The sequence below is a fragment of the Mesorhizobium sp. RSR565B genome (assembly GCF_054719465.1).
Window position 1 is genome coordinate 1,175,302 of the sequence record NZ_JBTTIE010000001.1, and the last position, 457,466, is coordinate 1,632,767.

Annotated in this window: 409 protein-coding genes, 5 tRNA genes, 1 other RNA gene, 8 pseudogenes and 1 riboswitch (2 of these 424 only partly in view); of the genes and pseudogenes, 175 read left to right on the forward strand and 248 right to left on the reverse strand. The window is 62.5% G+C overall.

What is annotated here, in order from left to right; all coding sequences use genetic code 11:
• The 3 genes in view from ACYG9R_RS05730 to ACYG9R_RS05740 are tightly spaced (each overlapping or abutting the next) and all read left to right on the forward strand, a layout consistent with a single transcriptional unit that may run on beyond the window.
• Positions 1-482 carry the 3' portion of an ABC transporter permease gene (locus ACYG9R_RS05730; protein ID WP_023823611.1) on the forward strand. The gene continues 526 nt to the left of window position 1, outside the view, so 482 of the gene's 1,008 nt are visible here — the last part of the coding sequence; its start codon lies beyond the left edge, outside the window; its stop codon occupies positions 480-482.
• Positions 479-1,504 (forward strand): ABC transporter permease, encoded by a 1,026-nt coding sequence (locus ACYG9R_RS05735; protein ID WP_155923227.1) that lies wholly within the window; start codon positions 479-481, stop codon positions 1,502-1,504. Before ACYG9R_RS05730 ends, ACYG9R_RS05735 begins: the two co-directional genes overlap by 4 nt.
• A complete protein-coding gene (locus ACYG9R_RS05740) occupies positions 1,501-2,352 on the forward strand; it encodes a sugar phosphate isomerase/epimerase family protein (protein WP_023823613.1) in 852 nt (283 codons plus the stop codon). Before ACYG9R_RS05735 ends, ACYG9R_RS05740 begins: the two co-directional genes overlap by 4 nt.
• A 188-nt stretch (positions 2,353-2,540) precedes the next feature.
• On the opposite strand, the gene ACYG9R_RS05745 is transcribed toward ACYG9R_RS05740, so the two are convergent.
• The gene (locus tag ACYG9R_RS05745) at positions 2,541-2,663 is read right to left on the reverse strand and encodes a hypothetical protein (RefSeq protein ID WP_460221811.1); all 123 of its coding nucleotides are present in this window, start codon (positions 2,661-2,663) and stop codon (positions 2,541-2,543) included.
• A 236-nt stretch (positions 2,664-2,899) separates the two neighbouring features.
• Here ACYG9R_RS05745 and ACYG9R_RS05750 point away from each other — a divergent pair, with 236 nt between their 5' ends.
• Positions 2,900-3,850 (forward strand): helix-turn-helix domain-containing protein, encoded by a 951-nt coding sequence (locus ACYG9R_RS05750; protein ID WP_196813577.1) that lies wholly within the window; start codon positions 2,900-2,902, stop codon positions 3,848-3,850.
• 139 nt (positions 3,851-3,989) lie between these two features.
• Here ACYG9R_RS05750 and ACYG9R_RS05755 read toward each other — a convergent pair whose 3' ends face one another.
• The 10 genes from ACYG9R_RS05755 to ACYG9R_RS05800 all read right to left on the reverse strand — a co-directional run bounded on the left by ACYG9R_RS05755 (position 3,990) and on the right by ACYG9R_RS05800 (position 12,512).
• Positions 3,990-4,976 carry a branched-chain amino acid ABC transporter permease gene (locus ACYG9R_RS05755; RefSeq protein ID WP_023823615.1) on the reverse strand — a complete coding sequence of 329 codons (987 nt, stop codon included), beginning with the start codon at positions 4,974-4,976 and terminating at the stop codon, positions 3,990-3,992.
• Between the two features lie 5 nt (positions 4,977-4,981).
• Positions 4,982-5,878: a branched-chain amino acid ABC transporter permease gene (locus ACYG9R_RS05760; RefSeq protein ID WP_023686860.1), complete on the reverse strand. Its 897-nt coding sequence runs from the start codon at positions 5,876-5,878 to the stop codon at positions 4,982-4,984.
• Complete coding sequence (locus tag ACYG9R_RS05765; RefSeq protein WP_081726827.1) at positions 5,875-6,603, reverse strand: ABC transporter ATP-binding protein; 729 nt, start codon at positions 6,601-6,603, stop codon at positions 5,875-5,877. Before ACYG9R_RS05765 ends, ACYG9R_RS05760 begins: the two co-directional genes overlap by 4 nt.
• Complete coding sequence (locus ACYG9R_RS05770) at positions 6,584-7,321, reverse strand: ABC transporter ATP-binding protein (protein WP_023723345.1); 738 nt, start codon at positions 7,319-7,321, stop codon at positions 6,584-6,586. The genes ACYG9R_RS05765 and ACYG9R_RS05770 overlap by 20 nt, the downstream gene beginning before the upstream one ends.
• Before the next feature lie 142 nt (positions 7,322-7,463).
• Complete coding sequence (locus ACYG9R_RS05775) at positions 7,464-8,672, reverse strand: amino acid ABC transporter substrate-binding protein (RefSeq protein WP_023735714.1); 1,209 nt, start codon at positions 8,670-8,672, stop codon at positions 7,464-7,466.
• Positions 8,673-8,727: 55 nt separating this feature from the next.
• A complete protein-coding gene (locus tag ACYG9R_RS05780) occupies positions 8,728-9,117 on the reverse strand; it encodes a nuclear transport factor 2 family protein (protein ID WP_023710100.1) in 390 nt (129 codons plus the stop codon).
• 17 nt (positions 9,118-9,134) lie between these two features.
• Positions 9,135-9,929, reverse strand: a complete 795-nt coding sequence (locus ACYG9R_RS05785) for a MoaF C-terminal domain-containing protein (RefSeq protein ID WP_023710101.1) — start codon at positions 9,927-9,929, stop codon at positions 9,135-9,137.
• 13 nt (positions 9,930-9,942) lie between these two features.
• The gene (locus ACYG9R_RS05790) at positions 9,943-10,731 is read right to left on the reverse strand and encodes an SDR family NAD(P)-dependent oxidoreductase (protein ID WP_023823617.1); all 789 of its coding nucleotides are present in this window, start codon (positions 10,729-10,731) and stop codon (positions 9,943-9,945) included.
• A gap of 264 nt (positions 10,732-10,995) precedes the next feature.
• On the reverse strand, positions 10,996-11,583 hold the full coding sequence (locus ACYG9R_RS05795) for a YceI family protein (protein ID WP_023823618.1): 588 nt from the start codon (positions 11,581-11,583) through the stop codon (positions 10,996-10,998).
• 35 nt (positions 11,584-11,618) lie between these two features.
• Positions 11,619-12,512: a hypothetical protein gene (locus ACYG9R_RS05800; RefSeq protein ID WP_027050215.1), complete on the reverse strand. Its 894-nt coding sequence runs from the start codon at positions 12,510-12,512 to the stop codon at positions 11,619-11,621.
• 208 nt (positions 12,513-12,720) lie between these two features.
• Here ACYG9R_RS05800 and ACYG9R_RS05805 point away from each other — a divergent pair, with 208 nt between their 5' ends.
• On the forward strand, positions 12,721-14,223 hold the full coding sequence (locus ACYG9R_RS05805; protein WP_155923229.1) for an aldehyde dehydrogenase family protein: 1,503 nt from the start codon (positions 12,721-12,723) through the stop codon (positions 14,221-14,223).
• A gap of 4 nt (positions 14,224-14,227) precedes the next feature.
• Positions 14,228-15,817 (forward strand): GMC family oxidoreductase, encoded by a 1,590-nt coding sequence (locus ACYG9R_RS05810; RefSeq protein ID WP_023695130.1) that lies wholly within the window; start codon positions 14,228-14,230, stop codon positions 15,815-15,817.
• Here ACYG9R_RS05810 and ACYG9R_RS05815 read toward each other — a convergent pair.
• Complete coding sequence (locus ACYG9R_RS05815) at positions 15,707-16,126, reverse strand: hypothetical protein (protein ID WP_155923231.1); 420 nt, start codon at positions 16,124-16,126, stop codon at positions 15,707-15,709. The genes ACYG9R_RS05810 and ACYG9R_RS05815 overlap by 111 nt on opposite strands.
• Here ACYG9R_RS05815 and ACYG9R_RS05820 point away from each other — a divergent pair.
• A pseudogene (locus ACYG9R_RS05820) lies at positions 16,086-16,339 on the forward strand (MBL fold metallo-hydrolase); the annotation flags it as partial. The gene ACYG9R_RS05815 and the pseudogene ACYG9R_RS05820 overlap by 41 nt on opposite strands.
• A gap of 23 nt (positions 16,340-16,362) precedes the next feature.
• Here the strand turns inward: ACYG9R_RS05820 and ACYG9R_RS05825 are convergent.
• From ACYG9R_RS05825 to ACYG9R_RS05855, 7 genes are all read right to left on the reverse strand, one after another.
• Positions 16,363-17,106 (reverse strand): ATP-binding cassette domain-containing protein, encoded by a 744-nt coding sequence (locus ACYG9R_RS05825; protein ID WP_023823621.1) that lies wholly within the window; start codon positions 17,104-17,106, stop codon positions 16,363-16,365.
• A 9-nt stretch (positions 17,107-17,115) separates the two neighbouring features.
• Positions 17,116-18,315 (reverse strand): alanine racemase, encoded by a 1,200-nt coding sequence (locus ACYG9R_RS05830; protein WP_023823622.1) that lies wholly within the window; start codon positions 18,313-18,315, stop codon positions 17,116-17,118.
• 12 nt (positions 18,316-18,327) lie between these two features.
• A complete protein-coding gene (locus tag ACYG9R_RS05835; RefSeq protein WP_023686847.1) occupies positions 18,328-19,296 on the reverse strand; it encodes an ABC transporter permease in 969 nt (322 codons plus the stop codon).
• 35 nt (positions 19,297-19,331) lie between these two features.
• The gene (locus ACYG9R_RS05840; RefSeq protein ID WP_023823623.1) at positions 19,332-20,393 is read right to left on the reverse strand and encodes a substrate-binding domain-containing protein; all 1,062 of its coding nucleotides are present in this window, start codon (positions 20,391-20,393) and stop codon (positions 19,332-19,334) included.
• Between the two features lie 66 nt (positions 20,394-20,459).
• Positions 20,460-21,521 carry a substrate-binding domain-containing protein gene (locus ACYG9R_RS05845; protein ID WP_023823624.1) on the reverse strand — a complete coding sequence of 354 codons (1,062 nt, stop codon included), beginning with the start codon at positions 21,519-21,521 and terminating at the stop codon, positions 20,460-20,462.
• 31 nt (positions 21,522-21,552) lie between these two features.
• A complete protein-coding gene (locus ACYG9R_RS05850; protein WP_023753923.1) occupies positions 21,553-22,806 on the reverse strand; it encodes a M20 family metallopeptidase in 1,254 nt (417 codons plus the stop codon).
• Positions 22,803-24,017, reverse strand: a complete 1,215-nt coding sequence (locus ACYG9R_RS05855; protein WP_023753922.1) for an ROK family transcriptional regulator — start codon at positions 24,015-24,017, stop codon at positions 22,803-22,805. The genes ACYG9R_RS05850 and ACYG9R_RS05855 overlap by 4 nt, the downstream gene beginning before the upstream one ends.
• A 691-nt stretch (positions 24,018-24,708) precedes the next feature.
• On the opposite strand from ACYG9R_RS05855, the gene ACYG9R_RS05860 reads away from it, so the two are divergent.
• Both ACYG9R_RS05860 and ACYG9R_RS05865 read left to right on the forward strand, forming a co-directional pair.
• Positions 24,709-26,055 (forward strand): family 1 glycosylhydrolase, encoded by a 1,347-nt coding sequence (locus ACYG9R_RS05860; RefSeq protein ID WP_023667728.1) that lies wholly within the window; start codon positions 24,709-24,711, stop codon positions 26,053-26,055.
• A gap of 237 nt (positions 26,056-26,292) precedes the next feature.
• Positions 26,293-26,634 carry an SDR family oxidoreductase gene (locus ACYG9R_RS05865; RefSeq protein ID WP_460221634.1) on the forward strand — a complete coding sequence of 114 codons (342 nt, stop codon included), beginning with the start codon at positions 26,293-26,295 and terminating at the stop codon, positions 26,632-26,634.
• A gap of 172 nt (positions 26,635-26,806) precedes the next feature.
• On the opposite strand, the gene ACYG9R_RS05870 is transcribed toward ACYG9R_RS05865, so the two are convergent.
• From ACYG9R_RS05870 to ACYG9R_RS05900, 7 genes and pseudogenes are all read right to left on the reverse strand, one after another.
• Positions 26,807-27,349, reverse strand: a complete 543-nt coding sequence (locus ACYG9R_RS05870) for a protein TonB (RefSeq protein ID WP_245260041.1) — start codon at positions 27,347-27,349, stop codon at positions 26,807-26,809.
• A gap of 240 nt (positions 27,350-27,589) precedes the next feature.
• Positions 27,590-27,820: pseudogene (locus ACYG9R_RS05875) on the reverse strand (Arm DNA-binding domain-containing protein); the annotation flags it as partial.
• A gap of 291 nt (positions 27,821-28,111) precedes the next feature.
• Positions 28,112-29,674 (reverse strand): glutamine-hydrolyzing GMP synthase, encoded by a 1,563-nt coding sequence (gene guaA / locus ACYG9R_RS05880; RefSeq protein WP_023732330.1) that lies wholly within the window; start codon positions 29,672-29,674, stop codon positions 28,112-28,114.
• A 55-nt stretch (positions 29,675-29,729) separates the two neighbouring features.
• Positions 29,730-30,395: a 5'-methylthioadenosine/S-adenosylhomocysteine nucleosidase gene (locus ACYG9R_RS05885; RefSeq protein WP_031199269.1), complete on the reverse strand. Its 666-nt coding sequence runs from the start codon at positions 30,393-30,395 to the stop codon at positions 29,730-29,732.
• Positions 30,395-30,853 carry a PaaI family thioesterase gene (locus ACYG9R_RS05890; RefSeq protein WP_023686843.1) on the reverse strand — a complete coding sequence of 153 codons (459 nt, stop codon included), beginning with the start codon at positions 30,851-30,853 and terminating at the stop codon, positions 30,395-30,397. Before ACYG9R_RS05890 ends, ACYG9R_RS05885 begins: the two co-directional genes overlap by 1 nt.
• 84 nt (positions 30,854-30,937) lie before the next feature.
• Positions 30,938-31,390, reverse strand: a complete 453-nt coding sequence (locus ACYG9R_RS05895; RefSeq protein WP_023823626.1) for a TspO/MBR family protein — start codon at positions 31,388-31,390, stop codon at positions 30,938-30,940.
• Between the two features lie 72 nt (positions 31,391-31,462).
• Positions 31,463-32,752 (reverse strand): RsmB/NOP family class I SAM-dependent RNA methyltransferase, encoded by a 1,290-nt coding sequence (locus ACYG9R_RS05900; RefSeq protein WP_023823627.1) that lies wholly within the window; start codon positions 32,750-32,752, stop codon positions 31,463-31,465.
• 319 nt (positions 32,753-33,071) lie between these two features.
• Between ACYG9R_RS05900 and ACYG9R_RS05905 the strand changes: the two genes are divergently transcribed.
• A complete protein-coding gene (locus ACYG9R_RS05905; protein ID WP_023823628.1) occupies positions 33,072-33,749 on the forward strand; it encodes an MIP/aquaporin family protein in 678 nt (225 codons plus the stop codon).
• Between the two features lie 64 nt (positions 33,750-33,813).
• Here the strand turns inward: ACYG9R_RS05905 and katG are convergent, their stop codons facing one another.
• The gene (gene katG / locus ACYG9R_RS05910) at positions 33,814-36,009 is read right to left on the reverse strand and encodes a catalase/peroxidase HPI (protein ID WP_023823629.1); all 2,196 of its coding nucleotides are present in this window, start codon (positions 36,007-36,009) and stop codon (positions 33,814-33,816) included.
• Between the two features lie 140 nt (positions 36,010-36,149).
• Here katG and ACYG9R_RS05915 point away from each other — a divergent pair, with 140 nt between their 5' ends.
• Positions 36,150-37,058, forward strand: a complete 909-nt coding sequence (locus tag ACYG9R_RS05915; protein ID WP_023823630.1) for a hydrogen peroxide-inducible genes activator — start codon at positions 36,150-36,152, stop codon at positions 37,056-37,058.
• Between the two features lie 104 nt (positions 37,059-37,162).
• On the opposite strand, the gene ACYG9R_RS05920 is transcribed toward ACYG9R_RS05915, so the two are convergent.
• The 5 genes from ACYG9R_RS05920 to hisS all read right to left on the reverse strand — a co-directional run bounded on the left by ACYG9R_RS05920 (position 37,163) and on the right by hisS (position 43,852).
• Complete coding sequence (locus ACYG9R_RS05920) at positions 37,163-38,266, reverse strand: calcium:cation antiporter (protein ID WP_023823631.1); 1,104 nt, start codon at positions 38,264-38,266, stop codon at positions 37,163-37,165.
• A gap of 96 nt (positions 38,267-38,362) precedes the next feature.
• Positions 38,363-40,123 (reverse strand): AMP-binding protein, encoded by a 1,761-nt coding sequence (locus ACYG9R_RS05925; protein WP_023823632.1) that lies wholly within the window; start codon positions 40,121-40,123, stop codon positions 38,363-38,365.
• 231 nt (positions 40,124-40,354) lie between these two features.
• Positions 40,355-41,056 (reverse strand): ATP phosphoribosyltransferase, encoded by a 702-nt coding sequence (hisG, locus tag ACYG9R_RS05930; RefSeq protein ID WP_023710119.1) that lies wholly within the window; start codon positions 41,054-41,056, stop codon positions 40,355-40,357.
• The gene (locus ACYG9R_RS05935; protein WP_023748619.1) at positions 41,053-42,174 is read right to left on the reverse strand and encodes an ATP phosphoribosyltransferase regulatory subunit; all 1,122 of its coding nucleotides are present in this window, start codon (positions 42,172-42,174) and stop codon (positions 41,053-41,055) included. Before ACYG9R_RS05935 ends, hisG begins: the two co-directional genes overlap by 4 nt.
• 172 nt (positions 42,175-42,346) lie before the next feature.
• On the reverse strand, positions 42,347-43,852 hold the full coding sequence (gene hisS, locus ACYG9R_RS05940) for a histidine--tRNA ligase (RefSeq protein ID WP_023823633.1): 1,506 nt from the start codon (positions 43,850-43,852) through the stop codon (positions 42,347-42,349).
• Positions 43,853-44,055: 203 nt separating this feature from the next.
• Here hisS and ACYG9R_RS05945 point away from each other — a divergent pair, with 203 nt between their 5' ends.
• Complete coding sequence (locus tag ACYG9R_RS05945; protein ID WP_023823634.1) at positions 44,056-44,298, forward strand: hypothetical protein; 243 nt, start codon at positions 44,056-44,058, stop codon at positions 44,296-44,298.
• Positions 44,299-44,422: 124 nt separating this feature from the next.
• On the opposite strand, the gene ACYG9R_RS05950 is transcribed toward ACYG9R_RS05945, so the two are convergent.
• A complete protein-coding gene (locus ACYG9R_RS05950; protein WP_023695108.1) occupies positions 44,423-45,061 on the reverse strand; it encodes a DNA-3-methyladenine glycosylase I in 639 nt (212 codons plus the stop codon).
• Positions 45,062-45,267: 206 nt separating this feature from the next.
• Here ACYG9R_RS05950 and ACYG9R_RS05955 point away from each other — a divergent pair, with 206 nt between their 5' ends.
• Both ACYG9R_RS05955 and ACYG9R_RS05960 read left to right on the forward strand, forming a co-directional pair.
• Positions 45,268-46,011 (forward strand): L,D-transpeptidase, encoded by a 744-nt coding sequence (locus ACYG9R_RS05955; RefSeq protein ID WP_023686831.1) that lies wholly within the window; start codon positions 45,268-45,270, stop codon positions 46,009-46,011.
• Between the two features lie 271 nt (positions 46,012-46,282).
• Positions 46,283-47,203, forward strand: coding sequence for a bifunctional 5,10-methylenetetrahydrofolate dehydrogenase/5,10-methenyltetrahydrofolate cyclohydrolase (locus ACYG9R_RS05960; protein ID WP_023823635.1), 921 nt, complete (start codon positions 46,283-46,285; stop codon positions 47,201-47,203).
• A gap of 4 nt (positions 47,204-47,207) precedes the next feature.
• On the opposite strand, the gene glcF is transcribed toward ACYG9R_RS05960, so the two are convergent.
• From glcF to ACYG9R_RS05980, 4 genes are all read right to left on the reverse strand, one after another.
• Positions 47,208-48,533 (reverse strand): glycolate oxidase subunit GlcF, encoded by a 1,326-nt coding sequence (gene glcF / locus ACYG9R_RS05965; RefSeq protein WP_023823636.1) that lies wholly within the window; start codon positions 48,531-48,533, stop codon positions 47,208-47,210.
• 4 nt (positions 48,534-48,537) lie between these two features.
• Positions 48,538-49,749 carry an FAD-binding protein gene (locus tag ACYG9R_RS05970; RefSeq protein ID WP_023823637.1) on the reverse strand — a complete coding sequence of 404 codons (1,212 nt, stop codon included), beginning with the start codon at positions 49,747-49,749 and terminating at the stop codon, positions 48,538-48,540.
• A 235-nt stretch (positions 49,750-49,984) separates the two neighbouring features.
• Positions 49,985-51,481 carry an FAD-linked oxidase C-terminal domain-containing protein gene (locus tag ACYG9R_RS05975; protein WP_460221812.1) on the reverse strand — a complete coding sequence of 499 codons (1,497 nt, stop codon included), beginning with the start codon at positions 51,479-51,481 and terminating at the stop codon, positions 49,985-49,987.
• 259 nt (positions 51,482-51,740) lie between these two features.
• Positions 51,741-53,063, reverse strand: coding sequence for a DUF3422 family protein (locus tag ACYG9R_RS05980; RefSeq protein ID WP_460221813.1), 1,323 nt, complete (start codon positions 53,061-53,063; stop codon positions 51,741-51,743).
• A gap of 205 nt (positions 53,064-53,268) precedes the next feature.
• On the opposite strand from ACYG9R_RS05980, the gene ACYG9R_RS05985 reads away from it, so the two are divergent.
• From ACYG9R_RS05985 to ACYG9R_RS05995, 3 genes are read left to right on the forward strand one after another with little or no spacing between them, the layout of a single operon-like run.
• A complete protein-coding gene (locus ACYG9R_RS05985; RefSeq protein ID WP_023695102.1) occupies positions 53,269-54,066 on the forward strand; it encodes an FCD domain-containing protein in 798 nt (265 codons plus the stop codon).
• A 12-nt stretch (positions 54,067-54,078) separates the two neighbouring features.
• Positions 54,079-55,215, forward strand: a complete 1,137-nt coding sequence (locus ACYG9R_RS05990) for an alpha-hydroxy acid oxidase (protein WP_023701294.1) — start codon at positions 54,079-54,081, stop codon at positions 55,213-55,215.
• A gap of 55 nt (positions 55,216-55,270) precedes the next feature.
• The gene (locus tag ACYG9R_RS05995) at positions 55,271-56,038 is read left to right on the forward strand and encodes a metallophosphoesterase family protein (RefSeq protein WP_023686824.1); all 768 of its coding nucleotides are present in this window, start codon (positions 55,271-55,273) and stop codon (positions 56,036-56,038) included.
• Here ACYG9R_RS05995 and ACYG9R_RS06000 read toward each other — a convergent pair.
• Positions 56,035-56,175 carry a hypothetical protein gene (locus ACYG9R_RS06000; RefSeq protein ID WP_006206855.1) on the reverse strand — a complete coding sequence of 47 codons (141 nt, stop codon included), beginning with the start codon at positions 56,173-56,175 and terminating at the stop codon, positions 56,035-56,037. The two genes, ACYG9R_RS05995 and ACYG9R_RS06000, sit on opposite strands and share 4 nt — an antisense overlap.
• Before the next feature lie 277 nt (positions 56,176-56,452).
• Positions 56,453-57,151, reverse strand: a complete 699-nt coding sequence (locus tag ACYG9R_RS06005; RefSeq protein ID WP_023823639.1) for a type 1 glutamine amidotransferase — start codon at positions 57,149-57,151, stop codon at positions 56,453-56,455.
• Between the two features lie 86 nt (positions 57,152-57,237).
• On the opposite strand from ACYG9R_RS06005, the gene ACYG9R_RS06010 reads away from it, so the two are divergent.
• On the forward strand, positions 57,238-57,894 hold the full coding sequence (locus ACYG9R_RS06010; RefSeq protein ID WP_023823640.1) for a hypothetical protein: 657 nt from the start codon (positions 57,238-57,240) through the stop codon (positions 57,892-57,894).
• 25 nt (positions 57,895-57,919) lie between these two features.
• On the opposite strand, the gene ACYG9R_RS06015 is transcribed toward ACYG9R_RS06010, so the two are convergent.
• Positions 57,920-58,438, reverse strand: a complete 519-nt coding sequence (locus ACYG9R_RS06015) for a hypothetical protein (RefSeq protein ID WP_155923236.1) — start codon at positions 58,436-58,438, stop codon at positions 57,920-57,922.
• Between the two features lie 258 nt (positions 58,439-58,696).
• Between ACYG9R_RS06015 and ACYG9R_RS06020 the strand changes: the two genes are divergently transcribed.
• The 3 genes from ACYG9R_RS06020 to ACYG9R_RS06030 all read left to right on the forward strand — a co-directional run bounded on the left by ACYG9R_RS06020 (position 58,697) and on the right by ACYG9R_RS06030 (position 62,071).
• Positions 58,697-59,431, forward strand: a complete 735-nt coding sequence (locus ACYG9R_RS06020) for a 16S rRNA (uracil(1498)-N(3))-methyltransferase (protein ID WP_023715634.1) — start codon at positions 58,697-58,699, stop codon at positions 59,429-59,431.
• A gap of 114 nt (positions 59,432-59,545) precedes the next feature.
• Positions 59,546-60,919 carry a glutamate--cysteine ligase gene (locus ACYG9R_RS06025; RefSeq protein WP_023670558.1) on the forward strand — a complete coding sequence of 458 codons (1,374 nt, stop codon included), beginning with the start codon at positions 59,546-59,548 and terminating at the stop codon, positions 60,917-60,919.
• A 90-nt stretch (positions 60,920-61,009) separates the two neighbouring features.
• A complete protein-coding gene (locus tag ACYG9R_RS06030; RefSeq protein ID WP_023823641.1) occupies positions 61,010-62,071 on the forward strand; it encodes a DUF937 domain-containing protein in 1,062 nt (353 codons plus the stop codon).
• Positions 62,072-62,305: 234 nt separating this feature from the next.
• Here ACYG9R_RS06030 and ACYG9R_RS06035 read toward each other — a convergent pair whose 3' ends face one another.
• Positions 62,306-62,596 (reverse strand): DUF1127 domain-containing protein, encoded by a 291-nt coding sequence (locus ACYG9R_RS06035; RefSeq protein WP_023823642.1) that lies wholly within the window; start codon positions 62,594-62,596, stop codon positions 62,306-62,308.
• 178 nt (positions 62,597-62,774) lie between these two features.
• On the opposite strand from ACYG9R_RS06035, the gene ACYG9R_RS06040 reads away from it, so the two are divergent.
• Positions 62,775-63,731, forward strand: a complete 957-nt coding sequence (locus ACYG9R_RS06040; protein ID WP_023670561.1) for a LysR substrate-binding domain-containing protein — start codon at positions 62,775-62,777, stop codon at positions 63,729-63,731.
• 6 nt (positions 63,732-63,737) lie between these two features.
• Here the strand turns inward: ACYG9R_RS06040 and ACYG9R_RS06045 are convergent, their stop codons facing one another.
• Positions 63,738-65,936 carry a bifunctional diguanylate cyclase/phosphodiesterase gene (locus ACYG9R_RS06045; RefSeq protein ID WP_023823643.1) on the reverse strand — a complete coding sequence of 733 codons (2,199 nt, stop codon included), beginning with the start codon at positions 65,934-65,936 and terminating at the stop codon, positions 63,738-63,740.
• A 91-nt stretch (positions 65,937-66,027) separates the two neighbouring features.
• On the opposite strand from ACYG9R_RS06045, the gene xseA reads away from it, so the two are divergent.
• The gene (gene xseA, locus ACYG9R_RS06050) at positions 66,028-67,689 is read left to right on the forward strand and encodes an exodeoxyribonuclease VII large subunit (protein WP_023823644.1); all 1,662 of its coding nucleotides are present in this window, start codon (positions 66,028-66,030) and stop codon (positions 67,687-67,689) included.
• 8 nt (positions 67,690-67,697) lie between these two features.
• Positions 67,698-68,816, forward strand: coding sequence for a DmpA family aminopeptidase (locus tag ACYG9R_RS06055; protein WP_023823645.1), 1,119 nt, complete (start codon positions 67,698-67,700; stop codon positions 68,814-68,816).
• Positions 68,817-68,849: 33 nt separating this feature from the next.
• Here ACYG9R_RS06055 and ACYG9R_RS06060 read toward each other — a convergent pair whose 3' ends face one another.
• The 7 genes from ACYG9R_RS06060 to ACYG9R_RS06090 form a co-directional block, all read right to left on the reverse strand.
• Positions 68,850-69,092 carry a DUF768 domain-containing protein gene (locus ACYG9R_RS06060; protein WP_023670565.1) on the reverse strand — a complete coding sequence of 81 codons (243 nt, stop codon included), beginning with the start codon at positions 69,090-69,092 and terminating at the stop codon, positions 68,850-68,852.
• A 620-nt stretch (positions 69,093-69,712) separates the two neighbouring features.
• Positions 69,713-70,606, reverse strand: coding sequence for a sugar phosphate isomerase/epimerase family protein (locus ACYG9R_RS06065; RefSeq protein ID WP_023818662.1), 894 nt, complete (start codon positions 70,604-70,606; stop codon positions 69,713-69,715).
• A 66-nt stretch (positions 70,607-70,672) separates the two neighbouring features.
• Positions 70,673-71,611 carry an ABC transporter substrate-binding protein gene (locus ACYG9R_RS06070; protein WP_023753907.1) on the reverse strand — a complete coding sequence of 313 codons (939 nt, stop codon included), beginning with the start codon at positions 71,609-71,611 and terminating at the stop codon, positions 70,673-70,675.
• 76 nt (positions 71,612-71,687) lie between these two features.
• A complete protein-coding gene (locus ACYG9R_RS06075; RefSeq protein WP_023701287.1) occupies positions 71,688-72,680 on the reverse strand; it encodes an ABC transporter permease subunit in 993 nt (330 codons plus the stop codon).
• On the reverse strand, positions 72,677-74,173 hold the full coding sequence (locus ACYG9R_RS06080) for a sugar ABC transporter ATP-binding protein (RefSeq protein WP_050588083.1): 1,497 nt from the start codon (positions 74,171-74,173) through the stop codon (positions 72,677-72,679). The genes ACYG9R_RS06075 and ACYG9R_RS06080 overlap by 4 nt, the downstream gene beginning before the upstream one ends.
• Before the next feature lie 44 nt (positions 74,174-74,217).
• The gene (locus ACYG9R_RS06085) at positions 74,218-75,597 is read right to left on the reverse strand and encodes an FGGY-family carbohydrate kinase (RefSeq protein WP_023704481.1); all 1,380 of its coding nucleotides are present in this window, start codon (positions 75,595-75,597) and stop codon (positions 74,218-74,220) included.
• A complete protein-coding gene (locus ACYG9R_RS06090) occupies positions 75,594-76,376 on the reverse strand; it encodes a DeoR/GlpR family DNA-binding transcription regulator (protein ID WP_023701285.1) in 783 nt (260 codons plus the stop codon). The genes ACYG9R_RS06085 and ACYG9R_RS06090 overlap by 4 nt, the downstream gene beginning before the upstream one ends.
• Positions 76,377-76,568: 192 nt before the next feature.
• On the opposite strand from ACYG9R_RS06090, the gene ACYG9R_RS06095 reads away from it, so the two are divergent.
• From ACYG9R_RS06095 to ACYG9R_RS06105, 3 genes are read left to right on the forward strand one after another with little or no spacing between them, the layout of a single operon-like run.
• Positions 76,569-77,612, forward strand: coding sequence for a class II aldolase/adducin family protein (locus tag ACYG9R_RS06095; protein ID WP_023823646.1), 1,044 nt, complete (start codon positions 76,569-76,571; stop codon positions 77,610-77,612).
• Complete coding sequence (locus tag ACYG9R_RS06100) at positions 77,596-78,885, forward strand: FGGY-family carbohydrate kinase (protein ID WP_031199271.1); 1,290 nt, start codon at positions 77,596-77,598, stop codon at positions 78,883-78,885. Before ACYG9R_RS06095 ends, ACYG9R_RS06100 begins: the two co-directional genes overlap by 17 nt.
• Positions 78,882-79,733, forward strand: a complete 852-nt coding sequence (locus tag ACYG9R_RS06105) for a TIGR01459 family HAD-type hydrolase (protein ID WP_023701283.1) — start codon at positions 78,882-78,884, stop codon at positions 79,731-79,733. The genes ACYG9R_RS06100 and ACYG9R_RS06105 overlap by 4 nt, the downstream gene beginning before the upstream one ends.
• A 75-nt stretch (positions 79,734-79,808) precedes the next feature.
• Here ACYG9R_RS06105 and ACYG9R_RS06110 read toward each other — a convergent pair whose 3' ends face one another.
• The 4 genes from ACYG9R_RS06110 to ACYG9R_RS06125 are packed head-to-tail and all read right to left on the reverse strand — an operon-like array spanning position 79,809 to position 83,733.
• Positions 79,809-80,990 (reverse strand): hypothetical protein, encoded by a 1,182-nt coding sequence (locus ACYG9R_RS06110; protein ID WP_023807587.1) that lies wholly within the window; start codon positions 80,988-80,990, stop codon positions 79,809-79,811.
• 21 nt (positions 80,991-81,011) lie between these two features.
• On the reverse strand, positions 81,012-82,022 hold the full coding sequence (locus tag ACYG9R_RS06115) for a succinylglutamate desuccinylase/aspartoacylase family protein (RefSeq protein WP_023686805.1): 1,011 nt from the start codon (positions 82,020-82,022) through the stop codon (positions 81,012-81,014).
• A 2-nt stretch (positions 82,023-82,024) separates the two neighbouring features.
• Positions 82,025-82,369 (reverse strand): RidA family protein, encoded by a 345-nt coding sequence (locus ACYG9R_RS06120; protein ID WP_023686804.1) that lies wholly within the window; start codon positions 82,367-82,369, stop codon positions 82,025-82,027.
• Between the two features lie 38 nt (positions 82,370-82,407).
• On the reverse strand, positions 82,408-83,733 hold the full coding sequence (locus ACYG9R_RS06125; protein ID WP_031199273.1) for an alanine racemase: 1,326 nt from the start codon (positions 83,731-83,733) through the stop codon (positions 82,408-82,410).
• Positions 83,734-83,804: 71 nt separating this feature from the next.
• On the opposite strand from ACYG9R_RS06125, the gene ACYG9R_RS06130 reads away from it, so the two are divergent.
• Entirely contained in the window at positions 83,805-84,746 is a 942-nt protein-coding gene (locus tag ACYG9R_RS06130) for an amidohydrolase family protein (protein WP_023692366.1), read from the forward strand.
• On the opposite strand, the gene ACYG9R_RS06135 is transcribed toward ACYG9R_RS06130, so the two are convergent.
• Genes ACYG9R_RS06135 through ACYG9R_RS06150 form a run of 4 tightly spaced genes read right to left on the reverse strand, consistent with a single transcriptional unit; the run spans position 84,720 to position 89,229 of the window.
• Complete coding sequence (locus ACYG9R_RS06135) at positions 84,720-85,691, reverse strand: ABC transporter permease (RefSeq protein WP_023723358.1); 972 nt, start codon at positions 85,689-85,691, stop codon at positions 84,720-84,722. The genes ACYG9R_RS06130 and ACYG9R_RS06135 overlap by 27 nt on opposite strands.
• Positions 85,688-86,653 (reverse strand): ABC transporter permease, encoded by a 966-nt coding sequence (locus tag ACYG9R_RS06140; RefSeq protein ID WP_023710147.1) that lies wholly within the window; start codon positions 86,651-86,653, stop codon positions 85,688-85,690. The genes ACYG9R_RS06135 and ACYG9R_RS06140 overlap by 4 nt, the downstream gene beginning before the upstream one ends.
• The gene (locus ACYG9R_RS06145) at positions 86,650-88,149 is read right to left on the reverse strand and encodes a sugar ABC transporter ATP-binding protein (RefSeq protein ID WP_023723359.1); all 1,500 of its coding nucleotides are present in this window, start codon (positions 88,147-88,149) and stop codon (positions 86,650-86,652) included. Before ACYG9R_RS06145 ends, ACYG9R_RS06140 begins: the two co-directional genes overlap by 4 nt.
• Before the next feature lie 27 nt (positions 88,150-88,176).
• Positions 88,177-89,229, reverse strand: a complete 1,053-nt coding sequence (locus tag ACYG9R_RS06150; protein ID WP_031199274.1) for an ABC transporter substrate-binding protein — start codon at positions 89,227-89,229, stop codon at positions 88,177-88,179.
• A 235-nt stretch (positions 89,230-89,464) separates the two neighbouring features.
• Here ACYG9R_RS06150 and ACYG9R_RS06155 point away from each other — a divergent pair, with 235 nt between their 5' ends.
• The 4 genes and pseudogenes from ACYG9R_RS06155 to ACYG9R_RS06170 form a co-directional block, all read left to right on the forward strand.
• Positions 89,465-90,265, forward strand: a complete 801-nt coding sequence (locus ACYG9R_RS06155) for an IclR family transcriptional regulator (RefSeq protein ID WP_023686799.1) — start codon at positions 89,465-89,467, stop codon at positions 90,263-90,265.
• A gap of 1,486 nt (positions 90,266-91,751) precedes the next feature.
• A complete protein-coding gene (locus ACYG9R_RS06160) occupies positions 91,752-92,069 on the forward strand; it encodes a hypothetical protein (protein ID WP_023704493.1) in 318 nt (105 codons plus the stop codon).
• Between the two features lie 47 nt (positions 92,070-92,116).
• A complete protein-coding gene (locus ACYG9R_RS06165) occupies positions 92,117-92,245 on the forward strand; it encodes a hypothetical protein (RefSeq protein WP_023729077.1) in 129 nt (42 codons plus the stop codon).
• Between the two features lie 181 nt (positions 92,246-92,426).
• Positions 92,427-92,555 (forward strand): annotated as a pseudogene (locus tag ACYG9R_RS06170) (glutathione-dependent formaldehyde dehydrogenase); the annotation flags it as partial.
• A gap of 1,032 nt (positions 92,556-93,587) precedes the next feature.
• On the opposite strand, the gene ACYG9R_RS06175 reads toward ACYG9R_RS06170, so the two are convergent.
• The 15 genes and pseudogenes from ACYG9R_RS06175 to choX form a co-directional block, all read right to left on the reverse strand.
• Positions 93,588-94,346 carry an SDR family oxidoreductase gene (locus tag ACYG9R_RS06175; protein ID WP_023697267.1) on the reverse strand — a complete coding sequence of 253 codons (759 nt, stop codon included), beginning with the start codon at positions 94,344-94,346 and terminating at the stop codon, positions 93,588-93,590.
• Positions 94,347-94,459: 113 nt separating this feature from the next.
• Positions 94,460-96,052 (reverse strand): gamma-glutamyltransferase, encoded by a 1,593-nt coding sequence (ggt, locus tag ACYG9R_RS06180; protein WP_023823650.1) that lies wholly within the window; start codon positions 96,050-96,052, stop codon positions 94,460-94,462.
• 43 nt (positions 96,053-96,095) lie between these two features.
• Positions 96,096-96,809, reverse strand: coding sequence for an ABC transporter permease (locus tag ACYG9R_RS06185; protein ID WP_023712992.1), 714 nt, complete (start codon positions 96,807-96,809; stop codon positions 96,096-96,098).
• The gene (locus ACYG9R_RS06190; protein ID WP_023689287.1) at positions 96,809-97,522 is read right to left on the reverse strand and encodes an ABC transporter permease; all 714 of its coding nucleotides are present in this window, start codon (positions 97,520-97,522) and stop codon (positions 96,809-96,811) included. Before ACYG9R_RS06190 ends, ACYG9R_RS06185 begins: the two co-directional genes overlap by 1 nt.
• A gap of 29 nt (positions 97,523-97,551) precedes the next feature.
• Positions 97,552-98,400 carry a transporter substrate-binding domain-containing protein gene (locus ACYG9R_RS06195; protein ID WP_023823652.1) on the reverse strand — a complete coding sequence of 283 codons (849 nt, stop codon included), beginning with the start codon at positions 98,398-98,400 and terminating at the stop codon, positions 97,552-97,554.
• 71 nt (positions 98,401-98,471) lie between these two features.
• Positions 98,472-99,146 carry a GntR family transcriptional regulator gene (locus ACYG9R_RS06200; RefSeq protein WP_023823653.1) on the reverse strand — a complete coding sequence of 225 codons (675 nt, stop codon included), beginning with the start codon at positions 99,144-99,146 and terminating at the stop codon, positions 98,472-98,474.
• 275 nt (positions 99,147-99,421) lie between these two features.
• Positions 99,422-101,562 (reverse strand): annotated as a pseudogene (locus ACYG9R_RS06205) (beta-galactosidase).
• A 24-nt stretch (positions 101,563-101,586) separates the two neighbouring features.
• Complete coding sequence (locus tag ACYG9R_RS06210) at positions 101,587-102,489, reverse strand: carbohydrate ABC transporter permease (RefSeq protein WP_023735739.1); 903 nt, start codon at positions 102,487-102,489, stop codon at positions 101,587-101,589.
• The gene (locus ACYG9R_RS06215) at positions 102,489-103,409 is read right to left on the reverse strand and encodes a carbohydrate ABC transporter permease (protein ID WP_023823654.1); all 921 of its coding nucleotides are present in this window, start codon (positions 103,407-103,409) and stop codon (positions 102,489-102,491) included. The genes ACYG9R_RS06210 and ACYG9R_RS06215 overlap by 1 nt, the downstream gene beginning before the upstream one ends.
• 76 nt (positions 103,410-103,485) lie before the next feature.
• Positions 103,486-104,796: an ABC transporter substrate-binding protein gene (locus tag ACYG9R_RS06220; protein ID WP_023823655.1), complete on the reverse strand. Its 1,311-nt coding sequence runs from the start codon at positions 104,794-104,796 to the stop codon at positions 103,486-103,488.
• A gap of 111 nt (positions 104,797-104,907) precedes the next feature.
• Entirely contained in the window at positions 104,908-106,092 is a 1,185-nt protein-coding gene (locus tag ACYG9R_RS06225; protein ID WP_031199279.1) for an ROK family transcriptional regulator, read from the reverse strand.
• A 250-nt stretch (positions 106,093-106,342) separates the two neighbouring features.
• Positions 106,343-106,624, reverse strand: a pseudogene (locus ACYG9R_RS06230) (IS30 family transposase); the annotation flags it as partial.
• Between the two features lie 623 nt (positions 106,625-107,247).
• A complete protein-coding gene (locus ACYG9R_RS06235) occupies positions 107,248-107,397 on the reverse strand; it encodes a hypothetical protein (protein ID WP_023669333.1) in 150 nt (49 codons plus the stop codon).
• A 52-nt stretch (positions 107,398-107,449) separates the two neighbouring features.
• On the reverse strand, positions 107,450-108,283 hold the full coding sequence (locus tag ACYG9R_RS06240; protein WP_245260042.1) for an alpha/beta fold hydrolase: 834 nt from the start codon (positions 108,281-108,283) through the stop codon (positions 107,450-107,452).
• Positions 108,280-109,218, reverse strand: a complete 939-nt coding sequence (choX, locus tag ACYG9R_RS06245; RefSeq protein ID WP_023823659.1) for a choline ABC transporter substrate-binding protein — start codon at positions 109,216-109,218, stop codon at positions 108,280-108,282. Before choX ends, ACYG9R_RS06240 begins: the two co-directional genes overlap by 4 nt.
• A gap of 80 nt (positions 109,219-109,298) precedes the next feature.
• Between choX and betI the strand changes: the two genes are divergently transcribed.
• On the forward strand, positions 109,299-109,922 hold the full coding sequence (betI, locus tag ACYG9R_RS06250) for a choline-binding transcriptional repressor BetI (protein WP_081726832.1): 624 nt from the start codon (positions 109,299-109,301) through the stop codon (positions 109,920-109,922).
• Between the two features lie 1,041 nt (positions 109,923-110,963).
• On the opposite strand, the gene ACYG9R_RS06255 is transcribed toward betI, so the two are convergent.
• Positions 110,964-111,863: a DDE-type integrase/transposase/recombinase gene (locus ACYG9R_RS06255; protein ID WP_023823662.1), complete on the reverse strand. Its 900-nt coding sequence runs from the start codon at positions 111,861-111,863 to the stop codon at positions 110,964-110,966.
• Positions 111,864-112,050: 187 nt separating this feature from the next.
• On the opposite strand from ACYG9R_RS06255, the gene ACYG9R_RS06260 reads away from it, so the two are divergent.
• The 3 genes from ACYG9R_RS06260 to ACYG9R_RS06270 are packed head-to-tail and all read left to right on the forward strand — an operon-like array spanning position 112,051 to position 113,368.
• Positions 112,051-112,542: a hypothetical protein gene (locus ACYG9R_RS06260; protein WP_155923242.1), complete on the forward strand. Its 492-nt coding sequence runs from the start codon at positions 112,051-112,053 to the stop codon at positions 112,540-112,542.
• 25 nt (positions 112,543-112,567) lie between these two features.
• The gene (locus tag ACYG9R_RS06265; RefSeq protein ID WP_155923244.1) at positions 112,568-112,948 is read left to right on the forward strand and encodes a hypothetical protein; all 381 of its coding nucleotides are present in this window, start codon (positions 112,568-112,570) and stop codon (positions 112,946-112,948) included.
• Positions 112,949-113,368: a hypothetical protein gene (locus tag ACYG9R_RS06270; protein ID WP_023823663.1), complete on the forward strand. Its 420-nt coding sequence runs from the start codon at positions 112,949-112,951 to the stop codon at positions 113,366-113,368.
• Here ACYG9R_RS06270 and ACYG9R_RS06275 read toward each other — a convergent pair.
• The 4 genes from ACYG9R_RS06275 to ACYG9R_RS06290 all read right to left on the reverse strand — a co-directional run bounded on the left by ACYG9R_RS06275 (position 113,325) and on the right by ACYG9R_RS06290 (position 114,773).
• The gene (locus tag ACYG9R_RS06275) at positions 113,325-113,564 is read right to left on the reverse strand and encodes an RNA-binding protein (RefSeq protein WP_023689605.1); all 240 of its coding nucleotides are present in this window, start codon (positions 113,562-113,564) and stop codon (positions 113,325-113,327) included. The genes ACYG9R_RS06270 and ACYG9R_RS06275 overlap by 44 nt on opposite strands.
• Entirely contained in the window at positions 113,565-113,750 is a 186-nt protein-coding gene (locus ACYG9R_RS06280; RefSeq protein ID WP_023689604.1) for a hypothetical protein, read from the reverse strand. It lies immediately after the preceding gene.
• 140 nt (positions 113,751-113,890) lie between these two features.
• Positions 113,891-113,967: transfer RNA gene (locus ACYG9R_RS06285), tRNA-His, on the reverse strand.
• A gap of 347 nt (positions 113,968-114,314) precedes the next feature.
• Positions 114,315-114,773, reverse strand: a complete 459-nt coding sequence (locus ACYG9R_RS06290; RefSeq protein ID WP_023669330.1) for a phasin — start codon at positions 114,771-114,773, stop codon at positions 114,315-114,317.
• Positions 114,774-115,096: 323 nt separating this feature from the next.
• On the opposite strand from ACYG9R_RS06290, the gene ACYG9R_RS06295 reads away from it, so the two are divergent.
• The gene (locus ACYG9R_RS06295) at positions 115,097-119,116 is read left to right on the forward strand and encodes a PAS domain S-box protein (protein WP_023823664.1); all 4,020 of its coding nucleotides are present in this window, start codon (positions 115,097-115,099) and stop codon (positions 119,114-119,116) included.
• Between the two features lie 264 nt (positions 119,117-119,380).
• Here the strand turns inward: ACYG9R_RS06295 and ACYG9R_RS06300 are convergent, their stop codons facing one another.
• Complete coding sequence (locus ACYG9R_RS06300) at positions 119,381-121,345, reverse strand: acetoacetate--CoA ligase (RefSeq protein WP_023823665.1); 1,965 nt, start codon at positions 121,343-121,345, stop codon at positions 119,381-119,383.
• Positions 121,346-121,708: 363 nt separating this feature from the next.
• Between ACYG9R_RS06300 and ACYG9R_RS06305 the strand changes: the two genes are divergently transcribed.
• Entirely contained in the window at positions 121,709-123,562 is a 1,854-nt protein-coding gene (locus ACYG9R_RS06305) for an AsmA family protein (protein WP_023753890.1), read from the forward strand.
• Between the two features lie 42 nt (positions 123,563-123,604).
• Here the strand turns inward: ACYG9R_RS06305 and ACYG9R_RS06310 are convergent, their stop codons facing one another.
• The 7 genes from ACYG9R_RS06310 to ACYG9R_RS06340 form a co-directional block, all read right to left on the reverse strand.
• Positions 123,605-124,423, reverse strand: a complete 819-nt coding sequence (locus tag ACYG9R_RS06310; RefSeq protein ID WP_023815098.1) for an ABC transporter permease — start codon at positions 124,421-124,423, stop codon at positions 123,605-123,607.
• On the reverse strand, positions 124,420-125,385 hold the full coding sequence (locus tag ACYG9R_RS06315) for an ABC transporter permease subunit (protein WP_031199284.1): 966 nt from the start codon (positions 125,383-125,385) through the stop codon (positions 124,420-124,422). The genes ACYG9R_RS06310 and ACYG9R_RS06315 overlap by 4 nt, the downstream gene beginning before the upstream one ends.
• A gap of 9 nt (positions 125,386-125,394) precedes the next feature.
• Positions 125,395-126,534 (reverse strand): ABC transporter ATP-binding protein, encoded by a 1,140-nt coding sequence (locus tag ACYG9R_RS06320; protein WP_023823667.1) that lies wholly within the window; start codon positions 126,532-126,534, stop codon positions 125,395-125,397.
• A gap of 83 nt (positions 126,535-126,617) precedes the next feature.
• Positions 126,618-127,715 carry a polyamine ABC transporter substrate-binding protein gene (locus ACYG9R_RS06325; protein WP_023681872.1) on the reverse strand — a complete coding sequence of 366 codons (1,098 nt, stop codon included), beginning with the start codon at positions 127,713-127,715 and terminating at the stop codon, positions 126,618-126,620.
• A gap of 426 nt (positions 127,716-128,141) precedes the next feature.
• Positions 128,142-129,095 carry a DMT family transporter gene (locus ACYG9R_RS06330; RefSeq protein WP_023823668.1) on the reverse strand — a complete coding sequence of 318 codons (954 nt, stop codon included), beginning with the start codon at positions 129,093-129,095 and terminating at the stop codon, positions 128,142-128,144.
• A 161-nt stretch (positions 129,096-129,256) separates the two neighbouring features.
• Positions 129,257-130,156: a DUF2167 domain-containing protein gene (locus tag ACYG9R_RS06335; RefSeq protein ID WP_031199285.1), complete on the reverse strand. Its 900-nt coding sequence runs from the start codon at positions 130,154-130,156 to the stop codon at positions 129,257-129,259.
• A 149-nt stretch (positions 130,157-130,305) separates the two neighbouring features.
• On the reverse strand, positions 130,306-131,733 hold the full coding sequence (locus ACYG9R_RS06340) for a helix-turn-helix domain-containing protein (RefSeq protein ID WP_023823669.1): 1,428 nt from the start codon (positions 131,731-131,733) through the stop codon (positions 130,306-130,308).
• A 249-nt stretch (positions 131,734-131,982) separates the two neighbouring features.
• Between ACYG9R_RS06340 and aceA the strand changes: the two genes are divergently transcribed.
• The 3 genes from aceA (at position 131,983) to ACYG9R_RS06355 (ending at position 134,305) form a co-directional block, all read left to right on the forward strand.
• A complete protein-coding gene (gene aceA / locus ACYG9R_RS06345) occupies positions 131,983-133,272 on the forward strand; it encodes an isocitrate lyase (protein WP_023689327.1) in 1,290 nt (429 codons plus the stop codon).
• A gap of 52 nt (positions 133,273-133,324) precedes the next feature.
• Positions 133,325-133,567 (forward strand): SMc00767 family acetate metabolism repressor, encoded by a 243-nt coding sequence (locus ACYG9R_RS06350; RefSeq protein ID WP_023669318.1) that lies wholly within the window; start codon positions 133,325-133,327, stop codon positions 133,565-133,567.
• Between the two features lie 276 nt (positions 133,568-133,843).
• Complete coding sequence (locus ACYG9R_RS06355; RefSeq protein ID WP_023669317.1) at positions 133,844-134,305, forward strand: response regulator; 462 nt, start codon at positions 133,844-133,846, stop codon at positions 134,303-134,305.
• A gap of 30 nt (positions 134,306-134,335) precedes the next feature.
• Here ACYG9R_RS06355 and ACYG9R_RS06360 read toward each other — a convergent pair whose 3' ends face one another.
• Complete coding sequence (locus ACYG9R_RS06360; RefSeq protein ID WP_031199286.1) at positions 134,336-135,037, reverse strand: HAD family hydrolase; 702 nt, start codon at positions 135,035-135,037, stop codon at positions 134,336-134,338.
• Between the two features lie 88 nt (positions 135,038-135,125).
• Here ACYG9R_RS06360 and ACYG9R_RS06365 point away from each other — a divergent pair, with 88 nt between their 5' ends.
• The 5 genes from ACYG9R_RS06365 to ACYG9R_RS06385 all read left to right on the forward strand — a co-directional run bounded on the left by ACYG9R_RS06365 (position 135,126) and on the right by ACYG9R_RS06385 (position 140,988).
• Entirely contained in the window at positions 135,126-135,950 is an 825-nt protein-coding gene (locus ACYG9R_RS06365) for a class I SAM-dependent methyltransferase (protein WP_023711778.1), read from the forward strand.
• A 29-nt stretch (positions 135,951-135,979) separates the two neighbouring features.
• Positions 135,980-136,921 carry an ATP-grasp fold amidoligase family protein gene (locus tag ACYG9R_RS06370; protein WP_023832755.1) on the forward strand — a complete coding sequence of 314 codons (942 nt, stop codon included), beginning with the start codon at positions 135,980-135,982 and terminating at the stop codon, positions 136,919-136,921.
• A 102-nt stretch (positions 136,922-137,023) separates the two neighbouring features.
• Positions 137,024-138,460 carry a glutamine synthetase family protein gene (locus ACYG9R_RS06375; RefSeq protein ID WP_023669313.1) on the forward strand — a complete coding sequence of 479 codons (1,437 nt, stop codon included), beginning with the start codon at positions 137,024-137,026 and terminating at the stop codon, positions 138,458-138,460.
• Positions 138,461-138,580: 120 nt separating this feature from the next.
• Entirely contained in the window at positions 138,581-139,867 is a 1,287-nt protein-coding gene (locus ACYG9R_RS06380; protein ID WP_023823670.1) for an NAD(P)/FAD-dependent oxidoreductase, read from the forward strand.
• A gap of 275 nt (positions 139,868-140,142) precedes the next feature.
• Complete coding sequence (locus ACYG9R_RS06385; protein ID WP_023692384.1) at positions 140,143-140,988, forward strand: SH3 domain-containing protein; 846 nt, start codon at positions 140,143-140,145, stop codon at positions 140,986-140,988.
• Between the two features lie 26 nt (positions 140,989-141,014).
• Here the strand turns inward: ACYG9R_RS06385 and ACYG9R_RS06390 are convergent, their stop codons facing one another.
• Positions 141,015-142,310 carry a Mur ligase family protein gene (locus ACYG9R_RS06390; RefSeq protein ID WP_031193252.1) on the reverse strand — a complete coding sequence of 432 codons (1,296 nt, stop codon included), beginning with the start codon at positions 142,308-142,310 and terminating at the stop codon, positions 141,015-141,017.
• A gap of 180 nt (positions 142,311-142,490) precedes the next feature.
• Positions 142,491-143,237: an SDR family oxidoreductase gene (locus ACYG9R_RS06395; RefSeq protein WP_027049416.1), complete on the reverse strand. Its 747-nt coding sequence runs from the start codon at positions 143,235-143,237 to the stop codon at positions 142,491-142,493.
• Positions 143,238-143,559: 322 nt separating this feature from the next.
• Between ACYG9R_RS06395 and zwf the strand changes: the two genes are divergently transcribed.
• The 3 genes from zwf to edd all read left to right on the forward strand — a co-directional run bounded on the left by zwf (position 143,560) and on the right by edd (position 147,615).
• Positions 143,560-145,029, forward strand: coding sequence for a glucose-6-phosphate dehydrogenase (zwf, locus tag ACYG9R_RS06400; RefSeq protein WP_023701815.1), 1,470 nt, complete (start codon positions 143,560-143,562; stop codon positions 145,027-145,029).
• On the forward strand, positions 145,011-145,727 hold the full coding sequence (pgl, locus tag ACYG9R_RS06405; protein ID WP_023823671.1) for a 6-phosphogluconolactonase: 717 nt from the start codon (positions 145,011-145,013) through the stop codon (positions 145,725-145,727). The genes zwf and pgl overlap by 19 nt, the downstream gene beginning before the upstream one ends.
• 64 nt (positions 145,728-145,791) lie before the next feature.
• Positions 145,792-147,615 carry a phosphogluconate dehydratase gene (gene edd, locus ACYG9R_RS06410; RefSeq protein ID WP_023823672.1) on the forward strand — a complete coding sequence of 608 codons (1,824 nt, stop codon included), beginning with the start codon at positions 145,792-145,794 and terminating at the stop codon, positions 147,613-147,615.
• Between the two features lie 71 nt (positions 147,616-147,686).
• Here edd and ACYG9R_RS06415 read toward each other — a convergent pair whose 3' ends face one another.
• The 4 genes from ACYG9R_RS06415 to ACYG9R_RS06430 form a co-directional block, all read right to left on the reverse strand.
• Positions 147,687-149,357: a vWA domain-containing protein gene (locus ACYG9R_RS06415; protein WP_023823673.1), complete on the reverse strand. Its 1,671-nt coding sequence runs from the start codon at positions 149,355-149,357 to the stop codon at positions 147,687-147,689.
• A gap of 150 nt (positions 149,358-149,507) precedes the next feature.
• Entirely contained in the window at positions 149,508-150,506 is a 999-nt protein-coding gene (locus ACYG9R_RS06420; RefSeq protein WP_032885851.1) for a GlxA family transcriptional regulator, read from the reverse strand.
• Between the two features lie 17 nt (positions 150,507-150,523).
• Positions 150,524-151,423 (reverse strand): bifunctional methylenetetrahydrofolate dehydrogenase/methenyltetrahydrofolate cyclohydrolase FolD, encoded by a 900-nt coding sequence (gene folD, locus ACYG9R_RS06425; RefSeq protein ID WP_023823674.1) that lies wholly within the window; start codon positions 151,421-151,423, stop codon positions 150,524-150,526.
• A gap of 355 nt (positions 151,424-151,778) precedes the next feature.
• Complete coding sequence (locus tag ACYG9R_RS06430; RefSeq protein WP_023823675.1) at positions 151,779-154,067, reverse strand: GumC family protein; 2,289 nt, start codon at positions 154,065-154,067, stop codon at positions 151,779-151,781.
• A gap of 198 nt (positions 154,068-154,265) precedes the next feature.
• Between ACYG9R_RS06430 and ACYG9R_RS06435 the strand changes: the two genes are divergently transcribed.
• Positions 154,266-155,561, forward strand: coding sequence for a lipopolysaccharide biosynthesis protein (locus tag ACYG9R_RS06435; protein ID WP_023681896.1), 1,296 nt, complete (start codon positions 154,266-154,268; stop codon positions 155,559-155,561).
• Here ACYG9R_RS06435 and ACYG9R_RS06440 read toward each other — a convergent pair.
• The 3 genes from ACYG9R_RS06440 to ACYG9R_RS06450 are packed head-to-tail and all read right to left on the reverse strand — an operon-like array spanning position 155,558 to position 158,441.
• A complete protein-coding gene (locus ACYG9R_RS06440; protein ID WP_023823676.1) occupies positions 155,558-156,481 on the reverse strand; it encodes a DUF6492 family protein in 924 nt (307 codons plus the stop codon). The two genes, ACYG9R_RS06435 and ACYG9R_RS06440, sit on opposite strands and share 4 nt — an antisense overlap.
• Positions 156,478-157,272, reverse strand: a complete 795-nt coding sequence (locus ACYG9R_RS06445) for a WecB/TagA/CpsF family glycosyltransferase (protein ID WP_023669298.1) — start codon at positions 157,270-157,272, stop codon at positions 156,478-156,480. The genes ACYG9R_RS06440 and ACYG9R_RS06445 overlap by 4 nt, the downstream gene beginning before the upstream one ends.
• Positions 157,269-158,441, reverse strand: a complete 1,173-nt coding sequence (locus ACYG9R_RS06450) for a glycosyltransferase (RefSeq protein ID WP_023823677.1) — start codon at positions 158,439-158,441, stop codon at positions 157,269-157,271. The genes ACYG9R_RS06445 and ACYG9R_RS06450 overlap by 4 nt, the downstream gene beginning before the upstream one ends.
• Before the next feature lie 172 nt (positions 158,442-158,613).
• Here ACYG9R_RS06450 and ACYG9R_RS06455 point away from each other — a divergent pair, with 172 nt between their 5' ends.
• The 3 genes from ACYG9R_RS06455 (at position 158,614) to proC (ending at position 161,803) form a co-directional block, all read left to right on the forward strand.
• Positions 158,614-159,612 (forward strand): glycosyltransferase family 2 protein, encoded by a 999-nt coding sequence (locus tag ACYG9R_RS06455; RefSeq protein WP_023692395.1) that lies wholly within the window; start codon positions 158,614-158,616, stop codon positions 159,610-159,612.
• A complete protein-coding gene (locus ACYG9R_RS06460; protein WP_023818681.1) occupies positions 159,581-160,900 on the forward strand; it encodes an O-antigen ligase family protein in 1,320 nt (439 codons plus the stop codon). Before ACYG9R_RS06455 ends, ACYG9R_RS06460 begins: the two co-directional genes overlap by 32 nt.
• Positions 160,901-160,987: 87 nt before the next feature.
• Positions 160,988-161,803, forward strand: coding sequence for a pyrroline-5-carboxylate reductase (gene proC / locus ACYG9R_RS06465; RefSeq protein ID WP_023701824.1), 816 nt, complete (start codon positions 160,988-160,990; stop codon positions 161,801-161,803).
• Positions 161,804-161,825: 22 nt separating this feature from the next.
• Here the strand turns inward: proC and ACYG9R_RS06470 are convergent, their stop codons facing one another.
• The 7 genes from ACYG9R_RS06470 to ACYG9R_RS06500 all read right to left on the reverse strand — a co-directional run bounded on the left by ACYG9R_RS06470 (position 161,826) and on the right by ACYG9R_RS06500 (position 170,596).
• Positions 161,826-162,725, reverse strand: a complete 900-nt coding sequence (locus ACYG9R_RS06470) for an MBL fold metallo-hydrolase (RefSeq protein ID WP_023727778.1) — start codon at positions 162,723-162,725, stop codon at positions 161,826-161,828.
• Positions 162,726-163,000: 275 nt separating this feature from the next.
• Positions 163,001-163,183 (reverse strand): type II toxin-antitoxin system VapC family toxin, encoded by a 183-nt coding sequence (locus tag ACYG9R_RS06475; RefSeq protein WP_280792065.1) that lies wholly within the window; start codon positions 163,181-163,183, stop codon positions 163,001-163,003.
• A 29-nt stretch (positions 163,184-163,212) separates the two neighbouring features.
• Positions 163,213-163,392: a type II toxin-antitoxin system VapC family toxin gene (locus tag ACYG9R_RS06480; RefSeq protein WP_245261319.1), complete on the reverse strand. Its 180-nt coding sequence runs from the start codon at positions 163,390-163,392 to the stop codon at positions 163,213-163,215.
• Complete coding sequence (locus ACYG9R_RS06485) at positions 163,392-163,634, reverse strand: type II toxin-antitoxin system VapB family antitoxin (RefSeq protein WP_023669292.1); 243 nt, start codon at positions 163,632-163,634, stop codon at positions 163,392-163,394. Before ACYG9R_RS06485 ends, ACYG9R_RS06480 begins: the two co-directional genes overlap by 1 nt.
• A gap of 80 nt (positions 163,635-163,714) precedes the next feature.
• Positions 163,715-165,028 carry an NAD(P)H-dependent oxidoreductase gene (locus ACYG9R_RS06490; RefSeq protein WP_023692399.1) on the reverse strand — a complete coding sequence of 438 codons (1,314 nt, stop codon included), beginning with the start codon at positions 165,026-165,028 and terminating at the stop codon, positions 163,715-163,717.
• Positions 165,029-165,181: 153 nt separating this feature from the next.
• Complete coding sequence (locus tag ACYG9R_RS06495; protein WP_023750635.1) at positions 165,182-166,576, reverse strand: multicopper oxidase family protein; 1,395 nt, start codon at positions 166,574-166,576, stop codon at positions 165,182-165,184.
• Between the two features lie 183 nt (positions 166,577-166,759).
• Positions 166,760-170,596, reverse strand: coding sequence for a caspase family protein (locus tag ACYG9R_RS06500; RefSeq protein WP_023823678.1), 3,837 nt, complete (start codon positions 170,594-170,596; stop codon positions 166,760-166,762).
• A gap of 243 nt (positions 170,597-170,839) precedes the next feature.
• On the opposite strand from ACYG9R_RS06500, the gene ACYG9R_RS06505 reads away from it, so the two are divergent.
• On the forward strand, positions 170,840-171,613 hold the full coding sequence (locus tag ACYG9R_RS06505) for an SDR family NAD(P)-dependent oxidoreductase (RefSeq protein ID WP_023823679.1): 774 nt from the start codon (positions 170,840-170,842) through the stop codon (positions 171,611-171,613).
• 279 nt (positions 171,614-171,892) lie between these two features.
• Positions 171,893-173,566: a DUF262 domain-containing protein gene (locus ACYG9R_RS06510; RefSeq protein ID WP_023823680.1), complete on the forward strand. Its 1,674-nt coding sequence runs from the start codon at positions 171,893-171,895 to the stop codon at positions 173,564-173,566.
• Between the two features lie 88 nt (positions 173,567-173,654).
• On the opposite strand, the gene ACYG9R_RS06515 is transcribed toward ACYG9R_RS06510, so the two are convergent.
• Positions 173,655-173,729 (reverse strand) — tRNA-Thr (locus ACYG9R_RS06515).
• 151 nt (positions 173,730-173,880) lie between these two features.
• On the opposite strand from ACYG9R_RS06515, the gene ACYG9R_RS06520 reads away from it, so the two are divergent.
• The 11 genes from ACYG9R_RS06520 to ACYG9R_RS06570 all read left to right on the forward strand — a co-directional run bounded on the left by ACYG9R_RS06520 (position 173,881) and on the right by ACYG9R_RS06570 (position 181,813).
• Positions 173,881-174,075, forward strand: a complete 195-nt coding sequence (locus ACYG9R_RS06520) for a hypothetical protein (RefSeq protein WP_023823681.1) — start codon at positions 173,881-173,883, stop codon at positions 174,073-174,075.
• Between the two features lie 141 nt (positions 174,076-174,216).
• Entirely contained in the window at positions 174,217-175,509 is a 1,293-nt protein-coding gene (gene murA, locus ACYG9R_RS06525) for a UDP-N-acetylglucosamine 1-carboxyvinyltransferase (protein WP_023732388.1), read from the forward strand.
• A gap of 167 nt (positions 175,510-175,676) precedes the next feature.
• On the forward strand, positions 175,677-176,111 hold the full coding sequence (locus ACYG9R_RS06530; RefSeq protein ID WP_023692404.1) for a DUF2948 family protein: 435 nt from the start codon (positions 175,677-175,679) through the stop codon (positions 176,109-176,111).
• A gap of 134 nt (positions 176,112-176,245) precedes the next feature.
• Entirely contained in the window at positions 176,246-177,538 is a 1,293-nt protein-coding gene (gene hisD, locus ACYG9R_RS06535) for a histidinol dehydrogenase (protein ID WP_023823682.1), read from the forward strand.
• Positions 177,539-177,544: 6 nt separating this feature from the next.
• Positions 177,545-178,030, forward strand: a complete 486-nt coding sequence (locus ACYG9R_RS06540; protein ID WP_023669283.1) for a UPF0262 family protein — start codon at positions 177,545-177,547, stop codon at positions 178,028-178,030.
• Positions 178,018-178,482, forward strand: a complete 465-nt coding sequence (locus ACYG9R_RS06545) for an arsenate-mycothiol transferase ArsC (protein WP_081725519.1) — start codon at positions 178,018-178,020, stop codon at positions 178,480-178,482. Before ACYG9R_RS06540 ends, ACYG9R_RS06545 begins: the two co-directional genes overlap by 13 nt.
• 185 nt (positions 178,483-178,667) lie before the next feature.
• Positions 178,668-178,886 (forward strand): translation initiation factor IF-1, encoded by a 219-nt coding sequence (gene infA, locus ACYG9R_RS06550; protein WP_006200926.1) that lies wholly within the window; start codon positions 178,668-178,670, stop codon positions 178,884-178,886.
• Positions 178,887-178,905: 19 nt separating this feature from the next.
• A complete protein-coding gene (locus tag ACYG9R_RS06555) occupies positions 178,906-179,532 on the forward strand; it encodes a Maf-like protein (RefSeq protein ID WP_023681911.1) in 627 nt (208 codons plus the stop codon).
• Positions 179,529-179,720, forward strand: a complete 192-nt coding sequence (yacG, locus tag ACYG9R_RS06560; RefSeq protein ID WP_023669280.1) for a DNA gyrase inhibitor YacG — start codon at positions 179,529-179,531, stop codon at positions 179,718-179,720. The genes ACYG9R_RS06555 and yacG overlap by 4 nt, the downstream gene beginning before the upstream one ends.
• A 214-nt stretch (positions 179,721-179,934) precedes the next feature.
• Positions 179,935-180,010 (forward strand) — tRNA-Phe (locus tag ACYG9R_RS06565).
• Between the two features lie 87 nt (positions 180,011-180,097).
• Entirely contained in the window at positions 180,098-181,813 is a 1,716-nt protein-coding gene (locus tag ACYG9R_RS06570; protein ID WP_032886107.1) for a DUF6538 domain-containing protein, read from the forward strand.
• On the opposite strand, the gene ACYG9R_RS06575 is transcribed toward ACYG9R_RS06570, so the two are convergent.
• Positions 181,810-182,259, reverse strand: a complete 450-nt coding sequence (locus ACYG9R_RS06575) for a DUF6998 domain-containing protein (RefSeq protein WP_031199290.1) — start codon at positions 182,257-182,259, stop codon at positions 181,810-181,812. The two genes, ACYG9R_RS06570 and ACYG9R_RS06575, sit on opposite strands and share 4 nt — an antisense overlap.
• Before the next feature lie 419 nt (positions 182,260-182,678).
• Here ACYG9R_RS06575 and ACYG9R_RS06580 point away from each other — a divergent pair, with 419 nt between their 5' ends.
• Both ACYG9R_RS06580 and ACYG9R_RS06585 read left to right on the forward strand, forming a co-directional pair.
• Positions 182,679-185,372 (forward strand): DUF927 domain-containing protein, encoded by a 2,694-nt coding sequence (locus tag ACYG9R_RS06580; protein ID WP_023823685.1) that lies wholly within the window; start codon positions 182,679-182,681, stop codon positions 185,370-185,372.
• Between the two features lie 190 nt (positions 185,373-185,562).
• Positions 185,563-186,129: a hypothetical protein gene (locus ACYG9R_RS06585; RefSeq protein ID WP_023823686.1), complete on the forward strand. Its 567-nt coding sequence runs from the start codon at positions 185,563-185,565 to the stop codon at positions 186,127-186,129.
• Positions 186,130-186,433: 304 nt separating this feature from the next.
• Here ACYG9R_RS06585 and ACYG9R_RS06590 read toward each other — a convergent pair.
• Positions 186,434-187,465, reverse strand: a pseudogene (locus tag ACYG9R_RS06590) (DUF4238 domain-containing protein).
• Between the two features lie 52 nt (positions 187,466-187,517).
• Here ACYG9R_RS06590 and ACYG9R_RS06595 point away from each other — a divergent pair.
• The 5 genes from ACYG9R_RS06595 (at position 187,518) to hxsC (ending at position 192,581) form a co-directional block, all read left to right on the forward strand.
• On the forward strand, positions 187,518-189,224 hold the full coding sequence (locus tag ACYG9R_RS06595; protein ID WP_245260043.1) for a RecQ family ATP-dependent DNA helicase: 1,707 nt from the start codon (positions 187,518-187,520) through the stop codon (positions 189,222-189,224).
• A 152-nt stretch (positions 189,225-189,376) separates the two neighbouring features.
• Positions 189,377-189,637 carry a hypothetical protein gene (locus tag ACYG9R_RS06600; protein WP_127218519.1) on the forward strand — a complete coding sequence of 87 codons (261 nt, stop codon included), beginning with the start codon at positions 189,377-189,379 and terminating at the stop codon, positions 189,635-189,637.
• Positions 189,637-189,969, forward strand: a complete 333-nt coding sequence (locus tag ACYG9R_RS06605) for a hypothetical protein (RefSeq protein WP_023823689.1) — start codon at positions 189,637-189,639, stop codon at positions 189,967-189,969. The genes ACYG9R_RS06600 and ACYG9R_RS06605 overlap by 1 nt, the downstream gene beginning before the upstream one ends.
• 31 nt (positions 189,970-190,000) lie before the next feature.
• Positions 190,001-191,419 (forward strand): His-Xaa-Ser system radical SAM maturase HxsB, encoded by a 1,419-nt coding sequence (hxsB, locus tag ACYG9R_RS06610; protein WP_196813581.1) that lies wholly within the window; start codon positions 190,001-190,003, stop codon positions 191,417-191,419.
• Between the two features lies 1 nt (position 191,420).
• Positions 191,421-192,581 carry a His-Xaa-Ser system radical SAM maturase HxsC gene (gene hxsC, locus ACYG9R_RS06615; RefSeq protein ID WP_050590515.1) on the forward strand — a complete coding sequence of 387 codons (1,161 nt, stop codon included), beginning with the start codon at positions 191,421-191,423 and terminating at the stop codon, positions 192,579-192,581.
• 536 nt (positions 192,582-193,117) lie between these two features.
• Here hxsC and ACYG9R_RS06620 read toward each other — a convergent pair.
• Both ACYG9R_RS06620 and ACYG9R_RS06625 read right to left on the reverse strand, forming a co-directional pair.
• Positions 193,118-193,771 carry a hypothetical protein gene (locus ACYG9R_RS06620; RefSeq protein ID WP_155923246.1) on the reverse strand — a complete coding sequence of 218 codons (654 nt, stop codon included), beginning with the start codon at positions 193,769-193,771 and terminating at the stop codon, positions 193,118-193,120.
• Between the two features lie 32 nt (positions 193,772-193,803).
• Entirely contained in the window at positions 193,804-194,964 is a 1,161-nt protein-coding gene (locus tag ACYG9R_RS06625; protein ID WP_196813582.1) for a DUF262 domain-containing protein, read from the reverse strand.
• A gap of 318 nt (positions 194,965-195,282) precedes the next feature.
• Between ACYG9R_RS06625 and ACYG9R_RS06630 the strand changes: the two genes are divergently transcribed.
• From ACYG9R_RS06630 to ACYG9R_RS06640, 3 genes are all read left to right on the forward strand, one after another.
• Positions 195,283-196,494, forward strand: coding sequence for a hypothetical protein (locus ACYG9R_RS06630; RefSeq protein WP_031199297.1), 1,212 nt, complete (start codon positions 195,283-195,285; stop codon positions 196,492-196,494).
• Positions 196,495-196,517: 23 nt separating this feature from the next.
• The gene (locus ACYG9R_RS06635) at positions 196,518-197,645 is read left to right on the forward strand and encodes a hypothetical protein (protein WP_155923248.1); all 1,128 of its coding nucleotides are present in this window, start codon (positions 196,518-196,520) and stop codon (positions 197,643-197,645) included.
• Between the two features lie 209 nt (positions 197,646-197,854).
• A complete protein-coding gene (locus ACYG9R_RS06640) occupies positions 197,855-198,421 on the forward strand; it encodes a recombinase family protein (protein WP_023823696.1) in 567 nt (188 codons plus the stop codon).
• Positions 198,422-198,472: 51 nt separating this feature from the next.
• On the opposite strand, the gene ACYG9R_RS06645 is transcribed toward ACYG9R_RS06640, so the two are convergent.
• The 11 genes from ACYG9R_RS06645 to ACYG9R_RS06695 form a co-directional block, all read right to left on the reverse strand.
• The gene (locus ACYG9R_RS06645) at positions 198,473-201,433 is read right to left on the reverse strand and encodes a hypothetical protein (RefSeq protein WP_023823697.1); all 2,961 of its coding nucleotides are present in this window, start codon (positions 201,431-201,433) and stop codon (positions 198,473-198,475) included.
• 628 nt (positions 201,434-202,061) lie between these two features.
• Positions 202,062-202,430, reverse strand: a complete 369-nt coding sequence (locus ACYG9R_RS06650) for a hypothetical protein (RefSeq protein WP_023823698.1) — start codon at positions 202,428-202,430, stop codon at positions 202,062-202,064.
• Positions 202,431-202,440: 10 nt separating this feature from the next.
• Positions 202,441-202,971 (reverse strand): hypothetical protein, encoded by a 531-nt coding sequence (locus ACYG9R_RS06655; protein WP_031199299.1) that lies wholly within the window; start codon positions 202,969-202,971, stop codon positions 202,441-202,443.
• A gap of 349 nt (positions 202,972-203,320) precedes the next feature.
• The gene (locus tag ACYG9R_RS06660) at positions 203,321-203,581 is read right to left on the reverse strand and encodes a DUF3768 domain-containing protein (RefSeq protein WP_245260044.1); all 261 of its coding nucleotides are present in this window, start codon (positions 203,579-203,581) and stop codon (positions 203,321-203,323) included.
• 179 nt (positions 203,582-203,760) lie between these two features.
• On the reverse strand, positions 203,761-204,444 hold the full coding sequence (locus ACYG9R_RS06665) for a hypothetical protein (RefSeq protein ID WP_155923250.1): 684 nt from the start codon (positions 204,442-204,444) through the stop codon (positions 203,761-203,763).
• A 161-nt stretch (positions 204,445-204,605) separates the two neighbouring features.
• Positions 204,606-205,076, reverse strand: coding sequence for a hypothetical protein (locus tag ACYG9R_RS06670; RefSeq protein ID WP_023823702.1), 471 nt, complete (start codon positions 205,074-205,076; stop codon positions 204,606-204,608).
• A 208-nt stretch (positions 205,077-205,284) separates the two neighbouring features.
• On the reverse strand, positions 205,285-205,722 hold the full coding sequence (locus ACYG9R_RS06675) for a hypothetical protein (RefSeq protein WP_155923251.1): 438 nt from the start codon (positions 205,720-205,722) through the stop codon (positions 205,285-205,287).
• Positions 205,723-205,885: 163 nt separating this feature from the next.
• On the reverse strand, positions 205,886-206,329 hold the full coding sequence (locus ACYG9R_RS06680; RefSeq protein ID WP_023823704.1) for a hypothetical protein: 444 nt from the start codon (positions 206,327-206,329) through the stop codon (positions 205,886-205,888).
• 10 nt (positions 206,330-206,339) lie between these two features.
• Complete coding sequence (locus ACYG9R_RS06685; protein ID WP_245260045.1) at positions 206,340-206,945, reverse strand: hypothetical protein; 606 nt, start codon at positions 206,943-206,945, stop codon at positions 206,340-206,342.
• Between the two features lie 460 nt (positions 206,946-207,405).
• The gene (locus ACYG9R_RS06690; protein WP_023823706.1) at positions 207,406-208,005 is read right to left on the reverse strand and encodes an SOS response-associated peptidase; all 600 of its coding nucleotides are present in this window, start codon (positions 208,003-208,005) and stop codon (positions 207,406-207,408) included.
• A gap of 68 nt (positions 208,006-208,073) precedes the next feature.
• Positions 208,074-208,337 carry a DUF982 domain-containing protein gene (locus ACYG9R_RS06695; protein WP_023823707.1) on the reverse strand — a complete coding sequence of 88 codons (264 nt, stop codon included), beginning with the start codon at positions 208,335-208,337 and terminating at the stop codon, positions 208,074-208,076.
• A 498-nt stretch (positions 208,338-208,835) separates the two neighbouring features.
• Here ACYG9R_RS06695 and ACYG9R_RS06700 point away from each other — a divergent pair, with 498 nt between their 5' ends.
• A complete protein-coding gene (locus tag ACYG9R_RS06700) occupies positions 208,836-209,294 on the forward strand; it encodes a hypothetical protein (RefSeq protein ID WP_023823708.1) in 459 nt (152 codons plus the stop codon).
• A gap of 91 nt (positions 209,295-209,385) precedes the next feature.
• Here ACYG9R_RS06700 and ACYG9R_RS06705 read toward each other — a convergent pair whose 3' ends face one another.
• A complete protein-coding gene (locus tag ACYG9R_RS06705; RefSeq protein ID WP_023823709.1) occupies positions 209,386-209,595 on the reverse strand; it encodes a DUF768 domain-containing protein in 210 nt (69 codons plus the stop codon).
• Positions 209,596-209,622: 27 nt separating this feature from the next.
• Positions 209,623-209,784, reverse strand: a complete 162-nt coding sequence (locus tag ACYG9R_RS06710; RefSeq protein ID WP_023696664.1) for a hypothetical protein — start codon at positions 209,782-209,784, stop codon at positions 209,623-209,625.
• 149 nt (positions 209,785-209,933) lie between these two features.
• On the opposite strand from ACYG9R_RS06710, the gene ACYG9R_RS06715 reads away from it, so the two are divergent.
• Positions 209,934-210,686, forward strand: a complete 753-nt coding sequence (locus tag ACYG9R_RS06715) for a pseudouridine synthase (RefSeq protein WP_023696665.1) — start codon at positions 209,934-209,936, stop codon at positions 210,684-210,686.
• Positions 210,687-210,708: 22 nt separating this feature from the next.
• Here the strand turns inward: ACYG9R_RS06715 and ACYG9R_RS06720 are convergent, their stop codons facing one another.
• Complete coding sequence (locus ACYG9R_RS06720) at positions 210,709-211,290, reverse strand: histidine phosphatase family protein (protein WP_023823710.1); 582 nt, start codon at positions 211,288-211,290, stop codon at positions 210,709-210,711.
• 135 nt (positions 211,291-211,425) lie between these two features.
• A complete protein-coding gene (locus tag ACYG9R_RS06725) occupies positions 211,426-212,760 on the reverse strand; it encodes a dicarboxylate/amino acid:cation symporter (protein WP_023823711.1) in 1,335 nt (444 codons plus the stop codon).
• Positions 212,761-212,991: 231 nt separating this feature from the next.
• On the opposite strand from ACYG9R_RS06725, the gene ACYG9R_RS06730 reads away from it, so the two are divergent.
• From ACYG9R_RS06730 to ACYG9R_RS06740, 3 genes are all read left to right on the forward strand, one after another.
• Positions 212,992-214,851, forward strand: a complete 1,860-nt coding sequence (locus ACYG9R_RS06730) for a sensor histidine kinase (protein WP_023823712.1) — start codon at positions 212,992-212,994, stop codon at positions 214,849-214,851.
• Entirely contained in the window at positions 214,848-216,197 is a 1,350-nt protein-coding gene (locus tag ACYG9R_RS06735) for a sigma-54-dependent transcriptional regulator (RefSeq protein WP_023823713.1), read from the forward strand. Before ACYG9R_RS06730 ends, ACYG9R_RS06735 begins: the two co-directional genes overlap by 4 nt.
• 184 nt (positions 216,198-216,381) lie before the next feature.
• Positions 216,382-216,729: a hypothetical protein gene (locus tag ACYG9R_RS06740; protein ID WP_032885862.1), complete on the forward strand. Its 348-nt coding sequence runs from the start codon at positions 216,382-216,384 to the stop codon at positions 216,727-216,729.
• A 17-nt stretch (positions 216,730-216,746) separates the two neighbouring features.
• Here the strand turns inward: ACYG9R_RS06740 and ggt (ACYG9R_RS06745) are convergent, their stop codons facing one another.
• The 3 genes from ggt (ACYG9R_RS06745) to ACYG9R_RS06755 all read right to left on the reverse strand — a co-directional run bounded on the left by ggt (ACYG9R_RS06745) (position 216,747) and on the right by ACYG9R_RS06755 (position 222,129).
• Positions 216,747-218,486: a gamma-glutamyltransferase gene (ggt, locus tag ACYG9R_RS06745; RefSeq protein ID WP_023823714.1), complete on the reverse strand. Its 1,740-nt coding sequence runs from the start codon at positions 218,484-218,486 to the stop codon at positions 216,747-216,749.
• A gap of 140 nt (positions 218,487-218,626) precedes the next feature.
• Positions 218,627-219,919, reverse strand: coding sequence for an L-rhamnose catabolism isomerase (gene rhaI / locus ACYG9R_RS06750; RefSeq protein ID WP_023823715.1), 1,293 nt, complete (start codon positions 219,917-219,919; stop codon positions 218,627-218,629).
• Positions 219,920-220,026: 107 nt separating this feature from the next.
• Entirely contained in the window at positions 220,027-222,129 is a 2,103-nt protein-coding gene (locus tag ACYG9R_RS06755; RefSeq protein ID WP_023823716.1) for a bifunctional rhamnulose-1-phosphate aldolase/short-chain dehydrogenase, read from the reverse strand.
• A gap of 183 nt (positions 222,130-222,312) precedes the next feature.
• Here ACYG9R_RS06755 and ACYG9R_RS06760 point away from each other — a divergent pair, with 183 nt between their 5' ends.
• The 7 genes from ACYG9R_RS06760 to ACYG9R_RS06790 all read left to right on the forward strand — a co-directional run bounded on the left by ACYG9R_RS06760 (position 222,313) and on the right by ACYG9R_RS06790 (position 229,442).
• A complete protein-coding gene (locus ACYG9R_RS06760; protein ID WP_023669662.1) occupies positions 222,313-223,116 on the forward strand; it encodes a DeoR/GlpR family DNA-binding transcription regulator in 804 nt (267 codons plus the stop codon).
• A gap of 48 nt (positions 223,117-223,164) precedes the next feature.
• Complete coding sequence (gene rhaS, locus ACYG9R_RS06765; protein ID WP_023669661.1) at positions 223,165-224,160, forward strand: rhamnose ABC transporter substrate-binding protein; 996 nt, start codon at positions 223,165-223,167, stop codon at positions 224,158-224,160.
• A gap of 84 nt (positions 224,161-224,244) precedes the next feature.
• On the forward strand, positions 224,245-225,786 hold the full coding sequence (locus ACYG9R_RS06770; RefSeq protein ID WP_023823717.1) for a sugar ABC transporter ATP-binding protein: 1,542 nt from the start codon (positions 224,245-224,247) through the stop codon (positions 225,784-225,786).
• Positions 225,783-226,760 carry an ABC transporter permease gene (locus tag ACYG9R_RS06775; protein ID WP_023745314.1) on the forward strand — a complete coding sequence of 326 codons (978 nt, stop codon included), beginning with the start codon at positions 225,783-225,785 and terminating at the stop codon, positions 226,758-226,760. The genes ACYG9R_RS06770 and ACYG9R_RS06775 overlap by 4 nt, the downstream gene beginning before the upstream one ends.
• Positions 226,757-227,752, forward strand: a complete 996-nt coding sequence (locus tag ACYG9R_RS06780; protein WP_023681926.1) for an ABC transporter permease — start codon at positions 226,757-226,759, stop codon at positions 227,750-227,752. Before ACYG9R_RS06775 ends, ACYG9R_RS06780 begins: the two co-directional genes overlap by 4 nt.
• Positions 227,752-228,069 carry an L-rhamnose mutarotase gene (gene rhaM / locus ACYG9R_RS06785; protein WP_023681927.1) on the forward strand — a complete coding sequence of 106 codons (318 nt, stop codon included), beginning with the start codon at positions 227,752-227,754 and terminating at the stop codon, positions 228,067-228,069. Before ACYG9R_RS06780 ends, rhaM begins: the two co-directional genes overlap by 1 nt.
• Positions 228,066-229,442 carry an FGGY-family carbohydrate kinase gene (locus ACYG9R_RS06790; protein ID WP_023681928.1) on the forward strand — a complete coding sequence of 459 codons (1,377 nt, stop codon included), beginning with the start codon at positions 228,066-228,068 and terminating at the stop codon, positions 229,440-229,442. Before rhaM ends, ACYG9R_RS06790 begins: the two co-directional genes overlap by 4 nt.
• Here the strand turns inward: ACYG9R_RS06790 and ACYG9R_RS06795 are convergent, their stop codons facing one another.
• Positions 229,443-231,269 carry an alanine racemase gene (locus ACYG9R_RS06795; RefSeq protein ID WP_023681929.1) on the reverse strand — a complete coding sequence of 609 codons (1,827 nt, stop codon included), beginning with the start codon at positions 231,267-231,269 and terminating at the stop codon, positions 229,443-229,445. It abuts the gene before it with no gap.
• A 146-nt stretch (positions 231,270-231,415) separates the two neighbouring features.
• Between ACYG9R_RS06795 and ACYG9R_RS06800 the strand changes: the two genes are divergently transcribed.
• On the forward strand, positions 231,416-231,625 hold the full coding sequence (locus ACYG9R_RS06800) for a hypothetical protein (protein ID WP_031203497.1): 210 nt from the start codon (positions 231,416-231,418) through the stop codon (positions 231,623-231,625).
• A gap of 7 nt (positions 231,626-231,632) precedes the next feature.
• On the opposite strand, the gene ACYG9R_RS06805 is transcribed toward ACYG9R_RS06800, so the two are convergent.
• Together ACYG9R_RS06805 and galE are read right to left on the reverse strand one after the other, a co-directional pair.
• Complete coding sequence (locus ACYG9R_RS06805) at positions 231,633-232,883, reverse strand: D-amino acid dehydrogenase (RefSeq protein WP_023681930.1); 1,251 nt, start codon at positions 232,881-232,883, stop codon at positions 231,633-231,635.
• A gap of 97 nt (positions 232,884-232,980) precedes the next feature.
• Positions 232,981-233,976 (reverse strand): UDP-glucose 4-epimerase GalE, encoded by a 996-nt coding sequence (gene galE / locus ACYG9R_RS06810; protein WP_023669652.1) that lies wholly within the window; start codon positions 233,974-233,976, stop codon positions 232,981-232,983.
• Positions 233,977-234,255: 279 nt separating this feature from the next.
• Here galE and hemA point away from each other — a divergent pair, with 279 nt between their 5' ends.
• Positions 234,256-235,533, forward strand: coding sequence for a 5-aminolevulinate synthase (hemA, locus tag ACYG9R_RS06815; protein WP_023699526.1), 1,278 nt, complete (start codon positions 234,256-234,258; stop codon positions 235,531-235,533).
• An 18-nt stretch (positions 235,534-235,551) separates the two neighbouring features.
• On the opposite strand, the gene ACYG9R_RS06820 is transcribed toward hemA, so the two are convergent.
• Entirely contained in the window at positions 235,552-236,718 is a 1,167-nt protein-coding gene (locus ACYG9R_RS06820; RefSeq protein WP_023699525.1) for a pyridoxal phosphate-dependent aminotransferase, read from the reverse strand.
• A 159-nt stretch (positions 236,719-236,877) separates the two neighbouring features.
• Positions 236,878-237,297: a large conductance mechanosensitive channel protein MscL gene (gene mscL, locus ACYG9R_RS06825; RefSeq protein WP_023681933.1), complete on the reverse strand. Its 420-nt coding sequence runs from the start codon at positions 237,295-237,297 to the stop codon at positions 236,878-236,880.
• A gap of 251 nt (positions 237,298-237,548) precedes the next feature.
• Here mscL and ACYG9R_RS06830 point away from each other — a divergent pair, with 251 nt between their 5' ends.
• On the forward strand, positions 237,549-241,052 hold the full coding sequence (locus ACYG9R_RS06830) for a PAS domain-containing hybrid sensor histidine kinase/response regulator (protein ID WP_023823718.1): 3,504 nt from the start codon (positions 237,549-237,551) through the stop codon (positions 241,050-241,052).
• A 66-nt stretch (positions 241,053-241,118) separates the two neighbouring features.
• On the opposite strand, the gene ACYG9R_RS06835 is transcribed toward ACYG9R_RS06830, so the two are convergent.
• Together ACYG9R_RS06835 and ACYG9R_RS06840 are read right to left on the reverse strand one after the other, a co-directional pair.
• Positions 241,119-241,778, reverse strand: a complete 660-nt coding sequence (locus tag ACYG9R_RS06835; protein ID WP_023688678.1) for a response regulator transcription factor — start codon at positions 241,776-241,778, stop codon at positions 241,119-241,121.
• A gap of 117 nt (positions 241,779-241,895) precedes the next feature.
• Complete coding sequence (locus ACYG9R_RS06840) at positions 241,896-242,330, reverse strand: hypothetical protein (RefSeq protein ID WP_023669646.1); 435 nt, start codon at positions 242,328-242,330, stop codon at positions 241,896-241,898.
• 105 nt (positions 242,331-242,435) lie between these two features.
• Here ACYG9R_RS06840 and ACYG9R_RS06845 point away from each other — a divergent pair, with 105 nt between their 5' ends.
• Entirely contained in the window at positions 242,436-242,786 is a 351-nt protein-coding gene (locus ACYG9R_RS06845) for a DUF952 domain-containing protein (protein WP_023669645.1), read from the forward strand.
• Positions 242,783-243,853, forward strand: a complete 1,071-nt coding sequence (locus tag ACYG9R_RS06850) for a quinone-dependent dihydroorotate dehydrogenase (protein ID WP_023823719.1) — start codon at positions 242,783-242,785, stop codon at positions 243,851-243,853. The genes ACYG9R_RS06845 and ACYG9R_RS06850 overlap by 4 nt, the downstream gene beginning before the upstream one ends.
• Here ACYG9R_RS06850 and ACYG9R_RS06855 read toward each other — a convergent pair.
• Complete coding sequence (locus tag ACYG9R_RS06855) at positions 243,850-245,187, reverse strand: MATE family efflux transporter (RefSeq protein WP_023696686.1); 1,338 nt, start codon at positions 245,185-245,187, stop codon at positions 243,850-243,852. The two genes, ACYG9R_RS06850 and ACYG9R_RS06855, sit on opposite strands and share 4 nt — an antisense overlap.
• Positions 245,188-245,404: 217 nt before the next feature.
• Here ACYG9R_RS06855 and ACYG9R_RS06860 point away from each other — a divergent pair, with 217 nt between their 5' ends.
• Positions 245,405-246,307 (forward strand): histone deacetylase family protein, encoded by a 903-nt coding sequence (locus ACYG9R_RS06860; RefSeq protein ID WP_023740733.1) that lies wholly within the window; start codon positions 245,405-245,407, stop codon positions 246,305-246,307.
• Positions 246,308-246,374: 67 nt separating this feature from the next.
• Here the strand turns inward: ACYG9R_RS06860 and ACYG9R_RS06865 are convergent, their stop codons facing one another.
• Positions 246,375-246,638: a DUF6460 domain-containing protein gene (locus tag ACYG9R_RS06865; RefSeq protein WP_023823720.1), complete on the reverse strand. Its 264-nt coding sequence runs from the start codon at positions 246,636-246,638 to the stop codon at positions 246,375-246,377.
• A 180-nt stretch (positions 246,639-246,818) separates the two neighbouring features.
• Between ACYG9R_RS06865 and ACYG9R_RS06870 the strand changes: the two genes are divergently transcribed.
• Positions 246,819-246,892 (forward strand) — tRNA-Gly (locus ACYG9R_RS06870).
• Positions 246,893-246,896: 4 nt separating this feature from the next.
• Here the strand turns inward: ACYG9R_RS06870 and ACYG9R_RS06875 are convergent.
• Complete coding sequence (locus ACYG9R_RS06875) at positions 246,897-247,904, reverse strand: LysR family transcriptional regulator (RefSeq protein WP_023669640.1); 1,008 nt, start codon at positions 247,902-247,904, stop codon at positions 246,897-246,899.
• Between the two features lie 294 nt (positions 247,905-248,198).
• Here ACYG9R_RS06875 and chvE point away from each other — a divergent pair, with 294 nt between their 5' ends.
• The 6 genes from chvE (at position 248,199) to ACYG9R_RS06905 (ending at position 253,909) form a co-directional block, all read left to right on the forward strand.
• A complete protein-coding gene (chvE, locus tag ACYG9R_RS06880) occupies positions 248,199-249,269 on the forward strand; it encodes a multiple monosaccharide ABC transporter substrate-binding protein (protein WP_023681943.1) in 1,071 nt (356 codons plus the stop codon).
• A gap of 152 nt (positions 249,270-249,421) precedes the next feature.
• Positions 249,422-250,954 (forward strand): multiple monosaccharide ABC transporter ATP-binding protein, encoded by a 1,533-nt coding sequence (gene mmsA, locus ACYG9R_RS06885; protein WP_031195625.1) that lies wholly within the window; start codon positions 249,422-249,424, stop codon positions 250,952-250,954.
• On the forward strand, positions 250,951-252,237 hold the full coding sequence (gene mmsB, locus ACYG9R_RS06890) for a multiple monosaccharide ABC transporter permease (protein ID WP_023669637.1): 1,287 nt from the start codon (positions 250,951-250,953) through the stop codon (positions 252,235-252,237). The genes mmsA and mmsB overlap by 4 nt, the downstream gene beginning before the upstream one ends.
• 202 nt (positions 252,238-252,439) lie before the next feature.
• Positions 252,440-253,435, forward strand: coding sequence for an AraD1 family protein (araD1, locus tag ACYG9R_RS06895; RefSeq protein ID WP_023669636.1), 996 nt, complete (start codon positions 252,440-252,442; stop codon positions 253,433-253,435).
• Between the two features lie 25 nt (positions 253,436-253,460).
• Entirely contained in the window at positions 253,461-253,634 is a 174-nt protein-coding gene (locus tag ACYG9R_RS06900; protein WP_023703435.1) for a hypothetical protein, read from the forward strand.
• Positions 253,634-253,909, forward strand: coding sequence for a hypothetical protein (locus ACYG9R_RS06905; RefSeq protein ID WP_023823721.1), 276 nt, complete (start codon positions 253,634-253,636; stop codon positions 253,907-253,909). Before ACYG9R_RS06900 ends, ACYG9R_RS06905 begins: the two co-directional genes overlap by 1 nt.
• 17 nt (positions 253,910-253,926) lie before the next feature.
• On the opposite strand, the gene ACYG9R_RS06910 is transcribed toward ACYG9R_RS06905, so the two are convergent.
• Positions 253,927-254,697, reverse strand: coding sequence for an ABC transporter substrate-binding protein (locus ACYG9R_RS06910; protein ID WP_023823722.1), 771 nt, complete (start codon positions 254,695-254,697; stop codon positions 253,927-253,929).
• A 101-nt stretch (positions 254,698-254,798) separates the two neighbouring features.
• The gene (locus tag ACYG9R_RS06915) at positions 254,799-255,893 is read right to left on the reverse strand and encodes a 2'-deoxycytidine 5'-triphosphate deaminase (protein WP_023823723.1); all 1,095 of its coding nucleotides are present in this window, start codon (positions 255,891-255,893) and stop codon (positions 254,799-254,801) included.
• A gap of 140 nt (positions 255,894-256,033) precedes the next feature.
• Positions 256,034-256,111, forward strand: a riboswitch (SAM riboswitch).
• Between the two features lie 57 nt (positions 256,112-256,168).
• On the opposite strand from ACYG9R_RS06915, the gene ACYG9R_RS06920 reads away from it, so the two are divergent.
• The gene (locus ACYG9R_RS06920; protein ID WP_023669633.1) at positions 256,169-257,359 is read left to right on the forward strand and encodes an O-succinylhomoserine sulfhydrylase; all 1,191 of its coding nucleotides are present in this window, start codon (positions 256,169-256,171) and stop codon (positions 257,357-257,359) included.
• Between the two features lie 11 nt (positions 257,360-257,370).
• On the opposite strand, the gene ACYG9R_RS06925 is transcribed toward ACYG9R_RS06920, so the two are convergent.
• On the reverse strand, positions 257,371-258,522 hold the full coding sequence (locus ACYG9R_RS06925) for a ceramide glucosyltransferase (protein ID WP_023681947.1): 1,152 nt from the start codon (positions 258,520-258,522) through the stop codon (positions 257,371-257,373).
• A gap of 223 nt (positions 258,523-258,745) precedes the next feature.
• Between ACYG9R_RS06925 and apaG the strand changes: the two genes are divergently transcribed.
• Entirely contained in the window at positions 258,746-259,138 is a 393-nt protein-coding gene (gene apaG / locus ACYG9R_RS06930) for a Co2+/Mg2+ efflux protein ApaG (RefSeq protein ID WP_023818784.1), read from the forward strand.
• 186 nt (positions 259,139-259,324) lie between these two features.
• On the opposite strand, the gene ACYG9R_RS06935 is transcribed toward apaG, so the two are convergent.
• The 3 genes from ACYG9R_RS06935 to ACYG9R_RS06945 form a co-directional block, all read right to left on the reverse strand.
• Entirely contained in the window at positions 259,325-260,356 is a 1,032-nt protein-coding gene (locus ACYG9R_RS06935; protein ID WP_031198187.1) for an Hsp33 family molecular chaperone, read from the reverse strand.
• Positions 260,357-260,464: 108 nt separating this feature from the next.
• Positions 260,465-261,376, reverse strand: a complete 912-nt coding sequence (gene argF / locus ACYG9R_RS06940; protein WP_023669629.1) for an ornithine carbamoyltransferase — start codon at positions 261,374-261,376, stop codon at positions 260,465-260,467.
• An 18-nt stretch (positions 261,377-261,394) separates the two neighbouring features.
• The gene (locus tag ACYG9R_RS06945) at positions 261,395-262,594 is read right to left on the reverse strand and encodes an aspartate aminotransferase family protein (RefSeq protein WP_023823724.1); all 1,200 of its coding nucleotides are present in this window, start codon (positions 262,592-262,594) and stop codon (positions 261,395-261,397) included.
• A 358-nt stretch (positions 262,595-262,952) separates the two neighbouring features.
• Between ACYG9R_RS06945 and ACYG9R_RS06950 the strand changes: the two genes are divergently transcribed.
• Positions 262,953-263,471: a GcrA family cell cycle regulator gene (locus ACYG9R_RS06950; protein ID WP_023669627.1), complete on the forward strand. Its 519-nt coding sequence runs from the start codon at positions 262,953-262,955 to the stop codon at positions 263,469-263,471.
• Positions 263,472-263,610: 139 nt separating this feature from the next.
• Here the strand turns inward: ACYG9R_RS06950 and ACYG9R_RS06955 are convergent, their stop codons facing one another.
• The 3 genes from ACYG9R_RS06955 to ACYG9R_RS06965 form a co-directional block, all read right to left on the reverse strand.
• Positions 263,611-264,618: a magnesium and cobalt transport protein CorA gene (locus ACYG9R_RS06955; RefSeq protein ID WP_023692534.1), complete on the reverse strand. Its 1,008-nt coding sequence runs from the start codon at positions 264,616-264,618 to the stop codon at positions 263,611-263,613.
• A gap of 95 nt (positions 264,619-264,713) precedes the next feature.
• Complete coding sequence (gene phoU, locus ACYG9R_RS06960; RefSeq protein ID WP_023692535.1) at positions 264,714-265,436, reverse strand: phosphate signaling complex protein PhoU; 723 nt, start codon at positions 265,434-265,436, stop codon at positions 264,714-264,716.
• A gap of 114 nt (positions 265,437-265,550) precedes the next feature.
• Complete coding sequence (locus tag ACYG9R_RS06965; RefSeq protein WP_023715333.1) at positions 265,551-266,819, reverse strand: ATP-binding protein; 1,269 nt, start codon at positions 266,817-266,819, stop codon at positions 265,551-265,553.
• Positions 266,820-266,921: 102 nt separating this feature from the next.
• Between ACYG9R_RS06965 and ppk2 the strand changes: the two genes are divergently transcribed.
• The gene (gene ppk2 / locus ACYG9R_RS06970; RefSeq protein ID WP_023703442.1) at positions 266,922-267,827 is read left to right on the forward strand and encodes a polyphosphate kinase 2; all 906 of its coding nucleotides are present in this window, start codon (positions 266,922-266,924) and stop codon (positions 267,825-267,827) included.
• 201 nt (positions 267,828-268,028) lie between these two features.
• Here the strand turns inward: ppk2 and ACYG9R_RS06975 are convergent, their stop codons facing one another.
• Complete coding sequence (locus tag ACYG9R_RS06975; protein WP_023681954.1) at positions 268,029-268,667, reverse strand: acyl-homoserine-lactone synthase; 639 nt, start codon at positions 268,665-268,667, stop codon at positions 268,029-268,031.
• Between the two features lie 275 nt (positions 268,668-268,942).
• On the reverse strand, positions 268,943-269,674 hold the full coding sequence (locus ACYG9R_RS06980) for a helix-turn-helix transcriptional regulator (protein ID WP_023669621.1): 732 nt from the start codon (positions 269,672-269,674) through the stop codon (positions 268,943-268,945).
• Positions 269,675-269,970: 296 nt separating this feature from the next.
• Here ACYG9R_RS06980 and ACYG9R_RS06985 point away from each other — a divergent pair, with 296 nt between their 5' ends.
• Positions 269,971-270,786, forward strand: coding sequence for a transporter substrate-binding domain-containing protein (locus tag ACYG9R_RS06985; RefSeq protein ID WP_050590359.1), 816 nt, complete (start codon positions 269,971-269,973; stop codon positions 270,784-270,786).
• A gap of 60 nt (positions 270,787-270,846) precedes the next feature.
• Here ACYG9R_RS06985 and ACYG9R_RS06990 read toward each other — a convergent pair whose 3' ends face one another.
• A complete protein-coding gene (locus tag ACYG9R_RS06990; RefSeq protein WP_023703444.1) occupies positions 270,847-271,260 on the reverse strand; it encodes a tellurite resistance TerB family protein in 414 nt (137 codons plus the stop codon).
• Between the two features lie 156 nt (positions 271,261-271,416).
• Here ACYG9R_RS06990 and ACYG9R_RS06995 point away from each other — a divergent pair, with 156 nt between their 5' ends.
• Positions 271,417-273,066 (forward strand): lysine--tRNA ligase, encoded by a 1,650-nt coding sequence (locus ACYG9R_RS06995; protein WP_023732412.1) that lies wholly within the window; start codon positions 271,417-271,419, stop codon positions 273,064-273,066.
• Here ACYG9R_RS06995 and ACYG9R_RS07000 read toward each other — a convergent pair.
• The 8 genes and pseudogenes from ACYG9R_RS07000 to ACYG9R_RS07035 all read right to left on the reverse strand — a co-directional run bounded on the left by ACYG9R_RS07000 (position 273,029) and on the right by ACYG9R_RS07035 (position 282,463).
• A complete protein-coding gene (locus ACYG9R_RS07000; protein WP_023823726.1) occupies positions 273,029-273,901 on the reverse strand; it encodes a thermonuclease family protein in 873 nt (290 codons plus the stop codon). The genes ACYG9R_RS06995 and ACYG9R_RS07000 overlap by 38 nt on opposite strands.
• Before the next feature lie 8 nt (positions 273,902-273,909).
• The gene (locus tag ACYG9R_RS07005; protein WP_023823727.1) at positions 273,910-274,560 is read right to left on the reverse strand and encodes a S24 family peptidase; all 651 of its coding nucleotides are present in this window, start codon (positions 274,558-274,560) and stop codon (positions 273,910-273,912) included.
• Between the two features lie 310 nt (positions 274,561-274,870).
• A pseudogene (locus ACYG9R_RS07010) lies at positions 274,871-274,998 on the reverse strand (thioesterase family protein); the annotation flags it as partial.
• A gap of 41 nt (positions 274,999-275,039) precedes the next feature.
• Positions 275,040-277,259, reverse strand: a complete 2,220-nt coding sequence (locus ACYG9R_RS07015; protein ID WP_023823728.1) for a 3-hydroxyacyl-CoA dehydrogenase NAD-binding domain-containing protein — start codon at positions 277,257-277,259, stop codon at positions 275,040-275,042.
• A gap of 23 nt (positions 277,260-277,282) precedes the next feature.
• The gene (locus ACYG9R_RS07020; protein WP_023669613.1) at positions 277,283-278,491 is read right to left on the reverse strand and encodes an acetyl-CoA C-acetyltransferase; all 1,209 of its coding nucleotides are present in this window, start codon (positions 278,489-278,491) and stop codon (positions 277,283-277,285) included.
• A gap of 31 nt (positions 278,492-278,522) precedes the next feature.
• Entirely contained in the window at positions 278,523-279,692 is a 1,170-nt protein-coding gene (locus ACYG9R_RS07025) for an acyl-CoA dehydrogenase family protein (RefSeq protein WP_023681961.1), read from the reverse strand.
• Positions 279,693-279,921: 229 nt separating this feature from the next.
• Complete coding sequence (locus ACYG9R_RS07030) at positions 279,922-281,730, reverse strand: acyl-CoA dehydrogenase (protein ID WP_023823730.1); 1,809 nt, start codon at positions 281,728-281,730, stop codon at positions 279,922-279,924.
• Positions 281,731-282,004: 274 nt separating this feature from the next.
• Positions 282,005-282,463: a MerR family transcriptional regulator gene (locus ACYG9R_RS07035; protein ID WP_023823731.1), complete on the reverse strand. Its 459-nt coding sequence runs from the start codon at positions 282,461-282,463 to the stop codon at positions 282,005-282,007.
• Between the two features lie 479 nt (positions 282,464-282,942).
• Between ACYG9R_RS07035 and ACYG9R_RS07040 the strand changes: the two genes are divergently transcribed.
• The 4 genes from ACYG9R_RS07040 to ACYG9R_RS07055 all read left to right on the forward strand — a co-directional run bounded on the left by ACYG9R_RS07040 (position 282,943) and on the right by ACYG9R_RS07055 (position 290,254).
• Positions 282,943-286,914 (forward strand): SEL1-like repeat protein, encoded by a 3,972-nt coding sequence (locus ACYG9R_RS07040; protein ID WP_023823732.1) that lies wholly within the window; start codon positions 282,943-282,945, stop codon positions 286,912-286,914.
• A gap of 192 nt (positions 286,915-287,106) precedes the next feature.
• Positions 287,107-288,030, forward strand: coding sequence for a sulfite exporter TauE/SafE family protein (locus ACYG9R_RS07045; protein ID WP_023669608.1), 924 nt, complete (start codon positions 287,107-287,109; stop codon positions 288,028-288,030).
• A complete protein-coding gene (locus ACYG9R_RS07050) occupies positions 288,030-288,821 on the forward strand; it encodes a TIGR02186 family protein (protein WP_023736135.1) in 792 nt (263 codons plus the stop codon). Before ACYG9R_RS07045 ends, ACYG9R_RS07050 begins: the two co-directional genes overlap by 1 nt.
• Positions 288,822-288,997: 176 nt before the next feature.
• Positions 288,998-290,254: an Hsp70 family protein gene (locus tag ACYG9R_RS07055; RefSeq protein ID WP_023823733.1), complete on the forward strand. Its 1,257-nt coding sequence runs from the start codon at positions 288,998-289,000 to the stop codon at positions 290,252-290,254.
• Here ACYG9R_RS07055 and ACYG9R_RS07060 read toward each other — a convergent pair.
• Positions 290,247-291,155: a LysR family transcriptional regulator gene (locus ACYG9R_RS07060; RefSeq protein WP_023696707.1), complete on the reverse strand. Its 909-nt coding sequence runs from the start codon at positions 291,153-291,155 to the stop codon at positions 290,247-290,249. The genes ACYG9R_RS07055 and ACYG9R_RS07060 overlap by 8 nt on opposite strands.
• 278 nt (positions 291,156-291,433) lie before the next feature.
• Between ACYG9R_RS07060 and ACYG9R_RS07065 the strand changes: the two genes are divergently transcribed.
• The 3 genes from ACYG9R_RS07065 to ACYG9R_RS07075 are packed head-to-tail and all read left to right on the forward strand — an operon-like array spanning position 291,434 to position 296,031.
• Positions 291,434-294,364 (forward strand): molybdopterin oxidoreductase family protein, encoded by a 2,931-nt coding sequence (locus ACYG9R_RS07065; protein ID WP_023823734.1) that lies wholly within the window; start codon positions 291,434-291,436, stop codon positions 294,362-294,364.
• On the forward strand, positions 294,361-295,089 hold the full coding sequence (locus ACYG9R_RS07070) for a 4Fe-4S dicluster domain-containing protein (RefSeq protein WP_023823735.1): 729 nt from the start codon (positions 294,361-294,363) through the stop codon (positions 295,087-295,089). The genes ACYG9R_RS07065 and ACYG9R_RS07070 overlap by 4 nt, the downstream gene beginning before the upstream one ends.
• Positions 295,090-295,092: 3 nt before the next feature.
• A complete protein-coding gene (locus ACYG9R_RS07075) occupies positions 295,093-296,031 on the forward strand; it encodes a dimethyl sulfoxide reductase anchor subunit family protein (protein ID WP_023823736.1) in 939 nt (312 codons plus the stop codon).
• Between the two features lie 12 nt (positions 296,032-296,043).
• Here ACYG9R_RS07075 and ACYG9R_RS07080 read toward each other — a convergent pair whose 3' ends face one another.
• Positions 296,044-296,922 (reverse strand): LysR substrate-binding domain-containing protein, encoded by an 879-nt coding sequence (locus tag ACYG9R_RS07080; RefSeq protein ID WP_023688709.1) that lies wholly within the window; start codon positions 296,920-296,922, stop codon positions 296,044-296,046.
• Positions 296,923-297,016: 94 nt separating this feature from the next.
• Between ACYG9R_RS07080 and ACYG9R_RS07085 the strand changes: the two genes are divergently transcribed.
• Positions 297,017-297,988 carry a quinone oxidoreductase family protein gene (locus ACYG9R_RS07085; protein ID WP_023823737.1) on the forward strand — a complete coding sequence of 324 codons (972 nt, stop codon included), beginning with the start codon at positions 297,017-297,019 and terminating at the stop codon, positions 297,986-297,988.
• Positions 297,989-297,992: 4 nt separating this feature from the next.
• Here the strand turns inward: ACYG9R_RS07085 and pdeM are convergent, their stop codons facing one another.
• Together pdeM and ACYG9R_RS07095 are read right to left on the reverse strand one after the other, a co-directional pair.
• Entirely contained in the window at positions 297,993-298,709 is a 717-nt protein-coding gene (pdeM, locus tag ACYG9R_RS07090) for a ligase-associated DNA damage response endonuclease PdeM (RefSeq protein WP_023823738.1), read from the reverse strand.
• Positions 298,706-301,210, reverse strand: coding sequence for a ligase-associated DNA damage response DEXH box helicase (locus ACYG9R_RS07095; RefSeq protein WP_245260061.1), 2,505 nt, complete (start codon positions 301,208-301,210; stop codon positions 298,706-298,708). Before ACYG9R_RS07095 ends, pdeM begins: the two co-directional genes overlap by 4 nt.
• Here ACYG9R_RS07095 and ACYG9R_RS07100 point away from each other — a divergent pair.
• Positions 301,118-301,312 carry a hypothetical protein gene (locus tag ACYG9R_RS07100; RefSeq protein WP_245260071.1) on the forward strand — a complete coding sequence of 65 codons (195 nt, stop codon included), beginning with the start codon at positions 301,118-301,120 and terminating at the stop codon, positions 301,310-301,312. The genes ACYG9R_RS07095 and ACYG9R_RS07100 overlap by 93 nt on opposite strands.
• Before the next feature lie 133 nt (positions 301,313-301,445).
• On the opposite strand, the gene ACYG9R_RS07105 is transcribed toward ACYG9R_RS07100, so the two are convergent.
• From ACYG9R_RS07105 to ACYG9R_RS07115, 3 genes are all read right to left on the reverse strand, one after another.
• Positions 301,446-302,306: a C40 family peptidase gene (locus ACYG9R_RS07105; protein ID WP_023823740.1), complete on the reverse strand. Its 861-nt coding sequence runs from the start codon at positions 302,304-302,306 to the stop codon at positions 301,446-301,448.
• Between the two features lie 29 nt (positions 302,307-302,335).
• Positions 302,336-302,686 (reverse strand): MarR family winged helix-turn-helix transcriptional regulator, encoded by a 351-nt coding sequence (locus ACYG9R_RS07110; protein WP_023669596.1) that lies wholly within the window; start codon positions 302,684-302,686, stop codon positions 302,336-302,338.
• A 69-nt stretch (positions 302,687-302,755) separates the two neighbouring features.
• On the reverse strand, positions 302,756-304,117 hold the full coding sequence (locus tag ACYG9R_RS07115; protein ID WP_023823741.1) for a leucyl aminopeptidase family protein: 1,362 nt from the start codon (positions 304,115-304,117) through the stop codon (positions 302,756-302,758).
• Positions 304,118-304,354: 237 nt separating this feature from the next.
• Here ACYG9R_RS07115 and ACYG9R_RS07120 point away from each other — a divergent pair, with 237 nt between their 5' ends.
• Entirely contained in the window at positions 304,355-305,176 is an 822-nt protein-coding gene (locus tag ACYG9R_RS07120) for a tetratricopeptide repeat protein (RefSeq protein WP_023669594.1), read from the forward strand.
• Positions 305,177-305,289: 113 nt separating this feature from the next.
• Here ACYG9R_RS07120 and ACYG9R_RS07125 read toward each other — a convergent pair whose 3' ends face one another.
• The 9 genes from ACYG9R_RS07125 to ACYG9R_RS07165 all read right to left on the reverse strand — a co-directional run bounded on the left by ACYG9R_RS07125 (position 305,290) and on the right by ACYG9R_RS07165 (position 314,645).
• Entirely contained in the window at positions 305,290-306,306 is a 1,017-nt protein-coding gene (locus ACYG9R_RS07125) for a type II secretion system F family protein (RefSeq protein WP_023823742.1), read from the reverse strand.
• 40 nt (positions 306,307-306,346) lie between these two features.
• Positions 306,347-307,360, reverse strand: coding sequence for a type II secretion system F family protein (locus tag ACYG9R_RS07130; RefSeq protein WP_023669592.1), 1,014 nt, complete (start codon positions 307,358-307,360; stop codon positions 306,347-306,349).
• A 155-nt stretch (positions 307,361-307,515) separates the two neighbouring features.
• Positions 307,516-309,024, reverse strand: a complete 1,509-nt coding sequence (locus ACYG9R_RS07135) for a CpaF family protein (RefSeq protein ID WP_023688717.1) — start codon at positions 309,022-309,024, stop codon at positions 307,516-307,518.
• Between the two features lie 86 nt (positions 309,025-309,110).
• Positions 309,111-310,394 carry an AAA family ATPase gene (locus tag ACYG9R_RS07140; RefSeq protein WP_023696715.1) on the reverse strand — a complete coding sequence of 428 codons (1,284 nt, stop codon included), beginning with the start codon at positions 310,392-310,394 and terminating at the stop codon, positions 309,111-309,113.
• Positions 310,395-310,449: 55 nt separating this feature from the next.
• Positions 310,450-311,187: a CpaD family pilus assembly protein gene (locus tag ACYG9R_RS07145; protein ID WP_023823743.1), complete on the reverse strand. Its 738-nt coding sequence runs from the start codon at positions 311,185-311,187 to the stop codon at positions 310,450-310,452.
• A gap of 13 nt (positions 311,188-311,200) precedes the next feature.
• Positions 311,201-312,712 carry a type II and III secretion system protein family protein gene (locus ACYG9R_RS07150; protein ID WP_023823744.1) on the reverse strand — a complete coding sequence of 504 codons (1,512 nt, stop codon included), beginning with the start codon at positions 312,710-312,712 and terminating at the stop codon, positions 311,201-311,203.
• Positions 312,709-313,521 carry a Flp pilus assembly protein CpaB gene (cpaB, locus tag ACYG9R_RS07155; protein WP_023823745.1) on the reverse strand — a complete coding sequence of 271 codons (813 nt, stop codon included), beginning with the start codon at positions 313,519-313,521 and terminating at the stop codon, positions 312,709-312,711. Before cpaB ends, ACYG9R_RS07150 begins: the two co-directional genes overlap by 4 nt.
• A gap of 205 nt (positions 313,522-313,726) precedes the next feature.
• Positions 313,727-314,245, reverse strand: coding sequence for an A24 family peptidase (locus ACYG9R_RS07160; protein ID WP_023823746.1), 519 nt, complete (start codon positions 314,243-314,245; stop codon positions 313,727-313,729).
• Positions 314,246-314,456: 211 nt separating this feature from the next.
• Positions 314,457-314,645 (reverse strand): Flp family type IVb pilin, encoded by a 189-nt coding sequence (locus ACYG9R_RS07165; RefSeq protein ID WP_023699479.1) that lies wholly within the window; start codon positions 314,643-314,645, stop codon positions 314,457-314,459.
• A gap of 347 nt (positions 314,646-314,992) precedes the next feature.
• Here ACYG9R_RS07165 and ACYG9R_RS07170 point away from each other — a divergent pair, with 347 nt between their 5' ends.
• The 3 genes from ACYG9R_RS07170 (at position 314,993) to ACYG9R_RS07180 (ending at position 316,853) form a co-directional block, all read left to right on the forward strand.
• Entirely contained in the window at positions 314,993-315,415 is a 423-nt protein-coding gene (locus ACYG9R_RS07170) for a pilus assembly protein N-terminal domain-containing protein (RefSeq protein WP_023681988.1), read from the forward strand.
• Positions 315,416-315,569: 154 nt separating this feature from the next.
• On the forward strand, positions 315,570-316,187 hold the full coding sequence (locus tag ACYG9R_RS07175) for a TadE/TadG family type IV pilus assembly protein (RefSeq protein ID WP_050587055.1): 618 nt from the start codon (positions 315,570-315,572) through the stop codon (positions 316,185-316,187).
• Positions 316,188-316,217: 30 nt separating this feature from the next.
• Positions 316,218-316,853 carry a TadE/TadG family type IV pilus assembly protein gene (locus tag ACYG9R_RS07180; protein ID WP_023823747.1) on the forward strand — a complete coding sequence of 212 codons (636 nt, stop codon included), beginning with the start codon at positions 316,218-316,220 and terminating at the stop codon, positions 316,851-316,853.
• A 25-nt stretch (positions 316,854-316,878) separates the two neighbouring features.
• Here ACYG9R_RS07180 and ACYG9R_RS07185 read toward each other — a convergent pair whose 3' ends face one another.
• The gene (locus ACYG9R_RS07185) at positions 316,879-317,832 is read right to left on the reverse strand and encodes a PhnD/SsuA/transferrin family substrate-binding protein (RefSeq protein ID WP_023823748.1); all 954 of its coding nucleotides are present in this window, start codon (positions 317,830-317,832) and stop codon (positions 316,879-316,881) included.
• A gap of 175 nt (positions 317,833-318,007) precedes the next feature.
• Here ACYG9R_RS07185 and ACYG9R_RS07190 point away from each other — a divergent pair, with 175 nt between their 5' ends.
• The 5 genes from ACYG9R_RS07190 to dnaA all read left to right on the forward strand — a co-directional run bounded on the left by ACYG9R_RS07190 (position 318,008) and on the right by dnaA (position 323,760).
• Positions 318,008-319,246, forward strand: coding sequence for a phosphopentomutase (locus ACYG9R_RS07190; RefSeq protein WP_023823749.1), 1,239 nt, complete (start codon positions 318,008-318,010; stop codon positions 319,244-319,246).
• Positions 319,239-320,129 carry a bifunctional DNA-formamidopyrimidine glycosylase/DNA-(apurinic or apyrimidinic site) lyase gene (gene mutM / locus ACYG9R_RS07195; RefSeq protein ID WP_023823750.1) on the forward strand — a complete coding sequence of 297 codons (891 nt, stop codon included), beginning with the start codon at positions 319,239-319,241 and terminating at the stop codon, positions 320,127-320,129. Before ACYG9R_RS07190 ends, mutM begins: the two co-directional genes overlap by 8 nt.
• A 41-nt stretch (positions 320,130-320,170) precedes the next feature.
• Positions 320,171-320,944: an enoyl-CoA hydratase gene (locus ACYG9R_RS07200; protein ID WP_023696720.1), complete on the forward strand. Its 774-nt coding sequence runs from the start codon at positions 320,171-320,173 to the stop codon at positions 320,942-320,944.
• Between the two features lie 159 nt (positions 320,945-321,103).
• Entirely contained in the window at positions 321,104-321,370 is a 267-nt protein-coding gene (gene rpsT, locus ACYG9R_RS07205) for a 30S ribosomal protein S20 (protein ID WP_023681995.1), read from the forward strand.
• 845 nt (positions 321,371-322,215) lie between these two features.
• Positions 322,216-323,760: a chromosomal replication initiator protein DnaA gene (gene dnaA, locus ACYG9R_RS07210; RefSeq protein WP_031199302.1), complete on the forward strand. Its 1,545-nt coding sequence runs from the start codon at positions 322,216-322,218 to the stop codon at positions 323,758-323,760.
• 27 nt (positions 323,761-323,787) lie between these two features.
• Here dnaA and ACYG9R_RS07215 read toward each other — a convergent pair whose 3' ends face one another.
• Complete coding sequence (locus tag ACYG9R_RS07215) at positions 323,788-324,063, reverse strand: hypothetical protein (RefSeq protein WP_155922476.1); 276 nt, start codon at positions 324,061-324,063, stop codon at positions 323,788-323,790.
• Here ACYG9R_RS07215 and dnaN point away from each other — a divergent pair.
• The 6 genes from dnaN (at position 324,062) to ACYG9R_RS07245 (ending at position 329,327) form a co-directional block, all read left to right on the forward strand.
• Entirely contained in the window at positions 324,062-325,180 is a 1,119-nt protein-coding gene (gene dnaN / locus ACYG9R_RS07220) for a DNA polymerase III subunit beta (RefSeq protein ID WP_023669575.1), read from the forward strand. The two genes, ACYG9R_RS07215 and dnaN, sit on opposite strands and share 2 nt — an antisense overlap.
• Positions 325,181-325,241: 61 nt before the next feature.
• Positions 325,242-326,387, forward strand: coding sequence for a DNA replication/repair protein RecF (gene recF / locus ACYG9R_RS07225; protein ID WP_023669574.1), 1,146 nt, complete (start codon positions 325,242-325,244; stop codon positions 326,385-326,387).
• Between the two features lie 31 nt (positions 326,388-326,418).
• Positions 326,419-327,174 (forward strand): molybdopterin-synthase adenylyltransferase MoeB, encoded by a 756-nt coding sequence (locus ACYG9R_RS07230; protein WP_352537298.1) that lies wholly within the window; start codon positions 326,419-326,421, stop codon positions 327,172-327,174.
• Positions 327,175-327,178: 4 nt separating this feature from the next.
• Positions 327,179-327,667 carry a GNAT family N-acetyltransferase gene (locus tag ACYG9R_RS07235; RefSeq protein ID WP_023823752.1) on the forward strand — a complete coding sequence of 163 codons (489 nt, stop codon included), beginning with the start codon at positions 327,179-327,181 and terminating at the stop codon, positions 327,665-327,667.
• The gene (locus ACYG9R_RS07240; protein ID WP_023669572.1) at positions 327,664-328,917 is read left to right on the forward strand and encodes an aconitase X; all 1,254 of its coding nucleotides are present in this window, start codon (positions 327,664-327,666) and stop codon (positions 328,915-328,917) included. Before ACYG9R_RS07235 ends, ACYG9R_RS07240 begins: the two co-directional genes overlap by 4 nt.
• A complete protein-coding gene (locus ACYG9R_RS07245) occupies positions 328,914-329,327 on the forward strand; it encodes an aconitase X swivel domain-containing protein (RefSeq protein ID WP_023669571.1) in 414 nt (137 codons plus the stop codon). The genes ACYG9R_RS07240 and ACYG9R_RS07245 overlap by 4 nt, the downstream gene beginning before the upstream one ends.
• Positions 329,328-329,339: 12 nt before the next feature.
• Here the strand turns inward: ACYG9R_RS07245 and ACYG9R_RS07250 are convergent, their stop codons facing one another.
• Complete coding sequence (locus tag ACYG9R_RS07250; protein ID WP_023669570.1) at positions 329,340-330,341, reverse strand: 2-hydroxyacid dehydrogenase; 1,002 nt, start codon at positions 330,339-330,341, stop codon at positions 329,340-329,342.
• 157 nt (positions 330,342-330,498) lie between these two features.
• On the opposite strand from ACYG9R_RS07250, the gene ACYG9R_RS07255 reads away from it, so the two are divergent.
• Positions 330,499-331,056, forward strand: a complete 558-nt coding sequence (locus ACYG9R_RS07255) for an SH3 domain-containing protein (protein WP_023669569.1) — start codon at positions 330,499-330,501, stop codon at positions 331,054-331,056.
• A 13-nt stretch (positions 331,057-331,069) separates the two neighbouring features.
• On the opposite strand, the gene ACYG9R_RS07260 is transcribed toward ACYG9R_RS07255, so the two are convergent.
• Together ACYG9R_RS07260 and irrA are read right to left on the reverse strand one after the other, a co-directional pair.
• Positions 331,070-331,429: a DUF4260 domain-containing protein gene (locus ACYG9R_RS07260; protein WP_023669568.1), complete on the reverse strand. Its 360-nt coding sequence runs from the start codon at positions 331,427-331,429 to the stop codon at positions 331,070-331,072.
• A gap of 10 nt (positions 331,430-331,439) precedes the next feature.
• Positions 331,440-331,871: an iron response transcriptional regulator IrrA gene (gene irrA / locus ACYG9R_RS07265; RefSeq protein WP_023688734.1), complete on the reverse strand. Its 432-nt coding sequence runs from the start codon at positions 331,869-331,871 to the stop codon at positions 331,440-331,442.
• A gap of 345 nt (positions 331,872-332,216) precedes the next feature.
• On the opposite strand from irrA, the gene fabA reads away from it, so the two are divergent.
• From fabA to ACYG9R_RS07285, 4 genes are all read left to right on the forward strand, one after another.
• Positions 332,217-332,732: a 3-hydroxyacyl-[acyl-carrier-protein] dehydratase FabA gene (gene fabA, locus ACYG9R_RS07270; protein ID WP_023738185.1), complete on the forward strand. Its 516-nt coding sequence runs from the start codon at positions 332,217-332,219 to the stop codon at positions 332,730-332,732.
• Positions 332,733-332,855: 123 nt separating this feature from the next.
• Positions 332,856-334,076, forward strand: a complete 1,221-nt coding sequence (fabB, locus tag ACYG9R_RS07275; protein WP_023823753.1) for a beta-ketoacyl-ACP synthase I — start codon at positions 332,856-332,858, stop codon at positions 334,074-334,076.
• Positions 334,077-334,109: 33 nt separating this feature from the next.
• Positions 334,110-334,922: an enoyl-ACP reductase FabI gene (gene fabI, locus ACYG9R_RS07280; RefSeq protein WP_023669564.1), complete on the forward strand. Its 813-nt coding sequence runs from the start codon at positions 334,110-334,112 to the stop codon at positions 334,920-334,922.
• Between the two features lie 185 nt (positions 334,923-335,107).
• Positions 335,108-336,661: a putative bifunctional diguanylate cyclase/phosphodiesterase gene (locus ACYG9R_RS07285; RefSeq protein ID WP_023823754.1), complete on the forward strand. Its 1,554-nt coding sequence runs from the start codon at positions 335,108-335,110 to the stop codon at positions 336,659-336,661.
• Between the two features lie 16 nt (positions 336,662-336,677).
• On the opposite strand, the gene ACYG9R_RS07290 is transcribed toward ACYG9R_RS07285, so the two are convergent.
• The 10 genes from ACYG9R_RS07290 to rimP all read right to left on the reverse strand — a co-directional run bounded on the left by ACYG9R_RS07290 (position 336,678) and on the right by rimP (position 348,901).
• Positions 336,678-337,691, reverse strand: a complete 1,014-nt coding sequence (locus ACYG9R_RS07290; RefSeq protein WP_023715304.1) for a class I SAM-dependent methyltransferase — start codon at positions 337,689-337,691, stop codon at positions 336,678-336,680.
• An 85-nt stretch (positions 337,692-337,776) separates the two neighbouring features.
• Positions 337,777-339,924 carry a polyribonucleotide nucleotidyltransferase gene (gene pnp / locus ACYG9R_RS07295; protein ID WP_023682005.1) on the reverse strand — a complete coding sequence of 716 codons (2,148 nt, stop codon included), beginning with the start codon at positions 339,922-339,924 and terminating at the stop codon, positions 337,777-337,779.
• Between the two features lie 278 nt (positions 339,925-340,202).
• On the reverse strand, positions 340,203-340,577 hold the full coding sequence (gene rpsO / locus ACYG9R_RS07300; protein WP_280790898.1) for a 30S ribosomal protein S15: 375 nt from the start codon (positions 340,575-340,577) through the stop codon (positions 340,203-340,205).
• Positions 340,578-340,672: 95 nt separating this feature from the next.
• The gene (gene corA / locus ACYG9R_RS07305) at positions 340,673-341,767 is read right to left on the reverse strand and encodes a magnesium/cobalt transporter CorA (protein WP_023738181.1); all 1,095 of its coding nucleotides are present in this window, start codon (positions 341,765-341,767) and stop codon (positions 340,673-340,675) included.
• A 44-nt stretch (positions 341,768-341,811) separates the two neighbouring features.
• Positions 341,812-342,783 (reverse strand): tRNA pseudouridine(55) synthase TruB, encoded by a 972-nt coding sequence (truB, locus tag ACYG9R_RS07310; protein WP_023746681.1) that lies wholly within the window; start codon positions 342,781-342,783, stop codon positions 341,812-341,814.
• Positions 342,783-343,202, reverse strand: coding sequence for a 30S ribosome-binding factor RbfA (rbfA, locus tag ACYG9R_RS07315; RefSeq protein ID WP_023669558.1), 420 nt, complete (start codon positions 343,200-343,202; stop codon positions 342,783-342,785). The genes truB and rbfA overlap by 1 nt, the downstream gene beginning before the upstream one ends.
• Before the next feature lie 161 nt (positions 343,203-343,363).
• Positions 343,364-345,928, reverse strand: coding sequence for a translation initiation factor IF-2 (gene infB / locus ACYG9R_RS07320; RefSeq protein WP_023669557.1), 2,565 nt, complete (start codon positions 345,926-345,928; stop codon positions 343,364-343,366).
• Entirely contained in the window at positions 345,925-346,575 is a 651-nt protein-coding gene (locus ACYG9R_RS07325) for an RNA-binding protein (protein WP_023823755.1), read from the reverse strand. The genes infB and ACYG9R_RS07325 overlap by 4 nt, the downstream gene beginning before the upstream one ends.
• A 38-nt stretch (positions 346,576-346,613) precedes the next feature.
• Complete coding sequence (gene nusA, locus ACYG9R_RS07330; RefSeq protein ID WP_023669555.1) at positions 346,614-348,209, reverse strand: transcription termination factor NusA; 1,596 nt, start codon at positions 348,207-348,209, stop codon at positions 346,614-346,616.
• 47 nt (positions 348,210-348,256) lie between these two features.
• On the reverse strand, positions 348,257-348,901 hold the full coding sequence (gene rimP, locus ACYG9R_RS07335; protein ID WP_023823756.1) for a ribosome maturation factor RimP: 645 nt from the start codon (positions 348,899-348,901) through the stop codon (positions 348,257-348,259).
• A gap of 335 nt (positions 348,902-349,236) precedes the next feature.
• Between rimP and ACYG9R_RS07340 the strand changes: the two genes are divergently transcribed.
• Positions 349,237-349,401 carry a hypothetical protein gene (locus ACYG9R_RS07340; RefSeq protein WP_023669553.1) on the forward strand — a complete coding sequence of 55 codons (165 nt, stop codon included), beginning with the start codon at positions 349,237-349,239 and terminating at the stop codon, positions 349,399-349,401.
• 42 nt (positions 349,402-349,443) lie between these two features.
• Here the strand turns inward: ACYG9R_RS07340 and trmB are convergent, their stop codons facing one another.
• From trmB to ACYG9R_RS07430, 18 genes are all read right to left on the reverse strand, one after another.
• A complete protein-coding gene (gene trmB / locus ACYG9R_RS07345) occupies positions 349,444-350,145 on the reverse strand; it encodes a tRNA (guanine(46)-N(7))-methyltransferase TrmB (protein ID WP_023823757.1) in 702 nt (233 codons plus the stop codon).
• Between the two features lie 121 nt (positions 350,146-350,266).
• Positions 350,267-351,532 (reverse strand): methionine adenosyltransferase, encoded by a 1,266-nt coding sequence (metK, locus tag ACYG9R_RS07350; RefSeq protein ID WP_023669551.1) that lies wholly within the window; start codon positions 351,530-351,532, stop codon positions 350,267-350,269.
• Positions 351,533-351,754: 222 nt separating this feature from the next.
• Positions 351,755-352,174: a helix-turn-helix domain-containing protein gene (locus tag ACYG9R_RS07355; protein ID WP_023669550.1), complete on the reverse strand. Its 420-nt coding sequence runs from the start codon at positions 352,172-352,174 to the stop codon at positions 351,755-351,757.
• 137 nt (positions 352,175-352,311) lie between these two features.
• The gene (gene lnt, locus ACYG9R_RS07360) at positions 352,312-353,904 is read right to left on the reverse strand and encodes an apolipoprotein N-acyltransferase (protein WP_023823758.1); all 1,593 of its coding nucleotides are present in this window, start codon (positions 353,902-353,904) and stop codon (positions 352,312-352,314) included.
• 77 nt (positions 353,905-353,981) lie between these two features.
• Positions 353,982-354,452, reverse strand: coding sequence for a VOC family protein (locus tag ACYG9R_RS07365; protein ID WP_023823759.1), 471 nt, complete (start codon positions 354,450-354,452; stop codon positions 353,982-353,984).
• Positions 354,453-354,472: 20 nt separating this feature from the next.
• Complete coding sequence (locus tag ACYG9R_RS07370) at positions 354,473-355,567, reverse strand: hemolysin family protein (RefSeq protein WP_023682011.1); 1,095 nt, start codon at positions 355,565-355,567, stop codon at positions 354,473-354,475.
• Between the two features lie 28 nt (positions 355,568-355,595).
• Positions 355,596-356,102: an rRNA maturation RNase YbeY gene (gene ybeY / locus ACYG9R_RS07375; RefSeq protein ID WP_023823760.1), complete on the reverse strand. Its 507-nt coding sequence runs from the start codon at positions 356,100-356,102 to the stop codon at positions 355,596-355,598.
• Between the two features lie 17 nt (positions 356,103-356,119).
• Entirely contained in the window at positions 356,120-357,112 is a 993-nt protein-coding gene (locus tag ACYG9R_RS07380) for a PhoH family protein (protein ID WP_027049340.1), read from the reverse strand.
• 83 nt (positions 357,113-357,195) lie between these two features.
• Complete coding sequence (gene miaB, locus ACYG9R_RS07385; RefSeq protein WP_023823761.1) at positions 357,196-358,605, reverse strand: tRNA (N6-isopentenyl adenosine(37)-C2)-methylthiotransferase MiaB; 1,410 nt, start codon at positions 358,603-358,605, stop codon at positions 357,196-357,198.
• 76 nt (positions 358,606-358,681) lie between these two features.
• Positions 358,682-359,482: a lyso-ornithine lipid O-acyltransferase gene (gene olsA, locus ACYG9R_RS07390; RefSeq protein ID WP_023682014.1), complete on the reverse strand. Its 801-nt coding sequence runs from the start codon at positions 359,480-359,482 to the stop codon at positions 358,682-358,684.
• A gap of 28 nt (positions 359,483-359,510) precedes the next feature.
• Complete coding sequence (gene rimI / locus ACYG9R_RS07395; RefSeq protein WP_023669542.1) at positions 359,511-360,005, reverse strand: ribosomal protein S18-alanine N-acetyltransferase; 495 nt, start codon at positions 360,003-360,005, stop codon at positions 359,511-359,513.
• Positions 360,005-360,682 carry a tRNA (adenosine(37)-N6)-threonylcarbamoyltransferase complex dimerization subunit type 1 TsaB gene (tsaB, locus tag ACYG9R_RS07400; RefSeq protein ID WP_023823762.1) on the reverse strand — a complete coding sequence of 226 codons (678 nt, stop codon included), beginning with the start codon at positions 360,680-360,682 and terminating at the stop codon, positions 360,005-360,007. The genes rimI and tsaB overlap by 1 nt, the downstream gene beginning before the upstream one ends.
• Before the next feature lie 107 nt (positions 360,683-360,789).
• A complete protein-coding gene (locus ACYG9R_RS07405) occupies positions 360,790-361,905 on the reverse strand; it encodes a DUF1513 domain-containing protein (protein WP_031199304.1) in 1,116 nt (371 codons plus the stop codon).
• Between the two features lie 3 nt (positions 361,906-361,908).
• Positions 361,909-362,988 carry an imelysin family protein gene (locus tag ACYG9R_RS07410; RefSeq protein WP_023823764.1) on the reverse strand — a complete coding sequence of 360 codons (1,080 nt, stop codon included), beginning with the start codon at positions 362,986-362,988 and terminating at the stop codon, positions 361,909-361,911.
• Positions 362,988-364,577 carry a di-heme oxidoreductase family protein gene (locus ACYG9R_RS07415; protein ID WP_023823765.1) on the reverse strand — a complete coding sequence of 530 codons (1,590 nt, stop codon included), beginning with the start codon at positions 364,575-364,577 and terminating at the stop codon, positions 362,988-362,990. Before ACYG9R_RS07415 ends, ACYG9R_RS07410 begins: the two co-directional genes overlap by 1 nt.
• Before the next feature lie 12 nt (positions 364,578-364,589).
• Positions 364,590-365,075 (reverse strand): bacterioferritin, encoded by a 486-nt coding sequence (gene bfr, locus ACYG9R_RS07420; protein ID WP_023669537.1) that lies wholly within the window; start codon positions 365,073-365,075, stop codon positions 364,590-364,592.
• Complete coding sequence (locus tag ACYG9R_RS07425) at positions 365,041-365,352, reverse strand: (2Fe-2S)-binding protein (protein WP_023669536.1); 312 nt, start codon at positions 365,350-365,352, stop codon at positions 365,041-365,043. The genes bfr and ACYG9R_RS07425 overlap by 35 nt, the downstream gene beginning before the upstream one ends.
• A 59-nt stretch (positions 365,353-365,411) precedes the next feature.
• Entirely contained in the window at positions 365,412-366,704 is a 1,293-nt protein-coding gene (locus ACYG9R_RS07430; RefSeq protein ID WP_023823766.1) for an imelysin family protein, read from the reverse strand.
• Positions 366,705-367,194: 490 nt separating this feature from the next.
• On the opposite strand from ACYG9R_RS07430, the gene ACYG9R_RS07435 reads away from it, so the two are divergent.
• Positions 367,195-368,448, forward strand: a complete 1,254-nt coding sequence (locus ACYG9R_RS07435) for an NAD(P)/FAD-dependent oxidoreductase (protein WP_023823767.1) — start codon at positions 367,195-367,197, stop codon at positions 368,446-368,448.
• 121 nt (positions 368,449-368,569) lie between these two features.
• Here ACYG9R_RS07435 and ACYG9R_RS07440 read toward each other — a convergent pair whose 3' ends face one another.
• On the reverse strand, positions 368,570-369,847 hold the full coding sequence (locus tag ACYG9R_RS07440) for a 4-aminobutyrate--2-oxoglutarate transaminase (RefSeq protein ID WP_023669533.1): 1,278 nt from the start codon (positions 369,845-369,847) through the stop codon (positions 368,570-368,572).
• A gap of 263 nt (positions 369,848-370,110) precedes the next feature.
• Between ACYG9R_RS07440 and ACYG9R_RS07445 the strand changes: the two genes are divergently transcribed.
• Positions 370,111-370,749 carry an efflux RND transporter permease subunit gene (locus ACYG9R_RS07445; RefSeq protein ID WP_023823768.1) on the forward strand — a complete coding sequence of 213 codons (639 nt, stop codon included), beginning with the start codon at positions 370,111-370,113 and terminating at the stop codon, positions 370,747-370,749.
• A 68-nt stretch (positions 370,750-370,817) separates the two neighbouring features.
• On the opposite strand, the gene ACYG9R_RS07450 is transcribed toward ACYG9R_RS07445, so the two are convergent.
• The 12 genes from ACYG9R_RS07450 to ffs all read right to left on the reverse strand — a co-directional run bounded on the left by ACYG9R_RS07450 (position 370,818) and on the right by ffs (position 382,502).
• Positions 370,818-371,156 (reverse strand): hypothetical protein, encoded by a 339-nt coding sequence (locus ACYG9R_RS07450; protein ID WP_023823769.1) that lies wholly within the window; start codon positions 371,154-371,156, stop codon positions 370,818-370,820.
• 14 nt (positions 371,157-371,170) lie between these two features.
• Positions 371,171-371,920 carry an ABC transporter ATP-binding protein gene (locus tag ACYG9R_RS07455; protein ID WP_023823770.1) on the reverse strand — a complete coding sequence of 250 codons (750 nt, stop codon included), beginning with the start codon at positions 371,918-371,920 and terminating at the stop codon, positions 371,171-371,173.
• Positions 371,917-372,753: an ABC transporter ATP-binding protein gene (locus ACYG9R_RS07460; protein WP_023682023.1), complete on the reverse strand. Its 837-nt coding sequence runs from the start codon at positions 372,751-372,753 to the stop codon at positions 371,917-371,919. The genes ACYG9R_RS07455 and ACYG9R_RS07460 overlap by 4 nt, the downstream gene beginning before the upstream one ends.
• A gap of 10 nt (positions 372,754-372,763) precedes the next feature.
• Positions 372,764-373,684 carry a nickel transporter permease gene (gene nikC, locus ACYG9R_RS07465; protein WP_023823771.1) on the reverse strand — a complete coding sequence of 307 codons (921 nt, stop codon included), beginning with the start codon at positions 373,682-373,684 and terminating at the stop codon, positions 372,764-372,766.
• A complete protein-coding gene (locus tag ACYG9R_RS07470; RefSeq protein WP_023669524.1) occupies positions 373,681-374,748 on the reverse strand; it encodes an ABC transporter permease in 1,068 nt (355 codons plus the stop codon). Before ACYG9R_RS07470 ends, nikC begins: the two co-directional genes overlap by 4 nt.
• 19 nt (positions 374,749-374,767) lie before the next feature.
• A complete protein-coding gene (locus tag ACYG9R_RS07475; RefSeq protein WP_023823772.1) occupies positions 374,768-376,411 on the reverse strand; it encodes an ABC transporter substrate-binding protein in 1,644 nt (547 codons plus the stop codon).
• A 262-nt stretch (positions 376,412-376,673) separates the two neighbouring features.
• Positions 376,674-377,951, reverse strand: a complete 1,278-nt coding sequence (locus ACYG9R_RS07480; RefSeq protein WP_023823773.1) for a lytic murein transglycosylase — start codon at positions 377,949-377,951, stop codon at positions 376,674-376,676.
• Positions 377,952-378,145: 194 nt separating this feature from the next.
• The gene (recR, locus tag ACYG9R_RS07485; RefSeq protein ID WP_023823774.1) at positions 378,146-378,751 is read right to left on the reverse strand and encodes a recombination mediator RecR; all 606 of its coding nucleotides are present in this window, start codon (positions 378,749-378,751) and stop codon (positions 378,146-378,148) included.
• Positions 378,752-378,848: 97 nt separating this feature from the next.
• Positions 378,849-379,817, reverse strand: a complete 969-nt coding sequence (locus ACYG9R_RS07490) for a cell wall hydrolase (RefSeq protein WP_023692601.1) — start codon at positions 379,815-379,817, stop codon at positions 378,849-378,851.
• Between the two features lie 218 nt (positions 379,818-380,035).
• Positions 380,036-380,359 (reverse strand): YbaB/EbfC family nucleoid-associated protein, encoded by a 324-nt coding sequence (locus tag ACYG9R_RS07495; protein ID WP_023669519.1) that lies wholly within the window; start codon positions 380,357-380,359, stop codon positions 380,036-380,038.
• 30 nt (positions 380,360-380,389) lie between these two features.
• On the reverse strand, positions 380,390-382,201 hold the full coding sequence (locus ACYG9R_RS07500) for a DNA polymerase III subunit gamma/tau (protein ID WP_023823775.1): 1,812 nt from the start codon (positions 382,199-382,201) through the stop codon (positions 380,390-380,392).
• 204 nt (positions 382,202-382,405) lie between these two features.
• Positions 382,406-382,502, reverse strand: an RNA gene (gene ffs / locus ACYG9R_RS07505) — signal recognition particle sRNA small type.
• 157 nt (positions 382,503-382,659) lie between these two features.
• Between ffs and ACYG9R_RS07510 the strand changes: the two genes are divergently transcribed.
• The 3 genes from ACYG9R_RS07510 to ACYG9R_RS07520 all read left to right on the forward strand — a co-directional run bounded on the left by ACYG9R_RS07510 (position 382,660) and on the right by ACYG9R_RS07520 (position 384,437).
• Complete coding sequence (locus tag ACYG9R_RS07510) at positions 382,660-383,079, forward strand: HIT domain-containing protein (protein ID WP_023823776.1); 420 nt, start codon at positions 382,660-382,662, stop codon at positions 383,077-383,079.
• A 35-nt stretch (positions 383,080-383,114) separates the two neighbouring features.
• The gene (nudC, locus tag ACYG9R_RS07515; protein WP_023823777.1) at positions 383,115-384,056 is read left to right on the forward strand and encodes an NAD(+) diphosphatase; all 942 of its coding nucleotides are present in this window, start codon (positions 383,115-383,117) and stop codon (positions 384,054-384,056) included.
• A 75-nt stretch (positions 384,057-384,131) separates the two neighbouring features.
• The gene (locus tag ACYG9R_RS07520; protein ID WP_023669515.1) at positions 384,132-384,437 is read left to right on the forward strand and encodes a Dabb family protein; all 306 of its coding nucleotides are present in this window, start codon (positions 384,132-384,134) and stop codon (positions 384,435-384,437) included.
• 6 nt (positions 384,438-384,443) lie between these two features.
• On the opposite strand, the gene ACYG9R_RS07525 is transcribed toward ACYG9R_RS07520, so the two are convergent.
• Together ACYG9R_RS07525 and ACYG9R_RS07530 are read right to left on the reverse strand one after the other, a co-directional pair.
• A complete protein-coding gene (locus tag ACYG9R_RS07525; RefSeq protein ID WP_023696750.1) occupies positions 384,444-385,307 on the reverse strand; it encodes a prephenate dehydratase in 864 nt (287 codons plus the stop codon).
• A 53-nt stretch (positions 385,308-385,360) separates the two neighbouring features.
• Positions 385,361-386,086 (reverse strand): 3-deoxy-manno-octulosonate cytidylyltransferase, encoded by a 726-nt coding sequence (locus ACYG9R_RS07530; protein WP_023696751.1) that lies wholly within the window; start codon positions 386,084-386,086, stop codon positions 385,361-385,363.
• Positions 386,087-386,279: 193 nt separating this feature from the next.
• On the opposite strand from ACYG9R_RS07530, the gene ACYG9R_RS07535 reads away from it, so the two are divergent.
• The 7 genes from ACYG9R_RS07535 (at position 386,280) to ACYG9R_RS07565 (ending at position 395,842) form a co-directional block, all read left to right on the forward strand.
• Entirely contained in the window at positions 386,280-386,945 is a 666-nt protein-coding gene (locus ACYG9R_RS07535) for a c-type cytochrome (RefSeq protein ID WP_023669512.1), read from the forward strand.
• A 151-nt stretch (positions 386,946-387,096) separates the two neighbouring features.
• Positions 387,097-388,974, forward strand: coding sequence for an extracellular solute-binding protein (locus ACYG9R_RS07540; protein ID WP_023725788.1), 1,878 nt, complete (start codon positions 387,097-387,099; stop codon positions 388,972-388,974).
• Entirely contained in the window at positions 388,974-390,842 is a 1,869-nt protein-coding gene (locus ACYG9R_RS07545; protein ID WP_023712586.1) for an extracellular solute-binding protein, read from the forward strand. The genes ACYG9R_RS07540 and ACYG9R_RS07545 overlap by 1 nt, the downstream gene beginning before the upstream one ends.
• A gap of 174 nt (positions 390,843-391,016) precedes the next feature.
• Complete coding sequence (locus ACYG9R_RS07550) at positions 391,017-392,114, forward strand: microcin C ABC transporter permease YejB (protein ID WP_023712587.1); 1,098 nt, start codon at positions 391,017-391,019, stop codon at positions 392,112-392,114.
• Positions 392,114-393,253: an ABC transporter permease gene (locus ACYG9R_RS07555; protein ID WP_023682037.1), complete on the forward strand. Its 1,140-nt coding sequence runs from the start codon at positions 392,114-392,116 to the stop codon at positions 393,251-393,253. The genes ACYG9R_RS07550 and ACYG9R_RS07555 overlap by 1 nt, the downstream gene beginning before the upstream one ends.
• Complete coding sequence (locus tag ACYG9R_RS07560) at positions 393,250-394,881, forward strand: ABC transporter ATP-binding protein (protein ID WP_023823778.1); 1,632 nt, start codon at positions 393,250-393,252, stop codon at positions 394,879-394,881. The genes ACYG9R_RS07555 and ACYG9R_RS07560 overlap by 4 nt, the downstream gene beginning before the upstream one ends.
• A 19-nt stretch (positions 394,882-394,900) precedes the next feature.
• Positions 394,901-395,842: a 2-hydroxyacid dehydrogenase gene (locus ACYG9R_RS07565; protein WP_023669506.1), complete on the forward strand. Its 942-nt coding sequence runs from the start codon at positions 394,901-394,903 to the stop codon at positions 395,840-395,842.
• A gap of 12 nt (positions 395,843-395,854) precedes the next feature.
• Here ACYG9R_RS07565 and ACYG9R_RS07570 read toward each other — a convergent pair whose 3' ends face one another.
• Together ACYG9R_RS07570 and ACYG9R_RS07575 are read right to left on the reverse strand one after the other, a co-directional pair.
• On the reverse strand, positions 395,855-396,214 hold the full coding sequence (locus tag ACYG9R_RS07570) for a hypothetical protein (RefSeq protein WP_023669505.1): 360 nt from the start codon (positions 396,212-396,214) through the stop codon (positions 395,855-395,857).
• Positions 396,215-396,318: 104 nt separating this feature from the next.
• Entirely contained in the window at positions 396,319-397,251 is a 933-nt protein-coding gene (locus tag ACYG9R_RS07575) for a class I SAM-dependent DNA methyltransferase (protein WP_023823779.1), read from the reverse strand.
• Positions 397,252-397,356: 105 nt separating this feature from the next.
• Between ACYG9R_RS07575 and ACYG9R_RS07580 the strand changes: the two genes are divergently transcribed.
• Together ACYG9R_RS07580 and ACYG9R_RS07585 are read left to right on the forward strand one after the other, a co-directional pair.
• The gene (locus ACYG9R_RS07580) at positions 397,357-398,367 is read left to right on the forward strand and encodes a ligase-associated DNA damage response exonuclease (protein WP_023712591.1); all 1,011 of its coding nucleotides are present in this window, start codon (positions 397,357-397,359) and stop codon (positions 398,365-398,367) included.
• A 223-nt stretch (positions 398,368-398,590) separates the two neighbouring features.
• Positions 398,591-400,189 (forward strand): cisplatin damage response ATP-dependent DNA ligase, encoded by a 1,599-nt coding sequence (locus ACYG9R_RS07585; RefSeq protein ID WP_023669502.1) that lies wholly within the window; start codon positions 398,591-398,593, stop codon positions 400,187-400,189.
• A 7-nt stretch (positions 400,190-400,196) separates the two neighbouring features.
• Here the strand turns inward: ACYG9R_RS07585 and ACYG9R_RS07590 are convergent, their stop codons facing one another.
• Positions 400,197-401,438: a hypothetical protein gene (locus ACYG9R_RS07590; protein WP_023823780.1), complete on the reverse strand. Its 1,242-nt coding sequence runs from the start codon at positions 401,436-401,438 to the stop codon at positions 400,197-400,199.
• Between the two features lie 353 nt (positions 401,439-401,791).
• Here ACYG9R_RS07590 and ACYG9R_RS07595 point away from each other — a divergent pair.
• From ACYG9R_RS07595 to ACYG9R_RS07620, 6 genes are all read left to right on the forward strand, one after another.
• A tRNA-Thr gene (locus tag ACYG9R_RS07595) sits at positions 401,792-401,867 on the forward strand.
• A 492-nt stretch (positions 401,868-402,359) separates the two neighbouring features.
• Positions 402,360-402,548: a hypothetical protein gene (locus ACYG9R_RS07600; protein WP_023682045.1), complete on the forward strand. Its 189-nt coding sequence runs from the start codon at positions 402,360-402,362 to the stop codon at positions 402,546-402,548.
• Entirely contained in the window at positions 402,548-403,729 is a 1,182-nt protein-coding gene (locus tag ACYG9R_RS07605; protein WP_023740784.1) for an acyltransferase family protein, read from the forward strand. The genes ACYG9R_RS07600 and ACYG9R_RS07605 overlap by 1 nt, the downstream gene beginning before the upstream one ends.
• Positions 403,726-404,838 (forward strand): glycosyltransferase family 2 protein, encoded by a 1,113-nt coding sequence (locus ACYG9R_RS07610; RefSeq protein WP_023823781.1) that lies wholly within the window; start codon positions 403,726-403,728, stop codon positions 404,836-404,838. The genes ACYG9R_RS07605 and ACYG9R_RS07610 overlap by 4 nt, the downstream gene beginning before the upstream one ends.
• Positions 404,835-405,881: a glycosyltransferase family 2 protein gene (locus ACYG9R_RS07615; RefSeq protein ID WP_023712595.1), complete on the forward strand. Its 1,047-nt coding sequence runs from the start codon at positions 404,835-404,837 to the stop codon at positions 405,879-405,881. The genes ACYG9R_RS07610 and ACYG9R_RS07615 overlap by 4 nt, the downstream gene beginning before the upstream one ends.
• Positions 405,881-407,677, forward strand: coding sequence for an ABC transporter ATP-binding protein (locus ACYG9R_RS07620; protein ID WP_027049321.1), 1,797 nt, complete (start codon positions 405,881-405,883; stop codon positions 407,675-407,677). The genes ACYG9R_RS07615 and ACYG9R_RS07620 overlap by 1 nt, the downstream gene beginning before the upstream one ends.
• Positions 407,678-407,800: 123 nt before the next feature.
• On the opposite strand, the gene ACYG9R_RS07625 is transcribed toward ACYG9R_RS07620, so the two are convergent.
• The 5 genes and pseudogenes from ACYG9R_RS07625 to ACYG9R_RS07645 form a co-directional block, all read right to left on the reverse strand.
• Positions 407,801-408,631: a dipeptide ABC transporter ATP-binding protein gene (locus ACYG9R_RS07625; protein WP_023682050.1), complete on the reverse strand. Its 831-nt coding sequence runs from the start codon at positions 408,629-408,631 to the stop codon at positions 407,801-407,803.
• On the reverse strand, positions 408,631-409,476 hold the full coding sequence (locus ACYG9R_RS07630) for an ABC transporter ATP-binding protein (protein ID WP_023692618.1): 846 nt from the start codon (positions 409,474-409,476) through the stop codon (positions 408,631-408,633). The genes ACYG9R_RS07625 and ACYG9R_RS07630 overlap by 1 nt, the downstream gene beginning before the upstream one ends.
• Complete coding sequence (locus tag ACYG9R_RS07635; RefSeq protein WP_050485757.1) at positions 409,476-410,360, reverse strand: ABC transporter permease subunit; 885 nt, start codon at positions 410,358-410,360, stop codon at positions 409,476-409,478. The genes ACYG9R_RS07630 and ACYG9R_RS07635 overlap by 1 nt, the downstream gene beginning before the upstream one ends.
• A gap of 26 nt (positions 410,361-410,386) precedes the next feature.
• On the reverse strand, positions 410,387-411,394 hold the full coding sequence (locus ACYG9R_RS07640; protein WP_023692619.1) for an ABC transporter permease subunit: 1,008 nt from the start codon (positions 411,392-411,394) through the stop codon (positions 410,387-410,389).
• Positions 411,395-411,441: 47 nt separating this feature from the next.
• Positions 411,442-413,039, reverse strand: a pseudogene (locus ACYG9R_RS07645) (ABC transporter substrate-binding protein).
• Between the two features lie 475 nt (positions 413,040-413,514).
• Between ACYG9R_RS07645 and ACYG9R_RS07650 the strand changes: the two are divergent.
• Positions 413,515-415,506 carry a long-chain fatty acid--CoA ligase gene (locus ACYG9R_RS07650; RefSeq protein ID WP_023823782.1) on the forward strand — a complete coding sequence of 664 codons (1,992 nt, stop codon included), beginning with the start codon at positions 413,515-413,517 and terminating at the stop codon, positions 415,504-415,506.
• A 28-nt stretch (positions 415,507-415,534) separates the two neighbouring features.
• Positions 415,535-416,242: a class I SAM-dependent methyltransferase gene (locus ACYG9R_RS07655; RefSeq protein ID WP_031198174.1), complete on the forward strand. Its 708-nt coding sequence runs from the start codon at positions 415,535-415,537 to the stop codon at positions 416,240-416,242.
• A gap of 84 nt (positions 416,243-416,326) precedes the next feature.
• Here ACYG9R_RS07655 and ACYG9R_RS07660 read toward each other — a convergent pair whose 3' ends face one another.
• The 3 genes from ACYG9R_RS07660 to pgi all read right to left on the reverse strand — a co-directional run bounded on the left by ACYG9R_RS07660 (position 416,327) and on the right by pgi (position 418,988).
• Positions 416,327-416,548: a hypothetical protein gene (locus ACYG9R_RS07660; protein ID WP_155923253.1), complete on the reverse strand. Its 222-nt coding sequence runs from the start codon at positions 416,546-416,548 to the stop codon at positions 416,327-416,329.
• Between the two features lie 68 nt (positions 416,549-416,616).
• Positions 416,617-417,348 (reverse strand): HAD family hydrolase, encoded by a 732-nt coding sequence (locus ACYG9R_RS07665; RefSeq protein ID WP_023688783.1) that lies wholly within the window; start codon positions 417,346-417,348, stop codon positions 416,617-416,619.
• On the reverse strand, positions 417,345-418,988 hold the full coding sequence (gene pgi, locus ACYG9R_RS07670; RefSeq protein ID WP_023823783.1) for a glucose-6-phosphate isomerase: 1,644 nt from the start codon (positions 418,986-418,988) through the stop codon (positions 417,345-417,347). The genes ACYG9R_RS07665 and pgi overlap by 4 nt, the downstream gene beginning before the upstream one ends.
• 428 nt (positions 418,989-419,416) lie before the next feature.
• Between pgi and pdxR the strand changes: the two genes are divergently transcribed.
• Positions 419,417-420,910 (forward strand): MocR-like pyridoxine biosynthesis transcription factor PdxR, encoded by a 1,494-nt coding sequence (gene pdxR / locus ACYG9R_RS07675; RefSeq protein ID WP_023669484.1) that lies wholly within the window; start codon positions 419,417-419,419, stop codon positions 420,908-420,910.
• Between the two features lie 207 nt (positions 420,911-421,117).
• Positions 421,118-422,737 (forward strand): trimethylamine methyltransferase family protein, encoded by a 1,620-nt coding sequence (locus ACYG9R_RS07680; RefSeq protein WP_023823785.1) that lies wholly within the window; start codon positions 421,118-421,120, stop codon positions 422,735-422,737.
• Between the two features lie 17 nt (positions 422,738-422,754).
• On the opposite strand, the gene ACYG9R_RS07685 is transcribed toward ACYG9R_RS07680, so the two are convergent.
• From ACYG9R_RS07685 to ACYG9R_RS07695, 3 genes are all read right to left on the reverse strand, one after another.
• Complete coding sequence (locus tag ACYG9R_RS07685; RefSeq protein WP_081726128.1) at positions 422,755-423,117, reverse strand: hypothetical protein; 363 nt, start codon at positions 423,115-423,117, stop codon at positions 422,755-422,757.
• Positions 423,118-423,227: 110 nt separating this feature from the next.
• Positions 423,228-424,709, reverse strand: coding sequence for a flavin monoamine oxidase family protein (locus tag ACYG9R_RS07690; protein WP_023823786.1), 1,482 nt, complete (start codon positions 424,707-424,709; stop codon positions 423,228-423,230).
• 332 nt (positions 424,710-425,041) lie between these two features.
• Entirely contained in the window at positions 425,042-426,847 is a 1,806-nt protein-coding gene (locus tag ACYG9R_RS07695; RefSeq protein WP_023712598.1) for an IlvD/Edd family dehydratase, read from the reverse strand.
• A gap of 143 nt (positions 426,848-426,990) precedes the next feature.
• On the opposite strand from ACYG9R_RS07695, the gene ACYG9R_RS07700 reads away from it, so the two are divergent.
• Positions 426,991-427,449 (forward strand): SRPBCC family protein, encoded by a 459-nt coding sequence (locus ACYG9R_RS07700; RefSeq protein ID WP_023712599.1) that lies wholly within the window; start codon positions 426,991-426,993, stop codon positions 427,447-427,449.
• A 17-nt stretch (positions 427,450-427,466) separates the two neighbouring features.
• Here the strand turns inward: ACYG9R_RS07700 and ACYG9R_RS07705 are convergent, their stop codons facing one another.
• The 3 genes from ACYG9R_RS07705 to ACYG9R_RS07715 form a co-directional block, all read right to left on the reverse strand.
• Positions 427,467-428,657 carry an Mrp/NBP35 family ATP-binding protein gene (locus tag ACYG9R_RS07705; protein WP_023703517.1) on the reverse strand — a complete coding sequence of 397 codons (1,191 nt, stop codon included), beginning with the start codon at positions 428,655-428,657 and terminating at the stop codon, positions 427,467-427,469.
• Positions 428,658-428,735: 78 nt separating this feature from the next.
• Positions 428,736-429,740 carry an inorganic phosphate transporter gene (locus ACYG9R_RS07710; protein WP_023703518.1) on the reverse strand — a complete coding sequence of 335 codons (1,005 nt, stop codon included), beginning with the start codon at positions 429,738-429,740 and terminating at the stop codon, positions 428,736-428,738.
• A gap of 3 nt (positions 429,741-429,743) precedes the next feature.
• Entirely contained in the window at positions 429,744-430,385 is a 642-nt protein-coding gene (locus ACYG9R_RS07715) for a DUF47 domain-containing protein (protein WP_023673429.1), read from the reverse strand.
• Positions 430,386-430,543: 158 nt separating this feature from the next.
• Here ACYG9R_RS07715 and ACYG9R_RS07720 point away from each other — a divergent pair, with 158 nt between their 5' ends.
• From ACYG9R_RS07720 to ACYG9R_RS07765, 10 genes are all read left to right on the forward strand, one after another.
• Positions 430,544-431,443, forward strand: coding sequence for a LysR family transcriptional regulator (locus ACYG9R_RS07720; protein ID WP_023688790.1), 900 nt, complete (start codon positions 430,544-430,546; stop codon positions 431,441-431,443).
• Positions 431,444-431,637: 194 nt separating this feature from the next.
• Positions 431,638-432,117, forward strand: a complete 480-nt coding sequence (locus tag ACYG9R_RS07725) for a formate dehydrogenase subunit gamma (RefSeq protein WP_023738147.1) — start codon at positions 431,638-431,640, stop codon at positions 432,115-432,117.
• Complete coding sequence (locus tag ACYG9R_RS07730) at positions 432,114-433,670, forward strand: formate dehydrogenase beta subunit (RefSeq protein WP_023823787.1); 1,557 nt, start codon at positions 432,114-432,116, stop codon at positions 433,668-433,670. Before ACYG9R_RS07725 ends, ACYG9R_RS07730 begins: the two co-directional genes overlap by 4 nt.
• Before the next feature lie 10 nt (positions 433,671-433,680).
• On the forward strand, positions 433,681-436,593 hold the full coding sequence (gene fdhF / locus ACYG9R_RS07735; protein ID WP_023823788.1) for a formate dehydrogenase subunit alpha: 2,913 nt from the start codon (positions 433,681-433,683) through the stop codon (positions 436,591-436,593).
• Between the two features lie 346 nt (positions 436,594-436,939).
• Positions 436,940-437,770: a formate dehydrogenase accessory sulfurtransferase FdhD gene (gene fdhD, locus ACYG9R_RS07740; protein WP_023823789.1), complete on the forward strand. Its 831-nt coding sequence runs from the start codon at positions 436,940-436,942 to the stop codon at positions 437,768-437,770.
• Positions 437,760-438,074 (forward strand): formate dehydrogenase subunit delta, encoded by a 315-nt coding sequence (locus ACYG9R_RS07745; protein ID WP_023688796.1) that lies wholly within the window; start codon positions 437,760-437,762, stop codon positions 438,072-438,074. Before fdhD ends, ACYG9R_RS07745 begins: the two co-directional genes overlap by 11 nt.
• A 134-nt stretch (positions 438,075-438,208) precedes the next feature.
• On the forward strand, positions 438,209-439,762 hold the full coding sequence (locus ACYG9R_RS07750; protein ID WP_023823790.1) for an alpha/beta fold hydrolase: 1,554 nt from the start codon (positions 438,209-438,211) through the stop codon (positions 439,760-439,762).
• A gap of 110 nt (positions 439,763-439,872) precedes the next feature.
• Positions 439,873-440,352 carry a carboxymuconolactone decarboxylase family protein gene (locus ACYG9R_RS07755; RefSeq protein ID WP_023688798.1) on the forward strand — a complete coding sequence of 160 codons (480 nt, stop codon included), beginning with the start codon at positions 439,873-439,875 and terminating at the stop codon, positions 440,350-440,352.
• A gap of 76 nt (positions 440,353-440,428) precedes the next feature.
• Positions 440,429-440,791 (forward strand): nuclear transport factor 2 family protein, encoded by a 363-nt coding sequence (locus tag ACYG9R_RS07760; protein WP_023688799.1) that lies wholly within the window; start codon positions 440,429-440,431, stop codon positions 440,789-440,791.
• 54 nt (positions 440,792-440,845) lie between these two features.
• The gene (locus ACYG9R_RS07765; protein WP_023738143.1) at positions 440,846-441,160 is read left to right on the forward strand and encodes a hypothetical protein; all 315 of its coding nucleotides are present in this window, start codon (positions 440,846-440,848) and stop codon (positions 441,158-441,160) included.
• Positions 441,161-441,188: 28 nt separating this feature from the next.
• Here the strand turns inward: ACYG9R_RS07765 and ACYG9R_RS07770 are convergent, their stop codons facing one another.
• From ACYG9R_RS07770 to ACYG9R_RS07810, 9 genes are all read right to left on the reverse strand, one after another.
• A complete protein-coding gene (locus ACYG9R_RS07770) occupies positions 441,189-441,887 on the reverse strand; it encodes a hypothetical protein (protein ID WP_023698927.1) in 699 nt (232 codons plus the stop codon).
• Between the two features lie 153 nt (positions 441,888-442,040).
• A complete protein-coding gene (locus tag ACYG9R_RS07775; protein WP_023702661.1) occupies positions 442,041-443,468 on the reverse strand; it encodes a gamma-aminobutyraldehyde dehydrogenase in 1,428 nt (475 codons plus the stop codon).
• Positions 443,469-443,573: 105 nt separating this feature from the next.
• Complete coding sequence (locus ACYG9R_RS07780; RefSeq protein ID WP_023702660.1) at positions 443,574-444,389, reverse strand: ABC transporter permease; 816 nt, start codon at positions 444,387-444,389, stop codon at positions 443,574-443,576.
• The gene (locus tag ACYG9R_RS07785; protein WP_023702659.1) at positions 444,379-445,344 is read right to left on the reverse strand and encodes an ABC transporter permease; all 966 of its coding nucleotides are present in this window, start codon (positions 445,342-445,344) and stop codon (positions 444,379-444,381) included. The genes ACYG9R_RS07780 and ACYG9R_RS07785 overlap by 11 nt, the downstream gene beginning before the upstream one ends.
• Positions 445,345-445,564: 220 nt before the next feature.
• Entirely contained in the window at positions 445,565-446,563 is a 999-nt protein-coding gene (locus ACYG9R_RS07790; RefSeq protein ID WP_023732490.1) for an ABC transporter ATP-binding protein, read from the reverse strand.
• Between the two features lie 206 nt (positions 446,564-446,769).
• A complete protein-coding gene (locus ACYG9R_RS07795; RefSeq protein WP_023736171.1) occupies positions 446,770-447,924 on the reverse strand; it encodes an ABC transporter substrate-binding protein in 1,155 nt (384 codons plus the stop codon).
• Positions 447,925-448,135: 211 nt separating this feature from the next.
• Complete coding sequence (locus ACYG9R_RS07800; RefSeq protein WP_023673412.1) at positions 448,136-449,047, reverse strand: LysR family transcriptional regulator; 912 nt, start codon at positions 449,045-449,047, stop codon at positions 448,136-448,138.
• Between the two features lie 80 nt (positions 449,048-449,127).
• The gene (locus ACYG9R_RS07805) at positions 449,128-449,739 is read right to left on the reverse strand and encodes a DedA family protein (RefSeq protein WP_023712606.1); all 612 of its coding nucleotides are present in this window, start codon (positions 449,737-449,739) and stop codon (positions 449,128-449,130) included.
• Positions 449,740-450,146: 407 nt separating this feature from the next.
• Complete coding sequence (locus tag ACYG9R_RS07810) at positions 450,147-450,911, reverse strand: DeoR/GlpR family DNA-binding transcription regulator (protein ID WP_023685103.1); 765 nt, start codon at positions 450,909-450,911, stop codon at positions 450,147-450,149.
• A 420-nt stretch (positions 450,912-451,331) separates the two neighbouring features.
• Between ACYG9R_RS07810 and ACYG9R_RS07815 the strand changes: the two genes are divergently transcribed.
• Positions 451,332-452,216, forward strand: a complete 885-nt coding sequence (locus tag ACYG9R_RS07815; RefSeq protein ID WP_023736174.1) for a phosphotransferase family protein — start codon at positions 451,332-451,334, stop codon at positions 452,214-452,216.
• Positions 452,213-454,666, forward strand: a complete 2,454-nt coding sequence (locus ACYG9R_RS07820) for a GcvT family protein (RefSeq protein ID WP_023816927.1) — start codon at positions 452,213-452,215, stop codon at positions 454,664-454,666. The genes ACYG9R_RS07815 and ACYG9R_RS07820 overlap by 4 nt, the downstream gene beginning before the upstream one ends.
• Positions 454,667-454,678: 12 nt before the next feature.
• Here the strand turns inward: ACYG9R_RS07820 and ACYG9R_RS07825 are convergent, their stop codons facing one another.
• Complete coding sequence (locus tag ACYG9R_RS07825; protein WP_023688807.1) at positions 454,679-455,311, reverse strand: class I SAM-dependent DNA methyltransferase; 633 nt, start codon at positions 455,309-455,311, stop codon at positions 454,679-454,681.
• Between the two features lie 107 nt (positions 455,312-455,418).
• On the opposite strand from ACYG9R_RS07825, the gene ACYG9R_RS07830 reads away from it, so the two are divergent.
• Positions 455,419-456,321 carry a phosphotransferase family protein gene (locus ACYG9R_RS07830; RefSeq protein ID WP_023823791.1) on the forward strand — a complete coding sequence of 301 codons (903 nt, stop codon included), beginning with the start codon at positions 455,419-455,421 and terminating at the stop codon, positions 456,319-456,321.
• A gap of 1 nt (position 456,322) precedes the next feature.
• On the opposite strand, the gene ACYG9R_RS07835 is transcribed toward ACYG9R_RS07830, so the two are convergent.
• Together ACYG9R_RS07835 and ACYG9R_RS07840 are read right to left on the reverse strand one after the other, a co-directional pair.
• Entirely contained in the window at positions 456,323-457,246 is a 924-nt protein-coding gene (locus ACYG9R_RS07835; protein WP_023816925.1) for a DMT family transporter, read from the reverse strand.
• Between the two features lie 72 nt (positions 457,247-457,318).
• Positions 457,319-457,466 carry the 3' portion of an amidohydrolase family protein gene (locus ACYG9R_RS07840; protein WP_023816924.1) on the reverse strand. It continues 1,133 nt past the right edge of the window, so 148 of the gene's 1,281 nt are visible here — the last part of the coding sequence; its start codon lies beyond the right edge, outside the window; the stop codon is at positions 457,319-457,321.

Below are 457,466 nucleotides of genomic sequence, written 5' to 3' on the forward strand. Positions count from 1 at the left end.
CGGTTGCGATCATGGCGGTCTGCGTCGCCGCCACCTGGGGACTTATCCGGTATACCACCACGGGACGGCAGCTATACGCTTTTGGCGACAACCCGGAGGGCGCCCGTCGCCTCGGTATCAACATCGCGGCGATGCACTTCATTGCCTTCGGCTGGCTTGGTTTGATGGCCGGGATCGCGGGACTTGTGCAGGTGCACTATTCCCAGGAAGTCGTGCCCAACGCATTGGTGGGGCGCGAGCTGGACGTGCTGGCAGCGGTAGTCCTTGGCGGTGCCAGACTGGGTGGCGGGCGCGGCACCGTGCTCGGTTGCATCCTTGGCGTGTTTCTTGTGTCGGTGACGCAAAACGGGCTGAACCTCCTCGGCATCTCGCCCTATGCTTTCAAGATGATCGTCGGGGCGATCATTCTGATTGCCATCACGCTGTCCAACGCCCCGCTCGGGCTCATCCTCGCGGGCTTGCGGCAGAGGATGGGTACATGACGCAGCGCGTGCTCGAAACTGGAGCCCTACGGCATGAATCCTTGAGCCGTCTTGCCAGCAAGCTGGGCGCCGAGAATATCGGGCTTTTGCTGGCATTGATTTTGGTGATTGGATTTTTCGGGTCTCTCTCGCCGCGGTTCCTGTCCAGAGCTACTTTTGAATCGGTGGCCTTCCAGTTGCCTGAACTTGGACTGCTTACGCTCGCGATGTTGATGCCGATCATCTCGGGCGGTATCAATCTCGCCGTGACGTTCACGGCCAATCTCTGTGGCCTCACGCTCGCCTGGGTTCTTCAGGCCAACGGAGGACCGGACGCAAGCATCTATGCCTTTCTACTCGGTTCCGTTCTTGCGGTCGGCGTTGGCACGGCAAGCGGCTTGGTCATGGGCCCGGTGATAGCCTATACCGGCGCGCACCCCATCCTCGTTTCGCTCTCGGTGATGATTTTCCTGCGCGGCCTTGGCGAGTTTCTGACCCGCGGCGCCGATATTTCGGGCTTTCCCGAATTCATCCAGCCCCTGGGCCACGGCAGCATCGTCGGCATTCCTGTCCCGCTGCTGATACTGCTCGGCGCAGTCATCGTCTGGCATGTCTTGATGACCCGAACCAGGCTTGGTTTTTCAAACTATATGGTCGGCTCCAACATCGAGGCGACGCGCTATTCCGGCATCTCGACGCGACGCGTGATCATTCTGATCTACGCGCTGTCTGGCGCCATGTGTGCGTTGGCCGGCATTATCATGATGGCACGATTCAATTCCGTCCGTGTCGGCCATGGCGAGTCCTATGTGCTGATTACGGTGCTTGCCTGCTTCTTGGGCGGGGTGAATCCGTTTGGCGGCTTCGGCAAGGTCGTTTCGGTCTTCCTAGCCCTCATCGTTTTGCAGTTGCTTTCTTCGGGACTGAATCTCTTGGGCGCCAGCCAGCACCTGGCCACAGCCATTTGGGGCATCATGCTGATCGGCGTCATGATCTTGCGGTGGGCTGCCGGGCAGCTCAATTTCATGAGGATAATACGATGAAGGGTTTTGGCGTTCATACCAGCATGTGGACGAGTGGTTGGTCCGTAGAGGGCGCCGAGCACACTGTAGCGGCGGTGAAAAAATACGATCTCGATTTCATCGAAATTTCGCTGGCCGATCCATTTTCTTGCGATGCCGATCACACCCGCAAGCTGCTGGCGGCAAATGGCATGCAGGCGGTGTGCTCGCTAGGGTTGCCCGAATATGCGTGGGCATCGCGCCACCCACAGGAGGCGATTGACTTTCTCAAGGTGGCTATCGACAAGACGGCCGACATCGGAGCCCAGGCGCTGTGCGGCGTAATCTATGGCGGCATCGGCGAGCGTACTGGCGTGCCACCTACCCAGGACGAACTTGATAACGTTGCGAAAGTGATGACGTCCGCCGCCGCGCAAGCCAAGTCTCGCGGCGTCGAACTCGGTGTCGAAGCCGTGAACCGCTACGAGAACCACATCATCAACACCGCGGCTCAGGCGGTGGCTTTGATCGAACGAGTGGGCGCCGACAATATGTTCGTGCACCTTGATACCTACCACATGAATATCGAGGAAAAGGGCATGGGCAACGGCATTATCACCGCCCGCGATTACCTCAAATATATCCATCTCTCCGAGTCTGATCGCGGCACCCCGGGCGAGGGCAATTGCAATTGGGATGAGACGTTCGCGACGCTGGCCGCGATCGGCTTCAAGGGCGGGCTCGCGATGGAGAGCTTCATCAACATGGATCCGCGTCTGGCGTTTGGCCTCAGCGTGTGGCGTCCGGTGGCCGAGAGTGAAGCGGTTGTGATGGGCAACGGTCTGCCGTTCTTGCGCAACAAGGCACGGCAGTACGGGCTGATCGCATAAGTTACATCACCATGCGAGATCGAAACTCGGCACATCATGAGCCGACTGCATCGACATTGCGGCGACTGCCTTCGAAGCAGGAGCCGATCGAGAGGCAATATTGCGGCGTTTTAGATCCCGGCCTTCGGCTGCCCCCCGGGCGCAAGCAGCCAACCGGTCGGCGATCGCAACTGCCGCGAACATCTATTTCACCGGCTCGGGCATCGCAGCCCTACCTTCGGCGGCCGCGAGCCGGCTCCGACCCGCTCACCCAACTCGATGGCGACGCCCTCACCGACCGCGGTCACGGTGCCCGAGAGTTCATGCCCCATGATGCGCGGATAGGCCAGGTAGGGAGCTTGCCTTCAAAATATGGTAGTCGGTCCCACAGAGTCCGACATGGCTGATGCTGACCAGCGCCCATCCGGCTTCCGGCTGGCCGGGCGGCGCGGCGTGAATCACCTCCGCCGTTGCGGCAAAGATGCTTATCATGTTAAGGAAGACGCGGCGCTGCCGCAGCGTCACAATCCCGCGACAAGACGGGAACAATGAGAATGTGGAGGAGACTATGACCGCCCACCACGTGAGCGTCGCCGATGGCGAGGCTTTCCTATCCGCGTCGCGGATGCTGTTCGGCCCGATCACCCAGCGTTTCTCGCGCGGCGAGGCGCCGTCGCTGCCGAAGCTCGTGTCCGTGCATCTCGGCTCCTGTCGGCTCTCCGAGATCAAGGCCAAGTCGCATCTCGTCGTCAGCGACCGCACCTTCTGGCGTAGCTTCGATCCCGATGCGATCAAGATCCTGATGCAGCTCAGCGGCCGCAGCCGTTTCGAGCAGAAGGGGGTCGCGGTCGATCTCGGCCCACGCGCTGCGATCATCTATGATCCAATGCGCAGCTATTCGCTGCAAAACCTGTCGGATGTCGACCAACTCATCCTGCAGGTGCCGCGCTCGACTTTCGGCGACGGGACGTTGACGCGTCTCTCGGCGCCGGTGCCGTTGCCCGGCAACGACGATAGCCTTACCCATATCGTTTCCGGTCTGATGCAGATGGCGATCGGCACCGCGCACAAGCTCGACGACGCCAGTTGCCGCCGTGTCGGAGAAAGCCTTATACAACTCGTCAACGGACTGATCCAGGCAAGGCCGACGGCGCCGGAGTTCCGCCGCTCGCCGCTGGAAGCGCTGCGTGAACGCATCGTCGCCTATATCGACGCCAACCTGGCGCGTTCAAACCTGTCGGCCGAGGACATAGCCCGCCACATGGGCTGCTCCCGCCGCTATCTGCACCGCGCCTTCGAAGGCGAAGGCACCACACTGGAGCGATTCGTGTGGGATAGACGGCTGGAGCGCAGCAAGGAGGAGCTGCTGTCGCCCGCCCGCGCCTCAGCCTCCATCTCGGAAGTCGCGTTTGCCTGCGGGTTCAATTCTAGCGCACATTTTTCGCGGGCGTTCAGAAGCAAGTATGATGTTGCGCCGAGAGACTTGCGGGAGCGAGTGCGAATGGTGGTGGTGCATTAGGAAGGTGCTGCTAGCCGTACCTTTATCGGATACCGCAAACTGTTTTGCACCCATATACGGGCACATTTTATCTCACCTTCTCAAGGACTCTCACTCCCGACCTGCAGCGCTTACGTCTCAAAAGGGCTATACTCAGGCCTCAAGCTGTCTGCGCCCGGCCCGCAAAACTCCGCATCAGCCCCTTCGGCAAGAACAGCATCGCCAAGATGATGGTCAGACCCGAAATCACCGGGTGGTAATCCGGCACCACTATGCGCGCCAGGTCGAACACCGCGTACATGACGAAGGCACCGAGGATCGGGCCGAGCACGGTGCCGGTGCCGCCGACCACAGTCATCATCAGCGGCAAAAGCATCCAGTCAAGGTCAAAGACGGAGTCCGGGCCGACATGGAAGATGTAGTAGGTGTACAGGCTGCCGGCGACGCCGGCGATAAAGGCGCTGCCAGCAAAGGCGGCGACCTTGACCCTTAGCGTGTCAATGCCGTTGGCCGATGCCGCCATCTCGTCGTCGCGCACGGCGACTAGCGCCAGGCCGTAGCGCGAGCGCATCAGCAAGCGGATGGCAAGCGCCGTGCCCACCATCAGGCCGAGCCCGACCAGATAGTGCGGCAAGAGCGTATCGAAGGTGCCGGCGGGCGCCACGACGCCGAAGGCGCCGCCGGTGAAATCACCGCCATTGATGAACATCACCTTGACGATCTCGCCGAAGCCGAGCGTGCCGAGCGCGAAATAGTCGCCGCGCAGCTTTGACAGCAACGGCAGGCCGATGATGATGGCGGCGACGGCCGCGACCAGTCCGCCCAGCATCATCGTCGCCGGGTCGAAATAGTAGATCCGCGGATAGGCGTCATAGAACGAGCCCCAGAGATAATTGCCGCTCCACAGGATGGCGGTGGTGTAGGCGCCGAGCCCGAAGAAGGCATGGTTACCGAGGCTGATCTGGCCGCCGAAGCCGGCAACGAGGTTCCAGCCTTGCGCCATGGTGGCGTAGATGAAAACGAAGAACAGGAGCGAAAAGGCATAAGAATCGATCGCGCCGGGCACGAGCGGCACCAGCGCGAGGGCCGCGACCACAGCAATTGCGATCCCAATCCAGAATTGTTTCGGCAAGGCTTTCTTGATCATGACGCTCAAGCCTTCTTGTAGGGCCGGCTGAACAGGCCTTCCGGCTTGAACATGAGCACCGCCAGGAACACGCCGTAGGCTATGGCGTTGGTCCAGCCGCCCGAGATGAAATACTGCACATAGGCTTCGATCAGACCGAGGATGATGCCGCCGGCAAGTGCGCCCGCTACATTGCCGATCCCGCCCAGCGCCAGCGCCACCAGCGCCTTGAGGCTGAAGATGAAGCCGGCGAACGGGTTGAACGGGAATGTCGTCGCCACCGCGACCCCGGCCGCTCCGGCAAGCGCTATGCCGATCGCGAAGGCGATGGCGTTTACGCGGTGCGGGCTGATGCCCATCAGAGTCGCCGCCTCAATGTCCTCGGAGGCCGCGCGCACCGCCTTACCAACCAATGTCTTGCGCAGGAACAGCACCACCAGGCCGGTACCGGCGAGCGCAATCACGAAGCCCATCGAACGGGTGAAGGAGGTGCGCACGCCCAAAATCTCGATGCCGCTCGCCGTGTAGGAGGTGACGATCGCCGCGGTGTTGCCGCCCCAGATAACCGTCATCAGGTTCTGGATCAGGAACATCAGACCGACCGCGATCAAGAGCGAGATGTTGCGGTCCTCCGCTGCCGCCGCGCGGCGAAACAGGCCTTGGTAGACCAGCCAGCCGACAACGAGCCCGACGGGCACGACGATCAGCAGCGACACGAAAGGGTCGATGCCGACGCCGTAGAACAGCGCTCGTACGAAATAGGCGGACAGGATGATCATCGCGCCCTGCGCCAGAAAGATCAGCCGCATGGTGCCGAAGATGAGGCTGAGGCCCACCGCCGCAACGCCGTACATGGCGCCACCCAGCGCGCCGTTGAGCGACAGTTGCAGCAGGATTTCGGGAGGCGGAATGTTCTGCATCATTGCACCTCCAATACGCCCATATAGGCCTTCTGGATTTCGGGATCGGCGATGAGCTCGGCACCGGTGCCTTGCATGGCAAGCTCGCCGGTTTTCAGCACAAAGGCGTAGTCGGCGACCTTCAGTGCCTGATGGATATTCTGCTCGACCAAGAGGATGGTGACGCCCTGCTTGTGCAAGGTCTCGATCAGAGCGAACATCTGCTGCACCACGATCGGGCTCAGCCCCAACGACGGTTCATCGAGAATCAGCAGCGACGGGTCCGACATGGTGGCGCGCGCGATGGCCAGCATCTGCTGCTCGCCGCCGGAGAGCGAACCGGCCTTCTGCCCTGCCCGCTCCTTTAGCCGCGGAAACAGCGTGTAAGCTTTCTCCAGCGACTGCTTGAAGCGCTTCCGAACTTTGGGTTGGAAGGCGCCGAGTTCGAGGTTTTCCAGCACCGTCATCTGCCGGAACAGGCCGCGCCCTTCCGGCACATGCGCGATGCCCATCTTCGCGATCTCCTCCGGCGCCTTGCCGGCCAGCAGCGCGCCAGAGAGGAAGATCTCGCCGCGCTTCGGCTTCAGCAGACCGGAGATGGTCTTCAGCAGCGTCGTCTTTCCCGCGCCGTTGGCGCCGACAATGGCGACGATGCTGCCGGGCTCGACGTGGATCGACACGCCCCACAACGCGCCGACGTCGCCATAGGCGACTTCCACGTTGTTCACTTCAAGCAGCCGGTTCGCCAAGATAGGCCTCTATCACTTTGCGGTTGGCAACGATCTCGCGCGGCGTGCCGTCGGCGATCTTCTCGCCATGGTCCAGCACGATTACCCGGCTGCACACCTTCATGATGGCATCGACCTTGTGCTCTACCCACAGGATCGAGACCCCCTTGTCTGTGCGCACGCGGCGAATGACATCGACCATGCGCTGGATCTCGGTCGGGTTCAGCCCCGCCATCGGCTCGTCCAGCAACAGCAGCCCCGGGCGGGAGGCGACGGCTCGCGCGATCTCCAGCAGTCGCCGGTCCGACAGCGTCATGTGTGCAGTGCGGATATCGCGCTTGCCAGTCAGCCCGACCAGTTCAAGGGCCTCCTCGGCGGCTGCCGTCGCATGCTTGACCCGGCCGCCGGAGCCATAGACGGCGCCAACCATGACGTTCTCGAAGGCGGTCATGGTCAGGAACGTGCGCACCAGCTGGAAAGTGCGGGCAATGCCGAGCCGGCAGATGCGATGCGGGGCCGTGCCGGTGATGTCCTCGCCACGGAAGCGGATACGGCCCTGGGTTGGGGTGTAGAGCGCGGTAATTACGTTGAACAGTGTCGACTTGCCGGCGCCGTTGGGACCGATCAGGCCGATCAGCTCATTGGGTCCGACGGCGATGTCGATGTTGTTGAGCACGACAAGCCCGCCGAACCGCTTCTGGATCGCCTCGAGGCGAAGCAAGGTCTCGTCAGGCTGCATCGTGTGTTTCCGTTTCTCCAGGGGAAGCTGTCCATGCAATCTGTCGAGGTCAGCGCCGCCCTCGTCGCCCCGCCGCCCTTCTCCCCGCGTACGACGGGGGAGAAGGGGCGGGCGGCAACGTCGGAGCCCGTGCCCTCGCCGCTCAGCGCTTGTCCCAGGCCGGCGCCGGCTTGTAGGTCCAGTTGCCATTGGGGAAGATCAGCTGGTGCTTGCCTTGCCACCATTGCGTGGCGACGCTGGGGATCAGGGCAAAGCCTGTCTGGTCGAATTTGAGATCGCCGACGACGGTGTCCTTGAATTCCTGGTTGAAGATCACGTCATGCAGCGCGGCGGCATCGGTGGTTCCCGCCTTTTCGATCGCCTGCGCCAGCACCTGCGCATTAGCGTAGAAGGCGCCGACTGTGACGGAGTCCTTCTTGAATTCGGCCTCGTAGCGATCTCCGAGTTCCTTGGCGCCTCGATAGGGATAGCTCGACGACCAGAAACCGTCAGTCATGATGTAGTCTGAATCCGCTCCGAGCGCTTCGTGGAACTCGCCCGTCCAGGTGCCCTTCCAGCCATGCAGATAAGGTACGGAGAAGCCGAGCTCCTTCATCTGGCGCAGCAGCGTCACAGTGTCGGCCGGCGAGCCGAACACCAGCATGGCGTCGACGTTGGCGGCCTTGAGCTTGGTGATCAGTGCCGAGTAGTCGGTGGCCCCGATCGCCCAGGGATCGTCCACGGCGAAAGTGTAACCATATTTCTTCGCAGCCGCCTCGAAGGCGCCGCCAAAGCCCTTGCCGTCGGGCGAATCCTCGGTGACAAGAGCCGGGTTCTTCGGCTTCTCATTGGCCGGCAGCTTGTTCCAGATCTCGAATGGCACTTCGGCGCCCGGCCCCGGGTGGAAGAAGAAGAGGGCCGAATATTTGAGCTTCAACGGCTGCCACTCGAACGGGAACGCCGTCGTGATCATGTAGAACTTCTTGTATTTCTCGGCGACGATGGCACCGGCGATGTTCATCGGCCCGGAATGGGTCGATAGCAGCGCGTCGACCTTCTGCACCTTGATCAGGTTTTCCAGCGCCGAGGCGACCTTGCCTTCCGAGCTTTCGTCGTCGGCGACGACGAGGCGCACCGGCAGCTTCTTGCCGGCCGACTTGAGCATGATGCCGCCAGCCTTGTTGATATCGGCCACCGCTTGCTCATAGGCCCATTTCTGCTCCTTGCCGTCGCCGGCCAGCGGCCCGGTCAAGGAGATCGGCGCGCCGATGACGATCTCATCGCCGGCGGCATTCGCGACCCCTGTGACGCCGGCCGCAACTGCGGTCGCCAGCACCAGGCCCGCCAGAATTGCCTTCAGATTTTTTCCCATTGCATCCTCCCAGGTTGTTTCATCGGCCAGACGCATCGGCGCCCGCCCGCATGCCTCAGACCGTCGCTGCCGCGACCAGTCTGGTGTCGGTGAATTGCTCGAAACTCACGGCTTTACCGTCGTCCATCTCCCAGACATGGACGACGCGCGCGGACATTGGCTTGCCGGTCTTCCTGTAGGTGCCCGAATAGGTGCCGATGCCGACGATTGTGGCGCCGCCATCGACCAGTCTTTCGAGCTTCAGCGTGTAGCCGTCCCACTCCTCGCCGATGCGCTTGAAGACCCCCGCTATGATGGCGTCGGGGCCGACATAGGTGCCGGCATAGGGGAAGCCCGCCATTTCGGTCCAGGCGGTGCGGCTGGTGATCGGCGCCATCATCGCGGCCAAATCCTTGGCATCGGAGCCGGCGTAATGAGCCTTGATCGCTTCGTAGTTCTTGTTCATCGCGTTCTCCCGCACGGTCAGACCGGCGCCTTGCCTTCGTCATAGACGGTTCTGGATTTCTTCTCGATGTGAGCGCCTGCCGGCTTGTTCTCGACCTTGCCCAGGCCGGTCACGCCGAGGAATTTCCCGGTCGAGCGCATGACGTCCCAATTGTAGAAGAACAGCGAGGCGACCGGGATGATGAACTCGCGAAAGCCGAACACATATTGGTTGTCTGCAAACTTCCAGGTGGTCGCGAGGTCGACGTCGCCATGGCCACGCTGGATGCCGACGAGGTTCTGCCAGCCATAACGCTCGGAGCTCAGATAGATGTGCTCGTAGACGTGGTTGGGGCTGTAGGTGTAGTGCGCGGTGAGCCCGATCAGGTCCCGGCTCGGCGCCGGCTTGATACCGGTCGGCGCCTTGCCGGGATCCCCGAGTACGCCGGCCGACCAGGTCTGCGCGACGAGCGGCTCGCCGGGCGCTTCGCCTTCTTCACGCACCCGTTCGCGCACCGACAGCACCCGGCGCGTGCTGGTGTTCACGACGTAGGCCTCATCCTCGGTCGGCCGGGCGGCGAAAGTCATGTTGATGAAGAACACATTTGCGGCGACTTCGAGCGCCTCGTACCAGTCCGCCCCCGCCTCGCTACCCTCGCTCCACGCCACCGTGTCGGCCGACGTGAAGGCAAGGTCGATTGTTCGCCCGGTGTCCAGCGTGATCTTGAAGGTCTGGCCGCGCAACGCTGACGTCGTCGCCAGCCGGTTGGTGGCGATGCCGGCGGCGAAATCATCGAAATGCTTCCAGTCCGCCGGCCTGTTCTGGTCCTTCATCGCACTCTCCCAATCAATCGACAAAAGCTAATGTCGGCAGGTCGACGACGGTAGCGCCGCCGTCGACGGTCAGGATCGAACCGTTCATCATGGCCGCCTCGCTCGAAGCGACGAAGCAGATAACGTTGGAAACCTCTTCCGGTGTCGCCGGACGGCCGAGCGGCACATCCTTGGTCACCAGACGGTAGGCCTCGTCGGTCGAGCCAAGTCCGTGTTTCTCGACGATCAGCGCCATCTGCTCGTCGGCCATGTCGGTTGAGACCCAGCCCGGGCAGATGATATTGGTGCGCACGCCCTTGCGGCCATAGTCGCGCGCCAACGATTTGCCGAAGCCGATGCAGGCATGCTTCATGGTGACGTAGCCGGCAGCGTCCGGGCCGGCAAACAGCCCGGCGATCGAGGCAACGACGACGATGTTGCCCTTCCGCGCGAGCAGGTCCGGCAGGCATTCGCGGGCGCAAACGAAAGCGGTGTCGAGATTGGTGCGCGTCGCCAGGCTCCAGGTTTCGTCGCTCATCGAAATCGTCGGGCCGACACCATGGCCGCCGGCATTGGCGACGAGGATATCGACCGGTCCAATTTTTTCATGCACTTCGGCAAGCGCCGCACGCACCGCCTTCGGATCGGCGGCATCGCCCTGCACCACCAGACCGCCAATATCCCTGGTGACGGCCTCCAGCGGCTCGCGCCGCCGGCCCATCAGCACCACCTTGGCGCCGTCCGCCGCCATGCGCCTTGCGACCGCGGCACCAATGCCGGTGCCGCCGCCAGTGATGAAAGCCGTCTTTCCGGAAAATCGCATGGTTCCATCCCGATTGGTGCTGTGCCGGCTGCGCCGATCTTCGCTGGGCATAGTGCGGCATCAGCCGTTTCGCGTCTTGTCCAAGCGGGAACTTTGTTTTGACTGAGCGCGCACTTCGCGCCTCGTCCATTGATGCCGCGCGACCTCTCGGCCGCGCGGCAGCCGCCACCCCCGCAAGAGCAATTCCAGGAAAGTGTGAAGCGGTTTTCCCGGGGAAAGTGCGTAGCGCTTCCCCTGGGGAATTGCGCCAAACAAAGAAGGGGCCTATTTCTTCACCGCTTCGAGATCGATGACGATGTCGACATCCGGGCCGAGGCCGAAGCCGGCGGCAGCCTTGGCCATCGGGAAATCCGCGGTGCTGATCTTTCCGGTGGCCGTGAACGCTGCCTTGGTCAGCGTCGCATCCCAGGGCGCCGGCGCCTCGTTGATCAGCGTCACGTCGAGTGTGATCTCCTTGGAGACGCCGCTGATGGTGAGATTGCCGGTCACCTTGCCGGTCTTGTCGCCGACCTTCTCGATCTTGGTGCTCTCGAACAAGATCGCCGGGAATTCGGCGGCGTTGAAGAAGTCCGGGCCTTTCAGGTCGCTGTCGCGCTGGTCATAGGCGGTGTGCACCGAGCCGACATCGAGCTCGGCCTTCACGCTGCTCTTCGACGGATCGGCCTTGTCCATGACGATGGCGCCCTTGACGGCATCGAACTGACCATGCGCGATGCCATAGATGCCGTGCTTGATGGTGAAGGTGACCCAGGCGTGCTGGCCATCGATCTCGTAGTTTTCGGCGTGCGCGGCCGATGCGAATGCGCATATCGAGGCAAAGGCCAGCGCGGCCGTCAGTTTTCCTATTGTCACGTATCTCTCCCCATTGTTGGTTGTCATTTCTTGGCTCAGGAAAAGCCAAGCGCGGCTCCGTGCGGCGCCCGAACGATGGCCGTGAGGATGGCCAGCATCGCCGGGATGGCGATCAGCAGACCGGCAACCAGCGGCCGCAATGGCCTGATGCCGGGAACAAGGCGCCGCAGCGGAGCGGGCACCAGGGCAGCCACGATCAGCGGCAAGGGCGAAAGCACCAGCGCGACCGGATTGGCCTTAGGCGCCAGCAGCGCCATCTGGATCAGCACCGTGGCCGCGGCGTAGACGACGATCAGCTCGGCGCCCTTGCTCCAGGCGGCCGCCGTGCCGCCGCGCAGCACCGCGATGTACTGGACGAGGCACCAGCCGCCGGCGAGCGCGGCCAGCGATCCCAGCAACTGCCCGGTGACGATCGACGCGCCAAGCACCGAGATGATGGCGCCGGCCAGGCACATGGCGAGCATGGCCGCGGGTGCCAGGAACGGATCCTCCACCGGCGGCGACGGCAAAGCCTTCAGGGACAGCAGCATCGCGACGCCGACGATTGCGAGAAGGCCGGTGACGAGGGCTGCGATCATCTGCGGATCGAGCGAACCGCCAGCAAGGCGGCGCCAGCCGAGCCACAACAGCGCCGCCGCAAGGGCCGCGGCGACCAGCACGCCCGGGGTGCTCAACAGGCGCTCGGGCAACAGCCCGATGAGAATACCGGCAACAGCGAGATAGATCAGCTTCTGGCTGGCGGCGACGGGCGGCACGACCGGCGGGCCAAGCGTGTCCCAGTAGAAGAACAGCAGCAACGCGGCCCAGATCAACGAGAGCGCCGGCGAGGATCCCGGCAGCGCAAATCGTGCCAGCAACGCCATCGCCATGCCGAGCACAAGCGGCAGCGCCGCCGTGGTGACCATCGGATTGCCCAGCAATGCGCTCAATGCCGACACCTCTTCGACGTCAGGGAGGCTCGCGCAAAACGCGCGGCTCGATGCGATCCTGATCTAGGCCACTCAATCGCGAGGTGTCTTGTCCGAGCGGGAACTTTGTTTTGACTGAGCGCGCACTCGCGCCGCCTTTGGCTTGAAGCCAGTCCATGCGCTCCATAACCCTCGCTGCACCGTGTTCATCAACATCGAGGAGGATGGCATGAACGAGAGAATGGTGCCGCCGATCAGCCCAGCCGCCGCCGCGTTCCTGGCGCGTTCGCACCGGCCCTTCATCAATGGCTGCTTTGTTGACGGCCTTGCCGGTAACGACCTCCCCGTCGACGATTCCGCCTCCGGCGAGATCGTCGCCCGTGTCCCCGAAAGCGGCCCCGAACTGGTCGATCGGGCGGTGCACGCGGCGCGTGCGGCGCTCGAAGGCCCCTGGGCGTCGATGCGGCCGGTCGATCGCCAGAACCTGATGCTGAAACTCGCCGACGCGGTCGAGGCCGACGCCGACCTTCTGGCCGAGATCGAAAGCATCGAGAACGGCAAGTCGCTCGGCGTCGCCCGTATGCTCAGCGCCGGCGGCACCGTCGACTGGCTGCGCTACTATGCCGGCTGGGCGACCAAGATCGAGGGCTCGACCTTCCAGGTGTCCATCCCCGTGCCGCCGGGCGCCAGACACCAGGCGATGACGGTGATGGAGCCGGTCGGCGTCGTCGGCGCCATAGTGCCGTGGAATTTTCCGCTGCTGATCGGCATGTGGAAGATCGCGCCGGCGCTCGCTTGCGGCTGCACCGTGGTGCTGAAGCCGCCGCAGGAAACGCCACTAGGCCTGCTCAGGCTCGCCGAACTGATCGAAGCCGTTGGCTTCCCGCCGGGCGTCGTCAACATCGTCACCGGCAGCGGCAGCGTCACCGGCGAGGCGCTGATCCGCCATCCCGGCATCGACAAGCTGACCTTCACCGGCTCGACGGAAGTCGGCAAACGCGTCGGCCATGCGGCGGTCGACCGTGTCGCCCGCTTCACGCTGGAGCTCGGGTCGAAATCGCCGATGATCCTGCTTGCCGACATGGAGGAAGGCATCGAGCCGCTGGTCGCCGGCCTTGGCATGTTCTTCAACCAGGGCCAGGTCTGCACCTCGGCCTCGCGGCTCTTGATCGAGAAATCGATCTACGACCGCACGCTGGCAAGGCTGGCCGAAATCGCCGACGGCATGACGCTGGGCGCCGGCCGCGATGCCGAAGCGCAAATCAATCCGCTGGTCTCGGCCAAGCACCGGAAAAGCGTCGAGGGCTTTGTCGAGCGTGGACTGGCGGCCGGAGGCGAGCGGGTCAGCGGCGCGCGACCGGTGCCGGCCAGGGGCCATTATGTGGCGCCGACCATCCTGCACAATGTCCGACCCGACATGGAGATCATGCGCGAGGAGGTGTTCGGGCCGGTGGTGGCGGCAATGCCAGTCGCCGACCTCGACGAGGCGATCCGCATCGCCAACGACACGCGCTATGGTCTCTCAGCCTCGATCTGGACCCGCGACCTGGGCAAGGCGATGACCGCCATCCACAGCCTAAAGGCCGGCACCGTGTGGGTCAATTCGCACAACACGCTCGACCCCGCCGCACCGTTCGGCGGCTTCAAGCAGTCCGGCATCGGCCGCGAACATGGCCGTGCCGCGATCGAAGGCTATCTCGAGACCAAGACCGTCATCATGCGCTACGCCTGACACGATGAGCGCCGAATACGACTACATCATCGCCGGCGCCGGATCGGCCGGCTGCACGCTGGCCAACCGGCTGGTCGGATCAGGCAAGCGCGTGCTCCTCGTCGAGGCCGGGCCGGCCGACAACACCAGGCTCATCGACATGCCCGCCACCTTCGCCAAGGTGATCGGCACGGCGCGCAGCTGGATCTACGAATCCGAGCCGGAACCGAGCGTCGGCGGACGCCGGCTGCCGGTGCCGCAGGGCCGCACACTGGGCGGCGGCTCTTCGATCAATGCCATGCTCTATGTTAGGGGCCAACCGCAGGATTATGATGGCTGGCGCGACCTCGGCTGCCCCGGCTGGGGCTGGGACGAGGTGCTGCCGGTGTTCCGGCGGCTTGAGCGCAACGAGCGCCTCGCCGGCGAACGCCACGGCACCGAGGGACCGCTCCCGGTCTCCGATCCGCGCTACCGCCATCCGTTGTCCATGGCCTATGTCAAGGCGGCGCAACAGGCCGGCTTCCGCTACAATGACGACTTCAACGGCGCCGGGCAGGAGGGCGTCGGCTTCTACCAGACGACTACATCGAATGGCGAACGCCAGTCGGCGGCAAAAGTGTTCCTCAAGCCGCTGGCCGGCAATACCAATCTCACCGTCGTCACCGATGCGCTGGTCACCGGCGTGACGCTGGAAAACGGCGCGGCGAGCGGCGTTGCCTACACCACTTCGGATGGCCGGAACCACGCGGCGACGGCAAAGGCCGAGGTGATCCTCACCTCGGGCGCGCTGGCAACGCCGAAATTGATGATGCTGTCGGGACTGGGACCCGCCGAACATCTGGCCGGGCTCGGCATTCCGGTCATCCGCGACATGCCTTCGGTCGGCCGCGACCTGCAGGACCATGTCGCCGCCCCCGTCTATGCGCTGACGCGCCAGCCGATCTCGCTGCTCGGCGAGGACCGTGGCCTGCGGGCGCTGCGCCATGGCATACAGTACATGCTGTTCCGCAGCGGCCTGCTCACCTCCAACGTCGTCGAAAGCGGCGGCTTTTTCGACACCGATGGCGACGGCCGGCCCGACATCCAGTTCCACGTCCTCCCGGTGATGATCGAAAGCGCCGAGCACGGCTCGATCGATCGCCACGGCATGGAGCTCAACCCTTGTGTGCTCAGGCCAAACTCGCGCGGCATGGTCAGGCTGCGGTCGCGCGACGCGGCCGCCCCGATCCGCTTCACCACCGGCTTTCTGACCGATCCCGGCGATCTTGCCCTGCTGCTCGCCGGCATGAAGATCGCCCGCACCATCCTGCGTCAGCCGGCCCTGCAGGCGGTGATAGCCGAGGAGCTGTCGCCGGGCGGGGCCGCCGACCTTTCCGATCAGTCCATAACAGACCACATCCTCGAACACGCCAAGACGGTTTATCACCCCTGCGGCACCTGCCGGATGGGCACCGATGACCAGGCGGTGGTCGACCCGCAATTGCGCGTGCGCGGCGTGCCGCGCCTACGCATCTGCGACGCCTCGATCATGCCGCGTCTCATCAGCGGCAACACCAACGCGCCGGTGATCATGATCGCCGATCGGTGCGCCGATTTCATCCTCGGCAGCGCTTAGCGAGAAACGGGCAGCCAGAGAAATCCAGGCTGTTTTGAGACGGTGTATCTGTCCAGCGCATGCAGCGACTTTGTCGCGACCGAAACCGGACAGCTTGACGCCGCCGGGCGGCACGGTGATGTCGGCGCCGCCATACATTGCATAATCAAATCGAGACTGGGATAGCGATGCCAACGCGCTGCTGTTGGCCGCCAGAAAGCTGGTGCGGAACGCCTGGAGAAATTCAGGCGATGCAGGCAGCTTCACCAGACGCAGCAGTTCCAGCAGCATCCATGACGGCGCCGAAGTCGCGCCCGGCTTCCAGATCATCGCTGCGCCGGCCACACGCCCGGCCACTCGGTCTACCTCGCAAACTACGGCAAGGAACAGCGCATGATTTCGGGCGACACGATGTATGTGCCAGCGCTGCTGGCGCCGCATCCGGAGTGGCAAGGCAGCTACGACCAGGACGGGCCGATGGCGATCACCACGCGGCACAAGCTGATCGATCGCGTGATCGCCGACAACATCCGGATCTCGGGCGGGGGCTCTCAGAGAAGTTCCTGCTATTGCTGCTGCAGGCCGGTGATCATGGCAATGATCTCGTTCTTATCGGTCTTCGCGGTCTCGCGAATTCCAATCTGCTTGCCACGCCTGAGAACACAGATGCGGTCGGAGAGCTTGAAGACCTGGTCGAGGCTGTGGCTGATGATCAGGATGCCGACATTGCGCTGCTTCAGCGACTGGACGATAGCCTCCACCCGGGCGGTTTCGGCAACGCCCAGCGCCGCCGTCGGCTCATCCAGCAGGATCAGCTTGCTTGCCCAATGCGTGGCGCGCGCGATCGCAACGCCCTGGCGCTGGCCGCCGGAGAGATCGCGGATAGTGGCGTGGGCGGAGGGGATGCGCACGTCCAGTTCCTTCACCAGTTTCTCGGTCTCGTCGATCATGCGGCGGCGGTCGAGCAAACCGAGGCGGTTCAGCGGCTCGCGGCCGAGGAACATGTTCATGTAGACCGTCTGCTGGTCGGCCAGCGCAAGGTCCTGGTAGACGACCTCGATTCCGTGCGCGCGCCCCATGGTGGCATTCGACATCGTCACCGGCTTTCCTTCGATGACGATGGTGCCGGACGAGGGCGGGTGGACGCCCGAGACGATCTTGACCAGCGTCGACTTTCCGGCGCCGTTGTCGCCGACGAGTGCAACGATCTCGCCCGGGAAAACCTCGAGCGAAAAACTCTCGATCGCGGTGATGCCGCCGAAATTCTTGCGAATGTCGTGCAGCTGAAGGATGGGCGTGCTCACCGTCATGTGTTTCTCCTAGACTGGCCAGGCATAGGGTTCACCGAAGCCGTTCTCGATGGTTTCCACTTTCGGATTGCCCGTCGAAATGCCCGACACGCCGACAATATGGGCGCGGGTGACGAAGGCCTGGCCACGGAAGCCGAACACGGCGCTGTCGCCAGGCTTCGGCGCGTTCGCGCCGGCGACATCGATCATGGCGTAATAGTCGATCGCCGAGGGCGGCGGCACCTCGACGCTGCGCAGTGCCGAGCCTGCCGTCGTCGGTTCAGCCGAGACGATCGCCTTGACGTCGTAGTCGGGGAAGATCGGATCGATGTAGAAGCCGCCGCCAAGGCAATAGGCCTTGCCGCCGGAGAGATGCGAGACCTCGGTGAGATAGAGCACCGCCGGAAGCTCCGGCAAATCTTCCATGACATGCAGCGCGGTGGTGCCATGCAGTCCATTGCCGGGCTCGCACTGCGTCGCGCCGGCCTCGGCGAGTGCCGCCAGCATAACGCTCGACGTGGTGCCCGGCGCGTTGATCTCAATGTCCTTGCGGCCTGCCTTAGCCAGCGCTTCCGCAGCTTTCGCGAGCGTCGCCAGATTGGGGGTCGGCAGCACTTTTCGCGAAGCATGGTCGAACAGCAGAGCAGGGAAAGTGGTGATGCCGGCGAAACGGCCGCCTTCGACGGCATCCAGCCGGTCGGCGACATCGATAATGTCGGCGGCATTGAAACCGCCTTCATGGCCGCGATAGAAGATATCGCCTTCGGCGGCGATGCGGGCCAGCAGATGCTGCACATAGCCGGCCGCCTTGGCGCCTGTTGCCGCTTCCCCAGCCTTGGTATCATTGAACACGGTCCAGTAGTCCGGCTTGAAGGTTTTCGCCGCAGCCGCCGCTTCGAATTTTGCGACCTGCTGGAGATGGCCGAGATGGCCAAGCTTCATGCCTGCCTTGTGGGTGGCGCGGGCGCAAGCCATGTCGACGGCGACCGCGCGGTCAATGCCGCCGCGCATCACAGCCCGGCAGAACGACGAGGAGCGGCCGACCTGCTTGGTCATGGCGAAGATCTTCAGGCCGTTGCGGTTGGCCTCGCTCTTGAGAACCCGCGCATTGGCCTCAACCGTGTCGAGATCGAGCACATAAGCATTGGCCGGCAGCTTACCTTGCTGGTGCAACCGGATAGCTGATTCGATGAAGGCGGGGTTGCGGCGGCGCAGAATCTCGAGAAACATGGATGGCTTCCTTCAGCGGTTCTTTTCGCGCAGCGACACGGCGACTGCGGTCAGGATGATGAGGCCGCGCACGATCATCTGGTCGGAGACCGACAGGCCCATCAGGATCAGGCCGTTGTTGAGCATGCCCATCATCAACGAGCCGACCAGCGCGCCGACCACGGAGCCCTTGCCGCCATTGAGCAGCGTGCCGCCGACGATGACGGCGGCGATGACCGTCATCAGGTCGGTTTCGCCGAGAGTATATTTCGCCGCCTGCAGGCGACCGGCATAGAGCAAGCCGGCAAGACCGGCGAGCCCGCCGCTGATGGTCAGAACGGCGAGCCTGATCCTGGGCACGCTGATGCCCGATACGCTTGCGGCGCGGGCATTGTCGCCGGTCGCCAGCACATGTGCGCCGAAACGGGTTTCGCGGAACACCAGGTGGCCGATGGCCACGGCAATCACCGACCACCAGACGAGTGAGGGGACGCCGAGCAGCGAGCCGGAACCGAAGAAGCCGGTGAACGCTTCGTTGGTCACCGAGATCGAGCGAAGGTCTGTCATCGAACGCGAAACGCCGGCGAACAGGCCGAGCGTCGCCAGCGTCACCAGGAAGGAGGGCAGCCTGACATACGCCACCAGCACGCCGTTGATGACGCCGATCAGCAGGCCGGCGCCGAGGCCGGCGACTATCCCTGCCGGCATGCCGTACGCGTTGATGGTGACGGCGGCTGCAAGGGCCGCCACCGCCACGATCGAGCCGATCGACAAATCTATTTCGCCGGCCGACATGACGAAGACCAGGCCGATGGCCATGATCGTCACCGGCGTCGTCTGCAACACGATGTTCGATAAGTTTCGGACGGTGAGGAAGCCGCTGTCCCTCAGCACAATGGCGAAGAACAGGAAGATCGCCAGGAAACCGAGGTAGACGACATATTGCTGCAGATTGAAGCGGCTGGCGAAGCTGCTACCGGCGCTGGTGTTGGCACTGGACATTTTATTCCTCCGGTGGTGAGCGCTTCGCCTCGAGCCTATTTCACCGCGTCCGCGATAGCCGCCGGTACGTCCCTGTTGAGGGACTTCTTCCAACCGTCCTTCACCGTGTCCTTGGTGACGGCGATGGAATCTACGGCATAGAATGGTTCGGCCTTCTTGCCGACCAGCGAACCTGCCGAGGCGCGCGCCAGCGTCACGCCGATGCTGTAGGCCTCGTCGGCGACGAGGGCCGCGATGTTGCCGCCCTTGACCATGTCGAGCGCGGCAGGCTCGTTGAGGTCGAGCGTGACAATCTTGGTGTGTGTGTTGCCGGCGCCGCGCAAGGCCGAAAGCACGCTCAGCGCCGGTTCGGCCCAGGTGACATAGATGCCGTCCAGGTCCGGATGCTGGGTGATCATCGCCTGGGCGATGTCTTCGCTGCGCGCCGGGTCGGCCATGCCGGCCTCGGCCTCGATCTTCATATCGGGATAGTCCTGCTCGATGGTCTTCTTGAAGGCCTGGTCGCGCTGGTTGGTGACGTAGAAGTCGGCATCGTGGAAGATGTAGCCGACCTTGCCTTTCTTGCCGAGCGCCTCGGCCATGGCGATGCCGGCCTTGTTGCCCATCTGAAAGAGATCGTCGGAGACGATGGTGACATAGTCCCTGCCCTGCTTGTAGCCGGCCGGGGAATTGTCGACGAAGCTGAGCTTGACGCCGGCCTGGCGTGCCGGATCGTAGACCGAAGCTGCGGTCGCCGGATCGACAGGAAGCGACAGGATGATCGACGGCTTTTTGGCCATCACCGTCTCGATATCGGCCTTCTGTCGCGCGGCGTCGAAACCGGCATCGGTCTGCGCCACCACCTCGATGCCGAGGCGCTTGAATTCGTCATGGGCGCCGGCGTTGACGGCGTTGGTGTATTCGCTCATCTCGTGCCAGGCGAGGGCGGCGGTGAACTTGCCGTCCTTGATCTGCTGCTCTTCGGCTGGCGTCAGCGTAAGACTGCTCGCCGGCACCGGCTTTTCACCATTCGGTCCTGTGGTGACGCCTTCGGCGGCGAAGGCGTGCATGGCTAGCAGGCTCGCCACCGTCGTTATGATTGCAGATGCTATGCGCATGTCCCGATTCCCTTTTTGTTGTCGAAGAAAAGCTCCGGTGCGGCGGGCCGCGCCCGAGCGTGAGCCTTACTTGAACGCGTCGAGCACCGGCTGCGGCGCGTCGCGGTTGAGCGAGTCCTTCCAGCCCTGCGCGACATTCTCCTTGGTGACGGTCAGGGCCGGGGCGACGACGAAGGCTGGTGTCGGCTGGCCAAGCAGCGACTTCATGCCGGAAGCAGCCATGGCGCGGCCGAGTTCATAGGCCTTGTCGGCGACGAGGGCTGCGACATTGCCGCCCTTGACCATGTCGAGCGCGACCGGCTCGGCGAGGTCGAGCGTGACGATCTTGGTCCTGGCGTTGCCGGCGCCGCGTAGCGCCGACAGCACGCCGTCGGCCGGCTCGGCCCAGGTCACGTAGATGCCGTCGAGATCGGGATGTTGCAAAAGCATCGCGTTGGCCAGTTCCTCGGCGCGGGCCGGGTCGGATATGCCCTGTTCGGCGACGATCTTGATGTCGGGATAGACCTTCTCGATGGTGGTCTTGAAGGCTTGGTCGCGCTGGTTGGTGACGTAGTAGGCAGCGTCGTGGAAAATGTAGCCGACCTTGCCCTTGCCGCCGATCGCCTTGGCCATCGCGTCCGCAGCCTGCTTGCCCATCTGGAATAGATCGTCAGTCACGATCGAAGCATAGTCGGTGCCCTGCTTGTAGTCCTTGGGCAAGTTGGACAGGAACACCAGCTTGGTGCCGTCCTTGACCGCCTGGCGGAAGGCTTCTGCCGAGGTGACCGGGTCGAGCGGCAGCGCCAAGATGACGTTGGGCTTGGCGGCCAACGCCGTCTCGATGTCGCTGCGCTGGCGGGCGGAGTCGAACTGGGCATCCGTTTTGACCGCAATGGTGATGCCGGCGCGGGCGAATTCGTCGGTGGCGCCGGCGGTTACCGCATTGGTGAAATCGGACGAGGTGTGCCAGAGCAAGGCAGCCTTGTAGCCCTTGTCCTTGAGCGCGGCGATGTCGGCATCGCTTAGGATCACGTCGGCACTTGGCGTGGCGCTCTCGCCCTGCGGGCCGACCGTCTGTGCGAAAGCTGGGTCGGCGGCAAGCATCAATCCGCCGGCAAAGGCGGCGGCGATCAGTGTCTTCATCGACATGTCAGTTCTCCCATTTTGCTTCGTTGGTGGTTCAGTCGGCCACGCCACAGTAGCGGGCCATGAAGGCGGCGAAGCCGACTATGCCGGCGAAATATTCCTCGACATCCACGTGCTCCTCGAATGTGTGGCAATTCCTGATGTCGCCGGGCGCGCAATAGACGGCAGGAATACCGAGCTGATTGATGATGAAGGGGGACTCCGACCAGAACGGTGCGCCCTCGATGACGCCGCGTCCGCTCATTGCGCCAGCCATCGCGTCGGACAGCATGGCGACTTCCGCCCGCGTTTCGCCGATCTCGGCAGCGGTGCCGCCCAGCCTGTGGTCGCGGCCGGCGGGGTAGGCGAACTCTACCGAAATATCCGGATCGGCGATCGCGCCGCGCACGGCAGCCTCGATCTCGGCAGCGGCGGTGTCGAGGTCTTCGCCAGGCAACAGCTTGCGGATCAGCGAGAGCGTGCAGCGCTCGGGAACGGCAATGTAGCCGCCGCCGGCAAGCCCGGTGATAAGCAGGAAGCCGCGCCCGACCAGTTTGTGCTCGGCGCGCGCGGCGACCTCATCCGAATGCTTCCAAAGCGCCGTCATCGCGGCATGGCTTGCACGGAGCGCATCCTTGCCGAGTTCTGGCACACCGAAATAGGCAGATTTGCCGGTAATCGAGATATCGGTGATGAAGAAGCCGATCTGCGCCGCATAGACGGCCAGGCGGGTCGGCTCGACATAGACGCTGAAATCGGGTGCTGTGACCTCGCCGGTCTCGATGCGTCCGACGAAGTGCTTGATCCCGGCGGAAATGCCGGTGCCGGGCTGGCCGCTCTCCTCGTCGCCGACGAAGGCAAAGGCGACGTCGCCCTTGAGGCGAACGCCGGCCTTGTCGAGCAGCGCGAGTGCCGCAAGCGAAGCAATGATGCCGGCCTTGAGGTCGCCGGAGCCTCGGCCCCAGACAGCACCATCAATGATCGGGGCGGCGAACGGATCCTCACGCTCGGTGCCTGCCCAATGCTCGCGCCAGCCGTCGACATGGACGGTGTCGGTATGGCCGATGAACAGCAGGCGCTTTCCCTGGTCGGCCCCCTTGCGCTCGCCCCAGATGTTGGGCCGCCCGGGAAGGAATTCCGTCCTGGTCAGGCCGCTGAGGTCAAGGTCGCGCATCCTGGCTTCTAGGAAGTCGACGAAGTTGGCTTCGTTGCCGGTGATGCTCTCTCGGCCGATGGCGCGGCGAAACAGCGTTAGTGCGTCGTCGCGGTCGAGCGCTGCCTGCAGGCGGGCGGCAATATCGTGAGTCATATCGCGGCCTCCTTCAGGGCGGCGGCCTGGGCAGGCGGCAGCGAAATCCGGCCATCAGGCGCGTCGACGCCGAACAGCGTGTTGTGCAACTGGCCAAGGCCGATTGCCGCCGCGCCGATGAGGGCTGCGCGTGCGCCGAGTTCGCTCGCCTCGACCCTGACCGGATAGGGGAAGCATAGCGGCAGAAGCGCCTGCACCCTGGACAGGATTTCGGGCCGCAACCCAATCGAGCCGCCGAGGATAAACTTTTCTGGATTGGCGATCGCCGCGATTGCCGCAACGCCTTGCGCCAGATGGCGGGCAGTTTCGTCGAGCACGGTGAGCGCGTCCTTGTCGCCACGCGCGGCATTCTCGAATATTGCCGGCACGGAGACCTGCCTGCCGGCGAGGGCGTGGTAGCGATCGGTCATGGCGTGGGTGGCCACCGCGCGTTCGAATGCGCCGGTGCGCAGTGATTCCTCGGCGAAGGGATCGGCCCCGATTGGCATGAAACCGATCTCGCCGGCGGCGTGCCCAGCACCCCGCACCAGATGACCGCCCAGCATCAGCCCGCTGCCGATGCCGGTGCCGAGCGCGATGTAGGCGAGATTGTCGATGCCCTGGCCTTGGCCGAGCCAGTTCTCGCCAAGCACCGCGAGATTGACGTCGTTCTCGATCATCACCGCGACGCCGAGCGCTTCTTCAAAGGCATCCAGCACATTCATTGTGTCGAAGCCGGCAATGTTCGGCGCCATTAGAATGCGGCCGGTGGCCGGGTCAGGAGCGCCAGGCGCGCCGATGACGGCCAGGCGTATCTTCTTGCGCGCGACGTGCTGTCTGGCCGCGGCATCGAAGGCCAGCGCTGCAATCTGATCGACGACGAACTGGCCGCCACGCGGATCGGTCGGTGTGGCGGCTTCGGCAAAGATCTGACAGGCAAGGTCGGTCAGCGCGACCCGCACCTTGGTGCCGCCAAGGTCGACGGCGATTATATAGGCTGCGTCGTGGACCAGTTCGTAGGTGACGGCGGTGCGCCCGACATGGCCGCTGGTGCGGCCGGTTTCCTGGACCCAGCCCTCCTGCTCGAGCCCGCGCATGATTTCGGAGATGGTCTGCTTCGACAGGCCCGTCAGCTTGGCGATCGAGGCGCGGGAGATCGGCCCGCCCTGGACGATCGCTTCCATCACGGAGCGCTGTGAGAACTGACGGGATATGCGCGGCAGGTCAGTCACATTGAACTCCGGTTAATTCGTTCTATGACCGAACTTATTATCCGGAACTGGACCTGTCAATGTATGTTCGCGAGCGGCCGTTTTTGCGTACGCGAACATTGACCTGGAGGCAGGATTCAGGCGCGTTGCTGCCGTTCGGCAGAAGATAAATGCGGTCAGCGAGTGGCTGGATCAGCTTCTTGAATAATTGGGCGAACAGCTTCGTAACGCATTGACAAATAACGATCATGCTAGTCTTGAGGGTCACTGTTTTCTACAGGAGATCAATACAGCGGATGGTCGCCGGTCCATATCTCTCGTATCTCTCGTATGGGTCTGTCGAACCAAAGGACTTGGCTTCGAGAATATCGGTGATGTACCGCGGGTCTGCCTCCCAGTGAATGGCTCAAATGGGGCCGGCAGCGGAACGTCCGTTTGCAGTTTGCAAACGTGGATAACTACCATACCGCCTTAACTCGCAAAGACCCGTTTGACGCCAACTGGGCTGGCCCGAAGCCGACATCTCCGTCCAGCATAGTCCGACCATGTTCGGCGCAAGCTGCTCGCTTGAACCGTGGGATAGAATTCCGCCAATTTCAGGCACGTGGTTGTCAGGCGCCCACCGAACTTGACAAGCAGTCTTGCAGGAACTGCGTCGAGCACTGAACGTTTGACCAAGCGCGGGCATCTCCGCCTTGGCTAAGGACCATCAATGTTCACGTTCATGTTTGCCACCGGCATCGAGAACAGCACCCCCACCATTCGACAAGGCCGGGAGCGCGTCGACGAAATGGAAAAATGCCGCTTCTACGAACGATGGCGTACCGACTTCGAACTGGTCCAGGATCTCGGGGTGCATTTCCTCCGCTACGGACCGCCCATCCACAAAACGTGGCTGGGTGACGGACGGTACGATTGGGCATTCGCCGATGAGACCTTCGCGGACCTGAAGGCGAAAGACATTCTTCCGATCGTCGACCTTTGCCACTTTGGCGTGCCGGACTGGATTGGCAACTTCCAGAACCCGGACTTTCCGACACTATTCGAGCACTACGCCAGGGATTTCGCGATGCGCTATCCGTGGATCCAGCTCTTCACCCCAATAAATGAGATGTTCATCTGCGCCACCTTTTCGGCCCGCTGGGGATGGTGGAACGAACAACTGAGCAGCGACACTGCCTTCGTCACCGCCCTCAAGCACATCGTGAAGGCGAACGTGCTTGCCATGCGGGCGATTCTCGAGGTGCGGCCGGACGCCATCTTCATTCAGAGCGAATCCTCGGAATACTTCCACGCCGATTCTCCCGAGGCGGTCGGCAGAGCGGAACGGTTCAACAGCGAGCGTTTCCTGTCGCTTGACCTCAACTACGGTCATGACGTCGACGCGCACACCTATCGCTATCTTCTCGAAAACGGGATGACGGCCGAAGAATACAGTTTCTTCCTGGAAAGCCATCTGCGCAGGCATTGCGTGATGGGCACCGACTATTACCAGACCAACGAACATCGGGTTTGGGCAGACGGAACGACGTCCGGGTCCGGCGAGGTGTTTGGCTATGACGAGATCACGCGGCAGTACTTCAACCGCTACCGGCTTCCCGTAATGCATACGGAGACCAACATCAGCGAAGGCCCCAATGGAGACGAGGCCGTCTATTGGCTGTGGAAAGAGTGGGCCAACGTGCTGCGGATCCGCAACGATGGCATCCCCATCGTAGGCTTCACCTGGTACTCGCTGACGGATCAGGTGGACTGGGACAGTGCGCTTCGGGAGAACAACGGACGGATCAATCCGCTCGGCCTCTATGACCTCGACCGAAATCCGAGGGCGGTGGGGCGCGCTTTCAAGGCGCTGATCGCGAACTGGAACAAGCTGTTGGCCACACAAAGTGTCTGCCTTGCTTTGCCGGTCTTTCTTCCCTCACAGCAAGACGATGCCATTGTTCGCGCGCAACAGGATTATGCGCGCAGCCTGCTGAGCGTGGATCGGGTCGCTGAAGGCTGGACTGAACCACTTGCTGCTCCCCAGAAAGAGGTCGAACCCGATGCGCCTGGATAACAAGACTGCATTGTAACCGGTGCTGCAAGCGGCATTGGACTGGCCATCGCCATGCGGTTGGGCACCGAAGGTGCACGGGTGAGCCGACGTGGGTGGAGGCAAGGTCGAGAAGGCGCGCATCGGTTCGACAAGGGGCGCGCCGGGGAGGCCGCTATCACGGTGCTGTCGACTTGCGCTCACGCGTTCGGCAGGTTGGTAATAATCGTCAACAACGCGCCGGCCTGATAATCTTTAACCATTGAGGCATTCACTAGAGCGGGCTGGCTGAAGGTGCTGAGCGTCGACCTGCTGGGAGCAATTTATTTCGCCGGAAAGGCATTCGCTCATATGACATCTGGGGGCGTCATCGTAAAACATATTGAGTGTGCGCGGTCGAGACGAGCTCCGCATGTCGAGCTATACGCCGCGGCAAAGGCCACCCTCCTGTCTCTAACCGAGACCCGACGCAGTTCGCACCTTGGCCGACTGGGCATGAATCCGGACGATTACCGAACCAAATGGAACCTGCCTCGCAATTACCCGATGGTGGCACCCAACTATTCGGGAAGCGTTCCGCATATCGCCTCTAACACCCAGTAGCGGACAGCTCTCGCCTGAGGCGTCAGTCGTCGTTGAAGCGCTCCGGCATCGCATTCGAGGCCAAGGCTGGTGCACAAGGATCATGACATCGAATTCCACTCTTTACAGGAACAAGTGCCTTTCCTCGGGATTAGGATTCGACGCCGCAACGGCGTCGAACCCCAAAGGAGACTCACATGAAACGTAAGATTTTGACAGCTACAGCGATCTCTCTCTGTCTCGCCACCGCGGCCTTGGCGCAGTCGTCGGGAACATCCAGCGGCACGAACGGAACGTCCGGCTCATCGGCCGGGTCCAGTATGAGCTCTACGTCCGGCTCCGGCCAAAGCGGTATCCCGAGCGGCTGGGACAGCAAGCTCTCCGGCTCATTCTTCAGCGACGCCAATTCGGGAAGACTTCTGTCGCAGGATGAGATCCGCAAGAACTGGTCGTCCCTGAGCTCTGAACAGCAGGCACAGGTTCGCTCCGACTGCTCGAGGATGACGGCCAGTAACGGCACTGGCTCTGGCACAATGACCGGCACGTCAGGTAGCTCGGCTTCGACCGGCAGTGATACAACGGCGAGTATCGGCACCGGCTCTGGCACAGCCACCGGCACTTCAGGCAGCTCTGGTTCGACCGGCAGTAACACCACGGCCAGCAACAGCACTGGTTCGGGTACAACCACCGGCACGTCGGGATCCTCGAATACAGCTGGCGATACGACCGCCAGCACCAGCACGGGTTCGGGCGCGAACTCGGCTGCTCAAATGGCTTCGATGCGGCAACTCTGCACTCAGGTTCAAGGGATGTGAGTGAATGCGGCGCTCCGGGCCGGCTTGGCCGGAATAAGAAGAGGCCTTGAAGGCCCGGGCACCGCTTTGGTTTGGTAGCCATTTCGGCGCTGAAGTCGGCCGGAGACCGGGGTGACAACTCGGCGCTTGTCGCGCTGCTTTTCTATCGCCGGCGACCGTCACTCGCCAATAGCGCGCTTCGCGTCGAGACACTTCTCCCGGCTGAGGCAAGCGAGATTCCGTCCCGTCCATACCTGCCAAGATAGACCGTCTCGCGGCCTCCGTTGAGCCTGTAATCCAGCCGAAAGGAGATCGCGCCACTAGGCATGACGCGAACATACATGCCGTCACGGTCCGCAATCTTGTAGATTTCCCTTTTGGTTCAGGGCTTTAAGGGCGACGTCCGTCAGCATTCCCCGGTACCTCCTGAAAAGTACCGTCAGTACAATTTCGAGGCTCTTCGGCAGAACATTCGTTTTATCTCCGGTGCCTTAAGGCATCAAAAAACACCGTCAGAGCCTCATTGGATCTGACGGTACTTCGAAAAATCTGAGCTAGCAATTTGCGGAAGGTCCGTCAGCCGGTCCGTCAAATCCAATCTCCGCACCGATTGTCGCTGATTGTCTCCGAATGGATTTATACGTGTTATCAAATGGTTGTGGCGTACAATGGCGTGTTTTCGGCGGCGTTTGAGTGGGCCTGAATCACTCCCACTCGATGGTGCCTGGCGGCTTTGACGTCACGTCGTAGACGACGCGGTTGATGCCGCGGACTTCGTTGATGATGCGGGTGGCCGCCGCGCCGAGGAAAGCCATGTCGTAGTGGTAGAAGTCGGCGGTCATGCCGTCGACGGACGTCACGGCGCGCAGGGCGCAGACGAATTCGTAGGTGCGGCCGTCGCCCATCACACCGACGGTCTGCACCGGAAGCAGCACGGCGAAAGCCTGCCAGATGGCGTCGTAGAGGCCGGCCTTGCGGATCTCGTCGAGATAGATGGCGTCGGCCTCGCGCAGGATTTCGAGCTTTTCGCGGGTGATACCGCCGGGGCAGCGGATGGCAAGGCCTGGTCCGGGGAACGGATGGCGGCCAATAAAACTTTCGGGCAGGCCGAGTTCCTTGCCCAGTGCCCTCACCTCGTCCTTGAACAGTTCGCGCAACGGCTCGACCAGCTGCATGTTCATGCGCGCCGGCAGGCCGCCGACATTGTGGTGCGACTTGATGGTCACCGACGGGCCGCCGGTGAAGGAGACGCTCTCGATGACGTCGGGATAGAGCGTGCCTTGCGCCAGGAAATCGGCGCCGCCGAGTTTCTTGGCCTCTTCCTCGAACACTTCGATGAACAGCCGGCCGATGGTCTTGCGCTTCTTCTCGGGGTCGGACTCGCCTTCCAGCGCCGAGATGAATTTTTCCGACGCGTCGACCAGGATCAGCGGCAGATTATAGTGCTGGCGGAACATCGCCACCACGCCGGCGGCCTCGTCCTTGCGCATCAGGCCATGGTCGACGAGGATGCAGGTCAGCTGGTCGCCGACCGCTTCGTGGATCAGCAAGGCAGCGACCGATGAATCCACGCCGCCCGACAGCGCGCAGATCACCTTGCCCTTGCCGACCTGTTTGCGAATTGTCTCGACCGCATGCTCGCGATAGGCGCGCATCGTCCAGTCGCCTTCGATGCCGGCGATGTTGTGCACGAAGTTTCTCAGCAGCCTGGCGCCATCCGGCGTATGCACAACTTCCGGGTGGAACATGATGCCGTACATCTTGCGCGCGACGTTGCCGAAGATGGCGAAAGGCGAGCCTTCCGACTTGCCGAAGACTTCGAACCCCTTGGGCAGCGAGATGACGCGGTCGCCATGGCTCATCCACACCTGGTGGCGCTGGCCTGGCGCCCACAGGCCCTCGAACAGCGGGCTGTCCTTTTCGATCTCGACGAAGGCGCGGCCGAATTCGCGATGGTTCGAGCTTTCGGCGACGCCGCCCATCTGCACGCACATGGCCATCTGGCCGTAGCAGATACCGAGCACAGGTACGCCGGCATCGAAGACGATCTGCGGCGCGCGCGGGCTGCCGATGTCCGATGTCGAGGCGGGACCGCCCGACAGGATCACGGCTTTCGGATTGATGCGCTTGAAGGCAGCTTCGGCCGATTGGAACGGCACGATCTCGGAAAACACGCCAGCCTCGCGGATGCGGCGGGCGATGAGTTGCGTAAACTGGCTGCCGAAATCGACAATCAGGACTGTATCGGGATGATTGGCTGTCGTCATGGCGAGCCTTTAGAGAAAGAAACGAGTCGGCGCAATGGGGTGCGCAACCCGACTTTCAGAGCGGCGCCGACTCTTGCCCAGGCTGCTCCTTGTGTAGCGTGCCGGAGCCGATGGCCTGTTCGAGCCGAGCGACCGCATCCGCCAGCTTCTCGTCGATGACATGCAGATATTCGGTCCAGTCGCCAACGTGGCGCAGATCGGCTGCACCGTCTGAAATGCCGCGCAGGCCGATAAGCGGGACATCCAACAACTGGCAGGCGCGCAGGCAGGCGAAGGTTTCCATGTCGACCATATCGGCGGCGATGGCGTCGTACGCGGCGCCGGTGATGATGGCGCCGCCGGTCGACAGGCTGGCTTCTTTAATGCCCGGTATCCTGAATGATAGCGGGACGGTCACCGGCAGGTCGAGGAACGGTGTCGCGCCTTTTTCGAAGCCTAGCGGCGAAGCGTCGATGTCGCGATAGCTGACCGAGACCGCCTGGTAGATTTCCGTCTGCTCTAGTGTGCGGCTGCCGGCGGAGCCGAGCGAGACGACGAGATCGGGCAACGCCTTCTCGGATTTCAGCCATGACAGTTCGGCGCCGAGCCGCACACCTGCCTCTACCGGGCCGACGCCCGTCATCAGCGGCGTGAACAGTTTTTGCAGATGCGGACCGTACTCGGCCTGCGCCGCCATGACGAAGAGGACGTCCTTGCCACCAATTCGCGTAATTTTGGCCATCAGCCTGCTATCCCGTCACGGCCAACCACCGTCATCATCGTGCCGGTCATGGTCGCGATCAGCTTGGCCTCGCCATCGGCGGCAAAGGCGTAGGCCTGGCCGTCGGCGACGATGATGGTGCGGCCGGGCTTGGTCACCGAGCCGCGGAACAGGAAGCGTTCGCCCCGGCCGGGCGCCAGGAGATTGACCTTGAACTCGATGGTCAGCACGCCGGAATTTTCCGGCATCAGCGAGAACGCGGCGTAGCCGCAAGCCGAGTCCAGTGCGGTCGAAATCACGCCGGCATGCAGGAAACCATGCTGCTGCGTGAGTGCGGCCGAATAGGGCATTTCGATCTCGATGATGCCCGGCGTCACAAGCGTCAGTTCGGCGCCGATGGTCGCCATCGCCTGCTGGCGCGCGAACGACGCCCTGACGCGGTCCTCATAATCGGGTGCGGGTACGATCTTTGCTGCCATGGCCATCGCCCTGATTTATCTGCAAAGCTTATCGCAGACGCCTGAACGCCACGCAAATGCTTTTGCTGCACTGCAGCAAAGCACTCAGTTCAACAGGAGCAGCGACGCGTTGAGCAAGGTGGCGAAGGCTACCCACGCGGCATAGGGCGCAAACAGCCAGCCGGAAACCCGGTCGCGGTTCCACACCCTGGCTATGAACAGCGCAATGCTGGCGAGAAGAGCCAGGATCACGACCAGTGCCGGCCCCATCTGTTTGGCGCCGAAGAAAGTCGGCGACCACGCGAAGTTCAGAACAAGCTGGAGGGCCCAGATCTTCATCGCGGCGGCTGCTCGTTCCCGCTCCCATGTCCGCCAGCCGGCCACGGCGATCAGCACATAGAGGAGCGTCCAGGCCGGCGCGAAGACCCAGTTGGGCGGGTTGAAGGGCGGCTTGGCGAGCGAGGCATACCATTCACCCGGCAGCGTCGCATAGCCGATCAACAGGCCGCCGCCGAGCACCAGAAGGAGGAAAAGCAGAAGCGACACATATCTTTGCAAGAATTCTACCCCGTCTGGCGGCCGACGCCGCGCATCTGCAACTGGCGCTATGTCAGCCTGTCAATCGCAGCGTCAATTCGCCCGACGCAGCGCACAGAAATGGAACCCGTCGGTGCCGCTCAGAGCCGGCGACAGCGAGATATCGCTTGTCTTGCCGATCCGGGCGGCCGCTGCGTGACCGGGGAAGCTGGCATCCCAGAGCGCGCGATGATCGACCGGAACGAAGCCCTTGTGCCGTTCGCGAAAGGCGGCGACCTGCTCGCCATTCTCCTCGTCGAACACCGAACAGGTGATGTAGACCAGCAGGCCGCCCGGTTTGACATAGGCATTCGCCGCATCGAGGATCGCCGACTGCTCGCCCTTGCGGGCATCGAGCTGTCTTTGCGTCAGCCGCCATTTGGCGTCTGGACGGCGCCGCCAGGTGCCGCTGCCGGTGCAGGGCGCATCGACCAGCACAATGTCCATATGGCCTGCGAGGGGGCTGAGCTCAGCCGCCTTGGTGACAACCTGGACGTTGCGGTTTTCCGAACGGCGGATGCGGTCGAAGATCGGCGCCAGCCGCGCCTTTTCGGCATCATGGGCGAAGACCTGACCTTTGTTGGCCATCGCCGCAGATAGCGCCAGCGTCTTGCCGCCGGCGCCGGCGCAGAAATCGAGCACCTGCATCCCGGCTTGCGCGCCGGCAAGGGTTGCAACGATCTGCGAACCCTCGTCCTGAACCTCGAACCAGCCCTTTTGGAAAGCCGGCTCGGCCTGTACGTTGGGGTGCCGGCCGTCGCCGTCGATGGGCGGGATGCGAATGCCTTGCGGCGCAATAGCAGCTGCCTTGGCGCCGGTGTCGGCGAGTTCCGCCAGCACTTTGGCGCGGTCGGACTGCAGCGTGTTGACCCTGATGTCGAGCGGCGGGCGGGTCGCCAAAGCCGCCCCTTCCGCAACCCAGTCTGCGCCAAAGGCTCGTTCGAACAACGGCGCGCACCAGTCGGGTACGTCCGCCCGCACCGCCTCCGGCGCGTCTTCAGGCCGGCGCTCGGCCAGCGCCTGCAACTCGGCGGCGCTGAGCAACGGTGGCGCGAACTTGTCGCCCTCGAGCGCATCGTTGAGCGACTGCGGCGTCTGGCCCCATTCGATGAGCAGCGCGCCGAAGCCGATGGCGCGGGGCGTGTCTTCACCCAAAAGCCAGCCGGCGGAACGTTTGTGGCGCAGCGCGTCGTAGACGATGTTGCCGATCGCCGCGCGGTCGCCGCCGCCCGCAAAGCGATGCGACAGGCCCCAATCTTTCAGCGCATCGGCCACCGGCCGGTGGCGCCGGCCAATGTCGTCCAGCACTTCAATGGCTGCCGCCAGCCGTCCGCCCAGTCGCATTCGTCATTCCATCTATCGAGCACAGTATCTTTCGGCCTGCTCTTAGAGCGTTTCGCGTCGAGATTGAACCCCGCTTGAATTTCGCGGCGACGAGGCCTTCCGCTCGCGGCCGACGATTTTCCCCGCCGGCAAATGTCTGCACGCCGGCGATAACAAATCTCAAATATATGCAAGGTCTCTAATGTTGGTAACTGGCCGCCGTAAGCACGATCTGTGGCGCAATTGCTCTGCTTTCCAAGCTTTTGCGTTGGGAATACTCTTTGCGCCATGATTCGCGGCGCGGAAAAGCGGACCGACGGATCGATACGAGGAGAGGGCAATGAAAACGTATCTTGCGGAAGTTCTAGGGACATTTCTATTGGTGTTTATCGGCACGGCGTCGGTGGCGACGGGTGGCTTTCTCGCCGACTTGCCGCTGGGCCAGGAAGCCATCGGCCTGGCGTTCGGCATCGGCCTGATTGCGGCGGCTTACGCGGTGGGTCCCATCTCAGGCGCACATCTCAACCCGGCCGTCACGCTCGGCGTCTTCCTTGCCGGCCGGCTGCCGGCCAAGGATGTCATTCCTTACTGGATCGCGCAGATCATCGGCGCCATTCTGGCCTCGCTGGCGCTGTGGATCATCGTCTCCGGCCAGACCGGCGGGCACACCACCGGTTTCGGCGCCAATGGCTGGGACGTGGCGAAATGGGGGACGAGTTCGGCCTTCCTATGGGAGCTGATCGGCACCTTCACCTTCGTCACCGTCATCCTCGGCGTCACCGCCGAGAAGCACTCGACGGCGTTCGCCGGCCTGGTCATCGGCCTGACGCTGGCCGGACTGCACTTCGCAATGATCCCGGTGACCGGCACCTCGCTCAATCCGGCGCGTTCGATCGGCCCGGCGCTGTTTACCGGCGGCGCAGCCCTCAGCCAGCTCTGGCTGTTCATCGTTGCGCCGCTGATCGGCGGCGCAATCGCTGGCATCGTCGCCAAGGCACGCATCTTCGAAAAGGACTGATTTCGAAGCCTGCGAAAACGAAGGGCGCGGGCCTCGGCCCGCGCCCTTCGTTTGGGAGGTTGTATCAGGCAGCGATGTCGAAACGGTCGGCGTTCATCACCTTGGTCCACGCCTTGACGAAATCGCCAACGAATTTCTGCTCGGCATCCGCCGACCCGTAGACCTCGGCCAGCGCGCGCAGTTGCGCATGCGAGCCGAAGATCAGGTCGGCGCGTGTGGCGGTCCACCTGACTGCCCTGGTCTTGCGGTCGCGTGCTTCATAGACCTCATGCGAGCCCGGCTCGGAGGCCGGATCCCAGATGGTGCTCATCGAGAGCAGGTTGACGAAGAAGTCGTTCGTCAGCGTGCCCGGCCTGTCGGTCAACACACCATGCTTCGAGCCGCCGGTGTTGGCGCCGAGCACGCGCAGGCCACCAACCAGCACCGTCATCTCCGGCGCCGTCAGGTTGAGCAGTTGCGCCCGGTCGACCAGCATGGCTTCGACCGACATCGGCGGTTTGCCCCTGACATAGTTGCGGAAGCCGTCAATTTTCGGCTCGAGCGCCGCAAAGGAATGGACGTCGGTCTGCGCCTGCGAGGCGTCGGTGCGGCCGGGCGTGAAGGGAACCTTCACCGCATTGCCGCCATCCGTTGCGGCTTTCTCGACCGCGGCGACGCCGCCGAGCACGATGAGGTCGGCCAGCGAGACCTTCTTGCCGCCTGCGTTGAACTCGTTCTGGATGGCTTCGAGCTTCGCCAGCACGGTGGCCAGTTCGACAGGCTGGTTGACCTCCCAGTCCTTCTGCGGCGCCAGACGAATGCGCGCGCCATTGGCGCCGCCGCGCTTGTCGGAGTTGCGGAAGGTCGAGGCCGAGGCCCAGGCGGTCGAGACCAATTGCGAAACGCTGAGGCCCGAAGCCAGGATCTTGGCCTTCAGCAATGCGATATCCTGGTCGCTGACCAGCTCATGGTCGACGGCCGGAACCGGATCCTGCCAGATCAGCTCTTCCTTCGGCACCAGCGGGCCGAGATACCGCACGACCGGCCCCATGTCGCGATGGGTGAGCTTGTACCAGGCACGGGCGAAGGCATCGGCGAACTGCTCCGGATGCTCGTGGAAGCGGCGCGAGATCTTCTCATAGGCCGGGTCGGCCCGCAGCGCGAGGTCGGTGGTCAGCATTGCCGGCGCATGACGCTTCGAGGGATTGTGCGCGTCCGGCACCGTAACCGCGCCAGAGCCGCCCTTCGGCGTCCACTGATGGGCCCCGGCCGGGCTCTTGGTCAGCTCCCATTCGAAGTTGAAGAGATTGTCGAAGAAGTTGTTGCTCCACTTGGTCGGCGTCGTCGTCCAGGTAACTTCGAGGCCGGATGTGATCGCATCGCCGGCAATGCCGGTGGCATGCTTGCTCGACCAGCCGAGGCCCTGCGCCTCGATGCCCGCGCCTTCCGGCTCGGCGCCGACCAGTGTTGCATCACCGGCGCCATGGGTCTTGCCGAAGGTGTGGCCGCCGGCGATCAGCGCCACGGTTTCCTCATCGTTCATTGCCATGCGTCCGAAGGTCTCGCGGATGTCGCGGGCCGAGGCCAGCGGATCCGGCTTGCCGTTCGGCCCTTCCGGGTTGACGTAGATCAGGCCCATCTGCACCGCGCCGAGATGGCCGTGCAACTCACGGTCGCCGGAATAGCGCTTGTCGTCGAGCCACTTGGTTTCCGAACCCCAGTCGACATCCTGCTCGGGCTCCCAGACATCGGCGCGGCCACCGGCGAAGCCAAAGGTCTTGAAGCCCATCGATTCCAGCGCGACGTTGCCAGTGAGAATCAACAGGTCGGCCCAGGAGATCTTGCGGCCGTATTTCTGCTTGACCGGCCACAAAAGCCGGCGCGCCTTGTCGAGATTGGCGTTGTCCGGCCAGCTGTTCAGCGGCGCGAAACGCTGCTGGCCCGCACCGGCGCCACCCCGGCCGTCGCCGATGCGATAGGTGCCGGCGCTGTGCCAGGCCATGCGGATGAACAGCGGCCCGTAATGGCCGAAATCGGCCGGCCACCAATCCTGCGAATCCGTCAGCACCTTGTGCAAATCCTCGATCACCGCGTCGAGGTCGAGCGTCTTGAACTCCGCGGCGTAGTCGAAAGCTTCGCCCATCGGGTCCGAAAGGCTCGACTGCTGGTGGAGAACGCCGATGTCGAGCTGGTTCGGCCACCAGTCGCGGTTGGTCCTGGCGGAGGTTCCATGCGCGACCGGGCATTTGCCGGCGCTGTTGTCGTCGGTCATCGCGTCCATCTTGGCCTCCGAATTGCTGATTTATGTGTTGTTTTTTCCGGGCCGGCCGGGAGCCGCGCCACTCTGGAATGGTTCCAGACTAAGCCGTCTCTTCGATAAAAACAAATTGCCTTTCCTGTTTGTTGCGATAGGCTTTCCTTATGATTGGCTTGACCGTGCGGCAGATGCAATACTTCGAGGCTTTGGCGCAAACGCTGCATTTCGGCCGCGCCGCAAAACTTGCCGGCGTCAGCCAGCCGGCGCTGTCCGCGCAGATCGCCGAGATGGAGCAAAGGCTGAACTGCCGGCTGTTCGAGCGCGGCGGCAAGACGGTGCGGATGACGGAAGAGGCGGAAGCGCTGCTGCCACGCATCGAGCGCATCCTGCGCGACATCAGTGATGTCGAGACGACGGCCCGGCGCGGCCGCCCGGCCATGGAAGGCCGCTTCCGGCTGGGCATCATCCCGACCGTGGCACCCTATCTGCTGCCGCATGTATTGCCGGAACTGAAACGGCATTTTCCGTCCCTGCAACTCGAACTGCGCGAAGCAGTCACCGCATCGCTAGTCGAGGACACGGCAACCGGACGGCTCGACGCCTTCATCGCCGCGCTGCCGCTCGACCAGCCCGGCCTGGTCACCGAAGAACTGTTCGCCGACCGCTTCTTCCTCGCCGTGCCAGCCGGAGATCCAGCCTTCGCCTCGCCACCGGTGCCGCCGGAAAGCCCGGCGCTGGAGCGGCTGATGCTTTTGGAGGAAGGCCACTGCCTGCGCGAACAGGCGCTCGCGCTCTGCGGCAGCGTGCGCCCGGTGGCAATGGCAAGCTATGGCGCCACCAGCCTGACGACGCTCTTGCAGATGGTAGCGCATGGTCTCGGCGTCACGCTCATCCCCGAAATGGCGGCAAGGCCGGCCAGCGCCATGCCGGACCTCAAGATCGTGCCGTTCCAGGAGCCAATGCCGCAACGCACGATCTGCCTGGCCTGGCGCCGCAATAAGGTGCGGCATGATGAGTGCGTCGAGTTGGCGAAGATCATTCGCGGGCTGGGTGGGGTGGTGATGGGGGTGTGAGTCGTTTGGGTCTTGGATGTCGCCTTGGGAACCCCGAAAAGCTCAAATCAGGCGCGTTCGAGAATACCCGCCTTGATGGCTGGTCGCCAGATCGCACCAAAGCCTCAAGGGATAAATACCAGAAATACGTACGTAAAAAACACAACGGCATGGACGATTCCGGTCAGGAAGGTCGTCCTTTCGTTGCTAAAGCTTACGCCGCATATGAAAAGCGCTAAAACCAAAAGTACTGCGTCAGCTTCCGGGAGCCCCAGGGTTAAGCCTCGTCCCGTAAGCAGGCTGGCTGCTGCGACCGCAGGTATCGTCAAGCCAATCGTGGCGCAAGCCGAACCCATTGCGACATTCAGGCCGCGCTGCAGCTCATTGTTGAGTGAAGCACGAACCGCCGAAATGGCTTCCGGCATCAAAACCAGACCCGCGATCATTGCCCCCACAATGCTGTCAGCCTGGGTCACCTGGTAAGCAACGAGCGCATTTTCAACACTTGCGGCGACCTGCTCGGCGAGCATGACAATTCCGATCAGTCCGATTATCAGGAGCAGAGCGCTGGAAGAGATGCTTTTGTGAGGGGCGGTTCGCGCCGAAAGGTCGTGTGCCAGTCCTTCGATGAAGTCGTCCCGGTGCCGGACGGTTTGCGCGAACACAAAACTTGCATAGAGCAGCACGGAAAGTACGCTCACAAGGCCAAGCTGAGCTGCCGAAAATGTGCCGGGATCGGTGGTCCGTGTATAGGTCGGCAGGATAAGCGTCATGACGGTCAGTGCGGCCAGAACCGCCAGATATGCGCTTGTCCCTTGCCGGACAATTGCCTGCTTGCGATGACGCCAGCCGCCAAACGTGAGACACGTCCCCACAACGCCGGTGGAGGCAATCATCACCGTCGAGAAGACGGACTCACGTGCAAGCGTGGGGTTGTTCTCTCCATGCAGCATCATGGAAACGATGATCGACACTTCGATTGCCGTCACGGCAAAAGTCAGCACCAATGTGCCGTAAGGCTCCCCCACACGGTGGGCCACCGCCTCGGCGTGATCGAGCACCACGAAAATAGTGATGAACATGATCGCACTCGAGAGCGCTCCGACGAGAATCCTGACGCTCGGCGAACCTTCGTCCACCGATAGCCCGCTGACTCTGACCGCAACGGCTAGTGCCAGCGCGGCCAAAGGCATCGCATAGGAAGTCGCTGATCGTGCGAAACCAGTCATTCAAGCCCCAATGCGTTCGGCGAACCTTGCGGAAGCCTGTCGAGCACCCCAGTGTCGTTTCGAAGCCGGGCAGTCCCGTCCCCCGGCGTTCAACCCTCAAGCCGTCTTCTGCACCACCAGCCCCAGTTCCTCCACCATCGCCTCGCGCATCAGAAACTTCTGCGGTTTTCCCGTCACCGTCATGGGCAGTTCGGTGCGGAAGCGGATGTAGCGGGGGATTTTGTAGTGGGCGATCTGGCCGGCGCAGAAATTCTTGATCTCCTGCTCGGTGGCGATCTGGTTGGGCTTCAGCACGATCCAGGCGCACAGCTCCTCGCCATATTTGGCGTCGGGAATGCCGAACACCTGCACCTCCTTGACCTTGGGATGGCGGTAGAGGAATTCCTCGACCTCTCTGGGATAGACGTTTTCGCCACCGCGGATGACCATGTCCTTGACCCGGCCGACAATGTTGCAATAGCCCTCGGCGTCGATGGTGGCGAGATCACCGGTGTGCATCCAGCCGTCGGCGTCGATCGCCTCGCGGGTTTTTTCCGCGTCGTCCCAGTAGCCTTTCATGACGGAATAGCCGCGGGTGCACAGCTCGCCCGGCGCGCCGACGGCGACGGTGGCGCCCTCGGCGTCGATGGCCTTGACCTCGACATGCGGATGGATGCGGCCGACAGTGGAGACGCGTTTTTCCAGCGGATCGTCGACGCTGCTCTGGAACGAGACCGGGCTGGTCTCGGTCATGCCGTAGGCGATGGTCACCTCTTCCATATGCATCAGCGTCACCACCTTCTTCATCACCTCGATCGGGCATGGTGAGCCCGCCATGATGCCGGTGCGCAGGCTGGAGAGATCGAAGCTGGTGAAGTCGGCGTGGTCAAGCATGGCGACGAACATGGTCGGCACGCCGTAGAGGCCGGTGCAGCGTTCCTGCGCCACCGCCTTCAGCGTCGCGCCGGCGTCAAAACCCTCGCCAGGAAACACCATGGTCGCGCCCTTGGTGACGCAGCCCATCGTGCCCATCGACATGCCGAAGCAGTGGTAGAGCGGCACCGGGATGCAGAGCCGGTCGTCGACGGTGAGCTTGATCGCAGCGGTGACGAAATTGCCATTGTTGACGATGTTGGTGTGGGTCAGCGTCGCGCCCTTGGGCGCGCCCGTCGTGCCTGATGTGAACTGGATGTTGATGGCCTCGCCCGGCTTCAGCCCTTCGGAGATGCGGTCGAGGCTGTCATGCTCGTCGCGGCCGGCCATCGACAGCACATCGGCGAAATTGAACATGCCGGGCGAGTTGTCGTCGCCCATGCGAATGACGATCTTCAGCGTCGGCAATTTCTGCGCCTTGAGCTTGCCGGGGGTGGCGTTGGCGAGCTCCGGCGCCAGCTTCTCGATCATGCCGAGATAGTCGGAGGTCTTGAAACTGGCGGCGGTGACCAGCGCCTTGCAGCCGACCTTGTTGAGGGCATATTCCAGCTCCGTCAGCCGGTAGGCCGGGTTGATGTTGACCAGGATCAGGCCGATGCGAGCGGTGGCGAATTGGGTGACCAGCCATTCCCAGCGGTTGGGCGACCAGATGCCGACACGGTCGCCTTTTTCGAGGCCGAGCGCCAGGAAGCCGGCGGCGAGCGTATCGACCGTGTCCGACAATTCGCTCCAGGTGAAGCGCTTGTCCTGTCCGACGAAGACGGCAGCATCCTGCGTGGCGTATCTGCCGACCGTGTCGGAGAAAAGCTGAGGGATCGTCTTGTCGAGCAGCGGCACCGAACGGTCGCCCGACACATGTGCCCGGCCGTCGAGCGGAGCGATGAACGCCCTGCCGCGCCCGCGCAGATTGGTGGCGTTCTTGAGCTCGTCGAGATTAATCGCCATCGCCGTTTCCTCCCGATGAGTGAGCCTAGCAGCCTGATGGGGTGGTGGAAAGTACAGGCGGTTCCCCTCCCCCTCGAGGGGAGGGTGCCTCGCGAAGCGAGGCGGGTGGGGTCCTCGGCGAAGTGCTCGGCTTCCTTGGTCACGGTCGACCCGGCTTGGGTGGTCTCGCGTCGAGCACTGCCGGAGCGACCCCACCCGTCCATCCGCCTTTGGCGGCTGTCCACCCTCCCCTCAAGGGGGAGGGAGCGCGCTCATCTTCGCGGCTATTTCCCGCACTAGCGCCTCATCCGCCGGCGCACGATCTTTCCGGGCAGCCACCAGGCAAGCCTGCGACTCCAGCACAACCCCATCGGCCAGCACCTTGAGATGGTTGGCGCGCAGGGTCGAGCCGGTGGTGGTGATGTCGACGATGACATCGGCAAGGCCTGCCGCCGGCGCGCCTTCGGTGGCGCCGAGGCTTTCGACGATGCGGTAGACCTGGATGCCGTGCTTTTGCGAGAAGAACTGCTGCGTGAGCCGCCAGTATTTGGTGGCGATCCTGAGCCGCCTGCCGTGGCGCTGGCGGAAATCGGCGGCGACATCGTCGAGATCGGCCATGGTGTCGACGTCGAGCCAGATGCCGGGCACCGCGACCACGACATCGGCATGGCCGAAGCCGAGGCGAGCGACGATTTCGGCGCGCGCCTCCCAGTCGGCGAGGTTTTCGCGCAGCAGGTCCTCGCCGGTAATGCCGAGGTCGACCGAACCTTGCCCAATCTCGCCGGCGATTTCGGACGCCGACAGGAACGCCACCTCGATGCCCTCGGCGCCGTCGATGCGGGCGCGGTACTGGCGCTCATCGCCGGGCAGGCTGACGGCAAGCCCGGCCCTGGCCAGTACCTCCAAGGCCTGCTCCTTGAGCCGGCCTTTCGATGGGATCGCCAGCGTGATCATTGCGGCTCTCCCCGCAGCGCTTCGATGCGGTCGAGCCAGACGGAGAAGCCGACGCCGGGGATCGGCGTCTTGGCGCCGAGCAGGGTCAGCAGCCGGTCGTAGCGTCCGCCACCGGCCAGCGGCCGCTCGCCGCCAAGTGCCGCGATCTCGAAGACGATGCCGGTATAGTAATCCAGCGGACGGCCGAAGGCAGCGTCGTAGCGAACTGTTTGCGTCGGCAAGCCGTGCGCCTCGATGGCCTTGGCGCGGGCAGCGAATTTTTCGAGCGCCGCGCCCAGCGAAAGCCCGGCAGAGGCCGCAAAACTTTCGAGCGCAGCACTCGCGCCGTCGAGCGGCACGTCAATTGCGAGGAAATCCCTGAGTGCTGCAAAGGCCTCGTTCGACAGCCGCACGCTGCGCAATTCGGCCTTTTCGATCAGCCGCCGGGCAATGTCGACTGGCGCGCGTCCGCCGGATGCCAGCAGGCCGGCCTCTTCCATGCCGCCGGCAATGTGGGCGGAAAGCGCTTCGAGATCGCCATCGAGCACCAGGGCCGCGACTTCGCCGTCAAGCTCACCGTTGCGTGGCGGGTTGGCAAGATCGGACAACGCTGCCTGCAGCATCGGCGCCGAACCGAAGGCGCGCGCAAGTCGCATGCGCCAGCCGCGCGGCAGGCCGAGGGCCGCCAGCACCGCCTCGAAGATGGTCTGGTCGCCGAGCGTGATCGCAAGAGGTTGCGCCGGCAGCACCAGCTGCAGCAGCGCGTGCGCATCGGCCAGCGAACGCGCATCGGCCTCGGCCGTATCGCGGTCGCCGAGATCCTCGATGCCGGCCTGAAAGAACTCGTTGCCGCCCTCGCGGCGCTGGCGGAACACTTCGCCGAGATAGGAATAGCGGCGCGGCGTGCCGGCCTGCGAGGCGATGTGGTCGAGGCAGACGGGGATGGTGAATTCGGGCCGCAGACACAGCGTCTTGCCGGTCTCGCTTTCGGTGAGAAAGATGCGGCGGCGCAGATCCTCGCCGGCCATGTCGAGGAATGGGTCGGCCGGCTGCAGCACCGCGACCTCGACCGCATGGGTGTTGCGGGTGGCGAAGAGTTTGGTGATTTCGAATGCGATGGCGGGATAGCGGGAGGTCATGCGTGGCGCGAGGCACCCCCCTCTGGCCTGCCGGCCATCTCCCCCTCAAGGGGGGAGATTGGCAGCTCGGAGCGCAGCGCCTCTTCTTCAACGCCGGAGATTGGCGAAACCATGCGCGACATCCAATCTCCCCCCTTGAGGGGGAGATGGCCGGCAGGCCAGAGGGGGGCGTTCAAGCGCCACCCTTCGCACGGTCAGCGGCCTGCACCGCCAAAATCTTCCTCACCTCGGCGACCAGCTCTCCCTCCGCCACCGTCACCTGCGCCGGGCGGGCAGCCCGCCATTCAGCGTTGTCGGCGATTTCAGCGGACATGCGCGCGCCTTCGATCAGATCCTTGATCTGCAACTCGCCCTTGGCGCGCTCATCGCCGCCCTGGATGATGGCGACCGGGCTACCGCGGCGGTCGGCGTATTTCAGCTGCGCCTTCATGCCGGCGCCGCCGAGATACATCTCTGAGCGGATGCCGGCGGCGCGTAGCTCTGCGACCATCTTCTGGTAGCGGCCAAGGCTTCCCGTATCCTTGTCCATGACCAGCACGACGACCGGCGCGATGACATCGGTGGTGTCCAGCTTGCCGAGGTTCTTCAGCGCCGTCATGAGGCGGGAGACGCCGATCGAAAAGCCGGTCGCCGGCACCGGCTCGCCACGGAAGCGCGAGACCAGCCCGTCATAGCGGCCGCCACCACCGACCGAACCGAAGCGCACGATCTGGCCGTCTTCGTTGGGGATTTCCGCGAGCAATTCGGCTTCGAAGACCGGGCCGGTGTAGTATTCGAGGCCGCGCACGACGGAGCGGTCCATGGCGATGCGATCTTCGCCATATCCGGCCGCCCTGACCAGGGCTTCAATCGTCGCGAGCTCGCCGACGCCTTCTTGGTAAGTCGAGTTCGAGCTCACTATGGAAACCTGGTCGACCTGTGCGTTCCTTGCCGTGGCGAGAAGAACTGCTTCAGCTTGCCCGTCGTCCAAACCAGCGCCCTTGGCGAAGTCGCCCTCGCCTTCCTTGCCGCCATCCCATCGGCCCGGCCCAAGCAGAAGCTTCACGCCTTCCGGCCCGAGCTTGTCCAGCTTGTCGATGGCGCGCAGCACCGTCAGCCGGCGGCCGGCATTGTTGTCACCGCCAAGGCCGATCGCCTCCAGCACGCCGTCAAGCACCTTGCGGTTGTTGACCCGGATGACGTAGTCGCCACGCTTGATGCCAAGCGCTTCCATCACGTCGGCCATCATCATGGCCATCTCGGCGTCGGCTGCGACGCCCGGCGTACCGATCGTGTCGGCGTCGAACTGCATGAACTGGCGGAAGCGGCCCGGGCCGGGCTTTTCGTTGCGGAACACCCAGCCGGAGCGGTAGCTGCGATAGGGTTTCGGCAGCTTCTCAAAATTCTCGGCGACGTAACGCGCCGTCGGCGCAGTCAAATCATAGCGCAGCGACAGCCACTGCTCATCATCGTCCTGGAACGAGAAAACGCCTTCGTTCGGCCGGTCCTGGTCGGGCAGGAATTTGCCGAGCGCATCGGTGTACTCGATCAGCGGCTGGTCGGCCGGCTCGAAACCGTAGAGCTCATAGACCGAACGGATCGTGGCCATCATCTTCTCGACGGCGCGGATGTCTTCAGCGCTGCGGTCGGCAAAGCCGCGCGGCAGCCGCGCTTTCGTCTTTTCCGATTTGTCGGCCATGGGATGGGTCTTTTCGCTTAGTAATCGATGACTTGTTTGGAGTGGGCGTGTCCTAACCGAAGCGGCTTTGTGCGGCAAGGGTTTGCGCTTTTTCCTTGTCCCACGAAACAAACCGCACCAAAAAGGAAACAATTCCGCCATCGGCGCGGCATCGTGCCGACACAATCAGAGCCGATAAGCGCGCCGAAACAAAGGGTTGGGCCATGACTGCCGCACACAAGTTCGACATCAGAGACGACGGCTTGCATGAAGTCCGGCTGCGGCGGGCCGAGAACCGTGCGCCGGTGACGGCGAGCCTCGGTCCGTTTGAGGTCACCGCCGACGAGCGCAAGGGTTCCACCATGCGCGAGGCGCTGATGACCGGATTGCTGGTGATTTATCCGGCCTTTGCGGCACTGGCGGCGATTGTGGCGGGATTGTTCCTGACTGGCGCCAGCGGGACGTGAGTTCCTTACCCTCCCCCTTGTGGGGAGGGTCGACGCGTAGCGTCGGGGTGGGGGTGCGGCGCCAAGATACCCCCACCCGCGCCTTCGGCGCGACCTCCCCACAAGGGGGAGGTCGGGGGACGCCCTACTTCGGCCTCTTAAAGGCCTTGCGTTCCTTCTCCACCTGCTCCCGGCAAACACACCCCTCGAGATGGTCGTTGACCAGACCCATCGCTTGCATGAAGGCATAGACCGTCGTCGGTCCGACAAAGCTCCAGCCGCGCTTTTTCAACTCCTTCGAAATCCTGATCGAGACCCCTGTCGTCGGGTTGGCGCGTAGATGCGCCATGTCCACCACCGCCGGCCGCTCCTCCGGCCCCGGCTCGAACTTCCAGAACCAGGCGGCCAGCGAACCGAACTCGTCGACCATTTCGCACGCCCGTTTGGCGTTGTTGATGGTCGAGACGATCTTGCCGCGGTGACGGATGATGCCGGCATTGGCGACCAGGCGCTCGACATCCTCGTCGGTGAAGGCGGCGACCTTGTCGAAGTCGAAACCGGCGAAGGCCTCGCGGAAATTCTCGCGCTTGCGCAGAATGGTCAGCCAGGACAGGCCGGACTGAAAGCCTTCCAAGCAGATTTTTTCGAACAGCCTGCGGTCGTCGGCGACCGGCCGGCCCCATTCATGGTCGTGGTAGTGCAGATAGTCCGGCAGATTGCCGTGCCAGAAGCAGCGCGTGATCCCGTCGGAGCCGGTAAGCAGTCCGGTGTTGTCTTGCGCCATGGCCGATCCATCCGTTAACGCGCTTTCGCTGCATTTACCGCGGCTTTACCAGATTCCTGAACCCGGCGGTAACCACACCAAAAGGTTTACTGACAAAGCGGCATTTTACGCATTCCGATTCATGTTTCGGTTGCCGCTTCGCGCCAAGGATCGCGCAACCGGGGGCAAGTTCCGCCTCCGTCCGTTCGACATCAAGGTGCGTTCCGATGAAGATCTTTTTGCGTTCCGTGCTCGGCGCCGTGGCCATTCTGGCCGCCGGCGTCACCTCGTCTGCCGCCAACGACCGCTATGCCGACAGGCCGCCGGTGATGGTGAGCCCCGACCTTTCCGCACCCTGGGTGCTGCAGCTTGGCCGGGCGCCCGGCATCGTGCGGCAGAGCCGACAGGTGGTCCAGCAGCCGCGACTTCGCTATGCGCAGCCGGCGCGACCCGATCGGGTGCGCACTGCTTCCGTGCAGGCGCCGGCCAAGCGCGTGGTGATGCGGCCGCAGATCAATCCGCTCTACCTGCCGCAGGAAGTCGCCTATGACGGCCCGCAGAAGCCGGGCACGATCGTCATCGATACGACGCAGAACTTCCTGTTCCTGGTCGAGAAGAACGGCAAGGCGCGGCGCTATGGCGTCGGCACCGGCAAGCCTGGCTTCGAATGGTCTGGCACGCACAAGATCACCAACAAGCGCGTCTGGCCGGACTGGCGCCCGCCAGCGGAGATGATCAAGCGCGAGGCCGCCAAGGGCCGCTACCTCCCGACCTATCTGGCCGGCGGCGAGGAAAACCCGCTTGGCGCCCGCGCGCTCTATCTCGGCACGACGGAATACCGCATCCACGGCACCAACCAGCCATGGACCATCGGCGGCTCGGTGTCTTCCGGCTGTATCCGCATGCGCAACGAGGACGTGGTTGACCTTTACGAGAGGGTCAATGTTGGAACGACCGTGGTCGTGATATAGTCGGCTACCGAATCATCTGGTCCAGAAGGTTAGACCTTCAGGATCGGGAAGAGTTTACGGGGGACGGGCCGTGTGGGGATGCGGCCAGTCAGGAAAGGGCAGCCCGGGAAACCGCGCTGCCCTTTCTCTTTGCGGCTATAGCTGAGCCAGGCTGCGCCAGAACGTCGCGCCAGGGGGATGACGGTTCGCTTTCACGCTGCCTTGCCGCATCTCCCCTGCTATAGGGACGGCCAAACTCCCCTGCGCCATACTCCGCTGCAAAGGTCCAGCCATGTCTCCGCCAGACGATAGCCGCTATCTCCGGGGCGGCCCGGTCGCCCAGCGCATCATGGCATCCGTGCGCGAGGATGCCGCCATCGCCACCGCCGAAGGTTTTCCGCCCAAGCTGGTGTCGATCACCGTCGGCGATACCGCTGCCGTCGATGTCTATGTGCGCAACCAGCGCGCCAAGGCCGCCCTTGCCGGCATCGGTTTCGAGGAGCGGCGGTTCCCCGCCGACATCAGCGCCGGCGAACTCGAGGCGGCGATCCACGGCCTGAACGCCAACCCGCGCGTCACCGGCATCATCATCCAGCGGCCGGTGCCGGCGGATATCCCGATCAAGACGCTGCAAGCGGCGGTGCATCCGCTGAAGGATGTCGAAGGCATGCACCCGGCCTCGATCGGCAACATCGTGTATAATCAGCTCGACCTTGCGCCTTGCACAGCTGCGGCCTCGGTCGAGCTGCTGAAGGAAACCGGCCTTCACCTCAAGGGGCTGGAAGTCGTCGTCGTCGGCCATTCCGAGATCGTCGGCAAGCCGATTGCCTTCCTGCTGATGAGCGAAGGCGCAACGGTGACGGTGTGCCATCACATGACGCGCTCGGTGGCGGCACATGCGCGCCGCGCCGATGCGCTGTTCGTCGCCGTCGGCAAGCCGCGGCTGATCAAGGCCGACATGGTGAAGCCCGGTGCGGCCGTCATCGACATCGGCATCAATTCCGAGATCGGCCCGGACGGCACGAGCCGCATCGTCGGCGACGTCGACACCGAGAGCGTGAAGGAAGTCGCGTCCTGGATCACGCCGGTGCCGGGCGGCGTCGGCCCGATCACTGTGGCGATCCTCTTGCGCAACACAATGGTCGCGCTCAGCCGCCAGCGCGCGCGCTACCAGGCGACGTATGGCGTGGTGGACCGGCTGGCAGCGGAATAGCTGCTTACTCGGCGGCGACCAGGTTTCCTTCGGAGACGCCCTCCGGCTTCGGACCACCATAGGCCCAGTCGAGCAGCTTGATCGTGTGCACCACCGGCAGCTTCGCGGCGGAAGCGATCTGGGTGATGCAGCCGATGTTGCCGGTGGCGACGATTTCGGCGTCGGTCGCCTCGATGTTCTTCACCTTGCGGTCACGCAACCTTGCGGAAATCTCCGGCTGCAGGATGTTGTAGGTGCCGGCGGAGCCGCAGCACAGATGCCCCTCGCGCGGTTCGCGCACGACGAAGCCGGCCCTGGCGAGCAATTCCTTCGGCTGGCGGGTGATCTTCTGGCCGTGCTGCATCGAGCAGGCGGAGTGATAGGCGACGACGGTGCCGGGTTTGCGCACCGGCTCGGGCAGGTCGAGGCTCGCGAGATATTCGGTGATGTCCCTGGCCAGCGCCGAGACCTTTGCAGCCTTGTCGGCATAGGCCGGATCGAGGCGCAGCATGAAGCCATAGTCCTTGATGGTGGTGCCGCAGCCGGACGCGGTGATGACGATGGCATCGAGCCCACCCTGGTCGATGGCGCGTGTCCAGGCATCGACATTCTGCTTCGCCGAGGCTAGTGCGGCTGCCTCGCGGCCCATATGATGGACCAGCGCGCCGCAGCAGGCCTCGCCCTCAGGCACCACGACCTCGATGCCGAGCCTGGTCAGCAATGCAATCGTCGTCTCGTTGATGGCGGGATCGAGCACCGATTGGGCGCAGCCGGTGAGGATGGCGACGCGACCTTTCTTCGTCCCCTTGCCGGCATGGACGCCGGGAGAGGCCATCGGCGAGGCCGCCGGGATCGATGCCGGCGCCAGCTTCAGCATCGCACCCAGCGGCCTCAGCGCCGGCAGCCTTTCGAATAGGCCAATGAATGGCTTGCCCAGTTTCGCCAACTTCAGCGCGGCGCGAAAGCGTGTGGGATAGGGCAGCACCATGGACAGCATGGCGCGGATCAGCCGATCGAGCAGCGGCCGCTTGTAAGTTTCCTCGATATGGGCGCGGGCATGGTCGACCAAGTGCATGTAATTGACGCCCGACGGGCAGGTGGTCATGCAGGCCAGGCAGGACAGGCAGCGGTCGATATGGGTGACGATCTGCTTGTCGGCCGGGCGGCCGTTCTCCAGCATGTCCTTGATGAGATAGATCCGCCCGCGTGGCGAATCCAGCTCGTTGCCCAATGTCACATAGGTCGGGCAAGTGGCGGTGCAGAAGCCGCAATGCACGCATTTGCGCAGGATCTTCTCCGATTCCGCGACATGGGGATCAGCAAGCTGGGCAAGGGAGAAGTTAGTTTGCATTATCTTAGCCTTGGGCCATGCGGCCGGGATTGAGGATGGACTTGGGATCGAACTCGGCCTTGAGCCGCGCCGACAGTGCGGCCAGATGCGGCGCCTGCGGCTCGAACACCGGAACGGCGGCGCGATACGAAGGGGTGGCGCGCACCAGCGTCGCGTGGCCGCCGCGATGCTTTCTGATCAGCCCGCGCAGCAGGGCGGCCTCGGGATCGCCCTCCTCCATGCGCAGCCAGACCAGCCCGCCCTGCCAGTCGTAGAAGGCGCTGACACCGATCTGCATGCGCAGCGTCAGCACCATCTGATGGGCCTGAGACGGCGCCATGGAGACGCGCCAGACCGGCTTTTCGCTACGGTCGGCGAATGGCGTGCAGTCCCTTATGTCACGCCAGAGGGTATGCGATGTCTCACCTGCGATCTCCTGCAGCGGGCCGGCATTTTTCAGCAGGGTCTTCAGCGCCTCAATGCGATAGGCGACCGATGGGCCAAACCCTTCGACGCGCAGCAGCGTTGCAGCGTCAGTGCCTAGACTGCCCCCGGCAACGCGCGCGGCGATGCGTTCGGGCAGATGGGCCGCGCTCGACACTTCGGCGCTGGAGCCGAGCGCCAGCGCCATGGCGGCAGAGGCGGCATCGTCGAGTAGGCCGCGCATGGCAAGCGTCACCTCGGTCTCGGCCGCCGGCAGCACCTTGAAGGTGACATCGGTGAACACGGCCAGCGTGCCCCAGCTGTTGGCCATCAGCTTCGACAGATCGTAGCCGGTGACATTCTTGACGACGCGGCCGCCGGACTTGAAAGCTTCACCACGACCGGCAACCGCGTTGATGCCAAGGATATGGTCGCGCGCGGCGCCCGCCTTCAGCCGGCGCGGGCCGGACAGGTTGGCGGCAAGCACGCCGCCGATCGTGCCTCTTCCCTTGATACCGCCGAACAATGGGCCGTAGTCCATCGGCTCGAAAGCAAGTTGCTGGCCGTTTTCGGCGAGCAGGTTTTCGATCTCGGAAAGCGGCGTGCCAGCCTTGGCCGACAGCACCAGCTCGGCCGGCTCGTAGAGGGTGACGCCGGTGAGCTTCGAAAGATCGAGCGTGTGTTCGCTCTGGTGTGGCCGGCCGATGCCGCGCTTGGAGCCGTGGCCGATGGTTTCCAGCGGCGGTTCCTCCGCAGCCGCCCATTGGACGGTGGAGAGGACTTCGGTGGACGAGGTGGGAGTGAAGGTGGTCATGGCGACGCGCCGCTTGCGAGTGCAGAGACGTCGAGTTCCTTCGTGCCCCCCTCTGTCCTGCCGGACATCTCCCCCACTTGGGGGGAGATTAGCAGCTTTGGCGACCGCGCCTCTCTAGCAACGTCGAAGATTGGCGAAGGCAGAGATGACTGGTGATCTCCCCCCAAGTGGGGGAGATGTCCGGCAGGACAGAGGGGGGCGCGAAGGATCGCCGACGTGAGACATTCCGCCCCCATCAAAACCTCGGAATGTCCGGAAACGCCACCTGGCCGCGATGCACGTGCATGCGCCCAAGCTCCGCGCAGCGGCGCAGTTGTGGAAACACCTTGCCGGGGTTGAGCAAATGATTGGGGTCGAAGGCGCATTTGACGCGCATTTGCTGGTCGAGGTCGATCTGGTTGAACATCTCCGGCATCAAATCGCGCTTCTCGACGCCGACGCCGTGCTCGCCGGTCAAGACGCCGCCGACCTCGACGCAGAGCCGCAAGATGTCGGCGCCAAAACTTTCCGCCTTGTCGAGTTCGCCCGGCACGTTGGCGTCGTAGAGGATCAGCGGATGCAGATTGCCGTCGCCGGCGTGGAAGACGTTGGCGACGCCGAGGCCGTATTTCTCCGACAGTTCGCGCATGCCGGCGAGCACACGCGGCAATTCCTTGCGCGGGATGGTGCCATCCATGCAGTAATAGTCGGGTGAGATGCGGCCGACCGCCGGGAAGGCCGCCTTGCGGCCGGCCCAGAAACTCAGCCGCTCCTGTTCGGATTGCGAGATGCGGCAGGTGGTGGAGCCGTTCCTGTAGGCGATCGCTTCGACGAGACCGATCAAGTGATCGACCTCGACGCCCGGCCCGTCGAGTTCGACGATCAGCAGCGCCTCGACATCAAGGGGATAGCCGGCGTGGACGAAATCTTCCGCGGCATGGATCGCCGGCCGGTCCATCATCTCCATGCCGCCAGGGATAATGCCGGCGCCGATGATGTCGGCGACGCATTGGCCGCCCTGCTCGCTGGTCGGAAAGCCGATCAGCAGAGCGCGCGCCGTCTCCGGCTTCTTCAGGATGCGTACCGTGACCTCGGTGACGACGCCGAGCAGGCCTTCGGACCCCGTCATGACGCCGAGGAGATCATAGCCTTCCGAGTCCAGATGATTGCCGCCCAGGCGCACCACCTCGCCGTTCATCAGCACCATCTCGATGCCCAGCACATTGTTGGCGGTCAGGCCGTATTTCAGGCAGTGCACGCCGCCGGAATTTTCCGCGACATTGCCGCCGATCGAGCACGCGATCTGGGAGGATGGGTCAGGGGCGTAGTAAAAGCCCTCCTGCTCGACGGCAATGGTGATGCCAACATTGGTAACGCCTGGCTGAGCTACGACGATGCGGTCGGGATAGTCGATGGCCAGAATGCGGTTGAAGCGGCTCATGACCAGCAGCACGGCATCCTCGAGCGGCAGCGCGCCGCCCGACAACGAGGTTCCGGAGCCGCGCGGCACGACACGGATGTTGCGGTCGTTGCAGTATTTCAGCACCCGCGACACCTGCGCCACCGTTTCCGGCAGCACCACGACCAGCGGCAATTGCCGGTAGGCGGTGAGGCCGTCGCTTTCGAAGGCGCGCATCTCATTGGTGGCGTCGACGACGCCCTCGCCCGGCACGATGATGCGCATGTCGGCGACGATCTCCGCCCGCCTTCGCATCGTGGCGTCGTCTGGCTTGGGCATGACAAGGCCGGACATCGGCGGCGTTCTCCGCTTGGCTGGTAAAAATCTTTTACCAGTTACATCTGGATGTTGCAAACACCGCATTGGGCAAAGAGCGTACTGCCAGCCTTCCGCAGCGGCAATCTGCCGCTATTCACCCTCCCCCTTGTGGGGAGGGTCGCGAACGCAGTGAGCGGGGTGGGGGTCCGCGCGACGAAAGCTCTTTACGAGCACCCCCACCCCGATCCGCTATGCGGATCGACCCTCCCCACAAGGGGGAGGGTAAAGTGCGCTCCTACTCCCCCGGATGTTTCGCCGGCTCGGAGTGCATCCGCCTCACTCGCCGCACACCCCACCAGACCAGCACGATGGCGACCGGCACCGAGGCGGCGGTGACGACTTCGGGCGCAATGGCATGGCCGAAGATCGAGGCGCCCTTGGCGAGATAGGAGATCAGGCCGACGACATAGTAGGACACTGCCGCCACCGACAGGCCTTCCACCGTCTGCTGCAGCCGCAGTTGCAGCCGGGCACGGTTGTTCATCGACGCCAGCAGATCGCGGTTCTGCTTCTCGACCTCGACATCGACCCAGGTGCGCAGCAGCGTGGTGGCGCGGGTTAGTTTGCGCGACAGGTTGGCCTGGCGCTCCTCGACCGAACGGCAGGTGCGCATGGCAGGCGCCACCCGCCGCTGCAGGAAGCCGCCCCAAGTGTCGTAGCCGGGCACGGCTTCTTCGTCCAGCGCTTCCAGCCGCTCGACAACGATGCCGTCATAGGCGCGGCTGGCGCCGAAGCGATAGAGGCTGGAGGCGGCATCAGCCTCGAGTTCAGCGGCAAGCTCGGTCAGGTCGGCGAGCAGCGTCTGGCTGTCGCGGGTTTCAGCGACCTTCATTTCCAGCGTGGTCTGCGCCAGCCGGTCCTCGATGCGGCGGGCGCGGCCCGACAGCGTCAGCGCCAGCGGCAGGCCGAGCATGGCAAGCGTGCGGTAGGTCTCGACGTCGATCAGCCGCTGCGACAGCGCGCCGGTCCGCGCCGGCGTCAGGCCGCGATCAAGCACCAGGATGCGGGTCAGGCCGTCGCCGTCCTGGCGGAAATCGGTGACGATGGCCGCATTGCCGCGCTCGACCAGCGAATAGCAGAGGCTCGTCGGGTCGAAGGCCGCAATCAGCTTCTCGCTTGCCGGCGTCCATTTGCGGATCTCCAGCCTTATGCCTGAGATCACCGTTCCCGGCGGCGAGAACCCGTTGCCGAAAGGAGAATCCTCCTGCGCCCTGCCGCTTTCGGCAAGCGGCCCTTCCCAAAGATAGGTCGAGAATTCCGTATGCCGCTCCCAGCGCAGCGTACCCTTGCCCCACTTCATGGCGTGGTGGCGGGCATGACGGTCGGGCGCCGCGATGCCGAGGCGCCGCGACAGTTCGGAGAGCACGGCCATGTCGACGCCGGAGCCGCCCTCGGTCATGAAGGCGAGTTGCACAAGCACGCGCGGCTTCTCGATCAGCGGATGCGGCCGGGCATGGACCTCGCCGATCGCGCCGGGCCGTCCCTCATGCGCGGGAAAGCCCATCACGCTGCCTTGGGCGCGCGGCTGGAATTCGAGGTTGGACGTCTCGTCCGACACGGTGGTCCCCCTGTTCTCGACCCTTCGTGTGATGGCGTCCTCTAAAGGCAATCCATGAGGCGCGTAAACACCAAAGTCTAGCATCGTAGGTCCTGCCGGCGCGACGCGCAGACCGACCCGATTGGGCAAATTGGATAAATAATTTGACCAGTTGGCGACGCTGGCTTTATCTTGCGCGACGCCGGTTCAATTTCCCAGGCCCCCGTTGAGCGATATTTTCTCCAGGATCGAGCATTCGCGCACCGCCGACGAGGTGGTGCAGCAGATCGAAAGCCTGATCCTTGAAGGCGTGCTGCGCACCGGCGACCGGCTGCCGGGCGAGCGCGAGCTGGCGCGCCAGTTCGACGTGTCGCGGCCGATCCTGCGCGATGCGCTGAAGGCGCTGGAAGGGCGCGGGCTGCTGATCACCAAGGCCGGCGGCGGCACCCATGTCGCCGACGTCATCGGCCAGTTGTTCACCAAGCCGGTGACCGACCTCATCTCGATGCACCGCAAGGCGGTGACCGACTATCTGGAATACCGCCGCGAGATCGAAGGTGTTGCGGCCGAATATGCGGCGCGACGCGCGACAGCGGACGACATTGCGCTGCTCGACCGCATCATGGCGCGCATGGACGAGGCGCACCGCACCGGCGATTTCGACGACGAGGCGGAAATCGACGTCGAGTTCCACCATGCTGTGTGCGAATGCGCGCACAACATCATCCTCTTGCATACGCTGCGCTCCTGCTACCGGCTGCTGTCTGAAGGCGTGTTCCAGAACCGGCTTCTGGTGTTCAGCGTGCCCGGAGCGCGCGAGGCGCTGCTGGCCCAGCACGGCGCGATCTACAAAGCCGTGAAGGCCGGCGATCCCTCAGCTGCCCGCCAGGCGGCGATGGACCATATCTCCTATGTCGAGCGCTCGATGCTCGAGGCCGAACGCAGCGGCGACTGGCAGCGAGTGTCGCGGCTCAGGCTTAAGCAGCGCTCCGACGCCGACGACGGCTTCAAGACGACTGGCTAACGAGGAACCACCATGAGCGACATCCTCACCATTGCCGATCTCAAGGACCTGGCGCGCCGGCGGGTGCCGAAGATGTTCTACGACTATGCCGATTCCGGCGCCTGGACCGAAAGCACCTACCGCGCCAACGAGGAGGACTTCCAGAAGATAAAATTCCGTCAGCGCGTGCTGGTCGACATGAGCAACCGCTCGCTGGAATCGACCATGATCGGCGAGAAAGTGGCGATGCCGGTGGCGCTTGCCCCAACTGGAATGACCGGCATGCAGCATGCCGATGGCGAGATGCTGGCGGCGCAGGCGGCAGAGGAATTCGGCGTGCCGTTCACGCTGTCGACGATGAGCATCTGCTCGATCGAGGATGTCGCGTCGGTGACGAAGAAGCCGTTCTGGTTCCAGCTCTACGTGCTTCGCGACAAGGATTTCGTGCTCGACCTGATCGACAGGGCGAAGGCTGCAAAATGCTCGGCGCTGGTGTTGACGCTCGACCTGCAGATCCTGGGGCAGCGCCACAAGGATGTCCGCAACGGGCTGTCGGCGCCGCCCAAGATGACGCTGGCCAACATTGCCAACATCGCCATGCGGCCACGCTGGCTGATGGGCATTGCCGGCACCAAGCGCCGCACCTTCCGCAACATTGTCGGCCATGCCAAGGGCGTCGGCGACGTCGCTTCGCTGGCATCGTGGACGACGGAGCAGTTCGACCCGCACCTGTCGTGGAAGGATGTCGCCTGGATCAAGGAACGTTGGGGCGGCAAGCTGATCCTGAAAGGCATTCTCGACAAGGAGGACGCGCTGATGGCGGTCGAGACCGGCGCCGACGCCATCATCGTTTCCAACCATGGCGGGCGCCAGCTCGACGGCGCATCGTCGTCAATCATGGCGCTGGAAGAGATCACCGATGCCGTCGGCGACAGGATCGAGGTGCATATGGACGGCGGCATCCGCTCGGGCCAGGACGTGCTGAAGGCGCTTTGCCTCGGCGCCAAGGGCACCTATATCGGCCGCCCGTTCCTGTACGGATTAGGCGCCATGGGCAAGCAAGGCGTGACCCTGGCGCTGGACATCATCCGCAAGGAGATGGACATCACGCTGGCACTGTGCGGCAAACGGCTGGTGACCGAGATGGGCAAGGACCAGTTGCGGCGATAGGGTCTTGTTCACCGATTAGACCCTAGCCTCGCTGGATCACGGAGACGAAGCCGCCTTGACCGAGACCGGCATCCACTACCTCGACGCGCGCGCGCCCGATGGCATGCGCCTCTATGCGATCGGCGACGTGCATGGCCGGCTCGATCTGCTCGCCGCCATGCATCGCCGCATCGAGAGCGAACTCGAATACAAGCCGACCAGCGATTGGCGCGTCATCCACCTCGGCGACTATGTCGACCGCGGACCAGAGTCCAAGGGCGTCATAGACTTCCTGATCGAGGCACAGAAACGCGATCCACGGCATCTGATGCTGGCCGGCAACCACGATATCGGCTTCCTCGATTTTCTCGACGAGCCTGACCCGGAAGGGCTGTTCATCCGCTATGGCGGCGTGCAGACGGCACAATCCTATGGCGTCGACCTAGCGGGACACGCAAGCTGGTTCGGCAAGGCCGAGGCGTTACGGCGGGGACACCAGGCACTGGTCAATGCTGTACCGCAAGCCCATGTCGACTTCCTGCGGTCGCTGCAATTGTCACTGATATCAGGTGATTTCTTCTTCTGCCATGCCGGCGTCAGGCCTGACGTGCCGCTGGAGAGCCAGAGCCCGCAGGATCTGGTCTGGATCCGCGACGTCTTCCACAACCATCCAGGGCTTTACCCGAAGGTGATCGTGCACGGCCACACACCGGTGCCGGAGGCGGAGGTGATGCCGAACCGCGTCAATGTCGACACGCTCGCCTGGCAGTCAGGCATGCTCAGCGCGCTCGCCGTGGACGGCGCGGACAAGCGTATCCTGACTGTGCAGGGAAAAGCGTTTTAGCGAAGCGCGGCGGTGACGCCGTAGCCGTCGACGGCCTGATGGTTGTTGGCCGCATCGGCGGAATAAATGCCGAGACCGCACAAAACGATGGCAGACAGCATGACAAAGGACAGAAGCGCTGCTTTCACGGACGTCATCTCTAGTTGAGCTTCCTGCATCTGGGCACGAGGCGGTTACCAATGGGTTGAAACCGAGAATTCGTCTCAAAGTTTCGACGATTTCGCGCTTGTAGGTCGATTCTGTATCGGCGGTGTGTCGCGCGGATCACACAGAAGGTTCATCGCGGTTGCATTGCCGATGCATAGCGCGCGCCTTGTAGGATGGCGTTCGGCCACAAACCAAGGACGAAAGAAGTTGTCCCCGGCAGATTCCCCGCCGCGTGCCAATTATGCAACGGCCGCGCGTTGGCTGGGTTCAGATCGTCGCCACCCAGGCGCGGGCAATGGCCAAGCCCGCGGCATCAGCCTCGGGGCCGTTGAGAGCCATTTCGCTGTCGAGGCGATCCTGCCAGTCGGGATGGCGATCGGCAATCAGCGGCGCGAAGGATGTGCTCCAGTCCCTCACCATCGGCTGGTCGGCCTCGAAATGGAACTGGAAGCCGTAGACAGCGCGGCCGATACGGAACGCCTGGTTCTCGGAAATTTCGCTGCCGGCAAGCCGCACCGCATTTGACGGCAGCGCGAAAGTGTCGTCGTGCCATTCGAAGATGGGGAAATCCTGGGGAAGTGCGCCAAGCACCGGATCGGTTCTGGCGTCCGGCGTCAGCGATACCTTGTGCCAGCCGAATTCCGAGGCGCCGCCGATCTGGTTCTCACCGCCGAAAGTGCGGGCAACCAACTGGCTGCCCAGGCAGATACCGAGAACCGAGCGATCCTTGGCGGCGAAATCGCGGGTCAGTTCGAGCAGCGCCGGGAAATACGGGTAGTCATCGTCGGCCAGCGCATTCTGACCGCCGCCCAGCATCACCATGGCATCGTGTCCGGTCGCGTCGTCCGGCAGCGCATCGCCCTTGTAGGGCCGGCGCAGGTCGAGATCGGCGCCGGCTTCGGCGAGCGCGGCACCAACCTGGCCAAGGCCGGTGTTGTCGTAGTTCTGGACCACCAGCACCCGCATCGCAAAACCCTGCTGACATGAAATGACGCGACGAGCGATATCATGTCGCCCGTATTGCAGCCAAGATGCGTATTCGGGAGAGAGCTATGCCACTGCAGAACCGGGTCGATCCGTTCGGCGCCATCCATGCCATATCCGAGCGCGGCCTGTTCACCGGCAATCGCGGCATCATCCACGATCCTGAGACCAAGACGCTGCTGAAAAAGCGATGGGCGTTGCCGGCCTGGATCATCTGCGAGTGCAAGTTCCGCGACGTGCGGCGCGAACCGATGGGCAGGAACAGGAGAAGTGACGATCAATTGGGCGGCAAGGCCGGCTGGACCGAACTGTTCTTCCTCGACGAGGTGACGGCGCTGGCCGCGGGGCACCGGCCCTGTTTCTATTGCCGACGTGCGCGGGCCAGGGATTTTGTCGGCCGCTTTGGAAAAGCCTTCGGCGTAGCCGAGCCCCGCGCACCGATGGTCGACAAGCGCCTGCACAAGGAGCGGCTGGCTTCAGGCGGAAAGCTACCGGCTGCCAGTATCGGAGAACTCGCAAGCTTGCCGGATGGCGTGATGATCGCCGATGGTGACGCCGCCTATGCGTTGCGCGATGGCAAGGCATTGCGGTGGTCCTTCGCAGGCTATGAGAGCCCCATAGACATCTGTACTATAGGCAGCAACTCGCTCCACATCCTGACCCCCGCAACAACGACCGGTGTTCTCCGCTTTGGGTACGAACCCCAATGGCATAATTCAATTTAAAAATATGGAAGTTTATTTACTTCAGCTATTTCATTCCAATCATTTTTGCCTGTTTCTTTTTCAAATCGGCATACGTATGAGAAACCGAATTGAGAAAACTTCTTGGGTAGTTGTTATATGAAACGTGATTTGTGAAATCTTCCTCCTCCCATTTTTTTATCGTTGTCTTGTAGGCCTCCACGTGCACCAAAACGTCACGAAACTCTTTCGGCATCCCAGAACCATTAATTAAATGGGCATTCTCGACTATAGTTTTCTCTATCTTCAAATTTATCGGCATAAATACCTCTGTCATCCACAGGCGCCACTGTTTTAACTCGTCTTCGCTAGGAGGAGGGTTACGGCCGAAAAACGACCCGCCCGGACGACACTTCGAGCGAAAAGATAGCCATGCCTGATTGGAAGCGTCGCCCAGAGCGAATAATGGCCCATACAGATATTGAATTTGATCACTTATAAATTGAAGTTTTGCTTTCCTAATTTCAATAAATATACTTATAAAATAGGTTATTAGATATCCAGAAAAAGCAACTATTATCGTCACGATCAATGTTGCTATGTCTATATTATCTTTTGCTTAACATATGAGAGTCCTGTGTTCCATAACAATCTCTGTGAAGTGCATCCGCAGTATGGTGCGGTATCTTTTGATTACCAGCGAATTTGGAAAGGCGGCGTGCGATATTTACGATACGTGCTACGCTTAAGTGAATGCAAGCACTGCCAAAAATTGACGGCGCGGAAATGAAGAGCTGCGCTCTAAGTTCTTGACCCCCGTCTCGCTCTGCCCCATTCCTCGGCGATGCGCGCCAATTACAAGATGCAGCGGCTGTTCGTGCCGGACGACCTCGCGGCAGGCATCGAATTCGATGCCGGCCAGCAGCAGAGCCATTATCTCACGCATGTGCTGCGGCTCGGCGAAGGCGCCGAGATCCTGGTCTTCAACGGCCGCGACGGCGAGTGGTCGGCGGCGATTGCCACCAGGTCGAAAAGGGCGGTGCGGCTGAAGGTGCTGGCCTCGCAGAGACCGCAACCGCCCCTGCCTGACCTGATCTATTGCTTCGCGCCACTGAAACAGGGCCGGCTAGACTATCTCGTGCAGAAGGCGGTCGAGATGGGCGCCGGCATCCTGCAGCCGGTGATCACCCAGCACACGCAAGTGGCAAAACCCTCCATCGACCGGCTGCGCGCCAATGTCGTCGAGGCGGCCGAGCAATGCGGCATACTGGCGGTGCCGGAAGTGCGCGAGGCCGAGAAATTCGAGCGCCTGCTCTCCGGCTGGGACAAGGAACGCCGGCTTATCTTCTGCGACGAGGATGCCTCGACCAACAACCCGCTGCCGGCATTGCAGGCAATACCTGAGAGGAAGCTGGCGCTGCTGGTCGGGCCGGAAGGCGGCTTTTCCGATGACGAACGCAAGATGCTGCGGGCGCTCCCCTTCGTCACTGCCATCCCGCTCGGACCGCGCATCCTGCGCGCTGACACAGCAGCTGTAGCGGCGCTTGCGGTGATGCAGGCGACGGTCGGAGACTGGTAAGAGGCGTAAAGATCAATTCCTGTTGACCTGTGGCTCAGGATTTTTCGCTTGATCGGCTGCTGACATTTCGTCCATTTAGCGCCGGCGGGCTCCGAGAGCCGCAGAGGGGGCCCCATGGCGCGCGACACAACCGATTTCCGGCCAATCGAAGGCATCGACGAACTGGTCGAGCATCTGGCCGAAGGCAACAAGCCGCGCGACAAGTGGCGCATCGGGACCGAGCACGAGAAGTTCCCCTTCTATGTCGACGGCAACGCGCCGGTGCCCTATGGCGGCGAGCGCGGCATCCGCGCCATCCTCGAAGGCATGCAGCAAAAGCTCGGCTGGGACCCGATCATCGATGACGGCCGCATCATCGGCCTGGTCGAGCCGACCGGACAGGGCGCGATCTCGCTCGAGCCGGGCGGCCAGTTCGAGCTGTCGGGCGCGCCGCTGGAAACGATCCACCAGACCTGCCGGGAGGGCAATGCGCATCTGGCGCAAGTGCGCGAGATCGCCGAGCCGATGGGCATCCGCTTTCTCGGCCTCGGCGGCAGTCCGAAATGGTCGCTCGCCGAGACGCCGAAAATGCCGAAATCGCGCTACGAAATCATGACCCGCTACATGCCCAAGGTCGGGACCAAGGGTCTCGACATGATGTATCGCACCTGCACCATCCAGGTGAACCTCGACTTCGAAAGCGAAGCCGACATGCGCCGCAAGATGCAGGTGTCGCTGAAGCTGCAGCCACTGTCGACGGCGCTGTTTGCCAACTCGCCCTTCACCGACAGCCGGCCGAACGGGCTGCAGAGCTGGCGCGGCGACATCTGGCGCGACACCGACAACCAACGCTCGGGCCTGCTCGAATTCTGCTTCTCGCCCGAGTTCGGCTTTGCCGACTATGTCGAATGGGCGCTCGACGTGCCGATGTATTTCGTCATCCGCGACGGCCACTATCACGACATGACGCACATCACCTTCCGCCAGTTCATGGCCGGCGTTGCCCGCAATGAAGTACCGGACGGACTGCCCACCATGGGCGACTGGGCGAACCATCTGTCGACCCTGTTCCCTGACGTCAGGCTGAAGCGCTTCCTCGAAATGCGCGGCGCCGATGGCGGGCCGTGGCGCCGCATCTGCGCGCTGCCGGCCTTCTGGGTCGGGCTGCTTTATGACGAGGCCGCGCTCGACGCCGCCGAGGCGCTGACTTCGAGCTGGACCTATGAAGAAACGCTGGCGATGCGCAATGCGGTGCCGGAACAAGGCATTTCCGCGCCGTTCCGCAACACGACGCTGCGTGAGATCGGCCGCGATGTAATGACCATTTCGCGCCTTGGGCTGAAAAATCGCGGCAGGAAGAACCGCGACGGCTATGACGAGACCTCGTTCCTCAACACGCTGGACGAAGTCGTGGCGCGCGGTACCACCAGTGCCGAGGAAATGCTGTCGGCCTACCACACGCGCTGGGGCGGCTCGATCGAGCCGGTGTTCATGGAATATGCGTATTAGCGTCGCGCCTTGAGCAGCGGCAAAAGCCGCTTCAATCGAACATCGAAACGAACTAGGTTCTCCCTCGAGGATTTCCGGGAGGAGAAACCGATGCCTACCTTGTTCGACATATTGGCGCAGGCGCAGAACGGCAACGGCATGCAGGCGCTTGCCCAGCAGTACGGGCTTTCCATGCAGCAGACGCAGGCGGCTGTCGCCGCTCTGCTGCCGGCCTTCTCGCAAGGGCTGCAACGCAACACCGCCGATCCCTATGGGCTAGGCGCCTTCATGACGGCGATGGCGAGCGGCCAGCACGCCAAATACTTCGAGGACGCGACCAGGGCTTTCTCACCGCAAGGCGTCAATGAGGGCAATGGCATTCTGGGTCATCTGTTCGGCTCGAAGGAGCTGTCGCGCGCGGTGGCCAGCCAGGCCGCGCAGGCGACCGGCGTCAGCCAGCAGATCCTGCAGCAGATGCTGCCGGCCATCGCTTCGATGGTGATGGGCGGATTGTTCAAGCAGACGACAAACCAGTTGACCGGGGGTCAGATGCAGGCCGCCGGTGGCTTCGGCGGCGGCAGCAATCCGCTCGGCGAGATCATCGAACAGATGATGCGGCAGGCGGGCGGCGGGGCACAGCCTGCGCCGCAGCCAGCACCCAATCCTTACGGTGAGAACCCGCTGGGCAAAGTGCTGCAGGACATGTTCGGCGGCGGCGCCCAACAGCCGCAAAGCCAGCCGCAACAGGCGCCCAACCCCTATGGCGACAATCCGCTCGGCAAAGTGCTGCAGGACATGTTCGGCGGTGGCGCGACACAGCAACCGCAGGGCCGGCCGCAGCAGCCAACACAGCCGCAACAGACGCAGAGCCCTTACGGCGACAACCCGCTGGGCAAGATTTTTGAAGAGATGATTCGGCAAGGCGGTGGTGGCGGCTTCGGCTTGCCCGGTGGGCAGCCGGCGCCGCAGCAGCCGCAAGCACCCCAGCCGCGACAGGCACCGCAGGAGCGCCAGGCGCCGCAACCGCAGGCCAATCCGAGCGGCAGGCCACGCAATCCGTTCGACGATATTTTCGGCAAGATGTTCGAGACCGGCGCCCAGCAGCGCGACGAGTATCAGAAGGGCGTGGAAACGATCTTCGACCAGTTCAAGCGGGACATGGACCGGCGGTAGTTGGCGGTAGTTGGGCGCTGACCTTCGCGGCTTCGGAGCAAGGAGCGAAGCGACGCGGCGCAGACCGCACAATGACGACGGAGCTTTAAAAGAAAAAGCCCGGTCCTGGAGGAGGACCGGGCCAGTGTGCAGGCTGGCCGGCGGGGAACCGGCAGGGAGTGGGGAGCCTGCTATACTCGTTGGTCGCGGCGAGCCTGAGAAAGGTTCACGGCAACCGAAACAATGCGCCCGATATCACGCTATCTGGCGGGCGAGATCTTCGATCGTATCGGCACGATCGCTCGCAATCGCACGCAGCTTCACGGTCGGATCGGCGCCGAACGGCACATCGATGGCGACATGGAGGTCCGCGCGCGTCAGGCCGATATCGGCGAGTTCGGCGTCCGACATCTCGCCAAGGCGATAGAAGGCGCGGCGATTTTTCCAGGCCTGGTAGGCATTGAGAAAAGTGTTGGCCACGCGCGTCGCAACGGCCGGACGCGAGGTGATGCGCGAGGTCTCGGTGGCGAAATCAAACGTGGTCATGTCGGTCTCCTTCAGACTCGAACTGGACAAGACCAGGCGATCGGCGCTGGGGACAGCGGCCGTTCCGGTCTCGATTCACATGCTTTCATGTGGACAATGTGAATTTGCCACGCACCGATTGATTAATCCAACGAATGTTTCTAATCTTTAGCATCAACGCTAGTGATGGATTGGACCGATGAAAGCGCCACTCGATCTCGACCAGTTGCAGACCTTCATCTCGATTGCCGATACCGGCAGCTTCACCCGCGCGGCCGAGGAAGTGCTGCGCACGCAATCGGCGGTGTCGATGCAGATGCGCCGGCTGGAAGAGCGGATCGGCAAGCCGCTGTTCGAAAAGGACGGCCGCACCAACAGGCTGACCGAGGAAGGCGACAAGCTGCTCTCCTACGCGCGCCGCCTGCTCTATCTCAACCGCGAAACGCTGGCCGCCTTCGATGATCAGCGGCTCGAAGGCACCATCCGTATCGGCACCCCCGACGACTATGCCGACCGGTTCCTGCCCGAAATCATGGCACGCTTCACACGGTCAAATCCGCGCGTCGAACTGACTGTCATCTGCGAGCCGACACCAGGCTTGGTCGAGCATATCAAGCGCGGCAATCTCGATCTTGCGCTGGTGACGCACAACGACACGCGCGGCCAGTCGGAAGTGGTGCGACGCGAGCCGCTGCTATGGGTGACCTCGGCCAACCATGCCACGCACGAACAGGAAGTGCTGCCGATGGCCTTCGGCCGGCCGAACTGCATCTGGCGGCGCGCCGCCGTCGATGTGCTCGACCGGCAAAGCCGCGACTATCGAATCCTGTTCACCAGCTTCTCGGCCACCGTCATCACCGCCGCGGTGCTGTCGGGACTGGCGATCTCGGTGCTGCCGGAATGCGCGCTGCGGCCCGGCATGCGGGTGCTGGGCGAAGCCGACGGTTTTGGCGCCCTGCCCGACTGCCGCATCGGCATCATGCGCGGCCAGACCTCGCGGCCCGAAATCGTCGACGCGCTGGCCCGGCACATCTCGGAAAGCCTCGACAATATTTCCGTGCCGCTCGGCGAAGAAACGGGAAGCTTCGATTTCGCCTCGCTCGCCTTCGCCAAGATGAAGCGGAGCAAGCCGAACCAGATCCTGCCTGGCTGGTAGGAACGATCAGGCCGACGCTGCCGCCTCCGTCGTTGCGTTGGCCGACGACAGGCCGGGCAGCGCCACCAATTGCGCCGGCTCCAGCGGCGGCGACAAGAGGTATCCCTGCAGCTGCTGGCAGCCCATGGCGACCAGCAGCGCCTTTTGCACCTCGGTCTCTACGCCCTCGGCGGTGACCTCGACCTTGAGCGCGCCGGCGAGATCGATCAGCGCCTTGACGATGGCGCCCGAATTGCCGTCGCCGTCGAGAAGCCGCACGAAGGAGCGGTCGATCTTGAGCTTGTCGATGGCATGGCGGCGCAGATAGCTCAGCGACGAATAGCCGGTGCCGAAATCGTCGAGCACAATGCCGACGCCCGACTGGCGCAAGGCTGCCAGAGCCGCTCTGGTGGTGTCGTTGTTTTCCAGGAGAACGTTTTCGGTGATCTCGAGCTGCAGGCGCTTCGGCGCCAGTCCCGTTTCGGCGAGGATCGAGGCAACCTCTTCGGCAAAGCCGGCGTCGCGCAATTGCAGCGGCGAGACATTGACGGCGAGCCACGGCAGTTTTGTCTTCACGGCGAAGCGGCAGGCTTCCAGCAGGGCCCATGCGCCGAGCTGCCCGATCATGCCGCGTTCCTCGGCGATGGCGATGAACTGCGCCGCCGGCAGTGCGCCATGGACCTCATGCGCCCAGCGGATCAGCGCCTCGGCGCCGACAATGGTCTTGCCATCGCTGGCAAAGACCGGCTGGTAGGCGAGCTTGATACCGGTGCCGCCATTTAGCGCGCTGCGCAGCTCGCTCTCGACCTTGCGCTTGCGCAGCAAAAGGTCGTCCATGTCGCCGGCGAAGACCTGGTAGCGGCCACGGCCGTTCTTCTTGGCTTCGTAGAGCGCGATGTCGGCCTTGCGCAGCAGATCGTCTGCATCGGCATCAGGGCCTGTCGACAAGGCTATGCCGATGCTAGCGCTCATAAAGACCTGATCGTCCATCAGTTTGAACGGCTCCTGCAGTTTCTGCAGCACCCTCTCGGAAATATCCTCTGCGTTCCTTACGTCGCGGACATCGATCAGGATTACCGCGAATTCGTCGCCACCCAGCCTTGCCACCGTGTCGACGTCGCGAACAGTATGGTGAAGCCTGGCCGCCGTCTGGCGCACGAGTTCGTCGCCTGCCGGGTGACCAAGCGTGTCGTTGACATGCTTGAAGCGATCTAGATCGAGATAAAGCAGCGCGACCTTGCTTTCATTGCCGGAGGTAAGCAAGGCACGCCGCAGCCTGTCCTCGAACAGTGCCCGGTTGGGCAGGCCGGTGAGCGTGTCGTGAAAGGCGAGATATTGCGCCTGGGCCTGGCTGGTCTGCAGCGCCGATGACGCACGGCGCAGACGCCGGAGCAGAAAGGCGAGGACGCTCGCCGCAACCAGCGCGGCCAGAGCCAGGGCCGGGCTGGCCTTGCCCACCAGCGTCAGGCCGGGCCGTTCCTGGTCCCAGGCAATATAGCCGAGGATGACACCCTGTTTGTCGATAAGCGGAATGGCAGCCGAGCCAAGCGGCTGAGCCATCGGCAGGAGATGCGCCCCCGCCAGAAGATATTTCTGCGCGATCTTGCCGATCACCGCGTCGTTGATGAACTCTATGGAGACATGCAGATATTCGCTGCCGGATGCCTGGGTGACGCGATCCGAACTCGGCACCAGAGGCATGACGCTGAGTATGGCAGGCTGACCGCCAAGCGAGACCAGATCGTCGGCAACGAATTTTGCGCCGGCCTGGCTTGCGTCCTTGCTCATCATCTGGCGCAACCTGGCGATTGTCGGCCGCAAAGCGGGTTCGTCCTCGCCAAAGACGGCAGGCGACACGACCTTCCCTTCGCGCATGGCGTGGACCGGCCGGTTGGCGTCGTCCAGCACATAGACCCGGTTGTGGCCGTAATACGAGGACATCCAGACGCTGAGATTCTCTGCCATCCAGGTCTGGTTGCCGGCCTTGGCGTTGATAACGGAATCATCCCAGACGGCGACGCTTTCCTGCTCGCGCTTTACCGCGGCGACCTGGTCCTGCAGGCCGTTGGCCAGGAAAACCTTCTGCCGCTCGAGCGAGACCCGGTCGGCCTGCATGGTGGCGTAAAGGCCGAAGCCGACAACGATGGCCAGTGCAAAAACGGCAAGCGTCAGCACCGTCAGGGTGACCTGGAACGTCAACGGGCTGCGTTGTCTGCGGGCGCTCATGCGTCCTCCTTGGCCCAGAGTCAATCAGGACAGGCTTAAGATCAAGTTATGGAATCTTGACGCGGAGCGACAACAGCCGCTCAATCGGCCGATGAGCGACGCAGAATCCGAATCACGAACCAATGCCACCGAATACACGGTGAGCGAGATTTCCGGCGCGCTGAAGCGCACGGTCGAGGATGTCTTCGGCCATGTGCGGGTGCGCGGCGAAATTTCCGGCTATCGGGGGCCCCACTCTTCCGGCCATGCCTATTTCACGCTGAAGGACGACCGCGCGCGGCTTGACGCGGTGGTCTGGAAAGGCACGATGGGCCGGCTGAAATTCCGCCCCGAAGAGGGGATGGAGGTGATCGCCACCGGCAAACTCACCACCTATCCCGGCAAATCCAACTACCAGATCGTCATCGACAATCTCGAGCCGGCGGGCGCCGGGGCGCTGATGGCGCTTTTGGAAGAGCGCAAGCGGCGACTGCAGGCCGAAGGGCTGTTCGACGCCGGCCGCAAGCGGCGGCTGCCCTTCATGCCGCGCACCATCGGCGTCGTCACCTCGCCGACCGGATCGGTGATTCGTGACATCATCCATCGCATCAAGGACCGCTTTCCGCTGCATGTGCTGGTCTGGCCGGTAAGAGTCCAGGGCGAGACGGCGGGGGCGGAAGTGACGGCCGCCGTCAACGGCTTCAACGCGCTGGCCTGGGATGGCGCGATTGCCCAGCCCGACCTTCTGATCGTGGCGCGCGGCGGCGGCAGCCTTGAGGACCTCTGGGGGTTCAACGATGAAGGGCTGGCGCGCGCCGTCGCCGCCTCGCGCATCCCGGTGATTTCGGCCGTCGGCCACGAGACCGACTGGACCTTGATCGACCTCGTCGCCGACATCCGCGCACCGACGCCGACAGGTGCGGCGGAGATCGCGGTGCCGGTGAAAGCGGACCTCGAAGCGACACTAGCCAGTCTTGGCGCACGTCTCAAAGCAGCCACCTTGCGCAATTTCGAACGCAAGCGGCAGGCTTCACGTGCGGCGGCCCGCGCGCTGCCCTCGCCCGACCAGTTGCTGGCGCTGCCGCGACGGCGGCTGGACGAGGCGGCCAGCCGGCTTAGCCGGGGGCTGATGGTCTCCACCGAAAGAAAGCGAGCTCGGTTCTTCGCCGTGAAGCTCACTCCGGCAACGCTGTCGCGGCGGATTGCCGAGGCGCGACGCACCAACGACCGCAACCTTTTGCGGGCCCAAGGGGCGCTGCGCGCATTGGCGAGAGCCCGGCGCGCGGAGTTGAATCGTGCGGCGGATCAGTTGCCAAAATGTGCGAAAGCATCCCTGCAACGGCACAGGCAGCAAATGGCTTTGCTGCAAGGCCGCATTACGATCGAGCCAACGGCACGGCGGCAAACCGTGCAGAGGGATCTGCTGACAGCTTTGACGAGACGTGGCACGCAAGCGGTACTGCTCAGGCTGGAGCGACTGCGCGGCCGCATCGTCCAATCCGAGAGGCTGATGGCAACGCTGTCGCACAAGGCTGTGCTGGCCCGCGGCTTCGCGCTGGTCAAGGATGCCGACGGCGCGGTGATCAAACTGGCAGTTGATGTGGCGCCGGGCGCTGGCCTGCAGCTGGAGTTCGCCGACGGCATCGTAAATGCAGTCGCGACCGGCGACGCCGAGCGGGTGCAGGCCGTTGCCAAACCAGCGGCCAGCAAACCCGCCGCAAAGCCGACGGCCAGCAAACCGAAAGAGCCGGGCAATCAGGGCTCGCTTTTTTAGAGGACCGCATGACCGAACATGACCCGCATCTTCAAACGCCGGCGGGCAAGCCGCGCGCGCGTGCTTTCGGCATTGCCTTCGAGGGCACGCCGGGCGGCTTCAACGCCATCACCGATGTGCCCGGCGTATCGGTCGGCTATGCGACGCTGATTTCCGGCGAGGGTCTGCTCGAGGTTGGCACGGGGCCGGTGCGCACCGGCGTCACCGCCATCCTGCCGCGGCCGTTGGCTGAGCTCGCCACGCCGGTGTTTGCCGGTGTCTTCAGCCAGAACGGCAATGGCGAGTTGACGGGGTCGCACATTATCGAGGAAGTCGGCGCCTTCAACCTGCCGGTCACGATCACCAACACGCATTCCTGCGGCGTTACCCGCGACGGCACGCTGCGCTGGATGCAACGCGTGCTGCCGGCGGCGCTCGACAGCGGCTGGGGCCTGCCGGTTGCGGCGGAGACCTATGATGGTTTCCTCAACGACATCAACGGTCATCACGTCGGCTTCGAAGATGTCGAAGCCGCGCTCGACGGTGCCGCCGGTGGAGCGATCGAGGAAGGCAGTGTCGGCGGCGGCACCGGCATGATTGCCTTTGGCTTCAAGGCCGGCTCGGGCACGGCATCGCGCATCGTCGAGTGGCAGGGCATCAGGCATACGGTCGGCGTATTCGTGCAGGCGAATTTCGGCAAGCGGCGCAATTTCACACTGCGCGGCGCCCGCGTCGGGCCCGATCTGGTAGAGCCGGCGATGTGCGAAGGCACGCCGCGTGCCCAAAAGGGCTCGATCATCGCCATCGTCGCCACCGATGCGCCATTTCTGCCGCACCAGATGAAGCGGCTGGCAAAGCGCGTGCCGCTCGGCATCGCCATGACAGGCGGCTTCGGCTACCACAGTTCGGGCGACATTTTTCTGGCCTTCACCACCGCCAATCCGCAAGCAGCACTTGCACCATCGGGACGAACCGCAAACGTCGCTTACATCCCGGACGTCGATATCGATCCGTTCTTCGATGCGGTGGCGCAAGGCGTAGAGGAGGCGATCCTCAATGCAATGGTCGCCAATGAGGATATGAGCGGACGCGACGGCAATTTCGTGCCGGCGCTGCCGAAGGCCTGGCTGAAAGATCGATTTGGATAGAGGACAAGGCCTGGCGGCACCAGGCCTGTTGCGTCACGGTTTGGCCGCGTTGCTCTGGTCGGCCTCGGCCGCCTCTTCGAGCCGCGATGCGATCAGTTCCTGGATGTCGCCGACTTCTTCCTGGATATCTTCCAGCGGAATGCCGACCTCAGCGGCCTTGGCCGCGCACTCCTTGGCGAGGGTCTCGGCCTGCTTCTCGATCTTTACCGGCGAGTGCTGGCAGTGGACCTTTTCACCGATCCATCCGCGCAAGAACTCGATCGCATGTTCACTCATACTGCTTTTCCCTGGCGGCTATGCCGGTTGGTAACCGTAAACGTCCGCACCCGGTAAAGGATGCATGCTGCCATTCGAACCGAGTCGGCTTCGCCCGGCAAGTTGATCTTGTCGGAGGTCCGAAGAGCCGAATGAAGGGAAGGGTTCAATGAGCACGTTCTGATTGTTTGATAGAGTGGTACGTTGGCCGGGATCGGCTTCGGCTCTATGCTATTGTTCTTACGATCTTTTCCTGCTGTCGACGGCCGATTTGTATCACAATAGGGATCACAACGCGTAACACATTTTCTGCTGCTTCGTGGTACACCGCCACAGCTACGCGGTCGAAGCCGCCGCTATATAGTGACATCATCATGCGATGTCGACTCTATCAGCTATCCTGCTTCTTTCCGCCGCGCTGTGTCAAACGTCATCCCCGTCCAGTATGGAGATTGGATGGCCCCGGAGGGCGTATGAAAATGTTGATGTTATTGCGTTTCGTGGCCAAAATCAGAAACCTCTCGTCAGCGTCACCCCGCTCGACTGCCTCCGCCACACTCAGCGCCTCCGACGTCGATTCCTTGCACGTAAGGCGCGGGCCGGATGAACGACAACATTGGCGCTTTGGCAGTGCGCTCCTGCTAAGGACGATGTCTCGATGCGACAAGCTCTGCCTTGCGCTGCGCCGTCTCCAACCCGATTGCGATGAAGGCGCGCGCATGCCGGGCCAGTTCCATATTGTCGGCCCACAGATTGCGCCAGATCGCGGTCTTCCGTGACAGGTTCTCGTCGACGATCTTCGACGAGAAGGATTCAAAGCTGAGGTCGTCCCTATAGCCGATTGCGGTTAGCGCATCGAAGATGGCGGCAAAGTCGATATTGCCGGTGCCGAGGAAACCGCGATGGCTCTCGCCGATATGGACATAACCGATCTTGTCAGCGGCATGGCGGATAGCCAGTCCGACATCGGCCTCCTCGATGTTCATGTGGAAGGTATCGAGATGCAGGAAGATGTTGTCGGAGTCGGTGTCCGCGATGAAGGCCAGGCCTTGTGAAGCGGTGTTGAGCAGATTGCTTTCGAAGCGATTGACGATCTCCAGATTGAGCGTGACACCGGCGGACTTGGCCGTCTCCGCAACCTTCGCAAGTGTCCCCGCGCTGCGGTTCCACTGATCGCGCGTCGGCGCCTGCGTCTGCAAGCCGTGGCTGGTACTGAGGATGCCGCCAATCTTCTGGCCGCCGAGATCGCGGGTGAGCGCGATCGTCTCGTTGAGGATCTTGACGCCGCGCGCGGCAACCGCCTTGTCGGCACTCGAAATGTCGCCGTCGGCCGGCAGGCCGATGCTGATCGCGACGCCAAGCTTGAGGTCGGCGATGCGCCTGGCCAGCCCGCCAACGTCGACATTGGCCGGGTCAAGATAGGAGAACTCGATCAGGTCGAAGCCGGCCTCTCTGGTGTTGGCCAGCGTGCGTTCGAGGTCGCCTTGCGCCGAACTCGCCGACCAGACGAAGGAATGAATACCGATGCGCGACATGATCGTCTCCCGTTTCTGGAATTGAGATGCGGCCGGGTTGCCCCGGCCGCATCGGCCTTGGGAGGCTTAGCGGGCTGCGGTCCAGCCCTTGTAGTCTTTCAGGTTCTCGGCCGTGATCAGCTTCGGGTCGAGCAGCACGGTCGGCTCCGCCGGCTTCTTGCCGGCAAGCAGCTCAGCCGCCATCGTCAGCGACTGGCCAGCCATCACGTAGGGATCCTGCGAAGCCGAGGCCTTGATCAACGAGGTGCCGGAAGCGAGTTCCTTCTCGATATCGGGAGCGCCATCCACTGCGGTGAAGATGAACTCCGAGCGATTGAGCTGCTTGGCCGCAAGCTGGGCGCCGATCGCCGTCGGATCGTTGATGGCAAACACCGCATCGATCTTGTCGAAGCGGGTGAGCAGCGACTGGAAGACCTTCAGGCCGCCGTCGCGCGAGCCTTCGGCATTCTGGTCGTCGGAGAGGATCTTGATGTCGGGGTGTTTTGCAAGGACGTCCTTGCAGCCCTTCACCCGCTCCAGGATCGACGACGACGCCGGGCCGTTGAGGATAACGTAGTCGCCCTTGCCGCCGGTGTGGTCGACCAGATACTGGCAGGCCTCTTCGCCGGCCTTGACGTTGTTGGTCATCACGGTGACGTCGGCGCCTGGCGCCGAGACGTCGAAGGCGGCAACGACGATGCCCGCTGCTTGCGCCTTCTTCACCGCCGGGCCGATCGCCTTGGCATCGACCGCATTGAGCATGATCACGTCGACCCCGGCGGCGATGAAGGAATCGACCTGAGAGACCTGCTTGTTGAGGTCGTAGTCGGCCGACACTGACGTCACCTCGACCTTCGGGTTGATCTTCTTGGCCGCGTCCTCGATGCCCTTGATGGTGGCGACGAAGAAGGGGTTGCCGAGCAGGCCGACCGAGATGCCGACCTTGTTGAGGTCCTTGGCCGATGCGGGCGCGATGGCGGCAGCCGCGAGTGCGACGCCGCAGAGCAGTTTAGCGATGGTCTTCATTGCTTTCCTCCAATTGCCCCGCGCCTCTCACGGTGCGTTACACAAACCGGTCGTTTACGCCGGCGACCAAGGTCAATCACGTTCTCGCTCCTGCCTGGAGCCTGTAGCGGTCGAGGGCGACTGCCACGATGATGACCAATCCCTTGATGATGTACTGCCAGATGTCCGAGACACCGGCCAAGATAAGCCCGTTGGAGAGCACCGCTATGATCAGGCCACCGATCAGCGTACCCCAGATCGAGCCGACGCCGCCGACGAAGCTGGTGCCGCCGAGAATGACCGCGGCAATGGCGTCGAGTTCGTAAGACTGCCCAAGCTGCAGCCCGTTGGCCGCATAGAGCCGGGCCGCTGACATGGCGCCGCCAAGGCCGGCCAGCAGGCCGGAAACGCCATAGACAAAGAGCAGCACCAGCGGCACCTTGATGCCGGTCAGCCGCGCCGCTTCGGCATTGCCGCCAACGGCATAGATCCAGGTGCCGAGCACGGTGCGCTTGAGCACCAGCCAGGACAGCACCACGATCGACAAGGCGATGATGACCAGCCACGGAATGCCGAACAGCGAACCGTTGCCGATGAAGTCGAACGGCAGGTCCGAGTTGAACACCGTGGTGTCCTGGCCGAGCAGGCGGGCGACGCCGCGCACAGCGGTCAGCGACCCCAGCGTGACGATGAAGGGCGGCAGTCTGATATAGGCGATCAGCAGCCCGTTGATGACGCCGAAGCCGAGGCCGACGAGAATGGCCGCCGGCACGCCCAGCAGTCCCCAATCGGGCACCAGCGACACCATCACCGCCACCATCGCCGAGGCGGCAAGTATCGAGCCGACGGACAGGTCGATCCCGCCGGTCAGGATGACGAAGGTCATGCCCGCTGCCAGCACGATGTTGATCGACGATTGCTGCATGACGATCAGCAAATTGGTCTGGGTGAAGAAGCGCGCGTTCATCAACTGGAAGCCGACCGCCAGCAGGATCAGGATCGGCAGCATGCCAAGGGCGGCGAAGGCGGTGCGCAACCGCCGGCTCCTGCCGACAACCTGGCCACTGATCTCGGTCGCCTTGTCGGTCATCCCTTGGCCGCTCCCGTTGCAAGTTCCATGATTGCTTCCTGGCGCAGCGGCTGGTCTTTGGACGCCGTAACCTCGCCGGCAATCGTGCCGTCGCGCATTACCAGCACGCGGTCGGCAACGCCGATCACCTCCGGCAGTTCGCTGGAGATCATCAGGATGGCGATGCCCTTTTTGGCGAGATTGTCGATCAGCCGGTAGATTTCCGACTTCGCTCCGACATCGACGCCGCGCGTCGGTTCATCCAGGATGACCACTTGCGGCTCGGTCTCGAGCAGGCGGGCAAGCAACACTTTCTGCTGGTTGCCGCCCGACAGCGAACCGGCATTGGCCTGTACCGACCTGGTGCGGATGGAGAGATCCGAAACGGCAGTGGCAGCACGTCTCTCGGCGGCTTTGAAATCGCGCAAGCCGCCGGGCCGCGCATCCCTGGCCAGCACGCCCATGCTGATGTTGTCGGAGATCGACATGTCGAGAAAGAGGCCGAGCTCCTTGCGGTCCTCGGTGAGATAGGCGATGCCGGCATTCAGTGCCTCGCTTGGCGAGCCGATGGTTACGGGCTTGCCGTCGAGTTCCAGCGTGCCGGCGATGCGTCTGTCGGCACCGAAGATCAGTCGCGCGAGTTCGGTGCGGCCCGAGCCGACAAGGCCAGCCAGAGCCAGCACCTCGCCCTTGTACAGTTCGAAGGAGCAGTTCTTCAGGAGATTGCCGTCCGCCATGCCGCGCACCGACAAGGCGACCGCGCGCTTGTTGTCCGGCGGGCGATGATCCTTCCTGTAAAAAGCGGACAGGTCGCGGCCAACCATCATCGAGACGAGGCGCGAGGCGTTCAGCTCGGCACGCTCGAGTGTGCCGACATAGCCGCTGTCGCGCAGCACGCTGACACGGTCGGCCAACTGGTAGACCTCTTCCATGCGGTGGCTGATGTAGATGATGGCGATGCCTTGCGACTTCAGCGTCGCGATGACCTCGAAGAGACGGTCGGTCTCGCGCGAGGTCAGCGAGGTGGTTGGCTCGTCCATGACGATGATGCGCGCGCTGGTCGAAAGCGCGCGGGCGATTTCGACCAGCTGACGCTCGCCGAGCGACAGGCTGGAAACCTGAGCCCGTGCGGAGAAGGACACGCCGAGACGCTTGATGATCTCATTGCTGCGCCGGTAGCATTGGTCGCGGTCGACGATGCCGAAACGCCTCGGCTCATTGCCGAGGAAGATGTTCTGCGCGACCGTCAGGTTGGGCGCCAGCGACAGTTCCTGATAGATAACCGCAATGCCGTGAGCCCGCGCCTTGATCGGGTCGCCGGTGGCGACCGGCACGCCGTCGATCAGTATCTCGCCGCCGGCATCAGGCCGATAGGCGCCGGACAGCACCTTCATCAAAGTCGACTTGCCAGCACCGTTTTCACCCATCAGCGCATGGACTTCGCCGGCATGGACGGTCAGCGACACGTCCTGCAAGGCGCGGACTGGCCCGAACGTCTTCGAGATGTGCCGCATTTCCAGCACTGGCTGGCGCGTGACTTCGGCCTGAGCAGCGACAATCACCGTGCGCCTCCCGCTGCCGCGCGGGGGATGCCCTGCTCGCCGATGAGGCCACGCCATGTGTCGCGATATCGGGCAAGTCCGGTGAAGCTTGCGGCACGCACGGGCTCCGGCACTTCCGCGGCAAATTCGCGGCCGACGGTCTCGAAGGCCAGCGCCGCCGCCCCGGTGGCGCTGCCCTCCAGTGTGGCCCCTTGCAGGAAGGCCTGGCTGGGACGCAGTTGCGCCACTAGCCCGGCGAGCAGGCCGCCAGCGTTCAGTCCGCCATCGACGATCACGGTGTTGTCCGAATGGATCTGGTCGAGGCAGAGGTCGACCATCAGCGCGACGTAGAGCAGCGCCACGGCTGCGCGTTCCTCGGCGCTTGGCATGCGGCCGACCAATTTGCCGGCGCGGCCGGGCATTGGTCCGCCCGGCGCGAAGCTCGGCAGCGCCATGCTGCCGGCGTTGATCACCCGCTGCACTGCCGCCGGCGCGATCGCGCCTTGCCAGCCGTCGCTGATCGTGGCGAATTCGCGCCCGCCCATGAAGCGGATGGTCGGCACAGGGCCGCCGTCGATATCGACATTGACCAGCATGTCGCGCTGGCCATCGAGCGCGTCGAGCAGGCAATCCGGATTAAGCACGACGACCCAGGTGCCGGTCGAGACGACGGTGACCGGGCCAAGCTCCTGCCGGCGATAGGCATGGAGCGCGGCATTGCTGTCATGGACACCATTGTGGATGGCGATCCGCCGCTTCGTGTCGCCGAGGCGTTGCTCGCCGACAACCGAGCCCGCCCGCTCGAAAGCGGGCATCCGGTCGCGCCAGCCCTCAATATCGACCAGCGAACTGAAGTCGCGCTTGCGCGGCGCCCATAAATGCGAGTGGCAGCCGAGATAGGACACTTCCGAGACCGCCCGGCCGCCAAACCGCCAGCTCCAGTATTGTGGATAGCCGAGGATCGATTTCGCGGCCGTGAATGCACCGGGTTGCACCGCCTGTAGCCACAGCATGTGGCGACCGTAGTTGAAGCCGAGCGGCAATCGCGGCGAGAAGGTCTCGGTGAAATCCGGAACGAGGCGATCTATTTGCGCGGCAATATCAGCCGGCGGCTCTTGCTCGTAGTCGAGTATCGGATGCGTCAGCGCCGCCTCGTCGACCAGGGCAAAGGTGCAGCCATGGCCCGACACCATCACGCCCTCTACGCCATGGACGTCGGTGGCCTCGCTTACGGCGCGAACCGCCCAATTGTGAAGTGCTGCCTCATCAAGCACGCTGAAGCCATCTTTGCGCATCCAGTTCGGCCGGGTCCGGCGCTCGTCGACGATGCGCCCGTCCTGAGCGAAGACGAACAGCTTCGAATTGGTCTTGCCGAAATCGAGGACGGCCATCTTCACTGGATGGCTCCCGAAGCCGAAGCGATGCGCACCATGACGCCCGCGTCTTCCAGCATGCGCGCGTCAACGTCGGACAGGCCGTCATCGGTCACCAGCGTGCCGATGCGCGACAAGGGCAGCGCGATGTTACGGGCGTGGATCGACAGTTTGCGGCTGTCGGCCAGCACCACGATCTGGTCGGCACACAGGCTGAGATCGGCGATGGAGCGGACCAGCAGCGGGTGCGATTCCAGCACGCCCTCCTGGCCAAGGCCTTGCGCGCCGAGAAAGAACTTCGATGCGTAGAACGGCTCCGCCTGGGTCGGTGAATGGATGATGCCCGGCTCACGATGCAGATCGCCGCCGGCAACGGTCAGGCTGCAATGGCCGTGGTCGCTCAGATAGGCAGCGAGCGGCATCGAATTGGTATAGAGACGGATGCTGCGCTCAGCCAGCTTGACCCCAAGGTGGAAGCAGGTCGAACCGCCATGCACGATGACCGCATCGCCGTCGCGCACCATCGTGGCCGCGAGAGCGGCGATCTGCCGCTTGGCCTCGACCGCGAGGTCGCGGTTCTCGTCATAGGGCCTGGCATAGGCAACACCCGCCTGTGAAGCGCCGTCGAGCGCCGAGATGCCGCCATAGACCTTCCGTGCTTCACCGGCCTCGTCGATCTTGTCGATGTCGCGCCGCACCGTCGCCGCCGACACGCCGAGCTGCTCCTGCAGTTCGCGCACCGACGCGAAGGGGCGATCCCGCAGCAACTCGACGATCTGACGCTGGCGGCCGGAGTCGCTCAATCGTTTTCCTCCCAGGAGCCGTTTTTGCCACGGCATTTGACGTAACTTACTCAACATCTTTCCGATTGCAAGAACCTTTGATGACATTAGATCACTATTGACGTAAGTCGCTCGCATCTGCGATACACATCAACAACCCACGACGGGTATCCGAAGCTGCGAGGCTGACGGAGCTGATAGAGGAAATGCGCCATGGCGAGCTATGCGGATGCGCAGGAAATGGCTGCTTTGCGGGCGCTTTCGGCCAGCATCGGGCGCAATCCAAATCTGACCCAGGCCGCCGGCGGCAACACCTCGCTGAAAGCCGGCGACACGCTGTGGATCAAGGCTTCCGGCACATGGCTGAAGGATGCGCTCTCCGAAGACATCATGGTCCCGGTGGCGATGGCGCCGCTGCTCAGGGCTGTCGAACAGCGCGACAGCGCCGCCGACCAGCCGCAGATCTTCGCCATCGAGACGCTCAACGCCCGGCGCCTGCGCCCTTCGATTGAAACCACCGTTCACGCGCTGATGCCGCAGCGCGTCGTCCTGCATGTCCATTGCGTCGAAACCATTTCGCTGGCGGTACAGGCCAATTGCGAGGTGGAAGCCGCCAGACGCCTTGATGGTCTCAAATGGGCGTATGTTCCTTATTTCCGGCCAGGCCTGCCGCTTGCCCAGGGTATTGCCGAGCGGCTTCAGGCTGGGGTCGACGTGCTGATCCTTGCCAATCACGGGCTGGTCGTCGCGGCCGATACCGTCGCCGAGGCCGAAGTGCTGCTGCGCCGCGTCACGCTGCTTCTGGCGCGGCCGGCGCGCCAAGTGGCGGAACCGGATGTTGCGGGATTGGCGGCGCTGGCCGGGAAAACCGGTTACAGGCTGCCGGCGGAAATCGAGGCGCACGCGGTCGCCATCGATCCCGAAAGCCGCCGCATGGCGTCCGGGGGCAGCCTCTACCCCGATCACGTCATCTTTCTGGGTCGGGGGTCGGTGGTGGCAAAGCCCGGTGAGGATGTGCCGCGCGTCATCGAGCGGTGCGGTACAAACCCCGTGGCGATCCTGTTTCCCGGGCTGGGCGTGCTGATGCGCGGCGATGCCAGTGCGGGCGCCGACGCCATGCAACGCTGCCTTGCCGACGTGACGGCACGCATCGACATTGCAGCGCGGCCGAACTACCTCACCGCCGCCGAGAACGATGAACTGGTCAACTGGGACGCCGAGAAGTATCGCCAGAAACTCAATGCCGCCAGCCGCTGACACGCCGCTTGCCATAGGCATCGACATCGGCACGTCCGGCGCGCGCGCGGTCGCCATGCGTCCGGATTTTTCCATTGCCGCGCGTTCCGCCGTTTCGCTCGAGTTGTTTGGCCGGAATGCCCGCGACCCTGCAGTGTGGTGGTCAGCGGTCGGCGCAGCGCTGGCGGAACTGCTTTCGGGCATCGACCGAACAGCGGTCCGGTCGATCGCTGTTGACGGCACTTCAGGTACGTTGCTGCCGGTCGACGGCGCCGGGCGGCCGCTGGCCGAGCCGCTGATGTACAACGATACGGTCGCCGACAACGCCATTCTGGTCGCGATCGCTCGCGAAGCCCCAGCGACCAGTGCCGCACTTGGGGCGACGTCCGGTCTCGCCAAGGCGCTCTGGTTCCAGCGCACGCCCGGTGTTGCCGCGGTGCTGCATCAGGCGGACTGGATCGCGGGACAATTCTCCGGTCGCTTCGATGTCAGCGACGAGAACAATGCCTTGAAAACCGGTTACGACATCACGGCCCGCTGCTGGCCGGACTGGATTGCGGCCACCGAAATGCGCATGGAGTTGCTGCCCGGTATCGCCAGGCCGGGCGATGTCGTCGGCAAACTCACCGCGGATGCCGCGGATATGTTCGGCTTACCGCGCGAAATCGCCGTCGTCGCCGGAACGACCGATGGCTGCGCCTCGTTCCTGGCGACAGGTGCCGCGGCAATGGGCGACGGCGTCACCGCGCTGGGGTCGTCGTTGACCGTCAAGATCCTGTCCGACCGGCCTATCTCGGCGCCACGCTTCGGCATCTACAGCCATCGGCTTGGAGATGTCTGGCTGGCGGGCGGCGCATCGAACTCCGGCGGCAAGGTGCTGACACAGCATTTCCCTCTGGCGCGCATCGTCGAGCTGAGCATGGCGATCGACCCGATGACCGAGACCGGCCTCGACTACTATCCTCTTGCCACTGCAGGCGAACGCTTTCCGATCGCCGATCCGGCACTGCCGCCGCGTCTTGTGCCGCGACCGGTGGAGGACGCCGACTATCTGAAAGCCATGTTGGAGGGTATCGCCGCGATCGAGGCGCTCGGCTATGACAGGCTCGCCGAGCTCGGCGCTCCGCAGCTGACGTCGGTCAGAAGCGTCGGCGGCGGTGCGGCGAATGCCGCCTGGACGGCGATCCGGCAGCGCAGACTTGGTGTTGATTTCCTGCCGGCGCTTTCGGACGAAGCCGCCGCCGGCACAGCGCGGCTGGCGCTGATGGGCGCAAGCGCGGCGGGGCTTCTATGAGCGCGAAAACAGTCGAACACCTCAACGGCGTCAACCAGCTGGCCGAGCGCTATGATTTTTTCCTGCTCGATCAGTTCGGCGTGCTGCATGACGGCGCCAGCCCCTATCCAGGGGCAGTGGAAGCACTGTCGGCGCTGAAGCGCGCCGGCAAGACCATTGTGCTGATCTCGAACTCCGGCAAGCGGGCGGGGCCTAACGAGAGCCGGCTGCTAAAGCTCGGCTTCGAACCGGGAAGCTGGGACCATTTTGTTTCTTCCGGCGAGGTCGCGTGGGAGTTCTTCCACGACATGGCGGTATCCGGAAAGCTACTGCCAAACACGAAATGCCTGTTGATAAGCCGCGACGATGACCGCTCGGCGATCGAAGGTCTGCCGTTCGCATTGACTAAGGACGGTGACGATGCCGGGCTGGTGCTGATTTCGGCCAGCGAGGGCGACCGCTATGATCTTGAGCACTATCGCCGACTTCTTGCGCCGGCTGCGGTGCGGCAGGTGCCATGCTTCTGCACCAACCCTGACAAGATCATGCTGACGGCAGTGGGGCCGCGCTTCGGTGCCGGCCGGCTGGCGGATCTCTACGAGGACCTCGGTGGTAGCGTCACGCGTATCGGCAAGCCTTACCCCACTATATTCGGCGCCGCACTAGCGCTGGCAGGCAATCCAGACCGCGGCACTGTGGTCTGCGTCGGCGACAGTGTCGAACACGACATCGCTGGCGGACTTGCTGCCGGCGTGGCCACGGTGCTGGTTCTGTCAGGAATATTGGCGGACACACCTGACCTGTTCGACCTGTTCGACACGATGGACGCATACCCGGATTACACCATGGATGGCTTCAGGTTTCGCTGATTTGATTCACCCCGCAGCGCTCGCGCCCGAATCCGGCCTCAACGCCTCGTGGCCGGCGAGCATTGGCCGGCTGGCTCAAGGCTGCCGAACAGCGCGGATCCAGTCGAGCCGCGCGGCTGGAATGAGGCCGTAATTGTAGAAATTGATGCCGTCGACACCGGGCGCCAGCGCTGGCTTCACCTTGGCCGCAAGAATGTCGGGGCGGGCCATTTCCGGATAGAACAGCCGGTAGCCGGCGCCGAGGAATTTGTCCGCGCCCAGTGCCGCACGGCCGGCCGCCATCAGGCTGGCGACATCGCCGGCCTGCATGTCGTAGGCGCACAGGATCGCCCCGTCGCAGACCTTGCCCAGCGCTGCCAGATCGCAACCGCCAAGCCAGCCGTCTTTCAGATCGATAATAACGACCCGCGTCGTGGGATCGGCTACCTCGCGCAGTTCGGCGACCAGGCTGGTCACTGGCTCGAATCGCCACAAGAGATAGGCATGGAGCTCCGGCCAGGGGGCAAAGGCGTCGATGCCGCAGGCGGGAAAATCGGGAAAGCGCCGCTCAGGCATCGCACGCTCGCAGGTCTCGACGATCCATTGCCTGGTGAGCTTGCGCGCCGCCTCGGCATCGATGCCGGCTTTTGCCGCACGGGCGACGCAGGACGGACAGAAGCACAGAGACAAAAGAAAATCGTCTTCCGGCGTCAGCCCGACACCGTCCTTCTCGTGATGGTATTCATGGGCAAAGCCCATGAAGGACGGGCTTTCAAGTTCTATCCGGTCCGGCCGGTAGCTGTGCGAGATGTCGGCGATCAGCGCGCGGACATAGGCGCGCGCATCGGGATGGGAGGGGCAGAGATTGTAGTAGTTGGCATCGCCGAAGGCGTTGCGGGTGACGGCCTGCGGATGCAGCATGCCCAGGCGGGTGTTGTGCAGGCAGACCGTCCAGCACGAAACTCCTAGTCCGCCCGCGTCGCGACGGCGGATGAGCTGACCGAGCACGTCGCCGCCCTCAGTGATCACGTCAGCCACCTTGGGCTGGATGGCTAGACTTCCCCAGCGCGCAGCGGTCGGCTTGAAATAGATGGTGCCGTCCTCAGGGAAATAGGCCTTGCGGCGCGGGCTGCGCGGCTGCAGGAAGCGCCCGGCATGATAGGATGTCGCCAGGCTGATCATGTTGAGCCCGGCGCGCTCGACAAGATCACGTTCGACCGTCTCCAGGCCGAGATCCTGGATGTCCCAGGGATAGGTCCACATGGACAGTTGCTGCATGGAATATCCTCTGCCTTTGGCTCAGCCGTCGACCGGCTCTGCGACCTGCATTAGGCAGTCGCCCGCCTCACACATCGTGTGCAGCCGGCGCGACAGCACCAAGCCGCTTTCGGCGAAATGCAGGGCCTCCTCGGCAACATCGAGCCGCTCGAGATCGTGGTACCAGCCGGCCAATTGTCCTGAAGTGACACTGTCGCCGAGCCTAGCGGCGGGCTCGAACCAGCCGCGGCGGGTGGCATAGAGGCCCTGGCTGTGCCTGGACAGGGACAGCAGCCTTGTCGGCGCCGAAGGCTTTTCGCCCGCGCCAAGAACCGGCGCGTCGACCACACCCATTGCTATCATCAGACGGTCGAGCGCGCGGGCCGTGATCGCCATCGAATCGACCGTTGCGGTGCCACCGCCGCCGAACTCGCCGCTGACGCCGACGGCGCCGGCGCGGCGCGCTGCGCCCATCGAGGTTGGCGAGGCCTGGCCGTTGTCAGCGATAAAGCCGTAGGGCATGCCGAGCGTGCGCATCAGCTCGACGCCACGCCGGTGGCGCTCGGGATCGGCGTTGCGTTCGACCAGCGCGGTCGGCAGATGCTCCATCGACGTGCCGCCCGAATGGATATCGAAGACGACGTCGTGACGAGGAAACAGCTCCGTCTCAAGGAAATTGGCGAGCCGGCTTGTCGGCGTTCCCGAGGGATCGCCGGGAAACGCCCGGTTGAGATTGCCGCCGTCGAGCGGCGAGCAGCGCTTGGCGGCCATCACCGCAGGGGCGTTGGCCATCGGCATGATGGTGATGCGGCCCTTGATCCGCTTCGGATCGAGCCGGCGCGCCAGTTTTGCCAGCGACAGCTCGCCCTCATATTCGTCGCCGTGATTGCCGGCCATCAAAAGCAGTGACGGGCCGTCGCCATTGCGGATGAGGCAGATCGGCACCTTGACCTGAAAGTAGGGCGAGCGATCGATCGAGAACGGAATGCTTAGATGGCTGAGCGTCTTGCCGTCGCGGTCGAAATCGAGCGTGTGGGCGAGGCCGGTGTGCATGGTCAGACCGCCGCGACCGCGGTGATTTCGATGCGCAGATCAGGGTCGGCAAGCCGCGCCTCGACGCAGGCCCGCGCCGGCAGGCGGGCAGGATCGATCCAGGCATCGTAGATGCTGTTCATGGCCTCGAAATCACCGATCTGCGGCAGGAAGATGTTGACCGCCACCAACTTCGACTTGCTGCTGCCGACCTCGACCAGCAGCGCCTCGACTTTGGCAAGCACGTCGCTGGTCTGGCCTTCGATGCCGGCCTTGCGATCGTTGGCCACTTGGCCGGCTATGTGAACGAGGCCGCCATAGACGACTGCCTGCGACATGCGCGAGCCGGACTGAAAATACTTGATCATATCGGATCCTTTCGAGGTTCTCTTTTTGGGGGATCTGGTCAGCCGAACCAGGTGGGGAAAGCGTGGCGGACGTGGCCGGTCGCGTCGACGCCGAAGATCACGCGATAACGGTCGAGGCAGGTGCAGGGATGCGAGATGCCGAATTCGACGACGTCGCCGACGGCCACGTCGTCGCTCGGTGCAATCGACAGGAAGGAATGCTGGTCGTTGAGCTTGACCACCTCGGCGCGCGCCGCCGGCATCGGCAGCGGCTTGCAGGCACGAAAGACGGTGAGCGGCGTTGGAAAGCCCTGGTCGAACGACACGTCGCGCATGCCCATGCCGCAGATGACAAGGCCCGGCTCCGGACGCGACAGCACTTCGGCCCAAAGGCGTAGCGCAGGGCGAAAGGAATGCCGCGCCGAAGCGCTGATGCCGCCTATGGCAAAACCTTTGCGGGCATCGAGGGCGCCGAGCGAACGGTCATAGGTGCCGTGGTCGTGGAAGAAGATGGCGCCGCTGCGCAGCACCAGCGTTGCGTTGCCGTCGCTGGAAACGAGGGGTGCAAGCGCCGCGACCACCTGGTCGAAGAAGGCGGAGCCGCCGGCTGTGACGATCAGCGGTGCGTCGCCGCCGACGCGGGCACGCAGCCGCAGGAACATGTCGGCGGTCATTGCCAGCAGGCCGGATATCACCTCATCGGTGCGACCGGGCTCGGGTTGCGCCGCCGCCCCTTCATAGGTCGCAACGCCGGCGATCAGCAGCCGCCCGCCGACAGCCGTGATCGCATCGGCGATGGCCTCGGCTTGCGCGGTGGTGCGGGCGCCCGCCCTGCCCGCACCAAGTTCGACCAGCACGCGCAGCGGCGGCAGCGCCGCATTGGCGCGCCAAGCCTCGGCAAGCGCGTTCACGGCGTCGACCGAGTCGGCAAAGACATAGAGCTCGGCATCCGGCCAGGCACCAGCAAGCACGGCCAGCCGGTTGGCGCCGCCGGCTCCTCCAACCTCATTGGCGATGATCAGCCGTGTCAAGCCGGCCTTCAGCATCACTGTCGCTTGCCTGATGTCGGCGACCGTCGTGCCCCATGCGCCGGCCTCGACCAGCGACCGGGTAAGATCGGGCGCCATCGGCGTCTTGGCATGCGGAGCGATCGCAACATTGTGTTCGCGCGCATAGCGCAGGAACAGGTCGCGATTGGCGGAGAAGGCCGCCTCGTCGAGGGTCAGCACCGGAAGCGCCATGCGTCCATCGGCCGGATGCCAGTGCTCGGCCGCGACAAGGCTGCTGTCCAGCCCGGTTGTGCCGGGAGGCACGCCGCGGATGCGGTCGTCGAGCCGAAAATTTTCGCGCACCGAAAGGGCTGGAACCGGTGAGTTTTCAGTCATGCGATGCTAACCCTTTTACCGTCGCAGAACGAAGCCAGGATCGATCGCCGGTCACAGCCTGAGAGAGATACGTGCCAGAACCTTACGCCGGACCGATCATCGACGCCCATCATCATCTTTGGGATCTCAGACTGGGACGGCATCCCTGGCTCGCCGCCACGGCCAGCGAGCGCGGCGGCCTCGGCGAGCTTGGCCCCTTGCGGCGGAACTATCTGCCCGGGGATTATGCGCGCGATGCCATAGGGCATAATGTCGTCGCCACCGTCCATGTCGAAGCCGGCTGGGCGAGTGGCGACTGCATCGGAGAAACGCGCTGGCTTGAAACACTCGACAAATCGCGCGGCGTCGCCGCCCGCTATGTCGTTCACGTGCCGCTCGCCGATCGCCAGGCGCCGGCGCTGATCGAAGCGCAAGCCGCGTTCGAGCGTGTCGCCGGCGTGCGCGACATATTGAGCTGGGATCCCGACCCTGCCCGCCGTTTTGCGGCCCGTGACGGCATCATGGACGATCCGGCCTGGCGCGCCGGGCTTGCCTTGCTTGGCCAGCATCGGCTGGCCTTCGACATGATGGTGTTTCCGCGCCAGCTCGCCGACGCGGGGCTGCTTGCCAGGGCCTTCCCCGATCAGCAATTCGTGCTCAACCATTGCGGTAGCCCGATCGACCGCGACGCCGATGGCATGCAGGTGTGGCGCGACGGGCTGCGGCTTCTGTCGCAATGCGACAACGTCGCCATCAAAATATCGGATCTGGTCGCCTACGATCATGACTGGACGCTCGACAGCCTGAAGCCCGTCGTCCTGCATTGCATCGATTGTTTCGGCACCGGTCGCGCCATGTTCGGCAGCGACTTTCCGGTCGCCGGCCTGCATGCCTCGTTCGATGACATATATGACGGCTTCAAAACCATCACAGCGGACTTTTCCGCCGACGAGCAGACGGCGCTGTTCTTCGGCAACGCAAGGCGCATCTATCGGCTCGACGATGTGTCATCGGCGCGCCTGCTCCCGGCCTGAGAGCAGCAGCAGGCCGAGGATCAGCGAGCCGAACAGGATGCTGCGCCAGCCGGGCGATGCGTTGACGACGGTGATCAGCGCGGTGATGGTGACCAGCAGGATGGCGCCGGGGATGGTGCCGGCATAGGTGCCAAGCCCGCCGAGGATCGAGGTGCCTCCGAGGACCACAGCGGCAATCGAGGCGAGCAGATAGGGATCGCCGATGCCGACATAGCCCTGTCCGTTCATGCCCAACACGAGCACGCCGGCAAGTCCCGAGCAGAAGCCGCTGATGCCGTAGACCGCAAGCGTCGTGGACGTGACCGGAACACCGGACAGCGCCGCGGCAAGCGGGTTGGCGCCCATGGCGAAGATGCGGGCGCCGAGCGATGTCGCATGCATCGTGGTCAGCACGATCGCCGACACGACCACCCACAACAATACGCCAGCGGGAATGCCGGCCGGCCGGCCATTGCCGAGCCAGTGGACCAGCGGGTTCTCGGCGGTCACGGCGCTGCCGCCGGCGATGATGATCAACAGACCCTGCAAGAATGTCGCCATGGCCAATGTCATGATCATCGGGTGGACGCGCAGCAAAGCGACGCCGAGCCCGTTGACCAGGCCGATTGCCGTGGTCAGCACCAGAACGGCAAGAATGGAGGTGATGCCGGTCGGATCCACCTGCCACGACAGCAGCGGCAGGCTGACGGCGCTGACCGTGACGATGGCCGCGACGGAAAGGTCGATGCCGCCGGCGATCACCACAAAAGTCTGGCCCGCGGCAACCAGGCCGATGACGGCGCCGAGCTCCACCAGATAGCGCAGATGGCCATAAGCGCCGAAGCCGCGCGAAACGAAGCTCGCCACGATCCAGACCGCGGCAACGATGGCAACGGTGAGAAACGGCCGGCTGCGCAGGACCGTCAGGGCGCGTTTGCCGCCCGCGCTGTCATTCCATGCTGTCATTGCTGTGCCTTGCGGAATTGCGGGATGGCGACCGCGCCGATGATGATCAGGCCCTGGGCCACATATTGTGCGACCGGCGTGAAGCCGAGGAAGAACATGACGCTGATCATCAGGCTGAGCAGCAGGCTGCCGGCAAGCGCGCCGCGCATCGTGCCCTGGCCGCCGAGGAAGCCGATGCCGCCGAGCACCGCAGCGGCAATCGAGTTCAGGGTAAAGGCGGCGCCGATGACCGGGTCGCCCGAACCGGTCTGTGCGGCGACGAACAAGCCGGCGCCAGTGGAGAGCAGACCGCTGATCGCATAGGCCGCAATGCGCGCGCCGTCGACCGGCACGCCGGAGCGATAGGCGCCGACCGGATTCTCGCCGGCGGCATAGAGGCTCAAGCCAAGCGGCGTGGCGAGATAGAGCTTCCACAGGAGAATGATGACCACCAGCAGCACGAATGCCGCCGGTGTGTTGCCGGCAAGCAGGTCGGACAGCCACGCCGGGATTGCGCCGCCGGGCCGCGGCAGGATCAGCAGTGCGGCGCCGCCGATGATGAACGACCCGGCAAGCGTCACCACGATCGCCGGCAGGCGAAGCCGTACCACGATGAAGCCGGTCGCCGCCCCGATGCCGAGGCCCGTCAGCGCCACTGCGGCAGTGCCCCCGGCGACGCCCAGCGGCCCGGCCATCGTCGTCGCGGCGATGACCGCGCCCAAGCTGACCGTCGCGCCGATGGCCAGGCTGATGCCGCCGGTGAGCATCAGGATGGCCTGCGCCATCGCGACCAGAGCCAATGGAAACCAGCTCTGCGTGAATTTGGCGAAGCCGGACGCCGTGAACAGACCCGGAAAGAGGACGCCATAGGCGATGAGAAACACCAGGACGACGGCAAACAGGCTGCGCACGCCGACATTGCGACGCAGTTGCACCGGCCAGTAGAGCGCGCCGGTCTGCCGGGCGGAGGAAGATGTGTTCATGCCGCAACCTTCCGCTGTTCGGCGCCCATCGCCGCGGAGACGATGGCTTCCTCGCTCAGCGCTCCACGCGCCAGCATGGCGACGATGCGGCCTTCGCGGACGATGGCTACACGGTCGCAAAGGTGCACCAGTTCGGGCGTGTCGGAACTGAGCAGCACGACCGCCTTGCCGGCGGCGGCGAAATTGCGAAGCATCATGTAGATCTCACGTTTTGTTTCGACGTCGACGCCGCGCGTCGGATCGTTGAGCAGAAGCACCAGCGGGTCGTGCGGCATCCATTTCGCCAGCGCCACCTTCTGCTGGTTGCCGCCCGATAGAGCCTGCGCCGCCCGGCCGAGGTGACCCTTGATGCCGAGTTGGGCGGCAAGGCTTTTGGCCGTCTCGCGCTCTGCGCGGCGGCTGCGCAGCTTCAGCGCCGGCAGCCTGGCAAAGGCGGGCAGCATCATGTTGGTGATGATGGGATGGATCAGGTGCAGGCCCTCGCGCTTGCGATCCGCGGGCACATAGGCCAGCCCCAGCGCGTTGGCTTTCGGCACGCCGCCGGGCAGGCCGGAGGCGCCGTTGACGGTCGCCGACGCCGTCCGTGCCGGAATGGCGCCGTAGAGACCGAGCAGCAGATCTTCCTGCCCTTGCCCGACCAGGCCGCCAATGCCAAGCACTTCGCCCGTTTTGATATCAAGATCGACGTCGCGCATCAGGCCGGCCGAAAGATTTCGGACAGAGATAGCGTCGGCAGGCAAACTGGAAGGCTGCCATTGCGGAAAAAGATCACCGGGATCGCGGCCGACCATCAGCCGAACCAACCCGGCGGCGTCGGTGCCTTCCAGGGTGCGGTCGGCCGTGCAGGTGCCGTCCTTCAGAACGGTGACGTGCTGGCACAGCGCCATGACTTCGTTCAGTCGGTGCGAGATGTAGAGAATGGCGATGCCTTCGCCGCGCAACCGCTGCAGCAGATCGGTGAGAATTTTGGTTTCGGTTGCCGATAGCGACGATGTCGGTTCGTCGAGAATGAGCACGCGCGGCCGGCGGTAGAGCGCCTTGGCGATCTCCACCATTTGGCGGCGGCCGAGCGACAGATGCCCGACCGGCGTCGACAGCGGCTCGTGCAGCCCGACAAGTTCGCATGCGGTCCTCGCCCGCGCAGCGAGTTCGCGGTAGTCAATCAGGCCGAACCGTTTGGGATAGGCGCCGAGACCAATATTTTCGGCGATGGAAAGACTGGCCGTCAGGCTGAGTTCCTGCTGGACGACGGCGATGCCGGCCTGCCGCGCAACAGCCGGCGTCATGCGTGAGACCGCGCGTCCATCGACCTCGATCGTCCCGCTATCCGGTCTCAAGGCGCCGGACAAAAGGTTGATCAAGGTCGACTTTCCGGCGCCGTTCTCGCCGAGCAGCGCATGCACGCGGCCCGGCTGGAGAGCGATTGAAACGTCGCGCAGGACGGGGTTGCCGAAGAAAGACTTCGACACACCCCGCGCCGCGAGCAGCGGAGCCATGGTTGTCAACGCTACAACCCTTCAGGCTTATTTCTGAGCCAGCAGCTTCTTGAACAGCTCCTCATCGTAAGTAGAAAAGATGTAGCCGTCAGCCGGGAAGTCCTTGGCCCGGGCGAGGTATTCGTCGATGTTGGAATTGTCGATTACCGGCAGCGGAATCTTGACGAAAGCCGGCACATCCTTGCCTTCCAGCGCCTGGACGGCAGTGTAGGTGGCGAAGGCGCCGAGCCAGTTCGGCTGCATCGTCGCCCAGCTCTTCAAGCCCTTTTCTTTCCAGAGTTCCAAAAACTGCCGGGCGTTCTCACCGGTGATCGGCACCTGTTCACGGCCCTGCTTGTCGAGGGCCAGCACGGCGCCTGCCGACAGAGCGCCGCCGAGCGACAGGATGCCGTCGATCTCGGGGTTGGCGAAGAGGAGGCTGGTGACGGCTTCCTGTGCCGGCGCGACGTTGTAGGGCGTGTTGGTCTCGGCAAGCACCGTCACGTCGGGATGGGCCTTGAGCTCAGCGTCGGCGCCTTTGCGCCTGTCATCGCTGACCGAAACCCCGGCGGGGCCATTGAGGATCAGGATCTTGCCCTTGCCGCCGATGGCGTCGATCAGGAACTTGGCGGCCTGGTCGCCCCATTGCGAAGAATCGGTGTTGACCTTGGCGGTGACCTTGTCGGTGTCGACGAGGCTGTCGAAGTTGATGATGGCGATGCCCTTGGCGCAGGCGTCGGCCAGAACGCGTGCCGGTGCGGTCGACGAACCGGCGATCAGGATGATGGCGTCGACATCGGAATCGATCATCGACTGAATCTGCTGGATCTGGACGTTGGCATCGCCCTGAGCGTCGGTGACGACGAGCTTGTCGACCAGTCCCTGCTTCTTCAGGGTCTCGACTTCGGCTTCGATCGTGCCTTGGGTCTGCTTCATCCAGGTCGGCACGGAATAGATGTTGGCCCAGCCGATCGTGTACGGCGCCTTGCGGTCGCCCTTGATGCAGTTGGCGGCGGCATTGGCCTGCGAGGCGACGCCAAAGCTCAGCACGAGACCGAGGCAAAGCGCGCTGGCGGATGCGAAAAACGGTGATTTCATCATGACTGTTCCCTTCAGAGGTTGTGGCCTCGACGTGCAGAACAAGGGCGAGGAAACCCGTCGGTCGCCGGGTCTTGGAAACCGTGTGTCCTCTCGGGATTTGTCTGCGTCAGGCTCGTTAGTTTGTCTGGCATTTCAGACAATGTGTCTGTATATCGGACAAATTGGATGCTAGACCTAGCCTTGACATCTTTCAAGCGCCTTGAGACGAGAACCGAAATGATTTTGGCGGATGGTCATGAGCGACGGCACTAACGATGCGATCGGGAAGGAAGCCGGCGCGGAGCCGCGCAACGGCGAACGACGACGCGGCATTGACCGCGTCATCATGCTGCTCGAGGCGTTGCTGCGGCACCGCGCGCCAATGCGCGTCGGCGACATCGCCAAAATGATCGGCGCGCCGCGTTCGACCACCTACGAGATCGTCAACAGCCTGCTCGACGCCGAAATGCTCGAAAACGTCGGCGGTGAAGGTTACGTCTATTTCGGACGCGCCATGCATCTGTTCGGCTGGGCCTACTCACATCACAATGCCCATTACCGTCGCATCATCGAGACCTTGGATAAGTTGGCCGCCGAGACAGGCGAGACGGTCCAGCTATGCGGCCTGCGTGGCAACAAATACGTCGTTCTGGACTGCCGAGATTCGCCGGGCCCGTTCCGGATCTCAAGCGATGTCGGGGTCGAGGTGCCGATCCCATGGACGGCATCCGGACGGCTGCTCCTCGGCCATATGAACGAGCAAGAGTTGAGGGACTTCATCCCATCTGGCGACTACAAGCTTCCCGACGGCCGCATCATTGCACCAGCCGAATTCTTTGCCGATGTTGCCCTGGCCCACCGGCAGGGTTTCAGCGAGACCGCCGCTCTGGCGGACCGCTTCACCTGGTGCATGGCAGCGCCCATCCACGACGGCCACGGCGCCATCAAAAGGACCTTGTGTCTGGTGTTACCCGTCGACACGCCGGAGCCACGGCGCGACGAACTGCTTGCCTTGCTGCGCGAGCGCGCCCGTGGACTGTCTCTGGCGGGAGGCTGACGATCAGCCGTCGTGCCCTCTGGTTGAAGCCTCTTAAAGGCACATGGATTCCGCTCTTCCCCATTGGTTCCATTTAGGTTCGGGACCTTAGTCCCATAGTCGGTGGATAAGGTCCGAACCAGGGAACACGCAACCGGAAGCCACATTAGGAGAAGACCGTCGATCAAAGTCCCTTCATCGCCGGTTGAGGATCCCGCCGCTCTTACTGTCGAGAGCGCGGCGGGATCCTTATGCGCGGAGCGAGCACATGAGATTTGTCGAAATTTTCACAGATGTGCTTACGGCCCTGCTTCTCGCTTTATTCGTGTGCGGGATATTCGCTGTTTTCGGAGGCCATCTGGTTCCTCCACGCTACGCAAAGATGGTGTTGCTGCCGGACCTCGATAAGATGACGACTGCATCATCTACACCCAGCTTGCCCGATTCCATCGACTTGCAAGTTCAAAAGCGCCCAGAGGTGCAAAGGCCTGCCGGCGTGACACAGCGCGGAGTCGGTCTGGAGCCGCCAGTGCCATCCAGCAAGCGGTAAGAATCAGCGGAGGTTTTCGTGGCTCCCCAGCTATCAGAGAGCGCCGGCGATTATTGACAGACCCGGCTCTTGAAATTGGCTGAAATCGCCGCTCCACATTTCCGCATCTGTTTGAATTGTGTTTATCAACTAGTGCGAACGCTATGGCGAAGCAGGTTGAGTTGGCGGCGTTCCTGGCTGATCCCCGCCAGTGCTTGATCGCGGCGTGGGATCCTTGTCGAGCTTGGGATTTCGGTCCACCGGTTCGCCATTCACATCGTCGGCCTTGGAGTTTGCAGGGTCCGTTTGGCCAGGATTTGGGCTGTAAGTATCTGGCGATGGAACCCGGCTGTTTTGTTGTGTCGCCGGTGTCTTAGCCTGCTCGCCATAGATTTCAGCGATCCCCCAGGCAACGAGCGCCAAGACAAGGCCTGCCAAGAGCACGCCAAGGACCGGTCGCCCCAAGCCACCCTGCCTGGCCCGCTTTTCCGGAATGTTTCTGCTCATGATCGCAACCTTGGGCTAAGAGGAGTGGCCCGCGCTCCAGGAGCGAAGACGCGGGCAGTCAAGAGCTCCGGATGTTGGCCATGCGGCGAACAGGGAACTCGCTGCACATACCGAACTCGCTGGCGCTGTTGATGTTCCCACGGAATCCAAACAGCGCGCCGCCGGGAGCCGGACTGGCAATTTGGGTTGGAGTGGCTGGAACGAGCCAGCTCAAGGTCAACGAGCGGCGGTGTGCGTAAGCGGGCATTGCGAGCCAGACTGGAACTTTGCCGAATCTGCCGCGTTGCCGACCATGGCCGACTACAACGAAACCACCATCCGGTGCTGACCGGTTGCAAGGCCGCGTTGCCACCAGGGACATCTGTTTGAAGGCTATCTGAAATTTGCTCCTCGTTGTCGGCGATTCCGCCCAATGGAACATCCTGATCCGCTCGCGGTTGGGGAAGCCCGGGCCAGCTCAGGAGCATCATCATGAACGTCGAACGTAACCCGGCCGAAGACAGAGGCGATATTCAGTCTGGGGTGACAGAGGACAAGACGCCGGGATTCGACCCGGCGGCGGCGCCTATGGAAACCGATGCCGAAGCGGCAGACACCGGCGCCGTGCCGGTTCCCGCAGCGACGGGCACGCCGGCTTTCGCTAATCAAGCAAGCTTCGCCAATGCGATGCGGCGGCCGGACGACGAGAGCGCCCCGGCCCCGAGTAAAAACGGCCCGGTGCTGGCCATTGTCGCGCTTGTCGTCGTTGCCGCCGTCGTGTTCGTTGTCGCCGCGATGCTGGCGCGATAGCAGATCCTGCGCTTGCGCCAAACCTCTGCCCTTGGACGCGTTCAAGGATGTGGCCGTGGGCAGCAGGCGATCAGCGGCTGGAAAAGCAGGTTGCAGCCGCGCATGCCACGCCGGCCGGCACCCCGACCGAGCAGCATTGCGGCATGGCCGAACCCGGCTCGGCCGCCAAGGGTTGAGGCCGGATGCTCGTTCGAAGCGGGAACATTTCACATCAAGCCAAGTTCGGGCTCGCAGAGCTTGTCGTCAAGGAACAGCACATGAAGGCCCTGACATGGCACGGCAAAGGCGACATACGTTGCGAACAGGTGGCCGATCCGACGATCCAGGATGAACGCGAAATCGCTGCAGAAAGTTCGGAACGGCGATATCGACCCGTCATTCGTGATCACCCATCGGGCTGGCCTCAAGGCCGGGCCCGCACTTTACAAAACCTTCCGCGACAAGGAGGACGGCTGCATCAAAGTCGTGATGCGCCCGCACGGCTGACCGTTCTGTCCAATGGCCCGACTTTGTTGTCCGGCCGTCTGCATGCTGAAAAGGCGAGAGTTGAAAATGGCCAAGGACAAACCCGTATCGACAAACCCGGCCGCCACACCTTCGGTCAGATCGCCTGAGGCCGCCGGCCTGCCACATCCCCGTCGCGATGCTGAAGACAGCGATTCCGGCGCCAAGCCGACGGCGCCCAAGACCGCTGGCGCCCAGCAAGCGTCCAGATCGCCGCTCGACAGCCGCGTTGCAAATCGCAATGCCGGCCGTCCTCGTCAGGCAGGCACGACACCTCGGCCGACCGACGAACCGCTGGAGTAAAATGAAACCTTAGATGCGGCGCGGGTATCTGCACCGCGGTGTGTGTGCAGTCAGGGTCTTCCTGCCTGCCGACAGCGCCATACAGGTCTTGATCTCCCGTGGATCGCCGGGATCGGCAATCAAGACTTTAGCGGGAAATTCGATGGTACCGTTGGCTGGATCGGCTTCGGCTCTACACGATTGTATTTACTATGTTTTTCCTAGCGTCGACAGCCGATTTGTATCACAATAGGTATCACAACGCGTAACACATTTTCTGCTACTTCATGGTACATAACCACACGCGGTTGAAGCCGGCGCTACGATGCCGCTTCTCGGCCGCTTTCATCAATTGATCTGCCAAGTCGCTGGCGGCGATCGGATCGTCTCGCGCCGCAATGGGGAGTTGCTCGGCAACCCACCCTGTCCAAAAACTTCAGTCCGGGAACACTCAAAATTCCAAGCGGGGTGCGCACCGGGCTGAAAGTCCGGCGTTTTTGTCCATATCTCGTCGTACCAACGACAGAGATACATTGATGCCGAAATTCTTATCACCGGTGCTTCGTCGGGTTTCGGTCTCGCCACGGCAGAACTCTTCCTTGCTCGGGGTGGGAGGTCGTCGCGACCATGCGCACCCCCACGCACACAAACTTCAGCCTCGGCGAATGCGTTGGCGATGCTATTTCGCTTTCCATAACCCGCGACCTGATCGTGAACGACCTCGTTTCGGAGTCAGCCCTTGCGCTCCTGAAGACTGTTGCCGCCGTCGACCACCAACAGGGCGCCGTTGACGTAACTCGCGCCTTCCGATGCCAGGAACACCACCGCTGCGGCAACCTCGTCCGGTCGCCCGGCCCGCGCCGGTGGCGTGTGCAGGGCAGCTTGCCGCTCCATTGCGCTAGACGAGCCCGTTTCGATCCAGCCGGGGGCCACGGCATTGGCCGTGATGCCGCTTTTTGCCACTTCGAGCGCCAGCGTGCGCGTCAGGCCGACCATGCCGGCCTTGGCGGCGGAATAGGCTGCTGTGCCTTCGAAAGACACCAGCGGCCCGGTAACCGACGCCACATTGACGATGCGCCCATAGCCTGCCTCTACCATCGCCGGCAAAAACGCGCGGGTGACCAGGAATACGGTCTTCAGGCTGACGTCGATCCCTTGGTCCCAGTCTGCCTCGGTCATGGCAAGAAACGCCTTATCGGACGAGGGCGATGCCAGCGAACCCATGCCGGCATTGTTGACCAGGATGTCGACAGCGCCGACATCAGCCCGCAGCCGCGCGACTTCGGCCGCGATGGTGAGATCGGCGACCGCAGCTTTGGCATTGATGCCCTCGGCGCAAAGTTCGGCGGCGCGATCGAGTACACGCGCGCTGGCACCGTTCAGGAAAACGGCATGACCGGCAAGACCGAGCTGCCGCGCTATGGCAAAGCCGATGCCGTCGGCAGCACCCGCCCCGGTGATCAGTGCTCGCTTGATGATAGAAGAAGGCATGGTCAAATCAGACTCCGCTGGTTGCTACGAGGATGAGCCCATAGGCCCAAGTATGCGAGATGGCCGGACAGTGGCCTCGACCTTTGTTCCTCGTCCAACACCTGTGTAGCGTTCTAAATGCCGATTGCGCAGCCGTCCTTGCGTGGGTCTGAACCGCCCTGCAGCGTTCCATTCATCCAGTCGATCATGATCGCTTGGGCGCCCCCGATCGGCTCTTCCGCCGGGACGATGCGGAATCCGCGACCGGCCAGTTCCTCCTGAACCGCGACTGGAAGCGTGCTCTCGACCTCCACGTCCATCGTGCCAGGAATTGGAAAGACGCGGGGCAGATCAATGGCTTGCTGAAGGTCGAGGCCAAAATCAAGAACTTTTGACAGGAAGTGCGCGTGACCCATGGCCTGATACGCTCCACCCATCACACCGAAAGGCATAACAACGCGCCCATCCTTCACCAGCATGCCCGGAATGATCGTGTTCAGCGGGCGCTTGCCTGGTTCGATAACGTTTGGGTGGTTGGGATCCAGCGAAAAACTTATACCGCGATTGTTGAGTATCACGCCCGAGCGCGCCGCGACGATGCCGGAGCCAAAACCATAATAGATCGAGTTGATGAAACTGACGGCGTTGCGATCCTTGTCGACGACGGAAATATAGACCGTGTCGCGATGCACCGGAATATCTAATGAAGGAAGATCCGCGCGCGCGCGGCCAAGATCAATCATCCTCGCCAGACGATCCGCCGTCGCGCTTGAAAGCAGTTGCTCGACCGGCACCGCCACCTTCGCCGGGTCGGCGAGCAAAGCATCGCGCGCCGCATAAGCAAGTCGCGTCGCCTCGATCTCGATGTGCAGCCGGTCGGCGGATTGAGGGTCACCCTTGGCCTCGAAGCGCGACAGGATATTGAGGATCATGAGCGCTATGACGCCTTGGCCATTTGGCGGACATTCGTAGACGTCGTGGCCGCGGAAACCTGTCTTTATCGGCGTCACATATTCGCCCCTGGCCCCCATGAAATCATCCAGTGTGTGCAAACCGCCGAGGCTTCGCAGGCGCGAAACCATGTCCTCGGCAACCTCCCCCATGTAGAAGGCGTTGCGTCCATCCGTAGCTATCTTGCGGAATGTTGCGGCGAGTTCTGGTTGCCGGTGCACCTCGCCGATCCTCGGCGCCCGCCCCCCAGGGAGAAAGATGCGTTTTGCGCCAGGATCGGCGGAAAGCAGCGCCGCCTCCTGTTCCCAGTCGAAATGCACGCGTGGGGAGATGGCGTAGCCGCTTTCGGCGAACTCGATCGCAGGAGCGAAAAGCTTGCCCAGCGGCAGTTTTCCATGATCGGCGTTGAGCTGTGTCCAGGCGTCCACCGCTCCGGGAACCGTTACCGCATGCGGTGAGTGACGCTCGATTTCTGTGATGCCCTGAGATGCATACCAATCGGCTGTTGCAGCCGCAGGGGCACGGCCGGATCCGTTGTAGGCGATGATCTCGCTGGACCCTTCTTTCGACATTAGGACGAAACAGTCTCCGCCGATGCCGGTAGACCCCGGTTCGACCACGCACTGTACGGCGCTGGCGGCGATGGCCGCATCGAGTGCGTTGCCCCCCGCCTCCAGAATCCGAACGGCCGCAAGCGTGGCCGACGGATGGGACGTCGCAGCCATGCCATGCCGTGCGACCACGACCGAACGGCTTGGTTTCTCGAAATCTCTCATACGCGAAAAACTCCCTAGAACGATTGCAGTGAGCGCCAGCCGATCACGCAGGACTGGTCGCAAGGCCCGATGCCGGGCGCAGATGCCGTGACAGATTGTATTCGAGCCGGCCCAGTGTCCGGGTGATGATGAAATTGAGGATCAGGTAGATAGCGCCGGCGCAGACGAAAACTTCCATGGCCCGGTAGGTTTGCGAAATGATGCCCTGGGCGATGCCGGTGATTTCCATCAGCGTAACGATGGATGCAAGTGAGGTTCCCTTGACCATCAAAATGATTTCGTTGCCATAGCTTGGCAAAGCCTGGCGCAGTGCGATCGGCAGGACGATGCGGCGCAAGGTCATCAGTCGCGTCATGCCAAAGGCCTGCGCCGCCTCAATCTGGCCGGACGGGACCGACTGCATGGCGCCGCGGAGGATTTCACTGCCATAGGCTGCGGTGTTGAGGGTTAGCGCGAGGATGGCACACCAATAAGGTTCGCGGAAAAGGCCCCACAAACCAAGTTCCTGCAATGTCGGCCGAAACTGGCCAAGGCCGTAGTAAATCAGGAATATCTGGACCAACAGGGGCGTGCCGCGAAACACCGCGACGAAACCCTTGATTGGCCCGTCAATCAAGGGCTGGCGGAGGCGCTGGGCGAGCGCCAAAGCCAAGGCGAGGATGGCGCCGAGCAGGATGGACGTGCCGGCCAGCTCAAGCGTCAGCGGCAGGCCGGCAAGCAGCTTCGGTAGTATTTCGGCGAAAAAGGCGAAATCCATCACACTCTCCGAATGCCCCGAAGCGCGCGGCGTTCAGCGCGCTTGAACAGCAACCCTGTCGCTGAGGCGATGGCCAGGTAAAGCGCGGCGGCAGCTGTGTAGAAGAGAAACGGCTCGCGAGTCGATCCGGCCCCGATCTGTGCCTGACGCATCAGTTCGACAAGCCCGATTACCGAAATCAGCGCTGAATCCTTGAGCACCAGTTGCCACACATTCCCTAGGCCCGGGATGGCGTAGCGCATAAGCTGGGGTGCGATCACCCGGCGCAACATGAGCGCAGGCGGCATGCCATAGGCGCGCGCTGCTTCGATCTGGCCGCGGTCGATGGCGATGTAGGCACCGCGAAACACCTCCGCCTGATAGGCACCCGAAATTATGCCGATTGCCGTGGTGCCTGTGGCGAAAGCCGGCAATCCAAGGAATCCTTGGGCGCCAAACCAATGGCCGACCGCAGTCAGCGCCATGCTACCGCCGAAATACAGGAGATAGATGGTCAAGAGGTCGGGAACGCCCCTGAATACCGTGGAATAGGCATCGGCGAGCAGGCGGAGGGAGCGCGACCCGCTGACCCGGGCCGCAGCTGCCAAGGCGCCGATCACCGAGCCGACCATAAATCCGGCGACCGAAAGCAGAAGCGTTACGAACGCAGCGCTGAGCAGCGCCACCGCCCAGCCGCCGTCGCCAAACCCTAGCAGACGAACGCTATCCAGCATCGGCTAGTTCGCGCTCCGGGAAGGGCTTCTCACTTGGGCGGCGTGACGTCGGCCTTCAGCCATTTCAGCGAAAGCTTTTTGATAGTGCCGTCGGCAATGGCTTCATCGATCGCCTTGTTGAACATCGCCTTGAGCACGGTATCCTGCTTGCGCAGCCCTGCCCCAGTGCCCCGTCCGAAAACCCCGCCGAGAAAGCCGGGACCAGCGACCGTGTAGCCTGAGAATTCCGGCTTGGCCAAGGTTGCCGCCAAAGCGGTCTGCTGTGCAAACAGGGCATCCACACGGCCGGCCGCGAGATCGAGGTCGTGCTGTTCCGTGGTTTTGTACTCGCGGATTTCGACGGCGCCGTCGAAATACTTTTTCAGGAACTCCAAGTTCGCCGTCGCAGCCTGGACGCCGACGATCTTGCCGGCGATCAGCGGCTTGATCTTGTCGATCGCCGCCTTGGCAGGGGCCTTGTCTTCCAGTTTTATCTTCTCGGTCGAACCGGCCAACGCAGCGAGCGGACTGTCCTTCGCCACGGCGAACCCGGAAGGATCGATGGCGTAGGGTTGAGTGAAGTCTATGACTTCAAGTCGTTTGTCGGTGATAAACATGCTCGCCATGATGACGTCGAACTTGCCAACTGTCAGCGCCGGGATGAGCCCATCCCAGTCCTGCGTAATGATGGTGCAGTCAATTTTCATACGCTCACAGAGATTGCGCGCGAGCTCGACCTCCATGCCATCGGGCTTTCCATCAGCGGTGGTAAAGTTCCAGGGCGCATAGGCGCCCTCCGTCGCTATCGTGATCTTCTTTGGCGTATCCTCGGCTGAAGCCGACAGAGCGGCAGCTAAGCTCAATCCGGCCGCAAGACATGCAATGGGTAATAGTTTCATGGTTCTGTTCCCCTTTTTTTCGGCCCTGCGAGGGCACTTTGTAGAACTCGAATATCCCTTAGCCGACTACCTCAACGTCGGCTCGGGCTCGCGAACTCTGCCAGCAGCGGCGCCGTGTCGAGAATGTGGCTGCGCATGACCGCTTCAGCGGCTCCGGCATCGCCGCCGCGTAGCGAATCGATCACGGCCAAATGCTCCTCCGCGGCGCTGAGCGGTTTTTCGACATAGTCGAACCAGATGCGCAGATAGGGCTCGATGGTCACATGCAGGGATGCGATTTGCCGAATAAGCTTCGGGCGGCCGCTTAGATTGCAAATGTAGCCGTGAAATTCCTGGTGCCGTGTCACCCAATCAGCGCCGCCGGCAGCGCCACTGCGCTCCATCCGGGCCAACAAGCGCTCAAGTTCGGCAATGGTTTCGGTGTTCATCCGAGGCATTGCCAGGCGAACGGCAAGCCCTTCCAGTACCGAGCGAATCTCGAATGTCTCGTAGATCTCGTCCAGCGTCAGACCAGCGACGATACAGCCACGATTGGGGCGGATCACAACCAGCCCTTCGAGTGCCAGCCGCTGGAAGGCCTCCCGCACGGGCATCCGGCTCATACCGATCTCGGCCGCGATCTCTTCCGGGATGAGCCTGTCGCCTGCTCGGTAACGCCCGAGACGTATTGCAGATTGCAGATGTAGAAAAGCTTCCTGCTCCGCAGTGGCCGGCGTCTGGGCGTAGGGAACTGCCGAATGGCTCATCTCGGGATCAACGCGTTTGGATTTTTGTATCCACAAATACAATAGAGTTCTGTCGCGCAGTCAAGGCAAATCGTCAAGAGCCCTTAGAGGCCGGCGCGGTCCCCTGATACCGCCTCGTATCGCGCGCCCGAACTTGGCGCAAACGCGGCACGGCTTCTCATCGAAAGGATCAAGGGACGTACGAAAAGCGTGTTCGTGACGGTCGCGCTGAAAGTCGTGGCACGTGGCAACACAAAGATGCCTGGAGCGTTTCCCAAGGCCTCGCGCCAATATCCCTAGTCGAGTTCGATGATGCTGCAGCCATAGGCCGGGAGCGACAGCCTACCGCCGCGTACTTTGCCATCGCCGAGCAAATCCTTGCCCGCGGGGACATTGCCGATGCTTGCCGGCTCGCCCAGCGTGTTGAGGATGAACAGCAGGCGGCGGTCCTTGCTCTCGCGGATGGTCGCTTCGACGCCGGCCGACATGTCTGCGATGAGCGGCACGATACCGGCGGGCGCCAGCACTTGATCGGCCAGCACCTCGACCAGAGCGTCGCTGAGGTACGTGCCGAGGTAGATCACCTTGCCCTTGCCGACTTTGCGCGAAGTTATCGCGGCTTGGCCCTCGGCGAAGCGGCTGGCCCAGCTGCCGATAACCTCCGTGCCGGGCGCGACGTTAAGCAGCTCATAAAGATGCGCCGCCGTCACCTGCGCATTCCCGATCTTGAGCTCGTATTGGCGGCTCGCCGACGTCGCTGGCAGCTTCTTGCGCACCGTATTGGCGCCGAAGCGGCCGCCATGCTCGAACAGGCCCTCGCCGCCGATCGGCGTCAGCAACCCGAACTCCTCGACCGTGATCCCGGCCAGCGCCGAGAGCGTCTTGCCCGGCGAGGTGTCGCGGATGACGTGGTTGTTAACGTCGCGTGAACCGGTGCGGCCGCCCAGGATTACCGTTCCACCCGCCTTGGCGAAGGCCTCGATCCGCGCCGTCCACGCATCGGTCCATTTCAGCCAATGCGGCACGTAGAGCGCCTTGAGCTTGCTGAGATCATCCTCGGGATGGTTGAAGCCGCAGGCGATGTTGTGGCGGTAGCAATAGCGGTGCAGCAGCGTCGCATCGTCCTGCGGGCTCGGCATGCCGATGGGGCAGGAGCGGTGCATCTCTTGATTGTCGAAATCTGATCCGGCGATGCCAAATCCATGCGCACATGCGTGCCGAGGATCTTGTCCTTGAGCGCCGTGACCTCGCCCGCAAACTGCTTGGCCTCGTCATAGCGCCGCCGCGGGATGTCGTCGTGATCGATGATGCCCATCCAATAGATCTCGGCGCCGAAATGCGCCGGCCGCCAGCGGAAGAACATCACGCCATCGGCGCCGCGCGCTACTGACGTATAGGCCATGCGGCGCATCTCGCCGGGTTCGGGCGTCAGCGTCGAGAAGTTCGGCTGCGCACCGAAACCCGATTGCTGCTCAGGCACGATGAAGTTGCCGGTGAAGCCGCGGCAGATGTCGAGACGCAGCGCCTGTACCTCGCCGACGCTGCCGACCCGCTGCATCTCGTCATCGAGATGCGGGTAGATGTCGAAGCCGAGAAAATCGAGATCGGTCGAGAACTCGCCGCGGAAGTCGATGTCGTCGATCCGCCCCAGATTGTGGAAGACGAACCAGTCTGGATTGGTCTCGCGCAGGATCAGCACCTGATCGTGCTGGAACCGCGCCGTGACGAAGGCGAGGAAGCGGTGATAGTCGACCACATGGGTCGGCCCGACCGGGGCAGGCGCGTAGTCGAGGGGCAGCACCACTTGATCGAAATCGTCGTAGGCGGTGGCCCAGAAATGCCCGCCCCACGCATCGTTGAGCGCGGCGATGGTCTCGTACTTGTCCTTGAGGAAGGCCTGGAACTCGGCCAGCGTCACCTGACCGTAGGACAGCGATCCAGAGGTATTGAGCTCATTGTCCGTCTGCCAGCCGATGATGTGCGAATTGTCGCGATAATGCTGGGCCATCGCTTTGGTGATGCGCTTCGAATGCTCGCGGAACACTCCGCTCGCAAGATTGCTGTGCTGGCGCGAGCCATGGCTCATGGCGCGGCCATTGGCATCGACGCGCAACACTTCGGGATAACGCGCCGTCAGCCAGCGCGGCGGCGTCGCCGTCGGCGTGCACATGATGGTCTTGATGCCAGCCTTGCCCAGCACATCTATGGCGCGGTCGAACAAAACGAAGTCGAACGTCCCCTCACGCGGCTCGATAATATGCCAGGCGAATTCCGCAAGTCGCACCGCGTTGAAGCCCGCGGCTGCCATGCGGTCGGCGTCGCGCTGCCAATAGCTCTCATCGACATGCTCCGGGTAATGCGGGGTACCGACGAGGAAAGTGTCGGTCGCGATCGGCCGCCAGACAGAGAGCGGCGCGGATTTCGAGGCAGTCGTCATAGTCGGAAAACTCCAGGCGATAGTCTACTTGATGGCGCCGGCGGTGAGGCCGCCCTGCCAGAACCGCTGCAGTAGCAGGAATACCACGATGACCGGGATGATGCTGACCAGAGCGCCGGTTATGATGATCGAGAACAGCACCTGTCCTCCGCCACCGCCCTGCTGCGCGAGCTGATACCAGGTCGCAAGGCCCACCGTGATCGGCTGATATTCCGGCGTGCGCAGCACGATGAGCGGCAGGAAGTAATTGTTCCAGGTCCCGACGAATGAGAGCAGCGCCACAGTCACCATGCCCGGCGCCACCAGCCGCAGCACGATGGCGCGGAAGATCACGAACTCGCCGGCGCCATCGAGACGCGCTGCGTCGAGCAGTTCGTCGTCGACGCCCTGCTCGATATAGACGCGCATCAGATAGACGCCGATCGGCGAGATCATCGAGGGCAGGATCACGCCCAGCGGATTGTCGCTGAGTCCCGAAAGCGCCAGCAGCAGGAAGGTCGGCACGACGAGGGCCGTCTGCGGGATCATCACAGCGCCCAAGACCAGCGCAAACAGCAGATTGCGGCCGACGAATTTGAATTTGGCTAACGCATAGCCTGCCGCGGTAGCCAAGATCGCGGCACCGAGCCCGGCGACGCTCGAATAGAGCACGCTGTTGAACATCCAGCGCATGAAGACGCCGTTGTCGCGCGCCAGAAGATCGCTCAGATTCCGCCAGAGGTTGAACTCCGTGCCGAAGCCGAAGCCGAACGTGGTGAACAGGTCGCCATTCGTCTTCGTTGCCGACAGGACCAGATAGGCCAGCGGCATGAAGCTGTAGAGGAGGAACAGTGACAGCAGCAGCGTGAGCATGATCCGCGAGCGCCGCCTTTCGCCGGGCCGGCGCTTGGCAGCCTCGAAAGTGGCGATGTCGGTGGTCGCAGTCATCATTGCTCCGACCGACGGCGGTTGGCGATCAGGGTGAAGATGTAGGAGGCACCGGCGATCACGATGCCAAGCACGAACGAAACGGCGGCCGCATAGCCATACTGCTGGTTCTTAGTCGCCAGAGAATAGGCATAGAGGTTCGGCGTGTAGCTCGAATTGATGGTGTTACTGGCGAGCGCGCGCATCAAATACGGCTCATTGAACAGCTGCAGTGTGCCGTTGATCGAAAAGATGATGGTGAGCAGGATCGCCGGCCACAGCAGCGGCAGCTGGATCAGCCGGGCAAATTGCCAGGGCGAGGCGCCGTCCATCCGCGCGGCATCGGCGAGGTCCGACGGGATCGCCTTCAGCGCGGCGTAGTAGATCACCATATTGTAGCCGACATATTCCCACGTCACGATATTGGCCAATGAGAAGATCATCGCGCCCGGCGATAGGAAGTCCGGCGGCGGCAGGTTGAACGCCTTGGCAATCTGCGTGAACGGGCCGAAGGTGGGGCCGTAGAGATAACCCCAGATGATCGTCGCGATCACGCTCGGCACAGCGTAGGGGAGGAAGAAGCCGAGCCGGAAGACGCCCTTGGCATAGACCTGGCCACGATCGAGCACGATGGCGAACAACAACGCCAGGGCCAGCATGATCGGCACCTGCACGATGCCGAACAAAACGAGGTTCCACACGCCGCCCCAGAATTTGGCGTCGTCCGCGACCTTGATGTAGCTGGCTGCACCCGCGAACTGCCGTCCGCCCACCAGCGTGTCGCGGTAGAGGCTCATGTAGAACGCATAGACCAGCGGCGCGACGATGAAGGCGATAAACAGCAGCATGAAGGGCGCCAGGAACAGATAGGGCGCCAGCTTTCGTGACGTAAAACCGCCCGATCGCGCTGGGCGCGTCGCTGCGGCTGGCGAGTTCGACAATGCCCTGGTCCCCATCCTGCAAGATAAAGAGATCGGGCGCGCCATCAAGGCGCGCCCGGCCGGTGCCCGGGAGGAGTTAGGCCACGGTGAAGCCTTGGTCCTTCGCGTAGGTGACCACGGCATCCTGGACACGGTCGAACGCATCCGACAGCGTGCCGTTGCCGCTGATCGAAGCGCCGAATTCATCGGACATCGACTGGTAGAGGAAGCCCTGGAACGGGCTCCACTCAAACGGCGCCACGGCACTCGCTGATTTGGCAAACACTTTGTTCACCTCCTGGCCGCCAAAGAATTCCGGCTTGGCGCTCGCCCATTCCGGGCTCGACAGCAGCGCGTTGGTGCAGGGGAAGAAGTTTTGCTTGGTGGTGTAGAGCTTTGTGGCTTCGGGATTCGTATTCAGCCAGATCGCGACTTCGGCGGCCTCGGGCAGATGCTGGGTCGCTTTCATCACGGCCAGCGCTGAGCCACCCCAAGCGCCAGTCACGAACTTGCTCGCGTCCCACTGCGGCAGATCGGCGGCACGCCACTTGCCCACGCTGGTCTTGGCGACCGAGGTCAGGAACAGCGGACCCCAGCCCGCAGCGAGCCAGGTGGCATAGCGACCCGAGTCGAGGCCGGTGTACCACTCATTGTTGAAGCCCGGCTTGGTCTCGATAACACCCGCGGTGATAAGGTCCTGCCAATAGGCGGCGAAGTCCTTAGCAATCTTGTCGTTGATCCTGATCACGAGCTTGTCGCCATCGCGGCTGACCGGCTTCCAGCCCATCGGCCACAACAGACCCAAGACCCAGTCGGCGTTGGCTCCGAACGGCGCGTCGGTCATGAACACATTCGGATCGGCCGCATGGATCTTCTTGCCCGCATCGGCAAACCCGGCCCAGGTGGTGGGCGGCGTGATCCCATGCTTGTCGAAGATGTCCTTGCGATAGAGCATCGCCATCGGACCGTAATCCTGCGGCGTGGCGTTGACCACATCGCCCCTGGCGACCTGCGCCCATAGGCCTTCGGGGAACTCGCCCTGAAGGGCATTGGCGTACTGGCCGATGTCTGCGAGGGCGTCGACCTGGCGGAAGCTCTCGAGGTGCTGGTATTCGATCTGGGCGACGTCCGGCAGGCCGCTGCCCGCCTGCAGGCCCGCGCGGAGCGCGTTATACAACGGGTCCCCCTGGCCGGGATTCACGAGTTCGATCCGGATGCCCGGATGAGCGGTGTTGAACATGTCTACCTCAAGCTGGAGATTTGGCACCCACGACCACACAAGCACCTTGACGGGCTCGGCACCGCGAACTGTCGCAGGCAGACCCGCTACCGCAACGCTCGCACCTGCAACTTTCAAGAAGTCACGACGCTGCATCATCCGCCCAAGCGGATTGAAAATCTTCGTCATTGAAGTCCTCCCACGAAAGATACGCTCCCACACGACGCAGGACGCGGTTTTTCTTTCAGTCAGAAACTTAATGCCGACATACAGTCGCTGTCAATCGCGATCGATTGATCTTCAGTCGGCCATCACGAGGCTGTCGGCAGGGTTGAGAGTCGTCGCATCAAGCACCAGACGCACCGCGCCCAGGACGATATCGCGGTGCCCCAGCGCACCTATCACGAGGCGCGGCGGGTCGTACACATTGCCCTTGAGGCGATGCCGCAGCACATCCAGCACCAGATCACCGCCGCCGACGACCCGGCCCGCCAGTACGATGATTTCGGGGTTCATGAAGGCAGCAACACTGCCCACCGCCATCGTCGCATAGTCCAGCAACTCGGTGACAACCGGCGCGATTTTGTCCGCCTGCCGGTCGGTGACAGCGGCCAGGATGAGCTTTCCCGCCGCATACTGGGTGTTGGCCTCTTCGAGCATCTTGGTCGCCTGTTCGGGGATGCCGAAAAAGCGCAGCGATTGCTTGTCGCCCAGATATTCGAACGGCCGCCCGGTAAGGAGGGGGTCGTCGAGATACCAGCCGAGCTCGCCCGCCGCATGCGAATGCCCGCCATAGAGCTTGCCGTCGATCACGACGCCCGCGCCCGCGCCGGGCCCGATCGAAAGGCTCACGACGCTGTCGGCGCCGCGCCCGGCCCCGAATCCCCATTCGCCCACGGCGGCGAGGTTGCGCCCGTTTTCGACGACGATAGGTATCTGAATATGCTCGCTGAGCCGCGCCCGCAACGGCATGTCGCGCCAGCCGAGCCCGAGCGTCAGCACCACTTCGCCCTCCGGCTGCCTGACGATCGAGGGCACGCCAATGCCGATGCCGCGAATAGTCTGGCCGCGCGGGCGGGGGGCCGCCATAAGCCGGCGGATCAGGCCGACCAGCTTTTCGAAATTGCGCTCGCCATCATCGTCGGCGGTCTGGTGCATTTCTGTCTGCACGACGCCTTCGAGATTGGCCACGGCGCCGTAGAACTCGCCCTTGCCGGCCTCGATGCCAATGATCGCATGCGCCGCACCGCGGAACTTGATGCGCGCCCGCGGCCGGCCCCGGACATTGGCCTCGTCAAACCCGTCATACGCAACCAAATCCTCGGCAATCAGATCCTCGATCACCCGCATCACCGTCGGCAGGCTGATGTTCAGCCGCTCGGCGAGGCTCGATGGCGAAATCACTCCTTGGGTGCGGATCAAATCCACCACGGCCGAACGATTGAGTCGGCGTAACAGGCTCGACGTCGTGGGCTGGCGCTTCATTCATGGACCAGTTGCAAAAGGCCGGCGGACCGGCAACGAGCGTCGGCATAGACCAGAACCGTTCCAGAGTCCGCCTTTTTCTGATGACGCCGAACGTCAGTTGTCGCTCGGCAGGGAAAGCTACCGCGGTAGCCCGTTCGATGATTACGGCGCTCCGTGGCGGGCGCCCAAGCCCTCTGAAGTCACTGCGCTACTTGTGCAAATAACTGACGCCGGTCGCTTCAATCGGTACGAGCTCGTCCGCCCAACATCAATGACCGCTTTTGGCGGCGGGTTCAACCGATCGCTCCGCTAGGGTCTGATAGAGCAAGGTCTTGCTGGGGCGTTCGTTGAGTTGCCGCGCGATGGCGCTGAGCTTTGCCTGGCTGTGCAGGGACAGGTCGGTGCCACGTGGCGGATATTGGCGCAGCAGTTGGTTGGTGTTTTCATTCGAGCCGCGCTGCCAGGGTGATCGAGGATCGCAGAAGTAGACCTCGACGTCCGTGGCCAGTGTCAATCGCTGGTGCTCGGCAAGCTCTTTGCCTCGGTCCCAGCGCTGCCATGAAAGGCGCTGTCTTTGTCCCGTGCTTTATCGATGCGTTTTATCCAGGACGGCATTGCGACGCTCGAATTGCTGGAGCGCCTGAGTCTCGACGTGGACTATCTGAAGAGCAGACCTGCTGCGGTCAGCCGATGGCCAACAGCGGCGCGCACAAGGAGGCGGCAGGGGCCGAGGCGGTCTTCGTCGCCAATTTTGCCGGCTACGATATATCGTTGGACCTTCGGCGAGCTGCATCCACCATGTCCGCTCCCAGCCAGCGTTCTGGAATCGACAGATCAGGCTCTCGCTCGCCGGAAGATTGTCGGTCCCACACACGCGTGGTGGACACGAATCCGGCGAGCTCGGCGACGTCTTTCATGGCCTGTACGAAATGCACCCCTCGAGGTGTTCGATGAGGCGGAAGACGTCCCCCTTCCCGTCCGACAGCGGATCGAACCAACGCATCGCGCCGAAGTTTCATCGCTCGCGCGTGCTCTCCTTGACGTCGAGCGCGAATCCGGCGCGCTCGAGCACCGCGGCGCAGTGCACCTTGTCCTTCAGCTCTTCCAGCTCTGCCTTTTTCATCTTCGCCTGCGCCTCGTCGCGCTCCCTCCCTCGATTCCGCCCCGGATTTTTCAGTGCAGGAACCGGATGCCGCGAAGAGCAGGGCGGGCAAGCGCGCGGCCGGCAAGCCGGCGTTTGTGCCGGGTGGCGCGAACGATGCCCATGTCGGTCATCAAGCCGCGCCCCGCCGCTTCGCCGGCATGGCGGTTGCCCGCGACCATGATTGTCAGTCCCAAAAAGCTGGCACCTAGGGCGCGGTCGCTCTTGAGATAATCATCGCGCCGGCAACATGCCTGTTATCGCGTCGGCGACAAAGGCTGGATCTTCCCAATGCGGGTTGTGGCCGCAATCCTGCGCCCACACCAGACGCGATCCGACGAGTGCATCGGTCAGCGTGCGCTGGTGCGCCGCGCCGAAAAGCGGATCGCGCCCGCCGGCGATGATCAGCGTCGGGGCCTCCACCGCCCGCGCCGCGGCGGTCAGATCGGTGCGGCGGACTTCTTCGAGAATGGCGCGCCAGCGCGCAGCCGGGATCGCGGACGCGTCCTTCGCGAGGCCGGCGAGAAAAGCCCGCGGCACGCCCGGTCGACAGGCATGCCACCAGTCGTAGAACGGATCGGACGGCGAGATCGGGTCGCGCAAGGCTGCGACGCCGTCGATCAGCTGATGATCCGATCCGAAATCGGGCTTCAGCGTGCTGGCCAGGATCACCAGCCCACCGATCAGCTCCGGACGACGCGCGGCCAGCATGATCGACACCATGCCGCCCAGCGAATGGCCGACAACGATCGGCCGGCCGAGCCGCAGGCGTTGGATCAGCCCGGCCATATCCTCGGCAAAATCGGCGGCGCGATAACCCTCGCCCGCCTGCGAACCGCCGTGGCCACGCAGGTCCGGCATGATAAGCCGGCGCCCGGTAAGATGCGGCGCCAGCAGCAAAAAACTGCGGCTGGTATCGGTGAAGCCATGAACCAAGAGCAACGGCGGCTCCGAACCGGCGATCTCGACATAGGTAAGCTCGAGACTGCCGACATCGACGATGCGCTTACGTCCGGCCCAAGACGCCTGTTCGGCTTCCTGATCCGTCAGCTCCAAAGCCGGCCTCACAGTCCGAGCTTTTCCTTGACCGCGGCAAGGCCGGGTTTGCCATCGAAGGTGGCGACGCCGGCAAGCCAGGCATCGAGCCGATCCTTGTGCAGGGCGATCGACTTCAGAGCCCCGTCCTCCGGCTTCATGCCGTCGTTAATGAGGTAGCCCATGCCGACATTTTCCATGTCGATGTCGAAGGCGAGGTTTTTCAGGAACTGCGCCACATTCGGGCATTCCTGCAGAAAACCCTTGCGAACCTGCGTGGTCACGGTGGCGGCGCCGAAATTCGGACCGAAGAACTCGTCACCGCCAGTCAGGTACTTGAAGTCGTACATCGTGTTCATCGGGTGCGGCGCCCAGCCCTGGAAGACGATGAACTGCTTCTCCTTGATCTCGTAGCCGACCTCCGAGAGCATGCCGGCCTCGCTCGATTCGACCACCTGCCAGCCGTCGAGGCCGAAATTGGGATCGGCAATGGCGTCCATCATCAGCTGATTGGATCCGGGCTCGATCCCGTACATCTTCTTGCCGAACTTGTCGGCGAATTTGTGCAGGTCCGACAGGTCCTTGACGCCGGCGTCCCAGACATAGGTCGGCACGGCAAAGGTGTATTTGGCGCCGACCAGATTGACGCGCACATTCTCGATGGAGCCGTCCTTCTTGTAGGGCTCGTAATAGGTGAGCATGGCCGGATCCCAGTAGCCGAGGAACAGGTCGAGGTCTTTGTTCTTCATCCCCTCGTAGATGACGTTGATGCCGAGCACCTCGCTCTGCGGCTCGTAGCCGAGCGCCTGAAGCAATACCTTGGCCACGCCGGTGGTGAAGGCGAGATCGTTCCAGCCGGGCTCGGCCATGCGGACCGTTTTGCAGCTTTCGACCTCGGCGGCCCGGGCCGCCTGGGAAGCCAGCGTCAGGGCCGCGACACAGACGCCATTCGCAAGCATGCGCAACATTCCGGTTCTCCTCTTTCCGACTTTGACCTATTGGTCACTTTATTGTCCTCTTGGTCAATTGTTGATCTGAACGGACGAAGATGTCAACATGGATTCGCAATGGATGGGTCGACCCAGTGAAGCTCACACGTCTCAGCGACATACGCCGCAAGGAATTGCGCCAGGCGGCGTTCGCCGTTCTGGAGCGCGAAGGCATCGCCGGTGCGACGCTGGAAAAGGTCGCGGCCCAGGCCGGCGCCTCCAAGGGCATCGTGCTGCATTATTTCCGCAACAAGCAGGAGTTGTTCGAGCACGCCATGCGCGAGGCGAACGCCGTGCTCTGCCACGCCGTGGTCGCCCGGCTGCAGCGGGCGCGCACGCCGATGGAACGGCTGGACGCGGTGATCGAGGGCAATTTCGAGGAGCATCTGTTCCTGCCGCCGCTCTGCCATGCCTGGCTGTCGCTCTGCGCCGAAGTGCCCCGCGACGAGCAGCTGGCGCGCATCCAGAAGGTCATCCATGCGCGCATGCGCTCGAACCTCTTGTCCGGCCTGCGCGGCCTCGCTTCGCCGGAACTGGCCGACGAAATCGTTGTCGGCATCACCGCTTTGATCGACGGGCTATGGCTCAGGCTCGGTCTGCAGCCGGGCAGCGTCACGCGCGAGCAGGCTGTGCGCCAGGTCAAGGATTTCGTCGCGGGGCGGCTTTGCCCCGCGCCAGCCTAGACATCTAGGCCCGTCGGCCTTGCCTCGGTCGGATAAAGTTCATAGCCGGCGGGGTCGTACCCTTGACCGCCCAATTGCGGGAGCTTGGCGATGCGACTCCAAGGTAAGCGGGCGCTGGTCACCGTGGGTCGGACGGCATCGGCCTGGCAATTTGTCGGAAGCTTTCGCCTGCGAAGGCGCGGATGGCTGATCGTGGGGCGCGACCCCGGCAAGCTGGAAACCTTGTGCAACACGCCGCGGTCGAAACGCTGTCGACCGATCTCGCCAGCAGCTAAAAGGAGATCAAGTTCACTTATCCCTTATCTGCATTTGGACAAAGTTGGGGGCACGACCACGGTAGAGAATCCTCGTTACCACTAACAGCCAGATTCGATCCGACGCTAGTTCCCTGACAGAGGAAGCTCCGCGACGCATCAGGTCCGGCGGTAACCAACCCGGACCGTCGTTTCGAGACCGTGCCTCCTACATTGTCCAACTACACGCTCGATCGAATGATTTCTGACGGAATCGGCAGGATCGCGATTACTCCTTGAAGCCGCAAACATGAGAGTGGAATAGTCGGGACTAAAGAGGCCTGTTTGGGATTCCCGCGCTGTTAGAGCGTGCCACACTGCGTGATTTGTCCCTCTTCGAAGCGTCGCGCGAAACGTGGGCTCGATCGCGATCCAGGACTTGCTCGCCGAAGAGCTGTCCGAGATTCTCCTGCCGCTGCTTAGGCTCGGACCCGAGAAGCTAAACCCCGAGGCATGGTCGCGAACGGCCTTTTAAACCGGGCGATGGCGGGTCCGAGCGCGGTGCGCAGCATACGCGAGCTGCGCGCGCGTCCCTCGGTATCGTTGTGCGATATAGCCATCCTGTCCCCGTTCGGGCCGGGAACGTGTCAACAACGCCCGGTCGGGGACGATCAAAAGAGCCTGAAGCGGTCCGATTCAACGGGTTTCAGCGGTCATCGTAGCGTAGCGTGCAATTACCGGCCAATGGTGGCGCCGACGCCAACCGCGCTACAATGTAAACTTTCGCAATACAAAGTACGGTAGTGTCTCAGTTTGAAATTTCGGCCGCTGACTTTTTGTAAGGGCCACGCTTTCCGGGCTTCGGCGCAACGGCGTCCATCTTCTCGCAGAGATCGTCCATCGACCAGAGCGTCCTGGAAACGCCAGCGGCCATTGCCGGCGTCATTTTCAGCGTCTTGTGCATTTTGATGAAGTTGTACCAGACGGTGTAAATGGCGACCATGTGGACATGGTTTTCGAACTTCTTTGAGAACGCATTGGTAAGGCGCGTGAAGCGGCGATTTGCCATGCGCATAGTGAGATTGGCGCGTTCGATATGCGACGTGCTGACGTGCACCGGATCGGGATTGCCTTCAATCCGCGTCTTGGTCGCGCCAGTGCAGACAGCCGGGCTATAGCGGCGCTCTGGCGAGGTCTTCTTGCCTTCCGGCTCACCGTATTGCTTGATGAGCATGGCGTAATCTATATCCGCTCCAAAGGCTTCCTCGACCGCATTGAGATAGGCGCGGTGGCCGTCCGTCGTAAGCTGGACGCGGTTGGCAAGACGGTCCTTCACGTCGTCCATGAAGGCCATCGCATATTCGCCGTCGCGACCGCCGACCAGCCAGGAAATGATAAGCTTGCTGTCGCTGTCCAGGGCGGTCCAAGTCCACACGTCGCCAGCGCCGTCAACCGACTGCTTCATGGCCGAAACGTTCTTTGCCTTCGCGCCGACAAACGACCAGATTTCATCGCACTGGACGCGCTTGGAAGCGACGTTGCGCACTTCGCTGTCGTGCAGTTCGGCACAGAACTTGCCAGCATCGACCAGCAGCTTGGACACGGTGTTGATCGACACATCGGCAACGCGGGAGATTGAGCGCATCGAAGAACCCTCGCAAAGCACGGTGAGGATTTGGACACGGGTTTTGAGAGGCAGCTTGTTCATTCGCCTAAGATGTGAACTTTTATGCTTAGCGTCAAGGACAAATATCGATTTGGCTTTAGCCTCCTGTTAGGGTATCGAGTCAAATTGTCGCAACCCTTGGCGGGGCGGACTATTGACTTATATGTCAATCCTTGCTGCTATCAAGCGGCACGTTAGGGCTGGACGCTTGTTCCCTCTAGAAATGGAGTTGGCAAGCGACCCGGTTGTTCGAGGCATTTACCTGTCGGAAGACATGCGGGGGCTGATCTATGGACCATGGGCATCTGAAAATTGCCATCCGCGTGTCATGAGGCTTCAGGCTGATCTAGAAGCGTTTGTAAAGGGTGAGACAGTTTCCCTTTGCCTTGAGCCGTATTCGGCTGGCAAAGCCTTCTTCGGGAGGCTGTCAGATGTCTCAGACGAGGTTTGGGATATTCGCAGCCGCAGCCCGAAGCCTGGCCTGCGCTTATTTGGCAGCTTTGCCGCTCCTAACCAGTTCGTGGCCTTTACGTGGCGACCGCGCTCAAAGCCGTGGAATGGTCGCCAGCCTATGGGTGACCGCTACGATCAGGAGTGGGAGAAAATGAAGGCCGAATGCCTGTCGCAATGGAACGCTCTGTTCCCTAGACACAAACCTATGCATGGAGAAGACGCTGATGACTATGTCACCGAAACCGGATTTTCTCTCGGAGATATCTGAGGGCATCAAAATCCCAGAGGCCAAGATGGCCTATTTTGAGCAGAGGGCCCTGAACGGGTTCTACGACTATGTCATGCGCCGGTTTGCGGAAGAGCAAAAGAATTCCAAGCTGACTAAGGCAACTCTGGCTAAACGCATCGGGCGCGGGCCTGACCAAGTCAACCGCATGCTGGCTTCGCCCGGCAACTGGACGATTGGCACCCTCGCTCGCCTATTGGTTGGGATCGCTGGCGAGGAGCCGATTCTAACTTCGAAGAAATTGGCCGGAAGGAAGCCGCAAAATATGACGGTGGAGGCCTTGCTTGAACCGCCTTCCGAGCAACCGTCCAAGCTGCGGCTTCCGCAGGCGCCTTCCGCTACAGCGTCAAATGCGAAGGCGGTCGAAATTAAATTCGAGCCGGCCTAAATGGCAAAGAAACCGATAAACGTTACGAACGCGATCCTGTGTGAGTATGTAGCGCAGGGAAGCTTCAACAAGCATACGCTGGTCAATGTCTTTTCCGGCGATGTTGTGGCAAGGGAGTTCCCGGTTGAAATACCGTTTGGCATTTTTCTTATTCTCGATGAAGTAAATATCAGACTGCTCAAGCTAGAATTGCTGGTAAACGGCGAGAGTGTGTTTGTTGGGGAAGCAGACGGACCCTTTCGTGGTACAGGGCCGCTCGCAATAGCGTCCTTCAAGGTCAAAGTGAAAGAACCCAATTCTGTTATGGAATTGGTGCTTTCTTCCGCCGATCACAAAAATACCATAGCTATAAGCAAGAAGGTTCTCCAAGGGGAAATTATTTATGCCGCCCCTCCCACCGCTTCGAAGCCGCCTTCTTAGCAATCTCGGCGCGCCGCTCTGGCGTCATGTTGGCGGCGCGCTTCTTGCCACCCTTCGAACCAAGCTCTTTGGCGGCGGCGTTCTTACCGTCGTCAATCACGTCGTCGGCTTCATCGCCGGTGGCAATTCGCATGACGCGCACGGCATTGCCGATCACGTCGGCGGGGCGCTTCTGGCCTTTAGGTCCGGTGGGCATTTAGCTGGGGTACTCCACGATAACGACATAGCCGGATGGTAGATCGTAGGGGCCAATCTCTGTGGCGATTTCGCGCTTCGGCTGCCAAATCACATTGATGACCCGGCTGCCCTCTTCGCCTAGGCTATGGAGAAGGGTCTTCAGCCGCTCAATGTCGTCCGGGCATGTCTCGACGGTATACGACATGAAACCTCCCATGCTTTCCGCTAAGCATATAGGAGTTCGGCCCGGACCGCGACAAGCGCGGCCGAAATTTCAAACTGAGACACTACCCAACCTTTCGCCGAAATTTGCCAATGAATTCAAACACTTATTCGGAAATTCGATGGTACCGTTGGCTGGGATCGAACCAGCGACCTCCGGATCCACAATCCGGCGCTCTAACCATCTGAGCTACAACGGCACGTTCGCCTGAGCCAGATCGTGGTGAAAATTCATTCTCCGAGATCCGCTCTGTCGTTCGGCGATGCGTCCAATACGGTCTATCAGAGACTAATTCAAGGCCTTTGATAAGGCAAAGCCGGTTCTGCCAACAGGCGCCGGTTTTCTTCGGCAAAAGAAAAAGGCCGGCGGGAGGAGGTGCCGGCCTTTTCCTGTTACGAGCCAGCGGGAGGAGGTGCTGGCTGGTCACCCCGGAGAGCAGAGGGAGGAGGTTCCACTCGCCGGGTATTCATTTGGACAACTCTATCGCACACCTATTTGTCTGACGAAATGCGACGTTTTGATGCATCGCAGAGTTGTGCGCAATTATTAGGCGGCCTTGATGTCCTTCAGGGCCTTCTCGAAAGCGGTCTTGACCGGCTTGGAGACGTCTTCGGCAGCCTTCGAAGCAACAGCCTGGAAGTCCTTGGCCTGCTCGACGGTGGTCTCGACGCGCTTGCGCAGGAAGGCGGTCTGCAGTTCGACCACTTCCGACAGCGACTTGGCGCCGATGAGGGCCTCGAGATGCGAGAAGCCGGCTTCGGCATTGGCGCGCAGAGCGGCGATGGTCTTGAGCGACAGGTCGCTGGAAACGGTCTTGGCAGTCTCGAAGGTCGATTCCAGGACTTTCTGGGTCTCTTCGGCGCCGGTCTTCAGCTTGGAGTAGGCTTCCTTCGACTGCTCGACCCCCTTTTCGGCGAAAGCGCGGATCTGGTCGGTTGCCTTGGAAGCGTCGAAGCTCGGGAATTCGACGTTTTCGATGGTCTCAGCGGTCTTGGCCTTGGTCATTTTCCATCCTTTCGGGGTAGCGGCTTTGACAAAAAGCCGTCTCGTTCATGTATGATGGCAATATAGCGGTTTTTTTGTGCGATGCAATATCTTTGTTGCAGTGCACCATAAATTTCTTCCCATGCGTCACCCAAGAGGTTATCCAGGGACATTCCGAGAGCTGTTAACCAAGTGGCCAGAGATTCCACCTGCTTCCCGCCATGGCTTGTGGACCTTCGCCGCGCGGGCTTTTATTAACAAAGCGTTAACTGCAAATTGCCCGCCTTGTAGGTTCGCCAAGAGGGGTTCGCCAAGAGGTTTCACCGAAAGGGTCCGCCAAGCGCATGCCTTCCGAGAACTACTCTTTCCTCGATGTCGCCGTGCTTGATGCGGTTCGCCAGCGCTTCGCCGCCGGCGACGCGATCGCGATTCTGTCGGCCGACCTCGAACAGGTGATCTGGGCCAACGGCCCGGGCGCTGCGGTGTTCGGCTATCCCGATATCGAGGCCATCATCGGCGCCTCGGCTCAGCTGCCGCTGATCGCCAGGCGCCAGATCATGGCGACCGCGGGCTTCCCGCAGATCGGCAGCGACCGCGCCATTACGGTACGGCTGGCGACCGGCATCACCAGCCGCGCCGTCGGCTTCCTGGCCAGTGCGGTGACTATGCCGGACGGCGAAAGCGCCATCATGCTGGTGGTGCCGGCAGCGCAGGCCGGCTCGCGCAGTGCTGCCGACATTGGGACCCGCGCCATCAGCGGCTTTACCGAAGACGGCCATTTCATCGCCTTTGTCGACGCCGCCGGCACTGTCGAGGCGGCTTCGGATGGCTTTGGCGCGCTCGCCATCCGGCCTGAGACGCTGGCCGCGCTTGTCGCCGACGTGGCGAGCCAGGACGACCGCATCGTCAAGCGGCTGGTCCCCGGCGGCGCCACGTCCTATCCGGCCGGCTTCGCGCGCCTGACCGAGTCCAGGCATCTGCTGGTGGTCATCGACGAGGATCAGCTCGGTGAGGAAAATCCTGTCGGCGAGCTGGATGCCGAACCTGCTGCAGCGCAGGTCGACGATGGCCCGGCGCAAGCCGCCGCGGAGAACGCGGTAACGGTGGATGCGGTGGCTGACCACCCCACCGCAAGCGGGAATCAGGGCGCCCCACTCGCGGCCGCGCCTGATGTCGGGGAGACAGGTCCGGCTGCCACCGAGCATGATGCTTCGGCGTCAACCGATACAAAGGCGGACCATCGCGAGCAGACGACCGGCCGCGAGCAGGCGGCGAATGACAGCGCGCCGGCGCAACATGATCATTGGTACTTCCATGCCGGCGAAGAGCCGCAGGCGGGCGAGCCGGACAGTCCGGCGCAGGCCGAGCCGGACTCTGTTTCCCCGGCCGAGAGTGCGCAGTTGGACAGCAGTGCCGCTGCGCCCGCCCTGCCGCCTGACGCAGCCCCACCGACTGCGCCTCCCGCCAAACGTGAGATCGACCGCTCGGCGCCGCCGCTGCGCTTCGTCTGGCGCACCGACGCCGAGGGCAAGTTCAGCGCGCTGTCGCCGGAATTCGGCGACATTGTCGGCAAAGCCGCCGCCGACGTGATCGGCCGCCGCTTCAAGGACGTCGCGACAATTTTCGGCCTCGACGCCTCGGGCGAGATCGCGGGCCTGCTTGAACGGCGCGACACCTGGTCGGGTCGCTCGGTACTGTGGCCGGTTGCCGGCTCCGACCTGAAGATACCGGTCGATCTGGCAGCACTGCCTGTCTATGGCCGCAGCCGCGCCTTCGAAGGTTTTCGTGGTTTCGGCGTCGCCCGCGCCGGCGATGCGGTGGTCGATCCGGAAGCAATCGGCATGGCGCTGGTCCCCAATGGCGCGCCACCGGCAGCAGCCGAGCCGGCCCCGGAACAGCCCGTGGCGGAACAGCCCGTGGCGGAAGCTCCCAAGGCGGCCGATCCGTTCGAGGGCGAAGTGCCGGCACTGACCATCGTGCCGAAGCAGGAACGTCGTTTTGCCGACAAGGTCATCCGGCTGGCCGAGCATCGGCAGCCCGCCAACGACAAGCAGCCGACAAGCGAGAGGGGCCTGTCGACGCTGGAGCGCAGCGCTTTCCGCGAAATCGGCGAGCGGCTGAAGAAGGACAATCCCCCGCCGGAGCAGCCGGAGACTGCCAAGCAGGCCGAACCGGCCAATCCGGATCAGGTAATGCCAGACCAGGCCAAGGCAGATGAGCCCAAGCCGGATCATGTCGAGGCGGACCAGCCTGAAACAGCCGCGCCAGCCCGACAACCCGCCGAGGTCTCGAGTCCGGACGAAGCCGGCCCGGCTGCCGTGGCTGAACCATCGGCAGCCGCACCCGAAAGCGAAACGGCTGAGGCCGAACCGCCGGAAAGCGATGCCGAGGACGAAAAGGACCTGACGCGGCTTGACGGCGAGCAGCCGGACGACGGCCTTGCGGACAGCGAAGCAGGCGAGGCGAAGGCGCCGACAGTGTCGCGCTCCCTGCTCGACTATGCCGATCCCGAACCAGGCTCCGTCACCGAAGACAGTACGGAAGCAACGTCGTCCAACGACGAACCGGCGCCGGCTTCCGAACCGGATGATACGCAAGCCCAAGAGATCGTCGAGGCCGCAGAGCCACAGCCGGTTGTTGCCGAGACGCCGGCCAATGCCGGTGAAGACGACAGCATGACGTCGGCCGACTTCCGCGATGCCGAGGACAATGAGGATTGGGCGCCGTCCGACGAGGCGACCGATTCCGCCGTGGAAGACGGGGACAAGGCCGGCGATGCGGACACAGTGCCGGCAGAACCACAGCGCCTGAAAGTGCCGCCGCTCAAGCTTGAGGGGTTCATGCCTTCGGCATTCTCGGCCGGAGATGAACACAAGGCCCCTGACACGTCGATCCTCGGCAAGCTGCCGGTGCCGCTGCTCATCCATTCGGGCGACGAGCTTCATTACGCCAATGAGGAATTCCTCGGCCTGACCGGCTATGACACGCTTGAGGACCTGAGCGACGCCGGCGGGCTCGACGCGCTGTTTGCCGATCCCTATTCAGAAATGGCCGGCGAAAGCGACCACACACTCAAACTGAAGACGCGCGAGGGCCAGGAATTTCCGATCGAAGCCATTTTGCGTTCGGTGCCGTGGCGCGCCGGCAAGGCGCTGATGCTGGTGGTGCGACGTACCGGCGATAACGAGCCGCCGATGGTTGCGCATCTCGCAGCCGAGGAGCAGACGCAGCCCGATGTCTCCGAACTCAAAGCGCGCATTGCCGAGATGCGCACCATCATCGACACCGCGACCGATGGTGTGGTGTTGATCGGCCGCGACGGCGACATCCGCTCGATCAGCCGGCCGGCCGAGGCGCTGTTCGGCTTCGACAGCGACGACGTCACCGGTAAACCGTTCGCCTCGCTGTTTGCCATCGAAAGCCAGCGCGCGGCGCGCGACTATCTGAACGGCCTGTCCGAGCCCGGCGTGGCGAGTGTGATGAACGATGGCCGCGAGGTGATCGGGCGCGAGGCGCAAGGGCGCTTCATCCCGCTGTTCATGACCATCGGCAGGCTGCCCAATGACAGCGGCTTCTGCGCCGTGGTGCGCGACATCACGCAGTGGAAGCGGGCCGAAGAGGATCTGACCCAGGCGCGCGCGGTGGCCGAGCGCGCCTCCTCGCAGAAGACCGATTTCCTCGCCCGCATCAGCCACGAGATCCGCACGCCGCTCAACGCCATTATCGGCTTTTCCGAGCTGATGGTGGACGAGAAGTTCGGCCCGGTAGCCAATGACCGCTACCGCGACTATCTCAGAGACATCAACCGCTCGGGCAACCATGTGCTCGATCTCGTCAATGACCTCCTCGACATTTCGAAGATCGAGGCCGGCCAGCAGGAAATGGACTACGAGGCGGTGTCGCTCAACGATACGCTGGCCGAGACGGTGGCGATGATGCAGCCGCAGGCCAACCGCGAGCGTGTCATCATCCGCTCCAGCTTCGCCTCGCGACTGCCGGAAGTCGTCGCCGACCTCAGAAGCGTGCGCCAGATCGCGCTCAACATCCTGTCCAATGCCATTCGCTATACGCAAGCCGGCGGACAGGTGATCGTGTCGACCGCCTATGAAACCTCCGGCGACGTTGTCATGCGGGTGCGCGATACCGGCATTGGCATGAGCCATGCCGAGATCGAGCAGGCGCTGAAGCCGTTCAAGCAGATCAATGCGCTGAAGCGCGGGCGTGGCGACGGCACCGGTCTCGGCCTGCCGCTGACCAAGGCGATGGTGGAAGCCAACCGCGCCCGCTTCACCATCACCTCGACGCCGGGCGAAGGGACGCTGGTCGAGGTCGCCTTCCCGTCGACGCGGGTGCTGGCCGAATAGGCCGGCGATTTCCGGGCGAGAATCCCGGACAAAGAAAAGGCGTCCAACAGGACGCCTTAAATGGGATTTGCTGTCACAACGGGGGCTTGAGCGAATCTGATCCTCAGGGGACGAGGAACGGGATTTCTCCCTCAAGTTACGTGCGACTATCGACGCCGGGCCTTAACAACTCCTTACCGGCCGTCCAAAAAATTTACGAATGTGTACCACTCATGAAATCTAGGTAAATTCGACCGACATATCTGGTTAACCATCCCGGCCGCGTCACTCAGCCAGCTGCGGCAGGTTCCTGAACAGCTCCAGCGCCTCTGGATTGGCCAACGCTTCCTTGTTCTTGATGGCGCGGCCATGCACCACGTCGCGCACTGCAAGCTCGGTGATCTTGCCCGATTTGGTGCGCGGAATGTCGCTGACGGCGACGATCTTTGCCGGCACGTGGCGCGGGCTGGCGCCGCTGCGGATCTTGGAACGAATGCGCTTTTCCAGATCCTCGTCCAGCGTCACGCCGGCGGCCAGCCGCACGAACAGCACGACGCGGACGTCATTGTCGAAATCCTGACCGATGCACAGCGCCTCAAGGATCTCCGGCATCTGTTCGACCTGATTGTAGATCTCCGCCGTGCCGATGCGCACACCGCCCGGATTGAGCGTCGCGTCGGAACGGCCGTGGATGATCATGCCGCCATGCGCGGTCCATTCGGCGAAGTCGCCGTGGCACCAGACATTGTCGAAGCGCTCGAAATAGGCGGCCTGGTATTTCTTGCCCTCAGGATCGTTCCAGAAGCCGATCGGCATCGACGGGAACGCTTTTGTGCAGACCAGCTCACCCTTTTGCTCGCGGATCGGCTTGCCGTCATCGTCCCATACATCGACAGCAAGGCCGAGGCCGGGACCCTGGATCTCGCCGGTCCAGACCGGTTGCGTCGGTACGCCGAGCACGAAACAGGAGACGATGTCGGTGCCGCCGGAAACCGAGGCCAGATGTACGTCCTTCTTGATGCCGTCAAAGACGAAGCGGAAATCCTCCGGCGACAACGGTGAGCCGGTCGAGGAAATCGCCCGCACACTCGACAGATCATGGCTGCGGATAGGCTTGAGCCCGGCCTTGCGCACGGAATCGATGAATTTGGCTGAGGTGCCGAAAAAGGTCATCTTCTCGGCATCGGCGAAGCTGAACAGCACATTGCCGTCGGGGTGGAAGGGTGAGCCGTCATAGAGCAGCAGCGTGGCGCCCGAGGCCAGGCCCGACACCAGCCAGTTCCACATCATCCAGCCGCAGGTGGTGAAGTAGAAGAAGCGGTCGCCTTCGATGAGTCCGGCATGCAGCCGGTGTTCCTTGACATGCTGGACCAGCGTGCCGCCGGCCGAATGGACGATGCATTTGGGAATGCCGGTGGTACCTGACGAGAACAGGATGTAGAGCGGGTGCGCGAACGGCAGCCGCTCGAACGTGACCGCTTTGGCGGTAAAGGGTAACAGCGCCTCTTCGAGCGCCACGGCCTTGTCGATGATCGCTGCGATATCGCGCGAGGTACCGAGATAGTCGACGATCAGGACCTTGCGGACGGTTTCGAGCTTCGCCGCAACGGCAGCGATCTTGTCGGCTACCTCGATTGCCTTGCCATTGTACCAATAGCCGTCCGGCGCAATGAATATGACCGGCTCGATCTGGCCGAAACGGTCGAGCACGCCCTGCTCGCCGAAATCGGGGGAACAGGACGACCAGACCGCGCCGATCGAGGCGGCCCCCAGCATGGCGGCGACGGTTTCCGGCATGTTGGGCATCATCGCCGCGATGCGGTCGCCCTTTTTTACCTTGAGCGACAGGAAAAGCTGCTGAAAGCGCGAAGTTAGCTGGTGCAGTTCGTTCCACGACAGCCGCCGCTCGATCTTGCCCTCGCCGCGAAAGACGATCGCGTCACCGGAACCGGTCTTCTTCAGCAGGTTCTCGGCGAAGTTCAGCGTCGCATCGGGAAAGAACGATGCGCCGGGCATCTTGTCGCCATCGACGAGCACCGTCCCATCAGTCCCTTTGTCGCCGACAATGCCGCAAAAGTCCCACAGCAGGCTCCAGAAGCCTTCGCGATCCTCGACCGACCAGCGGTGCAGTTCGGCGTAGGAGGTGAAGGATGTGCCGCTTTTGGCCGCTGCTGCCTTCATGAACGCGGTCAGTGGTGCTGCGTCGATCTGCTCTTGCGTCGGGGTCCAGAGCGGTGCTTCGGCAGCCATGATCGATCCTCCTTGAAGCCCGTCGCGTCGCAAGATAGATATGCTTTTGTTTTGATGCACGTCGTTGTCCCGGAACCGCTGCACTCTTCCGGGCGACATGCACTAGCCTCAGCTTTACAGGCGCCGCTGTCCCAAAAACGCCGCGCCTCGTAGCAGGCTGAAGCTGCATCGCTTATGCCTACCACCGTGCGGCAGAGCAAGATTTTGTTCCGCTAAACTCGGCCATGTGTGCGCAATTGCCATCGCCGGGCCATAAAGACTTGAAATGCCTCAGCCCTAAGTCGTAGTGACGACTGGAAGGCGTGGTGACGACTGGCGGTTACACCCGTCAGGCGTTATCGGAATGAAAGCAACCGGGGCAATATGCCATCACCTTTGATCCGGCGCGGAATATGGGCGATCGGCGTTGCCGTGCTCGTCATCGCGCTGGTCGTCGCCGCTCTGCCGCTGTTTGCCTCGACCCGGATCGTGCGCGATCGCATCGCCTGGGAAATGAGCGCGTGGAGCGGTTTCAGGGTCACCATCGCCGGTTCGCCGCGCATCGAGGTGTGGCCGAAGTTCCGCGCCATATTGAGCGACGTCACGCTGTCGCAGTGGACCGAGACCGACGCGCCGCCGGTGATCGAGGCCGAACGGGTCGAGGTCGACCTTTCGGCCATGGCGGCGCTGCAGGGCGATGTGGTGTTTTCGACGGCGCGGCTGGTGCGGCCGACGATCCGGGTCCAGCGCGCCGCAAACGGCATATTCCTGCCCGCCATACCAACGGGCGGACGCATCACCCGCTCCATCGACACGGCGCGCGGCGTGGTCAACGCCGATCCGACGAAGCCGGATCTGAGCAAGCTGCCCGCCGATCCGTTCGGCACCGTGGAATTCAGGGACGGCCGTATGGTCGCCTCCGTCGGCGGCAAGGACGTCGAATTGCTGACCAGCCTGTCCGGCCAGGCGAGCTGGGCAGCGATGAACAGCAACGCGACCTTGTCGGCGACCGGAATCTGGCGCGGCGAGAGCGTCACCGTCGATGCCGCCTCGCCCAAGCCGCTGGTGCTGTTTGCCGGCGGCGCCGCACCGGTCACGTTTTCGTTCAAGGCAGCGCCGGCCAGCTTCTCGTTCGACGGCACGGCCAGCATGTCGCAAAACGCCTATTTCGATGGCCAGGCGAAATTCGCCGCGCCCTCGCTGCGGCGCGTGCTGGAATGGTCGCAGGCCGGCATTGCTCCTGGTACGGCGATCGGTTCGGTCTCGATTTCGAGCAAGATCACGGCGACCGCCGGCCGCGTCAAATTCGAAAACACCGCGGTGACGCTCGACAACAACCCGGGAATGGGGGCGCTGGATTTTTCGTTCGGCGACGCCTTGCCGGTGATATCAGGCACACTCGCCTTCGATACGCTCGACCTCAGGTCGCTGTTTTCGGCCTTCACGCCGCTGGCTCCGACCGGCGAGACCGGTCCCGGCGAAATCGACACCAGCTTCGCCGACCGGATCAATCTCGATCTGAGGCTGTCAGCGGCGCATGCCTCGGCCGGCGCAATCCAACTTGCCGACGTCGCCGCCACGGCGCAGGTCAAGAACGGGCTTGCCGTCTTCGATATCTCCGATGCGTCGGCCTTTGGCGGCAACGTGCAGAGCAGCCTGCGTTTCGACCGCAAACCGGAGGGCTCGCAGGTCGAGATCCGGCTGCTCGCCTCCGACATTGACGGCGCCGCTTTCGGCACCGCGGCCGGAATGACGCGGCTGGTGCCGGCCAGCACCGGCACTGTCTCGGTCATTCTCAAAGGGCCGGGCAAATCCTGGGACTCGATCTTCGAGAACGCGGACGGCTCGGTCTCTGCGACGTTCGGGCCTGGCGCGCTGAGCGGGCTCAATTTGCCGGCATTTCTGAAGCACACGGAACAGGGCGGCTTCTTCGCGCTCGACGACGTCTCGGACGGGACACTGCCGATGGACGGCGCCGAGCTCAAGGCCACCATCTCGAAGGGTGTGGCAAGGCTGGACAAGGCCGAGGCCAATTCGGCGAAATACAAGGTCTGGCTGTCCGGCATCGCCTCTTACGGCGGACGCGGGCTGGCGCTTTCGGGGGGTGTCACCCAGGCCGACCCGGCAGCGGCACCGGTCAATGGCCAGCAGGGATCCAACCAGTCGTCATTCTTCGTCGGCGGCACCTGGAGCACGCCGTTCATCTCGCCGATCAGCCGCGGCGTCTCAGGCGAATAGGCGGTCCCTTACCGGAACCGCCCTATCCCTCGTTTGACGCAATCAACCGCGCTGCGCGGCCTGTTCGTCGAGCTGGCGCTGCACCTCACGCCGCTTGTTGGCGACCGAAGCGATGATGACGCCTACCGCCACGACGGCGATCAGGATGGTGCAGGCGGCGTTGATTTCCGGCGTCACGCCGAGACGCACCTGGCTGTAGATCTTCATCGGCAGCGTGGTGGCGCCAGGCCCGGAGGTGAAGGAGGCGATGACCAGGTCGTCAAGCGACAGGGTGAAGGCCAGCATCCAGCCGGAGACGATGGCCGGCATGATGACCGGCAGCGTGATCTGAAAGAAGGTCTTTACCGGCGTTGCGCCGAGGTCCAAGGCAGCTTCTTCCAGCGAACGATCGAACGACACCAGGCGCGACTGCACGACGACGGCCACGAAGCACATGGTCAAGGTGATGTGAGCAAGCGTCACGGTCAGGAAGCCACGGTCGAGACCGACGGCAACGAACAGCAGCAGCAGCGACAGGCCGGTGATGACTTCCGGCATGACCAGCGGCGCAAACACCATGCCGGAAAACAGGATGCGGCCGCGGAAGCGGGTGTAGCGGGTCAAGGTCAGTGCCGCCAGCGTGCCGAGCACGGTTGCCACAGTGGCGGAGATGACAGCCACACGCGCGGTCACCCAGGTGGCGTCCATCAGCCCCTGATTGTGGAACAGCGAGGCATACCATTTGGTCGAGAAGCCGCCCCAGACGGTGACCAGCTTCGACTCGTTGAAGGAGAAGACGATGAGCAGCACGATCGGCAGATAGAGAAAGGCAAAGCCCAGCACGACCGAGGTGACGTTGAAGCGGCTCCAGGTGGCGTTCATTTGTCTTGCTCCTGGGCGCGTGCCTGAGCCTGCTGGAAGAGCATGATCGGCACGATCAGGAGCAGCAGCAGGATAACGGCGACGGCAGACGACACCGGCCAGTCACGGTTGGCGAAGAATTCATTCCACAAGGTCTTGCCGATCATCAGCGTCTGCGACCCGCCGAGCAGGTCGGGAATGACGAACTCGCCAACGGCCGGGATGAACACCAGCAGGCAGCCGGCGATGACCCCGGGCAGCGACAGCGGAAAGGTGATCTTCCAGAAGGCGGCTGTCGGCGGGCAGCCGAGATCCTTTGCCGCCTCGATCAGCGAGTAATCCATTTTTTCCAGCGACGAATAGAGCGGCAGCACCATGAATGGCAGATAGGAATAGACGATGCCTATGAAGATCGCCGTGTAGGTGTTGAGGATGATCAGCGGCTGATCGATGATGTTCAGCGACAGCAGCAGTTGATTGAGCAGCCCCTCGGGCTTGAGGATGCCGATCCAGGCGTAGACGCGGATCAGGAACGACGTCCAGAACGGCAGGATTACCAGCATCAGCAAGGTCGGACGGATCGTCGCCGGCGCGCGGGCCATGCCGTAGGCGATCGGGAAGCCGACGAGCAAGGTCAGGATCGTCGAGACAGCAGCGATGATAACGCTGGTCACGTAGGCTTTGAAGTAAAGCGCGTCCTGCGTTAGCCAGACATAATTGTCGACGCTGAGTTCGCGGAAGCGGACAAAGAACCCGGACATGCCGTCCCTGAAATCGAGCGCCGGCGTGTAGGGCGGCATGGCGATCGCCGACTGCGACAGCGAAATCTTGAAGACGATGATGAACGGGATGAAGAAGAAGAACAGCAGCCAGAGATAAGGCACGATGATGACGAGCCGGCTGACGAAGCCGGCACCGAGCCGCGTCAGGAACGGTTTGGCCGCGGCCGATGGACCGGCGTCGGTGAGTGCAATGTTGGACATGGCCGCCCCCTACCGTGTCAGCACGACGCCGGCATCCGGCCGGAAGGAGACCCAGGCGCGGTCGTTCCAGGTCAGCGGGTCCTCGGTGACTCGCGCCGCGTTGAGCGCGCTTGCCCTGATGATCTGCCCGTCATCCAGCCGGATGTGGTAGACGGTCATGTCGCCGAGATAGGCAACGTCGTAGACCTCGCCCTCAAGCGCATTAACGGCGTCGGCCGGCTTCTTCGACGTGACCTTGATCTTCTCCGGCCTGATGGCGAAGACGATGTCGGAACCGGCCTTTGTGTCCGTGCTGTTCTCGACGACGATCTGGGCCCCTGTCGCGCCGGTGATGCGCGTGGTGTTTGCCCCGCGCTCGCCGACCTTGCCCTCGAACATGTTCACATTGCCGACGAAGTGGGCAACGAAGCGCGAACTGGGGGCTTCATAGACTTCCGCCGGCGTCGCCACCTGCATCACCTCGCCCTTGTCGATGATGGCGATGCGGTCGGCCATGGTCATCGCCTCTTCCTGGTCGTGGGTGACGACGACGAAAGTGAGCCCGAGATTTTGCTGCAGGTCCATCAGCTCGAACTGCGTTTCCTCGCGCAGCTTCTTGTCGAGCGCGCCGAGCGGTTCGTCGAGCAGCAGCACTTTCGGCCGCTTGGCGACCGAGCGGGCGAGTGCGACGCGCTGGCGCTGGCCGCCCGACAATTGGTGCGGCTTGCGCTTGGCGAACTGCTCTAGCTTCACCAGCTTCAGCATCTCGGCGACGCGCTTTTCGATATCCGGTCCCGGCATGCCTTCCTGCTTGAGGCCGAAGGCAATGTTCTTTTCCACGCTCATATGCGGGAACAGCGCATAGGACTGGAACATCATGTTGACCGGGCGGCGGTAGGGCGGGATGCCGCGCAAGTCCTGGCCGTCGAGAAGGATACGGCCGGCGGTGGGCTCCTCGAAGCCGGCAAGCATCCGCAGCAACGTCGACTTTCCGCAGCCCGACGCGCCGAGCAGGGCGAAGAACTCGCGCTCGAAAATGGTCAGCGACAGATTGTTGACGGCGGTGAAGTCACCGAACTTCTTGGTGACATTCTCGAATTGAATATATGGCTTGGCGTTCGGGTCGTTCCATGGCGCGAAATCCCTGCGGATGCTGCCAAGCGATTTCATGTCCCACTCCGTCCTGTTTTTTTGCTTCTTGCCCCAGAGAAGAATGGTCCCGGCAGATGACTGCCGGGACCATGTCGCATTGCTTACTGGCCGGTGACGATCTTGGTCCAGCTGCGCGTGATCAGGCGCTGGGTCTTGGGATCGTAGGGCTGGACCGTATAGAGTTTCTTCAGGGTCTCGGCGTCCGGATAGACAGCCGGGTCATCCAACAGTGCCTTGTCGACGAACTGCTGCGAAGCCTTGTTGCCGTTGGCGTACAGCACATAGTTGGACGACTTGGCGATCACTTCCGGCTTCATCATGTAGTTGAGAAATTCGAGTGCCTCGGCGGCATGCGGCGCATCGGCGGGAATCGCCATCTGGTCGAACCACATCTGGGCGCCTTCCTTGGGCACGGAATAGCCGATCTCGACGCCTTGCTTGGCCTCGACCGCGCGGTTGCGCGCCTGGAAGACGTCACCCGACCAGCCGACCGCCAGGCAAATATCGCCGTTGGCGAGCGCGTTGATGTATTCGGACGAATGGAATTTGCGGATATACGGCCGCACCTTCAGCAACGTCTCCTCGGCCTTGGCGATGTCGTCAGGTGAGGTGCTGTTCGGATCGAGGCCGAGATATTTGAGCGCCGCCGGGATGATGTCGGCCGGCGAGTCCAGCACATAGACGCCGCAGTCCTTCAGCTTGGCCAGGCTGTCGGGATTGAAGAACACATCCCAGCTGTCGATCTTGTCGGTGCCGAGTGCTGCCTTCACCTTCTTGATGTTGTAGCCGATGCCGACCGTGCCCCACATGTAGTTGATCGAATATTCGTTGCCCGGATCGTATTTGGCGGTGCGCTCCGAAACCGTGTCCCACATGTTGGAAATGTTGGGCAGCTTCGACTTGTCGAGCTTCTGGAACACGCCGGCCTGGATCTGGCGGGCCAGGAAGTTGCCGCTGGGCACGACGACGTCATAGCCGCTGCCGCCGGCAAGCAGCTTGGTTTCGAGGATTTCATTGGAATCGAAGGTGTCGTAGACGACCTTGATGCCGGTCTCCTTGGTGAAGTCGTCAATGATCGAACTGTCGATGTAATCCGACCAGTTGAAGACGTTGACGACGCGATCCTCGGCATGGCCGCCGACGGCGAAAAGCGTCAGAAATGCCGAGGTTGCCGAAAGCCAGAGCGCTTTGCGGATCATGCTGTTCTCCTTTGATGAGTGTTCCTTCGCCAAGTCGTCGCTGTTCGAGCGCGATTGGGCATTTGCTTCAGAGTATTGAGCTTTCCGGGCAGCCACAAGCGTGAACTGCCGGCGCCATCCGGGCGGTTCGACAAGCGGCAGATCATGGCTCTGTGTGCCCGCATGGCGGGCGCGCTGACGCCGTCAGAGGCTTTCGCCGTGGCGCGGGCAGGGATACGACGCTGTGGTCCGGTCTTGGTCCGACCGGCGGGGACACTTGGCAAGATAAGCCTGTCTTGTTGTTGCCGTGCCCCCAGCCTGCCCGTGCCGCAGCAAGGTTGTCAATGGCCCGCGCGGGGAAGCTCGGTCAATAGGACGTGCGGCTTCGCTAATTGGGGAAAGACGGGCGTAATTAGGGAAGACGGGCTCAACTAAGGGAAAGGCAGGTCAATTAGGCGATGGCAGGCCGGTGGTCCCCGGCCGTGCAGGCCTCGCCTGGCGCTTGAATTCAAGCGCGATATGGACGAGCAGCGCGGCGACCACCACCGCGCCGCCGATGATGGTGCGCACCGAGGGCACCTCGCCATGAACGAGCCAGACCCAGATCGGTCCGAGGATCGGCTCGAACGTGCCGAGGAGTGCTGCGATCGCCGCCGGAACCAGCCTCGCGCCGGTGGCGAAGAAGGCAAGGCCCAGGCCGAGATTAATGACGCCGAAGGCAAACAGGAAAGCCATGTCGTGGGCCGACGTGGCAAACTGCGTGGCTTGCGATGCGGCGAAAGCCGCTGCCAGCATCGTGCCGAGGCACGTCGCCGGCGTCATGCGCACATGGGCGAAGCGCCGGGTGATAACAGTAGCGATCGAGAACATGACGGCGATAAGCAGCGACAGCCCGTCGCCGAGGGGCGATACGGCGCCGTCGAGCGATTCCGACACCATGATGGCGACGCCGGCGATGACGGCGGCGATCGCCACCCAGGTCGCGATGGCGACGCGTTCGCGAAACAGCACCCAGGCAAGCAATGCCGCCAGCAGCGGCACACCGGCCTGCATCAACAGGATATTGGCAACGGTGGTGTAGGCGAGCGCGACAACGAAGCACGTCGACGCCGTGGCGAAACAGACGGCCACGGCAAGGCCGGGCAGGCCCATGTCGCGAAACAGCCGCAACATGCCGCGCCAGCCGTCGCGCCAGGCCATGAAGCAAATCAGGAACACAGCCGCCCACAGCGATCGCCAGAACACCACGGTCCAACTGTCAGCGGTGTCGATGAAGCGGGCGATGGTGCCGCCAAAGCTCCACATCAGCGCCGACAGGAACACCAGCAGCAAGCCGACCCGCTCTTCGCGAGGCGAGACGATCGGCGGTGCGGCGATTGGAGAAGATGCGGTATCGGTCATGGGGTGCGACTGTCGGCTATCTCGGGGCGGCATGATGCACAATGGACGACAGAAACGTGCCGTATTCGCCTAGCGCATAGGCTACCGCCGGACGTGATCCAGCCCGGCATTCCCTTTGGCGCACCGCCAACCGGCAGCCATACGGGCAAACACCGCCGTTTCTAGGACGTGCCCTTGTTGCCGCGGATAAAGCGCCAAAGACCGGCCAACGGTACCAGCAGCAGAATGCCGAACTTTTTCAGGGCGATGACCGCGACCGCAATCAGGCCGGCCTTTGCCGCGAGTTTTCCGGCGATGAGGCCGCCAATGCCAACCGCGGCGACCGTGTCGGTGCCGGGCAGAAAATCGGTGTATTTCTTGCCGGTGTTGAAGTCCGCCACGCCCAGCACTTCGTCCAGGCTCTGCTTGATCTCCGGCAATTGTTCAACCGTAGCGATGTAGCTCATCACGAAGACGCCTTCCCGGCCGAGGAAACGGACGTCGTAATTGAGCGTGTGGACGGTATCGTCTCCGAACTGCAGTTCCTTGGCCCAGTGCAGCCGCTTGTGGACGAAATCATAGACCGGCGGCGAGGCCCAGCCGATTAGCTTGATCGGGGGAAAGCCGTCCTTTACCCGCTGATCGTTGGCCGACAATGTGTCCGCCTGCATGCTGCTCAGCAGTTCGGTGTAGTCGATGGATGCGGCGTCGGCGTCATCGACATGGCCGATCTTTTCATAGCGCAATTCGATGCCCCAACCGTTGCCGGCGATGGGCTCGTACTTGGCCGGGAAGATCATGCCGATTGCTTCGGACGCGGTATCAGGCGGATTGCCCCAGGCCTCGGTCAGGACGGACGTCGCGTCCTTCTTGCCCAGAAAATAGAACTTGTCCTTGAGATCGAGATGGATGCCTTCGGGAAGGTCGACCGCGCCGGTCTTTGGATCGATTTTGTCCAGGAATGCCTTGCCGTCGTCACTATACTGTTGATAGTCCTTGAAGAATTCCGAGGATTTTTCTGCCAGAACAGGCCCCGCCAAAAGGGCAAGCGCCACGCCAAGCCACAAAGCTTTCCTGTTCATAAGCCGTCCCCCCTTGGCTGCCCTGCAGCTCACCTTCGATAGCGCAGCGCCGATGCTTAATCAATATTTGGTTCGGCGATGGTTCGGGCCGCGCTGTATTGATTAGCGCAAACAGCTGCAGTCTTCCGCGACCTCAAGCCCGAGAAGCATCACTGGAAATCGAAAGCGCTCAGGCCCGTCACCATCTCGTCGAGGCCCAGCGGACGGGTCACCGGCGGCTCGGCGCGGGCGAGGCAGCCGATGCGTTCGCACAGCCGGCAAGCGGGACCGACCGGCGTGGCGGCGCCCTGTCCGGCCTTTGCCGGCAGCCCGGCGCCATAGACGATCTCGTCGCGAAAGCCGATATCGCAGCCCAACAGCAGCGCGGTGCGGCGCGGACGCTCGGAGAACGAACCCTGCGGCCCTTCGAGCGTGCGTGCGATGCAGAGGAACTCGGCGCCGTCGGGCATTTCCACCGCCTCCACCAGGATTTGGCCAGGCGAAGCGAAAGCGGCATGGACCGGCAGTTTCGGGCAGCCGCCGCCAAAGCGGCTTTGCGGAAAGCCCTGGCCGCCGGCCTTGCGGAAGCGGTTGCCGGCATTGTCGACCTCGAGCATGAAGAACGGGACCCCGGACAAGCCAGGACGCTGCAGCATGGTCAGGCGGTTCGCCGCCTGTTCGAAGGAGACGCCGAAACGCGAGCGCAGCACATCGATATCGTAACGAGCCCGCACGGCGGCGGCATGAAAGGCCTGATAGGGCATCATCAAGGCATTGGCGGCGTAGCGGCCGAACTCGAAGCGGGCGAGCCGGCGGGCTTCGTCCGTACCGAGCTTCAGCGCCTGAATTTCGCCGGCGATCGCGACCGTCATGCGGATCAGGCAGGCCTCCATGGCGACTTCGCGCAACTGGTCGAACGGCGACAGCCGCTCCGATAGAAAAAGACGCTGCGAATGACGGTCATAACGGCGGCGCCAGTTCGGCATGGTGGCGACCGGCAGCACTTTAACGACAATGCCATACTCGCGCTTCAGCCACGCCTTCAGCGCGCCGAACAGATCGTCGCCGGGGTCGAGCACCGAGGTGAAGGCCTCGGCCTCTTCCTCCAGTGCTGCAAAATGGTTCGGCCGGCGCTCGAAAATCTCGTGCACTTCGTCGATCGGCAGCCGCGCACCGGACAGCGCCGTGGCGCGGCCCTCGCGCGCCAGAAGCTCGTTGAGATCGGACAGCCGCTCGGCCTGCTCGCGGTAAGCGCGAAACAGTTTTATCATCGCAGCCGATGCGTTGGGGGCTGCCTCGGCCAGTTCGATCAGTTCCTGGTCGCCCGGCAGCTCACCGGCAAGCAGCGGGTCGCCGAACACTTCCTTCAAGGCCGAGATCGACCCTCTCGCCTCACCCTGCAATTCATGCGGGTCGACCTTGTAGACAGAGGCCAGCTTCAGGATCAGTTGCACCGTCAGCGGCCGTTGGTTGCGCTCGATCAGGTTGAGATAGGACGGCGAGATGCCGAGCCCCTCGGCCATCGCCGTCTGGGTCAGGCCTTTGGCGATGCGGATGCGGCGGATGCGCGGCCCGGCGAATATCTTCTGGTCGGCCATCGGCTTTCCGTGACAGGAATTTACACGACTTGCGAGCGATGAACGGCGCACCATCTTTTTACAATTATGACAGACTTACAGCGGCAAGCAGTCAAACACAACACAGGTTTTCTCTTATTTTCTACCGGAAATTGCGGTTTTCCTCGCTCTCGTCGCGGCGCAATGTAAATGATGTCGCACACAGACGACGCACACCATCCCAGGGCGCGGCGTTTCAAGACACTGGCATCGATTGATCTGGAGTGACCAATGACTGATTTTTACAATCTTGTCCCATCCGCGCCCGAAGGCCGCTTCGACGGCATCGAACGAGCCTATTCGCCGGACGATGTGAAGCGGCTGCGCGGGTCGGTCCAGATACGCCAGAGTCTTGCCGAAATGGGCGCCAACCGGCTGTGGAAGCTCATCCACGAGGAAGACTTCGTCAATGCACTCGGCGCCATGTCGGGCAACCAGGCGATGCAGCAGGTGCGTGCCGGGCTGAAGGCAATCTATCTCTCGGGCTGGCAGGTCGCCGCCGACGCCAACACCGCGTCGGCCATGTATCCGGACCAGTCGCTCTATCCCGCCAATGCGGCGCCCGAACTGGTCAAGCGCATCAACCGCACGCTGCAGCGCGCCGATCAGATCGAGACCTCGGAAGGCAACGGCCTGTCGGTCGACACATGGTTCGCGCCGATCGTCGCCGATGCCGAGGCCGGCTTCGGCGGACCGCTCAACGCCTTCGAGATCATGAAGGCGTTCATCGAGGCGGGCGCTGCCGGCGTCCACTATGAGGACCAGCTGGCCTCTGAGAAGAAGTGCGGCCATCTCGGCGGCAAAGTGCTGATCCCGACCGCCGCGCATATCCGCAACCTCAACGCGGCGCGTCTGGCGGCCGACGTGATGGGCACGCCGACGCTAGTCGTGGCACGCACCGATGCGGAAGCGGCAAAGCTTCTGACCTCCGACATTGACGAGCGCGACCAGCCTTTCGTCGACTACGATGCCGGCCGCACGGTTGAAGGCTTCTACCAGGTCAGGAACGGCATCGAACCGTGCATCGCGCGCGCCGTTGCCTATGCGCCGCATGCCGACCTGATCTGGTGCGAAACATCCAAGCCCGATCTGGCGCAGGCCAAGAAATTCGCCGAAGGCGTGCGCAGGCATCATCCGGGCAAGCTGCTCGCCTATAATTGCTCGCCGTCGTTCAACTGGAAGAAGAACCTCGACGACGCGACGATCGCCAAGTTCCAGCGCGAGCTCGGCGCCATGGGCTACAAGTTCCAGTTCATCACATTGGCCGGGTTCCACCAGCTCAATTTCGGCATGTTCGAGCTGGCCCGCGGCTACAAGGCGCGGCAGATGGCGGCCTATTCCGAGTTGCAGGAAGCCGAGTTCGCGGCCGAAGTCCACGGCTACACCGCGACCAAGCACCAGCGCGAGGTCGGCACCGGCTATTTCGACGCCGTGTCGATGGCAATCAGCGGCGGCCAGTCGTCGACCACCGCCATGCATGAATCGACCGAGCACGTCCAGTTCAAGCCGGCAGCGGAATGAACCGATCGACATAACCAACAGAGGAAACGCCCGAAGGGCAAGGGAGAAGAAAATGGCATCGATAAGCCGCGTCAAGGAACGTGCAGAAGAGCAGTCCACCACGATGAGTGTCGACCAACAGGCGACAATCCGCATGCTGGCCAACGACCTGCACCGGCTCAATCAATCGGTGATGAAGGCAGTGGAGGCCGGCGTCTCGGTGGAACTGGTGCGCTCGGCCCGGCATCATGGCGGCGACGGCAATTGGGGCGACCTGCTGATCCCGGTGATCGTCACGCAGAAGAGTCACGGCTGATCTTCCCTAACGGAAGCTTTGTGCTTGTGGAACCTATGGACCCCGCCGCTCACTGGCCGATTTCAACGTCACCCGCGGGTTTTCAGCGCGGGTGACTTTTGCTTTTGAGCGTAAACTTAACTACAGTTCGAAAACAGACCTTGTCTCCGGGGTTTAATATTTCCGGCTATATTTCGCAGGCCCGTCATTTCAGCTTGACATGGCGGGCGATCTCACGCCAATTGGCTCTCGGATTTCAACCCTGCATTGAAGCAGCGCCGAGTGCCCGCCCCGCCCATGTGCCCTGTGAACCGCGAGACCGACACCGCCAAACATCTGAATTCGTCAAGCAGGGACGCGAACTCCGAGATATCAACGGATTTCTCCCACGTGCTGGTCGTTGGAAAATCGCCGATCAACCGGGTGGTGGTGTCGAAGATCGTCGAGAAGTCCGGACTGAAGCCGATCTCCGAGTCGCCCGAAATGGCGGCCAAGACATTGCGAACCCTCATTCCGGGCGCCGTCGTTCTCGATGGCGGCCCCGACAACGAGGACTGCCGCGCGCTGATGGCGGCCATCGACGCCTTGCGGCGGACATCTGGGCGGTCGCTCCCCAAGGTGATCCTGCTTTCAACCAAGACCGGCACGCCCGACAGCCTGGGCCTGTCGAGCGTGGTCGATGTGGTGGTAACCAAGCCGATCACCACCGAAAGGCTGCAGCCGGTGGTCGACCGGCTGATCAGTCTCGGGCGCGGCTGATCGCAATCCGCCCGAACGCGTGCGGGGCGGTCAGCCTTCCTTGCCGATGCTCTCGATCAAAGCCGGCAGTTCGCCAAGATCGACAATCTGGCGGAAGCGCGGTGCTGCCACCGGCGGTTCGACATGTTCGAGCACCCAGGTCAGTTCGTGCGGGACGTACACACCCCAGCTGCCGGCCTCGATGGCCGGCACCACGTCCGACTTGAGCGAATTGCCGACCATCATGCTGTCCTGCGGGCTGCCGTGGCGGCCAAAGATCCTGGCATAGGTGGCGGCGCTCTTGTCGCTGACGATCTCGACGGCATCGAACAGGTCGCCAAGGCCGGACGCCGCCAGCTTGCGCTCCTGGTCGAACAGATCGCCCTTGGTGATCAGCACCAGATGGTAGGTGCCGGCGAGCTTTTCGACTGTCTCGCGCGCATGCGGCAGCGCCTCGACAGGATGGCCGAGCATGTCGCGGCCGGCGGCAAGGATTTCGGCGATCGTCGAGGCCGGCACACGGCCCTCGGTCACTTCGATGGCCGTCTCGATCATCGACAAGGTAAAGCCCTTGATGCCGAAGCCGTAGACGGCAAGGTTGCGCTTCTCGGCCTCGAGCAGCCGTGCCGAGATGTGCTCGGCCTCGCCATGATCGGCGAGCAGGGCTGCAAAGTGCTTCTCGGTCAGGCGGAAGAACTGTTCGTTCTGCCACAGCGTGTCGTCGGCGTCGAAGCCGATGGTGGTCAGGGGCATGGTCGACTGTCCCGTTTCAAGTGAAGGCAGTGATGTAGACGTTGTCGCCGCGCACTGCTAGCTACGGCAAGGGGAATGGTGGGCAACAATGCCGGAATTGGGCGCCTGGAAGCGTGAACTGGAGCAAATTCTGAGCTCCTTGCCAGGTCGCGCTCCGACCGAACTCATAAATGCCATCCGAGATCTTGGCATCGCCATGGGACACGATACCGGCGAGGCGTTGCTTGAAACCTACCCGGAGATCCTTTCGCACCGACCGGCGCTGACCGCCGCATTCGGCAAGATGGTGCAGGCGCAAGATGCCGCCGAGATCAGGCAGATGCTGGATCAGGACCTGAGCGGTCCGGCATCGTTCAGACAGATCGCAGCGGGGAAAACAAGCATCGGCGTGCTGTCATCAAAGGATGCCTATAACCGCCTCGACGAAGTCTTCGATCATGTCGATTTCAATAATTGCCGCCGCGCTGTCATGGTCGGCTGCGGCGGGCGACCGTTCACCATGTTCCGTATTCACGACCAGACAACTGTCCCTGAGATCATCGGCCTCGACATCGTTCCCGAAGCCGTCGAAACGGCAAACAGGCTCGCCGCCAAGCTCAGCTATGCGCGCATGCGGGCCGAGCTGTGCGACGGATGCGATTATGATTACAGCGACGCTCAGGTTGTCTATGTCGCGAGCATGGTTTCGCCTAAGGCAGCTGTCGTGTCTCGTATCGCCGATACCGCGGCCGAGACTGTGCAGATCGTTTTGTGGGAGCCTGTTTCGCTAGGCAGGCTTTGGGCTGAAAATGCGGAACGCACACTTGACCCTCGGCTAGAGGTCATCGGCCGCACGAGCATCTCGCGAAACATGACCAGAGACGTGTTCGTCGCCCGACGAGACGGTTCATCTTCGACCCGGCAGCTGGGCTGATCGTGTCGGCTCTTGGAAAGAGCGATCGAGTGATCCTCGCCCTGGCGCGGGCATGGTGCCTGGTGCGCCATCCCATGATTTGCAAACGCACATTCGACCATAGCGGCATGCTGCCGGATCCGGCGAGACCGGCTTCCTATGCAGACAAGTTCCTGTGGCGAAAGCTTTTCGATCACAATCCGTTTTTCACGACAGCTTGCGACAAGCTCGCCTCGAAAACCTACGCTTTGTCCACCTGCCCCGAACTAAAGACTGCCGAGGTCCTATGGTCCGGGGAAGACGCAACAAAGATTCCGGCGGAGGTTCTTGCCGGCAATGTCATGGTGAAGGCCAATCATGGCTGCCGCTGGAACATGATGGTGCGCAACGGTGAGGTGGACAGAGCCAGGCTGCGCCGGCGTACAGCTCGCTGGATGCGCCGTCGCTACGGCAGGAAATTCGGCGAATGGGGCTACAAGTACGCCAGCAGGCGCATCCTTGTGGAAGAGATGCTCCTTCAGGACAGTCAGCCTGTCGCTTTGGAGTACAAATTCCACGTGTCCAACGGGACGACGGCCTATGTCTATGCCGCACGTCGGGATGAGCACGGCAACGAACAGAAATGTCATTTCGACCGGGACGGAACCTATGCGCCGCCACCGCCAGGCAGCGGCCCCCAGTGGGTCCGGATCGACCTGCCGGCATCCTTCCCGCGCATGCTTGCCATCGCCGAGCGGCTGACCGTGCCGTTCGATCACATGCGTTGCGATTTCTACGAAATCGACGGCGCGATCTTCTTTTCCGAATTCTCGGTCTATCCGCTATCCGGCAAAGGCATCATCAACACAAGGCTCAGGGATCTGTGCGCAGACAGCTGGGACCTCAGCCAATCCTGGTTCCTGACCGCGCCGCAAAGCGGATGGCGCAGGCTCTATGCCGGTGCCTTGCGCAGATGGCTGGATGCAAATGCGCTGCCCGGCAAGGCCGTCTGACAGAGGCCGTCCAGCCTCGTTGCCGCACCTATCGGGCCGGCTCCCCTTCCCTTCCATCACCGGCAACAGCTATACTGTGATAATTGCAACCCAAACTGGTGAATGATGCCGCCTGCGAAAAAGGAAGTCCGTCCGTCGACCCGCGGAGGACGCGTCCGAACGCCTGCCTTCGTGAAAAATCAACGCGGCGTGAAGAACTGGAAGGAAGTCAGCGCTTGGCTGGAATGGCGCGGCATCGAAGACATAGAATGCATCACGCCTGATCAGGCTGGCGTCGCGCGCGGCAAGATGATGCCGTCGAAGAAATTCACTTCCAACACCTCGCTGGCGCTGCCATCGGCAGTGTTCATGACGACGATTTCGGGCGGCTATCCCGAGGATGGCAACGGTTTCCACTATCCGGAGGATGATGGCGACCTGAAGCTTATGCCGGATCTGTCGACGTTGACCGTCGTGCCGTGGGAAGAAGACCCGACGGCCGCCGTCATCTGCGACCTCGTCCATCAGGATGGCCGTTCGGTCGAGTTCACGCCGCGCAACGTCCTGAAGCGCGTGGTAGCAGCCTATGACAAGCGCGGGCTGAAGCCGGTGGTGGCGCCCGAGATCGAATTCTATCTGGTGCGCAAGAACCCCGACCCGGATTATCCGTTGACCCCACCCGTCGGGCGTTCCGGACGGGCAATCGGCGGCGGCGCCGGCTATTCGATCGCCGGCGTCAACGAGTTCGACGAACTGATCGACGACATCTACCATTTCTCCGAAAGCCAGGGCCTGGAGATCGACACGCTGATCCACGAGGAAGGCGCCGGCCAGCTCGAGATCAATCTGCGTCACGGCGATCCGGTCGAGCTCGCCGACCAGGTGTTCATGTTCAAACGCACCATCCGCGAGGCAGCGCTCAAGCATGAGATCTATGCCACCTTCATGGCCAAGCCGATCCAGGGCCAGCCAGGTTCTGCCATGCACATCCACCAGTCGATCATCGACAAGAAGACCGGGCTGAATATCTTTTCGGCGAAGGACGGCTCGGAAACCGACGACTTCTTCCATTTCATCGGCGGCATGCAGAAGCATGTGCCGAACGCGCTGGTGATGTTTGCCCCTTACGTCAATTCCTACCGCCGGCTGACGCAGTCGGCCTCGGCGCCGGTCAACAACAAATGGGGCTATGACAACCGCACCACGGCGTTCCGCGTGCCGCGCTCGGATCCGGCGGCGCGGCGTGTCGAAAACCGCATCCCGTCTTCCGACGCCAACCCCTATCTGGCGCTGGCGGCCTCACTTGCCTGCGGGCTGATCGGCATCACCAACAAGATCAAGGCCGAGCCTCCGGTGCTGACCACCGCAAACGCCGATGAGATCGACCTGCCGCGCGGCCTGCTCGAAGCCGTCGACCTGTTTGAGGGCGACGAGGAGCTGTGCGCCCTTTTGGGCAAGTCCTTTGCCGCAACCTATGCAGCGATCAAGCGGGCGGAGTTCGAGACCTTCATGGAAGTGATCAGCCCGTGGGAGCGGGAGTATCTGTTGCTCAACGTGTGAGCGGCGACTTCGTCGTGTGAATGGTGAATAGTGAATGGTGAGTAGTTTCATATTGGATGGATGAGCGCAGACGTCGTGCGTCTCGCAGCCATTCACCATTCACCATTGGCTGGTGTCCCCATGCCTTACCAATCACCTATCTCCCCCGGTCGCTCCTGGTACGAAGACACAGCCGGACCAAGCCCTGAGTACCCTGCCCTGGACGGCGACCGCAGCTGCGACGTCGTCGTCGTCGGCGGTGGCTTCACCGGGCTGTCGGCGGCCGCTCATTTGGCCAAGGCGGGAGCCGACGTCGTTCTGATCGAGGCGCATCGCTTCGGCGACGGCGCTTCAGGGCGCAATGGCGGCCAACTCGGCACGGGCCAGCGCGCCTGGGCCGAAGAGATGGAGGCCGAATACGGCTTCTCCCGCGCCAAGGCGCTGTTCGACCTTGCCGAGGAGGCGAAAGCGCACCTGCTCGAATTCGCCGCCGTCAACCAGATCGACATCGACTATATGCCCGGCCAGTTGTCCGTGGCGCACAAGCCGCGTTATCTCGACGACTACAAGGCGCATGCCGAGATCATGGCGGGCCGCTTCAATTATCCGCACATCGCCTTCATGGATGCCAGGGAAACGGCCGAACGGCTGGGCTCCACACGCTACTTCGGCGGCACCCGCGACACCGGCACCGGACACATCCACCCGATGAAACTGGTGATCGGCACGGCAAAGGTCGCGGCAGCGGCCGGCGCGCACCTGTTCGAGCAGACACTATCGACCGGTGTTACCTCCAGCGGCGGCAAGGTCAGGGTGACGACTTCGAGAGGAACCATCACCGCCCAGAAATGCCTGATCGGTGTAAATGCCTATGGCGGCACGCTCGAGCCGGTGAGTGCCGCGCACATCATGCCCATCGGTTCCTTCATCGGCGCGACGGTGCCGCTGGGCGTCGATTCGAAAGTGCTGCCGGGCGGCGAGGCGGTCGACGATTCGCGTTTCGTCGTGCGTTATTTCCGCAAATCCAGGGATGGAAGGCTGCTGTTCGGCGGGCGCGAGGTCTATGGCGTCAACGATCCGAAGGACATCCATGTCCATATCCGCCGGCAGATAGCCGAGCTTTATCCGGAACTGAGCGATGTCGAGATCACCCATGGCTGGGGCGGCTATGTCGGCATCACCATGCCCAGGAAACCGTTCGTGCGCGAGGTGATGCCCAATGTGATCTCGGCCGGAGGCTATTCCGGCCACGGCGTGATGCTGTCGAACTTCTTCGGCAAGCTCTATGCCCAGACCGTCGCCGGCAACCGCGACAGACTGAAGCTGATCGAGGACCTGAACATCCCGGCTTTTCCCGGCGGCCGGCGATTTAGAACGCCATTATTGTTCTTGGCACTGAACTGGTTTGCCCTGAGGGACCGAATATAGGGAAAGTATCTCATATCAGCCGTGGCTGGTACTGAGCTGTTTCTATTGAGCTGTTGGTTGCCGCAGCGAGACGTTGCAGAATCCTTAACAAGAGCGCACAATTCCCCTGAGGGCGCACTGATGCCACAATCAAGGGCAAAGGATGCCGGTTCTGGGCGATTGAACGGGGATTTCTGCGGGCCTGCCCGCTTTGTTGTTGGGACCGATGCCGATCGAATGCCGGGCTGCCGGCGCCGATCGAAAGAACACCGGCTCATCTTTTGGAGGTGGCAAGAGTGAACGAGCCCTTCAGTTTCGGCGCGCCGGAACGTCGGCGCTTCGCCATGCAATTCGGTTATGACATGCGGCCCTCCTTCTGGCAGGGGGTGCGCACGAATTCGCATCTGGTGATCGCCGCGGTCGGCACCGCAGCGCTGCTTGGTGTGGCGGGCATAGCGCTTTGGCTGGCATTGCCGGCCAACGACCGGCAAGCGATCGCCAGCACACAGCAGAACGTTCCGACTTTTCCGGTCAAGACGACCAAGATTGCCCCGGTCGCGGCGACGGCTACCGCGGTAGCGGCGCCACAAGCCGCGCGCAAGGGCGACGCGGTTTCATCGACGGTCGCTGTGGGTGGGGCTGCGATGCCGCCGCTGTCGGCCAACGATCCGCGCTGGACTGCGGCGCAATCCAACAGCGACCCTGCCGCGACGCCATCCGATCAGGCGCCTGCCGAGCAGGCTGCCGCCAAACCGTCCGATGCCGCGGCATTCGAAGAACCGGCGGCCCAGGGCGACGCCACGACGCAGCTGTCAAAGGTCGCTGCTGCCGCCAATGACGACGACGCGGAAACCGCCGCCATACCGACGCCAAAACCGCAACTTCCAGACGAGCAATCTTCCGCCGCAACGAACGATACCCAGACCAAGGCCAAGCCACAGAAGGTGGCTGCTGCAGCCGGCACCGGACGCATCCTCAGGACAGTGACAATGCGCAGCGGTCCGCAGAAAAACGCCGCCGCCATCGGCACCGTGCCCGCCAAGTCATCGGTGCAGGTGATGAGTTGCAAGAAATGGTGCCAGATCGTCTACAACGGCAAGCGCGGCTGGATCTACAAGAGCTACATCAAGACCGGAGCTTGAGACACAGACGAAGCCGCCAGATCTGGTCAGCCGCCGAGCAGCCATCTGAAACGGTGTCTTCTGCGAGCAAGTTGGCGCTTCACCAGGAAATCCCGGTGTTCCTCGAACGGCACCTCATAGAGGCCGCACATTTGGCAGCTTTCGGACTTGCCGCATAGCGGGGTCCAGCATTTCACATCGTGCGTCCAGGCGAGCGCGATCCTTTCCAGATGAAGGTTAGACGAACTTTTCAGCAGAATCAGTTCTCCTGGGACCGCCGTCTGTTTGATGTGATCCGAAACTTCCTTGGGACTGCGAAGCTCAATGAACCGGCCGCTGTCGCGGTCGGCCTGGCTGGCGCGCGAGCGATGCGCATTGTCGCCCGTGTAGATGACCTCATCGGCGATTTCGCGCGCGATCTTGTATGCACTGCCGTATTTCCTCGGCGAGCCGGCGAAGTCGGATATCTGCCCAAGCACAATGCGCTTGCGAGCGACCTTGGCCTTTGCGATCATCTCCAGGGCAATGTTGAGCGAATGCCAGGGCGCTTTGGCCGTATCGACCAGGAATTTCGGACCCGCTGATACCTCTTGCACCGTAGAGCGGTTGGGCAGTGGTGCAAACGATGCCGTTCTCGCTACGACTTGCTCTGGCGGGACGCCAAGTTCCAAGGCGGCGGCAACAGCCGCTGCAGTCGGCAGCCAGAATTGCTCGCCGGGAAAAGGCGCTTGAATATTCAGGCTGCCACTGCGCCAATGAAGGGTGAACCGCAGCAATTCCGGATACGCGGCATGCACGTCACTCACGCGGTAGTCTGCCTCGCCGGACTGGCCGAAGGTCGCAATCCGGCATTTCGCGCCAGACGCCATGCCGATCACCAGTGGGTCATCGCAATTGAGAACCGCAAGTCCATCGGGTTGGAGTGCCTCGACCAGCGCCCGCTTCTCTCCCGCCACAGCTTCCAGAGTCCTGAACTTGCCGAAATGCTCCAGACGGATCATCGTAACCACCGCCACACTCGGCTTCAGCATCTGCGCCATGGCGCTGATCGTGCCGAAGTCGGAAGCGCCGGCTTCGAAAACGACGTAATCGACTTTGCCGGCCTTCCTCAGGCGCTTGTAAAGCGTTCGAACCAACACCTTCATAGTGTTGGCCAGAACCTGTGTGTGGACCGAACCGTGGCCAGCCAGGATGTGTCCAAGCAGGCTTCCCGCCGTCGTCTTGCCGGAGCTTCCGGTAACGCCGATGAAAATTGCCTTGCTTCGCGCCCGCGCACGCGTGGCCAGGTAAAGCCGCAGCCGCCATCCCAGATCATAGCGACTTTTCTGCTGCCTGATCTTCATCACCCGCCAACACTATCCACGATCCCGTTATGCCTTTCGGGTGATCGAGAAGTCAAACTGGGGTCCGGCGTGACGACGTCAACTGTTCGTTCCTCGGCCGGCCGGCGCACCGATGCGAACTTTTGCCGACGTTGCTCTGTCTGCCGTGCATTGCGAACAGCGAGGTACTTCCCGAATTGCTCAAATGCAGCGGCCGCCGTCGACCTCCAGCGCCACGCCGGTGATGAAGGCGGCTTCGTCCGACGCAAGCCAAAGCGCAGCGTTGGCGATATCGAGCGGCGTCGACAGACGGCCGAGCGGTATCGAGGCACGGAATTTCTCGCGGATCTCGGGCGTGTCAGTGCCCATGAATTTCTCCAGCATGCCGGTCTCGCCGGCGACCGGGCAAAGGCAGTTCACGCGGATGTTCTTGGGCGCGAGTTCGACCGCCATCGACTTGGTCGCGGTGATCGCCCAGCCCTTCGAGGCATTGTACCAGGTGAGCCCCGGACGCGGCCGCAGACCGGCGGTCGAAGCCGTGGTCAGGATGACGCCGCCGCCCTGCCGCTCCATGATCGGCACCACGGCAAGTGCGGCGTGGTAGATCGCCTTCATGTTGACTGAAGTGATCAGGTCGAAGGTCGCCTCGTCGACGTCGAGCATGTCGCCATTGCGATGGGTGTAGCCGGCATTGTTGACCATGATATCGATGCGGCCGAAGGCGCTTTTTGCGGCATAGACCATCTCGTCGAATTCGGAACGCTGCGAAACGTCGGTCTGGGTCCAGATCGCGGCCTGGCCGATCTCTGCTGCAACGCGCTCCGCGCCCTTGGCGTTGAGGTCGGCGACGACGACCTTGGCGCCCTCTTCGGCAAAGCGCCTGGCCATGCCTTCGCCGAAACCTGACGCAGCACCCGTGATGACGGCAACCTTGTTTTCCAGACGCATGCTTTTTCCGCTCATTGAAGACCCACCTCGCAAGCGCATTTTTCCTTTTTGTTTGATGCGTGTCTGTCTCCCAGAACCGCTTCGCACTTCTGGGCGACACGCATTAGCTTTCGTCACATTCCCGCTTTATGTTGCAGGCGCGAAAGCCCCGGGACCATCGCTTGACGAAAAGCCTCCGGGTGCAAGCCAGTGTCAAGGCGCATTTGGAGCGAATCAATATGCAGTGATTTGGCCTTGATGTGACACCATGGCACTGGATAGTTTAAATCGATTAGATTATATCCTGCCGCGTCACAGCGAGCGGCGTCAAAGCGGACAGACCATGACCAGCCAGATCATTCCCGTCGAGCCTTTCGACTTCATCATTTTCGGCGGCACCGGCGACCTGTCGGAACGCAAGCTGCTGCCCTCGCTCTACCACCGCCAGCGCGACCACCAGTTTTCCGAGCCGACCCGCATCATCGGCACCTCGCGCTCCAAGATGAGCGACGAGGAATTCCAGGCTTTCGCCAAGCAGGCGATTTCCCAGCATGTGAAGCCGGCCGACATCGACGCCGAGGAACTCAAGACATTTCTTGCCCGGCTGTCCTACGTATCGGCCGACGCGACGACGGGTGCCGGCTTCGACAAGCTGAAAAAGGCGATCGGCGAAAGCGACCGCATCCGCGCTTTCTATCTGGCGGTGGCGCCGGCGCTGTTCGGCGACATCTCGCACCAGCTGAAAGCCCACAATCTCATCACGCCGAATTCACGCATCGTGCTGGAGAAGCCGATCGGCCGCGACCTCGATTCGGCGCGCAAGCTCAACGACGTGGTTGGAGACGACTTCCACGAAAGCCAGATCTTCCGCATCGACCACTATCTCGGAAAGGAGACGGTGCAGAATCTGATGGCGCTGCGCTTTGCCAACGCGCTCTATGAGCCGCTTTGGAATTCTGCCCATATCGACCATGTGCAGATCACGGTAGCCGAGACCGTCGGTCTTGAAGACCGCGTCACCTACTACGACAAGGCCGGCGCGCTGCGCGACATGGTGCAGAACCACATGCTGCAGCTGCTCTGTCTGGTTGCCATGGAAGCGCCATCGTCGATGGATGCCGATGCCGTGCGCGACGAGAAGCTGAAGGTGCTGCGGGCGCTGAAGCGCATCAACGGCAATGAGGCACCCAAGCACACCGTGCGCGGCCAATACCGCGCCGGCGCCTCTGCAGGCGGCGCGGTGAAAGGCTATGTCGAGGAACTTGGCAAAGACAGCTCCACCGAGACTTTCGTCGCCATCAAGGCTGAGATCGGCAATTGGCGCTGGGCCGGCGTGCCATTCTATCTCAGGACCGGCAAAAGGCTGGCGACCCGCGTTTCGGAAATCGTCATCGAGTTCAAGCCGATCCCGCATTCGATCTTCGGCGACAGCGCCGGGCCGATCTCAGCCAACCAACTGGTGATCCGGCTGCAGCCCGACGAAGGCGTCAAGCAGTTCATCATGATCAAGGATCCAGGCCCGGGCGGCATGCGGCTGCGCCAGATTCCGCTCGACATGAGCTTTGCAACATCTTTCGACGGCCGCGCGCCGGACGCCTATGAACGGCTAATCATGGATGTTATCCGCGGCAACCAGACGCTGTTCATGCGCCGCGACGAGGTCGAGGCGGCATGGAAGTGGATCGACCCGATCCAGAACGCCTGGGAAAGCGCCAGGCAGGAGGCGCAAGGCTATACGGCCGGCACATGGGGTCCCTCGGCCTCGATTGCGCTGATCGAACGCGACGGGCGGACATGGCACGAAAGCAGTTGAGCGAGCCCGTCTATAACTGGAACGGCTTTGCCGGGCGCCAGGACCTGGCGGCAGCCCTTGCCGGCAATGTCGCGGCGCGCCTGACCAAGGCCATCGACGAGCGCGGCACGGCCCTGCTTGCCGTTTCCGGCGGCACCACGCCGGCAAAGTTCTTTGCAGCACTTTCGGCCATTCCGATCGCCTGGAACAAGGTGACGGTGACGCTGGTCGACGAACGGTTCGTGCCGGCCTCCTCGCCGCGCTCGAATGCGGGGCTGGTCGCGGCCAACCTGCTGCAGAACAAGGCGGCTGCCGCGCACTTCGTGCCGCTCTACCATGAGGCGGCAAGCATCGAGACCGCCGCGGCGGCCGACGATGCGGCGCTGAAGGCTCTGCCCTGGCCCCTCGATGTCGTCGTGCTCGGCATGGGCGGCGACGGCCACACCGCCTCGTTCTTTCCCGACGCCGAGAATCTCGGCGATTTGCTCGACCCAGCCTCATCAAGGATCGTGCTGCCGGTTCACGCGGCAAGCGCCGGCGAACCCCGGTTGACGCTGCCGCTGGCGCGGATCGTCGACGCCGGCTTCATCGCGCTGCATATAGAAGGCGAGGACAAGCGCACCGCCTTCGACGATGCGATGGGACCGGGCGCGAAAAAGCCCATCCGCAAAGTGCTCGAAGCGGCACCCATCCCGGTAGAGGTGTTCTGGGCACCCTGATTTCACGCAAAGCAGTCCCGGCAGACGGTGGAGGACGTTCTTCCGGGGCTCGAAAGGACCGACCATGACAGCCAGACGCGACATCGAAGCCATCACGGAACGCATCCGCCAACGCTCGAAAGCCGGCCGCGAGCGCTATCTCGGCCGCATCGCCGAGGCCTCCAGCCGCGCCGCCAACCGGGGGGTTCTGTCTTGCGGCAACCTCGCGCATGGCTTTGCCGTCTGCAGCCCGTCTGAAAAGCTGGCGCTCGGCGCCGACAAGGTGCCGAACCTCGGCATCATTACCTCCTACAATGACATGCTGTCGGCGCATCAGCCCTTCGAAACCTTCCCGGCGCTGATCAAGGATGCCGCGCGCGAAGTCGGCGGGATCGCGCAAGTGGCCGGCGGCGTGCCGGCCATGTGCGATGGCGTGACCCAGGGACAGCCCGGCATGGAGCTCTCGCTGTTTTCGCGCGACGTGATCGCCATGTCCGCGGCGATCGGCCTGTCGCACAACATGTTCGACGCCGCCGTCTATCTCGGCGTCTGCGACAAGATCGTACCGGGGCTTGTGATCGCGGCTCTCACCTTCGGCCATCTGCCGGCGGTGTTCGTGCCGGCCGGGCCAATGACGACGGGCCTGCCCAATGACGAGAAGGCCAAGGTTCGCCAACTCTATGCCGAGGGCAAGGCCGGACGCGCAGAACTGCTCGAAGCGGAGTCCAAATCCTATCACGGGCCGGGCACCTGCACCTTCTACGGCACCGCCAATTCCAACCAGATGCTGATGGAGATCATGGGCCTGCATACGCCCGGCGCGTCCTTCGTCAATCCAGGCACGCCGCTGCGCGACGCGCTGACGCGCGAGGCGACCAGGCGAGCCCTGGCGATCACCGCGCTCGGCAACGCCTACACGCCGGTAGGCCGCATGATCGACGAGCGCTCTTTCGTCAATGGCGTCGTCGGCCTGCACGCCACCGGCGGCTCTACCAACCACACCATCCATCTCATCGCCATGGCCGCGGCGGCCGGCATCACGCTTACCTGGCAGGACATTTCCGACCTGTCGGAAGCGGTGCCGCTTCTCGCGCGCGTCTATCCGAACGGGCTTGCCGACGTGAACCATTTCCATGCCGCCGGCGGGCTCGGCTTCCTGATCCGCGAATTGCTCGACGAAGGCATCCTGCATGAGGATGTGCAGACGGTATGGGGCGAAGGCCTGAGGCCCTATGCGGTCGAGGCCCGGCTCGGCGAAGACGGCAGCGTCGTGCGTGAAGCCTCGCCGCTGCAGAGCGGCGACGAGAAGGTGCTGGCGCCGTTCAAGAAGGCCTTCCAGCCGACCGGCGGCCTGAAAGTGCTCGCCGGCAATCTCGGCCACGCCGTCATCAAGACGTCCGCCGTGAAGCCGGAACGCCGCGTCATCGAGGCGCCGGCCAAGGTGTTCGACAGCCAGCAGGGACTGAACGAAGCCTTCAAGGCCGGCACGCTGACCGGCGACTTCATCGCCGTCATCCGCTTCCAGGGCCCGAAGGCAAACGGCATGCCGGAACTGCACAAGCTGACCACCGTGCTCGGCATCCTGCAGGATCGTGGCCAGCGCGTCGCGCTGGTCACGGACGGGCGCATGTCTGGCGCTTCCGGCAAGGTGCCGGCGGCGATCCATGTAACGCCGGAAGCGGTCGAGGAAGGGCCGATCGCCAGGATCCATGACGGCGACATCATCCGGCTCGACGCCGATGCCGGCACGCTGGAAGTGCTGGTGCCGGGGCCCGAGCTCGCGCTGCGCCGCACGGCCGACATCGATCTCATCGGCAACGAGTTCGGTTTCGGCCGCGAGCTGTTCGCCGGTTTCCGCCAGTTGGTCGGCCGCGCCGACCATGGCGCCAGTGCTTTCGGCACGGCTTGAACCATCATTCCCTGCCATATAGAAAAGGGCGGCTCAAGGCCGCCCTTTTTCATGAGGAGTGGAACGCCAAATTACGGCTGAACCGTAATTTCGCTCCGTTCGCCGGCCTTGACCGTCACCGGCATTTCCTTGTCATGGCCTTGATCGGACATGTGGCGGACGACGACGTAGTCGCCGGCCGCAATGGTCTGTTGCCAGGTGTCGCCATAGTTCAGGCCGAGCGCCTTGCGGTTGCCCTGGATATCCTTCTTCGACGACAGCACCTCGATCGAATAGGCGCCCGGCGCCGACATCACCAGCACGCCGGCATCGAGCGTCACCTTGACGTCCTTGACGTCGCCAACCTTGACGCTGAAAGGCTGCTCGACGGTTGCGAGCTCAAGCGAGGTGACCGCGACATAGTCGTCCGGCGGCAGCCAGAACTTGCTGTCGGGCCCATAGGAGTGGGCGACATCGTCACGCGAGCCGTCGATCTTTTTCTTGGCCTTGACGATCTGGACGCTGATGCCCGAGGAGTCGGCCTTGTCGCCGCCTGCAGTGTAGTAGGCGTTGACGGCGGCATGGCCGACGCCAACGACTATGTCTTTTTCCACAGTCTGCCCGGCGGCGAGCTGGATGTTCTCGGTCACCGAGCCGCTGCCGATCGCAACCGTCACCTTCTGCTCACCAGCCGGCACGATGATCCTGTTGTCGCCATAGTGGGTGGTGCTGCCGCCCGGGAAGGCGAAGTCGACATGGGCTTCGTCACTGATCTCGGCGCCCTGGCTTGGCTTCGGATGGATGAGCATGGTGCCGGCGTTCAAGGTGAAGAGCGGCTTGTAGACCTGGCCCGCCTCGATCTTGACCTTCTGTTCCGCCCGAGCTTCGTCGGCGCGCGCGACGACGACATAGTCGCCCGGCTCGAGATTGGCCTCGTAGTTGTTGTACTGGGTGGTGACGGCCTCGCCGTGCGTGCCATCGGCCTTGGCCTTGTAGACCTCCCAGGCATTGCCGTCGGTGATCGGATCGCCGCCTTCGGCCATGACCACGCTCGGGATGAAATTGAATTCGGGCTTTGCCGGTTCAGGGGCTGGAGCTGGAGCTGGGGCTGGCGCCGGTGCGGGTTCAGGTGCCGGAGCCGGCGCGGCGACGGTTTCGACCAGTGCTTCCTGCAGCGCCTTCTCGTCCGAGGCCTGGATATATTTGCCGCCGGTGTTGTCGGCAAGGCAGGCGATCTGCTTGCCCTCGTCAGCGGTCAGGCCGAAGCCGACGACGTCGACGGTGAAATCGACGCCTGAGGCCTCCAGTTCCTTGCCCAGCGCGCACGGGTCACCTTCACAGGTTTCAAGCCCATCGGTGATGAGAACCACGGTCGCCTTGTCCTCGGTGTATTTCAGAGCTTCGGCCGCCTGCTTGACGGCTGCGGTCAGCGGCGTCTTGCCGAGGAATTTCAGGCTGTCGGCGGCGGCCGAAATGGCGCTAGCCGAGCCGGCTTGCGGCGGCACGATCAGTTCGATGTCGTCGCAGCTGCCCTTTTCGCGGTGGCCATAGGCCATGAAGCCGATCTCGTCGTCGCCCGGGACCGACTGCAGCACGGTCCTCAGCGATTCGCGCGCGATCTCGAGCTTCGGCTTGCCGTCGATCTGGGCCCACATCGAGCCTGAAGCGTCAAGAATGATGATAACCTTGTTGGCGGCGAAGCCGAGCGAAGTCATCGACAAAAGGAGCAGCGACGCAGCGACGCTCCGCAAAAGTCCCGCCATGGAAATCTCCTTGAGGCCGCCCTCTTATATGCGGCGGCAAGCTATTTGACGCCGCGTCCGGGCACAAGCCCCGGAGCGGGTCACGAACGGTTGCCGTGTAACAGGATCGGCGCCGGCCGAGGCCTGTTCCGAGGCCGGCTAAGCACCGCGTCAGTACGTGGTGCGGCGCTCTTCGGAAGGCGGACGGCCGAACTGCAGCCGGTAGCTCTGGGCAAAATAGGAATGCGAGGTGAAGCCGGTGGCGATGGCCACGTCGAGGATCGGCATGTTGGTCTGGCGCAGCAGTTCGCGCGCCCGCTCGAGCCTGAGCCGCATGTAGTAACGACCGGGCGTGACGCTCAAATGGCGCAGGAACAAGCGCTCGACCTGGCGCACCGACAGGCCCGCCGATTTGGCAAGCTGCACGGCCGATAGCGGCTCGTCGAGATGGTCGGCCATCAGTTCGACGATACGCCTTAGCTTCTCCGACTTGCCGGTCAGGTCGCGCTCCGGCCCGACGCGCTGGCGGTCGCCGGCGGAGCGGATGCGCTCATGCTGGAACTGGTTGGCAACGCCGTTGGCGAGGTTCGAGCCGAAGTCGCCACGCACGATCTCCAGCATCAGGTCGATCGAGGTGGTGCCGCCGGCGCAGGTGTAGCGCTTGCGGTCGATCTCGAAGACGTTGCCGGTGCAATTGATGTCGGGAAAGCGCTCGACGAAGCCGGCGCGGTTTTCCCAATGGATGGTGCAGCGATAGCCTTCGAGCTGACCGGCTTCGGCCAGGAGGTAAGAGCCCACCGACAGCGCGCCGAGCGCATTGCCGCGCCGGCCCCAGCTGCGCAGCGCCGCCAGCACCTTGCTCTTGCCGGGGAACTCGACCGACAGGCCCACCGACACGAATAGGATATCGACGGGCGGCAAATCGGCGACGGCATAGTCGATCTTGAGCGGCAGGCCGTTGGAGGCCATGACGGGATCGCCGTCGGCCGAGACCGTCGTCCAGCCATAGAAATCGCGGCCGAGCAGGCGGTTGGCCGAGCGGAAGGTATCGATCGCCGCTGCCAGCGAAAACATCGAAAACTTGTCGACCAGCAGGAACGCGAATTGCCGGCCCCCCTGAACGGGATCATCCACGACCGGCCGTTCAGAGGGTATAGTAAGGTTCGACAAAGAAGCTGCTTTCTGGGTCAGAAGGAAGGCCGCTTCAAGCCGGCCGCAAGGTAGGCTGAGGCTAACGTATTGGCCATCAGCATGGCAATGGTCATCGGTCCGACACCGCCGGGCACGGGGGTGATGGCGCCGGCGGCCTTGGCCGCTTCGGCATAGGCTACATCGCCGACGAGGCGGGTTTTGCCTTCGCCCTTCTCGGGTGCGGCAATGCGGTTGATCCCGACATCGATCACGGTGGCGCCGGGCCTGACCCAGTCGCCCTTGATCATTTCGGGCCGGCCGACGGCGGCAACCAGAATGTCGGCTGTGCGGGCCAGCGCCGGCAGATCCTTGGTGCGGCTGTGGGCAATGGTGACGGTGCAGTTGGCGGCAAGCAACAGATTTGCCATCGGCTTGCCGACGATGTTGGAGCGGCCGACGACGACCGCGTTGAGGCCGGAAAGATCCTTGCCGCGCACGCGTTCGATCAAAAGCATGGAGCCAGCCGGCGTGCAGGGCACGAAGGCTGTTTCGAGTTCGCCGGTGCCGAGCTTGCCGACATTGATGAAATGAAAGCCGTCGACATCCTTTTGCGGTGCGATGGCCTGGATGATCTTGCCGGCATCGATATGGGCGGGAAGCGGCAGCTGCACCAGAATGCCGTTGATGGCCGGATCGGCGTTGAGTTCGCCGATGATCTTCAGCAGTGCCGCTTCGGACGTGTCGGCCGGCAGCGTGTGCTGCAGCGAATGAAAGCCGCATTCCTTGGCGGTGCGCGACTTCGACGCGACATAGACCTGGCTTGCCGGATCCTCGCCGACGATGACCACCGCCAAGCCGGGCTGGGCCTTTCCCTTGGCGACCAGGTCCTCGGTCAAGGCCTTGACCTTCTGAACCACGTCTGCGGCGACGATCTTTCCGTCAATCACTTCGGCCATGAACCATCCTCGACATCATTCCAGCCAAGGCGCGGCGCGCGCCTTGAACGTTGCTTCGTGCATGTCGTTGTTCCAAACGTTCCGCCCATTCGGGTAAAGCCCGACGGCAGCGCTTTTTGGGCGCCATGCTGCGCGGCATTGTCACGAAATTTGGCCTAAGCAATCCCGTCAAAGCGCCGTCACATGCCGTAAACTCGAAACCGGCAGCTTTTATTCTGTGCTGACGGGCTCAGAGCGACTCATCCTTTCACGGAAAGGCTGAACCGCTCTATTTCTTGTTTTGACGCAATTCCCAAGGGAAAGCGCGCTACGCGCTTTTCCCGGGAAAACCGTTTCACACTTTTCCTGGAATTGCTCAGAAATAGCGGCGGTGCGAACGGCTTTCGGTGAGTTCGCGCACCGCTTCGCGAAATTCGCGCAGGCTGGCGCGGATATCGTCGATTTGCGCCTGCTGGTCTTCCGGCGCCGCCCCAGCGGGCTGCGGAGAAGACCACGGCCCGGACGCCGCGGGCATCGGCTGAGCCTGCGAATAGGCATAGTCAGCCGGCTGACGAGGCTGCGCGTAGCCAGGCTGCTGCGCAGGGGAATTGGCGTGCGGAACCTCGTTCCGGAAGTCCGGCTGGCGATAGCCCACAGGCTCCTGCACCGGCCTTGTATATTCGGCGGCTGGTTGGGCGCGGTAGGTCTCGACGGGTTCGCCTGACGTCCCGCTACCCGGCGCGGCTTTGCGCATCGCCGAGAACAGTCCGTCGAACAGACCTGGGCTCCGGGCGGGAGCGGCCGCGGTCGGCAACACCGGAGGTGCTGCCGGTGGCGGCGCCACAGGCAGCGGCGCGCGATAGACCTTGTCCTCGACCGGAGGGGGGCGCTCGTCCATTCTGCCGCGCGAACGCGAATTGGCAGCGCCGCGCAGGCTGGCAAAGGCGCCGCGCATGGCGCCGACACCGATGCCCGAAGCAAGCCCGAGCAGCAGGCCGGCCATCGCTATTACAGCCCGCGACGGTCCGTTGGGTTCGAGCGGCGGTTGCGCGGGGGTCATCAGATTGATGTTGGTGGTGTTGATGTTTTGCTGTTCGCCGGTCTCCTTGGCGCGCAGAAGGTACTGTTCGTAGACGGAGCGTTTGGCCGTGGCGTCACGCTCCAGTTCGCGCAGGCTGACCAGATCGCTGTTGACGTCGCCGCTCTGGATCTTTGCCTGAGCCAGGCGGGAAGCGAGATCCTGCTCAAGCTGGACCGAGCGCTTCAAGTCGACCTGCAGCGACGAGGCGATGCGGCGCAGTTCGCCTGCGATGCGCTCGCGCGAGCCGTCGAGCTGGGCGTTGAGCGCCTGGTATTCGGGATGACGCGGTCCCAGACGCACGGCGGCGCGGTCGGCCTCCTGCTTCAAAACTGCATATTGCGCGCGCAGTTCGCTCATCGTGTTGGAATTGATTTCTTCCGGCAAGGTGCCGTTGATGACCGAATTGACGTCCAGCGAACGCGCCGACGCGGCCCGGGCATTGAGTTCCAGCGTACGGGCCCGGGTGACTGAGAGCTGCTCGTTGAGCTTCAGCATCTGGTCGTCGCTGATCAGATGGCCCTGCGCGTCGACGAGATCATGCGTGGCCCTGAAATCCTCGACCTTGCGCTCCGCTGTCTCGACATTCTTGCGCAGGTCATCGAGCTTGGCCGTCAGCTGGTCCGTCGCGCGCCCGGCCATCCCGAACTGGTATTGGGCCGCCTCCTGCTGGAAAACGTCCCTGGTCGTATTGGCTATCTTCGCCGATTTGTCGGCGCTTTGAGTGGTGGCGCTGATGGAAACGACAAAGCTCTTGCCGCTGCGCTCAACCGACAGGCTCTTGGCCAGATTGCCGACCGCCAGCGCCTGGCGGCGCACTTCACCGCCGCCGCCAGGGCCATCCTGGCGCGACAGTATCGAGCGAATGAGCGACAGGACGCCAAGGCCGCCAGAGCCCTGTCCGTTGAATTCCGGATCGTCGACGAGATTGAGATCGGCCACGACCTTGTCGAGGACCTTGCCGGATGTCACCATCTTGATGCGGGTTTCGACAACAGCCAGCGCCGCATCGGGCTGCCCGACCGGTTGGGTGAGATCGTTGTCGGAAAGCTTCAGGTCGCCTGGCTCGATGACCATCTGTGTGGTGGCTTCGTATTTCTTCGGTGTCGAAACGGCGACGGCGACGCCGAGCACCGTGCCCAATATCGTCGTCGAGACGATCAGCAACTTGGAACGACTAATGCCGCGGACGACCTGGAGCGGATCGATCAGCGGCTTCCATTCCTGCCCGTCATCGTCGTCGCGGTCCGGTCGCTGCTCGTGGAAAGAGCGGAGCTCATAGGCGGCGTGCTGCTGACGCCGGCCGGAAACAGGCTCCTCACGCGCGCTGGCGGCCGAAACGGGTTCGCCGTCGGCCTGGAACTGCGGCGGCTCGGGCGGTGACGTTGGCGCCGGATTCGACCGCGCCTCGCGTTGCGAGCGGGCTATGCGGTGACGCGTGGCGGCGTCCTCGCGCCATGACGGATCCACCCGGTCACCGATCGAGACCGCCGACGCATCCGCCGCCTCATCGCCGCGCACGGCTTTGCCGAGCGCCAGGAGGGAGCGCTCGCGCCTCCAGTCTTCACGGTTTTCCCTGTCGACCATTGTCTCGAAACTTTACCTTCGACGGCGCAGGAGCGGCGGTCGGCCAATCGTTAAGTCACGCTAAACAGGCATGGGAAACAAAAGGTTAATTTCCGAAGTCTGCAAGTGAAAGTTTCTCGCTTCGCCACGCATTGCCGGGATCTGTAAAATGGCGTCAGAACCGCACGTTAAGCTTTGCGGCTTACGGCTTTCCTCGATATGACGCAGGCCAGCGACATACCGCAAAGGCGGACACTCGCCCGCATCGGCACCTTCCTTGCCGAAAGACGGGGGCTGGTTCGCGACTATCTTTCAGCCATCAGCGGCGCCGGCGGGCGGCTGGTGTTCTCGCTTGCCTATTTCATCGCACTTGCCAACACGCTGTCGATTGCCGAGTTCGGCATGTTCGCCACCGCCTCGGCGGCCGGCGTCATGCTGTCGCGCATCCTCGCTTTCGGCTTCATCTCGGCGCTTTACCGCACAGCCACCATCCGCCCCAATCTGATCGGCACCTTCACCGCCGGCTTCCTTTTGCTTGGCGCCGTGTCCTTACCACTGCTGGCGGCGGCCTCCTGGGGCGTCTACCTGATCTTCTTCGCCAGCACCGTGCCTCTGGCCGTCTTTGCCGCAATCGTCTTTGCCGAAGCGCTTTTGTGGCGGCCGGTCGAGGTGGTGCTGATCGTCAACAACGGGCTCGGCAAATTCGGCCGCGCCGCGGTGCTGTCGATCGTGACCACGGCGTTCCGTGCGCTGGGCGCCGTGCTGTTCATGCTGTCGGGGCAGCACAGCGTCTGGATCTGGTCATTGTTCTACATCGGCGCCAACGCCGCCTCGCTGCTGCTGGCCTTCGGCTTCTATTATCCACGCCAGCGGCTGAGGCTGCGCACCGAGCTCTATCTCAGGCGGCTTGCCGATTCGATCTATGTTGCCGGCGCCGAAGTGCTGTTCTACCTGCAGTCGGAATTCGACAAGCTGCTCGTCCTGGCGATCGGCGGGCCGCATCTGGCCGGCATCTATGCCATTATCATGCGGCTGGTCGACCTGACGGCAATACCGATCCGCACCTTCTCGATGATGCTGGTGCAGAAGATGATGCGGTCGCCGGAGCTGTTGTCGCGACTGCGGGTCAAGAGCGGTATCGAAGCCGGCGTGTTCCTGGTATCGACATTGGCGCTGGCCGCACTCGGCATCGTGCTGCATTTCTTCCCCAATGCACTTGGCCGGAATGTCGCCGAGGCGGCGCCCTTGGTGGCATTGGCAATCGGCGTGCCGGGACTGCGCAACCTGGTCGAATACCAGGCCGAGCTGCTGTTCGCGCGCGGCCAGACCGCACTCAGGGCGCTCAACCTCGGCCTGCTGGCGGGGCTGAAGGCGGTGCTGTTGACCTATGTGCTGACCACGATTGCCGACACGCCCAGGCTTGTCGTATCGCTCAACGTCGTCTTCCTGCTGCTCTATCTCGCCTCGGCGCTGCTGACCTATTCGGCGCTGCGCAAGCCCGCCAAGGCAATCTAAGCCAATCCGATCAGGCGGCGGATGCGGCCGATATCGGTGCCGATGAAGGATTGCATGCCGATCGCCACCTGCCCCGGTGCCATAGCGGCGACGAAGCTGCGGAATTCGTCATCCGACAGCGCCTCCCCGGTCCAATGCACGCGGCAGAATTCCTCCGAGCCGTGGAAATGGCCGGCGCCCCCCAGCACATCGTCGACATAGCGGCCATAGATCATGCATTCGGAGAACCGGCGCACTGAAGCGATGACCTCGACCCAGCCGCGCGCGTGCACCTTCTCGATCTCGGCGCACATCGCCGTCACGGTCTGACGGCGCCAGGCGATCAGCGTCGAAATATAGTCGTTGTTCGAAACCTCGGATGCATCGATACCAATCGCCGAGGCCGCATTGCGCGACCAGATGCGATGCTCGTCGTGACCGTCGCTCGACAGCACGCCGTCGCGCCGGAACAGCCGCACCTTGCCGTCGCGCCAGAAGGCGCTCAGATCGAATGGCTTGAGGAAGGCGACGTCGGAATCGCAGAAGACCAGCACGTCTTCTCCAGCATGCGCAGCGATGGCGATGCGGCGCAGCTGCTGCACATGCCAGCCGCGCAGCGGCTGGGTCTTGAAACTGAGCCAGATGCGACGGCGAAAGAGGCTCATCGGATCGTCGAACACACGCAGCCAGCGCGGCAGCAGGTCGCGCTCGTCGACAACGCTGCGGCGGTCGTTTTCCAACTGGCGAAACAGCGCCACGTCGCGGTGCTCGACCAGAATGTAATGATGCGCCACGCCGGAGACATGGCGGTCGAGGGTCTCGCACAACAGGCGGCAGCGTTCGAAATCCGGCGCATAGCTGGCGGTCACCACCGCCGCCGTCGGAGTTTGCGGCAGGGCACCGGTCTCGGCTGCAGGGCTCGGCACGACGCGGCTGTTCACCGCAACTCTCCAGCGGGCTCGGGCCGACGCGAGAATTTCTGCCTGACGACACGCAGCAGGAACACCGGATTGCCGACGACGTAGCGGCGCCACAGCCGGCCGGGCTCGATGCACAGACGGAACAACCATTCGAGCCTCAGCTGGCGCATCCACAGAGGCGCCCGCGGCACCGTGCCGGAGAGAAAATCGAGCAGCGCGCCGACGGCGATCGGCAGCGTGCAGTGGCGGGCATCGATATGACGGGCGATCCACAATTCCTGGCGCGGCACGCCCATGGCCACAAGCAGCACGTCGGGCCGCAATGCCTCGATGCGATCGACGATCGCCTGCTCTTCGGCGGGGGAGAAATAGCCGTCATGGATGACGACGAATTCGTGCTGCACCGCCAGAGCGGCTAGCCTGACCGACGCCGCCTCGGCGTTGGCGCGGGTGGCGCCAAGCAACCCGACGGTCAGCGGCCTCGCCGATGCCTGCAGAAAGGCCGGAATGAGATCAGTGCCGTTGAGATTGTCCGGGAACGGCGCGCCGTAGAGCAGCTTTGCCGCCAGATCGACGCCAACGCCGTCAGGCAGGATGAGGAAATCGTCGAGCGCCTCGGCAAAGACCGGATCGGTAGAGGCGATGTTGGCGTTGTGAGCGTTGAGAAAACTGACCTTGGTGAAGCGCCGCTCGGCAATCAGACGAGCGAGCAGCGCGATCGCGTCATCCCAGCCGATGGCAAGGACCGAAATGCCAAGGATCGTCTTCAGCGTATCGAGCCCGAAGGCGGCGCGGGCGGTGTGCATGTTCATGCAAACACCTCCTCCCCCACCGACCCGAGCTTTTCCAGGCCGAGCCTGATGGCGGCATCCAGTGCCTTGATCTGCCGGCGGTGAAAGGCGCTGCCATCGACATCCTTGACATCGGCCGCCGCTGCCTCCAGCGCGCCGGCGAAGGCGGCCGGATCGTCGGTGACGAAGCAATTTGCCGGGCGATGATCGATGCCGCGCAGCGAACGGCTGGTGGCGACCGACGGCAGGCCGAGCTCGAAGGTTTCGATGGTCTTGAGCTGAACGCCGCTGCCCGCGGTGCTGATCAGTGGAATGACGGCGGCGCCGCGCACGAAATTCTGGGCGTCGGACACGCGGCCGACAAATTCGACACCGGGATGGGCAGAGGTGATATCCGACGGCATGTTGCCGGCGACCCTGATGCGAAAGCTCCGGCGAAGATGCGGCACGACTTTTTCCAGGAACCAGTCGAGGCCGATGCGGTTCGGCTGCCAGGTCCAAGTGCCGATCAGCGCCGCGTCGCAATCGATGCGGCGCGGCTTGACCGGCTTTGGCGCCGTGGCAGTGGTCACCAGCGGCAGCACCGCCGAGCGGTCGTCGCTGGCAACGCCGAGTGCGGCGCGGTCTTCCTCGGCCAGCGTGAAGACGAAGCGAGCCCGGCGGCAGAGCCGCTCCTCCATGGTCTTGAGCAGCCTGGCCTCGCGGGCAAACAGCAGGCGCTGGAAGCGACTGTTTGCTGCTGCCGCATTCTCTTTGGCCGAACCATGTTCGACATTGTGGGCGACGAAAATCGAGGGACGGTCGGCGAACAGTTTTTCAAAGGCGCCGGCGAACTGCACCGAATTCAGGACATAGCCGTCGAAGGGACCGGCGCGCTCGATCGCGGCACGGACTTCGCTGTCGGAAACCGCGCGCAGCTTCACGGAAGCGAAGGTGAGTCCTGACAGCACCGCCTTGCCAAGCCAGGCGAGCTTCTGCCGCGCCGAGGCGCTTTCCGTGCGCACGTCGACGGCGCCGAGCACGATGGTGTTTTCGTTGTCGCTGGGCGCCTTGCCCGGCCAGATGAAGCCGATGACGGTGACGCGCACGCCGGCGCGCCGCAAGGCGGCGATGATCGCAGCATTGGCGATCTCATAGCCCGAAGCGAGAGCGCCGTCGGGCACGATCGATGTGGCGAACAGCAGATGCATCTCACCTATCCAGGCGTCAGCCACTAGCAAAGCTGGGTGAACCCTTGATTAAATCACGCAACGCAACGGCTGAAAGGCGCGGACCGGCAGGCGCCGCTGCGAAAGGTGATTAACGAAACGTTATCGTCGCGGTGTTATCGAAAGCCAGATTCAAAACATGCGGCTGGAGTGGATGATCCCTTTGCCATCGGACGGTTCGGTATCGATTGCGGGACGCTCTCCGGGGCTCGCCGCAGAGACGATGGAAGCCGTCGTCACGCTGCCGACCTTCAAGCGGCCGCAACTGCTGCTCGAAACGCTGGCGTCGCTCAAGGCACAGCAAACCAGCCGGCGCTTCGCCGTCATCGTCATCGAAAACGAGGCCGAGGCGCGTGAGGGCGCCCAGGCGGCCGTGCCGCTGTTCGAACGCGACGATATGAAGGGCATGGTCATCATCGCGCATGAGCGGGGCAATTGCAGTGCCTACAATGCTGGCTGGCAGACGGCGATCCTGCATTTTCCGGATTTCCGCCATTTGCTGGTCATCGACGATGACGAGATCGCCGACGCGGACTGGCTGGAGCGCATGTGCAGGACGGCGGAGACGCTTGGCGCCGACATTGTCGGTGGCCCGCAAGTGCCGGTGTTTACCGATCCTGCTCACGCCAAATGGGCCGAGCACCCGGTGTTTGCGCCGCCCTATCGCCAGACCGGGCGCGTGGCCGCACTCTATTCCTCGGGCAACCTTCTGGTCGGGCGCAATGTGCTCACCATCATGGGGCCACCCTTCCTCGACCTGCGGTTCAACTTCATGGGCGGCGGCGATTCCGACTTCCTCAGCCGCTCGGCGCAGAAAGGTTTCGTGCTTGGCTGGTGCGCCGAGGCAAAGGTGCGCGAAGGCGTTCCGGCCCGGCGCGTCGAGGCTGACTGGATCCGCGCCCGATCCTTACGCAACGGTGTAATCTCGACGCTGGTCGAAAAGAAGAAGCGCGCCGGCACGCCATTCGCCGGCGCCAAGGTGTTTGCAAAAAGCCTGGCGCTGCTGATAGCCTCGCCCGTGCGCGGCGCAATCAAATTGGCGCGGACAGGATCGCTGTCGACGGCGCTTTACCCCGTCTATGTCTCGCTCGGCCGCGTGCTTGCCGAATTCGGATACGCCAATGAGCAATACAGGCAGCCTGAGAAGAACTGACGAGCTGCTGCTGGGCGGCATCGTCACCCGCGACGGCGTGGCGACGGCGATTGCCGCGCTGTTGTTTGCCGTCATCATCGTATCGTTCCGGCCGTTTCAGCCGGCAGGCGCGGAACTGACCGGCGACGGCGGCGACATCGTCAACCAGCTCGGCTTCAGTTCGCTCGGCGCCATTTCGACCTTCTCACTGCTGACGTTCGCCGACCCCAAGATGGTGCGCTCGCTGCTCAGCCCGTCCTGGATCCTGATGCTCGGCTTTTTCATGCTTTCGGTCATCAACGCGACCGACCCGTCCTCGGCCATGCGCGCGGCCTTCTTCACGCTGCTTGGCGTTCTGACGATAGCGACGGTCCTGGTGCTGCCGCGCGACGCCGACAGTTTTTCGAAAGTCATCATATTCTGCGCGATCGTCGTTATTGGCCTGTCCTATATCGGCCTCATCGTCTTTCCGCATGAGGCCCTGCATACGGCCGATTCGCAGGAGCCCGAACATGCCGGCCTGTGGCGTGGTGTGTTCGCCCACAAGAACATTGCCGGACCAATCATGGCCTGCTTCAGCTTCGCCGGCCTCTATCTCTTCCGGCGCGGCCAGAAATTCTGGGGCGTGGCGATCTTCGGCGCGGCGATGATCTTCATGCTGCACACCGGATCCAAGACGACGGCCGGCCTGGTGCCGTTCTCGATCCTGATCGTCGTGCTGCCGGGCCTGATCGGCATGCGGTTCGGCACGCCGATCCTGTTTGCACTGGCGATCATTGCGACGGCCATCGGTACCTTAGGCATCGTCTTCATCCCGCCGGTGAAAGAGCTGGCGGCCACCTATTTCCCCGACCTCACCTATACCGGGCGCACGACGCTGTGGGAGTTCTCCGGCGAGATGCTGGCGAAGAAGCCTTGGACCGGCTACGGCTATGAAAGCTTCTGGGGCACGCCGCTGCTGCTGAGCCAGGACCAGCCTTTCGACCGGGCCTGGGACATCCGGACCATCGTGCATGGCCATGACGGCTATCTCGACATTGCGGTGCTGATGGGCATTCCGGCGCTGTGCGTTGCCGTCTACACTTTCGTGATCGCGCCGCTGCGCGACTACATGCGCATCCCGCCGCGCAAGGAGAACATCTATCTCGGTGATTTCTTCATGATGGTGGTGCTGTTCACGGCGCTGAACGCGTTCCTGGAAAGCTTCTTCTTCCATCGCGGCGACCCGGTGTGGCTGTTCTTCGTGCTCGGCGTGCTTGGCTTGCGGCAAGTGTCGCTGCGGCCGATCGCGGTACGCCGGCGACCTTGACCGGCTGGCCTGATCCAGCACCCCTTGAGGGGCTTTCCCGTCTGCCCGCTAGCGTCTAAGGAGAACCCTTGTCTCGGAGGGCTCTCAATGACGATCAGGCTTGTTCTCGCCGGTTGCGGCAATATGGGTTACGCCATGCTTGCGGGCTGGCTGAAATCCGGCAAGCTTGCCCCGCAAGCCGTGTTCGTGGTCGAGCCCAATGCCGAATTGCGCAAGCGCGCCGAGCACCTCGGTTGCAGTGTCGCCGCGGGCGCGAACGGGATCCCCGCCGACGCAGAGCCCGACCTCGTCGTCATCGCCGTCAAGCCGCAGGTGATCCGCGACGTCACCGCCGCCTACAAGCGCTTCGGCGACGGCAGGACCACCTTCGTCAGCATCGCCGCGGGCACGCCGGTCGCCACCTTCGAGCACATACTCGGCCATCTCGCGCCTGTTATCCGCTGCATGCCCAACACGCCGGCCGCGATCGGCAAGGGCATGATGGTGGTCTATTCCAACCCGCTGGTGACCGACGACATCAGGCGTTTCGTTGCCGAGCTGCTGTCGGCGAGCGGTGTGGTGACGACGATCGACGACGAAGGCCTGATGGACGCGGTGACGGCGGTTTCGGGGTCCGGTCCGGCCTACATCTTCCATTTCATCGAGGCGCTTACGGTTGCAGCCGAGAAGGCCGGGCTGCCGACCGAGACCGCCAGGCTGCTTGCCATGCAGACCGTCTATGGCGCTGCTGCACTCGCTGCCGAAAGCGGCGAGGAGCCCGGCGTCCTGCGCCAGCAGGTGACCAGCCCCAACGGAACCACGGCAGCCGCCCTTGCCGTGCTGATGGGCGAAGACCGGCTGACGAAGCTGCTGACCGAGGCGGTGGAAGCCGCGCGGCTGCGGTCGGTGGAATTGGGGAAGTAGCCGAGACGCTCGCGGGGCCGTATCAGCCCCACTTCATCTCACCCTTGGCGACCTTTGCGCCCAGTTCCAGGGACGAGACGTCAAGAAGATCGGGATAGCGCCGCTTCATCGCTGCAATCAGCTCGACGCTGGATTTCGCTTTTTCGGCTTCCTTATTGAAAGCTTCGAGGTAGGCGCGGGTGAATTCCACGGCCGCCAGACCGTCCGGTGCACCGGCTACCTGATGGGACGGCACCACGATGTTGGGTTTGCGGGACGCGATTTCGTTGAGCGCGGCAATCCATTTCTTGCGGTCGTCTACGGTTGGCTCGTCGGCAACCCAGACATGTACGCCGGACGAGATCAGCACGCCGCCGAACACCGCTTCAAGGCTGGGCACCCAGAGATACCGCCGGTCTTTCAGATCGGCGACGGTGACGATCTCGATCTTGTTTCCTTCGACTTCAAGTGAGGTGATATCGGATGCCTCGGGAATGACGACATCCGCCAGGACCTTCGGTCCATTGTCCTTGAGCTGCGGGCCCCAGACATCCAGCTTGGCTTGCACATTGGCTTTGATGGCCGCCACCGTCGCAGCGGCCGCGATGATCTTGGCGCCGGGGAAAGCATCCGCGACGGGACGGAGGCCAAAATAATAGTCAGGGTCGCTGCAACTGACATAGATCGTCGTCAGGGTCTTGCCCGTCGCCTTGATCGCATCCGCGACCGCACGGCCATCCGACAGGGTAAATCCGCCGTCGAGGAGGATGGCTTCTTTTTCCCCGGTCAGCAGCACCGGCGTGCGGCGGAAACCATTCTCGTCAGCCTGAAAATAGGTCCATTCCAGCTTGGCGGCGGCCCTAGCTGCAAAAGCCAGAGGCTGAAGCATGGCAACCATGCCCGTTGCCAGAAGGGTTTTCATCGTCTCGCGTCTTGTCCAAATGGTTTGCAAGATTTCAATCCTCAATGGGGGTTCAACTGATCGTTCGGAGATTGGCATCTCGGCATCGTTTGAAAAACCCGGATCAAAGAGACAGACTGTATGAATGGATCATACAATGGCAGCCGATGGGTCTGCGCCGTCAGCACGAGCGCAATGATCAGGCGTGTTGCGCGAGCAGGTCAACAGCCCATGGCGCGAGCGCGGCAGCATTTGGCCTGCTGGGCGGGAGCGGCTGACGAAGCTGCTGGCCGAATCGTGGAACTGGGGCAGTAGGATCAGGCCAGATCGGTGTGGGAAAAGTCTTTCCCTTTGTAGAGCAAGGGCATCCCACGGCTTTTTGCCGAGGCATATGACAGGCAGTCAGCGAGATTGAGCTGAGCCGGGTGGCCGCGACCTTTGCCATAGTTCGAAAAAGCCTGGATCGCGAGCTTGGCATCACCTCTTTCGATCGGAACCACCTCGATCGCGGCTTCGCGCAGGAAGTCTCCTATTGCCCTTTCGGCGAGAGCGGCTCCACCACCAACTTCGACGAAAGCCGCATCGCCGCTTCGAGCACGACCAGCGGAGATGTTATCCGTATCGAGGCCTGCCCGATCCGGCGGCTCCAATCGGCGGCGTCTTCCTCTCCGGCGAGGACAGCGATCACCACCGAGGTGTCGATGAACATCAGGAATGTCCCCACATCTCGTCGATCTCATCCTTAGTCAAATCCCTGCCGCCGCTTCCCGCCTTGGCCTTCAGATCGTTCGATATGGCGGCCAGCCGCTCAGCCAGCGGAACTCGTTCACGTTCGCGCTGAAGCTCGGATTCGAGCGCCTCGATCACCGCCTCGGTCATTGAAATCTTTCGCTTTTCGGCAAGCTGCCGGGCGAGGTCACGGGCGCGCGGGTCTCTGATCTGGAGATTCATCCTGGAAGCCTCCGTTCGGTGCCACTACAACATAGGGAGTTGTCATGACAAGGCCAGCCCGACTGGCCTGTCATCCAATCTCAGCTCCCGTACAGCATCTCATCCTGCAGCTTGCGCAAAGCGAACAGCCTGGTCGTGCGGTCGGGTGTGGCGTTGTCGGTGGTGATGAGCTCGCCCTTCCTGACCGGCTTCAGCACCTTGCCGCCTTCGAGCAGGCCGACCGCGACGGCGCTGACGGCGCGGGCCTCTTCGACGGTCATTGTCCAGGAGCGGTAGCAGGTCTCACCGATGGCATCGAAGGTCTCGCCCATGGCGAGATCGCGCTTGGCGACCGCGCAGACCTCGGCCACCGGCTTCGGCAGCGGCACCATGTCGGGGCGGCCGTAGAGCATGATACGCGCTGCCGTCAGCGGCACTTCCAGCGAGGTCAGATGGTAGGGCCGGAAGAAGCTGTAATAGGGGCCGTGGCCGATATGCAGATCGTCCATGCGCTCGACGATGCGTGGATGCGTCGCCTCGACGATGACGAAGACGCCCGGCGCCACACCCTTGCCGATCGTGTAGTCGACAACACCCTTCTTCGACAGGATGCCGCCATCGGCGCGCGGTATCAGCACCTTGGCCAGCTGGTCGCGGTCGGCCTTAGGCCCGTGCATGCCCGGCACATCGGGCACCAGCCCGGTGGCGTTGGCGATGGCGCACATCTCGACCATGGTTTTCGAGCCGTCGACGAACTCGACCAGCATGCGCGGGTTCATGTTGCGGCGAAGGGCTTCCTCGCGATAGTCATCCGGAACGGCATCGTGGTTGAGCGGGTTGTTCTTGCCCTTGCCAGCCGAGACGATGGTGTAGCCGAGCGCGGAGGCAAACTCGATCAGCTCCATGCAGCTCGACGGCTCGTCGCCGGCCCCGACCGAATAGACGACGCCGAGCCGGTCTGCCTGCTGCTTGAGGTAGCAGCCGATCGTGACGTCGGCCTCGACATTCATCATCACCAGGTGCTTGCCGTGCTCCATCGCCTTCAAGTCGAAATCGGCGGCGACACCAGGCTTGCCGGTGGCGTCGATGACGACGTCGATCAGCGGATTGGTGACCAGCATCTCGTTCGAGGTAATGGCGATTTTGCCCGCCTCGATCGCCGCGGCGACTTTCGAGCCCGTGTCCGCCTCGACCGCCATCGCCTCATCGCCATAGGCGATGCGGATGGCGTCACGGGCGGTGTGCGGACGCCGCGTCGAGATGGCGCAGATCTCGATACCGGGCATCAGCATGCCTTGCGTGACCAGGTCGGTGCCCATTTCGCCGGAGCCGATGACGCCGATGCGCACCGGGCGTCCCTCGGCGGCGCGCCTGGCGAGATCGCGGGCCAGTCCGGTCAGGGCGACATTGGTCATGCAAGCGTGTCCACGGCTTCTTGATTTGCAGGCGGGAATAGCAGGGAACGGCCCCGCTTTGCCAACGAAACCGGCGAACACCGGCAATTTCTCCGACAACATGCCCGGCAGGTGAGGCCAATCCCGGTAGAGGCTGATTGACCCGCCTCGGCGTCAAACCACCCTGATATAGCTCGTCATGCCGGTTTTCTGATGTTCGATGATGTGGCAGTGCAGCAGCCAGTCGCCGGGATTGTCGGCGACGAAACCGAGCTGAACCTTCTCGTTGGGCTGCATGAGATAGGTGTCGGAGATGACCGGCTGAACCTGGCGTGTCGACGACGACAGCACCTTGAAGCTCATGCCGTGCAGATGCATCGGATGCGATTGCGGCGTCAAATTCTCCATGTCGATGACATAGTTTTTGCCGAGCTTCAGCTCGGCCAAAGGCGCGGTCGGGTCCAGCGTGTCGCCCGGCCACGGTACCTTGTTGATGGCCCAGAAGGAGTAGCCTAGCGTGCCGCATATGCTGTCGCTCGGCACGTTTTCCGCCGTGGCGCTGAGCGAGAGCGCGATGTGTTTTGCGCTGGCGAGATCCACCTCCGGCACCGGGTTGGCTTCCAGCGGTGCGAGGTCGCGCAGGTCGCGCTTAAGCGAGCTTCCGGTGGCGCGCAAGGTGGCGAGGACCTTGGGTTTGGTGCCCCTGATGTCGCCCAGGCTGACGATCGCGCCCTCCTGGTCAGGCATGCGGATGGCGAGCTCCATGCGCTGCCCCGGTCCGAGCAGCAAAGCATCGGGCGCAAAACGCTGCGGCACCGGATTGCCGTCCAGCGCGATGACCGCGGCCTGCCCACCCTCGACGCGAAAGGCGTAGATGCGGGTGACATCGGTGATGGCGACCCGCAGCCGCACCAACCCGCCGGCCGGCGCGTCGAATTGCGGCTGGTCGAGCCAGTTGGCGGTGCGCACCGTGCCATAGGTTCCGGTTTTTGCGGCATCGCGCGGCCGGAATTGCTGGATGAACTGCGCGTCGTCGCCGAGGCGCCAGTCGCGCAGGTTGACGACGGCTTCGGCGTCGAATTTTGGATCGTTGGGGTTCTCGACCACGATCACGCCGGTGAGGCCATGGCCCATCTGCTCCAGCGTGTTGCAATGCGGGTGATACCAGAACGTGCCGGCGTCGGGCGGCGCGAAGGCGTAGTCGAAATGATCGCCGGTATAGACGTAAGGCTGAACCAGGAAGGGAACACCGTCCATCTTGTTTGGAACGCGAATGCCGTGCCAATGGATGGTCGTCGGGTCGTCGATGGCGTTGACGAGACGCGCGGCAAAGGGCTCGCCTTTTTTCATCCGCAGTACAGGCGGCATGCCTGATTCACCATACGTCAGGACATCCCGGGTCTCGCCCGCATCCATGAACCTGGCCTGGATCTTTGCCGTCTTGAGCACCACCGGCTCAGGTGTGACAGCTGCCCAACCGCTGAGCCTGGTCATTGCTGCCAGCCCGACGCCGCCACCGCCGGCAACCGCAGCCGTTTTCAGAAGCCCGCGGCGGGTGAATAGGGTCATCTGGCGCTCCAACGGAATATGATTACCTGTCGTCCTGAATGACGGGTGGCGACCGGCGCACAAGCCGATACTGCCACATCGCATCTCTGTCATGCCATGGCGAGCCGGTGACATCTGCTTGCGCAACAGCGTGAACGCTGGGCGTGCCCACCATTCGCCCGCATCCGGGAGCGCGGGCTCGGATTAATGCAACTCGGCCAGCAACGCCTGTGCCTCGGCGAGGTTCTTTTCGGAACCGGCGGCGAGATCGTCCATCTTCTTGTCACGGAAGATGACGAGCGCGTCCTGGCATGCGGCGATCGCTTCCTGTGCCATCGCCTTGTCCTTGTGGGCGGCGCCCAGATCGACCAGCACGTCGCACAGGCTGTCCTGCGTGAAGGCGACAGCCGGCACCGAATTGATCTTCTTTTGCACCACGATCGCCTCGCGCAGGACCAACACCGCCTCCTCGAAATGCGCGACATTGTTTTCGGCGCGGCCGGCCATGGTCAAGGCATAGCCCATCTCGTTGCGCGCATTGGCCCAACGTTCGGGATCGCGGTCGCGACCGAGCTGCTCGGCAAGCGCCCGGTTGACGACAATCGCCTCCTCGTACAATTCAGCCGAAGGCTCGCGGGCCGCGATCATGCTCAGCGTCTGCGCGAGACTGGTCTGGTTGGTGATCCAGAGATCGGGATCGCGGGCGATCGTTCGCACCGTGGCGAGGTCGCGGTAGATCTGAGCGGCTCGTTTCAGCTTGCCGACATCGTTCGCCCAGTAACCAAGACTCGACAGCCCGCCGGCGAGATTGTTCTGATTGTTCTCCCAGACAGCCAGCGCATTCTCGCGCGTTACCACGCTGAGCGCTGCGTCATAGGCGGCAATCGCGCGGGTGAGCAACTCGACGTCCTTGCCGTCCGCGGCCATCAGCAAGGCATTGCCGATATCGCCCTTGGTGCGCGCCCATTGCATGCGGTCGGGAAAACCGTCGTAGATCCGCGCTGCCGTCTCGAAGCTCTCCACGGCCTTGGCGTAGAACGTGGCGTCGCCACCAATCCGGCCCTGGCTGTAGCGGGCAAAGCCGAGGTCGTAGTTGATATTGGCCCACTCCTCCGGGTCGGCGTCCTTGGAGTAGGCGGGGAGCGCGGCTTCCAGCATGTCGGCTGCTTGCGCCAGCAAGTCCAGGTTGGATGTATTGTCGCCCAGGATCGACAGGGTCTGGCCGAGCACGCGCCGCGTCTGGCCGATCTCCGTGACATCACCGCCTTTCGTCTGCCCGTCGAGCGCCGCCCGCAGCGCGTCGACCGATTGCTGCAGCAGTTGATCGTCAGAGGCCAGCTTGCCTGACATCATCAACGCGCAGCCGAGGCGGAATTCCGTCTTGGCCCAATTGACTGGGTCCTTGTCGCGGGTGCGAACCCTGAGCACCTGACCGTAGACATCGATCGCCTGCCGCAGGATCGAGATGTCCCCCGCGCGTTCGCCCCAGTTCGATAGCGTGCCTGCAAGGCTGTAACCAATCGAAGCGAACTCGCCCGGCGCGGCGGTTGCGGTATAGACCTCCCATGCCTGACGATACGCGGTCACCGCCTGCATGTAGTAATCGGTTCCCGTATCGAGATCGCCGAGCGTGTCGTTGACCGATCCCAGATTCTGCTGCAGCGAAGCCCAGTCAAGCGGCAGTTTCTCACGCGGATATTCGGACAGAGCGGCCTGGTACGCGGTGGCTGCCTGCATCAGCAGTTCCTTGTTCTTCTGCTTGGCGCCGAGGCGCTGCAAGGCGTTGCCGAGCGTCAGCTGGCCGTTGGCCCAGGTCGCCGCGGCGTGCTCGCGCGTCCAAACCGTAAGCGATGCCAGGGCGGCGTCGCGCGCCTGCTCAAGCGTGGCGACATCGCCGTTAATGGTTCCGATCGATTCCAGCGCCGTGCTCAGATTATTCTGGATTGTCGCCCATTGCGCCGGCGCGCGTTCCCTGGTCATTTCGCCGGTCGCCGCCTGATAGGCAGCAACCGCCTGCTGCATGGTCGCGATATCCTTTTCGCGCTCACCAAGGCGATAGAGCGCTGCCCCCAGATTGACCTGGCTCAGCGCCCAGTCGAGCGGTACGCGCTCCCTGCTGTATTCCGTCAATGCCGCACGATGCGCCTCGATCGCCGCGCGGAAACTGTCCGATGTGGTCTGGCGGTCGCCGATTTCGGACAGCACGATGCCGAGATTGTTCTGCGTCGCCGCCCATTCCAGCGGCAGTTTCTTCAACGACTGCACCTCGAGCGCCGAGCGGAAGGCCGCGACAGCCCGCTCCAGAAGCGCCGTCCCGTTCTCGCGCTGGCCGAGCCGCCAGTAGACCGTGCCCAGATTGCCATAGGTCGATGCCCAGTCGTCGGGGTAGGCGTCATGCGTATAGACGGTCAGCGCCTGCTCATAGGCGGCAGCTGCCTTGTCGAGGTTTTCGCGGCCGGCTTCCCGTTCGCCCAACGTAGCAAGCGTGGCGCCCATATTGTTCTGGGTGGCCGCCCAAAGCAGCGGCAACTTTTCGCGGGTGACATAGGTCAATGCCTGTTCATAGGCTGTCAGGGCCTGGGCGAGATACGCATTGTCGCCGGAGAAGTCCCCTTGTTCCGACAGAGCGTTGGCCTCTGCCGCCTTGTAGTAGAACGCGTCTTCGTCGCTCCATTTGGCAGCCTGCTCGAAGGCCTTGGCGTAATCCTGCGCCGCCTCCTTGAAGTTGAAGGAGATTTCATAAGTCCTGGCACTGCTGGCGAAGACCTTTGCGAATTCCAGCCGCTTTGCCTTCAGCTCGGCCTCGGCCTGGTCGACCGTAGACGAAAGTTCGCCGATGCGGGCCTTGGCCTGTTCGTTGAATTTCTGCGCCGCTTCGAGCGCGCCTTCCTGAACCGCCTGTTCGGCGAGTTTCGATAGCCTGGCAATTTCGGGGTCCGGGTTTTTCAAAGTCTCGCGTTCAGCCAACACGTGTTTCAGCCGTTCGGTCTGGCCACGCAGCAGCTTGTCGAGCTCAGCCGGATCCTTGGGTATGTCGACCCCGAGCGCCTTCAGCATGGCGTAGAGCCCATCCATCGGCACCTTGCCGTCACGCGATATGGTTTCGATCTGGCGGCGCTCCGGATCGGGTAGCGTCGAGATGGTCAGCAGGAGCTGGCGTCGCTCCCTGAGGATTTCGCCCTCATCACCTTTCGGCGCCTCGGCGGGGGTGCCGAAATAGAGCAGCCGGCGCAGGCTCTCATTGACCCAGGGCCGCTGCTGGCCGTTGGTCTTGAGATAGACCTCCTCGCCGATCATGCGCAGAACGGTGCCGAATTCCTCGCCGCCCACCGTGTCGATGTGGCGCAGGATCGCTGCCGCATAGGGGCTGTTGCCATCGGCCGGACCGTCCAGCGCAACCTTGCCGGGCTCGGCGGCAAAGGCGATGACCTGGCCGAGGCTGTCGTCGACCGAGCCCTTGGCCTCGGCGCCACCTTTCAGGGAAACCACGCCGCGCGTTTCGCCGAGACCGCCGGCGCCGATCGGCTTGCCTTCGTCGCCCGGCGCCAGCTTCAAGAGCGTGCCCGGCGGGAACGGATCGTTGCGGCAGGCGTCCAGCAGAACGATGGTGACCGGCACCTTGGCCTTCAGTTCGGCGACGATGGACGACAGCGGCACCAACTTTTCGCCGGCATTGTCGAGTGCCGAAATATCGGCATCGACAGGGACCAGATAATTCTCGCCGCCGGCTTCGATGCCGTGGCCGGAATAGTAGATGATGGCGACATCGGCGCCCTCGGCATCGTCGACGAAGCCTTCGAGATCGCGCCGCAATTTGCGTGTGTCGCGATTGGTGGCGACATTTGTCTCGAAGCCGAGCTTGTCGAACATCTCCTCGATGGCGCGGGCGTCGTTTTCCGGATTGGGCAGTTTGCCGACATGCTGGTAGTCGGACTGACCGATGATGAGCGCGACGCCTTTCAGCGCCTTCGGCTCTTCAGCCAAAGCGGGGACAAGCGCGCATAGGCACAGCAGCAGTGCCGCGGCAATTGCCGCGCACATGCGCCCTGTCGCACCTGCTGTTCGCCCAAAAAGCATCGTCTACCCCAAAACCCGGCGCTATTGTCCGCAACGGAGATGGCATCATGATGGCTGGCCCATGGCAAGTCCTTGGGCTAGCTGTGTTCTTGTCATGGGCGGATAGACACAGCGCCGGCTGGCTTTCAGCTTGCGACGGGATAGTGTTCGGCGCGGGGTGCCGGGTAAGACAATTCCGGCCTGATGGGCTTTCAAGGGAGGTTTGCGATGACAACGGACTACACGCCGAAATTCGATCTGGCCGGCAAGGTGGTGCTGGTTACCGGCGCCTCGCGTGGCATCGGCCGCGCCTGCGCACTGGCCTGCGCCGGCTCCGGCGCCGACATGATCGTCGGCGTGCGCAGCAAGGCCGACGGGGCTGAGCTTGTCGCCGAGATCGAGCGTATCGGCCGACGTGCCCTTGCCGTGCATATGGATGCGACCGATCTTGCGACGGTGCGGGCTGGTGTCGCGGAGGCGCATGCCGCTTTCGGCCGCATCGACGTCCTGGTCAACAATGTCGGGCTCGGGCCGGAGAACCTTGCCGAGAACGTCACCGAGGCAGATTTCGACCTGACGGTGAACGTCAACCTCAAGGGCACATTCTTCACCACCCAGGCGGTCGCGAAGCTGATGATTGCGCAGAAAGGTGGGCGCATCATCAACATCAGCTCGCAGGCCGGCACAGTGACGCTGAAGGGCGAAGCGATCTACTGCATGACCAAGGCGGCGATAAACCATCTGACCCGCTGCCTGGCCGCGGAGTGGGCGCAGCACAAAATAGCCGTCAACAGCGTGGCGCCGACCTTCATCTGGACCGACGGCACGCGGCCTTCGCTGGCCGAGCCGGAGTTCCACGCGCATGTGCTGGGCCACATCCCGCTCGGCCGCATCGGCGACCCGATCGACGTCGCGGGAACCGTGGTGTTCCTGGCGTCGCCGGCGGCATCGCTGATCACCGGGGCGAATACATTGGTGGATGGCGGGTGGTCGGTGGCTTGAAGCGACCGACTCTCGATCGCTTTATTGATCCGAAAGCATTGGCTGGTGTGTAAGAAGCCCTGCGGCTCGCTTGGCAGAGCTTCTATCCACCTCTTAAATATGAATCGCCGAATCCAAATATTGATTTGTCAGCGGAGCACGGCTACCAATTTCTTACAGACCTCGAGATCGGCGTTCTATCTATTGCAGGCTAGCACTTCGGTGAGCGTATGAGCACTGACGCAGGAAGGGCTTCGATATAAATGGTGTCGTCAAAATCGTGGTGGGGAGACAATATTAATGCAACTCAATCCAATGCACCTAAAAATCGCGGGGTTGCTATCCGGTAGGCTTTTTCGGATACCTGAATATCAACGTGCTTACGCTTGGGGTACCAAGCAGAGAACGGACTTCTTTAATGATATCAGAGATGTCGCCAGGTCCGGGCGTGATCATTTTATGGCCACGGTTGTCGGTCTCGGCAAAGACACAAGACAGATCGGCGCGGATGAATTTAGAGAAGTCGAGCTGGTTGATGGTCAGCAGCGAATAACGACGATAATAATCCTTTTAAAATCTGTCTTTCAGCATCTTTCTCTCGATGACGAAAAAGAGGTGAGGCTGAGGCGGGAGATAAATGAACTTCTTGTGAAGAGTGACGATAACTCTCTTATTTTACTTCAAACAAATCATGACACAAGCAACGTCTTTACGACATACATCAAAAATGGAGCCATTATATCTCCTAAGCACCCAACTTCTGCAGACGTCAATTTATTGAAAGCCATAAACGAATGCGATGGATTCGTCGTCGGGTGGGGAGAAAGTTCTTCTCTCGTCGAGCTTGTCGCTCTAATTAGAAACAGATTGTCCGTCATATACCATGAGATATTGGACGAAGCGACAGTCTATAGAGTATTTGAAGTTCTCAATAGTCGCGGTCTAGACGTAAAATGGGTCGATAAACTCAAAAGCCAGCTGATGGCACTTCTATTTGAGCACGGCGAAGTTGGTTCCCGGAAGGACGCACTTCGCGAAATGCAGGGTATATGGCAAGCTATATATCGCGTTCTAGGGTTACGCAGCGATCTTGGAGACGAAGCGCTTAGATTTTCTGGCACTTGGACGCGCGATGCTCGCCCTAACAAAATTCTGAGTCAGGAAGACGCTGCCACGGAACTCACGTTGGCTGCTGGTTCGAAACTGCCTTCCATCATTCACATAGCGAAAGATCTTTTTGACGTTGTTGAGGCGGTCCAGGATTTAAGTGCGAATGTTCGATACAATGCTGTTACGCGAATTGCCCAGGCTCGGTTTGTGGCGATATCGATCCTCCTGCGAAAGTTCGATAAGCAAAACGAGGCTGAATTGCTGCAGCAATGGGAGCGGGTGATTTTTCGCGTCTACGGCCTAGGGGGCGCGGACGCCCGACATAAAGTGGGCGAGTTCGTCCGGCTTGGGCACGACATTATTCGAAAGACCCTCAAGCCCGCCGACATCAAAGCCCAGCTTTTGGAGATCGGTGAAGATTATCCAATCGATGACATCCTATATGGCCCTGAGTATTGGGACTATTCGTATGATGACTGGGCGGAGGAGCTGCGTTATTTGCTATTTCGATATGAAGAATATCTCTGCGAGGTCGCAGGAGAGAAAATAAACAAAGGCCAGTGGAATAAAATCTGGATGGTGGATCCATCAAAATCTATAGAGCACATTCAACCGCAAAGCTCTGGTGTGAGTTACGTGCATAACATAGGGAATTTAGTCATGCTCCCCCCCGGCCTCAATTCCGCGCTTGGTGCACGAGCTCCGAAGGAAAAGGCGCCTGAATATGTTGCTTCTGGGCTCAGGCAGGCGGCGAAGATAGGGACGGCGTTAGAAAATGGAAAAAAGTGGAACAAGGATGCCGTTCTCGCGAGGGCTGCGGATATAGAACGTTTCGTTAAGAGGGAGTGGGGCGAGAAGAATTAGGCTGTAAGGCGGGAGGCTCGAATACGCAACTTGGCTGCCATCGTGAGTCGCCAGTGGTCTTGTTGCCAATTTGCGGAGATGGAAAATCTGGTGCTGCGAGAGAGGATTGAACTCTCGACCTCTCCCTTACCAAGGGAGTGCTCTACCACTGAGCTACCGCAGCCGCTGATGGCGGGGCTTCTGCCATATCGAACCGGCAAGCGCAAGGCATCTGTGAAAGCCTTTGCCAGACAAGTTTCGCTGACATGGCGGCGCCACAATGCTAGCTATCCCCTTGAACGGCAGGCCCCGCCAGTCGCGGGTGGAACGGAACGATGAACGACAAGACAATTCCATCGAAAAAGGTTGGTCCGGCAAAAAAGGGCGGGACCAACCGCAAGGACCGGCTGGCCGAGCAATTGCGCGCCAACCTTATGAAGCGCAAGACTCAAGCGCGCTCGCGGCGCACGGGTGAGGCGGACCAGCGGCCGGAAGGCCTGGCTGCTGCAGAAAAAATGCACAAGGACTGACCGAAAGCCGCCACAGTGGGCGGTCACCTTGGCCAATGGGCTCAGAAATCGTATTTCTTGAACCAGGCCGGCCAATGGTCTAGACGGGCCGATATTCAGACTGACGAAAACCGGCCTTTCGGGCCGAGGGGACATGCTCTCATGGATCGCATCAGAATTGTCGGCGGCAACAAGCTCGCCGGAAGCATTCCGATTTCGGGCGCGAAAAACGCAGCCCTGCCGCTGATGATCGCCTCACTGCTCACCGACGACACCCTGACCCTGGAAAACGTGCCGCATCTGGCTGATGTCGAGCAGCTGATCCGCATTCTGGGCAATCATGGCGTCGACTATTCGGTCAACGGCCGCCGCGAGAAGCAGAATGAGGGCTATTCGCGCACCATCAATTTCTCGGCCCGCAACATCGTCGACACGACCGCGCCTTACGAGCTGGTGTCGAAGATGCGGGCGTCGTTCTGGGTGATCGGCCCGCTGCTGGCCCGCATGGGCGAGGCGAAAGTGTCGCTGCCCGGCGGTTGCGCCATCGGCACGCGGCCGGTCGATCTGTTCCTCGAAGGCCTGCAGGCGCTGGGCGCCGACATCGATGTCGACACCGGCTACGTGCTGGCCAAGACCAGGAATGGCCGCCTCGTCGGCAACCGCTATGTCTTCCCGAAAGTCTCGGTCGGCGCCACCCACGTGCTGATGATGGCGGCGGCGCTCGCCAAGGGCGAAACGGTGCTGGAAAACGCCGCCTGCGAACCCGAAATCGTCAACCTCGCGGAATGCCTCAACGCCATGGGCGCAAAAATTTCCGGCGCCGGCACACCGACCATTACCATCGATGGCGTCGAATCGCTGTCGGGCGCGCGCGTGCGCGTCATCCCGGATCGCATCGAGACCGGCACCTATGCCATGGCGGTGGCCATGACCGGCGGCGACGTGGTGCTGGAAGGCGCCCGCCCCGAATTGCTGCAGACCGCGCTGGACGTGATTGCGCAGACCGGCACCGAGATCACGCCGACCAATTCCGGCATTCGCGTCCGGCGCAACGGCGCCGGCATTTCGCCGGTCGACGTGACGACGGCGCCCTTCCCGGCCTTCCCCACCGATCTGCAGGCGCAGTTCATGGGCCTGATGACCATGGCCAAAGGCAAGTCGCGCATCACCGAGACCATCTTTGAAAACCGCTTCATGCATGTGCAGGAACTGGCCCGGCTCGGCGCCCACATCACGCTGTCCGGCCAAACGGCGATCGTCGACGGCGTCTCCAAGCTGAAGGGCGCACCCGTGATGGCGACCGATCTGCGCGCCTCGGTGTCGCTGGTCATCGCCGGTCTGGCGGCCGAAGGCGAAACGACGGTCAACCGCGTCTACCACCTCGACCGCGGTTTTGAGCGGCTGGAAGAAAAGCTCTCCAATTGCGGCGCGGTGATCGAGCGGATTTCGGCTTGACCGCACGGCAGTTGCTTCAGACAGACAGGCGTCTGGTGCTGCCTTCATTCGCTATCAACACTTCAAACCCGAGGCCCTAGCCTCGGGTTGAGTTTGTGTCGCGGTTGCACGGACCGGAAAGACCGCCTAACAGAAGGCTGAAACCAACTTTCAGGTGTGCATTCGGCATGGCAGCCCTCAAACTCATTGCGCTCGACGATCAGGATCTGAGCATCGTCTCGGCTCACGTCCAGGACGCCGTGATGAAGGTCTCGGATCTCGAATACCTGCCTTCGGCCAAGCGTTTCATATTGACCATGAACCGCTTCGTCTGGGAGGCGAAGTCCGGGCTGTTCAGCCAGCATAATGAGCGGCGCCAGGCGGTGTTGCATTTCGACCGCGTGCTCGGCGCCAAGACCAGCGGCATTGCCCGCGATCGGCCGGCCGAGGTGCTGTCGCTTCTGGCAATCAGCTTTATCGAAATCAGCAAGCCGGCCGGCATCGTCGAATTGGTCTTTTCCGGCGGCGGCGCGATCATGCTCGACGTCGAATGCATCGAGGCACGGCTTGCCGACATAGGCGGCGCCTGGGAAGCCACCTCGCGTCCGGTGCACAGGGTCTAGAGCATGATCCCAAAAAGTGGGTGCCGGTTTTTGTTGGACAAAACGGGAATCGTTTGTCCAGAGATCATGCTCCAACAAAGGGCTAGATGATGATGAGATTTCAAGCAAATCTCACCATGATCTAGACGCAGCCGATGGCCATTACGCTTATCCAGTCCGATGCCGGTTTCGCGCAGCGTTTCGCCGCCTTCCTGACCACCAAGCGGGAAGTATCGGAGGACGTCGACACTGCCGTGCGCGCCATCATTGCGCGGGTTCGTGCCGAGGGCGACGCTGCCCTGGTCGACTACACGCTGAAATTCGACAAGGCCGACCTCAATAGTCTCGGCATCGCCGTGTCGAAGGACGACATCGCGCAGGCCTACAAAGACGCCGATCCGCAGACGGTCGATGCGCTCAAGTTCGCGCGCGACCGCATCCGATCCCACCACGAGCGACAAATGCCCAAGGACGATCGCTATACCGATGCCGCCGGGGTCGAGCTGGGTTCGCGCTGGACGGCGATCGAGGCGGTCGGGCTCTATGTGCCGGGCGGCACGGCAAGCTATCCAAGCTCGGTGCTGATGAACGCCGTGCCGGCCAGGGTGGCGGGCGTCGAGCGCATCGTCATTGTCGTGCCGGCGCCGGGCGGCATCATCAATCCGCTGGTGCTGGTGGCAGCCGATATATCAGGCGTTTCGGAGATTTACCGCGTCGGCGGCGCGCAGGCGATTGCCGCCCTTGCCTATGGCACGCAGACGATCCGGCCGGTCGCCAAGATCGTCGGACCGGGCAATGCCTATGTCGCCGCCGCCAAGCGCCAGGTGTTCGGCACGGTCGGCATCGACATGATTGCCGGACCGTCTGAAGTGCTGGTGGTGGCCGACGGCAGCAACGATCCCGACTGGATCGCCGCCGATCTTCTGGCGCAGGCCGAGCACGACGTGTCGGCGCAATCGATCCTGATCACCAACGATCCTGCGTTCGGAAAAGCAGTCGAACAGGCGGTCGAGCGCCAATTGCTGAGCCTGCCGCGCGCCGAGACGGCGGCTGCCAGCTGGCGCGATTTCGGCGCGGTGATCCTGGTGGGGACCATCGAGGCCGCGCTGCCGCTGGTCGACCGCATCGCCGCCGAACATGTGGAACTCGCCATCGACGATGCCGAGGGCTTCCTGGCCAGGATGCGCAATGCGGGCGCTGTGTTTCTGGGACGCCATACGCCCGAAGTCATCGGCGACTATGTCGGCGGCTCCAACCACGTGCTGCCGACGGCGCGTTCGGCGCGCTTCTCTTCGGGCCTGTCGGTGCTCGATTTCGTCAAGCGCACCTCGATCCTGAAGCTCGGGCCGGAGCAGCTGAGAGCACTTGCGCCGGCGGCGATTGCGCTGGCCAAGGCGGAAGGCCTCGACGCGCATGGCCGCTCCGTCGCCATCCGGCTGAACATGTAGGCGGCGATGGCGGACGGCGATCAAACCCGCGCAAGGCTGATCGATGTCGAGCTCGACGAGTCGATCGGCCGTTCGACGCCCGATGTCGAACATGAGCGCGCGGTGGCGATCTTCGACCTGATCGAGGAGAACAGCTTTCAGCCGGTCAATGATGACGGCGCCGGGCCTTATCGGCTGAAGCTGTCGCTGGCCGAATCCCGGCTGGTGTTTGCGGTCGCCCGAGAGGATGGTGCTGATGTCGTCACCCATATCCTGTCGCTGACGCCGCTCAGGCGCATCGTCAAGGACTACTACCTGATCTGCGAAAGCTATTACGACGCCATCCGCTCCTCGACGCCGAGCCATATCGAGGCGATCGACATGGGCCGGCGCGGCCTGCACAATGAAGGCTCGCAGACGTTGATGGACCGGCTGGCCGGCAAGATCGACATCGACTTCGACACGGCGCGGCGGCTGTTCACGCTGGTCTGCGTGCTGCACTGGCGGGGTTAGACCTGACTGGGGCGCCCCGCTCGATCCTGTTTTTGTGCGGCATGAACGCCGTGCGCTCACCGATGGCCGAGCAGCTGGCGCGGCGCATGCTGCCGCCGGCCACTTTCGTCGCCTCTGCCGGCGTGCACAGGGGCGAGCGCGATCCGTTCGTCGACGCGGTGCTGGCCGAAGAAGGCCTGACGCTGGGCGAGCGCCAGCCGCGCTCGATGGACGATCTCGAGGACGATTATTTCGACCTGATCGTCACCCTGGCGCCGGAAGCCCACCACGCCGCGCTCGAACTCACCCGCTCGCTTGCCGTCGACGTCGAATACTGGCCGATGCCGGATCCGACCGATGTCGGCGGCAGGCGCGAGCAGATCATGGCCAGCTATCGCGACGTGAGAGAACGGCTGAAAGCGCGCATCAGCCGACGTTTTCTGCTTCCGGAGGTAAAAAACGCGGCGGATTGATGCATGTCGCTCAAAAGCGGTCCCGGTTTTGAGACAACGACATGCATAAAACGAAAGCTTGGAGCGCGTCGCATATGACGCGATCTAAGCGTGTTCACAAGCGCACGATTATCATATAGGTTCCGCCGAAATTCCGGCCTGGGCGCTCCAGGGCGCCGGAACTGCAATCCAAGCAAAGGTATCGAATGCCGAAGGAAGAAGTCCTCGAGTTTCCGGGTGTCGTGACGGAATTGTTGCCCAACGCGATGTTCCGGGTGAAGCTCGAAAACGAACACGAGATCATCGCCCATACGGCTGGCCGCATGCGCAAGAACCGCATCCGTGTGCTGACCGGCGACAAGGTCCTGGTCGAGATGACGCCCTATGACCTGACCAAGGGCCGCATCACCTACCGTTTCAAGTAACAGTCCGGCGCGAACCGCGATGAGCATCCTGCAGAAGCTCGTGCTTGCCTCTGGTTCGCCGCGCCGGATCGAACTGTTGCAACAGGCCGGCATCGAGCCGGACCGCGTGCTGCCAGCCGATGTCGACGAAACGCCGCTGCGCGCCGAACATCCGCGCTCGCTGGCCAAGCGGCTGTCGAAGGAAAAGGCCGAGAAGGCGCTGGCCTCGCTGAAAAGCGAGGAAGACTATGCGCCAAGTTTCGTGCTGGCCGCCGATACGGTGGTCGCGGTCGGACGCCGCATCCTGCCCAAGGCCGAGACGCTGGACGACGCCGCCAATTGCCTTGGACTGCTTTCGGGCCGTTCGCACCGGGTCTATTCCGGCATCTGCCTGATTACGCCGGGCGGCAAGCTGCGCCAAAGGCTGGTTGAATCCAGGGTACGCTTCAAGCGGCTTCCGCGCGAGGAGATCGACGCCTATGTCGCCTCCGGCGAATGGCGCGGCAAGGCCGGCGGCTATGCCGTCCAGGGTCTCGCCGGGTCGTTCGTCGTCAAGCTGGTCGGCTCCTACACCAACATCGTCGGCCTGCCGCTCTACGAGACGGTGGCGCTGCTTTCGGGCGAAGGCTTCAAGGTCCACACCAGCTGGCATACCGCGCGGCCATGAGCCTGGACGATAAGGTCACACCACTGCGCCCGAAGCGCCCCTGCCCCGAATGCGGCAAGCCGTCGGCGCGCGAGACCTATCCGTTCTGCTCGAAGCGCTGCAAGGACATCGACCTCAACCGCTGGCTGAAGGGCGCCTATGTCATCACCGCGCGGGATGACGAGGACGAGAGCGACGAGCCGAAGTAGGGTTTGGGCGGTGCCGGCCGCGCAATTCCACTTCGCCGACCTTACGCAATTGCTGCTTTGCCGGCGTCGGTATTGTCTGCGACAATTGCCCCGGAAAATCAGCGCTTAGGCGCTGGACAGGCCGGATTCCCGTGCTATAACCCACGCGCTTTCAAGGGGTGCCCCACGGCGCTTTCCTGAAATCCGGTCAGGCGATGTCTCGTTTGCCGGCGAGGCCCAGATAGCTCAGTTGGTAGAGCAGCGGACTGAAAATCCGCGTGTCGGTGGTTCGAATCCGCCTCTGGGCACCATCACCCCACCTAAGGTGTTGATGCAGCTGAAAAACTAGCAAAATTAAACAGTTAGGGCTACCCCAGTGCTACACACAGGTGTTACACATGGTCCTAGGTATGAGCCGTCCAACAAAACATCCTAAGACCGGCGTTTACTGGTTCCGAAAGCGAGTACCAGCGGACATAACCGCGCTGACGGGTCGCAAGGAAGCCATCAAGACCCTTGGTACAAAAGACCCCGTGGAGGCCAAGCGAAAATTTATCGAGGTGCTCGCTGAATTTGAGCGCGAGTGGGCGCGGATACGTCTCGGAGGCAGCCTCACACGAAGAGACGACCCGGACGGTGGCATTGGGGGCACCCCACGTCTCATAACAGACCGTGAGGCGCATGTTTTTGCCCAAACCGTCCATGACGAATGGATTGCAAGGTTCCGCGACAATCCGAGCGAACAGCTTCACTGGCACACGGATCTCTACGAAGGAATGTGGACAAAGTATCCCCTGCCCTCAGTTGATCCTGTTCCGGGCGTGGAAGGTATCGCAGATCCCATTCCGGGAAAGATGCCGATAGAAAACGTGCTCTGGAAGTCGATGCGGGCCGGGTGCGTCAGCCGGGCAAAGGACATTCTTGTTGGCAATAGCTTCAGCGACGATTCGTGGAGTATCGACAAGACGGCACGTGCAGTGGGGGCCGCCCTGCAGAGAGCCAGCTTAACGCTGGAAAGGCTTGAACGCGGCGAGTTTGAGCCCGGAGAGGAGCCCGAGTGGCTTCATCGCTCGGCATATACTCAGTCAACCGACAGTCGGTCGCGTAAGACGGCGGTGACAAAGCAGAGCACTAACACAGCGACTTTGACTGGGCTCGTGGACGGCTGGTGGAAGGAGAGCAAGGCAGCGGGCAGAAAACCGAGTACCTATGAGAGCTACAGAGATGCGTTTGCCTATCTTGCTCGGTTTCTGAAACACAACGATGCATCGACGGTTATGGCCAAGGATATTATTGCCTTCAAAGATCATCGACTGAGCACACCGTCGCCGAAAACCGGAAAGATAATTTCCGCCAAGACGTTTAAGGATAGCAATCTCTCGGCTCTGAAAGTCGTCTTCGGCTGGGGGGTCGCCAACGGTCTCGTGGGCCATAACCCGGCAGTCGGTGTGACCTTGAAGGTCGGAAAGCCTGCTCGCCATAGATCGAAGGGCTTTTCGGATGAAGAGGCCAAAACAATCCTTTCTGGCGCCCTATCTCATAGGCGAGGGCAGGAGAATGCGAAGACCTTTGCGGCGAAGCGTTGGATACCATGGTTATGTGCGTTTACCGGAGCTCGCGTAGGCGAATTGGCCCAGTTGAGAAAGCAGGATGTGACCTTGCGTGGCGGTGTTTGGGTCATTCGAATCACCCCCGAGGCCGGTACAGTCAAAACCAATGAAGCTCGCGAGGTACCCCTTCATCAGCAGGTGACCGACCTTGGATTCCCTGCTTTTGTACAAGAGGCTCCAAGCGGACATCTCTTTTTGAAGGTCGATCCGTCTGAAAACATCCGCGGGGCTCTGCGAGGCTTGAAAAACCGCCTCGCCGAATTCGGTCGAACCTTCGTGCCAGACCCGAATGTGGCGCCCAACCACGGCTGGCGTCACCGCTTCAAAACAGTTGGTATGGAAGCCGGTATCCCTCCCCGCATTCTAGACGCGATACAGGGTCAGGCAGCTCGGACGGTCGCCGACACCTACGGCGAGGTCACACTTAAGACCATGGCAGGACAAATCTCAAAATTACCCTTCTATACAATCGCGGGAACAAATGAAGAATCTGCCAACGATTAGATAGCAATCTCCTCGCCCGAAGATTCCGTCGCGGCCGCAGATATCTTTGCTATCGCCAGAAGCTTGCTAAGTCGGATGACTCGCTGCCCATTCTTTTGAACCGGTCCCGCGGCTTGCCAAGCTGGCTCGCCCGGCCCGTCATACACGATCTCGGCAAACTCAGGCGAAACCACGCGCAAGACCACGAGCCGGTTGCAGGTGTCGTAAAGCGAAATCGATTTGGCTCCGGTCATCTTGATTTGGACATCGCCATCTTTGTCGAAGGCATCATGCCCGGGGTGAGAGCCCGGATATAGGGTAAGTCCGAGCGCCTCGGCGGCGACCACCTCCCCTATCGATCCAACGAGATGCCCATCCGGAGTAAACTTTCGACCCGGATAGCAAGCCTCCAAAAGCTCCACAGCCCTGTAAATAGCTGCAACAGGTTCAGGCAGTTCCACTCGCATTGCCAACCTTCCCGAGATGCCGCCCGCCAAGGACTGAGCGAGAATATTTTTGCCACCCTCTTGCACGATACACAGGGCACACCCTAAATTCCATGCACAAAGAAGAAGCCTAGAAAGCCTTCCAATCAGATAGCGAGCTCGGCCTCCGGTAACGGACTGCCGCAGTCCAAGGGGGAACGGCCCCGCCGCAATTGCGGATCATCTGGTCAAATCCACACCCTTAAACCGGGAGTGGCGATGGTCAGTTGGTGCTTCGATCCCCATCTTCCTCGTCGTCGCTCTCAAACCGAGAGCGAAGCTATGCCAAAACCAAGCACTGGGTCGGATCAAGCTATCCTTGGTCTGATCGCGTTTTTTATCGAGCCCGACTTCCTTCATCTGGAGCGCCTGCTGCGTTTGTCCGACAAAGGAGGTGCGGAATGAACGCGCGTCCTTCGAAGGTGCACAGGGCACAGGCGCTGAAAATCCTGCCTCCGAACTTTGAAACCATCAATGCTTGCGCGGAATATCGGCGCGAGGCGTTGGCCGCGGCTCCGATCACCGATCCTTATCTCGCCGAAAAATGCAGCCCGAAGAAACGTTGCAACTCGGGCCTGTGCCCCCTGTGCATCCGTGCTCTTCGAGTTCGTTTGGTTGAGTTCCTAGACCAAGAGCGGCTGGACAAACACCAGTGGTTCTTCGTCACGGCATACATGCGGGGTTGGACGAAAAAGCCCGGCGATGTCCGAGCCTTTGGACAACTCGGCTCTCATCCCGCAATCAAGGCGTTCATCCAGCGGCTACATCGTGTGACGGTGCCCGAGCCACTGATGCTGTTCGGTGCAATAGAGACGGTCTGGCGCGCGAACGATAACAAACCAACAGGCAAGCCGTTTCATCTGCACTTCATGATAAGTGGGAGATCTGAGGATCAAATTAAGAAGGCCGCTCGCGGGTTCGACCGCGACACACTTGTACAGACTCCCGTGAGGGTCGACCCCGTCAAAGCGGGTTGGGAAGATTTCCGCGATGCGGCAACCTACACGGTGAAACAGCCCTTTTGGAAATACTCCTACTACGGCCTCGGTCCTAGAAAGAAGCGGCAGTTTCCAAATCGGCAAGAGCTTGGCGAACTGATCTGCAACCTCGGTCCCCATGGTACGGCAGGACGGCTGGTGTTCGCGGGGATGCAGTACAAGCACGGACGGTTCGAGCTGACTTCCAATGTGAAATCGATGTCGGCGAAGTCGCAAGTCGAAGATGGCTCAAACAACCCTGCCGATGCCGAGAAGAGGCCTCCCAACGAGGTTGTGGCGAACCTGATCGGAGCAATCGTAGCAACACTACGGGCTGGGAATTGTCGACCTACACGGCCTGCAACTGCAACCGAAATGAGGGGTGTGTCGATGTGCACACCACAACCAAAAGGAGAGTCTATCATGCCTACACAAGGCGCACTGCAACTGCCATGGAACGAGACGAGAGCAGCCGAAATTGCGAAAGCCAATGCTAAGCCGTCCGATGCAAACTTTTTGAAGCTCGTGCGAACTGAGGTCTCCGAGAGCACGGGCAAGCACGAATGCGTTTTGCGCTTTCGTACCCGAACCGGGGTGGTTGAGGCTGCGGTTCCCAAGAGTGAGCTCATCTCCTCTCACGCACTGCGGAAACTGTTGATCGACAAGGGCGCTATGTTGCCACAAAATTTCGATCAATGCCGGGAAGCTATCCTCAGCAGCGAAAAGGGGCGCATCGTGACGATGGCGGCCTCCACTGGCTGGCGCGGCAACGCTCTCGTCACCCCATTTGGAATCTTCGGTGACAGGGATGCGGTGAAGAACGTGCGCCTCGAACGGGGCGCTGAGATCGAGCGTCGTACTTCGGGCACTGCCAAGGAGTATCTTGCGGGGATCAAGCCCTTCTTGGAAAGATCGCCGGTCCTAATCCTCGCGTACATTGCCGGATTAACTCCCAGCTTGGCATCTCGTATCGGGCTCAAGGATTCCTTTGCCCTGAACTTGATGCAGAAGACGTCTACCGGCAAGACGACGGCGCTCTTCGTTACGCAGTCCCTTATCACCGCCTGCGATCATGAGCGCCAGCTCTTTAACTTCAATGATACGCTGGGCCTGCAGCAGGACCTTCTGCCCATGCGCGGAGGCATTGCCGTGCCGTATACCGACCTCAAGAATTCTGTCGACGAGGGAAAGGCATTTGCACACAAGATTCGTGCCTTGGTCTTCGCCTCGTCATCCGGAAAGGCCCGCGGCCGTAAGGGTGAGGTCACGCCGCCTATCCCGGCCTTCTCGATCCCCATGCTTTCGAGCGAGATGCCAATGGCCGAGCTGTTCCGCGAGAACGGCATCAAGTTTGATGGTGGCGAGGGTGTGCGACTTATCGAAATCGAAGTGCGTCCCGGCAGCGAGGGTGGCATCTTCATTCCTGGCGAGGGCGAAACATCAGCTCAGTTGCGGGCCGATCTCGTCAATCATCTTGCGGTCCAACATGGAACGGTCCTGCCATTGTGGATCGAGTTCTTGTCGAAGAAGAGCATCGAGGCGGCTGCGAAGCACGTCAGCGAAGCCAGACAGCGGTTCATGGCAACAATTTCCGCTCCGGAACCGCATCAGGATCGCATCGCGCAGCGCTTCAGCCTTTTGGCGGCCGTGGGCGAGATCGCTTCCCGAAAGAAGTTGATCCCGCTTAGCCAGGATCAGGTCACGTCAGCGATCCGGCAGCTCTACAATTCGCGGATCGCCGCAGAGATGACAGCGACCGGAAGGGAGGCTGAGCTTTGGCCTCTCTTCTTCGAGCGCGTAGCAGCCAAGAACTTGTTTCCAGCGGCTAAAGACGGGGTCGAACCAAGGCATCCTGAAAAGTACAAGAACGGCTTCCGTCGCCGCGAACAAGGGCGGACGCACCTTTATGTTACCCGCGCTTGGCTCGACCAGCAGGTGCCACACAAATGGTTCGTGGAGGAGAAGCTGATGCCACGCCTCCTGGCGTCAGAAGCCACTCGCAAGGGCCATGGCGGGGGCTGGACGGCACGTGTGAAGCAGGCCGGACTGCCGGAAAACAAGCGCTATCTACGCTTTGACCTTGGGAAGCTTCGCAAGCTTGAGGCAGACCTTGGGTAGGCGTTTGCTAACGGGGTGCTGGCATCTGCGCCAGCGCCCCGAACATCATTGCATCCTCTCAAGTAGAACGATGGCCACCCGGCTTGCTACCCCTCAAGCCGCAATTTCGATACGGAATTAGCTGGCGACACAACGAAGTATTGACCGGAAAGGTGCAGAGTGGCTGCTTGTTTGTGGAGGTCGAAGCCAGATGGACGTTAAAGAACTAAGGGAGTTCGGCGAACGAGCCGCCAATGTTTCCACCGTCGGCCAAGTCAAGGCCACCGCAGCTGCCGCCAAGCGCAAGGGGCCGAAGGACTATGCCTTCTATGGTGCTATTGGTCTTCTCGGGTTCATCGCGATTGGATCTCTTGGCCACATCATCAAGGGAATGCAGCGCGCGCCGGGGGAGAATGCTTCTGCGGCCACCCCGGTTGAAGACAAGTACGACGGCGGGTACCTGACAGAGCCTTTAGTGATAGATCGGCCGGGCGAGCCACAGGCGACCTATGCGGTCCGCAAAGTCACTTACGAGGGCAAGGGTGTCGTAAACGTCCTGCACTCCCGCTACAGCAGTCAAAGCGGAATGTGGTTCACCCATGCTCGATACGACTGCAATAAGGGAACTCTCTTCACCCTTGCCGGTGGCGAGACTGCGACAGCCGAGACAAGCAGGGCTGACTACGATTGGAGCTTTCTTGTAGATGGGTCTTCGGCCACGCAGGTCGCTCGATTGGCTTGCGAGAGAGTCGGGCTGAAACTGCACGTATCGAGCTAAGCGACCAGATCTCGACCATTTCTGGAATCTCTGAACTTCTACTAGGGTGAGAATAACAGCCTAAGAAGTCTCTTTTCTACTGCACAAGCATAGGGGCGGGCGTGGTGGAAGCTATCAAAGCTCGCCGAAGCTGCTGCGGTCTGCCGGTTTATGCATGGAGCGGAGATCGACAAGCTGTGTGTCGCAGGTCTAGAAGGCAGAGAGGTTTTGAAAGACGTCGCTGCTCGATCTGTTGCGACCATCCGGAAGCAGGATGCAACCCGGCTTCGTGCTTTGATCCGAGCTGTTTGGCTGAGAACTTCCCCTAGGCGACCTGAACCCTGCGCCCTCGCTTCAACGCGGGGTTCTCGCTGTTGAAACTCCTCGCCAACGCAAAGTCAGCCTGCTGGCACACGACGTAGCGATAAGCATACGAGGTTTGTAGGGAGTTGTAATAATCCATATTGGCGTCGTTCGATGAGACAGGGTAGCCGTCGGCAGCCGCCGAAAGCAATTCCTCGACTGGCCTTGCTGTGGCGTTTGCCGCATCCAGAAACTGCCTCATCCCGGCTGCTGAAAGTTGACCTTTCATTAGGCGCGACACTGCTTCGGCCTGCCTAGCCTCCTTCGCTCGCTTGTGGGTTTCCCTCAGCCCTTCAATGATCGATGGACAGAATGCGCATAGCATAAGGTCCGATGCCAGCGGCATGTAGATTTCAATGCCTTGAACGCCTAGGCCGAGGTTGCCACGCGGGCCAAAATCGCGCGCGTTGGCAAGGCAAACTGGATTGTCACCTAGATAGAAGCTACGCCCCGGCGCGGGCTCGGCCAGCACGAAATCCTTTGCGGCGATAATTTGGGCATGGCCCCCGATGCTGCCCTGAATGCTCAGAAGATGTTCCCTCTTGAGCCTGTCCTCGGTCATAGGTTGCCAGTCTTCCCACCCGCGAACATCCTGCATTTTCCCGCCACTTTCTTCGACCTTCTTGACGAGCGCCTCCTCGATCGCCTGCCATTGATCGCGGGTGGCCTTTGTTCTCAACAGTTGAAACGCCAGCATCATCGCCAACGCGGCCTTCTGCTCGGGGCTGTTGTCGAGCCGTCGGTCTTTCAACACCTTTCCATAGCTTGGTTGAATCTGGTGCTCGGCAGCACAAGCGATCGGCTCAAAGGAGGCCAGCCATTCAATAGAAGGTGAAATCGTTAAAGCGGCGCTCGGGCATCATGTTTCGAATGGACGTGACGAATGTCTTCTTCCGGTGTGCGTATCGAATACCGAGACCCGCTCGTTCTTCTCGTCGGAAAGGAACTGGCGCAGGATGAACTTAGGAACGTAGTGTTGATTCTCGACCGCCATCCATACAATTTCGCAACTCGGTCTCCCGCCAGCCACAAATCGCAAATCGCAGTTGAAAGAGCTTGTTCTGAGCGCACCGTCGGATAGTTGGTCCCATACGCGACAGCGGGTCCTGCATCGGGACGGTTATCGTTGTGTCTCCTGCGGCATCCAGTTGAAATCGGCGAGCGCAGACATTCACCACCTGCTCCCCCGCTCGATGGGTGGAAGCGACGAAATGTCGAACTTGGTGTCGCTTTGCGATGGCTGTCATGCGAGCCATCACCCGAACTTGGCAGGTGGCCTCGCGAGACGGGCGATCGAGAGATGGGCAGTGCGACTTGCCAAATGGCTAGACCGTGAGGGAATCGTGACCGAAACGACGGGCAACTTCGGACCCGCTCTACGCCTGTTTGGGCTGGAGCGATTTCGTCACGGTCAGTTGCCTATCGTTCTGGCTGCGCTTTCGGGAAAATCCGTGTTAGTCGTCAGTCCCACCGGTTCCGGCAAAACCCTATGTTTTCAGCTTCCCGCGGTGCTGAGGCGTGGGGTCGCCCTTGTTGTTTCTCCCTTGAAGGCGCTGATGTCCGAACAGGTGTCCGACCTTCTGGCCAAGAAAATACCGGCAACGTTCATCAACAGTGATCTCAGCCGCGAAGAGAAGGAGACCCGCTTTTCTCTGCTTGGCCTCAAGGCCATAAAGCTCCTCTACGTAGCGCCGGAGCGGTTCTTTGTTCGTAGCGACGCCGAGCGCAACCAGCTAAAGCGGAGCGAACCGTCCTTTTTGATCATAGACGAGGCCCATTGCGTTGACCGCTGGGGTGAGGACTTTCGCCCCGAGTACGGGCGCTTGCGCGAGGTTCGGGAAAAGCTCGGTGCTCCCCCAGTCTTGGCTTTCACCGCTACCGCTGGAAAGGAAATGCAGGACCGAATTCTCGCCTCGCTTGGCATCCCGGACGCGAAGGTGTTCGTCCGCGATGTGGATAGGCCAAACATCGCGATGTTGCGACGGCATTGTAGATCTGAACAGCGGGCGCAGGAAATAGCATCCATGCTGGCGCTGCCCCACTTGAAGGGGCAGAAGGCGATGATTTTCGTCCCTACGGTAAAAGTGGGGGACGAACTGCGGACTGCTTTGTCGGCGATGGGGTTGGACATCCCATTCTATCATTCCAAGCTGGGAACTCCATGGGAGAGGCAGGAGCTCGTGAAGCGCTTCTTGGGGCAGAGCCGCCCAGTGGTCGATCAGATTGTCTGCACCAACGCCTTTGGCATGGGCCTCGACGTTCCTAACGTGCGGCTGGTGGTGCACTGGCAACAATCAGCATCTGTTGAAGACCTGTTGCAGGAGTTCGGCCGCGCTGGAAGAGATGGGAAGCCGTCGGTCTCGGTCATGTTCCACGACGGAAAGGGCCGAGGTGATACGGGACGCCTCAAATTCATGGCCGAGATGACTGTCTCGAATGCACCGGGGGATGAACACCAAAGAGCGGCCATGCTGGAGCAGCGCAACCAGAACATCGATCAAGTGGCCGGGATGCTCCGCTCGACTTCTTGTTTTCGAAAGTCGATTCGCAACTATTTTGGCGATAGCGGGGGACGGCACAGACCGAGCCTTGCAGAGCGGATCCTCGAATGGGTTTTTGGAACACGTCCGCCGACAACCTACCACACCGCTTGCTGCGATAGCTGCGACTCCGCAACAATCAAAAAGCACGGCGCGATAGCTTATGTTGCACGGGTCATGGGAGGAGAATTCTCGCGTTCAGGGCGAAAATGACGATCGATTGCGCTCAGATGACGGAACCCGGCCTCTCCCGCAATACAGTATTCAGTGTAATATTAGTGATCTCTTAAGCACTTCTCCACAATCGGTACTTGCCCGACTTGGCCCGTTTTGCTAATGAGTCCGTACAAACGGGGGTTTGGATAATGTCGAAGCGTAATTTCCTGTCACCAATGGCCTTGTCGGCCACGATGATTCTCGGCGGCCAAGTTCAGGCTGCAGTCCTTGTCGAATCGGCAAATCAGCCTTCGGCCAAGCTGGCTGAAGCTGGCACTGTCCCGGCGGACCTCGGCTACGGTGAGGTGCTCGACCGCTCAAATGGTACGGACGTTATCATGGCGTACCACACCAGCCATTCGAGCCATGCCAGTCACGGGTCTCACTGCTCTGGCTACAGCTATTGTTGATGGCGGACACTTCTCGCGATAGCGAGCTCGTCCAGACTGCCCAAGTCAAGTTTGATCTGTCAGTCTTCAGTCTCGACTGTGTGAAGCGCGCAGCGTATCGGGTAACCGGCAACGCTGCGGTTGAGATCACGATCGAAGGCGGCTTCGCAGTATGCATGATCAGCTTCAGCAAGGCGGCCGCGCGAACTTCGGCCGACGCAGCGGTAGAAAAGCTGCGGCTAGAGGTCTTGGATCAGGACCTGCGTAGCAGCATCGCCGCCGAAACCGCCACGGTTAGAAACGCGGTACTGGCGCTGGCGTTTTCCAGATCGGGCCTACAGTCCGATGACTAAGTTTGCTCCGGCAACTGAGTTCCAACGACCGTTGGACGACACATATCAGCTCGCTTACTTCCGTTTTTCCCAATTGGACGACGAGCGGTATGTGCTGACCAACCAAGCGGGCGAATATCTGGTATTGCCGCGCGCCGTGCTCGCTTCGTTTGTCAAGCACGAGCTTCCCAGCACACACCCTGCCTACTCCCGCCTGCGCAGTAGGCAGTTCCTCTTTGATGCATCCTCCAATATCGGCAAGGAGCTGCTGGCGCTGAAGGTTCGGACCAAGGCAAAAAGGCTGGAGAACTTCACATCGCTTCACATAATGGTCGTATCGCTGCGTTGTGAGCATTCCTGCCCCTACTGTCAGGTATCCCGTCAAAGCGAAGATCGTTCAGCCTTCGATATGTCAGAGCAGACTGCCGAGAAGGCATTGGCGCTCATTTTCCAGTCTCCAAGTCCGGCTATCAAGATCGAGTTCCAAGGCGGCGAGCCGCTTCTGAATTTCCCGTTGATCCAACACGTCGTGCATCGGGCTGAAGCGATCAACAAGGTCGCCGGGCGCTCGCTGCAATTCGTTATCACGACGAATCTCGCTGTCGTTACCGACGAAATCTTGGAGTTTTGCCGGGAGCACAGCGTCCTAATTTCTACGTCGCTTGATGGTCCGGCCACTCTTCACAATGCCAATCGACCGCGCCCGGGAAAGAACAGCTACGAGTTGGCCGTGGCAGGCATCCATAAGGCCAGACTAGCTCTTGGCCATGAGCGCGTAAGCGCGCTTATGACGACCACCAAAGCCAGCCTTCCATGTGTCCGCGAGATCATTGACGAGTACGTTCGGCTAGATTTCCCCGGAATATTTCTTCGTCCGCTTTCGCCCTATGGTTTTGCCGTCAAGACAAAATCATACGCCGCCTACGATGTGGACCGCTGGCTCGACTTCTATTTCGGCGGGCTGAACTACATCCTCGAACTGAATCGGAAAGGCATTCCCTTCAAGGAGTTCTACGCGGCCACCATCTTGACAAAGATGCTCACGCCTTTCGAGCCGGGATATGTGGACCTGATGAGCCCGGCAGGCATCGGTATCTCCGCCGTTGTCTATAACTATGACACCAGCGTCTACGCATCCGACGAAGCGCGCATGTTGGCTGAGATGGGCGACAAGACATTTCTGCTCGGGAACGTCCACGAAAACACTTACGCGGAGATTTTCGGGTCTGACGCTCTCCTCGATCCTATTGAGCAGTCCTTTGCCGGGTCCGCTCCGATGTGCGCCGAATGCGCCTACGAGCCTTTTTGTGGGTCTGATCCCGTATTCCACACTGCAACGCAGGGCGACTTTGTTGGCCTCAAAACGCGGTCAGGATTCTGCAATCGCAATATGTCGATCTTCAAGAGGCTGATCGAACTCATGGAGAGGGACGTTACCGCCCGAGAACTCTTTCTAAGTTGGGCGAATTAGGATGTTGCGACTGAGTGGCTTCGCTGCGTCAGCAAGCGTCGGTGATTTCTCTCAGCGAGTGGCACTTAGGCTCGTGACGGGCCAAGCGGATCAAGCGCCCGACCGGGATCATGATGGGTATCTTTTCAAGGGGCAGGCGTCTCATCCGGATTGCCCGTGGGTTGTCACCTTTGAGGAGCATCGGCCGGAGGCTGAGCGCCTGTTTTCAGACCGACGACTAGTCGTTCTGCCCCGCGAGTTCGACTACCTCAGCGAGGGAGACGTTATCCGCTTTGTGCCGGATCGGAAGGCAGTGCGTGTCCTGTTCAGAAAGGATGCCAACGCCAACTATTTCCTCGTAACGGAGCGGTGCAACCACCTGTGCTTGATGTGCTCCCAGCCACCCAAAGACGTTGACGATCGCTGGTTGGCGCGGGAGATTTTGGATGTGCTGCCCTTGCTGCCCTCAACGACCCCGTTTCTCGGGATTACTGGCGGTGAGCCAACGCTGGTGGGTGAGGACTTTTTTGACATTTTGTCCTCGGCTCGTGACCATCTTCCTGCGACGCCAATTCATATTCTTTCCAATGGCCGGACGTTTAAGGACAAGGCGTTTGCTGAGCGGTATCAAGCAATTGGACATCGCCGCCTCTCGGTCGGCATACCGATCTATTCCGCCGACCCGGAAATTCACGATTACGTGGTTCAGTCCAAGGGCGCTTTTGACGAAACAATCCGCGGAATCATGAACCTTAAGTCCGTTGGTGCTGAGGTCGAGATACGAGTTGTCGTTCACAAGCAAACCTACGAAGGGCTCGCTGACCTGTCCGATTTCATTTTTAGGAACCTGACTTTTGTCGATCACGTGACGTTCATGGGCCTTGAGATCACAGGGTTCACGCGGGCAAACATGGATAAGCTCTGGATGGACCCATACGACTATCGCAGCGAGCTGCGGGCGGCCGTCCAATATCTCGCTGCGGCTAGAATCAATGTTTCAGTCTACAATCACCAGCTCTGTCTTCTTGACGGCTCCATCCATCAGTACGCAAAACGCTCGATCAGCGATTGGAAAAATGAATACGCCGAAGAGTGCGGCGGCTGCTCCCTACGCAATAAGTGTGGCGGCTTCTTTTCATCCAGCAGCCTCGCAAAAAGCTCTCACATCGCGGCGTTCCAATAATAGAACACCGACGTGCATCGGGACTTTCACGAAACCTGAGTCAAAAGCTAAGGCCGTCCAATGCGAAGCTATTTGAGAGACTCTCTCGCGCTAATTGTCATCCTCAACTTCACGGCAGCGTCAATCGCAGATGATTTCAATGCCATTCTGTTCGGTCATCCAGTCGAAATTTACGGTGAGACCGAGGAGACGATGCATCTTGACGGAAAGCCGACCACTACAGACGGTAGGCTCACAATCGACGAAATCGCAATTGTGAACGGAGTTCCAACATTGGTCGGCAACAGCCTGTCAGGCGGCAACGCTTGCGAAGGATCACCCTTCATTTCTTCCAAGGCTGGGTTTCGAGAACCTGATCTACGGTGCTGACGCGGGCGGGCTTTGATGCGACAAGCGGGAGGCCTCTTATGGTCGTCGGCTTGGCGGCAATAAGGATGCCATAACGGTGGCGACGGCCGACAATACCTGATGCTGACACCTGCGCGCCCTCCATTTTCCGATGGATATCGGATTGAAAATCCTGTCGACGTTCCTTTTCAAGTGCGAACGGCTTTCAGCGTCTTCAGTGCATCATCGAGGTCTAGGTACCCATCCAGCAAATCCTGTGTCCACGTGGGCAAATCGGTGATGGATGGCAGGGTTTGTGCCGCTACCACACCTTTATGCGCGGCCTCACCCCGAAGGGTTGCGAGCTGATCGACCCTCGACAGGAAATTGGGCGAAAACACTTTTATATCGACACCAAGGTACGACAGCAGCTTGAACTGGTACTTGTAAGAAATGCCGTGGTTTTGCTCGATTGACCTCTGATAGATCTTGTGGCCACGGTCTAGCGCAAGTGTCAATTCAGCCCGGCTAGACAGCTGCTTCGCGCTAGAGATATGAACCCCAAAGCCGGAGGCACCGACAAGCTCGGCTACGGTCGTGAAATCCCTATCCTGCTTGGTGAAGGTAACGTACGGCAGCAAACAGAGGTGCTTCCCAACTCTGCCTAGCTTGTTTCTGGCGGTGAATGCGTCGAGCGCATGATCCGCGATTTCGCTGCAGCGTCGCTCCAAATAGTGTTCGCAGGCCGCATGGGTCATGACGGCGTAGAAGGCGATGCCGTCCTTTTGTGCTTGGGAAAGCGACCGACCGGGCGAGGGAGGGGTCGGCAACACCGCCACCAGCTGGTTGAGCCTCTTTCGCAAGGTCCTATAAACCCCCGAAGGCATGTCTATGCTCACATAGGGATGAGATTCGAAGGGAAGTGACGAACCGGCCCCAGCATTTCTGCTAGTTCTGCGCCCCAAATCGCAAACCGATCATTGGTCGAAAGCTGTGTTTTCGTGGAAAGTGTCAGAGATCGAAGAAACGCCTGATGGCCTTCGCAGAGGAGCTGGAACTGCGCTTTTACGTCCTCCTTGCGTTGAACAGCTTGGGATGCGGTCCTCTCTTCCGAAAAGTAAAACATCATGATGTCCATGACCGCGCGATTTCGGGTCAGGGAAAAATTGTCCCCGTTCCAAACTTTAAAGGCGTCCGGGCCGAAGATTTTGACGGTCGCGTCGACGGACATCTCCAGATTCTTCCATGCATTTGTAAGCATACCGCCCGAATCTGCCCAATTGTCTGTAAAATACTTTGTAATATTATCAAGAAACTGCTTCATGTTTCCATTATACGAAGCAGAAATGAAATAAAAGGCAAGAAAGCGTGTCGCGATCTCCATGTCTCTCATGCGGAAATCCGGGGTCTTTTTGAAAATGTATTTCATGCCCTCTGATTGTGTGGTGACCTCATCCAACCACTCGACAAAATCACCGGGGTAAAGTGCGCGTCGGAGCTCCTGCGGTGAGAGCGTGACGCTATTCTGATTCAGTCGCAGGAACAGCAAGTAGAGCAGCTCCTTGGAAGCACCGCTCTTAATTACGGTCGTACGGACGGTGTGGGACTGGAAAGCGTCTACCGACCCCTCAAGGTCAAGCCGCCCGAGCATGGCGCCATAGGTTAATCCATCCAAATCACGCCTATACTCGCAACCCTTCAAAACGAGAGGCTGGTCGGTGTCGAGGCAGAATCGTGCCAGCGAGTTAAGACGCTGTTTGCCATCGATTACCGCAAATCTTCCGGGCGTAAGTTCAGCGAGTACGATTTGTGGCACTGGTAGGCGCAGGAACAAACTCTCGATGAACTTGGACATCTTGTCTTCGGTCCAAGCTACCCGCCGTTGATAATTTGGCTGTAGGTCGATCTTTTTGCGCTTGAGTAGGTCGGCCAAGACGCTGATCGTCCAGTCCGTCGGCGCAACCACCATTTCAGTGAAGTCACGTGGCCTTATGGACAGGTCCGACTCGTCTATGTCGCTTACAGCATCGAGCGCGTCGTCATCGTCCAAGGCCATTAGAGCCATCCATGTGTAGGAATTCCTCAGCGACTCCATGTCCCACAGATTAGATTGCTTGCCAACTGCTGGGGTTCGCTACAAGACCACGTGGCCATTCGGCGCAGTGTATGAGCACTGCCGCAAGAAGGAGGGTCGCTAACTGGCCCCGCAATACGGCTCGTGGCCGAACATCATGCGGATCTACCGCTACTGGGCGATGGTCTCCCGGAAATGAGAGAACCGGCGTGAGCCCGCTGGCGAGGGACCAACGGTTGATGTATCGTGAGGTATATTCCCCGCCGAGCGAGTTGGCTATGCCGTATATGGGGGACTTCGATGCGCAGGCGTCCCGTCGTTTGTGATTTGCAGTTTAAACGTCGCGAGCTCCTTGTTGGGATTGGCGCGGTCGTAGCTGGAGCCGTTCTTCCGATTAAAGCTATGGCGCAAGATCCATTGACTGTCGGGGTCGCATTGGGCTTGGCCAGCGCTGTGCTGGACATGATGAAATCTTCCGGCGACCTCGAGCGCGAGCTTCAGGCCATCAACCTCAAGCTCGACAGGATACTGGAAAATCAACAGGTCCTCATTAGGGCGTTGGGCGAAATTGATGGCAAGCTCACCGACATCCAGAAACAAGTGAGCAGCGTCCCGTCGGAGACCCTTGGGCTTCAGCTTGTTGTCGAGAGCAGGCAACTTGTAAGAGCCATCTCATTGGCTATTCGAAACGTCAAGGAGAGGCCGAACGAGACGCGCGCTAAGGAAATCTATCTGAGCACACGCGATGACCTCTTCAGATCAACAGGGCTGGTATTGGCGGCTGTACAGGAAAGTGAACGGCCCCCGGGCTTGATAGCAGCAGCCAAGGATCACCTGACGGCCTTGATTGTCCTTGAAAGGCATGAGGCCGAATTCGGGGCAACGCTATCTGAAAGTGATGCGGGTAGGTTGAAGGAGATGGTCCGAAATACCCTTTGGAGCCTGCAGGAGATGGCAGGCCCTAAGGGGGTAGCTGTTCGCCTTCAAGACACGACGAACAGGATTGACAAGTCCATAATAGCAATTAAGACCAATCCCGTCATGCTCGAAACTGTTCGTGATGACGATTTTGGGAATCGAAGTATCGCCCCGGTTGGTAGTTCTTCGAAATTGACTGGATATCTTTGCGCATTAGCGTACGGAGGACCCAATATCGCCGAGGTCCCGAAATCGACAATGGATTTCGTCACAGATGTGTTTGTCGCATTTGGCGGGCGCAAGCTTTACAATACGGTGGTGCATAATAGACGTGATGTCGAGCACCATACGGTGATGATCGTAGCTCCGGTGATTGTGGATTCGCCTTCTAGGACAGACGGTTGCCGCAATTTGGCGCCGTTTAATGAGAACGGATGGCCTTCGGTGTTGATTGAGCTCAAGGGGTTGCTTGATACCTACAATGCTCTAGCCGCCATCGAAACACGGCTATTGGCGTTCCAAAAGGTTGCGGCCGATGCAGCAGTACAGGCCCAGTCTCTTAACGATCGTCTAACCAAAAAGGCTGGCAAATGAGACAAAGCCATGTCGGAACGACCGTGCTTGCGGTCGCCTTGAAACTTTTCCTGTTCGGTTTTGCGGCTGCTGAGGCGAGCGAATGGCAAGATACATCCTTGGAGTGGGCGAAAAAGGCCGGGGACGCCGGAAGCAAGGTCGCTAAGTTGATCCGCGAGCCATCGCCTTTCGTCACGGCGCTCAATAAAGTCTACGGCAACGCAAAAAAGCTCAAAACCGTTACGGACAAGACCTTTGTTTCCGACAAGGATCTTGAGCAACTCGACACGGACAGGCGGACGCTCGATCAGGTCGAGCCACCACTTCCGGAGTCCCTAAATAGCCGCGCAACTTATGAGAAGATTGCTGGCGAAACTGACGGCACTGTTCAGGGTGGCCTCGACCAGCTGGACCGACTGCGGGAAGCGTCAAAAACGCGGAGTGATGAGATCACTAAACTGAAGAGCGATCGAGAGAAGGTGGCGGAGCTCGAAGGACAATATGGCGATGCCGTCGTCACCGCTGAGAAACTCAGCAAGGAGAGTGACAAGCTGGTCGGTGATTTCCCGATCGAGTTTACCTCGCAGCTAGCGACGGGACAAAGTTTCGGTCTGAGTTGGCTCACCTATAGCACCGAGGTGATCCCTGCTTTGCAGGACCGCCATGATGCAGCGAAGGCGGCAGTGGCTCGCTATGATACAGTGATCGCGGCCGCCGAAAAGGACCTGAAGGGGTTTGACGCAAGCAGGGAATATGCCGGAAAAGTTTGGACCGAGGTTGCCTCCAGTGTGACAGGGCTTGATCCTACGGCCATAGGCGGTCTGAGTTCAGTCCAGTTGCAGGCTATGGCGCGCGCGATCGCCGAAGGCAACGCGGCGACGTTAAAGGCTGCTGAGGAGCTCCGTAAGGAAGCGGAAGCGATAAGGGAGCACAATGCGAGCATCAGCAGAATCCAGATGATAGTTAATCTCGGCAGATTGGGATTAAGTGCGGCAGACAATTCGGGCAACAAGAGTGCGGAAACGTCGGCTACCCCCAACAGCATTCGGATTGATCCCCCTCCGCAAATGGACACTTCGTCTACCCCCAACAGCATTCGAATTGATCCCCCTCTGCAACCGGACACTTCGCCTACGACACAGCCGACGGTGACAGTCAGTCCGCTTCGCTAATGCGCGAGGCAATTATTACCTTAACGCGCGGCGCGACTGACGAGGTTCGAACTCATGCCCACGAATCCTGCCTTGGAGGCCGACAAATGAACTTCAGGGTATACCCCGGCGTGACGTAACCAAGATCCGAGCGTCGAGCGTAACATCGGAGTTGACATCGACTATTTGTGACAAGGTAGCCTCGGGCCTAAACCTTGAGGTGACAGGCCATGGCTCGCATTGGTTACGCTCGCGTCAGCACCGCTGACCAAGACCTCGAAACGCAAGTCGCCAAGCTGAAGGCCGAAGGGTGCGGCATCATCCGATCGGAGAAAGTCTCTGGGGCCAGCCGCGATGGCCGGGCCGAGCTGGCGACCATCATCGACTTTCTACGGCCGGGGGATGAACTGGTTGTGACACGGTTAGACCGGCTCGGCCGCGACACCCGCGACGTTCTGAACTTGATCCACGACTGCGAGCAAAGGGGGGCGTTCATGACCGTCCTGGACCCGCACGTATCAACGAGAGGCGAAATGGGCCACATCGTCCTGACCGTGCTTGGAATGGTTGCACAGATGGAGCGCCGGTTCATCAAAGAGCGGCAGCGGGATGGTATCGAGCAGGCCAAGCGGGATGCCGTCTACAAGGGTGGCAGACGGCGCGTGGATCGGACCAGAGTAATAACTCTGCACCACGGTGGTCATAGTGCCACCGAGATAGCAAAATTGCTCGGGTGCTCTAGGATGCAGGTATACCGGATACTTCACTTGAACGCCGGTCCAGATGGTTCCGGTTGAGAGCGAGCAAGCAGCCGTAAAACTCGATACGCACTTCTCCATTGTTCTAGGCTAGTGACCGGCGGCTAAGTACGCCTGTCCAGTGGTAGATAGCCCACGAAGTTGTGCAATCGTCTCCCGCACAAGGGGCACCATTTGGCCTACGGGAGCCTTGCCTAACGCAATGGCCTCGTTGGTAAATTCTCTCAACCGCCATCCATCAAGAGAACCGCTCTGAAGGGCTTTGGGAACATCATATGTTTTCATGATCGCCTTAACATCCTTCATCTGATCGACAATATCAGGGTCCTTTTCGCACGTAGGAAGGTCCGAGAAGCATTGGATCAATAGCCTGATATCACTCCCTTTAAGAAGGCGTTGGCGGAGGTCACCGAATAAAAGACCGCTCGCTGTCTCGTCTGACGTAGTGGCGTCGGGTTCGATCATCCATAGCAATGAAGTGCTTATCGCCTGCCGCCCATCCAACTCGCTCAAACTGGAATTGAAACTCGGATCCGACAAAACACCATTCAGTGTTGGCGAAAGGCGGTCTTCGAATATCAGCGCGCGGCGAATTGCGTTGGGCTCATCGCGCATTTTATCGACAATGAGGTCACGCAACACTTGGCTCGTTTCAGGTTTACCTAAATACTCCAAGAATGCCTTGTAAGAAATGGCGCTCGGGCTGACCCCCTGTAGAACACTCCACGTCCCGCGTCCTCCACCAATTGGCAGCGATATTTGGAAGCTGCCGACGCGCTTTGGCCCAATGCGCACGTCGTAAGTGAGGATCAACGTGGAAGGTGAAGGAATCCCAATGACTGCGCTAAGAACGCAGACATCTAGTTCTCCGAAACGCACGTCCTTGGACGCAGAAAGATCGTCGGAAATGAGCAATCCTCCGCCCGCTAGGTACTGGGGAAGCAAGCCCTTTGCCCAATCCTTTCCCCAGACATAGACGGGCGTACCAAAACCCTGCTGACCCTTCAGTTCAGGCCAAGGCACAGTTGAATCTGGAAAGCCTCTTCTATGACTAATAAACTCTGGGCAGATTGACGGTGTCGAATTCTGGCTGGAATGCGTTTCGCTATCGATCACCTTCTCGGCCATCACCTCCAGCCTTGACCGCAGCGAGGCCTTGAACGAAGTGGTCACTGCCTGTCTTCCGTCCGTATAATACTTGACAAGCTTGTCGATGATATCCTTGCGGCCTTTCTCCTGAACGTCCAAGGGCTGTGTGGGCTTATAACCCTGAAGGTCATCAAAAAAGTCCGCTAACGCCATACCAGACTGAAGAAGTTCCTCCACGTTTTTGAGATGTTGGGCATCCGAAGTGCCCGAAGGGTTCGCCTCTATCGCTCGCATGAATGCTTGCGATGCCGCAGCCCAAAGAACCGGATTGCTTAGCGGGTCATGGCCGCGGAACTCAACGCCGAACACCTTCGACGTAAATTCGCGGTACCACGGGAGCAGTTCATGCCATGGTCGCTCTGTTGCGGGAGTCAAATCCTTGAGCGAGCCCTCCTTAGAAGAAAACGGCTCCATCGAAACCTGAAGGGTAGCGAATGTCCGTAAGTCAGCTAGGCACGTGAAAAGATCGGGCGCCAGCGCCGAGGCCCCTCCCGCTACAGCTGCCGACGTCTCTGCGCAGCTCTCAGAATTATAGTACAGTTTTTCTGATCCAACATTCCTCAGCGAGGCCTCAGCGAATTTCGAAAAATAGCTAAATTGATTTCGAAATTGGTCAAAATCACCTCTCAGAAGAGCGATTGAGGTTTCGATGTTGACGTTCTGATCTTGTATGACGCCAATTTGCTCAATCATGAAATCCATCTTCGCGTTCACAACAGCAAAGTTTCGGCGCAAAAAATCAACGATTAAGTCAAGTTCTTTAAGAATTGCCTCCGCTCCGGGATCCGAAGCTTTTGCGGTGAGGGCAGTTATCATGGTTATCGCCACACCAATATAATTGTAGGTAGCCGCCTCTGTATCTAATTCTTGCATTTCCTGATCGTATTGATGACTCAGGAGCTGAGACTCAAGTTTGTCTGTTATCTCGACGACAGAGACAGCAGCGTTGGCGATAGCGACTCCTTTGATGATCGCCTCTCTTTCGGCCGGGTCATTCGATAGTTGTCCCAACAAGGCGACGATACGGAGAACGGCTCTAGCAGAATCGAATGATGTTATCCGAGCAGAACTGGACGTGTCGCCTGTCACCCCGTCAAGTGACCGAGATGCGTCGCCTAAGAAGGCATCCACATGACCCAGCATTGCGGTCATTTTCCCAGATAATTGTGGATCGACCGTTAGCTTTGTCGGCGGCATACCGTTTTGGCTTGATCCGATATTGTTTGCAATCTCTTCCTTTTCAAATGAAATTTCAGGCGAAACTTGAGTTGAAATGACAATATCTTGCTTCTCGTCAAAGGAACCAATAAAAGCTACTTTATTGTCGACCTTCATGGCTATCTCGAAGGGAAGACTCTTTTGGCTAAATCCGAGATAATTGTTCGAAATCCTCTTAGTTACATTGTATCCGACGGAGCTCTCGTCTTCAGACGCGTACCCCTTGAGGTCAGCGAGAAAAAATATACTGTTTGCTTTGCTGATGTACTGTGCTTTAAAATCAAAAGGCTTTGCGATCAAATAATCTGGGAAATACTTAGATCCAGTCATCAAATTTCCTACGCTGGCTGCCGTCTTTGCGGTCGGGTCAGGGACAAAGGCCATAAGCTTAAAAGCCGTGTTCAGTACGTCCTTGTCCGAGGGAAGACCGGTACCGTAATTGTGGAAAACCTCCATCTGTTTGAATGTTTCGGCCACAATCTGGTCGGCCGTGTATGTCGGGTATAGGCGCATTAGGTCGTAACCTATCGAGAGTGCTACCGTAGCATCCGTCCTTTTCGTATCTGTGGAGAGTCCCATACCAACCAGCCACGGCCGTAGGTCTCTAGTTTGCGTTTGACCCTCGACACCAGCTGTGAACAGAAACAGGATTGATATCGCGATTACAAAAGAAGCGCGCTTCATGGGAGACCTCTCTAGAGGACACTCTTGCGATGGCGAGTTTGTATCTAAACCCCCCAAAGGTCTAGGCCTTGTTGTGGTGGGCCGGTGATTAGCCTGCGGGCGTTCGACGTTAAGCGACGCCATCTGTGCTGGTATTTTTAAGGGAAGTTGATAGAGGCTTCTAAACACCTAGGAGATTCACTATCGGATGACGGTCCGAATGCACACGTGATAGATATGCTCGCCGCGATCATTGATGTTCCCCTTGATGTTACAGCCCACTCTACGCACGGCGACGGAGGTCGTTGACGTGCCGGGATAGTGAACATTTGGAAGTGAGTGCCGGGTGTCTATCGCGACATAAGCGACGGACGCGGTGCCAAGCAGCGACAGAGAAATTGGAAGGCGAGCGCGGAGAAGCGAATGCCACCAAGGCCGCCTTCGCCGTCTGACCCATGGCTGAACAGAATTGCCCATAGCCATCTCCCCGAGGGGAGAATGCTTCGATCAGGCGGAAGAGTCTAGAGAAGGAAGAAAGCACTCTCCGGCTATTCTGCACTGTCCTCGTCGCTTTCGTCGGGAGGGACTTTATCATCTGGCGCCGCTGTTTTGGCTCCGGCAATAAGAGACCAATGCTATCAGCGAATTATTAGTTCCAATGTGGACCTCCATGATCGTCGAAAGCAAACGCTGGGTGCTTCAAACCGATCAACTCATTGTCGAACGTCACGGTGATTTTCTTCCATCCATATCCTTCTGGCAATTTTTTCACTACACAAAACAAAGTTGGGCGTCCATCAGCAAAGTGCGACCTCTGTATATGGAGATCGTCCGGAACCTCGACGCCCCTCTTTCTAAGTAGACTCCTATCTAGAAGCACCGCCTCAACAAATTCATGTCTTAAGTCTTCTCTCAGCTGATAGATCTCTTGAAGCAGCTTTTTAAATGGCTCCTGACAAACAAAATCGACTAGATGAGACTGGAGTTCCTTAATCTCGTTATCTGACATGACCTTCATAGACCACTCCTCAAGGGACTCCGGCGGTCACGCAAAGCTTATTGCCGTAAGAGGCGCAAATCCCTCTTTCATACTGACCGCCGGGCGTTGCGGACCACCTTTCCGCATAGATAACCTTGGGGTCTAACTGGCCCGCCGGAGGCGGCTCGAAGACTCTCATGGAGAAGCGCAACTCATTAAGTGACGCCAGCGGAATATTACTTCTTGAATAATAATCTGGATCCTTGAAAGTGTTCGCTAGACCTTGCGCGATACTAACTTGCTTATTGGCGTCGTGCTCGTTCGCCATTATGTCGGTTAGAGCATCAGACACCTCCTTCGAAGCAATAATTACCGCCAGCCGGTCGAATTGTGCTTTAAGTTCGGCTGGATCAACTGCCATGGTGTTCCCTGTCTGCGCCTCAGCCTCTCCGATCATTTCGAAGATGGTGCTTGCTGGCAGCCCCAGCACGAACAAGGAACGCAAAATTTCTCGTCGGCTTAAGATACCGGCTTTGAACTGATCAACTGCTTGTTTGCATTCAGACGAAAGCTCTTCCATAGCTTCCTCCACTTCGTCATTCTCAGGTCGGGCGCAAAATATGCGCCTTGGCTGATAGAAGCGCAAGGACCTGACAGCTAAAAATGCCATTGCGCCACCAAGCTGCAGGCCCGAACAGCAAGCCACAGTTTTCCGCTACAGGGAAGTTACTGGTGAGTACGACGGCTGACGAAAGCATCGCTATCTCGGCACATCAGCGCGTGAGCTAGTTGAATGTGCCCGCCGCGGCTCTTTTGATCGAGCCTGCCAAGGGTGCTCGTGAGCCATCTCCACTTTCTTCTGGCAGAAAACCGAAAAAAGCGTAGCGGGAGCTGGCGGATATGCCCCTGTGCCCTGTGCAGGGAGAACATCAGTACTCCTCCGGCAGCATGACGGTCATCACCCGGATAGTGACGGCCGGGTCGGAGGCGTCAGGCGACAGGTTCGCCAGAGCGAGGTCATAGTAGTCTATTTTGAAGAACAACTGCCGATCGCCGACGTGCAGTAGAGCGCAATCGTGCTGGCTCCATGCATCGTTGCTCTCGTCGAACGCGTCGAAGTTGGCGATGGCCAGCAGGATGGCGCCGATCTCTTGGGCAGGCAGTGCAGCGACACCGGCGGTCATCACCATGCGGCCGCCAGCGCCGGTCTGGCGCAATTGGTCGTTGAGGGTCCGAATACGCGCTGTTCGGTCAGCCGCCGATAGCCGACCTACGCGCTCTTTTGAGCATGTCATTGGGTAATTCCTTCGAATGGATGTCTGGTTGAGGGGTGACGGGCCGGGACGAACCCAGCCCGTTGCAAGACCGCCTATTTCTTCGCCAGCTGGCGGGGGTGGATCAGGCCGAGCTGGTAGTAGCTGCGGTCTACCTGCGGGGCATCCGGATAGTCCCTGAATTTCAGCGTAAAAATGCCCTTGGCTTTCGCCTTCATGATCCGGGCTTCAAAATATCCCTCGTCGGGTCCTTCCGATGCCAGCACCATGTCGCCGACCGCCAGCTTGCCCCATGGGTCAGGTGAACCGCTATCGCCTGAACCGGCACCTTGATCGCCGTCGCCATGGCCCGCCACCGCCTCAGGCGAGCCCGCTGAAGCGTTTTCGGGGCTGTCGGCGGCCTTGTCGTCGCCCGACCCGCTGTCGCGCTCGTCAGCGACCCCCGCAAGGGCAGCAATTTGGGTGTACACTTCCCCTTTGACGAATGGCACGAAAGCCTTGCCGCTATCGAACAGCTTCCCAGCCGGAAGGCGCATGACGATCTCGGACGCTTCGCCGGGCTCGACGCGATGCGAGTGCATTCCCATCAGCCTCGCTGCGCTTTCTGCCGCCTCGACATCAGGCAACATGAAGATTGAGGCATGAGGTTTGCGGGCGTCATCACGGCCGAAAACGATGAGCGACCGCGTGGTTTCGGAGGCGACACTCATTGCGCAACCTCCAGATATGACAAAGGGGCCAGATGGCCCCTTTTGGTGTGTTTTGCTGGTTGCCGACACAGGGTGCCGGGTCGGTCTGTCATAGGCATATTCGAGCTCCTGTTAGGTTCTGGCCCAGCCGCGTCAAACGGCGCAGCTCGCCACAACCAGCATACAGGATTAATTTCCTATTGTCAACCAGAGGTTGTTGGAGCGCCCGGCCATCGTGATTGGACGTAAACTCATAAACGCGGAATGATGGGGATTTCGATAGTGGACGGTTGGGTCACGCTTTTTGAAGCGTAAACCAGACCAAGGAGTCTCGTTCCGATCCGTTCATCCCATAGCCGACCCCAATCCGCGATAAGCCGCTCCTCTGGTGTGACTGCGCGTCGATATTCCACTAACCTCGATATGCCGCCGTCTTCCGTCTCAACATCTGCATGGGTCATTTTCGGAGTTCCGTCCGAAAAGCGTAGATACATGAACGCAAAAACAATCAGGTGCCGCTTTCCCAATGACGCGACACGCTCGTCGATTCTTTTGACCGCAGACTGCACTGCATTGAAATCAGCAATCCTTACCGCTCGCTCAAGCCGAACGAAGTCCAGAAAAACCAACTGATTTGTGATCGTTATAAGCCCGTCGGGCGTCCTATCGACGCCATGGGAAATCAGTTTCTGCTTGACGAATCTATAGATCGAACCGGGCATTCACAGCGTTTACAATGTGAACTCCCGGGTCCGCTAGTGGGTTGAACGCAATAGGATTCGTCGCCAACTTCTGACGTTACTTCCCAACCCAATGGGCCTGTCTGCCGGAGTGGCCAGTTGCTGTCCTAGAACAGCGAGCCCTGCGCCGGAGCGGTGAGTTGTTCACTGTCTATGGCCCGACCGATCAGCAGAGCGAAGACCGGGCATGTCAGCCGCCCCTCGACTGGCGGAGTAGCTCTTGATTGGCCCGCAGTAGGTCAAGATAGCGCTGCTTGGCTGCGGGTTCCGCGAAGCAGTAGAAGCGAAGAAGCTCTTGGCTATTTTCTTCATAGCCGTGAAATGCGGGAGCTTCTTTCGTTGCCTCGCTGGTAGCCCGATCGAGGGCGAACCGTTCCTTGAAGGCCGTTCCCTCCAGCGAACTCGCGACCGCTACCCTTTCCATGTGGCCGTTACGGAAGAGGTAAGACACTTTCGATCGATGGCCCTCCGGGTTCTCGCTGATTGCTTCCAGAACGCCATTACCGGACTGATCTGGGCAGTTGACGGAAATGCGGAGAAAATCGCTGTTGGCAAACGAGGCCGAACTGACGCACGTCGCCAAAAACAGCACAATCGCACCCGGCACTACACTGAAACTCTTCGTCACTCTAAGCAGCTCATGAACGGCGGTCACCTCTGACTTGGTGTTTGTTGGATGAGTAATGACCATCCTGCGACGGCAGCTCCAAGTCAAATGGTGCTTTTGCGCAATTCTGACGCGCCATCAAGCGGAAGACGCTCATAACGATGGAGAGCGCTTCGTCACGATGCTAGGCAGCCTTCCTTTTTCTGAAGGTGGCAGCCGTCTTTGCAACACAACCAACCAGAGGCAATGAGCGGGTCTTCTCGTAGCCTAGCGCATACATTTTTTGGCCGACAAGGTAGCCAGCAGTCACAGTCCCCTCGTTGTGAGGGCCGTAATCCTTGCCGAGCTTCGCCTTTATCAACGGATCGACCGCTTCAAGCGGTGGGCGGCCCTTAGCAGAGGCGTCTAGCATCTTCTCGACGTTCTCGGGATTGTTGATGACCACCTCCATTGCGCGATAAGCGGGGTCGCCGTGGGCGAGCGACTGGTCTTTTTGATAGGCCATTCCAGTTTCTTTCAACATTTCAATAATGGCTTCCGCTTCCGGGCCACCTTTTCGCAGACAGTTCTTGTAAATTTGAGCTCGCTGCTCAAGCGTCATCGCTTTCAATTTATCGACGGTGTACATGTAGAGCCCCTCACTCGAAAGATTCGTATTCTTTTGGATCAACCAGCTTACGGAGCTGAACGCCAATGTTCATGCGCTGTTGGCCGGGATTTAGATTGTCGTAGCGCTTCTGGATGCCATATTTCTTTGCAACTGCGTAGAGCCGGTCCAACACAAGGGTGCCATCCGCATCCCGAACCTGCTGATTAAGCCACACGTTGAACGCGCTGTTCATCGTGTTCTTTATCCATGCCTCGCGCTGCTCTTTCGTAATTTTCATGACTTGCCGAGGCTCGCTGCCCTCCAAGCGGTAGGTGGTGCCGCTGGTGAACAGGCTTGGCCGTGTAATTCGCAAGGCTGAGCGGTCGGGCTTATATCCAAGTGCCGCCATCACTTGCCGCACCATATGACCTATCATCTGCTTGACGCGATCATCGGCGACCTCCTCCCCGAACTCTGCAACCAGTCCCGCTGCCAAGGGTTCAACCGCTGCCCTGTCCAGAAGGGTGGCCGTTTCCATGCGAATGAGGTTGTCGCTGCGCTTCAGAAACGACCAAAGTTCCTTGCCAAGGTCGGTTTCTGCAAGGTCGCGAAAATTTTGCGGCACGTAGCGTAGCTGCCCTAGATCTGTGCTCAAGTCACTCTCCATTGTTGACACGTGTCACATATACGTCTCTAGACGACACCTGTCAATAGTACATGCGTTCACGTGATCCTCTCTCGAGAAAGATTAGCTGGTGGCGCGAAAAGGCTTGTGGAACTAATCGTTGTCAGCGATCGCCCTGCTGATCAGATGGCTACGGATGATCAGCGATAGAGTCACTGGAGTTCAGCCCTCCACGCTGCAACGGAGGGCCCAGAGTTTCCTGAGTTGGTATTTCGACTGCTACTAGACCTTTATCACACAGCAGTGCTACACAAGCCGCATTATTTCGGTAGCCCCTGCCGTTGATTTTGCTCGGTTTTCTCTGCGCTCTGCCTTTTCCGCCTCTGGGCACCAGTTTTCTCTGAACATCAAGGGCTTGACTTCCTGGCGCCGCACCGACGGATTCCTGATTTCGGCCTGCCGGCTGTGCCGGCAAGCCTGCGCAACCGAGTTATGAACTTTCGGGGCGCACGGTCTCCACGCGCAGCGAGCCGGCTGGAAGCGGCTGCAGCAGTCCGGCTTCCGGCTTCGTCAGACTGAGCCAAGCCGCCCAATCGCCGGGCCGAAACACCACGACCTGCCGACTGTGATAGGGCGCAATATCCGGTCCAGGCTCGGTTGTCAGCATGGTGAAGGTTGGCGGCTTGTTGCCGGCAGCTTCACGCCAAAGCCCTGCGATGGCCATGAACGGCGAGCCGTTGAGCGTGAAGCGATGCTTTGCCTTCGGATACTTCGTGCCCGTGAACTCGAAGAAGGCGGATGCCGGAACGAGGCAGCGTTTGCTGCCGGCGAATTGCCTGCCTTCGGAGCGGAAGTTGAACACTGGTCCGCCTTTCGGTCCGGCCGGTGGAAATCCGAACGTCATCGACGTCAGTTCGACAGCGCCGGCGTCGCCGGCGGCGCGCATGATCGGGGCCGGATCATTGATGCGGATGTCATCAACCTGCGGCAGGTCAAGTTCCGTCTGGTGGGTCGGGATCTCGAGTGCCAGCGACTCCAGCATCCGGCAATATTCAGCCCAGAGAATATGCTGCTCATAGTCGTTGCACATGGAAGGCTCCCGACCGGTCTGCCAGTTTACGTTACGCAAACAAAGAGGCGATGGAAAGCCGTGGCCGTTCAACCCTCGCGGTCGCGCTCGACCAGTATATCGGCCTCGATCGCCGCATTGACGAAGGCAGCGCGGGCATAGTGCGCCTCTTTCAGGCCTTCGAGAACGCCGAGGCAGGCCTTGCGGGCGGCGACGTGATAGCGGCCCGTCTTCGCGGGCCAGCGGTTCATCAGGATGTCGGCGGCCTGCGCCACGCGCTCCACCTTGTAGATCGTGTTTCCGGACCTGCCGAGCGCCACGCGAACCGGCTCATCGACATGCTGGTCTTGCATGCTTCCCCTCCCGAACGCGATCGCGAGTCAATTCGGCATGCACTGAAATGGTTCCAGAAACGAAAGAAGCCCGCCGGCCTGAGCCAGCGGGCTTTCTGTTGATCAGCAAGTCTCGCGCTCAGTGGAGCTCTATATCAAGTCTCGTCAGTGGATGGCGGAACGTCAATGGTTCCGCCGCCACCTGACGTAGGCGAAGCAACATGCGCCGCAAGTTTGCCCTTCCGGTGCAGGACCGGCTTTTCGTATACTTTTTTTCATTGAAATATGCCCCAAGGCCCAAACGCCCGGCGCAACCCGCGCCTCCATCAGCCCAATGTCAACCAAATACGAAAACCGGCGCAACGCGAATGACAGGCTTGCCGCGATAGGAGATGGCGGCGTCCAACATTTGCCGCCCAATGAAATCACTTTGCGCGCATCGGCCAAATGGCGGATTTGATTTGCTTGGTGATCCCGTCTGCCTAGGGCAAACTGCCTGCCGGGGCTGCAGGAGGAGAAATGCGAGCACGCGCAGCTACGATCGGCGATCTCGAAAGTGTCTTCCGCGATCTGTCCACGCGGATGTCGGACGAGTATGTGGCCGCCGGCAAGGACAGCAAGGTCGCCTACGACAATCTGATGATGAATTTGAAGGAAGGCCGGGCGCTCGCGCTGGTCGACGGCGACAAGACGGTGGCGATCGTCGCCTGGCACGAAAACAGCGACGCCGCCGACACGCTGTTTGCCGCGCAGGAGGGTTTCTTCAGCGCCGCGACGGTCCGCTTCTGCAGGCGCCACATCCGCCACATTCAGGCGCTGGCCGGCAACCTGCCCATCCACTCGCGCAGCTGGCTGCAGCGGGCCGACGTCGGCAAATGGTTCCGTGTCATCGGTTATGTCGAACGCGGCCGGGAGAACGGCGCCACTGTGTTCGAATTGCCGCCGGCACGGGGAGCGTCAGCTGCGCGGGCTGCCTAGCGCTGGGCACCCTCGGATGCCATCACCGAAAAGCCCACCGCCAGGATGGCGATGGGCCGATATTCGCCTGCGATGGGCTCATATCGGGGGCTCAGATATTGGGCTGATCGAGTGCCTCGAAAATCACCCGTTCCAACGAACCGAACTCCTCTTCGATCTCGCTGACCTCAAGGCCTAAATGCCGAGCATCCAGGGCAGCTCGCGTGGTCAGGGTTCGAGCCGTTGCCTTGTTGGCAGGCAGTTCGCCCGGCAGGTGCTCGTGGATCCAGCCCTGCAGGAAATCAACGCCGCGCTCGCTCATCGATTTATCCCTTCCTTTATCTGGGGATCATTCACCCAGAATGACCCCAGAAGCGACGATCTGAGCCGTCAGGCTGGTGAGCCTGCCTCGCTTCACGAGCGTCGGTTTTTCGTAGATTCTCTTCATGGCGGTGCCTTTGGCGACAAATCGCTCGTCGGCAACAACGTCTCTCGCGGGGCTGCGTTCCATGGCGGGCTGTTGAGCCCGACGCCCTGACACATCGTAATTGAGAGCAGCCGCGCTCCCGCGAACTGGTGATGTTGGTGCCGCGGCAGGTTGCGAAGCCAATGCGGGGCGTGGCATTTGTCGATGCCGATCATTGGGATGGCAAGCAGGACATGGCACGGCCACCAGACATCGCCCAACACCAGGCCCCGAGCGCAGGCGTCAGCCTGAACCGGGCGCTTTCCAAACTCGGCCTGTGTTCGCGCAAGCAGGCCGAGCTGCTGATCGCCGAAGGGCGCGTGCAGGTTGGCGGCAAGGTGGTGCGCGATCCGTCGCTGCGTGTCGATCTCGGCCGCGACCGCATCGCTGTCGACGGCGAGCAGATCGTCGGCGAGGCAAAAGTCTACCTGATGATCAATAAGCCGCGCGGACAGGTCACCACGCGCGATGACCCGCAGGATCGTGGCACCGTCTATGACTGCCTGGTGGAACTGGAGTTGCCTTTCGTGTCGCCGGTCGGCCGCCTCGACAAGGCCAGCGAAGGCCTGTTGCTGATGACCAACGACACGCGCTGGGCCAACCGCCTGCTCGATCCGGCCTCGCATGTCGCCAAGACCTATCATGTCCAGATCGGCACCGCGCCCGACGAAGCGATGCTGGCGCGCTTTCGCGACGGAGCGATCGTCGACGGCGAACTGCTGACCGCAAGTTCGATCGAACTGCTGCGCAGCGGCGGCCGCACTGCCTGGCTGGAAATCGTGCTCGACGAGGGCCGCAACCGCCAGATCCGCCGCCTGCTCGGGGCATTCGACATCGAGGTGCTGAGGCTGGTTCGGGTGGCGATCGGCGGTTTGCAGCTCGGCGAGCTCGCCAAGGGCAAGGCGCGGCATCTGACATCGGAGGAATTGGCGGTGCTCGCGCGTTAAGAGGCAGGCTTGCTGAGAAACACTACTTCTGGTTCCACCTGCGTATCACCGGCTCGCTCAGATCGTGCTCATAGCCGAGGATGCTGAGGCTCGCGGTATCAAGCACGAAGTGCGCACCGCCTTCGGGTGGCAGACCGAGCCAGCGCGCGGCCAGCACGCGCAGGAAATGCGAGCTTGAAAACACCAGCACATTGCCCTCGATTGCCCGCAGCCCGGCGATGATCCTGACGGCCCTGGCACCAACATCCGCTACCGACTCGCCGTCGGGACAGCCGTCACGGAACAATTGCCAGCCGGGGCGCTGCACAAGAATCTCCTTGGTCTCAACGCCCTCATAGGCGCCATTGTCCCATTCCTGCAGGTCGTCCTTCTTGACGGCAGCAGCGCCGAAGCCGGCAAGCGTGCAGGTGCTGAAGGCTCGCTGCGACGGGCTCGACCACACCGCCTGGAAGGACAGATCCTTGAGCCGGTCCGCCACGCCGCGAGCTGCCGCCTCGCCCTTTGGCGTCAACGGTATGTCGGTGCGGCCGGTGTGTTTTCCCGAAGCGCTCCACTCCGTCTCGCCGTGACGGACGAGGTAGATTTCGGGGTACGGATTGCTCATGGGCCGGCCTTTCGGTTTTACGTCCGCACCCTACCCGGGAGGGCCCGGCCAGCGCCAGCCGCGTGCAGGCGGAAAAGGAAAGGCCGCAACCGAATCGGCTGCGGCCTTGTGCTCAAACGTCAGTGCCCGGAGCGGTCAGGCGGGCTGCAGATCGCCCGACAGCGCCAGGTCGGCTTCCTCGGACAATGTGCCGGCCATGGCGGCGGCGAACTTGGTCTGGTCGAGTTCGCCTTCCCAGCGCGCCACAACGATCGTCGCCACTGCATTGCCGACGAAATTGGTCAGCGCTCGGCATTCCGACATGAAGCGGTCGACGCCGAGGATCAGTGCCATGCCGGCGACCGGCACAGTAGGCACCACCGAGAGCGTGGCGGCCAGCGTGATAAAGCCGGCGCCGGTGATGCCGGCGGCACCCTTGGAGCTCAGCATGGCAACCAGCAGCAGCAGGATCTGGTCGCCATAGGTGAGCGGCGTGTCGGTCGCCTGGGCGATGAACAGCGCCGCCAGCGTCATGTAGATGTTGGTGCCGTCGAGGTTGAAGGAGTAGCCGGTCGGGATGACCAGGCCGACCACCGAGCGGTTGCAGCCGGCGCGCTCCATCTTGGCCATCAGGCCGGGAAGAGCGGCTTCCGAGGACGAGGTGCCGAGCACCAGCAGCAGCTCTTCCTTGATGTAGCGGATCAAGGCGAGGATCGAGAAGCCGTTGTACCAAGCGACAGCGCCGAGCACGACCAGCACGAAGAGCAGCGACGTCAGGTAGAAGGTGCCGATCAGAAAGGCGAGGTTGGCAATCGCGCCGATGCCGTATTTGCCGACGGTGAAGGCCATGGCGCCGAAGGCGCCGATAGGGGCGGCCTTCATCAGGATGGCGACCAGGCGGAAGATAGGCGAGGTCAGCGCCTGCAGGAAATCGACGACCGGGCGGCCGCGCTCGCCGACCAGAGCGAGAGAGATGCCGAACAGCACCGAGAAGAACAGCACTTGCAGAATGTCGCCTTGCGCGAAGGCGCCGGTGATGGTGTCGGGGATGATGTTGAGCAGGAAGCCGACGATGGTCGTGTCATGCGCCTTCTCGGTGAAGGTGGCGACCTTCGAGGGGTCGAGCGTCGCCGCATTGATGTGCATGCCGGCGCCCGGTTGGACGACGTTGGAGACGACCATGCCGACGACCAGCGCCAGGGTCGAAAAGACCAGGAAATAGATCATCGCCTTGCCGGCGACACGGCCAACCTTTTTCAGGTCGGAGACGCCGGCAATGCCGGTGGTCACCGTCAGGAAGATGACTGGCGCGATCACCATCTTGACCAGCTTGATGAAGGCATCGCCGAGCGGCTTCAGCGAAGCACCGAGTTCGGGATAGAAATGACCGAGCAGCACGCCGGCGGCGATCGCCGTCAGGACCTGCACGTAGAGATGACGGTAAAAGGGTAGCTTGCCGCCCGGTTCGGCGGCAGCGAATGCTGGCTGCATGACGTCCTCCATGGCGCCCCGATCGAAAGCTCGACCTCCCGGGGCAGTTGTTTTCCGCAGCCTTGCGACTGCTGTATCGGTGATAGCAACTGCCGTGCCAGACTGTGCGGCATTACCGCAGCCATTGATTTTGTTGGGTATTCGACCGACCGAGCTGGTGCCCCGCAACCGCAAGTGCGGACATCCGCATGATCGAATTGTGCTTTGTGCGAAATCATGCACAAATAGGGGATGCTGCAACGCCCTGCCGCGGTCCTGTCGCCGACGCCCGAGCAACTCGGCAAAAGCGCGCGTCGCGCCTGGCTGCTGTTTGCGGCGATCGCGCTGGTGATCGTTGCCACGGCGCTCACCGGCGCCGGCTTCTACGCGCGCCGCGCCGAGGTCGCGGCACTGGCGGCGCAAGGCCGCACCGATGCCAATCTGAAGGTAGCGTTGCTGCGCGCCGTGCTGGAAAGCCCGCGGGCGCTGCCGCTGCTCTTGTCCGAGGACCAGCAGGTGCATGACGCCCTGCAGAACAAGGGCGCTGTCACGATCGACGTGCTCAACCGCAAGCTCGAAGGGCTGGTCTCCGGCACCAAGGCTTCGGTGCTTTACGTCACCGGCGTCGACGGGTTTGCGATCGCCTCCAGCAACTGGCGCGAAACAACCAGCTTCGTCGGCAACGACTATGGCTTCCGCGCCTATTTCTCCGGCGCCATGCAATCGGGAACGGCCGAATATTTTGCGCTGGGCAACATCAGCAAGCGCCCGGGCCTCTATATTTCGCGTCGCGTCGGCAATGCGGCGGCACCGCTCGGCGTCGTCGTCGTCAAGATGGAATTCGACCAGCTTGAAGCCGACTGGCATGAGGCCAACCGGCCGGCCTATGTCAGCGACGACCACGGCGTCGTGCTGATCACCAGCGTGCCGTCCTGGCGCTTCATGACCACCGCGCCGCTGGCCGGCCCGGTGGCTGCCGCCATCCGGAGCAGCCAGCAATTCGGCAACGCGCCGCTGATCCCCTTGCCGATCACACGCCCCGAGGCATTGAGCCCTGACGTGTCGATGGTGCATGCGATAACACCGGGCGGCAGCGATGCCGAATATCTCAGGCTTTCGACACTGGTCCAATCGACGCCATGGCGGCTCGATTATCTCGTGCCGGTCGAAGCGCCGATCGCGGCTGCGGTGCGTGAGATGCGGCTGCTGGCGCTGGGCGTCGTGGTGCCGTTGCTGGCGCTGGCCGGCTATCTCCTGTGGCGCCGTCAGTCGGCGCAGATGCGCATCGCTGCCGAACAGGCAGCGCGCATCGAGCTCGAGCGCCGCGTCGTCGAGCGTACGCATGACCTCAGCCTGGCGCGCGACCGGCTGCAGGCCGAGATCACCGATCACCGCAGCACCGAAGCCAAGCTGCAGGTCATGCAGCAGGAATTGGTGCAGGCCAACCGTCTTGCTACCCTCGGCCAGGTTGCCGCCGGCGTCGCGCATGAGATCAACCAGCCGGTGGCGACCATCCGCGCCTATGCCGACAATGCCCGTGTGTTCCTGGAGCGCAAGCAGACCGCCTCGGCCGAGGAGAACCTTGGAGCGATTGCCGCGCTGACCGAGCGCATCGGCGGCATCACCGAAGAGTTGAAGGTCTTTGCCCGCAAGGGGCGCACGGCAGCCGAACCGGTCGAACTGCGCGGCGTCATCGAGGGCGCCGTGGTGCTGCTCAGAAGCCGCTTTGCCGGCCGGCTGGACGCGCTCGATATCACGCTGCCGCCGGTAACGCTCAAGGTGATGGGCAACCGGCTGCGGCTCGAACAGGTGCTGATCAACCTGTTCCAGAATGCGCTGGAAGCGCTGGACGGGCGCGACGGCGCCAGGGTGCAGGTGTCGGCCCAGGAGACGGCCGACGGCGTGGCGCTTGCCGTCGCCGACAATGGGCCGGGCATTTCGCCTGCCATCCTCAAGTCATTGTTCACGCCGTTCAACACCTCGAAGGAAAAAGGCCTGGGGCTCGGCCTCGTCATCTCGCAGGACATCGTCGCCGATTATGGCGGGCGCATCGAGGTGGCGAGCGGCAGAGACGGCACGCGCTTCACCGTTCACCTCGCCAGGGCAGCATGATGGACACCGCACCGGTCGTATTGATCGACGACGACAGCGAATTGCTGAGGGCCACTCGGCAGACGCTGGAACTCGCTGGTTTTTCCGTCTCGGCCTTTGCGGTGGCGGCCGAGGCGCTGGCCGGGCTCGACGCCAATTTTCCCGGCGTGGTGGTGTCCGACATCCGCATGCCCGGCATTGACGGCCTGCAGCTCTTCGACCGCGTCTTGCAGCTTGATGCCGACATTCCGGTCATCCTGGTCACCGGGCATGGCGACATCGCGGTTGCGGTCAAGGCGATCAAGGATGGCGCCTACGACTTCATCACCAAGCCTTTCGCCGCCGACCGGCTGGCGCAAAGTGTGGCACGGGCGGCGGAAAAGCGCCGGCTGGTGATGGAGAACCGCGCCTTGCGCGAAAGCGCCGAACAGGCGCAGGACGGCCTGCCGCTGATCGGGCAGACGCTGGCGATGGAGCGATTGCGCCGGACGCTGCGGCAAATCGCCGATACCGATGTCGACGTTCTGGTGACCGGCGAGACCGGCTCCGGCAAGGAGGTGGTGGCGAGCCTGCTGCATCGCTGGAGCCGCCGCGCCAGGGGCAATTTCGTGGCACTGAATTGCGGCGCGCTGCCGGACACGGTCATCGAAAGCGAGCTGTTCGGCCATGAGGCCGGCGCCTTCACCGGCGCACAGAAGAAGCGCATCGGCCGGATCGAGCATTCGAGCGGCGGCACGCTGTTCCTCGACGAGATCGAAAGCATGCCGGCCTCGACCCAGGTGCAGATGCTGCGGGTGCTGGAAATGCGCGAGGTGACGCCGCTCGGCACCAATGAAATCCGGCCGGTCGACCTGCGCGTCGTCGCCGCCGCCAAGGTCGATCTCGGCGACGCCAGCCGGCGCGGCGCCTTCCGCGAGGATCTCTACTACCGGCTCAATGTGGTGACGATCTCGATCCCGCCGCTGCGCGAACGCCGCGACGACGTCGCCCTGCTGTTCTTCTACTTCGCAGAGCGTGCAGCCGGCCGCTTCCGCCGGCAAATGCCAGCCGTGCCTGCCTCAGTGCACCGCCATCTGAGCCAGCACGACTGGCCGGGCAATGTGCGTGAACTCGCGCATTTCGCCGAGCGTTTCGTGCTGGGACTCGAGGAAGCGGCGCAAGCGCCACCTTCCGCCCCGGCGGAGCCGGATGACGCCAGCTCACTGCCGGAACGGCTGGAACGCTATGAAGCCAATGTCATCCGCGAGGCGCTTGGCCGCAATGACGGCGATGTCCGGCGCACGATTGAAGCGCTCGGCATTCCGCGCAAGACCTTCTACGACAAGCTGCAGCGGCACCGCATCGTGCGCAGCGATTTTTCCAGGTAATTCATTTTCCAGGTATTCAGGCGTGTGGACCCGAAAGCAGGGTAGATTTTGTGAACCGGCGCAAAAAAACCGTGGCAAGTCGGCATCAGAAAGTGTTGAAGACCGCATCGGCGGCCTTCGGCAAGGCGCGATCCGGTTGCGCTTGGCGGATGTTGATGATTTGTTGCCGGTCAGCGGAGAATGAATGATGCGAGAACCTGTCGGTCAAGATGAATATGGATCGACCAACCCGTTCGATCCGGACGATCTGACGAATTTGAACGCGATCGGCCCGGCCATGGGCGGCGGCAACGACTTCGAGAAATACGCCGTTGCCGTGATCATCGTCTTCGGCGCGCTGATCATTGGCGGGCTGATGGCCGCTTCCATGACCTTTGGTCACCGGAACGGCTTCCTGTTTGCGCTTGGCGGCGCAACCGCGGCCTGGATATCGGGCAATGCGCTGCTCCTCGACCGTCCCCGCATCTACGCGGCGTTCGTCGTGATCGCGGCGCTGATGCTCGTCGGGTCGACGCTTACGCTCGTCCTCTGATCAATCTCTTGTTTTGATCAGTAGCCAATCGCCTCGCCGGATGCGGCGCGGCTGTCGATGGCGCCGTTGTAGCGGGCGCCGCCGCCCTTCTCGATTTCCGCCAGGCTCTTGCCCCCGACAAGAATGCCGGCCGCCTGACCCCAGGTAGAATCCGCGAGATCGAGGTGGTAGCCCATGCCGGCCAGCAGTTTTTCAGTGTCGGGCGACAGGCCGAAGGGTTCGACATAGATCGTGTCGGGCAGCCATTGATGGTGGATGCGCGATGCGTCGATCGCCTCCTGGATGTTCATGCCGTGGTCGATGACGTTGACGATGGCTTCCAGCGTGATGGTGATGATGCGCGAGCCGCCGGGGCTGCCGATAACCATGAACGGCTTGCCGTCCTTGGCGACGATGGTCGGGCTCATCGATGACAGCGGCGTCTTCTTCGGCTGGATAGCATTGGCCTCTCCCTGGACGAGACCGTAGAGGTTGGGCACGCCAGGCTTCTGGGTGAAATCATCCATCTCGTTGTTGAGCAGGATGCCGGTGCCGTCCGCGACCACGCCGGCGCCGAACGAGCCGTTCAGCGTATAGGTGACCGCGACCGCATTGCCGTCATCGTCGATGATCGAATAGTGCGTCGTTTCCTTCGACTTGCCGAAGCCCTTCGGCATCAAATCCTGCGAGACGCCGGCGCGGAACGGGTCGATCTTGTCGCGGATCTCCTTGGCGTAACCCTTGTCGAGCAGTTTCGAGACCGGATTGTCGACGAAATCGGGATCGCCGAGCGCCGAGTTGCGGTCCACATAGGCGTAGCGCATCGCCTCGACCATGACATGCACCGTCTCGGCCGAGCCGGCGCCAAGATAGGACAGCGGGTAGCCCTCCAGCACGTTGAGGATTTCGCAGATGATGACGCCGCCCGAGCTTGGCGGGGGCGAAGAGACGATCTCGTAACCGCGATAGGTGCAGCTCACCGGTTGCAGCTCGCGTACCTTATATTGCTCGAAGTCTGCCTTGGCCAGAATGCCGCCCCTGGCGCCGCTCGCCTTGACGATGGCGCCGGCGATGGCGCCTTTGTAGAAGGCGTCGGCGCCTTTTTCGGAGATGGCGGCGAGCGAGGCTGCAAGATCGCGCTGGAGGAGACGCTCGCCGGCGCCATAGGGTTTGCCGTCCGGCTTCAGGAAGATGGCGGCGGCGGCAGGGTCCTTCGCCAGCCGTGCGGCATTGCTTGCGAATGAAGCAGCGTCGCCCTGGTCGAGGATGAAGCCATCCTTGGCATAGGCAATTGCCGGCGCCATCAAATCCTGGCGTGGCAGCGTGCCATATTTTTCACGAGCCATCTCGAACCCTGCCACGGAACCAGGTACGCCGACCGCAAGGTAGCCATCAAGGCTGGCGCCCTTCACCGGATTGCCGTCCTTGTCGAGATACATGATCTTGGTTGCCGCCAGCGGCGCGCGCTCGCGGAAATCGAGGAAGGTCGATTTGCCGTCCTTGAAGCGGATGGTCATGAACCCGCCACCGCCGATATTGCCGGCATTAGGGTAGACGACGGCGAGCGCATAGCCGACGGCGACCGCCGCATCGACGGCATTGCCGCCCTTCTTCAGCACCTCGACGCCGGCTTCCGACGCCAGATGCTGGGCGGTGACGACCATGCCGTGCTCGCCCTTCGCAGGTTGAGGCGAGGCGGCATGGAGCGCGCCGGATGGCGCGAGCGCAATTGCGAGCGAAAGGGTGACGCCAATCAGCGTCCGGCGGGTCAAGGGCATGGCGGTGCTCCAAGTGCGGTGTGCCTAGAAGAGCTACATGGAGCGGCCGAGTCCATCATCAATATGAGCGAACACATATTGGTGTTCGCCTGCCGGCGGAGGCAAGCTGATCTCCCCCCTGTGGTGGAGATTAGCCAATCTCAAACAATCCCGCCTGAACCGCCCACAACCGCCGGCCGTTCCGCCGCGACCTTCGCCCGGTAGCCCGCCGCGCGATATGCGGCGACTGGATCGATGGCGCCGCCTGTGTTCAGCCGCGCCATGGCAAGGATCGGCTCGACATCGGTGCGGTAGGCAGCTTTCAGCGTCTGCGTCGCCATCAGCGCATCATTGCCGTCCTGGAAACCCTCGAGCGCCTTGCGGTCGACCAGCAGCGCCTGCGCATAGGCGCGCTGCACCTCGAGGGCCGACAGCATCAGGCTTTCGATCGGGTCGGTGACGTTGTGGCTCTGGTCGAGCATGTGGGCGGGATCGAAACCCTCGGCGCCGGAAAGCTCTGCATCAACCAGTTCGTTGAAGACCAGGAACAGCCGATAGGGATCGATCGAGCCGGCATCGAGATCGTCGTCGCCATACTTCGAATCGTTGAAATGGAAGCCGCCCAGTTTCTTGAACTGGATCAGCCGCGACACGATCATCTCGATGTTGACATTGGGCGCATGGTGGCCCAGGTCGACCAGGCAGAACGCCTTGTCGCCCAGCTCCTTGGCGATCATGTAATTGGTGCCCCAGTCCTGCACGACCGTGGAGTAGAAAGCCGGCTCGTACATTTTGTGTTCGGTGAACAGTTTCCAGTCGGCGGGCAGTCCGGCATAGATCTCCTTCATGGCGTCGAGATAGCGCTCGAAGGCTTTGGCGAAATTGACCTGGCCGGGGAAATTCGAGCCGTCGCCGATCCACACTGTCAGCGCCCTGGACCCCAGCGTCTTGCCGATCTCGATGCATTCGAGATTATGCTCGACGGCCTGGCGGCGCGTGCCGGCATCGGCATGCGAAAGCGAGCCGAATTTGTAGGAGAGCGTCTGATCCCTGGCATCCGAAAAGGTGTTGGAGTTCATGGCGTCGAAGCCGAGGCCGAAGCGCGAGGCGGCCTGCTTCAGCCGGTTCGGATCGGCCTTGTCCCACGGGATGTGCAACGAGACCGTCGGTGTCGCCTGCGTCAGTTGGCTGATGACGGCGCAGTCCTCGATCTTGTCGAAAATGTCGCGCGGCTCGCCGGCGCCGGGAAAGCGGGCAAAGCGTGTGCCGCCGGTGCCGACGCCCCAGGACGGAATGGCGACGGCGAATTTCTCGACCTTGCCGCGGATGGCGTCGATGGCGATGCCGCGACGGTCGAGGCGTTCCCCGAGCGAGGCGTAGTCGCGTTCGAGGTCGGGTTTGCGCTGGGCGTTGTGGCTGGAGACGAGATCGGCGGCGATGATGGTTTCGGACAAGTGCTATTCCTCCCAATGCGTTCAGTCAGCGCTGCCCCTCATCCGGCCCTTCGGGCCACCTTCTCCCCGTATAGTGACGGGGAGAAGAGAAGCGCTCCGCCCTTAACTCAGCGCGTAAAGCTCTGCGCGTTGCCGGCGTCGACGTTGATGATGTTGCCGGTGGATTTGGCCGACATGTCGGACGCCAGGAAATAAATCGCTTCGGCAATGTCTTCCGGAAACACCGAGCGCTTCAGCATCGAGCGCGAGCGGTAGTGTTCTTCCAGATCGTCGGTCGACATCTTGTAGGCGGCGGCGCGCTGTTCCTTCCACTCGCCGGTCCAGATCTTCGAACCGCGCAGCACGGCGTCCGGATTCACGACATTGACCCGGATCTGGGCTTCCGCGCCTTCCAGCGCGAGGCAGCGGGCGAGATGGATTTCGGCGGCCTTGGCGGTGCAATAGGCGGCGGCGTTGGGTGACGCGGCAAGGCCGTTCTTGGAGGCGACGAAGACGACATTGCCGCCGATCTTCTGGGCGCGAAACAGCCGGAAGGCTTCGCGCGAGACCAGGAAATAGCCGGTCGACAATATGTCCATGTTCTTGTTCCACAGCGCCAGCGTTGTCTCCTCGATCGGCGCCGAGGAGGCGAGGCCTGCGTTGGAGATGAGAATATCAATGCCGCCGAACTCGACGGCTGTCTGGGCGAAGCCGGAAATCACCTGCTCCTCCGCGGTGACGTTGATCAGCACCGGCCGGACGAAGTCCTTGCCATAGGCTTTCGCCAGTTCGTCGTTGGCCTTGGCAAGTGCGGTCTCGTCGATATCGGCCAGCACGACGCAGGCGCCTTCGCGCAGCAGGCGATTGGCGGTGGCGCGGCCGATGCCGCCGGCGCCGCCGGTGACCAGCGCGATTTGGCCGGCGAGCGACTTCGGCTTCGGCATGCGCTGCAGCTTCAAATCCTCGAGCAGCCAGTATTCGATGTCGAAGGCCTCCTGCGCCGGCAGGCCGACATAGGACGAAACGGTCGAGGCCCCGCGCATGACATTGATGGCGTTGACGTAGAATTCGCCAGAGATGCGGGCGGTGGCCTTGTCGCCGGCGAAGGTGAACATGCCGACGCCGGGCATCAGGTAGACCACGGCGTTGGGGTCACGGATCGGGGGCGAGTCCGGATGCTTGCAGCTGTCGTAATAGGCCTGGTAGCCGACACGGTACTCAGCAATATCGTCGGCGAGGCGCGCAATCACGGCTTCGACGTCGGGCTTCGCTGGGTCGAACTCGATAACCAGCGGGCGGATTTTTGTGCGTAGGAAATGATCCGGGCATGAGGTACCGAGTGCCGCCAGCGGGCGCAAATCCCTGGAGTTGACGAATTCGAGCACAGCGGCGGAATCGTCGAAATGGCCGAGCTTGTGGCTCTTCTCCGAAATCAGGCCGCGGATCCTCGGCATCAGTCTCGCCGCGATGGCGCGGCGCTCTGCGGCGTCTAGCGATTTGAGGACTTCGCCGCCGAAGATGGCGAGACCCTCGGAGCGGCGCTCGAACCATTCGATCGCCTGGTTGATGACCGAGATCGTCGTCTCATAGCACTCCTTGGGTGTGTCGCCCCAGGTGAACAAGCCGTGGCTTTCGAGGATGACGCCCTTGGCCTCGGGGTGTTCGACGCAGAATTTCTCCAGCCAGAGGCCAAGTTCGAAGCCCGGCCGCTTCCACGGCAGCCAGCCGATGGCGTCACCGAATATCTCCTTGGTCAACGCCTTGGAATCCTTGGCCGCGGCAATCGCGATAATGGCATCGGGATGCATGTGATCGACGAACGGCTTCGGCACATAGGCGTGCAGCGGCGTGTCGATCGAGGCCGCGCGCGGGTTGAGATTGAAGGTGCAGTGGGGAAGATAGCCCACCATCTCGTCCTCATGCGCGACGCCGCGATAAAGGCCTTTCAGCGCCTGCAGTTTGTCCATGTAAAGCGTGGCGAAACCGTCCAGCTTGATCGAGGCGCTGTCGCCGCCCGAGCCCTTGACCCATAGCACTTCGACTTCGGCGCCGGAGAGCGGGTCCTTCTGCCGGATCTTGGACGAGGTGTTGCCGCCGCCATAATTGGTGACACGCTTGTCGGAGCCGAGCGTGTTGGAGCGATAGACCAGAAGCTCAGGCTCGCTCAGCCCCTTGGCTTTAGCATCGTCCCAAAGGTTGGCAAGGCGCGAGCCGGAGCGCTTGTCGAGCATGATTATCCTCCCTGGGACGCAAAAGGCGCGGTCCATTTTGCCGGAAATGTCTACGCAAGCATCTCGGTTGTCAATCATAAACGATCAAGATCGATCATATTGCACTGCACAATGAAATTATATGAGCGGAAATGATTGACACTGGTGGTTTTCTAGTGCCTCATGACCATGCAGGGAGGAACCATGCACGAAAAAGAGCGCCACAGGATCATTCTGTCCGCCGTCCAGGAAAAGCCTGTGGTGACGGTGCAGGAGATGGTCGACCTGACGGACTCCTCCGAGGCGACGATCCGGCGCGATATCGCGGCTCTTCATGTGCAAAAGCGCCTGCGTCGCGTGCGTGGTGGCGCCGAGGCGATCTCGCCACCGCAGTTCATCGGCCTCGCCGGCCGGCCCTTTTCCGTCAACGAAACGCTTAACGCTTCGCAGAAGCGCGCGATTGCGCGCGAAGCGGTGGAGCTGTGCAAGGACGGCGAACCGATCATCATCAATGGCGGCACCACCACCTTCCAGATGGTGCATTTCCTGACCGGACGCCGCATGCCGATCTTCACCAATTCGTTCCCCATCGCCGAGCACCTGCTCAAGCATTCGAAGAACACCGTCATGCTGTCGGGCGGCACCATCTACCGCGAGCAGAACATCATCCTCTCGCCCTTCGACAATGACGTGACGCGTAATTTCTACGCGCGCCGCATGTTCATGGGCGCTCAAGGGCTGGGGCCGCTTGGCCTGATGGAAGGCGACCCGCTGCTGATCCAGGCGGAGCAGAAACTGATCGACCAGGCCGACGAACTGGTGGTGCTGGTCGACTCATCGAAATTCCGCCAGCGCTCGAGCCTGATCCTGTGCGGGCTCAAGCGCATCGCCACCGTCATCACCGATGACGGCATCGAGGATCGCGAAGCCAACATGCTGGAGGCCGCGGGTGTGACGCTGATCGTCGCCCGCAAGTCGGCAAAGGAAGAATCCTCGCTGCAGGCCTGAGGCCAACCGCAGCGACGATGGAATGCAACGCTCAAGGGAGGAAATACGATGAGCTTTCTGAAGAAATTGATGGTGACGGCCGCGTTCTCGGCCGCCATGTTCGTGAATGCCGCCTATGCCGAGAACGTCAAGATCGCGCTGGTGGTGAAGTCGCTCGGCAACGGCTTCTTCGACGCCGCCAACAAGGGCGCCGAAGAGGCGGCCAAGGAACTCGGCGATGTCGACATCATCTACACCGGCCCGACCAAGGCGACCGCCGAAGCGCAGATCGAAGTGGTCAATTCGCTGATCGCGCAGAAGGTCAACGCCATTGCGATTTCGGCCAATGACGCCGACGCGCTGGTGCCGGTGCTGAAGAAGGCGATGGAGCGCGGCATCACCGTCATCTCGTGGGATTCGGGCGTCGCCAAGGAAGGCCGCCAGCTGCACCTCAACCCGTCCGACACCGGCCTGATCGGCGAGACCATCATCAAGCTTGCCGCCGACTATCTGCCGGAAGGCGGCGAAGTCGCCATTCTGTCGGCTTCGTCGACCGCGACCAACCAGAACGCCTGGATCGACGCGGCCAAGAAAATCCTGCCGGAAAAATTCCCCAAGATCAAACTCGTCGCCACCGTCTACGGCGATGACGATTCGGCCAAGAGCACCGACGAAGCCAAGGGCCTGCTGAAGTCCTACCCGAACCTCAAGGCGATCATCGCGCCGACCACCGTCGGCGTCGTCGCCGCCGCCCAGGTCGTCACCGATGCAAACCTGATCGGCAAGGTCAATGTCACGGGCCTGGCGCTGCCGTCCGAGTTCAAGAAGTTCATCGACAACGGTTCCAGCCAGGCGGTTGCCCTCTGGAATCCGATCGACCTCGGCTACTCCGCCGTCTACCTCGCTCATGATCTGGCGGTAAAGAAGGAAGAGGCAAAGCCGGGCGCAACGCTGTCGATCGGCCGCGTCGGCAAGGTCACGCTCGATGACAGCAACTCGGCTGCGATGGCTCCGCCCTTCCAGTTCGACAAGTCCAACATCGAAAAGTTCTCCAAGATCTATTGATCTCGGACGTCTCGGACCAAGCGCGGCGGGACCAAAATCCCGCCGCGACTTTAAACGGACCTTGTTTCAGGGCTTGATACGGATATGGACACGACAGCCCAGCACGGCATTGCGAAGGAGGAGCCCACGGGTCCTGCCCCGCGCCTGACGCTGTCCGGCGTCTCCAAAAGCTTTCCCGGCGTGCGCGCGCTGCACAATGTCAGCCTGTCGCTTTACCCCGGCCAGGTTACGGCGCTGATCGGTGAAAACGGTGCCGGCAAGTCGACGCTGGTCAAGATCATGACCGGCATCTACCAGCCCGACGCCGGCACGATCAGCATTGACGGCCTGGCCGTCACCCTGCCCAGCGCGCATGCCGCCTTCGGCCACGGCGTCACCGCCATTCATCAGGAAACCGTGCTGTTCGACGATCTGAGCGTCGCCGAAAACATTTTTCTCGGCCATGCGCCGCGCACGCGGCTAGGCACTATCGACTGGCGCACCATGCGAAAACACGCGCGCGAAGTGCTCGACACCATGCATGCCGGCCATATCGACGCCGATGCGCGGCTGAAAGACCTCGGCATCGCCAACAAGCATCTGGTAGCGGTTGCTCGCGCGATGTCGATCGATGCGCAGATCGTCATCATGGATGAGCCGACCGCAGCCCTTTCGATGAAGGAGATCGAGGAGCTTTTCCTGCTGATCGAATTCCTCAAGGAGGAAGGCAAAGCGATCCTGTTCATCAGCCACAAGTTCGACGAGATCTATCGGATCGCCGATCGCTACACCGTGTTCCGCGACGGCGAGATGGATGGCGAGGGCCTTATCAAGGATACCGGCCAGAGCCAGATCGTGCGCATGATGGTCGGCCGCTCGGTCGATCACATCTTTCCGCAACGCAAGGCCGAGATCGGCGCGCCGGTGCTGTCGGTCGCTGGCCTTTCGCACCCGACCGAATTCAACGACATCGGCTTCGAACTGCACAAGGGCGAGATCCTCGGTTTCTACGGCCTTGTCGGCGCCGGGCGGTCAGAGGTGATGCAGGCGATATCGGGCATCACCCGCATATCGGGTGGAACGATCACGCTGGAAGGCAAGACGATCACGCCGAAATCGGCGGCGGATTCCATCGAAGCCGGCATCGTCTATGTGCCGGAAGAGCGCGGCAAGCAGGGCGTGGTGATCGGCCTGCCGATCTTCCAGAATGTCTCGCTGCCTTCGCTGAAGCGCACCTCCAAATCCGGCCTGCTGCGATTGTCGGAAGAATTCGCGCTCGCCCGCTCCTACACCGAGCGGCTTGACCTCAGGGCCTCCTCGCTCAGCCAGGATGTCGGCACGCTGTCGGGCGGCAACCAACAGAAGATCGTCATCGCCAAATGGCTGGCGACGGCGCCCAAGGTGATCATCCTGGATGAGCCGACCAAGGGCATCGACATCGGCTCCAAGGCCGCCGTGCACGGCTTCATGGCCGAGCTCGTCGCGCAGGGCCTGTCGGTGATCATGGTGTCGTCGGAACTGCCGGAGATTCTGGGCATGTCCGACCGCGTCGTCGTCATGCGCGAAGGGCTGGTTGCGGCGGTCTACGATAATAAGGGGCTGGACGCCGAAACGCTGGTCCGGACGGCAGCGGGGATCGCGGCATGAAGGCTCTCCTTAAATACCGCGAGATCTGGCTGGCAGCGGCGATCGTCGTTTTGATTGCTCTGATCTCGACGCGTTTCCCGGCCTTTGCCGACCCCGGCAATCTCGCCCAGGTGTTCAACGACACCTCGATCCTGATGATCCTGGCGCTGGGACAGATGGTCGTCATCCTGACCCGCTCGATCGACCTGTCGATGGCCTCCAACCTGTGCTTCACCGGCATGGTGGTGGCGATGCTGAACGCCGCGCATCCGGCGATCCCTATCCCGCTGCTGATCGTCATTGCGCTGGCCGTCGGACTGGTGCTCGGCGCCATCAACGGCCTGCTGGTGTGGCGGCTGAACATCCCTTCGATCGTGGTGACATTGGGCACGCTCACCATCTATCGCGGCGCCACCTTCGTCCTCTCCGGCGGCGCCTGGGTCAATGCCGACAAGATGAGCCCGGACTTCATCGGCTTCCAGCGCGCAGCTTTCCTGGGCATTCCGGTTCTGTCCTGGATCGCCATACTGGTCATCGCGCTGTTCTTCGTGGTGATGACGCGAACCGCGCTTGGCCGTTCGATCTATGCCATCGGCGTCAACCCGACGGCGTCGGTCTATGCCGGCATCGATGTCGGCCGAACCAAATTCATCGTCTTCTGCATTTCCGGCATGATCGGCGGGCTCGCCGGTTATCTCTGGATTTCTCGTTATGTCATCGCCTCGGTCGAGGTCGCCAATGGCTATGAACTCAATATCATCGCCGCCTGCGTCATCGGCGGCATTTCGATTGCCGGCGGCATCGGCTCGGTCGGGGGCGCGGTGTTAGGGGCGCTGTTCCTCGGCATCATCTCCAACGCACTGCCGGTGATCAACATCTCGCCCTTCTGGCAGATGGCGATTTCAGGCAGCGCCATCATCCTGGCCGTCGTGCTCAACGCGCGCGGCGAACGCCAGCAGGGGCGGATCATTCTGAGGAAGGCGGAGGCGGCATGACCGACACCCCCGCCCCGCGCCACATTCCCGACCGGCTCGACAAGCCGCTCTCTTCAGCGATCTTTTCCTGGGAAGCGCTGCTGGTCTTCGTGGCGGTCGCCATCTTCGCCATCAACAGCTTCGCATCGCCCTATTTCCTCGATGCCTATTCGCTGTCGGACCTGACCTTCAATTTCACCGAGAAAGGCCTGATCGCCTTCGCCATGGCGCTGCTGATCATTTCGGGCGAGATCGACCTGTCGGTCGCCGCCATCATCGCGCTCGCCTCGACCATGATGGGCATGGCGGTACAGGCCGGCGCCGACACGCCGGTGCTGGTGGCTATCGGCATCGTCGTCGGGCTCGGTTGCGGCGCCTTCAACGGCCTGTTGGTGACGAGGCTCGGCCTGCCGTCCATCGTCGTTACCATCGGCACGATGAGCCTGTTTCGCGGCATTGCCTTCATCATCCTCGGTGACCAGGCCTACAAGGGCTATCCCGAGAGCTTCGCCTTCTTCGGCCAGGGTTACGTCTGGTGGGTGGTGTCGTTCGAACTGGTGCTCTTCCTCATCGCGGCCGTCGCCTACTGGTTCCTGCTGCATCGCACCAGCTTCGGCCGCCGTGTCTTTGCCATCGGCAACAATCCGGTCGCGGCACAGTTTTCCGGCGTTCGCGTCGGCCGCATCAAATTCATCCTGTTTTGCCTGACAGGGCTGATGGCCGGCATCGCCTCGGTGCTGATCACCTCGCGGCTCGGCTCGACGCGACCGTCCATCGCGCAGGGTTACGAGCTTGAGGTCATCACGATGGTGGTGCTGGGCGGCGTCAGCATTCTGGGTGGCTCCGGCAGCATTGTTGGCGTCGTGCTCGCCGCCTTTATCATGGGGCTGGTGACCTTCGGCCTCGGCCTGCTGAACGTGCCCGGCATCGTCATGTCGATCTTCATCGGCCTGCTCTTGATCGTCGTCATCGCGCTGCCGATCGTCTGGCGACAGCTGCGTGGTAACAGCTGATGCCTGAGAAATACGCCTTCAAGATGCAGCTCAAACCCGGCATGAAAGCCGAGTACAAAAAGCGCCACGATGAGATCTGGCCGTCGCTGGTGGCGCTGCTGAGAGAGGCCGGCGTCGCCGATTATTCGATCCATCTCGATGAAGACACCAACATCCTGTTCGGCGTGCTGTGGCGGCGCGACGACCATGGCATGGCCGACCTGCCGAAGCACCCGGTGATGCAGCGCTGGTGGGCGCACATGGCCGACATCATGGAGACCAGGCCGGACAACCAACCGGTGGCCATCCCCCTGGAAACAATGTTCCATATGGCATGAGTGCGCTGCGCCACATCGCCGTCATCGACATCGGCAAGACCAACGCCAAGGTGGCGCTGGTCGATCTCGTCACGCTGAGCGAAGTGGGGTTGCGCCGCATGGCGAACGCGCCGCTGCGGCAAGCGCCCTACCCGCATCACGATGTCGAGTCGCTGTGGAGGTTCATCCTCAACAGCCTTGCCAGCCTCAACCGCGAACAGCGTATCGAAGCGATTTCGATCACCACGCATGGTGCGACCGGCGTGCTGGTCGACGCAGCGGGCGAACTGGTGCTGCCTGTCCTCGACTATGAGTTCGACGGCCCCGACAGGCTGGCTACAGAGTATAGTGCGATCCGTCCGCCCTTCATTGAGACTGGGACGCCGCGCCTGCCGCTCGGCCTCAATCTCGGTGCGCAATTCTTCTGGCTTGAGAAGCGTTTTCCCACCGAATTCGCCAGGGCCGCCGCGATGCTGATGTATCCGCAATACTGGGCGCTGCGCCTGACCGGCGTTGCCGCCAACGAGGTGACCTCGCTCGGCTGCCACACCGATCTGTGGAGCCCTTGGGAGGCGGACTTTTCCTCGATGGTCGACAGGCTGGATTGGCGCAGGCTGATGGCGCCGGTGCGGCCGGCCAGGGACCAGCTCGGCCCGATCCTGCCGGCGCTTGCCGCGCGCACCGGGCTCGATCCGCAGACCCCGGTTTTCTGCGGACTGCACGATTCCAACGCCTCCCTATTGCCGCATCTTCTGTCCGACGAGCCGCCCTTCTCGGTCGTCTCGACCGGCACCTGGGTGGTATCGATGGCGGTCGGCGGCAGAGAGATTGCGCTCGATGCTGCGCGCGACACGCTGGTCAATGTCAGCGCGCTGGGCGACCCCGTGCCCTCGGCGCGTTTCATGGGTGGCCGTGAGTTTTCCCAGCTGACCAAGGACAAGCCGCAGGACTGCAGCGGCAGCGAGGTGCTGGCCGTTCTGACAAAAAAGATGCTGCTTTTGCCTTCTACCCAGCAGGGATCAGGACCGTTCCCGCACCATGCCGCGGCATGGCTTGGTGCCGAGGGCATCAGCAAAGGCGAGCGGTTCGCCGCCATTTCCTTCTATCTAGCACTGATGACGGCGACCTGCCTCGAGCTGATCGGCGCCGACGGCCCGACCACCGTGGAAGGACCGTTTGCTCGCAACCGGCTCTTTGTCGGCATGCTGGCGGCAGCGACCGCGCGCATCGTCATCGCCTCCGAGGCGGCCACCGGCACCAGCATCGGCGCGGCACTGCTCGCATCCGATCAGCCAGTGACGCACGGCAAGGGCGAAAGAATTGAGCCGCAGACCGACCCGGTCTGGGCGGCCTATGTCACCGCGTGGCGCGCGGCAGTCGACGCGCAAGGCTGATCACAAAATCCGCTTGCCAAAGGCCGACATGACGAAGTTGATGGCGTCGGCGCCGATCCGCGGCTCCAGACCGGCGGTCAGCCCGGAAACATCCATCGACAGCAGACCGCCGGACAGCGAGATCGCCTCCATTGCCTGATGCGTCTCGCGCACCGTCAGCCCGCCCGAGCCCGCAGCCCAGCCGGCGAATTCGGTCGCCGTCGGCGAATAGCTGAGATGGAAGCCTTGCGTGCCCGAGGTGGCGATGCGGATCGCCTCGTGCATGAGGTCGCGCATGCCCATGGCGTCGATGTCGGTCATGGTGAAGGCCGAGACACGCGAATCCTTGAGCACCCTTGCCTCCGCCGGATCGGCATGGCGCAGGCCGACGATGACGACATTTTCCGGCGACAGCTGCGGCTGCAGCGCGCCGGGCTTGTGATCGAGACCGAGCGCGCGGGCCAGCACCGAGACTTCAGGCATGTCTTCGGCCTCCTCGTCCTCGGGCATCAGGGCGGCGAGGGAATCGATCCAGATCAGGCCGAAGGAATGCGTGGCGCGCGCCGTTGCGGTCAGCGCCTTGTGGGCGATACGGCGATCTGCGCCGGCGGCGAGACGGACGAGGCCCGAGGGCGGCCGCTCGACGTCGGCGAGTTCGACCACGTCGAAATTCATTGCCTCCAGCCGCGCGCCGGTTCCCTCGCGGGCGATAATCCCGCCGGCTTCCGGTTCGGCCGAGATCGACACCATCTTGCGGCCGGAGAAATCCGCGACGTCGTGCATCGGCGCCTTCTCGACATATTCCGAGGTCATCGCCAGAAGCATGGCGCCATAATTCATGCGGAAGGCGACACGGTCGCCGACGGTAGGCCGCGGATCGGCATCCTGCACATCGAGCAGCAGATGGTCGCTGGAAGCGCCGAGCACCCTCACCCCCTTGGCGATCGGCGTCAGCCCTTCGACCAGCACGTCCTCGCGGCCTATATTGGCGATGGCGCGCAGCCGGTCGCCCTCGTCGGCGAAGACCGGCTGGTTGCCGAAGGCGTCGTAGCCGGATGTGCCGATCGGCCGCGAAGGCTTGAGTTTGACCTCGATGATGTCGCTGGTCAGCCGGCAGGCATCGGGTTCGAGTTCGGGCCACGGCACGTCGCGAAAGGTTTCGACACCGCCTTGCAGGATCGCCTCGCCCACGCGCAGATTGTTGATGCCGGGCGGCAGCTTGCCTTCGAGCAGCAGCGTCAGCGATGACGAGGCGCCGCCGGAAATGAAGTCGAGGCTTTTGCCGGACAGGCGCTCGGTTTTGTAGGCATGGGCGACGAGTTGGCCAAGGTTCTCCGGCGTCGGCATTATGGCGCCGAAGCAGCCGAGATTGGTGCCGATGCCGGCGATGCGCACGCCCTTGAATTGTAGGATCTGCTCGACGGTGGGGATCAGGTCGCTTGGCCAGATGCCTTCGCGGAGATCGCCGAGATCGATCATCAGCATGATATCGTGGACGCGGCCCATGCGCTCGGCAATGCGCGATATCTCGCGGATGGTGGTCAGTTCCGACTGCAGGCTGATGTCGACGGTGCGCACGACCTCCTCTACGCGCGCCATGGGCGGGCTGCGCAGCAGCATGACCGGCGCATTGATGCCGCTGTCGCGCAGCCGGCGGATGTTTTCGAAGCGCGATTCCGCGATGCCGGCAACACCGCCGCGCAGCATGGCCCGCGCCACTTGCGGCATGCCGCATGTGCCCTTCGTAACTCCGAACACCTTGATGCCGGACAGCGCGCAGCGCTCGACGATGGTGCGGGCGTTGCGCTCGATGCGGCCAAGGTCGATAGCGACTTGCGGTCCCGACATTTCGTCACTCAGGGTTTGTAGAATCTGTCAGCCAGATGCATCTTCCAGATCGTCGTACGATATTTGTCAAACTTTGCGCAGTGACGGCCTCAATGTTGGAAACCAGAGCAATTGTATGTGGGCACGTCTTTCGATCGGAGAGGCCGGTGACGCTGGTCGTTCATCATTTCGATGGTGAGTGGCAACTGACCTGCGGCGAACATGATCATCCCGCGGACTGTGGAGATTTCGAAGTTATCGGTCTCGGCCATTTGACCTCCAGGCAGGAAAACTTGGCACAGATTGGCCAGCTTGAGCGCGGATGGCTTGCCGAATGGGTGCACGGCGAATGGACTCGATGCCAACACGACGACTAGAGCTCCCTCAGTTCCCGTAGACCAGCCCTTGCGGGTCGATCTCCGGCTTGCGGCCGGCGACGAGGTCGGCCAGGAACTTGCCCGAGCCGCAGGCCATGGTCCAGCCGACATGGCCGTGGCCGGTGTCGAGGTAAAGGTTCTTGTATTTCGCCTTGCCGATGACCGGCACCGAGTTGGGCATCATCGGCCGCAGACCTGCCCACAACAGCGCCTTCTTCTCGTCGAAAGCGCCAGGGAAAAGGTCTTTGCCGGTGCTCAGCATAGACTTGAAGTCGCTGGGCTTGAAGCTGCGGTCGAAGCCGGTGAACTCGGCTGTCGAGGACATGCGCAGGCGGTTTCCGAGCCTGGAGTAACCAACCAGCCGGTCCTCGTCGGCGCCGCCCATGGTCGGTCCCTTGCTCTCGTCCTCCAGCGGGATGGTCGCGCTATAGCCTTTAACCGGATAGACGGGCAGGTCGATACCGTAGCGGCGGCCGATCAGGCCGCTCTCGGGGCCCATGGCGATGACGACGGCGTCGCCCGTCACCGGGCCGGCCGACGTCATGACCGCACGCACCCAGTCGCCCTCTATGTCGAGCCCCTCGACCGTGGTGTCGAACAGGAATCTGACGCCGAGCTTTTCGGCGGCATAGGCGGCCAGCCCATCGACGAATATCCTGGAATCCCCGGTCTGGTCGATTGGCGAATAAACGCCGCCGGCGATCTTTACCTTCACTCCGGCGAGCCCGGGCTCAAGTTCGACCAGCCGGTCGCGGCCGACGATCTCGATCGGCAGGCCATGCTTTGCCAGAAACTGGTAGTTGTCGGTGCCGGTGTCGAGACTGTGCTGCGAGCGGAAGAAATAAAGAATGCCCTTCTTGCGCTCGTCATAGTGGATGCCGGTGGCGTCGGAGAGCGCGTTGATGCAGTCGCGCGAATAGAGCGCCAGGCGCAGTTTGACCTGGCTGTTGGCGCGCAGGCGCTCCACCGTGCACTGGCGCAGGAAGCGCAGGCTCCAGGCGAGGAAATAGGGGTCGAAGCGCAGCCTGACCTTGATGCCGAGATCATGGTTCCAGAGAGCGCGCAGGAAGGTCTTCAGCGCCGCCGGCGAGGCCCAGGCGGTGGCGTCGCCCGGCGACACCAGACCGGCATTGGACTGGCTGGTGCCGCGCGCCGGCGCCGGATGGCGCTCGATCACGGTGACCTCATGGCCGTCGGCGGCCAGATAATAGGCGGCCGCGGTACCGACAACGCCGGCTCCAAGCACCGTTATCTTCATGCCACCCCCTCTTCGCGGCACAGCGCCTCCACGCCGCACCGCCATTGCTTCAATAGCGCTTCGCCGCGCGCCTTGCGAGCCCTCGGAAGTGCCCGGCTCAGCCCCGCGCGGAGTTCTTGCCGGTGAGGATACGCTCCCAGGCGAGTGCATCGGCGACGATCTGGTCGAGGTCGTCGCGTTGCGGGGTCCAGCCGAGTTCGGCGCGTGCAAGGTCCGAATTGGCAACCACGGCGGCGGCGTCGCCGGGGCGCCGGTCGCCCATCTTGACCTCGAAATCCCGGCCGAAGGCGCGCCGCACGCTGTCGATGACCTCGAGCACCGAATAGCCGTGGCTGTAGCCGCAATTGGCGACGAGGCTGCCGCCGCCGGCGCGCAGGCGCTGCAGCGCCAGCCGGTGGGCCGCAGCCAGGTCGCTGACATGGATATAATCGCGCATGCAGGTGCCGTCCGGCGTCGGATAATCGGTGCCGAACACCTGCATGAAGGGGCGTTTGCCGAGCGCGGTCTCGCAGGCGACCTTGATCAGATGCGTGGCGCCAGGCGTCGACTGCCCCGTCCGGCCCCTGGGATCGGCGCCGGCGACGTTGAAGTAGCGCAGCGCCGTGTAGCGCAAGGGATGCGCAAGCGCTGCATCGCGCAGCATCCATTCGCTCATCAGCTTGGACAGGCCGTAGGGCGATTCCGGCGCCAGGCGGGCATCCTCACGCACCGGCTCCAGGCCGGCGCCGCCATAGACGGCGGCGGTCGAGGAGAAGATGAAATGCGGCACGCCCTCGCGCACGGCGGTTTCGATCAGCGTGCGGGTCTTGGAGGTGTTGTTCTCGTAATAGGCGAGCGGATCGGCAACCGATTCCGGCACCACGATGGAACCGGCGAAGTGGATGATCGCGTCGACCTTGTTATCCCGGATGATCTGGCCGACCAATTCCCTATCGGCGACATCGCCGACGACAAGCTTGGCTTCCGGCGCTACCGCCCATTCGAAGCCCGTGGAAAGGCGGTCGAGAACGACGACGCTCTCGCCGGCATCCAGCAGTTCCCAGACCATGTGGCTGCCGATATAGCCGGCGCCGCCCGTTACCAAAACTGTCATCCGCGTCCTCTTTTACTCATGATTTATCGGAAACTGTCTCAATCACCGCCTTACTGGAAAGCCTGCGGCAAGGCCATTAGAAACGCCTGAATGTTAAATCCGTAACAGTCTCACCGGCCTGTGGCATCGTACGGAAACAAAATTGATCCACATCAAGGGAATAGGCCACGATCTGGCATCGTTAGGAACAGGCTTGGGGCGTGGCATTTTGACCAAAACGGCCCGGTGGACGACGAATGGCCCAACGATTATGATCCCGCGCAAAACTGGGAAGGCGACATGAACTATCAGCGGTTCTTCGAGGAAGCGATCGACCAGCTCCACGCCGAGCGGCGCTACCGGGTTTTCGCCGATCTCGAGCGCATTGTCGGCAAGTTTCCGCGCGCCATCTGGCGTTCAAACGGCCGCGCCGAGGAAATCACCGTCTGGTGCTCCAACGACTATCTCGGCATGGGCCAGAACCCCGATGTCATTGCCGCGTTCCAGAATGCAGCCGGCAAGATGGGTTCGGGCGCCGGCGGCACCCGCAACATTTCCGGCACCTCGAACCCGCTCGTCGAGCTCGAGCTGGAACTGGCCGACCTGCACGACAAGGAAGCGGCGCTGGTCTTCACCTCCGGCTTCGTCTCCAACGAGGCTTCGATCTCGACCATTGCGCGGCTTTTGCCCAATTGCCTGATCATTTCGGACGAGTTGAACCATGCCTCGATGATCGAAGGCGTACGGCGCTCGGGCGCCGAAAAGAAGATTTTCCGCCACAACGACGTCGCGCATCTCGAAAGCCTGCTGCAGGTGGCGGGCCGCGAACGCGCCAAGCTGATCGTGTTCGAGAGCGTCTATTCGATGGATGGCGACATCGCGCCGATCAAGCAGATCGTCGAACTGGCCGAACGCTACAACGCCATGACCTATATTGACGAGGTCCATGCCGTCGGCATGTACGGACCGCGCGGCGGCGGCATCACCGAGCGCGAGGGGCTGGCCGACCGTATCGACATCATCGAAGGCACGCTGGCCAAGGCGTTCGGCACGCTGGGCGGCTATATCGCCGGCAACAGCGCCGTCATCGACGCGGTGCGCTCCTATGCTCCGGGCTTCATCTTCACCACGGCGCTGCCGCCGGCGATCGCCGCCGCCGCCACCACGTCCATCCGTCACCTCAAGCGCTCGCAAGCCGAGCGCGATGCGCAGCAACAGCAGGCATCGCGGACCAAGGAGGTTCTTTCTGCAGCCGGCCTGCCGGTGATGGAATCGCCGACGCATATCGTGCCGGTGCTGGTCGGTGACCCCGAACTCTGCAAGATGGCCAGCGACCGTCTGCTCGGCGTGCACGGCATCTACATCCAGCCGATCAACTATCCGACCGTGCCGCGCGGCACCGAGCGGCTGCGCATCACGCCGACGCCGTTCCATACCGATGCGCTGATTGCGGGACTTCAGGACGCGCTGGTCGAGACATGGGATGCGCTCGGCATTCCCTATGGCTCCGCAGGGCGGCCCACTGTCGCCAAGAGCGACCGGATTGTGCCGCTGCTTGTGCCGAAGTCGGGCGGCTGAAGCCGCCGCCCATTTATCTCAAACCGTCCTCATCCATCCCGCCAAGCGATGTGCCGCTTCCTCGAGCTGGTCGAGGCGGCGGTGGAAGCACAGGCGCAAAAACGCCTCTCCGCCAGGGCCGAAGGCGGTGCCCGGCGCCAGGCCGACATTGGCCTTGTCGACGATGTCGAAAGCGGCCCGGCGCGGATCGGTGATGCCGTCGACCGTGAAAAACAAATAGAACGCGCCTTGCGGCACGGTGAAGCGCGCTTTGCCGGTTGCGCCGAGAATATCGCAGACCAGGTCGCACGCCTTTCGCGCCCGCTCAACCTGTTCGACGATGAACGCATCACCGTGGTCCAGCGCCGCGACGGCGCCGCGCTGCATGAACTGGGCGACGCCTGAGGTCGAATACTGGATCAGGTTCTCGAACACCTGCTGCAGCTCGGGATGGGTCTTGATCCAGCCGACGCGCCAGCCGGTCATCGCCCAGTTCTTGGAAAAGGAGTTGACGAACAGGATGCGGTCTTCCGCGGTCGAAATGTCGAGGAAGGACGGCGCACGGCCGTGGCCGTAGTGGAACAGCGAATAGATCTCGTCGGCGATGATCCACAGGCCCTTTTGGCGGGCGAGATTCAGGATCGCCTGCAGCGTTTCCTTATCGGCCGTCCAGCCGGTGGGGTTCGATGGCGTGTTGACGAACAGCGCCTTGGTGCGCGGCGTCACCGCAGCTGCAATCTTGTCGACATCGCAGGACCAGCCATTGCCCGACTGGTCGAGCGTGACCGCAACCGGGGTAGCGCCGGAAATACCGGCGGCGGCGGCGAAATTCGGCCAGGCCGGGGAGAGATAGACCACCTCGTCGCCGCTGCCGGCGACCGCGGCTAATGCCAACTGAATGGCATGCATGCCGGAACCGGTGGCGATGAATTCCTCTTCGGCGAAGCTCTTGCCGAAATGCCTGGCATAGTAGCGAGAAAGCGCTTGCCTCAGCTCCGGAATGCCTTTCTGCCAAGTATAGAAGGTCTCGCCATTGGCGAGCCCCTTGGCGGCGGCTTCCGAAATGAAGGCAGGCGTCGGCAAATCGCCTTCACCGGCCCAGAGCGGGATCATGCCCTCGCGCGTACGGCCGTAATTGACGACGGCGACAATGCCGCTTTCGGGGGCGGCCACCGCTTCGCCGCGCAAGCTATCGATCAGGGTCATGGACAGATCCGTTTTGATGTCTGCTTTGATGCATGTCGTTATCCCAGAACCGCTGCACACTTCTGGGCGACATGCATTGGCGGATGGTCTTAGCAGATGCGGCAACAGAAAACCCCGGCCGCGAACGACCGGGGTTTTGGTCCAGAAATCTGGCCTTGTCTATTTCCTGGCGAGGAGATCGCGAATTTCGGTGAGCAGTGCGACGTCAGCCGGCGGCGGAGCCGCAGGTGCGGCCGGCTTCTCCCGCTCGAGCCGCTTGCGCATGTTGTTCACGGCCTTGACCATCAGGAAGATGATGAAAGCCAGGATGACGAAATTCAGCGCCACGGTGATAAAATTGCCGTAGGCGAACACCGCGCCTTCCTTACGCGCGTCGGCAAGATTGGTCGAATGCACTGTTGATGAGAGGCCTATGAAGTAGTTGGAAAAGTCGACGCCACCAAGTGCGCCGATGAAAGGCATGATGATGTCGTTGACAAGAGAATCGACGATCTTGCTGAAGGCCGCGCCGATGATGACGCCGACCGCAAGGTCCATCACATTTCCTTTGGAAATGAATTCCTGGAATTCTTTCAGCATTCGACCCTCCTTGTCATGACGGACCGCGCTGCCGCCGTCCCTCCGGCGTCGGCCCGTGCGCACCATAACAAAAACCTGCGGTTGCAACAGAAGCAAAAGCTGGAAAACACCGCTTTCTCCTTACCTTGGTTCACGGTTCGACAGGGCAGCGTCGCGACCATGCGCCGAAAGCCGCGATGGACTTGACCTTAGAGCTGTGATTGCCTCTGGGCAGGCCGGGGTGAAAGCTGGCCGAGGAGGATTTTCGGGCCGTGCAGGGCTGGTTCATCGTCATCATTGCCGTGGCCTATGTGACGCTGCTGTTCGCCATCGCTAGCCTTGGCGACCGGCGGTCGACGGCGTCGGGACCCGGCCACGCCCGGCCCTTCATCTATGCACTCAGCCTCGCCATCTACTGCACCTCCTGGACCTTTTTCGGCTCGGTCGGCCTGTCCTCCGAGCGCGGCCTCGAATTTCTCGGCATCTATACCGGCCCGGTGCTGGTGTTCGTGTTCGGCTTTCCGCTGCTCAATCGCATCGTGCGGCTGGCCAAGAGCGAGAAGATCACCTCGATCGCCGACTTCCTGGGCGCCCGCTATGGCAAGAGCTTTGCCGTCTCGGCGATCGCCACGCTGATCGCCACCATCGGCGCGGTGCCCTATATCGCACTGCAATTGAAGGCGATCTCCGGTTCGGTCGGCCTGATGGTCGAGCATTATACGGGATCGCCGCCCTCCTTCGATCCCTTCGTCAGCGACATCTCGCTGGTGGTGGCCATGCTCTTGGCGCTGTTTGCGGTGCTGTTCGGCACCCGCCATGCCGACGCCACCGAGCACCAGGACGGGCTGGTGCTGGCGGTGGCGGTCGAAACCGTGGTCAAGCTCGCCGCCTTCCTGGCGATCGGCCTGATGGTCACCTTCCTGATCTTCGGTGGCCCGGGCGACATGATCGACAAGCTGGCCGAAAACAGCCAGGTGCGGCAAGCCATGGGCTACAACACCTCGCTCGCCACCTGGCTGGTGCTGACTTGCCTGAGCGGCTTTGCCATTATCATGCTGCCGCGCCAGTTCTACGTCACCATCGTCGAGAACCGCGGCGAGGCCGAACTGCGCACCGCGACCTGGGTGTTTCCGCTCTATCTCGTGGCGATAAACCTGTTCGTGCTGCCGATCGCCTTCGCCGGCCTGGCGCTGGTCGGCGCCAAAACCACCAGTGACCTCTATGTGCTGGCGCTGCCCTTGTTCGGCGGCCATGACTTCCTCGCCATGGCCGCCTTCATCGGTGGGCTGTCGGCGGCGACCGCCATGGTGATCGTCGAAAGCGTGGCGCTGTCGATCATGATCTCCAACGACCTCGTCATCCCGCTGTTCGTGCGCCGCCTGCTCAAGACCACGACCTCTGAGAATGAGGATTGGTCGACGCTGATCCTCAACGTGCGGCGCGGCGCCATCTTCATCCTGTTGTTCATCGCCTTCCTCTACTACCGCGAAAGCACCAACTCGGCGCGGCTGTCGTCGATCGGCCTGATGTCGTTCGCGGCAATCGCCCAATTCGCGCCGGCGCTGATCGGCGGGCTGATCTGGCGCGGCGCCAATGGCCGCGGCGCGGCCCTTGGCATGGTCGCCGGCATCCTCGTCTGGGGCTATACGCTGCTTTTGCCGTCGCTCTCGGCAGCCGACGCGGACATCGTCGTGCAGGGGTTGTTCGGTTTCGAGGCGCTGCGGCCGCAGGCTCTGTTCGGCACCGTCGCCGAACCGTTGAACCACGGCGTGCTCTGGAGCCTGTCGGTCAACACGCTGTTCTTCGTGCTCGGCTCGCTGTCGCGCGCGTCAGTGCCGCTGGAGCGGATCCAGGCGTCGATCTTCGTGCCGCGCGAATCCGGCCCGATGCCCAGCCTGCGCCGCTTCCGCACCGCCATCACCGTCAACGTGCTGAAGGACACCATCTCGCGCTACCTCGGCGTCGAGCGCACCGAGCGCTCCTTCCAATCCTTCGAGAAAAGCAATGGCGTCTCGCTGCACGGCAATGAGCAGGCCAGCATGGATGTCATCCGCTTTTCCGAGCAGCTGCTGGCGAGCGCGGTCGGCTCGTCTTCGGCGCGGCTGATCCTGTCGCTGCTGTTTCGCCGCAACGACCGCGAGTCCAAGGACGCCTTTCGCCTGCTCGACGACGCCACCGAAGCGCTGCAGCACAATCGCGACCTGCTGCAGATCGCGCTCGACCAGATGGAGCAGGGCATCACCGTATTCGACCGCGATTTTCGTCTGATCTGCTGGAACAGACAATATCGCGCGCTGTTCGACCTGCCCGACGAGATGGGCCAGGTCGGCGTCTCGCTCGACCGCATCCTGCGCCACCTCGCCGAGCGCGGCGATATTCCGGCCGACCAGCGCGTGGCGATGCTCAACCGGCTGACCAGCTTCGTCAGCCCATGGCAGATGGAGTTGACGACCAGTGGCCGAATCCTCGAACTGCGTTCCAACCCGATGCCGGACGGTGGCATCGTTGCCACCTATGCCGACATATCAGGACGCGTCGAACAGGATTTGGCGCTGAAGCGGGCCAATGAATCGCTGGAGCAGCGGGTCAAGACGCGCACCATCGAACTGACTAGAGTCAACGAGGAGTTGACCCGGGTCAATGAGGAGTTGGCGCAGGCGCAGATGCTGGCCGAGGAGGCCAATCTGGGCAAGACGCGCTTCCTCGCCGCCGCCGGCCACGACATCCTGCAGCCGCTGAACGCCGCCCGTCTCTACTGCTCGTCGCTGATCGAAAAGGCCGGCAAGGGCCCGGCCGGGGAGGCTGCTATCAACATCGAATCCTCGCTCGAGTCGGTCGAGACGATCCTGGGCGCCGTGCTCGACATTTCCCGCCTCGACGCCGGCGCGATGAAACCAGACGACAGCGCCTTCCGCCTGGACGGGCTGCTGCGCCAGATCGGCAACGACTTCCAGCCGCTCGCCGCCGAAAAGAAACTCGATCTGAAGATCATGGCCTCGTCGCTCGGCGTGATGACGGACCGCAACTTGCTGCGCCGGTTGATCCAGAACCTGGTCTCCAACGCCATCAAATACACCCCCCATGGCCGCATCCTGGTCGGCGTGCGACGGCGCGGCGAACTCGCCGAGATCCAGGTGATCGACACTGGCATCGGCATTGCCGGCGACAAGCTGAACACGGTCTTCAACGAGTTCACCCGGCTGGACGAAGGCGTGCGCGAGGCCGAAGGTCTCGGCCTTGGCCTGTCCATCGTCGACCGCATCGCGCGGGTGCTGCGGCTCGAGATCCAGATCTTTTCCAACCCGGGCAAGGGTACGCGCTTTTCCGTTATCCTGCCGGTTGCGGCGGTTGAGGCGCCGCGGCGCGAGGTCGAGCCGAAGGCGCCTGCCCGCACCGCGAATTCGCTGGCCGGCCTGCGCGTCATGTGCATCGACAACGACGCCCGCATCCTCGACGGCATGCGGCTTCTGCTCGAGGGCTGGGGCTGCAGCATCGGCACGTTTTCGGGTCCGGAGGATTTTGGCAGGGCCGATCGTCCCGACATCGTGCTTGCCGACTATCATCTCGATGGCAGAAGCGGCCTCGACATCATCGCCCGCCTGCGTGACATCCATGGTTCGGACCTGCCGGCCGTGCTGGTCACCGCCGACCGCTCCACCGAGGTCCGTGCCGCTGCCGCCGCCCTGGACGTGCCGGTGATCAACAAGCCGCTGAAGCCGGCGGTGCTGCGTTCGATGATGGCAAGGGTCAGGCCGCTGGCGTCGGCGGCCGAGTAGAGTTTCTATCTTTTTGTTTTACGCAATTCCCAAGGGAAAGCGCTACGCACTTTTCCTGGAATAGCTTTAGCCCGCCGGCTGCAGCGGATCGCTGCCGATCTTGGACAGCTGGATCACCGCCTGGGTGCGGCTGTCGACGCCGAGTTTCTGCAGGATGGCCGAAACATGCGCCTTGACCGTCGCTTCGGAGACGCTGAGCTCGTAGGCGATCTGCTTGTTGAGCAGGCCTTCGGCCAGCATGCCGAGGACACGCGTCTGCTGCGGTGTCAGCGCCTGCAGCCGCTTGATCAGGTCGGATATTTCCGGGTCGCGCTCGACGCCGAGGTCGATGCCGACGGGGGCTGCGATATCGCCTGCCAGCACCGATTGCACAGCGCTGCGGATTTCCTCCATGCTGGCCGATTTGGAGATGAAGCCGGATGCGCCGAGATCGAGCGCACGCCGGATGGTCACCGGGTCGTCATGCGCCGACACCACCACAAGGGGCACCGCCGGGTGGATGCCGCGCAGCGCGATCAAGCCGGACAGGCCGCTGGCGCCCGGCATCGACAGATCGAGCAGCACGAGGTCGACATCCTCATGGGCCACGACCAGCGCCTTGGCGCTTTCGAAATCGCCGGCCTCGTGAATGGCGGCGACATCGCCGACGCCGGCAAGCGCCTCTTTCAAGGCGCCGCGGAACAGCGGATGGTCGTCGGCAATGACGAAGGTGTAGCCCGACGGCAAATGTTCCTCCCCAAATCCCTTATTGATTATCGGCTTTTACGGGACCGGACGATTATGCGGCGAAGCGCTTTGTTTCAAGCGGCAATGGCCGGACGGGGCATTTCCCCGCCGGGCAGTTCAGGTCTTTTGCGAGTTGAGTTTGGCGCCGTCGCCATTATCCTTGTCCATCTCCTTGACGATGCCCATGAAGCCGCGCAGCATGCGCTCCATATAGCTCATCGTCTTGTCGAAATCCTCTTCGCTCGGCAATTTCGATTCGAGACGGGCCGACAGCGAATTCTCCAACCTGGTGACGCGTTCGTCCATGGCCTTCATCGAGGACTGCAAACGATCGACCTCGTCCTGGAAGGCAGCGCGTTCGTCGGCCGCGATCTTGCAGACGAGCTGGCCGGAGCGCTCCTCGCAGATCGACATGGCGCCGGTCCGGGTGTCCATGCGGACATAGCCGTTGGCCGATTTTTCCAGCCGGTAGCGGTCGGTCTCTTCGGACCAGGCCGATGCCGCAACCAGCGAGACCAGTGCGGCGGGGATCAGTATGTGCTGCAGACGCATGTTCCATCCTCCACGAGCCAGTATGCGCAACCTATCACAGCTTTGCGCCGTAAATGCGGACGAGTTGCCCTTCCCCGCATGATCGGTTCGGATTATAGCGCAACCATGTCTCAGATTATCTACAAGATCGCGCCCGAAGCGCTTTGGCGCGAGGCCGAGAAAAACGGCCGTTTCACCGGCGCTCCGATCGATATCGCCGACGGCTTCATCCATTTCTCCACCGCTGATCAGGTCAGGGAGACGGCGGCGAAGCATTTCGCCGGCCAGATGGATTTGCTGCTGATCGCCATCGACGGGGCGCTGCTCGGTGACGCGCTGAAATACGAGGTCTCGCGGGGCGGCGCGCTGTTCCCGCATCTCTATGGCGTGCTCGATATGAGCGCCGTGCTGTGGGTGCGGCCACTGCCGCTCGGGGCCGACGGCGCCCATCAATTCCCGGCGCTGGAGGCCGAATGATCGTGTTCGATCGCATCGGCCAGAAACTGCTGTTCACCTTCGATCCGGAAACGGCGCATGGCATGTCGATCGCGGCGCTGCGATGCGGTCTGCCGGTCGGCGCGCGGACGGTGCGCGACGACAGGTTGAAGCTCAGCCTCTGTGGCATCGCCTTCCCCAATCCGCTCGGCATGGCCGCAGGCTACGACAAGAACGCCGAGGTGCCCGACGCGCTGCTTGGCCTCGGCTTCGGCTTTGCCGAAGTCGGCACCGTGACGCCGCTGCCGCAGGCCGGCAGTCCGAAGCCGCGCATTTTCCGGCTGACTGAGGATGATGCGGTGATCAACCGCCTGGGCTTCAACAATGAGGGCCACGAGGCGGCGGAAAAACGCCTTGCCGCGCGCCAGGGACGCGGCGGCATTGTCGGCGTCAACATCGGCGCCAACAAGGACAGCGCCGATCGTGTCCGTGACTATGAGTTGGGCGTTTCCCGTTTTGCGAAATACGCCAGCTATCTCACCGTCAACATCTCGTCGCCCAACACGCCCGGCCTGCGCACCATGCAGGCGCGCGAACAGCTCGGCGAACTGTTGTCTCGGGTCATGTCGGTGCGTGCAGCAGCTTCGGCGCAGCCGCCCCTCTTCCTCAAGATCGCGCCCGATCTGGTCGAGGCCGAGCTTGAAGACATCGCCGCCGAAGTCAGCGAGAAGCAGATTGACGGCGTCATCGTCTCCAACACGACGCTGGCGCGAACCGGATTGCGTAGCGCCACCAGCGAGACCGGCGGGCTCTCCGGCAAACCGCTGTTCGAGCGTTCGACCATCGTGCTGGCCAAGATGCGCAAATTGCTCGGGCCGGAGCGCGCCATTATCGGCGTCGGCGGCGTCGATTCGGCCGAGAACGCGCTGGAGAAAATCCGCGCCGGCGCCGATCTCGTCCAGCTCTACACCGGCATGATCTATGCCGGGCCGGCGCTGCCGGGGCGCATCCTTGCCGGGATGGTGCGATTTGCCGACAAGGAGCGGCTGAAATCATTGCGCGAACTGCGCGACAGCCGGCTCGATCAGTGGGCTGCCAGGCCGCTCTAAAACGCCGTGCGCAACCGGAGCCGCAGGATGGCCAGCAGGCTGAAGCCGCGCACCAGCAGGAAAACGTGCAGCGCCGCCCACAGGCCGTGATTGCCGAGAGACGGCGCCAAGCTGAACAATGCGGCGCTGAAGGCCAGGAACGACACCAGCATCATGTTGCGCATGTCGCGCGACCAGGTAGCGCCGATGAAGACGCCGTCCATCTGGAAGGCCAGCACGCCGCTCAGCGGTGTCAGTGCCGCCCACGGCAGATAGATGTCGGCAACAGCACGAACATCCGGCGACGTGGTGATCAACGAAATCAGGCCGGCGCCGCCGAGCCAGAAGATCAGCGTGGCGGTTCCGGCGAGGCCGAACCCCCAGAATAAGGTCAGACGTACCGCCCGGCGGAACGCCGTCTCGGCACGTGCGCCGATCGCGCGTCCCGCCAACTGTTCGGCCGCGGTGGCGAAACCGTCGAGAAAATAGCCGGCGACGAGGAAGAAGTTCATCAGCACGGCATTGGCGGCCAGCGTCAGCGTGCCGAACTGCGCGCCCTGGCGGGTGAACAGCGCGAAAGCGGCGAGCAGCGAGAACGAGCGGATCATGATATCGCGGTTGAGCGACAGCATGCGCAGGAAAGCGGGCATGTCGAGCAGGCGATGCCGCGGCAGGCGGGGTGCGGCCCGGAAGCGCCAGACAACGATGGCGAGACCCAGCAGCATGGCCAGACATTCGCCGGTGACGGTCGCCCAGGCCACGCCGGCGACGCCCCAGCCAAGCTTCAGGCCGAGCAGGATGCAAAGCACGATGTTGATGCCGTTGAGCACCGCCTGCAGCATCAGCCCAAGCCCGCCCTCGCCGCGTCCAAGGACATAGCCGAGGATGGCGTAGTTGATCAGCGTGAAGGGGGCGGCGAGCATTCTGATGTGGATATAGACGCCCATCGCCTCGCCGACGCGCGCTTCGCCGCCGATGAATTTCTGGCCGGCGATGGCAATCAGCGGCGCAAGGACGACAAGCACGATGCCGGCGGCGACCGCGATCAGCACGGCGCGCCAGAACACCGCCTGCTCCTCCAGTTCGTCGCCGCGCCCAAACGCCTGGGCGACGAGGCCGGTGGTACCGGAGCGCAGGAAATTGAAGGTGCTGAAGACCACGTCGAAGACCAGCGCCCCGGCCGCCAGGCCGCCGAGCAGGGCGGCATCGCCGAACTGCCCGACCACCGCCGTGTCGACGATGCCGAGCAGCGGCGTCGTCAGATAGGCGAGCGTCATCGGCACGGCGATGGCGAGCACCGAACGGTTGGTGACGGCGAAGGGTCTCGCGTCGGCTGGGATTGCACCCGTGTCCAGGGGACTGCTGCCTTGCTGATTGCGGCTTGATCGAACAGCCGATGTGCCCCATTTTCCGGCCACCGCGCAATCACTCTTGCCGTGACGGCCAACCGAAATGTTCTTCTGGCGCGAGCCCGCCGGATCCGAGTACTGGTTTTAAGCAATTCCCAAGGGGAAGCGCTACGCGCTTCTCCCGGGAAAACCGCTGCACACTTTTCCTGGAATTGCTTTAGCCATGCCCCTGCAGATCGTCCATCATCCCGACTACGATGCCGGCTTCGCCGTCAATCATCGCTTTCCGATGAGCAAATATCCGCTGCTGATGCAGGCCTTGCATATCAGGGGTCTGATCCATGCGGGGGCGCTGTCGATGCCCGAGCCGGCGCCGGCCTCCTGGCTGAAGCTCGCCCATGCGGCTGATTATGTCGACCAGGTCATCACGTGTTCAGTGCCTGAAAAGATCGAGCGCGAGATCGGCTTTCCCGTGGGACCGCGCGTTTCGCTCAGGGCGCAACTCGCCGCCGGCGGCACGGTGCTGGCGGCGCGACTGGCGCTTATCAATGGCATTGCCTGCAACAGCGCCGGCGGCAGCCACCATGCGCGGCGCGCGCAAGGCGCGGGCTTCTGCACCTTCAACGATGTTGCCGTCGCTTCGCTGGTGCTGCTAGCCCAAGACGCGGTGAAAAACATCCTGATCGTCGATCTCGATGTGCATCAGGGCGACGGCACCGCGGACATCCTGAAAGACGAGCCACGCGCGTTCACCTTTTCCATGCATGGCGAGCGCAATTATCCGGTGCGCAAGATTGCCTCCGATCTCGACGTTGCCCTGCCGGACGGCACCGGCGATGGCGCCTATCTCGAACGGCTGGGTGTCCTCCTGCCGGAGCTCTCGGCCAAGGCGCACTGGGACATCGTCTTCTACAATGCCGGTGTCGACGTGCATGCCGAGGACCGGCTCGGCCGGCTATCGCTCAGCGATGACGGCGTGCGTGCCCGCGACGCCATGGTGATCGGTCATTTCCGCGCGCTGGGCATCCCGGTCTGCGGTGTCATCGGCGGCGGCTATTCGACCGATGTCGCAGCGCTCGCGGCGCGCCACGCCATCCTGTTCGAGGTGGCGTCGGACTTTGCCTGAGTGGCCTTTGGTTTGAGCACAATCTTTTCCGAAAACCGGTTGCCACTTTTCGGGATCGTGGTCCGCTTCACTTCCGGTAGTTCGCGAGCCTGAGCAGGATGAACACCGGCACGACGATCGCGGCGCCGAGCAGGATATAGCCCAAGAAGCGATAGACCGCGTTGAAGCCAAGATTCCACAGATCGATGAAGAAACCCTGGATGCGGTAGAAGACGTCCATCGGCGTCCAGCCGAACGCATTCACGACCAGGCCGACGAGGAACGACACGACCAGCAGCTTGATGATCACCCTGACGGGCGAGTCACCGAGAAAGCGCGTCACTGTGGACAAGGGCCTGCCTCCAGATTGGTGTGCCCGGATTCGGGGTACAAACCCACGAATACGCACTTGCTGCGCCCGCATCAAGGCAGGCGGACCGGCGCAATCGGTCGGGTTTCCAACAGCCGTTTCCGAAGAGCTGTCCAAGGGCGATTGCCCGAAGCACGCCCATCATGATATCGAGAGGCCGACGCGGGTATGATGTAATGGTAGCTTGTCAGCTTCCCAAGCTGAACGCGAGGGTTCGATTCCCTCTACCCGCTCCAGTTCCTATCCCACCTCCCGCAAGATAAAATCGTGCAGCATCTTGGCTGCCGGCGACAGGACGCGGTTCTTCACCGTGATCAGGCTGTAGGGGCGGACCTCGATGTCGAACTCGGTCTGGACGACATCGATGGCGCCGGCGAGACCGTCGGGGTTCTGGATGAATTTTGCCACCTGGATCGACACCGGGGCGATGGCGTCGGACTGCGCCACCATGACCAGTGTGAGCAGCAGCGACGAGGTGTTGAGGATGCGGTCCGGCAGGGCGATGTTGCGGTTCAGGAAATTGCTCTCCATCGCCTGGCGCAGCGGCGACCCGCCCGACTGGAACACCCAGTCGAAGGCGGCGGTGTCCTCCAGCCGCACCGCCCTCCCATTGTTAAGAGGATGGCCATTGCTCAGCGGGTGGCCGCGACGCACGATCAGGCAGGCCTTCTCGACGCCGATGACACGGGATTCGAACAGGCGCGGATTGAGGTCTTCGGGAACACGGGCGATGATGAAATCATGGCGCGTGGCGATCAGTTCGCGCGCCAGCACATTCGACGTCTCGACCTGCATGGTAATCTCGATGCGCGGATAGAGGCGGCGTATCTCGCGGATCGCCGGGACCGCCAGTTCGATCGCCGGCGCCGTCACCGCGCCAAGGAACACCGAGCCGCCCTTGCCGGCCTTGAGCTCCGATATTTCGCGGTCGGCCTCGCGCATTTCGAGCAGGATCGAGCGCGCGCGCCGGGCCAGCGCCTTGCCGTAAGGGGTGAGTGTGATGCCGCGCGGCAGCCTTTCGCAGAGCTTCACCTCGAGCACCGCTTCCATCTCGGAAATCATGCGCGAGGCCGCCGGCTGCGAGATGTTCATCACCTGGGCGGCAGCACTCACCCGACCGTGATCGTCGAGTGCTGCGATCATGCGCATGTGACGCAGGCTCAAGCCGCTACGCAGAAGTGTCTCGCCATCGCCCGGCAATTCATCGTAACCGCTTGAAATTCCCTGAGGACCTCGTAAAGCCGCCATGCCTTTTCCCGCTTCCGCCACTGTTCCAGCCCGGTTTAGTCATATACCGGTTTTGGTATAGCAACCACCGAAGATCGCATTTGACAGTTATGGCAAAGGGTCACACTTTCGCGCGTCCTCAAGACTTGACGGTCGATGACGAGCAAAATCGTATCGATTTAAATCAAGACTGAGGGCCGATTGGGAGGATACCGGAGATCGATTATGACGGCGGCGGCGCTTTGGTGCATCCGCCCGACTGCGCGGCCCGCGAAGCCCCGAGGTGTCGCGTCCATCAACCAGGGAGAGTTTTACGTGAAAATCATCAAGACACTGGCCGCCGTCGCGGCCCTTGGCATCGCTGCCATGACCTACTCGGCGCACGCAGCCGACAAGGGTCTTGTCGGCGTGCTGATGCCGACCAAGACCTCGCAGCGCTGGATCAATGACGGCGATGCCGTCAAGTCCCAGCTCGAAGCTCTCGGCTACACGGTCGACCTGCAGTACGCGCAGGACGACATCCCCAACCAGCTCAGCCAGCTGGAAAACGAAATCACCAAGGGCCCGAAGGCGCTGATCATCGCTTCGATCGACGGCACGACCCTGTCGGACGCGCTGCAGAAGGCCGCTGACGCCGGCGTCGTCGTCGTCGCCTATGACCGCCTGATCAAGAAGACCGCCAATGTCGATTACTACACCACCTTCGACAATTTCGGCGTCGGCGTGATCCAGGCGAACTCGCTGGTCAAGGGCCTCAAGGAGCGCTTCCCGAACACCAAGCCGTGGAACGTCGAACTGTTCGGCGGCTCGCCGGACGACAACAACGCCTTCTTCTTCTACAACGGCGCAATCTCGGTGCTGCAGCCGCTGATCGATGACGGCTCGATCAAGATCAAGTCCGGCCAGACCGGCATGGACAAGGTCGGCACGCTGCGCTGGCTCGCCGCCACCGCCCAGGCGCGCATGGACAACCTGCTGTCGGCCAACTACTCGGACGGCAGCCGCGTCGATGGCGTTCTTTCGCCCTATGACGGCCTGTCGCGCGGCATCACCGCTTCGCTGCGCGCCGTCGGTTACGGCACCGACGCCCAGCCGTGGCCGATCGTGACCGGCCAGGACGCCGAGACCGCTTCGGTCAAGCTGATCATCACGGGCGAGCAATACTCGACCGTGTTCAAGGACACCCGCGAACTGGCCAAGGCCACCGTCGAACTCGTCGACAAGGTGCTCTCGGGCGGCAAGCCGGACGGCCTCGATGAAAAGACCTACAATAACGACGTCAAGGTCGTCCCCTCGATCCTTTTGACGCCGCATGAGGTCGACAAGTCGAACTACCAGGCACTGGTCGTCGACTCCGGCTACATCAAGGCCGACGAACTGAAGTAATCCGTTTATAAAGACAGGGGTCCTGCGCGACGCAGGACCCCTTTCCGTTCACAAGCGACCCCGGTATTGTTTCTACCGGACTTAGTTTGCGTGCATGTCGTTGCCTCAAACCGCAAGCACTTTGGAGCGACATGCAACAGGAGGAGCTTGCCCTGATGACGACGATTTTGGAGATGCGCGACATCACCAAGACGTTCCCCGGCGTGAAGGCGCTGTCGAACGTCAACCTCAGCGTCGAAGAAGGCGAGATCCACGCCGTGGTTGGCGAGAACGGCGCCGGCAAGTCGACGCTGATGAAGGTTCTGTCGGGCGTCTATCCCGCCGGCACCTATGACGGCCAGATCATTTTTCAGGGTCAGGAATGCCAGTTCAAAGGTATCCATGACAGCGAACACAAGGGCATCGTCATCATCCACCAGGAGCTAGCGCTGGTGCCGATGCTGTCGATCACCGAAAATATCTTCCTCGGCAACGAAAACGCCCGATACGGCGTCATCGACTGGGATGCCAACGAGGCGCGCACCGCTGCCCTGTTGAAGAAGGTGGGCCTCAAGGAGGACCCCAAGACACTGATCACCAATATCGGCGTCGGCAAGCAGCAGCTGGTCGAGATCGCCAAGGCGCTGAGCAAGGACGTCAAGCTTTTAATCCTCGATGAGCCGACCGCTTCGCTCAGCGAGAGAGACAGCCAGGCGCTGCTCGATCTTCTGCTCGAATTCAAGCGGCAAGGCATGACCTCGATCCTGATCTCGCACAAGCTCAACGAGATCAACCGGGTCGCCGACAAGGTAACCGTCATCCGTGACGGGCGCACCATCGAGACGCTGGCCAAGAAGGATATCTCCGAAGACCGCATCATCACCTCGATGGTCGGCCGTTCGCTAGACGACCGCTATCCGCCGCGCGAGCCCAAGATCGGCGAAGTCGTGTTCGAGGTGAAGAACTGGTCGGTCTATCACCCGCTCCATGCCGAGCGGCAGGTGATCAAGGGCATCGACATCAATGTGCGCAAGGGCGAGGTGGTCGGCATCGCCGGGCTGATGGGCGCCGGCCGCACCGAATTCGCCATGAGCCTGTTCGGCCGCTCCTATGGCCGCCGCATCACCGGCGAAGTGCTGCTCAAGGGCAAGCCGGTCGATGTCTCATCGGTAAGCAAGGCGGTCCAACACGGCATCGCCTATGTCACCGAGGACCGCAAGACCTACGGCCTCAACCTCATCGACCATATCAAGCATAACATTACGCTGGCCAATCTCGACGGCGTGTCGCGCCACAGCGTGATCGACGACATGCGCGAACTTGCGGTCGCCAACGACTATCGCAAGAAGACCAATATCCGAGCGTCCAGCGTCTATCAGATGACCGGCAATCTTTCCGGCGGCAACCAGCAGAAGGTGGTGCTGTCGAAATGGTTGTTTGCCGACCCTGACGTGCTGATCCTCGACGAGCCGACACGCGGCATCGATGTCGGCGCCAAGTATGAAATCTACACGATCATCGCGCGCCTTGCCTCGGAGGGTAAGGCGATCGTGGTCATCTCGTCGGAAATGCCGGAATTGCTGGGGATTACCGACCGCATCTACGTCATGAACGAAGGGCGCATGGTGGGCGAAATGCCGGCGGCGGAAGCAAGCCAGGAAAAGATAATGCGCGCCATCGTCCGGGGAGAAGGAAAAGCAGCATGAGCACCGAAAGCGCCCCCGCCCCGCAGGGCAACGTCGCCGACGAACAGCGCCCGCGCATCGCCGTCTCGGCGCTGGCGACGAATTTACGCGAATACGGACTGATCATAGCCCTGATCGTCATCATGCTGTTCTTCCAGTTCACCACGTCGGGGACGTTGTTCAAGCCGGTAAACCTCAGCAATCTGGTGCAGCAGAACTCCTTCATCATCGTGATGGCGCTGGGCATGCTGCTGGTGATCGTATCGGGCTATATCGACCTCAGCGTCGGATCGGTCGCCGGTTTCATTGGCGCGCTGGCGGCAAACATGATGGTCATCTGGCAACTCGGACCGCTGAGCAATCCCCTGGTGGTTTCGATCGTCTGCCTGGTCGCGGGTGGCCTGATCGGCGCCGCGCAAGGGTATTGGATCGCCTATCACCGGATACCGAGCTTCATTGTCACGCTGGCCGGCATGCTGATCTTCCGCGGCATTTGCCAGGCGTTGCTTGGCGGCGGCTCGTCGGTGGGTCCGCTTCCCGACGACTTCAAGATGCTCAGCTCCGGCTTCATCCCGGATGTGATCGGCCCACTGACGCTCGTCCCGCCGGTCGTGAACGCAGCCGGCAAGACCATCATGGGCAGCGGCGTGACCCTGCACATGACGACGGTCGTGCTGGGGCTGATCGCCGTGCTCGCCTATGCCTATTTCGGGGTCCGCACCCGGCGCAAACGAGAACGCCATGGTTATGAGGCCGAGCCCTTCACCCTGTTCGTCGTCAAGACGCTGGTCGCCAGCGCGCTGGCGCTGTTCCTGGTCTATGAGTTTGCCAGCTACCGCGGCCTGCCCGTGGTGCTGCTGGTCATGGGCGTGCTGATCACGCTGTTCGTCTTCGTCACCAAGCGCATGACCATCGGGAGGCGCATCTACGCCATGGGCGGCAATCCCAAGGCGGCGCAGCTGTCGGGCATCAACACCGAGCGGCTGACGCTGATGGTGTTCATCAATATGGGCGTGCTGTCGGCGCTTGGCGGCCTGATCATCGCGGCTCGTCTGGGCCAGGCGGTCCCGGCGGCGGGTCTCGGCTCGGAGCTCGACGTCATCGCCGCCGTGTTCATCGGCGGCGCCTCGGCGATGGGCGGCGTCGGCCAGGTCATCGGGGCGGTCGTCGGCGGCTTCATCATGGGCGTGATGAACAACGGCATGTCGATCATGGGCGTCAATGTCGACTGGCAGCAGGTGGTCAAAGGCCTGGTGCTGCTCGGCGCCGTGATCTTCGACGTCTACAATAAGAACAAGGCCTGACAAGCTTCAGGCGAGGCAAGCAGGAGGCATACGGTCGCGGTGCAGCCGGCAAGTTGTCGGCATAAGAAGTCCCCCGAGGGATGGAGCTCGCGAGCGCAATCCGGACGAAGAGTTCAACCCGTGGCGCGGCGAGGTCCGAGCCGCGCAGGTCAAGGTTTGCCAAGGGGCAACCCGGCCAAGGCACATGAGAGAGGATTTCATCATGCTAATCTCCCAGATCCTCGACGACGCCGAGACCATCCGCGTCGTCGCCCGCAATGGCGGCGGCAAGACCAGGATCATCAACGGCGCCCGCAGCGTCTATTCGCTGGCCATGGAAGCCGCGCGCACCGGAACGGGCCTCGCCGCGCTGATCGAGCGCAAGGGGTTCGGTGAAGCGATAGACCTCGACGCCGTCTACAAGAAGGGCCGGCTGGTGTCGCCGATCAACCATCCCGATCCTGCGCATCTGCATCTGACCGGCACCGGCCTGACCCATCTCGGCTCGGCGGCGACGCGCGATTCCATGCACAAGAAGCTCAGCGATGGCGGCGAGGAGCAGCTTACCGATTCCATGAAGATGTTCCGCATGGGGCTCGAAGGCGGCAAGCCGGCCAAGGGCCAGACCGGCGTGCAGCCGGAATGGTTCTACAAGGGCAACGGCACCATGGCGGTGGCGCCGGGCGCCGCACTGATGTCGCCGGCCTTTGCGCAGGACGCCGGCGAGGAGCCGGAAATCGCCGGCATCTATGTCATCGGCGACGACGGCGCGCCGTTCCGCGTCGGCTTCACGCTGTCGAACGAGTTTTCCGATCATGTTACCGAGCGGGTGAACTATCTGTTCCTGGCACATTCCAAACTGCGCAACGCCTCGTTCGGGCCGGAAATCCTGATCGGCGACCTGCCGGCCGACGTCAGGGGCTCATCGCGAATCTATCGCGACAGCAATTTGCTGTGGGAAAAGCCGTTCCTGTCGGGCGAAGCGAACATGTCGCACACAATCGCCAATCTCGAACATCATCACTTCAAATATTCGGCCTTCCGCCAGCCGGGCGACGTGCATGTGCACATGTTCGGCACGGCGACGCTGTCCTTTGCCGACGGCATCAAGACTCAGGCCGGCGACGTGTTCGAGATCGAGGCCGGGGATTTCGGCCTGCCGCTGCGCAACCCGCTGGAGATCGAGCAGCCGGTGAAGGTGGCGGTGAAGGCGCTTTGAGGCAGCATCACATTTGGGAGCCGGAATGAACGGAATGCGGCTTGTCATTGTGTTCACGGGCGTGGCCCTGTTCCTGACCCAACCGTCGGTGGCCTTTAGCGCCGGCCAGTGCAGCCCGAAGTCCTATCGTGAAGCCCGTTTGGCGATGACGAGCCGTCTTCTGGCAACCGGCTATTCGAAAGCCCAGGTGACTTTCTGATGCGCAACACGGATCACATGACATCAGCGCTTCGCACCGACAGGCTGAACAACAATGGCAAGGTCTGCGGCATCGACTCCGCCAAGGCCCATGTCCTCGGTTGCCTCGACAAGCAGTTGTTCCCGTTGAAGCGCGGCTCAAACGCTTCGCTCGACGAGGTCAAACTGACCGAAGGCTTTTGGGGCAGGAAACGTTTGGCCGCACGCGAACTGCTGTTTATCGGCCATTTTCATGCCTGCCTTGGCGCCGCGAAAGAGTATCTCTTTCGCGGCTGACTCCGGCGGGCCGGAAGTCAATAAATATCGAAATCGAAATACTTGGCCTGGATCTTCTTGTAAGTGCCGTCGGCGACGATGGCGTCTATCGCCGCATTCAGCTTGTCGCGCAGCGCCGTGTCTTCCAGGCGGACAGCGATGCCGGCTTGCGTCTCGGTGCCCTTGACGTCGCCGACAAGCTTGCAGCAGCCTTCGCTCGCCTTCTTCAGCCAGTCCATCAGCACGAACTTGTCGGAGATGACGGCGTCGAGACGGCCGTTCTGCAGGTCGGTGATCGCCTCTTCCTGGGTGGGGTAGAGTTTCGCCTCGGCGCCGGCCTTGCCATAGGCGTCCTGCGCATAGTCGGCCTGGGTGGTCGAGGCCTGCGCGCCCACCGTCTTGCCGGCAAGGGCTGCCGGTTCGGTGGAAGTGAGGTCGCTGTCCTTCGGCGCCACCAGTGCCAGCGGCGTCGTGTAGTATTTGTCGGTGAAGGCGACCTGTTTCTTGCGCTCCTCGGTGATGCTCATCGAGGCGATGATGGCGTCGAACTTTTTCGCCTGCAGCGCCGGGATGATGCCGTCCCAGTCCTGGGTGACGATCTCGCACTCGACCTTCATCTGCGCACACAGCGCATTGGCAATGTCGATGTCGAAGCCCTCGATCTTGCCGTCCGCGGTGATGGTGTTGAAGGGCGGATAAGCGCCCTCGGTGCCGATCTTCAATTTCTCCTGCGCCTCAGCCAGCGAGCCGGCCGATATCACCAGCATGGCAGCGCCCGCTGCCGATATGATCCATCTTGAAATCTGCATTTTGGTTCCCCTTGCGCGCCGTTCTCTTGCCGGCCACCGAAAGGCAGCCAAGCATGGTGAGGCAGCGCAGGCAAGTATTTTGCCTGACGGTGATCGAAGGTTCAGCCGGCGGGGCGGAAATGCTTGGAGAGCTTGAGGCCTTGCGCCTGGTAATTCGAGCCGAGATCGGTGCCGTAAAGCGCCTGCGGCCGCTTCAGCATGTGTTCGTAGACCAGCCGGCCGACGATCTGGCCGTGGTCGAGGATGAACGGCACTTCGTGGCTGCGCACTTCGAGCACCGCCCGGCTGCCGGTGCCGCCTGAGGCCGAATGGCCGAAGCCCGGATCGAAGAAGCCGGCATAGTGAACACGGAATTCGCCAACCAGCGGATCGAAGGGCGTCATCTCGGCGGCGTAGAGCGGCGGCACGTGCACGGCTTCGCGGCTGACCAGGATGTAGAACTCGTCCGGGTCGAGCACCAGTTCGCCGGCGCCGCTCTTGTAGAGCGGCTCCCAGAAATCGACGGCATCCTGGGCGGCGCGCTTGTCGACATCGACCAAGCCGGTGTGATGCTTGCCGCGATAGCCGACCAGGCCGTTCTGGTCGCCGTCAAGATCGATCGACAGCGCAATGCCGCCGCCGGAAATGTTGGGCGGCTCGGTCGCCACCAGCATCTCGGCGCGGTGCAATTCGTTCAGTTCTGCCTCCGACAACAGCGCGTTGCCAGTGCGAAAGCGGATCTGCGACAGCCTCGATCCGGCGCGTACGACGATCGGGAAGGTGCGTGGACTGACTTCGAGATAAAGCGGCCCGTGATAGCCGGGGGCGATCTTGTCGAACTCATGGCCGCGATCGGTCATCACCCGGGTGAAGATGTCGAGGCGGCCGGTCGAGCTTTTCGGGTTGGCCGAGGCCGACACGTCTGCGGGCAGCGCCAGGCTTTCGAGCAGCGGCACGATGTAGACGCAGCCGGTTTCCAGCACCGCGCCCTCGGCGAGACTGAATTCGTGCAATTTCAGCCGGTGAAGCTTGTCGGCCACCAGATGATCGGGACCCGGCAGGAAGGAGGCGCGCACGCGAAAAGCCTTGTCGCCGAGCCTGAGATCGAGGCTCGCCGGCTGCACCTGGTCGACATCGAGCGCGCGCGGCGACTTCAGCGCGCCGGACTGAAACAGCGCGGAAATGTCCTGATCGGGAAGAATGCCTGTCTGCCGCAAAAGGCTGGCTCCGCTCCAAGGTCGGTCTCTTTGTGGCAGGTTCTTGCCGCAAAACCGCTGGATATTATTGCGGAACCTGCCTGGTACAAACCTCTTAATGAAGCCGGCAATTGACGCAAGCGCAGGTGAGGTCTAAAGGGTCGTTATCCCGTGGTGATTTGGCCGGTCGGCTTGCAGCCACGTTAAACAAGTCGCTAAAGGACCGTCGGGCCGCAAGGCCATATGGACCGGTTGCGACTTTCGCGGCCGGTTTTTTTGTGTCTGGAACAAAAGCGATGAGCACCAAGAAGCGTAACTGGAAACCTCAGACCGCACTCGTGCACGGGGGAACGCTGCGTTCCCAGTTCGGCGAGACGTCCGAAGCGATGTACCTCACCCAAGGCTATGTCTACGAGACGGCGCAGGCTGCCGAGGCCCGTTTCAAGGGCGAGGAGCCGGGCTTCATCTATTCGCGCTATGCCAACCCTACCGTCGACATGTTCGAAAAGCGCATGTGCGCGCTGGAGGGTGCCGAAGATGCGCGCGCCACGGCGTCCGGCATGGCGGCGGTGACGGCAGCGCTCCTGTGCAGCGCCAAGGCCGGCGACCATATCGTTGCGGCGCGCGCGCTGTTCGGCTCCTGCCGCTGGGTGGTGGAGACGCTGGCGCCGAAATACGGCATCGAGGCAACGCTGGTCGACGGCACCGACATCGCCAACTGGGAAAAGGCGGTGCGGCCGAACACGAAACTGTTCTTCCTGGAAAGCCCGACCAATCCGACGCTGGAAGTGGTCGACATCGCAGCGGTGGCGGCGCTCGCCACCTCGATCGGCGCCAGGCTGATCGTCGACAATGTCTTTGCCACGCCCTTGCAGCAGAAGCCCTTGCAGCTCGGCGCCCATATCGTCGTCTACTCCGCGACCAAGCACATTGACGGCCAGGGACGCTGTCTCGGCGGCATCATCCTGTCGGACAAGAAATGGATCGACGAGAATTTGCACGACTATTTCCGCCACACCGGCCCGAGCCTGTCGCCGTTCAACGCCTGGACGCTGCTCAAGGGCCTGGAGACGCTGCCGGTTCGGGTGCGCCAGCAGACGGAAAGCGCGGCCAAGATCGCGGATTTCCTGGCAGGACGGCCGGAAATCGCCCGCGTCATCTATCCCGGCCGCGCCGACCACCCGCAGGCCGACATCGTCAAGAAGCAGATGACGGGCGGATCGACGCTGATCTGCCTCGACGTCAAGGGCGGCAAGCAGGCGGCCTTCGCCTTGCAGAACGCGCTCGACATCGTGCTGATCTCCAACAATCTCGGCGACGCCAAGAGCCTGATCACCCATCCGGCGACCACCACGCACAAGAACCTCAGCGACGAAGCTCGCGCCGAGCTTGGCATCGGGCCGGGAACGCTCAGGCTGTCGGTCGGTCTTGAGGATACGGACGATCTGCTGGAGGACGTTGCGCAGGCGCTGAAGGCAGCCGGATAGGCCGCGAGGCGTCACGCTCCCGACGAAACCTCTTCCAGTTCGGCCGTCTTGGTGCCGATGGTCATGATGTTGCCGCGCCAGTCGACGGCGCCGCTCAGCCAGCCGCGCGCCCAAATGGCGGGAAGCATCATGTCGCGCACCATCATCGCCGGGACCATGCGCAGCGACAGGTGCCAGCCCTTGGCCGCGGCCAGCGCGCATTCGGGAATGTAGGCCGCCGTCAGCACGGCCAACACCGTGGCCGGCAGGCTGATGCCGGCACTTGCGGCCGCCACCAGCGCCAACGCCAACGGCACGGCGACGCCGGTCAGGATCTCGGGTGCGAAAAACAGCGGGAAAGTGACGCGGCGCAACCGCGCCCAGCGCGCCTGGCGCGACCAGATGTCGGGAAGTCGGCGCTGCCCCAGTGGTTGCTCGAAAGGCGAGGCAACGAGATTGACGCGCAGGCCCAGTCCGTTGACCAGCTTGGTTGCAGCAGCATCCTCGGCGATCTCGGCGGCCAGCGCGCGGATACCGCCACTGGTATCGAGCATCGGCTTGTTCCACAGCATGCTCTTGCCTTGGGCAAAGCCGAGACCGAGCGCCTCGCCGGCATATTGCCAGCGCGCCTGCAGCGTGTTGAGGAACGCGCATTCGACCTCGGCCCAAAAGCCATCCGGCCGAGAGCCGATCGGCGTCGAGCAGATAAGCCCGGTATTGGTCCGCCAGGCCGCCATCAGGTGCTGGACGTAATCCCTTGGCATCAGCACGTTGGAATCCGCCAGAATAACCCAATGATAGCGCGCCGCTTCCCAGCCCTTGACGCAATTGTTGAGCTTCGGGTTGCTGCTGACGCGGTCGTCGCCGATCAGCAGCCGGGCCGGCACGTTGGGAAACAGGACGATCGCCCTGTTTATCAGTTTGACGACGGGATCGTCGGCGTGAGCGACGCAGAAGATCAGTTCGTAGCGCGGCCAGTCGAGCGAGAAGGCTCGCTGCAGCGTCTCTTGTGTGAACGGCTCCACGCCGCGCGACGGCACGACGATCGAGACCGGTGGCTGCTCGTCGGACGGCGGAGGGATAAGGCGACGCGCTTGCAGTTTCGACGAAGCAAGCAGGATGCTGGCGAGATTGGAAAGAAGCAAAGCGGAGGAAGCGAAGGCGGCTGTGAGAGCTAGTTCCATGAGATCTGGTCACTCCGGAAAGGCCGCTCGCGGCTGCTTTGTCAGTCGACAGATGGGCCTTGAGTCGCCGGCAAGGTTTGCGCACACCAACACTGTCATGTGTGTCACTTAAATGACATTGTTTGTCGGCACCTCCGCTTTGAGGCTGGCAGGACATGCCGTTGTGCGCGTATCAAACCGCATAGCGCGACAAATGTTCCTTGCCGCGCAACCGGAGCAGCCCATGTATCGCGCCGTCACGCGCAACATCGAAGTGCAGGTCAGACCGTTCTACCTGGAGGACCGCTCGGACCCGGCGGAGAACCGTTATGTCTGGGGCTACCAGGTGACGATCGACAACCAGTCGGACGATTTCGTGCAGCTTATGTCGCGTTACTGGCACATCACCGACGGCAGCGGCCGGATCGAGGAAGTGCGCGGCGCCGGCGTGGTCGGCGACCAGCCTGAGCTCAATCCGGGCGACAGCTATCAATACACGTCAGGCTGCCCGCTCTCGACGCCCTCCGGCATCATGGTCGGCCACTACACCATGCGCAACAAAAAGGGCGAGACGTTCGACGTCGCTATTCCCGCGTTTTCGCTGGATCTGCCGGGGACGCGGCGGACGGTGAATTAGGGGTTTTCTCCCCATCTCTATACGGGGAGAAATGCCCGGCAGTGCAATGAGGGGCGACGCCGGACTCATGAGGTTATCTTCCACGCACATGACGTAGGCTATGCGCGGCCATTCACCAAAGTTCGCGCTGCCCCTCATCCGCCCTTCGGGCACCTTCTCCCCGTGAACGGGGAGAAGGAAGAGATGCTACTGAGTTGCAAACTCCGCCGGGTCGAAGTCGTACTGCTTCGAGCAGAACTCGCAGGCGACGTGGATGCCGCCATCTTCGGTGCTGTCCTTGATCTCCTGCGCGGAAAACCCCTCGAGGATGCCGCGTATCTTGTCCCTTGAGCAGGAACATTGGTCGGCAACCGGCACGCCGCCGAAGACGCGCACGCCATGTTCGTGGAACAGCCTGTAGAGCAGCCGCTCGGCGCCGATGGTCGGGTCGATCAGCTCGGTCGGCTCGATGGTGCCGAGCAGCGCCACCAGCTCGCGCCAAGAATTGTCGGCCGGCTCGTTCATTACGTCGCGCGGATCGCCGTCGCCCCCCGAAATGTCGGGCACGCGCATGCGCTCGGGCGACTGCGGCAGGAACTGCGCCAGGATACCGCCGGCGCGCCACTGCTCGCGAGCACCGCCGGGGCCGGGCGTCAGCAGCTTGGCCACCGACAGCCTGAGGTCGGTCGGGATCTGCTCCGACTGGCGGAAATAGGTGCGCGCGGCGTCTTCCAGCGTCTCGCCGTCGAGCTGGACGATGCCCTGATAGCGCTGCGTGTGCGCCCCCTGGTCGATGGTCAGCGCCAAAACGCCGCTGCCCAGCAGCGTCTGCTGCGAGGTCTGGCCTGCGGCCACCAGGGCCTCCAGCCGGTCGGCATCGAAGCGCGCATAGGCGCGCAATGCCGAGGGCGTGGAGAAATCCGCGACCAGCATGTCGACAGGCCCGTCGGTGCGGGTCTGCAGGATGAACTTGCCCTCGAATTTGAGCGAGGTGCCGAGCAGCACCGTCAGCACACAGGCTTCCGCCAGCAGGCGGGCGACCGGCTCGGGATAGTCATGACGGTTGAGGATGGCGTCGAGCATCGGCCCGAGCTGCACGGTGCGGCCGCGCACGTCGAGCGGGCCTACCTCGAAGGGCACGACATGATCGTCGCCGGCATAGCCGAACTCGCCGAGTTTGGGGTGATGTTCAGTCACTTGATGCGTTTCCAACATGACAAAGCTCCAGGGCGCGGCCATGCGGCCCGGAGGGGTGCATGCGTCCAAACGCGCTTGATTTGCGTGATGGGGCGCAAATAGGCATCGCGTCGCCCCGGATCAAGCGCTTGGAGATCAAGCGCCTGGAGATCAAGCGCCCAGACACCAGGCCAAAACCGCCTTCTGGGCGTGGAGCCGGTTCTCGGCTTCGTCGAAGACCACCGAATGCGGACCGTCGATGACCTCGTCGGTGACTTCCTCGCCGCGATGCGCCGGCAGGCAGTGCATGAACAGGGCGTCGGGCTTGGCCCTGGCCATCAGCGCCGCATTGACCTGATAGGGCGAGAAGACATTATGGCCGCGGGCGCGGTGTTCCTGGCCCATAGACACCCAGCAGTCGGTGACGATGCAGTCGGCTTGGTCGACGGCCTCTTCGGGCGAGCGGGTGAAGTGCAGCTTGCCGCCATTGGACTTCGACCAGTCGATGTGCTTTTGCGCCGGCTCGCTGCCTTCCGGCACTGCGACGTTCAGGTTGAAGCGGAACCGCGCCGAAGCTTCGAGCAGCGAATGCAGCACGTTGTTGCCGTCGCCGGTCCAGGCGATGGTCTTGCCGGCAACCGGACCGCGATGCTCCTCGAAGGTCATGATGTCGGCCATCAGCTGACAGGGATGGGTGTCGTCGGTCAGCCCGTTGATGACCGGAATCGTGGCATTCTCGGTCAGCTCGAGCAGCCGCTCATGCGACGTGGTGCGGATCATGATGGCGTCCACATAGCGCGACAGCACCTTGGCGGTGTCGGCAATGGTCTCGGAGCGGCCGAGCTGCATTTCGGTGCCGGTCAGCATGATGGTCTCGCCGCCGAGCTGTCGCATGCCGACGTCGAAGGACACGCGCGTGCGCGTCGACGGCTTGTCGAAGATCATGGCCAGCACCTTGCCTTCGAGCGGTTTGGTCCGTTCGCCGGCCTTGAGGCGCGCCTTGCGCACCACCGCATCGTCCAGCATCAGGCGCAGATCGCCTTCGGAAACGGCGGAAAGATCGGTGAAATGGCGAAGGCTCATCGGGAATGGTTCTCGGGATTACTTCGCGGCGGCCGCGGCGATGGCGTCGGTCAGGCCCTTGGCAGCGGCGCGGATGCGATCGAGCGCTTCGCCGATCTCGGCGTCGGTGACGGTCAGCGGCGGCAGCAGACGAATGACGTTGTCGCCGGCCGGCACCGCCAGCAGATGCTGGTCGCGCAGCGCCATGTTGACCTTGGTGTTTGGCATGGCGCATTTCAGGCCAAGCATCAGGCCGCTGCCCCTGATGCCTTCGATGACATCGGGAAATTCGTCGGCGACCGCCGCCAGGCCCTGCTTCATCAGCAATGCCTTGCGCTGGACGTCTTCGAGGAAGCCGTCTTCCAGCACGACGTCGAGCACAGCGTTGCCGACCGCCATGGCCAGCGGATTGCCGCCGAAAGTGGTGCCATGCACGCCTGCCGTCATGCCGACGACAGCGTCGTCGGTGGCGAGGCACGCGCCCATCGGAAAGCCGCCGCCAATGCCCTTGGCAATCGCCATGATGTCTGGCGTCACGCCGGTCCATTCATGCGCGAACAGCTTTCCGGTGCGACCGATACCGCACTGGACCTCATCGAAGATCAGCAGCAGGCCATGCTGGTCGCAGAGCTGCCGCAGCCGCTTCAAGGATTGCGTCGGCACCGGGCGGATGCCGCCCTCGCCCTGTACCGGTTCGATCAGGATCGCGGCGGTCTCTGGTGTGATCGCCTTCTCGGCGGCGTCGATGTCGTCGAAGCCGACCTGGTCGAAGCCTTCGACCTTGGGGCCGAACCCTTCGAGATATTTGTACTGGCCGCCGGCGGCGATGGTCGCCAGCGTGCGGCCGTGGAAGGCGCCTTCGAAGGTAATGACCCGGAAGCGCTCGGGATGGCCCTTGACGAACTGGTAGCGCCGCGCCGTCTTGATCGCGCATTCGAGCGCCTCGGCGCCGGAATTGGTGAAGAACACCTTGTCGGCGAAGGTGGCGTCAGCCAGCCGCTCGCCGAGCCGGGCCTGCCCCGGGATCTCGTAGAGATTGGAGACGTGCCAGAGCTTGGCCGCCTGTTCGGTCAGCGCCGAGACCAGATGCGGATGGCTGTGGCCCAACGAATTGACCGCGATGCCGCCAGCGAAATCGAGATATCGCTCGCCCTTGTCGGTAACCAGCCAGGTGCCTTCGCCATGGTCGAAGGCCAAAGGGGCGCGGGCAAAGGTCTCGTAAAGCGCCGAACCGCTCATTATATGCGTCTCCGGTACCGGAAAAATCAAAAAAGCCGCCAAAGCGGCGGCCTTTGCGGCTTATCGTGTTTTTCGGCCATGAAGTCAACGAAAACGTCGCGCAGAGGCGCGCGGCAAGCTCCCGACGAGACGCCGGCTCATAAGCGACCGGGCAAGTTGGGGAAAACCTAAAAAACCGATTCGTGTTGCACCTGGGACTCTTGTCACCGAGTCAACACATGAGGTAATTGTAGTCCGGAAATAACTAGATTTCGTGCGGCGGACCTAATCACCTAATATATGTGGTGTCTGCCCCGGCAAAGATTGCCGGGTCGGGAATGGATTCCGGCTGCCGCACACTTAGCAGGAGCGCGGTCTCATGAACTGGACTGACGAGCGGGTCGAACTTCTCAGGAAACTGTGGTCGGAGGGCTTGAGCGCAAGCCAGATCGCCGCACAACTCGGCGGGGTCAGCCGCAACGCGGTCATCGGCAAGGTGCACCGGCTGAAGCTGTCGGGCCGCGGACGCTCGACCGCGACGCCGGCGCGTCAGAAGAAGACAACGCAGGGATCTTCGATCCAGAAATCGGTGCCTCGCGCCGCAACCACGCAGCGCCATGTCACGACGTCGATCGGGGCGAACGCGCTGCAGGCGCAGTTCGACGCCGAGCCAGTGGCGCGCCACTACATCCGCCCGGTCGAAAACGTCGTCGTGCCGATCTCGCGGCATCTGCAGCTCACCGATCTCACCGAGCGCACCTGCAAATGGCCGAATGGCGACCCGCTGTCGGAAGACTTCAACTTCTGCGGCAACGAGGCGGCTGAAACCGGACCTTACTGCAAGTACCACGCAAGGGTGGCGTTCCAGCCGGCTTCAGAGCGGCGCAGGAGCCGGTAGTTAGGAATAGGGATTGGGGACTGGGCAGTAGGGAATGGGGTAGCGCTCGTGAGGCGCCACCTTATTCTGCCTACTGCCTACTGCCTACTGCCTACTGCCTACTACCTACTGCCTACTGCCTACTGCCTACTGCCTACCATCACAGCCACCCACTCTTCCGAAATCGCCAATACAAAAACGAGCAGATCAGCGCGATCGAGACCAATACGACGGGATAGCCGTATTGCATCTTCAGTTCCGGCATGTCGTCGAAATTCATGCCGTAAATGCCGGCGAGCGCCGTCGGCACCGCCAGGATCGCCGCCCATGAGGCCAGCTTCTTGGTGTTCGCGGTTTCCTGGCTCTGGCCGACCAGCAGGCTGGCTTCGAAAGCGAACGCCAGAACCTCGCGCAGGCTGTCGATCTTTTCCTGCACGGTGCGGATATGGTCGGTGACATCGCGAAACAGCGGATGCATTGCGGTATGGATCTGCGGCAGTTCGGCGCTGGTCAGCCGGCGGCAGACCTCGACCAGCGGCAGCGCCGCATTGCGCAGGCGCAACAGATCGCGGCGCAGCATATAGAGCCGCTCGATGTCGGGACCGGTCATCGGCTTCAGAAGCACCCTGTCCTCGATTGCCTCGACCTCGTCCTCGATCTGCTCGAGCACCGGCATGTAGTTGTCGACGATGAAGTCGAGAATGGCGTAGAGGACGAAATCCTCGCCCTTGGCCAGTGAGTGCGGACAGCTTTCCCAGTGCTGGCGCACGGCGGCGTATGAGGTCGAGGGACCATGCCTGACGCTGACGATATAGCCTGAGCCGACGAACAGATGCGTCTCGCCGAAGGTGACGCGTCCGTCGATCAGCTGTGCAGTGCGGGCAACGATGAACAGCGCATCGCCATATTGCTCGATCTTCGGCCGCTGGTGCGGATGTTCGGCGTCTTCAATCGCCAGCTCATGCAAATGGAATTGCGCCTTGACGCGCAGCAGAAGCTCGCGGTCGGGTTCGAGCAGCCCGATCCAGACGACATGGCCCGACTTCTTGGCCCATTCGCCGGCTTCTTCGATCGGAATGTCGGCGATGCGCTTGCCGGCGGTGTAGACGCTCGACGCGATGATGCCGGACGATGCCGGCGCCGGCTTGAACTCTCGGACATATTCCATCGCAGCCTCCTGAGCGCCTGGCCTTGGCCAGGAACCGAGACGCTAACATCCAGGTAGTTTAGCGCAATATGATTAAGCGTTCGAGGGGAGCGCGATCACTTCACCGGCAGCGCCGGAAGGGCAACCTTGTCGGTCTTGTCGCCCTTTGGACGCTCGGCCGGCAACTGCTCGCCGGTGACGATGTAGTAGATCGTCTCGGCAATGTTGGTGGCGTGGTCGCCGATGCGCTCGATGTTCTTGGCGCAAAACAGCAGATGCGTGCACGGCGTGATGTTGCGCGGATCTTCCATCATGTAGGTCAAAAGCTCGCGAAACAGCGAGGTGTACATGGCGTCGATCTGGTCGTCGCGGTCGCGAACGAAGCCTATTTTCTCGACCGAGCGCGAGGCATAGACGTCGAGCACTTCCTTGAGCTGGGTCAAAGCGAGTTCGGCAAGCGCCTCGAGGCCGCGAAACAGGCTGGTCGGCTGGCGGCCGTCAATGACGCTGACCACACGCTTGGCGACGTTCTTGGCGAGGTCACCGACCCGTTCGAGGTCGGCCGAAATGCGGATGGCGCCGACGATCTCGCGCAGATCCGTCGCCATGGGCTGGCGCTTGGCGATGATGACGATGGCTTTGTCGTCGATTTCGCGCTGGCCATCGTCAAGCACGATGTCGTCACGAATGACCTTCTGGGCGAGGCCGGGATCGGCATTGACCAGCGCCTGGATCGCCTGCTCGACCATGCGCTCGGCATGGCCGCCCATCGCAGCGATGCGCTTCGCCAGGTATTTCAGCTCTTCGTCATAGGCGCTGACAATGTGTACGGACTGCATGGGCGAAATGCCTTCCTTAAATCTTTGGCCTTTTGAGTCGTTTCCTCGACCCTGTGCTGATACGCTAGCCGGATGACAGAAAGAAGAAACAGGCAGTTAGCAGATAGTACCGCCTCAGCCTGCCGGCAAATGGACCGTGAACGCCGCGCCCTTGCCAACCTCCGACTTGATCGAAAGCCGGGCGTTGTGGCGCGTCAGAATATGCTTGACGATGGACAGGCCAAGACCGGTGCCTTTCTGCGTGCGGCTGCTCTCCACGTCGACGCGATAGAAGCGCTCGGTAATGCGCGGTATGTGCTCTTCCGGGATGCCCGGGCCATAGTCCCTGATGGTGACATCGATGCCCGGTTCCGGGCCGGCCTCGCCCCGCGCGATCGACACTGTGACGCGTCCGCCAGGCTGGCCGTATTTGCAGGCGTTTTCCAAGAGATTCTCGAACACCTGGAACAGCTCGTCGCGGTCTCCGGGCACGTCGAGCGGCCCCTCGGCGTAGTCGCGGTCGATGACGACGCCGTTCTCGCTGGCGAGCGGGCCCAGTGAATCGATGACGCTGTCGATGGTCTGGCGCAGATCGACCTCGGTTCCCGGCCTCAGGTAAGGCTTCATTTCAAGCCTCGACAGCGACAGGAGATCGTCGATGAGGCGCGCCATGCGGCCGGTCTGGTTCTGCATGATCTGCAGGAACTGCTCGCGCGCCGCCGGATCGTTGCGGGCCGGGCCGCGCAACGTCTCGATGAAGCCCGAGATCGAAGCAAGCGGGGTGCGCAGCTCGTGGCTGGCATTGGCTATGAAGTCAGCGCGCATGCGATCGATGCGGCGCGTCTCGCTCTGGTCCTTGAACACCAGCACATAGAGATCTGTGGCGTGGCCGACCGAGGATGCGCTGACCCGGTAGGCGCGTTCCACCGGCAGCTTCTCGGTGTAGTCGACGGCATCCGAGGCGACGGCTCCCGACAGCACGCCGTCGAGCAAGGCCTGCATTTCCGGCGCGCGGAATTTTAGCGACAGCGACAGGCCGGGCGCGATACCGACAAAGGCGGCAAAGGCGGCGGCATTGGCGTGGACGATGGTGGCGGTGCGGTCGAAGATGATCAGCGGATCGGCAACGGCAGCCGCAAGATATTCGCCGGAAAGCCGCTGCAGCCCGCTCGCCTCGACCGTGGCAATGGTCTTCTCAGCAGACCGGCTGGCGCCACCGGTTGGCAGAAGCGCGGCAGCCAGCAGCACCGTCAACGCAGCCAGGACGACATAGGCGGAGATACCGGCAAAACCATAAACGGCCAGGATAGCGATCGCACCGGCGGCAAGCAGCCATCGGCTGTTCCACAGCCGGCCGGCGACGGCCTGCCCCCTGGTTGTCCGCTCTGCCCCGGTGTCAGCCATTCGTGCTTTCCGTGCTTCTGCGCCGGTCCCGCCGAAACTTCCGCTGGACCGGGTTTGAGGCCCCCCATAGCATGAGTCCGCAAGCTGGAAAGGTTCGTCTCGATGAAAAAAGCCAAGGAAAGTCCCGCCGCAGAGCCGGCAAAGGGGCCGCTGAAGATCAAGGTGGACGGCAAGGAGCGGGAGTTCGACATCGAAAACCCCGAACTTCCCAGCTGGATCGAGGACCACAAACTGACCGCAGGCGACTACCCCTACGACAAGAAAATGAAGAGCGAGGAGTATGACGAGACGCTGGAGCGGCTGCAGATCGAACTGGTCAAGGCGCAGGCCTGGCTGCAGGCGACCGGCAGCAGAGTGATGTCGCTGTTCGAGGGGCGCGATGCCGCCGGCAAGGGCGGCACCATCTCGGTGCTGCGCCAGTATCTCAATCCTCGAACCGCGCGCAACGTGGCGCTGACCAAGCCGACCCCGACCGAGGTCGGGCAGTGGTACTACCAGCGCTACGTCGCCCATTTCCCGACATCAAGCGAATTCGTCACCTTCGATCGCTCCTGGTACAACCGCGGCGGCGTCGAGCCGGTGATGGGCTTCTGCACACCGGAACAGCATGCAAAATTCCTCGACGAGACGCCGCATTTCGAGCGGATGATCTCCAATGAGGGCATCTATTTCTTCAAATTCTGGCTCAACATCGGCCGCGAGACCCAGCTCGAACGGTTTCACGACCGCCGCTGGTCGCCGCTGAAGAACTGGAAGTTCTCGCCGATCGATATTGCCGGCATCACCAAATGGGACGACTACACCAAGGCGCGCGACCAGATGGTCGAGCGCACGCACAAACAGTTCGCGCCCTGGATCATCGTGCGGGCCAATGACAAGCGACGCTCGCGGCTGGCCGTCATGCGGCGCATCCTGTTGTCACTGCCCTATGATGGGCGCGATCTCGACGCCATCGGCAAGGAAGACAAAAAGATCGTCGGCGAAGGGCCGTCGTTTCTTGAGAAGTAGAGACTGGCCTCGATAGGCAGAGGCTGAAATTACAGAGCCCACCCCCACACGGAGGTGGGCTCTGTGGCCATTGTCTAAAGCGCATCGCATTTGAACGGATTCACGCGACGCGCTTTAGGTCTTTGTTTCATGCATGTCGTTCTCTCAAAACCGGGGCCACTTTGAGCGACATGCATTAAAGCGCGTCGGGTGAAGACAGTCTCACGACGCCTGCCGCATGCCGAGCATGTGGGGGGTGCCCCTGGCCAACACCGGGGCGTGATGGTTGCGGCGCGAACGCACGACATCCAGCGTATGCTCGTTGAAGGTCAGCAGTGTGGCGACGACCTGCTGGTTGCCATAGGTGCGCTGGTAACCGAGCGGCGTCGCCAGGAAGTGCAACTGCAGCGTCCGCAGCACCCACACCGGCTCGACCTCGATAATGACCTGATCGACATTGCGAGCAAGGCCCCATTCGACGAAGCCGGCGATCAGTTCGGTGCCGACCGTAGACACGCCGCGCTTGCCATCGCGAAAGCCTGGCGCCACCGCGTAACGGGTTAGCTCCCAGACATTCGGTCCCGAAGGGCGCTTTCCCTCGCAGAGTTCCGGCATCACATCGCTAAGGAGATGCGGCCGTGTGGTCGGCAGCATCCGATGATAGCCTGCAAGCTCGCCATTGCGTATGACAAGGTGGTGTTCGGCCTCATCATGGTCGAATTGATCGATTTCGAGGCCGTCCGGGCGATCGAGATCGGTCCACCGCATCTCATCGACGAAGACCTTGTAACGCAGGCGATGGACGGCCTCCCATAGGTCGGGACGTTCCATCAGTTGTTGAGTGGTAAGGGAAAATAGCATTAGCCGTCTCCTGGGCTTAAGAGGAAGATACGGCCGGGCTTTCCCGAAAAAATTGCGCGAAGGTGTTGGCAAGGATTTCCAGGCTGCCACAGCCGACATGGCTAATATAGCTGCGTCTAAACGCCTCCGCGATGGCGTGCACCCTGTTGGCGACGCCGAGTCTGCTTTTGGCGTTAAGAAAGCATTAGCCGTCTCAAGAGGACGACAGGGGCCGGTCTTTTCTGAAGATATGACGCCAACACTGCGGCCATAAATTTCGGGCCGCCAGAACCGGCCTAGCTGATATAGCCGTGCCTGACTGCTTCGGCGACTGCCTGCACACGGTTGGCGGCGCCTAGTTTGCTCTTGGCGTTGAGAAGGTGTTTCTCAGAGGTATGCTCCGAGATGCCGAGGATCTGCGAAATCTCCCACTCGGATTTTCCGACCGCCGCCCATTGCAGGCATTCGCGCTCGCGCGGCGTCAATTCAATGTGATCGATAGATTTGCCGGCCGTCGTTTGAAGCTGCATGGCGCGGCCGATGGCATAGGTGGAGGCCAGCGAGACCATTGCGAATTCGGCTTCGGACAGTTCGACCGCCTCACCGCCCAGCGAGACCAGCGCGATCTGGCCTTCGAGCGTGATCAGCGGGAAGGCGAGGCCGTCACGCAGCTTGAACTGGCGGGCGTCGCGCATCACCTCGGCGCTGCTCTTGTCGGCGGGCATGCTTTGAACGGCATCGCGCCATTGGAATGGCGCCCGAAACTGCTTCAAATGGCTGACGACCGGATCGTGGTCGACGTAGTTGCGCGATAAGTAACGCTCCAGCCATTCGCTAGGCCAATCGCAGAGCAGCACATGGTCCTTCGTCTGGCTGCTTGGTGTACCGGGCTGCGGCACCGTTGCGGCTATCAGGGCCGTCAATCCGAAATTCGAGGTGACACTAAGTAGCTGCTCGCACACCGCAGCCGACGTGTCGGCACGCTGCACCCGGTCAATATATTCAAGTGTCCGGTCAAAATAACCCATCGCAACATCTACCCCATGTTGCCTACCGCTCTTGAGACCGATGCTACGTGCCTGCCCCGCACTTAGCCATCAACCCCGGATTGCAAAGCCACATCCTTAGCTTCTCTAACGCCAGCGACCGCCAACCCCGGGCCGACTCTGTGCGGCTATTTGCAACCTCGCCAAAGCATAACCCGAAATTTGCCCGTTGAAATCAAAAACAATTGTGCCTGCGCCGTTTTCGTATCACAAGCCAACGGCCAAGACGGGCGGAGTTTTTTGTGACATCACGCTGGATAACCATCGCCTTGCTGTCGATGCTGATGGGAGTGCAGCCGTTTGCCGGCGCTGCGCGGGCAGCGGAACCGCAGGTACCGGTGCTTTGGGATGCCAAGGAGCGGCTGCCGAAACCGGACCTTTCGGCGCTGCCGAGGCTCAGGTTCCTCACCACAACCGATTTCCCGCCCTTCAATTTTCTCGACGGCACGGGCCGATTGTCCGGCTTCCACATCGACCTGGCGCGGGCGATTTGCGCCGAACTCGACATCGCCGACAAATGCCAGATCCAGGCGCTGCCCTGGGCCGAACTCGACGACGCGTTGCAGAAGGGCGAAGGCGAGGCGATCATCGCCGGCATCGCCGCAACGCCGGAGACGCGGGCGAAGTACAGCTTTTCGCGCTCCTATCTACAGTTTCCGGCGCGCTTCATCATGCCGAAGACCAAGGCCTTCGCCGAGCCGATCCTCGACAAATTGCGCTCGAAGCGGGTCGGCGTGCTGGCCGGCTCGGCGCATGAAAAGATGCTGCGCGATTATTTCGGCACCGTGCAGATCATCCGCTTTCAACGGCCGGAAGACCTCTACAGCGACTTGAAGAGCGCCAAGATCGATGCCGCCTTCGGCGACGGCATGCGCTTTTCCTTCTGGCTGGGCGGCACGGACGCCGCCGGTTGCTGCCGCTTCGCCGGTGGACCCTACCTGGCGCCGGAATATCTGGGGTCCGGCATGACCATTGCCACCCGGGCCAGCGACCCAGCGCTGGCCGCAGCCATGGACTACGCGCTGCAGGAGATATCGGTGAAAGGCACCTTCGCCGAATTCTACCTGCGCTATTTCCCGGTCAGTTTCTTCTGATCCGGTTCTCGGTCCAGCTTTTTCTGATCCGGCCCCGGTCAGCTTCCTCTACGGGCTGGATCAGGTCAGCGTGCGCAGGCGGGCCTTCGCCCCGCGCGCGATGGCTGCGGCGGTCAGCGTGTCGAGATCGAGCTCACGCCGGATCAACTGCAGCACCCGCAATTCCTCCATGCGCATTTCGAGATCGACGGCGGCAACCTCGAAGGCCGCGGCATAGGCGGTGTCGTGCAGCCGTTCGGGCAAAATCTCGGCGACACGCTCGAGCACGCCTTCCAACCCATCCTTTTCATGCAGCATCTTCTGGCAGTCCTGCGCAATGGCGATCAGCCTGTCCTGCTTGAAATCCTCGAACACCGGCCAGCTGCGGACGACGTCGCCGATGCGCGCCAGTTCGATATCGGTCATGTCGCGATCGGAAGCCGAGGTGATGACCATCAGGTAGATCAGGGCTTCATGGGTGGACGGCAACGGCATTCAAAACTCCTTGATAGTGAGGGTCGAAGGTAGGGACGCCACGGCGCCGTCGCAACGAAAACGCCTGATATCGTTGACGCTCCGCCCTGTCGCGCCTAGAGACCCGGTTGAAAAATCTTACCAGCCGCGAAAGCCGGCCATGACTGGAACTTTGACATGACGGGATCAAACATCGCCGATCTCAACCCCGAAATGCTTGCGGCAGCCGCCGAAAGCAAGGCCTGGCCGTTCGAGGAAGCCAAAAAGATCATCGAGCGCTACAAGGGCGGCGACTTCCCGGAGATCGTCCTGTTCGAGACCGGCTACGGCCCGTCGGGCCTGCCGCATATCGGCACGTTCGGCGAGGTCGCGCGCACCTCGATGGTGCGCCATGCCTTTCACGTGCTGACCGGGAACAAGGTCAAGACCAAGCTGCTCTGCTTCTCCGACGATATGGACGGCATGCGCAAAATCCCCGACAATGTGCCGGATCGCGCAGCGCTCGAGCCCTATCTGCATATGCCGCTGTCGGCGGTGCCCAATCCGTTCGGCGGCGACTATCCGAGCTTTGGCGACCACAACAACGCGATGCTGTGCCGCTTCCTCGACACGTTCGGCTTCGACTACGAATTCGCCAGCGCCACGCAGTACTACAAGGCCGGCCGCTTCGATGCGATGCTGGTGCGCGCCGCCGAGCGCTATGAGCAGATCATGGCGGTGATGCTGCCGACGCTGGGGCCGGAGCGGCAGGCAACCTACAGCCCGTTCCTGCCGATCTCGCCGAAGAGCGGGCGCGTGCTCTACGTGCCGATGAAGCATGTCGACGCCAAGGCCGGCAACATCACCTTCGACGATGAGGGCACCGAGACCACGCTTTCGGTGACCGGCGGGAAGGTCAAGCTGCAGTGGAAGCCGGATTTCGGCATGCGCTGGGCAGCGCTCGGCGTCGATTTCGAAATGTTCGGCAAGGACCACCAGACGAACGCGGTGATCTACGACCGCATCTGCAACATTCTCGGCGGGCGCGCGCCCGAGCATTTCGTCTACGAACTGTTCCTGGACGAGAACGGCCAGAAGATCTCGAAGTCGAAGGGCAACGGGCTGACCATCGACGAATGGCTGCGCTACGCGCCGACCGAAAGCCTCGGCCTCTATATGTATCAGCGGCCAAGGCAGGCGAAAAAGCTCTATTTCGACGTCATCCCACGCGCCGTCGACGAGTACTACACCTTCCTCAACGCCTATCCGCGCCAGGACTGGAAGGAGCGGCTGGGCAATCCGGTCTGGCACATGCATGACGGCAAGCCGCCTTCCATCGACATGCCGGTGCCGTTCTCGCTGCTGCTCAACCTGGTCAGCGCCTCCAACGCGCAAAACAAGGATGTGCTGTGGGGCTTCATCTCGCGCCATGCATCTGGCGTGACGCCGGCGACGCATCCCGAACTCGACCAGCTGGTCGGTTTCGCCATCCGCTACTTCGACGATTTCGTGAAGCCGACGAAGACCTTCCGGCCGGCCGACGATGTCGAACGCGTGGCGCTGGAAGCGCTTGGCAACGCGCTTGCTGGCCTGCCGGCCGGCGCCGACGGCGAAGCGATCCAGAACGCTTCGCTCAACGTGGCGCGCAAGATCGAACGCTATCAGGACCATTCGAAGAAGAGCCCGGACGGCGGCCCTGGTGTCTCGGGCGCTTTCTTCCAGATGATCTACCAGGTGCTGATCGGCCAGGAACGCGGACCGCGCTTCGGTTCGTTCGCAGCCCTCTACGGCATCGCCGAAACCCGCGCCCTCATTGAGCGGGCGCTGGCTGGTCAGTTGGCGGCGTAATTTCCGTCCCGGCCGGCGGCGTGTCTATCGCCGGGGCATCAAGGATCGGTTGCGACGCCGTCGGTGCCGCAACAGGCGTTGGCGCCGGTGGCAGGCCGCCAAGATCGGGCGCGGCGCCGAAGACGCCCTTCTTGGCGGCGCGCGCCTTGTCGCCCGCTTCGACATAGGGGCCGCCTGCCGTGGCGCGCGCCCAGCCGTTTTCGACCAGCCACTGGCCGACATCCAGCTTGCCGATGCGGCATTCGGCGGCGATCAACGCACGGTCGGCCTCCGGCGGCACCTTGCAGGCAACGGCCCGGCCGCGCAGGAAAGACCGGAACGCGGTGCGCGCCCTGATACCGCAAGCCCAGGACTTGCCGCCCTCGGTGCAGGTCTCGTCTTGCCTGACGATGTCGATGCCGGAGACCGTCACGGAATAACCATTGGCTTCGATCAGGCCGGCGGCGGCCGCGACCGGCTGGAACAGCTTTGTTCCTCCCCAGTCGTCGACCGCTCTGCGCCCACGCGGCTTGGGCGGTCCGGCCAGCGCCAGGTCGCTCAGCGGCGCGCGTGGCTCAACCCGTTCAAGTTCTTCTACCGGCAGCGGCGGCGGTGCGATGGCCTCGGGATCGATCGCCCTCGAATGCACCTGAGGCGAGTGCATCGGAGGCTTGACGGGCTGGACCTCGGGGACCGCCGACGTCGCCGGCTCCTCGGGCACGGCCTCGGTGTCCGGGTCGATCTGGTCGACGGTGATGGCGGTGCTTTCGTGATGCAGCGCGCGACCGCCGGCGACGACAATGGCGACCATCACCGGGATCGCCAGGAGGGCTATGAGGATTTGAAGCAGACGCACCGCGAGACCTACTGGCTTGCCCAGACGATCCGCGCCACCCATTCGACCTCGCCCATCGCGATGTCGCGGTCCGGATGGTCGGGGTTGAGCGAAATCAGCACGATCGATTTCGTCGTCTGGCGGTCGAGCACCTTGGCCATGACTTCGCCGGCATTGGTCTTGACGACGACGCGGTCGCCCTTGCGGGTAGCGGCGCCCGGCTCGACGATCAGCACATCGCCATTGCGGTAGAGCGGCAGCATGGAATCGCCCTGCACCTTCAACGCATAGGAGGTTTCGGTCGCCCGTGCCGGAAGCTCGACAAGGTCCCAGCCCTGGCCTGAGGGATAGCCGGCATCATCGAAGAAGCCGCCGGCGCCGGCCTGGGCGAAGCCGAGCAGCGGCACCGCCGAACGCTGCGGGGCTAACGAGCCCGAAGCTGTCTTGGCACGGCCTTCGACCAGTCCGGTGAATTCGTCGAGCGAAGCGCCTGTCGCCTCGATGATCTTGGCCAGCGATTCGGTCGAGGGCCAGCGCGGTCGCCCATCCGAGGACAGCCGCTTCGACTTGTTGAAAGCGGTGGAGTCCAGACCGGCTCGCCGGGCCAGGCCGGAGGCCGACAACGAATAGCGCTCGGCGAGAGCGTCGATGGCTGCCCAAACTCGGTCATGCGAGAGCAATTCGCTCTCCTCAAAACAGGAAAAAATACCTTTTCCTTCTAACGCGTGGTCATCCGATTGTCCACCGGCGCGCGGCCCGATCCCCTAAAAAGCTGTGTGCGGCGAAGTCGTCATGGATGCCTCAAACTGCCTTGGCAAGGCTGCGCAATCCTTGGTGGGAGGTCATGCAAACCCGCTCGGCCTCGGTCGGCGGCCGCGGTTGAACGGAGCGGTCAAGCGTCCTATTGGACGCGCCAAGGACGCAGTAGCATTTGATTTGGCGCATGATCCTTTCCGAAAATCGATTCCGATTTTCGGGGTCATGCGCGAGGTCGGCGAGCATCATGTAGCGGGCGTTGTTGAGATGGAGGTTGAAGTCGATGTCGGCAGGCAGCGAAAAGCCAGCCGACTTTCGCTGCCGACCGCGTAAAGGGTCACGGCGCGCCTTGCCGTGGCCATCATGCGCGCAAGGCGCCCTCAGACGTACATGGGGCGCTAGCTCAAGCGGCCTTCTGCACCTCGCCTTTCGCATAGGGATCGAAGCGCTGGTAGAAGGTCTCGCCCTTCTCCGCCAGGTCGAGTAGCAGCTTGGGCGCCTTGAACTCGGCGCCGTATTTCTTCTGCAGGCCCTTGGCTATTCTGACGAACTCCCCGATGCCGATGCCGTCGATATAGGACAGCGCGCCGCCGGTGAATGGCGCGAAACCGAAGGCGAGGATCGAGCCGACATCGGCCTCGCGCGGATCGGTGACGATGCCCTCTTCCATCACCCGGGCCGCTTCCAGCGCAATGGTTACCAGCAGGCGCTGCTGCAGTTCCTCATAGTCGACCTTCTCGGCCTCCAGCTGCGGATAGAGATCCTTCAGGCCCGGCCACAGCTTCTTCCTGGCGGGCTTGGCGGGATAGTCGTAAAAACCCTTGCCGTTTTTGCGGCCGAAGCGGCCATGGGTGTCGACCAGCGTGTTGATCAACGCCATCTGCCTGGGGTCGACGGCCTTGTCGCCGAGGTCCCTGATGGTCTGCTTCATGATCTTCTGGGCAAGGTCGATCGCCGTCTCGTCGGTCAGGGCCAGGGGGCCGACCGGCATGCCGGCGGCCTTGGCGGCGTTCTCGATCATCGGCGCCGGAACGCCTTCGATCAGCATCTTGTAGGCTTCCGACATGTAGCGCAGCACGCAGCGGTTGACGTAGAAGCCGCGCGTGTCGTTGACGACGATCGGCGTCTTCTTGATGGCGCGCACGAAATCGATCGCGGTGGCCAGCGCCTTGTCGCCGGTCTTCTTGCCCAAAATGATCTCGACCAGCATCATCTTGTCGACCGGCGAGAAGAAGTGGATGCCGACGAAATTCTTCGGCCGCGCCGAATTCTTGGCCAGTGCGGTGATCGGGATGGTCGAGGTGTTGGAGGCGAAGATCGCCGACGATTTCAGCACGGCTTCGGCCTGCTCGGTGGCAGCCTTCTTGACGGCCGAATCCTCGAACACCGCCTCGACCACCAGATCGCAGCCGGCGAGATCGGCATAGTCGGCCGACGGCGTGATCAGCGACAGAAGTCTGTCCTTCTCCTCGGGCTTGACGCGGCCCTTCTTGACCTGATCGGAGATCAGGCTGTCGGAATGCGTCTTGCCCTTTTCGGCCGACGCCATGTCGCGGTCGAGCAGGACGACCGGGATGCCAGCCTTGGCGGTGACAAAGGCGATGCCGGCGCCCATGAAGCCGGCGCCGAGAATACCGATCTTCTTGAACTTGGTCTCCGGCACGCCGGCCGGGCGGCGGGCGCCCTTGTTGAGCTCCTGCAGCGAGACGAACAGCGAGCGGATCATCGCTGCTGCTTCCTTCGACTGCATGATTTCGGTGAAATAGCGCTGTTCGATCCGCAGACCGGTGTCGAACGGCACCAGCAGGCCTTCATAGACGCATTTCAGGATCGCCGCGGCGGCCGGATAATTGCCGTAGGTCTCGCGGCGCAGGATGGCGATGGCCGGCGGCCACAGATTGAAGCCGGCCGGCGTATAGATTTGGCCGCCAGGCAGCTTGAAGCCCTTCTCGTCCCAGGGCTGGACGGCTTTCAGGCCGTTCCTGATCATCGCCTTGGCGGTCTCGATCAGCTTGCCGGGTTCGGCGATCTCGTGGATCAGCCCCATCGCCTTGGCTTTCTGCGGCGACAGCGTCTGGCCGGTGGTCAGCATCTGCAACGCCTGCTGCTGGTCGGTCAGGCGCGGCACGCGTTGGGTGCCACCGGCGCCGGGGAAGATGCCGACCTTGACTTCCGGCAAGGCCATCTTGACCTTTTCGGAGTCAGCGGCAACGCGGCCATGACAGGCCAGCGACAGCTCGAACGCGCCACCCATGCAGGTGCCGTTGATCGCCGAGACCCAAGGCTTGCCCGACGTTTCGAGCTTGCGCCACAAGCCACCCATGCGGCCGGCATTGTCGAACAAAAGCTGTGCCGCCTTCTCCGGGTCCTTGGTCTTCTCCTTGGCAAATACGGCCAGCATCTTCTGCAGCATGGTCAGGTCGGCGCCGCCGGAGAAGCTGTCCTTTCCCGAGGTGATCACCGCGCCCTTGATGGCGGCGTCGGCCACCACATGGTCGATGATCTTCTCGAGCTCGTTCATCACCTCTTCGGTGAAGACGTTCATCGAGCGGTCCGGCATGTTCCAGGTGACCAGCGCGATGCCGTCTGCGTCGGTGTCGACCGTGAAGTTTGTATAAGTCATGTCTCTCTCCTTCCGGCCGAAAATCAGACGCGTTCGATAATCGTTGCGGTGCCCATGCCGGCGCCGATGCAGAGCGTCACCAGAGCGGTGTTCAAATCGCGGCGCTCGAGCTCGTCCAGCACCGTGCCCAGGATCATCGCGCCGGTGGCGCCGAGCGGATGGCCCATGGCGATGGCGCCGCCATTGACGTTGATCTTGTCGTGCGGGATTTCGAATGCCTGCATGTAGCGCAGCACCACTGAGGCGAAGGCCTCGTTGAGCTCGAACAGGTCGATATCCGACAGCTTCATCTTGGCGCGCTTCAGAAGCTTCTCGGTGACGTCGACCGGACCGGTAAGCATCAGCACCGGCTCGGAGCCGATGTTGGCAAAGGCGCGGATGCGGGCGCGTGGCTTCAGGCCCATCGTCTTGCCGGCCTTCTTCGAGCCGAGCAGTACGGCGGCCGCACCATCGACGATGCCGGACGAGTTGCCGGCATGGTGGACGTGGTTGACCTCTTCGACTTCCGGATGCTTCTGCACGGCGACCGCGTCGAAGCCGCCCATTTCGCCAGGCATGACGAAGGACGGGTTGAGCGAGGCCAGCGACTGCATGTCGGTCGACGGCCGCATATGCTCGTCATGATCGAGGATGGTGAGGCCGTTCTGGTCCTTGATCGGTATGACGGAGTTCTTGAAACGGCCATCGGCCCAGGCCTTGCCCGCACGCTTCTGGCTCTCGACCGCATAGGCATCGACGTCGTCGCGCGAAAAACCGTATTTGGTGGCGATCAGGTCGGCCGAAATGCCTTGCGGCACGAACCAGCCGGGCAGGCCGACGGACGGGTCCATGAACCACGCGCCGCCCGAGGCGCCCATGCCGACGCGCGACATCGATTCCACGCCGCCTGCAATGACGATCTCGTCGGCGCCTTGAGCGATCTTGGCGGCGCCGAAATTGATGGCGTCGAGGCCTGAGGCGCAGAAGCGCGAGATCTGCATGCCCGGCGCCTTGTTATCGTAGCCGGCCTCGAAGGCGGCGGCACGCGGAATGACGGAGCCGGCTTCGCCGACCGGATCGACGCAGCCGAAGATGATGTCGTCGACGTTTGCAGTGTCGAGGCCGTTGCGGTCGCGCAACGCTTCAAGCGTCCTGGCCGCAAGCCGCACCGCCGGCACCTCGTGCAGCGAGCCATCCTTCTTGCCCTTGCCGCGCGGTGTGCGCACGGCGTCATAGACATAAGCTTCAGCCATTTGCTTGCTCCTTGCTTTGCCGACGTCGCTCTCAGAGAGAGCGGCCGATCAGCAATTTCATGATCTCGTTGGTGCCGCCGTAGATGCGCTGGACGCGGGCGTCGCGGAACATGCGGGCGATCGGATATTCATTCATGTAGCCATAGCCGCCATGCAATTGAAGGCATTCGTCGACGACTTTTCCCTGCAGGTCCGAGAGCCAGTATTTCGCCATCGACGCCGTCACCGGATCCAGCCCGCCATTGATGTGGCGGGTGACGCAATCATTGTAGAAGACGCGGCCGATGGTGGCCTCGGTCTTCAGTTCGGCGAGCTTGAACTGGGTGTTCTGGAACTCGATGATCGCTTTGCCGAAGGCCTTGCGGTCCTTGACGTAGTCGATGGTCAGAGCAAGCGCGCGCTCGATCATGGCGATCGCGCCGGTGCCGATCTGCAGGCGCTCCTGCGGCAATTGCTGCATCAGCTGGATGAAGCCCTGTCCCTCTTCGTGGCCAAGCAGGTTCGAGGTCGGCACGCGCAGATCATTGAAGAACAGCTCCGACGTGTCGTTGGCCTTCAGGCCGATCTTGTCGAGGTTGCGGCCGCGTTCGAAGCCTTCGGCCTCGTCGGCCTCGACGACGATCAGCGAGGTGCCCTTGGCGCCTTTGGCCGGATCGGTCTTGGTGACGACGATGATGAAATTGGCCAGTTGGCCATTGGTGATGAAGGTTTTCGAGCCGTTGATCTTGTACTGGTTGCCGTCCTTCTCGGCGCGCGTCTTGACGCCTTGCAGGTCGGAGCCGGCGCCCGGCTCGGTCATGGCGATGGCGCCGATCAGTTCGCCGGTTGCCAGCTTCGGCAGCCATTTCTTCTTCTGCTCCTCGGAGCCGTAATGAAGGATGTAAGGGGCAACGATCGCATTGTGCAGGCCGATGCCGAAACCGTCGACGCCGACATGGCCGATCGCCTCGATGATGGCGCTCTCATGCGCGAAGGTGCCGCCGGAGCCGCCATATTCCTCCGGCATCGAGGCGCAGAGCAGGCCGGCGGAACCTGCCTTGCGCCAGCTCTCGCGGTCGACCATCTCGTTCTTCTCGAACTCGTCGTAGCGCGGCGCGATCTCTTCCGACATGAAGCGATGCGCCATGTCGTAGAGCATGCCGACTTCGTCCGCCGCCCAGGCGGGCTTCGGCAAGGAGAGCACTTCGGCTGGATTTGTCATGCCGTTTCTCCCGCGCCAACGTCCCCCTCCCCCTTGAGGGGAGGGTGGCCGCGAAGCGGTCGGGTGGGGTCGCCGATGACGTGCTCGACCTTATCTTCGGAATTGACGCGGGTTTGGGGCATTGCGATCATCTCCTACCAAAGCGCCAACCAGCCGGCGCACTGCACGCAGGACCCCTCCCGGCCCTTCGGGCCACCCTCCCCTCAAGGGAGGGGGACGCCAGCCATTTCTAGAACGCTTCCGCAGGCAGCGCCATTAGCGTGTCCGCACCACTGGAAATGCGGGCCAGATGTGCCGACGTCTCGGGCATGATCCGCTCCATGAAGAAGCGCGCCGTCACCACCTTGTTGTCGTAGAAAGCCCCATTTTCGTGGACAGACTGCGAGCCGTTGGCGCCGGTCTTGCCGAGCGCGGCCTTGGCCATCTGCGCCCACATGTAGCCCAGCGCCACAAGGCCAAAGAGATGCATGTAATCGGTCGACGCGGCGCCGGCATTGTCGGGCTTGGCCATGCCGTTCTGCACCAGCCACATGGTCGCCGCCTGCAGATCGTTGAGGCCTTTCTTCAGCGCCTTGGTGAACGGCGCCAGCTTGTCGTCGGCACGGTTCTCCTCGCAGAACTCGCCGACGTCCTTGAAGAAGGCCTGCACGGCGCGGCCGCCATTCAGACCAAGCTTGCGGCCGACGAGGTCGAGCGCCTGGATGCCGTTGGCGCCTTCATAGATCATGGCAATGCGGGCATCGCGCACGAACTGGCTCATGCCGTGTTCTTCGATATAGCCGTGGCCGCCGAACACCTGCTGCGCCATGACGGCATGGTCGAAGCCCTTGTCGGTGAGCACGCCCTTGATCACCGGCGTCAGCAGGCCTGTATAGTCGTCGGCCGCCTGGCGATCCTTGTCGTCGGCGGAGCGGTGGGCGATGTCGGACTTGATCGCCGTCCACAGCGCCAGCGCGCGGCCGGCCTCGTTGAAGGCCTTCATGGTCATCAGCGAGCGGCGGATGTCGGGATGGACGATGATCGGGTCGGCTTGTCTGTCCGGCGCCTTGGCGCCCGACAGCGAGCGGCCCTGCAGCCGGTCCTTGGCATAGGAGACCGCGTTCTGGTAAGCGATCTCGGACAGCGACAGGCCCTGCAGGCCGACGCCGAGGCGGGCTTCATTCATCATCGTGAACATCGCCTTCAGGCCGCCATTGGCCTCGCCGAGCAGCGTGCCTTCGGCCTCGTCATAATTCATGACGCAAGTCGAATTGCCGTGGATGCCCATCTTCTCCTCGATCGACCCGCAGGAGAGCGTGTTCTTCTCGCCCGGATTGCCCGAGGCATCGAGCTTCAGCTTTGGCACGATGAACAGCGAGATGCCCTTCACGCCTGCCGGCGCGCCTTCGATGCGGGCCAACACGAGATGAACGATGTTTTCCGACATGTCGTGCTCGCCGGCCGAGATGAAGATCTTCTGGCCGGATATCTTGTAGGTGCCGTTGCCGTTCGGCACCGCCTTGGTGCGCAGCAGACCGAGATCGGTGCCGCAATGCGGCTCGGTCAGGTTCATGGTACCGGTCCAGGACCCCTCGACCAGCTTCGGAAGCCATGTCGCCTTCTGCTCGTCGGTGCCGTGTGTGATGATCGCCGCGATCGCGCCTTGCGTCAGGCCGGGATACATCATCAGCGCCATGTTGGCCGAAACCATGTATTCGGCAACCGCGGTGTGCACGGCATAGGGCAGCCCCTGGCCGCCGAACTCGACGGGCGCCGCCAGTCCCATCCAGCCGCCTTCGCGATACTGGTCGTAGGCTTCCTTGAAGCCCTTCGGCGTCCTCACCGAGCCGTCCTCATGGCGCACGCAGCCTTCCATGTCGCCGACGCGGTTCAGAGGATGCATAACGTTTTCGGCGAGCTTGGCGCCTTCGGCGAGGATCGCCTCGACAACGTCGGGCGTCGCGTCGGTAAATCCGGGAAGGTTGGAGTAGCGCTGATAACCCAGCACCTCGTTGAGCACGAACAGCGTGTCCTGGACCGGCGCCCTGTAGATCGGCATGTGTTTCCTCCACCATGCGGGTCTTGGCCGCGAGATTGGGCCCCGAAACATGAGGTTGGGGGCGGCATGCGGGCCAATGTTGAAAGCGGGATAGCAAAAATTGACGTTTGCGTAAACGTCAATTTGGTCGCCGCGACAATTTACTTATGCCAGCCTGTCGGCACGAGCGGTGCAGGGCTTTGCGCAAAGCTAGGGTGGTCAAACAAAAAGAGCCACGCGGGCGGGCCGCGCGGCTCTTCCGTTCAAAGCTTTCGCCGGGAGCTGCGGAGCGAAATCAGCTGGCGGCGCTGGCCGGGGCCGAACGCTCGGACAGCATCTGGCGCACGGCCGACATCGAGCCGCTCAACTCGTTGATGGCGTCGTCGATCAGCGCGCGCTGCTTCTGCAGGCGGGCAAGCTGCTTCTCCGACTTGTCGAGAGCCAGCCGCAGCTGCTTGGTGTTGGATCCCGTCGGATCGTAGAGATCCATCATCTGCTTGACGTCGCGTAGCGAGAACCCGACCTTGCGGCCGAGCAGGATCAGCTTCAGCCGCGCCTTGTCGCGACGCGTGTATAGCCGCGTCGCCCCATCGCGCTTTGGATTGAGCAGGCCCTTGTCTTCATAGAAACGCAGCGTGCGCAGCGTCACGCCGTGTTTCTTGGCCATCTCGCCGATGCGCACGAGCTCCTCACTGGCTTCGGCAGACATATTGTTGGTGTTGGCCGCGGCTTCGCCGGGCGAAACAAGTTTCATAGTCACTGGCTTTCCCCTGTCGTGGCATCGCGGTCTCGGACCTTGCAACGCCTGAGTGGAAGCGGGGGCATGCTTCCAGTCGTGGTTTCAACTAATTCATCGCAAAAGGCACGAACGGCGCCCCTCTTACGTTTACGTCAATTCTATATCGATAGCCGCCGCATGACGCAAGGGCGTTCTGGGATTGCGAAACCTTATGCCGCACCCCCGGCGCCGGGTCCGAACGGGCACCGCCTGTATTTCAGCAATGCCGTAACTTCTTAAGCTTGGTTAACACCTTGTTTACCACGATGGGTGAAATGTGCGGATGTCGGTCACCCGTGTTTATCCTGTAGCGAATTTTTCACGGTTTTTCGGAGAGCGGGCCTGGCCCGGGAAGCTCGTCTTCCGCCGCAGCAGTGCCGCGCGGCCGCCTTCGTTCCCGACAAGGACTTGGGAAACTGGCAGCAAGCCGGCCATTCTGAAAAACGGACGCATCGATGAACAGCAAGCGGTCCTATCTCGATACACTCAACGCCGGCAGGCCGCGCAGGCCGAACACCACACTTGATGAATTGAACCGCTCGCTGGAAACGCTGGAGCAGCGGCTGGAGCGCAAGCGCGAGGACGCCGCCGAGCGCTTCGATCCGCGCCGGCCGCCGGCAGAGCCGCGCTACGCAAGCGCCCAGCCCTACGCCCCGCCGCGCTGGTACGAGGACCCGCAGCCCACGCCGCGGCCGAAAAGCCCTGTGACGGCCGGCTTCGACCAGAACTATCAGGCGATCGCGCGCGACATCGACCGCGTGCGCGGCCAGGAAGACAGCGTCGCCGTGGTCGGCAAGATCGCCGGCGAATTGCGTGGCCTGCGCGAGGAACTGCGCCATCAGATGACGGCCGGCCTGCAGCGCGAATTCGCCGCGTTGCGCAAGGACATCGAACGGGCCTTCCAGGCGAGCAACCAATCGGGTGGTCAGGCAGGCGGCTTGCCCGGCAAGGGCAGCGCCGAACTCGGCGTCGAATTCGAGCGGCTGTCCGGCGCCATCCAGACGCTGGCCGAGAAGAGCGACGACCGAAGCGTCAACATGCTGCGGCTCGAGCTCGAGCAGGTAAAGACGGCGCTCGACACATTGGCGCGCGAGGAAAGCGTGCTGAAGGTCGACCGCCGCTGGGACGATTTCGACCGCCGCTGGAGCGCGTTCGAGGACCGTGTCGACGCCGACCAGCGCAACCGCGCCGACGGCCCCGGATTTTCGGCCCTGACCGACCGGCTCGAACAGATCAGCAATGCGGTCCACAATCTGCCGGAATCGCTGTCGCTGCGCTCGATGGAAGAAAAGGTCCGCACGCTTGCCGGCGCCGTCGATCATTTCGTCAGCCAGCAGAGCAACCGCGGCGGCGACACGCTTGGCCTGATCGACGAACGGCTCGACGAGATTTCGCGCGCCATCGTCGCCTCGACCGTCGCCGCACAGGCCAATTCCTTCGACCCCGAACCCTTTGAACGCATCGAGAAGCGGATCGCCTCGCTGGCGCAGCAGATTGAGGAAGTCGTGCAGGTTCGTCCGAGCGGCGAGGTTCTCGACCGTCTCAGCACGCTGTCGAACAGGGTCGACGAGCTTGCCGGCCGCGCCAATCTGCCGGAACAGGCGATGGAGCGCCTCGGCAAGCAGATCGCGATGATCGCCGACAAGATCGACCACGCCCCGGCCATGCCCGACGCCGACTATATCTTCCAGGGTCTGGAACAGCGCTTCGACGTGCTGTCGGGCATGATGGAACGCCGGCAGGGCGACGCCATCGAACAGGGCAACATGCTGTTTCGCGATCTCGAGCGGCGGCTGGACGAGGTTGCCGACCGGCTGGACCAGCGCCAGCCGCAGGCTGACAGCGCCGGCATCATGGACGCCATCGACGCACGCTTCACCGCGCTCGCCCAACGCATGGAGACGCGCATTCCCGATCCTGCCAACGAGGCGGCGATCCGCGGCCTGGAAAGCCGGCTCGAAGACATTTCAAGCCGGCTGGAATCGTCGGCCGCGCAGGTCGCCGGCATCGATCCGGCACTGATCCGCAGCCTCGAGGCGCAGGTCTCCAGCCTATCGGCGCATCTGTCGAAGCCCGGCACGCCGCTGCCGGAATTCGAGGACATCAGCCCGCGCCTCAACGAAATCGAGAAGTCGCTGGCTGGAACCCGCGAATCCATCATGGGCGCGGCACGGGAAGCGGCCGAGAGCGCCGTGCGCTCGCTGGCAGATTCCAACGCCAACACCGCGGCCGTTACCGGCCTTGCCCAGGATCTGAAGACGCTGGAAGCGCTGACGCGCCGTTCGGACGAGCGCAATTCACGGACATTCGAGGCTATCCACGACACGTTGCTCAAGATCGTCGATCGTCTGGGCTCGCTGGAGACCAGCGAACCGGCCGAGGCGGTGAGCGAGCTTCTGGATGCCCAGGCCGAGCCGGCGCGGCAGGCCCGCGCTGCACGCGCCTCCAAGATTTCGGTGCAGGACGCGCCGTCGATGGATATCGACCAGCCGCTGCCGCTGACCGGAGACATGGCCGACCTGGACGGCCGCGCCGCCGCCATCATGCGCAGCGAGCCGGATATGCGCAGCGACCCGGTCATGGGCAGCGAACCAGTGCGGCGCTCGCCAGCCGAGGCTGCCGCGGCCGCTGCCCAGGCAGCGCTCGGTTCCGACAGGATTGCCGAGAAAGGCGAAGGCACGGCCAAGAAGTCGCTGTTCGGTGGATTGGCGCGCGCCTTCAGGGGCAAGAAGCCGGCTGACATGCCGCCGCTTGCCGGCTCGGGGCCTAATGTCGACATGCCGAGCGTCGATCTCGACGAGCCGCTCGATCCGAAGCTCGCCAACCGACCGTTGGAGCCGGGCTCCGGCGCGCCCGACCTCAACGCCATCATGAAGCGCGTGCGCGACGAGCGCGGCCCGCCGGTGCGCCAAAACTCCGGCGATGCGTCGAAATCCGACTTCATTGCCGCGGCCAGGCGCGCGGCGCAGGCCGCGGCCGCCGAGGCCGACGCGTTGAAACGCCAGTCTACCATGAAGGGCCCGGTCAAGGCGCTTCGTATCGGCGACCTGCTCAAGGCGCGGCGCAAGCCGATCCTGATGGGAGCGGTCGCGATCATGCTGGCGCTTGCCGGCCTCCAGTTGGGCAAGGCCTTCTTCGCCGACCCGGTCGAGGTCGCAAGCAACGATACAGCGCCGATCGTCGCCTCGCAGCCGGTCGAGACTGCCTCGGTCAACGCTGCCAGCCAACCCAAGGCAGATGCGCAGGTGACCATGCAGGACGCGCCGGCCCGGATCGTCAGGCAGGCGGAGCCCTCAGAGCCAGCAGGCGGCAACGATGCGCCAATGAATGCGGCCTCGGTCGCCGGGCCCGAAGTGCCGGCGGTGGAGCCCGCGCCAGCGCCGATGGCTCTGGCCGATCCGGCCCCCGCGCCAAATGCAATGCTGCCGACCACCGCCACTGCGGGACCGGCGGCTGCCGACGCGCAGCCTGCGGCCGCCGTCATGGCGCCCTCGGCCTCGGATACGACGGCCTCGGATACTACCGGCGCCGTTCCGCCGGCTGATGCCGCGGCAACACCTGTCGTGGCCAAGATAGACGTTCCGGCCGATGCCGGCCCGCAAGCCTTGCGCGACGCGGCTGCCGGCGGTGACGCCAAGGCGCTGTTCGAACTCGGTTCGCGCTATGCTGAATCGCGCGGCGTCAAGGAAGACATGGCGGCAGCGGCCAAATGGTACGAAAAGTCGGCCGAGCTCGGCTTCGCACCGGCGGAATACCGCATCGGCAATTTCTACGAGAAGGGCATCGGCGTCACGCGCGACGTCAAGAAGGCAAAGACCTTCTACCAGCTCGCCGCCGCGCAGGGTAATGCCAGCGCCATGCACAATCTGGCCGTTCTGTTTGCCATGGCCGCCGACGGCGTGACCGACAATGAATCGGCCGCGCACTGGTTTCAGGCGGCGGCCGATGTCGGCGTCAAGGACAGCCAGTTCAATCTCGGCATCCTGGCGGCAAAGGGCGTCGGCATGAAGCAGAGCCTGGAGGAATCCTACAAATGGTTCGCGCTCGTCGCCAAGACCGGCGACAAGGATGCGGCTGCAAAGCGCGACGAAGTCGCCACTGCGCTGCGCCCCGAACAGCTGGAGCGGGCGCGCGCCGCCACGGAACTGTGGAAGCCGAAGCCGCTCGACCCGGCGTCCAACTCGGCCGACATTCCTGAATCCTGGCAGGAAGGCACGCCGCAGACCACCGCCAGCGTCGACATGAAGAAGGCGGTCAAGAACATCCAGCTCATCCTCAACAAGAACGGCTACGATGCCGGCGGCGCCGATGGCGTGATGGGCGGCAAGACCAAGACCGCAATCATGGCTTTCCAGACCGACAACAAGATGCAGGCGACCGGCGAAATCGACGAAAAGCTGGTGAAGGCGCTGCTGGCGCACAAATAACGGCAGATGCGTCGCTAACGCGACGCCCTTGCCATACATTTGCCTGTTAACTGCTTGAGATGTTTTTTGTTTCGGTAGGGCGGCGGGTTTGATCCCACTGCCCCGGCGGTGCAAGAAAGAATTGGCTTTTCGGTGCGACAATGCCCTGGAATGGCTGCAATCGCCGACAGGCAAACTGATCGAGACTGACGGGTGGGCATCTATCTCCCGATCGCGGAAATTTCCGTCAACGTCTTCGTGCTGCTGGCAATGGGCGCGGCGGTGGGTTTCCTGTCGGGCATGTTCGGGGTCGGTGGCGGCTTTCTGATCACGCCGCTCTTGATCTTCTACAACATCCCGCCGGCAATCGCCGTTGCCACTGGCGCCAACCAGGTTATCGCCTCCTCCTTCTCCGGCGCGCTGTCGCACATGAAGCGCGGCACGCTCGACTTCAAGCTCGGCGGGGTGCTGCTGGCCGGCGGCATCGTCGGCTCGACCGGTGGTATCTTTGTCTTTGCCTTCCTGCGCCGGCTCGGCCAACTCGATTTGTTCATTTCGCTGCTCTACGTCGTGCTGCTCGGCACCGTCGGCGGGCTGATGCTGGTCGAGAGCGTCAATGCGCTGCGCGCCACGCGCAGCGGTGCGGCGCCGGTCTTGAAGAAATCCGGCCAGCACAACTGGATCCACCGGCTGCCGCTGAAGATGCGCTTCAGGGCCTCGAAGCTGTTCGTCAGCGTCATTCCGGTGCTGGGGCTCGGCGCCGGCATCGGCTTCCTGTCGTCGATCATGGGTGTCGGCGGCGGCTTCATCATGGTGCCGGCGCTGATCTATCTCTTGAAAGTGCCGACCAACGTCGTCATCGGCACCTCGCTGTTCCAGATCATTTTCACCTCGGCCTACACCACGCTTGTCCACGCCACCACCAACCAGACGGTCGACGTCATGCTTGCCTTCCTGCTGATGGCGGGCGGCGTTGCCGGCGCGCAATATGGCGCCAAGGCAGGACAGAAGCTGCGCGGCGAACAGCTCAGGGCACTGCTGGCGCTGCTGGTGCTGGCGGTTGCCATCCGGCTTGCCATCGATCTCTTCGTCACGCCGCCAAACCTCTATTCGCTGACCGCCGCGGGCCTGAACTGATGCCGCGGTGGGGGATTTTTTCGGCCGCCGCTTTGCTTATCGCCGTCGCTCTGCCGGCCGCAGCGCAATCGCCGAACCCCTTGCCGGAAGGCATCCAGATCGGTCTCTCCACCGACGCGGTGTCGATCACCGCCGGCTTTTCCGGCGCCGACCTGACCATTTTCGGTTCGCTGGAAAACCCCGACCCGCTGGTCGCGCGGCAGGGGCGCTATGACGTCATCGTCGTGCTCGAAGGGCCGCCGCGGCCGGTTGTGGTGCGCCGCAAGGACCGGGTGCTCGGCGTCTGGGTCAACCTGGAATCCGAGACCTTCGAGAACGTGCCGGTCTCCTACTCCGTCGCCACGACACGGCCGCTGCAGGACATCACCGAACCCAACAGCTACAAGCAGCTGTCGCTCGGCGCCTCCAACCTTTACATGCAACCGGCCGACGTAACCGACAGTCCGGCGACGATCGAGGAATTCACCGTGGCGCTGCGCGAGCGCAAGGCGGCGACCGGCCTCTATAGCGAGAATGTCGGCGGCGTGCAGTTCCTGTCGCAGAACCTGTTTCGCGCCACGGTGCGGCTGGCGCCCAATGTCCCGGTTGGAACGCATAAAGCCCGCGCGTTCCTGTTCAAGAGCGGCCTGTTCCTCAAGGAAAGCTCGGCCCAGCTCGAAATCCGCAAATCGGGTTTCGAACAGTCGATCTTCCGCGTCGCGCATGATTACTCCTTCCTCTACGGCGTCTTCTCCGTGTCGCTGGCCATGATCACCGGCTGGCTGGGCAGGCTGATCTTCCGCAGGGATTGACGCGCACGACCCATTTCCGGGGAAAGGGGGTTCCCCTTTTCTCAGTCTTGCGATAGACCGCCGCCTCCCAACCCTCGGGTTACACGCACAATCATTCGGCAGAACGGTCAGGCCTCTGGACGGCGCGCGCCTTGCGGACGCCTGCCACAGCGACGACCCAATGACAGGAGGCTGCAATGCACCAGGCATTTGGCGGCATCGATTTCGGCACGTCCAATTCTACGGTGGGCGTGATCCGCAACGGCCAGGCACGGCTGGTGGCGCTGGAAGGCGAACAGCCGACATTGCCAAGCGCGGTTTTCTTCAACTTCGAGGACGGTCACACCTATTTCGGCCGCCGCGCCATTGCCGACTACACCGATGCCATCGAAGGCCGGCTGATGCGGTCGCTGAAGAGCGTGCTCGGCAGTTCGCTGGCGCATGAGAAGACGCGGATCAAGGCCCGGCAGATCGGTTTCATCGACATTGTCGGCATGTTCGTCGGCCATTTGAAGAAGCGGCTTGAGGAAGATGCCGGCGCTCCGGTGGAGAACGTTGTGCTCGGCCGGCCGGTGCAATTTGTCGACGACGATGTGGAAGCCGATGCCAAGGCGCAAAGCGAGCTTGAAAAAGCGGCGCGCGCGCAAGGCTTCAAGCACATCGCCTTCCAGTTCGAACCGATTGCGGCAGCACTCGACTATGAGCAGGACGTGAAGCGCGAGGAACTGGCGTTGATCGTCGACATGGGCGGCGGCACGTCCGACTTCTCGATCGTGCGCGTTTCGCCGCAACGCGCCCGCTCACGCGACCGCAAGGACGACATCCTCGCCAACCGAGGCATTCATATTGGCGGCACCGATTTCGACCGGCTGCTCAGCATCGCCCATGTCATGCCCAAGCTCGGCTATCTCTCGCCCACAAAAGACGGCAAGCGCAACCTGCCGGCGAGCTATTTCATTGATCTCGCGACGTGGCAACGCATCAACCTCGTTTACACCGCCAAGGCGATGACGCATCTGAGGCAGATCCGCTTCGAGGCCGTCCGCGCCGACCTTGTCGACCGCTTCATCCATATTGTCGAGCACCGTTACGGCCATGCGCTGGCCGGCCTGGTCGAACGAGCCAAGATCGCGCTGACAGATCAGGCTTCGGCTGATGTGACGGTGGCACTGCCCGGCGCGGGTTTTGCCGCCGAGATCACGCGAGACGGCCTGGAAGAGACGATTGCCGCCGACATCGAGCGGGTGTCCGCGACGGTGCGGCAGACGATTGCCGATGCTGGCGTGAAAGCGTCCGACATCACCGCCGTGTTCCTCACCGGCGGCTCGACCGCCATCCCGCTGGCACGGCGCGAAATCCTGTCGCTGGTGCCGCAAGCCGCCGTTATCGAGGGCGACATGTTCGGTTCGGTCGGCCTTGGCCTGGCGCTGGATGCACAGCGGAAGTTTAGCTAGAGCTCACGATGCGGTTCCCGCCCTCAGCGCCGAGATGCGCCTTGAGCGCCATCTGGGCCAGGCTTGCCTGGCGGTCACGATGGGTGATCATGGCGAAGTCGCGCTTCGGCAGCTCGAGCGGCACCGACCGGAGACTGCCCTCGGCGACGGCGCGTCCGACGACGAGGTCCGAGATGATGGTGGCGCCGGCGCCGGCCTCGACCGCCTGGCGAACCGCCTCGTTGCTCGGCAGCACCAGAAATATCTGCAGGTCGCCAAGCGATATCCCCTCGCGGCGGGCCAGGTCCTCCAGCACCTCGCGCGTGCCCGAACCACCCTCACGGATGATCCAGCGCAGCCCTCTGATATCCGGGCGGCCCGGCGCGATCTCGGCGATTTCGGGATGCGAGGCGGCGACGACCAGCATCAACCTGTCGACGTCGACCTTGGTGCGGCGGAGGATGTCTGACTCGGTGCGCCCCTCGACCAGACCGAGATCGGCGGTGCCATCGAGCACGTTGGCCTCGACCTGCCTGGTGTTGCCGATGCTGACGCTCAAGCGCACCGCCGGGTAGGCCTCGTGGAAAGAGGCCAGCCGGCGCGGCAGCCAGTAGCTGGCGATGGTCAGGCTGGCGGCGATGGACAGACTGCCGGCGACCGTCTGCGAGACATGCTCCAGCACATTTCGGGCGGCGGCGGCGCGTTCCAGCACCGCCTTGGCCTCGGGCAGGAAACGGTGGCCGGTCTGAGCCAGCTCGATGTTGCGGCCGACACGGTTGAACAGATGAACGCCATGCTGCTCTTCCAAAGCGCGGATAGCCGCCGACGCCGCCGACTGGGAGATGCCCAAAAGCTCCGCCGCCTTGGTCATATGGCCGCGTTCGGCAACGGCAACGAAAATGCGCAACTGGTCCAGCGTCATGTGTGCATTAAGAACCAATTCCGATCGAATTTACAAGAACAACTGATTAGACGGATCGATAGCTTTATTCTACTTTTTCAGTCGAAGTTAGAAAGAATTCGCCAACAAATCGCGGCCAACAAAATGATCGGGCGGTTCAGATCCCTGTTTGCGCATTGGACCCGTGGCCTCAGGCGGCGGCTGGCCGGCGATCGATATCATCCTGAAGAACACTATATGCGTGGCCCCGGACCGAAGACGCGGGCCAAATTCGCAGGTAGCAAAAGCACGCCGGCATCATGAACCCAGCTGCGCCGCGCGGAGCCAATTCCGCACCGTCGCAACGGCCGCTTGGCGATACACGCGCGCCTGATGAAGGCGACGGCGTCGACACCTCGCCCGCTATCTCCGACAGCATCGCCAAGACCACCTGTTATATGTGCGCCTGCCGGTGCGGCATCGACGTCCACATCAAGGACGGCAAGGTGCGCTACATCAACGGCAACAAGGCCCATCCGGTTAACCGCGGCGTAATCTGCGGCAAGGGCAGCTCCGGCATCATGCAGCACTACAGCCCGGCGCGGCTGAAGAAGCCGCTGTTGCGCAGCGGCCTGCGCGGCTCGGGCGAATTCCGCGAGATCGAGTGGGAGGAAGCGTTTTCGATTGCGACCGGGCGGCTATCGCATATCCGCCGGACCGATCCGAAAAAGCTCGCCTTCTTCACCGGGCGCGACCAGTCGCAGTCGCTGACCGGCTGGTGGGCGAGCCAGTTCGGCACGCCGAACTTCGCCGCCCATGGCGGCTTCTGCTCGGTCAACATGGCGGCCGGCGGGCACTACACGATCGGCGGCTCGTTCTGGGAGTTCGGCGAGCCGGACTGGGACAATACGAAATACTTCATGCTGTTCGGCGTCGCCGAGGACCATGATTCCAACCCGATCAAGATCGGCTTGGGTAAACTCAAGGCGCGCGGCGCCAAGGTGGTGTCGATCAACCCCTGTCGCACCGGCTACAACGCCATTGCCGACGACTGGATCGGGATCCGGCCCGGCACCGACGGCCTCTTCGTCTTCGCCCTAATCCATGAACTGCTGAAGGCAGGCCGCGTCGATCTCGATTATTTGCTGCGCTACACCAACGCCCATGTGCTGGTCGTCCAGGAGCCGGGTGCGGCGGACGACGGGCTGTTCCTGCGCGACAGCGACAACAATCTTCTCGCCTGGGACAGAGTGGCGAAGACAACCGTCAACGCAGCCGATGCGGATGCGAAACCGGCGCTGACCGGCAGCTTCACGTTCGCCGGCCGCCGTTGCGTGCCGGTGTTCCGGCTTATCGCCGACCGCTACATGGACGACAGCTACGCACCCGATGCGGTCGCGGCACGATGCGGCATTCCGGCCGACACCATCCGCCGGATCGCTGCCGAACTCGCCCACGTCGCCTTCGAACAGACGATCGAACTGCCGGTTGCGTGGACCGACTGGGCCGGACGGCGGCACGAGACGATCAAGGGACGGCCGGTGTCGATGCATGCCATGCGCGGCATCTCGGCCCACTCCAACGGCTTTCACTCCTGCCGTGCCATCCACCTGCTGCAGGTGCTGCTCGGCACGGTGGACGTGCCCGGTGGCTTCCGTTTCAAGCCCCCCTACCCGCGCTCGGCGCCGCCGGGACCGAAGCCGGCCGGCAAGGTGGTCAGGCCGATGACGCCGCTCGACGGCATGCCGCTCGGCTTCGTCTGCGGGCCGGACGATCTCCTGGTCGACGAGGCCGGCACGCCTTTGCGCATCGACAAGGCTTATTCCTGGGATGCGCCGCTCGCCGCGCATGGGCTGATGCATACGGTCATCCGAAATGCGTGGGCCGGTGACCCGTACCCGATCGACACGCTGATGATGTACATGTCGAACATGGCTTGGAATTCCTCGATGAACACCGTCGAGACCATTGCCATGCTCACCGACCATGACGAAGCGGGTAACTACAAGATCCCCTTCATCATCTATTCCGACGCCTATTATTCCGAGACGGTGCCGTTCGCCGACCTGGTGCTGCCCGACACCACCTATCTCGAACGTCACGACTGCATCAGCCTGCTCGACCGGCCGATCAGCCATGCCGACGGGCCGGGCGACGCGATCCGCCATCCGGTGGTCGAACCGGACCGAGATGTCAGGCCGTTCCAATCGGTGCTGATCGAACTTGGCGCTCGGCTTGGCCTGCCCGGCTTCGTCGAGGACGATGGCTCGGCCAGATATGCCGACTATGCCGACTACATCGTCAATCACGAACGCACGCCGGGCATCGGCCCGCTGGCCGGCTGGCGCGGCAAGGACGGCACTTCCGTCGGCAAGGGCGAAGTCAATCCCGACCAGTTGCAGCGCTACATCGGCAATGGCGGCTTCTGGCACCAGGATTTTGCTGAGGACCAGCGCTATTACAAGATGGCCAACCGCTCCTATCTCGACTTCGCAGAGCAGATGGGGTTCATCCCCAAGGCCGAGCCGATCGTGTTCCAGCTCTATTGCGAACCGATGCAGCGCTTTCGCCTCGCCGCGCGCGGTCATGGTCGCGTCCAGCCGCCCGAGAGCGAACGCCGGCGCATCGAGACCTATATGGATCCGCTGCCGTTCTGGTTTACCCCGTTCGAAGAGGCCGCCGTCGATCCGCATAAATACCCGCTGCATGCGCTGACGCAGCGGCCTATGCACATGTATCATTCCTGGGGCTCGCAGAATGCGTGGCTGCGGCAAATCACCAGTCAGAACCGCCTGTTCGTGCACCACAAGACCGCGGCAGATCTCAGTCTTGTCGACGACGACTGGGTGTGGATCGAGAGCATCAACGGTAGGGTTAAGGGGCAGATCAAGCTGGTCGACGGCGTCAATGCGGATACGGTCTGGACCTGGAACGCCATCGGCAAAAGGCGCGGCGCCTGGGGTCTGAAGGACAACGCTGCCGAGACCAACCGCGGCTTCCTGCTCAACCACATTATCGGCGACCAGACATCGGCTGACGCGAAAGGCAAACGCTATTCGAATTCCGATCCGGTGACCGGCCAGGCGGCGTGGTTCGACCTCAGGGTACGCATTGTCAAATGCTCTGATGAGGAAGCCGGCTTCACCGAACCGCAATTCGAGCGTTTCAGCCAGCCGCCAAATGTCGAGCCTTCGCCCGACATCCTTCGCTTCGGCGCCGAGTTCCGCGTCCATAGGGAAGCCGTGGAATGACCTGCCTTCCCGCCCATACAGACAAGAAGCTTGGCCTAGTCATCGACCTCGACACCTGCGTCGGCTGCCAGGCCTGCGTCACCGCCTGCAAGGAGTGGAACACCGGCGGCCACATGGCGCCACTGACCGACATCGACCCCTATGGCGGCCGTGTCGACGGCGTCTGGTTCAACCGCGTGCACAACTACGAGCACACGACCGAGGCGGGCGGGCGCACGGTCAACTTTCCGCGCTCCTGCCTGCATTGCGAGACGCCTGCCTGCGTCACTGTCTGCCCGACCGGCGCGTCCTACAAGCGGGCGTCGGACGGCATCGTGCTGATCGACGAAAGCAAATGCATCGGCTGCAAACTGTGCAGTTGGGCCTGCCCCTATGGCGCGCGCGAATTCGATACCGACGTCGGCGTGATGAAGAAATGCACGCTGTGCGTCGACCGTATCTACAACGACAATCTGGCCGAGGAAGACCGCGTGCCGGCCTGCGTTGCCGCCTGCCCGACCAGCGCCCGGCATTTCGGCGACCTCGGCGATCCCACCTCGGCGGTATCGCAACTGGTGGCGGAGCGTGGCGGCGTCGACCTGATGCCGGAGATGGGTTACAAGCCGACCAACAAATATCTGCCGCCGCGCGCCCAGCGCGCCGCATCGGTGCCGGCGCCAAGGCTCGAGCCAGTCACGGTCGAAGGTGGTTTTCTTGGCTGGATCGACCGCATGCTTTCGAACTGACCAATGCATCCAGCCTTTTCCGTCGTTTTCTTCACCACTGCTACAGGAGCGGGCTACGGACTGCTGGCGCTGCTCGGCGTGCTTGGCGGACTGGGTTTTATCCCGGCCCATTTCTGGCTCGGCCTTATCGGCATGGGGCTGGCGCTTGGCCTGATTGCTGCCGGCCTTTTGTCGTCGACCGGCCATCTCGGCCGGCCCGAACGCGCCTGGCGCGCCTTTTCGCAATGGCGTAGCTCCTGGCTGTCACGCGAGGGTGTATCGTCGGTCGCAACCTTCATTCCCGCCGGGCTGTTCGGCATCGGCTGGGTGTTTTTTGGCCGCACCGGAGGCTGGATGGCCATCGCCGGGTTTCTCGCAACTATCGGCGCAATCGTCACCGTCTGCACCACCGGCATGATCTATGCCTCGCTGAAGCCGATCGCGCAGTGGCATAGCCCGTATACGCTGCCGGGCTATCTCATCTTTTCGGCGATGACCGGCAGCGTGCTGTTGAACGCGCTGCTGCAGGCTTTCGCCATCAGCCCGACCGCCGTTGCGGTAGCCGCCCTGCTGCTGACCTTGCTCGGCTGGGGCTGGAAGCTGGCGACGTGGCGATACAATGACGCGCTGGAGATCGCGACCACCGCCAACACGGCGACAGGCCTCGCCGGAGGGACGGTTCGCTCGCTGGAATGGCCGCACACCGAGGAGAACTACCTGCTCAAGGAAATGGGTTTTCGGATCGCGCGCAAACATGGCGCAAAGCTGCGGCTGATCACGCAGTTGCTGGCTTTCGCCTTGCCTGCCCTGCTGCTGCTTTCTGTCTTACTCGCTTTGCCCTGGCCATTCGCAGCGGTGCTGTCGGTGCTTGCGGCAATCGTCCAGTTCGCCGGCATGCTGGTCGAGCGCTGGCTGTTCTTCGCCGAGGCCAAGCACACCGTCACCCTCTATTACGGCCGGTAGAGCGTCCCGCCGTCAGGCGGCCCGTGCTCGTGGCGCCGCCGGCAAATCCTTAAGCAGGATTTCGATCGCGGCATCGATTACAGCTGTCCTGCGGTCGTGCGCGTAAAGGCCGTATTGGACCGTGAGCGGCTCGGGCAGGCCGGCTGACGTCTTCAGCACCCGCATCGAAGCGGTACGCACGGATTCGGGCGGAAGCAGTCCAACGCCCAGTCCGTTCTCGATGGCGGCCTGAAGGCCGGTGACGCTCTGGCACGACAGGACGATCCGGTGCTCCCGGCCGGCGGCGACCAGCGCCTCGATCATCCGCCTGCGCCAAGGGCAGGTTGCGCCGAAGGCGGCGAGATCGAGTGGCCGGTCATGGTCCAGCACATAGTCCTGGGCGCAGACCCACTGCAGTTCGACGTTCCATGTCGTCACGGCATCGGCCGCGACGACGGATGTCGGGGCAATCATGACATCCAGCGCATCCTCGCTCCACAGCCGTCCCAGCGCGACGCTGTGCTCGACCATCGCGTCGAGGCTGATGTCGGGATAGGTGCGATGCAGCCGCCCAAGCGCGGCCGAAAGCGCGGCCGTGGTGACCTCTTCGGCAAGACCAATACGCACGCCGCCGCCAATGCTAGCCTGCTGCAGACGCGCCACCGCTTCGTCGCCGAGAGCGAGGATGCGGGTCGCGTATCCCAGAAAGAGCTCTCCCGCCGCAGTCGGTACGACACCGCGGCCGGTGCGCTGGAACAAGTGCCGTTGGAGCAGGCCCTCCAGCCGGCGCATCTGCATGCTCATCGCCGATTGGGTCTTGCCGGTCTGCGCGGCGACCCTGCTCAGGCTACCTTGCCGGCAGACCGCGACATAGGTGCGGAGAAGGTCGAGGCCGATCTGCTCAGATATCATTTTGTTTGAACTCTGATGTCATAGGTATCAGTCTACAATGATATCTCGCCACGCGCTATCTCACACTCAAGAGAACAGCGCAGGGGAGAAAACCATGAAAGCGATCCGTGTTCACCGCCATGGCGGGCCAGATGTGCTCGCCTACGAAGATGTCGACATCGGCCAGCCCGGACCGGGCGAGGTGCGCGTGCGCAACCGGGCGGTCGGTCTCAACTTCGTCGACATCTATTTTCGCACCGGCGAATACGCGCCGCCCGCTCTGCCATTCATTCCCGGCAATGAAGGCGCCGGCGAAATCGTCGCCGTCGGTGAAGGCGTCAGCGGCTTCGCGCCTGGCGACCGAGTCGCCTATGTCGAGACGCTCGGCGCCTATGCCGAAGAACGCATCGTGCCGGCGCATTTCGTCGTGCATCTGCCCGACGCCATCGATTTCGAGACGGGCGCGGCCATGATGCTGAAGGGGCTGACGGCGCAATATCTGCTGCGTCGCACGTTTCGCGTCGAGGCGGGCCATACAATTCTGGTGCATGCCGCAGCGGGCGGCGTTGGCCTCATCCTGACGCAATGGGCAAAGCATCTCGGCGCCATCGTCATCGCCACGGTCGGTTCACCCGAAAAGGCCGAACTTGCGCGCGCCAATGGCTGCGACCATGTCATCGACTACAGCAAAGAGAATTTCGCCGCACGGGTGAAAGAGGTCACCAACGGCGAGGGCTGCCACGCCGTCTATGACGGCGTCGGCAACACGACCTTCCCGGCCTCGCTCGACTGCCTGCGGCCGTTCGGCACCTTCGTCAGCTACGGCACAGCGTCGGGGTCGATCCCGCCATTCGACATCATGCTTTTGATGCAGAAGGGTTCGCTGTTCGCCACCTGGCAGTTGCTGTTCCATCATCTCGCCAGGCGTGAGGACGTTGTCGCCATGAGCGAGGATCTGTTCAGCGTCGTCCTCAGCGGCGCAGTGAAAATCCCGGTGCACACAAGCATGCCGCTTGCCGAAGTGGCGGAGGCGCACCGCCGGCTCGAAGCACGGCAGACGACAGGCGCAACCGTGCTTATACCGTAGAAACTCAGCCCGGCCGCAGCATCGAACCGGAAATGGCGAAGATGCGCGCGGCGCCCATCATATAAGCTATCAACGTCTCGCGGCGGAACAGGCCGGCATAGGCGCGGTCGAGCACGTTGAGCGAGCCGGTATAAGCGCCGAAGGCCGGCATGATCATGCGGCCGCCATCGCCGGCAAAGCAGCGCCGCCGCACCGAGCGGCCCTGCTGGACGATCCTGGCGCAAGGGTGAAGATGGCCGGCAACTTCGCCCTCGGTTCTTATCTTCGACGGCTCGTGGCGGAACAGCAGCGAGCCGATGGCGAGTTCGCGCACCGTCTCGCCGGGCAAATCCGCCGGCGCTTCCGGGTCATGGTTGCCGGCGACCCAGAACCAGTCGCGGCCGGCCATCAATGCTTCCAGCCGATCGCGGAAGGTTTGATGCATGCGCTCGGCGCCGCCGCCGTCGTGGAAGGAGTCGCCCAGGCTGATGACGATGGCCGGCTGGTAGTCCGCGATTACCGCCTGCAGCCGGAGCAGAGTGGCGCCGGTATCGTAGGGCGGGATCAGTGCGCCGCGCCTGGCGAAGGACGAGCCCTTTTCCAGATGCAGGTCGGAGACCGCGAGCAGCCTCAGATCGGGGAAATAGAGCACGCCGCGCGAATCACAGACCGCGCGCTCGCCCGCGATGCCGACCAAGTCGGCCTCGGCCATCAGCGATGCCCGCGCCAGCGAAAAATTCATTCCTCAATCATCCCGGGGCCCATGGCTTCCTCGACCAAAGTCGCGGCATCCATCAGCAGCGTTTCGTCGGCCTCGCCATTCACCGGCATCTTGCCGATTTCGAGCATGATCGGCACGGCCAGCGGCGATATCTGTTCGAGTGCCTTATGCACGATTCGACCCTGGATGCGCGAGAGCATGTCGGCAAGTCTGCTGACATCGAGCAGACCGGTCGCCGCGTCGGCGCGCGTCGCCTGCAGCAGGATGTGGTCGGGCTCATGGCTGCGCAGCACGTCATAGATCAGATCGGTCGAGACGGTGACCTGGCGGCCGCTTTTCTCCTGGCCGGGGTGACGTTTCTCGATCAGGCCCGAAATCAGCGCGCAGTTGCGGAAGGTGCGCTTGAGCAGCCAGCTGTCGGCCAGCCAAGCCTCCAGGTCGTCGCCCAGCATGTCCTGGTCGAACAGCGCGCCAAGCGAAGGTTTCCGCGATTTGAACATCGCACCCATATCGCCCAGCGACCATATGGCCAGGGCATAGTCGGTGGCGACGAAGCCGAGCGGCCTGGCGCCGGCCCTGTCCAGGCGGCGGGTGAGCAGCATGCCGAGCGTCTGGTGCGCCAGCCTGCCCTCGAAAGGATAAGCGACGAGATAGTGACGGTTGCCGCGCGGAAAGGTCTCGATCAAGAGGTCGTCGCGTTTGGGCAGTATCGATTTGTCGGCCTGGAACCGCAGCCAGTCCGACACCTGCTCCGGCAGCTTCCTCCAGCGCTGCGGGTCGTCCAGCATGGCGCGCACCTGCTCGGCGAGGTAGGTCGAAAGCGGAAATTTGCCGCCGCCATAGTAAGGCACCTTGGCGTCGCTTCCCGGCGCGTTCGAGACGAAGCATTCATTCTCGCGGATGCCTTCGAAGCGCAGCACTTTGCCGGCAAACATGAAGGTGTCGCCATGCGTCAGCGTTTCGAGGAAGGCCTCCTCGATCTTGCCCAGAGCCCGGCCGCCGTGCGGAGCCGAGCCTTTGCTGCCAGCCTTGACGTAACGCACATTGAGCGCCGGCACCTCGATGATGGTGCCGACGTTCAGCCGATATTGCTGCGCGACGCGGGGATTGGAGACCCGCCACATGCCGTCCTTGTAGAGGCGGATGCGGGCGTAACGCTCGTAGTTCTTCAGTGCGTAGCCGCCGGTGGCGACGAAATCGATGACGCGGTCGAATGTCGGCCGGTCGAGGCTGGCATAGGGCGCTGCTGTCAGCACTTCCTCGTAGAGATCGTCGGCGCGAAACGGCGCTCCGCAGGCGCAGCCCAGCACATGCTGGGCCAGCACATCGAGCCCGCCATTGACCAGCGGCGGCGTATCCTGGGCGCCGAGATAGTTGGCGTCGAGGGCTGCCCGGCACTCCAGCACCTCGAAACGATTGGCCGGGATCAGGATCGCCTTCGACGGCTCGTCCATGCGGTGATTGGCGCGGCCGATGCGCTGCGCCAGCCGGCTGGCGCCCTTGGGCGCGCCGACATGGACGACCAGATCGACATCGCCCCAATCGATGCCAAGGTCGAGCGTCGAGGTGGCGACGATGGCACGGAGCGCGTTTTCCCCCATCGCCTTCTCGACGCGTCGGCGCTGGGCGACATCGAGCGAGCCGTGATGCAGCGCGATCGGCAAGGTATCCTCGTTGACCCGCCACAATTCCTGAAACAGCAGCTCGGCCTGGCTGCGGGTGTTGACGAACAGCAGGGTGGTCTTGTGGCGCTTGATCTCGCGGTAGATTTCCGGCGTCGCATAGCGCGCCGAATGGCCGGCCCATGGCACGCGCTCTTCCGAATCGAGGATCGAGATTTCGGGCTTCGCGCCGCCGGTTACGACGATGAGCTCAGACATATCGGGACTTGCCAAGCCTTTGGGCGGATTCTGGCTCACCAGCCAGCGCCGCAACTCGTCGGGCTCGGCCACCGTTGCCGACAGACCGATCGTCTGCAGGCCGGGCACGATGCTGCGCAGCCGCGCCAGCCCGAGCGCCAGCAGATGGCCGCGTTTCGATGTCACCAGCGAATGCAGCTCGTCGAGCACGACATAGCGCAGATCCTCGAAGAAGCGCCCGGCATCGCCGGCCGCAATCAGCAGCGCCAATTGCTCGGGCGTGGTGAGCAGGATATCGGGCGGCGCCAGCTTCTGGCGCTGTCGCTTGTGGGAAGGCGTGTCGCCGGTGCGCGTCTCGATGGTGACGGGCATGCCGATCTCCTCCACCGGCTTGCCGAGGTTGCGCTCGATGTCGACGGCCAGCGCCTTCAGCGGCGAGATGTAGAGCGTATGGATGCCGCGCCGTGCCATACCAGCTTTGCGTCTGGGGCGGTTGGCCAGTTCGGTCAACGATGGCAAGAAGCCGGCCAGTGTCTTGCCGGCGCCGGTCGGTGCGATCAAGAGCACCGATTGCCCGGCTTGAGCCTTCGCCAGCAGCTCGATCTGGTGAGCGCGCGGCGACCAGCCTTTTTCGCCAAACCATCTGATGAATGGCTCGGGCAGAAGGACGGCGGCATTTTGTTTGGCAAGGCGCGGCTGCTCGGTCACGCGAAAGAGGTAGCGCGACGGCGCGCGATCGCCAAGGAAAATCGGAACAAAAGGTGATCGGGTGAGTTATCCTCACCCCGTACGGGAGAGGATGCCGGCAGGGGGCAGCGCGAGCTTTCAATCGCTGGCGCCGCCCCTCATCCGCCGTTCGGGCACCTTCTCCCCGTGAACGGGAGCGAAGGAAGAGGCGCTACGGCCGCCGAAAGCCCGTCGGCCCGCCATAGAGATACCCAATCCGGCCGATCGCCTCCTTCAGCCCTTCGCGCGAGACCAGCATGGTGTGGCCGTTGGCGTGGATCATGGTCTCGGCGTCGGTCATGATCGCGACATGGCCCTTCCAGAACACCAGGTCGCCGCGTTTCAGTCCGGCATAATCGAATCCCGGATCGAGCGGCTCGCCGAGGCCTGCCGCTTGCATGTCGGAATCACGCAGCACATTGCGGCCGGCCATGCGCATGGCCAGTTGCACAAGGCCCGAACAGTCGATGCCGAAGCCGGAGCTGCCGCCCCAGAGATAGGGCGTGCCGAGAAACATCTCGGAGACCGAGACATAGTCGGCGGCGATATCACTGACCGGGCGCACATGGCCGGCAATGAGCGCCTCGCCGGAGAGCAACAGCGCATAGTGCGTGCCGCGCGTTTCGGCAGCGCCCGTCACCGTCACCGTCGAGCCCATAGACAATTGGCCGCTGATCGGGAAGCGCAGATCCGGGCCGGGATAGAGGAAGGTGCGCGGCGCCGTGACGATGTGGGTTGGCGCATGCTCGCGTGCGCCCAGCATGGTGGCGCCGACGTAGCCGACATAGCCGTCGCGTTCGGCCTGGACCCAGGCCCATCCCTCGGCTTCCTCGAAGACAAGCACATCGTCGCCGAACAGTACCTGCGTGTTGACGCCGGCATCCGGGCGCGGTGCCTTGCGCACGTCAGCCACGGAGGCTGTGATCCGAGCCGGACGGCCGGTGACGAAGCGATCGGCCGAAACCTTCCCTTTCAGCCTTGCATCGGCGAGGTCGGAACGGAAGGCGTGGAGGCGGGCATCCCTGGCAGTCAAATCGGTACTCGTTCTAATTCATGGATTGATCAGATGGGCAGTTCATGAGCCCTGGCAACGATACCATCCCCGAAGCGCTCGACAAAGAGCGCGCCTTCGACCGTGCGCCGGATCAGCACATTGCGCTTGTCGAGCTCGTCGCGATGGCGTGACACCAGTTTCAGCGCACCCATAGTATCGAGGGCGCGGGTGATGACCGGCTTGGTGACATTGAGGCGGGCTGCCAGGCCGCGCACCGTGTGCGGCGGCGGGTCGAGATAGATGGTGAACAGGATCGCCGTCTGGCGCATGGTGAGATCTGGCGCGCCGGCGCGCACCTGGGACAACATCACCTGCTGCCATAGTCGCATCGCCTGGCTCGGACGCATCGAAATCGACATCGCGCGAGCATGACGGCAAATTGTTTCGGTTCCGTTTCAGTTTAGAGGCAGTGTGCTTTGCTCACGACCCTAGGCATAGCGCCTCGAAATGACCCGCTCCAGTGCACGGATGCCTTGCGCCTCGCCGCCGGCGGGTCCATAGGGGCGATCGGACGGGTTCCAGGCGAAGATGTCGAAATGCGCCCAGCCCGTTGTCCGTTCGACAAAGCGCTTGAGGAACAGCGCCGCGGTGACCGAGCCGGCGAAACCGTCCGTGGTGACGTTGTTGATGTCGGCGATCTTCGACGCCAGCCTGCCGTCATAGGGCCGCCACAACGGCATGCGCCACAACGGATCCTCGACGGCCACCGAGGCCGCAGCCAGTTCGGACGCCAGCGCTTCGTCGCCAGTGTAGAAAGGCGGCAGATCGGGACCGAGCGCGACACGCGCTGCCCCGGTCAGCGTCGCCATGTCGATCAGCAGTTCCGGCTCCTCGTCATCGGCCAGCGCCAGCGCATCGGCCAGCACCAGCCGCCCTTCGGCGTCGGTGTTGCCGATCTCGACGGTGAGGCCCTTGCGGCTGGTCAGTACATCTCCAGGCCGGAAGGCGTTGCCGGCAATCGAATTCTCGACCGCCGGGATCAGGACGCGCAGCCGGATCTTCAGCCCGGCAGCCATGATCATCGAGGCCAGGCCCAGCACATTGGCGGCGCCGCCCATATCCTTCTTCATCAAGAGCATGCCCGACGACTGTTTGATGTCGAGGCCGCCAGTGTCGAAACAGACACCCTTGCCGACCAGCGTCACCTTCGGCGCGCCTTCCGGTCCCCAAACCATGTCGATCAGTCGCGGCGCTCCGACCGAGGCCCGGCCGACCGCATGGATCATCGGGAAATTCTGCTTCAGGAGATCATCCCCCTTGATCACCGACACCTCGGCCTTGTGAGTGGCCGCCAGGGTCCGCACGGCCTTCTCCAACTCGTCCGGTCCCATGTCGCTGGTCGGCGTGTTGACGAGGTCGCGCGCCAGGAAGACGCCGTCGGCGATGCGCCGGACGCGTCCTGCATCTACGCCGAGCGGCAGCGCAAAACGCAGCGTCTTGCCTGATTTCTTTCCGTAGCGAGTGAAGACGTAACCGCCGAGCACCAAGGCTATGGCCGCGAGTTCCGGCTCGGCTGGAGCGGCGGCAAAATGCCAGTCGCCTTCCGGCAAGGCTCTCGCCAGCATGCCGACGGCCAGCGCGCCCTCGCCATCACCGACGCCGAACAAGGCGCCGGCAAGGGAACCGTTGTCGCCGGGGACGGCGAGCGTCCTACCGGCTTCGCCGGAAAAGCCGTTGGCGGCCGCCCATGCGGTCATGGAAGGCGAAAGCCCCAAGGCCTCCAGTCCATCGCTCGCGACCAGATGGACCGGCAGGGCAGTGTTTAGTGTCTCGATGAGTTCGACGGGCATTCGATGGTCTCCGGGAGGCTTGCAGGTCGTCCTCAGTCAAGTGACAGGGACGTCGGATGATTTCAACATCTATGCACAGGGGCCGGCATGGGACTGCCAGGCCAAAGGCTTCCGGCGGGCCGTTCACCGATCCGACGGCTCACTTTTTAACTGTCCGTTAGGGTTAACAGAATATTTCTGCGGGGATGAAGATGGCCACGTGAATGGCCACGCGCAGGAATGGAGAGCCCCGTGCCGATGCCCACCAACCGCAGGATGAACGTCACGGGCAAACGGTTGGTCACCACGGCACTGCTGATGGCGCTGGCGGCCGGTGTTGCCGGGTGCGGAACCAGCAAGCTCACGACCGGCTCGATCGGGCGCACCAGCGGCAAACCGCTGGAAACCATGTCGGCCAGCGAGTTGCACGGGGCGACCGGGCGGCTGGGCGAATCCTACGCAAAGAACCCCAACGACAAGCGGCTGGCGACAAATTTTGCGGCGGCGCTCCAGATGGACGGCGATGCCGACCAGTCGCTTGCCGTGATGCGCAAGCTGGCGATCGCCTACCCCAAGGATCGCGACGTGCTTGCCGCCTACGGCAAGGCGCTGGCCGCCAACGGCCAGTTCGAGCCGGCGCTCGACGCCGTGCGCCGGGCGCAGACGCCGGAATATCCGGACTGGCGGCTGATGTCGGCCGAGGCCGCCATTCTCGACCAGCTTGGCCAGAAGGATGAAGCGCGCCAGAACTACCGCAAGGCGCTGGACCTAAAGCCGAACGAACCCTCGATCCTTTCCAATCTCGGTATGTCCTATGTGCTGGAAGGCGATCTGCGCACCGCCGAGACCTATATGCGCTCGGCAGCCCAGCAACCGAATGCCGACAGCCGGGTGCGCCAGAACCTTGCGCTGGTCGTGGGACTGCAGGGCCGCTTCGACGAGGCCGAGAAGATCGCCTCGCAGGAGCTTTCACCCGAACAGGCGCAAGCCAATGTAGCCTATCTTCGCCAGATGCTTGCCCAGCAGAACGCCTGGAGTCAGCTCAAGGATCAGGACAAGGCAAAGCCGGCGACCAACTGAGCGCCGCATGGGCGCCGGCTCCGCACAGCGCAAAATCCGTCCACATCTCAAAGCTGAAAACAAGAGCCGCACTGCATTGGCAGTGCGGCTCTTTTGTATGGCTGCAACGAGGCCTACTGGCTTGAGGAATTGTGCTGGTCGCCGAAGATGCCGCGCTGACTGACCTGAATGCCGGCTGGGCCCAGAATGATGGCGAACAAAACCGGCAGGAAGAACAGGATCATCGGCACGGTAAGCTTCGGCGGCAGGGCGGCGGCCTTCTTCTCGGCGGCATTCATGCGCATGTCACGGCTTTCCGAGGCCAGCACGCGCAATGCGTGCGCCACGGGTGTGCCGTAGCGTTCGGCCTGGACCAGCGCCTGGGACACTGACTTCACCGAATCCAGGCCGGTACGAGCCGAGAGGTTTTCATAAGCCTGCTTGCGCTCCTGCAGATAAGAGAGTTCGGCGTTGGTCAGCACGAATTCCTCCGCCAGCGCCACCGACTGCGAACCGATCTCCTCGGAGACCTTGCGCAAGGCGGCCTCGACCGACATGCCCGATTCGACGCAGATCAGCATCAGGTCGAGCGCATCCGGCCACGCCGCCTGGATCGACTGCTTGCGCTTGGCGGCACGATTGTTGACGTAAAGGATCGGCGCGTAGAAACCGGCGTAGGCGACAAGGATGCAGACGAACAGTTTCACGAAGGCCGGCCGGTCAGGCAGTCCGCCGAGCACGAACAGATAGATCGCTGCCAGCGTGAAACCGACAAAAGGCAGGATCAGGCGGAAGAACAGGAAGCGGGTCAGCGGGTTCTGGCCACGAAAGCCCGCCACCTTGAGCTTCTGCAACGTGCCTTCATCGGCCAACGCACGCCGCAGGTCCAGCCTGTCGACGATGTTGCGCATGCCGATCGACTGCTCTTCGCGCAGCCCCTTGCGGCGACGATCGGCTTCATTGGCAAGCCGCGCGCGCTGCTTGGCGCGCAATTCGTCACGCTCCAGCGCCACCGATCTCATGCGCGTCTTGAGCTGATTGCCACCAAGGGCCGGCAGCACCGTGAAGACGGTCGCGAACACCGCAATGCCAACCAGCAACGCTATCAGGAAGGCAGGATCGGTCAGCGATTTTACGACTTGGTCGGTCATTCGTTTTCAGTCTTTTCGTTTCGAGCTTTCCAAGGTCGGCCTATACTTCAAAGTTCATCATCTTGCGCATCACCAGAATGCCGATCGACATCCAGACGCCGGAACAGCCGAGGATCAGATTGCCGGTGCTGGTGGTGAACAGCGGCATGATGTAGTTCGGGCTCGACAGATAGACGAGAAGGGCGACGACAAAAGGCAGCGCGCCGATGATGACGGCCGACGCCTTGGCTTCCATGGAAAGCGCCTGGACCTTGGCCTTCATCTTCTTGCGATCGCGAAGCACGCGCGACAGGTTGCCAAGCGCCTCGGAGAGATTACCGCCGGCCTGTGACTGGATCTGGATAACGATGCCGAAGAAGCTTGCCTCGCTGCACGGCATGGTTTCAGCCATGCGCAAGGTGGCATCGGGGATGGACATGCCAATCTGCTGTGAATCGACGATCCGGCGGAACTCGGTCTTGACCGGCTCCGGCGATTCACTGGCGATCAGGCGAATGGCGTCGTTGAGCGGCAGGCCGGATTTGACGGCGCGCACGATGATGTCGAGGGCGTTGGGAAATTCGTTGAGGAACGCCTTGACCCGGCGCGCGCGGCGAAACGAGACGAACCAGCGCGGCAGGCCGAGCGCCCCCGCCAGCAGCGCGCCCGGCAGGACCAGAAGCGGCGCGCCGGCGAGATAGGCAAGCACCGTCAGCGCGATGCCGCAAATGACGGAGTAGATATAGAAACGCTCGATCGAGACCTGCATGCCGGCCTGACGAATCTGGGCCTTTAACGGCGGCTTCTTGACGGCGAGTTCGTTGGTTTTCTGCTTTTCGTCGAGCTGTTTCAGCGTGTCCTGGACAGATTTACGCCGCTTGACCGCCTCCGCGACACGGTCGCGCGAAGCCTTGACGACCGAACGATCGGTCTCGGCGGCCTTGATCGTCTCGAGCCGCTTGCCGGCCTGCTTCTCGTTGCTCATCTTGGTGAACAGGAAGGCATAGGCGACCGCACCGGCGCTGAAGCCGGCGAGCACGATGAACGCCAGTACGGTGGTGTCAATTCCGAACATCGACCTCGGTCCCCAGCGCATATCGCCGTTTCAAGGAAACGGCGATATGCGCTATCGCTTTGTTTTGACGCAATTCCGAAGGGAAAGCGCTACGCGCTTTTCCCGGGAAAACCGCTTCACACTTTTTCTGGAATTGCTTCCAACCTCGATATGCGTCAGTCAGCGCGTTTCTCCATCGATTCCAGCGCATTGGCGAGGCGCTGTTCCTCGCCATAGTAGCGGGCGCGATCCCAGAAGTGCGGACGGCCGATGCCGGTCGACACGTGCTCGCCAAGCAGCCTTCCATTCGAGTCCTCGCCCTTGATGTTGTAGAGCACGATATCCTGCGTGATGATGACGTCGCCTTCCATGCCGATCACCTCGGTGATGTGGGTGATGCGGCGCGAGCCGTCGCGAAGGCGTGCTGCCTGGATGATGACATCGATGGAGCCGACGACGATTTCACGCACGGTCTTCTGCGGCAGCGAATAGCCGCCCATGGCGATCATCGATTCGATACGGTTCAGGCATTCGCGCGGGCTGTTGGAGTGGATCGTTCCCATCGACCCGTCATGGCCGGTGTTCATCGCCTGCAGCAGGTCGAAAACCTCCGGTCCGCGCACTTCGCCGACGATGATGCGTTCGGGCCGCATGCGCAGGCAGTTCTTGACCAGGTCGCGCATGGTCACCTCGCCTTCGCCCTCGAGATTGGGCGGGCGGGTTTCGAGACGCACCACGTGCGGCTGCTGCAGTTGCAGTTCGGCCGAGTCTTCGCAGGTGATGACGCGTTCCTCGCGGTCGATATAGTTGGTCAGGCAGTTGAGCAGCGTCGTCTTGCCGGAGCCGGTACCGCCGGAGATGACGATGTTGCAGCGGACGCGGCCGATGATCTTGAGGATCTCGGCGCCCTGCGGCGAGATGGCGCCGAACTTGACCAGCTGATCGAGCGTCAGCTTGTCCTTCTTGAACTTGCGGATGGTGAGCGCGGTGCCGTCGATGGAGAGCGGCGGGGCGATGACGTTGACGCGGGAGCCGTCGGGTAAGCGGGCGTCGCAGATCGGGCTCGATTCGTCGACGCGGCGGCCAACCTGGCTGACGATACGCTGGCAGATGTTGAGCAGTTGCTGATTGTCGCGGAAGCGGATGCCGGTCTGTTCGACCTTGCCGTTGACTTCGATGTAGACGTTCTTGGAGCCGTTGACCATGATGTCGGCGATATCGTCGCGGGCGAGCAGCGGCTCCAGCGGGCCGTAGCCCAGCACATCGTTGCAGATGTCCTCGAGCAACTCTTCCTGCTCGGCGATCGACATTGCGAAATTTTTGATGGCGATGATGTCGTTGACGATATCCCGGATTTCCTCGCGCGCGCTCTCAGGGTCGAGCTTGGCGAGTTGCGACAGGTCAATGGTGTCGATGAGCGCGGAGAAGACCTGGCTCTTGGTGTCGTAGTAGGTTTCACTTTTTTCGCGCTGGATCTTTTTTGGCGGCTCCGGCGCCATCGACGGCGCCTCAACGGCACGGCGAGTTGGCGGGGTTCCCGGCGCTCCAGGCGGCGCTGCCGCGGGCCGGGCAAGTACCGCCATGTCCGCAGGCGTTGCAGTGGCCGGCGCCGCTGGCGCCGGTGCTGGCTGACGGAACTCCGGGGTGAACCGGCCGCCGTCGTCGGAGCCTCTTTTACCAAACATGATCGACTACCAATTCCGTCCAGAACATGATGCCGAAGCGGTTTTCGAACGACATCATGCTCTACTTCTTGATTTGGAGGGGAGCGTCATTTCTTGTTACGCGAGAGCTTGCCGAGCAGGCCGCCAAGGCCTGCCTTCTTCCTGGCCTTGATTTCGCTGCGACCGGTCAGGACATGCGCGATTTCGTTGATCATGCCGACGACCGGGCTCCTGGCATCCATCTCGCCCAGCATGCGGCCGTTGTTGGCGGCATTTCCAAACAACAACGGGTCGAAGGCGATGACCGACATCGGCGTGAGGCTGAGCGGCTCGGCGAAGTCGGAAGCGGAAATCTCGGGCCGTTTCGGCACGCCGGCCTGGTTGATGATCAGCTTCGGCGGCGGATCGTTCGGGCGAAGCCTCGTCAGCATATCGACCAGGTTCTTGGTGTTGCGCAGATTGGCCAGTTCCGGCGTCGCCGTGATGACGATCTCGTCGGCCTTGATCAGTGTGTTCTTGGTCCAGCCCGTCCAGATATGGGGGACGTCGAGCACCAGCAGCGGCACGCTGCGCTGGGCGGTATCGATGAGTTGCGTGAAGGCATCGGGATCGAAATCATAGACACGTTCCAGTGTGGAGGGCGCGGCGAGCAGCGACAGATGTTCGGCGCACTGGGCAAGCAGACGGTCGAGATAGACCTCGTCGACGCGTTCGGGCGAAAATACGGCTTCGGCGATGCCTTGCGCAGGGTCCTGGTCGAAATTTATGTTGGCCGTCCCGAAAGCCAGGTCGAGATCGGCGACGACCACTTCCGACTTGAACAGCGATGACATCGCCCACGCTACATTGTGGGCGATGGTCGAGGAGCCGACGCCGCCCTTGGCGCCGATGAAGGCGATCGAGCGGCCGATCGGCTCGGCTTCCGGATCGACGAAGATCGATGACACCACGGAGACGATATCGGCCATCGACACCGGCGCGATGACATATTCGGAAATACCGAAGCGGATGAGTTCGCGGTAAAGACCGACATCGTTGTAATGGCCGATCACCACGACTTTCGAGGAGGGATCGCAATATTCGGAAAGCTGGGCAAGCTGCTCCAGCAACTGCTTCGGTTCGCTGCGCGATTCCAGCAGGATCAGGTTCGGCGTCGGCGCCGATTGATAGAATTCGATCGCCGTGGCGATGCCGCCCATATGCACTTTCAGATGCGCCTTGGCCATGCGGCGATCCTCGCCGGCCCGCTCCACCGGATGCGCGACACCTTCCGTCTCGCAAAATGCCTGGATAGAAATACGCGGCACCGGCCGCAGCGCCTGCATCGCTGCAATATCCGATTGGGAGCTGTCGCCGCCGTCTCCGGGCGTGTCGTAGGCAAGATTGCTCATCGTCATGCTCTTTTCCGTGACTTCTCGTTCCGGTCTCTACGCGGGACCGGCGCTCCTAATACGTCACTTCCGAACTGCCGAGGAACTCGTCCGAAATACCTCTGCCGCGATAGACGTCGATCACCGCGCCGCGGTTCTCGGCGTCGATATCGGACGACTTTCTTGGCCCGAGCAGATCGGCCGGATTGGCGAGTTGCGCAGCGAGGTTGTTTTGAGAGGAGCAGCCGTAATCGGCGTAGTGCTTGTTTTCGGAGGTTGCGAGGATGTCTTCGGGCCAGCGCCCGCATTTGTCGGTCTGGGCTCTCACCGAAATATAGGAAACGCGGATAGGCGCCGAGGCCTCCGGGGAAACCGACTGGTAGGAGGTCACCACGATCCGGTTTCGCTTGATGCCGCCGGCAACCGCCAGCCTGGCGAAATCGCGCGCCGCGGCAGTCGCCGCCACCTCATTGGCCGAGCCGATCGGGATTGCGATCGTCAGCGCCGGGGCAGCGCTCCTGTCGTAGCCGTCAAGGAAGCCCAGAAGCGTGTCGCGCTGCGAGCCGGTCATGCCGCGATCGCCGGCGCCGACCGGGAGGTCCAGCTTCTGGTTCTTCTCGGCAATCACGATCGGATGCGTGGTGCGATAATCATCGGGAATCGCCCCAACCGTGATGCTGTCGCGCTTGGCGCAACCGGCGAGCGAGGCGGCGATCGCGATCGCCAGGATCGGCATTGCCGATCGGCTGATCCGGGCACGGCCGGACCGCACTGTCGCGGCGACCGCCACTGCCTTCGATGCTGACTGAGACATGTCCGCTCCCCGCTTACTTGTAGATGAAGCCGACAACGCCGTGGTAGCGGCCGTTGGGCTTGTCTGTCTGCATGGTGCCGTAGACGCGGTTGACGCGGCCAAGGAACATGGCCGGGCCATCGCCGGCGGCGTTGAAATTGTCATCCGGCTTGGCCAGGTCGTTGCGCGCCACCGGCCGCGCCAGATAAGGCGTGATGATGATGACCAACTCGCTTTCGTTGCGGACGAAATCGCGGCTGCGGAACAGCGTGCCGAGCACCGGGATCTTGGTCAGTCCGGGCAAGCCGTTTACCGCCTGCCTGACGTCGTCGCGGACGAGGCCGGCTATCATCATCGATCCACCCGAAGGCAGTTCCACGGTCGTGTCGGCCAAACGTTTGCGCAGCGATATGACGTTGGTGTCTCCGAAAGAGACCGCGCCTTCGGTGGTCGGTTCGGAAACCGACGTCCTGACCTTCAGGCTGATGCGACCGGGCGACAGCACCACAGGCTGAAATTCCAGGCCGATGCCGTATTCGATTTTCTGAGCCGTCCAAACCCTGTCGGCATTCTGATTGGCATCCGACTTGGCATTTGTAACGGCGCTGACCATATTGTACTCGCCGCCGACCTTGAAGGTCGCCTTCTCACCGGAGACGGCCGTCAAAGTAGGCTCGGCCAGCGTTTTCATGACGCCGGACTGCTCCATCGCAGTGATGTAGCCCTGCAGAGCAGAGGTGGCAAAATTGACCCCCGAACTCGACAACGGCTTGCCTAGGCCGGGGAAGGTGTCACTGGTCGCATTGAAGCTGATGCCGTTGGAGCTGCCTTTGCCAACCATGTTGACGCCGAGCTGCTTCATCACCGAGCGGCTGACTTCGGCCACGGTCACCTTCAGCGTCACCTGGTCGTCGCCGATGATCTGCAGCAGGTTGACGATCTTCGAGACCCGGCGTTCGGCATCCGGATTGTTGATGTCGACGCCGCCATTGGCATTGCCGCCTGCCGCGGTCTGCGAATACTGACCGGTCGTCGCTTCACCGCCGGACACGAAGATGGTTGCCAGATCGACGGCGCGCTTGGCATCGAGCGGCGTGTCCACCGTCCCGGTCAGGACGACGTTGTCGTTCAGCAACTCGACCTTGATCTCGGCATTCGGAAGGAAGCGCTTGAGATAATCTTCCAATCCGGCGACGTCGCGTTCGACGGCCAGATCCAGGCTGGCGATCTGCTCGCCATTGGGACCGAAGACGAAGATGTTGGTTTCGCCCACCGACTTGCCGAACAGATAGATCCGCCTTGCGGTGCGGGTCACCGCATCGGCGACCGCGGGGTTGGCGACCAGGATGTCGTAGGCGTCGCTCGGCAGATCGATGACCACCGATTTGTTGAGGCCAAGCTTGACACGTTGCGTGGCCGACGAGGCCATGACCCCGACGCTCTTTCCGGCGGCCTTGGCGTCGACAAGGCCACTTGCATGGGCTCCGAGAAAAAGCAGACCGATGGCCGCAGCCGTGGTGACCGGCAGTCTAGCGACTAACCTCATTTCCTTGCCCCTACTTCGGAAACTTCGCCCGATTTGATCAACCGCACCGTTCCGCGCCGCCCATTGCCGGAAACGAGGTAGTCGGCTTCATCGGTACCCTTTTCCTTGTTGTCGGTGATCGAGCGCAGCGCCAGCGTCAGGCGATCGGCCATCTGCTGGGCGACGGTGATGATCTCGGCCTGCTGCGGCGTCAGCTCCAGCGTCGCCGTCTGTCCGACCCTGGTCTTCTTGCCTTCCTCGTCCTCCTGGATGGTCTGATCGATCGCCAGGACGCGGATGTTCTTGAGGATGGTCTCGGTGGTGAATCCGCTACCGGCGTTGCCGGTGTCGGATCTGCGGGTCATGATGACGTCGACAAAATCGTTAGGCAGGATAAAGCCGCCTGCCGACGTGTCGGCCGAGATCGCGGTGGCGACGGCACGCATGCCGGTGGGCAGGATCGAAGACATGAAGCTCTGCCCCTCGCCGATCAGCTTGGAGCGCCGCAACGGCTCACCGGTGTACATCGCCATGCGGGCGACGGAGCCCTTCAGCTTCTCCCGCGCTTCGGGTTCGGCGGCACGGGTGATGAAATTCGCATTGATGCCATCGGACGGCCAGGACTCCCAGCTGAGATTGTTCTCAAGCGGGCTTCCCATCGGCACGTCGCCGGAAAGCACGAGCACATCCTGCAAGGCGATGGCCGGCACCTGCGGGGCATCGACGACGACCTGCTGGGGCGGGACCGCCACCATATTCTTGGCAACATAACCTGCACCACCCGCTGCGGCCACCGCCACGCCCAGAATGATCAGTCGGGATGCTGGCATCTGTCCGAACCCTCGCCTTTAGGCAACCACCTAGCCAGGCCGGACTTTGCAGCGGCAATCGTCAAAACAAGGTTAATACAATGCTTACGATCGTGATTAATTCAAGGTTTACATAATTACACGACCATGCTCCGACAAATGAAAAAGGCGGCCAAGCCGCCTCTTTTCAGGATCGATGCCGAAAGGGCAGAGGAGGTTCGCTACATCAGGTCGCCAACCTTGCCAATGCCCATTCCATCAAGGGCGAATCGGGATAGGTCAGCAGCCCGCCAATGCCGAGTGCGATGCCATAGGGAACGCCATTCATCTCGTCGGCGAAATGGCGCAGGACCGGATTGTGACTGGTGTAGGTCGCCAGCGGCGATTTCCGATAGAAGAGAATGGCGAGCGTCAGCATGCCACCGATGAACGTCGAAGCGACGAGGTAATTGACAAGGTGAATGTTGAGCCCCATCCAGATGGACGTGGCTGCCAAAAGCTTGGCATCGCCTCCGCCCATGCCGCCGAGCGCAAACAGACCGAAAGTCACGGCCAGCACCAGGCCGCCGGCGGCGAAATGCCAGCCGTAAGTTGCCCAGTCCATACCCGTCAGTGGCGCAACCACGGCAAAGACGGCCACAAGCAGCACCGGCACCCGATTGGAGATTGTCATCGACAGCGCGTCGGAGATCGCCGCAAAAAGCATGCAAAACGGAAAGACAACGAAGATCAGCGCGTTGAGCATCGGTCTCTCATGGTTGGAAAGGCAACGATGGCTGCAGGTTAGGCGGCTTGGGTTAAGGATTGGTGAGTTCTGCTGATGCGGGGCAAATCCCGGGAAATGTCAGGGCGCCAAGCGGCGCAGCAAAGACCAAAGCCAAACGATCTTCAAAGACAAAAGGGCCGCCAGCGAGGCGGCCCTTCCAGTCTACCCGTCGAAACAGGATGCTAGACTATTACTTACAAGCAGCGTTCGTCGGATCCTTCACGCAATCCGCGATGTCCTTGAACTTGTTGTTCAGGGCATTGCCGAGCTGACCAGCGCCAACCATGATGGCAAGCGCGATGAGAGCTGCGATCAGACCGTATTCGATAGCGGTCGCGCCGGATTCGTCCTTCGCGAAACGTGCGATGAGATTAGACATTCGAGAGCTCCTACTCCACGTGTTACAGCACTTCCGTCAACTTCTGTGGTGGTTGATCGGATGCTGCCAATCTACGGAGAAGCTCTTTCAATCGGCTTAATAAACAGCCTTACCGATTCCTTTCCCGCTTCGAACAGCTTGCGTGGTTAACCGTAAACTAAACGCTGGAAAGTAGCTCGCCTGCCCGTGAAAAGCTGTAATCTCACGGCTATCGGCAGGATGCATTGTTATATTAGCTGGCAGCAGGATTGGTGCGAATACCCCGGCGCCGGTCAAGGGTTTAACCGTTGGTTCACCAATCCCCTTCATGTTTCTTTGAACAAGTTTTGCCGCTGTGGAGCGCCTTGATGACTGCCATGAAATCGTCATTCCTGCTTGTCGCGCTTCTCGCCGTCCCGGCTTTTGTGCTGCCGGCCAAGGCCGGAGCCGGCATCGAAGTGACGATGAATCAGGCCAAGATCGTCAAACTGACACGCCCCGCCGACACCATAGTCGTCGGCAATCCGGCGATTGCCGACGCCTCCGTCCAGGATGCATCGACGATCGTACTGACCGGCAAGGGGTTCGGCGTCACCAATCTGGTTGTCCTCGACCACGATGGCAGCCCGATCGTCGACGAGCAGGTGACCGTGGTGCGCCAGGACGCGTCGTCCGTGCGTATCTACAGGCGCGCCTCGGTACAGACCATGTCCTGCACGCCCTATTGCGAAAGCTCGTACAAGAGCGACTCGGAAAAGTCGTCCGAAGCCGAGATGAGCGCTGGGCAGTAAGCGCCTCAGTTGGCTCGATTGTCTCGAGAAAGCCGCGTCGGTTAGCGGCCGGTTAATGTCGCCTGGTCGAATTTAACGGTCATTCAAACCGGAGCTAAATGGGTTCTTGATAGTGGTGCTGACGGTACCGCATCAGGATCGGCAGGAACGGGATATGGGCGACGTTTTGGACGAGGATTCAGAACGCGAGATCTGCAAGGCCAAGGCAGGGCGCGTGACGTTTGCCCGTCGTTTCCTGCGTGATCGGCGCGGCAGCACGGCGATAGAATTCGCGATGCTTGCGTTACCGTTTGCGGCTCTCGTCTTCGCCATCCTCGAGAGCTGCGTTTCATTTGCCGGACAGGAGGTGATGGCCAACATCACCGATGATATCGCCCGTCAGTTGCGTACTGGCCAGTTGAGGCAAGCCGATGTGACGGAAGAGAAGCTGAAGGGCTTGGTCTGCGCCAGACTCGAGATCATTGTCGCGAAGGGTTGCCCCGGTTTGCTGGTGGATCTGCGCCCGTTCAAGACCTTTGCCGGGGCAGCCAGTGCGGGTTTCACGATTTCCGGCTCGACCATCACGCTGACGGGCAAGGATCCGGATACAGGCAAGGACCCGGCTTTCGGGACCCCTACAATAGGTCCGGCAGAATCAAAGAACATGCTGCGGGTCTTTTACCCTTGGCCGGTCATGACCGATTTCATGGCTCAATACATGTCGAATATGGATGGCGGCAAGACTCTGCATTACGCGACGACAACGTGGCAAAACGAGCCATTCGACAACTGAGTTTGCACGTGTAAGCAAAAGGAAAAGTGCATGTTTCGTGCGGGGGCACATCCGGGGATGTCGGTTGTCTGGAAGAGAGCGGCGCGGTTTTTTTCCGATCGGCGCGGCATAGCGGCCGTCGAGTTTGCCCTCATCGTGCCTGTCTTGCTGATCATGTATTTCATTACCATGGAGGCCTCGCAAGCCATCGAGGCCAGCAAGAAGGTCAGCCGCATCAGCTCCATGGTTGCCGACCTCGTCACGCAGCAAACGTCGGTGGTCAACGCAGATCTCACCGACATCATGAAGATCGGCAACTCCAGCCTTCAGCCTTACAACCGCTCGGTCGCCAATATCTCCATTACGGCAATCGACATCAGAACCGACCCGAACAATCCAATACCGCAAGCAAAGGTGGCGTGGTCCTGGAGCGTGCTGGATGGGAAGACTGGCCGCGACTCCAAACCGACAACTTCCACCACCGTTCCGGCGACGCTCAATGTTGCGGGGACTTTCCTCATTCGTGTCAAAACCACTCTAGCATACCAACCGATCATCTCCTGGTCGGAAGGCTCCGAAAAGCCGCTCGGATTTATCTCGGCCTTCAACGAAGGCAAGATAACGATGAGCGAAACCTACTATCTCAGGCCGCGCCGGGCCACGTCGATCCCCTGCAGCGATTGCTGAAGCAGTTCTACCCATTCAACCCGGTTCATTGCGCGCTGCTGTCGGTGCTGGCTGACACCAGGCGCACGATGGAAGCGGCCATCGCATAGTCACTCGCAGCGGCGAGCGTGAACCCTCCCGAATGTTTCGATTCCACGAAATCGTAAACTTCCGGCGACTGCGATCTGAGATTGGTGAGGAAGACGGTCAGTCGGCGTTTGGCTTCGGGGTCGAGATCGCTGCGGACGGCATGAGGGCCGTATCTGAGCACGCCGGAGGTCCAGATGATCTGGAGCGCGGCTTCTGGAATGCCCGCCGCCTCCAGTCGCGCCGCCGTGCCGTCCGGATCAGCCGGCTGATCGCCAGCAATCGCCGTCCGGTTTTCCGCCGTGGCCCGCTCCCAGCCGAATACGGCATCGGCCTGGCCATCGGCCAGCATCGCTTCTGCGGCGGCAGCCGAGCCGGCATGAGCGAGGAATGGCGCATCCTGGCTGATCTTGATGCCGTCGGCCGCCAGCCCGGCGAGCGGTAGAAGCGAACCGCCGACATAGTCGGAAGGCGCCATGGCGATGCGGTGCGTTTCCAGGGCCGCGAGATCGGAAAGCCTGCCGTCGCGCGTCAAAAGCACGGAGCGGATGCCCGTGGCACCGTCGGCGTCGACCGGCGCCACAAGAGGTTCGACGCAGCCGCAGCGCTCCGAGGCGGTGGCGTAGGCGGTCGCCGAATAGACCGCGTACTGAATCCGGCCATTGGCCTGTGCCTCTATCAGCGCCGCATAGTCATGCGCGACGACGAATTCCACCTTCATGCCGAGCGCCCTGCCGTAGGCGTCAGTCAGCATGGCCAGACCCGGAACCGTGTTGCCGGCGCCCGGCTCGGCAACGATGCCGATCCGAAACGTGCCGATCTGGTCGCGCCAGTCGGCGCGCGCGGCGAGCTGCGAGGCCAGCAGTGCTACAGTGGTCGCCAGTGCACTCCAACCGAGGTCAGCCCGTCTCATCGATCCATGCCCCGCACACCGTTCCTTGAAGCGCATTGCATGTCTCAAGGATGCGTACACCACGCCTGCCCGACTTCGCGACCATCGCGTCAGGCCGTTGCCGCCTGGTTTACGATTTGCCAATGCCGCGACGGGACCTTATGTCTGGTCAACCAGACTGGCAATGACGGCACCGATGTCACGCGCTTTCCTCTTCGTTCTCGATTCTTTCGGCATTGGCGGCGCCGCCGATGCCGAACGCTATGGCGACGCCGGCTCGAACACATTGGGACATATCGCGCTGGCCTGCGCGGAAGCCCGCGCCGATCGCGAGGGCCTGCGCGAGGGACCGCTGAAGGTGCCCACCATGGTTTCGCTCGGTCTCGGCCGCGCAGCAGAAACCGCAACCGGCTTCCAATTCGACAGCAAAGCCGCCGTTTCAGCCTCCGCCTTCCACGGCGCTGCGCAGGAGATTTCGAGCGGCAAGGATACGCCGTCGGGTCACTGGGAAATCGCCGGGCTGCCCGTGCGGTTCGACTGGGGCTATTTCCCCGATAAGGTGCCCGCCTTCCCTGCCGAACTGACCGACGCGATGATCCGCGAGGGCAAGGTCCCGGGCATTCTCGGCAACTGCCATGCACCCGGCACCGAGATCATCGAGCGCTTCGGCGAGGAGCATATCCGCACCGGCCAGCCGATCTGCTACACCTCGGTCGATTCCGTCCTGCAGATAGCAGCGCACGAAGTTCATTTCGGCCTGGAGCGGCTCTACGAGTTCTGCAAGACGGTACGCCGGCTGGTCGACCCGCTGAAGATCGGACGGGTGATCGCACGGCCTTTCCTGGGCGAAACATCAGCCACGTTCGAGCGCACCTACAACCGCCATGACTACGCCGTGCCGCCGCCTGAGCCGACGCTGCTCGACCGCTTGACCGGGCGCGGCAGCCGGGTGATCGCGGTCGGCAAGATCGGCGACATCTTCGCCCACCGCGGTATCTCGGAAGTACGCAAGGCGCCCGGCAACATGGCAATGTTCGACAAGGCGCTGGGCGCGATGGACGATGCCGGCGACGGCGACCTGGTGTTCGCCAATTTCGTCGACTTCGACACCGAGTTCGGCCATCGCCGCGACGTCGCCGGCTATGCTGCAGCGCTCGAAGCCTTCGACCGCCGGCTGCCCGAGGCACTGGCAAAGCTGAAGCCGGGCGATCTGCTCATCCTCACCGCCGACCATGGCAACGATCCGACATGGCGTGGCACCGACCACACGCGCGAACGCGTCCCGGTCATCGGCACCGCACCAGGTCTCACGGGCGGCGACATCGGGCTCAGGACCACCTTCGCCGATATCGGCGAGACGGTCGCCGAACACCTCAAGCTGGCGCGCGGCCGCCACGGCGCTTCCTTCCATGCGGCGATAGGCGGCCATGCCTGAACTGCCCGAGGTCGAAACCGTCCGGCGCGGCCTGCAGCCGGTTCTGGAATGCGCGCGGATCGTGCGCGTCGAGGCGCGCCGGCCCGATCTCCGATTTCCGTTTCCGGCGAGATTTGCGCAGCGGCTGACCGGCAAGACCGTCATCGCGCTTGGCCGCCGCGCCAAATATCTCACCATACACCTGGACGATGGCCCGGTGCTGATCTGCCATCTCGGCATGTCGGGCTCGTTCCGCATCGAGGCCGCTGATGACAAAGAGACGCCCGGCACGTTCCATCAAGAGCGCTCGAAGAATGCCAAGCACGACCATGTGGTGTTCCATGTCGTGTCGCCTGTCGGCCTCCAGTCTCGCGTGGTCTTCAACGACCCGCGTCGCTTCGGCTTCATGCTGTTTGCGGAAGGCCTGGCCGAGGCGCATCCGATGCTGGCGGGACTGGGCGTCGAGCCGACCGGCAATGCGCTGGAAGGCGCCCTGCTCGCCTCTCTGCTGAAGGGCCGCAGATCGCCGTTGAAGGCGGCGCTGCTCGACCAGAAGCTGATAGCCGGGCTCGGCAATATCTATGTGTCGGAAGCGCTGTGGCGCGCCGGCCTTTCGCCATTGCGCGAGGCAGGCACCATCGCCGGGACCGGCAAGAAGGCCAAGGAACAGAGCGAACGACTGGCCGGGGCAATCCGTTCGGTGATCGCCGATGCGATCGCCGCCGGTGGGTCTTCGCTGCGCGACTATGTGCACACAGACGGGTCGCTGGGCTATTTCCAGCATTCCTTCGCGGTCTACGATCGCGAAGGCGAGCCCTGTCCGACGCCCGGCTGTCGCGGCCACATCGAGCGCATCGTGCAAAGCGGCCGCTCGACCTTTTATTGCCGGACCTGCCAGCGGTAAGCTGGATCGGTCCTTCAGTGCCGCAACCAGGAGGTCAGCCCATGAGCTATGAAACCATCATCGTCGAGACGCGCGGCAAGGTCGGCCTGATCACGCTGAACCGGCCCAAGGCGCTCAACGCGCTGAACGCGCAGGTGCTGGCGGATTTGCTGACGGCGGCAAAGGGGTTCGACGCCGATCCCGGCATCGGCGCCATGGTCATCACCGGTTCCGAGAAGGCTTTTGCGGCGGGCGCCGACATCAAGGAAATGCAGGCCGTCACCTACGCCGAGGCCTATGTGCAGGATTTCTTCGTCGGCTGGGAACAGTTTACCCGCACCCGCAAGCCGATGATCGCGGCGGTCGCCGGCTATGCACTGGGCGGCGGCTGCGAACTGGCGATGATGTGCGATTTCATCATTGCCGCCGACACGGCGAAATTCGGCCAGCCCGAAATCACGCTCGGCGTCATTCCCGGCATGGGCGGGTCGCAACGGCTGACCCGCTTTGTCGGCAAGTCGAAGGCCATGGACATGTGCCTGACCGGTCGGATGATGGATGCCGCCGAAGCCGAGCGCAGCGGCCTGGCCTCGCGCGTCGTGCCGGCCGGCGAGTTGATCGAGGAGGCGATGAAGGCCGCGGCCAGGATATCAGAGTTTTCACTGCCATCGGTGATGATGGCCAAGGAGGCAGTCAACCGCGCCTACGAGACGACGCTGGCGGAGGGACTGCGCTTCGAACGCCGGCTGTTCCACTCGCTGTTTGCGCTCGACGACCAGAAGGAAGGGATGGCAGCCTTTGCCGAGAAGCGGAAGCCGAATTTCACCAATCGCTAGAGTGGCGGCGGCGAGGACCAAAAAGAAGCCAAAGCGGCGTTGACGCGCCGGAAAAGCTGAACTATAAGCCGCTCCAACCGAGGCGGCCGTTGGCTGCCCGTTTGTTTTTTGCGCCCTGCGGCATCCCGCATGCGCCCACCAGATCAGAAGAGAGGCATCATGGCCAATACCTCCTCGGCCAAAAAGGCAACGCGCAAGATCGCCCGCCGCGCAGCGATCAACAAGAACCGCCGCTCGCGCGTGCGTACATATGTCCGCCAGGTCGAAGAGGCACTGGCTGCCGGCGACAAGGCAGCCGCGCTGGAAGCCTTCAAGACCGCAGAGCCGGAATTGATGCGCGCCGCGACCAAGGGCGTGATCCATAAGAATACGGCATCGCGCAAGGTGTCGCGTCTGGCTCACCGCCTCAAGGTGCTGTCGGCCTGATCGACCGTTCCTGAACTGTCGTTCTTTCAAACCCGGCCAATCGCGCCGGGTTTTTCGTTTGCCGGCAAGCACTTAAAAGAACGACCGCAAAACACGCCCGAGCCGCATTCCAGAGTCCGGAATGCTTTGCCGGCACATACACTCCCACTGATATTCCAATCCGCCGAAACGGCCCACGCCAATAAATTTGGCTGTCACAAATTGCTGATATTTTTCAGTGGCTTGCTGGAAGTGATCCACAGCTTGTTCACATAGCCTGTGGGCGACAGGCAGCAAGTTGGTGTCAAGCGAATTATTTCAGAAAATTTCAAACCGCACAGCCATTTTCATATTCGCGGCAAAAGGGTTTGAATCCCAATGGCTTTGTCAAAATATGCGCTTCCAGCACGGAGCCCGAACCGTTGTTCACTAACCAGATTCCTTAAAAATCCGTTAGAGGTGGCCTTGCCCTATCCACAGCGATTTCGGTAATGTCGGTCTATCGAAAGGGACGGGCCATTAGCCCTTAACCCAGCCTGAATCGGCCAGCTAACAGTGGCAGAATTCATGACGTGGATCAATTCCGCGAACGGGTATGGCTTGCCTTTTCGATACGATAGGGGACTGGCGTAATTGTACATGGCAGCTTGATGGCGCACCGGCGTTTTCGCCGGGTAGCACCGCTTTGCCCGAACATGTCAGACGGACTGGCTTTAAGCAGCCGGGACCCATCCCTTTTTGACGAGGCAACGTCATCCGCCGGCGGCGGCGGTGGTGTTGTAGCGAAGATACGGTCGCCGGAAACATGGGTGCAGGAGGCGCACTCCCGGCGGAAAAAAGGTACAAAGGAAAAGGGACGCACAATCATGCAGAGCGGCATCGAGCGGGAGCTTACGGGCGACCTGCCATTTCCCGGAACATTGGTCGGAGCGCACGATATGGCGGCTTCCAACGACGCGGAACAGAAGTTCGACCGGGTCAAGGCCCAATTGAAGGCGCGCCTGGGAACCGAGGTCTATTCGAGCTGGTTCGGCCGTATGAAGGTGGCTGAGGCTTCCCGGGGCATTGTACGCATCTCGGTGCCCACGGCCTTCCTGCGCTCGTGGATCAATGGCCATTATCTCGATCTCATCGCCGATCTGTGGAAGCACGAGGATCCCGAAATCCTCAAGATTGAGATGGTCGTGCGCACCGCGACCCGTCCGGCCCGCAATGGCGTCGAACCCGAGGTCGTGCCGGCGCGCAAGATGACCAAGCATACGCAGACCGCATTGGCGGCCGGCACGGTCGGCCCCGGCAGGATGGAGCGGGCGCCCGCCCCTCGTCCCGGCACGCCGATCGAGAGCGAATTCCGGCACAATGTGCTGGGGTCGCCGCTCGACCCGCGCTACACGTTCGGCTCCTTCATCGAAGGCCCGTCGAACCGGGTGGCTTTCGCCGCAGCCAAAGCCGTGGCGGAATCGCAGTCGAGCTCGGTGCGCTTCAACCCGCTGTTCCTTCATGCAACCGTCGGGCTCGGCAAGACGCACCTTTTGCAGGCGATTGCGGCCGAATCCCTGAAACAGAACCCGAAATCGCGCGTCGTCTATCTGACGGCCGAATATTTCATGTGGCGCTTCGCCACCGCGATCCGCGACAACAATGCGCTGACGCTGAAGGAACAGCTGCGCGACATCGACCTCTTGATCATCGACGACATGCAGTTCCTGCAGGGCAAGTCGATCCAGCACGAATTCTGCCATCTCATCAACATGCTGCTCGACAGCGCCAAGCAAGTGGTGGTTGCCGCCGACAGGCCGCCGTCGGAACTGGAATCGCTGGAACCGCGGGTGCGCTCGCGCCTCAATGGCGGTGTCGCGCTGGAAATGTCGGCGCCGGACTTCGCCATGCGCATCGGCATGCTCAAGCTGCGGCTTGCCACGGCCAAGGTCGACGATGCGTCGCTCAATATTTCGGAGGAGATCCTCAACCATGTCGCCCGTACCGTCACCGGCAGCGGGCGTGAGCTGGAAGGCGCGTTCAACCAACTGCTGTTTCGTCAGTCGTTCGAGCCGGCGATCACCATCGACCGCATCGACGAGATCCTGGGGCACATCTATCGCTCTGGCGAGCCGAAGCGGGTGCGCATCGAGGACATCCAGCGCATCGTGGCGCGCCACTACAATGTGTCGAAGACCGAGTTGCTGTCCAACCGGCGCACGCGCACCATCGTGAAGCCCAGGCAGGTCGCCATGTACCTGTCGAAGGTATTGACGCCGCGCTCGCTGCCGGAGATCGGCCGGCGGTTCGGCGGGCGCGACCACACCACGGTGCTGCATGCGGTGCGCAAGATCGAGGACCTTTCCGGCGTCGACAACACGCTGGCGCAGGAACTGGAACTGTTGCGCAGGCTGATCAACGACCAAGCCTGATCGGCGCGGCAAACGGAGCGCGCCGGGTTAGAGTATTCGGTCGTCGCGCTTTAAATTTTCTTGTTTTGATGCATGTCGTTGTCCCAAAACCGCTGCGCAGTTTTCGGCGACATGCATCGGTTGCCGGCCAACGTCCGCTTTATCCCCAGAAAGCCCGCTTAACCGGCGCGAACCGGTGGCCCGGACTTGCGTTTGCTGGCTTTTTCCTGTCAGTTTGCATAGATTCTGAGCCTGTTCAGACCTTTCGCGGGGCGCCGCCCACTGGTGACCCGTCCATTCATTCAAGCGAGCCTGTTTCGTCATGCGTGTTATCCTGGAACGGTCCAATCTCCTGAAGTCGCTCAACCACGTTCATCGCGTGGTCGAGCGGCGCAATACCATACCGATCCTGTCGAACGTGCTGCTCAGCGCCGAGGGCGCCAGCCTTGAAATGAAAGCCACCGACCTCGACCTCGAAGTGACCGAAGCGACGCCGGCAAAGGTCGAGCGCGGCGGGGCGACGACGGTTCCGGCGCACCTCCTCTACGACATCGTGCGCAAGCTGGCCGACGGCGCCGAAGTGATGCTGAAGACCGATGAGGACGGCAACGCCATGACGGTGACGTCGGGCCGCTCGAGCTTTCGCCTGCAGTGCCTGCCGCAGTCCGATTTCCCGGAGCTTTCGGCGGGGTCCTTCTCACACATCTTCCGGCTCGATTCCGTCGCCCTGAGAGGCCTGATCGAAAAGACCCAGTTCGCCATCTCCACCGAAGAGACGCGCTACTATCTCAACGGCATCTACCTGCACACGCATGAAACTGGCGGCAAGCTGAAGCTGCGTTCGGTGGCGACCGACGGCCACCGCCTGGCGCGCGCCGAAATCGACGCTCCGGCCGGGTCCGAAGGCATGCCGGGCATCATCATTCCGCGCAAGACGGTCAGCGAGTTGCAGAAGCTGGTCGACGATCCCGATGTCGCGGTGACCACCGAATTGTCCGACACCAAGATCCGCTTCACCATCGGCAGCGTGGTTCTGACCTCGAAGCTGATCGACGGCACTTTCCCGGACTACCAGCGCGTCATCCCGACCGGCAACGACAAGAAGCTGATCATCGACCGCCAGAGCTTCGCCGCCGCCGTCGATCGCGTCTCGACCATCTCCTCCGAACGCGGCCGCGCGGTGAAGCTTTCGATCACCGAAGGCCAGGTGACGCTTGCCGTCAACAATCCGGATTCGGGCAGCGCCACCGAGGAACTGGCCGCTGATTACTCCTCAGACCCGATCGAGATCGGCTTCAACGCCAAATATCTGCTCGACGTCGCTGCTCAACTGACCGGCACGGAAGCCAAGTTCATGCTGGCCGATGCCGGCTCGCCGACGCTGATCCACGACATGGCCGATGAGACCGCGCTCTACGTGCTGATGCCGATGCGGGTGTAGCAGCCGCACTGCGGCACACTGCAGCATAGTGATTGCGGCGACTTCTACAGGCGGATAGCGGTTGCCGGAACAAAATCACATAAGTAAGCTCACACTTACGAACTTCCGCAATTATGCGGCGTTGTCGATCGGCTTTTCACCCGGCGCGGTGGTGTTTTCCGGCGACAATGGCGCCGGCAAGACCAATCTCCTGGAAGCCATCTCGCTGCTGACGCCTGGCCGCGGCCTGCGCCGGGCGCCCTATGTCGACGTGGCCCGCGAAGGCGGCGATGGCGGCTTTGCGCTGCACGCAAGGCTCGACGGGCCGGAGGGGCAGGTCGAGATCGGCACCGGCATCACCGGGGGTGAAGCGGCCGGCGAGGGCGGTCGCAAGGTGCGCATCAATGGCGCGCCGGCACGGTCGGCCGACGCCATGCTGGAATGGCTGCGCGTGGTCTGGCTGACGCCGGCCATGGACGGCCTGTTCCCGGGGCCTGCCGCGGACCGGCGGCGCTTTCTCGACAGGCTGGTGCTTGCGATCGATCCCGGCCACGGCCAGCGCGCGCTCGACTATGAGAAGGCGATGCGCGGACGTAACCGATTGCTTACGGAAGGTTCGCGAGACGGCGCATGGTTCGACGCCATCGAGATGCAAATGGTCGAAACCGGCGTGGCGATTGCCGCGGCGCGCGCCGAGCTGGTGCGCCTGCTGGCCGCCATGATCGACAGGTTGCCGTCCAGCGGGCCGTTTCCGCAAGCCGACATCAGCCTCTTCGGCGACCTTGAAAGCCATGTCGCCTCAGCACCCGCTGTGGATGTCGAGCAACGCTATCGCGACGCCCTTGCCGACGGCCGCGAGCGCGACCGCGCCGCCGGACGCACGCTCGATGGCCCGCACCGTTCGGATCTACTGGTGCGCCACCGCCCCAAGGCGATGCCGGCCGAACTCTGCTCGACCGGAGAGCAGAAGGCGCTGCTGGTCGGCATCGTGTTGTCGCACGCAAGGCTGACCGGCGAGATGTCGGCGATGACGCCGATCCTGTTGCTCGACGAGATTGCCGCGCATCTCGATGCCGGCCGGCGCGCCGCGCTGTTCTCGATCCTGGAGGAGCTGAACTGCCAGGCCTTCATGACCGGAACCGACGCCGCGCTGTTTTCCAGCCTGAGGGGACGCGCGCAGTTCCTCACCGTCGACCACGGCACGGTTGGGCCAACCGAAGAGACCTGACAAGGTTTTTGCTCCGCTATATGGTCGGGCAATGACCCCTGCCGCCCTCACCGACGAAGAACTCGAACGCTATGCCCGCCACATCGTGCTGCCCGAGATCGGCGGCGCCGGCCAGCAGAGGCTGAAGCGGGCCCGGGTACTGGTCATCGGCGCCGGCGGGCTCGGCGCGCCGGTGCTGGAATATCTCGCTGCCGCGGGCGTCGGCACGCTTGGCATCGTTGATGACGACATTGTCTCGCTGTCCAATCTGCAGCGGCAAGTGATCCACGCCACCGATACGGTCGGTACGGCGAAGACCGAGAGCGCAAAAGCAGCGATCGCCCGGATCAATCCCCATGTCGCGGTGGAATTGCACGATTTCAGGCTGACGGCCGACAATGCTGCCGTCCTCGTCACGCGCTACGACGTGGTCGTCGACGGCTCCGACAATTTCGAGACGCGCTATGTGGTGGCTGATGCCTGCGCGGCGGAAAAGCGGCCGCTCGTGCATGCCGCCGTCGGCCGCTTCGACGGCTCGGTGACGGTGTTGATGCCGTTCGGCACCGGCGCCGACGGCAGACCGAACCCTGGATATCGCGACCTCTTTCCCGAAGCGCCGCCAGAGGGGCTGGTGCCGTCCTGCGCCGTGGCCGGGGTCGTCGGTGCGCTGACCGGCGTCGTCGGCACCTTGCAGGCAATGGAAGCCATCAAGCTGATCACCGGCATCGGCGAACCGCTGGTCGGCCGGCTGCTGCTCTACGATGCGCTGTCGGCGCGCTTCGACACGATCCGCTACAAGAGAAACTGAGCTTATGGATCAGTCCACCAGCGTCCTTGTTACGCAGCTCGCCTCCGATTTCGAGCGCTGGGATGAACTGCTCAGCCTGATCATGCATTCCTTTGCGCCGATGGACGGCGTCATCGATCCGCCCTCCTCTGCGCATCTGCTGAGCGTCGAAAGCCTGAGGGACAAGGCTGGGCGGGAAACGGTGTTCGTGGCTCTGCAGGGCGGCCAGGTCGCAGGCTGCGTTTTTGCGCTGGAGAGACCCGATGATTTCTATGTCGGCAAGCTCGCCGTCGAACTCGGGCTTCAGGGCCGAGGCATCGGCAGGCGATTGATGCAGGCTGTCGAGGATCTTGCCCGCAACCGCAACAAACCCGCCATCGAACTGCAGACGCGGGTCGAGCTCACGGCAAATCACGCAACCTTTGCGCGTCTCGGCTTCCGCGAAACCGCGCGCACGGCGCATGACGGTTATGACCGGCCGACCTCGATGACCATGCGCAAGGAGTTGGCGTGAGCCTTGCACTCAGCTCACAGGAGCAGACAGTCGCCTCCGGCCATGACGGGGCGGCGATGGCGATGCGCATCGTTGCCGAAAGCGCTGCGCTGCTCGGCGCGCCGCGACTTATCCCGATCGCCTCGACGCATATAGACGGCGCGCTCTATCACGGCGATTCCGGCACGCTGTTTGCCGAAAGGCTGGTCGATAGCGGCGCCAGGGTCGCGGTGCGCTCGACGCTCAATGTCGGCGCGCTCGACCTGATGGGCTGCTCGCGCGTGCGCCTCGAAGAGCCGGCGCGCGGCATGGCGCGACGAATGATGGAGGCCTACCGCAAACTGGGCTGCGAGCAGAGCTGGACCTGCGCGCCCTATCAGGCCGGCCACAGGCCGGCGCTTGGCAGCGATGTCGCCTGGGGTGAATCCAACGCGGTGGTGTTCTGCAATTCGGTTCTGGGGGCACGCACCAACCGCTATGGCGACTTCCTCGACATCGCCTGCGCCATATCGGGCCGCGCGCCGGATTACGGCCTGCATCGCCCCGAGAACCGGCAGGCACGGCTGTTGTTCGATGTGTCCGGCCTATCCGCCTCGTTCCTTGGCTCCGAGATCGCCTGGCCGGTGCTGGGCAACCTCTACGGCCGTGAGGTCGGCAATGCGATCGGCGTCGTCACCGGCATATTCAGCCATCCCGGCGAGGATGCGCTGAAGGCCTTCGGCGCGGCGGCGGCATCGTCGGGCGCCGTCGGCCTGTTCCACATTGCCGGCGTGACGCCCGAGGCGCCCGACGCCGAGACCATCCTGGTGGGCGGCAGGCCGGAAACGATGATCCGCGTAACGCCGGAGATGGCCATGAAGGCCCGCGCCGGCCTGTCCACCGCAGCCACGCAGACCGCCATCGATGCCGTGGCGATCGGCAGTCCGCATCTGTCTTTGGCCGAATTCGATGCACTTGAGCGGCTGATTGGCGGGCGGCGGCTCAGCGTGCCGATTTACGCCTGCACCGGCCGCCACGTGCTCACCAGGCTGGAGCAGAACGGCAAGCGCAAGATGCTCGAAGCCAGCGGCGTCATCATCGTCGCCGACACCTGCGTGGTGGTGACGCCGATCCTGCCGGATCTGGCCGGCGGCGTGCTGATGACCAATTCGGGAAAATTCGCGCACTACGCGCCGGGCAATACCGGTTACGCCGTGCTTTACGGCTCGCTGGCCGACTGCGTGGAAAGCGCGGTTGCCGGTAAGCCCAGGTTTACGGACATCGCCGCATGAATGCTGCAGCCGACATACTGGTGCCGGGCAGCGGAGGCGAAGGGCTGGCCTTGGTGCTGACCGCGCCAATCAGCTTCTGGGGTGGCGTCGATCCGAAGAGCGGCCGCATCGCCGATGTCCGTCACCCGCATCATGGCGAGACCATTTCCGGGCGTGTGCTGTTCCTGCCCGGCACGATCGGCTCGTCCTCAGCGTCAGCCGTGCTGATGGAACTCGTCCACAATGGCCATGCGCCGACGGCACTCGTGCTGCACGAGCCGGACGCGATCCTGCTGCTTGGCTTGATCGTGGCCAGGGAAATGGGCTGGCCGACGCCGGTAGCGCTCAGGCTCGAGCGCGACGATTTTGAGGCCTATCGCGGCAAGCGTGTGAGTGTCGCGGCGGATGGCGCCCTCACAACCGCATCCTGAACGCGGCCCGCTTCAAGTCCGTAGCGGCAGCACGCGGTCCGGCGGCCGGTGGCCGTCGAAGAAGGCGCGGATGTTGATGATCACCTTCTCGCCCATGTCGATGCGGCCCTCGATCGTCGCCGAACCCATATGCGGCAAAAGCACGACCTTGTTCTTCGCGGCAAGCTTCAGCAGTTTCGAGTTCAGCGCCGGTTCGTGCTCGTAGACGTCGAGGCCGGCGCCGGCGATCTTGCCGTCCTGGATCAGCTTGACCAGCGCTTCCTCGTCGATGATGTCGCCACGCGCGGTGTTGACCACATAGGCGGTGGGCTGAAGCAGAGCCAGGCGCCGCGCCGAAAGCAGATGAAAGGTCGCCGGCGTCGACGGGCAATTGACCGAGATGATGTCCATGCGGGCAAGCATCTGGTCGAGGCTTTCCCAGTAGGTCGCCTCAAGCCCTTCCTCGACCGCCGGCAGCACGCGATGGCGGTTATGGTAGTGGATCGACAGGCCGAAAGCCTTGGCGCGCCTGGCAACAGCGGTGCCGATGCGGCCCATGCCGACAATGCCGAGGCGCTTGCCCCAGATGCGCCGGCCGAGCATCCAGGTCGGCGACCAACCGGCCCATTTCTTGTCGCTGGTGAGCACATTGGCGCCTTCGGCCAGCCGCCGCGGGCCGGCCAGCATCAGCGCCATGGTCATGTCGGCCGTATCTTCGGTCAGCACGTTCGGCGTGTTGGTGACGGTAATGCCTTTCCTGGCCGCCGCCGCCACATCGATCTTGTCGACGCCATTTCCGAAATTGGCGATCAGCTTGAGATTGTCGCCGGCCTGGGCAATCAGCGCCGCATCGATCTGGTCGGTGATGGTCGGCACCAGCACATCGGCTTCCTTGATCGCCGCGACCAGCTCCGGCTGCGTCATCGGGCGGTCCTCGACATTCAGCCTGGCGTCGAAGAGTTCGCGCATGCGGGTCTCGACCGGATCGGGCAGCTTGCGCGTGATGACGACGAGAGGCCGTTTTTTGCCTGCCATTGTTTCCTCGAACCCGATCTCGTTGAGACCTCTTTAACCAAGACAGGCGAAACTGAATACCGGTCGCGGTGCCTGCCACTCCTGTAACAAGCGGTGCCGCCGAAGACAAAGAAAAAGGGGCGCCCGGACCAAAGGGCACGCGCCGAAAGGAATGAAAGTGTCTGGTTTCGCGTCGCTTCGCCTGATCCTCAGCGCAGCGCTTCTCGGCGCTCTCCTGCATTCCCCGCAAGCCGCGGCGCAAGGTGCCGCCGCACCTGTGCAGACGGTCACGCTCGGGCCGAGCGGCCTGCCGCTGCCGCGTTTCGTCAGCCTGAAATCGGCTCGCGTCAACTCGCGCGTTGGCCCCGGCGCCAACTATTCCGTCGACTGGATGTACACAAAGGCCGGCCTGCCGATGGAAATCATCCAGGAATTCGATACCTGGCGGCGGGTGCGCGATGCCGATGGCTCGGAGGGTTGGATCAACCAGTCGCTGCTGTCCGGCCGCCGGACCGCGATCGTCGCCCCTTGGCAACGCACCAAAGGTGGCCGAATCAATCTGCTCGACGATGCCGATAAGGACGCCAGCGTCATCGCCATCATCGAGCCGGGCGTTACGGGCACGATCAAAACCTGCGATGGCCAGTGGTGCGAAATGACCTTCGACGGCCACACCGGCTGGATCGCCCAGTCTCAGGTGTGGGGCGCCTATCCCGGCGAGCACGTCAAGAATTGAGATTGCTGGAGGCCTAACGGCCGATACGGCCGAGATGGGTGTCCTGAAAACCGGTCGACAGTTTGAGACCGTAGCCGAGCGCGCGGTCGACGGCGATGTGGATGATCCAGATCAGACCAATCGCGGTCGCCGTCGAATTGGCCAGAACATATCCGGCGAGGGCCAGCAACAGCGGGACGATCAGGATGTGCAACGCGTTGTAAGCGACAGCGCCGATCCGTGCCCCGGCGAGATAGCCCAGCATCGACAGGTCGGGCGCCAGAATAAGCAGGGCGAACAGCCACCAGGAAACGCCTGACGCGGCATAGGCGACTATAGCCACGACCGCGACCGCAACCCATTCGAGCCGGATTGCAAAATCGACAGGTTTCACGGGTTGGGGCTTAAACGCTGCGCTTCGGGCGCAGCCTCACCACGATGTCGACATTGGCGATCTCCATGCCTGCGGGTGGCTCCGGCAGGTTGGAGACGGTCACCGGACCGCTTTCTATATCGAAGATCCTGTTTTCGCCTTCGATGTAAAAATGATGGTGATCGGAGGTGTTGGTGTCGAAATAGGTCTTGGACCCCTCGACCGCCAGGATGCGCAGCAGGCCGGCCTGGGTGAACTGGTGAAGCGCGTTGTAGACGGTGGCGAGCGAGACCGGCACGCCGGCGGCGACCGCCTCTTCATGCAGTTCCTCGGCCGAAAGGTGGCGGTCGCCCTTGGCAAACAGCAGATCGGCCAGCGCAATGCGTTGGCGTGTCGGCCTGAGGCCGGCTTCGCGAACCCGCTTGTCCACAGCGACATTTTCCTTCCGGCAGCCCAGATCCATCTATCCGTCCAAGCCCACAGTTCTGCCTCAAGACACGCCCAGAGTGGCGAAAAAACGTCATCAACCGAAACTGGATACCTCCCGACATATATTCTGTTGGCGGAATACGATCAATAGAGCGACGTGCGGCCAGTTGGACGCACCAAATGCGCTCTATCACTTTTGGCGTAGCATCGTGCTTTCTGGAAATCGGAATCGATTTCCAGGCCGATGCGAGAGCGCGCATTGACCCGGGCAGACGGGCGGGTTAAGCGCAAACGCCGGTTTCCGGCCCGAATGGGATTGTGTTAGGAAACCAACGACAAGGGCGCCCCACCGCCCGGGACGATTATGGGGACGAGACATATGGCGGGTTCGAAATCCAGCTACGGTTATGAGGAATTGCTCGCCTGCGCCCGCGGCGAGCTGTTCGGGCCCGGCAACGCCCAGCTACCCTACCCGCCCATGCTGATGTTCGACCGCATCACCGAGATCAGCGAGACCGGCGGCGCCTACGACAAGGGTTTCATCCGTGCCGAATTCGACATCAAGCCGGACCTGTGGTTCTTCGCCTGCCATTTCATCGGCAATCCGATCATGCCGGGGTGCCTGGGCCTTGACGCCATGTGGCAATTGACGGGTTTTTACCTCGGCTGGCTCGGCGAGCCGGGCAAGGGCATGGCGCTGTCGACCGGCGAGGTCAAGTTCAAGGGCATGGTGACGCCTTCGGTCAAGAAGGTGGAATACGGCATCGATTTCAAGCGCGTCATGCGTGGACGCCTGGTGCTCGGTATCGCCGATGGCTGGCTTAAGGCCGACGGCGAACCCATATACGCTGCGACGGACCTCAAGGTGGGGCTGTCCAAGCAATCGGCCGCCTGACCGGCGCCACTGCAGCGGCGCGTTCTTCCGAGACGCAACGCCGCTGCGGCATTTTGATTTTGCGTATGATCGCCGGCGAAAACCGACTAGGGTTTCGGGATCATCCGCTGGAAGGAGTTGCGAATGAGAAGGGTCGTCGTCACAGGCCTCGGCATCGTATCGTCGATCGGCAACAACGCCAACGAGGTGCAATCCTCGCTCCATGATGCCAAATCAGGCATCAGCTTCTCAGATTCCTTCGCCGAACACGGCTTCCGCTGCCAGGTCTGGGGTGCGCCGACGCTCGACCCGACCCCTATGATCGACCGGCGCGCCATGCGCTTCCTGAGCCAGGGCGCGGCCTGGAACCATGTCGCGATGGACCAGGCGATCGCCGACGCCGGGCTTGGCGAAAGCGACATCACCAATGAGCGCACCGGCATCGTCATGGGCTCGGGTGGCCCCTCGACCCGCACCATCGTCGAGGCGGCCGAGACCACGCTCAAGAACAACAGCCCCAAGCGCATCGGTCCGTTCGCGGTGCCGAAGGCGATGTCGTCGACCGCGTCGGCGACGCTCGCCACCTGGTTCAAGATCCACGGCGTCAACTATTCGATCTCGTCGGCCTGCTCGACCTCGGCGCATTGCATCGGCAACGCCTACGAACTGATCCAGTGGGGCAAGCAGGATGTGATGTTTGCCGGCGGCCATGAGGACCTCGACTGGACGATGTCGGACCTGTTCGATGCCATGGGGGCGATGTCGTCGAAGTATAACGACAAGGCGTCAACAGCGTCACGCGCGTATGACGCCAATCGCGATGGCTTCGTCATCGCGGGTGGCGCGGGCGTCCTCATCCTGGAGGAGCTCGAACACGCCAAGGCGCGCGGGGCCAAGATCTACGCTGAGATCGTCGGCTATGGCGCGACGTCGGACGGTTACGACATGGTGGCGCCGTCGGGCGAAGGCGCGGTGCGCTGCATGCGCCAGGCTCTGGCGACGGTGTCCACGCCCGTCGACTACATCAACACCCACGGCACCTCGACGCCGGTCGGCGATTCCCGGGAAATGGGCGCCATCCGAGAGGTGTTCGGCGACAAGATGCCGTTCATCACCTCGACCAAGTCGCTGACCGGCCATTCGCTGGGTGCCGCCGGCGTCCAGGAATCGATCTACTCGATCCTGATGATGCAAGGCGGCTTCATCGGCGAGAGCGCCCATATCGAAAACCTCGATCCCGAATTCGAGGGCATGCCGATCGTGCGCAAGCGCATCGACGACGCCAGGATCGACACGGTTTTGTCCAACTCGTTCGGCTTCGGTGGCACCAACGCAACGCTGATTTTCCAGCGCTATTCCGCATAAGGCCAGCGTTTTTTTGTAGGGGGATTGCCGGCCATGGACGGACTGATGAAGGGCAAGCGCGGGCTCGTCATGGGCGTCGCCAACGATCATTCGATCGCCTGGGGCATCGCCAGGAAATTGTCCGAACACGGAGCGGAGCTTGCCTTCACCTATCAGGGCGACGCATTCGGGCGCCGCGTCAAGCCGCTTGCCGAGAAGCTTGGGGCGTCTCTGGTGGTGCCGTGCGACGTCGAGGACAGCGCATCGGTCGCCGCCACCTTCGAGACGCTCGGCAAGGAATGGGGCGGGCTCGACTTCGTCGTCCACGCCATCGGCTTTTCCGACAAAAACGAGCTCAAGGGGCTCTACGCCGACACCAGCCGCGACAATTTCGTCCGCACCATGGTCATCTCCTGCTACTCCTTCACCGAGGTCGCCCGCCATGCCGCCCCGCTGATGAGCGAAGGCGGCGCGATGATCACGCTGACCTATGCCGGCTCTGTCCGCGTCATGCCGAACTACAACGTCATGGGCGTCGCCAAGGCCGGGCTGGAAGCCAGCGTGCGCTATCTCGCCAACGATTATGGCCCGCGCGGCATCCGGGTGAACGGCATATCGGCGGGACCGGTGCGTACGCTGGCCGGCGCCGGAATCTCGGACGCCCGCCACATGTACTCCTACCAGCAGCGCAACTCGCCGCTGCGCCGCACGGTGACCATCGACGAGGTCGGCGGCTCGGCGCTCTATCTTTTGTCCGACCTCTCGTCAGGCGTCACCGGCGAAATCCACTATGTGGATTCCGGCTATCACATCGTCTCGATGCCAACCCTGGATGAGTTGAAGCAGACCGACAGCGTACGCGATTAATTCACCAGAAAAATTAGATGCATCGGCGGAAACTCATTTTAAGGAGATATCCGCTAGAAGTCTTATGGGCTTGGGCTCTGCGCGTTCTTGCTGGGCGCAAAGGATGCTTTAGCCTTTATGAATTTTGCGCTTGATATTTCCCGAAAGTCGAGTTGATTTCGGGATCATGCGACAGGGACTGAGCAATGCCTGCTGTCAGCAACCCGAAGCGAACACCTGTGTTCCGGCTGCTCACCGTCGCCAGTTCGGGCCTTGGCAGTTTCATCCTTGGGCTTTGGGGCCTCCGGCATGGTTTCGGGGACGGCTTTGCCGGCATGCAGGCGGAAACCATGATCGGCATCGCGTCGGCGCTATGCGCGCTGGCCGCCGCCGGTGCTGCCTTGTCCTTCTTCGCCGGCGTCGATGAATCGGTGGACTACGTTTTCAACGAAACCCATTTCGACAAGCTGACCGGGCTTTTTGCGCGGCCGGCGATGGTCGGCAGGATTGCCGACGCGGCGTTCGCGACGATCAGGACCGGTGAGCCGGTGTTCCTCATCGACATCGACATCGACCGCTTCAAGCAGATCAACGACGCCATCGGCTACAGCCATGGCGACGAACTGATCCGCGGCTTCACCAAGCGGTTGAAGGCCTGCATGCCCGAAGGCGCGGTGATGGGGCGCATCGGCGCCGGCGAGTTCGCTATCCTTGTCTGGGAACACCAACTCCAAAGGTCCATGGAAAGCACCGTCGAAACCATGATCGAGGAGATGCTGAAGCCGTACCAGCTCGATTCCCACCTGCAGTCGGTCGGCCTGTCGGTCGGCATCGTGGCGATGCCAAAGGATGGCGTCGATCCGGTCCTCATCCTGCGCCGCTCCAACCTGGCGCTGCAGAATGCCCGCGCCGGCGGCGTGGGCAACTGGTCGGTCTTCCATTCCTACATGGGCCAGGTCGCCGACTACCGCCACTGGATCGAATCCGAACTGCACATCGCCTTCGTCCGTGGCGATTTCGACCTTCACTACCAGCCGCAGCTCGACCTGCCGACCGGCCGTATCGTCGGCTACGAGGCGCTGATCCGCTGGAAGCACCCGGAACGCGGCATGATCCCGCCGATGGAATTCATTCCGATCGCCGAAGAGACCGGCATGATCCACCCGATCGGCAATTGGGTGCTGAACAAGGCCTGCAGCGATGCCCGTCATTTGCCCGAGGACTGCTTCGTTGCCGTCAACATCTCGCCGGTCCAGTTCATGACCAAGGATTTCGTCGGCATCGTGCGCGATACGATGGCCAGCACCGGCATCAAGCCGTCGCGGCTGGAGCTCGAAGTGACCGAGACGGCGATGATGCAGGACCGCGACCGCGCCGCCACCATCCTGCAGCAGCTTGCCGACATGGGCATTTCGGTGGCCGTCGACGATTTCGGCACCGGCTATTCCAATCTCAGCTACCTGATCGACTTCGCCTTCGGCAAGCTGAAGATCGACCGCTCCTTCGTCAGCCGCATCGACACCGATTCCAATTCGGGCGCCGTCGTCTCTACCATCGTCGGCCTGTCGCGGGCGCTCGGCGTCGGCATCATCGCCGAAGGCGTCGAGACCGAGAACCAGGCGACGCTTTTGCGAGCAGCTGGTTGCGAGATGGTGCAGGGCTATCTGTTCGGCAGGCCGGCGCCGCTCAAGATCAAGCCTGGCGATATCAGACCGACCATTCCCGTCCACGAGCCGGCGCGCATCGTCAGCATGCATTGAGGCGACCGGCACCGTCCTATCGGCGCGCGGAGAAAACCTTGAACATGCCGTCGCGGGCGAGCTCGGCATGGCTGGAGAAGACGGCCTTCAGAACCGGTTCGTAAGGCAGCTGACGGTTCGCCACCATGAACAGCCGCCCGCCCGGCTTCAGCGCCTTGCCCGCCGCCTGGATCATGCCGGCGCCGATTTCCGGCTCGGCCGCCCGGCTGCGATGGAAGGGCGGGTTCATGACGATGGCATCATAGCGCCGCTCGACCGGCTCGCTCAGCAGATCGGTCCAGAAGAAGCCGGGCTCGAAGCCTGTCTGGCCGATATTGCCCTTGGCCGCCTCAAGCGCGTCGAAATCCGCTTCGTAAAGGTCGAGCCCCGTTATACCGGATGAACGTGCCGCGACCTCGGCGGCGACATAACCCCAGCCGGCGCAGAAATCAGCAATGTTGCCGCGCAGGTCTTTGGGCAGGTTGTCGACCAGAAGTTTCGAGCCGGCGTCGATCCGGTCGAAGGAGAACATGCCCGGCGCAGTGCGGAAGCGGTCCTCTACGACCAAGGCAGGATTGGCGACGCGCAGTTTTTCCGCGGGCGCCAGATCGACCGGACGGCGAAGCCAGAAGGCGATGCCGTGATATTTCGGCAGATGCCCTTCGATGGGGACAAGCTCGTCGATGCGCTTGCGCAGGCTGGCGATGCCTTCGTCCTTACCGCCGGCGACAATGATCAGACCGCCCGGCGTGACGCGTTCGATCGCCTCGGCAATACGCATCTCGTTTAGCCCACGATGGCGGCCGGCAAGCACGAGCGCTGCATCGAATGCATCGCCTTCCGAGCGGGGCGTTACCTTGTGACCGGCACGCTCCAGCGCTCGGAGATGCGGCCGGAAACCCTGTGCAAGATGGAGCTCTGCCTCGAAGCCTTCCGGCAAGCGGAAGCCGGGCTCCGCACCCAGGAACAACACACGCTCGCCCTTTTGCGGCAGAGGGAGCCCCTCGGCCTCGAAGGGATGGAACAGTGTCTTCAGCGGCTCAGCGGCCATTCTTCGATTCTCATGTCGTAGACGGGTATTAAACGAAAACGGGCGCGACATAAGCCGCGCCCGTTCAACTCTATTGTCAGACCACTCAGGCGGCGTTTTCTTCGCCTTCGGCCTTCTTGTCGCGGGCGATTTCCTTGCCGGTGGCCTGGTCGACGACCTTCATCGACAGGCGGACCTTGCCGCGCTCGTCGAAGCCCATCAGCTTGACCCAGACCTTGTCGCCTTCCTTGACGACGTCCGAGGTCTTGGCGACCCGGTCGTTGGCAAGCTGCGAGATGTGGACGAGGCCGTCACGCGGACCGAAGAAGTTGACGAAAGCGCCGAAGTCGGCGGTCTTGACGACCGTGCCTTCGTAGATTTCGCCGACTTCCGGCTCGGCGACGATGGTATGGATCCACTTCTTGGCCGCCTCGATCTCCTTGGCGTTCGACGAAGCGATCTTGACCGTGCCGTCGTCCTCGATGTTGATCTTTGCGCCGGTCTTCTCGACGATCTCACGGATAACCTTGCCGCCGGAGCCGATCACGTCGCGGATCTTGTCGGTCGGGATGTGCATAACCTCGATGCGCGGTGCGAACTCACCGAGTTCGGGGCGGGCGCCGGTCAGAGCATGCGCCATCTCGCTGAGGATATGCTGGCGGCCGTCCTTGGCCTGGTCCAGCGCGATCTTCATGATCTCCTCGGTGATGCCCTCGATCTTGATGTCCATCTGCAGCGAGGTGATGCCGCCTTCGGTACCGGCAACTTTGAAGTCCATGTCGCCGAGGTGATCTTCGTCACCCAGGATGTCGGACAGAACCGCGAAGCGCTCGCCTTCCTTGATCAGGCCCATCGCGATACCAGCAACCGGCTTGGCCAGCGGAACGCCGGCATCCATCAGCGCCAGCGATGTGCCGCAGACGGTGGCCATCGACGACGAACCGTTGGACTCGGTGATCTCCGAGACGACGCGCAGCGTGTAGGGGAACTGGTCCGCGCTCGGCAGCATCGGACGGATGGCGCGCCAGGCGAGCTTGCCGTGGCCGATTTCGCGGCGGCCCGGCGAACCCATGCGGCCGGTCTCGCCGACGGAGTAGGGAGGGAAGTTGTAGTGAAGGAGGAACTTCTCCTTGTACATACCGGTCAGCGAATCGACATACTGCTCGTCCTCGCCGGTGCCCAGCGTGGCAACGACCAGCGCCTGGGTCTCGCCGCGGGTGAACAGCGCCGAACCGTGCGTGCGCGGCAGGACGCCGACTTCCGAGACGATCTTGCGGACAGTCTTGAGGTCACGGCCATCGATGCGCGAACCGGTGTCGAGGATGTTCCAGCGCACGACCTTGGCCTGGAGTTCCTTGAACACCGAACCGATCTGCTCGGAGGTGTACTTGGCGTCTTCGCCTTCAGCCGGGGCAAACGCAGCCTTGACCTTCGCCTTGACGGCGTCGACGGCGGCGTAACGCTTCTGCTTGTCGACGTTCTTGTAGGCATTGCTGAGCTCGTCGCCGACGATCTTCAGCATTTCGGCTTCGAGCGCGGAGTAGTCCGGTGCCGTGAAATCGCGCGGCTCCTTGGCGGCAACTTCGGCCAGCTTGATGATGGCGTCGATGACCGGCTGGAAGCCCCTGTGGCCGAACATGACGGCGCCGAGCATCAGCTCTTCGCCGAGTTCCTTGGCTTCGGACTCGACCATCAGCACGGCGTCGGCGGTGCCGGCGACAATGAGGTCCAGCCTGGATTCCTGCATCTCGTCGACATGCGGGTTCAGCACGTATTCGCCGTTGATGTAGCCGACGCGCGCACCACCGATCGGGCCCATGAAAGGAACGCCCGACAGCGTCAAAGCGGCCGAGGTGGCGACGATCGACAGGATGTCGGGATCGTTCTCGAGGTCATGCTGGACCACGGTGACGACGATCTGGGTGTCGTTCTTATAGCCGTCGGCGAAGAGCGGGCGGATCGGGCGGTCGATCAGGCGGGAAACCAGCGTTTCCTTTTCGCTCGGACGTCCCTCGCGCTTGAAGTAGCCGCCGGGGATCTTGCCGGCGGCGTAGGTCTTTTCCTGGTAGTTGACGGTCAGCGGGAAGAAATCGAGGCCTGGCTTCGGCTCCTTCATCGAAACGACGGTGGCGAGAACCTTGGTTTCGCCGTAGGTCGCAAGCACCGCGCCGTCAGCCTGACGTGCGATCTTGCCGGTTTCCAGGATGAGCGGACGGCCGCCCCATTCGATTTCCACTTTGTGGTAGTTGAACATATCTTGTCCTTAATAAGCGGAAAGGGCCGCGCCGTTTCACGGTGCGCGGATGCCCTTTCCCTGGCTTCCTTTCTCGGGCAGCCACGGGCAAGACAACGGGAAGCTCGGGTAGATTTCGGCGCTGGTTAGCGCACGAGCGTCCTGCAATCCTGCCCCATGACCGTCCATGGGCGGTTTCGAGTGGCCTCTGCACGCTCGAAACCGGGTCTGGCCAATCGGTGCGACTGGCAGAATGCGCGACCGGCGGGCTCTCCTTCGAAAGCCCGCCGGTCAATTCGTCAACGGCGCAGACCGAGCTTCTCGATCAACGTCTGATAGCGCGCGTCATCCTTGCGCTTGAGATAATCAAGCAGGCTGCGGCGCTGGGAGACGAGAGCGAGCAGACCACGGCGGGAATGGTTATCCTTCTTGTGGTCCTTGAAGTGGTCGGTCAGGTTCTTGATGCGCTCGGAAAGGATGGCCACCTGGACTTCCGGAGACCCGGTATCGCCCTTCGCGGTTGCGAATTCACCCATCAATTCCTGTTTGCGCTCGGCAGTAATCGACATCGTGTTTTTCCTTATCTGTTTGAGGAAACGGGTCGCCCTCAGCCGGGATGTCGTCCAGCAGGGGCCGGTGCAAGCAAAGCGACATGGCGCGATGCTGCGGCGCATATAGGGCAATTCCCCGGAAAACACCAGCCCATTCATAAAGCCGGCTTGTCGCAGCCCTTTGCTCGGGTATCCAGGATTCCCTTGACACCGAAACCTTACAGCCACTTCTTGCTTTTGAAGAAGACGATCAGCCCGACAGCAACGGCCAGCATGAACAGCAGCGAAGCCGGGTAGCCATAGTAGGCTTTCAGTTCCGGCATGTTCCACGGCGAGATCTCGGGATCGAAATTCATCCCCCAGATACCGACCAGGAAGGTTAGCGGCATGAAGATCACCGAGACGATGGTGAGATAAGAGATGACGTCGTTGGTACGCGCCTGGCTCAGCGACAAATGCATTTCGATCAAGCCGGTCAGCATATCACGCTGGTTCTCGACCAGCTCGATCAGCCGCAATGCGTGGTCGAGCGTGTCGTTGAAGAAGATTTTCGTCTCCGGCTTCACATAGGGCACGTCGTTGCGGATCAGCGTCGCCAGCGCGTCGCGCATCGGCCACAGCACGCCCTTGAGCACATTGGCGTCGCGCCGCAATTCGTGCAGCTGGCGCATCTGATGCTTGTGAGGCGTGTTGAGCATCTCGTCCTCGATGCCATCGACCTCCTCGCTAGCGGCCTCAATCGGCGGGAAATAGCTGTCGACGATGGAATCGATGAGCGCATAGGCCAGATAGTCGGCGCCGCGCATCCGCAAGCGGTTGGGCAACGCTGCGGCGATGCGCTTGCGCACGGGGTCGAACGGATCGCCTTCGCGCTCCTGGAAGGTGACGACGAATTTCTTGCCGAAGAACACCGCGATCTGCTCATAGCGATGCACCTTGACGTCGTCGATCATGCGCATGACGACGAAGGCGTGGTCCTCGAAGAAGTCGACCTTCGGCCGCTGGCCGGTGTTGACGACATCTTCCAGAGCCAGTGGATGCAGGTTGAAGATCCGGCCGATCTCCTCGATCAGCTGGATGTTGGCGAGACCGGTGCAGTCCAGCCAGACGACCGGCCAATTGTCGCAATGGGTGTTGAGATCGTCGATGCTGGCATCGTTGATGGTCTTGAATTTTTCAGGCGAAATCAGCGTCAGCCGCAGCTCGGACCGTCGCGCCGCCGGATCGGCGATCAGCGTGCCGGGCGAGGCGCCAACCGGCGGCCGCCGCGTTGTCACCGGCGCCCGCTTCTTCACCGCCTCAGCCTTTGCCATGTGCCCCTCGGATGTGACGTCGACGTAAGACTAGACGAGAGTGGTCAGCCGACAAAGACCCGCTTCGGCTTGAACATGCCTTGCTCGATGGCGCCGATGGCGACAAGCTTGCCGCGCGCGGTGGCGCAGGCTTCCTCGGCTTCCACGGGCGCGTCGCGGCCGCGGATGATGACGGGATTGCCAAGGCGGATCTTGGTCGCCGCTTCGTCGCTGATGGCGATCTGGGGCAGGCAGTCGAGCGCGGCGGCCGTGTCGACAAGCAGCGCATCGATGGCGCCAAAGTCGATCGGCGCGTCGGAAACATCGGCGTCGCCCTCTTTGTCAGCTTCGCGCTGTTCGCCGAAACGGGCGGCTTCCAGTTCGGCGACGGTGACGAAATCCTCCTGGGTGAACGGCTCGACCTCGACCCGGCGTAGTTCAGCGATGTGGCCGAAGCAGCCGAGGTCGCGGCCCATGTCGCGGGCCAGCGAGCGCACATAGGTGCCTTTGCCGCATTCGACCTCGAACGAAGTGTGGTCGGCAGCGTGCTCGACGATGTCCAGACGGCCGATCTCGATCTCGCGCGCGGGGATGTCGACTGTCTCGCCCCCACGGGCGAGATCGTAGGCGCGTTCGCCTGATATCTTGATGGCCGAGAATTGCGGCGGTGTCTGCATGATGACGCCGGTGTAGTTCGGCAGCAGCGCCCTGACATCGTTTTCCGCCGGACGGCGGTCGGAACTTTGCGTCACCGGGCCTTCGAGATCGTCGGTCGAACGCTCCTCGCCCCAGGCGACGGTGAACCGGTAGATTTTGGCGCCGTCCTGCACATAAGGCACGGTCTTGGTTGCCTCGCCGAGCGCGATCGGCAGCATGCCAGAGGCCAGCGGGTCGAGTGTGCCGGCATGGCCGGCCTTTTCGGCCTGGAAAAGCCATTTGATCTTGGAGACGGCTTCGGTCGAACCCATGCCAACCGGCTTATCCAGCACCACCCAGCCGGAGATCGGCCGGCCCTTCTTCTTGCCGCGGCGCCCCACTATTTCTCGTCCTTGTCGTTGTCTTCGCCATCGGCACCCAAGTCTCGCGCGACTTCGGGCGATTTCAGCAAATCGTTGATCCTGGCGAAATTGTCGAAGGACGTATCGAGCTTGAAGCGGAACTCCGGCATGAATTTCATCTGGCGGAGCGCGCCGGAGACGCGGCCACGGACGAACTTCGCATGCTTGTTGAGCGCGTCGATGACCGCACCCGTGTCCTTGGCGCCGAGCGGCGAAACGAAGGCCGTTGCGACCCTCAGATCAGTCGACATGCGCACTTCCGAGACCGAAACCACGGTGTTCTCGATCAGCGGGTCGATAATCTCGCCGCGCTGCAAGGTTTCCGACAGCGCATGGCGCACCTGTTCGGCGACGCGAAGCATGCGCTGGGATGGGCTGGAGGCGGTTGGACGGGGCATTTTTCTCAATCCGGAAAGCGTGAGGCGCGGGATGGGACCGTGCCGCCATGTCTCATATTTGTTCTATGCATGTCGTTTATCCCGCACTTTTGGGCGACAGGCATTAAAGTTATGGCGGCGGTCTTTCGACCACCGCCCGGTCGTATCGACGGTATACGAACTCAGAGCGTCCGGGTCACCATCTCGACGCGGAAGCACTCGATGATGTCGCCAACGCGCATGTCCTCGTAGTTCTGGAAGGCCATGCCGCACTCCTGGCCGCCCGGAACTTCCGCGACTTCGTCCTTGAAGCGCTTGAGGGTCTTCAGCGTGCCTTCATGGATGACGACGTTGTCGCGGATCAGGCGCACGCCCGCTCCACGCTCGACCTTGCCTTCGGTGACACGGCAGCCGGCGATCTTGCCGACCTTGGTGATGTCGAAGATCTCGAGGATCTCGGCATTGCCGATGAAGGTCTCGCGGCGTTCCGGCGACAGCAGGCCGGAAAGTGCTGCCTTCACATCGTCGACGAGGTTGTAGATGATCGAGTAGTAGCGGATTTCGATGCCCGCGGCCGCCGCGGCCGCACGTGCCTGCACGTTGGCACGGACGTTGAAGCCGATGATCGCGGCCCCCGAGGTCTCCGCCAGCGACACGTCGCTTTCGGTGATGGCGCCGGCGCCGGCATGAACGATGCGCGCACGCACCTCGTCGGTGCCAAGCTTGTCGAGAGCGGCGTTGATCGCCTCGATCGAACCCTGCACGTCGCCCTTGATGACCAGCGGGAATTCCTTCAACCCGCTCGTCTGCAACTGCGACATCATCTGTTCAAGCGAGCCGCGCTGGCCGGCATGGCGAGCCACTGCCTTCTCGCGCGCCAGACGCTGGCGATATTCGGTGATCTCGCGGGCGCGGGCCTCGTTGTTGACGACAGCGAAGCGGTCGCCGGCTTGCGGCGTGCCTTGCAGGCCGAGCACCTCGACCGGCATTGCCGGCGGCGCCTCCTTGATCTGCTCGCCACGGTCGTTGACCAGCGCGCGCACCCGGCCCCATTCGTTGCCGGCGACGAGGATGTCGCCCGGCATCAAAGTGCCGGTCTGCACCAGTACTGTGGCGACGGGGCCACGGCCCTTGTCGAGCTGGGCTTCGATGACCACGCCCTCGGCGGTACGGTCCGGATTGGCCTTGAGGTCGAGGATTTCGGCCTGCAGCAGGATCGCTTCCAACAGCTTGTCGAGGTTGGTGCCCTTGGTCGCCGACACTTCGACGTCCAGCACTTCACCGCCCATCGATTCAACGAACACCTCATGGCGCAGCAGTTCCGACCGCACCTTCTGCGGATCGGCATCATGCTTGTCGATCTTGTTGATCGCCACGATGATCGGAACGCCGGCCGCCTTGGCATGGCTGATCGATTCGATGGTCTGCGGCATGACGCTGTCGTCGGCCGCCACCACCAGGATAGCGATGTCGGTCGCCTGAGCGCCGCGGGCGCGCATCGCCGTGAAGGCGGCGTGACCGGGCGTGTCGATGAAGGTGATCTTCTGACCGTTCTTCTCGACCTGGTAGGCGCCGATATGCTGGGTGATGCCGCCGGCTTCGCCGGAGACGACATTGGCATTGCGGATGGCGTCGAGCAGCGAGGTCTTGCCGTGGTCGACATGGCCCATGATGGTCACGACAGGCGGCCGCGACACCAGGTCCTCGGCATTGTCGGCAATGTTGAACAGGCCTTCCTCGATGTCGGACTCGGCGACGCGGCGGACCGTGTGGCCGAATTCGGTGGCGACCAGCTCGGCCGTGTCAGCGTCGATGATGTCGCCCGGCTTCAGGATCTGGCCCTGCTTCATGAAGTACTTGACCACATCGACAGCGCGCTCGGACATGCGCTGCGCCAGTTCCTGGATGGTGATGGTTTCAGGCAGGATCACTTCGCGCATAACCTTCTCGCGCGGCTCATTATGCATCGCGCGCTTGAATTTTTCCTGGCGGCGACGCATCGACGACAGCGAGCGGGCGCGCGCGTCCTCGTCGGAAAGAGCCGTGTTGAGGGTCAGCTTGCCGCGACGACGGTCTTCCTCGGCCTTGGTCGGCTTGGCCGGGCGCGCCACTTCGGGCGTAACCGGACGGCGTACCGGGGCACCGGCGGCGGTGCGCTTCGGCTTGACCTCTTCCTCGTCGTCCGACGCCACAAGCTCGGCAGCCTGCGGCGCGCGGCGGCGCGCTTCTTCCTCGGCGCGGCGGCGGGACTCGGCCTCGGTCTGCAGGCGGGCTTCTTCCTCGGCCTGACGGCGCGCGGATTCCTCGCGCTCGCGCTTGCGGCGTTCCTCATCCTCGTTGCGGCGCTTGGCCTCTTCGATGGCGCGTTGGCGGTCCTCGACGTCGCGAACCTTGGAGCCTTCGAGCGCCCTGCGGCGCGCTTCCATTTCATTGCGCGACAGTTCGTTCAGCACCATGCCGCCGCGTTCGGCCGGCGGTGGCGGAGGCGGCGCCTTGGGCGCTTCCTGCACGACGGGGGCTGCCACTACCGCAGGCTTGGGCGTAAATACGGGTGCAGCCACCGGCTCCGGCTTGTCGCCGGGCATGGAGAATTTGCGCTTCTTGATCTCGACCTGGACCTGCTTGGTGCGGCCATGCGAGAAATTCTGTCGCACGACGCTCTGCTCGGTACCGGGGCGCTTCAGCGTCAAGGTCTTCTTCGGTGTAACACTCAACGTCTTGTCGTCGCCCGATTTCGTATCGCTCATTCCATATCCTCTGCAGCATCATCTTCGTCAGCAACGGCCGCAAGCATTGCCAGATCGTCGGGGGTTCCGCCCCGATATCGGTCGAGCGCAACCATGCGCCTCTCAACCGCCTTGCCCGCGTCTCCCGCGAGAACGGCAGCATGTATCACATTTGTACCCCCCAATGCCAAGCTCAACTCGGCCTCGGAGAAAAGTTTGTAGGCAAGGACTGCAGGCCCGCCGAGGTGGACAGTTGCCCGCCGCGCCTGACTGATCTTGCGCACGCCATCGTCGGATGCTTCGATCGCGTGGAGCACGAAAAGCGCCGACCCCGAGCGCACCGCGCTCTCGACCTTGGTTGCGCCGAGTGCGATCGAGCCAGCCTTGCGGGCAAGGCCAAGCATACCCAAAGCGGATCGTGCAAGCAGTCCGTCGACCATGCCGCCGAGATCGGGCGGCACGACGACCTGCGCCTTGAAGGCGCGGGCAAACAGGTTCTTCGCCGCCGCCTTGTCGATATGTAGGCGGTCGGCGCTCACCCAACAACCACGGCCGGGCAGATTTCTCTTCAGGTCAGGAACGACGGCCGAATCCGGGCCGACGACGAAACGGATCAGCTCATCCGGCTCGGCTTGCTTGCGCGTGACGATGCAGGTGCGATCGTTCATCTCGTCCTGGGGCGGGTTGTGTGCGATGCGGTTTCACCTCACGCACCAACGGCTTCGTCAGCCGGGACCTGTTCGGCTGCAAGCTCGTCTTCGGTGATCCAGCCGGCCTTGAGGCGGGCTGCCAGAACCATCTGCTCGGCGTCGGCGCGCGACACGCCGTGATTGGCGAGCACACCCGGGAATACCTTGGTCTCGCCGTCCTTGCGTTCCTTCCAGCCGGTCAGGTCGTCGGCGGCATAGCCGGCGAAATCCTCGATCGTCTTCACGCCATCCTCGCCGAGCGTCACCATCATGGCGGTGGTGACGCCAGGGATCTCGCGCAGTTCGTCGGTGACGCCCAGCGCCTTGCGCTTGTCGTCATGCTCGGCTTCGATCTTCTCCAGATATTCGCGGGCGCGGGTCTGGATCTCCGAAGCGGTGTCTTCGTCGAAACCGTCGATCGAGGCGATCTCGCCCGAATCGACGTAGGCAACTTCCTCGACGCTGGTGAAGCCTTCGGAGGCCAACACCTGGCCGACCATCTCGTCGACATCAAGGGCTTCCATGAACAGCGACGAGCGTTCGACGAATTCCTTCTGGCGGCGCTCAGACTCCTCGGCCTCGGTCAGGATGTCGATGTCCCAGCCGGTGAGCTGCGAGGCAAGACGCACGTTCTGGCCGCGACGGCCGATGGCCAGCGACAGCTGGTCGTCGGGAACCACCACTTCGATGCGCTCGGCATCCTCGTCGAGCACCACCTTGGCGACTTCCGCCGGCTGCAGCGCGTTGACGATGAAGGAGGCGGCCGAAGGCGACCACGGAATGATGTCGATCTTTTCGCCCTGCAATTCGCCGACCACGGCCTGGACGCGGCTGCCGCGCATACCGACGCAGGCGCCGACCGGATCGATCGACGAGTCACGCGAAATGACGGCGATCTTAGCGCGCGAGCCTGGGTCGCGGGCGACCGACTTGATCTCGATGATGCCGTCATAGATTTCCGGCACTTCCATGGTGAAGAGCTTGGCCATGAACTGCGGATGGGTGCGCGACAGGAATATCTGCGGGCCGCGCTGTTCGCGGCGCACGTCGTAGACATAGGCGCGGACGCGGTCGCCGTACTTGTAGTTTTCACGCGGGATCAGCTCGTCGCGGCGGATAATCGCCTCGCCACGGCCGAGATCGACGATGACGTTGCCATATTCGACGCGCTTGACGGTGCCGTTGACGATCTCGCCGATGCGGTCCTTGTATTCGTCATACTGGCGGTCGCGCTCGGCCTCGCGCACTTTCTGCACGATGACCTGCTTGGCTGACTGGGCGGCGATGCGGCCGAAATCCATTGGCGGCAGCTGTTCGGCGATGAAGTCGCCAAGCTGGGCGTCCGGATTGCGCTCGCGGGCCGAGGAAATGGCGATCTGGGTGGCGTAGTCGTCGACCTTCTCGACCACTTCCATCAGCCGCTGCAGCTTCATCTCGCCGGTGTTGGCGTTGATGTCGGCGCGGATGTTGGTTTCCTGGCCGTAGCGCGAGCGCGCGGCCTTCTGGATCGCATCAGCCATGGCGGCAATGACGATCGACTTGTCGATCGACTTTTCACGCGCCACCGCGTCGGCGATCTGCAGCAGTTCAAGTCTGTTGGCGCTTACAACCATCTTATTTCTCCCGAGCTTGTTGCCGAGCTTTTAGGCCCGGCCGCTCATCATAGTTCCTGTTCGATTTCGTCTTCCGCGCCGCCTTCAGCACCTTCGGGTGCATCATCAGCTTCGCCGCGGCGTTTCTTGGCTTCCTTGCGTTCCCGGTTGTCCTTCGAAAGGGCATCGCGAATAAGGTCGTCGGTGAGGATCAGCCGCACATCGGCGATCGCGTCATAAGGAATGCGAACCGTCGGCTCTTCGCCGTAGGCGGCCTTGTCGCGCTCGAGCAGCACGTCGTCTTCGCCGGCTTCGGCGATCTTGCCCTTGAAGCGCTTGCGGTCGGCGACCGGCACCGAGGTTTCCATCTTCACCAGATGGCCGGTCCAGGTGACGAAATCCGACTTGCGTACCAGCGGCCGGTCGATGCCCGGCGACGACACTTCGAGATGATAGGCCTTCTCGATCGGGTCATCGACGTCGAGCGCCGGCGACACAGCGCGGCTGACCTCTTCGCAATCCTCGACGGTCATGGTGCCGTCCTCGCGTTCGGCCATGATCTGCAGCGTCAGGCCGTTCTGGCCCGACAGATGCACCCGCACGAGGCGGAAGCCAATGCCTCGCAACACCGGCTGAACGATCAGCGCGATGCGCGCATCGATACCGCTTTCGCGGATGATGCGGTCGTCGGCTTCGCTTGCCGTTGCAGTCATGCGGTTCCTGTCGTTCTCTGGATCAGGATGATCGTCGTCCCGAACCATCTCTTTGCTGATGGCTGACCGGCAGGTAATAAAAAAGAGCGGGACCGGGTGGACCCACTCTTCGTCATACCGACCAAGAATTTGAGGCTGATATAAACGATCCCGGCCAGTGTTTCAAGTCTGTTAACGGGCCGGGCAGAGTGCAGCCGGCGACGGCTGGCAGGATTGCGCGGGGCGCATGCCGGCTATGCGGTAACGGCCCTGTGATCCCGGATGTCACATCGCTATCTATGCTGCACTGCACAAATCAAAGATGAGCGCGCGGTGGCGCGCGAAAGGTCAAGACAATGAGCAACCGTACCGTGTTTTCCGCCATAGGCGACGCCTTTGCCCTGTTCGGCAGCGCCGTTGCCGCCTCGCGGGCCGTCGAAGCCGGCCGCAAGCCGCGCGCCAACGATCTGCGCAGGCTCGGCATGGACCCGACCGCTTTCGGCAAGATCGGCCGTTTCTGAAGCCAGACCGGCTGTCGATGCGGGACACTTTCCCGCATCGAACTATTTTCTGATGAAGGTGAGATAGGCCGGCCGTCGGCCCTCGCGAATGGCTTTCGCCTCGTAGCGTGTGCCCGGCCAGCCTTCATAGGGCCGATGCCAGTCGGCCCCATCTTGCGCCTGCCAGAGGAGCGCGCCATGCGCCCGACAGTGCAACAAGGTCCAGTTCACATAGGTGTCGATGTCGGATGCGAAGCGGAATTTTCCGCCCGGCTTCAGCACGCGCGCGAACCGATCGAGGTTGAGCGGGCTGACAAAGCGCCGCTTCCAATGCTTTTTCTTCGGCCAGGGATCGGGGTAGAGCAGATCGATGCCGTCGAGCGACGCCTGCGGCAACCAATCGAGCAGGCGCGTGGCGTCGTCGTCATAAACGCGAAGATTGGCAAGCGGCTTTTCCCGCACCGCCATCATCAACTTGGCCATGCCGTTGACGAACGGCTCGACACCGATGAAGCCGGTCGCCGGTGCCTCCGTGGCACGGTGCAGCAGATGCTCACCGCCGCCGAAGCCGATTTCCAGCCGAACCGTTGAAACATCCGCTGAGAATAGCGCGCGCAATTCTGCCGGTGCCTGGACGGAGAGGTCGAGGCCATACGCTCCAAGACCGCTTTCCAGCGCCGCGGCCTGCTGCGGGCGAATGGTCTTGCCGTGCCGGCGGCCGAAGAACCCTTCGGTCGCGCGGCTCCGCCTGTCCTGTGGATCCATGGCCTGGTCGCGCGCCGCGCTTAGATTGAGATGAGATTTGGCTGAAATCTCATTCTCAATCTAATCCTTTGTTGGAGCATGATCTTTTCCAAAAAACCGGTACCACTTTTTGGAATCATGCCTAAGCAGCGATCGCGTCCTTGAGCGCCTTGGCCAGATCGGTCTTTTCCCAGGAGAAGGACCCGTCTCGGCCGGCCTTGCGGCCGAAATGGCCGTAGGACGAGGTCTTTGCGTAGATCGGCTTGTTGAGGTCGAGATGCCTGCGGATGCCGGATGGCGACAAATCCATCACCGTGCGCAGCGCTTCCTCGAGCTTGGCCTCGTCGACCTTGCCGGTGCCGTGCAGGTCGACATAGACCGACAGCGGCTGGGCAACGCCGATGGCGTAGGACAGCTGGATGGTGCAGCGGTCGGCGAGCTTGGCCGCCACCACATTTTTGGCGAGATAGCGCGCCGCGTAGGCGGCGGAGCGGTCGACCTTGGTGGTGTCCTTGCCGGAGAAGGCGCCGCCGCCGTGCGGGGCAGCACCACCGTAGGTGTCGACGATGATCTTGCGGCCGGTCAGGCCGGCGTCGCCGTCCGGCCCACCGATGACGAACTTGCCGGTCGGGTTGATGTACCACATGCAATCGTCGGCGATCTTGAGGTCGCCGAGCGCCTCACGGATGTAAGGCTCAACGACCTTGCGGACCTTCTTGGAATCCCAGGTCGCGTCGAGATGCTGCGTCGATAGCACGATCTGAGTCGCTTCGGCGGCCTTGCCATCGACATAGCGAACGGTGACCTGGCTCTTGGCGTCAGGCCCGAGCTTGCCGGCTTCGCCGTTGTTTTCGTGACGGGCAGCGGCGAGCAGTTCGAGAATCTTGTGGCTGTAATAGATCGGCGCCGGCATCAGGTCCGGGGTCTCGCGGCATGCATAGCCGAACATGATGCCCTGGTCGCCGGCACCCTCTTCGCCCTGGCGGTCGGCGGCGTTGTCGACTCCCTGGCCGATGTCGGGCGACTGGCCGTGCAGCAGAACCTCGATCTTTGCCGTCTTCCAGTGGAAGCCGGCCTGCTCGTAGCCGATTTCGCGGATCGCCTTGCGAGCGACCGACTTGAACTTGGCCGGGTTGACGACCGAATGCCCGGCGGCGTCCTTGAGGATGTTGCCGGCTTTGTCCCGCTTCAGCAGAGTATCGGGAACCCTTACTTCGCCGGCGATGACGACGCGGTTGGTGGTTGCGAGCGTCTCGCAGGCGACGCGGACTTTCCATGGGTCCATGCCGGTCTTCTTGGCCTCGCGATAGACCAGATCGACGATCTCGTCCGAGATGCGGTCACAGACTTTATCGGGATGACCCTCGGCCACGGATTCCGAGGTGAAGAAGTAGTTCTGCCGCGTCACGGGTGTCCCCTCTTGAAAAAACGATCGGCAGGGCTGCCGATTTTGGCGCGCCACGTGTTAACGGTGCCGGGCGCCGCTCGTCAAGCGGTGCCGCGGTTCTGGCATGAGTGCCGCCGCAATATATCTTGTACCACCGGCGGCTTGGCGCCGCCGGCAGTCGAGCCTCTGGGCTACTCGGGCCCAGGGGATTACTGGGGCCAATGGGTCAATCGACCCACCGAATCACTCGGCATCTTCGGCAGAAAGGGACTTCACAAGGTCGATAATCCGGCGGCGCACCTTCACATCCGCGATTTTGACGAACGCGCGGTTGAGCTGAAGCCCTTCCGGACTGCCGCAGAATTCGACGGCGAAAGCCATCGAAGTGTCCTCGGCAAATCCTCTATTACCCACCGGCTCCTGCCCTGGCGCATCCTCGAAAAAGAAGGCGACAGGCACGCTGAGTATCGAGGCTATTGCCTGCAGACGGCTGGCGCCGACGCGGTTCGTTCCTTTTTCATATTTTTGGATCTGCTGAAACGTAATACCGAGATTTTCACCAAGCTTTTCCTGGCTCATTCCAAGCATATTGCGCCGAAGGCGGACGCGACTTCCGACATGGATGTCGATCGGATTCGGTTTCTTCTTGTTTTCTTCTGTCATTTTTTCCTCGCCGAATTTTTCCGGCCTTTTCTATTTTTCTCGCCCAAACGAAGCCGGAGCCAACTGCCCCAACAGAAACACCAACCGACTTCGAGAAAATTAGGCGGTAACAGTATGAGTTTCTAATGTGTCGACTGTCAATTCACCCGTAGCCGTTGCCTTACGTTCAAGCTGAGGGCGATTGCGGCAAACACCAACATGATCAGCATTCCGTTAATGCGCCGCCCCGCGGCGGAGATGAAGGCTTGGCCGGAGATCGGCACCCGCACGTCGATGGCGCCACGTGCATCGACCGCCAATGCGTCGACGATGCGTCCGCGCGTATCGACAACGGCGGAAATGCCGTTGTTGGCGGCGCGCAACAGTGGCAATCCGTTTTCCACCGCGCGAATCTGAGCCTGCCTGAAATGCTGGTACGGCCCGGGCGTGTCGCCGAACCATGCGTCGTTGGTGACGTTCACAATAAGCTGGGATGACGTTGCGTCAACAGCCACCAGATCAGGAAAGATCACCTCGTAGCAAATAAACGGCAAGGCGCTGATGCCGCCGGGCAGAGCGATCGGATGGCGCTCGTTGCCGGCGGCGAAGTTCATCGGCCCGGCGACGAGCTGTCCGATGCCGAAGCGGCTGAGCAGACCGGAAAACGGCAGATACTCGCCGAACGGCACCAGATGGACCTTGTCGACGGCATCAGCGATTTCGCCCTTGTCATCGATCGCCACCACCGAATTGTAGTAGCGGCTGTCGGCATCCGCCCCGGATCCGCGCTCCTCGCGCACGACGCCGGCAATCAGCATCTGACCAGGCTGCAGCATGTCGCCGAGCGCGGTCAGCGCGTCCGGACGCTCGGTGAACAGGAAGGGTACCGAGGTCTCCGGCCACAGGATCAACTGCGGTTTGTTATGGCCGGGATCGGGCGCTGCGGCCGACAGGCCCATCATCGTGGCGAAGATGCGGTCGCGCACCGAGGTGTCCCATTTTTCGCTGAGGTCGACATCCGGTTGCACGATACGGACATCGAGAGTGCGGGTTGCCGGCTTGTCGGGGGTCGCGAGCCTGACATAGCCGAAGCCGGCATGGGCGGCGACGAGAATGGCAAGCAGGACCACACCGAGACGGACATGCCGGCGTGCTGCAAGCAAGGCCGGCATGGCGAAGACAAAGACCGCCAGCGCGTTCATGCCGACCATGCCGGTCACCGACACGCTTTGCATCAACAGCGGCACGGGCATCGCCGCATAGCCGACGGCATTCCAGGGAAAGCCGGTGAACAGGAAGCCGCGCAGCCATTCCGTCAGGCCAAAAGCAAAGGCAAGGGCGGCAATGCGGCCAATGTCGTTCGTCCATAACAGCCGCGCGACGACGGTGGCGAAGCCGTAGAAAAATGCCAGCGCCAAAGGAATGCCGACGACCGCGAAGGGTAACGCCCAGGCGAAACTGTCGGCCTCGACCAGAAGCGCCTCGCCTATCCACCACAGGCCGGCGAGGAAATAGCCGAAGCCGAACCACCAGCCAATGGCAAAGGCCGGCCGCAGGCGCCTGAGCCAGCCGTCGGAAGCCTCGCCGGTGGCGCCGTCGAGCAGCCAGACCAGCAGTGGAAACGAGACGAAACAGACGGCGAAGAAATCGTAAGGCGCCTGGGCGAGCACCGCCAGCGCCCCGGCAAGAAACGCCACCAGCGCGCGCCGCCAGCCCCAAAGCAAAATTATCCGGCCGGCAAGGCGCTCCATACAGACTTCCCAAGTCGCGCGAATCAGGAGCCAAGATTTATCAGATTTATTGAAACGCGAACCGGCCGATCGCTGCGCTATCGGTGCCATCCCTCGATGGTGAGCCCGCTCAGGTGCTCGGCCTCCTCGCGCGGCACCGTGCGCACGGTCTGGGTGAAGGTCCAGACATGGCCTTCGGGGTCGCGCGCCCGATACTGCCGTTCGCCGTAGAAATGGGCGGCAGGCTCCTCGACGATTTGGGCTCCAGCCGCCATTGCCCGCTCACAATGCACGTCCAGGCCGTCTTTCAGATGCACATAGACCGACTGAGTGTTCTTGCCGCCGACGCTTACCGGACTGGCAATATGATCGGCCCATTCGGAATCGACGATGATGTAGCCGTCGCCAAAACGCATTTCGGCATGGACCAGCCGTCCGTCGGCGTCGCTGACCACCATGCTCGGCTCGAAGCCGAAGGCCGTTTCGAGCCATTTCAATGCGGCTCGCGGGTCCTTGTAGAACACACCCGAGCCAAAGGTTGAGTGCTTGAAGGGATCGTCGATCGTCATCGGCCGGGCGACGTTCTGTCCTAGGCCTGCTCGGTGCGGGGGGCGGTCACGCGGCGGCGACGCTCGCCCTTCTGGTTCTGGACGATGCGCACCCGCTTGACGCGGCGCGGATCGGCGTCGAGCACGTGGAATTCGAAGCCGGGGATGGCTTGCACAACCTCACCACGCGCGGGCACGCGGCCCAGCGTGTTGAAGATCATGCCGCCGATCGTGTCGACATATTCACCATGCTCACCGGCGGTAAAGTCCTCGCCGATCATCTTGGCGACCTCGTCGATCTCGGCCTTGCCGTCGACGACGAACACGCCCTCGCCGGTCTGGGTGATCAGCGGCTCGTCCTCGTCATGCTCGTCCTCGATATCGCCGACGACCATCTCGACGATGTCTTCCAGCGAGGCGAGACCATCGGTGCCGCCATATTCGTCGATGACCAGCGCCATCTGGGTTCGCGTCGTCTGCATATGGCCCATCAGGTCGGAGGCAAGCATCGAGGGCGGCACGAAAAGCACCGGGCGGATCAGATTGAGGTCGCCGATGGTGCGGCCGAGATCGACCTGGGCGAGGTCGAGAAGCGTCGTTGCCGGCGTCTTCCTGGATGTTCTGCCCTTCTTGACCCGGGCGACCTTGGTGATGTGGGCCAGCACGTCGCGGATGTGAACCATGCCGCGCGGATCGTCGAGCGTCTCGGAATAGACCGGCATGCGGGAATGGCCGGACTGCTCGAACAGACCGAGCAGATCGCCCAACGTCGTGGTGATCTCGACGGCCTCAATATCGGCGCGCGGCACCATGACGTCCTCGACGCGTACCTCGCGCAGGCGCAATATGTTGTTGAGCATGGCGCGTTCGCCGGGCGAGAAAGACCCGGCATCGCTGGTCGTTTCGGCAAGCGCGCCGGCGATTTCCTCGCGCAGGCTGGTGCCGTTCCGCTGCCTGAAAAGGCCCAAGACGCGGTCGAACAAGGACGGACCGGCAGGCGATGGCTCGCTGGCAATACTACCAGAAGCGGGGCTGCCGGAACTGGGACTCGGACTCGATCCCTCTTCCGTCGTATCGGAAGGCTTTGTCGCACTGCCAGCCTCGGGGCGGGCGGCAGTTTCTGGTTTGTCGTTCATCGTCGTCCGGTCAATTGGTCTTTTGTCATTACGTGTAGGGATCGGGAATGGCAAGCCTTGCGAGCGCTGAGCGCTCGATGGCTTCCATCTCCTCGGCCTCTGCATCGGTCTCGTGATCGTAGCCCAGTAAATGCAGCAGGCCGTGGATGACGAGATGGGTGATATGGTTCTCGAAGGGCTTGTCTTCCAGGGCTGCTTCGCGCGCCACCGTTTCGGCGGCGAGCACGATGTCACCCAGCATCGGCGGCAGCTTGCCACCCCTGGGGAACGGAAAACCCGGGAAAGACAAGACGTTGGTCGCCTTGTCCTTGCCGCGCCAGCCGGCATTGAGGGTACGGAGATGGGCATCGTCGGAAAAGACGATGCTGAGTTCGGAAGGACCGGCAGCAGCGGTTTCGGCAAAGACAGCCGACACGGCGCGATCGACCAGACGCGTCAGCGCCGCCTCATCGGGCCAGTCGCCGGCCTCGACCGACATATCGATCTCGACGGGAACCGAACTATCCCCGCCGCCAGGTCTTATGTCTTCAGGCATGAGCCCGCATCGTCACATCAGCTCTCGGCGCCGAGGCCGCGCGCCAGCTTGGCGTCGCGGTCATAGGCCCTGACGATTTCGGCCACCAGCGGGTGGCGCACAACGTCGACATCGTTGAAGCGCACGGTTACCGCGCCGGCCACGCCGTCAAGGACACGCAAGGCTTCGACGAGGCCCGACTTGGTGCTTGGAGGCAGATCGATCTGCGTCGGATCGCCGGTGACGATCATGCGCGAATTCTCGCCGAGGCGGGTCAAAAACATCTTCATCTGCATCGGCGTGGTGTTCTGCGCCTCGTCGAGGATGACGGCGGCATGCGCCAGCGTGCGGCCGCGCATGAAGGCCAGCGGCGCGATTTCGATGACCTCGGCAGCGATAGCACGCTCGACCTTGTCGGCCGGCATCATGTCGTAGAGCGCGTCATAGAGGGGCCGCAGGTACGGATCGACCTTTTCCTTCATATCGCCGGGCAGAAAACCCAGCCGCTCGCCGGCCTCGACCGCTGGCCGTGACAGGATGATGCGCTCGACCATGCCGCGTTCGAGCAGCATCGCCGCATGCGCCACCGCCAGATAGGTCTTGCCGGTGCCGGCGGGGCCAATGCCGAAGACAAGTTCCGAACGCTCCAGTGCCCGCATATAGGCGTCCTGATTGAGCGAACGGGCATAGATCGTCTTCTTGCGGGTGGAGATCTGGGCGGCCGAAACCTTGCCCTTGCGTTCCAGCGTCGGCAGCGTCAGCTGGTCGTCGGCGGCAATCGCCATGCGCACGGCGCCATCAACGTCGGACTGGCCGATATCGGTGCCCTTCTGGAGAATGCCGTAGAGATTGTCGAGCGCGCGGCGCGCCTGCTCGGCCGCCGAGGCCGAGCCCTTGATGGTCAGCTGGTTGCCGCGCGAGCGGATGTCGACGCCGAGCTTCTGCTCAAGCCGGGCCAAATTCTCGTCGAACTGACCGTACAGGGCGCTGGCAAGCTTGTTGTTGTCGAAAGTCAGAACGATGTGCGCCATGTCAGAGGCCCCGGATGTCTGGTTCTGGGGCAGAGTCTTCACTTCAGCAGCGCTCAACCGTCTCTCCTCATCTGCCGAGGCCATCAAGCCAACTCGGCGAACAGGCTATTGTAGCCCGTCTTCGTGATTCGCACCCGGATAATGTCACCGATTTCGCCGGCCTTTTCATCAACAATAACCGGCTGCAGCCAGGGCGAGCGGCCGACCTTCTGGCCGGCCTGACGGCCGGGCTTCTCGATCAGCGTGTCGATGGTGCTGCCGACCAGGCCCAGGCCGAAATCCTGCTGTTGTTTCAGCAGCAGCGCCTGCAGGCGTTGCAGGCGCTCGTCCTTAACCGCTTCCGGCACGTGATCGGGCATATCGGCGCCCGGCGTGCCGGGACGCGGCGAATATTTGAACGAGAAGGCCGAGGCGTAGTTCACCTGGCCCACCAGATCCATCGTCGCCTCGAAATCGGCGTCGGTTTCGCCGGGGAAGCCGACGATGAAGTCACCGGACAGCGCGATGTCGCCGCGCGCAGCGCGGATGCGCTCGAGCAGCGCCAGATAGTCCTTGGCCGTGTGCCTGCGGTTCATCGCCTTGAGGATGCGGTCTGACCCGGATTGCACCGGCAGGTGCAGATAAGGCATCAAAGCCGGGAGATCGCGATGGGCAGCGATCAATTCGTCGTCCATGTCGCGCGGATGGCTGGTGGTGTAGCGCAGCCGCGCCAGGCCAGGAATTTCGGCCAGCCGGAACAGCAGGCGACCAAGCCCCCATTCCATGCCATCCTCACCCTTGCCGTGCCATGCATTGACGTTCTGCCCCAGCAGCGTCACCTCGCGCACACCGGCATCGGCCAGCCGCTCGGCTTCGGCGACGATCTGCGCCACCGGCCGCGACACTTCCGAGCCCCTGGTATAGGGCACGACGCAGAAGGTGCAGAATTTGTCGCAGCCTTCCTGCACCGTGAGGAAGGCGGTGACGCCGCGCTTGATCATTTCGGCACGCTTCGGCTGCGGCAGATGCTCGAACTTGTCCTCGATGGCGTATTCGGTCTCGACGATCTTCTCGCCGCCGCGCACCCGGGCCAGCACATCGGGCAGCCGGTGATAGGTCTGCGGGCCGATGACCAGATCGACAGCAGGCGAACGGCGGATGATTTCCGCGCCTTCGGCCTGCGCAACGCAACCGGCGACGCCGATCAGCATTTCGCGCCCAACTGCTGCGCGTTCAGCCTTCATGTCGCGGATGCGGCCGAGCTCGGAATAGACCTTTTCCGCCGCCTTCTCCCTGATATGGCAGGTGTTGAGCAGCACCAGATCGGCGTCGGCGATGACATCGGTCGCGGTGTAGCCGTCGGCGGCCAGCGCATCGGTCATGCGCTGTGAGTCATAGACATTCATCTGGCAGCCATAGGTCTTGACGAAGACCTTTTTGGCCGGGGCGGATGCCGCAGCCGCGTTTTGCGCGACGCTGTCGGGGTCGTTCCGCTCTATCGTGTTCAAATCCATCCGGCGGCTTCTAACGCCTTTCCGTGACAAAAAACAGACGATTCTCGGGCATCGTCTCGTAGGCGCTCGGCCTGCGCTAGCGGCTCGGTCGGGGATCGGCGAGCGCGGCCTGCATCATGGCGCGCACCTGGCTTTCCATCATCCTCGACGTCTCCTTGCGGTTCGAGCCCTTGGAAAAGGCGATGGGCTCGCCGAAATGCACCTCGACGTCAATGGCGCCTTCGGCCATCAGCACCTTGAGATGCGGCATCAGGTCCTGATCGCCGATCCAGGCAGCGAGCGGCCGGTGCCGGCGGCCGAGAGGCACGCCGTGCACCCGCGTGTAGGCAATCGCCAGCGGCTGGATGAAGACCTGCTCGGCCGCGCCTTCCGAAATCGCCATCGAGGCGGCGCCGAACAAGGTGCTCTTGAACGGCAGGATGGTGTTGCCGTCGCCGGTAGAGCCCTCGGCAAACAGCACCATGGCGTCGCCCTTGGCCATGCGGCTGGCGATCTCGCTGGCCTGGTCGCCAGCTGTCCGCTTGCGCTCGCGTTCGATGAAGACCGTACGCTGCAGTTTCGACAGCCAGCCGATCAGCGGCCATCCCTCCATGTCCGCCCGGGCGATGAAGGTGACATCGGCAAAAGAGCCGAGCACCATGATGTCGGTCCAGGAGATATGGTTCGAGGCGACCAGCAGCGGGCGCTGACTGGACAGTGCGCCTTTGACATGGATGCGCAGGCCGAGCGTCCGGACGATGAGGCTGTGCCAGACCTTCAGAATGACCGTCTCGCGCCAGATTCCGGTCTTCATCGACAGCAGCTGCAAAGGCACAAGGACCAGCGAACCGACGACAACGAGGCTCAGCGCCAGGAAAATCCTGATTTTTCCGATCATGCAGCTTGGCCCTGCCCCAAAACTTTGGCTAGCGAAGATCGCGGCGCATGACAAGCGCGCCGGTAGGACCATGTTCGGTCGAGCGGTAATAATTGGCGCGGTGGCCGACCTGGCGGAAGCCGAGCCGCCGGTAAAGGGCGATGGCAGCGACATTGGTCTCGTCGACCTCAAGGAACAGCGCCTCGGCCCGCTGCGCATGCAATTCGCGCAGTACCGCGTCCATCAACTGCCAGCCGAGCCCCTGGCGGCGATGCGAGCGCGCCACCGCCACGGTCAGAATTTCGCCCTCTCCGGCTGCAAGCCTGGCCAGCACGAAGCCGACCGGCGGCTTGGCGCCCTGGCCGATTTCGCGCGCGGCATAGCCGAACACGGTTTCCTGTTCGAGCAACGCGGCGAATTCGCCATCGGTCCAGGGCCGGACGAAATCCTCGCGATGCAGCACCGACGCTGCCGGGCTGTCGGCGATGGTCAGCGGCTCGAGCGCATAGTCCCTGCGGCGCGGCTGGAGGAAAGGGATGCGCATCACTTTTCCTGCCTCGACAGGATGAACCCGGCCTGCGGCTTGGCATCGGCGCCGCGCAGATAGAGTGGCTTCGGCTTGTCGCCCTCGCCTTTTGCAGCGGCGAGCCGGGCGTAGACGGCAATGTCGGCGGTGGCAGCCGTCGGGCCGATATCGAAATCGCGACCGGCCGCGGCTGCGATCTGCACGGCGGCCGTGCCGGCAAGCACCGGACGATTGTCCGCCGCCATTCCCGCGGCTTGCGCAAGTGTGGTCACCGCCGGACCATAGCGCAAAATCGTATCTGCGTCGTAAAACGCGGCATGGATCTCCTCGCGGCCTGCATCGAGAGCGGCCAGGATCGGGCGGCCGGGAAATGCCGCCCTCGCCTCGGCCGCCAGCGCCTCCAGTGTCGTTACCCCGATCGCCGGGATCTTCAGCGCCAGCGCCAGGCCGCGCGCCGCCGAGACGCCCACCCGCAGGCCGGTGAAGGAACCCGGACCGATGGAGACCGCAACGGCGCCAAGGCCGGCATAATCGGTGCCGTCCGCTTTCAACGCTTCGTCAATGACAGCCATCAGGTGTTCGGCGTGGCCTTTGCCGAGATCGAGTACCGAGCGGCCGAGCTCTCTGTCGCCCGATGCGTCATAGACGCAAGCGGCGCAGAGATTGGCGGCACAGTCGATGGCGAGCAGTTTCATGGGCGACCGGTTCGAAAAACAGTCTCCCTCTGCCCGCCACGGCGCGCCGCCGCAAGAGCCAGCGCGTAAATTGTTAAGCGGCTTCGCTTCGGTGCAGGCCGGACGACTTACGCCGCCGGCGCGATGCGCAGCATGTGGTTGTCCCAGACATAGTCGGGCTCGGAGCGCGTCGCGCCGCTGCCTTCGATGATTTCGCCGGCACCCGTGGTTGCCATGAAGCCCGGGCCGTCGGGCGCCAGGCCGCAGACCTCGACCAGCGCCTTGGTGGCGACGATCTTGCCGCTGGCGGCGTCGATCACGGCCAGCGAATTGCCTTCCGGCGAAGACACCGCGACCGTGCCGGCAATCGGGTTGGCGGCGACCGAGCCGATGTAATTCCGGAAGCCGGATAGCACACCCTGCGGCATGTCGAGCAGCTGCAGCCCCTTGCCGCGCGTGGCGCGGCCGACCAGCAGCGGGCGATCGGTGCCTGGCCCGCGATACTGGCAGCCGAACCAGACGGTGCCTGTGGGGTCGGCATCCATGTGGCGAATCGACAGCTGGTGCAGAGCCGGCGGCAGTTCGTGCTTTTCGATGAGATCGCCGGTTGTGCGATCGACCAGCACATAGGACGGCTTCATCGTCGCGATGTTGAGTTCGGCGCGGCCATAGTCGGGATGGGTCTCGATGCCGCCATTGGCGATGGCGATCGTCCGGCCGTCTCCGAGCAGCAAGAGCTCGTGTGGCCCCATGCCATAGGTCGGAAACTCGCCGATGCGGCTGAACTTGGCCCGTGCGTCGTAGATCCCGACGACGCCGGCGGCATTGTCGAAGTCATTCTCGGTGGCGTAGAGCAGCGCGCCGTCTGCGGAAAACACGCCATGGCCGAAGAAATGCCGGCCGGTGATGCTGGCGATGGTCTGCGGCGCCTCGCGGCCGGTGTGGTCGAAGACCACGGCGAAGGTGCCGGGCTGCCTGGCGAAGACCACCGAGCGCTTCGAGACCGGATCGAAGGTGACGTCGTGGCCACGGTCGGGCAGGTCGATCGCATGCAATACTTTTCCGGCTTCCGACAACACAGCGGCGCCAAAGCTGCCGTCGCGCTTGACGAAGGCGGTGGCAAAGACGGCATCGGCGGCAAGCGTGTCCGCCCAGGCCCGCGGCGCCATTGACGCGACGAAGCCGGCGCCGGCAGCTCTGAGAAAATCGCGGCGGTCCATCAGCGGCGTGCGTGTCGCAACCATTGGTCAGTCCCCGTCCAGTGACGAAAAGCCGGCGGTCAGGCCGAACTCGGCGGTCAGCCTGGTGCCGATCAGGCCCGACAGGCTGGAGGTGATCAGCGCGAAATGTTCGAGTTTTCCGCGCTCCGCGGGATCGGCGAGCGTCTTGTCGATCGGACCCTGGATGGATTTGGCAGTGGCAACGCCATTGACGAGCTGGATATGGATGGATTCCGCCATCCATCTGCTATCCTCGGGCAGCGCGTCGCCGAGCTCGGAGGCCTGGAACAGCGCATTAATGCCGGAGAGGTTGCCGGCTAATGACAGGCCGGTGTTTTGCGAGCGCCAGTAGATCGCCTGCCTTGGCTTGTCAGCCTCCGGTTTGGCGCCGAGAAAACCTTTGAGGCGCACGTCGCGCACCATTTCGAGTTCATTGATGAACACGCCGACCAGTTCGGTCACCGCTTCAGTGCCGTCGCGGTAAAGCGCATTGTCGGGTCCGGGATTGGCCCACAGGCCTGCAAAACCGTCCGGTTTTTTCCAGGCGGCGTCGACATCGGCCGCCATGGTCTCGATATTCTTGGCGATCGCCGCGCCATAGGCGCAGCGATAGGGCTCATCCTTGCCGGTCAGCGCCTTGGCGCCGTCGCCGTAAAGCACGAACTCCAGCGCTCCTAACCCCTGCATGGCGACACTCTTGCCAGCCAGTCGCGCCGGATCGGTGGCGGTCGAATCCTTGCCGGCGAGCGCCGCCTGCACCTGCTTCAGGCCGATGCTCTTGCGGTCCGGCCAGTAGAGCATGCGCTCCAGCCGGTTGTTCTCCTTGATTGGCCCGAAGCCGATGATTTCTGCCGACGACCAGGCTGCGACCGTGGCCGAGAATCCGGCATGCGCGGCATCGAGGTTGCCCTGCGACGGCGCCTGGCAGAGCGCGTCCATGGCCTTCGCCAAGGTGCCGGCATGGCCATGCAGGCTGGCATAGGCGGGGCGGACAAAGCCGTCGATCGCTCTTTGGATCACGTCGGAGGCTTTCACCGAGGCCGATGCCGGGGACGCACCGAACAGAGCCAATGGGAGGAGTAGAACAGGCAAAGCCCGCTTGAGCATCAGAATGACTCCAGGAATTTGATGAGAGCATCGCGGTCGGCCGTATTGGCGGCGGCGAAGCGATCGCGCGCTTTCTGCCCCTCGCCACCATGCCACAGGATCGCTTCGGCAAGCGTGCGCGCACGCCCGTCATGCAGGAAGAAAGCGTTGCCGTTGACGGCCTTGGTCAGGCCGATGCCCCAGAGCGGCGGGGTGCGCCATTCACTGCCCGTGGCATCGCCCACTGCCTGGCCGTCGGCAAGGCCCGGCCCCATGTCGTGCAGCAGAAAGTCGGAATAGGGCCAGATCAGTTGGAACGCCTGCGCCTTGTTCCCGCGCATGGTGACGAATTTCGGCGTATGACAGGCAATGCAGCCCATCTCGTAGAACAGCTTCTTGCCGGCGAGCACGGCGGGTGCGCCGACATCGCGCCGCGCCGGCACCGCAAGGTTCTGCGAATAGAAGGTGACGAGGTCCATCACCGGTGGTGGCGCCTCGACCGGGCCGAGCCGCTTCTGCACGCCATTGGGCATGGCCAAACAGGCCTCTTCGGCTGCGGTGCAATCGCCCCAGTGACGGGGCTCTTCCGGCGTCGAAATGCCGATATCGCCGGCAAAGGCGTCCGCCGCCTGCTGGCGGATCGACGCGGTCTGGGCCTTCCAGCCGAAGCGGCCAAGCGTCAGTTGCCCGCTGCTGAGGTCACGCACCATGTTGGGCTTGCCGGAAATGCCGTCGCGGTCGCCGGGATCGGCATGGGCAAGGAGGTCGGCCGGCGCGATCTGCTCGATTAGGCCAAGGCCGATCATTGGTGGCGTCAGGCGCGGCGACAGCGTGGTGCGCGGGTCAAGCGGGCCGTAGCCAAGCCCGTCGACCGAATAGCTCGGCTTGCGCAGCCAAACCACGCTGCCGTCGCCGAGCGTGACCTTTTCCTCGCGATAATGGACATACATGCGGCCTTCGCCCTTGAGGCCGGGCACCGCCAGTCCCTGCAACTGCGCGCCGTAGACCGGATCGGGGAAGTTCAGCACCTTGTGCGCGGCGATCTCGGTCTTTTCCTCGGCCGTGCTCGCATCGCGCGCTAGCCGCAGGAACATCGACGTGGTGCGGCTGTCGGCGGCCGGCGGGCGGCCGCGGCCATCCTTCAAATGGCAATTCTGGCAGGCGCGCTCGTTGAACAGGGGTCCGAGACCGTCCGAGGCCTGGGTCGAGGATGGCGACGACACCCAGTTCTTGCGGAAAAGCGCATTGCCGAGCTTGAAATTGCCCTGTTCCTCGAAGGTAATGTTTTCAGAGGGTTGCGAGAAGGCGTCGCGGTCGACCTGCTTGCGCGACGTGCCGGCGCCGCCTTGCATCGTTTCGAAGGATTCGGGCTTGGAGAAATCCTGGGTTGGCCTGGTAACTGCAAGGACGCGGGCCTGGTCCTTCGGCGTCAGGTCGGTGCGGCTCGTGGCGAGGCCGACCGGTTCCGACGATCCGGCCAGGGCCGGGGCCAAAATTGCCGCCAGGGTTACAACCGAAAGCCCGCGAAAGGCCTGATATCGCGGGTTTTTGAGGAGCAGCGGGCCGGCGGCCCGCCGCAAGCGGCGCAGAATATCTATGGGGCGCCGCATTCCTGCATGGTCCTATTCCGCCTCGTCCGCCGATGCGGCGTTGAGCTGGCCGTATTTTTCCTCGCCGATCGAGGCAAGGAGGTCGAGCTGCGTCTCGAGGAAGTCGATGTGACCTTCCTCATCCGCCAGCAATTCCTCGAACAGCTTCATCGTCACGTAGTCGCCGGCTTCGTTGCAGATCTCGCGCGAACGCTTGTAGGCGGTGCGTGCGTCATATTCGCCGGCGAGATCGGATTCGAGCACTTCCTTGACGTTCTGGCCGATGCGCAACGGCGCCACGGACTGCAAATTGGGATGCCCTTCGAGGAAGATGATACGGGCCACCAGCCGGTCGGCATGGTGCATCTCCTCGATCGATTCGGCGCGTTCCTTCTTTGCCAGCTTGGCATATCCCCAATCTTCGAGCAGGCGGAAATGCACCCAGTATTGATTGACGGCGCCAAGCTCCAGGAACAGAGCCTCGTTAAGCCGCTCGATGATCTGCGGTTCGCCTTTCATGGATTCTGCTCCCATATTGGACGCGCAGGCCTCTGACGCGATCCAGGTGTGAAACGATGTCCACGCCGCTCGCCTCCGAACGGGTGTGGTAATTTTCGGTGACCCGAATGATCGTTTCGACCACATTTGGGAAGCAGCCGCAACAGCGACCGCGCTTTTGCATCGTGTGATAGACCTTCGCCGGCACGATCAGTTGCCAGGGGTCCTGATCCAGCAGATCGACGATCGTCTGCTCAATCTCCTTTTCGGTGATGATGTTGCAATGGCAGATCAGCATGGATTGGCTCTGGCTGACGGCGCCCCTCCGCGCCGTTTGGCTGGTGGTTGGTTGGGGTGCTACTTGAACACCTTGTCCGGTGCGTCGAGGCTGTCGGACCCCTCGAAGGCTATGTTGTTCAGCTTCAGCGCGCCGACGGCGCGTTCGATCGACTTGGTATGGTCGACCAGCGCGTCGATTGCCGCCTGCACGGTAGCATTGCCTTCGGTGTTGCCCTCGGCGATCTGCTGGTCGTAGGCCTCGCCGGCCACTTCCCGCGCCTTGATCGCCTCCATCTTGGCGACCGAGACATCGAGCTTGTCGGACAGTTCCTTGTCGATCGCCGGATCGGCCGCCTTGACCATATCGTGCACCGACGGGCCTGAAACGACGGTGCCGTCGATGCGCGTGTAGCTGGCGAGATAGGCGGCGCGGATGCCGATGGCGTCATAGAGATACGAGTTGTAGGTATTATCCGAGAAGCAGTCGTGCTCCTCTTCGGGATCGTGCAGCAGCAGGCCGAGTTTCATGCGCTCCCCGGCCAGTTCGCCGTAGGACAGCGAGCCCATGCCGGTGAAAATCACCGAGATAGCGGTGTTCGGCTGGCCATCGACGAGGTTCTTGCGGGCGGCGCCGTCTTCCTTCCAGTTGCCGACCATCTCCTGCAGGTCGGAGACCAGAAGATCGCTGGCCGACTTCAGATACTCGGCCCGGCGATCGCAATTGCCGCCGGTGCAGTTCTTGAGGTCGTAGTCGGTGTACGGACGCTCGCCGGCGCCCGGGCCGGTGCCGTGCAAATCCTGGCCCCAGAGCAGGAATTCGATGGCGTGATAACCGGTGGCGACATTGGCCTCGATGCCGCCGGCCTCCTGCAGCGTGCCGGCGAGGAACTCCGGCGAAAGCTTCGAGGCGTCGACCTTCTTGCCGTCGATCTCGATGTCCTTGTTGGCGATGACATTGGCGGTGTAGAGCGCGTTGGCGTCGGACTCGGTGCCGTAGCTCTTGGCGACGTAGTCGATCAGGCCTTCGTCGAGCGGCCAGGAGTTCACCTTGCCTTCCCAGTCGTCGACGATCTTGTTGCCGAAGCGGTAGACCTCGGTCTGCTGGTAGGGCACGCGCGACGCCTTCCAGGCATCGCGGGCGGCATTCAGCGTGTCCGCCGACGGGTTGGCAAGCAGCGCGTCGACAGCCTTGTCGAGCGCCTGCGCCGTGGTCAGCGAATCCTCGTACTTGGCCAGCGCGATGTCGGAATAGGTCTTGATGACCGCCTTGGCATCGATCTCCGCCGCCTTGGCCGGCAGGATGAAAACCGCCGCCGTCAACATAGCCGTGGCACCGATCGCAGCCAGTCTGCCGCCATATCGCGCTGTCATCATCAGTCTCCAGTTCAAAGGGGATTCGGTAAAAGGCGCGCGTGCCAAACGGTGCCGGGACATAGGCATGCCGTAGGACACCACAGATGCCGCGCCGCTCTGCGGCTCACGGGAGAAAGACACCAAATGCCTCCAATCGAACGGGTTCAAGGCCCAAACATCAAAGGGATGCGCTGACGCGCGAGCCTCCATAAAACGATCGCGAGGCCGGAAGTCAACTGGTGAACCCTAGAAAATTCAATTGAAACAACAGTTTAGAATTATTCTAAACTAGCACTATCAACTTTAAATCGTAGCCAGCAGCCAAGGTGAGAGACGCCGCGATTGACAAGCGACCGTTCCGGGTGCGACCCGGACCGGGGCTCTTGCGACGGCGGCAGACAATCGCCATCTGGCGGAACGGCTCACAATCAAAGCATGATGTCGTCCGAAAACCGCTTCACACTTTTCGGCATCATGCTCCAGATTTGAAACAGGAATTCGGGTTGCGATGAAGAACGGGGTCGTCATTGTCGGTGCGGGTCATGCGGGCGTGCAAGCGGCCGCCAGCCTGCGCGAGGAAGGCTATGACGGGCCTGTCATACTGATCGGCGACGAAACCGATCTGCCCTATCACAAGCCGCCGCTGTCGAAGACCTTCATCAAGGACGCCGATGCCAAGCCGCAACCCTTGCGCGGCGAGGCCTTTTACACCGGCAGCGCCATCGACTTCAGGCCGGGCATCCGAATAGACAGCCTCGATACGGCAGGCCGCAAGCTGGACATAGCGGGCGGCGGCGTGCTGCCGTTCGACCGGCTCATCCTGGCCACCGGTTCGCGGCCGCGGCTTCTGCCGCTGCCGGGCGCCGACCTCTCGGGCGTGCTGTCGCTGCGCTCGATCGCCGATGCGCGGCTGATCCGCGCGCTCAGCGCCCAAAGCGAAGACGTGGTCATCCTCGGCGGCGGCTTCATCGGGCTGGAGATCGCGGCAACGCTGAGGGCCGCCGGCCGCAACGTCACCCTGGTCGAGGCTGTCGACCGGCTGCTTGGCCGCGCCGTGGCGCCGGTGGTGGCGAGCCATGTCCGCCAACGGCTGGAGGCGATCGGCGTGCGTATCCTCACCGGCACCACCATTGCCAGGCTGGAAGGGGAAAACGGCCATGTCTGCGCTGCCATCACCTCCACCGGCGAAAGGCTGCCCGCGCGCATGGTCATCGTCGGCATCGGCGCCGTGCCGAATGTCGAACTTGCGCAGGCTGCCGGACTGACTGTCGCCAATGGCATCCGCGTCGACCAACAGATGCGCACCTCAGTGCCTGATATTCTGGCCATCGGCGACGCCGCTTCCTACCGCCACTGGTCGACCGGCGGCGACGTGCGGCTGGAATCGGTGCAGAACGCCACCGACCAGGCGCGGCTTGCCGCACGCACGATCGCCGGCCATACGGACGCCTATGCGGCGGTGCCGTGGTTCTGGTCTGACATCGGCGACATGAAACTGCAGATGGTCGGGCTGACCTCGGGCGGCGACAGCCATGTCGTGCTGGGCGACCTCGCTGAGAACAAGTTCTCGATCTACCACTATGCTGGAAGCCGGCTGCTCGGCATCGAATCCGTCAACAGGCCGGGCGACCATATGCTGGGCCGCAAGATGCTCGGGGCCGGGTTTTCGCCGATGGCGCAGACGATTGCTGAGGGACCTGACGGGCTGAAGGCTGCACTGGCAGCGTTCCAGCAGGATGAGCCGGCACGGGCTGCGGGCTAGACGCACTTACCCTCCCCCTTGTGGGGAGGGTCGCTGCGAAGCAGCGGGGTTGGGGTCGGCGCGAGGCCCCCCACCCGGACCTGCGGTCCGACCTCCCCACAAGGGGGAGGTAGGGTTTGCGCTAGGCAGCGCAGACTTCGCGGATCGAGCTTTCCAGAATGTCGAGCGCCTCGTTCATGACATTGTCCTGGATGGTGATCGGAGCCAGGAAACGGATGACGTTGCCGTAGACGCCGCAGGTCAGCAGGATCAGCCCCTTGTCGAGCGCCTTCAGCCGGATCGCATTGGCGATCTCGGCCGACGGCAGGCCCTTCTTGACGTCGTTGAACTCGACCGCGTTCATGAAGCCGAGACCCCTGATGTCGACAATCTCGGGCACATCGTCGCGGATCGACTGCAGCCGCTGTTTCAGCCGGGCGCCCAGCGTATTGGCGCGGTCGCACAGCTTTTCGTCCTCGATTACGTCGAGCACGGCGTGTGCTGCGGCGACACCGATCGGGCTGCCGCCATAGGTGCCGCCGAGCCCGCCAGGACCGGGCGCATCCATGATCTCGGCGCGGCCGGTGACCGCCGCCAGCGGGAAGCCGCCGGCCAGGCTTTTCGCCATGGTGGTAATGTCGGCCGCGACCTCATGATGATCCATGGCGAACATCTTGCCGGTGCGGGCAAAGCCGGTCTGCACCTCATCGGCGATCAGCAGCATGCCGTGCTGGTCGCAGAGCTTGCGCAGCGCCGTCAGGAATTCGCGCGGCGCGTCGTAGAAGCCGCCCTCGCCCTGGACCGGCTCGATGATGATGGCGGCAACGCGAGCCGGATCGACATCGGCCTTGAACAGTTTGTCGAGTGCGGCCAGCGAATCGGCTGTAGACACGCCGTGCAGCGGCACCGGAAACGGCGCGTGGTAGACGTCGCCCGGCATGGCGCCGAAGCCGACCTTGTAGGGCACGACCTTGCCGGTCAGCGCCATGCCCATGAAGGTGCGGCCGTGGAAGCCGCCGGCAAAGGCGATGACGGCTTGGCGGCCAGTGGCGTTGCGGGCGATCTTGATGGCGTTCTCGACGGCTTCAGCACCCGTAGTGACGAAGATGGTCTTCTTCTCGAACTTGCCGGGCAGCATGCCGTTCAGCCGTTCGGCCAGCCTGACATAGCTCTCATAGGGCACGACCTGGTGGCAGGTATGGGTGAAGCGGTCGAGCTGTGCCTTGACCGCCTCGATCACCCTGGGATGGCGGTGGCCGGTGTTGACGACGGCGATACCGGAGGAGAAATCGATGTATCGGCGGCCTTCTACATCCCAGATCTCCGAATTCTCGGCGCGGTCGGCATAGATCTGCGTCGTCATGCCGACGCCGCGCGAGATCGACTGGTTCTTGCGCTCGGAAATGGCTGCGTTCTTCATTTCGTCCCTCATCGGGCCGACGCCCGTTCTCGTTAGATGAATGCCAAGGCCTCTTCTGACCTTATTTCACGTTTTCCTCAAGTTGGCACCGCCGCCGGGCGATTGGGCCTGTCGTCGATGCGGGCCACTTCGACAGACCGGTCTTAACCAGCCGACCGATACACGTACGGGGCAGTCCGTGACAGCTCACCCGTCACCGGGAACGGCGAAGCGATCCCGCTCGCGGCAGTGGCGACTTCCGCTACGACCTCGAACAGCCGACGGTGTGGCGGCGCAACCGCATCCCGACGATCACCGTTCGCGCAGGCCTCGTTGGTGACGTGCTGCCGGCCACCGTGGTCAACGAATTGAAGCCGTCGGTCGACGCCTTCATCGCCAAACTGCCGCCCGCTATTCCGTTGCAACCGCCGGCTCGGTCGAAGAAAGCGCAAAAAGCCGCAGCGGTGGTGCCGCTGATGCTGTTCGTGATGGCGACCATCCTGATGATCCAGTTGCAAAGTTTTCAGCGCCTGTTCCTGGTGGTGGCGGTGGCGCCGCTCGGCCTGATCGGCGTGGTCGCGGCCCTGGTGCCGAGCGGCGCACCGCTCGGCTTCGTCGCCATTCTGGGCGTCCTGGCGCTGATCGGCATCCTGATCCGCAACTCAGGTTATCCTGATCGTGCAGATCGAGGATCTGATGGCCGAGGGCCAAGACCGCTGGGAAGCCGTATCGAAGCAACCGAGCACCGCATGCGGCCGATCGCGCTGACGGCCGCGGCCGCCAGCCTGGCGCTGATCCCGATCGCGCGCGAAGTGTTCCGGGGCCCGATGGCATACGCCATGATGGGCGGCATCATCGCCGGCGATCACGCTGCTGTTCCTGCCGGCGCTTTATGTGACGTGGTTCAGGATCAAGGAGCCTAAGCAGGGGGACGAACCATCTGTTCCAGAGAACGGCGAACTGGCGCAAAGCTCGACTTAGCCCTGCTGCATCACTCGTTGTCGTTGGAGGGTACAGGGAGTGATTTAGCGCGCTGCCAGGGCGACAATTTTGAAGTGCGCCAAGCATGCCAGCCTTTTGGCAAATCGGCCAATTCCAGCATGCTCTCATCCCGCTGAACCACATTCTGGAGGCTGACGAGCATTATCTCGGGTTCATCTCGATTTTGCTTGTCGCTGCTATGAAATTGCCAACTGCCACCCTCATCGTTGTGGTTATCGTCGTCATCAGCTTCGTGCACAACGTATGCGATCCAGTCACCACGTTTAAATATGCTTCTGTCCGACAACACCGCGACATTGGGTGGGTCTTCGAACGTCCATTCCGCCATAGGAAACCCCAGATTCAAGCGGTCCGCACAAACCCCTCGCTCGCCCTCAACAGATTGCGCGTATAATCCTTCTCTACGCGATGCCCGATCAGCTGGCTCGCGGTGAGATTTTCCACCGCTTCGCCGTTCTGCATCACCATCAGGCGCTCGCACATATGGGTGATGATGGCGAGGTCGTGGCTGACCATCAGGAAGGTCAGCTTGCGCCAACGGCGAACCTCTTCCAGCAGGTTGAGCACTTCGGCCTGCACCGAAGCGTCGAGCGCCGAGGTTGGTTCGTCGAGCAGCAGGATCGACGGTTCGAGGATGAGCGCCCGCGCGATCGCCACGCGCTGACGCTGACCGCCGGAGAGCTGGTGCGCGTAGCGGAAACGGAAACCGTTGCCTAATCCGACCTCGTCGAGGGCGCGCTGGATGCGTTGCTCGCCATCGGCAAAGCCGTGAATGGCGAGCGGTTCCTGTAGCAGGCGGTCGACGGTCTGACGCGGGTGCAGCGAACCATACGGGTCCTGGAAGACCATCTGCACTTCGCGATAAAAAGCCTTGTCGCGGCGCGCTCCCAGCGTCTTGCCATTGACCGTGATAGTACCGGATGCGACAGGCACCAGGCCGGCAATGGCTTTGAGCAGCGTCGACTTGCCGGAACCGCTCTCGCCGACCAGGCCGAAGGATTCGCCAGACTTCACCTCGAGGTTCGCCCCTTTCAGCGCGCGAAAACGGTCGAACACCACCTCCAGCCCTTCAATCAAAATGGCTGGCGTCATGCCGCCCACTCCGGCTTGCGGTCGAGCACCGGCAGCGGGTGGCGTTCGTAACCGATCCTGGGCATGCAGTTGAGCAGGCCGCGCGTGTAGGGATGCTGGGCGTCGCGCAGCTCCGACGCCTTGAGCTGCTCGACCACCTTGCCGGCATACATGACGATGACGCGGTCGCAGAAGGAGGCGACCAGCCGCAGATCGTGCGAGATGAAGATCAGGCCCATGCCGCGCTCACTGACCAAGCGGTCGAGGATGCCGAGCACATCGAGCTGCACGGTGACGTCGAGCGCCGAGGTCGGCTCGTCGGCGATCATCAGTTCCGGTCCGGCGATCAGCATCATTGCGATCATGGCGCGCTGGCCCATCCCGCCGGACACCTCGTGCGGATGCAGGTCGAAGACACGCGAGGGATCGCGGATCTGCACAGCTTCCAGCATGGCCAGCGCCCGCTCGCGCGCTTCGGCCTTGGAGACCTTTTCATGCGTGCGCAGCGTCTCGACGATCTGGCGGCCGATGCTCATCACCGGGTCGAGCGAATATTTCGGATCCTGCAGGATCATGGCGATGCGTTTGCCGCGCAGCGCCCGGCGCTGACGGGCCGGTATGGCCAGAAGGTCGATGCCGTCGAGGGCGAGCTTCTTGGCCGACACTAGCGCCTGCGGCGGCGTCAGGCCCATGATGGCGCGGCCGGTCTGCGACTTGCCGGAGCCGCTTTCGCCGACAATGCCCAGCCGCTCTCGGCCAAGCGAAAAAGTGACGCCGCGCACCGCCTGGATGAGGCCGGTCCGAGTCGGGAAGGTGACGCGCAGGTCGTCGACATCGAGAAGTGCACCGCTCATTGGTCACCACTCATTGGTCGCCACTCCGGGGATCGAGCGCATCGCGCAGGCCGTCGCCAAGCAGGTTGAAGCCGAGGCTGACGATGAGGATGGCGAAGCCCGGCGCGCCGGCCACCCACCATTGGTCGAGCACGAAGCGGCGGCCGGACGCGATCATCGTGCCCCATTCCGGCAGCGGCGGCTGGGCGCCCAGGCCGAGGAAGCCGAGGCCGGCGGCGGTGAGGATGATGCCGGCCATATCGAGCGTCACCCGGATGATGAGCGAAGAGATGCAGAGCGGCATGATGTGGCGCAGCACGATGCGGAACGGAGAGGCGCCCATCAATTGCACCGCCTTGATGTAATCCGAATTGCGCACGGTCATCGTCTCGGCCCGCGCAATTCGGGCGTAAGGCGGCCACGAGGTGATGGCGATGGCCAGCACCGCGTTTTCGATGCCGGGGCCAAGGGCCGCGACAAAGGCCAGTGCCAGGATCAGCTTGGGGAAGGCGAGGAAGATGTCGGTAATGCGCATCAGAATGGCATCGGTCCAGCCGCCGGCATAGCCGGCGACGGTGCCGACCAAAAGGCCGATGGGGGCTGCGATGACAGCGACAAGAATGACGACATAGAGGGTCCAGCGCGAGCCAAAAAGAATGCGCGAATAGATATCGCGGCCGAGATCGTCGGTGCCGAACCAATGCGCCGCACTCGGCGCCAAAAGCCGGGCATTCTTGAGTTCGCCGATAGTCGGCGAATAGGGCGCCAGCACATCGGCAAGGGCGGCGACCAGCAGCAGCGCGATGATGATGAGCAGGCCGAGAAACGCCAGCCGGTTGGCGGAAAAGCGCCGCCAAGCGACGTAGGCGCGGCCGAGCCGTGCCTGCATGCGCGAGGCCGGCCGATCACTGAGCAGCCAATCGCGGCGCGTTTGGATTGCTTCGGCGCTCATCCTGTCTTCGTCCTCGGATCGAGCACCTTGTAGAGAACGTCGGACAGGAGATTGATGCCGATGAACACCGAACCGATGACGATGGTGCCGCCGAGCACGGCGTTCATGTCGGCGTTCTGCAGCGAATTGGTGATGTAGAGGCCGATGCCGGGCCAGGAGAACACCGTCTCGGTCAGCACCGAACCTTCGAGCAGCCCGGCATAGGACAGCGCGATCACCGTGACCATCGGCACCGCGGCGTTGCGCAGCGCATGGCCCCAGATGATTCGCGTTTCAGACAGGCCCTTGGCGCGCGCGGCGACGATGTATTCCTGCGACAGCTCATTCAGCATGAAGGAGCGCGTCATTCGGCTGATATAGGCGAGCGAGAAATAGCCCAGCAGCCCTGCCGGCAGGATGATGTGGCGGTAAGCGTCGTAGAAGACATCCCACTGGCCCTGCAGCGCGGCGTCGAGCAGGTAGAAGCCGGTGATCGGTGTGAATGTGTACTCGTAGACGATGTCGAGGCGGCCGGGAAAAGCCACCCATTGGAGCTTGGCGTAGAACAGGACAAGCCCCAAAAGCCCGATCCAGAAGATAGGCACGGAATAGCCAATCAGGCCGACAATGCGAACGATCTGGTCGATGAGACTGCCGCGTTTTACCGCTGCCAGCACGCCGAGCGGCACGCCGATCAACGAGCCTATCAGAGTGCCCAAAGTCGCCAGTTCGATCGTTGCCGGAAAGGCACGGCGGATGTCGGTCATCACAGGATTGGTGGTCAGCACAGAGGTGCCGAAATCGCCGTTCAGCGCATGCTTGAGATAGATATAGAATTGCTCGATCAACGGCAGGTCGAGCCCCATCTCGCGGCGGGTGCGCTCGACGACATTGGCCGGTGCGCGGTCGCCGAGCACCGCCAGCACCGGATCAATCGGGATGACGCGGCCGATGAAAAAGGTCACCGCGAGGAGGCCGAGATAGGTGGTGACGGCGATGACCAGGAAGCGGCCGATGGCCAATAAAATAGCGACGGCGCGGGCGCTTCCCTGCCCCGCCGTCGCCTGGTTTTCAATCGCGCTCATCAGGGCGCGTCCGCCGGCGCTATTCCTTGGAGACCGGGCCGACGAAGTTGGTGTCGAAGCTCGGACCGAGGGCAAAGCCTTTCAGGTTTTTGCGCAGGCCTGCCACTTCCAACTGCTGGTGGATGATGACGAAGGGGCCGGTGTCGAGGATCGTCTTTTCAAGGCTCTTGTACATATCGGCGCGCTTGCCGGCATCCTTCTCCAGCAAGGCTGCTTCGGTCTGCTTTGTCAGGTCCGGGATGTCCCAGGCATTGCGCCAGGCCAGCGTCTTGGTCTTGCCTTCATCCGAATTGTCCGGGTTTGAGGCAAAGGTCTGGGCGTTGGAGTTCGGATCGAAATAGTCCTGGCCCCACTGGCCGATATAGATGTCATGATTGCGGGCGCGGTATTTGGTCAGCGTCTGCTTGCCGTCGCCGGGGATAATTTCCAGCTTGATGCCGGCCTGGCCAAGCGTCTGCTGGATCGATTCCGCCATGCCGGTGGTCGGCTGTCCCGTGCGTACATCCATGGTTACGCTGAAGCCGTCGGCCAGGCCGGCCTTGGTCAGCAGTTCTTTGGCCTTGGCGACGTCGAACTTGAACGGATTTTCGTCCAGTTCGCCCAGCACGCCCTTGGGCAGGAAGGTCTGGTGAATCTCGCCAATGCCCTTGAGGATGGTCGTGCTCAGCGCATCGTAGTCCACCAGATATTTGAACGCCTGGCGAACCTCGGGCTTGGCGAGGTTCGGATTCTTCTGGTTGAGACTGATGTAATAGACCGTGCCCTTCGGCGCGCTGGTCGTGGTGAGATCGGCATTCTTGGCGATGGCGTCGAGATCGTTCGGCTCGAGGTTGCGGGCAACGTCGATGTCGCCTGCTTCGAGCGCCAGGCGCTGTGCCGAGCTTTCCTTCATGTTGCGGTAGATGACGCGGGCGAGCTTGGCCTTCTCGCCATTGTAATTGTCGTTGCGCTCGAGCACGACGACCTCATTGGCCCGCCATTCGCGCAGCTTGTAGGCGCCGGAGCCGGCATAACCGGTCTTCAGGAAGGCGTTGCCGAAATCGTTGTCCCATTTGTAGTCGGCACTCGGCGTCACCGCGGCGACATGTTCCTTGACCAGTTTTGCGTCGACGACCGAAGCGACCGTTGCCGATAGGCAGTTTAACACGAAGCTCGGCGCATAGGCCTTGTCGACGGTGAACTGGAAGGTGGTATCGTCGACGGCCTTGGCCTTGTCGGCAACATTGTCGCCGCTGATGCCGAACTGGTTGATGATGAATGCCGGCGGCTTGTCCAGCTTGATGGCGCGCTCGAAGGAATAGGCGACATCGGCGGCGGTCAGTGGATTGCCCGAAGCGAACTTTAGGCCGGGCTTGAGCTTGAACGTATAGACCAGACCGTCGTCGGAAACGGTCCAGCTCTCGGCAAGGTCGCCCTTGACCTTGGAGGTGTCGCTGAGGTCGAGGCGGACCAGTAGATCATAGGTGTTGCCGGTGACTTCGGCAGTCGACAGTTCGAACGCCTCGCCCGGATCCATGGAGATGATGTCGTCGATGGCGAAACCTTCGACCAGCGTGTCGGCGGGCGTCACGGCGAAGGCGGGCGCAACGCCAATGAGCAGAGCGGACATGGCAGCACCTGCGAGCCAGACGCGCGAACGTAGAGCAAACTTTTCCATCATCATGATGATTGTTCCCTGTTTTGTTGATTGTTGACCCCGAGTTCCCGGCTCAGGGCTGCAGTAATCTTTTTCGCGGCCGGAGGACGACCGTTAGACCCATACCGTGTTGATTTTTTTCCAGTTGGTCAACACCCTATCCGGCAGCCCTCCAACCGGCAACGGGCATTTTGCGAGCCGGCATACTGGACCGGAATATGCTGTGCGCGTCGAAGCATGGGCGAGCCAATTGCAGCCGCCGATGGGGAAAAATCTGCTCTTTTCGGTGTTACTTGATGGCAGCAACCAGATCGGCGTCGGGGAAGCAGGTGGCGGGGCGGCCGTTCTTTTCCTGCCAGCTGCCGATCGAGCGGCGGGTCTTGAAGCCGGGCAGGCCGTCGGCGCTGCCGACATCGTAGCCCTTGGCCTCCAGCGCCTGTTGAAGCGCGGCGATGTCGGAACGATGCAGGCCGCCGACCGCACCCCAGCTGCCGACGAAATCAGCATCGCCATGGGCGATGCGGTCAGCGCCATGGCCGATGAACAGGGCGTAGAGGTCGCTGGTGTTGTATTGCTTCAACACGTAAAAATTCGGCGTGGCGATGAAGGCCGGACCGCTGCGTCCGGCCGGCATCAAAAGGAACCCTTCCGCCTTCAGTTCGTTGGCCGGAAAGGCTTTGCCGCCGACGCGGCTGATTCCCATCGCCGCCCAGGCTGAGATCTTCTTGCCCTGGTCGGGACCTTCGAGCGAGCAGGAAACGCTTTCCGGAACCGTCACCTCGAAGCCCCAGCCACGCCCCTTCACCCAGCCATAGTGGACGAGATAGTTGGCGATCGAGGCCAGCACATCAGGCGTCGAATTCCAGATGTCGGGGTGGCCGTCGCCGTCGTAGTCGACGGCGTGCTTCAGGAACGAGGTCGGCATGAATTGCGGCTGGCCGAGCGCGCCGGCCCAGGATGATTTCATGGCGCCGACCGGCGCCAACCCATGCTCGACGATCTCGAGCGCCGCCAGCACCTCGGTGCGGGAGAAGTCCTTCTTGGTCGACATGAATGCCTTGGTGCCGAGCACCTCGAAGGCGTCGTAGGGCATTTTCGCCGCGCCGAAGCCGGTCTCGCGACCCCAGATCGCCAATAGTATCTCGCCCGGGACACCGTAGCGCTTTTCGATCGCAGCCAGCGTCTTGGCGTTGGCCGCCTCGCGCGTGCGCCCACCTGACGTGACGGCGCGCACCGTCTTTTCGGCGAAATAGGCGCCGGGCGAACCGAACTCGGCCTGATGCTGTTTTTGCGGCGTGTTGGGCTTTTCGCCGGGCAGAACGAGGTCGGGCAGTTTGAGGTTCGGCTTCACGCCGTCGAAAGCGGCGTCGAAGGTGGACTTGGAGATGCCTTTGGTCTGGGCTTCCGGCCAGAGATCGGTTTGCAGCCAGGCGCGGAACTGGTCGTCGATTTTGGCCGCGGAGGCTGGGGCTACAAGAAGCAGGGCAACAAGGGATGCGAGAAGCGCAACGAGCGCCAATCCGAAAGATCCGCGTTCTGTCGCGCCCCCCTCTGTCCTGCCGGACATCTCCCCCTCAAGGGGGGAGATTGGCTGTCGCTTCGGTTTTCGCCAACCACCAGCGTTGAAAGAAGAATGCCGCCCGAGAAGCTGCTGATCTCCCCCCTTGAGGGGGAGATGTCCGGGAGGACAGAGGGGGGTGTTTGGCGCAAACCTCGAAGAATGCGAAGCTTTCATGTCGCACATCCTGCCCGCCAATTGCGTCAAAACGCCGTCCGCGAGCGCAAGGCCGCCGCCAGCGTCCCCTCATCCAGATAGTCGAGTTCGCCGCCGACCGGCACGCCATGCGCAAGCCTGGTGACCTTGATCTCGAAACCCGAGAGCTGGTCGGTGAGATAATGCGCCGTCGTCTGGCCCTCGACCGTGGCGTTGACGGCGAGGATCACCTCCTTCACCTCGCCGCCGGCGACGCGGTCGACCAGCGAGCGGACATTGAGCTGGTCGGGGCCGATGCCGTCGAGCGGCGACAGCGTGCCGCCGAGCACGTGGTAGCGCACATTCATGGCCGCCGCCCGCTCCAGCGCCCAGAGGTCGGAGACATCCTCGACGACGATCAGCGTCGAGGCATCGCGGCGCGGATCGGTGCAGATCATGCAAGGGTCGGAGGTATCGACATTGCCGCAGATCGTGCAGATGCGCACCTTGTCGGCGGCTTCAGCCATGGCGGCGGCGAGCGGCGACAAAAGCTGCTCCTTCTTCTTGATGAGGTGCAGTGCCGCACGCCTGGCCGAACGCGGCCCTAGCCCCGGCACCTTGGCCAGGAGCTGGATCAGGCGTTCGATCTCGGGACCGGCGATTCGCTTCGACATCGCACTGATCTAGGATTTTTCCGCGCGCTTTGAAACATGCCGCATACGCACCGAGCCCGCCATGCTGCCATGGCGGGCTTGGAAACTGTTTTAGGCGTCAGTAAGCTGACGCTGGCCGGGTCTGGTCGATAATCATCGCGCCGATAGCATCGGTATTCTCAGGCGTCGACTGGAAGCCCATTGACGCTTCCTGCGTTGCCGATGGAACCGAGGTGATGTAGCGGGCGTTCAGCGTGCCGCCGAAACGCGAGGCATCGGGCTCGGCCATCGGCTCCTGCATCGCCACCTCCGTCTGCTTGGCGGCGATGCGGGCGCTCTTGGCGGGCGCCGCGGAAGCCGTCACATAGGTCTGCTCGGCCGGGGCACGTGTCGCCTTGGCTGCGCGAACCGCCGCGGCCTGCTTGGCCGGATCTGGACGGACAATGGTCTTCACCACCGGCTCGGCGTAGGCAACCTGCAACGGCGCTTCAGGCACAGGCGCGCGCGGCTGCGCCGAGGCAACCATGGTCGTGGATTCATCCGGCAGCGGCTGCCAGTTGCGACCGCGCTTCTCGTAGAAGGCGTTGCCGCCGGCAACCATGGTGTAATGCATGTTCTTGTAGGGGAACCTCAGGCCGGCGGTGTGGAAGTACATCGTGTTCTTCAGCTTGGCCTTGCGCTCGCCCTTGAGCACCGCATCGGCGGCCTCCTCGACATCGGGCATCGCTTTCGAATTCATCGCCCGCGTCATCACGCCGGGCGCGAACTGGCCCGGTTCGCCAACCACTTGGCAAATGGTGCTGCCATGATTGCCGGAGCGCAGCCGGTTCATCACCACCGTGCCGACGGCGATCATGCCGTCACGGCTCGAGCGGTTGGACTCGAAGAACATCGCCCGCTCCAGGCATTCCTTCTCCTTCGGCGTGTTGCGGTAGGCGCGCGTCGAAAGGAAGCTGGGCGTGATGGCGTCGGTCAGGCTGGCGACCGACAGGCCGTGCGAAGACGTGGTCTGGCTACAACCCGCCAGGAACATAGGGGAGAAGATGATGCCGAGCAGAAGCGGCGTCTTCCATCGCGTCGCGATCAACAAAAATGCCTCATTGTCCAGATGCCAGCCCGCCCCGAGATGTGGCAAGAATGAGACTCTTAAAGGCAAAAAGATGGCTAAAGGATTAGCTTTCGTGCAGCATAGGTAAAACTTTATAAATGCCCGGATATGTCCGCGTGAGCAAAGCCGGAGAAAGTCTTAACAACAGCCTCCGCAGCCGATTTCCCTTCATAATCAATTAACTGGTTGGAGCCGGCTCAGAACGGCAATTTCATTCCGGGCGGGATCGGCAAGCCTGCCGTCAGCGCCTTGGTCTTCTCCTGCATAATCTGCTCGACCTTATTTTTGGCGTCATTGTGAGCGGCCAGCAGCAGGTCTTCGAGAATCTCGACCTCGTCCTCCTTGAACAGCGACGGATCGATCTTCAGCGACTTCATTTCGAACTTGCCGGTCAGCGTGACATTGACCAGCCCGCCGCCCGCCTGCCCGCTTGCTTCAATCGTCGCGATCTCGTCCTGCATGGCCTGGAACTTGGCCTGCATTTCCTTCGCCTTGCCCATCAGGCCGAGAAGATCTTTCATGGTCGGGTCCTTTGCGGATTCGTACTATGGTCAGGTTTCGTCGTCGTCGGACGGCGGCTCGACCGGCGCTTCGGCCTTGTCGGTGTCGACTTCCGGCGCGTCGGGAATGCGCACGTCGATGATCTTGGCGCCGGGAAAGCGCGCGAGGATGGCGGCCACCGCCGGATCGCTTTTCGCGTCGGAGAAAGCGGTCTCGCGCCTGGTCGATTCCATCTCGGCTAACGTCTGGCCGCCCTCTTCCTTCGACAATGACACCAGCCAGTTGCGGCCGGTCCAGGCCCGCAGCTTCGTCGTCAAGTCGTTGAGCAGCATCTTGGGCGCATCGGCGGTCAGGCCGACGTCAATACGGCCGGGCTCGATGCGCACCAGGCGAATACAGCTCTTGACCAGCACCTTGAAGGCGATGTCACGCTGCGCGTCGGCAAGAGCGACAATATCGGCCAGCGATTTCAGCGGCGGCGATTGCGGCTCGACGACCGGCTGCGGAGGCGCGACAAAGGCGACCGGGGGCGCGTCGACCAATCGCATGGTTTGCGCACCGGCTGGCCCGGACGGCATCCGGGTCTGCGCTACCGCGCTGGCGCCGCCGCCATTGCCGGCATTTACCGGCGCACCATTCGGGCGTGACGCACCACCGGACGCCGGAGCGCCGCTCTCCAGAGATTTCAGCGCCTCGTCCAGCGTCGGCAGGTCGGCGGCATGCGCCAGCCGGATCAGCACCATCTCGCCGGCGCAGACCGGTCGGTTGGACGACTGCACCTCGGGAATGCCTTTCAAGAGCATCTGCCAGGTTCGCGACAGAACCTTGACCGACAGCATGCTGGCGAAGTCGGCGCCGCGGCGGCGCTCATCCTCGGACAGGGAAGCGTCGTCGGCAGCCGTCGGCACGAAGCGCAGCCGGGTGACGAGGTGGTTGAATTCGGCCAGATCGGTCAGCACGGCAGCCGGATCGGCGCCGGTGTCGTACTGGTTGCGGAATTCGGCAAGGGCGGCCGCCACATCGCCCTTCATGACATGTTCGAACAGGTCGACGATGCGGGCGCGGTCGGCGAGACCCAGCATGTCGCGCACCGCTTCGGCGCTGACGGCGCCGCCGCCATGGGCGATTGCCTGGTCGAGAATGGAGAGCGAATCGCGGGCCGAGCCTTCGGCGGCGCGCGCGATCATCGCTAGCGCGTCGTCGTCTACCGATATGCCTTCCTTGCCGGCAATGGAGGCGAGATGCGCGACCAACGCGCCGGCATCGATGCGTCTCAGGTCGAAACGCTGGCAGCGCGACAGCACGGTGATCGGCACTTTGCGGATTTCGGTGGTGGCAAAGATGAATTTGACGTGCGGGGGCGGCTCTTCCAGCGTCTTCAACAGGCCGTTGAAGGCCTGGGTGGAGAGCATGTGCACTTCGTCGATGATGTAGACTTTGTAGCGCGCCGACACCGGGGCATAGCGCACGCGCTCGATAATGTCCCTGATGTCGTCGATGCCGGTATGCGACGCGGCGTCCATCTCGATGACGTCGACATGGCGGCCTTCCATGATCGCCTGGCAGTGCTCGCCCAGGAGGGCGAGGTCGACCGAGGGATGGTCGACCGTCGGCGTCTTGTAGTTGAGCGCGCGCGCCAGGATGCGCGCCGTCGTGGTCTTACCGACGCCGCGCACGCCGGTCAGCATCCAGGCCTGGGCGATGCGGCCTGTGGAGAAAGCGTTGGTCAAAGTGCGGACCATCGGCTCCTGGCCGATCAGTTCGGAGAAATTCGACGGACGATATTTGCGCGCCAGCACGCGATAGGCGACGGCCTTTTGCTTCTCCAGGTTTTCGGGGTCCGAATTTCCGGCTTCGCTCATTCGCCCGTAAAGCTCCAAAAGGCCGCGTCTCAGCGTAGCCGATTCCTGCTAGATCGTTTCACCGTTTTCTGAAACGGCAAACCGCTCTACCCTTTGCTTTAACGCAATTCCGGACGGGAAACCGCTCACACTTTCCCTGGAATTGCTCCAATAGTCTCGCCCGCGCTGCAATGCGTCGTCAATGTCGCGAGAGGGGCCGATGAGGTGGGAGGCTGGAACAATGACCCGTTCCGGGCTCGTTAGGGCTGCTTCCTTCCGGACCTGACCCGGTTGGCGAGTGGATCGTCCACCACCAACCTCCCGCGTTCCATATCGGCAATTCAGCGATCAAATGCAAGGGTGCATTGAGAATCGGATGCCCGTGAACTCCGCCGCTCAATGAATCGCTTGCAGCCCCCGTGCAGCCGCTCTAGCGTCATGAGTTTGGGAATAATGCGAGAAGCGCAAGGGAAACGCCAATGCTACCGGGCCTCAAGGCCGGATTCACGCTCGACTCCAGGTTGGAGGCGGATAGCGAGCAGCTGATGTGGCTCGGCCTGTGCGAGCTCAGGGTGATGAACGATAGCCGCTGGCCATGGCTTATCCTGGTGCCGCAGCGGCCGGGGGCCGAAGAAATCCACGACATGACGCCGCTCGACCAGGCGATGTTGACCTTCGAGACCAACATGGTGGCGCAGGCGCTGAAAAGAACCACGGGCTGCACCAAGATCAACACCGGCGCGCTCGGCAACATCGTTCGGCAATTGCATGTCCACGTCATCGCCCGCTCGGAAGGCGATCCGGGCTGGCCGGGGCCGGTGTGGGGGCACGGCATGCGCGAGCCCTATGAGCGTTCAGGCATCCGCCAGTTTGCGCAACAGATCAAGGCGGCGCTATAAGCCGCCTGTGTCCATTCCTAGACGTTCGAGCTTCCATGACCTTTCGCCTTTTTGACGCGCCCTTGCGCGAACCGAGCCAGTTCGTCGGTTTCGCCGGAAACACGATTGATCGGCAATCCGAGAACCGCGCCGACGATTCCGTCGAAAAGGCGTTGGCCGATCCCTCGGCACGTCTTTTGCCGATGCATGGCGGACGGCTGTATCTGAAATTGCACGATGGCAGCTTCGACCCTTGGTTCGATCTGGCTGAGAGCCAGAAGCTGCAGCCATCACTCGCACAAGGCGTGCTGCTTGGCTTTGCCGAGAGCGGCCCGGTACTTGCCGTGCCGGTCGGCCTCGATCCCGAACAGCTGCCGGAGACCATGAAGGCGATCGATTATCGCTCGGTCTATATGCAGGGGCTGATCGACGAGGCGGCAGCGGGCGCGCTGGCGCAAGGCGCCGCCCTGCTTGCCTGGCATGCCACCCATCGCTTCTGCAGCAAATGCGGCCATGAATCGCAAATGCGGGCCGGCGGCTACAAGCGCCATTGCCCAAATTGCGGCACCGAGCACTTTCCACGCACCGATCCGGTGTCGATTATGCTGACGGCGACGCGGGAAAAATGCCTGCTCGGCCGCGGCCGGCATTTCGGGCCCGGCATGTACTCGGCGCTTGCCGGCTTCATCGAGCCGGGCGAGACGATCGAGGCGGCGGTGCGCCGCGAAACGCTGGAGGAAGCCGGCATCCGGCTCGGCCGCGTCGTCTACCATGCCAGCCAACCCTGGCCGTTCCCCTATTCGCTGATGATCGGCTGTTTCGGCGAACCGCTCAATGACGACATCCAGGCCGATCTCAACGAGTTGGAAGATTGCCGCTGGTTTTTTCGCGACGAGGTGCGTTCGATGCTGGAGAGGACGCACAAGGACAATCTGGTCACGCCGCCGAAAGGCGCGATCGCGCATCATCTGATCCGCGCCTGGGTCGACAGCGAATAAGACTTGTTATTTTACGCAATTCCGGACGGAAAACCGCTTCACACTTTTCCTGGAATTGCTTAACGGGAGCAAAAAATGATCCGTCACACCGTGGTTTTCACCCTGAAGCACCCGCAGTACTCGCTGGAGGAAAAGCGGTTCCTCTCCGATGCCAAGCGCATTCTCAGCGCAATCAAGGGCGTCACCCATTTCGAGCCGCTGCGGCAAGTCAGCCCGAAGAACGACTACCACTTCGGCTTCTCGATGGAGTTCGTCGATCAGGCCGCCTACACCAGATATAACGAGCATCCCGACCACGTTGCCTTCGTGCGCGACCGCTGGATCCCGGAAGTCGAAACCTTCATGGAAATCGACTATGTGCCGCTGACCCTGCTGGTTTAGGGAACCTTAGTCCGCGACCTTCCACTGCTCGCGCGACTCGCTGGCGGGATAGACACCCAGAATGCGCACTTCGCGCGAGAAGAAGCGCAGTTCGTCCAGCGCCAGCTTGACCAGTGGATCGTCGGGATGGCCCTCGATATCGGCGTAGAACAGCGTCGCGGTGAAGGCGCCCAGTTGATAGCTCTCCAGCTTCGTCATGTTGACGCCGTTGGTGGCGAAACCGCCCATTGCCTTGTAGAGCGCAGCCGGCACGTTGCGGACACGGAACATGAAGGTCGTCATCATCTTGGTGTCGGCCGAGGGCCGTTCGGCCAACCGCTTGTCCTTGGTCAGGACGACGAAGCGGGTGACATTCGAGTCCGTGTCCTCGACATTCTTCTCGATGATGTCGAGGCCATAGAGTTCTGCGGCGAGCGCAGGCGCCAGCGAGGCCATGCTGCGGTCCTTGAGCTCGGAGACCAGCTTCGCCGAACCCGCCGTGTCGCCGGCAATCACCGGCTTCCAGCCATTCTTGCGGATGTATTTGCGGCACTGTCCCAGCGCATGGATATGGCTGTGCACGGTCTTGATCTCTTCGCGTTTGACGCCGGGCAGCACCATCAGTTGGAAATGGATCGGCAGGAAATATTCGCCGACGATGTGGAGTTTCGATTCCGGCAAGAGATGATGGATGTCGGCGACGCGGCCGGCGATGGTGTTTTCGATCGGGATCATGGCGAGGTCGGCCTTGTTGGTCTCGACCGCGTTGAAGGCATCCTCGAAGGTGGGGCACGGCAACGGCTCCATGGAAGGGAACATGTTGCGGCTGGCGGTGTCGGAATTGGCGCCCGGTTCGCCCTGGAAGGCTATTCTGTTGGTCTTGTCAGGCATGCCGATATCTCAGGTTTGAAAGGATCTGCGGTGTCAGGAAAGAATTTGTCTTCTCAGCAAAGAATTTGTCTGGCGCGTTCGAGGTCTTCCGGCGTGTCGACGCCGAGCGGCAGCGATTGCACGATCTCGGCATCGATGCGCATACCGGCCTCGAGCGCCCGCAACTGCTCCAGCCGCTCGCGCCGCTCCAGCGGCGACGGTTTTAGCGCGACGAAGCGTTCGAGGGCTGAGCGCCGATAGGCGTAAAGGCCGACATGGTGATAGAGCGGCCCCTCGCCCCAGGGCGCGGTGGCGCGGGTGAAATAGAGCGCCTTCAGCCGCGTCGCCGACAACGGCGAACCGACGATCTTGACGACGTTGGGGTTGGCCTTTTCCTCGTCGCGGACGATCTCGACGCCGAGCGTGGCGATGTCGACCGCAGCGTCCTCGAACGGTTTCAGCGCCGCACCGATGATCTTGGGATCGATGGTCGGCAGGTCGCCCTGCACATTGACGATGGTTTCGACCTTGCGATCGGGGTCGAGGGCGGTCAGCGCCTCGAAGATACGGTCGGAGCCGGATTCGTGGTCGGTGCGCGTCATCACCGCCTCGAAACCGTGCGCGCGCACCGCTTCGGCCACGCTGCGCGTGTCGGTTGCCACCACCACCCGGCCAAGCCCAGCCTCAGCGGCGCGGCGGGCGACATGGACGATCATCGGCGCGCCGGCTATGTCGGCCAGCGGCTTGCCCGGCAGGCGCGTCGAGGCCATGCGGGCCGGGATCAGGATGAGGGTGGACATCGAGGTTGCAAGGCGTTCGAAAGAGGATGGGGAAAGTGGCAAAAGGTCTCACTGGAAGCGCCCTTATAGGTGTTGCAACGCCCAAGCAAAAGACCTAGTTTCCGCCCGATTTGACCGGCTCGACGGGGTGGGTCACGATACCGACGGACGGAGTGGACGGAGAGGTCCGCCGGAAAAGGGAGCCCTGGGGCGTATGGATTCCAACGAAGTCAACAAACTGCTCGCCGGGTTGCTTGGAACCTGTTTCGTCGTCTTCTCGGTCGGTTTGGTGTCCGACGCCCTGTTTGCCTCGCCGGCGCCGGAAAAACCCGGCTTTGCCATCGAGGCGACGGAGCCTGCCGAAGGCGGCGCCGCCGGACCCGCAGCAGAGGCGAAGCCGATCGCCGACCTTTTGGCCACCGCCAATGTCGAGCAAGGTGCGGCCGTCTTTAAGAAATGCCAGGCCTGCCATTCCGGCGAAAAAGGCGGCCCCAACAAGGTCGGCCCGGATCTCTGGGACATCGTCGACCGCCCCGTCGCCGAGCATGAGGGCTTTGCCTATTCGGCCGGCATGAAGGAGTTTTCCAAGGGCGGCGCCGAGAAGTGGACCTATGACAATCTCAACCACTTCATCACCTCGCCGAAGAAATTCGTGAAGGGCACGGCGATGGGCTTTGCCGGCCTGCCGAAGGACGAGGACCGCGCCAACGTCATTGCCTATCTGCGCACGCTGTCGGATAGCCCGAAGCCGCTGCCGACGCCAGGTGCCGCCGCCGATGCAACGGCGCCGGCCAAGCCGGCCGAGGGTGCCGCTCCGGCCAAGCCGGCTGAAGGTGCAGCTCCAGCCCCTGCGACGCCGGCACCGGCGCCCGCCAAATAACCGAATTGTCATCTCCATGACCTCAAAAAAGCCGGGTTCAGCCCGGCTTTTTGTTAGGAAAATCGCATATGCGGCGACAAAGCCGCCGCATGGCGGTTTTCACCGGCGTCAAATCATTTAGGATTGCCGGGCATCGCGACGAGGAGAACGCATGACGGTTGGCCGAACGCTTCTGAGGTCCTTTCTGGTTGTGGGCGCCCTCGCAGGCGGCCTGCAGGCATCCTTCCCCCAGGAATGGCACACCACCTCTTCGCTGATCGGCCCCTCCAAATATGGCGAGAACTTCCAGCGCTACGATTATGTGAATCCGGATGCACCGAAGGGCGGTACCTACAATTCGGTCGTTTCCGGCACGTTCGACAGCTTCAATCCCTACGTCGTGCAGGGCTCGCCGGCGGCCGGCCTGCAGCCATTTGGCGGCGGCCTGCTCTACGACACGCTCATGGATCAAGCGACTGACGAAGGCAGCGTCAGCCACCCGCTCATCGCCGATGCCTACAAGTACCCTACCGACTATTCCTCGGCCACCTACCGGCTCGACCCACGGGCGAAATGGCATGACGGACAGCCGATCACCACTGACGACGTGATCTGGTCGTTCCAGGTGCTGAAGGCCAACAGCCCGATGTACAGCCGCTATTTCGAAAACGTCACCGACGCCGTCGCTGTCTCGGACCGTGAGGTCGAGTTCCACTTCGACCAGAAGGGCAATCGCGAACTGCCCAAGATCCTCGGCGACCTTGTCGTGCTGCCCAAGCATTGGTGGGAAGGCACCGACGACAATGGCAAGAAGCGCGACATCACCAAGGGGACGCTGGAGCCGCCGCTGGGCTCGGCTGCATACAAGATCGCCAGCTTCAAGGCGGGGTCGGAAATCGTCTGGCAGCGCGTCCCCGACTATTGGGGCGCCAAGCTGGCTGTGAAGATCGGCCGGGAGAATTTCGACACGCAGCACTTCACCTACATTCTTGACGACAACGCCTCCTGGGAGGCGTTCAAGAAAGGTGGCCTCGACGATATCAAGCCGGAAAACAGCTCGAAGCGCTGGGCGACATTTTATGATTTCGCGGCGATCAAGGCCGGCGATGTGATCAAGCAGGAGTTCAAGACCACCTCGCCCGAGCCGATGCAGGCTTTCATGCTCAACCAGAGACATAGGTTGTTTGCCGATCGTCTGGTCAGGGCCGCGCTCACCTACCCGTTCGATTTCGAATCGATGAACCGCACGCTGTTCTTCGGTTTCAACACTCGCACCCACAGCTATTTCCAGGGCACGGACCTAGCCTCTAGCGGCTTGCCGCAAGGCAAGGAATTGGAGATCCTGGAGAAGTACCGCGACAAGCTGCCGCCGGAAGTATTCACCCAGGAATTCAAGTTGCCGGTCTACGATTCGCCGCAGGCGGAGCGCAAATATCTGAAGCAGGCGGTCGACCTGTTCGCCCAGGCCGGCTGGGTGATCAAGGGCGGCAAGATGGTCAACGCCAAGACCGGCGAGCCATTCAAGTTTGAAATCCTAGGCTCGAATGAAACCGACCAGGTCATTTCCAGCCCCTGGATCGCCAATCTGCGCAAGATCGGCGTCGATGCGACACTGCGCATCGTCGACCCGAGCCAGTACACCAACCGCGTCAGAAATTTCGATTACGACGTCATCACAGGACAGCTCCAACAGTCGGAATCGCCCGGCAACGAGCAGCGCGATTTTTGGAGCTCCAAGTCCGCCGGCACACCGGCATCGCGCAATTATTCCGGCATCAAGAACCCGGTCGTTGACGCCCTTGTCGACCGCATCATTTTTGCCACGGATCGCGATGACCTCGTCGCCACCACCCATGCGCTCGATCGCGTGCTGCTGTGGAATTACTATGTGGTGCCGCAATACTATCGCGCCGTTGTGTGGCTGGCTTACTGGAACAAGTTCGGCATTCCGGAAAAGCAGCCCGGCTACCGTGGCGCCGATATCGATTCCTGGTGGATCGATGCGGACAAGGAAAAGGCCCTGGCCGCCAAGTACAAGGGCAGCAATTGATGGCGGGGCTCCCTCGCCGCGATTTCCTGGCCCTCAGTGGCGCCGCGGCTGTTGCTGCGCTGCTGCCGGGCAAGGCTTTCGCCGCCAGCCCAACCCGCGTGAAACTGCATGGACTGTCGGCTTTCGGCGACCTCAAATACAAGCCGGACTTCACTCATTTCGACTATGTCAATGTCGATGCGCCGCAAGGTGGCGTCTTCAACTTCCTGCCGCGCAACTGGCTTGCCAACCAGACGCCGCTGACCTTCAACACGCTGAATTCGTTCGTCCCCAAAGGCGATTCGCCCCAGCGCACGGAGATGTGCTTCGATTCACTGATGGTGAGAGCGTACGACGAACCTGACGCCGTTTACGGGCTGATCGCTGACGGCGTGACGATTTCCGACGACCGCAACGACTTCACCTTCTCGCTGCGCCCGCAGGCCCGCTTCCATGACAGCACGCCATTGACCGCAGAGGATGCCGCCTTCACCTTCAAGCTGCTCAAGGACAAGGGGCACCCGTACTATTCCCTGCCGCTAACGCATCTGGATGACGGGATTGCCGTGGATGCCCACACGCTGCAGCTTAGGTTTTCCGGCAAGCAGACAAGCCGCACCATCCTCAACGTCGTCGAGTTCCCGGTCCTGTCGAAGGCGTTCTACACGACCAACCCGTTCGATTCCTCGCAGATGAACCCGCCGTTGGGGTCAGCCGCCTACAAGGTCGGTCGCTGGTCGGCAGGGGCCTGGATCGAATATGAGCGTGTGGCTGATTATTGGGGCAACGACCTGCCGGTCAATCGCGGCCAGAACAATTTTCAGCGGATTCGCGTTGAGTTCTATCAGGACCGTAGCGTTGCCTTCGAAGCGTTCAAGAAGGGAGAAATCCTCTACAGGGAGGAATTCACCTCGCGCGTCTGGGCGACCGGCTACGACTTCCCAGCCTTCACTGCCGGCAAGGTGGTGAAGCACGAATTCCCGGCCGAAACGGTGCCTTCGATGCAGGGCACCGCCGTCAACCAGCGGCGCGAGCAGTTTCGCGACTCGCGCGTGCGGCAGGCGATCGGGCTGTGCTTCGACTTCGAATGGACGCGGCGCAATTTCTTCTACGGTTCCTATGAGCGCTCGCAATCCTGCTTCGAGAAATCCGAATTTCGCGCCGAGGGCAGACCGTCGCCACAAGAATTGGCTCTTCTTGAGCCGCTGCGTGAGCAGATTCCCGCCGAGGCTTTTGGCGAAGCCGTGATCCAGGACGCGTCGAACGGCTCCGGCCGCGACCGGCAGTTGCTTGGCAAGGCGGCCAAGCTTCTGGCCGAGGCCGGCTGGAAACGGTCCGGCAATTTCGTCGTGAACGACAAGGGTGGTCGGTTGTCCGCAGAGTTTCTTGTCGACGACGAAGTCTTCGAACAGGTCTACTCGCCCTGGGTCGAAAACATGAAGGCGGTCGGCATCGATGCCTCGATCCGGCTGGTGGATGCCGCGCAATATCAGCTGCGGCAGAATTCGTTCGACTACGACCTCGTCTCGGTCGCGGCCTCGTTTCCGGCGACGCCAACCCGTGATGACCTCGAAACCATTTTCCATTCGCGAGCAGCTACCGTATCGGGCTCTCGCAATCTGCCGGGAACGTCGAGCCCGGCCATCGACGCCCTGGTTGACGCCGCAGGTGCCGCCGAGGGTCGCGAAAGCCTGACAATTGCCATGCGCGCGCTCGACCGGGTCTTGCGTGCACGGAGGGATTGGATTCCAAGTTGGTTCCTGGCGAATCATCGAAGCGCCTATTGGGACATGTTCGGTTTTCCCGAGCGGAAACCCGATTTCGACTTCCCGGTCGAAGCGCTGTGGTGGGTCGACAAGGGCAAGGCGGCAAAAATTGGCAAAGGGTAGGCTGTTGCGCGGCACTTTACCCTCCCCCTCGTGGGGAGGGTCGGTGAGCACTTCGTGCGCAGCGCGAATGGCGAACCGGGGTGGGGGTGTGACGGCGTACGCCGGATCGAGACTACCCCCACCCCGCTCCGCTTCGCGGATCGACCCTCCCCACAAGGGGGAGGGTGAAAGCTGATGGGCGCCTACATACTGCGCCGTATCCTGCTGATGATACCGACCCTGTTCGGCATCATGGCTGTTGCTTTCGTCGTCACTCAATTCGCACCGGGTGGACCGGTCGAGCAGGTCATCGCCAGCCTGACCAACCAGGGCGGCAGCGACCGCCTCGGCAGCGGCGGCGGCGATGCAGGAGGCGGCGGCAATTTCGATGTGGCCGGCGATGTCGGTTCGAAGTACCGCGGCGCGCAAGGGCTCGATCCTGAATTCATCAAGAAGCTGGAAAAGCAGTTCGGCTTCGACAAACCACCGCTCGAACGCTTCGGCATGATGCTGTGGAACTATGTCCGCTTCGATTTCGGCGACAGCTATTTCCGTGACATCTCGGTGCTCGATCTGATCCTGGAAAAGATGCCGGTGTCGATCTCGCTTGGGCTGTGGATCACGCTGTTGTCCTATCTGATCTCGATTCCCCTTGGCATCCGCAAGGCGGTCAAGGACGGCTCCGCCTTCGACGTCTGGACCAGCGGCGTGATCATCGTCGGCTATGCCATACCGGCCTTCCTGTTCGGCATATTGCTGATGGTGCTGTTCGCGGGCGGCTCCTTCTGGGACTGGTTCCCACTGCGCGGCATCGTCTCCGACAATTGGGACCAATTGTCGTGGCCTGACAAGATCGTCGATTATTTCTGGCACATGACCTTGCCGCTGACGGCGCTGGTGCTGTCGGCCTTCGCGACGACGACGCTGCTGACCAAGAACTCCTTCCTGGAAGAGATACGCAAACAGTATGTGGTGACGGCCCGTGCCAAGGGCCTGTCGGAGCGGCGGGTGCTTTACGGACATGTGTTCCGCAACGCAATGCTGATCGTCATTGCCGGCTTTCCAGCGGCCTTCATCTCGGCCTTTTTCACCGGCTCGCTTTTGATCGAGAACATCTTTTCCCTCGACGGTCTCGGGCTGCTCGGTTTCAGGTCCGTGTTGGCGCGCGACTATCCGGTCGTGTTCGCCAACCTCTATATATTTTCGCTACTTGGCCTGTTCGTGACGCTGTTGTCCGACCTGATCTACACATGGGTCGATCCGCGCATCGATTTCGAGCGGAGAGACGTCTGATGACGCAGGCTGCAGCCGAGATCACACCGACAAGGATCGCCCGCCCCTGGCTGTCGCCGCTCAACAAGCGGCGCTGGCAGAACTTCAAGGCCAACAGGCGCGGCTACTGGTCGTTGTGGATATTCCTCGCTCTGTTCGTGCTGTCGCTGTTTGCCGAACTGATCGCCAACGACAGACCGATCGTCGCCTACTACAAAGGCGAGATCCTGTTCCCGGTGGCGGTCGCCTACCCCGAGGAAAAATTCGGCGGCTTCTACGCCGTCACCGACTATCGCGACCCGGTCATCCGCGACGAGATCAACGCCAATGGCTGGATGATCTGGCCGCCAATCCGCTATTCCTACCGCACCGTCAACAATGCGATCCCCGACGCCGCTCCCGCAAAACCGTCATGGGAATACGACGCGCAGAGGCGATGCAGCCAATATCCGCAAGGCGCTGCCGATCCTGACTGCATTGTCGGCAACTGGAACTGGCTGGGTACCGACGACCAGGCGCGCGACGTGCTGGCGCGCATCATCTACGGGTTCAGGATTTCCGTGCTGTTCGGGTTGATCCTGACCGCGGGTTCGTCGGTTATCGGCGTCGCCGCCGGCGCGCTGCAAGGGTATTTCGGCGGCTGGACCGACCTTCTCTTTCAACGCTTCATAGAAATCTGGTCGGCGATACCGCTGCTGTATCTGCTGCTGATCGTCGCTGCCATCCTGCCGCCGGGCTTCTTCATCCTGCTCGGGCTGATGCTGCTCTTCTCCTGGACGTCGCTTGTCAGCGTGGTGCGCGCCGAATTCCTGCGCGCGCGCAACTTCGAATATGTCAACGCGGCCCGCGCGCTTGGTGTGTCCAACCGCACCATCATGCTGCGCCATCTTCTGCCCAATGCCATGGTGGCGACGCTGACCTTCATGCCTTTTCTGGTCAGCGCCTCGATCTCGACACTGACCTCGCTCGACTATCTCGGCTTCGGCCTGCCGCCCGGCACCGCGTCGCTCGGCGAACTGCTAAAACAGGCGCAGAGTAACCTCAATGCCCCCTGGCTCGGTATATCGGGCTTCATCGTCATCTCGCTGATGCTGTCGCTGTTGGTGTTCATCGGTGAAGCAACGCGCGATGCTTTCGACCCGCGCAAGGCGTTCCGATGAGCAGCGAACTCCTGCTCTCCGTCCGCGATCTCAGCGTTGCCTTCACCCAAGGCGGCAACGAGTCGACCGCCGTCGACCACATCTCCTTCGATCTCGCCAAGGGCGAGACGGTGGCGCTTGTGGGCGAATCCGGTTCCGGCAAATCGGTCTCGGCGCTGTCGGTGCTGAAGCTTCTGCCCTACCCGACGGCCAGCCATCCCTCGGGCAAGATCCTGTTCCAGGGCGCCGACCTTTTGGCGATGAACGAAAAGCAGTTGCGCAGCGTGCGCGGCAACAAGATCACCATGATCTTCCAGGAGCCGATGACCTCGCTCAATCCGCTGCACACGATCGAGCAGCAGATCGTCGAGATCCTGGCGCTGCATCAGGGCATGGGCGACCGCCAGGCCAAGGCGCGCACGCTGGCGCTGCTCAACGAGGTCGGCATTCGCGAACCGGAAAAGCGGCTCGACGCCTATCCGCACCAGCTGTCCGGCGGCCAACGCCAGCGCGTCATGATCGCCATGGCGCTGGCCAACGAGCCTGAACTGCTGATCGCCGACGAGCCGACGACGGCGCTCGACGTCACTGTCCAGGCGCAGATCCTCGAATTGCTGGCGGGGCTGAAGAGCCGCAAGGGCATGTCAATGCTGTTCATCACCCATGATCTCGGCATTGTCAGAAAGATCGCCGACCGCGTCTGCGTGATGACCAAAGGCAAGATCGTCGAGACCGGGCCGACCAGGGACATCTTCGCCAACCCGCAGCACGCTTATACCAAGCACCTCCTGGCCGCCGAGCCGAAGGGCAAGCCGCCGGCCGCCAACGACGCCGCCAAACCGGTTATGACCGGCAAGGACATCAAGGTTTGGTTCCCGATCAAAAAGGGTTTCTTTCGCACCACCGTCGACAATGTGAAGGCTGTTGACGGAATCGACGTCACCGTACGCGCCGGCCAGACGCTAGGCGTCGTCGGCGAATCCGGCTCCGGCAAGACGACGCTCGGCCTGGCGCTGGCGCGGATGATCTCATCGACCGGCACCATCCAGTTCAACGGCAGCGACATCGACCAACTTTCCTTCAACGCCATGCGGCCGCTGCGCCGCGAGTTGCAGATCGTTTTCCAGGACCCGTTCGGCTCGCTCAGCCCGCGCATGTCGGTCTCGGAGATCATCGAGGAAGGCTTGAAGATCCATGAGCCGAAGCTGTCGCCCGACCAACGCGACGACAAGGTCGTCGCCGTGCTGAAGGAGGTCGGGCTCGATCCGGCGACCAGGAACCGCTATCCGCATGAATTCTCCGGCGGCCAGCGCCAGCGCGTCGCCATTGCGCGCGCCATGGTGCTCAATCCGCGCTTCGTCATGCTGGACGAACCGACCTCGGCGCTCGACATGAGCGTGCAGGCGCAAGTGGTCGACCTCTTGCGCAATCTGCAGGCCAGGCACGACCTTGCCTATCTGTTCATCAGCCACGATCTGAAAGTCATTCGCGCCCTTGCCAATGACGTCATCGTCATGCGCAATGGCAAGATCGTCGAAGCCGGCCCTTCCGAACAGATTTTCGAGCGCCCGCAGACCGACTATACGAAGGCGCTGATCTCGGCCGCGTTCAAGATCGAGACGGCGCCAGTCGGTATCGTTAGCGAATAACAGGGAATACAATCCGCAAATGGAAAAAGGCAAAATCCTGCTTGCCGTCACCGGCTTTCATCCGCAGCGCTGGCGCGAGCTGCTGTCGGCCGAGCGCGAAGTGGTGCTGGAGCCGGACGGCGCTTCGGATCCGTCGATCACCTATGCGGTGGTGTGGAAGCAGAAGCCGAACCTACTGAAATCGCTGCCCAATCTGCGCGCAATCTTCTCGATCGGCGCCGGCGTCGACCACATCTTCGCCGATCCCGGCCTGCCCGATGTGCCGATCGTCAAAGTGGTCGCTGACAACCTGACGCAGTACATGACCGAATATGTCGTCTGGCGCGTGCTCGACCATCACCGCCAGGGCATGCTCTATCGTGCGCAGCAGCCGAAGAAGACCTGGCACGAACCGCCGCAGCGGCCGGCCGGTGACATCTCGGTCGGCATTATGGGGCTCGGCAATCTCGGCCGCGCGGCGGCATCGGTGCTGTTGTCGCTCGGCTTTGCCGTCAATGGCTGGTCGCGCAGCGACAAGGCCATGAAAGGCGTTGCGACCTACGCCGGAGAGGCCGGGCTGATCCCCTTCCTCAACGCCACCGACATACTGGTGGTGCTGTTGCCGCTGACGCCGGATACGCACGGCATCATCAATTACGGCGTGCTGAAGGAATTACGCAAGCGCAACGGCCTCGGCGGCTCGGTGCTGATCAATGCCGGGCGCGGCCGGCTGCAGAAGGACGCCGACATCTTGCGCGCGCTGGACGACGGCACGCTGAAGGAGGCGAGCCTCGACGTGTTCGAGGTCGAGCCGCTGCCGAAGACCAGTCCGCTATGGAGTCACCCGAAAGTGTTCGTGACGCCGCACGCGGCGGCGACCTCCGACCCTGTCCACCTGGCGCCGAGCATGTTGCGGCAGATGGATGCCTTCGAGCGCGGCGAAAAGCTTGATAACGTGGTCGACCGCAAGGCGGGGTACTGAGGAAGTTCAGGTTCAGCTCGGCAGGGTGAACTTCTTCTGTTTGTTGGGCTTGCCGCAGTCGCGGCGGACGATCGAGCGGTTCATGGCGTCGATCTTGCCACTTGCCAGATCAGTATCGCGCTTGCTTTTGGAGCGCATATCCGGCGTGAACGGGCCGAAGCCCATCGCCGGATTGGAGAAGCTCGGCTTGGCGTCCGTCGACAGATGGTATTGCTGCGCCAGTTCGTTGCGCTGCGCCAGCAACTGGTCGCAAGGCACGTTGTCATATTGCAGCGACGATTGCACGTCCTGGTCCTGCCGCTCCGACATCGAACTGCCCATGCAGCCGGTCATTGCCAGGCAAGACACCAAGACCATCATGTTCCAGCGCATGTGTTCCTCCTCAATGCCTGCCGAGGGCTTTTCCCGGCTTGTATCCTACCTGATGCCGCGCCAGCCGCAAAAATCCTATTCACGTTTTCGAACAAGACGAGACATCAACCCTTGGACGAGGGCACCGCCAGCGCGGCAAGCCCGTCGACCGGCTGGCGGCGATCCCAGCGGATGACGGTCGGCTGCATCGACAGCACCGACAGGCCGTTTGCGGCAAGCACCCGCTCGACATAGGCTTGAGAATGGGCGTAGCGACGAGACGGCTGCAGCGCGAAACCGGCGTCGCCGCCCGCCCCGCCCTTGGCTGGCGTTTCGACGGAAAAGGCAAACAGGCCATTGGTGGCCAGAATGCCCGCGACGGTCTTCATCACGCGATCGAGCGCGCCGACATAGATGAACACGTCGGCCGCCACCACCAGATCGGCTTTCGGTCCGGCATAGGCGAAATCCTGCAGATCGGCCTTGGCGAGCAGATCGTAGACGCCTTTGGCGCGGGCCTTTTTCAGCATGGCGGCGGAGATGTCGTAGCCCTCCAGCCGTTCGGCGACCGGCCGCAGTTTCTCGCCCATCAGACCGGTGCCGCAACCAAGGTCGAGCGCCAGCGAAAAGCGGCCCGGTCTTGCCGCGCGAATGGCGCGATCGAGAAACTCCGGCAGCCGGTAGCCGAGCTTGTCGACCAGCGAGTCCTCGAAAGTCTCGGCATAGTGGTCGAACAGCGTCTCGACGAAGGCGCTGGGTGGCGCTGCGGCAGCCGGCGCCTTGCCGATCAGCTGCAGCTTCAGCGCAGCGCCAAGGCGATCCGCCGGGTCGAGTTTCAGCGCCGTCGCCCAGGCTTGAGCCGCCACGTCGAGCCGCTCGGCCGTCTCCTGCATCTCGCCAAGACGGAACCAGCCCGCCGCCCATTGCGGCGCCAGCTCCAGCGCGCCGAGCAGCAGCTCCGCCGCTGCCGCGTGCTCGCCCGAGCCGAAAAGCATCTCGGCATAGTCGGCGCGACGGTCGGCGGTCAGGTCGCCGGACGAGATTTTCAGCGGTTGCATGGCGATGGCCCCGCCGGCTGATGCGGCCGGTGGCTGGCTGTAGGCCGAGTCAGCAGTCTCTTGCAACAGGCTTCCCGCGCTGGAATTAGCCACTATCTTGACTGGATGCGCGCCAGCGACCTGCTCCATCCCCGGCCTGAAGGCCTTTATTGCCCATGCGGCGATTTCTTCATCGACCCGGTGCGGCCAGTCAACCGGGCGTTGATCACGCATGGCCATTCCGACCATGCCCGATCCGGCCATCGTTCGGTGCTGGCGACGCAGCAGACGCTCGACATTATGGGGTTGCGTTATGGCGAGGATTTTGCCGGGACAACGCAAGCGGCCGTGCTTGGCGAAGCGATGGCGCTGAACGATGTCAGCGTCACCTTCCATCCGGCCGGCCATGTGCTGGGCTCGGCGCAGATCGCGGTCGAGCACAAGGGCAGGCGCATCGTCGCCTCCGGCGACTACAAGCGCCAGAAGGACGCGACCTGCGCACCGTTCGAACCGGTCCAATGCGACGTCTTCATCACCGAGGCGACCTTCGGCCTGCCGGTGTTTCACCATCCGCCCGACACGGAGGAGATCGCCCGGCTGCTCAAATCGGCGGCGCAGTTTCCCGAGCGATCGCATCTGGTCGGCGCCTATGCGCTGGGCAAGGCACAGCGGGTGATGCGGCTGCTGCGCGATGCCGGTTATGACAGGCCGATCTATATCCACGGCGCGCTGGCCAAGCTCAGCGAATATTACCAGAGCCAGGGCATCGACCTCGGCACGCTGGAGCCGGCAACCGTCGACAGCGGCGGCAAGCAGGATTTCACTGGGGTCATCGTTGTCGGCCCTCCATCGGCCTTCGCCGACCGCTGGGCGCGGCGCTTTCCCGACCCGATCTCGTGCTTCGCCTCGGGCTGGATGCGCATCCGCCAGCGCGCCAAGCAAGGCGGCGTCGAACTGCCGCTGATCATTTCCGACCACGCCGACTGGGACGAACTGACCGCCACCGTCAAGGAGACGGGCGCCGGCGAAATCTGGGTGACGCATGGCCGCGAGGAAGCGCTGGTGCGCTGGTGCGAGCTGGAAGGCATCGCCGCCAGGCCACTGCACCTTGTGGGCTATGAGGACGAGGGCGATTGATGGTGATCACCAGCGCCGCGACCCGTTGCGCCCCCCTCTGTCCTGCCGGACATCTCCCCGTCAAGGGGGCATATTGGCAGCTCCAATGCCGGCTCATCTCCGCCAATATCGGAGATTGGCCAAGGCCGGCGCGACATCCGATCTTCCTCCTTGAGGGGGAGATGGCCGGCAGGCCAGAGGGGGGTGCCTCGCGCCGGTTTTCACCATTGGCGTGGGGCGACGCATGAACCGTTTCGCCGAACTCCTCGACCGCTTGGTGCTGACGCCGTCGCGCAATGGCAAGCTGACGCTGCTCGTCGACTATTTCCGCAGCGTCGAGGACCCCGACCGCGGGCTGGCGCTGGCGGCGATCACCGGCGACCTCAACATTGCGGCGGTCAAGCCGGCGATGCTGCGCACGCTGGTCACCGAGCGCATGGATCCGGTGCTGTTCGGCTATTCCTACGACTATGTCGGCGACCTTGCCGAAACCGTCTCGCTGGTTTGGCCGCAAACGCCGGGACATATCCCCAACCGGGAGCCGACGCTTGGCGATGTCGTGGCGACGCTGCAGGCGGCGAGCCGCTCGGACGGACCCAAGGTGCTGGCCGGGCTGCTCGACAGCGCCGGCATTTCAGCGCGCTTTGCCATCATCAAGCTGGTCACCGGCGGCTTGCGCATCGGCGTTTCGGCGCGGCTGGCCAAACAGGCGCTGGCCGATTTCGGCAAGGTCGATGTCGCCGAGATCGAGGAGCTGTGGCACGGGCTGACGCCGCCCTATATCTCGCTGTTCGCGTGGCTGGAAGGCAAGGCCGAGAAGCCGAAGCGGACCGCACTTGCCCTGTTCAGTCCGGTGATGCTGTCGAACCCGGTCGGCGACGGCGACCTCGAAAAGCTCGATCCGGCCGACTATGCCGCGGAATGGAAATGGGACGGCATCCGCGTTCAGGCGGTGTGCGAGGGCGGCGTGCGCCGGCTCTATTCGCGCACCGGCGACGATGTGTCCGGCGCATTCCCCGATCTCGCCCAGGCAATGGATTTTTCCGCCGCGCTCGATGGTGAATTGCTGGTCGGCGAGCCGGTGGCGACCGGCACCTTTTCGGACCTGCAACAGCGGCTCAATCGCAAGAGCGTGGCCCCGAAGATACAGCAGCAATACCCGGCCTTCATGCGCTGCTACGATGCGCTGCAGATCAACGGCGAAGATTTGCGCGCGCTACCTTTCCGCGAGCGGCGGGCCCGTCTTGAGGCCTTCATCACAACGCTGGACCCGCACCGTTTCGATCTGTCGCCATTCGTCGAATTCCGGGATTGGCAAACGCTGGAGGAACTGCGCCGCGCGCCGCCGCACCCGATTATCGAAGGCGTGATGCTGAAGCGCTGGGATTCGCCCTATCTCGCGGGACGGCCGAAAGGGCCGTGGTTCAAGTGGAAGCGCGATCCGCACACGGTCGATGCTGTGCTGATGTATGCGCAGCGCGGCCATGGCAAGCGGTCGAGCTTTTATTCCGACTATACGTTCGGCGTCTGGTCGGGGCCGGAAGGCGCGGAGGAATTGGTGCCGGTCGGCAAGGCCTATTTCGGCTTCACCGACGAGGAGTTGAAGCAGATCGACAAATTTGTCCGCGACAATACGGTCGAGCGTTTCGGCCCGGTGCGCTCGGTGCGCGCCGACCGCAGCCAAGGCCTGGTGCTGGAGGTGGCGTTCGAAGGTCTCAACCGTTCGACCCGCCACAAATCCGGCGTTGCGATGCGATTTCCCCGCATCTCACGGCTGCGCTGGGACAAGCCGACCGCCGAAGCCGACCGCATCGAGACGCTGCAGGCGCTGCTTGATCGCTAGGCGGCGCTTACGGTTCGATCGAAACGCGGATCTCGTAGATGTCGACCGCCTTGCCCTGCTTGTCGAAGTCGGAATTGATGGCGATGCTGCCGGCCGCGCCCGGGGGCTTGTCGGGGAATTTCACGTCGAACAGATATTCGTTACGCTGCTGGCCGACCGCATAGCGCTTGCGGCCGCAGTCGCCGAGATCGCCGAAATTGCAGTCGACGGAGATCTGCGTGTCCTTGCCGTCCTCGGCGCGGGCGACGATGTCGAACACGGCATGTTTGCCGGCAAGCTTCTCCAGCACGCCCTGCCCGACATCGAAGCTGATGGCCGAGCCGGAAGCACCGGAGCGGATGCGCAGGAAGGAGCCGGTGTCGTCCTGCACGACATCGGCCTTGGCGTCGGACGGGGTCGCCACATGCGTTGGATCGGTGGGTGTAAACACGTTGATCCAGTCGCGCGTCTGTTCGGCGACACCAGGCTGCTGCGGCGCGCCAGGCTGCTGCGGCTCAGTTGTATCGGCAGGCGGCGTGAAGTCGTCATCGTCGACGGTCGGCGGCGCTTCGGGCGGCGCCGTGTCGAGCTGCGCCGGCGTCTTGAAGACCCCGGTCTGCACGGCGAAATAGAGGCCGATGCCGGCGGCGGCGAGCAACGTCACGCCAAAGAAGATCGCCGTCAGCGGCAGGCGGCGGCCCCTTATCCGCCTTTCATCACGGTCAGGCGCCACTTCCGCCGCGGCCTCGGCCGGCGCGGAATCGGCCATATCGATCGCCGGGGCGCCGGGCAGCGTGGCGTCAGGCATGATGTCGGGGACGACCGGCAGCACGCGCGAACGCGGCGCGTCGGATGCCTCGGGCTGAACCGGTTCATCAACGACGATCGCCGGCGACGGTCCGGCCGCGACACCTGTCGGGGCATCGACCGCGGGCGCTTCGGCGGCGCCCTGTACGGCGTCTTGCGGCTGCGCAACGCGTTGCGTCAGCGCGGTATCTTGTGTCTGCGCAGCGCTCTGCGTCTGCGCAGCGCTCTGCGTCGGCGCGGCGACATCGGGGACCGCGGGCAGGAATTCGGATTCGATCTCGGCGATCTTTTCCTGCACCGCCTTACGGCGCTTGATGGCGGCTTCCACCGTCACGCCGGGATTGGCCTGGAGCACGCGGTCGAGCGCCGCGAAAGCCGACCGATAGACCCGCTCGCGAAATGCCCGGTCCTCGGCGTTGCCTTTCTCGAAGGCGTTGCGGATCGCTTTTTCGATCGCGTCCAAAAGCGAATTCCCCTGTCCGTTCGCTTACATTGCCATGATCGTTAGCCGCAGGCGACCAATCAATCAACGGGCGAGCGCCCGCATTCTGCCTTACAGGCCTGTTCAAGGCCCATTTCGATGCGTTTTGGCAATAAAATCAGTCCGTTTTGCCGCCTTGCCGGGCAGTTTGTGCGCAGTCCACCGCGACGTCTCCGCGTAGCCGAAAAAGCAAATGAGGCGGTGGCTCATTGCGCGCCAATGGAAAATGCCGGGACGAATTGCCGGATGCCGGCTCGAAATCGCGGTTGCCCATCTTGAATTAGCGGCCGGTTGAGTCTATCACCCAGCCGATCCTGGAACCTCGCGCTTCCCGGGCCGCTTTAGCTCAGTTGGTAGAGCACATCATTCGTAATGATGGGGTCAGGTGTTCGAGTCACCTAAGCGGCACCAGTTCTCCATCCGACGCAAGCGTGACGGCAGGTGCAAGGCTAATGCACGTCACTCCCTACACCAACACCGGCACTTCCTGTCTGCCTCGTCGACATGCGCCATATGGCCGCCGCCACAGGATTGCGTCGTCAGACGCTTGACCATCGACTATGCTGCATCGCGCAAGATCGACAGCCTAGAGAACCCGACAATACAAGCATAATTTATAAGATACAAAACCACTATCTTGGAGTAATCTTCGTCAATTTTGACCTATATCAGACACTCCGGATTATAGTTGTGTAATTAAACCGTGCCTTTTCTGACATGGTACTACTGCTCATGCAGCATTGCGGACGTGAAAAACCCTGATCGACGCAACGCACTCGCAAATCATACCCATTTTTAGCACTAACTCACACAAATATTACAGCTCGATAGATATTTTGTGTTGCACTGCACCATTGCCCGGTTGCACCATTTCTTGGGGGATTTGGTACTGGGAAGTGCGCCGTGGAGGATTCCGCCAAGTTGATCAGCTTGAATTTTTCGCTGGCCAGCACCGATTTCGAGGCTGCCCCGCGCACAAGGCGCGGGTTTGATGTTGTCGGCGCACTCTCGACGCTGGCAGGCCTCGACCTGAGGCCCGGAATGCAGGGCCGCTGGCTTCATCGGAGATTTCAGACCGGCGGAAATGGCTGATGGCGGTCGCGCGTGACAATCAGTTGGACGCTCTGCGCGCCATCGCTGTCACGATGGTTCTCTATTCCCATTTCCTTGCACCCAACGGGTCCTCCTTTTGGGGCCACATCGGGGTGCGGCTTTTTTTTGTGCTGAGCGGCTTCCTGATCACACGACTGCTGCTCGAAGCGCGCGCCGCGGCCGAATTCAAAGCCGGCCCTGCATTGAGTTCCTTCTACATCAGGCGCGCGCTGCGCATATTCCCGCCCTATTTCGCCGTGCTTGGGTTCGTCTGGCTGACCGATCTGGAGCAGTCCAGTGGATCGCTCGTCTGGCATGCGCTTTACCTGTCGAATTTTTGGTACGCGCTGCGCAACGAATGGACGCCCTGGCTACTCTGCCATTTCTGGAGCCTGAGCATCGAGGAGCAGTTCTATATCGCCTGGCCGCTGGTCGTGCTTCTCGCACCCCGCCGGCGGGTGGAAGCGATCACTATCGGCGTCATCCTGTTGTCGCTGGCCTATCGCTTCTACTGGCCGATCACCGCCACCCCGGCGCTAGCGCGCGACCTGCTGCCGCCAGCATCGATGGACGCGCTGGCGTTTGGTGCTTTGCTTGCCTGCCGGCGGACCAGAGGCGCCGGCCTGCCGCAATGGATGCGGCTAGGCTGGCCAGCCCTTGCGGCTGTCTTCCTGGCGATTGAGTGGCTTATCCCTGCGCCGGCCGATCCTATGCTGGAATGGGCCCGCTGGGCGTTACTGCAGATCCTGCCCCTAGTGCCGCTGGTGGCCGTTGTCGCCGCCTGTTCAGCCGGCCTTGGCGGCGTCCTCGGCAGGGTTTTCGAACTGCCACCGCTGCTGTCACTGGGCCGCATCAGCTACGGCGTCTATCTTTACCATCCGATCCTTCTTTCGCTCGCCGTCAAGTCACAGCCCTGGATCCCGCTCAATGTCTCGGAGCAGGGGCCAGGGCGTTTCCTGGTCGCGAGCACCGCCACGATCGCCGTCGCTTCGATCTCGTGGACGGCTTTCGAAAAGCCGCTCAACGGCCTCAAGCGCCGCTTCCCCTATGTAGCGCGCCGCCGCTCCCAGGCACGCTCTGGCGATGCCGGCTGGCTCGGCAGGGCGGCGGACGCCTATCCCGGCGGATCCCCCGATGGCCGCGCCGCACTCGAACTCCGGCGAACGGATGCGCAGAGATGACCACCGCGCCGCTCGTCTCCGTCCTGCTGCCGGTCTACAATGCCGGGCCTTATCTCACCGCTGCGCTGGAGAGCATTCTGCGGCAAGACTACGATCGCCTGGAGGTCATCGCTATCGATGACGGATCGACTGACAACTCGCTCGAGATTCTCGAACGATACCGCCGGGCAGACAATCGCGTTTCTGTCATCTCGCGTGAGAACCGCGGCCTCGTCGCCACCCTCAATGAAGGGCTACGACTGGCCCAGGGCGAGCTTGTTGCGCGAATGGATGCGGACGATGTCGCCTATCCCCGGCGCCTCTCGCGCCAGGTCGCACTGTTCGAGCGGCGGCCCGATCTCGGCTTCTGCGGCGCCTGCGTCGATACCTTGCTTCACGGCCGTATCGCCAAAGGCAGGCTAGACCCGGTGTTCCGGCTCGGCCGGCTCGACATATTGTCGATGTTCTTTACGATATTCTTACATCCGACGGTGATCTATAACAGGAAGGTTATTGGGAACAACGATCTCTATTACGATCCAAAATATAGGCATGCCGAGGATTTCGATCTCTTCAGACGGCTTGCCGGCCGTTTCCCGGCGACCATATTGCCCGATAGCCTGCTCGTCTATCGCATCCATGCGGGAAGCGTGACCATGCGGCATGCCAAGGAAATGCGCAGGACGCATTTGCGGATCGTGGCCGAAAATCTCGAGCGTGAGGGGCTTGCGGAAACCACAGCGGATCTGCGCGACATCGGCGACGCCGTCTCTTTCGACACGGTTTCGCGCGCAGCCGATTTCATCCGTGCGCTCGAAGAGCGGATTTCCGAGCTGCCGACCGACACACGGCCAAGCTTCGAGGCAGGCGCGCTGAACCTGTTCTATTTCCTCTACCAACTCGTCGGCGACGAAGGAGAACCGCCGCTGACCCACGAATTGCTCACGCGGACGGCGAGATGGAATTTCATCCGGCGCCGCGAACAATATGCGCTGCGTCCCGGCGTCTGGGCGCCTTGGCTCAGCCTGCTCTCGATAAGGGCCGGAAAGCGGGCGGACGCGGTGGCGTACTTCTTCAAAACCACGCCGGCCGAAGCGGTGCTTGCGCGTTATCAGCGGGGACTGGTATGACCGACAGGCCCCACCCGCTCCTGCGCGATCACCAGTTTGCGAGTGCACCTGTCCCGACATCTCCCCGATCGGAGCGGCCGTCGCTCGAGGTCAGTTTCATCGTCTGCACGCGCGACCGCGCCGCTGTGCTGGAGGCTTGCATAGCCTCGATCCAGACCGCATGCCGGGTGCACGCCACCTTCGCGGCAGAGTTGGTGGTGGTCGATAATGGTTCACGGGACGGCACGTCAAAGCGGCTGGCCGCTATCGCCGAAACTTCCGACATCCCAGTCACAGCCGTCTCGGAGACTCGCCCCGGACTAGCCGCTGCCCGCAATGCCGGATTGGCGCGAGCGCGAGGCCGCGTGCTGGTCTTCGTCGACGACGACTGCAAGCTCGACCGCGACTATCTCCGCGACCTGGAGCGGCACTACCGGAGTGGCGAGAAGTGGCTGATCCGCGGCGGCCGGGTCGAGCTCGGTGATGCCCGGGACCTGCCCTTCACCATAAAGCTCCGCGAGGCAAGCGAGCGGCTGACCCCGGCGGTCCACCCCGGCGGCTTCGTGCTCGGCTGCAACATGACCATGCACCGCGACGTCGCGGCCCGCATCGGCTCGTTCGACGAACGCTTCGGCGCTGGCGGCCCGCTACGCTCGGCTGAAGATACTGATTATCTCGTGCGGGCGATGCTGCTCGGCATGCCGGTCGAGTATGTGCCCGACATGACGGTCTTGCATCATCACGGCCGGCGAGACCGCAAATCGATCGACAGGCTGCACCGCGACTATAGCCTCGGTAATGGTGCGCTGTGCCTGAAACATGTCCGCCACGCCCCTTGGCTGCTTCGCCATGTCTATTGGTCCGCGCGGGCCGCGTTCAGGGAACTGGCGGGCCGTCCTCGCTTTGACCGCGACCTCGATCTGTCGCACTGGCCTATTGTTGTTATGAATCTGGCAGGTGCCGCCAGATTTGCGCTGCTCGTCATGATGGGATGGCCAAAACGGCTGCCGCTGCGCCACGACCGAGAAGCCAGCGAAGCCAATGCGGAGGCCAGAGCGCGATAATGTCACTGATTCCGTCAGCCCTGCCAATGCTGCGCCGCGCGCTTGGTGGCAGGCTGTTGCGGCTCGTTCCCGTCGTGGTGGGGCTCGGGCTTGCGGGCGCCGCGCTGGAAGGCCTCGGCATCGGTCTCATCATTCCGCTGCTCGGCATCATTATGGGACGTGGCGAAACATCAGGCATGGCCGGTTTCTCCGCCCTCCTCCAGCAGGTTGGAGCGGACCTCGGCGAGCGCCAGCGGCTGATCGCCATTTCGGCCGCGATCCTCGGTTCGATCGTACTGAAAAATGTCTTTGCCTTCGCCAACACTCTGCTGACCAGCTACATCTACGGCAAGGCAGGTTATTCGATCCGTAGCGCACTGTCGGAGCAGTTGCTCAGGGTCGGCTACCCCTTTTTCCTGCAGCAAAGCCCCGGGCGGCTGCTCAACATCATCTCCAACGAATCCTGGCGAGCATCCGACGCTATCCAGGCCCTGCTCGGCGCGATCGTCAGTGCCTCGGCCGCCGTCATCCTGCTCGCCTTCCTCCTGCTCCTCTCTTGGCAGATGACGCTGCTGGTGACTCTAGGGCTGGCGCTTGTCCAGCTGGCGCACGGGGTTTTGTCGTCCAATCTGAAGGCGCCGAGCCGCAGCGTCGTCTCGCGCAACAGCGCACTGGCGTCGCAGATGCTGCATCTGGTGCATGCCGGGCGCCTGATTCGCATCTTCGGGCAGGAGAACCGCGAAAAGGCGGTCTTCGCCAAAGCGTCCGACGGGGTGCGGCGGGCGGCTTTCGTGCTTTCAATCCGCCAGGGCGTCTTGCCGCCACTGACCGAGGTATTGCACGCGATGCTGTTCCTGGCGGTGGTGATCGGAGCCTGGCTGGCGAATGTAAGCTTCCCGCTGACCGTCGCCTTCCTCATCCTGCTCTACCGACTGCAGCCGCATATGCGGGCCTTGCAGATGTCCTGGAGTCAGTTGCAAGGCATGAGCGGCTCGCTGGAGGAGGTACAATGGCTGCTCGATCCTTCCGACAAGCCCGAGGCGCCGCAGGGCAGCCTGCCGTTCGACGGCTTGCGCCAAGGGATCAGCTTCGATGATGTGAGCTTCGCCTATTCCGGTCCCCTGTCAGGCCCCGACGCGCGCGAGGCGGTGCTGCATAAGGCGGTGTTCGATATCCGCAGCGGCCGCTCGACGGCGCTGATCGGCCGCTCGGGCGCCGGCAAGACGACGATCGTCAATCTCCTGTGCCGCTTCGTCAAACCCGACAGCGGCAGGATCCTCGTCGATGGGGCACCGCTCGATGAAGTCGACCCAAGCCAGTGGCGGCGGAACATTGCCCTGGCCAGTCAGGAGCTGGAACTGGTCGATGGCACCATTTTTGAAAACATTATCTACGGCTACGACACGGCCTCGGCCAGCGACGCCATGCGCGCCGCAAGGCTGGCCGAGGCACATCAATTCATCGAGCACCTGCCGCAGGGTTACGCGACGCTGGTCGGATACCGGGGCATCAACCTGTCAGCCGGACAAAGGCAAAGGATCGCCCTGGCGCGGGCGCTGGTGCGCGATCCCGATATTCTCATCCTCGACGAAGCCACCAGTGCGGTGGATGGGTTGTCAGAAGCCGCTATTGTCGAGACGCTGAAGTCGCGGGCCGGCCGCCGCACCACCATTGTCATCAGTCATCATTACAGCACCATATCGTTCTGCGACGACGTGGTGATCTTGAGCCGCGGTCGGGTGAAAAAACAGGCCCCCTTCGCAACCCTGGCAATGCTCAGCATGGACGAGCTTTACCAGCACGGAGCGGGTGAGTGATGGGGCGCACCCCAACCTGCGACGCGGCTTACGCCCGGCAGCTCGCAGATCGCGATCAATCCTGCCGGCAAACCACCGCCGCGACGCATTTCCGATTGTTCAAAAACAATTCTCGGTGAGAGGTCAGGCGGCCTTCTTCTTCGCCAGCCGCGCCTTGATCGAGGCGACGTCGGCGCGCGGCGTCGCGGCGAACAGCGTCCTGGTGTAGTTGTGCTTGGGGTCGGCGAAGACCTCCTCGCGCGAGCCGTATTCGACGGCTTCGCCGAAATACATCACCATCACATCGTCGGCGATGTAGCGCACGACCGACAGATCGTGGCTGATGAAGACATAGGTCAGCTGGAATTCGTCCTGCAGGTCGGCGAGCAGGTTGAGCACCTGCGCCTGCACCGAAAGATCGAGCGCGGAGACCGGTTCGTCAAGCACCAGCAGGCTCGGGTTCAGCATCAGCGCGCGGGCAATGGCGATGCGCTGGCGCTGGCCGCCCGAGAACATGTGAGGATAGCGATTGTAGTGCTCGGTTCCGAGGCCGACTTTCTTCAGCATCCTCATGGCGAGGTCGCGCCGCTCTTCGGCCGGCTTGTCGGTGTTGATGAGCAGCGGCTCGCCCAGCACATCTCCGATCTTTTGGCGCGGATTGAGCGATCCGTAAGGGTTCTGGAAGACGATCTGCACCTTGCGGCGCATCTCCCTGGTCAGGCCGTTCCTTGCGATGTCGACCTTGTTGCCGTCGATGAACAGTTCGCCCGACGTTGCCGGATCGATCAGCGTGATGATGCGCGCCAGCGTTGACTTGCCGCAGCCCGATTCACCGACGATGGCCAGCGTCTTGCCCTTGTCGACGCTGAACGAGACGCCCTTGACCGCATGCACGGTGCGCGCGCCGCGAAACAGGCCGCCGCCGACGTGATAGTCGCGCACGATGTCCTTGCCTTCGACGACCTTGATGCTCATCAGACGCCCCCGGCAGCCGGTTCGAACAGCATGTCCGAGACGGTCGGTAGCCGGTCGCCGACGGCATTTTCCGGCAGCGCCGACAAAAGCGCGCGGGTGTAATTGCTCTTCGGCGATTCAAACAGCGACAGCACGTCGGCCTCTTCCATCTTGCGGCCCTTGTACTGGACGATGACGCGGTCGGCGGTCTCGGCGACGACGCCCATATTGTGGGTGATCATGATCAGGCCCATGCCGTATTTGACCTGCAGCGAGACCAGCAGGTCGAGGATCTGCTTCTGGATGGTAACGTCGAGCGCGGTGGTCGGCTCGTCGGCGATCAGAAGCTTGGGATTGCAGGCGATGGCGATGGCGATCATCACCCGCTGGCACTGGCCGCCCGACATCTGGTGCGGGAACGAGTTCAGCCGTTCGGCCGGCTCGGCAATGCCGACCTGCGTCAGCAATTCGATGGCGCGCTCGCGACGCTGGGCCTTGTCCATGCCCATATGGAAGCGCAGCACTTCCTCGATCTGGAAGCCGACGGTGAAGCACGGATTGAGACTGGCCATCGGCTCCTGGAAGATCATCGACATGTCCTTGCCGACGATCTTGCGACGGTCGGCCGGGCTCATCTTCAGAAGATCGCGACCGTTGAAGCTCATCTGGTCGGCAGTGACCGTCGCCGTCCACGGCAACAGCCCCATCACAGCCAGCATCGACACCGACTTGCCGGAGCCGGATTCGCCGACGATGGCCAGCACTTCACGTTCGTTCACATGGAGCGAGACGCCATCGACCGCGCGGAACGGGCCGGATGCGGTCTGGAACTCGACGACGAGATTGCGGATGTCGAGCAGCGCCATTACGACCTCCTCAGCTTCGGATCGAGCGCATCGCGCAGACCGTCGCCGATCAGGTTGATGGCAAGCACGGTGATGAGGATGGCCAGACCGGGGAAGGTCACCACCCACCAGGCGCGCAGGATGAATTCACGCGCCGAGGCGAGCATGGTTCCCCATTCCGGTGTCGGCGGCTGGGCGCCAAGGCCGAGAAAGCCGAGAGCGGCCGCCTCCAGGATGGCGTTGGAGAAGGACAGCGTGCCCTGCACGATCAGCGGCGCCAGGCAGTTGGGCAGGATGGTGCGCAGCATAAGCCTTATATGGCCGGCGCCGGCGACCTTGGCGGCGACCACATATTCGCGGCTCTTTTCGGCCATGACGGCAGCGCGCACCAGACGGGCAAAGTGGGGTTGCAGGACAAGCGCGATGGCCAGCATGGCGTTGAACAGGCCGGGGCCGAGGATGGTGACCAGAACCAGCGCCAAGAGCAGCGACGGGAAGGACAGGATCAGATCCATGACCCGCATGATCGCCACGTCGACCCAGCCCCGGAAATAGCCAGCCAAAAGGCCGAGCGTGATGCCGCCGACAAGCGCCAGCGTGACCACGACGGCGCCGATGAGCAGCGAGAAACGCGCGCCATAGAGCAGGCGCGAGAGCATGTCGCGGCCGACCGCGTCGGTGCCAAGCAGATATTCCATGCTGCCGCCTGCCTGCCAGGCCGGCGGACGCAAGAAAGCGGTCTTGTCCTGGATGTCGGGCGCATAGGGCGCGAGCAGCGGTGCAAAGAGCGCGGCCAGCACCAAAAGGATGAAGACGAACAGGCCGATGACGGCGCCGCGGTTTACCGAGAAATAGTGCCAGAAAGTCCTGAAGCCGGTCAGTCGGTCAGGGTTGCCGGCGGCCATCGGGGCGATTTCGGTCGACTGGCTCATCACGCCGCCCTGATGCGCGGGTTGATGACGGCATAAAGCACGTCGACGATCAGGTTCACGGCCATGACGATAAGGGCGATCAGCAGCAAGCCTGACTGCACGACGACATAGTCGCGCTTGGATATGGATTCGACCATCCACTTGCCGATGCCCGGCCAGGCGAAGATGGTTTCTGTGAGAATGGCGCCGGCGAGCAGGGTACTGACCTGCAGGCCGATGGTGGTGACCACCGGGATCAGCGCATTGCGCAGCGCATGCACGCCGATGACGCGGGACGACGACAGGCCCTTGGCGCGGGCGGTCCGCACATAGTCTTCGCCCAGCACTTCGAGCATGGCCGAGCGCGTCTGGCGCGCGATCACCGCCAGCGGGATGGTGCCGAGCACAATTGTCGGCAGCACCAGGTGGCTCAATGCCGAGCGGAAAGCATCCCATTTGCCGTAGAGCAGGCTGTCGAGGGTCAGGAAGCCGGTGATCGGCTTGATAAAGAACTGAAGGCCGATGCGTCCTGAAACCGGGGTCCAGCCGAGATAGCCGGAGAAAAAGATGATCAGCAGCAGACCCCACCAGAAAATCGGCATGGAATAGCCGACAAGGGCGGTGCCCATCAGCCCCTGGTCGAACCAGGAGCCGCGTTTGACCGCAGCAATGATGCCGGCCGGGATGGCCAGCACCATGGCGAAGATCATGGCGAAGACTGAGAGCTCGACGGTTGCCGGGAAGAGCGTCATGAAATCTTCGATGACCGGCCGCTTGGACGAAATCGACACGCCGAAATTGCCGGTCGCGGCATCGCGGACATAATGCGCGTATTGCTGCCAGATCGGCAAATTGTAGCCGAACTGTTCCTTCAGTTCCGCGTAACGCTCGGGCGACACGCCATGCTCGCCGGCCATGGCAAGAATGGGATCGCCGGGCAGCAGCCTGACGAAAGCGAAGGCGCAGATGGTGATGCCGATCAGCGTCGGCAGCACCAAGACGATTTTGTTTAGGAGATATCGGAGCATCTTGAAAAGCGGGCGGCGCCTGATTGCGCGCCGCCCGCCTAACAGTTCTATTCGGCCTTGTCGACGCCGTCGAAGCGATGAATGCCGAGCGGGTCCATCATGAAGCCGCTGACATTCTTGCGCACGACTGCGTAGACCTGGCTGTGTGCCATGAGGAAGGCCGGAGCCTGCTTCTGGAAGACAACCTGCGCCTCTTCATAGAGCTTGGTGCGTTCGGCCTGGTCGCTGGTCTTCTTGGCCTTCTGGATCAGATCCTCGAAGTCCTTGTCGCACCAGCTGGAGTAGTTCGACACGCCGATGGCCGAGCAGGCGAACAGCGTGGCGAAGAAATTGTCCGGATCGCCATTGTCACCGGTCCAGCCGATCTGGAAGGCACCCGGACGCTCCTTCTTCTTGCCTTCTTCGCGGTACTTCGTCCACTCGTAGCTGACGATCTCCGCCTTGACGCCGACCTTGGCCCAGTCAGCCTGGATCAGTTCCGCGGCGCGCTGGAAGTTCGGGTTGTAGGGACGGACGCGGTCGGAGGCCCAAAGCTGGATCTCCTTCAATCCGGCATCGGCCAGCACCTTCTTGGCGGCTTCCGGATCATAGGCGTCGGACTTCACGTCCTTGTTCCACGACCACATGGTCGGCGGGATCAGGTTTACGGCCGGCGTGGCGCCGGCGTCCTGGAACAGCGACTTGATGAGCGATTCCCGATCGATCGCCTGGTTGAGCGCATGGCGCACTTCAGGCTTGTCGAGCGGCGGGATGGTGGTGTTGTAGCTCATATACCCGATGTTGAGGCCAGCCTGATCCATCAGGGTCACGTCGGCGTTGGCCTTGATCGTGCCGTGTCGGCAGGATTCGGATAGGGCGCGATATCGCATTCGCCGGCGAGCACCTTCTGGATGCGGGCGGTGGCGTCAGGCGTGATCGCGAAGACGAGATCGTCGATCTTTTCCTTGCCCTTGAAGTAGTCCGGGTTGGCCGCATAGCGGATGACCGAATCCAGCTGGTAGTCGACGAACTGGAACGGACCTGTACCGACCGGCTTGGTCGAGAAGTCGGCCATCTTGCCGTCTTTTTCCAGCTGGTCGGCATATTCCTTCGACACGATCGAGGCGAAGTCCATGCCGAGATTGGCCAGCATCGGCGCGTTCGGCTCGGTCAGCGTCAGCTTCACGGTCAGGTCATCGACCTTTTCCCACTTGGCGACGTATTTCGGCATGTCCATGCCGGTGTAGTAGTCCCAGGTCAGGTTCGGCAGGTACTTCTCGCCGTTCCAGGGGTTTTCCTTGTTGAACTGGCGATCGAACGAAAAGACGACGTCGTCGGCATTGAAATCACGCGTCGGCTTGAAGAAATCTGTCGTTTGGAACTTCACGCCCGGATGCAGGTGGAAAGTATAGACCAGGCCGTCGTCCGAAATCTCCCATTTGTCGGCGAGACCGGGCACAACTTCGGTGCCGCCATGCTTGAACTCGACCAGGCGCGAATAGACGGTGCGCGACGAGGCGTCGAAGTCGTTGCCGCCCGTCGTGGTACCCGGGTCGAAGTTGGCCGGCGAGGCCTCCGAGCAATAGACCAGCGTCTTGGCATTGGCCACACCGCCGAGGACGCTTGCAGCCAGCAACGCGGCTGCAAAAGTCAGTTTCTTTTTCATTGAGCACTCCCTGATGTTCTTCCAAGCCCCTCTATAGGCTCGCGAAGCGCGCATATAAGCACCGTTTTTCCGGCTTTGGAACACCCTGTTTGCCTACCCCACCGTAAGCAGAAAATATTTCTCGGTCTTTGACGAACTACAGAATGAAATAGCAAAATCTGCTAATCACGGGATTGTTAACGACCGCATTTTTTCATTGATCGCAGCAATCGTAAGCCAAAAATCCACAAGCCTGGGTTTCGCCACCGAGATGACAGGACGGCATTGCCGAGCCGGCGTCGCGGGAAGGATTTCGACGGCAAATCTTTGCCGTCCTGCCGCTGGGGCAAGACTTGCACGGCCGCCGATAGTCGCAATAGATAGATGACACGCTGGATTTTCCGGGAATCCGCGACATCGCTGCAGCGGAGGACGCCTCACCACATCGAGGCGGCGCAGCAGGAGCAGGCAACAGAACGACCGAGGGAGGCTAGAGGTGGCGAAAGCAACAAAGACAACGGCCCCGGCGAAAGCAAAAGCGGCGAAAGCTTCAAAACCGGCCGCCGCTGCCGCCAAGTCGAAAGCGCCACCGGCCAAAGCCACTCCCGCCGTCAAGCCAACGGCAACCTCGACGCCGGCGAAGGCAAGCGCCAACCCGGCAGCGAAACCTGCGGTCAAGCGCGCGGCGAAGACAACACCCGCTGCAAAGCCCGCCCAGCCGCCAGCCGCCAAGGCAGCCGCGGCGAAGCCCGCCTCGAAGCCGTCGCCGGGCGCGGCCAAAAAACTGCCGAATACGCTGACGGCGCTTGCCGCGGGCTTGCCGGAAAAGCCATGGCTAAAAAGCTATTCGAAAGTCGTGCCGGCGGAGATCGGCGCCCTGCCCTACAGTTCGATCGGCGACTTCCTCGTCGGCGCCTGCAAGCAGTTTTCCGGCCAGCCGGCATACGTCTGCATGGGCAAGTCGATCTCCTATGCCGAACTCGAGCGGCAATCGGCCGCCTTCGGCGCTTATCTGCAATCGAAGGGCCTGCAGAAAGGCGCACGCGTGGCGCTGATGATGCCGAATGTGCTGCAATATCCGGTGGCGATGATGGCCGTGCTTCGCGCCGGCTATGTCGTGGTGAACATCAATCCGCTCTACACGCCACGCGAGCTCGAACACCAGCTCAGGGATTCCGGCGCGCAGGCGATCGTCATTCTGGAGAATTTCGCCAGCACCCTGGAGGCGGTGATTGCCAGAACGGCGGTCAAGCATGTGGTGGTCGCGGCGATGGGCGACATGCTCGGCGCCCTCAAGGGCACGATCGTCAACCTCGTCGTGCGCCGGGTGAAGAAGATGGTGCCGGCCTGGTCGCTGCCCGGCCATGTCAAGTTCAATGCGGCGGTGAAGGCCGACGCCGGCATCGCCTTCAAACCGGCCAAGATGGAGGCCGGCGACATCGCCTTCCTGCAATATACCGGCGGAACCACGGGGATTTCCAAAGGTGCTGTGCTGCTGCACTCCAATGTGCTGTCCAATGTCGCGCAGAACACGCTATGGCTGCAGGACGCCTACGCGATCAAGCCGAAACCGGCGCATCTCAACTTCATCTGCGCGCTGCCGCTCTACCATATCTTCGCGCTGACGGTGAACGCGCTGATGGGCATGCAGCAGGGCGCCCAGAACGTGCTCGTTCCCAACCCGCGCGACATTCCCGGCTTCGTCAAGGAGCTGCAGAAATACCCGATGCACATTTTCCCAGGCCTCAACACGCTGTTCAACGCGCTGCTCAACAACGAGGATTTCCGCAAGCTCGACTTCAAGCCGCTGATCATGACGCTGGGTGGTGGCATGGCGGTACAGAAGGGGGTTGCCGAGCGCTGGAAGGCGCTGACCGGCAATTCGATCACCGAGGGCTACGGGCTGTCGGAGACCTCGCCGGTGGCCACCGCCAACAAGTTCAGCGACAGCAATTTCACCGGCACGATCGGCCTACCGCTGCCGTCGACCGAGATCGTCATCCGCGACGATGACGGCAACAACCTGCCGCTGGGCGAAGTCGGCGAGATCTGCATCCGCGGGCCACAAGTCATGGCCGGTTACTGGAACCGGCCGGACGAGACCGCCAAGGTGATGACCAAGGACGGCTTCTTCAAATCCGGCGACATGGGCTTCATGGACGAGCGCGGCTACACCAAGATCGTCGACCGCAAGAAGGACATGATCCTGGTCTCCGGCTTCAACGTCTACCCCAACGAACTCGAGGAAGTCGTCGCCCAGCATCCGGGCGTGCTCGAAGTGGCGGCGGTCGGCGTGCCGGACGAGCATTCGGGCGAAGTGCCGAAGCTGTTCATCGTCAAGAAGGATCCGGCGCTGACCGTTGAGGCAATCACTGCGTATTGTCGCGAGAACCTGACCGGCTACAAGCGGCCGAAATACATCGAGTTCAGGACCGAGCTGCCGAAGACGCCGGTGGGCAAGATTTTGCGCCGGGCGCTGCGGGAATAATTTGAACGGCGAGCCTGGCGACGGCGGGATGGCGGACGATAGTCGGCGTCCCGATGCAGTAGTGTTCATCAAGGCGAACCTGCGGCTTGCGCCCGTTCCCGCCCTTCGTGAAATCCAGCTCTATACGGCTCATTCCGGCAGCGGCCTGAGGCGGCTTGTCGAGTGGCGAGCTCATGGACCGGAAGACGGCAGCCAGACCGAGGAGCACGAAGCTGAGCCGCAGCCGCCCTACTGGGCCTATGCCTGGGCCGGCGGCGCCGTGCTGGCGCGCTATATACTCGACCATCCGCAAATCGTGGCCGGTCACCGCGTGCTCGACCTCGGCGCCGGCTCGGGCCTCGTCGGCATCGCCGCCGCCAAGGCCGGCGCCAGCGCGGTGATCGCCGCCGAGAGCGATCGCAACGGCGTCGCCGCGATCGGCCTCAACGCGTTGGCCAACGGCGTCGAGATCACCATTGTCGACCAGGATATCACCACGGGCCCGCCGCCAGCGGTCGATCTCGTGCTTGCCGGCGACGTGTTCTACGGCCGCGAGGTTGCTCTGCGGGTGATCCCGTTCCTCGACCGCTGCCTGGCAGCCGGCATCGAGGTGCTGGTCGGCGATCCCCGCCGCGCCGATCTGCCGCTGTCGCGGCTACGATTGCTCGCCGAATATCAGGTGCCGGATTTCGGCGACGCAAAGGGTGATGTGACCAAGCCGAGCGGTGTGTTTTGGTTCGAGCCGGAAGATTGCTAGCGCGACGCGGCAAAGCCCAGTCGCTCTGAATGGCCGGATTCTACTCATTGTGGACAAACCTCAAGGGGCAGAAAATAGATTGGATTAGCCGTTGATAGGAGAAGTCGAATGGCGTGGATTAAAGTTGTTCAACGTATCGGCTTCATAGTTTGCCCAAAGTGCGAAAATCGCGGCTTCGAGCTTCAGCCTGGCGAAGACATCGATAACGCAAGCGCCAAGATCAGGTGCGGCAAATGCGGGTACGTTTGCTCTGCTGATGAGTAGCCCACTATGTCCGAAAACAAACCAGAAGCTCCATAGTTTCATGGCTGCTTCCCCAACTCGGCCATTGGCGGGGAAATCCCGAGCCGAATTGAGTTTGCCCCAGGCCCCCGTCAGACCGTCTCCTTGACCCGCGCCGACAGAAAGTCCGGCAAGTCGGCAACCGAATCCAGAACGACATCGGCGATCGACGCCAGCGATTCCCGCGTGCCGGTGCCGGAGAGCACGCCGACCGCCAGGCCGCAGCCGCCGGCACGCGCCATCTCCAGGTCGTGGCGGTTGTCGCCGACCATGGCGATCTCGGACGCCTTCAACCCGGTCAGGTCGCAAAAGGCGACGATCGTGTCCGGCGCCGGTTTCGGATTGGCGACCGCGTCATAGCCATAGGCGGCGGTGAACAGCTGCGCGACGCCGAGCGTGACCATAGTCTTTTCGGCACCGGCAGTCGAATCATTGGTGGCGACGCCGAGCCGGTAGGATCGCTTGTGCAGAGCCGTCAGCGCCGCGACGATGCCGGGCAAGGCCACCGCCATCGATGAGCCTTGCACCGAGGTGATCTCGTTGAAACGGGCGACGGCCAGCATCTGGTCCTCGTCGGACAGGCGCGGGAACCATAGTTCGACGACATCCATGTTGGTGCCCGAGGCGAAGATGGAATCCGGCTTGAAACGCTTGGCGACAAAATCGAAGCCCGCCGCTGAAAGCAGCCTGTCGGCTTTCCAGCGATCGCCCTCGGCAGCATCCATGGCCATGAAATCGGCGATGCCGAGCCAGGTCGCGTTGAAATCGACAAGCGTGCCGTCCTTGTCGAACAATATGCCCTTGATGTCGGCCGGATTTTTCATTGCGCCCCCCGCAGTTGCTGGATGCGCGCCACCAGCCCGGCCGTCGATGCGTCGCGCTTGGCGGCGCTCTCCTTGCCTTCCACGACTGGCAACAGGCCGGTCGCCAGCTCCTTGCCGAGCTCGACGCCCCATTGGTCGAAGGAATTGATGTTGAACAGAGTGCCTTCGACGAAGACGCGGTGCTCGTAAAGCGCGATCAGCCGGCCGAAGGTGCGCGGGTCGAGCTTGCGGTAGAGGATCGTCACCGATGGGCGGTTGCCGGAGAAGACGCGGTGCGGGGCTATTCTGTCGACATCGGCCGGCTTCATGCCCTTGGCCAGCATCTGCGCGCGCGCCTCGTCCAGCGTGCGGCCCTTCATCAACGCTTCCGATTGGGCCAGGCAATTGGCAAGCAGTAGATCGTGCTGGTGCTTGAGATCAGGCTCATGGCCGACGGCAGCGGCAAGGAACTCGACCGGGATGAAATCGGTGCCCTGGTGCAGCAGCTGGAAGAAGGCGTGCTGGCCATTGGTGCCGGGCTCGCCCCAGACCAGCGGTCCGGTCGGCGTCGTCACCGGCGTGCCGTCGAGGGTGACGCCCTTGCCGTTCGATTCCATGTCGAGCTGCTGTAGATAGGCCGGCAACCTGGACAGTCGCTGGTCATAGGGGATGACGGCACGCGCCGGATAACCGCAGATCACGCGATGCCACCAGCCGACCAGCCCAAGCAGCGCAGGCAGGTTCTTCTGCAGGGGTGCGGTGCGGAAGTGCTCGTCCATCTCATGCGCGCCGCCCAGGAAGGCGCGGAAATTGCGCGGGCCGATGGCGATCATCACCGGCAGGCCGATGGCGCCCCACAGCGAATAGCGGCCGCCGACCCAGTCCCAGAAGCCGAACACGCGATCCGCTTCGATGCCGAACTTGGAAACCAGGTCGAGCGCGGTCGAGACGGCGGCGAAATGCTTGCCGACAGCTTCCTTGCCGAGCGCCTTCTGCACCCATTTGCGCGCCGTCTCGGCATTGGTCATCGTCTCGACCGTGGTGAAGGTCTTCGAGGCGATGATGAACAGGGTGGTTTCGGCCGACAGGCCCTTCAGCGTGTCGTGGATATGGGCGCCGTCGATGTTGGAGATGTAGTGCGCGCGCGGGCCGTCGTGATAGGGCGCCAGCGCCAGCGTCGCCATGGCCGGGCCGAGATCGGAGCCGCCAATGCCGATGTTGACGATGTCGGTGATTTTCTTGCCGGTGGCGCCGGCGGCCTTGCCGGAGCGAATGGCATCGGCGAAAGCGCCCATGGCGTCGAGCACGGACAGCACATCCGCCTTGACGTCCTGGCCGTCGACCGTGACGCCCTTGCCCGCGAGGTTGCGTAGCGCCGTGTGCAGCACGGCGCGGTCTTCGGTGATGTTGATCTTCTTGCCGGAAAACATTGCGGCCCGGCGACCTTCGAGATCGGCGGCGGCGGCGAGCTTCTCGAGCAGTTCCATCGTGCGCTGGTCGACCGCGCATTTCGACCAGTCGAGCAAAAGGTCGCCGTCGCTGGCCGAAAATGTCTCGAAGCGCTTGGGGTCGGCGGCAAAAGCCTCGCGCATCGTGCCCGATGCCGCCGCGCGCGCAGCACGCAAGGCGACAAGCTGTTTGTCGAAGGAGGAATGATCCACTGCCGGCTCCTGATCGTTTTTTCACGACATCTTATCAGACCGGATGTTTCCGGCGCGTGTCGTCGGGGTGACGTTATCGAGCCGAATTCCGCATGTTTCAATGCGTGGGGATGACGCAGTGCAGCATAGTGCGATGTGATGGAGCTACGACGCTGCGCGTCGCGCTGGATGATGTGATGGGAGTAGCGACGACGCTTCGCATCGCGCTGGGGATAATGAGGCGCGACGACGCTGCGCGTCGCGCGGGCGTCCGCGCTGCGGGATGACGCAGCGTCACCCGGGGGATGCGACGACGCTGCGCGTCGCGCATAGATCACTGGCATAAATCCCAGCGATCAGAAAAATTGATTGGCGCAACCCCTTGTGCCACGGTTACCTTCCGCTGGTCCAGCCAAGCAAAAAAGACTGGCCATCGAGGAACACCTTCCATGCCACAGCGTAACGACACGGCCATATGGTCCGGCCTGTTCCGGATTTCGGCGGAATCGGGCCAGACCCTGCAGGCGCAGATCCGTCAGGCGATCGTCGCCGCCATTCTCGACCGGCAGATCGCCGCTTCGATGCCGCTTCCGTCCTGCCGCATCCTGGCCGAGAAACTCGGCGTCGCGCGCGGCACTGTGGTGCTGGCGTTCCAGCAATTGGTCGACCAAGGTTTCCTGGTGGCGCGCGAACGGCGCGGCCATTTCGTCAATCCGGATGTGCTGGCCACCCCCGCCAAGCCGCACCAGAAGGCGCCCGACCAGCAGAACGAGATCGACTGGAAGGCACGCCGGCAGATCGCCGCCAGCGACATGCCGCCGCCGGCCAAGCACGACAACTGGATCAAGTCGTCCTACCCGTTCGTCTACGGCCAGTTCGACCCGGCGCTGTTCCCGACCGCCGAATGGCGTGAGTGCAACCGCATGGCGCTGGCCGTGCTCGAAATCCGCAACTGGGCCTCCGACATGGTCGATCGCGACGATCCGCTCTTGATCGAGCAGATCCAGGCGCGGCTGTTGCCGCGGCGCGGCATCTTCGCCAATCCGGACGAGATCATCGTCACGCTCGGCGCCCAGAACGCGCTCTATATGCTGGCGACACTGCTGATGACAAAGGGCTCCAAGGTCGCGATGGAAGACCCGGGATACCCCGACGCGCGCTCGATCTTCCGCCTGGCAGGCGCCGAAATCCAGCCGGTTCCGGTCGATCAGTCCGGCATCGTCACCTCGTCCATCCCCAACGATTCCGGCTTTGTCTTCGTCACCCCCAGCCACCACTGCCCGACCATGGTGCCGCTGTCGGCGGAACGCCGGCAGGACCTTCTGGCGCGCGCCAACCGCCACAATCAGATCATCATCGAGGACGGCTATGACAGCCAACTTCTCGACGAGGCGCCGCAGCAGGCGCTGAAGAGCCTCGATCGCTCGGGTCGCGTCGTCTATGTTGGCTCGATGTCGAAGACGCTGGCTCCGGGCCTGCGGCTTGGCTACATCGTCGCTTCGGCTGGACTAATCTCCGAGCTCAGGGCGCTGCGCCGCTTCATGCTCAGGCACCCGCCGGCCAACAACCAGCGCGCGGTCGCGCTGTTCCTGTCGCTCGGCCATCACGAGGCGCTGGTGCGGCGGCTGTCGTCGGCCTTCGACGAGCGGCGCAAGCGTCTGGTCCATGCGATTTCCGCATTCCTGCCGGAATGGCGCTCGACCGATTCGGCCGGCGGCACATCGCTCTGGCTGGAAGGCCCGCGCGGCACCGATTCACGTGGACTGGCCGAGGCCGCGGCCTCGCGCAGCGTCATCATCGAGCCCGGCGACCGCTTCTTCGATCGCACCGAAAAGCCGTCGCGTTTCATGCGCTTGGGCATTTCCTCGATCGCACTGCAGCACATCGAGCCGGGTATTCGCGAGCTCGCGACCGCAGCCGGACGCAGGCCCGCTGCAGCCTGATTTGCCTGTGCCGGAGCTTTGAACAGCCCCGGCCCTTGGCATGATCACCAACATTCTGCATTAGCTCTCTGGCATACTCGGCTGCGTTGACTGGCCCATAGGCTGGGCCAACGACAACGGCATAGTCGGCTGACAGAGGGACGACGCAAGCTGACGGTGGACCAATCATCGCGTCGTGTTTCGCAAGCTAAAGGTGGAGTGCCCCCCATGTCAGTGGCTGTTGAGCAGCAGGATGCGGCTCTTAAGGATGCGGCTCCTAAAGATGCATCAGCCGACCAGCGTTCGCGCCGATCCGGCGGGCGCGAAGCGCGCCGCGCCATGCGGGCAGCACCTTTGGCCGACGACATCAGGCCGGTACGTGCCGGGCTTGAAGGCGGCAGTTACGGCCCGCTCAACCGGAACGACCAGGAGCGCATCCATGAAGCGGTGCTGACGCTGCTGGAGACCGTCGGCTTCGCCAATGCCATTCCCTCCTGCGTCGAGGCGCTGACCGGGGTCGGCGCCGTTTACGGCGATGACGGCCGCGTCCGTTTCCCACGCGGGCTTGTGATGGACACGATCAGACGAGCCGCGCGAAATTTTACGCTGCACGGCCAGGACCCCAGGCATGACATGCTGATCCAGGGCAAGCGCGTGCATTACGGCACGGCGGGTGCGGCGGTGCATCTGGTCGATGTCGAAAAGCGCGAATACCGCGAGTCGCTGGTGCAGGACATTTATGATGCCGCTCGCCTCGTCGAAGGGCTCGACAACATCCATTTCTTCCAGCGGCCGATGGTGCCGCGCGACATTCCCGATCCGCTCGAAATGGACTTCAACACGCTCTACGCCTGCGTGATGGGCACGTCGAAGCATGTCGGCACCTCGTTCACGGTGCGCGAGAACGTGCAGCCGGCGCTGGAAATGCTTTATGCGATCGCCGGCGGCGAGGAGAACTTTCGCGCCCGGCCGTTCGTGTCAAACTCCAATTGCTTCGTCGTGCCGCCGATGAAGTTTGCCGAGGACGCCTGCGGCGTGCTCGAAGCCTGTGTCGACGGCGGCATCCCGATCCTGCTTCTATCGGCCGGCCAGGCCGGCGCCACCGCTCCCGCGGCGATTGCCGGCGCTGTGGTGCAAGCGGTGGCCGAAGTGCTGGTCGGCCTCATCTACGTCAACGCCATCAAGCCCGGGCATCCGGCGATCTTCGGCACCTGGCCGTTCGTCTCCGACCTGAGGACCGGCGCCATGTCGGGCGGCTCGGCCGAGCAGGCAGTACTGACTTCGGCCTGCGCGCAGATGGCGCAGTTCTACGACCTGCCGGGCGGCTCGGCCGCCGGCATGACGGATTCGAAACTGCCCGACATCCAGTCCGGCTATGAAAAGGGGATCACCGACGTGATGGCCGGTCTTGCCGGCCTCAATCTGGTCTATGAATCGGCGGGCATGCACGCCTCGCTGCTCGGCTTTTGCCTGGAGAGCCTGATCATAGACAATGACATGCTGGGCCACTGCCTGCGCTGCGTGCGGGGCATCGAAGTGACCGACGAAGCGCTGTCGATCGACACCATCACCGAAGTCTGCATGAATGGCCCAGGCCACTATCTCGGCAACGAGCAGACGCTGCGCCTGATGCAGACCGAGTATTTTTATCCGGCCGTCGGCGACCGCTTTTCGCCCAAGGAATGGAACGAGAAGGGCCGGCCCGACATCTTGCAGCGGGCGATCATCGAAAAGAAGCGCGTGCTTGCCGAGCGCTTCCCGCGCCATGTGCCGAAGCTGCTAGACGACAAATTGCGCGCCCGCTTCGGCGAGATGATCAAGCTGCCACGCAGCGGCATGGGCGGGTAAGCTTCACCTTACGAAGGTCAGTCCGCACTTAGCCCAAAGCGCTCGACGACTTCGGCGCTGATCAGCTTGCCATGCAGCGCCATCAGCACGATCTGGGCATCCAGGCTGTCGCCGGTTTCAAGCGCTGCCTCGATGCGGCGCTCAGCGTCCAGCCGCCGCTCCGGCCCATTGGCCTGCTCAAAGGTTTGTGGGCCTGCGATGCAATAACCAAACAGCTGCGCCACGGACCGATAAGCCTCTGGCGGGGGCTCGTCCGGCCAGTGATCCTTCATCAGATTGACGATGGTGAGCTTTACTCCCTCTGGCACCAGTGCCGGGTGAAGGTCGGCGCCGCGCAGCGCGTTGTCCAGTTCCCGCAAGTCACCCGAGCGGCCGAACATGCCGAGGAAACCGAGGGAAGAGCGCCGCTTAGTCACGTTGATACTTTCCGTCCGATAGCCGACCACTCATATGGGAATGTAGGATCGTTTTTCATCGCCTTTCCGGAGTCTCAGGCAAACCAGGCGTCGAGCCCGAATTCCCGCTGCAACAGGTCTTCCGCACTTTCCAGCGCGCCCTCGATCCAGCCGTGATTGTTGGACCACGCTTCGCCACAGACATGAATGCCCGGAGCGAGCGTATGGCTCGCCAGTTTTATACCGGAGATATCTATGCCACGGTCCCAGACATGCGACGCGCCGCCATAGGCCGGCGCACCCCAATCCTGCGCAAACCCGCCGATGGGTTTCGAGATGGCGCCGTGTTTGCCATGGACTTCGACCATCTGGCCGTGAAAGGCCTCCAGCGCGGAATGTCCCTCGGCCAAAACCGCAAAGCCGTGGCGCCGAGCGAGCTCAGGCAGCAGTGAGCGCCAGAATACCATGTGCTTGCCATCGCAATAGGCCATGGCGACGCTCCGACGAATCGTCGCGTCGCGAGCGTCCGCTTTTGTGAACTGCCATATCTGGCGAGCCGGCAGATCGGTCACGCTGTGGCCGGCCGCGATGCCGTTTCGAGCCCACCACGGGCTGGCATAGCAGGCGGCCAGCGTGAGCATCGGCCAGGGTTCCGGTGCCGGCAGATCGCTGGGCTGCTCGATGCCGGACTTTTCCAGCAGGGTCCGCAGGGGGCGGACCGGTAACGCCAGCACGACCTTGCGCGCCTCGACCGTCCCGCCCTGCCCCTCGACAGACAAGACCATCCCTTGCGCCGAGCGGGCGATGGCGGTCACGGTGTGATCGAGATGGACGGCGCCGCCGCTGACAGCGATCCGCCCGGCCATTCGCTCCGCAACCGGCTGGAACCCGCCATCGGGGGAACAATAGGAGCGGCCGCCGCTCAGCTCGCCGAGCGCAAGCCTGAACGTCTCGGCGGCGTTGGGTCCACGCAGGAGCAACGAATAGCCCACCGCGTCCTCGGCAAAAGCCATTTCCTCCGGGGTCAAGACCGTCGCCAGCACATCCCAAGTCGCCCAATCCGCCAGCTTGCGGCCGCCATAAACGAAGCCTGCGGCGCCGTTCCATTCGGCGCTGCCGAAGGCCTCCGAACCCGGCAGGATCAGTGCTGCCGCCTTTCGCAGCAGGCGGGACGGGCCTTTTTCCTGCAGCCGACGCGTCACGTCATAGGCAAACAGGCGGCGCGGCGCAAAGCGCGATATAGCGGCGTAGGGCAGGCTCCTACCGCGCAGATGGAGCCGGTTGGCGCCGGTGACGACGTCCATACCCGACAGCTTTACATCCAGCGTCGCCATGAGTTTTTTGAGTAGCCGATGTTGCGGCATCAGCATCATCGCGCCGAGATCGATGCCGAAGTTCGGCTCTCCGGGAAATGAGACCGTGGAGGCCCGACCGCCGACGCGACCGGCGGATTCGAAAACAGCGATCCTTGCGGGCTTTTCACTTTGGGACAAGCGCCACGCCAGGAAGAGACCGGCCATGCCCGCGCCGACAATAGCAATGTCGACCGGGGCAATGTCGATCGGGCTAGGCGGCAAGGATACGCCCGTGGCGGAAAACCATCATCATGGACGACTCTCTGGACCCCTCTTGATTTCGTGTCAAAAAACCCGAAACTGACGAGGACTGCAATGTCATACTGACAGGTGGGATCAGTTGGCGTGCGAGCAGTGATCTAAAACGGGCAACGGGTCCTATGAAGAAACAGTATCACACACCAGTCATCCGCAAGGCAGGACGACTCTCCGGCATCACAGCCATCGCCGCTTCGTCCGGCCCGCCTCCACCCTGAGGCCGCCATCCAAACAAGCTTACGCCAAGGCTTTCATGCCGGCCCGATCAGGCCGGCATTTTCATATCAAGCGGGTGCTTAGTGATTGTCCCTCGGCACGCCGCTGGTGTGCGCGACGTCCTGGTATTTCACCGCCGGCTTCAGCACCATGCCCTCCGAGAACTGGTCGACCATGGAGCGCTGGATTTCCTGCCATGGCGTCTGGTGCTTGGGATAGTGGTAGCCGCCATCGTCCTGCAGTTCGGCACGGCGGCGCGTGATTTCCTCGTCGGTGACGAGGATGTTGGCAGTGCCTTTGCGTAAGTCGATGCGCACACGGTCGCCGGTCTTGAGCAGCGCCAGGCCGCCGCCAATGGCGGCTTCCGGGGAAGCGTTGAGGATAGAGGGCGAGCCCGATGTGCCCGACTGGCGGCCATCGCCGATGCAGGCCAGCGCGTGAATGCCCTTCTTGATGAGATAAGCGGGCGGCTGCATGTTGACCACCTCGGCGCCACCGGGATAGCCGATCGGGCCGGCGCCGCGCATGAACAGGATGGTATGCTCGTCGATGCCTTGCGCCGGATCGTCGATGCGGGCGTGGTAGTCCTCCGGCCCGTCAAAGACCATGGCGTTGCCTTCGAAGGCTTCCGGGTCGTTCGGGTTGGAGAGATAGCGCTCGCGGAATTCCGGCGAGATGCCGCTCATCTTCATGATTGCGGAATCGAACAGATTGCCGCTGAGATTGATGAAGCCGGCATTGGCCTTCAGCGGCTCGGCGACGGTGCGGATGACGTCGGTGTTCTCGTTGGCGACACCCTTGCAATTGTCACCGATAGTCTTGCCATTGACGGTCATCGCTTCGGGATAAGGCAGCAGCTTGGCCTTCATCAGTTCGGCCACCACAGCCGGCACGCCGCCGGCATGGTGATAGTCCTCGCCGAGATATTCGCCCGATGGCTGCAGATTGACGATGAGCGGCACATGGAGGCCGACCGTCTGCCAGTCGTCATTGGTGAGTGGCACGCCGAGATGGCGGGCAATCGCGTTGAGGTGGATCGGCGCGTTGGTCGAGCCGCCTATCGCCGAATTGACGACAATGGCGTTCTCGAAGGCCTTGCGCGTCATGATGTCGGACGGCTTCAGATCCTCATGCACCATCTCGACGATGCGCTTGCCGGTCTCATAGGAGATCTGGCCGCGCTCGCGGTAGGGTGCGGGAATGGCGGCCGAACCCGGCAATTGCATGCCGAGCGCCTCGGCCAGCGAGTTCATCGTGGTGGCGGTGCCCATGGTGTTGCAATAGCCGGTCGACGGCGCCGATGAGGCGACGATGTCCATGAACTCGTCATAGTCGATCTCGCCGGCGGAGAGCCGCTGGCGCGATTCCCAGACGATGGTGCCGGATCCCGTGCGCTTGCCTTTGTGCCAGCCATTGAGCATCGGTCCGACCGAAAGTGCTATGGCCGGAATATTGACGGTGGCCGCCGCCATCAGCAGCGCCGGCGTGGTTTTGTCGCAGCCGATGGTCAGCACGACGCCGTCGAGCGGATAGCCGTAAAGCACTTCGACCAGGCCGAGATAGGCAAGGTTGCGGTCGAGTGCCGCGGTCGGGCGCTTGCCGGTCTCCTGGATCGGATGGCACGGGAATTCGAAGGGGATGCCGCCCATCGAGACGATGCCTTCGCGCACGCGCTTGGCGAGTTCGATATGGTGGCGGTTGCACGGCGACAGATCCGAGCCGGTCTGGGCGATGCCGATCAGCGGCTTGCCCGACATCAACTCGGCCCGCGTCAGGCCGTAGTTCAGGTAGCGCTCGAGGTAGAGCGCGGTCATGCCTGGGTTGTCGGGATTGTCGAACCACTCCTGCGAGCGAAATTTCTTCTTTCCGGTGGGGGCGCCTGCCATCATGGTCTCCGTATTTGTAAGACAAATCGATATGGCAACGCGCGGAAGCAGGCAAGAGGGCGCACCGTCGCAACCGGACTTTGGTGCGATAGACACAGACCAGACCGTGCGTTAGGTCTTCGAAGTCTGTCCGGGAGGTGTCGATGGCTTTGGTGATCGAAGGCGAGGAACGCATTGCCGCCCCCCTGCAGAAAGTGTGGGACGCGCTGAACGATCCGAAGGTTTTGCAGGCGACCATTCCCGGCTGCCAGCACCTGGAGATGAAATCGCCGACCGAAATGGCGGCGACGGTGGTGTTGAAGATCGGACCGATCAAGGCGACATTCAACGGCGAGGTGACATTGAAGAACCTGAAGCCGCCGCACTCCTACACCATCCAGGGCGAGGGCAAGGGCGGTATTGCCGGCTTCGCCAAGGGTGGCGCCGACGTGACGCTGACGGCGGACGGGCCGGATGCGACGGTCCTCAAATACTTTGCCAAAGCCGAAGTCGGCGGCAAGATCGCCCAACTCGGCAGCCGGCTCATCGAATCGACTTCGAAGAAGCTGGCCTTGCAGTTCTTTTCAAGCTTTGGCGAGAAGGTGGGTTCCCCTCCCCCTTGAGGGGAGGGATATCCGAGCTACTCGAACACGATGTTCGGCACCGCCGCTTCGGCCGCGCCGCGTTCTTCGTTGACCCGGTCCCAGACCTTCGAAGCAATGCCGCGATAGATCTTCGCCTCGGCGCTGTCTGGCTTCGACGCCACCACCGGAGCACCTTCATCAGAACTTTCGCGAATGCCCATTTCCAACGGCACTTCGCCGAGGAAAGTCACGCCGAGGCGCTCGGCCTCGCGCCGCGCCCCGCCATGGCCAAAGATGTCGTAGCGCTTGCCGGTATCGGGGGCGATGAAATAGCTCATGTTCTCGACGATGCCGAGCAGCGGCACGTCGACCTTCTTGAACATATTCAATCCTTTGCGGGCGTCGATCAGCGCCAGGTCCTGCGGCGTCGAGACGATGACGGCGCCGGCCAGCGGCACCTGCTGGGCCATGGTCAGCTGGGCGTCGCCGGTGCCGGGCGGCATGTCGACGACGAGCACGTCGAGGCGGCCCCATTCGACCTCGCGCAGCATCTGCGTCAGCGCCGACATCACCATCGGACCGCGCCAGATCATCGGCGTCTCCTCGTCGACGAGGAAGCCCATCGACATCACCTTAAGGCCGTAATTCTCCATCGGTTTCAGGATCTTGCCGTCGACGGTCTGCGGCCGGCCATGGATGTTGAGCAGCCTGGGCATGGACGGGCCATAAATATCGGCATCGAGCACGCCGACACGCAAACCGTTGGCGGCGAGGCCAAGCGCGATGTTGACAGCGGTGGTCGACTTGCCGACGCCCCCCTTGCCGGACGCCACCGCGATGATCGCCTCGATTCCGGGCACGCCGCGCTTGCCCGAGCTTTGCGAGGCCGAGGCGTGCGGGGCTGGAGTGTGTGGAGCTGGGCGCGGCCCGCCTGGCGCAGCCGGCGGTGCGGGCCTGGGCGCGGGACGCGACGCAACCGGAGCCTCCATGCCGCCGCCCTTCTTCTCCGCCGTCAGCGCGACGACGGCGCCGGCGACACCAGGGATCGCCTTGACGACACGCTCGGCTGCAGCGCGCAGCGGCTCCATCTCCTGTGCGCGGGCGGCGGGAACGGTGATCGAGAAAAACACTTTCGAATCGGCGATGAAAATCTCCGAAACCATGCCGAGGTCGACGATGTTGCCGGTGAAGTCCGGCCCGTTGACCGTCTTCAGACGCTCGGTGACGATTTCCTTGGTGACGGACATGCATTATTCCCTAAGGCGTTTGGCTGCGGCTCAGATAGTGCAGATTGGCAGCGACTCCAAGCACCACCGGTGTCCGCCTCACCCTGCCAGGCCAACCGCTAGGTAGGTGAGCGCCGAAATTGCAGCCGTCGCCGGCAAGGTGACGATCCAGGCGATGACGATGTTGCCGGCAATGCCCCAGCGCACGGCCGAGACGCGGCGGGCGGCGCCGACACCGATGATGGCCCCGGTGATGGTATGGGTGGTCGACACGGGGACGCCGAGCCAGGTGGCGGCAAACAGGGTGATGGCGCCGCCGGTCTCGGCGCAGAAGCCCTGCATCGGATTCAGCCGGGTGATCTTCGAGCCCATCGTGTGAACGATGCGCCAGCCGCCGAACAAAGTGCCGAGCGCCAGTGCTGTCTGACAGGTGAGGACGACCCACAGCGGCACGTAGAACGTCCCGCCGAGCATACCTTGCGAATAGAGCAGCACGGCGATGATGCCCATGGTTTTCTGGGCGTCGTTGCCGCCGTGCCCTAGCGAATAAAGCGAGGCCGAAAAGAACTGCATGACGCGGAAGGTGCTGTCGACGGCGAACGGTGTCTGGCGCACGAACAGCCAGGAAACGGCCAGGATCAGGACCAGCGCCAGAACAAACCCTGTCGCCGGCGACACGACGATTGCGGCGACCGTCTTGCCAAGCCCGGTCCAGACGATGGCGCCGGGCCCAGCCTTTGCAACGCCGGCGCCGACGAGCCCGCCGATCAGGGCATGCGAACTGCTGGACGGGATGCCGGCAATCCAGGTGACGATGTTCCAGACGATGGCGCCAACGAGCGCCGAGAAGATCACCGCCGGCGTGACGATGCTGACGTCGACGATACCTTTTCCCACGGTTTCAGCCACGTGAAGGCCGAAGAACATGAAGGCGATGAAATTGAAGAAAGCCGCCCACAGGACCGCATATTGCGGTCTCAGCACGCGGGTGGAGACGATGGTGGCGATGGAGTTCGCTGCATCGTGCAGGCCGTTGAGAAAATCGAAAAACAGCGCGACGGCGACAAGGCCGATCAGCACGGGAAAGGCGATGGTGGCTTCCATTGCCTAAACGTTCTCGATGACGATGCCGCTGATCTCGTTGGCGACGTCCTCAAAGCGGTCGACCACCTTCTCCAGCTGGCCGTAGATCTCCGAGCCGATCAGGTAGGCCATCGGATCGCTGCGGCCATGCCGCTTGAACAGGTCCTTCAATCCCTGCTCATGCAGATCGTCGGCGCGGCTTTCGACGCGCATGACCTCTTCGGCGATGGCGTTGAGGCGTACCGTGTGCGTGCCGACCTTGCTGAGCAGCGGGATCGCTTCGGCAACCAGCCTGGAGGCGGCAACGATGACGCCGCCCATCTCCTGCATCAGCGGGTCGAATTCCTTCTTTTCGAACAGCTTCACCGTCTTGACGGTCTTGTGCATCATGTCGATGGCGTCATCCATTGACTGGATCAGGTCCTTGATGTCGCCGCGATCGAAAGGCGTGATGAAGGAACGCCGCACCGCCAGCAGCACTTCGGCCGTGATATGATCGGCCTCGTCCTCGAGATCGATGATCTTCTGGCACCAACGATCGATGTCCTTGCCCTGCAGGAGCTGCTCCAGCGCCTCGGCGCCGCCGACCACGGTGCGGGAATGCCGTTCAAAGAGGTCGAAGAAGCGATCTTCGCGCGGCAAAAGCTTGCGGAACCAGCCCAGCATGTCCGATCTCCTCGTATTCCATCCAACCACATAGCGCCGTGTTCGGCCGGGGGAAACAGCCAGCCGGCCCAAAGATGTGGATGCATGGCCAATTGCGGGTAGAGCTTGCGGCGAAAGGCAATTTCCCCGACCTTGCGCGCAACGAACGGACGGATGGTATGATCGACAAGCTCGAATTCTTCATCGCGCTGGCCAAGGAGGAGCATTTCGGCCGGGCGGCGGAAGCGTGCGGCGTCACGCAGCCGACCTTGTCGGCCGGGATCAAGCAGCTGGAGGGCCAGCTCGGCGTCATGCTGGTCAATCGCGGTTCGCGCTTTCAGGGGCTGACGCCGGAAGGCAAGCAGGTGCTGGTGTGGGCGCGTCGCATCGTCGGCGATTCCAGGACCATGCGCGAAGAGATGCGGGCGGCGCGACATGGCCTGTCCGGGCGTATCCGTATTGCCGCCATCCCAACCGCCCTCGCCATGGTGGCGCGGCTTACGACGCCATTTCGCGAGAAGCATCCGGGCGTCACCTTCTCTATCCTGTCGCGCACCTCGATCGAGGTGTTGTCGCTGCTCGGCAATTTCGACGTCGATGCCGGCATCACCTATCTCGACAACGAGCCTCTCGGACGGGTGACCAGCGTGCCGCTCTATGACGAGCGCTACCAGCTGATCACGGCGGTCGGAAATCCCTATTCGGATCGCGACAAAGTGACATGGGCCGAAATCAGCCAGCTGCCGCTCTGCTTGTTGACGCCGGACATGCAGAACCGCCGCATCATCGACCAGCATCTGGCCGAGGCCGGCGTGCAGGTGCGGCCGACACTGGAATCCAACTCGATGATCGTGCTGTTCTCCCACATACGGACAGGCAAATGGTCGTCGATCATGCCGCTCAACCTGGCGGAAACATTCGGTTTTTCCGAGCCGATCCGGGCCATTCCGATCGTCGAACCGGATGCCAGCCACACGGTCGGGCTGGTCGCCGCGCCGCGCGAACCGCACACGCCGCTGGTGCAGGCGCTGCTGGACGAGGCGATGGCGCTGGCAGACGATTTCCGCGCTAATCGCTGAGCTAGTCATAACTGGTCAATCGGCGCGATAGAAATTTTCTATCGTGCAACGAAACCGCTTTATTGATTTCAGAGGTTTTCTCTGATTTCTTAAGCACTTAGCGATTAAGCGGCGTAGGCATGTCGTTGTTCCAAAACCGCTTCATGCTTTTGGACGATTATATGCATCGATCGCTACGATAGGGAGGGCGCTGCGTGACGATGCAGCCTGCAAGTACCGAGATACAGTCGCGCACGGCGGCGATCATCCAGGAGTTGAAGGGCCTCGAAGGCCCCCTGCTGCCGATCCTGCACGAGATCCAGGAAGAATTTGGCCACGTGCCGCAGGACGCCGTGCCCGTCATCGCCGATGGGTTGAACCTGTCGAGGGCCGAAGTGCATGGCGTCGTGACCTTCTATCATGATTTCCGTGCCCGGCCGGCTGGCCGGCATGTGCTCAAGCTCTGCCAGGCGGAAGCCTGCCAGTCGATGGGTTCGGATGCGATCGCCGCAAAGGTCAAGCAGTTGTTGGGCATCGATTTCCATGAGACCACCCGCGACGGATCGGTTACACTTGAGCCTGTCTATTGCCTCGGGCTGTGCGCCTGTTCACCGTCGGCGATGCTGGATGGTGAGGTGATCGGGCGGCTCGATGACGAGAAGATCGAAGAGATCGTCGCGGAGGTACGCTCATGATCCCGCGCATCTACATTCCAGGTGACTCCGGCGCGCTGGCGCTCGGCGCCGAAAAGGTCGCCAAGGCTGTTCGTGCGGAACTGGCTGAACGGGGCGTCGAGGCCAAGATCGTCCGCAACGGCTCGCGCGGCGCCTATTTCCTCGAACCGATGGTCGAGGTCGCGACCGAAAAGGGCCGCGTCGCTTACGGGCCGGTCAAGCCATCGGACGTCAAGAGCCTGTTCGACAGCGGCTTTCTCACTGGCGGCCATCACAAGCGCTGGCTGGGCGCGCCCGACAAGATCCCGTTCCTGGCCAAACAGACGCGCCTGACGTTCGCGCGTTGCGGCATCAACGACCCGCTATCGCTCGACGCCTACAAGTCACTGGGCGGGCTGAGGGGCCTGCAGAACGCGGTGGCCATGGCGCCGCTCGACATCGTCAAACAGGTCACGGAATCGGGCTTGCGCGGCCGCGGCGGCGCCGGCTTCCCGACCGGCATCAAGTGGAAGACGGTGCTCGATACGACATCTGACCGCAAATACATCGTCTGCAATGCCGACGAGGGCGACAGCGCCACCTTTGCCGACCGCATGATCATGGAGGGCGACCCCTTCGTGCTCATCGAAGGCATGACGATTGCCGGCATCGCCACCGGCGCGACCAAGGGGTTCGTCTATATCCGCTCGGAATATCCGCATGCGGTGGATGTCATGAACAAGGCTGTCGAGGTCGCCCGCAAGGCAGGCGTGCTCGGCGTCAGCGTGCTGGGTTCGCCCAACGCCTACGACATGGAAATCCGCGTCGGCGCCGGCGCCTATGTCTGCGGCGAGGAAACTTCGCTGCTGAACAGCCTTGAAGGCAAGCGCGGCGTGGTCCGAGCCAAGCCACCGCTGCCGGCAATCCAGGGTCTGTTCGGCAAGCCGACGGTGATCAACAACGTCATCAGCCTAGCCTCCGTGCCCATCATCATGGACAAGGGTGCGGCCTTCTACAAGGATTTCGGCATGGGCCGCTCGCGCGGCACGATCCCGATACAGATCGCCGGCAACGTCAAATTCGGCGGCCTGTTCGAGGCGGCCTTCGGCATGACGCTGGGCGAAATCGTCGACGATATCGGCGGCGGTACGGCCACTGGTCGCCCGGTGAAGGCGGTGCAGGTCGGCGGCCCGCTCGGCGCCTATTTCCCGCGCGGCCTGTTCGACACGCCGTTCGACTACGAAGAGTTCGCGAAGCGCGACGGGCTGATCGGCCATGCCGGCATCACCGTGTTCGACGACACGGCCGACATGCTGAAGCAGGCGCGCTTTGCCATGGAGTTCTGCGCCATCGAAAGCTGCGGCAAGTGCACGCCCTGCCGCATCGGCTCGATACGCGGGGTGGAGACCATCGACCGGATTGCCGCCGGCATCGAGCCGGAGAAGAACCTGGCTCTGGTCACCGATCTCTGCAACACGATGAAGTTCGGATCGCTCTGCGCGCTGGGCGGCTTCACGCCCTACCCGGTGATGAGCTCGATCACCCATTTCCCCGAAGATTTCAAGCCCGCGCCGGCGCGCGTGGCTGCTGAATAGGAGCTGGCAGATGAATATCAAGGCCGACTTCCCGACACTCATCGAAGAACTCGATTACGGAACCCCGGAATCGAAGGCGCAAAAGCAGGTTACGCTGATCGTCGACGGCCGCAGCATCAGCGTGCCGGACGGTACGTCGATCATGCGCGCGGCGATGGAAGGCGGGGTCGAGATCCCAAAACTCTGCGCTACCGACATGCTGGACTCGTTCGGCTCCTGCCGCGTCTGCCTGGTCGAGATCGACGGGCGCGGCGGCACGCCGGCATCCTGCACGACGCCCGTCGGCGAAGGCATGGTGGTGCGCACGCAATCCGAGCGGCTCGACGCCATCCGCCGCGGTGTCATGGAGCTTTACGTCTCCGACCACCCGACCGGCTGGAACGAGAAGGCCGGCACCGGCGCCAGCGAGTTCGACGTTGTGGCGAAATCGGTCGGCCTGACCGAGAACCGCTTCGGCATCGAGGGCCGCAACCACGTCAAGCAGGAAAACGGCGTCGCGCCCGGCCATGGCTCGCTGGCGGTCGACTACATCGCCCGCGATGAGTCCAACCCCTATTTCACCTATGATCCGGCGCAATGTATCGTGTGCTCGCGCTGCGTGCGGGCCTGCGAGGAGGTGCAAGGCACCTTCGCGCTGACGATCGAGGGCCGCGGTTTCGAATCGCGCATGGTCGCCGGCATGCACGAGGATTTCATCGCCTCCGAATGCGTGTCCTGCGGCGCCTGCGTGCAGGCCTGTCCGACCGACGCGCTGCGTGAAAAGACCGTGCTTGAGAAAGGCATGCCCGAGCGCTCCGCCGTCACCACCTGCGCCTATTGCGGCGTCGGCTGCTCGTTCAAGGCCGAAGTGAAGGACGACGAAGTCATTCGCATGATGCCCTACAAGGACGGCAAGGCCAACCACGGCCACTCCTGCGTGAAGGGCCGTTTCGCCTATGGCTATGCGACTCACAAGGACCGCATCCTGTCGCCTATGATCCGGGAAAAGGTCAGCGATCCCTGGCGCGAGGTGAGTTGGGAAGAGGCCATCGCCCATACGGCCAAGGAATTCCGCCGTATCCAGTATCAATACGGCCGCACCTCGATCGGCGGCATCACGTCCTCGCGATGCACGAATGAAGAGACCTATCTGGTGCAGAAGCTTGTGCGCCAAGGCTTCCGCAACAACAATGTCGACACCTGCGCCCGCGTCTGCCACTCGCCGACCGGCTACGGCCTCGGCCAGACCTATGGCACCTCGGCCGGCACGCAGGATTTCGATTCCGTTGATTTCACCGATGTCGCCGTCATCATCGGCGCCAATCCGGCTTCCGCGCACCCGGTGTTCGCCTCGCGGCTGAAAAAGCGGCTGCGCCAGGGCGCCAAGCTGATCGTGCTCGATCCGCGCCGCACCGAAATGGTCAAGTCGGCGCATATCGAGGCCGACTATCACCTGCCGCTGAAGCCCGGCACCAACGTGGCGGTGCTGACGGCGCTGGCGCATGTCATCGTTACCGAAGGGCTTTTCGACGAAGCCTTCATCCGCGATCGCTGCGACTGGGCGGAGTTCCAGGATTGGGCTTCTTTCGTCGCCTTGCCGGAAAACAGCCCCGAAATCGTGGGCAAGCTGTCCGGCGTCGATCCCGAACTGATCCGAGGTGCTGCTCGGCTCTATGCCAAGGGCGGCAATGGCGCGATTTATTACGGCCTTGGCGTGACCGAACACAGCCAGGGTTCGACCACGGTTATGGCTATCGCCAACCTTGCCATGGCGACCGGCAATATCGGCCGCCCGGGCGTCGGGGTGAATCCGCTGCGCGGCCAGAACAACGTGCAGGGTTCCTGCGACATGGGCTCGTTCCCGCATGAACTGCCGGGCTACCGCCACATCTCCGGCGAGGCGGTGCGCGACATCTATGAGACGTTGTGGGGGGTGAAGCTCGACGACGAACCGGGCCTGCGCATCCCCAACATGCTGGATGCCGCCGTCGACGGATCCTTCAAGGGCATCTACATCCAGGGCGAGGACATCCTGCAATCCGACCCTGATACCAAGCATGTCGCGGCCGGCCTGGCGGCGATGGAATGCGTCGTCGTGCACGACCTGTTCCTCAACGAGACAGCTAACTACGCGCATGTCTTCCTGCCGGGCTCGACCTTCCTGGAAAAGGACGGCACCTTCACCAATGCCGAGCGCCGCATCAACATGGTGCGCAAGGTGCTGGAGCCAAAGGCGCGCTATGCCGACTGGGAAGCGACACAGGAGCTTGCCCGCGCGATCGGGCTGGATTGGAACTACCAGCATCCCTCCGAAATCATGGACGAGATCGCCAAAACGACGCCAAGCTTCGCCGGCGTCTCCTTCGATCTGCTCGACCGTGTCGGATCGGTGCAATGGCCCTGCAACGAGAAGGCGCCGCTCGGCACGCCGATCATGCATATCGACGGCTTCGTGCGCGGCAAGGGCAAGTTCATCCGCACAGAATATGTCGCGACCGACGAGCGAACCGGGCCGCGTTTCCCGTTGCTGCTGACCACCGGTCGCATCCTTAGCCAGTACAATGTCGGTGCACAGACAAGGCGCACCGAAAACGTCATGTGGCACTCGGAGGACCGGCTGGAGATCCATCCGCACGATGCGGAGAACCGCGGCCTGCGCGATGGCGACTGGGTGCGGCTGACCAGCCGTTCGGGTGAGACGACGCTGCGTGCGCTGATCACCGACCGGGTGTCGCCAGGTGTGGTCTACACAACGTTCCACCATCCCGACACGCAGGCCAACGTCATCACCACCGACTTCTCCGACTGGGCGACCAACTGCCCGGAGTACAAGGTGACCGCGGTGCAGGTCGGCGCCTCCAACGGGCCTTCGGACTGGCAGCGCGATTATAACGAGCAGGCCGAGCAGAGCCGCCGCATCGCTCCGCTACAGGCGGCGGAGTAGTCTTGCCACGGCGTTCGACAATGAGAGCTTCAATCTTGACGGTTGGTCGACCCCCACTCCGTCAGGAAGGAGAGCTTAAGCCGCCTGGCGCCTTTCCTCTCCCTCCGGAGGGGGGAGAGGTGGCGCCGCGAAGCGGCGACGGAGTGGGGGACGCCGGCCCCGCAACACGCAGCCGTCGAAAGTCGCGCACAACCCAAAGAGCAGGCAAACCGGCCTATCTGGCGAGCAGTCGACCCCCACTCCGTCAAGCTTCGCTTGACACCTCTCCCCCGATCGACGGGGGAGAGGAAAGGCGCGAGCCTCCACAGCTACTGCTAAGGACGAACAGGGCAGAGGGGCGCGCCTCGTGACCCGAAAACGCCAAGCCACCACCCAAATCTCTCGCCTTGCCCACCGCGCCAGCGGCACTGCGACGGCCAACCGCATGGTGCCGGAGGAGACGCCGGTGGCGTTCTCCTTTGCCGGCACCACACATGCGGTGATGATGGCGAGCCCGGCCGATTTCGAGGATTTCGCGCTCGGCTTTTCGTTGACCGAAGGCATCATCGCGTTGCCCAGCGAAATCGAAGCGATTGAGGTCGAGGACCATGGCGCCGGCATCGACATCCAGATTCGGTTGAAAGACCAGGCAAACACCCGCTTCGAGGCGCGACGCAGGCGCTTGGCCGGGCCGGTTGGCTGTGGGCTGTGCGGCATAGAATCCATCGAGGAAGCGATGCGCTCGGTCGACAAGGTTGGTGCGTCAAAACCTACGCTTGAAGCCGATGACATCACCCGCTCGGTAAAGCTTTTGTCCAAGGCGCAGCCTCTGCATTCAGAAACCGGCGCCGTGCATGCAGCGGGCTTCTACATTCCCGGCAAAGGCATCGTCATGGCGCGCGAGGATGTCGGCCGTCACAATGCGCTGGACAAACTGGCCGGCGCGCTGGCCAAGGCCGGCATTGACGGTGCATCGGGCGCGGTGGTGGTGACATCACGCGTCTCGGTGGAGATGGTGCAGAAAACGGCGGCGATCGGCTCCGCCTTCATCATCGCCGTGTCGGCGCCGACAGCCCTTGCCATCCGCACCGCCGATGAGGCCGGCATGACGCTGGTGGCGCTGGTGCGCGGCGACGATTTCGATGTTTTCACCCACCCGAAACGGGTGGTCTTGGGAGTTGCCCAGCATGTCGCATGACGAAGAACACATCACGAGCACCGGGGAAAAGCTGGTGCGCATGGCCAACCAGATCGCCGCCTTCTTCCATTCAAGGCCCCGCGAGGAAGGTGTGGCGGGCGTGGCCGAGCACATCAACAAGTTCTGGGAGCCCAGGATGCGCCGCCAGTTCTTCGAGATGCTGGACAGCGGCGGCGAAGGTTTTGACGAACTCGTCGTCGTGGCCTCGGCCAGGATCAAGCGGCCGAAGACCGAGGAGCAGGCCGATGTGAGCATCGGCTACGTCCAACCCACGGGTGCAGAGAGCGCCGCTCCCCAGAAATAGCCTCCCCCAGAAATGGCGGGCGAACACGGTTCGCTGCGGGTTATATTCCTGTCTTCTAAAGTTTGGCTGCCGCATCCGCCGGGCGTCTGCTATGGTCGGCGATCAGAAATCGTCTGGCCGGGCGGGATAGCAACGTGAGGCCGATCGAGACGCGATATGCCCTCAGCGGCGACGTGCGGATCGCCTATCAGGTGGTCGGCCAGGGATCGTTCGACCTGGTTTTCGTGCCCGGCTTCATCTCCAATCTCGACCTGCATTGGGAAGACGAGGGCTACGCCAGGCTGTTGAAACGGCTCTCGGCGTTCTCGCGGCTGATCCTGTTCGACAAGCGCGGCACCGGCCTGTCCGACCGCGTCGACCCACGCCATCTGCCCAGCCTCGAAACCCGCATGGACGATGTGCGCGCGGTGATGGATGCCACCGGCAGCGGCCGTGCGGCCTTGCTCGGCGCTTCGGAAGGCGCGCCGATGGCAATGTTGTTTGCCGCCACCTATCCGGAACGGACACGAGCGCTGGCGCTCTATGGCGGTTATGCGCATTTCCACAAATGGGTGATGTCGCCGGAGCGCCTCGAGGCCTTCATCGCGACGGCCGGCACGGAATGGGGCACGGGCGCCACACTGCCCAACTTCGCTCCCGGCCGGGTAGATGATGCGCATTTCACCCAGTGGTGGGCCCGCTTCGAGCGGCTGTCGGCCAGTCCGACGGCAGCGGCCGCTCTTGCCCGAATGAATGCCGGGATCGACGTGCGCGGCGTGCTTTCGGCGATCGGCGCACCGACCCTGCTCATCCATCGCCGCAACGACGCGCGGGTGGACCCCGGAGCCAGCCGCTTTCTGGCGAAAAACATCTCGAATGCGCGACTGGTCGAAGTCCCCGGGCGCGACCACCCGATCTGGACCGGCGATGTCGACCGGGTGGCCGACCTGATCGAGGAATTCCTGACCGGCGAGCGTGCCGTGGCCGAAGCGGAGCGCGTGCTTGCCGCTCTTCTGGCGACACGCATCTACGACACGGCGCGGGTTGGCGACCGCATGTGGAGCGAGCGCAGCGAGCGCTTCCAGGAGAGCTGGCGGCAGCTGGTCGGCCGTCATGGCGGACGCGTTGCCGGCATCCATGGCGAATTGATGATCTCGCGCTTCGACGGGCCGGCGCGGGCCATACGCTGCGCGGCGGCACTGCGCGATGCGGCGCAACATATGGGCATTGCAAGCGCCCAGGGCGCCCATGTCGGCGAGGTCGAAATGCGCGGGCCGCCCGTGGGGCTGATGGCACGGGTGACGATGCAGATCGCCGCCCATGCCGGGCGCGGCGACATTCTGGCGTCGCGGCTGGCGGCCGATCTGGCGGCGGGGTCCGGCCTGTATTTCATCGATGCCGGGCGTGTCACGGTGGATGAGCTGGACGAGCCGCTGGCGCTGGTCCAGGCGACGTCGGAACAGCACCTGGAGCCGGCCTGCCGCCCCAAGGCGAAACCCGCCGAGCCGGCTCAACTGACGGCGCGCGAAAGCGAGGTGGTGATCCTGATCGCCGACGGCAAGAGCAATGCCGCGATCGCCGCCGAGCTGAGGCTCAGCGAGCATACGGTCAAGCGTCATGTCGCCAACATATTGCTGAAGCTCGATTTGCCGTCACGGGCGGCGGCAGCGGCATTTTCCGCCAGGCAGGCTGGCCCGGACGGGCCATAGGGACCATGGCGCTTTCGGGCGAAGCGGCCAGGTGGGGTCGAGGCGTACCAATTCTCTCCATGCAGGCCAGGCGGATGTCGCCGGGAAAGGCACTGCGGATGGAGGATGCAATGCTGAAGTCAAACAGGTCGATCAAATCGCTGGTGATAGCGGCAGGCGTTGGCGCGTTGTTCACGATCGCTCCCGCCAGAGCCGAGGATGCCTCGGCGGCCGCCGCCTACAAGGACATCGAGGCGACGCTCGGCTCAGTGCCGGACATGTTCAAGACGCTGCCCGATGTCGCGGTTGCCGGCGCCTGGGCCGAGATCAAGGGTGTGCAGCTCAACCCCAAGACCGCGCTCGACGGCAAGACCAAGGAACTGCTGGGGCTGGCCGTCGCCTCGCAGATCCCCTGCCAGTACTGCATCTATTTCCACACCGAGGCCGCCAAGCTCAATGGCGCGACCGATGAGGAGATCAAGGAGGCGATCGCGATGGCGGCCATCGTGCGCCACTGGTCGACGATGCTCAACGGCAGCCAGGTCGATTTCGCGACCTTCAAACAACAGACCGACGGCGTGTTCGCAGCCGTCAAAGCCAAGTCGCAGTGAAAGAAAATGCCGGGCGGTGCGCCGGGCATTGCTTGTGATCATTCAACCGCCCGATCAACGGGCCATGGAGGAGAAGATGCTGACCAAGACGCAGAGCGTGGACGGCGCGGCGATCAAGAAAGCGATCGAAGGACGGGACGGCAGGATGCTCGCTAGCTTCTATGCCGACGACGCACTGGTGCGGGTGATCGACCGCAACAATCCGCCGAGCAAGCCGCGCGAGATCCGCGGCCGGGCGGCGATCAGCACCTTCTGGGACGACATCTGCAGCCGGGCGATGACCCACAAGGTCGACACCACCATCGCCGATGGCGACAATCTCGCCTTCACCCAGGCCTGCGCCTATCCGGACGGAACGAAAGTGTTCTGCGCGGCGATGCTGGAGCTGAAGAATGGGCGGATTGCACGACAGACCGTCGTGCAGGCCTGGGACGAGTAGTTCCACCGCGGAAAGATCAACCGCGGTTTGGGCCGCAAAACTGGAGGAGACAAAATGTTCAGCGCCAGATGGCAGATCGACGCCAAGTTCGGGCACAAGCAGACCGTGCTCGACCTGTTGAAGAAATGGGAACGCGAGATCGGCTCTCAGGTCGGCATTGCCGATCTCGAGTTCCAGATCATGACCGGTTCGGTCGGAGCTCGGGAAGCGACGGTCGAATCGCATCATCAGGTCGAAAGCCTTGCCCAGCTGGAGGGATTCTTCGCCAGGATCGGCAAGATCGACGCGCACGCCAAATGGGGCAAGGAGATGGAGCCCTACGTCGTTTCAGGCACCAGCCTTTGGAACATCTACCGCATCGTGGAGTAGCCGTGGCAGGTGCAGCAGTTTTCGGCCATCAGTTGCGGCGGCCGAAACTCGTCCGCTGCCCGGAAAACCGCCCTTCCCTGCCCGATCCGGCAGCCGCGACACGTGCCGGCTGATTGGGCAATGTGGCCTGCTTGGCCAGGGCCGCCGCTATCAAGGCGTCGGCCTGGCGCGCGCGCTGGTCCGCGCCGGCATCTCCGGCAGGGTTGCCCGCCACGGCGGAGGTCGACATCCGCCGGCGGGGTTTGAAAGCAAGATAGAGAAGCAACGCGCCGAGCAGTCCAGCCCCAATGACGATCGTCAAACGCGTGCCGGTCATGCCGGTGCGTTCGATCTGGGTGGGGTTGACGGGGTTCTGGACGACGGTGAGCTTGTCGCCGACCTGCGGTTCGCGGGCACCGTTCTTGTTCAGCTCCATCGTGGCCTCGACGGCGTCGGCGCCGGTGCCGACGCGCAAGGTGCCGGTGAATTTCTGGGTCACCTTCCACTCTTTGTCAGCATGAACCGTCTTGAACGCATCCACCAGTTCGCACGGGATCGTGGCGGTGCTGACGGTCTTGTAGACAATCTTGTGGGCGGTCGATTCCATGTCGCATTCGACATTGACCGCGAGGATTTCAGCAGGCGCCTCGGGCCAGCCGCTCTTCTTGATCATGTCCTTGCCGCCGAACACAGCGATCAGCAGACAGAAGCCGCCAATGAGTACCAGCTTGATCTTGGTCGTGTTCATGCGCAAACCCCTCGCCGCGCGGTTTCCCGGCAAGAGGCTGCTCGTTCAGGTTGAATATTCAGTAAATCGTGAACTCCCGCCGTACCGCAAAAGTAAATCTCGCTTAATGTACAGAAAACGGGTTGGCGAACATTTTAGAGATATTGGCAGCCTCTACCCATGCGCGACCATCACATGACGAACGGCGGTATAATCCTCCAGCGCATAGAGAGACATGTCCTTGCCGTAGCCAGACTGCTTCAGCCCGCCATGCGGCATCTCGTTGGTCAGCATGAAATGGGTGTTGATCCAGGTGCAGCCATATTGCAGACGGGCGGCCGTCGCCATGGCGCGCGAGACGTTCTTGGTCCACACCGAGGATGCCAGGCCGTAGTCGCTGTCATTGGCCCAGTTCACGGCTTCATCGACTTCGGAGAAGCGGGTGATGGAGACGACCGGACCGAACACTTCGCGGCGCACGATCTCGTCTTCCTGCAGCGCGCCGGCAACCACCGTCGGCTGGTAATAGAAGCCGGAGCCTTCGCCCGGCTTGCCGCCGGTGGTGATCTCGATGTGCTTCAGTTCCGAAGCGCGCTCGACGAAGCTCGAGACTCGATCGCGCTGGCGGCGCGAGATCAGCGGCCCGATCTCGTTTTCGGTGTCGTCGGGCTGGTTGTATTTGATGGTCGAGACGGCAGATGAGAGATCGGCGACGAGCTTGTCGTAGATCTTCTTGCCGGCATAGATGCGGCAGGCGGCTGTACAATCCTGCCCGGCATTGTAGTAGCCGAAAGCGCGCAGGCCGTTGACCACGGCGCCGAGGTCGGCATCGTCGAAAACGATGACCGGCGCCTTGCCGCCGAGTTCCAGATGCGTGCGCTTGACCGACTTGGCGGCGGCCTGCAGCACCTTCTTGCCCGTGGCGACGTCGCCGGTGATCGAAATCATGTTGACCTTGGCGTGATTGATCAGCGTGTTGCCGACGCTGTCGCCGCGGCCGAGCACGACATTGACGACGCCCTCGGGCAGCACCTCGGCCAGGATCCTGGCCAGCTTCAGCGCCGTCAGCGGCGTCTGCTCCGACGGCTTGAAGACGACGGTGTTGCCGCCGGCAATGGCCGGCGCCAGCTTCCAGGCCATCATCATCAGTGGATAGTTCCACGGCGCGATGGAAGCGACGATGCCGATCGGGTCGCGCCGCACCATCGAGGTGTGGCCGGGAATGTATTCGCCGGCGACCACGCCCGGCATCGAACGCACAGCGCCGGCAAAGAAGCGATAGCAGTCGACGATCGCCGGGATCTCGTCATTGAGCACGGCGTTGATCGGCTTGCCGCAATTCAGCGCCTCGAGCGCCGCGAACTCCCGCGCGTTGGCCTCGATGCGGTCGGCGATTTTGAGGAGATAGCCGGAGCGCTGCGCCGGCGTTGTGCGTGACCACAAGACGAACGCTCGCTCGGCGGCAGTAACAGCCGCCTCGATCTGCGCCTGGCTGGCTTCAGGCAAATTGAGAATGGTCGCCCCGGTCTTTGGATTCAGAATCGGCTCCTCGGTCTCGGTGCCGTTCTCGAAGCTCGAGCCGATCAGCATCTGGGTGTCCATGCAGGTTCTCCTCGGTCAGGAGCGAGTAGCGAATAGCGAGTAGCGAATAGGGCTGGTCGTGCAATCTCCCCTATTCGCTGTTCGCTACTCCCTATTCGCTGTTCTTCATTTGCCCGAACCGGCGATCTGGTCGCCGTCGCGGGTCAGGTAATAGGCGGCAAGGATGGGCAGCAGCGTCACCAGCACCACGACCATGGCGACGACATTGGTGACCGGACGCTGGCGTGGGCGGATCAGCTCTTCCAGCATCCAGATCGGCACGGTCTGCTGCTGGCCGGCGGTGAAGGTGGTGACGATGACCTCGTCGAAGGAGAGCGCGAAGGCGAGCATCCCCCCGGCAAGCAGAGCGGTGGCGATGTTGGGCAGCACGACGTGCCGGAAGGTCTGGAAGCCGTCGGCGCCGAGATCCATCGAGGCCTCGATCATTGAGCCGGAAGCGCGGCGGAAACGGGCGACCGCATTGTTGTAGACGACGACAACGCAGAAGGTGGCGTGGCCGAGCACGATCGTCCAGAACGAGAACGGTATGTCGGCCAGTGAGAAGGCGGAGCGCAATGCGATGCCGGTGATGATGCCGGGCAGTGCGATCGGCAGGATGACGAGCAGCGAGATGGTCTCGCGGCCGAAGAATTTCGTCCGCGACACGGCGGCGGCGCACAGCGTGCCCAGGATCAAGGCAATCGCGGTCGAGATGGCGGCGACGCGGACCGACAGCGACAGCGCCTGCCAGACATCCGGCCGGTTCCAGGTGACGGCGAACCATTGTGTGGTCAGCCCCGGCGGCGGCCAGACGAAGCTCTTCTCTTCCGTGGTGAAGGCGTAGACGAAGATCAACAAGATCGGCAGATGCAGGAACAGCAGGCCGCAGGCGGCAGCGATCTTGAGGCCGAGCGGAGCGGATTGCGAACCGTCAGAGCGCATCGAAGGCCCCCATGCGCTTGGCGCCCCAGAGATAGAAACCCATGATGACGATGGGCACGACGGTGAAGGCTGCGGCGAGCGGGATGTTGCCGGCTGTGCCTTGCTGCGAATAGACGGCCTGCCCGATGAACAGCCGCGATGTGCCGATGATCTGTGGGATGATGTAGTCGCCCAGCGTCAGCGAGAAGGTGAAGATCGAGCCGGCGACGATGCCGGGCAGCGCCAGCGGGAACAGCACGTTGCGGAAGGTCTGGCCCGGCGATGCGCCGAGATCGGAGGACGCCTCGACCAGATTGCCGGGCACGCGCTCCAATGCCGCCTGCACCGGCAGGATCATGAACGGCAGCCAGACATAGACGAAAGCGATGAAGGTGCCGGTGGCGGAGACCGACAGGGAATTGCCGCCGACGACCGGCAGCGACAGCCAGCCATCGAGCACCCAGAGCAGATGCAATTTGGCGAGCAGCCAGGTCAAAATGCCTTCCTTGGCGAGGATCAGCTTCCAGGCGTAGATCTTGACGAGGTAACTCGACCATAGCGGCAGCATGACGCCGAGATAGAACAGCGCCTTCCAGCGGCCGCGGGCATAGCGCGCCGCATAATAGGCGATCGGGAAGGCGATGACGGCCGAGGCCAGCGTGACCAGCACCGCCATCGTCACCGTGCGCAGGATGATGTCGAGATTGGCGGGCTGGAACAGGTCGCCATAGGTCTTCAGCGTGAATTCGTGGTTGATGAGGCCGGAGAACTCGTCGATCGAAAAAAAGCTCTGCGCCAGAAGTGCGAACAACGAGCCGATATAGACAACGCCGAGCCATAGAACCGGCGGCAGCAGCATGAGGAACAGCAGCAGTTGCGGCTTGCGCCAGAAAAGGTCCGACAGTGCGCCGCGCATGCCACCGCTGCCGGGCAGGATGGCGGGGGCGGAGGTTGAGTTGAGCGCGGCGATGGTCATGGGGCGACCGCGTGCTGAAGGAACCCTGAGAAGCCGCGTTCCTTCACACCCCCCTCTGTCCTGCCGGACATCTCCCCCTCAAGGGGGGAGATCAGCAGTTTCGCTGTCTCGCCAAATCCCCAACGTTGAAGATTGGCGAAACCGGGAGGAACAGCCAATCTCCCCGCTTGAGGGGGAGATGTCCGGCAGGACAGAGGGGGGTGCTTGGCGCAAACCTCAATCATGCCGGCTCGTCCATCAAATGCAAATGCTCGCGGTTGAACGTCAGCACCACCGCTTCGCCTTCCGCCGGCAGCTTTGTCCCGGCCGGCACGATGGCGTGCAGCCTCAACCCGTCGGCGTCGAGCGCCAGCTTGGTCGTAGCGCCGAGATAGTTGGTTCCGACCAGGCGCGCGGCAACGCCCTCGCCTTTGGCGGCGCGGCCGATGCGGATGGATTCGGGACGCAGGCTGCCCCAGCGGTGCTGGCCGGAATAGCGCTGGACGAAGTCCGGCGGCAGTACGTTGGAGGAGCCGACGAAATCGGCGACGAAGCGGGTCTTCGGCCGCTGGTAGATGTCTTCCGGCGTGCCGATCTGCATGATCTTGCCGTCATTGAAGACGGCGACGCGGTCGGCCATCGACAGCGCTTCGCCCTGGTCGTGGGTGACGAAGACGAAGGTGATGCCGAGCGCCTTCTGCAGCGACTTCAGCTCTTCCTGCATGTTCTCGCGCAGTTTGAGATCGAGCGCGCCGAGCGGCTCGTCGAGCAGAAGCACCTTGGGCTGGTTGACCAGCGCACGGGCCAGCGCCACGCGCTGGCGCTGGCCGCCGGAGAGCTGGCCGGGACGGCGGGCGCCATAGCCGGGAAGCCGCACCAGTGACAATGCCTCTTCCGCCGCCTTCTGCCGCTGCGGCTTGGCGATGCCCTTGACCATCAGCCCGTAGGCGACATTGTCCAGCACGTTCAAATGCGGGAACAGCGCGTAGTCCTGGAACACCGTGTTGACGTTGCGGCGATAGGGCGGCACGCCCTCGGCGCGGTCGCCGAAGATCGAGATCGAGCCCGAGGTCGGCTGCTCGAAGCCGGCGATGAGGCGCAGGCAGGTCGTCTTGCCGGACCCCGACGGACCGAGCATGGCGAAGAACTCGCCCGGCACGATATCGAGATCGACCGCATCGACGGCGCGCACGCTGCCGAAATGGCGAGAGACTTTCTGGAAGGAAACGGCCGATGTCATGGGCTGTCCGTCTGTTGCCGGTTTGTGTTCGTCGAAATAGCTCTTGCCGCCACCAATCAGGCCAGCGGGCACGGCACTTCACCTCCCCCTCGATGGGGGAGGTCGCGGCGAAGCCGCGGGTGGGGTGACTAGCACCGGACGTCAGCGTTGCCCCCACCCCGACGCTGCGCGTCGACCCTCCCCACAAGGGGGAGGGTTAAGGGAGCTCAACGCCCGCCGATGACGCCGATATAGTCGGACACCCAGCGGTAGTAAGGCACGCACTGGTCGTTCTGGGTTGCGCACTTGGAGACCGGCGTCTTCCAGAACTTGATCTTGTCGAAGTTCTCGTAGCCGTTGGTCTTGCAGCCTTCCTCGCCGAGCAGCTCGTTGCCCTTGCAAGCAGCGGGCACGACCGGGAGCGAGCCGAACCAGGCCGAGACGTCGCCCTGGACCTTGGGCGACAGCGAATGCTCGAGCCACATATAGGCGCAGTTCGGGTGCGCGGCGTCGGCCTCCATCATGGTGGTGTCGGCCCAGCCGGTGACGCCTTCTTCCGGCACGGTCGAGGCGACCGGCTTCTTGGCGGCGACCAGCGTGTTGACCTGGTAGGGCCATGAGCCGGAGGCGACGACGCCTTCGTTCTGGAAATCGTCGACCTGGATGGCGGCGTCATGCCAGTAGCGACCGACCAGCGTCCGCTGAACACGCAGCAGTTCGAGTGCGGCCTTGTACTGGTCCTCGTTCAGTTCGTAGGGATCCTTGATGCCGAGTTCCGGCTTGTGGAACATCAAATAGTTGGCGGCGTCGGCGATGTGGATCGGGCCGTCATAGGCCTGGACGCGGCCCTTGTTGGACTTGCCGTCCGGCAGGTTCATTTCCTCGAAGACGACGTTCCAGCTCTTGGGCGCTTCCTTGAAGACATCGGTGTGGTACATCAGGATGTTCGGGCCCCACTGATAGGGAACGCCGTAATGCACCTTGTCGACGGTGAACCAGGGCGCATCCTTCAGACGGTCGTCTACCGCCTTCCAGCTCGGGATGAGATCGGTGTTGATCGGCTGCACGCGCTTGCCGGCAACGAGGCGCAGCGATGCGTCACCCGAAGCGGTGACTAGATCGAACCCACCCTCATTCATCAGCGAGACCATCTCGTCGGAGGTGTTCGCGGTCTTGACGTTGACCTTGCAGCCGCTCTCCTTCTCGAAGGAGGTCACCCAGTCATAGCCCTTGTCGGTTTCGCCGCGCTCGATGTACCCCGGCCAGGCAACGATGCTGACCTCCCCTTCGCCCTTGCCAAGTTCCTTGACCTGGGCGACGGCCTGACCGGAAAAGGTCAGCGCGACCGTCAAGGCGGTGCACGTCTTCAGGAATGAATTCATCGTCAATCTCCCATTTTGGCGCCTGACTGCGAAGCGAGTCGCCGCCGCGGTCAGCCGCAGGCTGAAAAGCGTCAGTTCATCCGATGGCACGTTGCCGCTCTGATGGCGGCTTTCGTCCCTGACATGAAAAGTGCTCGGAAAATTCCGGTTTCGCAAATTCATTTATCAGAAACGCGATATCGGTTTTTCCGATAGATAACCACGCACCCTATCAACGCTGCTGGCGTACCATACGCTGCGACTGGGCAAGGCCGATGAAGTCGCGCGACGCCTGCGGCAGACCGGAGCCGCGGCGCCAGACCATGCCGACCTGGACGACCGGCAGGGAACCCGAAATGTCGCGCGATTCGATGCGGTCGCCTTCCAGCGACCACGGCCGGTAGACTAGGTCGGGCAGCAACGCCACGCCCGCACCTGTGGCGACGAGGCTGCGAACGGCTTCGACCGAGCGGGTGCGAAAGGCGACATGCGGCCTGGCGCCGATCGCCGCCAGAAGCTTGCCGGTGTTCTCCTCGATCTCGTCGACGGTCAGCATGATCAGCGGCTCGCCGGCAATGTCGCCTATGCCGATAATGTCGGCGCTGGCCAGCTTGTGGCCGAGCGGGACCCACAGCCGGTAGGCCGAGACCTCGAGGATTTCCGACTGCAGCGCGGTGCGGTCGCGCAAATTGGAGGTGACCATGACGGCAATGTCGAGCTTGCCGCCGATCAGCAGATGTTCGAGATAGTCGCCATTGTCCTCGATGGCCGAGACATCGACGCCGGGATAGGCGCGGCGGTAGCGCGCCAGCAGATCGGACAGCACATAGCCCGCGACCAGCGAGGTGACGCCGAGCTGCAGCCGCCCGCCGGCCACCACCTGGTCGTCGGAAAAAGCGCGGCGCGCGTCGGAGACGTCGGCCAGGATCTTGGTCGCATGGCGCAGGAACTGGTGGCCTTTGTGGGTAATGTTGAGGCCACGCGGATGGCGCTCGAACAATTCGACGCCGAGATCGCTCTCCAGCTCCTTGATCGCCTCGGTGACCGAGGATTGCGAGATGGAGAGGTTTTGTGCGGCGCCCGACACCGTGCCTTGCTCGGCGACGGCAATGAAGAACTGCAGCTGGCGGATGGTGAAAGCCATGGCCGGACTAAACACCGGCGCGCCGGGGAAGGAAAGCCGAAGGCGGAGCTTATACCCATACGGCTTGAGGCGCCTCCTGGTCAGCCGAACCCGAGGCGCCGCCGGCAGGCTGAACCGTAGCGCAGCGCGAGCATGAACGCCGTCTCCAGCGCCATGACGATGACGATGATGCGAAAGCCGATGGCATAGGAATCCCGGCCGCTGCCGCGCATAAGGTAGCCGGTGACGAGGAAGCCGGTGTTCCATAGCGTGGCGCCGAGCAGCGTCGCCGCCGCGAAGGGCAAGAGTGGAAGACGGAGCGCGCCGGCCGCGATCGGCAGATAGTTGCGAACCGTCGGGATGAACTGCGCCAGCAAGGAGACCCGGACATGATGGCGGCGATAGGCCTGACCAAGCTTGCTGTAGGTCGCATAGCGCAAGCAGACATATTTGCCGAAACGCTGGACCAGCCTGTCGGCACGATCCAAGCCAATCCGACGACCCAAACTATACCAGACAAGGCAGCCTGTGATGGCGGACAGCGTCGTTACCAGAAGCAGGATCGCCAGCGCCGGGAGATCGGGGGCTGCCGTCATGCCGAGGAACAGCAGCAGCACATGCGAGGGCGGCAGCGGCAGGATCTTTTCTGTGAAGGCGAGGCAGGCGACGCCGAGCAGGCCGAAGCCCAGGATCGCCGACAGTGGATCAGTCATGCGAAGCGCCAGTCATAGGTTTTGAGGTTCTTGATCCTGGACACCTTATACACCGTCATACACCGTCGCCGGCGGAAAGTTGCGGAATGTCCGGCCAAGCCGGGTCGGCTTCCAGGTCGGAGCGCGCAAGCGTCCAGGCCATGAGGAAAGACAAGGCATCGTTTGCAGCATGGTGGCCTCATTGCTGATGCGGGCGATTCGCCCGGCCCGCATTTCGACGAGGCGCTGTTTGCAGCTGCCAAGTTGCATGGACATTGCGAAGAGCGGGATGTGTGAAAAAGAAATTCTTCCCCCACAATGACATCTTCTGCGGCCGGGCGACGCGGCGCGCATGATGCACAACATCGCCTTCGCGGCTCGGGTGGCGGCATGGCCGGGATTGCGGCGCACCAGCCGCTGGTATTTGGCTAGGCGGCAGCGATGCTGAGGCGCGCTCCAGCCTCGGCAAGTGCCGAGGCAATGTCGCGCGGCGGCGGCTGGTCGGTGGCGAGTTCGGAAAAACCGTCGAAGCCGCAGACCTGGACTAGACCCTGGCGACCGAACTTGGTGTGGTCGGTGATGACCAGCGAGCGCTGGCCGCGCGACAGCACCATGCGGGCGAACTCCGCCTCTTCCAGATCGTAGTCGGCAAGGCCTGCGGCGGCATCGACGGCGCCGATCGAAATCACCGCATGGCTGACCGAGAAGCGGCTGACGAAATCGATCGCCGAGGCGCCGAAGGCGGCTCCGGAATCGCTGCGCAATTCGCCGCCGGCCATATAGACCTTGTTGCCGTTGACGGTGGCCAGCGTGCGGGCGATATCGGACGAGTTGGTGACGACCGTCAGCCGCCGGTGGCCGAGCAGTTCGCGGGCCAGGAACGAGGTCGTGGTGCCGGTGTCCAGCATGACCGATTCACCGTCGCGAATGGTGGCAGCGACCATGCGGGCGATCAGCCGCTTGGCCTCGGCATTGTCGCGCATGCGCCGCTCGAAGGGCGCTTCGCCGGCCATCGACGGCAGGCCGATGGCGCCATGCATCTTGAGCACCGAGCCATTGCCGGTCAGTGGCTTGACATCCCGGCGCACCGTTTCAAGCGAAACCCCCAGCCGGTCGGCGAGGCTGGCAATGGTGACGGTGCCCTCTTCCTTGAGGAGGCGGAGGATTTCGCCATGCCGTTTCGAATGGATCATCTGGCTTCCTGAATTTTGCGGCCTGCCCGGTTTTAGGGCAATGCCGCCGTTTTTAAAGGAATTGCTCGTGGTTTCGGGCAAAACACCCAAAAAAAGTCACAACATTTCATTGACAGTTAGGTAGCACTGGCGTGACATTGACGGCGTGACAGCTTCGGAACTGCCACGGGAGGGTGATGGCAGAGCCGCAATTCACGGACCGGACCGTCTGGCCAGACCGTCTGGGTTTGAACTGGCACAAAAGTTTCTCAAATCCGCGGGGGCGGAGACCGGGTATCAAAACCTGGCCAGAGGGGCTCGTCGGTGCGGCGCGGGATAGGAGTTCCTGCGTCCCGCACCGACGAGATTTTTGCGTTTCCCAACGCTCGTTGCGCGGCGCATGGCGCCCAAGAAAGCTCCGCAAAAGTCAGGGATGGTCCCGTGACTGCTGAAGACCGCATCCGGGCCTTGCCCTGCTGGAACGGCAACATCGACATTGCGCCGCTGCCGGGCGGCCTCAGCAACGCCAATTATCTGGTCAAGGACGCAGCCGGGCGGCATGTCGTGCGCTTCGGCCAGGACTATCCATTTCACCACGTCTTTCGCGACCGCGAGGTGATGACGGCCCGCGCGGCGCACGCCGCAGGCTTCGCGCCGGCGGTCCGCCATTCCGAACCCGGCATTATGGTCACGGAATTCCTCGGCGCGAAAACCTTTGTCGCCGAGGATGTGCGCGCCAATATCGGCCGCGTCGCAGCCCTTATGCGCGGGTTCCATCGCGAGATGCCCAATCACATCTCCGGCGCCGGCTTCATGTTCTGGGTCTTCCATGTCATCCGCGACTATGCGCGAACGCTGAGCGAAGGCGGCAGCCGCAAGCGGGACGAGCTGCCCAGGCTGCTGGCGCTGGCCGACGAACTGGAGCGGGCGCAGAAGCTGCTGCCGATCGTGTTCGGCCACAATGATCTTTTGCCGGCAAATATCCTCGACGATGGCGACAGGTTGTGGCTCATCGATTTCGAATATGCCGGTTTCAACACCGCGATGTTCGATCTTGCCGGCGTTGCCTCCAACGCCGAGATGAGCGACGCGGAGTCCTTCACTTTCCTCACGGCGTATTTCATGCGCGAGCCGGATGAGGCGATCCGCCGCTCGCACGCGGCCATGCAATGCGCCTCGCTGCTGCGCGAGGCGATGTGGAGCATGGTTTCCGAACTTTACCTCGACGCGCCCGGCATCGACTACGTCGCCTACACCGCGGAGAACCTGACGCGGCTCGACGCGGCGCTGGACAATTACCGCACGAAGTACGGGACACAGTCATGACATTGCCTACACATGCCGGCATCGTCGTCATCGGCGGCGGCATTATCGGCTGTTCGACGGCCTATCACCTGGCGCGCGACCACAAGGCCGATGTCGTGCTGCTGGAACAGGGCAAGCTGACCTCGGGCTCGACCTGGCATGCGGCCGGGCTGGTCGGCCAGTTGCGCTCGTCGGCCTCGATCACCCGCGTGCTCAAATATTCGGTCGAGCTCTACAAGGGACTGGAAGCCGAAACCGGGCTCGCTACCGGCTGGAAGATGACCGGGTGCCTCAGGCTTGCGACCAATGCCGACCGCTGGACCGAATATAAACGGCTGGCGACGACGGCCAGGAGCTTCGGCATGGACATGCAGTTGCTGTCGCCAGGGGAGGTCAAAAAGGTGTGGCCGCTGCTGGAGACCAGCGACCTCGTCGGCGCCTCCTGGCTGCCGACCGATGGGCAGGCCAGCCCCTCCGACATCACGCAGTCGCTGGCCAAGGGCGCGCGCATGCATGGCGCGAAGCTGTTCGAGGATGTCCGCGTCACCGGATTTGACATGATGGACGGGCACATCACCGCGGTGAAGACCAACAAGGGCGACATTGCTTGCGACAAGGTGGTGAACTGCGCCGGGCAATGGTCACGCCAGGTCGGCGCGATGGCCGGCATTTGCGTGCCGCTGCAACCGGTCAAGCACCAGTACATCATCACCGAGAAGATCGACGGGCTGGCGACCGACGCGCCGACAATCCGCGATCCCGACCGCCGCACCTATTTCAAGGAAGAGGTCGGCGGGCTGGTGATGGGCGGCTATGAGCCGAACCCGCAGGCCTGGGCGACCGGCCTGCCCGGCGGCGATGTCCCCGATGACTGGGAGTTCCGCCTGTTCGACGACGACTACGATCATTTCGAACAGCATATGAGCCAGGCGATCGCGCGCGTGCCGGCGCTGGAGACGGTCGGCGTCAAGCAGATGATCAACGGGCCGGAGAGTTTTACGCCGGACGGCAATTTCATCCTCGGTGTCGCGCCCGAATGCGCCAACATGTTCGTCGGCGCCGGCTTCAACGCCTTCGGCATCGCTTCCGGCGGCGGCGCCGGCTGGGTGCTGGCGCAATGGGTGGTCGACGGTGAAGCGCCGCTCGACCTCTGGGTGGTCGACATCAGGCGCTTTTCCGGCCTGCATCGCGATCGGCAATGGGTCAGCGATCGCACGCTGGAAGCCTATGGCAAGCATTACACGATCGGCTTTCCACATGAGGAGTATTTGTCGGGCCGGCCGCGCATCGTCTCGCCGCTCTATGACCGGCTGAAAGAGCACCGCGCGGTGTTCGGCTCCAAGCTCGGCTGGGAACGGCCGAACTGGTTCGCACCGCAGGGCACCAAGCCCGAAGACGTCTATTCGATGGGCCGGCAGAACTGGTTCTCAGCCGTCGGCGACGAGCACCGGCATGTGCGCGAAAAGGTCGGCATCTTCGACCAGTCGTCCTTCGCCAAATACGAAATGACGGGTTCGGATGCGGCTAAGGCGCTGGACTGGATCTGCGCCAACGATGTCGCCAAGCCGGTGGGACGGCTGACCTACACGCAGCTTCTCAACACGCGCGGCGGCATCGAGGCCGATTTGACGGTGGCCAGGCTCGCCGAAGACAAATTCTACATCGTCACCGGCACCGGCTTCCGCACGCATGATCTCTCCTGGATCGGCGACCATGTCGGCAAGGGCCTCGACGTGACGTTGAAAGATGTCACCGAGGATTTCGGCACGCTGTCGCTGATGGGACCGCGCGCCCGCGATGTGCTTTCGGCCGTCACCGACGCGGATGTCTCAAATGCCGCCTTCCCATTCGGCCATGTCAGCGAGATCGCTATTGCCGGTCACACGGTGCGGGCGCTGCGCGTCACCTATGTCGGCGAGCTCGGCTGGGAATTGCATGTGCCAATCGCCGCCACCGGCGAAATCTTCGACACGCTGATGGCGGCAGGCAAGCCGCACGGCATCCGGCCGATCGGCTATCGGGCGCTGGAATCACTTCGGCTGGAGAAAGGCTACCGCGCCTGGGGCTCCGACATCACCCCCAACGACACGCCTCAGGAGGCCGGCCTCGGCTGGGCGGTGAAGCTGAGGAAGAACACCGATTTCGTCGGCCGGCGGGCGCTCGAAAAGATCAGCGGCGCCGACCTGAAGAAACGCTTTGCCGGCTTCACGGTCGACGATCCCGATATCGTGCTGGTCGGGCGCGAGACGATTTTGCGCAATGGCGAACCGGTCGGCTATCTCACCAGCGGCGGTTATGGCTACACGCTGGCTAAGAACATCGGCTATGGCTATGTCCGCAACGCCGATGGCGTCAGCGACGATTTTCTCAGCTCAGGCGACTATGAGCTGGTGGTGGCGATGGAACGGACGCCGGCCAAGATCCATCTCGAGCCGATGTACGATCCGGCGATGAGCAAGATCAAAGCGTAGACGAAACCTGGATTAGCTCACACGAAGCACGAGGCCGCGGCTGGGCACGGTATCCGACTCGCCCGGCATCGAGACATAGGGCGCCGTCTCCTCGGCGCGGACAACCCTGCCCTCAGCCTCGAGCGCAGCGATGCGTTCGGCGAAGCCGGCGTTCCACAGCGTGTTCTTGACCGTCAGCACGATGATGCCGTCCGGCCGGCAGATGCGGATCAGTTCGTCCAGTCCCTCGGCGCCGACATGCCCGGAGGTGAAAACGCCGGCCGAGACGATGCCGGCATAGGCATTGTCGGCAAAGGGGAGCGGCCCGCCGAGCGCCAGGCAATGCAGTGCCGAATAGACGCCCTTTGCCGCCGCCTTGGCCAGCATGCCTTGCGAAATATCGAGCGCTTCGACCTGGGGATAGCCGGTAATGGCCAGCCACTCGCTGATCAGCCCGGTGCCGGCCCCGGCGTCGAGAAGCGGGGCCGCGCCGCGCGGCAGATGCCGTGCGAGCAGGGCCAGGCAGATCGTCGGATGGCGGTAGCCGGCGGCCGACATATCGGCATCGTAGGTTTCCGACCAATTGTCATAGATCGCGGCGACGTCCTCGGGCCGTTGCGCTGAATAGGCGGCGCCAAGCCCGCCATGATCCTTGTTGCCCGCCATGGCTGTTTCTCCGCCAGCTCGCTGCTCACCCTCGATCGGGATGATAGCCAAACGGCGAAAACTGTGGAACCGTTGTCGCAAGAAATAACACGCCAGGGGCAACAGGCATGGGGACCGACGAGGCACGCGCAACACTTGCAGCGATTCCGGCATTAGCGGGCTATGACGGACCGCTTGAGCGGCTGGGCGGGATGACCAATCTCGTCTTTCGGGCCGGCGATATCTGCCTGCGTATCCCCGGCAAAGGCACGGAGGAGTATATCAACCGCGCCAATGAAGCGGTGGCGGCGCGTGAGGCGGCCAAGGCCGGCGTCAGTCCCGAGGTGCTGCATGTCGACCCTGCGACAGGCGTGATGGCGAGCCGCTTCGTTGCCGGCGCCGAGACAATGTCGCCGGAGAAGTTCAAGCTGCGCGACGGCAGCCCGGCCCGCGCCGGCGAGGCCTTCCGCAAGCTGCACTCGTCAGGCGCGGTGTTCCCGTTCCGCTTCGAGCTGTTTGCGATGATCGACGACTATCTCAAGGTCTTGTCGACCAAGGACGTCGCCTTGCCGCCGGGCTACCACGACGTGGTGCGCGAATCCGCCACCGTGCGTGCGTCCCTTGCCGCGCATAGACTGCCGCTTGCCGCCTGCCATTGCGATCCGCTGTGCGAGAATTTGCTCGATACGGGCGAGCGGATGTGGATCGTCGACTGGGAATATTCGGGGATGAATGACCCGCTCTGGGATCTCGGCGACCTCTCGGTCGAAGGCCGGTTCGACACCGCGCAGGAGGAAGTGATGATGCGCGCCTATTTCGGCGGCGAGGCAAAACCGGCCGAGCGCGGCCGCGTCGTCACCTACAAGGCGATGTGCGACCTGTTGTGGACGCTCTGGGGCCTTATCCAGCTTGCCAACAACAACCCGGTCGAGGATTTCCGCGCCTATGCCGACGGCCGCTTCGCCCGTTGCAAGGCGCTGATGGAAACGCCTGAGTTTTCACGGCATCTGGCGGCGGTGCGCCAAGGTTAGGTCAATTCACGCCTTTCGGCACGTTCTCCGGCGGCACGCCTGTTTCGACCACCTTCTGGCGGTGGAAGATGAACAGGCCGGCGAGCACGACGATGGCCGAGCCGATCAGGATGCGCGGTCCCGGCACGTCGCCGAAGAAGGCCAGGCCGAAGATCACCGCCCATAGAAGCAGGCTGTAGTGCAGCGGCGCCAGCGTCGAGGCAGGGGCCAGTTTCAGCGCCCTGGTAATCATCAGATGCGCGCTGCAGGAGACGATGCCGAGCAGGAGCATGGCGCCGAAATCGAGTGCCGAGGGCGTCTGCCAGGCGCCTATGGTCATCACGCCGCCGACCAGCAGCGTGCCGATAGTCTGCCAGGTGACCAGCGTTGTGTCGCTGGTGCCGCGCAGGCGGCGGCTGAGGATGATGGCGAAGGCGAAGGCAATGCTGCCGACCAGTGCGAACAGCGAGGACTGCGAGAACGCCGCCGAAGACGGCTTCAAGATGATCAGCACGCCGCAGAAGCCGACCAGGATGGCGGCCCAGCGGCGCCAGCCGACCTTTTCGCCGAGCAGGAAATGCGACAGCGCCGCCACATAGATCGGCCCGGCCATGTAGAAGCTCATCACGTCGGCAAGCGGAAGATAGACGACGGCGGCATAGAACAGCGCCGTGTCCGCCGTGGTCGCCAGCACGCGCAGAATCTGGAGGACCGGCCGCTCCATCCGGAACAGTCTGCCGGCGCCCTGGTTGGCGATCATCGGGCCGAGCACGATGAAGGCGCCGATCGATCGGATCAGCACCACCTGACCGACCGAGAAGCTGGCGACCAGCCATTTGCCCATCGCGTCGTTCAGCGCGAACATGAAGTCGCCGGCCAGCATCAACAGGATGCCGGCCAGGAGCGCGTTCCTGATGGTGAAGGTGCGGACGAGCGACTGGGCCATGCGGCTCCCTAGCTGCAAGCGGCCGCTTTGACGAGGCAAATCGGTAAGACCAGCGGCGGAAATCGGCTGTTTCTACGCAGTTTTGTGCCGCCGGTTTACCTGTCCGGGACGGCCGGCGATCGACAGCCGTGTCTCCTGCTTCGTGCGCTCGGCCACCACCTTGCCCCTGGCGACGACGCACAGCCGTTCGGCACGCAGCCTCAAGGCCTCGATCGGGTTG

Coding starts and splice junctions, on each gene's coding strand:
- ACYG9R_RS06210 (WP_023735739.1), bottom strand. CDS start 102,489: ATGACTGCGACCACCGACATCGCCACTTTCGAGGCTGCCAAGCGCCGG.
- ACYG9R_RS06805 (WP_023681930.1), bottom strand. CDS start 232,883: ATGAAGATAACGGTGCTTGGAGCCGGCGTTGTCGGTACCGCGGCCGCC.
- ACYG9R_RS07550 (WP_023712587.1), top strand. CDS start 391,017: ATGGGCGCCTACATACTGCGCCGTATCCTGCTGATGATACCGACCCTG.
- ACYG9R_RS05840 (WP_023823623.1), bottom strand. CDS start 20,393: ATGCGCATAGCATCTGCAATCATAACGACGGTGGCGAGCCTGCTAGCC.
- ACYG9R_RS06965 (WP_023715333.1), bottom strand. CDS start 266,819: ATGGCTGACACCGGGGCAGAGCGGACAACCAGGGGGCAGGCCGTCGCC.
- ACYG9R_RS07640 (WP_023692619.1), bottom strand. CDS start 411,394: ATGCTCCGATATCTCCTAAACAAAATCGTCTTGGTGCTGCCGACGCTG.
- ACYG9R_RS07405 (WP_031199304.1), bottom strand. CDS start 361,905: ATGGTTGCGACACGCACGCCGCTGATGGACCGCCGCGATTTTCTCAGA.
- ACYG9R_RS07805 (WP_023712606.1), bottom strand. CDS start 449,739: ATGACTGATCCACTGTCGGCGATCCTGGGCTTCGGCCTGCTCGGCGTC.
- ACYG9R_RS07285 (WP_023823754.1), top strand. CDS start 335,108: ATGCCTGCTGTCAGCAACCCGAAGCGAACACCTGTGTTCCGGCTGCTC.
- ACYG9R_RS07795 (WP_023736171.1), bottom strand. CDS start 447,924: ATGAATTCATTCCTGAAGACGTGCACCGCCTTGACGGTCGCGCTGACC.
- ACYG9R_RS07825 (WP_023688807.1), bottom strand. CDS start 455,311: ATGGCGGGCAACAAGGATCATGGCGGGCTTGGCGCCGCCTATTCAGCG.
- ACYG9R_RS05845 (WP_023823624.1), bottom strand. CDS start 21,521: ATGTCGATGAAGACACTGATCGCCGCCGCCTTTGCCGGCGGATTGATG.
- ACYG9R_RS07700 (WP_023712599.1), top strand. CDS start 426,991: ATGGCTTTGGTGATCGAAGGCGAGGAACGCATTGCCGCCCCCCTGCAG.
- araD1 (WP_023669636.1), top strand. CDS start 252,440: ATGCTAATCTCCCAGATCCTCGACGACGCCGAGACCATCCGCGTCGTC.
- ACYG9R_RS07235 (WP_023823752.1), top strand. CDS start 327,179: ATGGATCAGTCCACCAGCGTCCTTGTTACGCAGCTCGCCTCCGATTTC.
- ACYG9R_RS07760 (WP_023688799.1), top strand. CDS start 440,429: ATGCTGACCAAGACGCAGAGCGTGGACGGCGCGGCGATCAAGAAAGCG.
- ACYG9R_RS07495 (WP_023669519.1), bottom strand. CDS start 380,359: ATGAAAGATCTTCTCGGCCTGATGGGCAAGGCGAAGGAAATGCAGGCC.
- ACYG9R_RS07290 (WP_023715304.1), bottom strand. CDS start 337,691: ATGGCCGCTGAGCCGCTGAAGACACTGTTCCATCCCTTCGAGGCCGAG.
- ppk2 (WP_023703442.1), top strand. CDS start 266,922: ATGAAAAAAGCCAAGGAAAGTCCCGCCGCAGAGCCGGCAAAGGGGCCG.
- ACYG9R_RS06065 (WP_023818662.1), bottom strand. CDS start 70,606: ATGTCGCGCATCGGTATTCATTCCTTCGTCTGGTCGGCGAGTTCGGCG.
- ACYG9R_RS06025 (WP_023670558.1), top strand. CDS start 59,546: ATGGCGCGCGACACAACCGATTTCCGGCCAATCGAAGGCATCGACGAA.
- ACYG9R_RS07765 (WP_023738143.1), top strand. CDS start 440,846: ATGTTCAGCGCCAGATGGCAGATCGACGCCAAGTTCGGGCACAAGCAG.
- ACYG9R_RS07085 (WP_023823737.1), top strand. CDS start 297,017: ATGAAAGCGATCCGTGTTCACCGCCATGGCGGGCCAGATGTGCTCGCC.
- mscL (WP_023681933.1), bottom strand. CDS start 237,297: ATGCTGAAAGAATTCCAGGAATTCATTTCCAAAGGAAATGTGATGGAC.
- ACYG9R_RS07070 (WP_023823735.1), top strand. CDS start 294,361: ATGACCTGCCTTCCCGCCCATACAGACAAGAAGCTTGGCCTAGTCATC.
- ACYG9R_RS07055 (WP_023823733.1), top strand. CDS start 288,998: ATGCACCAGGCATTTGGCGGCATCGATTTCGGCACGTCCAATTCTACG.
- ACYG9R_RS05835 (WP_023686847.1), bottom strand. CDS start 19,296: ATGTCCAGTGCCAACACCAGCGCCGGTAGCAGCTTCGCCAGCCGCTTC.
- pgl (WP_023823671.1), top strand. CDS start 145,011: ATGGCACGAAAGCAGTTGAGCGAGCCCGTCTATAACTGGAACGGCTTT.
- mmsB (WP_023669637.1), top strand. CDS start 250,951: ATGAGCACCGAAAGCGCCCCCGCCCCGCAGGGCAACGTCGCCGACGAA.
- ACYG9R_RS06700 (WP_023823708.1), top strand. CDS start 208,836: ATGCGAGCACGCGCAGCTACGATCGGCGATCTCGAAAGTGTCTTCCGC.
- ACYG9R_RS05960 (WP_023823635.1), top strand. CDS start 46,283: ATGTCTCCGCCAGACGATAGCCGCTATCTCCGGGGCGGCCCGGTCGCC.
- ACYG9R_RS06945 (WP_023823724.1), bottom strand. CDS start 262,594: ATGAGCGGTTCGGCGCTTTACGAGACCTTTGCCCGCGCCCCTTTGGCC.
- ACYG9R_RS05735 (WP_155923227.1), top strand. CDS start 479: ATGACGCAGCGCGTGCTCGAAACTGGAGCCCTACGGCATGAATCCTTG.
- ACYG9R_RS06690 (WP_023823706.1), bottom strand. CDS start 208,005: ATGTGCAACGACTATGAGCAGCATATTCTCTGGGCTGAATATTGCCGG.
- ACYG9R_RS06490 (WP_023692399.1), bottom strand. CDS start 165,028: ATGACCAATGTCGCCCTGACCGGACTGGCCCGCGATCTCGCCAGGCGC.
- ACYG9R_RS06555 (WP_023681911.1), top strand. CDS start 178,906: ATGAGCATCCTGCAGAAGCTCGTGCTTGCCTCTGGTTCGCCGCGCCGG.
- ACYG9R_RS07425 (WP_023669536.1), bottom strand. CDS start 365,352: ATGCTGATCTGCCATTGCAACATCATCACCGAAAAGGAGATTGAGCAG.
- ACYG9R_RS06175 (WP_023697267.1), bottom strand. CDS start 94,346: ATGCCTTCTTCTATCATCAAGCGAGCACTGATCACCGGGGCGGGTGCT.
- pdeM (WP_023823738.1), bottom strand. CDS start 298,709: ATGAATTTTTCGCTGGCGCGGGCATCGCTGATGGCCGAGGCCGACTTG.
- infA (WP_006200926.1), top strand. CDS start 178,668: ATGCCGAAGGAAGAAGTCCTCGAGTTTCCGGGTGTCGTGACGGAATTG.
- recR (WP_023823774.1), bottom strand. CDS start 378,751: ATGTCGAAGCGAATCGCCGGTCCCGAGATCGAACGCCTGATCCAGCTC.
- ACYG9R_RS05815 (WP_155923231.1), bottom strand. CDS start 16,126: ATGATCTGGAAGCCGGGCGCGACTTCGGCGCCGTCATGGATGCTGCTG.
- ACYG9R_RS07050 (WP_023736135.1), top strand. CDS start 288,030: ATGCCGCGGTGGGGGATTTTTTCGGCCGCCGCTTTGCTTATCGCCGTC.
- ACYG9R_RS07355 (WP_023669550.1), bottom strand. CDS start 352,174: ATGACAGAAGAAAACAAGAAGAAACCGAATCCGATCGACATCCATGTC.
- ACYG9R_RS06980 (WP_023669621.1), bottom strand. CDS start 269,674: ATGGGTTATTTTGACCGGACACTTGAATATATTGACCGGGTGCAGCGT.
- ACYG9R_RS06045 (WP_023823643.1), bottom strand. CDS start 65,936: ATGAGCGCCCGCAGACAACGCAGCCCGTTGACGTTCCAGGTCACCCTG.
- ACYG9R_RS06900 (WP_023703435.1), top strand. CDS start 253,461: ATGAACGGAATGCGGCTTGTCATTGTGTTCACGGGCGTGGCCCTGTTC.
- ACYG9R_RS06265 (WP_155923244.1), top strand. CDS start 112,568: ATGGCCTATTTTGAGCAGAGGGCCCTGAACGGGTTCTACGACTATGTC.
- ACYG9R_RS06720 (WP_023823710.1), bottom strand. CDS start 211,290: ATGAGCAATCCGTACCCCGAAATCTACCTCGTCCGTCACGGCGAGACG.
- ACYG9R_RS06875 (WP_023669640.1), bottom strand. CDS start 247,904: ATGGCGGCTTTACGAGGTCCTCAGGGAATTTCAAGCGGTTACGATGAA.
- ACYG9R_RS06030 (WP_023823641.1), top strand. CDS start 61,010: ATGCCTACCTTGTTCGACATATTGGCGCAGGCGCAGAACGGCAACGGC.
- ACYG9R_RS07175 (WP_050587055.1), top strand. CDS start 315,570: ATGGGCGACGTTTTGGACGAGGATTCAGAACGCGAGATCTGCAAGGCC.
- ACYG9R_RS07380 (WP_027049340.1), bottom strand. CDS start 357,112: ATGGCGCACATCGTTCTGACTTTCGACAACAACAAGCTTGCCAGCGCC.
- ACYG9R_RS06415 (WP_023823673.1), bottom strand. CDS start 149,357: ATGGCGGGACTTTTGCGGAGCGTCGCTGCGTCGCTGCTCCTTTTGTCG.
- ACYG9R_RS07015 (WP_023823728.1), bottom strand. CDS start 277,259: ATGACTTATACAAACTTCACGGTCGACACCGACGCAGACGGCATCGCG.
- ACYG9R_RS07790 (WP_023732490.1), bottom strand. CDS start 446,563: ATGACATCGGCCGTTTCCTTCCAGAAAGTCTCTCGCCATTTCGGCAGC.
- ACYG9R_RS06270 (WP_023823663.1), top strand. CDS start 112,949: ATGGCAAAGAAACCGATAAACGTTACGAACGCGATCCTGTGTGAGTAT.
- ACYG9R_RS06275 (WP_023689605.1), bottom strand. CDS start 113,564: ATGCCCACCGGACCTAAAGGCCAGAAGCGCCCCGCCGACGTGATCGGC.
- ggt (WP_023823714.1), bottom strand. CDS start 218,486: ATGCCCTTGACCCGCCGGACGCTGATTGGCGTCACCCTTTCGCTCGCA.
- ACYG9R_RS05900 (WP_023823627.1), bottom strand. CDS start 32,752: ATGCGACTGGGCGGACGGCTGGCGGCAGCCATTGAAGTGCTGGACGAC.
- ACYG9R_RS06725 (WP_023823711.1), bottom strand. CDS start 212,760: ATGCAGCCAGCATTCGCTGCCGCCGAACCGGGCGGCAAGCTACCCTTT.
- ACYG9R_RS07560 (WP_023823778.1), top strand. CDS start 393,250: ATGAGCAGCGAACTCCTGCTCTCCGTCCGCGATCTCAGCGTTGCCTTC.
- ACYG9R_RS07745 (WP_023688796.1), top strand. CDS start 437,760: ATGTCGCATGACGAAGAACACATCACGAGCACCGGGGAAAAGCTGGTG.
- ACYG9R_RS06165 (WP_023729077.1), top strand. CDS start 92,117: ATGTGGCCGTGGGCAGCAGGCGATCAGCGGCTGGAAAAGCAGGTTGCA.
- rhaS (WP_023669661.1), top strand. CDS start 223,165: ATGAGCTTTCTGAAGAAATTGATGGTGACGGCCGCGTTCTCGGCCGCC.
- ACYG9R_RS05975 (WP_460221812.1), bottom strand. CDS start 51,481: ATGTCCGGCCTTGTCATGCCCAAGCCAGACGACGCCACGATGCGAAGG.
- ACYG9R_RS06735 (WP_023823713.1), top strand. CDS start 214,848: ATGATGGACACCGCACCGGTCGTATTGATCGACGACGACAGCGAATTG.
- ACYG9R_RS07525 (WP_023696750.1), bottom strand. CDS start 385,307: ATGCCTGACAAGACCAACAGAATAGCCTTCCAGGGCGAACCGGGCGCC.
- ACYG9R_RS06450 (WP_023823677.1), bottom strand. CDS start 158,441: ATGCATCTGCTGTTCGCCACATCGATCGTGCCCGACGGCGCTCTCGCT.
- ACYG9R_RS05740 (WP_023823613.1), top strand. CDS start 1,501: ATGAAGGGTTTTGGCGTTCATACCAGCATGTGGACGAGTGGTTGGTCC.
- ACYG9R_RS07115 (WP_023823741.1), bottom strand. CDS start 304,117: ATGCCCGTCGAACTCATCGAGACACTAAACACTGCCCTGCCGGTCCAT.
- ACYG9R_RS07125 (WP_023823742.1), bottom strand. CDS start 306,306: ATGACCGACCAAGTCGTAAAATCGCTGACCGATCCTGCCTTCCTGATA.
- ACYG9R_RS05755 (WP_023823615.1), bottom strand. CDS start 4,976: ATGATCAAGAAAGCCTTGCCGAAACAATTCTGGATTGGGATCGCAATT.
- tsaB (WP_023823762.1), bottom strand. CDS start 360,682: ATGAAACTGCTCGCCATCGACTGTGCCGCCAATCTCTGCGCCGCTTGC.
- ACYG9R_RS07200 (WP_023696720.1), top strand. CDS start 320,171: ATGAGCTATGAAACCATCATCGTCGAGACGCGCGGCAAGGTCGGCCTG.
- ACYG9R_RS06040 (WP_023670561.1), top strand. CDS start 62,775: ATGAAAGCGCCACTCGATCTCGACCAGTTGCAGACCTTCATCTCGATT.
- katG (WP_023823629.1), bottom strand. CDS start 36,009: ATGGACGCGATGACCGACGACAACAGCGCCGGCAAATGCCCGGTCGCG.
- ACYG9R_RS06680 (WP_023823704.1), bottom strand. CDS start 206,329: ATGTACACCGTCGATAAATTGAAAGCGATGACGCTTGAGCAGCGAGCT.
- ACYG9R_RS07160 (WP_023823746.1), bottom strand. CDS start 314,245: ATGCTCAACGCGCTGATCTTCGTTGTCTTTCCGTTTTGCATGCTTTTT.
- ACYG9R_RS06955 (WP_023692534.1), bottom strand. CDS start 264,618: ATGGAATATGTCCGAGAGTTCAAGCCGGCGCCGGCATCGTCCGGCATC.
- ACYG9R_RS07570 (WP_023669505.1), bottom strand. CDS start 396,214: ATGCGCTGGAACATGATGGTCTTGGTGTCTTGCCTGGCAATGACCGGC.
- ACYG9R_RS06770 (WP_023823717.1), top strand. CDS start 224,245: ATGGACACGACAGCCCAGCACGGCATTGCGAAGGAGGAGCCCACGGGT.
- ACYG9R_RS07170 (WP_023681988.1), top strand. CDS start 314,993: ATGACTGCCATGAAATCGTCATTCCTGCTTGTCGCGCTTCTCGCCGTC.
- ACYG9R_RS06780 (WP_023681926.1), top strand. CDS start 226,757: ATGACCGACACCCCCGCCCCGCGCCACATTCCCGACCGGCTCGACAAG.
- ACYG9R_RS05920 (WP_023823631.1), bottom strand. CDS start 38,266: ATGACTGGTTTCGCACGATCAGCGACTTCCTATGCGATGCCTTTGGCC.
- ACYG9R_RS05945 (WP_023823634.1), top strand. CDS start 44,056: ATGACTGCCGCACACAAGTTCGACATCAGAGACGACGGCTTGCATGAA.
- ACYG9R_RS07075 (WP_023823736.1), top strand. CDS start 295,093: ATGCATCCAGCCTTTTCCGTCGTTTTCTTCACCACTGCTACAGGAGCG.
- miaB (WP_023823761.1), bottom strand. CDS start 358,605: ATGGATTTGAACACGATAGAGCGGAACGACCCCGACAGCGTCGCGCAA.
- ACYG9R_RS07135 (WP_023688717.1), bottom strand. CDS start 309,024: ATGTTTGGTAAAAGAGGCTCCGACGACGGCGGCCGGTTCACCCCGGAG.
- ACYG9R_RS05810 (WP_023695130.1), top strand. CDS start 14,228: ATGAGCGCCGAATACGACTACATCATCGCCGGCGCCGGATCGGCCGGC.
- ACYG9R_RS06430 (WP_023823675.1), bottom strand. CDS start 154,067: ATGGTCGACAGGGAAAACCGTGAAGACTGGAGGCGCGAGCGCTCCCTC.
- ACYG9R_RS07755 (WP_023688798.1), top strand. CDS start 439,873: ATGCTGAAGTCAAACAGGTCGATCAAATCGCTGGTGATAGCGGCAGGC.
- ACYG9R_RS06670 (WP_023823702.1), bottom strand. CDS start 205,076: ATGCCCGGTTCGATCTATAGATTCGTCAAGCAGAAACTGATTTCCCAT.
- ACYG9R_RS07655 (WP_031198174.1), top strand. CDS start 415,535: ATGGCGGACGATAGTCGGCGTCCCGATGCAGTAGTGTTCATCAAGGCG.
- murA (WP_023732388.1), top strand. CDS start 174,217: ATGGATCGCATCAGAATTGTCGGCGGCAACAAGCTCGCCGGAAGCATT.
- ACYG9R_RS07030 (WP_023823730.1), bottom strand. CDS start 281,730: ATGCCGATCTACAGGGCGCCGGTCCAGGACACGCTGTTCGTGCTCAAC.
- ACYG9R_RS07040 (WP_023823732.1), top strand. CDS start 282,943: ATGAACAGCAAGCGGTCCTATCTCGATACACTCAACGCCGGCAGGCCG.
- ACYG9R_RS07460 (WP_023682023.1), bottom strand. CDS start 372,753: ATGAGCGGTGCACTTCTCGATGTCGACGACCTGCGCGTCACCTTCCCG.
- ACYG9R_RS07245 (WP_023669571.1), top strand. CDS start 328,914: ATGAATGCTGCAGCCGACATACTGGTGCCGGGCAGCGGAGGCGAAGGG.
- ACYG9R_RS07720 (WP_023688790.1), top strand. CDS start 430,544: ATGATCGACAAGCTCGAATTCTTCATCGCGCTGGCCAAGGAGGAGCAT.
- ACYG9R_RS06380 (WP_023823670.1), top strand. CDS start 138,581: ATGCCTTACCAATCACCTATCTCCCCCGGTCGCTCCTGGTACGAAGAC.
- ACYG9R_RS06530 (WP_023692404.1), top strand. CDS start 175,677: ATGGCAGCCCTCAAACTCATTGCGCTCGACGATCAGGATCTGAGCATC.
- lnt (WP_023823758.1), bottom strand. CDS start 353,904: ATGGAGCGCCTTGCCGGCCGGATAATTTTGCTTTGGGGCTGGCGGCGC.
- ACYG9R_RS06395 (WP_027049416.1), bottom strand. CDS start 143,237: ATGCGTCTGGAAAACAAGGTTGCCGTCATCACGGGTGCTGCGTCAGGT.
- hxsC (WP_050590515.1), top strand. CDS start 191,421: ATGTTGCGACTGAGTGGCTTCGCTGCGTCAGCAAGCGTCGGTGATTTC.
- ACYG9R_RS06925 (WP_023681947.1), bottom strand. CDS start 258,522: ATGGAACTAGCTCTCACAGCCGCCTTCGCTTCCTCCGCTTTGCTTCTT.
- ACYG9R_RS06155 (WP_023686799.1), top strand. CDS start 89,465: ATGAGCGACGGCACTAACGATGCGATCGGGAAGGAAGCCGGCGCGGAG.
- ACYG9R_RS05770 (WP_023723345.1), bottom strand. CDS start 7,321: ATGCAGCCTGACGAGACCTTGCTTCGCCTCGAGGCGATCCAGAAGCGG.
- ACYG9R_RS06820 (WP_023699525.1), bottom strand. CDS start 236,718: ATGACCCTGATCGATAGCTTGCGCGGCGAAGCGGTGGCCGCCCCCGAA.
- ACYG9R_RS06055 (WP_023823645.1), top strand. CDS start 67,698: ATGACCGAACATGACCCGCATCTTCAAACGCCGGCGGGCAAGCCGCGC.
- ACYG9R_RS06975 (WP_023681954.1), bottom strand. CDS start 268,667: ATGCTATTTTCCCTTACCACTCAACAACTGATGGAACGTCCCGACCTA.
- ACYG9R_RS07555 (WP_023682037.1), top strand. CDS start 392,114: ATGACGCAGGCTGCAGCCGAGATCACACCGACAAGGATCGCCCGCCCC.
- dnaA (WP_031199302.1), top strand. CDS start 322,216: ATGCAGAGCGGCATCGAGCGGGAGCTTACGGGCGACCTGCCATTTCCC.
- ACYG9R_RS07165 (WP_023699479.1), bottom strand. CDS start 314,645: ATGTCTAATCTCATCGCACGTTTCGCGAAGGACGAATCCGGCGCGACC.
- rpsT (WP_023681995.1), top strand. CDS start 321,104: ATGGCCAATACCTCCTCGGCCAAAAAGGCAACGCGCAAGATCGCCCGC.
- ACYG9R_RS06795 (WP_023681929.1), bottom strand. CDS start 231,269: ATGTCGGGACCGCAAGTCGCTATCGACCTTGGCCGCATCGAGCGCAAC.
- ACYG9R_RS06135 (WP_023723358.1), bottom strand. CDS start 85,691: ATGACAGCATGGAATGACAGCGCGGGCGGCAAACGCGCCCTGACGGTC.
- pnp (WP_023682005.1), bottom strand. CDS start 339,924: ATGTTCAACTACCACAAAGTGGAAATCGAATGGGGCGGCCGTCCGCTC.
- ACYG9R_RS06655 (WP_031199299.1), bottom strand. CDS start 202,971: ATGGAAGAGCTTTCGTCTGAATGCAAACAAGCAGTTGATCAGTTCAAA.
- ACYG9R_RS06840 (WP_023669646.1), bottom strand. CDS start 242,330: ATGCGTCTGCAGCACATACTGATCCCCGCCGCACTGGTCTCGCTGGTT.
- pdxR (WP_023669484.1), top strand. CDS start 419,417: ATGCCACAGCGTAACGACACGGCCATATGGTCCGGCCTGTTCCGGATT.
- ACYG9R_RS07770 (WP_023698927.1), bottom strand. CDS start 441,887: ATGAACACGACCAAGATCAAGCTGGTACTCATTGGCGGCTTCTGTCTG.
- ACYG9R_RS07130 (WP_023669592.1), bottom strand. CDS start 307,360: ATGTTCGGAATTGACACCACCGTACTGGCGTTCATCGTGCTCGCCGGC.
- nudC (WP_023823777.1), top strand. CDS start 383,115: ATGACCTTTCGCCTTTTTGACGCGCCCTTGCGCGAACCGAGCCAGTTC.
- ACYG9R_RS06500 (WP_023823678.1), bottom strand. CDS start 170,596: ATGTGCGCGGCAATTGCCGCGGCACTGCTGCTGTGCCTATGCGCGCTT.
- ACYG9R_RS07510 (WP_023823776.1), top strand. CDS start 382,660: ATGCTACCGGGCCTCAAGGCCGGATTCACGCTCGACTCCAGGTTGGAG.
- ACYG9R_RS07785 (WP_023702659.1), bottom strand. CDS start 445,344: ATGACCATCGCCGCGCTCAACTCAACCTCCGCCCCCGCCATCCTGCCC.
- ACYG9R_RS07365 (WP_023823759.1), bottom strand. CDS start 354,452: ATGACGATCGACGATCCCTTCAAGCACTCAACCTTTGGCTCGGGTGTG.
- ACYG9R_RS06060 (WP_023670565.1), bottom strand. CDS start 69,092: ATGAGTGAACATGCGATCGAGTTCTTGCGCGGATGGATCGGTGAAAAG.
- ACYG9R_RS06600 (WP_127218519.1), top strand. CDS start 189,377: ATGTCGAAGCGTAATTTCCTGTCACCAATGGCCTTGTCGGCCACGATG.
- ACYG9R_RS06190 (WP_023689287.1), bottom strand. CDS start 97,522: ATGCTGGATAGCGTTCGTCTGCTAGGGTTTGGCGACGGCGGCTGGGCG.
- ybeY (WP_023823760.1), bottom strand. CDS start 356,102: ATGCCTGAAGACATAAGACCTGGCGGCGGGGATAGTTCGGTTCCCGTC.
- ACYG9R_RS06075 (WP_023701287.1), bottom strand. CDS start 72,680: ATGACCGACAAGGCGACCGAGATCAGTGGCCAGGTTGTCGGCAGGAGC.
- ACYG9R_RS07325 (WP_023823755.1), bottom strand. CDS start 346,575: ATGAACGATCGCACCTGCATCGTCACGCGCAAGCAAGCCGAGCCGGAT.
- ACYG9R_RS06305 (WP_023753890.1), top strand. CDS start 121,709: ATGCCATCACCTTTGATCCGGCGCGGAATATGGGCGATCGGCGTTGCC.
- edd (WP_023823672.1), top strand. CDS start 145,792: ATGACAGCCAGACGCGACATCGAAGCCATCACGGAACGCATCCGCCAA.
- ACYG9R_RS07810 (WP_023685103.1), bottom strand. CDS start 450,911: ATGATCCATTCGAAACGGCATGGCGAAATCCTCCGCCTCCTCAAGGAA.
- ACYG9R_RS05885 (WP_031199269.1), bottom strand. CDS start 30,395: ATGGCCAAAATTACGCGAATTGGTGGCAAGGACGTCCTCTTCGTCATG.
- ACYG9R_RS06660 (WP_245260044.1), bottom strand. CDS start 203,581: ATGGTGATGACCGCCGGTGTCGCTGCACTGCCTGCCCAAGAGATCGGC.
- hisG (WP_023710119.1), bottom strand. CDS start 41,056: ATGATCACGCTGGCGATCCCATCGAAAGGCCGGCTCAAGGAGCAGGCC.
- ACYG9R_RS07660 (WP_155923253.1), bottom strand. CDS start 416,548: ATGAAACTATGGAGCTTCTGGTTTGTTTTCGGACATAGTGGGCTACTC.
- ACYG9R_RS06290 (WP_023669330.1), bottom strand. CDS start 114,773: ATGACCAAGGCCAAGACCGCTGAGACCATCGAAAACGTCGAATTCCCG.
- mutM (WP_023823750.1), top strand. CDS start 319,239: ATGCCTGAACTGCCCGAGGTCGAAACCGTCCGGCGCGGCCTGCAGCCG.
- ACYG9R_RS06185 (WP_023712992.1), bottom strand. CDS start 96,809: ATGGATTTCGCCTTTTTCGCCGAAATACTACCGAAGCTGCTTGCCGGC.
- ACYG9R_RS06335 (WP_031199285.1), bottom strand. CDS start 130,156: ATGAACAGGAAAGCTTTGTGGCTTGGCGTGGCGCTTGCCCTTTTGGCG.
- ACYG9R_RS07575 (WP_023823779.1), bottom strand. CDS start 397,251: ATGCAACCGCTGAAAATCTCGTCCGGCGACCTGACCGCCGACCGTCGC.
- ACYG9R_RS05860 (WP_023667728.1), top strand. CDS start 24,709: ATGTTCACGTTCATGTTTGCCACCGGCATCGAGAACAGCACCCCCACC.
- ACYG9R_RS06760 (WP_023669662.1), top strand. CDS start 222,313: ATGCACGAAAAAGAGCGCCACAGGATCATTCTGTCCGCCGTCCAGGAA.
- ACYG9R_RS05825 (WP_023823621.1), bottom strand. CDS start 17,106: ATGACGGTGAGCACGCCCATCCTTCAGCTGCACGACATTCGCAAGAAT.
- ACYG9R_RS05990 (WP_023701294.1), top strand. CDS start 54,079: ATGAGCGACATCCTCACCATTGCCGATCTCAAGGACCTGGCGCGCCGG.
- ACYG9R_RS06495 (WP_023750635.1), bottom strand. CDS start 166,576: ATGACCCTATTCACCCGCCGCGGGCTTCTGAAAACGGCTGCGGTTGCC.
- ACYG9R_RS07605 (WP_023740784.1), top strand. CDS start 402,548: ATGGCGGTCGCGCGTGACAATCAGTTGGACGCTCTGCGCGCCATCGCT.
- ACYG9R_RS05915 (WP_023823630.1), top strand. CDS start 36,150: ATGATTGGCTTGACCGTGCGGCAGATGCAATACTTCGAGGCTTTGGCG.
- ACYG9R_RS06990 (WP_023703444.1), bottom strand. CDS start 271,260: ATGCCGTTGCCGTCCACCCATGAAGCCCTGATCTACCTGATGGTCATC.
- ACYG9R_RS06005 (WP_023823639.1), bottom strand. CDS start 57,151: ATGCGGGTGCTGGTGGTCCAGAACTACGACAACACCGGCCTTGGCCAG.
- ACYG9R_RS06125 (WP_031199273.1), bottom strand. CDS start 83,733: ATGACTGAAAACTCACCGGTTCCAGCCCTTTCGGTGCGCGAAAATTTT.
- betI (WP_081726832.1), top strand. CDS start 109,299: ATGTCAACATGGATTCGCAATGGATGGGTCGACCCAGTGAAGCTCACA.
- folD (WP_023823674.1), bottom strand. CDS start 151,423: ATGGCCGAAGTGATTGACGGAAAGATCGTCGCCGCAGACGTGGTTCAG.
- ACYG9R_RS07585 (WP_023669502.1), top strand. CDS start 398,591: ATGAACCGTTTCGCCGAACTCCTCGACCGCTTGGTGCTGACGCCGTCG.
- ACYG9R_RS06905 (WP_023823721.1), top strand. CDS start 253,634: ATGCGCAACACGGATCACATGACATCAGCGCTTCGCACCGACAGGCTG.
- ACYG9R_RS07535 (WP_023669512.1), top strand. CDS start 386,280: ATGGATTCCAACGAAGTCAACAAACTGCTCGCCGGGTTGCTTGGAACC.
- ACYG9R_RS07120 (WP_023669594.1), top strand. CDS start 304,355: ATGCCCACCAACCGCAGGATGAACGTCACGGGCAAACGGTTGGTCACC.
- ACYG9R_RS06330 (WP_023823668.1), bottom strand. CDS start 129,095: ATGACCGATACCGCATCTTCTCCAATCGCCGCACCGCCGATCGTCTCG.
- ACYG9R_RS05785 (WP_023710101.1), bottom strand. CDS start 9,929: ATGAAGGACCAGAACAGGCCGGCGGACTGGAAGCATTTCGATGATTTC.
- ACYG9R_RS05970 (WP_023823637.1), bottom strand. CDS start 49,749: ATGACCACCTTCACTCCCACCTCGTCCACCGAAGTCCTCTCCACCGTC.
- yacG (WP_023669280.1), top strand. CDS start 179,529: ATGAGCCTGGACGATAAGGTCACACCACTGCGCCCGAAGCGCCCCTGC.
- galE (WP_023669652.1), bottom strand. CDS start 233,976: ATGACAGTTTTGGTAACGGGCGGCGCCGGCTATATCGGCAGCCACATG.
- ACYG9R_RS06320 (WP_023823667.1), bottom strand. CDS start 126,534: ATGAAATCGCTTGGCAGCATCCGCAGGGATTTCGCGCCATGGAACGAC.
- ACYG9R_RS06985 (WP_050590359.1), top strand. CDS start 269,971: ATGCTGATGGGAGTGCAGCCGTTTGCCGGCGCTGCGCGGGCAGCGGAA.
- choX (WP_023823659.1), bottom strand. CDS start 109,218: ATGTTGCGCATGCTTGCGAATGGCGTCTGTGTCGCGGCCCTGACGCTG.
- ACYG9R_RS06630 (WP_031199297.1), top strand. CDS start 195,283: ATGCGCAGGCGTCCCGTCGTTTGTGATTTGCAGTTTAAACGTCGCGAG.
- ACYG9R_RS07415 (WP_023823765.1), bottom strand. CDS start 364,577: ATGCGGCGCCCCATAGATATTCTGCGCCGCTTGCGGCGGGCCGCCGGC.
- ACYG9R_RS07830 (WP_023823791.1), top strand. CDS start 455,419: ATGGGGACCGACGAGGCACGCGCAACACTTGCAGCGATTCCGGCATTA.
- fabI (WP_023669564.1), top strand. CDS start 334,110: ATGGACGGACTGATGAAGGGCAAGCGCGGGCTCGTCATGGGCGTCGCC.
- ACYG9R_RS06360 (WP_031199286.1), bottom strand. CDS start 135,037: ATGCCCCTGACCACCATCGGCTTCGACGCCGACGACACGCTGTGGCAG.
- nusA (WP_023669555.1), bottom strand. CDS start 348,209: ATGGTTGTAAGCGCCAACAGACTTGAACTGCTGCAGATCGCCGACGCG.
- ACYG9R_RS06775 (WP_023745314.1), top strand. CDS start 225,783: ATGAAGGCTCTCCTTAAATACCGCGAGATCTGGCTGGCAGCGGCGATC.
- ACYG9R_RS06695 (WP_023823707.1), bottom strand. CDS start 208,337: ATGCAAGACCAGCATGTCGATGAGCCGGTTCGCGTGGCGCTCGGCAGG.
- ACYG9R_RS06095 (WP_023823646.1), top strand. CDS start 76,569: ATGGCGAGCTATGCGGATGCGCAGGAAATGGCTGCTTTGCGGGCGCTT.
- argF (WP_023669629.1), bottom strand. CDS start 261,376: ATGAGCCTTCGCCATTTCACCGATCTTTCCGCCGTTTCCGAAGGCGAT.
- ACYG9R_RS05790 (WP_023823617.1), bottom strand. CDS start 10,731: ATGCGATTTTCCGGAAAGACGGCTTTCATCACTGGCGGCGGCACCGGC.
- ACYG9R_RS05950 (WP_023695108.1), bottom strand. CDS start 45,061: ATGGCGCAAGACAACACCGGACTGCTTACCGGCTCCGACGGGATCACG.
- ACYG9R_RS07630 (WP_023692618.1), bottom strand. CDS start 409,476: ATGGCGCTGCTCGACATCCGCAATCTCGTCGTCGAGTTCCAGACCGCA.
- ACYG9R_RS06390 (WP_031193252.1), bottom strand. CDS start 142,310: ATGAAGATCAGGCAGCAGAAAAGTCGCTATGATCTGGGATGGCGGCTG.
- dnaN (WP_023669575.1), top strand. CDS start 324,062: ATGCGTGTTATCCTGGAACGGTCCAATCTCCTGAAGTCGCTCAACCAC.
- ACYG9R_RS06110 (WP_023807587.1), bottom strand. CDS start 80,990: ATGCAGCAACTGTCCATGTGGACCTATCCCTGGGACATCCAGGATCTC.
- ACYG9R_RS07520 (WP_023669515.1), top strand. CDS start 384,132: ATGATCCGTCACACCGTGGTTTTCACCCTGAAGCACCCGCAGTACTCG.
- ACYG9R_RS06455 (WP_023692395.1), top strand. CDS start 158,614: ATGATCCCTTTGCCATCGGACGGTTCGGTATCGATTGCGGGACGCTCT.
- ACYG9R_RS07710 (WP_023703518.1), bottom strand. CDS start 429,740: ATGGAAGCCACCATCGCCTTTCCCGTGCTGATCGGCCTTGTCGCCGTC.
- ACYG9R_RS06520 (WP_023823681.1), top strand. CDS start 173,881: ATGAACGACAAGACAATTCCATCGAAAAAGGTTGGTCCGGCAAAAAAG.
- ACYG9R_RS05905 (WP_023823628.1), top strand. CDS start 33,072: ATGAAAACGTATCTTGCGGAAGTTCTAGGGACATTTCTATTGGTGTTT.
- trmB (WP_023823757.1), bottom strand. CDS start 350,145: ATGGATCCACAGGACAGGCGGAGCCGCGCGACCGAAGGGTTCTTCGGC.
- ACYG9R_RS07435 (WP_023823767.1), top strand. CDS start 367,195: ATGAAGAACGGGGTCGTCATTGTCGGTGCGGGTCATGCGGGCGTGCAA.
- phoU (WP_023692535.1), bottom strand. CDS start 265,436: ATGCAGTCCGTACACATTGTCAGCGCCTATGACGAAGAGCTGAAATAC.
- ACYG9R_RS07565 (WP_023669506.1), top strand. CDS start 394,901: ATGGAAAAAGGCAAAATCCTGCTTGCCGTCACCGGCTTTCATCCGCAG.
- ACYG9R_RS07500 (WP_023823775.1), bottom strand. CDS start 382,201: ATGAGCGAAGCCGGAAATTCGGACCCCGAAAACCTGGAGAAGCAAAAG.
- hemA (WP_023699526.1), top strand. CDS start 234,256: ATGAACTATCAGCGGTTCTTCGAGGAAGCGATCGACCAGCTCCACGCC.
- ACYG9R_RS07820 (WP_023816927.1), top strand. CDS start 452,213: ATGACATTGCCTACACATGCCGGCATCGTCGTCATCGGCGGCGGCATT.
- ACYG9R_RS06950 (WP_023669627.1), top strand. CDS start 262,953: ATGAACTGGACTGACGAGCGGGTCGAACTTCTCAGGAAACTGTGGTCG.
- ACYG9R_RS07215 (WP_155922476.1), bottom strand. CDS start 324,063: ATGACGAAACAGGCTCGCTTGAATGAATGGACGGGTCACCAGTGGGCG.
- ACYG9R_RS07730 (WP_023823787.1), top strand. CDS start 432,114: ATGATCCCGCGCATCTACATTCCAGGTGACTCCGGCGCGCTGGCGCTC.
- ACYG9R_RS07705 (WP_023703517.1), bottom strand. CDS start 428,657: ATGTCCGTCACCAAGGAAATCGTCACCGAGCGTCTGAAGACGGTCAAC.
- ACYG9R_RS07250 (WP_023669570.1), bottom strand. CDS start 330,341: ATGGCAGGCAAAAAACGGCCTCTCGTCGTCATCACGCGCAAGCTGCCC.
- cpaB (WP_023823745.1), bottom strand. CDS start 313,521: ATGCCAGCATCCCGACTGATCATTCTGGGCGTGGCGGTGGCCGCAGCG.
- ACYG9R_RS06010 (WP_023823640.1), top strand. CDS start 57,238: ATGCCACTGCAGAACCGGGTCGATCCGTTCGGCGCCATCCATGCCATA.
- ACYG9R_RS07530 (WP_023696751.1), bottom strand. CDS start 386,086: ATGTCCACCCTCATCCTGATCCCGGCCCGCATGGCCTCGACGCGCCTG.
- ACYG9R_RS05850 (WP_023753923.1), bottom strand. CDS start 22,806: ATGACTCACGATATTGCCGCCCGCCTGCAGGCAGCGCTCGACCGCGAC.
- ACYG9R_RS05925 (WP_023823632.1), bottom strand. CDS start 40,123: ATGGCGATTAATCTCGACGAGCTCAAGAACGCCACCAATCTGCGCGGG.
- ACYG9R_RS05775 (WP_023735714.1), bottom strand. CDS start 8,672: ATGGGAAAAAATCTGAAGGCAATTCTGGCGGGCCTGGTGCTGGCGACC.
- ACYG9R_RS07685 (WP_081726128.1), bottom strand. CDS start 423,117: ATGTTCGGCCGCTCGGGTGACTTGCGGGAACTGGACAACGCGCTGCGC.
- guaA (WP_023732330.1), bottom strand. CDS start 29,674: ATGACGACAGCCAATCATCCCGATACAGTCCTGATTGTCGATTTCGGC.
- ACYG9R_RS06020 (WP_023715634.1), top strand. CDS start 58,697: ATGCGCGCCAATTACAAGATGCAGCGGCTGTTCGTGCCGGACGACCTC.
- ACYG9R_RS07835 (WP_023816925.1), bottom strand. CDS start 457,246: ATGGCCCAGTCGCTCGTCCGCACCTTCACCATCAGGAACGCGCTCCTG.
- ACYG9R_RS07470 (WP_023669524.1), bottom strand. CDS start 374,748: ATGAGCGCGATTGAAAACCAGGCGACGGCGGGGCAGGGAAGCGCCCGC.
- ACYG9R_RS07480 (WP_023823773.1), bottom strand. CDS start 377,951: ATGTCCGGCAGGACAGAGGGGGGCGCGACAGAACGCGGATCTTTCGGA.
- ACYG9R_RS07775 (WP_023702661.1), bottom strand. CDS start 443,468: ATGGACACCCAGATGCTGATCGGCTCGAGCTTCGAGAACGGCACCGAG.
- ACYG9R_RS07035 (WP_023823731.1), bottom strand. CDS start 282,463: ATGAAACTTGTTTCGCCCGGCGAAGCCGCGGCCAACACCAACAATATG.
- ACYG9R_RS07230 (WP_352537298.1), top strand. CDS start 326,419: ATGACCCCTGCCGCCCTCACCGACGAAGAACTCGAACGCTATGCCCGC.
- ACYG9R_RS06510 (WP_023823680.1), top strand. CDS start 171,893: ATGCAACTCAATCCAATGCACCTAAAAATCGCGGGGTTGCTATCCGGT.
- ACYG9R_RS05935 (WP_023748619.1), bottom strand. CDS start 42,174: ATGACCTCCCGCTATCCCGCCATCGCATTCGAAATCACCAAACTCTTC.
- glcF (WP_023823636.1), bottom strand. CDS start 48,533: ATGCAAACTAACTTCTCCCTTGCCCAGCTTGCTGATCCCCATGTCGCG.
- ACYG9R_RS06445 (WP_023669298.1), bottom strand. CDS start 157,272: ATGAACATGCACACCGCCCGCGCCGCCTTCGGGCTCGATACGCTGAAG.
- aceA (WP_023689327.1), top strand. CDS start 131,983: ATGACTGATTTTTACAATCTTGTCCCATCCGCGCCCGAAGGCCGCTTC.
- ACYG9R_RS06920 (WP_023669633.1), top strand. CDS start 256,169: ATGAGCACCAAGAAGCGTAACTGGAAACCTCAGACCGCACTCGTGCAC.
- ACYG9R_RS05955 (WP_023686831.1), top strand. CDS start 45,268: ATGAAGATCTTTTTGCGTTCCGTGCTCGGCGCCGTGGCCATTCTGGCC.
- ACYG9R_RS07180 (WP_023823747.1), top strand. CDS start 316,218: ATGTTTCGTGCGGGGGCACATCCGGGGATGTCGGTTGTCTGGAAGAGA.
- ACYG9R_RS07110 (WP_023669596.1), bottom strand. CDS start 302,686: ATGTCGATTTCGATGCGTCCGAGCCAGGCGATGCGACTATGGCAGCAG.
- ACYG9R_RS07190 (WP_023823749.1), top strand. CDS start 318,008: ATGTCACGCGCTTTCCTCTTCGTTCTCGATTCTTTCGGCATTGGCGGC.
- rimP (WP_023823756.1), bottom strand. CDS start 348,901: ATGACTGCAACGGCAAGCGAAGCCGACGACCGCATCATCCGCGAAAGC.
- fdhF (WP_023823788.1), top strand. CDS start 433,681: ATGAATATCAAGGCCGACTTCCCGACACTCATCGAAGAACTCGATTAC.
- ACYG9R_RS07185 (WP_023823748.1), bottom strand. CDS start 317,832: ATGAGACGGGCTGACCTCGGTTGGAGTGCACTGGCGACCACTGTAGCA.
- xseA (WP_023823644.1), top strand. CDS start 66,028: ATGAGCGACGCAGAATCCGAATCACGAACCAATGCCACCGAATACACG.
- ACYG9R_RS06220 (WP_023823655.1), bottom strand. CDS start 104,796: ATGACGAAGATTTTCAATCCGCTTGGGCGGATGATGCAGCGTCGTGAC.
- proC (WP_023701824.1), top strand. CDS start 160,988: ATGACGATCAGGCTTGTTCTCGCCGGTTGCGGCAATATGGGTTACGCC.
- ACYG9R_RS07340 (WP_023669553.1), top strand. CDS start 349,237: ATGAGCAACCGTACCGTGTTTTCCGCCATAGGCGACGCCTTTGCCCTG.
- rhaM (WP_023681927.1), top strand. CDS start 227,752: ATGCCTGAGAAATACGCCTTCAAGATGCAGCTCAAACCCGGCATGAAA.
- ACYG9R_RS06195 (WP_023823652.1), bottom strand. CDS start 98,400: ATGAAACTATTACCCATTGCATGTCTTGCGGCCGGATTGAGCTTAGCT.
- hisD (WP_023823682.1), top strand. CDS start 176,246: ATGGCCATTACGCTTATCCAGTCCGATGCCGGTTTCGCGCAGCGTTTC.
- ACYG9R_RS06300 (WP_023823665.1), bottom strand. CDS start 121,345: ATGGCTGCCGAAGCACCGCTCTGGACCCCGACGCAAGAGCAGATCGAC.
- ACYG9R_RS06845 (WP_023669645.1), top strand. CDS start 242,436: ATGTCTCAGATTATCTACAAGATCGCGCCCGAAGCGCTTTGGCGCGAG.
- ACYG9R_RS06080 (WP_050588083.1), bottom strand. CDS start 74,173: ATGCGGCACATCTCGAAGACGTTCGGGCCAGTCCGCGCCTTGCAGGAC.
- ACYG9R_RS06340 (WP_023823669.1), bottom strand. CDS start 131,733: ATGGCCGACCAGAAGATATTCGCCGGGCCGCGCATCCGCCGCATCCGC.
- ACYG9R_RS07620 (WP_027049321.1), top strand. CDS start 405,881: ATGTCACTGATTCCGTCAGCCCTGCCAATGCTGCGCCGCGCGCTTGGT.
- ACYG9R_RS07800 (WP_023673412.1), bottom strand. CDS start 449,047: ATGGCTTTCACCATCCGCCAGCTGCAGTTCTTCATTGCCGTCGCCGAG.
- hisS (WP_023823633.1), bottom strand. CDS start 43,852: ATGGCCGACAAATCGGAAAAGACGAAAGCGCGGCTGCCGCGCGGCTTT.
- ACYG9R_RS07025 (WP_023681961.1), bottom strand. CDS start 279,692: ATGACAAATCCAGCCGAAGTGCTCTCCTTGCCGAAGCCCGCCTGGGCG.
- ACYG9R_RS07625 (WP_023682050.1), bottom strand. CDS start 408,631: ATGAGCATCAAGGTCGTCGAAGGCAAGGACATCGTGCGCGACTATCAC.
- ACYG9R_RS06585 (WP_023823686.1), top strand. CDS start 185,563: ATGGACGTTAAAGAACTAAGGGAGTTCGGCGAACGAGCCGCCAATGTT.
- ACYG9R_RS06485 (WP_023669292.1), bottom strand. CDS start 163,634: ATGAATCTCCAGATCAGAGACCCGCGCGCCCGTGACCTCGCCCGGCAG.
- ACYG9R_RS06705 (WP_023823709.1), bottom strand. CDS start 209,595: ATGAGCGAGCGCGGCGTTGATTTCCTGCAGGGCTGGATCCACGAGCAC.
- ACYG9R_RS06140 (WP_023710147.1), bottom strand. CDS start 86,653: ATGAACACATCTTCCTCCGCCCGGCAGACCGGCGCGCTCTACTGGCCG.
- ACYG9R_RS07665 (WP_023688783.1), bottom strand. CDS start 417,348: ATGAAAAATCCGGCCGACATCAAGGGCATATTGTTCGACAAGGACGGC.
- ACYG9R_RS07150 (WP_023823744.1), bottom strand. CDS start 312,712: ATGAGGTTAGTCGCTAGACTGCCGGTCACCACGGCTGCGGCCATCGGT.
- ACYG9R_RS05780 (WP_023710100.1), bottom strand. CDS start 9,117: ATGAACAAGAACTACGAAGCGATCAAGGCTCATTACGCCGGCTCCGAT.
- ACYG9R_RS06070 (WP_023753907.1), bottom strand. CDS start 71,611: ATGAAGACCATCGCTAAACTGCTCTGCGGCGTCGCACTCGCGGCTGCC.
- zwf (WP_023701815.1), top strand. CDS start 143,560: ATGACCAGCCAGATCATTCCCGTCGAGCCTTTCGACTTCATCATTTTC.
- ACYG9R_RS06730 (WP_023823712.1), top strand. CDS start 212,992: ATGCTGCAACGCCCTGCCGCGGTCCTGTCGCCGACGCCCGAGCAACTC.
- ACYG9R_RS06650 (WP_023823698.1), bottom strand. CDS start 202,430: ATGAAGGTCATGTCAGATAACGAGATTAAGGAACTCCAGTCTCATCTA.
- ACYG9R_RS06935 (WP_031198187.1), bottom strand. CDS start 260,356: ATGGCCGCGCCCTGGAGCTTTGTCATGTTGGAAACGCATCAAGTGACT.
- ACYG9R_RS06460 (WP_023818681.1), top strand. CDS start 159,581: ATGAGCAATACAGGCAGCCTGAGAAGAACTGACGAGCTGCTGCTGGGC.
- ACYG9R_RS06625 (WP_196813582.1), bottom strand. CDS start 194,964: ATGGCCTTGGACGATGACGACGCGCTCGATGCTGTAAGCGACATAGAC.
- fabB (WP_023823753.1), top strand. CDS start 332,856: ATGAGAAGGGTCGTCGTCACAGGCCTCGGCATCGTATCGTCGATCGGC.
- ACYG9R_RS06755 (WP_023823716.1), bottom strand. CDS start 222,129: ATGCTCGACAAGCGCTCCGGCTCGCGCCTTGCCAACCTTTGGGACGAT.
- olsA (WP_023682014.1), bottom strand. CDS start 359,482: ATGATCGGAAAAATCAGGATTTTCCTGGCGCTGAGCCTCGTTGTCGTC.
- ACYG9R_RS07020 (WP_023669613.1), bottom strand. CDS start 278,491: ATGGCTGAAGCTTATGTCTATGACGCCGTGCGCACACCGCGCGGCAAG.
- apaG (WP_023818784.1), top strand. CDS start 258,746: ATGTATCGCGCCGTCACGCGCAACATCGAAGTGCAGGTCAGACCGTTC.
- ACYG9R_RS06605 (WP_023823689.1), top strand. CDS start 189,637: ATGGCGGACACTTCTCGCGATAGCGAGCTCGTCCAGACTGCCCAAGTC.
- ACYG9R_RS06715 (WP_023696665.1), top strand. CDS start 209,934: ATGGCACGGCCACCAGACATCGCCCAACACCAGGCCCCGAGCGCAGGC.
- ACYG9R_RS06575 (WP_031199290.1), bottom strand. CDS start 182,259: ATGCGAGTGGAACTGCCTGAACCTGTTGCAGCTATTTACAGGGCTGTG.
- ACYG9R_RS07715 (WP_023673429.1), bottom strand. CDS start 430,385: ATGCTGGGCTGGTTCCGCAAGCTTTTGCCGCGCGAAGATCGCTTCTTC.
- ACYG9R_RS06570 (WP_032886107.1), top strand. CDS start 180,098: ATGGTCCTAGGTATGAGCCGTCCAACAAAACATCCTAAGACCGGCGTT.
- ACYG9R_RS07695 (WP_023712598.1), bottom strand. CDS start 426,847: ATGGCAGGCGCCCCCACCGGAAAGAAGAAATTTCGCTCGCAGGAGTGG.
- ACYG9R_RS06505 (WP_023823679.1), top strand. CDS start 170,840: ATGACAACGGACTACACGCCGAAATTCGATCTGGCCGGCAAGGTGGTG.
- ACYG9R_RS06540 (WP_023669283.1), top strand. CDS start 177,545: ATGGCGGACGGCGATCAAACCCGCGCAAGGCTGATCGATGTCGAGCTC.
- ACYG9R_RS06105 (WP_023701283.1), top strand. CDS start 78,882: ATGAGCGCGAAAACAGTCGAACACCTCAACGGCGTCAACCAGCTGGCC.
- ACYG9R_RS06150 (WP_031199274.1), bottom strand. CDS start 89,229: ATGATGAAATCACCGTTTTTCGCATCCGCCAGCGCGCTTTGCCTCGGT.
- ACYG9R_RS07540 (WP_023725788.1), top strand. CDS start 387,097: ATGACGGTTGGCCGAACGCTTCTGAGGTCCTTTCTGGTTGTGGGCGCC.
- ACYG9R_RS07780 (WP_023702660.1), bottom strand. CDS start 444,389: ATGCGCTCTGACGGTTCGCAATCCGCTCCGCTCGGCCTCAAGATCGCT.
- ACYG9R_RS06645 (WP_023823697.1), bottom strand. CDS start 201,433: ATGAAGCGCGCTTCTTTTGTAATCGCGATATCAATCCTGTTTCTGTTC.
- ACYG9R_RS06480 (WP_245261319.1), bottom strand. CDS start 163,392: ATGTTCATCGACACCTCGGTGGTGATCGCTGTCCTCGCCGGAGAGGAA.
- ACYG9R_RS06860 (WP_023740733.1), top strand. CDS start 245,405: ATGCCCCTGCAGATCGTCCATCATCCCGACTACGATGCCGGCTTCGCC.
- ACYG9R_RS06710 (WP_023696664.1), bottom strand. CDS start 209,784: ATGGAACGCAGCCCCGCGAGAGACGTTGTTGCCGACGAGCGATTTGTC.
- ACYG9R_RS06315 (WP_031199284.1), bottom strand. CDS start 125,385: ATGTCCAACATTGCACTCACCGACGCCGGTCCATCGGCCGCGGCCAAA.
- ACYG9R_RS07580 (WP_023712591.1), top strand. CDS start 397,357: ATGCGCGCCAGCGACCTGCTCCATCCCCGGCCTGAAGGCCTTTATTGC.
- ACYG9R_RS06355 (WP_023669317.1), top strand. CDS start 133,844: ATGTGCCCTGTGAACCGCGAGACCGACACCGCCAAACATCTGAATTCG.
- ACYG9R_RS06160 (WP_023704493.1), top strand. CDS start 91,752: ATGAACGTCGAACGTAACCCGGCCGAAGACAGAGGCGATATTCAGTCT.
- ACYG9R_RS06280 (WP_023689604.1), bottom strand. CDS start 113,750: ATGTCGTATACCGTCGAGACATGCCCGGACGACATTGAGCGGCTGAAG.
- ggt (WP_023823650.1), bottom strand. CDS start 96,052: ATGAGAGATTTCGAGAAACCAAGCCGTTCGGTCGTGGTCGCACGGCAT.
- ACYG9R_RS07440 (WP_023669533.1), bottom strand. CDS start 369,847: ATGAAGAACGCAGCCATTTCCGAGCGCAAGAACCAGTCGATCTCGCGC.
- ACYG9R_RS06640 (WP_023823696.1), top strand. CDS start 197,855: ATGGCTCGCATTGGTTACGCTCGCGTCAGCACCGCTGACCAAGACCTC.
- ACYG9R_RS06365 (WP_023711778.1), top strand. CDS start 135,126: ATGCCGGAATTGGGCGCCTGGAAGCGTGAACTGGAGCAAATTCTGAGC.
- ACYG9R_RS06035 (WP_023823642.1), bottom strand. CDS start 62,596: ATGACCACGTTTGATTTCGCCACCGAGACCTCGCGCATCACCTCGCGT.
- ACYG9R_RS06295 (WP_023823664.1), top strand. CDS start 115,097: ATGCCTTCCGAGAACTACTCTTTCCTCGATGTCGCCGTGCTTGATGCG.
- ACYG9R_RS06000 (WP_006206855.1), bottom strand. CDS start 56,175: ATGACGTCCGTGAAAGCAGCGCTTCTGTCCTTTGTCATGCTGTCTGCC.
- ACYG9R_RS06740 (WP_032885862.1), top strand. CDS start 216,382: ATGATGCGAGAACCTGTCGGTCAAGATGAATATGGATCGACCAACCCG.
- ACYG9R_RS07060 (WP_023696707.1), bottom strand. CDS start 291,155: ATGACGCTGGACCAGTTGCGCATTTTCGTTGCCGTTGCCGAACGCGGC.
- ACYG9R_RS07430 (WP_023823766.1), bottom strand. CDS start 366,704: ATGACAGCGCGATATGGCGGCAGACTGGCTGCGATCGGTGCCACGGCT.
- ACYG9R_RS07615 (WP_023712595.1), top strand. CDS start 404,835: ATGACCGACAGGCCCCACCCGCTCCTGCGCGATCACCAGTTTGCGAGT.
- ACYG9R_RS06325 (WP_023681872.1), bottom strand. CDS start 127,715: ATGATCCGCAAAGCGCTCTGGCTTTCGGCAACCTCGGCATTTCTGACG.
- ACYG9R_RS07635 (WP_050485757.1), bottom strand. CDS start 410,360: ATGGCCGCCGGCAACCCTGACCGACTGACCGGCTTCAGGACTTTCTGG.
- ACYG9R_RS05830 (WP_023823622.1), bottom strand. CDS start 18,315: ATGTTTCTCGAGATTCTGCGCCGCCGCAACCCCGCCTTCATCGAATCA.
- ACYG9R_RS07450 (WP_023823769.1), bottom strand. CDS start 371,156: ATGGCGGAATGGACGTTCGAAGACCCACCCAATGTCGCGGTGTTGTCG.
- ACYG9R_RS07145 (WP_023823743.1), bottom strand. CDS start 311,187: ATGTCTCAGTCAGCATCGAAGGCAGTGGCGGTCGCCGCGACAGTGCGG.
- nikC (WP_023823771.1), bottom strand. CDS start 373,684: ATGAGCGCCGAAGCAATCCAAACGCGCCGCGATTGGCTGCTCAGTGAT.
- ACYG9R_RS07410 (WP_023823764.1), bottom strand. CDS start 362,988: ATGCTCAAGCGGGCTTTGCCTGTTCTACTCCTCCCATTGGCTCTGTTC.
- ACYG9R_RS06375 (WP_023669313.1), top strand. CDS start 137,024: ATGATGCCGCCTGCGAAAAAGGAAGTCCGTCCGTCGACCCGCGGAGGA.
- ACYG9R_RS06910 (WP_023823722.1), bottom strand. CDS start 254,697: ATGCAGATTTCAAGATGGATCATATCGGCAGCGGGCGCTGCCATGCTG.
- ACYG9R_RS06255 (WP_023823662.1), bottom strand. CDS start 111,863: ATGAACAAGCTGCCTCTCAAAACCCGTGTCCAAATCCTCACCGTGCTT.
- ACYG9R_RS05750 (WP_196813577.1), top strand. CDS start 2,900: ATGACCGCCCACCACGTGAGCGTCGCCGATGGCGAGGCTTTCCTATCC.
- ACYG9R_RS06310 (WP_023815098.1), bottom strand. CDS start 124,423: ATGAACGCCACCTGGAGCCGCTTCAACGTCACCTCGGTCGTGCTGGGC.
- ACYG9R_RS06115 (WP_023686805.1), bottom strand. CDS start 82,022: ATGCACACCGGCCTCGCCCACACGCTCGATTTCGACCGCGACGGCAAG.
- ACYG9R_RS05745 (WP_460221811.1), bottom strand. CDS start 2,663: ATGGGGCATGAACTCTCGGGCACCGTGACCGCGGTCGGTGAGGGCGTC.
- infB (WP_023669557.1), bottom strand. CDS start 345,928: ATGAGCGATACGAAATCGGGCGACGACAAGACGTTGAGTGTTACACCG.
- ACYG9R_RS06995 (WP_023732412.1), top strand. CDS start 271,417: ATGACGGGATCAAACATCGCCGATCTCAACCCCGAAATGCTTGCGGCA.
- rimI (WP_023669542.1), bottom strand. CDS start 360,005: ATGCGCATCCCTTTCCTCCAGCCGCGCCGCAGGGACTATGCGCTCGAG.
- ACYG9R_RS06225 (WP_031199279.1), bottom strand. CDS start 106,092: ATGAAGCGCCAGCCCACGACGTCGAGCCTGTTACGCCGACTCAATCGT.
- ACYG9R_RS07370 (WP_023682011.1), bottom strand. CDS start 355,567: ATGAACGACAAACCAGAAACTGCCGCCCGCCCCGAGGCTGGCAGTGCG.
- ACYG9R_RS06145 (WP_023723359.1), bottom strand. CDS start 88,149: ATGGCTCCGCTGCTCGCGGCGCGGGGTGTGTCGAAGTCTTTCTTCGGC.
- ACYG9R_RS05760 (WP_023686860.1), bottom strand. CDS start 5,878: ATGATGCAGAACATTCCGCCTCCCGAAATCCTGCTGCAACTGTCGCTC.
- bfr (WP_023669537.1), bottom strand. CDS start 365,075: ATGAAAGGCGAACCGCAGATCATCGAGCGGCTTAACGAGGCTCTGTTC.
- ACYG9R_RS06100 (WP_031199271.1), top strand. CDS start 77,596: ATGCCGCCAGCCGCTGACACGCCGCTTGCCATAGGCATCGACATCGGC.
- ACYG9R_RS06790 (WP_023681928.1), top strand. CDS start 228,066: ATGAGTGCGCTGCGCCACATCGCCGTCATCGACATCGGCAAGACCAAC.
- ACYG9R_RS07455 (WP_023823770.1), bottom strand. CDS start 371,920: ATGACGCCAGCCATTTTGATTGAAGGGCTGGAGGTGGTGTTCGACCGT.
- corA (WP_023738181.1), bottom strand. CDS start 341,767: ATGGCAAAGGCTGAGGCGGTGAAGAAGCGGGCGCCGGTGACAACGCGG.
- ACYG9R_RS07065 (WP_023823734.1), top strand. CDS start 291,434: ATGAACCCAGCTGCGCCGCGCGGAGCCAATTCCGCACCGTCGCAACGG.
- irrA (WP_023688734.1), bottom strand. CDS start 331,871: ATGGATCTGGGCTGCCGGAAGGAAAATGTCGCTGTGGACAAGCGGGTT.
- rbfA (WP_023669558.1), bottom strand. CDS start 343,202: ATGCCCCGTCCAACCGCCTCCAGCCCATCCCAGCGCATGCTTCGCGTC.
- ACYG9R_RS07545 (WP_023712586.1), top strand. CDS start 388,974: ATGGCGGGGCTCCCTCGCCGCGATTTCCTGGCCCTCAGTGGCGCCGCG.
- ACYG9R_RS06580 (WP_023823685.1), top strand. CDS start 182,679: ATGAACGCGCGTCCTTCGAAGGTGCACAGGGCACAGGCGCTGAAAATC.
- ACYG9R_RS06235 (WP_023669333.1), bottom strand. CDS start 107,397: ATGGTCGCGGGCAACCGCCATGCCGGCGAAGCGGCGGGGCGCGGCTTG.
- ACYG9R_RS05890 (WP_023686843.1), bottom strand. CDS start 30,853: ATGGCAGCAAAGATCGTACCCGCACCCGATTATGAGGACCGCGTCAGG.
- rpsO (WP_280790898.1), bottom strand. CDS start 340,577: ATGCGCCGCAGCATCGCGCCATGTCGCTTTGCTTGCACCGGCCCCTGC.
- ACYG9R_RS06200 (WP_023823653.1), bottom strand. CDS start 99,146: ATGAGCCATTCGGCAGTTCCCTACGCCCAGACGCCGGCCACTGCGGAG.
- ACYG9R_RS06350 (WP_023669318.1), top strand. CDS start 133,325: ATGGCATCGATAAGCCGCGTCAAGGAACGTGCAGAAGAGCAGTCCACC.
- ACYG9R_RS07680 (WP_023823785.1), top strand. CDS start 421,118: ATGTCAGTGGCTGTTGAGCAGCAGGATGCGGCTCTTAAGGATGCGGCT.
- ACYG9R_RS06120 (WP_023686804.1), bottom strand. CDS start 82,369: ATGATCAAGTATTTTCAGTCCGGCTCGCGCATGTCGCAGGCAGTCGTC.
- ACYG9R_RS06850 (WP_023823719.1), top strand. CDS start 242,783: ATGATCGTGTTCGATCGCATCGGCCAGAAACTGCTGTTCACCTTCGAT.
- ACYG9R_RS07475 (WP_023823772.1), bottom strand. CDS start 376,411: ATGATGATGGAAAAGTTTGCTCTACGTTCGCGCGTCTGGCTCGCAGGT.
- ACYG9R_RS05805 (WP_155923229.1), top strand. CDS start 12,721: ATGAACGAGAGAATGGTGCCGCCGATCAGCCCAGCCGCCGCCGCGTTC.
- ACYG9R_RS07140 (WP_023696715.1), bottom strand. CDS start 310,394: ATGAGCAATCTTGCCTACGACACGCCCGGAGACGGCGGCGACAGCTCC.
- ACYG9R_RS07610 (WP_023823781.1), top strand. CDS start 403,726: ATGACCACCGCGCCGCTCGTCTCCGTCCTGCTGCCGGTCTACAATGCC.
- ACYG9R_RS07080 (WP_023688709.1), bottom strand. CDS start 296,922: ATGATATCTGAGCAGATCGGCCTCGACCTTCTCCGCACCTATGTCGCG.
- fabA (WP_023738185.1), top strand. CDS start 332,217: ATGGCGGGTTCGAAATCCAGCTACGGTTATGAGGAATTGCTCGCCTGC.
- ACYG9R_RS06435 (WP_023681896.1), top strand. CDS start 154,266: ATGACGCAGGCCAGCGACATACCGCAAAGGCGGACACTCGCCCGCATC.